The sequence below is a fragment of the Sorangium sp. So ce295 genome (assembly GCF_051527405.1).
GTDB classification, from domain to species: Bacteria; Myxococcota_A; Polyangia; order Polyangiales; family Polyangiaceae; genus Sorangium; species Sorangium cellulosum_B.
The window spans coordinates 13,244,650-13,645,640 of record NZ_CP150324.1 but is presented as its reverse complement, the minus strand read 5'-3'; the positions used below and the strand labels follow the sequence as shown (position 1 = coordinate 13,645,640).

The 400,991-nt window shown below is 71.4% G+C and carries 301 protein-coding genes and 4 pseudogenes (1 of these 305 running past the window's edge); 152 read left to right on the top strand and 153 right to left on the bottom strand.

The window, feature by feature from the left end:
- Positions 1-801: 801 nt before the first annotated feature.
- From WMF11_RS51600 to WMF11_RS51560, 9 genes are all read left to right on the top strand, one after another.
- Positions 802-1,881: a hypothetical protein gene (locus WMF11_RS51600; RefSeq protein WP_437976003.1), complete on the top strand. Its 1,080-nt coding sequence runs from the start codon at positions 802-804 to the stop codon at positions 1,879-1,881.
- Between the two features lie 218 nt (positions 1,882-2,099).
- Complete coding sequence (miaE, locus tag WMF11_RS51595) at positions 2,100-2,696, top strand: tRNA isopentenyl-2-thiomethyl-A-37 hydroxylase MiaE (protein WP_437906370.1); 597 nt, start codon at positions 2,100-2,102, stop codon at positions 2,694-2,696.
- A 5-nt stretch (positions 2,697-2,701) separates the two neighbouring features.
- Positions 2,702-4,156 carry a hypothetical protein gene (locus tag WMF11_RS51590; RefSeq protein WP_437976002.1) on the top strand — a complete coding sequence of 485 codons (1,455 nt, stop codon included), beginning with the start codon at positions 2,702-2,704 and terminating at the stop codon, positions 4,154-4,156.
- A 171-nt stretch (positions 4,157-4,327) separates the two neighbouring features.
- Complete coding sequence (locus tag WMF11_RS51585) at positions 4,328-4,810, top strand: ATP synthase F0 subunit B (RefSeq protein ID WP_231864629.1); 483 nt, start codon at positions 4,328-4,330, stop codon at positions 4,808-4,810.
- On the top strand, positions 4,807-5,799 hold the full coding sequence (locus WMF11_RS51580; protein ID WP_437976001.1) for a F0F1 ATP synthase subunit B family protein: 993 nt from the start codon (positions 4,807-4,809) through the stop codon (positions 5,797-5,799). Before WMF11_RS51585 ends, WMF11_RS51580 begins: the two co-directional genes overlap by 4 nt.
- Positions 5,796-6,338 (top strand): ATP synthase F1 subunit delta, encoded by a 543-nt coding sequence (atpH, locus tag WMF11_RS51575; RefSeq protein ID WP_437548385.1) that lies wholly within the window; start codon positions 5,796-5,798, stop codon positions 6,336-6,338. Before WMF11_RS51580 ends, atpH begins: the two co-directional genes overlap by 4 nt.
- A 116-nt stretch (positions 6,339-6,454) precedes the next feature.
- On the top strand, positions 6,455-8,347 hold the full coding sequence (gene atpA, locus WMF11_RS51570) for a F0F1 ATP synthase subunit alpha (RefSeq protein WP_437976000.1): 1,893 nt from the start codon (positions 6,455-6,457) through the stop codon (positions 8,345-8,347).
- A gap of 6 nt (positions 8,348-8,353) precedes the next feature.
- Positions 8,354-9,325, top strand: coding sequence for an ATP synthase F1 subunit gamma (gene atpG / locus WMF11_RS51565; protein ID WP_437548381.1), 972 nt, complete (start codon positions 8,354-8,356; stop codon positions 9,323-9,325).
- 191 nt (positions 9,326-9,516) lie between these two features.
- Positions 9,517-10,122, top strand: coding sequence for an L-threonylcarbamoyladenylate synthase (locus WMF11_RS51560; RefSeq protein WP_437548379.1), 606 nt, complete (start codon positions 9,517-9,519; stop codon positions 10,120-10,122).
- A gap of 69 nt (positions 10,123-10,191) precedes the next feature.
- On the opposite strand, the gene WMF11_RS51555 is transcribed toward WMF11_RS51560, so the two are convergent.
- Together WMF11_RS51555 and WMF11_RS51550 are read right to left on the bottom strand one after the other, a co-directional pair.
- Entirely contained in the window at positions 10,192-11,130 is a 939-nt protein-coding gene (locus tag WMF11_RS51555) for a DNA-methyltransferase (protein WP_437548378.1), read from the bottom strand.
- Complete coding sequence (locus WMF11_RS51550; RefSeq protein ID WP_437975999.1) at positions 11,127-12,059, bottom strand: penicillin-insensitive murein endopeptidase; 933 nt, start codon at positions 12,057-12,059, stop codon at positions 11,127-11,129. Before WMF11_RS51550 ends, WMF11_RS51555 begins: the two co-directional genes overlap by 4 nt.
- Before the next feature lie 494 nt (positions 12,060-12,553).
- On the opposite strand from WMF11_RS51550, the gene WMF11_RS51545 reads away from it, so the two are divergent.
- Complete coding sequence (locus WMF11_RS51545) at positions 12,554-14,113, top strand: hypothetical protein (RefSeq protein ID WP_437975998.1); 1,560 nt, start codon at positions 12,554-12,556, stop codon at positions 14,111-14,113.
- Between the two features lie 223 nt (positions 14,114-14,336).
- Here WMF11_RS51545 and WMF11_RS51540 read toward each other — a convergent pair whose 3' ends face one another.
- Positions 14,337-15,386 (bottom strand): hypothetical protein, encoded by a 1,050-nt coding sequence (locus WMF11_RS51540; protein ID WP_437975997.1) that lies wholly within the window; start codon positions 15,384-15,386, stop codon positions 14,337-14,339.
- 31 nt (positions 15,387-15,417) lie between these two features.
- On the opposite strand from WMF11_RS51540, the gene WMF11_RS51535 reads away from it, so the two are divergent.
- The 3 genes from WMF11_RS51535 to WMF11_RS51525 all read left to right on the top strand — a co-directional run bounded on the left by WMF11_RS51535 (position 15,418) and on the right by WMF11_RS51525 (position 25,424).
- Entirely contained in the window at positions 15,418-20,763 is a 5,346-nt protein-coding gene (locus tag WMF11_RS51535) for a cellulose synthase (protein ID WP_437975996.1), read from the top strand.
- 580 nt (positions 20,764-21,343) lie between these two features.
- Complete coding sequence (locus tag WMF11_RS51530) at positions 21,344-22,843, top strand: protein kinase domain-containing protein (RefSeq protein WP_437906361.1); 1,500 nt, start codon at positions 21,344-21,346, stop codon at positions 22,841-22,843.
- 172 nt (positions 22,844-23,015) lie between these two features.
- Positions 23,016-25,424: a hypothetical protein gene (locus tag WMF11_RS51525; RefSeq protein ID WP_437975995.1), complete on the top strand. Its 2,409-nt coding sequence runs from the start codon at positions 23,016-23,018 to the stop codon at positions 25,422-25,424.
- Positions 25,425-25,520: 96 nt separating this feature from the next.
- Here the strand turns inward: WMF11_RS51525 and WMF11_RS51520 are convergent, their stop codons facing one another.
- The 3 genes from WMF11_RS51520 to WMF11_RS51510 form a co-directional block, all read right to left on the bottom strand.
- The gene (locus WMF11_RS51520) at positions 25,521-26,357 is read right to left on the bottom strand and encodes a Uma2 family endonuclease (RefSeq protein WP_437975994.1); all 837 of its coding nucleotides are present in this window, start codon (positions 26,355-26,357) and stop codon (positions 25,521-25,523) included.
- A 377-nt stretch (positions 26,358-26,734) separates the two neighbouring features.
- Positions 26,735-31,657: a MopE-related protein gene (locus WMF11_RS51515; protein ID WP_437979417.1), complete on the bottom strand. Its 4,923-nt coding sequence runs from the start codon at positions 31,655-31,657 to the stop codon at positions 26,735-26,737.
- Positions 31,651-32,592, bottom strand: coding sequence for a hypothetical protein (locus WMF11_RS51510; protein WP_437975993.1), 942 nt, complete (start codon positions 32,590-32,592; stop codon positions 31,651-31,653). The genes WMF11_RS51515 and WMF11_RS51510 overlap by 7 nt, the downstream gene beginning before the upstream one ends.
- 656 nt (positions 32,593-33,248) lie before the next feature.
- Between WMF11_RS51510 and WMF11_RS51505 the strand changes: the two genes are divergently transcribed.
- The 18 genes from WMF11_RS51505 (at position 33,249) to WMF11_RS51420 (ending at position 52,811) form a co-directional block, all read left to right on the top strand.
- Positions 33,249-33,746, top strand: a complete 498-nt coding sequence (locus WMF11_RS51505) for a type VI secretion protein (protein ID WP_437714904.1) — start codon at positions 33,249-33,251, stop codon at positions 33,744-33,746.
- Positions 33,747-33,825: 79 nt separating this feature from the next.
- Positions 33,826-35,169, top strand: coding sequence for a type VI secretion system baseplate subunit TssK (gene tssK, locus WMF11_RS51500; RefSeq protein ID WP_437714903.1), 1,344 nt, complete (start codon positions 33,826-33,828; stop codon positions 35,167-35,169).
- Between the two features lie 20 nt (positions 35,170-35,189).
- A complete protein-coding gene (locus tag WMF11_RS51495; protein ID WP_012241953.1) occupies positions 35,190-35,966 on the top strand; it encodes a DotU family type IV/VI secretion system protein in 777 nt (258 codons plus the stop codon).
- Complete coding sequence (locus WMF11_RS51490) at positions 35,963-39,970, top strand: type VI secretion system protein (RefSeq protein ID WP_437975992.1); 4,008 nt, start codon at positions 35,963-35,965, stop codon at positions 39,968-39,970. Before WMF11_RS51495 ends, WMF11_RS51490 begins: the two co-directional genes overlap by 4 nt.
- A 28-nt stretch (positions 39,971-39,998) precedes the next feature.
- Positions 39,999-41,051, top strand: coding sequence for a type VI secretion system protein TssA (gene tssA / locus WMF11_RS51485; RefSeq protein ID WP_437975991.1), 1,053 nt, complete (start codon positions 39,999-40,001; stop codon positions 41,049-41,051).
- Positions 41,052-41,185: 134 nt separating this feature from the next.
- On the top strand, positions 41,186-41,692 hold the full coding sequence (gene tssB, locus WMF11_RS51480; protein WP_437906354.1) for a type VI secretion system contractile sheath small subunit: 507 nt from the start codon (positions 41,186-41,188) through the stop codon (positions 41,690-41,692).
- A gap of 32 nt (positions 41,693-41,724) precedes the next feature.
- Entirely contained in the window at positions 41,725-43,212 is a 1,488-nt protein-coding gene (gene tssC / locus WMF11_RS51475) for a type VI secretion system contractile sheath large subunit (protein ID WP_437975990.1), read from the top strand.
- A 115-nt stretch (positions 43,213-43,327) separates the two neighbouring features.
- The gene (locus WMF11_RS51470; protein ID WP_437906352.1) at positions 43,328-43,816 is read left to right on the top strand and encodes an Hcp family type VI secretion system effector; all 489 of its coding nucleotides are present in this window, start codon (positions 43,328-43,330) and stop codon (positions 43,814-43,816) included.
- A gap of 54 nt (positions 43,817-43,870) precedes the next feature.
- Complete coding sequence (gene tssE / locus WMF11_RS51465) at positions 43,871-44,332, top strand: type VI secretion system baseplate subunit TssE (protein ID WP_437906351.1); 462 nt, start codon at positions 43,871-43,873, stop codon at positions 44,330-44,332.
- Entirely contained in the window at positions 44,329-46,137 is a 1,809-nt protein-coding gene (tssF, locus tag WMF11_RS51460) for a type VI secretion system baseplate subunit TssF (RefSeq protein ID WP_437975989.1), read from the top strand. Before tssE ends, tssF begins: the two co-directional genes overlap by 4 nt.
- The gene (gene tssG, locus WMF11_RS51455; RefSeq protein WP_437975988.1) at positions 46,101-47,201 is read left to right on the top strand and encodes a type VI secretion system baseplate subunit TssG; all 1,101 of its coding nucleotides are present in this window, start codon (positions 46,101-46,103) and stop codon (positions 47,199-47,201) included. Before tssF ends, tssG begins: the two co-directional genes overlap by 37 nt.
- Positions 47,191-47,949 (top strand): hypothetical protein, encoded by a 759-nt coding sequence (locus tag WMF11_RS51450; RefSeq protein ID WP_437975987.1) that lies wholly within the window; start codon positions 47,191-47,193, stop codon positions 47,947-47,949. The genes tssG and WMF11_RS51450 overlap by 11 nt, the downstream gene beginning before the upstream one ends.
- Before the next feature lie 30 nt (positions 47,950-47,979).
- Entirely contained in the window at positions 47,980-49,011 is a 1,032-nt protein-coding gene (locus tag WMF11_RS51445) for a DUF2169 family type VI secretion system accessory protein (protein ID WP_437975986.1), read from the top strand.
- Positions 49,011-50,087: a beta-ketoacyl synthase N-terminal-like domain-containing protein gene (locus WMF11_RS51440; protein ID WP_437906346.1), complete on the top strand. Its 1,077-nt coding sequence runs from the start codon at positions 49,011-49,013 to the stop codon at positions 50,085-50,087. The genes WMF11_RS51445 and WMF11_RS51440 overlap by 1 nt, the downstream gene beginning before the upstream one ends.
- Before the next feature lie 40 nt (positions 50,088-50,127).
- Positions 50,128-50,511 (top strand): DUF4150 domain-containing protein, encoded by a 384-nt coding sequence (locus tag WMF11_RS51435; RefSeq protein ID WP_437530553.1) that lies wholly within the window; start codon positions 50,128-50,130, stop codon positions 50,509-50,511.
- Positions 50,512-50,549: 38 nt separating this feature from the next.
- Positions 50,550-51,272, top strand: a complete 723-nt coding sequence (locus WMF11_RS51430; RefSeq protein WP_437975985.1) for an AHH domain-containing protein — start codon at positions 50,550-50,552, stop codon at positions 51,270-51,272.
- 6 nt (positions 51,273-51,278) lie between these two features.
- On the top strand, positions 51,279-51,848 hold the full coding sequence (locus WMF11_RS51425) for an imm11 family protein (RefSeq protein ID WP_437975984.1): 570 nt from the start codon (positions 51,279-51,281) through the stop codon (positions 51,846-51,848).
- Between the two features lie 156 nt (positions 51,849-52,004).
- Positions 52,005-52,811, top strand: a complete 807-nt coding sequence (locus tag WMF11_RS51420) for a hypothetical protein (RefSeq protein WP_437975983.1) — start codon at positions 52,005-52,007, stop codon at positions 52,809-52,811.
- Between the two features lie 75 nt (positions 52,812-52,886).
- Here WMF11_RS51420 and WMF11_RS51415 read toward each other — a convergent pair whose 3' ends face one another.
- Both WMF11_RS51415 and WMF11_RS51410 read right to left on the bottom strand, forming a co-directional pair.
- Complete coding sequence (locus WMF11_RS51415) at positions 52,887-54,128, bottom strand: TIGR02270 family protein (RefSeq protein WP_437975982.1); 1,242 nt, start codon at positions 54,126-54,128, stop codon at positions 52,887-52,889.
- 43 nt (positions 54,129-54,171) lie between these two features.
- A complete protein-coding gene (locus WMF11_RS51410; protein ID WP_437975981.1) occupies positions 54,172-56,130 on the bottom strand; it encodes a type VI secretion system Vgr family protein in 1,959 nt (652 codons plus the stop codon).
- A 275-nt stretch (positions 56,131-56,405) separates the two neighbouring features.
- Here WMF11_RS51410 and WMF11_RS51405 point away from each other — a divergent pair, with 275 nt between their 5' ends.
- From WMF11_RS51405 to WMF11_RS51385, 5 genes are all read left to right on the top strand, one after another.
- Positions 56,406-57,245, top strand: coding sequence for a hypothetical protein (locus WMF11_RS51405; protein WP_437975980.1), 840 nt, complete (start codon positions 56,406-56,408; stop codon positions 57,243-57,245).
- Between the two features lie 70 nt (positions 57,246-57,315).
- Positions 57,316-59,400 (top strand): serine/threonine-protein kinase, encoded by a 2,085-nt coding sequence (locus tag WMF11_RS51400; RefSeq protein WP_437975979.1) that lies wholly within the window; start codon positions 57,316-57,318, stop codon positions 59,398-59,400.
- Between the two features lie 103 nt (positions 59,401-59,503).
- Entirely contained in the window at positions 59,504-60,607 is a 1,104-nt protein-coding gene (locus WMF11_RS51395) for a serine/threonine-protein kinase (RefSeq protein ID WP_437975978.1), read from the top strand.
- Positions 60,608-60,614: 7 nt separating this feature from the next.
- A complete protein-coding gene (locus WMF11_RS51390; protein WP_437975977.1) occupies positions 60,615-61,229 on the top strand; it encodes a hypothetical protein in 615 nt (204 codons plus the stop codon).
- An 8-nt stretch (positions 61,230-61,237) separates the two neighbouring features.
- Entirely contained in the window at positions 61,238-62,239 is a 1,002-nt protein-coding gene (locus WMF11_RS51385; protein WP_437975976.1) for an MBL fold metallo-hydrolase, read from the top strand.
- Here WMF11_RS51385 and mobA read toward each other — a convergent pair.
- From mobA to WMF11_RS51370, 3 genes are all read right to left on the bottom strand, one after another.
- Complete coding sequence (gene mobA / locus WMF11_RS51380) at positions 62,236-62,904, bottom strand: molybdenum cofactor guanylyltransferase (RefSeq protein ID WP_437979416.1); 669 nt, start codon at positions 62,902-62,904, stop codon at positions 62,236-62,238. The genes WMF11_RS51385 and mobA overlap by 4 nt on opposite strands.
- A 92-nt stretch (positions 62,905-62,996) precedes the next feature.
- On the bottom strand, positions 62,997-63,716 hold the full coding sequence (locus WMF11_RS51375) for an acetolactate decarboxylase (RefSeq protein ID WP_437548359.1): 720 nt from the start codon (positions 63,714-63,716) through the stop codon (positions 62,997-62,999).
- Positions 63,717-63,747: 31 nt separating this feature from the next.
- Positions 63,748-64,236 (bottom strand): MarR family winged helix-turn-helix transcriptional regulator, encoded by a 489-nt coding sequence (locus WMF11_RS51370; protein ID WP_437906333.1) that lies wholly within the window; start codon positions 64,234-64,236, stop codon positions 63,748-63,750.
- Positions 64,237-64,263: 27 nt separating this feature from the next.
- On the opposite strand from WMF11_RS51370, the gene WMF11_RS51365 reads away from it, so the two are divergent.
- Positions 64,264-64,395, top strand: a complete 132-nt coding sequence (locus WMF11_RS51365) for a hypothetical protein (RefSeq protein ID WP_437975975.1) — start codon at positions 64,264-64,266, stop codon at positions 64,393-64,395.
- Between the two features lie 63 nt (positions 64,396-64,458).
- On the opposite strand, the gene WMF11_RS51360 is transcribed toward WMF11_RS51365, so the two are convergent.
- A complete protein-coding gene (locus WMF11_RS51360; RefSeq protein ID WP_437975974.1) occupies positions 64,459-66,345 on the bottom strand; it encodes an FAD-binding oxidoreductase in 1,887 nt (628 codons plus the stop codon).
- 232 nt (positions 66,346-66,577) lie between these two features.
- On the opposite strand from WMF11_RS51360, the gene WMF11_RS51355 reads away from it, so the two are divergent.
- The gene (locus tag WMF11_RS51355) at positions 66,578-67,846 is read left to right on the top strand and encodes a CapA family protein (RefSeq protein ID WP_437975973.1); all 1,269 of its coding nucleotides are present in this window, start codon (positions 66,578-66,580) and stop codon (positions 67,844-67,846) included.
- Positions 67,847-68,054: 208 nt separating this feature from the next.
- On the opposite strand, the gene WMF11_RS51350 is transcribed toward WMF11_RS51355, so the two are convergent.
- A complete protein-coding gene (locus WMF11_RS51350; protein ID WP_437906330.1) occupies positions 68,055-69,182 on the bottom strand; it encodes a glycoside hydrolase family 11 protein in 1,128 nt (375 codons plus the stop codon).
- Positions 69,183-69,207: 25 nt separating this feature from the next.
- Between WMF11_RS51350 and WMF11_RS51345 the strand changes: the two genes are divergently transcribed.
- Entirely contained in the window at positions 69,208-69,468 is a 261-nt protein-coding gene (locus WMF11_RS51345; protein ID WP_437975972.1) for a hypothetical protein, read from the top strand.
- A gap of 287 nt (positions 69,469-69,755) precedes the next feature.
- Here the strand turns inward: WMF11_RS51345 and WMF11_RS51340 are convergent, their stop codons facing one another.
- The 5 genes from WMF11_RS51340 to WMF11_RS51320 form a co-directional block, all read right to left on the bottom strand.
- Positions 69,756-69,923 (bottom strand): hypothetical protein, encoded by a 168-nt coding sequence (locus WMF11_RS51340; protein ID WP_437975971.1) that lies wholly within the window; start codon positions 69,921-69,923, stop codon positions 69,756-69,758.
- A gap of 147 nt (positions 69,924-70,070) precedes the next feature.
- Positions 70,071-70,913: a hypothetical protein gene (locus WMF11_RS51335; RefSeq protein ID WP_437975970.1), complete on the bottom strand. Its 843-nt coding sequence runs from the start codon at positions 70,911-70,913 to the stop codon at positions 70,071-70,073.
- Positions 70,914-70,973: 60 nt separating this feature from the next.
- Positions 70,974-72,824, bottom strand: coding sequence for a vWA domain-containing protein (locus WMF11_RS51330; protein ID WP_437975969.1), 1,851 nt, complete (start codon positions 72,822-72,824; stop codon positions 70,974-70,976).
- Positions 72,825-72,988: 164 nt separating this feature from the next.
- Positions 72,989-73,957, bottom strand: coding sequence for a type II secretion system protein GspC (gene gspC / locus WMF11_RS51325; RefSeq protein WP_437975968.1), 969 nt, complete (start codon positions 73,955-73,957; stop codon positions 72,989-72,991).
- 404 nt (positions 73,958-74,361) lie between these two features.
- Positions 74,362-75,921: a BNR repeat-containing protein gene (locus WMF11_RS51320; RefSeq protein WP_437975967.1), complete on the bottom strand. Its 1,560-nt coding sequence runs from the start codon at positions 75,919-75,921 to the stop codon at positions 74,362-74,364.
- Positions 75,922-76,259: 338 nt separating this feature from the next.
- Between WMF11_RS51320 and WMF11_RS51315 the strand changes: the two genes are divergently transcribed.
- Complete coding sequence (locus WMF11_RS51315; protein ID WP_437975966.1) at positions 76,260-78,734, top strand: TonB-dependent receptor plug domain-containing protein; 2,475 nt, start codon at positions 76,260-76,262, stop codon at positions 78,732-78,734.
- A gap of 144 nt (positions 78,735-78,878) precedes the next feature.
- Here WMF11_RS51315 and WMF11_RS51310 read toward each other — a convergent pair whose 3' ends face one another.
- From WMF11_RS51310 to WMF11_RS51270, 9 genes are all read right to left on the bottom strand, one after another.
- The gene (locus WMF11_RS51310) at positions 78,879-79,901 is read right to left on the bottom strand and encodes a sialate O-acetylesterase (RefSeq protein ID WP_437906323.1); all 1,023 of its coding nucleotides are present in this window, start codon (positions 79,899-79,901) and stop codon (positions 78,879-78,881) included.
- 385 nt (positions 79,902-80,286) lie between these two features.
- Positions 80,287-80,664, bottom strand: a complete 378-nt coding sequence (locus tag WMF11_RS51305; RefSeq protein WP_437975965.1) for a DUF1304 domain-containing protein — start codon at positions 80,662-80,664, stop codon at positions 80,287-80,289.
- A gap of 80 nt (positions 80,665-80,744) precedes the next feature.
- A complete protein-coding gene (locus WMF11_RS51300) occupies positions 80,745-81,989 on the bottom strand; it encodes a molybdopterin molybdotransferase MoeA (protein WP_437906321.1) in 1,245 nt (414 codons plus the stop codon).
- 25 nt (positions 81,990-82,014) lie between these two features.
- Positions 82,015-82,599: a Uma2 family endonuclease gene (locus WMF11_RS51295; protein WP_437975964.1), complete on the bottom strand. Its 585-nt coding sequence runs from the start codon at positions 82,597-82,599 to the stop codon at positions 82,015-82,017.
- A gap of 77 nt (positions 82,600-82,676) precedes the next feature.
- Positions 82,677-84,539 (bottom strand): DUF2330 domain-containing protein, encoded by a 1,863-nt coding sequence (locus WMF11_RS51290; protein ID WP_437975963.1) that lies wholly within the window; start codon positions 84,537-84,539, stop codon positions 82,677-82,679.
- Between the two features lie 137 nt (positions 84,540-84,676).
- Positions 84,677-85,762 carry an ABC transporter ATP-binding protein gene (locus tag WMF11_RS51285; RefSeq protein WP_437548329.1) on the bottom strand — a complete coding sequence of 362 codons (1,086 nt, stop codon included), beginning with the start codon at positions 85,760-85,762 and terminating at the stop codon, positions 84,677-84,679.
- A gap of 100 nt (positions 85,763-85,862) precedes the next feature.
- Positions 85,863-86,741, bottom strand: a complete 879-nt coding sequence (locus WMF11_RS51280) for an ABC transporter permease (protein ID WP_437548327.1) — start codon at positions 86,739-86,741, stop codon at positions 85,863-85,865.
- Between the two features lie 13 nt (positions 86,742-86,754).
- On the bottom strand, positions 86,755-87,849 hold the full coding sequence (locus tag WMF11_RS51275; protein ID WP_437975962.1) for a polyamine ABC transporter substrate-binding protein: 1,095 nt from the start codon (positions 87,847-87,849) through the stop codon (positions 86,755-86,757).
- Positions 87,850-87,915: 66 nt separating this feature from the next.
- Positions 87,916-88,761: an ABC transporter permease gene (locus tag WMF11_RS51270; RefSeq protein ID WP_437548323.1), complete on the bottom strand. Its 846-nt coding sequence runs from the start codon at positions 88,759-88,761 to the stop codon at positions 87,916-87,918.
- 345 nt (positions 88,762-89,106) lie between these two features.
- Here WMF11_RS51270 and WMF11_RS51265 point away from each other — a divergent pair, with 345 nt between their 5' ends.
- The 7 genes from WMF11_RS51265 (at position 89,107) to xylB (ending at position 95,551) form a co-directional block, all read left to right on the top strand.
- Complete coding sequence (locus WMF11_RS51265) at positions 89,107-89,556, top strand: DUF2203 domain-containing protein (protein ID WP_437906317.1); 450 nt, start codon at positions 89,107-89,109, stop codon at positions 89,554-89,556.
- Positions 89,557-89,566: 10 nt separating this feature from the next.
- Positions 89,567-90,142, top strand: coding sequence for a GTP cyclohydrolase I (gene folE / locus WMF11_RS51260; protein ID WP_437714828.1), 576 nt, complete (start codon positions 89,567-89,569; stop codon positions 90,140-90,142).
- Entirely contained in the window at positions 90,139-90,825 is a 687-nt protein-coding gene (locus tag WMF11_RS51255) for an SDR family NAD(P)-dependent oxidoreductase (RefSeq protein ID WP_437548318.1), read from the top strand. Before folE ends, WMF11_RS51255 begins: the two co-directional genes overlap by 4 nt.
- Positions 90,826-90,952: 127 nt before the next feature.
- Positions 90,953-91,618, top strand: coding sequence for an LON peptidase substrate-binding domain-containing protein (locus WMF11_RS51250; protein ID WP_437548317.1), 666 nt, complete (start codon positions 90,953-90,955; stop codon positions 91,616-91,618).
- A 113-nt stretch (positions 91,619-91,731) separates the two neighbouring features.
- The gene (locus WMF11_RS51245) at positions 91,732-92,730 is read left to right on the top strand and encodes a hypothetical protein (protein ID WP_437906316.1); all 999 of its coding nucleotides are present in this window, start codon (positions 91,732-91,734) and stop codon (positions 92,728-92,730) included.
- 151 nt (positions 92,731-92,881) lie between these two features.
- Positions 92,882-93,892 carry a zinc-dependent alcohol dehydrogenase family protein gene (locus tag WMF11_RS51240; RefSeq protein ID WP_437975961.1) on the top strand — a complete coding sequence of 337 codons (1,011 nt, stop codon included), beginning with the start codon at positions 92,882-92,884 and terminating at the stop codon, positions 93,890-93,892.
- 102 nt (positions 93,893-93,994) lie between these two features.
- The gene (xylB, locus tag WMF11_RS51235; protein ID WP_437975960.1) at positions 93,995-95,551 is read left to right on the top strand and encodes a xylulokinase; all 1,557 of its coding nucleotides are present in this window, start codon (positions 93,995-93,997) and stop codon (positions 95,549-95,551) included.
- 329 nt (positions 95,552-95,880) lie between these two features.
- Here the strand turns inward: xylB and WMF11_RS51230 are convergent, their stop codons facing one another.
- From WMF11_RS51230 to WMF11_RS51205, 6 genes are all read right to left on the bottom strand, one after another.
- A complete protein-coding gene (locus tag WMF11_RS51230; RefSeq protein ID WP_437975959.1) occupies positions 95,881-97,200 on the bottom strand; it encodes a DNRLRE domain-containing protein in 1,320 nt (439 codons plus the stop codon).
- Between the two features lie 376 nt (positions 97,201-97,576).
- Complete coding sequence (locus WMF11_RS51225) at positions 97,577-98,836, bottom strand: alpha/beta hydrolase (protein WP_437975958.1); 1,260 nt, start codon at positions 98,834-98,836, stop codon at positions 97,577-97,579.
- A 150-nt stretch (positions 98,837-98,986) separates the two neighbouring features.
- Positions 98,987-99,796 (bottom strand): metallophosphoesterase family protein, encoded by an 810-nt coding sequence (locus WMF11_RS51220; protein ID WP_437975957.1) that lies wholly within the window; start codon positions 99,794-99,796, stop codon positions 98,987-98,989.
- A gap of 6 nt (positions 99,797-99,802) precedes the next feature.
- A complete protein-coding gene (locus tag WMF11_RS51215) occupies positions 99,803-100,768 on the bottom strand; it encodes a diacylglycerol/lipid kinase family protein (protein WP_437975956.1) in 966 nt (321 codons plus the stop codon).
- Between the two features lie 175 nt (positions 100,769-100,943).
- The gene (locus WMF11_RS51210; protein ID WP_437975955.1) at positions 100,944-102,701 is read right to left on the bottom strand and encodes a sensor histidine kinase; all 1,758 of its coding nucleotides are present in this window, start codon (positions 102,699-102,701) and stop codon (positions 100,944-100,946) included.
- A 203-nt stretch (positions 102,702-102,904) separates the two neighbouring features.
- The gene (locus WMF11_RS51205) at positions 102,905-105,574 is read right to left on the bottom strand and encodes a protein kinase domain-containing protein (RefSeq protein WP_437975954.1); all 2,670 of its coding nucleotides are present in this window, start codon (positions 105,572-105,574) and stop codon (positions 102,905-102,907) included.
- Positions 105,575-105,632: 58 nt separating this feature from the next.
- Between WMF11_RS51205 and WMF11_RS51200 the strand changes: the two genes are divergently transcribed.
- A complete protein-coding gene (locus WMF11_RS51200; protein WP_437975953.1) occupies positions 105,633-106,562 on the top strand; it encodes an FHA domain-containing protein in 930 nt (309 codons plus the stop codon).
- Between the two features lie 229 nt (positions 106,563-106,791).
- Positions 106,792-107,448 carry a hypothetical protein gene (locus WMF11_RS51195; protein WP_437975952.1) on the top strand — a complete coding sequence of 219 codons (657 nt, stop codon included), beginning with the start codon at positions 106,792-106,794 and terminating at the stop codon, positions 107,446-107,448.
- A 67-nt stretch (positions 107,449-107,515) separates the two neighbouring features.
- Here WMF11_RS51195 and WMF11_RS51190 read toward each other — a convergent pair whose 3' ends face one another.
- From WMF11_RS51190 to WMF11_RS51135, 12 genes and pseudogenes are all read right to left on the bottom strand, one after another.
- The gene (locus WMF11_RS51190; protein WP_437548297.1) at positions 107,516-108,364 is read right to left on the bottom strand and encodes a mechanosensitive ion channel family protein; all 849 of its coding nucleotides are present in this window, start codon (positions 108,362-108,364) and stop codon (positions 107,516-107,518) included.
- A gap of 75 nt (positions 108,365-108,439) precedes the next feature.
- Positions 108,440-109,096 (bottom strand): hypothetical protein, encoded by a 657-nt coding sequence (locus tag WMF11_RS51185; RefSeq protein WP_437906307.1) that lies wholly within the window; start codon positions 109,094-109,096, stop codon positions 108,440-108,442.
- Positions 109,097-109,397: 301 nt separating this feature from the next.
- Positions 109,398-109,700, bottom strand: a pseudogene (locus WMF11_RS51180) (hypothetical protein); the annotation flags it as partial.
- Between the two features lie 430 nt (positions 109,701-110,130).
- The gene (locus WMF11_RS51175; RefSeq protein WP_437906306.1) at positions 110,131-111,840 is read right to left on the bottom strand and encodes a cytochrome-c peroxidase; all 1,710 of its coding nucleotides are present in this window, start codon (positions 111,838-111,840) and stop codon (positions 110,131-110,133) included.
- Positions 111,841-112,212: 372 nt separating this feature from the next.
- Positions 112,213-112,488: a hypothetical protein gene (locus WMF11_RS51170; RefSeq protein ID WP_437548289.1), complete on the bottom strand. Its 276-nt coding sequence runs from the start codon at positions 112,486-112,488 to the stop codon at positions 112,213-112,215.
- A 323-nt stretch (positions 112,489-112,811) separates the two neighbouring features.
- Positions 112,812-113,666 carry a carbohydrate ABC transporter permease gene (locus WMF11_RS51165; protein ID WP_437975951.1) on the bottom strand — a complete coding sequence of 285 codons (855 nt, stop codon included), beginning with the start codon at positions 113,664-113,666 and terminating at the stop codon, positions 112,812-112,814.
- Complete coding sequence (locus WMF11_RS51160) at positions 113,663-114,544, bottom strand: carbohydrate ABC transporter permease (RefSeq protein WP_437975950.1); 882 nt, start codon at positions 114,542-114,544, stop codon at positions 113,663-113,665. Before WMF11_RS51160 ends, WMF11_RS51165 begins: the two co-directional genes overlap by 4 nt.
- Positions 114,541-115,869 carry an ABC transporter substrate-binding protein gene (locus WMF11_RS51155; protein WP_437975949.1) on the bottom strand — a complete coding sequence of 443 codons (1,329 nt, stop codon included), beginning with the start codon at positions 115,867-115,869 and terminating at the stop codon, positions 114,541-114,543. The genes WMF11_RS51160 and WMF11_RS51155 overlap by 4 nt, the downstream gene beginning before the upstream one ends.
- Entirely contained in the window at positions 115,866-116,975 is a 1,110-nt protein-coding gene (locus tag WMF11_RS51150; protein WP_437975948.1) for an ABC transporter ATP-binding protein, read from the bottom strand. Before WMF11_RS51150 ends, WMF11_RS51155 begins: the two co-directional genes overlap by 4 nt.
- 9 nt (positions 116,976-116,984) lie before the next feature.
- Positions 116,985-117,788 carry an HAD family hydrolase gene (locus WMF11_RS51145; protein WP_437975947.1) on the bottom strand — a complete coding sequence of 268 codons (804 nt, stop codon included), beginning with the start codon at positions 117,786-117,788 and terminating at the stop codon, positions 116,985-116,987.
- 251 nt (positions 117,789-118,039) lie between these two features.
- Positions 118,040-119,371 (bottom strand): aspartate kinase, encoded by a 1,332-nt coding sequence (locus tag WMF11_RS51140; protein WP_437975946.1) that lies wholly within the window; start codon positions 119,369-119,371, stop codon positions 118,040-118,042.
- A 138-nt stretch (positions 119,372-119,509) separates the two neighbouring features.
- The gene (locus WMF11_RS51135) at positions 119,510-120,775 is read right to left on the bottom strand and encodes a YkgJ family cysteine cluster protein (RefSeq protein ID WP_437975945.1); all 1,266 of its coding nucleotides are present in this window, start codon (positions 120,773-120,775) and stop codon (positions 119,510-119,512) included.
- Between the two features lie 457 nt (positions 120,776-121,232).
- Here WMF11_RS51135 and WMF11_RS51130 point away from each other — a divergent pair, with 457 nt between their 5' ends.
- Positions 121,233-122,675 carry a hypothetical protein gene (locus WMF11_RS51130; protein WP_437975944.1) on the top strand — a complete coding sequence of 481 codons (1,443 nt, stop codon included), beginning with the start codon at positions 121,233-121,235 and terminating at the stop codon, positions 122,673-122,675.
- A gap of 74 nt (positions 122,676-122,749) precedes the next feature.
- Here WMF11_RS51130 and WMF11_RS51125 read toward each other — a convergent pair whose 3' ends face one another.
- The 9 genes from WMF11_RS51125 to WMF11_RS51085 form a co-directional block, all read right to left on the bottom strand.
- Complete coding sequence (locus tag WMF11_RS51125) at positions 122,750-124,339, bottom strand: MSCRAMM family protein (protein ID WP_437975943.1); 1,590 nt, start codon at positions 124,337-124,339, stop codon at positions 122,750-122,752.
- A gap of 247 nt (positions 124,340-124,586) precedes the next feature.
- Positions 124,587-125,090: a hypothetical protein gene (locus tag WMF11_RS51120; RefSeq protein WP_437906295.1), complete on the bottom strand. Its 504-nt coding sequence runs from the start codon at positions 125,088-125,090 to the stop codon at positions 124,587-124,589.
- A 794-nt stretch (positions 125,091-125,884) separates the two neighbouring features.
- On the bottom strand, positions 125,885-129,358 hold the full coding sequence (locus WMF11_RS51115; RefSeq protein WP_437975942.1) for a DVUA0089 family protein: 3,474 nt from the start codon (positions 129,356-129,358) through the stop codon (positions 125,885-125,887).
- Between the two features lie 201 nt (positions 129,359-129,559).
- A complete protein-coding gene (locus WMF11_RS51110; RefSeq protein ID WP_437975941.1) occupies positions 129,560-130,201 on the bottom strand; it encodes an NAD(P)-dependent oxidoreductase in 642 nt (213 codons plus the stop codon).
- Between the two features lie 103 nt (positions 130,202-130,304).
- On the bottom strand, positions 130,305-131,078 hold the full coding sequence (locus WMF11_RS51105) for an endonuclease/exonuclease/phosphatase family protein (protein ID WP_437548265.1): 774 nt from the start codon (positions 131,076-131,078) through the stop codon (positions 130,305-130,307).
- Positions 131,079-131,096: 18 nt separating this feature from the next.
- Positions 131,097-132,329: a phospholipase D-like domain-containing protein gene (locus WMF11_RS51100; protein WP_437975940.1), complete on the bottom strand. Its 1,233-nt coding sequence runs from the start codon at positions 132,327-132,329 to the stop codon at positions 131,097-131,099.
- An 84-nt stretch (positions 132,330-132,413) separates the two neighbouring features.
- Positions 132,414-132,980 (bottom strand): cytochrome c maturation protein CcmE, encoded by a 567-nt coding sequence (locus WMF11_RS51095; protein ID WP_437906291.1) that lies wholly within the window; start codon positions 132,978-132,980, stop codon positions 132,414-132,416.
- A 226-nt stretch (positions 132,981-133,206) separates the two neighbouring features.
- Entirely contained in the window at positions 133,207-134,580 is a 1,374-nt protein-coding gene (locus tag WMF11_RS51090) for an RNA polymerase sigma factor (protein WP_437975939.1), read from the bottom strand.
- A gap of 163 nt (positions 134,581-134,743) precedes the next feature.
- Positions 134,744-135,331, bottom strand: a complete 588-nt coding sequence (locus tag WMF11_RS51085; RefSeq protein WP_437975938.1) for a sigma-70 family RNA polymerase sigma factor — start codon at positions 135,329-135,331, stop codon at positions 134,744-134,746.
- 544 nt (positions 135,332-135,875) lie between these two features.
- Here WMF11_RS51085 and WMF11_RS51080 point away from each other — a divergent pair.
- Positions 135,876-136,964, top strand: coding sequence for a hypothetical protein (locus WMF11_RS51080; protein WP_437975937.1), 1,089 nt, complete (start codon positions 135,876-135,878; stop codon positions 136,962-136,964).
- 163 nt (positions 136,965-137,127) lie between these two features.
- Here WMF11_RS51080 and WMF11_RS51075 read toward each other — a convergent pair whose 3' ends face one another.
- From WMF11_RS51075 to WMF11_RS51050, 6 genes are all read right to left on the bottom strand, one after another.
- Positions 137,128-138,180, bottom strand: a complete 1,053-nt coding sequence (locus tag WMF11_RS51075; RefSeq protein WP_437975936.1) for a hypothetical protein — start codon at positions 138,178-138,180, stop codon at positions 137,128-137,130.
- Positions 138,181-138,446: 266 nt separating this feature from the next.
- Positions 138,447-139,220: a phosphoenolpyruvate--protein phosphotransferase gene (locus WMF11_RS51070; RefSeq protein WP_437975935.1), complete on the bottom strand. Its 774-nt coding sequence runs from the start codon at positions 139,218-139,220 to the stop codon at positions 138,447-138,449.
- A 309-nt stretch (positions 139,221-139,529) separates the two neighbouring features.
- Positions 139,530-139,823: a hypothetical protein gene (locus WMF11_RS51065; protein ID WP_437975934.1), complete on the bottom strand. Its 294-nt coding sequence runs from the start codon at positions 139,821-139,823 to the stop codon at positions 139,530-139,532.
- A 131-nt stretch (positions 139,824-139,954) separates the two neighbouring features.
- Positions 139,955-140,356, bottom strand: a complete 402-nt coding sequence (locus WMF11_RS51060) for a hypothetical protein (RefSeq protein WP_437975933.1) — start codon at positions 140,354-140,356, stop codon at positions 139,955-139,957.
- A 39-nt stretch (positions 140,357-140,395) separates the two neighbouring features.
- Positions 140,396-140,773, bottom strand: a complete 378-nt coding sequence (locus WMF11_RS51055) for a hypothetical protein (protein ID WP_437975932.1) — start codon at positions 140,771-140,773, stop codon at positions 140,396-140,398.
- Positions 140,774-141,103: 330 nt separating this feature from the next.
- Positions 141,104-141,706, bottom strand: a complete 603-nt coding sequence (locus WMF11_RS51050; protein ID WP_437975931.1) for an alanyl-tRNA editing protein — start codon at positions 141,704-141,706, stop codon at positions 141,104-141,106.
- A gap of 231 nt (positions 141,707-141,937) precedes the next feature.
- On the opposite strand from WMF11_RS51050, the gene WMF11_RS51045 reads away from it, so the two are divergent.
- Positions 141,938-145,354, top strand: coding sequence for a hypothetical protein (locus WMF11_RS51045; RefSeq protein ID WP_437975930.1), 3,417 nt, complete (start codon positions 141,938-141,940; stop codon positions 145,352-145,354).
- Here WMF11_RS51045 and WMF11_RS51040 read toward each other — a convergent pair.
- Complete coding sequence (locus WMF11_RS51040; RefSeq protein WP_437906282.1) at positions 145,322-145,501, bottom strand: hypothetical protein; 180 nt, start codon at positions 145,499-145,501, stop codon at positions 145,322-145,324. The genes WMF11_RS51045 and WMF11_RS51040 overlap by 33 nt on opposite strands.
- A 116-nt stretch (positions 145,502-145,617) precedes the next feature.
- Between WMF11_RS51040 and WMF11_RS51035 the strand changes: the two genes are divergently transcribed.
- Positions 145,618-146,760, top strand: coding sequence for an acyl-CoA dehydrogenase family protein (locus tag WMF11_RS51035; RefSeq protein ID WP_437548239.1), 1,143 nt, complete (start codon positions 145,618-145,620; stop codon positions 146,758-146,760).
- 204 nt (positions 146,761-146,964) lie between these two features.
- The gene (locus WMF11_RS51030; RefSeq protein ID WP_437975929.1) at positions 146,965-148,155 is read left to right on the top strand and encodes a glycosyltransferase; all 1,191 of its coding nucleotides are present in this window, start codon (positions 146,965-146,967) and stop codon (positions 148,153-148,155) included.
- 76 nt (positions 148,156-148,231) lie between these two features.
- Here the strand turns inward: WMF11_RS51030 and chrA are convergent, their stop codons facing one another.
- The 3 genes from chrA to WMF11_RS51015 all read right to left on the bottom strand — a co-directional run bounded on the left by chrA (position 148,232) and on the right by WMF11_RS51015 (position 152,109).
- Complete coding sequence (gene chrA, locus WMF11_RS51025; protein WP_437906280.1) at positions 148,232-149,434, bottom strand: chromate efflux transporter; 1,203 nt, start codon at positions 149,432-149,434, stop codon at positions 148,232-148,234.
- A 66-nt stretch (positions 149,435-149,500) separates the two neighbouring features.
- Positions 149,501-151,663: a VWA domain-containing protein gene (locus WMF11_RS51020; protein ID WP_437975928.1), complete on the bottom strand. Its 2,163-nt coding sequence runs from the start codon at positions 151,661-151,663 to the stop codon at positions 149,501-149,503.
- A gap of 251 nt (positions 151,664-151,914) precedes the next feature.
- A complete protein-coding gene (locus tag WMF11_RS51015; protein WP_437548232.1) occupies positions 151,915-152,109 on the bottom strand; it encodes a DUF5522 domain-containing protein in 195 nt (64 codons plus the stop codon).
- Positions 152,110-152,260: 151 nt separating this feature from the next.
- On the opposite strand from WMF11_RS51015, the gene WMF11_RS51010 reads away from it, so the two are divergent.
- A complete protein-coding gene (locus WMF11_RS51010) occupies positions 152,261-154,225 on the top strand; it encodes a hypothetical protein (RefSeq protein WP_437975927.1) in 1,965 nt (654 codons plus the stop codon).
- Between the two features lie 38 nt (positions 154,226-154,263).
- Here WMF11_RS51010 and efp read toward each other — a convergent pair whose 3' ends face one another.
- Complete coding sequence (gene efp / locus WMF11_RS51005) at positions 154,264-154,824, bottom strand: elongation factor P (protein WP_437975926.1); 561 nt, start codon at positions 154,822-154,824, stop codon at positions 154,264-154,266.
- A gap of 184 nt (positions 154,825-155,008) precedes the next feature.
- Here efp and WMF11_RS51000 point away from each other — a divergent pair, with 184 nt between their 5' ends.
- Positions 155,009-155,869 carry a tetratricopeptide repeat protein gene (locus WMF11_RS51000; RefSeq protein ID WP_012241841.1) on the top strand — a complete coding sequence of 287 codons (861 nt, stop codon included), beginning with the start codon at positions 155,009-155,011 and terminating at the stop codon, positions 155,867-155,869.
- Positions 155,870-155,935: 66 nt separating this feature from the next.
- On the opposite strand, the gene WMF11_RS50995 is transcribed toward WMF11_RS51000, so the two are convergent.
- Both WMF11_RS50995 and htpG read right to left on the bottom strand, forming a co-directional pair.
- Entirely contained in the window at positions 155,936-156,958 is a 1,023-nt protein-coding gene (locus WMF11_RS50995) for a hypothetical protein (RefSeq protein ID WP_437975925.1), read from the bottom strand.
- Positions 156,959-157,020: 62 nt separating this feature from the next.
- A complete protein-coding gene (gene htpG / locus WMF11_RS50990; RefSeq protein ID WP_437975924.1) occupies positions 157,021-159,027 on the bottom strand; it encodes a molecular chaperone HtpG in 2,007 nt (668 codons plus the stop codon).
- A gap of 379 nt (positions 159,028-159,406) precedes the next feature.
- On the opposite strand from htpG, the gene WMF11_RS50985 reads away from it, so the two are divergent.
- The 3 genes from WMF11_RS50985 to hisN all read left to right on the top strand — a co-directional run bounded on the left by WMF11_RS50985 (position 159,407) and on the right by hisN (position 162,531).
- The gene (locus WMF11_RS50985) at positions 159,407-160,492 is read left to right on the top strand and encodes a hypothetical protein (RefSeq protein WP_437975923.1); all 1,086 of its coding nucleotides are present in this window, start codon (positions 159,407-159,409) and stop codon (positions 160,490-160,492) included.
- 124 nt (positions 160,493-160,616) lie between these two features.
- Complete coding sequence (locus WMF11_RS50980; protein WP_437975922.1) at positions 160,617-161,615, top strand: alpha/beta hydrolase; 999 nt, start codon at positions 160,617-160,619, stop codon at positions 161,613-161,615.
- Between the two features lie 118 nt (positions 161,616-161,733).
- Positions 161,734-162,531, top strand: a complete 798-nt coding sequence (gene hisN, locus WMF11_RS50975) for a histidinol-phosphatase (protein ID WP_437975921.1) — start codon at positions 161,734-161,736, stop codon at positions 162,529-162,531.
- Positions 162,532-162,559: 28 nt separating this feature from the next.
- Here hisN and WMF11_RS50970 read toward each other — a convergent pair whose 3' ends face one another.
- Positions 162,560-163,270 carry a TetR/AcrR family transcriptional regulator gene (locus WMF11_RS50970; protein ID WP_437975920.1) on the bottom strand — a complete coding sequence of 237 codons (711 nt, stop codon included), beginning with the start codon at positions 163,268-163,270 and terminating at the stop codon, positions 162,560-162,562.
- 116 nt (positions 163,271-163,386) lie between these two features.
- On the opposite strand from WMF11_RS50970, the gene WMF11_RS50965 reads away from it, so the two are divergent.
- Positions 163,387-164,019 carry a hypothetical protein gene (locus tag WMF11_RS50965; RefSeq protein WP_437975919.1) on the top strand — a complete coding sequence of 211 codons (633 nt, stop codon included), beginning with the start codon at positions 163,387-163,389 and terminating at the stop codon, positions 164,017-164,019.
- A 39-nt stretch (positions 164,020-164,058) separates the two neighbouring features.
- Here WMF11_RS50965 and WMF11_RS50960 read toward each other — a convergent pair whose 3' ends face one another.
- Entirely contained in the window at positions 164,059-164,661 is a 603-nt protein-coding gene (locus WMF11_RS50960) for a hypothetical protein (protein ID WP_437975918.1), read from the bottom strand.
- Positions 164,662-164,711: 50 nt separating this feature from the next.
- A complete protein-coding gene (locus WMF11_RS50955) occupies positions 164,712-166,127 on the bottom strand; it encodes an AAA family ATPase (RefSeq protein WP_437975917.1) in 1,416 nt (471 codons plus the stop codon).
- Between the two features lie 143 nt (positions 166,128-166,270).
- Between WMF11_RS50955 and WMF11_RS50950 the strand changes: the two genes are divergently transcribed.
- The 19 genes from WMF11_RS50950 to WMF11_RS50860 all read left to right on the top strand — a co-directional run bounded on the left by WMF11_RS50950 (position 166,271) and on the right by WMF11_RS50860 (position 186,194).
- Entirely contained in the window at positions 166,271-166,654 is a 384-nt protein-coding gene (locus WMF11_RS50950; RefSeq protein ID WP_437548215.1) for a (2Fe-2S) ferredoxin domain-containing protein, read from the top strand.
- 14 nt (positions 166,655-166,668) lie between these two features.
- Positions 166,669-167,112 carry a hypothetical protein gene (locus WMF11_RS50945; RefSeq protein WP_012241832.1) on the top strand — a complete coding sequence of 148 codons (444 nt, stop codon included), beginning with the start codon at positions 166,669-166,671 and terminating at the stop codon, positions 167,110-167,112.
- 5 nt (positions 167,113-167,117) lie between these two features.
- A complete protein-coding gene (locus WMF11_RS50940; RefSeq protein ID WP_437975916.1) occupies positions 167,118-167,684 on the top strand; it encodes an isochorismatase family protein in 567 nt (188 codons plus the stop codon).
- 130 nt (positions 167,685-167,814) lie between these two features.
- Positions 167,815-169,221, top strand: a complete 1,407-nt coding sequence (locus WMF11_RS50935; protein WP_437548210.1) for a sigma-54-dependent transcriptional regulator — start codon at positions 167,815-167,817, stop codon at positions 169,219-169,221.
- Between the two features lie 205 nt (positions 169,222-169,426).
- Positions 169,427-170,410, top strand: a complete 984-nt coding sequence (gspC, locus tag WMF11_RS50930; RefSeq protein ID WP_437975915.1) for a type II secretion system protein GspC — start codon at positions 169,427-169,429, stop codon at positions 170,408-170,410.
- Between the two features lie 41 nt (positions 170,411-170,451).
- A complete protein-coding gene (locus tag WMF11_RS50925) occupies positions 170,452-170,760 on the top strand; it encodes a hypothetical protein (protein WP_437906268.1) in 309 nt (102 codons plus the stop codon).
- Positions 170,761-170,810: 50 nt separating this feature from the next.
- Entirely contained in the window at positions 170,811-173,405 is a 2,595-nt protein-coding gene (gspD, locus tag WMF11_RS50920; protein WP_437906267.1) for a type II secretion system secretin GspD, read from the top strand.
- A complete protein-coding gene (gene gspE / locus WMF11_RS50915; protein WP_437975914.1) occupies positions 173,402-175,180 on the top strand; it encodes a type II secretion system ATPase GspE in 1,779 nt (592 codons plus the stop codon). Before gspD ends, gspE begins: the two co-directional genes overlap by 4 nt.
- Positions 175,181-175,188: 8 nt before the next feature.
- The gene (gene gspF / locus WMF11_RS50910) at positions 175,189-176,415 is read left to right on the top strand and encodes a type II secretion system inner membrane protein GspF (protein WP_437906265.1); all 1,227 of its coding nucleotides are present in this window, start codon (positions 175,189-175,191) and stop codon (positions 176,413-176,415) included.
- Positions 176,416-176,421: 6 nt separating this feature from the next.
- Positions 176,422-176,835, top strand: a complete 414-nt coding sequence (locus WMF11_RS50905; RefSeq protein ID WP_437548200.1) for a type II secretion system protein GspG — start codon at positions 176,422-176,424, stop codon at positions 176,833-176,835.
- Positions 176,836-176,838: 3 nt separating this feature from the next.
- The gene (locus tag WMF11_RS50900; RefSeq protein WP_437530284.1) at positions 176,839-177,288 is read left to right on the top strand and encodes a type II secretion system protein; all 450 of its coding nucleotides are present in this window, start codon (positions 176,839-176,841) and stop codon (positions 177,286-177,288) included.
- Positions 177,289-177,312: 24 nt separating this feature from the next.
- Positions 177,313-178,011 (top strand): pilus assembly FimT family protein, encoded by a 699-nt coding sequence (locus WMF11_RS50895; RefSeq protein WP_437296927.1) that lies wholly within the window; start codon positions 177,313-177,315, stop codon positions 178,009-178,011.
- On the top strand, positions 178,011-178,670 hold the full coding sequence (locus WMF11_RS50890; RefSeq protein WP_437906264.1) for a type IV pilus modification PilV family protein: 660 nt from the start codon (positions 178,011-178,013) through the stop codon (positions 178,668-178,670). Before WMF11_RS50895 ends, WMF11_RS50890 begins: the two co-directional genes overlap by 1 nt.
- A gap of 2 nt (positions 178,671-178,672) precedes the next feature.
- Positions 178,673-179,386: a type II secretion system protein GspJ gene (locus tag WMF11_RS50885; protein WP_437975913.1), complete on the top strand. Its 714-nt coding sequence runs from the start codon at positions 178,673-178,675 to the stop codon at positions 179,384-179,386.
- Between the two features lie 3 nt (positions 179,387-179,389).
- On the top strand, positions 179,390-180,868 hold the full coding sequence (locus tag WMF11_RS50880) for a general secretion pathway protein GspK (protein ID WP_437975912.1): 1,479 nt from the start codon (positions 179,390-179,392) through the stop codon (positions 180,866-180,868).
- 26 nt (positions 180,869-180,894) lie between these two features.
- Entirely contained in the window at positions 180,895-182,409 is a 1,515-nt protein-coding gene (gene pilM / locus WMF11_RS50875; RefSeq protein ID WP_437975911.1) for a type IV pilus biogenesis protein PilM, read from the top strand.
- The gene (locus tag WMF11_RS50870; RefSeq protein WP_437975910.1) at positions 182,406-183,005 is read left to right on the top strand and encodes a hypothetical protein; all 600 of its coding nucleotides are present in this window, start codon (positions 182,406-182,408) and stop codon (positions 183,003-183,005) included. Before pilM ends, WMF11_RS50870 begins: the two co-directional genes overlap by 4 nt.
- Positions 183,002-184,279, top strand: a complete 1,278-nt coding sequence (gspN, locus tag WMF11_RS50865) for a type II secretion system protein GspN (RefSeq protein WP_437906259.1) — start codon at positions 183,002-183,004, stop codon at positions 184,277-184,279. Before WMF11_RS50870 ends, gspN begins: the two co-directional genes overlap by 4 nt.
- A 73-nt stretch (positions 184,280-184,352) precedes the next feature.
- Positions 184,353-186,194 (top strand): STAS domain-containing protein, encoded by a 1,842-nt coding sequence (locus WMF11_RS50860; RefSeq protein ID WP_437975909.1) that lies wholly within the window; start codon positions 184,353-184,355, stop codon positions 186,192-186,194.
- Positions 186,195-186,224: 30 nt separating this feature from the next.
- On the opposite strand, the gene thrC is transcribed toward WMF11_RS50860, so the two are convergent.
- The 3 genes from thrC to WMF11_RS50845 form a co-directional block, all read right to left on the bottom strand.
- On the bottom strand, positions 186,225-187,565 hold the full coding sequence (gene thrC / locus WMF11_RS50855) for a threonine synthase (protein WP_437548186.1): 1,341 nt from the start codon (positions 187,563-187,565) through the stop codon (positions 186,225-186,227).
- A 53-nt stretch (positions 187,566-187,618) separates the two neighbouring features.
- Positions 187,619-188,704, bottom strand: coding sequence for a serine/threonine-protein kinase (locus tag WMF11_RS50850; RefSeq protein WP_437975908.1), 1,086 nt, complete (start codon positions 188,702-188,704; stop codon positions 187,619-187,621).
- Between the two features lie 73 nt (positions 188,705-188,777).
- Positions 188,778-190,142, bottom strand: coding sequence for an NAD(P)/FAD-dependent oxidoreductase (locus tag WMF11_RS50845; RefSeq protein ID WP_437975907.1), 1,365 nt, complete (start codon positions 190,140-190,142; stop codon positions 188,778-188,780).
- 56 nt (positions 190,143-190,198) lie between these two features.
- Between WMF11_RS50845 and WMF11_RS50840 the strand changes: the two genes are divergently transcribed.
- A complete protein-coding gene (locus tag WMF11_RS50840) occupies positions 190,199-191,434 on the top strand; it encodes a hypothetical protein (protein ID WP_437975906.1) in 1,236 nt (411 codons plus the stop codon).
- Between the two features lie 18 nt (positions 191,435-191,452).
- On the opposite strand, the gene WMF11_RS50835 is transcribed toward WMF11_RS50840, so the two are convergent.
- The 5 genes from WMF11_RS50835 to WMF11_RS50815 are packed head-to-tail and all read right to left on the bottom strand — an operon-like array spanning position 191,453 to position 198,170.
- Entirely contained in the window at positions 191,453-192,523 is a 1,071-nt protein-coding gene (locus WMF11_RS50835; protein WP_437975905.1) for a GAF domain-containing protein, read from the bottom strand.
- Between the two features lie 50 nt (positions 192,524-192,573).
- A complete protein-coding gene (locus WMF11_RS50830; protein ID WP_437975904.1) occupies positions 192,574-193,542 on the bottom strand; it encodes a histone deacetylase family protein in 969 nt (322 codons plus the stop codon).
- A complete protein-coding gene (locus tag WMF11_RS50825; RefSeq protein ID WP_437906254.1) occupies positions 193,539-194,945 on the bottom strand; it encodes an aminotransferase class III-fold pyridoxal phosphate-dependent enzyme in 1,407 nt (468 codons plus the stop codon). Before WMF11_RS50825 ends, WMF11_RS50830 begins: the two co-directional genes overlap by 4 nt.
- A 34-nt stretch (positions 194,946-194,979) precedes the next feature.
- Positions 194,980-197,304, bottom strand: coding sequence for an FdhF/YdeP family oxidoreductase (locus WMF11_RS50820; RefSeq protein WP_437975903.1), 2,325 nt, complete (start codon positions 197,302-197,304; stop codon positions 194,980-194,982).
- Complete coding sequence (locus WMF11_RS50815; protein ID WP_437975902.1) at positions 197,301-198,170, bottom strand: formate dehydrogenase accessory sulfurtransferase FdhD; 870 nt, start codon at positions 198,168-198,170, stop codon at positions 197,301-197,303. The genes WMF11_RS50820 and WMF11_RS50815 overlap by 4 nt, the downstream gene beginning before the upstream one ends.
- Positions 198,171-198,338: 168 nt before the next feature.
- Between WMF11_RS50815 and WMF11_RS50810 the strand changes: the two genes are divergently transcribed.
- Both WMF11_RS50810 and WMF11_RS50805 read left to right on the top strand, forming a co-directional pair.
- Positions 198,339-198,569: a DUF433 domain-containing protein gene (locus tag WMF11_RS50810; protein ID WP_437906251.1), complete on the top strand. Its 231-nt coding sequence runs from the start codon at positions 198,339-198,341 to the stop codon at positions 198,567-198,569.
- Positions 198,566-198,958, top strand: coding sequence for a DUF5615 family PIN-like protein (locus WMF11_RS50805; protein WP_437906250.1), 393 nt, complete (start codon positions 198,566-198,568; stop codon positions 198,956-198,958). The genes WMF11_RS50810 and WMF11_RS50805 overlap by 4 nt, the downstream gene beginning before the upstream one ends.
- 79 nt (positions 198,959-199,037) lie before the next feature.
- Here WMF11_RS50805 and WMF11_RS50800 read toward each other — a convergent pair whose 3' ends face one another.
- Positions 199,038-200,024, bottom strand: a complete 987-nt coding sequence (locus WMF11_RS50800) for a hypothetical protein (protein ID WP_437975901.1) — start codon at positions 200,022-200,024, stop codon at positions 199,038-199,040.
- Complete coding sequence (locus WMF11_RS50795; RefSeq protein WP_437975900.1) at positions 200,021-201,442, bottom strand: aminotransferase class III-fold pyridoxal phosphate-dependent enzyme; 1,422 nt, start codon at positions 201,440-201,442, stop codon at positions 200,021-200,023. The genes WMF11_RS50800 and WMF11_RS50795 overlap by 4 nt, the downstream gene beginning before the upstream one ends.
- A gap of 81 nt (positions 201,443-201,523) precedes the next feature.
- Between WMF11_RS50795 and WMF11_RS50790 the strand changes: the two genes are divergently transcribed.
- Complete coding sequence (locus WMF11_RS50790; RefSeq protein ID WP_437906247.1) at positions 201,524-202,966, top strand: aldehyde dehydrogenase family protein; 1,443 nt, start codon at positions 201,524-201,526, stop codon at positions 202,964-202,966.
- Positions 202,967-203,034: 68 nt separating this feature from the next.
- On the opposite strand, the gene WMF11_RS50785 is transcribed toward WMF11_RS50790, so the two are convergent.
- Entirely contained in the window at positions 203,035-203,814 is a 780-nt protein-coding gene (locus tag WMF11_RS50785; protein WP_437975899.1) for a DUF4142 domain-containing protein, read from the bottom strand.
- 157 nt (positions 203,815-203,971) lie between these two features.
- A complete protein-coding gene (locus WMF11_RS50780; RefSeq protein WP_437975898.1) occupies positions 203,972-205,465 on the bottom strand; it encodes a ferritin-like domain-containing protein in 1,494 nt (497 codons plus the stop codon).
- Positions 205,466-205,780: 315 nt separating this feature from the next.
- Between WMF11_RS50780 and WMF11_RS50775 the strand changes: the two genes are divergently transcribed.
- Together WMF11_RS50775 and WMF11_RS50770 are read left to right on the top strand one after the other, a co-directional pair.
- Positions 205,781-206,995: an IS701 family transposase gene (locus tag WMF11_RS50775; protein WP_437975897.1), complete on the top strand. Its 1,215-nt coding sequence runs from the start codon at positions 205,781-205,783 to the stop codon at positions 206,993-206,995.
- Between the two features lie 306 nt (positions 206,996-207,301).
- Positions 207,302-207,766, top strand: a complete 465-nt coding sequence (locus WMF11_RS50770; RefSeq protein ID WP_437975896.1) for a hypothetical protein — start codon at positions 207,302-207,304, stop codon at positions 207,764-207,766.
- A gap of 251 nt (positions 207,767-208,017) precedes the next feature.
- Here the strand turns inward: WMF11_RS50770 and WMF11_RS50765 are convergent, their stop codons facing one another.
- The gene (locus WMF11_RS50765) at positions 208,018-208,530 is read right to left on the bottom strand and encodes a hypothetical protein (protein WP_437975895.1); all 513 of its coding nucleotides are present in this window, start codon (positions 208,528-208,530) and stop codon (positions 208,018-208,020) included.
- Between the two features lie 245 nt (positions 208,531-208,775).
- On the opposite strand from WMF11_RS50765, the gene WMF11_RS50760 reads away from it, so the two are divergent.
- Complete coding sequence (locus WMF11_RS50760; protein WP_437906241.1) at positions 208,776-209,339, top strand: GNAT family N-acetyltransferase; 564 nt, start codon at positions 208,776-208,778, stop codon at positions 209,337-209,339.
- 41 nt (positions 209,340-209,380) lie between these two features.
- On the opposite strand, the gene WMF11_RS50755 is transcribed toward WMF11_RS50760, so the two are convergent.
- Positions 209,381-210,865 (bottom strand): serine/threonine-protein kinase, encoded by a 1,485-nt coding sequence (locus WMF11_RS50755; RefSeq protein ID WP_437906240.1) that lies wholly within the window; start codon positions 210,863-210,865, stop codon positions 209,381-209,383.
- A 279-nt stretch (positions 210,866-211,144) separates the two neighbouring features.
- On the opposite strand from WMF11_RS50755, the gene hemL reads away from it, so the two are divergent.
- Complete coding sequence (gene hemL, locus WMF11_RS50750) at positions 211,145-212,458, top strand: glutamate-1-semialdehyde 2,1-aminomutase (protein ID WP_437975894.1); 1,314 nt, start codon at positions 211,145-211,147, stop codon at positions 212,456-212,458.
- 139 nt (positions 212,459-212,597) lie between these two features.
- Here hemL and WMF11_RS50745 read toward each other — a convergent pair whose 3' ends face one another.
- On the bottom strand, positions 212,598-214,349 hold the full coding sequence (locus tag WMF11_RS50745) for an FG-GAP repeat domain-containing protein (RefSeq protein ID WP_437975893.1): 1,752 nt from the start codon (positions 214,347-214,349) through the stop codon (positions 212,598-212,600).
- Between the two features lie 276 nt (positions 214,350-214,625).
- Here WMF11_RS50745 and WMF11_RS50740 point away from each other — a divergent pair, with 276 nt between their 5' ends.
- The 3 genes from WMF11_RS50740 (at position 214,626) to WMF11_RS50730 (ending at position 217,192) form a co-directional block, all read left to right on the top strand.
- On the top strand, positions 214,626-215,228 hold the full coding sequence (locus WMF11_RS50740; RefSeq protein ID WP_437548155.1) for a hypothetical protein: 603 nt from the start codon (positions 214,626-214,628) through the stop codon (positions 215,226-215,228).
- A gap of 14 nt (positions 215,229-215,242) precedes the next feature.
- Positions 215,243-216,736, top strand: coding sequence for an aminomethyl-transferring glycine dehydrogenase subunit GcvPB (gene gcvPB, locus WMF11_RS50735; protein ID WP_437548153.1), 1,494 nt, complete (start codon positions 215,243-215,245; stop codon positions 216,734-216,736).
- Between the two features lie 147 nt (positions 216,737-216,883).
- Positions 216,884-217,192 carry a hypothetical protein gene (locus WMF11_RS50730; protein ID WP_437548151.1) on the top strand — a complete coding sequence of 103 codons (309 nt, stop codon included), beginning with the start codon at positions 216,884-216,886 and terminating at the stop codon, positions 217,190-217,192.
- A 51-nt stretch (positions 217,193-217,243) separates the two neighbouring features.
- Here WMF11_RS50730 and WMF11_RS50725 read toward each other — a convergent pair whose 3' ends face one another.
- A complete protein-coding gene (locus WMF11_RS50725) occupies positions 217,244-221,080 on the bottom strand; it encodes a serine/threonine-protein kinase (protein WP_437975892.1) in 3,837 nt (1,278 codons plus the stop codon).
- A 475-nt stretch (positions 221,081-221,555) separates the two neighbouring features.
- On the opposite strand from WMF11_RS50725, the gene WMF11_RS50720 reads away from it, so the two are divergent.
- From WMF11_RS50720 to WMF11_RS50695, 6 genes are all read left to right on the top strand, one after another.
- Positions 221,556-222,671: an ABC transporter ATP-binding protein gene (locus WMF11_RS50720; protein WP_437548147.1), complete on the top strand. Its 1,116-nt coding sequence runs from the start codon at positions 221,556-221,558 to the stop codon at positions 222,669-222,671.
- Positions 222,664-223,557: an ABC transporter permease gene (locus tag WMF11_RS50715; RefSeq protein WP_437714594.1), complete on the top strand. Its 894-nt coding sequence runs from the start codon at positions 222,664-222,666 to the stop codon at positions 223,555-223,557. The genes WMF11_RS50720 and WMF11_RS50715 overlap by 8 nt, the downstream gene beginning before the upstream one ends.
- Positions 223,554-224,384 carry an ABC transporter permease gene (locus tag WMF11_RS50710; RefSeq protein ID WP_437548144.1) on the top strand — a complete coding sequence of 277 codons (831 nt, stop codon included), beginning with the start codon at positions 223,554-223,556 and terminating at the stop codon, positions 224,382-224,384. Before WMF11_RS50715 ends, WMF11_RS50710 begins: the two co-directional genes overlap by 4 nt.
- 668 nt (positions 224,385-225,052) lie before the next feature.
- Positions 225,053-227,941 (top strand): TonB-dependent receptor domain-containing protein, encoded by a 2,889-nt coding sequence (locus tag WMF11_RS50705; protein WP_437975891.1) that lies wholly within the window; start codon positions 225,053-225,055, stop codon positions 227,939-227,941.
- 823 nt (positions 227,942-228,764) lie between these two features.
- Complete coding sequence (locus tag WMF11_RS50700; RefSeq protein WP_437975890.1) at positions 228,765-230,276, top strand: flavin monoamine oxidase family protein; 1,512 nt, start codon at positions 228,765-228,767, stop codon at positions 230,274-230,276.
- An 84-nt stretch (positions 230,277-230,360) separates the two neighbouring features.
- Positions 230,361-231,221, top strand: coding sequence for a carbon-nitrogen hydrolase family protein (locus tag WMF11_RS50695; RefSeq protein ID WP_437975889.1), 861 nt, complete (start codon positions 230,361-230,363; stop codon positions 231,219-231,221).
- A gap of 134 nt (positions 231,222-231,355) precedes the next feature.
- Here the strand turns inward: WMF11_RS50695 and speB are convergent, their stop codons facing one another.
- The 6 genes from speB to WMF11_RS50665 form a co-directional block, all read right to left on the bottom strand.
- A complete protein-coding gene (gene speB / locus WMF11_RS50690; RefSeq protein ID WP_437975888.1) occupies positions 231,356-232,363 on the bottom strand; it encodes an agmatinase in 1,008 nt (335 codons plus the stop codon).
- Between the two features lie 139 nt (positions 232,364-232,502).
- On the bottom strand, positions 232,503-233,576 hold the full coding sequence (locus WMF11_RS50685) for a polyamine ABC transporter substrate-binding protein (protein WP_437975887.1): 1,074 nt from the start codon (positions 233,574-233,576) through the stop codon (positions 232,503-232,505).
- A 766-nt stretch (positions 233,577-234,342) separates the two neighbouring features.
- Entirely contained in the window at positions 234,343-236,559 is a 2,217-nt protein-coding gene (locus WMF11_RS50680) for a SulP family inorganic anion transporter (RefSeq protein WP_437906230.1), read from the bottom strand.
- 216 nt (positions 236,560-236,775) lie between these two features.
- The gene (locus tag WMF11_RS50675; protein WP_437975886.1) at positions 236,776-239,862 is read right to left on the bottom strand and encodes an AAA family ATPase; all 3,087 of its coding nucleotides are present in this window, start codon (positions 239,860-239,862) and stop codon (positions 236,776-236,778) included.
- 130 nt (positions 239,863-239,992) lie between these two features.
- Positions 239,993-240,145 (bottom strand): hypothetical protein, encoded by a 153-nt coding sequence (locus WMF11_RS50670; protein ID WP_437975885.1) that lies wholly within the window; start codon positions 240,143-240,145, stop codon positions 239,993-239,995.
- 141 nt (positions 240,146-240,286) lie between these two features.
- On the bottom strand, positions 240,287-241,960 hold the full coding sequence (locus tag WMF11_RS50665) for a protein kinase domain-containing protein (RefSeq protein ID WP_437548134.1): 1,674 nt from the start codon (positions 241,958-241,960) through the stop codon (positions 240,287-240,289).
- A gap of 557 nt (positions 241,961-242,517) precedes the next feature.
- Here WMF11_RS50665 and WMF11_RS50660 point away from each other — a divergent pair.
- Together WMF11_RS50660 and WMF11_RS50655 are read left to right on the top strand one after the other, a co-directional pair.
- Positions 242,518-243,645 carry a serine/threonine-protein kinase gene (locus WMF11_RS50660; RefSeq protein ID WP_437975884.1) on the top strand — a complete coding sequence of 376 codons (1,128 nt, stop codon included), beginning with the start codon at positions 242,518-242,520 and terminating at the stop codon, positions 243,643-243,645.
- A gap of 23 nt (positions 243,646-243,668) precedes the next feature.
- Complete coding sequence (locus WMF11_RS50655) at positions 243,669-244,655, top strand: NAD(P)H-quinone oxidoreductase (RefSeq protein WP_437979415.1); 987 nt, start codon at positions 243,669-243,671, stop codon at positions 244,653-244,655.
- 15 nt (positions 244,656-244,670) lie between these two features.
- Here the strand turns inward: WMF11_RS50655 and WMF11_RS50650 are convergent, their stop codons facing one another.
- The gene (locus WMF11_RS50650; RefSeq protein ID WP_437548131.1) at positions 244,671-245,222 is read right to left on the bottom strand and encodes a DUF2452 domain-containing protein; all 552 of its coding nucleotides are present in this window, start codon (positions 245,220-245,222) and stop codon (positions 244,671-244,673) included.
- Positions 245,197-246,381 (bottom strand): hypothetical protein, encoded by a 1,185-nt coding sequence (locus WMF11_RS50645; RefSeq protein ID WP_437975883.1) that lies wholly within the window; start codon positions 246,379-246,381, stop codon positions 245,197-245,199. The genes WMF11_RS50650 and WMF11_RS50645 overlap by 26 nt, the downstream gene beginning before the upstream one ends.
- A gap of 198 nt (positions 246,382-246,579) precedes the next feature.
- Here WMF11_RS50645 and murA point away from each other — a divergent pair, with 198 nt between their 5' ends.
- From murA to sucD, 5 genes are all read left to right on the top strand, one after another.
- Positions 246,580-247,848: a UDP-N-acetylglucosamine 1-carboxyvinyltransferase gene (gene murA / locus WMF11_RS50640; protein WP_012241754.1), complete on the top strand. Its 1,269-nt coding sequence runs from the start codon at positions 246,580-246,582 to the stop codon at positions 247,846-247,848.
- Positions 247,845-248,480 carry an ATP phosphoribosyltransferase gene (gene hisG / locus WMF11_RS50635; protein ID WP_437548128.1) on the top strand — a complete coding sequence of 212 codons (636 nt, stop codon included), beginning with the start codon at positions 247,845-247,847 and terminating at the stop codon, positions 248,478-248,480. Before murA ends, hisG begins: the two co-directional genes overlap by 4 nt.
- 121 nt (positions 248,481-248,601) lie before the next feature.
- The gene (locus tag WMF11_RS50630; RefSeq protein WP_437975882.1) at positions 248,602-249,552 is read left to right on the top strand and encodes a hypothetical protein; all 951 of its coding nucleotides are present in this window, start codon (positions 248,602-248,604) and stop codon (positions 249,550-249,552) included.
- A gap of 205 nt (positions 249,553-249,757) precedes the next feature.
- Positions 249,758-250,954, top strand: a complete 1,197-nt coding sequence (gene sucC / locus WMF11_RS50625; RefSeq protein WP_437975881.1) for an ADP-forming succinate--CoA ligase subunit beta — start codon at positions 249,758-249,760, stop codon at positions 250,952-250,954.
- A gap of 95 nt (positions 250,955-251,049) precedes the next feature.
- Positions 251,050-251,931: a succinate--CoA ligase subunit alpha gene (gene sucD, locus WMF11_RS50620; protein ID WP_437548122.1), complete on the top strand. Its 882-nt coding sequence runs from the start codon at positions 251,050-251,052 to the stop codon at positions 251,929-251,931.
- Positions 251,932-252,297: 366 nt separating this feature from the next.
- Here sucD and WMF11_RS50615 read toward each other — a convergent pair whose 3' ends face one another.
- A complete protein-coding gene (locus tag WMF11_RS50615) occupies positions 252,298-253,338 on the bottom strand; it encodes an oxidoreductase (protein WP_437975880.1) in 1,041 nt (346 codons plus the stop codon).
- A 518-nt stretch (positions 253,339-253,856) separates the two neighbouring features.
- On the opposite strand from WMF11_RS50615, the gene WMF11_RS50610 reads away from it, so the two are divergent.
- From WMF11_RS50610 to WMF11_RS50600, 3 genes are all read left to right on the top strand, one after another.
- The gene (locus WMF11_RS50610) at positions 253,857-254,864 is read left to right on the top strand and encodes a hypothetical protein (RefSeq protein WP_437975879.1); all 1,008 of its coding nucleotides are present in this window, start codon (positions 253,857-253,859) and stop codon (positions 254,862-254,864) included.
- Entirely contained in the window at positions 254,767-256,227 is a 1,461-nt protein-coding gene (locus WMF11_RS50605; RefSeq protein WP_437975878.1) for an HTTM domain-containing protein, read from the top strand. The genes WMF11_RS50610 and WMF11_RS50605 overlap by 98 nt, the downstream gene beginning before the upstream one ends.
- A 427-nt stretch (positions 256,228-256,654) precedes the next feature.
- Positions 256,655-261,781 carry an AAA family ATPase gene (locus tag WMF11_RS50600; RefSeq protein WP_437975877.1) on the top strand — a complete coding sequence of 1,709 codons (5,127 nt, stop codon included), beginning with the start codon at positions 256,655-256,657 and terminating at the stop codon, positions 261,779-261,781.
- A gap of 74 nt (positions 261,782-261,855) precedes the next feature.
- Here the strand turns inward: WMF11_RS50600 and WMF11_RS50595 are convergent, their stop codons facing one another.
- The gene (locus tag WMF11_RS50595) at positions 261,856-265,428 is read right to left on the bottom strand and encodes a PHP domain-containing protein (protein ID WP_437975876.1); all 3,573 of its coding nucleotides are present in this window, start codon (positions 265,426-265,428) and stop codon (positions 261,856-261,858) included.
- Between the two features lie 9 nt (positions 265,429-265,437).
- Complete coding sequence (locus tag WMF11_RS50590; protein WP_437975875.1) at positions 265,438-266,454, bottom strand: porin; 1,017 nt, start codon at positions 266,452-266,454, stop codon at positions 265,438-265,440.
- Positions 266,455-267,369: 915 nt separating this feature from the next.
- Here WMF11_RS50590 and WMF11_RS50585 point away from each other — a divergent pair.
- Complete coding sequence (locus tag WMF11_RS50585; protein WP_437975874.1) at positions 267,370-267,825, top strand: hypothetical protein; 456 nt, start codon at positions 267,370-267,372, stop codon at positions 267,823-267,825.
- 265 nt (positions 267,826-268,090) lie between these two features.
- Here the strand turns inward: WMF11_RS50585 and fumC are convergent, their stop codons facing one another.
- A complete protein-coding gene (gene fumC, locus WMF11_RS50580; protein WP_437975873.1) occupies positions 268,091-269,488 on the bottom strand; it encodes a class II fumarate hydratase in 1,398 nt (465 codons plus the stop codon).
- A gap of 189 nt (positions 269,489-269,677) precedes the next feature.
- On the opposite strand from fumC, the gene WMF11_RS50575 reads away from it, so the two are divergent.
- On the top strand, positions 269,678-270,670 hold the full coding sequence (locus WMF11_RS50575; protein ID WP_437906216.1) for a fatty acid desaturase family protein: 993 nt from the start codon (positions 269,678-269,680) through the stop codon (positions 270,668-270,670).
- Between the two features lie 13 nt (positions 270,671-270,683).
- On the opposite strand, the gene WMF11_RS50570 is transcribed toward WMF11_RS50575, so the two are convergent.
- Entirely contained in the window at positions 270,684-271,544 is an 861-nt protein-coding gene (locus WMF11_RS50570; RefSeq protein WP_437975872.1) for a hypothetical protein, read from the bottom strand.
- A 250-nt stretch (positions 271,545-271,794) separates the two neighbouring features.
- Between WMF11_RS50570 and WMF11_RS50565 the strand changes: the two genes are divergently transcribed.
- The 3 genes from WMF11_RS50565 to WMF11_RS50555 are packed head-to-tail and all read left to right on the top strand — an operon-like array spanning position 271,795 to position 277,684.
- Positions 271,795-271,974, top strand: coding sequence for a hypothetical protein (locus tag WMF11_RS50565; protein ID WP_437975871.1), 180 nt, complete (start codon positions 271,795-271,797; stop codon positions 271,972-271,974).
- Positions 271,971-275,240, top strand: a complete 3,270-nt coding sequence (locus tag WMF11_RS50560; protein ID WP_437975870.1) for an RHS repeat-associated core domain-containing protein — start codon at positions 271,971-271,973, stop codon at positions 275,238-275,240. The genes WMF11_RS50565 and WMF11_RS50560 overlap by 4 nt, the downstream gene beginning before the upstream one ends.
- Positions 275,241-275,248: 8 nt before the next feature.
- On the top strand, positions 275,249-277,684 hold the full coding sequence (locus WMF11_RS50555; RefSeq protein WP_437975869.1) for a hypothetical protein: 2,436 nt from the start codon (positions 275,249-275,251) through the stop codon (positions 277,682-277,684).
- A gap of 108 nt (positions 277,685-277,792) precedes the next feature.
- On the opposite strand, the gene WMF11_RS50550 is transcribed toward WMF11_RS50555, so the two are convergent.
- Positions 277,793-278,368, bottom strand: coding sequence for a TetR/AcrR family transcriptional regulator (locus tag WMF11_RS50550; protein ID WP_437975868.1), 576 nt, complete (start codon positions 278,366-278,368; stop codon positions 277,793-277,795).
- Between the two features lie 333 nt (positions 278,369-278,701).
- Here WMF11_RS50550 and WMF11_RS50545 point away from each other — a divergent pair, with 333 nt between their 5' ends.
- Positions 278,702-279,796 carry an NADH:flavin oxidoreductase gene (locus tag WMF11_RS50545; protein WP_437975867.1) on the top strand — a complete coding sequence of 365 codons (1,095 nt, stop codon included), beginning with the start codon at positions 278,702-278,704 and terminating at the stop codon, positions 279,794-279,796.
- A 48-nt stretch (positions 279,797-279,844) separates the two neighbouring features.
- Positions 279,845-280,696, top strand: coding sequence for a ketopantoate reductase family protein (locus tag WMF11_RS50540; protein WP_437906209.1), 852 nt, complete (start codon positions 279,845-279,847; stop codon positions 280,694-280,696).
- Positions 280,697-280,791: 95 nt separating this feature from the next.
- Here WMF11_RS50540 and WMF11_RS50535 read toward each other — a convergent pair whose 3' ends face one another.
- Complete coding sequence (locus tag WMF11_RS50535; RefSeq protein WP_437975866.1) at positions 280,792-282,231, bottom strand: sigma 54-interacting transcriptional regulator; 1,440 nt, start codon at positions 282,229-282,231, stop codon at positions 280,792-280,794.
- A gap of 374 nt (positions 282,232-282,605) precedes the next feature.
- On the opposite strand from WMF11_RS50535, the gene WMF11_RS50530 reads away from it, so the two are divergent.
- Together WMF11_RS50530 and WMF11_RS50525 are read left to right on the top strand one after the other, a co-directional pair.
- Positions 282,606-284,969, top strand: a complete 2,364-nt coding sequence (locus tag WMF11_RS50530; protein WP_437975865.1) for a hypothetical protein — start codon at positions 282,606-282,608, stop codon at positions 284,967-284,969.
- Positions 284,970-285,124: 155 nt separating this feature from the next.
- A complete protein-coding gene (locus tag WMF11_RS50525) occupies positions 285,125-286,480 on the top strand; it encodes an ADYC domain-containing protein (protein ID WP_437975864.1) in 1,356 nt (451 codons plus the stop codon).
- Positions 286,481-286,668: 188 nt separating this feature from the next.
- Here WMF11_RS50525 and WMF11_RS50520 read toward each other — a convergent pair whose 3' ends face one another.
- Both WMF11_RS50520 and WMF11_RS50515 read right to left on the bottom strand, forming a co-directional pair.
- Positions 286,669-287,970 (bottom strand): trypsin-like serine protease, encoded by a 1,302-nt coding sequence (locus WMF11_RS50520; RefSeq protein WP_437975863.1) that lies wholly within the window; start codon positions 287,968-287,970, stop codon positions 286,669-286,671.
- 406 nt (positions 287,971-288,376) lie between these two features.
- Positions 288,377-288,859, bottom strand: coding sequence for a hypothetical protein (locus WMF11_RS50515; RefSeq protein ID WP_437975862.1), 483 nt, complete (start codon positions 288,857-288,859; stop codon positions 288,377-288,379).
- A 228-nt stretch (positions 288,860-289,087) separates the two neighbouring features.
- Here WMF11_RS50515 and WMF11_RS50510 point away from each other — a divergent pair, with 228 nt between their 5' ends.
- From WMF11_RS50510 to WMF11_RS50500, 3 genes are all read left to right on the top strand, one after another.
- Positions 289,088-289,585 carry a hypothetical protein gene (locus tag WMF11_RS50510; RefSeq protein ID WP_437975861.1) on the top strand — a complete coding sequence of 166 codons (498 nt, stop codon included), beginning with the start codon at positions 289,088-289,090 and terminating at the stop codon, positions 289,583-289,585.
- Between the two features lie 61 nt (positions 289,586-289,646).
- The gene (locus tag WMF11_RS50505) at positions 289,647-290,219 is read left to right on the top strand and encodes a hypothetical protein (RefSeq protein ID WP_437906203.1); all 573 of its coding nucleotides are present in this window, start codon (positions 289,647-289,649) and stop codon (positions 290,217-290,219) included.
- Between the two features lie 100 nt (positions 290,220-290,319).
- Positions 290,320-292,287 (top strand): RecQ family ATP-dependent DNA helicase, encoded by a 1,968-nt coding sequence (locus tag WMF11_RS50500; RefSeq protein WP_437975860.1) that lies wholly within the window; start codon positions 290,320-290,322, stop codon positions 292,285-292,287.
- Between the two features lie 222 nt (positions 292,288-292,509).
- On the opposite strand, the gene WMF11_RS50495 is transcribed toward WMF11_RS50500, so the two are convergent.
- The 3 genes from WMF11_RS50495 to WMF11_RS50485 all read right to left on the bottom strand — a co-directional run bounded on the left by WMF11_RS50495 (position 292,510) and on the right by WMF11_RS50485 (position 296,528).
- A complete protein-coding gene (locus tag WMF11_RS50495) occupies positions 292,510-294,156 on the bottom strand; it encodes a DUF3556 domain-containing protein (protein WP_437975859.1) in 1,647 nt (548 codons plus the stop codon).
- Positions 294,157-294,304: 148 nt separating this feature from the next.
- Positions 294,305-295,288, bottom strand: a complete 984-nt coding sequence (locus WMF11_RS50490; RefSeq protein ID WP_437975858.1) for a hypothetical protein — start codon at positions 295,286-295,288, stop codon at positions 294,305-294,307.
- Positions 295,289-295,655: 367 nt separating this feature from the next.
- Positions 295,656-296,528, bottom strand: coding sequence for a fibro-slime domain-containing protein (locus WMF11_RS50485; protein WP_437975857.1), 873 nt, complete (start codon positions 296,526-296,528; stop codon positions 295,656-295,658).
- Between the two features lie 597 nt (positions 296,529-297,125).
- Between WMF11_RS50485 and WMF11_RS50480 the strand changes: the two genes are divergently transcribed.
- Entirely contained in the window at positions 297,126-297,875 is a 750-nt protein-coding gene (locus WMF11_RS50480) for a glutathione S-transferase (RefSeq protein WP_437906198.1), read from the top strand.
- A 132-nt stretch (positions 297,876-298,007) separates the two neighbouring features.
- A complete protein-coding gene (locus tag WMF11_RS50475; RefSeq protein WP_437975856.1) occupies positions 298,008-298,565 on the top strand; it encodes a dihydrofolate reductase family protein in 558 nt (185 codons plus the stop codon).
- A gap of 1 nt (position 298,566) precedes the next feature.
- Here the strand turns inward: WMF11_RS50475 and WMF11_RS50470 are convergent, their stop codons facing one another.
- Entirely contained in the window at positions 298,567-298,692 is a 126-nt protein-coding gene (locus WMF11_RS50470) for a hypothetical protein (protein ID WP_437906196.1), read from the bottom strand.
- Between the two features lie 620 nt (positions 298,693-299,312).
- On the opposite strand from WMF11_RS50470, the gene WMF11_RS50465 reads away from it, so the two are divergent.
- The 4 genes and pseudogenes from WMF11_RS50465 to WMF11_RS50450 form a co-directional block, all read left to right on the top strand.
- Positions 299,313-300,842, top strand: a complete 1,530-nt coding sequence (locus tag WMF11_RS50465) for a hypothetical protein (RefSeq protein ID WP_437975855.1) — start codon at positions 299,313-299,315, stop codon at positions 300,840-300,842.
- Between the two features lie 584 nt (positions 300,843-301,426).
- The gene (locus WMF11_RS50460) at positions 301,427-301,873 is read left to right on the top strand and encodes a YciI family protein (RefSeq protein WP_437975854.1); all 447 of its coding nucleotides are present in this window, start codon (positions 301,427-301,429) and stop codon (positions 301,871-301,873) included.
- Between the two features lie 89 nt (positions 301,874-301,962).
- Positions 301,963-302,406: a hypothetical protein gene (locus WMF11_RS50455; protein WP_437975853.1), complete on the top strand. Its 444-nt coding sequence runs from the start codon at positions 301,963-301,965 to the stop codon at positions 302,404-302,406.
- A gap of 18 nt (positions 302,407-302,424) precedes the next feature.
- Positions 302,425-302,592: pseudogene (locus tag WMF11_RS50450) on the top strand (dihydrofolate reductase family protein); the annotation flags it as partial.
- A gap of 251 nt (positions 302,593-302,843) precedes the next feature.
- Here the strand turns inward: WMF11_RS50450 and WMF11_RS50445 are convergent.
- The 6 genes from WMF11_RS50445 to WMF11_RS50420 form a co-directional block, all read right to left on the bottom strand.
- Positions 302,844-303,368, bottom strand: coding sequence for an SRPBCC family protein (locus tag WMF11_RS50445; protein WP_437975852.1), 525 nt, complete (start codon positions 303,366-303,368; stop codon positions 302,844-302,846).
- Entirely contained in the window at positions 303,355-303,711 is a 357-nt protein-coding gene (locus tag WMF11_RS50440; protein ID WP_437906186.1) for an ArsR/SmtB family transcription factor, read from the bottom strand. The genes WMF11_RS50445 and WMF11_RS50440 overlap by 14 nt, the downstream gene beginning before the upstream one ends.
- Before the next feature lie 141 nt (positions 303,712-303,852).
- Positions 303,853-305,529 (bottom strand): tannase/feruloyl esterase family alpha/beta hydrolase, encoded by a 1,677-nt coding sequence (locus WMF11_RS50435; protein WP_437975851.1) that lies wholly within the window; start codon positions 305,527-305,529, stop codon positions 303,853-303,855.
- A gap of 183 nt (positions 305,530-305,712) precedes the next feature.
- Positions 305,713-307,875 (bottom strand): FAD-dependent oxidoreductase, encoded by a 2,163-nt coding sequence (locus tag WMF11_RS50430; protein ID WP_437975850.1) that lies wholly within the window; start codon positions 307,873-307,875, stop codon positions 305,713-305,715.
- A gap of 24 nt (positions 307,876-307,899) precedes the next feature.
- On the bottom strand, positions 307,900-308,886 hold the full coding sequence (locus tag WMF11_RS50425; protein WP_437975849.1) for a UbiA family prenyltransferase: 987 nt from the start codon (positions 308,884-308,886) through the stop codon (positions 307,900-307,902).
- Between the two features lie 187 nt (positions 308,887-309,073).
- Positions 309,074-309,778 (bottom strand): iron-containing redox enzyme family protein, encoded by a 705-nt coding sequence (locus tag WMF11_RS50420; RefSeq protein ID WP_437975848.1) that lies wholly within the window; start codon positions 309,776-309,778, stop codon positions 309,074-309,076.
- Positions 309,779-310,942: 1,164 nt separating this feature from the next.
- On the opposite strand from WMF11_RS50420, the gene WMF11_RS50415 reads away from it, so the two are divergent.
- Positions 310,943-313,369 (top strand): aldo/keto reductase, encoded by a 2,427-nt coding sequence (locus WMF11_RS50415; protein WP_437975847.1) that lies wholly within the window; start codon positions 310,943-310,945, stop codon positions 313,367-313,369.
- A 102-nt stretch (positions 313,370-313,471) separates the two neighbouring features.
- Here the strand turns inward: WMF11_RS50415 and WMF11_RS50410 are convergent, their stop codons facing one another.
- A complete protein-coding gene (locus WMF11_RS50410) occupies positions 313,472-314,515 on the bottom strand; it encodes a formylglycine-generating enzyme family protein (RefSeq protein ID WP_437975846.1) in 1,044 nt (347 codons plus the stop codon).
- Positions 314,516-314,772: 257 nt separating this feature from the next.
- On the opposite strand from WMF11_RS50410, the pseudogene WMF11_RS50405 reads away from it, so the two are divergent.
- Positions 314,773-315,686 (top strand): annotated as a pseudogene (locus WMF11_RS50405) (pyridoxal-phosphate dependent enzyme).
- Between the two features lie 759 nt (positions 315,687-316,445).
- Here WMF11_RS50405 and WMF11_RS50400 read toward each other — a convergent pair.
- Complete coding sequence (locus WMF11_RS50400; protein WP_437548022.1) at positions 316,446-316,901, bottom strand: GNAT family N-acetyltransferase; 456 nt, start codon at positions 316,899-316,901, stop codon at positions 316,446-316,448.
- Positions 316,902-317,482: 581 nt separating this feature from the next.
- Here WMF11_RS50400 and WMF11_RS50395 point away from each other — a divergent pair.
- Together WMF11_RS50395 and WMF11_RS50390 are read left to right on the top strand one after the other, a co-directional pair.
- A complete protein-coding gene (locus tag WMF11_RS50395) occupies positions 317,483-318,370 on the top strand; it encodes a Kazal-type serine protease inhibitor family protein (protein ID WP_437975845.1) in 888 nt (295 codons plus the stop codon).
- A gap of 178 nt (positions 318,371-318,548) precedes the next feature.
- Positions 318,549-318,890, top strand: a complete 342-nt coding sequence (locus WMF11_RS50390; protein ID WP_437906166.1) for a hypothetical protein — start codon at positions 318,549-318,551, stop codon at positions 318,888-318,890.
- A 1,225-nt stretch (positions 318,891-320,115) separates the two neighbouring features.
- Here the strand turns inward: WMF11_RS50390 and WMF11_RS50385 are convergent.
- Both WMF11_RS50385 and WMF11_RS50380 read right to left on the bottom strand, forming a co-directional pair.
- Entirely contained in the window at positions 320,116-321,390 is a 1,275-nt protein-coding gene (locus WMF11_RS50385; protein ID WP_437979414.1) for an MFS transporter, read from the bottom strand.
- Between the two features lie 713 nt (positions 321,391-322,103).
- Entirely contained in the window at positions 322,104-323,828 is a 1,725-nt protein-coding gene (locus tag WMF11_RS50380; RefSeq protein ID WP_437975844.1) for a hypothetical protein, read from the bottom strand.
- Between the two features lie 989 nt (positions 323,829-324,817).
- On the opposite strand from WMF11_RS50380, the gene istA reads away from it, so the two are divergent.
- Entirely contained in the window at positions 324,818-326,404 is a 1,587-nt protein-coding gene (gene istA, locus WMF11_RS50375; RefSeq protein ID WP_437975132.1) for an IS21 family transposase, read from the top strand.
- Complete coding sequence (locus tag WMF11_RS50370; RefSeq protein ID WP_437975131.1) at positions 326,404-327,225, top strand: ATP-binding protein; 822 nt, start codon at positions 326,404-326,406, stop codon at positions 327,223-327,225. The genes istA and WMF11_RS50370 overlap by 1 nt, the downstream gene beginning before the upstream one ends.
- Positions 327,226-327,615: 390 nt before the next feature.
- Here WMF11_RS50370 and WMF11_RS50365 read toward each other — a convergent pair.
- The 10 genes and pseudogenes from WMF11_RS50365 to WMF11_RS50320 all read right to left on the bottom strand — a co-directional run.
- Positions 327,616-327,744: pseudogene (locus WMF11_RS50365) on the bottom strand (transposase); the annotation flags it as partial.
- A 24-nt stretch (positions 327,745-327,768) separates the two neighbouring features.
- Positions 327,769-328,182, bottom strand: a complete 414-nt coding sequence (locus tag WMF11_RS50360) for a VOC family protein (protein WP_437975843.1) — start codon at positions 328,180-328,182, stop codon at positions 327,769-327,771.
- Between the two features lie 408 nt (positions 328,183-328,590).
- A complete protein-coding gene (locus WMF11_RS50355; protein ID WP_437975842.1) occupies positions 328,591-331,944 on the bottom strand; it encodes a protein kinase domain-containing protein in 3,354 nt (1,117 codons plus the stop codon).
- Positions 331,945-332,110: 166 nt separating this feature from the next.
- A complete protein-coding gene (locus tag WMF11_RS50350; RefSeq protein ID WP_437975841.1) occupies positions 332,111-332,770 on the bottom strand; it encodes a hypothetical protein in 660 nt (219 codons plus the stop codon).
- A 173-nt stretch (positions 332,771-332,943) separates the two neighbouring features.
- Positions 332,944-333,252, bottom strand: a complete 309-nt coding sequence (locus tag WMF11_RS50345) for a hypothetical protein (protein ID WP_437975840.1) — start codon at positions 333,250-333,252, stop codon at positions 332,944-332,946.
- Positions 333,253-333,718: 466 nt separating this feature from the next.
- On the bottom strand, positions 333,719-334,213 hold the full coding sequence (locus tag WMF11_RS50340; protein ID WP_437296842.1) for a hypothetical protein: 495 nt from the start codon (positions 334,211-334,213) through the stop codon (positions 333,719-333,721).
- Positions 334,214-334,413: 200 nt separating this feature from the next.
- The gene (locus WMF11_RS50335) at positions 334,414-335,658 is read right to left on the bottom strand and encodes a formylglycine-generating enzyme family protein (RefSeq protein ID WP_437975839.1); all 1,245 of its coding nucleotides are present in this window, start codon (positions 335,656-335,658) and stop codon (positions 334,414-334,416) included.
- Positions 335,655-337,787 carry a M20/M25/M40 family metallo-hydrolase gene (locus WMF11_RS50330; RefSeq protein WP_437975838.1) on the bottom strand — a complete coding sequence of 711 codons (2,133 nt, stop codon included), beginning with the start codon at positions 337,785-337,787 and terminating at the stop codon, positions 335,655-335,657. The genes WMF11_RS50335 and WMF11_RS50330 overlap by 4 nt, the downstream gene beginning before the upstream one ends.
- A complete protein-coding gene (locus tag WMF11_RS50325; protein WP_437548004.1) occupies positions 337,784-338,164 on the bottom strand; it encodes a hypothetical protein in 381 nt (126 codons plus the stop codon). The genes WMF11_RS50330 and WMF11_RS50325 overlap by 4 nt, the downstream gene beginning before the upstream one ends.
- Before the next feature lie 288 nt (positions 338,165-338,452).
- Complete coding sequence (locus WMF11_RS50320; RefSeq protein ID WP_437975837.1) at positions 338,453-341,146, bottom strand: HEAT repeat domain-containing protein; 2,694 nt, start codon at positions 341,144-341,146, stop codon at positions 338,453-338,455.
- Between the two features lie 279 nt (positions 341,147-341,425).
- On the opposite strand from WMF11_RS50320, the gene WMF11_RS50315 reads away from it, so the two are divergent.
- The 11 genes from WMF11_RS50315 to WMF11_RS50265 all read left to right on the top strand — a co-directional run bounded on the left by WMF11_RS50315 (position 341,426) and on the right by WMF11_RS50265 (position 350,599).
- The gene (locus WMF11_RS50315) at positions 341,426-341,920 is read left to right on the top strand and encodes a TlpA family protein disulfide reductase (protein WP_437548000.1); all 495 of its coding nucleotides are present in this window, start codon (positions 341,426-341,428) and stop codon (positions 341,918-341,920) included.
- 83 nt (positions 341,921-342,003) lie between these two features.
- Entirely contained in the window at positions 342,004-343,158 is a 1,155-nt protein-coding gene (locus WMF11_RS50310) for an SUMF1/EgtB/PvdO family nonheme iron enzyme (RefSeq protein WP_437975836.1), read from the top strand.
- Positions 343,159-343,220: 62 nt separating this feature from the next.
- Positions 343,221-344,087: a helix-turn-helix domain-containing protein gene (locus tag WMF11_RS50305; protein ID WP_437975835.1), complete on the top strand. Its 867-nt coding sequence runs from the start codon at positions 343,221-343,223 to the stop codon at positions 344,085-344,087.
- Between the two features lie 269 nt (positions 344,088-344,356).
- A complete protein-coding gene (locus tag WMF11_RS50300; protein WP_437975834.1) occupies positions 344,357-344,881 on the top strand; it encodes a hypothetical protein in 525 nt (174 codons plus the stop codon).
- Positions 344,882-345,010: 129 nt separating this feature from the next.
- Positions 345,011-345,577, top strand: a complete 567-nt coding sequence (locus WMF11_RS50295; RefSeq protein WP_437975833.1) for an MmcQ/YjbR family DNA-binding protein — start codon at positions 345,011-345,013, stop codon at positions 345,575-345,577.
- Positions 345,578-345,695: 118 nt separating this feature from the next.
- Positions 345,696-346,211, top strand: coding sequence for a hypothetical protein (locus WMF11_RS50290; protein WP_437975832.1), 516 nt, complete (start codon positions 345,696-345,698; stop codon positions 346,209-346,211).
- Between the two features lie 416 nt (positions 346,212-346,627).
- A complete protein-coding gene (locus tag WMF11_RS50285; protein ID WP_437975831.1) occupies positions 346,628-347,104 on the top strand; it encodes a hypothetical protein in 477 nt (158 codons plus the stop codon).
- 366 nt (positions 347,105-347,470) lie between these two features.
- Positions 347,471-348,259 carry a hypothetical protein gene (locus WMF11_RS50280; protein WP_437975830.1) on the top strand — a complete coding sequence of 263 codons (789 nt, stop codon included), beginning with the start codon at positions 347,471-347,473 and terminating at the stop codon, positions 348,257-348,259.
- Positions 348,260-349,109: 850 nt separating this feature from the next.
- The gene (locus tag WMF11_RS50275) at positions 349,110-349,577 is read left to right on the top strand and encodes a hypothetical protein (protein ID WP_437975829.1); all 468 of its coding nucleotides are present in this window, start codon (positions 349,110-349,112) and stop codon (positions 349,575-349,577) included.
- Between the two features lie 211 nt (positions 349,578-349,788).
- Positions 349,789-350,121, top strand: coding sequence for an ArsR/SmtB family transcription factor (locus WMF11_RS50270; protein ID WP_437296829.1), 333 nt, complete (start codon positions 349,789-349,791; stop codon positions 350,119-350,121).
- Positions 350,105-350,599 carry an SRPBCC family protein gene (locus WMF11_RS50265; RefSeq protein WP_437975828.1) on the top strand — a complete coding sequence of 165 codons (495 nt, stop codon included), beginning with the start codon at positions 350,105-350,107 and terminating at the stop codon, positions 350,597-350,599. The genes WMF11_RS50270 and WMF11_RS50265 overlap by 17 nt, the downstream gene beginning before the upstream one ends.
- A 48-nt stretch (positions 350,600-350,647) precedes the next feature.
- Here the strand turns inward: WMF11_RS50265 and WMF11_RS50260 are convergent, their stop codons facing one another.
- From WMF11_RS50260 to WMF11_RS50210, 11 genes are all read right to left on the bottom strand, one after another.
- Positions 350,648-351,997, bottom strand: coding sequence for an ABC transporter permease (locus WMF11_RS50260; RefSeq protein WP_437975827.1), 1,350 nt, complete (start codon positions 351,995-351,997; stop codon positions 350,648-350,650).
- Positions 351,994-352,956, bottom strand: a complete 963-nt coding sequence (locus tag WMF11_RS50255) for an ABC transporter ATP-binding protein (RefSeq protein ID WP_437547984.1) — start codon at positions 352,954-352,956, stop codon at positions 351,994-351,996. Before WMF11_RS50255 ends, WMF11_RS50260 begins: the two co-directional genes overlap by 4 nt.
- Positions 352,953-354,341 carry a TfuA-like protein gene (locus WMF11_RS50250; protein ID WP_437975826.1) on the bottom strand — a complete coding sequence of 463 codons (1,389 nt, stop codon included), beginning with the start codon at positions 354,339-354,341 and terminating at the stop codon, positions 352,953-352,955. The genes WMF11_RS50255 and WMF11_RS50250 overlap by 4 nt, the downstream gene beginning before the upstream one ends.
- Positions 354,338-355,627, bottom strand: coding sequence for a YcaO-like family protein (locus tag WMF11_RS50245; protein WP_437906134.1), 1,290 nt, complete (start codon positions 355,625-355,627; stop codon positions 354,338-354,340). The genes WMF11_RS50250 and WMF11_RS50245 overlap by 4 nt, the downstream gene beginning before the upstream one ends.
- Before the next feature lie 55 nt (positions 355,628-355,682).
- Positions 355,683-358,292 (bottom strand): thiopeptide-type bacteriocin biosynthesis protein, encoded by a 2,610-nt coding sequence (locus WMF11_RS50240; protein WP_437975825.1) that lies wholly within the window; start codon positions 358,290-358,292, stop codon positions 355,683-355,685.
- Complete coding sequence (locus WMF11_RS50235; protein ID WP_437975824.1) at positions 358,289-360,820, bottom strand: lantibiotic dehydratase; 2,532 nt, start codon at positions 360,818-360,820, stop codon at positions 358,289-358,291. Before WMF11_RS50235 ends, WMF11_RS50240 begins: the two co-directional genes overlap by 4 nt.
- On the bottom strand, positions 360,817-361,596 hold the full coding sequence (locus tag WMF11_RS50230) for a hypothetical protein (RefSeq protein WP_437975823.1): 780 nt from the start codon (positions 361,594-361,596) through the stop codon (positions 360,817-360,819). Before WMF11_RS50230 ends, WMF11_RS50235 begins: the two co-directional genes overlap by 4 nt.
- Complete coding sequence (locus tag WMF11_RS50225) at positions 361,583-363,388, bottom strand: SagB family peptide dehydrogenase (RefSeq protein WP_437975822.1); 1,806 nt, start codon at positions 363,386-363,388, stop codon at positions 361,583-361,585. Before WMF11_RS50225 ends, WMF11_RS50230 begins: the two co-directional genes overlap by 14 nt.
- Complete coding sequence (locus WMF11_RS50220; protein ID WP_437975821.1) at positions 363,385-364,125, bottom strand: hypothetical protein; 741 nt, start codon at positions 364,123-364,125, stop codon at positions 363,385-363,387. The genes WMF11_RS50225 and WMF11_RS50220 overlap by 4 nt, the downstream gene beginning before the upstream one ends.
- Positions 364,103-365,419, bottom strand: a complete 1,317-nt coding sequence (locus WMF11_RS50215; protein ID WP_437975820.1) for a YcaO-like family protein — start codon at positions 365,417-365,419, stop codon at positions 364,103-364,105. Before WMF11_RS50215 ends, WMF11_RS50220 begins: the two co-directional genes overlap by 23 nt.
- Before the next feature lie 88 nt (positions 365,420-365,507).
- Positions 365,508-365,864 carry a hypothetical protein gene (locus WMF11_RS50210; RefSeq protein WP_437906127.1) on the bottom strand — a complete coding sequence of 119 codons (357 nt, stop codon included), beginning with the start codon at positions 365,862-365,864 and terminating at the stop codon, positions 365,508-365,510.
- Positions 365,865-366,299: 435 nt separating this feature from the next.
- Between WMF11_RS50210 and WMF11_RS50205 the strand changes: the two genes are divergently transcribed.
- Positions 366,300-368,360, top strand: coding sequence for a hypothetical protein (locus tag WMF11_RS50205; protein ID WP_437975819.1), 2,061 nt, complete (start codon positions 366,300-366,302; stop codon positions 368,358-368,360).
- Positions 368,361-368,402: 42 nt separating this feature from the next.
- Here the strand turns inward: WMF11_RS50205 and WMF11_RS50200 are convergent, their stop codons facing one another.
- From WMF11_RS50200 to WMF11_RS50185, 4 genes are read right to left on the bottom strand one after another with little or no spacing between them, the layout of a single operon-like run.
- Entirely contained in the window at positions 368,403-369,569 is a 1,167-nt protein-coding gene (locus WMF11_RS50200; protein WP_437906125.1) for an NADH-quinone oxidoreductase subunit D, read from the bottom strand.
- Positions 369,566-370,114, bottom strand: coding sequence for an NADH-quinone oxidoreductase subunit C (locus WMF11_RS50195; RefSeq protein ID WP_437975818.1), 549 nt, complete (start codon positions 370,112-370,114; stop codon positions 369,566-369,568). The genes WMF11_RS50200 and WMF11_RS50195 overlap by 4 nt, the downstream gene beginning before the upstream one ends.
- A gap of 36 nt (positions 370,115-370,150) precedes the next feature.
- Positions 370,151-370,699 (bottom strand): NADH-quinone oxidoreductase subunit NuoB, encoded by a 549-nt coding sequence (gene nuoB / locus WMF11_RS50190; RefSeq protein WP_012241670.1) that lies wholly within the window; start codon positions 370,697-370,699, stop codon positions 370,151-370,153.
- Positions 370,696-371,208 carry an NADH-quinone oxidoreductase subunit A gene (locus tag WMF11_RS50185; RefSeq protein WP_437547962.1) on the bottom strand — a complete coding sequence of 171 codons (513 nt, stop codon included), beginning with the start codon at positions 371,206-371,208 and terminating at the stop codon, positions 370,696-370,698. Before WMF11_RS50185 ends, nuoB begins: the two co-directional genes overlap by 4 nt.
- 169 nt (positions 371,209-371,377) lie before the next feature.
- Between WMF11_RS50185 and WMF11_RS50180 the strand changes: the two genes are divergently transcribed.
- On the top strand, positions 371,378-372,202 hold the full coding sequence (locus tag WMF11_RS50180; protein ID WP_437975817.1) for an undecaprenyl-diphosphate phosphatase: 825 nt from the start codon (positions 371,378-371,380) through the stop codon (positions 372,200-372,202).
- A gap of 80 nt (positions 372,203-372,282) precedes the next feature.
- Positions 372,283-373,416, top strand: a complete 1,134-nt coding sequence (locus WMF11_RS50175) for a mannose-1-phosphate guanylyltransferase (RefSeq protein WP_437975816.1) — start codon at positions 372,283-372,285, stop codon at positions 373,414-373,416.
- A gap of 10 nt (positions 373,417-373,426) precedes the next feature.
- Here WMF11_RS50175 and rsmI read toward each other — a convergent pair whose 3' ends face one another.
- Complete coding sequence (gene rsmI, locus WMF11_RS50170; protein ID WP_437906119.1) at positions 373,427-374,305, bottom strand: 16S rRNA (cytidine(1402)-2'-O)-methyltransferase; 879 nt, start codon at positions 374,303-374,305, stop codon at positions 373,427-373,429.
- Between the two features lie 3 nt (positions 374,306-374,308).
- Positions 374,309-375,598: an RNA polymerase factor sigma-32 gene (locus WMF11_RS50165; RefSeq protein WP_437975815.1), complete on the bottom strand. Its 1,290-nt coding sequence runs from the start codon at positions 375,596-375,598 to the stop codon at positions 374,309-374,311.
- 145 nt (positions 375,599-375,743) lie between these two features.
- Here WMF11_RS50165 and WMF11_RS50160 point away from each other — a divergent pair, with 145 nt between their 5' ends.
- The 3 genes from WMF11_RS50160 to miaA are packed head-to-tail and all read left to right on the top strand — an operon-like array spanning position 375,744 to position 379,398.
- A complete protein-coding gene (locus WMF11_RS50160; protein WP_437906117.1) occupies positions 375,744-376,415 on the top strand; it encodes a hypothetical protein in 672 nt (223 codons plus the stop codon).
- Complete coding sequence (mutL, locus tag WMF11_RS50155) at positions 376,412-378,457, top strand: DNA mismatch repair endonuclease MutL (protein ID WP_437975814.1); 2,046 nt, start codon at positions 376,412-376,414, stop codon at positions 378,455-378,457. Before WMF11_RS50160 ends, mutL begins: the two co-directional genes overlap by 4 nt.
- On the top strand, positions 378,454-379,398 hold the full coding sequence (gene miaA, locus WMF11_RS50150) for a tRNA (adenosine(37)-N6)-dimethylallyltransferase MiaA (RefSeq protein ID WP_437975813.1): 945 nt from the start codon (positions 378,454-378,456) through the stop codon (positions 379,396-379,398). The genes mutL and miaA overlap by 4 nt, the downstream gene beginning before the upstream one ends.
- A gap of 69 nt (positions 379,399-379,467) precedes the next feature.
- Here the strand turns inward: miaA and WMF11_RS50145 are convergent, their stop codons facing one another.
- On the bottom strand, positions 379,468-380,199 hold the full coding sequence (locus WMF11_RS50145; protein WP_437975812.1) for a hypothetical protein: 732 nt from the start codon (positions 380,197-380,199) through the stop codon (positions 379,468-379,470).
- A gap of 495 nt (positions 380,200-380,694) precedes the next feature.
- Here WMF11_RS50145 and WMF11_RS50140 point away from each other — a divergent pair, with 495 nt between their 5' ends.
- Positions 380,695-381,147 (top strand): nuclear transport factor 2 family protein, encoded by a 453-nt coding sequence (locus WMF11_RS50140; protein ID WP_437547947.1) that lies wholly within the window; start codon positions 380,695-380,697, stop codon positions 381,145-381,147.
- 12 nt (positions 381,148-381,159) lie between these two features.
- On the opposite strand, the gene WMF11_RS50135 is transcribed toward WMF11_RS50140, so the two are convergent.
- The 5 genes from WMF11_RS50135 to WMF11_RS50115 all read right to left on the bottom strand — a co-directional run bounded on the left by WMF11_RS50135 (position 381,160) and on the right by WMF11_RS50115 (position 389,374).
- Entirely contained in the window at positions 381,160-383,520 is a 2,361-nt protein-coding gene (locus WMF11_RS50135) for a methyltransferase domain-containing protein (protein ID WP_437975811.1), read from the bottom strand.
- A 141-nt stretch (positions 383,521-383,661) separates the two neighbouring features.
- Complete coding sequence (locus WMF11_RS50130; protein WP_437975810.1) at positions 383,662-384,951, bottom strand: DUF1552 domain-containing protein; 1,290 nt, start codon at positions 384,949-384,951, stop codon at positions 383,662-383,664.
- A 100-nt stretch (positions 384,952-385,051) separates the two neighbouring features.
- Positions 385,052-386,374: a DUF1552 domain-containing protein gene (locus tag WMF11_RS50125; RefSeq protein ID WP_437975809.1), complete on the bottom strand. Its 1,323-nt coding sequence runs from the start codon at positions 386,372-386,374 to the stop codon at positions 385,052-385,054.
- Positions 386,375-386,425: 51 nt separating this feature from the next.
- Positions 386,426-388,159, bottom strand: coding sequence for a DUF1592 domain-containing protein (locus WMF11_RS50120; RefSeq protein ID WP_437975808.1), 1,734 nt, complete (start codon positions 388,157-388,159; stop codon positions 386,426-386,428).
- A gap of 672 nt (positions 388,160-388,831) precedes the next feature.
- Complete coding sequence (locus WMF11_RS50115) at positions 388,832-389,374, bottom strand: inorganic diphosphatase (protein ID WP_272096779.1); 543 nt, start codon at positions 389,372-389,374, stop codon at positions 388,832-388,834.
- Between the two features lie 270 nt (positions 389,375-389,644).
- Between WMF11_RS50115 and WMF11_RS50110 the strand changes: the two genes are divergently transcribed.
- On the top strand, positions 389,645-391,153 hold the full coding sequence (locus WMF11_RS50110; RefSeq protein WP_437975807.1) for a hypothetical protein: 1,509 nt from the start codon (positions 389,645-389,647) through the stop codon (positions 391,151-391,153).
- A 57-nt stretch (positions 391,154-391,210) separates the two neighbouring features.
- Here WMF11_RS50110 and WMF11_RS50105 read toward each other — a convergent pair whose 3' ends face one another.
- The 3 genes from WMF11_RS50105 to WMF11_RS50095 all read right to left on the bottom strand — a co-directional run bounded on the left by WMF11_RS50105 (position 391,211) and on the right by WMF11_RS50095 (position 396,025).
- Positions 391,211-392,542, bottom strand: coding sequence for a phosphoribosyltransferase family protein (locus tag WMF11_RS50105; RefSeq protein ID WP_437975806.1), 1,332 nt, complete (start codon positions 392,540-392,542; stop codon positions 391,211-391,213).
- Positions 392,543-392,686: 144 nt separating this feature from the next.
- Positions 392,687-393,880 carry a hypothetical protein gene (locus WMF11_RS50100; protein WP_437906108.1) on the bottom strand — a complete coding sequence of 398 codons (1,194 nt, stop codon included), beginning with the start codon at positions 393,878-393,880 and terminating at the stop codon, positions 392,687-392,689.
- A gap of 150 nt (positions 393,881-394,030) precedes the next feature.
- On the bottom strand, positions 394,031-396,025 hold the full coding sequence (locus tag WMF11_RS50095) for a DsbA family protein (protein ID WP_437975805.1): 1,995 nt from the start codon (positions 396,023-396,025) through the stop codon (positions 394,031-394,033).
- Between the two features lie 170 nt (positions 396,026-396,195).
- On the opposite strand from WMF11_RS50095, the gene WMF11_RS50090 reads away from it, so the two are divergent.
- The 3 genes from WMF11_RS50090 to WMF11_RS50080 form a co-directional block, all read left to right on the top strand.
- The gene (locus WMF11_RS50090; RefSeq protein ID WP_437975804.1) at positions 396,196-397,482 is read left to right on the top strand and encodes a GNAT family N-acetyltransferase; all 1,287 of its coding nucleotides are present in this window, start codon (positions 396,196-396,198) and stop codon (positions 397,480-397,482) included.
- 78 nt (positions 397,483-397,560) lie between these two features.
- Positions 397,561-400,416, top strand: a complete 2,856-nt coding sequence (locus tag WMF11_RS50085) for a DUF4175 family protein (protein ID WP_437975803.1) — start codon at positions 397,561-397,563, stop codon at positions 400,414-400,416.
- Positions 400,413-400,991: the beginning of a hypothetical protein gene (locus WMF11_RS50080; RefSeq protein ID WP_437906104.1), read on the top strand. Its footprint extends 987 nt past the window's final position; only the first 579 of its 1,566 coding nucleotides appear in the window; the start codon lies at positions 400,413-400,415; its stop codon lies beyond the right edge, outside the window. Before WMF11_RS50085 ends, WMF11_RS50080 begins: the two co-directional genes overlap by 4 nt.

Genomic DNA, 400,991 nt, shown 5'->3' with positions numbered 1-400,991 from the left:
CGCTGCTCTGAAGTCCGCTCCACGAAAATAGGTTTCGGGGGCGACCGAAAGAACCGTCGCCCCCAACTTATCCACAGGTCTCACAGCGAGGACTCGCCTCTAACTCCTGGAGATCTCTATGTTATTCTGAATGTAATCGAAGGGCGTGTCGACTTTTCAACAGTCCGCCCACGGCCGCTTCGTCCTCGGGGAATCGTCCGCATGCTCCCGCCAACTGCGGGTGAACAGTACAGCCCTCCTGTACCTGGGCCCGGCCCGGCTGCAGCCGAGCACGCCGATTGAGGTGGGGGTACAGCCGTCGCGTCGAGGTCCATCGCATTGAAAGACAGATCGGCACAGCCGTCCCCCATACCGCCTCACAGAGCTCGGTAACCCGCAGCGCCCCTTTCGAGGCCACCCTTTGGAGGACCCGGTGCGGCACGGAACCGCCCCGAGGACGAATCGGAGGTAGCACCGGGTGAGTCCGGGCGTCTATCCCCAACTGCGAAACTTGGCTCAAGTATCCGATAGTATTGTTATAAATTCAGTCCCTGACACACTGCGAAGCCGACTTCGCGTCGACCGAGCTCTGGCTGCCGGACACGAGGCGCCAAAACTCCCGACGCGGGGCGGTGATTTTTACAACGCGCTCACGATTGCAGAGCAAAACCCGCTCATCTCGTCGTCAAGAGGCTCGACGTGGCGGGTTTTCCAGCTTTTTGAGGAAGACGGAGTTCGTCCAGCACAGAGCGACCGGGGCTCGCCGGTTTTCAGGAGTCGAGAATTTGCCCCCGGGGTCCAGGTGTGCGGTATGGCGAGGCGATGTCGTCAGGGATCCGGTTGACAAGGGGGGCACTCCTGGCGCAGCGGCCGGAGGGGGCGTCGCGCCGGGCGGCGGCCGCCTGGCGGGCCGGGGTCCTCTCGGCGGCAGGCGCGCTCCTGATGGCGTCGGCCGCGGGGCCGGCGGCGGCCGACGAGCTGCCGCCCCAGCTCGCGTACGCCTACGGCGAGAATGAGACGCCCCGCGCCGCGGCCTTCGGGGGCGCGCTGCGCGCCCTCGGGAACGGGACGTCGGCCGTCTTCCTCAATCCGTCCGCCATGGTGGAGACCCGCGTCTACCACCTCCAGGCGCTCTTCCAGGGGAGCCCCGAGGCCGGCCGGCACGCGTACGGCGGCGTCGTCGTCGACTCGGTCACCGGCAAGCTCGCCGGGGCGCTCTCCTTCGTGGGCGGCTTCGTCGACATGGACGACGGCGGCATCAAGCGCTCCTACCTCGACGCGCGGGCAGGCCTCGCCTACCCCCTCACCGAGCGCGTCTTCGTCGGGCTCACCGGCCGCTACGCCAAGATCACGCAGGACGGGACCCTGATCGAGGGCGGCCTCGGCGACAGCTCCGTATCGGGCGGGCTGCGCGAGTGGGAGAACGGGAAGCTCGTCGGCCGGCACTCCTTCGTCGACACGTTCACGTTCGACGCCGCGCTCACCGTCAAGGCGACCGACAGCCTGTACATCGCGGCCGTCGGACAGAACCTCACCTACCCGGACCACGGGCTGCTCCCCACCACGGTCGGCGGCGGCGTCGGGCTCGGCACCGCCGACTTCTCGATCGAGGTCGACGGGCTCGCCGACCTCAACTCTTACCGCGACACCACCTTCCGCTTGATGGCCGGCGGCGAGTACCTCGTCGCCGATCACTTCCCGCTCCGCGCCGGCTACCGCTTCGACCAGGGCGCCGACCAGCACGCGCTGTCGCTCGGCCTCGCCTATGTGGGGACCCAGTTCGCGGTCGAGGGCACCGTGCGGCGAGCCCTCGCCGGCGGAGGACCCACCACGTTCGTGGTCGGGCTCGCGTACCACCTCGAGTCGAGCGGGCTGACCCGCGGCTCGTCCGACACCTTCTAGAGCGGCGGCCACCCGCTTCGGATACGGGCCCACCTCGACGTTTTCGGTGCTCAGCGCACCGGAGTGCGCTTGCGCGCCGAAAACGCCGATCTGGGCCCGTCTCCTGTGCGGGTGACCGTCGCTCTGCGACGCGTCCAGAGCGATCGTCGCGGCCGCGCCGGCCTCGAAGCCCGGCTCCCCCTTCTCGCCGCGGCGCGCCTGCTCTAGGTCGGCCCTGCGTGCTGTGCCTGACCCTACCGACCGACCCGCGCTGGGCTGACGTGGCGCTCGCCGATCTGCCGGCGCTCCTGACCGATCACGCGCACTGCGAGATGAAGGCGGCGTCGAACGCCCTGTCCCTCGCCGCGCGCTGGCCGTCGCTCCCGCGCCTCGCGCGGGCGCTCGTCGACCTCGCCGAGGAGGAGCTCCGGCACTTCCGCGCGCTGCTCGACGTGATCGAGCAGCGCGGCCTCGCGCTCGGCAAGCCGGAGACCGACGTCTACGCGAGCGAGCTGCGCAAGGCGGCCTCGAGCAGCTGCGCGCGCAACGCGAAGGCCGCGCTCATCGATCGGCTGCTCGTCGGCGCGATCATCGAGGCCCGCTCCTGCGAGCGCTTCAGGCTGCTCGCCGACGGGCTCGCGGCGCGCGAGCACGAGCTCGCGCCGCTCTATGAGGAGCTCTTCGCGTCAGAGGCCCGGCACTACCGGACCCTCGTCGACCTCGCCGTCGAGGTCGCCGGCGACGAGAGCGCCACCCGAGGCCGGCTGGCCGAGCTCGCGCGCGCCGAGGGCGAGATCGCCGGGCGGCTCGGGACGGCACCCGCGGTGCACGGATAGGTGGCATGGAAATCGATCTGATCCGCCTCGATCGGGACGTCGCCCGCGCGGAGCGCGCGTGGCGCGCGGCGCACGGCGACCTCGCCCGGCGCGGTCCGGCCCCTCCCGCCGCAGACGAGGACGGCCCGAGCGCCGCCGAGGCGAGGGCAAGGCTCGAGAACCCGCTCGATCCCTTCCGGCGCGTCAGCTCGCGGTCGACCTACCTCGAGCTCACCGGCAAGACCCCGGGCCTCGGCGCGGAGCTCGGGCTCGCGAGCCCGACGTCGCCCGCCGCGCCGGACCCGACCGGCCTCGCGGCCCCCCTCGCCGACTGGGTCTACGTGCTCACGCTGGAGCGCGTCGTCTGGGCCGACCGCGTCCGGCTCGCCGCGGCCTGGCACGCGCCGCTGCTCACGATCGATCTGCCCGAGCCGGCGCGGATGTCGCCCCACGAGGCGCGGCTCAGGCTCCTCGCCGACCCGACGAGCGCCGGACGGCAGCTCTTCGCCGAGGCCCTGGCCCGAGGCTCCGGCGCGGTCGCCGACGCCGCCCGCGTCCTCGTCGAGCGGAGGCACGAGGCGGCGCGGCGGCTCACCGAGGAGGGCCTCCGCGCGATCGAGATCCCCTGCGACCCTCCCGGCGCGGCGATCGGCGCCGCGGAGGCGCTGCTGCGCCGGACCGAGTCGGTGATCGAGCTCGAGCCGACCTGGCACGCCGCGCTCGGGCGCGCCGTCGGCCGCGACGCGGCGTCGGGGTGGCCAGCGCGGCTCGGCCCGCGGTGGATCGAGGAGCTGTTCCGCGCGACGAAGCTGACCGAGGGCGTCGCGATCGATCTCGGACCGCTGCCGCGTCCGCTCGGCGCGTCGTCGTTCGCGCGCGCGCTCGCCCGCTTCGGCGCGGCGCTCGCGCGTGGTGGTGGAGCCCGCGGGCCGTTCGCGCTCTCCCGCGCGCCGTTCGATCTCCGGCAGGCGCGCCGCGCCGCGCTGTTCGGCGGCCTCGTCGCCGATCCCGTCTTCTGCGCCCGCGCGCTCGGGCTCGGCCGGGGCCGGGCGCTCGATCAGGCGCGCGCCACCGCGCGCAGCCTCCTCCTCTCGCTGCGCCTCGACGCCGCGACCGTGGCGCTCGTGTTCGGCGCAGGAAAGGACGGAGGCGGGCACGTGCTGCTCCGGGCCTCGCGCGATCGGGGCGACCGCTTCGAGGAGACCACCGCGCGCGCGCTCGGCGCGCCGATCCCAGGAGCGCTCGCCGGGGTCGTCCCGGCGCTCGATCCCGGCGCGGCGGTCCGGCTCGCCGGGGCGCTCCTGGCCGCGCGCGATCGGCGCGGCCTGATCGAGCGCTTCGACGAGGACTGGTTCCGCAATCCGCGCGCCGCCGAGGCCATCCGCGACGAGGACGGCGCGCGCGCGCCGGCGCCGCGCGCCAGCGAGGGCGATCTCGAGGCGGGCCTCGGCGAAATGACGCGCTCGCTCGCGAGCCTGTAGCGCGGGCGCGTCGTCAGGAGACGTGATGTAACGAGGGGCTCGTCCGCTCTGCGAGAACCCTTCCAGCTTTGACTGACACGTGCTAGTGCCGGCTCGCGAAATCGCCCCCCCGGGGGGCGTGGGGCAGCGAGCGGCTCGCGCTGCGCCGCCCTCGTCGCCGAACAAGCACCCGTGAACCCGAACGCAATGCACCCTCTCCTCGCGTCCGGCGCCAGCGCCATCGCCGTCGACTTCGATCTGACGTTCCTGGCGCAGGTCGTCCTGTTCTCGACGTTCGTCGTCGTGCTCAAGCCGCTCTTGTTCGATCCGCTGCTCCGCGTCTTCGAAGAGCGCGAGCGCCGCACCGACGGCGCCAAGCGGGAAGCGCGCGAGATGGACGAGCGCGCCGGCGAGCTGCTCACCCGCTACGAGGCCGAGATCGAGAAGGTCCGGCGCGAGGCGGGGATCGAGCGAGAGCGGCTCCGCGCCGAGACGGCGAAGATCGAGGCGCAGATCATGGCCGAGGCCCGGGCCGAGACGGCGCGCATCCTCGAGGACAGCAAGGCGAAGATCGCGGCCGAGGTCGCCCGCATGCGCGGCGAGCTCTCCGCCGCCCAGCCCGCGCTCGCCGCGGAGATCGCCGCCAGCATGCTCGGCCGCGAGGTGCGCCAGTGAAGAAGCCGCTCCGCCGCTCCTCGCTCGCGCTCGGCCTGGCCGCGGCGCTCGCCGCCGGCACGGCGCTGGCTCAGACGCAGCCGCCGGGCTCCGACCCGGCGCTGCCCCCCGGGCACCCGCCCATCCCGTCGCCCGCCGAAGCGCAGCCGGGCTCGCCGCAGATGCCGCAGCGCCCGCGCGACGCGCAGCCCGGCCGTCCGCTCGGGCCGGGCGGCCGCCAGCTCCCGCCGGGGCACGGGCTCCGGCCGCCGGGCATGCAGCGCGCGCGCCCCACGCCGCCGCCGGCGCCCGAGCCCGCGTCCCACGGCGAGGGGCACTGCCCCGGGCACGGCCCGACGGATCCGCCGCCGCACGTCAACTGGTGGCACGGCCTCATCGGCGTGAACAACGAGGCGGCCGCGAAGGGCGGGATCAACGCCCTGCTCTGGCGCTACCACAACGAGCAGAACCCCTGCGATCCGAAGAACGAGTCGCCGCCGTTCCTCGCGTCGGTCCTGAACTTCGGGCTGCTCGCGCTCATCGTCGTCCGCTTCGGGAGGAAGCCCATCGCGGAGGCGCTCAAGAAGCGCAAGCAGACGATCACGCAGGAGCTCGACAACGCGTCGCGCCTCAAGCAGGAGGCCGAGCAGCGGCTCGAGGAGTACGAGGACAAGCTCACGCGGCTCGAGGAGACGCTCGCCGAGCTCAAGGCCGAGCACGCGGCGCAGGCGGAGGTCGAGAAGGCCCACGTGCTCGCCGAGGCGGAGCAGCGGCGCGTCCGGATGCGGCGCGACGCCGAGTTCCGCGCCGAGCAGGAGCTCAAGGCGGCGCGCGCCATGCTCCTCCAGGAGGCGGTGCAGAACGCCGTCGGCGCGGCCGAGGAGCTGCTCCGGCAGCGCATCGGCCAGCAGGACCTCGACCGGGTCAACGAAGAGTACCTGAAGGCCATCCCCGCGGCCGTCTCCGCCGGCGCGCGCCGCGGAGCCCAGACCACCGGAGCAGCGACATGAGCTACGAGTCCGTCGCCCGACGCTACGGGCGCGCGATCTTCGAGATCGGCAAGGAGACCGGGACCCTCGCGGCCCTCGCCAGGGAGATCGGGGACGCCAGCGCGATGTACTCGGCGAGCGAGGAGCTCCGCCTCGTCCTCGACAACCCGCTCATCCCGGAGGCCTCGCGCGAGGAGCTGCTCCGCGAGATCGGCGGCCGCGCCGCCTTCTCGGACGTGACGAAGAACACCCTCCTCCTGCTGGCGCGGCGCCGGCGCCTCGTGGCGCTGCCCGAGATCGCGCGGCAGCTCGCGCTCCTCGTCGATCAGGACCAGAACGTCGCCCGGGCCGTGGTGACGAGCGCGGGCCCGCTGAGCGACGGCTACCTCGACCGGCTCCGGGCCGAGCTCGAGAAGGCGACCGGCAGGAAGATCTCGGTCACCCACAGGCAGGATCCCTCGCTCATCGCGGGCGTGGTGACCCAGATCGACGATCAGGTGATCGACGGCAGCCTCCGGACCCGGCTGTCGAGCTTCCGTGACAACCTGCTCAGGACCTGAGGGGACGCGAGCAAGCCCCCCTGTTTCATGATGGGTCGTGGCCCGGCGCTCAGCGCCCCCTCGACCTTGACGACGTTGACTCCGCAGCCCAAGCGTCTCCCGACAGAGGACTCCGCATGCAGCTCCGCGCCGAAGAGATCTCCCAGATCATCAAGAAGCAAATCCAGAATATCGACAAGGCCGCTCAGGTCACCGAGACGGGCACCGTGCTCACGGTGGGCGACGGCATCGCCCGCGTGCACGGCCTGAGCCGCGCGATGGCCGGCGAGCTCGTCGAGTTCAGCGGCTCGGAGGGCGGCAGCCTGATGGGGCTCGTGCTGAACCTCGAGCAGGACAACGTGGGCGCCGCCATCTTCGGCGACACGAGCTCCATCAAGGAGGGCGACGCCGTCAAGCGGACCGGGCGCATCATGGAGGTGCCCGTCGGCGAGGCGACCCTCGGGCGCGTCGTGAACGCGCTCGGCATGCCGATCGACGGCAAGGGGCCGCTCGAGACGAAGGAGCGCCGCCGCGTCGAGGTGAAGGCGCCCGGCATCATCCAGCGCCAGCCGGTCACCGAGCCGATGCAGACCGGCATCAAGGCGATCGACGCGATGATCCCGGTCGGCCGCGGCCAGCGCGAGCTCATCATCGGCGACCGGCAGACGGGAAAGACCGCCGTCGCCGTCGACGCGATCATCAACCAGAAGGGCAAGGGCGTCATCTGCGTCTACGTCGCGATCGGCCAGAAGCTGTCGACGGTGCGCCAGGTCGTGGACAAGCTCGATGCGCACGGCGCGCTGGAGTACACGATCATCGTCGCCGCGACGGCGAGCGAGACCGCGCCGCTCCAGTTCATCGCGCCGTACACCGGCGTGACGATCGGCGAGTACTTCCGTGACAGCGGGCGCCACGCGCTGTGCATCTACGACGATCTGTCGAAGCAGGCTGTCGCGTACCGCCAGCTCTCGCTCCTGCTCCGCCGCCCGCCGGGCCGCGAGGCGTACCCGGGCGACGTCTTCTACCTCCACTCCCGGCTCCTCGAGCGCGCCGCGAAGATGGCCGACATCTTCTACGTCGTGTCGAAGGGGACGAAGATCGAGGGCGGCGACGCATCGTACCGCGGCGTCGACGGCAAGGCGCACGTCGGGGCGCACGGGATGCACTCGGCGAAGGACTCGCTCTGGAAGACGATCGACGGGGCCCTCTTCGAGAAGCTCGAGCAGGCGCGCAAGGACGAGAAGAAGGACGAGATCAAGAAGCTCGAGCAGCAGCTCTCGGACAAGGCGAAGGCGAGCGACTACGAGATCGTCCGCGATCCGAAGTCGGGCGGCTCGCTCACGGCGCTGCCGGTCATCGAGACGCAGGCGGGTGACGTGTCGGCGTACATCCCGACGAACGTCATCAGCATCACGGACGGGCAGATCTTCCTCGAGGCCGACCTCTTCTACTCCGGCGTCCGCCCGGCCATCAACGTCGGCATCTCGGTCAGCCGGGTCGGCGGCAACGCGCAGATCAAGGCGATGAAATCGATCGCCGGCACGCTCCGCCTCGATCTCGCGCAGTACCGCGCCATGGCGGCGTTCTCCCAGTTCGCCTCGGACCTGGACGCGAAGACCCGCGCGCAGCTCGAGCGCGGCGCGCGCCTCACCGAGATCCTGAAGCAGGGGCAGTACGTGCCGCTGGCGGTCGAGAAGCAGATCCTCATCATCTACGCCGGCACGCAGGGCCTGCTCGACAGCCTGCCGGTGAGCTCGCTCTCGCGCTTCGAGGAAGAGCTGTACAAGTTCATCGAGGCGAAGCACCCGCAGATCTTCACGGACATCCGCGAGAAGAAGGTCCTCGACGACGACCTCAAGTCCCGGATGACCAAGGCGATCGACACCTTCAAGAAGCGGTTCGCGGTGGAAGCGGGCGGCGCCTCGACCGCGGCCGACGAGGACGGCGCGGGCGACGACGAGGAGGAGGCGCCGGCGCCGAAGGCCAAGTCGAAGAGCGGGAAGAGCGCCTCGAAGGCAAAGGAAAAGTAGGCAGCCGTGCCCAGCCTCAAGTCCATTCGCAAGCGGATCTCCAGCGTCAAGTCGACGCAGAAGATCACCCGCGCCATGAAGATGGTCGCGGGCGCCAAGCTCAACAAGGCGCAGCTGCGCATCACCGAGCTGCGGCCCTACGCCGTGAAGGTGCAGGAGGTCCTCTCGGCGATCACGCGCGACGCGGCTCCCGCGGCCGAGGCGCTCGCGGCGGAGGGGATCGGGGCGGAGGGCGAGGCGGGCGCGCTCGCCGGTGGCGAGAAGGCGCTGCACCCGCTGCTCGTGACCCGCCCGGAGCGGCGCGTGCTGCTCGTGGTGCTCACGAGCGACCGCGGGCTCTGTGGCGCCTTCAACACCAACATCAACAAGCGCGCCGAGCGCGAGTGGAAGAGCCGGACGGAGGCGGGCCAGGAGGTCCAGCTCGCGATCATCGGCCGCAAGGGTCGGGACTACTTCAACCGCCGCGGCGCGCCGATCCTCGAGTACCTGGCCGGGGTCTGGGACAAGCTCAACCTCGAGACGGCCCAGGCCGTCGGCGCGAAGCTCCTCGCCCCGTTCAACAAGGGCGAGATCGACGCGATCTACCTCGTCTACAACGAGTTCAAGAGCGCCATCACGCAGACGGTCGTCGTCGAGCGGCTCCTGCCGCCCGCCGGCGGTCCGGCGAAGGAGCAGGAGCAGGGGGACGAGGCCGGCCACGGCGCGCCCTCCGCGGCGTCGGAGTTCCTCTACGAGCCGGACAAGGGCGCGCTCCTGGAGCGGCTCGTGCCGATGTACGTGGACATCTCGATCCTGCGCGCGCTCTACGAGTCGATGGCGAGCGAGCTCGGCGCGAAGCTCACGGCGATGGACGCCGCGAACAAGAACGCCAAGGAAGTGATCGACAACCTGACGCTCGAGTACAACAAGGCGCGTCAGGCCGCGATCACCAAGGAGCTCATGGAGATCATCGGCGGCAGCGAGGCGCTCAAGGAGTAGCGAGCCGCGCTGCGCGCCAGGATCTTCGATCTCCGCCTCGAGCCGGTCGCGCGTGCGACCGGCTCGCGTCTCTGGGCTTCGCCCCGCCTCTCTTCACCCGTAGCGCCCGCACCCGGCTGCCCGGCGCTGGTCGCACATCCAGGCAGCCAGCACTGGCGGAGCCGACCGGGCGGCCCCATGGTTGCGTTCCCGTGCTCCAGCCCATCAACCCCGATCACCCGGAACCCCGCAAGATCGCGCGAGCGATCGATCTCATTCAGAAAGGGGAGGTCATCGGCTACCCGACCGATACCGTCTACGGGTTCGGGTGCGACCTGATGAACAAGGCGGCTATCGAGCGGGTGTATCAGATCAAGGGGATGCGCCAGAACAAGAACCTGGCGTTCATCTGCCCGGATCTGAGCGACATCGCGCGCTATGCGATCGTCGAGAACCAGGCGTACCGCATCCTGAAGCGCTACCTGCCCGGGCCGTACACCTTCATCCTCCCCGCGACGCGCGAGGTGCCGAAGTACGTGCACCTCAAGCAGAAGACGGTCGGCATCCGCGTGCCGAACCACCCGGTCGCGCTCGCGCTGGTCCGCGCGCTCGGGCGGCCGCTCATCAGCACGACCGCGGCGCCTCCCGGGGAGGATCCGATCATCGATCCGGGGGAGATCGACGACCGGTTTCCGGGGCTCGCGCTCGTCCTCGACGCCGGGACCGGCGGGTCGGTGCCGACGACCGTGATCGACCTGAGCCAGGGCGAGGTGCAGATCGTCCGCGAGGGCGCGGGGCCGATCGACGAGCTCGTCTGAGCCGGGGTGAGAGGAGGAGACGGGCGTCCGAGCTGCCCAGCCCGAGGAGAGGGAGCTCGCCAGAGCCAGTCAGGGACGCTCCGGCTCGCTCTCCGCGGCTGGAACGGACTCGTACGCCGTGTACACGATCCCCTCGCGGTCGAGCCGCTCCCGCGCCGTCGCGAAGGCGAGCGGGCTCCGGTCGCCGCCGACGAAGCGGCGGCCGAGGCGCGCGGCCGCGACGAGCGTGGTGCCGCTGCCGCACATGAGGTCGGCGACGGTCGCGCCGGGCGCGGAGGACGCGCGGACGATGCGCTCCAGCAGCCGCTCCGGCTTCTGCGTGGGGTAGCCCGTGGCCTCGCGGCGCAGCGGGGTGTTGGCGACCATCCCGGGAATGTCGCTCCACACGCTCCCGAGCCGGCGGCCCTCGTCGGCGTAGTACCGGTACGCCTTGCCGCCGAGGATCCGCTCGCGGTACAGGCGGCCGTCCTCGTCGCGGTGCTTGAAATGCATCGCGAGGCTGGTCTCGGCGTACGGCTCGCGGAGCGTCGGATCCGCGGCGTTGTAGACGACCTGGCCGCGCTCGCTCGCGGCGCGCGCGTAAAGGAGGATCGTCTGGTGCGTGACGGAGAAGCCGCGCGCGCCCCGGCCGCCGTTGCCGGGCGCCCAGATGATCTCGCCGAGGAAGGCGCCGCGGCCGAACAGGCGATCACACGCGACCTTCGCGTCGTGGACCGCGCGGTGGTCGAGGTGCAGGTACAGCGTCGCGCCCTCGGTCATGCGATCGCGGATGGCCTCGAGGCGCGGCGCGAGCGTCGCGACGAGCGCGTCGGCGCTCGCGCGATCGTCGTACGCGTCGGGCCCGCTCTCCGGCCTGCGCCGCCCGCGCGCCTGGCCGCGCGCCGCCCGCGCGGTCATCGTCGTCCCGACGCCGAAGGGAGGATCGAGGTAGACGAGATCGAACCGCACGTCCGCGGGGAGCGCCGCGCAGACGTCGGCCGCGTCGCCGTGCGCCAGGAGGTGGCTCACAGCGCGCTGTCGGGAGCCGCCACGCGAGAGCCCGCGGCGGCGCTTCCAGGCAGGAGGTCGTCGAGCAACGCAGCGGCGAGGTCGCCGTCCGACGGCGCGATGAGCTGCGGAACGGCCGGCAGCCACGGCCACTGCGGGCCGCCGCCGAGGCAGCCGGAGAGGGTTTCGTCCGGCGTACAAGCGACGCGGAGGTGGATGTGATCGGCGTGCGCCGTGCTGTCGCCCGGCTGGAGCAGCATGCTCTCGGCATACCAGATGAGCTCCGGGTCCTCGCCGAGCGCGCGCGCGTACTCGATGAGCAGCGCCTCGAGCCAGCGGGCCAGGAAGAGCCACTGGACGTGCGCCTCGGGCGAGCGGATGAGGGACTTCACCAGCAGCCACTGCCGCTCGACGTCGAAGCGGACGTACTGAGGCGCGCCCGCGCGCGGCGACGCGGGCTCCTCGGCGCCGTCGCTGATCCGCCCGAGCCCGTCCGGCCCGAACGCGACGAAGCCCGGCGAGCGCACAGGGCGGCCGTCCGGGGTCAGCGCGTAGAGCAAGAGGTCGGCGTCACGCCCGGTGCGGTGGGACCGGTGGCCCCGCGTCGCGCCGCCGTAGCGCGCGGAGAGGTCGCCGACGACGAGCGGCTCGCCGCCCGGCCGCGCCAGCGCCACCTCCGCCGCGGCGCGCTGGACCGCGGCGACCAGCCTCGCCGTCCCCCACCGGATGCCGTTGCTGCGGAGCAGCCGGTAGCCCGGGCCCTGCCTCGGGAGCTCGACGGCGTCGGTGATGACGCCGTGGTGCGGGACGCCGATCGAGCCGCGGAGCGCAGGGGCGAGCGGCGTGGGCGAGGAGCCGACGCAGGCCGCGCAGCAGAGCGCGACGAGCCCGAGGAGGAAGGTGGCGAAGAGAGGACGGCTGGGCATCACGACGACAGAGAGCAGGGCCACGGCGCCAGGCACCGGACGGACGAAGCTGACAGCCGCTCGTTAGCCTCGCCGGCGGCGGAGGGGAAGTTCTCGGCTCACCCGGATGCCCGGAGCGCGGCGCGCGCCGCGATCGTGGGCCCAGCGGGCGATGAAGATGAGCTCGCCTGCGCGTGTGTGCTCCCCAGGGTTGTTCACGTCGTTGACTATCCATGGAGGGGCCGTGTCGAAAGGCCCGTCGTGGACAGGATCGACCTGGTTCAAACGCACGCCGTGATCGGGGGCAAGATGGCTATTTCGGTGATCGCTCGTCCTCCTGGCGGAGGTGATATCGCAGGGTCCTGCGTGCCGAAATGGTCCCTCGATGGTTGATATCGAGCATCGATGGAACTCCGCACGACTCGGCGCGTGCGAACCGGCGTCGCGCCACCGAGAGGCGGCAAACTGCGACACGGATCTGGCGCCGCAATACGCTCCCCCTGCCCTCGCGGAGCGATCAGCGCTAACACCCACGCCCCATGGATCCCGACCAGCGCGCCACCCAGCGGAACACCACCCAGGGGAGCACGGGCGCAGATCGACAGCCGCCGCCAGCGGACGAGCCCGAGGGCGTCGCCTGGAAGGGCGCGCTGGCCGTCGCCCTCGTCGTGGGTGGCCTCGTGGTGTGGCGCGCCTGCTCCACGCCGGGAAGCGGCGCGAGCGACGCGCCCGCGCCGCCCAGCGCGAACCCCGCGGCGTCCGCGCCGAGCGACGCCGCCGACGCCGCGGCGGCGCCGCAGCCGCCGCGCTGCACGCCCGCGAGCGCGCCGCCGTTCGTGATCGGCGACGCGCCGCCCGCGCGCGGGGCCGAGCAAGGCGCGGGGGGCGGCGACGCGGACAGCGTTGAAGACATCGCGCCGTTCGCCGTCGAGGTCGGCCGCGGGACGACGTTCTCCGGCGGGTTCGCCGTGGGCGCCCAGCGAGAAGCCGAGGGCGGGACCGTCGCGATGGTGGCCACGCTCTCGGCCGACGGCGCCCAGGGGAAGCTCGTCCGCCTCGCGCGATCGCGCGGGGACATGGATCCTCCGGTCGTCACAGGCGCGGGGGGCGCGATCCTCGCCGCGATGCTCGAGCCAAACGCGGGCGGGCGCGCGATCAAGGTCGCCAGGGTCGAAGGGGACCACGTGACGTGGGGGGCCGAGCTCGCCGAGGGGCGGGACGAGTCGCTCGCGCTCGACATCGCCGCGTCCGGCGAGCGCGCGGTCATCGTCTGGGACGACGTGACCCGCGACGGCAAGCGCTCGCGGATCATGCTCGCCTCCGCCGACGTGGGCACGCTGCGCTCCGTGACGTCGGCCCGCCCGGTCTCCCAGCCGAACACCGACGCCGAGATGCCGCGCGTGCTCGGCCGGCCGGGCGGCTACTGGCTCGCGTACATCGCGCGCGCCGAGGAGCCGGCGCGAAAGGCCGCGGCGAAGAAGGACGACGGCGACGAGGACACCGCCGCGGCAGGCGAGACGATCACCCACCAGTGGATCGAGGTGGTCCCCCTCGACGAGGCGGGCGCGCTCACCGCGACGCCCCGCGCGGTCACCCCCAAGAACGGACACGTGCTCGCGTACGACCTGACGCTCGGCGACGACGACGGGCTCATCCTCGCCTTGCGGGACGACGACACCCCGAGCGGCTCGATCGGAGGGCGCATCAGCGCCGTGCTGGTACGGCTCGGCGGCGCCAGCGAGCCGCGCGTGCTCGTCGGCGGCGATCGCGAGCAGGACGCCCCGCCCGAGGCCGCGCTGGGCCTGGGCGCCGGGGTGCCGGCGCTCCTCCCCGGCGCGCGAGGCCCGGGCGGGCAGGACCCGGCGAAGCCCGCGGGCGCAGCGGCATGGCTCGCGATCGCGAACGCGTCCGGCCCGACGCAGCTGGCGGCGCTCACCGCGAGAGGCGAGCTCGAAGGCGGGCTGCAAGCCGAGCCGGCCCTCGGGCGCGGCGAGCCGATCGCCGCCTCCGCAGAGGCGCTGCTCGTGGCGCACCCGGCCGGAAAAGCGATGAAGCTCGCCTTGCTGCGCTGCGCATCGACAGCACCGTTCAACAAGTAGGTCGCCCCTGTATCAGTAAGCGCGCAACGCCAGCGAGCAGGCGCATCGACTGTAGATTGAAGGCGCGTGGATGTGTAGCATCCGCGGCGGTGGCCCACGGGGACGATCCGCAACACGAAGCGTCGCGCCGGCCTGGTTTGCCGAGCCTGTCCGGATCGCCGGACGAAGGTGGCTGGGAAGCCAAGGTCGACAACGCTCAAATGACGCGCGCGAGCGCGCAACCTCAGCCCGGCGCGAAGACGCTGCTCGTCGGCACGAGCACGTCGAGCGCGAGCGCGCCGACAGGCGGCGAACCGCTGCCGGCGACCGCGAGCGCGCCGACAGGCGACGAGCCGCTGCCGGCAGCCGCGAGCGCACCGACGGACGGCGAACCGCTGCCGGCGACCGCGAGCCCGCTGCCGCCGCCGAACCCGCCGCCGCTGCCGAGCCCGCCGCTGACCTCGATCCCCCCGCCGCTGCCGAGCCCGCCGCTGGCCTCGAGCCCGCCGCTGCCGCCGAGCGCGCCGCCGCCAGGGCCGAACAAGACGCCGGCCCCGAGCGTACCGCCGCCGGTACCGAGCAGGCCACCTCCGCTGATCCGCCGCAAAGACGGCAGCGTCGCGAGCGGGCCGCCGCCGGCGCCGCCGTCGCTCGCGCCGCCGTCGAGGCCACCGCCGCCGATGCCTCCGGGAGGCGCGTCCAAGACGACGGCAGCGCCCCCTGGCCCCGGACCGGCCCGCCCTCCGGCGCGCGGCCCAGGCCAGCGCCCGCCGAGCCCGAACCGCGCCGCAACGCAGCCCGCTCCAGGCTCCGCCGCGAGCGCGGGCAAGCCGGCGACTGGCTCCCAGCCGGGCGGCGCGGCCCAGGCGATCGCCGCCTTCGACGCAAGCACGACGCCGATGCCCATCTCGGTCGAGCCGACCGCGACGCCGCTGCCCATTTCGGTCGAGCCGACCGCGACGCCGCTGCCCATCTCGGTCGAGCCGAGCTCGTCGCCGGCGCCCATCTCGGTCGAGTCGATCGAGCCGGCGCTCGCACAGAGCGCCGCGCCCGTACAGAGCGCCGCGCCGGCGCCCGTACAGAGCGCCGCGCCGGCGCCCACGCCAAGCGCGACGCGCACGCCGTTGCCAGGCGGCGCGCACGCGCCGAGCGCCACGCGCACGCCGCTGCCGGGCGGCGCGCCGACGCCGGGCGCCCCACGCGCGCCGCTGACGGGCGGCGCGCCCACGCCGAGCGCCACGCGCACGCCGCTGCCGGGCGTCACGCCGAACGCCGCGCATGCGCCGGGCGCCACGCCCGCGCAGAGCGCCGCGCATGCGGCGACCGTGCTGCACGCGCCGAACGCCGCGCATGCGGCGACCGTCCTGCACGCGCCGAACGCCGCGCATGCGCCCGCGCCGAGCGCCGCGCACGCGCCCGCCCAGCCACCTCCGGCGCCCCGCTCCCAGCCGAACGCGCCCGAAGCGCCCGCGCAGAGCCCGCAGCTCGCCGCGCCGGACCTCGCCACCGAGCTCCAGCAGCGCGCCGAGCGGCTCAAGGGCAGCGATCCGGTCGGCGCGGCGCGCGCCCTCGTCGAGCTCGGCATCCACGAAGAGCGGGTGCTCAAGAACCCCGCCGCCGCGCGCCGCTCGTACGAGCGCGCTCGACAGCTGTCCCGCACGCTCGAGCCGGCGCTCTCGCGGGTCCACCGCGTGCTCGACGCGCGCACCGAGCTCGCCCTCGCGCTCGAGGTCGTGGAGGACAAGCTCCGCGTCGCCGAGACCGACGCGCTCCGGGCCGACCTCCTCGCCGAGCGGGCGCGCCTGCTCCAGGCGCTCGGGCGGACGCCCGAGAGCTGCGAGGCCTTCACCGAGGCGCTGCGGCTCGTCCCGCTCCACGCCGCGTCGCTGCGCGGGCTCGAGATCGCCCTCCGGCGCGAGAGCGCCCGCGGCGCCGAGCAGGCGGCCAAGGACCTCGCCGCGCACCTCGACCGGCTCTCCGCCGCCTACGCCCCAGGGCGCGGGCAGCAGGACGGCGATGGCCAGCTCACCGCCTGGGTCCACGTCGAGCGCGCCGCCGTGCTCGATCGAAAGCTCTACAAGCCGGAGCTCGCCCTCGCGTCCCTCGAGGGCGCGATCGCGTTCGATCCAGGGCCTGGGCCCGTGCGGGAGGCGCTCCGCCGCCACCTCGTGCACCACGACGGCATCGTCGGCCTCGTCAGCGCGCTCTCCCTGGAGGCCGATCACGAGAGCGACGACGACCGCGCGGCGCGGCTGCTCTACACGGCGGCGCGGCTGCTCATCGACAAGATCCGCTCCCCGGCGGACGCGGTGCCCCTCCTCCGGCGCGCGTCGACGCGGGCCCCGGCCGGCTCGCCGACCGCGCGGCGCGTGGTCGGCGAGCTGATCCGCCTGCTCGAGGCGAACGGCATGCTCGAGGTCGCCGCCAACGTGCGCCAGAAGGAGCTCGCGCTCCTCACCGACAAAGAGGCGATCATCCACGAGCACGTCCGCCTCGCGGAGATCTACGACACCCTCGGGGACGCAGAGCAGGCCGCGCTCCACGCGACGCGCGCGCTCGAGCTCGATCCCGAGGACAGCTCGACGCGGGAGCGGCTCGACCGCGCCCTCCAGCGCCTCGGCCACCACGCCGAGCGCGTGGAGGTGTGGACCGCCGTCGCCAACGCCGACCGGCCCGCGCCCGTCCGGGTCGCGGCGCTCCTCCGCGCCGCGGACATCTCCGAGCGCCACCTGAAGCGGCGCGACGAGGCGCTCGCCATCCTGCGCGCCGCGTGGGCGATCGAGCCGGGCAACAGCTCGGTCTTCGACGCGCTCTCCGCCCTGCTCACGCCGGACGCCTTGGCCGTCGAGGAAGATCCGCGCGGCGTGCAGGCGCGGCTCGATCTGTACACGCAGGCCGCGAGCGCGACGGAGGACCCGACGCGCAAGATCGGGCTCCTCGAGAAGCTCGTCTCCATCTGGGAGGACGAGCTCGCCCAGCCCGCCCGCGCCGTGGAGGAGATCGAGAAGATCCTCGCGATCGACCCGGAGCGGCGCGCCGCGATCCTCGCGCTCCAGCGCAACGCCGCGCGCGCGGGCGACGCGCAGCGGCTCGCGCGCGCGCTCTGCGCCGAGGCCGAGCTCACGAGCAGCCCGCGCGAGCAGCGCAGGCTCCTCCTGCGGGCCGCCGAGGTCACCGAGCTCCGGCTCGGCGATCGCGACCGGGCCTCGTCGCTGGTCGATCGCGCGCTCGCGATCGATCCGGCCGACCCGGACGCGCTGCGCGCGCGCATCCGCCTCGACGAGCGCGCCGGCCGGTACGAGGAGGCGCGGCGCGCGCTGCTCAAGCTCATCCAGCGCGACCCCGCGGGAGACGCGGCGTTCAGCCTCTGGCTCGAGGTCGCGGGGCTCGACGAGCGGCGCCTCAAGCGGCCGCACAGCGCCGTGGAGTCGTACCGCGAGGCGGCGCGGAAGCGGCCCGCTCACCCGCTGCCCCGGATCGAGATCGCGCGGCTCCTCCGCGAGACCGGCAACTACGAGAAGCTCGTCGAGGTCCTCAGCTCGCTCGCCGACGAGGCGCAGCGGCCCGACGACCACGCGCGGCTGCTCTTCCAGGCGGCCGAGGTGCAGGAGCTCGCCCTGGGGCGCGATCAGGACGCCCTCCGCCTCCTCGCCCGCGCCGACGCGGCGCTCGCCTCGGGCCAGCACGATCCGGCGATCCTCGACGCGATGGAGCGCATCTACGTCCGCGCCGGCGGCGCAGGCGTCGGCGTCGGCCTCGGCGCGCCCGTCGCGCAGCGGCCCGCGACCGGCGCCCGCGCGTCCAGCCTGCCGGGGATGTCCGCCTCCATGATCGCGAGCGAGCTCGCGGGGCTGTACGCGCGCTGGCTCGAGCGCAAGCCGCCGGCGCTCGTCGATCACGCGCTCCGGATCTCCCTTGCGCTGGTCCTCGCGGACAGCAGCCCGCGCCAGGCCGTCGAGATCCTGGAGGGGCTCGTCGGGGTGGTGCCGAACCACGTCCCGGCGCTCCGCATGCTGGAGCAGCTCTACCGGCACCTCGAGGCGCCGACGTCGCTCGCGACCGTCCTGCGCGCGGAGGCCGACGTGTTCACGTCCGCCACCGCGCGCGGCGGCGCCCTCTGGGAGATCGTGTCGCTCGAGGAGCAGCTCGGGCCGAACGCCGCGCTCGAGGCGCTCGCGCGCATCGTGAAGGAGGCGCCCGACGACGCGGCCGCCCACATGGCGATCCTCCGCATCGCCGCCAAGGCGAGCCCCGCGGATCCGATCGCGCCGCGGGCGCAGGCCCTCTTCGCCAGCGCCATCCGCGACAGCCGGGAGCTGACGCCCGATCCCATCGCGCGCGCCCTCTACAGCGTCGAGGAGGCGCTCCTCGCGGAGGCGCAGGCCGACGCGGACCCCGCCGCCGCCCGCGCGGCGCTCGCCGGCTTCCGCAACGCCCTCGGGCTGTGGCCGGAGAGCGTCATCGCGGCGCGCGGGCTCGATCGGCTCGCGCAGCGCCTCGGCGACCGCGCGAGCGTCATCGCGGCCCAGCTGGCGCTCGCCGACCTCGTCCTCGGAGCGCCCGCGCGCGCGATGCACCTCGTGCGCGCGGCGGAGCTCACCGCCGAGGACGCGTCCCCCGAGGGCCGCGCGCGCGCGCTCGATCTGTACGAGAGCGCGCTCCGCGCGGATCCGAGCTGCGTGGCCGCGGCGCGCGCGCTCGCCAAGGAGCTCGCGGGCGATCCCCAGCGGCTCACCGACCGGCTCGGCGAGGCGCTCGGCAAGGCCGCGAGCCGCGAGGCGATCTCGCTGCTCGGCACGGAGATCGCCCGGTCGGTGCTGCAGCACCACGGGCGCCCGGGCGCGATCGACGCCGGCGTGGGCATCTCGGCCGTCCGGCGGGTCATCGAGACGCTCCCGAACGACGCGGCCGCGCTGCTCCTGCTCGCGCGGCTGCTCACCGCGCAGCGCGTCTGGCTCGAGGCCCGCGACGCCCTGAAGCGCGCCGTGGCCGCGGCGACGGACGCCGAGACGAAGATCGCGGCGCAGTTCCTGATCGCCGACCTGTACGAGGGGGCGCTCGCGAACCCGGCGCTCGCCCAGGACGCGCTCCAGGCGGTCCTGTCGCTCGACGCGCAGAACCGTCCCGCGCTCGAGCGGCTGCACAAGCTCGGCGTCACGCGCGGCGACCACGCGCTCGCGCTGCGCGCGCTGGGGCGCCTGGTCGAGCTGTCGCCCGACCCGGGCTCCCGCGTCGAGGCCGCCCTGCGCCTCGCGGACGCCTACCGCGACGCCGGCGACACGGCCGGCATGGTCCGCACGCTGTGCGACGCGATCGTGAGCGCGCCCGGCGGCGACACGCGCGGTTGGGTGGCGCTCGCCCGCCTGTACCGCGTCGACACGAGCGAGGGCGCCGCGGCCTACGCCAAGGCGCTCGCGCAGCTGCTCGAGGTCGCCGAGTCCCGCCGCATCCCGGCCGATCCGCGCTGGCTGACCACGCTCGGCCTGCTCGAGTCGACCCTGCTCGTGCGGCCTCGCGACGGGCTCGCGCGCCTCCAGCAGGCCGTCGCGCTCCCGGGCGCGCCGCCCGAGTCGCGCACCGCGCTCGGCCGCGGGCTCGAGGCGGCGGGGCGCAACGCGGAGGCGGTCCAGGTGCTGCGGGACGTCCTGACGCCCGATCCGGAGGTCTTCACGCGGCTCCCGGATCTCGGCCCGGCGCTCGCCGCGCTCGAGGCCGCGCTCGCCAAGGACGGGCGCGCGGAGGAGCGGATCACCGTGGAGGAGGTCCGCGCCTGCCTCGGCGAGGTGTCGCTGGACCGCATGTCCCGGCTCAGGGGCCGGCGCGTCCCGTCGGAGGCGCCGTACGCCGGGGCCTTCGCGGGCCCCGAGATGGGCCGGCTGCTCCTCCCGGAGGCCCGGAGCCCCTGGATCGACGTGGCGCTCGCGATCGCGCCGATCGCCGCGAAGGCAATCCGCTTCGAGCTGAGCAACTTCGGCATCAGCTCGCGCGAGCGGATCGGCCCGCGCGACAACCACCCGACGCGGCAGCTCGCCGAGCGGGTGGGCCGCGCGCTCGGCATCGAGGCGTTCGAGCTCTACCTCGTCCCCTCATGGCAAGGAGCCGCCCGCGTCTTCCCGGGTGATCCCCCTGCCCTCGTCGCGCCGACGTCGTTCATGGAGCTCCCGGAGCTCGAGCAGACGTTCGCGCTCGCCCGCCTCTTCGCGCGCATCGCGGTCGGCTTCACGTTCCTCGACGAGATCCCGGCCGAGGCGACCGACGGCCTGCTGCTGGCGTCGATCCGCACGATCGATCCCGGCTTCGGGTCGGGCGCCATCTCGCCCCCGCGCGAGCACGCCACGCAGCAGATGCTCCCCGGGGTGCAGCGGGCGATCGGGCGCCGCCAGCGCAAGATGCTCGAGGAGCTCGCGTCGACCGTCGCCGTGTCGTACGACGCGCGCGCCTTCGTCCTCGGCCTGCGCCGGAGCGAGCACCGCATCGGCTACCTGCTCTGCGGCGACGCGCTCGCCGCGATCGACTACCTCCGCCGGTACGATCGCGACATGGCCCGCTCGACCGAGGAGCCCCGCCTGCTCCTTCAGCACCCGGTGTCGAACGAGCTTCTGCGCTACGCGCTCTCGGCCGAGGCCTACGCCGAGCGCCGCCGCGCCGGATCCATCTGGCCCGCCGTCTGAGCTGAGCGGCACGCGCCCGCTGCGGATACGGGCCCATCTCGACGTTTTCGGTGCTCGGCGTACGGGAGTACGCCTGTGCGCCGAAAACGCCGATCTGGGCCCGTCTCCTGTGCGGGCGCGCGCCGCTCGGCGGGGCGCGATCCGGGGCGGATGAGCTCGGCGGGGCGCGGTCCGGGGCGGATGGGCTCGGTGGCGAGGGGGCTTCACCGGGGATGAGCTCGGTGGGGGGCGCGCCACGATGATGAACGAGCTGTGGTGACGCGGCTTGGCATGGTGTGTTTCATGACCGGTGAAGTTCGATGTCGAGAAGATATCGGTGCTTCTGCGGTAACAGGGACGTACAGGGGGCCGGTGATGTTATGTGGCTCCCGGGGTCGCGGTGGGAAGCCGAACATCCGTGTTGAAAAGATCACTGCGCTTCTGCGGCTACAGGGACGTACACACGAGCACCTATGTCGTATGGCGCGCCGGGGTGCGCGGTGCTGCGTCGAACACGTAATTGTCCGACCGGAGCGGTGTTTGGGTATCTGAGGCGCGCGGAGAAGGTCGGGAGGACGGCGCGTGGTATCCTGATCTCCGCGTGAGCAATCCGCTGATGCCGGGCGCCCTGGTGGCAAGTCGCTATCGGGTCGATCGCCAGCTGGCCGAGGGAGGCATGGGGGTCATCTGGGCCGCCACCCACCTCGCGGACGGCGAACGTGTGGCGCTGAAGCTGCTGCGCCCCGGCACGGCGGAGGACGCGTCGACTCGGCGGCGCCTCGTCCGGGAAGCGCGCGCGGCGGCGGCGGTCGATCACCCGAACGTGCCATCCATCCACGACGTGCTCGAGCTCGACAACGGGACGCCGTTCCTCGTCATGGATCTGCTCGAGGGCGAGTCGCTCCGCGACAAGCTGCTGCGCGAGGCGCAGATCCCGCTCCCCGAGCTGTCGCGCATCCTGCTGCCGGTCATCTCGGCCGTCGGCACCGCGCACGCGCTCGGCATCGTCCACCGCGACCTCAAGCCCGACAACATCTTCCTGCTCACGCCCGACGCGGCCGCGCCACGAGCCTCGCCCGGCGCAGCCGCGGAGCACCCGAGCGGCGCGCCGGCGCGCGGCTCCATGGATTCCGCGGACGCGCGGGAGGCCGCGCAGCACGACGCCCGCGTCAGGGTGCTCGACTTCGGCATCGCCAAGGTCACCGCGGCGCCCGGCGAGACCAGCTGGTCCTGGGGACGCACCGGGAGCGGCGAGATGCTCGGGACCCCGTACTACATGTCGCCCGAGCAGATCCTCGGCGAGCACGACGTGGATCACCGCGCCGACATCTGGTCGCTCGGCGTCATCCTCTACGAGTGCCTCACCTCGGTGCGGCCCACCGAGGCCGAGAACATGGGCAAGGTGATGAAGCGCATCCTGACCGGCTCCATCCAGCCGATCGGGGAGAGCGCGCCGACGCTGCCCGCCGACGTCGCGGCCATGATCGATCGCATGCTCAGCCCGGACCGCGCGCAGCGCCCGGCCGATCTCCGCGAGGTCGGCGCGCTCCTCGAGCGCTACGCGGCCGTCGCCCTCCGCCCCTTCGGCCCCCCGGCGGCGCCCAGGGTCCCGGAGAGCGACTCGCTCGTGCCCAGCGCCCGCGCCAGCGACCCGCTCGTGCCCAGCGCCCGCGTCAGCGGCTCGCTCGCGCCCGACGGCCGCATCAGCGACGCGTTCCCGGCCAGCGCCGCCGATCTGGACGGGGAAGCGTCGACCGCGACGCTGCGCGCAGGCAGCCTCCTGCCAGCGCCGCCCTCGAGCAACCGGCCGCGCGCGCGCGGCGCCGGAGCGGCCTCCCTGGAGGCGCCGCCCGACGCCGCGGCGCTCTCCTCGCCGGAGACGGCCGGCGCCACCGCCGCGCTCGCCGAAGAGGGAGCGGTCGCCTCGTCGGCAGGAGCGCGCCGCGCGCAGCGCGCAGGGATCAAGCTCGTCGCCGCCGGCGTGCTCATCGCCGCCGGAGCAGGCTTCTCCCTGCTTCGCTGCTCCGCCTCGTCAGCGCAAGAGTCGCTACGCCACCCCGTCATCGCGCCAGCGACGCCCGCTCCATCGAACAAGGAGTGATCCGGTCAACTCCGGATCTGCCGGAGAGCCATTGAGGGAGCTGCCTGAACGAGCCAGCGTCGAGCTCGCCTTGATCCGGTTGTGACGCGATACGCCAGCGCTCTGCCGGCGCGGATTCCTGTTGCGCCGGGATCTTGAACGCGGCGACGCTCCCGCACCTCAGGAGAGCGTCATGCCCAGCGATGTCATCGTCCGGATCCGTTCGCCCCGAGGGTTCGTCGACCTGCCTGGCACCGTGGATGCCGTCGGGCCAGCCGCGTCCTCCGCCTTCGAGGAGCGAAAGTCCGCGCCAGGCATTCACCTGCTCGCGGTCGCGATGAGCGACAGCGATTATGCCATCTCGCTCTCGGCGCCGGTCCCCGGGGACAGCCTTACGGCGCTCCGGGAGGGCGAAGGCAGGGCGGTGCTCATCGTGTTTCCCGGCCACTCGCCCGTGCGCCGGCGGCTGCGCGCCGTCGCCGTCTCCAACGTCGAGGTCGTGCCGGATCCGGGCGTGGCGTCGCAGGCGGCGCCGATCGACCTGAACGCGGGGCGCGAGGGCGCCGCGCCGCTCTGGCTCCTGCCCGCCGGCGTGTTCAGCGCGAGCCCGACCCTCGGCCCCGACGGGCCCGCCGCCCGCGATGCCCTCGTCACCGCGGCCCGGTGGATCTCGTCGCGCCGGACGAGCACCCTCACGCAGCTCTTCCCGCCGAGCGCGTTCCACCCGGAGGAGCCGGTGCGCAAGGAGCGGCTCTCGGCGCGCCGGGGCGCGGCGCTGCTGGATCAGGCGCGCGCGGCGCTCGAGATCGCGGCCGTGGGCGGCGAGGAGGCGAGGCGCGATCCGACCGCCGCGGCGACCCTGCGCTCGGCGGCGACGACCGTCCTCTCGCACCTCATCGCGACGTCGCTGGACGACCGCGGCTTCGCGCCGGTCGCGGAGCGCGCCGCCGAGGAGATCCTCGCGCTCATCGAGAGGGAGGCGGGCGACGAGACGGCCCGGCCGGCGCTGCGCGCGCACGCGATCCACCTGCTCCAGCTGCGCGCCCCGGGGCTCACGGCGGCCCAGCAGGACCGAGCCCGAGGGCTCGTCCGCGGGCTGCTCCGCGAGGCGCCGCCGTACGACGAGCTCACGGGACCGTGGAACCTCGCGATGTGCGGCGCCTCGGAGTTCCACGAGGGCGAGTGCAACATCCTCGTGTCGACCCACGGCTTCAAGGAGATCGCCCTCCCGCCCGAGGCGCCCCCGTCGCCGAACGGCTGGAGCCCTTACCGCGCCTTCGAGGCCCCCTTCAAGACGCCCGCCGGCGAGCCCATCCGCGTCTTCGCCCGCGCCGCGACCCCGCGCGACGAGAACCTCGAGATGGGGATGGCGTTCTTCATCGGGGTGCTCATCAACCGGCACGCCCAGCTCGGCGCCTTCGACCTCCGCGCGGCCGCGGTGCAGGTGAAGCAGGAAGGGTACAAGCTGATGATGAACTCGCAGTGCGCGGGGCTCACCACGCGCTTTGCCGTCTCCCAGATGTTCCCGGACGCGGACATCTACTCTTCGTGGGACTCGACGTATTTCAGGGCCGGATCGGACGGGGTGGTCACCTCGTCCGAGGGGGTCGACTGCTTCGTCGCCGCGCTGCGCGGGATGAGCAAGCGCGCGTCGCACGCCGAGCTCGACGCGCGCCTCCGGAAGGCGCAGTGGCCCCACCCGCAGGCGCAGATCGCCGGGTTCTCGCAGTTCGTCGGGCCCTCGCACCCGCTCGTCGTCGCCCGCTACTCCGACGTGAACCGGGACGGGCGCGCGGACTACTACGACGGCTTCCTCGACTTCCAGCTCGCGGACATCGCCGAGGACATCGAGGCCTCGATGACGCCGCGCGACCCGGGGGTGAGCGCGTCTCAGATCGGCGGCGACGGCGCGGCGGGCCTCAACTGGGCGGCGGGCAGCCTCAATCGCGTCGCGCAGTACTCGGACATCTGGGCGGGGCTCGCGGGCCAGAGCGAGCTCTATTATGCCTTCCAGTCGGGGGGCTTCTTCAGCCACCGCGAGCCGCCCCACGACGTGCCCACGGGCGGCGCCGTGCAGCAGGATCTCGGTCGGCTCCCGGCCGTCACCCGCTTTCAGCAGAGCAACGAGGCGCTCGGCGGCCTCTCGGTCGAGGTCATGTTCCACAGCCACCTGAGCCACGCGGCCAAGGAGCTGAAGCGCCTGCTCTGCGCGGCCGACGCCATGCGCCGCGCCTTCGATCTCGGCCACCTCTCCGGCGGAGGGGCCCTGTCCACGCCGAGGGGACAGCGCTGCGCGATGCTGCTCACGATGGCTGGCCTTCTGGAGTTCCCCGCGGACCAGAACCGCATCGACGGCCTGTGGTCGATGGCGCTCAAGGCGCTGCGGCTCCCGCAGATCTCCCGCAGCGCGGTGCGCGCCTGCATCACCGAGGAGGACCACGAGCTGTCGAACTACTACGGATCGCAGCGCGGGCTGGCGCAGCTCCTCTCGGCGCTCGAAAAGAGCGATCCGGGCGCGTTTCAGCAGATCGGGAGCGAGGATCCGCTCGTGGGGAGGCTTTCGGAGATCGACCTCTCGGCCGAGGGGAAGCCGGAGGGCTGAGCTTGAGAGCGCAGGTCGGGGGCTGAGGCGGTCGTCGCACGCGTCGTGCTGGCGCAGCTCGTGACGGCCGGACGGAGACAGGGCGAGGGCGCAGCGCTACCGAGCGCGGGCGAGCAGCGCCTCGAGCTCCCGGATGCGCCGCTCGGCGGCCTCGCGGGCCGCGCGCTCGGCCTCGGCGTCCCGCTGCGCGGCCTCGGCGTCCCGCTGCGCGGCTTCGGCCTTGCGCTGCGCGGCTTCGGCCTTGCGCTGGGCGCGCGCCGCCTCCCGGCGGGCAGCTTCCTTGGCGGAGCGCTCTGCCTCTTCCGGGGTCAACCAGCGCTCCGCGCCGGCCTCGTCGGTGCTGAGGTCGAACGACGCGCCGGCCGGCGTCCGCGCGGCGTGAAGCCACCCCCGGAGGAGCTCCGACCATGCGGGCCCCTCGCCGGCATGCACCTGCACGAACATGGCGTCGTCCACGCGGCGCCAGATCTGGATGCGGAACGGGCCGCCGTGGGCGCGCGGGCCCTCGTGGAACGGGTCGAGGATCCACAGCTCCTCGACCCCGCAAGCCGCATACTTCTGCGGCGCGATGACGTAGTCCTTCGTCGGGTGCTGCGCGCTGACGATCTCCACGGAGAGCCGCGGCGCGACATGGCCCGTCTTCCAGAGCCTCAGGCTGCGCACCGCGTCCCCCTCCGGGGGCGGCGGCTCGACGACGTAGACGTCCGGGTCGACCCCGAGCTGCGGGTGCTTGCGGTCCCAGCGGACGGCGAGGTTGCGGCCTATCTTCACGGTGCGCTCGGCACGGGCTGCCCAGCCGAGCAACAAGCCGCGGATGCGCTCGCTCAACAGATCGTGGGGGCTGGACTCGGGCACCGTCTCCTCCGTCAGCACCCAGCGCTCGAGGTCCGGGACGACCTCGGAGCGGCGGATCACGCGGAGAGACGGCGGCATCGGCCCAGAAGGTAGCACGGGGCTGGGGGCGCGCGGCGCGGCGGGCGAGGTCGGCGGAATCCTGGGTGCGGTCATGGGAACACCTCCCCCCGGCGCGGAAGGGGCCGCGCTGCGGGGTGTCTCTGTTAAGGAGTTCCGGGCGGGCGGGGCGGGTGATTTCGGAAAATGCGTCGTCGCGTCGTGAGCCACCGACCGACGCCATCGGGAGCGTCGGCGCGGGGCCGGCGACGGTTCCCGTCGCGAAGGACGAAGCGATGGCGACGAGGGCGGAGTGAGCCGAGCGGGGCGGGTCTCGCGCCAGCTCGATCTGCTCGATTGAGCCGCAGGAGCAGCTCGCAGCCGCCCACGTGGGTACCACTGCCGGACACCGCTTGAGCTCAAGGCATGCTGGCGATCGCGACGGAGGTGAACCCACTGCGGCTGGTGTCGACTCGAACGGGAATCGTCCAGTCCGTGCAACCGGTGTTGCCCACCCCCAGCGCTGTACAGCGCGTATGCTCGATGCGTGCGGAATTCTGGCTCACATAGGCGAGCTCGACAACGGCTTCGAAGCCGGGCCCCCTACCGGTGCCTCGGGCGATCGCCGGTGAGCCCACGATGCGAAACGGGTTGCCACCGGAGTCGACGAACGGCAGTGGCGCGGACGGAGACCAGGTGTTTGCATTCCGGCGGTAGAAGCTCGTACGCAAGTGCCCAGCCGGCTCGCCCTCGCCGGCTCGGTAGGCGAGCGCGGCGTCGCCTCCAGGCAACGCTGCGAGCGCGACCGGGGCCGCCGTCGTCGCGGAGCCAAGTCGGACTGGTGTCCCCCAGTTCGTCGCCCCGTTGCGCGTTGTCCAGAATATCTGATTCCCGACGACGACGACCATGAGCAGGTCTTCGCTGCTCGTGGCGATCATCGCGACCGACGAGGGCGGCGTCCCGCCCATGCCACTGAGGTCCGGCGTTCCTCTATCAACCCACGAGTTCATCCCGGTCCGCTCAAATGCCCGTCCGGCGCTCGGCGCATTGACGGGGAAGGCCATCCATGGACGCTCTGTCTGAGGCAGCACCGCGAGACCGAACCCGATCTCGTTCACCCCCGGGGACTCGACGGAAGCCGCCGTCTCGGGTGCTGCCGACCAGCTACCTCCCGCGAACTGGAGATAGAAGTAGTTGTCCAGCGGATCGGGCATCCCCGTCACGTCCTCGAAGTATGCCGCACTTGTCCGTGTCCCGAGCGAGCTGAGCACCGGCGCGCCTGTCGTCATTAGCTCGGTGCCCAGCGGAGCCGCGAAGGGCGACCACGTCTCGGTCTCGTATGACCACCGCGTGTAGCGCAACGGGGCCGCCCCCTCAAGCTGGGAGTCTCGCACCAGCCCGATCCCTTCCGCGACGTTCAGCGTCAACGCCGGCGGCGACCCGGTCGATGCACCGCTCAGCGCCGCCGCGGTCCAACTTCCTCCGGGATGGAAGTGAGCGCCGACGAGCGAGACGGTGTCCCCCTGGTTCGTGCTGCGCCTACCCAGGATGAGCACCGTGTGCCGCGAGCAGATGCGCCGCGTTCCGTCGTTGGACAGCGTGCAGAGCGCCCCCGGCGCGCACTCGGAATCGCTCGTGCAGCTCGTCGCGCAATTGCCGGCCATGCACACATAGTTCCCGCATGGCGTCATGTCGGACATGTGAGCGTCATCAGGACACACGCCGCTCACTCCATTGCAGCTCTCCGCGACGTCGCACCCCCCCGCCCTTGCCTCCCTGCACTCCGCTCCCGCCGCACTCACTACGTCTCGCGGGCAGGCCGTGTTCGTGCCATCGCACGTCTCCACCACGTCGCACGTCCCCGCCAACGCTCGACACACTGTATCGCGCGGGACGGTGGAGCACGTCCCCAAGCTCCCACTCAGGTCACATACCTGGCAATCGCCGTCGTCGCCGCCACCGCATGCCGTATTGCAGCAGACCCCATCGACGCAGTGCCCGCTCGCGCACTCGACCCCGTCGGCGCACGGACCACCGTTGGCCATGAGCGTCGTCGAGCACGTCGCGCCGACGCAGGCCATCGGCCCGCAGCTCGCCGAGGGCGCATCGACGCACCGCCCCTGGCCATCGCAGGTATCCGCCTGATTCAAGGTGACGCCGTCCGCCGCGCAGCTCGCGCCGCGGCACACCGTACCCGTCGGATGCAGCTGACACGAGTCCTCCCCGCTGCACACGCCGGTCATCCCACAGGTGGACTCGGACTGCGCCGCGCATTCGTTGTCAGGATCTTCGCCCATGAGAACGCTCGCGCACTGGCCGTTTCGGCCGTAGCGCTTCTTGTCGGCAGAGCAGGCCTGACAGGTTCCCGTGCAAGCGGTATCGCAGCAGACGCCGTCGACGCAGTGCCCGCTCGCGCAGTCGCTCGCGCGCGAGCACTGCTGCCCCTCGTCCTCCTTCGTCACGCAGCGCTCGCCGTCGCAGTACGCGGTCGGCGCACAGTCCTCGATACGCCCGCACCGCTCCAGGCAGGCGCCGGCTGAGCAGCGGTAGTTTCCGCAGCTCGCACCGGCGCCGTCCACGCACGCGCCGTCGCCGTCGCAGAGGCCAGGGCTGAACGCCGTCAGCCCGTCTGCGCTGCATCTCGCCGATGCGCACGTCGTTCCACCGGCATGGAATTCACATCGACCGAAGCCGCTGCAGAAGCCGGTCGTGCCGCAGGTCGTCGGCGCCTGGTAAGCACACTCGTTGTCCGGGTCACGCCCAGCCCCGATGAGCCCGCAGGCGCCGTCAGGACCACCACCCGGCCCCTTCCTCGCCGCGGTACAGGCCTCGCACGCCCCGTTGCACGGAAGATCGCAGCACACGCCGTCCACGCAGATCCCACTCAGGCACTCCCTCGCTGCGCCGCACGTCGTGCCGTTGACCTTCTTCGCGACGCAGGTCAGCCCGTTGCAATAGGCCGTCGTGGAGCAGCCCGCATCGCCCACCCGCGAGCAATCGTGCTGACAGGCCCCCGCAAAGCAGACGGCGTTCCCGCAGTCCGTGGTGCCCGCCTCAGCACAGTCGCCCGCGCCGTTGCAGAGCGGTGCGCGGGAGGCGCCCGACAGGTCCGCCGTGCATGCGGGCTCGCCGCACGTCGTGCCCACCGGATAGAGCTGGCACCGCCCTCCGCCGTCGCAGAACCCGTTCGTGCCGCAGGAGTTGCGCCCTGCGTCGGAGCACTCGTTGTCCGGGTCCGCCATGGGCGTGATGGGCTCGCAGCGGCCGTTCTCTCCCCGACCTTTCTTCGCGTTGCTGCATGCCATGCACAGGCCGGCACAGTCCGAATCGCAGCAGAACCCGTCGACGCAGTTCCCCGAAGCACACTCGCCAGCGTTCTCGCACCGAACACCGGGCCCCTTCTGCGCGCAGAAGCCGTCCGTGCAGACATTGCTCGCGCAGTCACCGTTCCCGACGCAGCGCTGACCGACGGCGCACTTCACCGAGCACGGGCCGCCACAGTCGATGTCCGCCTCAGTGCCATTGCGGACGAGGTCGGCGCAGGTCGGCTCTGCGCAGGTCTGCTCGACGCACACGCTGCTCAGGCAGTCCCTCCCCGAGAGGCACCGTGCGCCGCTGGTGCATCGTGGACATGAGCTCTCTCCCCCGCAGTCGGTGTCGGTCTCGCTCCCGTTCCGCACCCTGTCCGTACAGCTCGATACCTGGCAGATGGAGTTACTGCATCGAGAGCTCCTGCAATCCCGGTCAAGGACGCAAGCCCTGCCGTCATCGCAGCTCGCGCAGCCTGCCCCGCCGCAGTCGGTGTCGGTCTCGCCGCCGTTCCGCACGTCGTCGTCGCAGCCAGGCGAGATGCACACGTGGCTCGCGCAGACGAGGCTCCCGCAGTCGCGCGGAATGTCGCACGACTGACCGATGGCGCAGGCGATCGGGCAGCTGCCACCACAGTCGATGTCCGCCTCGCTGCCGTTCCTCCGCCTGTCGTTGCACGTCGCCGCGCGGCACGTGCCGCTCTCGCAGACGAGGCTCTCGCAGTCGGAGTCCTGGTTGCACCTCTTCCCCGGCGCGCACGTCGCCCCGCACACCCCTCCGCAGTCAGCGTCCGACTCGGCGCCGTTGAGCACGGTGTCGAGACAGCAGAGATTGCCGTTGTCGATGATGCCGTTGCAGTCGTTATCGACGCGATCGCACCCCTCGAGCACGGGGAGGTTCACCTGGCGGCACTTGAGCTCACCGCCCTCGCAGGTCTTGACCCCGACCGCGCAGGCGCCCCTGAGCTCCGGGTTCTCGGTGATCAAGCACTGCTCTCCGCCGCCGGGGTTGCCATCGTCGGGGAGGCCGTTGCAGTCGTCGTCCACCCCGTTGCATTGCTCCGCCGCCGCGAAGATGGTCTGCTGGCAGTCGAGGCCCTTTGGACCGCACACCGTGATACCGTTGCGGCAGGGACCGAGCACGCCGGACACCGAGCAGGGCAGCCCCTCGCCCAGATCGCCTTCGTCGATCTCCTCGTTGCAGTTGTCGTCCCCCAGGTTGCATATCTCGGGCCTGGGCAGGGCATATCCCTTGCACGGCCCCCACGTCCCAGCGTCGCACACCTGCGTGCCCGTCGCGCACTCGCCAACACCTGCCACCGCCGGGTCTGGATGACAGCTCTGGGTGTTTCCGTCGACGCAATCGCACGAGTCGTCCGGCACCCCATCGCAGTCCTCGTCAAACCCGTTGCACTCATCGATCCCAGGGAGCGCGTCGCCCTTGCAGTCGCCCCAGGCGCCGCCGTCGCACGTCTGCTTGCCCTGCTTGCAGCTCCCCACCCCGAGCGTCGATTCCCTGCCGCCGTAGCAGAATTGCTCCTGTCCGGGCGCGCACTCGCACCCTTCATCCACGGCGCCGTCACAGTCGTTGTCGCGCTCGTCGCAGATCTCCTCGGAGGGCAGGAGATCGCCAACGCAGTCCCCCCAGACGTTGTTCGCGCACTCCTGGATGCCTGTGTGGCAGAGCCCTACGCCGCGCGTGAGCGGCGATCCGCCATAGCACTCCTGCCTTTGGCCCGCCTCGCAGGCCGACCCCTCATCGACGACGCCGTCGCAGTTGTCGTCGATGCCGTTCGGGGTCTCGTCATTCATCCCCGCCTGGGGGCCACAGGCGTCCGGCAGGCCCTTCTCGTCGCAGGCGGGCACGAGGAGGTGGCAGGCGCCGACCCCGCACTGGAGCGGGGGAAGCGGCGCTCCGCCGTTGCACGGGTTGTCACCGTAGTCGGTGTCGATGCCGAGCACCGCCGTGCAGCTCAGCACACCGAAGACGAGCACCAGGCCCGCAGCGAATCGCCAGTACGCGCGAATCACCATGTCCACGTCGCCCCCACGTAGCCTTCGGACCGTCCTGACGCGCCCACGAGGATCACGGGCGTAGAACGCCTCACGATCGTAGGGCCGTTCGCTCTGCCGAGCCGCACACGTTCAGGCTCCGTCACGAGGAGCAACACCACCCCCGCAACGCCGACGAGACCGATAGGTAGCGCCATCGTGCTCACCACGCCCATCGTGGCGGCACGATCCGCGGCGCCCTCGCCCTTCTCATTGCAGAAGCCGCCCGCGCAGTTCGTCGTGATCGTATCCTTCTGCCCCGCCGCCACCACGCCCGTCGCCACGCTGGTTGCTATCCCGCCGAGCCCCAGCACCCCCGCCGCGATGTACCCGCCGAGCCTCCACCCCGACATGCCGTCGTCGACGGCGGGCGGCAGCAACACCGGCACAGGCTCGAGCGGCCGGCTATATCGCACCGTCTTCGCCTCATCGCCGGGCTGCGCCACCGTCAGATCGATCGTCAGGCGCTCTTTCCGGTTCACGAAGAACCGCCTGTCCCGCGGCGGCCCCCCGGGCGGCTCGGTCCTCACCCACTGCTCTCCCGGATCGACCGGCATCGGCACCCCGAGCACCACCGGCACCGCGTCCGGGCTCGCCTTCGACGACCGCGTCACCTTCGTCCCCTTCGGCGCCGCCTCCGGCAGCCGGAACGTCACCCGGGGGATATCGGCGTCGAGCCGCTCCCGCCTCTCCAGCGCGAGCTTCTGCCGCGCCGCCTCGTCCTGCTGCTCCGGAGGGGACAGGCGCTCGAGCGCGTCGAGGTATTCATCGTAGTGCAGCGCCGCCGTGGCGATGCGCCCCGCCCGCTCCTCGCACTCGGCAAGATGAAACAGCGTCCGGGGCCGCTTCTCCAGCCGATAGCTCTTGCGAAGCAGAGGACACGCCGCGTCGTGACGACCGGCCTGAAGGTCTGCCATCCCTTTCTCGAAGAGCTGCTCTGGATCGCTCGCGCTGGCCGGCGCCGTCGACCCCAGCAGCGCGCACCCCAGCAGGACCGCCGCCGCCCAGCTGCCAGACCGACAGCCGAGTGAACGACGCGGCGAAGAGGAGAGTTGGTCGGACCCCGCGCAGGTCGAAGCGGACATCTCAGGTGCTCCATCGAGGTGGCATGAAGGTCATGGCGCCTCCGCGCCCGTCGTGCGCAGCCGGCATCTCCTCCACAACCAAGTCCCCGCTGCATCTTACGTGGGTGCCTAGCGCGGGCCAACGGAATAGTGCGCGGTCACGAGCCCCATAGCCGCCGGCTCGCGCGGCGCGAGACCGAGCCCGTCTCCTCTCCTGCGAGCCCCTCCGAGGTCGTTCCTTCCTCAGATTCCTCAGACCCCGGCACACCGCGCCGGCCCTGCACACATGAACATCTCGACAAGAAGAGGTAATTCGTGTGTCGGACTCGTTGCCAGTGCGCCTGAAGCATTCCGCGCGCGCAGCACCGAACCAGCCGGCGCCGTGTCGTTCGACGCGGCGCTCATGGCTCGTTGCAGCAATCGGGCGAGCGCCTCGCCCGCATCGGCCGCTTCACCGGCCTCTGCAGTTTATTTCCATGCGCCGCGCGCCCCCAGTTACCATCGCTTCCATGCCGTACCCGACCGGCGTCCGGGGGCGCCGGAGTTCGCTCCGCCGCATCCTCGGGGCCCTGCTGGCGGCCTGCGCGCTTATGGGTTGCGGGGGCGGGGTGGTCGCTACTCGCCTTCTTCTCGAGATCCGCATCGCCGCGCTGGCGAACCAGAACTCCCCGATCCCTGTCACGCTCCTCGCCGTCTATGACACGAAACTGTTCGAGCGCCTCGCCGAGATGTCGGCGAAGCAGTGGTACGAGCAAAGGGATCAGCTCCGGCGTGATTTCCCTGGCGGAGACGCGTTCACGGAGTGGGAATGGGAGTTCGTGCCCGGGTACACGCCGCCTCCCGTCGTGGTGGAGATCCCCCGAAACGCGAAGCCGCTCGTGTTCGCCAATTACCGCGCGCCCGGATCCCACCGCATCCGCCTCGGCTCCCAGCAGCGGATCCGGATCGAGCTGCAGGACGGCGACTTCGCCGTGACCACCCTCGAAGCCCTGGAGCAGAACCGATGACCGCGGGCAAGCTCCCGACGCGCCGCGCCACGGACAGCCACGCTGCCAGGCAGCCACGCCTCGCCAGGAGAGCTCACGCATGAGACGCCCCGCGGAAGTCCCCGCCGCCGTCCAGTGGCACGACGGCATGCTGCTCTCGCCGCAGCACTTCCAGGAGGCCGCGCGGCGCTCCGAGCGCCTCCTCGATTACCACCTCGGGCAGCTCCACCCGTTCCATTACGGGGTCCACCACCTCGAGATCGACGCCGGGCTGCTCGCGAGCGGCACGCTGCGCGTCCTCGAGGTCGAGGCCGTGCTCCCCGATCACCTCGTCGTCCATCACACCGCGCGCGATCCCGAGCTCCAGGTCGACCTCAAGCCCCACGCCGCCGAGCTCGCGGCAGGCCCCCTCACCGCGTACCTCGCCGTTCCCAAGGAGCACCTCGGCGGCGCCGCGACCGGCGGCGATCTCGCCCGCTATCGCTCGATCGAAGGAGCGCCGGTCCCGGACGACAACACGGGAGAAGAGCCGCTCCCGATTCCGCGCCTCGTCCCGGTGGCGCGCCTGCTCGTCGCGGCCGCGCCGCCGGCCCGCTTCGTGTGCCTGCCCGTCGCGGAGCTGCGGCGCGAAGGGGAGGCGTTCGTGCGCACCGAGTACCTGCCGCCAAGCATGACCGTCCCCCTCACCTCGCCGCTCGGCGCGATGTGCGGCCAGATCACCGCGCGGCTGCGTGAAAAGGCGCTGCGGCTCGCCGACAGGCTCAGCGCGCATTCTCGCAGCAAGGAGCGAGACGTGCTCGAGGAGCTGCGCCGGCAAATCCACGCCCTCGTCACCGCCTTGCCCCCCTTCGAGGTCGTGCTCGGCACGGGCAGATCTCACCCCTACGCCCTCTACCTCGCGCTCTCCTCCCTCGTCGGCCACCTCGCTGCCCTCGCCCGCATGCCGGTCCCGCCCGTCCTGCCCGCTTACCAGCACGACGATCTGCGGGTCACCTTCAGCACCGCGCGCGACCACGTCTTCCGCCTCGTCGACGAGGGCATCCTGGAGTCGTTCACGGCTCACCCCTTCGACTTCGGCGATGGGCGCTACCAGGTGGAGTTCCAGCGGCGCTTCGCCGGGCGGCCCGTGCTCGTCGCCGTGCGCGGCCGCCGCGGGGCGCAGGAAAAGGACGTCGTGAGCTGGGTCGAGGGCGCGCTCATCGGCTCGGCGCGCCGCGCGCGCGAGATGCAGCAGAGCCGCGTGCTCGGCGCCGGACGGCGGCGCGTCGATCGCCACGGGGATCTGATCGCGCCCGCAGGGACCGTGCTCTTCGAGCTCGAGCCGTCGAGCCCATACCTCGATCTCGGCGAGCCGCTCCTCATCTTCAACACGGGAGATCCCTCCGCGGCCGCCGGGCCTGCAGAGCTCGTCCTGTACGTGAAAGCGACCGACGAGCGAGCATGACGGCAGGAGCCACAGCCACCGTGGAGACGCCACGACGGGAGGCCCCGGCCCCTCTCCAGGGGAGCCCCGTGCAGGCGCTCGCGGGGAGCACGCTCCTGCTCGACGCCTTCCATGCGTTCTACGCCGAGGTCGTGCGGCAGCGACAGCTCGTCACCCTCGCGCACGGAGGGCTCGCGCCAGGCATCGAGACGGTGCGGCAGCGCCTCGTCGACTTCCTGGAGACCCAGGCCGTCTCGCTCGGCCGCAAGCTCACCAAACACGAGCTCCGGGCCTACGACGACGCCCAGTACGTGATGGCCGCCATGGCCGATGAGCTCCTCCTCCAGGCCGAATGGGACGGGCGGTACGCATGGGCGGAGCGCCCGCTGGAGGCGCACATCTTCCACACCTACGTCTCCGGCGAGCGCATCTTCCGCAAGCTCGACGACGTGCTCTCCGGACACGACGCGGCCCCCTCCGCGCTGCTGCTCGTCTACCTCGCCGCCCTCGCGCTCGGCTTCCAGGGCAAATACCGCGCGCTCGGCCTGCGCGACAAGCCCGAGCGGTACCGGCAGGACCTGGCGCTCCACCTCCAGCGCGTCGATCCCACCCTGGCCACCGGGCTCACCGAGCTCTGCCCCCAGGCCCACGCGCACACCCTCGGCGGCTCGTCGCGGAGCCGGCTGCCGTCGCTGCGCGCCGGCGTCGTTCCGCTCGCCGTCGTCGCGGGCTTGCTGGCGCTCGCCGCGCAGGGGGTCTGGCTGTACCGCGTCGATCGCGTGGTCGAGGAGCTCGACCGGATCGAGGGCGCGCCGTGAGCTGGCCCCTCGCGATCGCCCTCGCGCTGCTCGTCGCCGCGCTCGTCGGGCTGGCGCTGTTCCTCCGCGCGCGCCGCCGGCGCCCCGCGGCAGGCGCCGCGCCGATCGGCGATCTCGAGCGCGAGATGGCGCGGCTCTTCACCGCGGCGCGCGCGGCGCTCAGGGCGTCGCCCGACGAGATCCCGTGCTTCCTCGTGCTCGGCGCCGCCGGCGCCGGCAAATCCACGCTGCTCGCCGGCGCCGGGCTCACGCCGCGCTCCGGGACGACCGCGCGCTCGCTGGGCGATCCGTCGATATGCCAGGTGTGGCTCTTCGAGCGGGCGATCTTCGTCGAGCCGGCGGGGCGGCTGCTCGCGAACGAGCCGCAGGGCGGCGGGGCGCCGCACGCGTCCGGCTTCCGCGCCGTCCTCGAGGCGATGCGGCGCGCGCGCTCCGATCGGCCCGTCGACGGGATCCTCGTCGCGCTCTCCGCCCGCGACCTGCTCGACAGCGACGGCGCGGCGCCGGCCCAGCAACGGGAGATCGCCCACCTGCGCCAGCGGCTCGACGAGGCGCAGCAGCACCTCGGGATGCAGGTCCCCGTCCACCTCGCGATCACGCAGAGCGACCGGCTCGACGGGTTCGACCGCTTCGCGCACGAGCTCGACCTCGATCTCCGCCAGGCGACGCTCGGCTGGGCGCAGCCGGGCGCCGCCTGGGTCGCAAGCACCGCGGGCCTCGTCGACGAGGCGCTCGGCAGCGTCGGCGCAGCGCTCTCCGCGATGCAAGCGCGCCGCCTCGCGGCGGACCGGCCGTTCGTGACGGGCGTCGAGGCGTACTTCCTCTTTCCGGACGCGCTCCTCGCGCTGCGCGAGCCCCTGAGGCGGTCGCTGGAGGACCTCCTCCGCCCGGACGATGGCGGCGAGCCCGTCGCGGTCCGGAGCCTGTCCTGGGTCGGCCTGGAGCCGCTGGCGCAGGCCGAGCCCGCGCAGCCCGCGACGCCATCGGAGCGGCCGGCCGGGCGACGGGCGCTCTTCGCGCGGGATCTCCTCGAGAGGAAGGTGATCGCCGAGGCCTGCCTGGCGCGCCCGACCCGCCTCACGCTGCAGCGGCGGCAGCGCGTCGTGCGGGCGCTGAGGATCGCCACCGTCGCGCTCGCGCTCCTCTACAGCGTCTTCCTCGGCCTCGAGAGCAACCGCCTGGAGCGCCACGCCGCGTCGCTGCTCCCCTTCCTGAGCGACCTGGCGGCGAGCCTGCGCCACATGAAGCTCGAGGACCCCAGCGCCGACCCCTCGGGCGCGGTGCGCGCGGAGCGATCCGTCCGCCTGCTCCAGGGGCTGAGCGCGATCGAGGGCACGCGGCTCCGCTCCGCGCTCGTGCCCGGATCGTGGCTGAGCGGCATCGACGCGCGGATCGAGCAGGCGATCGCGAGCGCCTACGAGCGGGTGATCCTCGACGCCTTCCGCGTCGGCCTCCACGCGAGGACGGGCCCGCTGTTCGGCGAGCCCCCCGCGCTGCCCCCCGCGGGCGCGGAGATCGCCGCGGCCACGTTGGAGCGCACGCCGGAGTACGTCGCGCTCGAGGCCTGGCTGCGCGAGGCGGCCGCGTTCGAGGGGCAGGTGGCGCGCTTCGAGACGCTCGTGGCCGGACCGCCGAAGGATCCCACGGCCGAGGCCGGCGACGCGCGCGTCCAGAGCGTGGCCGATCTGACCGAATCCGTCCTCCAGCACAGGCTCCCGCCCGCGCGCACGACGGCCTACCAGCGGCGCGCGCTCCTCGCCATCCCGCCCCTCGCGCCCTTCGGCCTCGACGCGTACCGCGATCCGGCGCGCGCCCGGTCCGATCGCCTCTTCAGCCAGCTCTACCAGCGCATCTCGCGGACGCTCGACGAGGCCGCGCTGCGCGCGGACGTCGACGCGCTCGTCCGGGGGCTGAAGGAGCTCGAGCGCGGCGGCCCCGAGTACCGGTCCGCGAGCCTCGCCGCGCTGCACGACGCGATCGCGCGCACCGAGGCGCGGCTCGCCGCGCCCACCCTCTCCTGGGTCGCGGCCGACAAGCTCCCGCCGAACGCCGCGCTCGATCGCCTGCTCGCGGCGGTCCGCACCTTGAAGCTGCTCGGCGATCCGGCCTACGGCCTGGTGAAAGACGACGGCGAGGGGCGGCTCCTGCTCCTGAAGAGCTACCTCGGGGGCGCAGAGACAGCGCTCTCGGGGCCGCTGCTCGTGCGCAAGGAGGGCGAGGTGCAGCTCCAGCTCTCGCCCTTCGTCGCCGCCCTGAAGGAGCCCTCGACCGCGCTCCTGCGCCAGCGCTTCATGGAGCCCGTCGACAACGTGGATCCGCTGCCGGCGACCCTCGACGACGCGCGCCTGAGCTGGAACGTCGAGGAGCTCAAGGAGGGCGCGAAGCGCCTCAAGGAGTACGAGGCGTTCGCGCAGGAGGAGGGGCTCAAGAGGTTCCCGGAGAAGGTGCGGGGCACGCTCGGGGAGCTCGCCCTGCGCAACCTGCGGGACAACGTCCTCGCCGCGGTGGGCAAGGCCGCGCGCCGGGAGATGGCCCCGCCTCCGAGCGAGTCGCGCCGCGTCGAGACGGTGCGCGCCGACGTCGGCACCCTCGCGCTCGCGAGCGAGCCGCTGCGGGAGATCCTGGCGGCCGCGGGGCGCCTCGGGCTGGAGGAGGTGCGCGATCGCGTCCGCGCGCTCGTGCGCGGCCAGGGCGCGTACCTGCTCACCCTCGCCAGCCGGACGCTCGAGGCCGACGGGCTCTACGAGGTCAAGAACGGGACGTTCCTCTGGTGGAACGGCGAGCGCAGCCCGGCGTTCGAGGCGTTCGGCCTCGCCGACGGCGACGGGGCGCAGCTCGCGGAGTACGCGGTGGCGCAGCGGGGCCGGGCCGACGCCCTGACCCGCGCGCTCGCCGAGCCCGTCCTCGGCTTGCTGGAGAGCGCCGAGGTCGCGGCCGATGCCCGGTCCGTCAACGGCATGGCGCCGTGGCAACACATCGTCGGGGCGCTCCGCGATTACGAGGGGAAGAAGGCCGGCAACAGCGTCGCCGCCCTGGAGCGCTTCCTCCTCAACGACCTGCCCACGGTCACGTTCGAGAACTGCATCGCGCAGATCGAGCGCGTGCCGGTCGACGTGCGCTCGGACGACTACTTCGCCAGGCGGCGCCGGCGCATCCTCGTCCTGCTCCGCGATCGGTGCGCCACGCTCGCCACGGAGGAGATCCGCACGAAATACCCGAGCCTCCGCCGCTCGTTCCACCGCTCGCTCGCGGACCGCTTCCCCTTCGCGCGGCTCGAGCCGGGCGTCGAACGGGAGGACGCGAACCCCGATGACGTCCGGCTCTTCCTTCAGAGCGCGAGCGACTTCCGCAAGCGCTTCCGGCCCGTGCTGTCGCTGCGCGGCGGCGCCGCCGCCCGCGACGTCGTGCGCTTCCTCGACCGCATGGAGAAGGTGCGCGAGTTCCTCGCGCCGATGTGGGCGCAGGGGGACGCGACGATGGATGGCTCCTTCGACGTCACGACCACCTTCCGCGTCAACCAGGCGCGCGAGGTGGCGGGCAACCAGATCGCCGAGTGGAGCCTGCGGATCGCCGAGGAGCGGCTGTTCCTGGGCGGGCCGAAGCCGACCGCCACCTGGCGGCTCGGCGACCCGGTCCAGCTCACGCTCCGGTGGGCGAAGAACAGCCCCGACGTCCCGTCGGTCGAGCAGAACGCCGGCGCGGTCGCGAAGGAGCGGACGGCGACCTTCGAGGCGAGCGGCCCCTGGGCGCTCCTCCGGCTCATCGCGACGCACACGCACGCCGCGGAGGAGGCGGAGCTGAAGAAGGAGGACGCCGTCGCCAACATCCTCCAGCTCGTCGTGTTCACGATCCCCGATCCCGCCGGCGGCTGGCTGGAGCGGGCCGGCACGACCGGCGGCTCGGCCCGGGTGTTCGTGCGGCTCGGCCTCGTCGGCAAGGAGAAGGACAAGCAGCTCAAGTACCCCGATTTCCCGACGACCGCTCCGGTGCTCGACAGCGAGTAGCGCGGCAGCAGCGACGAACGAGGCACGCATGGCAGAACGCACCATCGCAATCGACATCGAGCGCCTCCTCGCGCCCATCTCGCAGGCAGCGCCCGCCGGGGCGCCGCTGCGCTACGAGGGCACCTACGATCGCGTCCGCGAGGCCCGGCGCGAGGACGATCCGACGCTGCCGCAGGGCGTGTGGGCGACGCGCCTCAAGACGGCGGACTGGAGGCTCGTGGCCGAGCTCTGCGCCGAGGCGCTCGCGCGGCGCTCCAAGGACCTGCAGATCGCCGCCTGGCTCACGGACGCGTGGGCGCAGATCGGCGGGATCGGCGCGGCGGCGCCGGGGCTCCGGCTGATCGCGGGGCTCTGCGATCGCTACTGGGACGCGATGTTCCCGGCGCTCGACGACGACGGCCTCGAGGCGCGCGGCGACCTCGTCGGCTGGCTCGACGAGGCGCTCGCGCGGCGGCTCCGGATGGTCCCGCTCCTCGAAGGCAGCGACGACCGCCCCCCCTGCACGCTCGCCGACTGGGAGAGCGGCCGGATGGACGGCGGCAGCCCGGCCGAGGGCGCGCGTTCGGCCGAGCCCCTCGCGGCGCGGCTCTCCCTCGTCGATCGCTCGCGATGGACAGCGCTCCAGCGCGACGCGCGCGCCGCCCTGTCCGCGGCCGAGGCGCTGGAGCGGAGCCTCGCGGCGAGGATGGACCGCCCCCCGGTCCTCCACCGGACCCGCGGCGCGCTGCGCCTGCTCGGCGCCGCGACGGCGTCCGCCCTCGGCGAGCCCGCTGACGACGCGCCGGCGCCCGCCGCGGGAGAGCCCCCGGCGCAGAGCGCGGAGGACCCGGCGCCCGCGCGGGGTCCGGGCCTGGCGATCCAGAGCCGGGTGGAGGCGTATCGCCGGCTCAACGAGGCGGCCGACTACCTCCTTCGCACGGAGCCGCACAGCCCCGTCCCGTACCTCGTGAAGCGCGCGATCTCCTGGGGGAACATGTCGCTCGCGGAGCTGCTCGGCGAGTTCGTGTCGAGCGCCGACGACCTCGTCGCGATCTACCGGCTGCTCGGCATGCGCGGCCGGGAGGAGGGCGACGCCGGATGATCTCATGAGACCACCGGCGCCGGCCCGATCCGCCGATCGGTCCCCGGCCCGGCCGCGCGAGGGTGGATTGGCCCCGGGGAGAGCGTCCGCGCGAGATGCACGCTCGACCGAGGCCGCGGGAGAAAGGAACGACCATGGCAGAGAGCAAGCAACAATGGCTGAGCAGGAACCGCCCGCCTCGGGTGCAGATCACCTACGACGTCGAGACCGGCGGCGCGATCGAGAAGAAGGAGATCCCGTTCGTCGTCGGGATCATGAGCGACCTGTCCGGCACCTCCGAGGCGCCGCGGCCGAAGCTCAAGGACCGCAAGTTCGTGGAGATCGATCGCGACAACTTCAATGAGGTCCTCGCCGCGGTGGCGCCCGAGGCCACGTGCCTCGTCGACAACAAGCTCACGGACGAGGGCGGCAAGCTGAAGGTCAGCCTCTCCTTCAAGAGCATGGATGACTTCCGGCCCGAGCAGCTCGTCGAGCAGGTAGAGCCGCTGCGCGCGCTGCTCCGCGCGCGGGAGCGGCTGAACGATCTGCTCGCGAAGCTCGAGGGCAACGACGATCTGAGCGGGATGCTCAAGCAGGTCGTCGAGGACACGAAGAAGCTCGAGACGCTCAAGCAGGAGCTCGAGAAGGGCCGGGGCGGCTGAGCCGCGATCTTAGGACGGGAAGGGAGAGAGCCATGGCGGAAGAGAGCACCCAAGCGGTCGGCTCGGCGGCGGCAGCGCCGGCCGAGGAGATGAGCCTCATCGACCAGATCCTCGCGCAGGGGATGGTCCGCGGCGCCGCGGAGCCGCAACGAAAGCACGCGCGCGATCTCATCGATGAGTTCGTGAACCAGGTCCTCGACGAGAAGGTGAAGGTCGGGAGCGACACGGTGGCGGCCATCGAGGCGCGCATCGCCGAGATCGACGCGCGCATCAGCGCGCAGCTCGACGCCATCCTGCACCACAAGGAGTTCCAGCGGGTGGAGGCGCGCTGGCGCGGGCTGAACTACCTCGTCATGAACACCGAGACCTCGACGCGGCTGAAGCTGCGCGTGCTCAACGTGAAGAAGGACGAGCTGCGCAAGGACTTCGAGGCCGCGGCGGACTTCGACCGGAGCGCGGTCTTCAAGAAGGTCTACGAGGAGGAGTACGGCACCTTCGGGGGCGCGCCGTATGGCATGCTCGTCGGCGACTACGAGTTCGATGGCACGAACCCCGACGTCTCCCTCCTCACGGAGCTCTCCAAGGTGGCGGCCGCGGCGCACGCGCCGTTCATCGCGGCGGCGTCGCCCGAGCTCTTCGACATGCCGAGCTTCACCCAGATCGGCGTGCCCGGCGACCTCGCGAAGGTCTTCGAGAGCACGCAGCTCATCAAGTGGCGCGAGTTCCGCGAGACGGAGGACTCGCGCTATGTCGGGCTGGTCCTTCCGCACGTGCTCATGCGCCTGCCGTACGGGCCGAAGGGCGTCCCGGTCGAGGGGTTCAATTACGAGGAGCAGGTCGGCGAGGGCGACGGGAACTTCCTCTGGGGGAACGCGGCGTACGCGCTCGCGCAGCGGATCACGAACGCCTTCGCGCTCTATGGCTGGTGCGCCGCGATCCGCGGCGTCGAGGGCGGCGGTCTCGTCGAGAACCTCCCGCTGCACACCTTCAAGACGAGCGAGGGGGATATCGTCGCCAAGATCCCGACCGAGGTCGCCATCACCGACCGGCGCGAGAACGAGCTGTCGGAGCTCGGCTTCATCGGGCTCTGCTACAAGAAGGGGAGCGCGCAGGCGGCCTTCTTCGGCGGCAGCACCGCGAACAAGCCGAAGGCGTACAACCTGCCGCAGGCGAACGCGAACGCCCGGCTGAGCGCGCAGCTCCCTTACATCCTCGCTGCGTCCCGGTTCGCGCACTACGTCAAGGTGCTCATGCGCGACAAGATCGGGAGCTTCAGCTCGCAGGAAGGCGTCTCCAACTACCTCAACAACTGGATCGCCGACTACGTGCTCCTCAACGACAGCGCCGGCCAGGAGACCAAGGCCCGGCTGCCGCTGCGCGAGGCGCGGGTCGACGTCTCCGAGGTCCCCGGCAAGCCGGGCGCGTACCGCGCGGTGGTGTTCCTGAAGCCGCACTTCCAGCTGAACGAGCTCACGGTCTCGATGCGGCTCGTCGCGGAGCTGCCGCCGCCTGCGGCGTGACGAGGAGCGGCGCGCGCCGCGTACGTAGCAGATCGCCGCGCTCGCGGCGGCGCCACGCGGTGGGGTGCCGCCGCGCGCAGGCTGCACGATGGTGGATTTAGAGGAGGGATGAACCATGCAGAACGTTTTCTGGGAAATCGATGGCATCAAGGGAGAGAGCACGTCGGATCAAGGCAAGGACATGATCGAGCTCCTGTCCTTCAGTCACGGCGTGTCCATGCCGCTTACGGCCGGGCCCTCGAACACGAGCCGCGCGAGCGGCCGCTGCGTTCATAACGACTTCACGGTCACCAAGTACCTCGATCTCGCCACACCGACGCTCAACCTCAAGTGCTGCGGCGGCGAGGACATCAAATCGATGAAGGTGCACATCTGGAAGGCCGACGCGGCCGGCAAGCCGCACAAGTACATGATGTATACCCTCGAGAGCTGCATCCTCACCTCCGTCTCGGTGACGGGCGGCGGGGATCAGCCGATCGAGACCATCACCTTCAGCTACAAGAAGATCACCTGGGACTACGCGCAGCAGAAGCAGGAGTCGCCGGGCGGGGCCAAGGGGAAGAGCTCGGCGTCGTTCAGCCTCGACGAGAACAAGGGCAAGTGATCGCGCGGGGCCGGCCGCGCGCCGCCGCGCCGGCCTCGCGGACAGGAGCGCGGGATGGAAGAGAGCTGGGGAGCAGCGGACGCGGGGCGCGTGCCCCTCTTCGATCGGCTGGTCGACGACACCCCGTCGCAGCGCAGCGAGGCGCGGCCGAAGCGCAGCCATGACCTCGACGCGCTGCGCGCCTCGGTGCACCGCGAGCTCGAGCGCCTGCTCGGCACGCGGTGCCCCGTCCCCGGGGACGTGGCCCTCTCGCGCCAGCGCACCGTGATTGACTACGGCCTGCCGGACCTGGAGCTCGGCGGCCGCGACGTCGTCAAGGAAGACCGGTTCCGCGTCGCGCGGCTCGTCCAGCAGACGATCGAGGCGTACGAGCCCCGCCTCGCGCGGGTCGAGGTCGAGTTGCTCCCTCCCGCGGACGGCGACGCGCGGTACCGCGTCGCCGTCCGCGCGCTGCTCGTCACCGAGCGGGTGCGCGAGCCGCTCAGCTTCACCCTGCCGCTGCCGGAGGTCGGGTGACGACGACCGACCACGACGCGGAGCTGCTCGATCTCTACGCCCGCGAGCTCGCCTACCTGCGGGAGCGCGGCGCCGAGTTCGCCGCGGCGTACCCCAAGATCGCCGCGCGCCTCGGCCTGGAGGGGCGCCACTCCGCGGATCCGCACGTCGAGCGCCTGATCGAGTCGTTCGCGTTCCTGACGGCGCGCCTCCAGCGCCGCCTCGACAGCGATCTCCCCGAGCTCACCACGTCGCTGCTCGGCGTCCTCTATCCGCCGCTGCTCTCGCCCATCCCGTCGATGGCGATCGCGGCCTTCGAGGTGAGCCCCAGGGACAGCAAGCTCACCTCGGGCCACGTGATCGAGCGGGGCACGCCGCTCTTCGCCGAGGCGCACGGGGGCCCGACCTGCCGTTTCCGGACGTGCGCTCCGGTCACGCTCTGGCCGATCGAGATCGAATCCGCCGGCTTCGGCGCGCCCGAGGCGCTGGATTTGCCGCCGGGCTCCGGCGGGGTGATGGCGGCGCTCCGCATCCGCCTGCGGAGCGGCGGCCCTCCGCTGCGCGCGCTCGGGGTGCGGCGGCTGCGCTTCTTCCTGAGCGGCGGCGGCCTGAGCGGCTATCGCCTGTACGAGCTGCTCTTCGGCCACACGCTGCGCGTCCTCTGCGCCGGCGAGGGCGGCGGCCGGGATCTCGCGGAGGCGCGGCTCCACCCGGTCGGCTTCGGGCCCGACGAGGAGGCGCTCCCCTACCCCGTGCACGCGTCTCCCGGTCACCGGCTGGTCCAGGAGTACTTCGCCTTTCCCGAGAAGTTTCTCTTCTTCGACGTCGAGCTCACGCACCTCCCCGAGGGCACTGCGTGCAGCCTGCTGTTCCTGCTCGATCAGCGCCCGCCCGCGAGCCTCGTGGTGCGGGCCGACACCTTCCGGCTCGGCTGCGCGCCGATCATCAACCTGTTCTCCCGCACGACAGAGCCGATCCGGGTCGATCACCGCTTTCCGGAGTACCGCCTGGTCGCGGACGCGCGCCGCGAGCGCACGACCGAGATCCACTCGATCCACAAGGTCACGGCGACGGCGCCGGGCGAGACGGAGCAGGTGGAATACGCGCCGTTCTTCTCCTTCACGCACCACGCCGAGGGCGCGGGCGCGGGCCCACGCGCGTTCTGGCAGGCCCGCCGCGTCGCGACGTCGCGTGAGGACGTGCCCGGCACGGACGTGACCCTGTCGTTCGTCGATCTCGACCTCTCGCCTCGGAGGCCCCCGTCCCGGGTGGTGTACGCCTCGGTGCTGTGCACCAACCGCGACCTCCCCGAGGAGCTGTCCGCCGGCGTGGCGCTGTCCCTCGAGCGTGGGGCCGCCATGGGCCGGATCACCTGCCTCACCAAGCCGACCCCGCAGCGCGATCCTCCGCTCGGCGGACAGGCGCTCTGGCGGCTCGTATCGAACCTGTCGCAGAATCACCTCGCGATCTCGGGGCCGGGCGGCGTGGACGCGCTGAAGGAGATCCTGCGCGTGTATCTCTTCGCGTCGATCCCCGAAGCGGAGCGCCAGATCCAGGGCATCGCGGGCGTGTCGGCGCGCACCGTGACGCGGCGGATCGGCGCGGACGCGTGGCGCGGGTTCTGCCGCGGGACCGAGGTGACGCTGACGCTCGACGAGGAGCAGTTCGTCGGATCGAGCCCGCTGCTCTTCGCGGAGGTGCTGAGCCGGTATCTCTCGCTGCACGCGCACATCAATTCATTCACGGAGCTCGTGCTGAAGAGCACGGGGCGCGCGGAGGTATGGAAGCGATGGCAACCGATGGCAGGCGCGAAGGCGCTCCTCTAGACGAGGCGGGCGTGCTCTTCGCCGAGGGCCGCCGCTTCGACTTCTTCCAGGCCGTGGCGCTGCTCGAGGCGCGGGCGGAGGGCTGCCGGAGCGTGGGCGAGAGCTCCGAGCCCGCGGCCGAGGCGGTGCGGCTGCGCGGCGCGATCGACCTCGCGTTCCCCGAGACGGACGTGGCCGGGATCGAGCGCCCCGCGCGCGCGGGGGAGCCGGCGGTGTTGACCGCGAGCTTCATGAGCCTCGCGGGCGCGCTCGGGCCGCTGCCGCCGCCGTTCGCGGAGCTCGTGTACCAGCGCGCGGCGCGGCGCGACTTCGCGCTGCGCGATTTCCTGGACATCTTCAATCATCGCCTGCTCTCGCTGGTCTACCGCATCCGCAAGCGGCACCGGATCGGGCTCGGCGTGGCGTCTCCGGAGCAGGACGACGCCGCGCGGTACCTCTATGCGTTGATCGGCCTCGGGTTGCCGTCGCTTCGCGGGAGGTTACCGGTGAGCGACCGCGCGCTGCTGGAGCCGGCGGCGCTGGTGGCGCGGGAGGTGCGCCCGATGGCGGGCCTCACGGCGCTGCTGCGGCATCACCTGCGGGTGCCGATCGAGGCGGCGCCGCTGACGGGGGCGTACCACCCGATCGAGGAGAGCGATTGGACGGCGATCGGCCCCTCGGGGCGCAACCGGGGGCTCGGGCAGGGGGCGATCCTGGGGCGGCGAGCGTGGGACCAGGAGGCGGGGTTCGAGCTCGTCGTGGGGCCGCTGTCGCTCCGGGATTACGTGCGCTGCTTGCCTGGGGGAGACCTGCTCGAGCCGCTGTGCGCGCTGACGCGGTTCTATGCGGGCGAGGTGCTGAGCTTCACGGTGCTCCTGCGGCTGCGCGCCGAGGAGGCGCCGGCGGCGCGGCTCGGGAGGCGGCACGGGGCGCGCCTCGGGACGACGGCGTGCCTCGGCGGGGGCGCGCGGAGGCGGGAGCCGATCGAGAAGAGGCTGCGGGGGGCGGCGCTCTCCGCGGCCACGATGTCTCGCTCACCAACCGACGACGGCGGCGCGGCACGGGAAAAGAACCATGGCAAGTAAAGCGGAGCTCATCCTCGACCTGGTGCAGTTCGCCCTCGACCTCGTCGGCCTGGTGGATCCGACGTTCATCTCGGATGGGGCCAGCGGGCTCATCTCCCTGGCGCGCGGGCAATGGCTGGACGCCGTTATCAGCGGCGCCAGCATGATCCCGTATGTCGGCGACATGATGAAGCTCGGCAAGCTCCCACGGTACGCTCGCTCGATCGCGGAGGCGATCGCGCTCGCGCGCGAGGATGCGAAGCTCGCCGATCAGCTCCGCCCAGCGCTCGCGAAGCTGCTCGAGGCGCTGAACAGACTTCCTGCTGACAAGCTGCCTCGTGAGGCCATGGCTCCGATCCTGCAGATGAAGCGAGAGATCGAGGCGTTCCTTTCGGCGACCAACGTCCTCTGGAAGCAGCAGCTCACAAGCCCGGCGTTGCGGAAATATGCCCCCACACCGAAGCACGCAGGGAGAGGCGGTCCTGGGGTAAAGGGCACGATCATGGATCTGGACGACGCACAGGCGAGGCAGTTGCTCCAGAGCGCCCTCCATGATGCCGCCGCGCCGCTCCGCGACAAGGCGCCGCGGCTGTGGGGCTACCGCAACGGAAAGGTTTATCAGTTTCACTACGACAATGCGGGCGGCTGGCACGGGTTTTCTGATGACGTGAAGCCTCCCGACTACGTGATACAGCAATGGCGGGCGACGAAGGCGATCAGCGAGGCGGAGTTCAACCGGGTGCGCAAGCTCCCGAACCGTGGGTTCTGAGCGCCTGCGTCCGTTCTCGCCGGCCATCCCATGCTCCAGCTCCGAAATAGCACCTCGTTCAAGGCGAACATCGCGCTCTTCCCGGACGCTCGCGGGGTGGACACGCTCTACGTCGCGGTCCGCGCGACCTTCGCTCTCCGCGGCGGGGCGCTGCGCATCGCCGAGGCGCAGGAGCCGCTGAAGCTCGCGGACGAGTACTGGGGCGAGCCCGGACAGACCAGCCTGAAGCACGCCGCGGATCTCCACCTCGGCAAGCCGGCGACCGACGTGGTGCTGCTCGGCGAGGCGTGGGCGCCGCGCGGGCGCCCGGCGCCTTCGGTCGATGTGTCGCTCGCGGTCGGCCCGGTCGCCAGGGTGGTCCGCGTCTTCGGCGATCGGGAATGGCGCGGCCCGCTGGATCTTCGCATCTCTCCGCCGGTCCCGTTCGAGCGGTTACCGCTCGTCTACGAGCGCGCCTTCGGCGGCGTGCTGAAGTACGATCCCGAGAAGGGTCCCCTGGAGATCGATCAGCGCAACCCGGTGGGCATCGGCTTCGGCCTGCGGAGCGCGCCGCCCGAAAAGGCGGTGCGGCGGCTGCCCAACCTGGAGGACCCGGCGCACCTCCTCTCGGGCACGCGCGACCGCCCGCCGCCCGCGGGTTTCGGCTTCATCGCGCCCTCGTGGGAGCCGCGCAAGCGGTATGCGGGGACCTACGACGAGGCCTGGCAGGAGACGCGGGCGCCGTACCTGCCGAAGGACTTCGACGCGCGCTTCTTCAACGCGGCCTCGCCGGGCCTCGTCTGTCCGGGCCACCTGCGCGGGGGCGAGCCGGTCAAGGTGCAGAACGCCGCGCCCGAGCCCTGGGATGTGCGGCTGCCGCTGTGCGATCTCGACGTGAAGGTCACGATCGATACCGACGTGGAGCGGCCGCCCATGCGGCTTCAGACCGTGATGCTCGAGCCTGGCGAGGGGCGGCTCGGGATCGTGTGGCTGGGCGAGGTGGGTTGCGACAAGCGAGCGCTCAAGGTGAAGCTGGTGGAGATCGACGCGAAGCGGATCGAGCTGAGCGGACGGAGGTCGTGATGGCGGCGCCGGGCGCGGACATCCTGCGGGTCGGCATGGTGAGCTCTGTCGGGCTGAGCGCCGAGGTGACGAGCGCGGCGGTCCGGGCGGGGATCGATCGGTTCCAGCAGAGCTCGGTCCTGGATCGCCGGCGTACCCCGCTTGTGATGGCCCTCGTGGCAACGCCCGATCTGCCGCCCCTCGCGCCAGTGCTCGCCGAGACCGTCGCCACGATGACGGCACGGCAGCGACGGATGCTGCGGCTCGCCGGCCTCGCGCTACATGGCTGCCTCGGCGAGGCGGGCGGACCCAGGGCCGGCATGCCACTCCTCCTGGGAGTGCCCGAGGGCATCCCGAGCGGGATCCCGGCGCTCGCCGGCCCGCGCTTTCTCAAGCATCTCTCCCAGCAGACCGGGTACCCCCTGGATATTGAGCAGAGCCGCGTCTTCGCGGCTGGCCGCGCGGCCGCGCTTGCGGCGCTGGAGGAGGCGCTCGCCGGACTGGCGTCGCGGCGTTACGATGAGGTGCTCGTCGGCGGTGTGGACAGCTGCCTGGACCTGCGGTGGCTCGGCGCCCTCGATCGAGAGGACCGGCTGCGAGCCTACGGCGTGCACGACGGATTCACCCCGGGCGAGGGTGCGGCGTTCCTCTGGCTCGCGCGGGCTGGAGCCGGGGCGCAGCGCGGGGCGCCGGCCCTCGCCCGCATCGATGCGGTGGCTACGGCCGAGGAGCCGGGGCACCGCTATGCAAAGGACACTGCGTACCTGGGCGATGGCCTGGACGCAGCGTTCAAGCGCCTCTTCGCCCGGTCGGCTCCCGCCGCGCTCATCCCCACGATCTATGCGGGTCTGAACGGCGAGAGCTTCCCGGCCAAAGAGTGGGGCGTCGCCTACACGCGACAGAAGAAGCGGATCCTGGCGGATTTCACCATCGAGCACCCGGCGGACTGCCTCGGCGACACCGGGGCGGCGCTCGGGGCGATGCTGGTCGCCCTCGCAGGAATGGCGATCCACGACGGGTACAGGAAGGGCCCGTGTCTGGTATGGTGCTCTTCGGACCTGGCGACGCGTGGCGCGGCGCTCGTGAGCGGCGCGTAGAGACGTATCGGACAAGAAATCGTGGCGAGGAGGTAGAGGGATGTCGTCGAGCGTGTTCGCGAACATGCGGGGCGTCGTGCACAAGGGCAGCGGCGGGATGAACATCGTTTTCCCTGACGTCTGCAAGACGCCAGTGCCGCCCGCGGGGCCCGTGCCGATCCCCTACCCGAACATCGGCCAAGCGTCGGATACCTCGGACGGGCCTCAGAAGGTGAAGTGTGACGGCAAGATGCCGATGGTCAAGGGGGCGAAGTACACGAAATCGAGCGGAGACGAGCCCGGCAGCGCCGGCGGCGTCGCGAGCGGCGTCAACCGGAGCGAGTGCGAGTTCATGATGTACTCCTTTGACGTCAAATTTGAGGGCAAAAACGTCTGCCGCATGGGTGACCCGCTGTTTCACAACAAGAAGAACATGATGGGCTAAGCTCGGAGCAATGCCAAATGCCGCATCTACTCGATGGCATGACCACACCGGACGTCAGCGCCCCGAACAACGCCGAGACCCAGCGTTGTGAATGGTCGAAGTGCGCGGGGCTGCACACGTCGAAGATCACCTACCCGAAGGATGGCAACGTCGAGCGGAGCGGGAACGCCCTCCGCACGGCGCTGCTCGACGCGAAGTTGCATCCCTGGCACGACGGCGGCTATGGCGTCCCGAGCAAGCCGATCTACCTCGACAATGGCGGCAAGATCACGGTCCGCGCCGAGTACCGCAGCGACGGCCTCATGTACTCGCTCGACGCGCATCACCTGATCCCGATCGATCAGATGAACGGCACTTCCACGCTCAAGGACAACGCAGTTCTCGCCGGCTGGGACATCAACGACACTTCGAACGGAATGTGCCTGCCGTCGTACGACACAGACGTGGCCATCCATGAGCTCCAGCTCCATAGCGGCAGTCATGCACCGGATTACACAACGTTGATCGAGGAGCGGCTCGCACACATCGAAGAGCTGTATGAGACGGCTTGCGGCGGCAAGGAGTCGGCGGAGTTCAGCGAGAATCTGACGCGTTCCCTCATGGCGCTGTCGGCCCACGCCCGGCGGAAGCTCCTGGCAATCAGGAAGTACGCGCGAGGAGCAGACTTCCTGCCTCTCCACAACAACTCGCTCGAGGTCTTCATACGCTCCGTCCAGCAGTACAACGACCGGCGCACACGCTACCTCGAACAGGACAGGTGAGAGCCGATGCACTACGTACTCTCGTTCCGCTCGCACGACAGGTCGTGCATCCCCATGCTGCCTCGACCCGAGATCCACGGTCACCCGGCGCTCCGATTCAACTCTGGCGCCCGCATCGACGAGCGGCTCCCGGTCGTCGAGTTCCGGCAAGGCGCCGATCACCAGGGTTCGATCCCTGACTACGTGCCCACGGCGCTCGCCGGCATGGTCGTTTCGTCCCGCTTCCGGCACACTCTCGAGGCGGCGGGCGTGGACAACATCGACTATCACGACGCGCGGATCCTTAACACGGTGACCGGCGCCGCCCTCGACAGCTACTACGTCGCCAACATCGTCGGGCGGGTCGCCTGTCTGGATCGAGAGAACTCCGTCGTCGAGCCAGCTCCCGGAATCCCCGATGCGATCCTGGAGATTTACGAGATGGTCCTGGACTATAACCGCATTGGCGATCTGCGCATGTTCCGGCTCCACGAACTCCCGTTCATAGTCATCGTCGACCAGGGTGTGAAAGAGGCGATAGAGCGCGCCCAGATCACCGGCGTGCGCCTCTCGCCAGCCGACGGCTACAGCACGTGAATCATATCCCCGTCTTCGCCGGACAACGTAGAGACCGGCGCCGACGCAGCGCGGGATCTCTGGGCCACTGTTCTGCGGCACCCGAGTCACCACCATTGATAAACTCATCGCTGGAGCAACACCATGAGGCGTTCGGCGCATCTAGGAGGCAGGATCTTGGATCCGGACCTCTATATCTCTCTGAGCAACGCGTCTTTCGAGCTCGCCCGGCAAGGCGCGCTGCCTCTCCAGCCTATTCTTGCCGGGACACGCTACGAGCGCGCCGTGACTCCGGGACCTTGGTACCGGGGACCGCATAGCGTCCTGACGCTCCCGGCCAATGCCAAGACCACGGACGAAAACCGCTGGAGCGGGCGGAGCTACGACGGACGGCCAGGAAACGCCGGCTTTTATATGGGCCCGTGGAACGCAGTGCGCGCCGAGGTCTGGCACCACGGGGCTCGAAAGGACGACCCATCGATCAGCGATGCGCCGAGCCTCGATCAAAAGGCTTTCAAAGACAAATTGATATTCGAACTCAACCTCTTGCAGAGGATAGACCTGGTCGACATCAGAGCGCTTTCGTCCCGGATCGCTCAAAATCAGGACGTGCGACGCTTCTTGCAACATCATCCTCGAAACGGCACGCTTTGGGACTGGGCGCTGGATCCCCACGACTACACGGCCTCTCGCGCTATCGTGGACGGCATCTTCCGCGCCGACGTGGGATACCGGGGTCTCCAGGTGCCCACGGCCAGGAGCTACCTCGGCGTGAGCGGCGAAAATACCGTACTCATCGACAGCCCATCACGACCGATGACGACGGTCCCCTTGGAGGTGATTAAGGTCTCTCGTCTGTCGCACCCACCGATCCGTGGCGATAACTTCGTGGGGACCTTCACGGGGGAATATCTCGGGCTTTCGCGCGAGGAGCGGCTCGCGGAGTTCAAGGCGAAGCTGTCGAGGGGGGGCGGACATGTCTAGCATGCGCAGCCCCACGGCGGCTGCAAAGCCCGGCGGCACGCGCTGCGCGCAAGCGACCGGCCCACAGCGCATTCGCTACCCCCGAAGCTCCGCCCGCTGCGCCTCCCCCCGCGCACGCACCTCGAACACCCCCAGCCGCGGCCTCAGGAAGCACCGCTCGATCGCCGCCGCCGCCCTCGCCGGCTGGCTCCCGCGCCGCAGCACCTCGTTCAGCCCCTCCAGATCGACCCCCCTCCCCCAGAGATGCCTCTTGCCCGCCGCGAAGTCCCCTTGCCGCCGCGCCCACCACCGCCCCACGGCCGCCGCGTCGGGCCACGGCAGCCCGTCGTCCGGATCGGGCCCCACGTCCTCGTCCTCCGGGTCGTCGCTCGGGCCAGCCTCGTCCAGCGCGGGCCCCTCGAGCTCCTCTCTCACCAGCTCCACGCCCGTGATCAGCGACAGCGCCCCGCCCGCCAGGCGAGCCAGCCTGGGCACGCTCATCCGTTCGACGAGCCACGGCACGTGCGCCGGATCCCCGAGCGCCCCCACCCCCGCGATCGCCGCCCGCGCCGCCCCCGGCGATTCCCCGAGCCCCCTCAGCCACCGCGCCCCCGCGTGCGGACCGAGCCGCCGCAACGCCACGCCCGCAGCCCGCTGCGCGAGCGCTCCCCCGCTGGCCGCGATCTCCAGCAGCACATCCATGCCGCGCTCGTCCCCGAGAAGCGCCGCCGACCACGCCGCCCAGAACCGCACCGCCTCGACCTCGGAAGAGAGCGCCCGCCGCGCGTCGTCGATCCCCTCCACGTACCCGAGCTCCCCGAGCGCCTTGAGCGCTCGCGCCCGCAGCCGCGCGTCCTCGGCGGAGAGCGCCTCCTTGAGCGCCGGCCCCGGATCCCGCCGCCGCACCGCGCTCGCGGCGATGCCGATGGTCCGGAGCGCCGGCCCTGCCTTCGCGCCGAGCAGCGCTGGCAGCACGTCCTTCACGAGCTCCGGCGCCGCCCACCCGAGCGCCGACACCACCCCGCGCGCCACATCCGGCGCATCGATCCCCCGCGCGACAAGCGCCGCGATCGCCCCCTGATCCCGCCGCGTGAGCGCGAGCGAGAGCGCCGCGAACACCTCGCCCGCCCCCCCTTCCTCGGCCGCGGCCGCGCAGCCGTCCCACGCCGCGCGCCCGCCTCGCTCGAGCAGATCGAGCTGCGCCGCGAGCCGCCCGTCGACCTCCGCCAGGGCCTTCAGGTCGTACCGCGGATCGCGCGCCGCCCCGTCGCGCTGGCTCCACAGGAACCCTGCGTTGTCCACCGCCTGAGCGAAGACCTCCTCCTCGGTGATCGACAAGAACGCTCCTTTCGCGACGCGCTCGCCCACGCCCGGGCGGACGTCAGTTGTTCTTCACCTCGCTGCCCTTGATCGCGACCTTCCCCTCGCCCTTCAACGTGAGATCCGCGCCGGCCTCGCCCTTCAGCGCCTTCCCAGCCTTGAGGGTCATCGCCTGCTCGCTCTTGATGGTCACCGTCTTGGCCTCGATGACCAGGTTCCCCTTCACCTTGAGGACGTGATTGCCCTTCACCTCCTGGGTGAAGTTGGCCTTGTTGGTGTGGGTCTCGTGCCCCTCGACCGTCACATCCCGTGTCCCCTTGACCGCGTGCGACTCGTTGCCCTTCGACACGTCGATCGTGCGGTTGCCCTTCCCCACCGTCAGCAGGTCGTCCCCCTTGTCGATCGTCACCGTGCGGCTCTTCTCCACGCTGATGGTCTGGTCTCCACCCACCGCCAGCGTCTGATCGTGGTCGATGGTGATCGCCTGGTCGTGCTTGACGCCGATCGTCCAGTCGTTCTCCACGTCGACGACCATGTCCTTCTGGGCGTGCATGAAGAGCTCCTCGCTGTCCTTCTTGTCCTCGAAGCGGAGCTCGTTGCCCGCGCTGCCCCCCTTCGACGAGCGGGACAGGAGGGTGCTCTTCGTCTGCTCGCCGGGAAGCGCGTAGGGGACCGTCTGGTCCGCGTTGTACACCGCCCCGGTGCAGAGCGGCCTGTCGGGATCGCCGCCGAGGAAGCTGACCACGACCTCCTGGCCGACGCGCGGCAAGAACCAGTTGCCCCACCCCTTGCCGGCCCAGGACTGGGCGACGCGGATCCAGCAGGAGCTGTTCTCGTCGCGCTTGCCGTACCGGTCCCAGTGAAACTGCACCTTGATGCGGCCGAACTCGTCGGTCCATATCTCCTCGCCGCTCTTGCCGACGACGACGGCCGTCTGAGCCCCCGCGATGATGGGCCTCGGCGTCACGCGCGCGGGGCGAAAGGGGCTCTGCATGGGCATCGCCTCGAAGGAGTTCTGGTACTCGTCGTTGTCGGCCGAGTGCGTGACGGCGAGGAGCAGGTACTCGCCGTTCACGTCGGAGCGCTCGTGCTGGACGAGCTGGAAGGCATGGCCGGCCGTGAACGCGCGGCAGAACGAGCTGCCGACGAGGCGCCGGGCCACGCCCTCCTCCGCCTCGATGCGACGCGTGGCGATCGCGTCGCCGGCGCCCTTGTCGGCGTAGCCGCCGGGATACTCGAAGAGCGCGAGCTTCGCCCCGCCGCCGCTCGCCTGGCTGAGCAGCGAGGTGCTGGGCGCCTTGAAGTTGTAGTCGGTCGCCGCATACGACCCCGCGACGACCTCTCCGATGAGCTCGCAGACGGTCATCGCGTCCTCATCGCGCGTCGAGGTCTCGGCGGCGCCCACGTAACGCACGTCGCCGAGATCGGGGCAGCGCGGGTTGCCCGCGCTGTCGTCGCCGAGGACGAGGGTGTGCTTTCCGTCCTCGTGCTGGAAATAGTAATAGATGCCCTCCTCCTCCAGCAGCCGCGAGATGAACTGAAACGCAGTCTCCTGGTATTGGACACACACCTCGCGAGGAGCGTACGAGCCGGTCAGCTCGTCCTTGTGATCGGAGAAGCCGAGGTCATCGAAGATCTGCTTCACGATGTCGGGCACCGATCTGTCCTGGAAGATGCGGGAGTCGGTGGTCCTCGTCAGAAACCAGAGCCAGGGGTGGATCTCGGCGCGATAGGCGGTCCTCGGCTGGCCGCCGTCGACATAGACACGCCCGGCCTGACGGAAGCGCGTGACGACACCGTGGATCATGCGCTCGGCACCGCTGGAGAGGCGGATGACCGCGGTGATGCCCTGGCCGACGATGGCAGAAAAATCGATGGCCCGCTCCTCGGACAGGAGGTCGAGCTCGAACCGGAACAGGCCAGACAGCCGCTCCTCGCCATGGATCCTGACGAGGGCGAGGGCGTCGGGGCCGAGGGGGCTACGGAGGGCGAGGATCGTCTTCGCCTGGGAGTAGGGCATCGCGCATCCTCTTGGTTCAGGGCCGGCGGCCGCGCCGAGACTACCACAGGGGGCCCGCGGAGCCGCAGCGCGGCGACAGGCCCAGAGGCCATTGGCGTCCAGCGAGCGGCGTGCGACAAGGACATCGCTGCCCTCGCAAGGCGGCGCTGATCTCTTCGCTGGCGCGGGTGCGTTGTGACCCCTTACGACGAGCTCCCCTCCCCGTTCCGTGGGCACCAGACCTCGGAGAATCGCGCGTTTTTGCTCGCGAAGCGCGGACGCTCGCAGGCGGACGGATGACGACGGGGCTGACACTCCTGGCGCTGGTGGCGCTGCTCGTGACGGCGCTCGTCGCCGAGCGGGGGCGACGGCAGCTACGGAGGGCTCTCGAGGACACGCGGCGCGCGCTCGCGGCAGGGGAAGCCGCTCATGCCGAGTCGGCGCGGGAGCGCGAGGCCGTGCGCCGCGGCGCGGAGGCCGCTCGCCATGCGCAGGACACGACGCAGCGCGAGACCGAAGCGGCTCGGCTGGCCCAAAGCGCGGCCCAGCGCGACGCCGAAGCCGCCCAGCACGAGGCCGAAGCGGCGCGGCTGGCCCAAAGCGCGGCCCAGCGCGACGCCGAAGCCGCCCAGCACGAGGCCGAAGCGGCGCGGCTGGCCCAAGGCGCGGCCCAGCGCGACGCCAAGGCCGCGCTGCGCGAAGTCGAAGCGGCACGGCAGGCGCAACGCGCGGCCCAGCGCGACGCCGAAGCGGCACGGCAGGCGCAACACGCGGCCCAGCGCGACGCCGAAGCAGCTCAGCGTGACGCCGAAGCGACCCTGCAGGCGCAGCACGCGGCGCAGGCCGCCCTGGAGTGCGCGAAGGCCATCGCAGAAACGGAGCGCCAGGCAGCGCTGGAGGAGGCCCGGCAGGCGCGCGCCGAGCGGGACTCGTTCGCGCTGGAGGTGCGGGTGCTGCGCGCGGAGCTCTCGACGGCGCGCAAGCCTGTCGAGAAGGCGCCGCAAGCGGCGGAAAGGCTCGCGGGAATCTCCGTGAAGCCGAGGACGCCGAAGACATCCGAGCAGCCGGGCAAAACGAGTTGGTGGTGTCAGCAATGCGGGCGAGGAGGAACGCGGCCCGAGCGGTGCTGCAAATAACTACATCGCGCCCCCGAATGCTTGACCGCGGCTTGAGGCCGCCCTGCTCAACGTCGTACAATCGACCAGAATGAAGTTTTTCCAGGCCATCGCTCGGATGGGGCTGAAGTCGGGCGACGATCCGAAGGTGCGCCAGCACAAGAAGATCCTCACGCTCACCGCGGCGCTCAAGGCGTGCGCGTGCCCCGTCTGGGTGATCGCCTATGGGGCAGCCGGGGACCACCGCTCGGCGGCGATCCCGCTCGGCTACATGGTGTGTACCGGCCTGAGCCTGGCCCACTTCGCCAGGACGAAGGAGTTTGCCGGGTTCCGCTTCCGTCAGGCGCTGCTCATCTTCGCCCTGCCGTTTCTCATGCACGCGAGCCGGGGAGGGTTCGTCGGGTCGAGCGGCGTCGTCCTGTGGGCGCTCCTCGCGCCGCTGACGTTGCTGCTGTTCCACGGATCGCGGGCGTCCGTCCCCTGGTTCATCGCGTACACGCTGCTCGTGATGGCCGCCGGCGTTGCCGACCCGCTCCTCTCCGGCGTCGCGCCGGAGGCGCCTCCGCGCCTCCTCGCCGGCTTCTTCGCGATGAACCTCCTCACGGTGTCGGCCATCGCGTACGCAGCGGTGCAGTATTTCGCGCGCCAGCTCGCGGAGGAGCAGGAGAAGCTCGCGGAGCTCGTCGTCTCCTCGGCGCAGGCGCTCGACGACATCGCGAGGTGGTCGTCCGCCGCGGCGGCGCAGATCGCGGAGGCGATCGGCGCCCGAGAGGTCGCGGTGTGGAAGGCCGAGGAGCAGGCGATGGTCAGCCTCACCGCCACCGCCACCGAGGCGCCGCACGTCGACGCTCTGCGCCACGCTGCGCTCACCCAACACTCCTTTCCTAGATCCGCGGATGTCGTCGTCCCCGTCCTCGGCATGTCGGGCGACGTCCACGGCGCGCTGGTCATCGTCGGCAGCGGCGTCGTATGGAACGATACGGCCAGACGGCTCGTCCGCACGTTCGCGCACCACCTCGGCAGCGCGCTCGAGCTCTCACGGCTGCGCAAGGATCTCGCGAGCGCGGCGGAGCGGCGGGAAGCGACGCTCGAAGACATGGTGCGCCGCGGTATCGATATCCTGCAGATATGCCCCAGCTGCCAGCGCTGTTACGACCAGCACGCGGAGCGATGCCTCGATGACGGCGCCGCGCTGAAGAGGCCGCGGCCGTCCCCCTATCGCGTGGCGGGGCGGTATCGCCTGACCCGGGCTGTCGCGGAGGGCGGCATGGGCAGGGTGTTCAAGGCCCACGACGAGCGGCTCGGGCGCGAGGTCGCGATCAAGACCATCAGGGCAGAGCACTTCAACAACGAGGATGTGCGCGCGCGGTTCGCGAGAGAGGCGCGCCTCGTCGCGCGAATCCATCATGCGTCGGTCGTCGAGGTGTACGACTCGGGCGAGCTCGAGGACGGAACGCTCTTCATCGTGATGGAATGGCTGGACGGCTTCACCCTCGCTCACGCCATGAAGTCGCACGGGCCCGGGACGCCAGCCCAGGTGGCGGTGCTGCTGCGCGAGGGCGCCTCGGCGCTCGGCGCTGCGCACGCGGCGGGGCTCGTGCACCGCGACGTCAAGCCGGAGAACATCTTCCTGATCCCGTCGACGGGGCCGGGCGACTTTCACGTCAAGATCCTCGACTTCGGTATCGCCAAGGAGCTCTCCGCCGACGTGAGCGCGACCTCGACGGGCATCTTCCTGGGGACTCCGCTCTACATGGCCCCGGAACAGGCGCGCGGCAGGTCGGTGGACGCGCGCAGCGATCTCTACTCCTTCGCGGCCGTCGCTTACCAGGCGCTCACCGGACGGCGCATCGCCGCCGGAGAGGACCTCGCCACCATCCTGTCGAGCCTCTCGCGCGCCCCTCCGCCGCCCGTCTCGTCGCTGCTCCCGGGAACGCCGCCGGACGTCGACCGCGCCTTCGCGCGGGCGCTCGCGCTGTCGCCCGACGAGCGGCCTCAGGACGTCGAGGAGTGGGTGAGCTCGTTCGTCGGCCTGCTCGACAGCCTGCCCAAGCGGAGCCCGGGCTGGCGCATGTCAGGCGACGCGCCCGACATGGAGGAGCTCTCCAGCGCCGAGACGGTCCTGATCCACGAGCCCAGGGCGCGGATGCCGTCGGACATGTCCCGCGCGTCGTGATCGCGCCGCGCGCGCGCCTCCGCGAGGCGAGGCGCGATCACGACGCGCACGTCGGGTCTTGCAAAAAGGGCGGCGGAAGGGCTATCCCCGAGGACGGGACCTCATGCTGTGCCCTCGTTGCCACCGGCGGTACGCGGATGACCACCGCTTCTGCCCGCACGACGGAGAGAAGCTGGTCGCGAGCCACGACATCCGGCGGATACGGTCCCAGCCCACCGAGCACGTGGGTGCGATCGTCGCCGAGCGGTACCGGGTGCGGGGCCTGATCGGCAGCGGCGCCATGGCGCAGGTGTTCCTGGCGGAGGACACGAAGAGCGGCGCGCCCGTCGCGCTGAAGCTCCTGGAGGCGAGGTTCCGCCGCGAGCCCAAGGTGAAGGCGCGGTTCCTCCTGGAGGCCAAGGCCGCGGCCACGGTCGTTCACCCGAACATCGTCGAGGTCCTCGACATCGGCCTCCACGATGGGTCGCCCTACCTCGTGCTGGAGTTCCTCTTCGGCGAGTCGCTGAGCTCGCTGCTCCTGCGCGAGAAGCGGCTGTCCCCGGAGGCCGGCGTGCCCTTCCTCCTGCAGGCCGCGGCCGGGCTCGGCGCGGCCCACCGCGCGGGGATCGTCCACCGCGACGTGAAGCCCGCCAACGTGTTCCTCGTCGGGGAGAAGGGCGACGCCTGGGCGGCCAAGGTCGTCGATTTCGGGTTCGCGAAGCTGTACGAGCACTCGGGGCTCACGCAGGCCGGGGTGACCGTCGGCACCCTGGAGTACATGGCGCCGGAGCAGACCGTCAGCGACCCTCCCGACGGGCGCACGGACGTCTACGGCTTCGGCATGCTCATGTACCGGATGTTCACCGGCCGGCTCCCGTTCAGCGTCACGCGGGCTTCCTCCCCTGCCCTGGCGCCCGCCATGGATGAGGCCGTGGTGCTGGCCAACCAGCTCGTCACGCCGCCCCCGCCGCCCAACCTGGGTGAGAGCCCGGCGTCGCGCGCGCTCGAGGCGGTGATCGCGAAGTGCCTGCGCAAGCGGCCGGAGAACCGGTATGCCTCGATGGAGGCGCTCAGCGAGGATCTCGCCCGGCTCGGGCGGCCAGGCGCGCTGGCGGCGCACGCGCCGATCGCCTCGCCCGACGTGTACGCGGCGCAGACGCCCTATGGAGAGCACGCGGCGCGGTTCCTCTACAAGCAGCTCGGCAGGGTGTACGGCGACGCGCCGTAGCCGCGGCATGCCCGGAGCGCGCTCCCTCGCGCGACGCCGCGCTCGTGCGCTGGCCGCTTGCGCCGCCGCGCTCGGCTGGCCGCTCGCCGCGGGCGCGTCGCCCGAGGCGCCGCGGCAGGCGGCGCCGGCGGCCGCCGCCACGGAGCCCGACATCCGCCCCACGCTGGCGTGGCTCTTCGTCCAGCTCGTGCCGAGCCCCGAGCTGTGGCTCGAACCGGGCGAGGCGCGCTTCGGGTTCCGCTGGCAGGTGACGCCGCTGCTCTACTCGTTCGGGATCAACCGCAAGCTCTCGCCGTGGCGCGCCTTCATCGCGGAGCCGCTCACGCGCCACGCCGGCTCGATCGAGCTCTTCGGCTCGCCCGGGTACGTCGCCCGTCCGGGCGCGTTCGCCGATGGCTGGGTGATCCGGGGCGGCGTCCGCGCTTATTTCCCGCTCCTCGACGGCGGCGACTACCTGTCCTGCTCGCTTGGCGGGTCCGCGCTCTTTGCTCGAGGGCACGTGGCGGCCTCGTACGAGGCGGGGGTCTATACCCTGTTCGGCGCCCTGGGCGCGCAGGTGGCGACCACGCCGGCGGCCGCCTTGCGATCGACCACGATCACGCTCAGCATCCGCTACTTCTGACGCCGCGCATGGCCACGCGCCCCTCCTCGTCGCCAGCTCGCCTGTCCGCCGCGGCGCTCCTCGCGCTCGCGGGCCTGTCGTGCGGCGTGCCCGCGCGCATCCTGGAGAGCAACGTGGCGAGGCTGTTCGCGAGCCCGCTGCCCGTGCCGGACAAGGTGCGCGCGCCGTACCGCCCCGAGGCGCGGCTCGCCGCGCTCTGGGTCGGGCACGCGACCGTGCTCGTGCAGATCGACGACCGATGGATCCTGACCGACCCCGTCTTCACGTCGACGGTGGGCCTCATGGTGAAGCGGCTCGTCGAGCCGGGGCTCGCCCCGGAGGACCTGCCGCCCATCGACGCCGTGCTGATCTCGCACATGCACTTCGACCACCTCTCGCTCGGCTCGCTGTCCCTGATCGAGCCGAAGGTCCGCGCGCTGCTCGTGCCTCGGGGCGGGCTCGTCTACGTGCCCAACCATCGCTTCGCGTCGTTCGAGGTCCCGACCTGGACGACATGGCGGCAGGGCGATCTGAAAATCACGGCCGTCCCGGTGCGGCACTCCGGCTATCGCTACGGGCTGGACCGGGACTGGATGTCGGAGAGCTTCACGGGTTATGTCGTCGAGTACCATGGAATCACGGTCTACTTCGGCGGCGATACCGCCTACGACCGCGACGATTTCGTGAAGACGCGCGCGCGATTCCCCTCGATCGATCTGGCCCTCTTGCCGATCGCGCCGGTGGGGCCGCGCGAGTTCATGGAGAGCAAGCACGTCGATCCGGCGGAGGCGGTGCAGGCCTTCCTCGACCTCGGGGCGCGGCGGATGATGGCTATCCATTTCGACACCTTCATCAACAGCACCGATACGTTCGGAGAGGCGCCCCGCGAGCTCCGGCGCGTCATGGCCGCGCGCGGGCTGGGGCCGGATCGGGTGGTCTTGCCCAGGCACGGAGAGCAGCGGATCCTCATCACGAGGGGCGAGCCCGGGGGCGCGGCGGCAGCGAGCGCGCCGGCGCCGCGCGGCGACTAGCCGGATCGGTCGAGCTCGCGGAGCGCCGCCGCGTAGTCCTCGGGCGTGTTCAGGTTGCGCAGCGATCGCAGCGCCGGATCCACAGCGCGGAGCCGCGGATCCGCGAGCAGGAGTTCCGGCTCCGCGACCAGGGTGCGCGCCCGCTCGAACAGGGTGGAGAGCCGCAGCCTGCCCTCGGCGAGCAAGGCAGCCACCTCGCCGCGCACCGAGCACGCGTACACCGCGGCGAGCGGGTGATGGTGCCCCTCCGCCCGCGGCACCGCGATGGCGTGGCCGCCCGCCTGGAGATCCGCGACGCGCCGCACGAAGGCAGGGTGCAGGAAGGGCGCGTCGGTCGAGGTGACGTAGGCCCGCTCGGCCAGCGGCGCGATCGCGTCGAGCCCGGCCGCGATGCCCTGCAGCGGCCCGCGGCCCTCCACCGGATCGCGCACGAGCAGCACCCCCTCCGGCAGCGGCGGCAGCTCCTGCCCCGGCGCCGCGACCACCACGATCGGCCACGCCGCCTCGCCGAGGCGCCGCACCACCCGCTGGAGCAGCGGCTCGCCCCCGAACGGCAGCCACGCCTTGGGGCGCCCCATCCGGCGGCTCTGCCCGCCGCACAGCACGACGCCCGCGAGGCCGGCCGCGCGGCCCGCCCCGTCGCCGTCCTCCGAGGTCGCCGTCATGAGCTGCACCGCTGTCCTGCATACCACCGCCGCCCGGAACATGCGCCCGCGGCGCGCGCCGAGCGCCGCCGCCGGTGCGATCGTGCCAAGCCTCAAGGCGCCGGCAAGAGGACCCGCGCGCCGCGGGCGAGCGTCACGCCGTCCACGTGGCCCATCAGCGGTCGCTCCGGCAGGACGACGTGAAAGTGCGTGTTCGACCCCATGTGCGTGAAGACGCCGTGGTGGCGCTTCGAGAAGAAGCCCACCAGCACCCCCTCCGCGGCGGGGAGCGCTCCGTTCACCGACGCCCGGACATGGTCCGCGTGACCGGCGCCGGGGGCGAGCTTTCTCCCGTCGACGACGTGCCAGCGGAGATCGCGGAAGCCGCCGCGCACCTGGACCGGGACGGCGCCCTCCGTGTCGAGCCCGCGCTCCCGCAGCAAGGCCTCGATGCGCGCGTCGATCTGCCCGTCGGGCACGTCGGCGTCGAGCGTCGCCTCCTGCCAGCGCGCGACGTTCGCCACCACGAAGAGCGTCGCCTCCTCCTCCGCCCCGGCGGGGCGCACGTCGAGGGTCCCGTCGTCGCGCGCATAGGAGGTCCAGATCGCGTCGTCGACGACCGTCACCTCCCCGCGCAGCGCGCTGAGCGCCCCGATCCCGAACGCGCGCGGGCCCGGCACCACATCGCCGATACGCACGGCGGGCCCCGTCTGCCCCTCGTGCATGATCGCGCGCAGCGCGCCGAACGAGCGGACCTGCACCGCCGCCGGCGCGCCCGGCGCGGGTCCCGCAGCGGCCTCGCTGGAAGGCGTGCAGGAGGCGATCGGGGACATCAGGAGAGCTCCGAGGAGCCCGGGAAGAACGCTAGGGAGAGTCGCTCGCATCGCTCGCATGGGGTTGCTCCTCTGTCGCGCGGGTCACGCGCGAGAGCGCGCCATTCAGGACGTGCAGCGCGCGCACGACGGCGGCGCGCTCCTCGCAAGGGATGGCGTCCACGATCGATTGAAACCGCACCAGGCTTTGCCCCTCGAGTCGCCCCGCCATGCGGCGCCCCGCCGAGGTGAGCCGCAGGCGGCGGACCCGCCCGTCTTCCTCGCTGACGTCCTGCTCCACCCGGCCCTCCTCCCGAAGGCGCTGTATCAGCCGGGTGACATTGCTCTTGTCGATGCCGAGCGCCCGCCGCAGGTCGCTCTGGGAGAGCTGCTCGCCCGCCCGCTCGGCGTCCGCCAGGACTGTCAGGGCGTGGGCCTCGCGCGGCGCCACCTGGACGCCGCACGGCGTGCGCTCCTCGTCCAGGAGACCGAAGCCGCGCACGAACGCGCGGACCTCCGAGCGGAGCTCTCTCGTGGTCACCCTTCGAGGAGAACACAGATGGTTGCGATGCGCAACCAATTTGGGATGGGCGTTCCGCGCCGCGGCTACCTCCGGCACACGGCCGGCGACCGCCCCGTGAGCCGTGGGGCCGGCTGGGTCCGCGCGAGCTCGTCCGTGCGGCGCCGCCCCGATCTCTGAGCTAGCCGCTGGCGCGGCGCTTCCAGCAGCGCCGCGCCCCGCCGGCGGCCGCGCCGCCCAGGGTCAAGGCGAGGGCGCTCGCCCCTGCTCCTCCGCGCTCGAGAGCGCGACCTCGCCGAGCACGCCGTGGTTCGCCGCGCCGAACAGGTTGTCCGGATCGACCGCCTGCTTCACCTGCTGCATGAAGGCGCGCGCGCCATCCGAGTAGATGTCCTTCACGAAATCCTGCCGGATCTTGCCGATCCCGTGGTGGTGAGACAGCGACCCTCCGGCGGCGAGGATCTCCTCTCGCGCGGCGTGCTCCATCTCGGCGTAATGGCGCACGGGGTCGTCGACGCCCTTCGCGTAGAAGCCGAGATAGAAATAGATGCAGACGCCCGTGGGGTAGACCTGGGTGATGCGGCCGGTGAAGAACGGCTTGCCAGGCAGGCGCCGCTGCTCGTGCTCGCGCAGGATGCGCTGGCGCACCCGGTCGTAGAGCTCGAGCGCCCGGCTCCACGGGACGCTCGTCTCGAAGCTCTCCGCGATCGCCCAGTGCTCGAACGTGAGATCGCGGATGTACGCGATGCCGAAGGTGAGCTGATAGCCGCGCTCGCCGTTCGCCGCGCCCGCCTTCATCCCGCCGTGCTGCGCCGCGATGCGGTAGAGCGTCTTCTCCTGGAAGTCGACCTCCTCCTTCGTCCCCTCGAACACGAGGGTGGCGACGGCGAGCTGGTACGGATCGAAGCCCTTGATCCGGGTCACCACGAGCTTCTCCGCCTGGCTCTTCACCCGGGCGAGCAGCCCGGACTTCTTCGGCTTGAGCGCCTGACCGAAATGGAACTGCGTGTTGTCCATGACGCGCACGCTCGCGGGCAGCGCGCCGGCGACCTGCAGGTCGTAGAGGAACGCGAGCCCGCGCGCGAGGTCGGGGAAGATGACGCTGCCGTAGCGCTGGAGCTCGGGCAGGGGGAACAGCTTGACGACAGCGCTGGTGACGATTCCATAGTTGCCCTCGCTGCCGAACATGCAGTTCTTCGGGTTGGCGCCGACGCTCTCGCGCGGGGCCACCTGCGGCCGCTCGACCACGCCGCGCGCGGTCACGACCTGCATGTCGAGGACGAGATCCTCGATGTTGCCATAACGGTTCTTCTTCATCCCGCTCGCGTTCGTCGCGATCCACCCCCCGAGGGTCGAGAACTCGAGGCTGTCGGGCTCGTGCCCCATGGTGAGGCCGTGCTTCTCGAGCTCCGCGACGATGTGCCGCCCGGTCGCGCCCGCCTCGATGCAGGCCATGCGGTTCACGGGATCGAGCCAGAGGATCCTGTTCATGCGCCGCATGTCGACAGCGATCACGGTCCGCTCCTCGTGGATCGACAGGCGCAGGGCGTCCGTGACGTTGGTGCCGCCGCCGAACGGGACGAGGCAGGCGCCGTGTTGCTTGGCGACCTCGGTGAGGCGCACGACGTCGTCGTGCGACGCGGGGAACACGACGAGATCCGGGACGCGCTCGAGGCGCTCGTAGCGGATCGCCCAGATCTCGGCGCCGGTGTGGCCGTGGCCGCGCCGGAGGCGCACGAGCGGGTCCTGCGAGATCTGATCGTCCGAAAGGAAGCCGCGGAGCGCGGCGACGAGCTCGCTCGCGACCTTGGCGTCGGGGATCTTGGGCGGGTAGTGCGGCTCGTTGCGGTTCTCGTAGGAGAGCGGCGCGGCGAGCGTGGCCGACATCCACGGGAGCAGCGACGGCAGCTCGACGTTGCTGATGCTGTACCGCGTGCCGGTCAGCACGACGCTGCCGCTCGGCTTGACGACGAACCGGGTGTCGGCGAAGCCCCAGCCGTCCTTGCGCTCCTCGTCGCGCGCCTCGTCGCGCGCCGCGGGGCCCGGCACGATGCGCGTGCTCGACGGCGTCGCGCCGCGCGAAGAGAGCAGCGTCGAGCCCGAGGGAGTCTCACGTCTTCGATTCGCCATGGAGATAAGGCCTTCCAAGCAACCCGCGCACGAGCGCGCGTCCAATCCGCAGTAGATCGCGCTGGAGCGGGCCGGAAGTCCATCGAGAGCGCGCGGCCGCCGATCGACGCCGCGGCTCCTCTGGGCCCGCTCAACGCGCGGCGATGGTGGCACGGACGTCGGCGGGCGTACCACCGGATACTTGGGCGCGGCCGCGGGCCCGTGGATAATGCGCGCCGAGACGCCGCTCGCGATGCGCCCTGCCCCTTTCTTCCTCGCGATGTGCGCAGCGACCGCGCAGATCGGCTGCGAGCGGCCCGCCAACGTGGGCGCCGGGCTCGCGCCTCCGCCCGTCGTCGCGCCGGCCGCGCCCCGCGACGTCGCGGAAGCGACCCGGGAGGCCCGCGCCGCGCCGGCTGCCGCCACCGCCGCGCCGGCCGCCACCGCCGCGCCGGCAGACGCCACCGCCACGCCGGCCGACGCGATCACGCTCCTCGCCGGCGGCGATGTCTGCCTCGGCAAGGCGCTCGGCCAGGAGCTGCTCCGCGATCCGGCGTACGATCCGTTCGCCTCCGTCGCGGCGCTGTTCGCGTCCGCCGACGTGCGCTTCGTCAACCTCGAGAACCAGCTCAGCGACCAGGGCGGAGAGACCCAGCACGCGCGCCAGCCGCTCGTGTTCACGGGCCCTCCGGCCGGCGCGGACGCGCTCGCGCGCGCCGGCATCGGCGTGGTGTCGCTCGCGAACAACCACATGTGGGACTACGGCAAGGGCGCGTTCCTCGAGACGCTCGGCCACCTGGAGCGCGCGGGCGTCGCCTACGTGGGCGCCGGCCGGACGCGGCTCGAAGCGTACGCGCCGGCCGTCATCGAGCACCGCGGCTTCCGCGTGGCGCTGCTGGCCGTGACCGGCATCTGGAACCAGGGCTCGCTCTGGCAGCACCCGGCGAGGGAGTTCGTCGCGGGCGCGGAGCGGGACGGGCTCGCCGCCGCGGTGCGCGCCGCGCGCAAGCAGCCCGGCGTCGACGCGGTCATCGTGAGCTACCACGGCGGCACCGAGTACCTGGACACCCCGCTCCCCCAGGCGCGCGCGCTCGCCGGCGCCGCGATCGACGCGGGCGCCGACGCCTTCCTCGGCCACCACCCGCACGTGCTCCAGGGCATCGAGCTCCGCCGCGGCCGGCCCATCTTCTACAGCCTGGGCAACTTCCTCATGAAGGTGAAGAGGACCGGCCCCGCGGTCGAGCTCGCGATGCTCGCGCGCCTGCGCCTGCGGCGGGGCGCGCCGCCCCTCGCCGAGATCTGCCCGGTGCGCAGCGAGGGCCTCGGGACCGTCCCGCTCGCGGCCGACCCGCGGCGGGCCGCGACCGAGGCGGCGTTCGCCGAGCGGATGCGCCGCGTCTCGGTGTTCGTCAAGGGCGAGCCGGCGATCGGCCCCTTCGCCGCCGACGGCTGCGCGCCGCTCGAGCCCGCCGCGCAGGCGGCCCCCGCCTCGCCGCCGAAGGTCGCCGGGCCGATCCGCTGAGCGACGCTTCGCGGCCTCGCGGCGGGCACGCGCGCGGATCGCTCGGCACCGTCGATCGGCGTTGGCTGTTGGGCGGAGGCCACCCGCGAAGCGGGTCGGAGCGAAGCGGAGAGCCTCGATGGCGTCGAGCACGGCGCCATCGAGGCATTCGACGGGCGTTCGCGCCGAAAACCCACGAAACGTTCAGGCGCGCCCCATTTTCTTGGGATCAGGGCGTCGCGTTCCAGACGCGACCAGCTGCAGTTCCATTGCTACCGGGGTTGAACACCTCGACGGCCAGGACCTGATAGGTGGGATCGTCGCTCGCATCCAGGTTGTTCATGTTCGGGACAATCCAGCCATTGTCGGCCCATGCCTTCACGTGATCGGCGAAGATGATCTTGTTATCCTGTCCGAGGGCCCGCGGCTGAGCAGGCTTGCTCCAGTATTGGTAGAAGGTGGAGCGACCATTGATAGAGGGCTGCTGGTTCCGCGTCGAGCGGTACGTGGAATACTGAACCCCATCGCTCGTGAAGGTCTTGCCAGCGGTGGCACCCTGGCTGGGGTCATAACTCCATCGCTGCAGGATGTAATACTCCACCAGGTGTGCCGCGTTCGACGTGGGCATGCTCTTGTCGTACCCCCAGCCGTACAAAGCGATATAGCTCGCGCCGCTGTCGCTATTGAGGCGGTAGCCGATCACCCGTTTCTCATCTCCGTAATGCCACCCTGGACCACCGACATAGTTATAGCCGCCGCCCTGCCAGGTCACGCTGAACTCGCCGTTCGGGTCCACAGTCAACGATGTCGAGCCGCCATCTTTCCAGTGGGTGAAGAAGAAATCACCGACGTGGCCCGTCGCGTGATTCGAATTGATCACAGTCTTCTCAGTGTATTGCTGAGTGTAGGCTGAGTACTTGGAGAAATCGGGGAGGGGCGTGACCGGTGTTGTATCCAACTCTCCATCGTTGGAGAAAATAGCGAACCCCGCGATGGTGGGGTTATCTACACCCTTCATCAGCTCGATCGTGACGCTGCCGTCATTTACCGCAATATCCGCGAAGGTCTCCGTGTGGCCCACGTCAGCGCCGACTTCGGCATAAATATCCAGATCACTGACAACCGTGTTGCCTTCGATCGCAACGTCAAAGCTGCGTGAACCAGCGCTGGTCTTATCAATTTCCGCAAAATGCAACTTCACGGTGTAGTTGCCATTGGCGGTAACCGGGATTTCATACTTGAATGAGCCATACCGCTCTGTTTGATAGAGCTGCCCACCAACGACAGCGTCTTGCGTGCTGTTGGCCGTACCACCGCTAGCGTATTTGTCCGCCTGGTACTCCACGCCGTCAACCATTGAGCTCGAGTTGCTACCGGAGTCGATGGCGACCACCAACGCGAGATCGCCACCAGACGAGCTGGAGCTGCTCGAAGACGAGCTGGAGCTGCTCGAAGACGAGCTGGCGCTGCTCGAAGACGAGCTGGAGCTGCTCGAAGATGAGCTGGAGCTGGAGCTGGAGCTGGAGGACGAAGAGCTGCTGGAAGACGATGAGCTGCTCGAGGGCCCTGTGGTATCGTCATCACCACCACAGGCTGCCAGCGCGACTGACGCGAACGCCAGTATGAACCAACGAGAGGACTGATTCTGCTTTGAATTTTTCATAGATGTTTCCAATGTTTCCCGAAGATGCACACGAAGCGACTCGCCTGTCAGGGACTCTCTGTCGCGCATTCGCAGAGCCCGAAACCTGATCCGGACACCCATGCTCTCTCTGGAAGATCATGTGGTCCTTCGACTGGATTTATACGCCATGGAGCGACCGCGACACAACGCCATTTTGCGCGGTTTCATTGCTCGTGTTTCTCACCTAACGTTGGCACAGAGGGGGCGGAAAATGCCAACAGGACTGAGACAGGCCGGACGAGAATCCTATGCGTGGATCGCGCAGAGAGGCGCGTTCCGGCTCCAGCCGACGGTCATGCGACTCAACAGGTCGAGGACGACGTACAGGCAGTAGAAGACCCCAGGCAGCGGCCCGCGCGGCCTGGTGATGTCCCACGTCCAGATCGGGTTGGGGGCCGTGGCGGTGAGCGGCACGCCCAGCGTGCTTCATCGGCGCACGCTGGGCGTGCCGCTCGCCGCGCTCGCCGGAGGCGGCGAGCAGCCGGACCATCGCGCGGATGGAGGCGAGATGGACGCCGCCCGACAGCGGCGTCGCGCAGACCTCCGGCGGGCTGGCCGACCTCAGGCCCGCCCGCGCCGCGCGCCGTCCACCTCGTCGACCGCCTCGAGCGCGCTCTCGATCTCACGGACGAGCTCGTCCGCCGCCTGCTGCTCCCTGTCGGCGCGCGCCTCCACGGCCGACGCGTCGAGGCGCAGCTCCACCCGCCGCAGCACCTCCGCGACCCGCTTGCCCTCCGTCGAGGTGGCGTCCACACGCCGCCGCTTCAGCGCGCCCAGCGCGGCCTCCACGGCCGGCACGAGCGGCGCGGCCACGACCGGGTCGGCGGCCCTCAGCTTGGCCCGGGTGCGCTTCGCGAGATCGAGCAGGCGGCCGAACGGCGATCGGGCGCGCCGGCGCTGCACGACCCACCCGATCGCCACGAGCACGGAGGCGCCGAGCAGCACGGCCGCGCCCTGCACATAAGGAACGGCCGCGGGCGCGACGGGCGGGAGCACGGCGTCCGGCACCTCGACCGTGATGCCCCCGTGAAGGCAGCTGCCCAGCTCCTGCGCCGTCTGGAGCCGCGAGCGCGCGAGCGGCAGGAGCCGGAGCGGGAGGCACGGGGCTTCCACGCCCGCGAGCGCGCACGCGGGGGCCGGATCCCCGGTCGCGATGGCGTGGACCTCGTGGGTCGCGGGGTCGCGGCTCGTCATGTGAAAGCCGCCCTGCTCGAGGTCGACGAGCCCGCCGCTGTCGACCGACGCGCCGCCCGGCGCGCCCGCGGGCCAGGTCGTCGTCGCCGCGTCGATGACCGAGGCGTCGGTCGAGCAGACCAGCTTGCCGCGGAGGACGATCTCGCCGCCCGGCGCGACGTCGACGTGCTGCGCCGCCACATCGCGCCGGAGTGTGAATGTCTGGGTCATGTCCGCCCCTCGGCTCCGCCGGTGCATCGCCCCTGCGTCATCGTGCCCCGAGCCCCGCCCTCAGTGAAGGTGCGTCCGCGAGGCCGTCTCGAGGAGCATCGCCAGGACGAGCGGATCCCCCAGGCCGCCCGCGGCCCCGGCGTGGCCGCGGAGGCGCGCGAGGCGGGCCGCGTCCTTCAGGAAGAGCGGCTCCCCGAGCGCCTCGGCCGCGGCATGCAGGATCCCCTCCCGCTCGGAGAGCAGCGCGGCGGCGCGGGCGCGATCGCCGAGCGCGATCTGGCGGGCGGCCTCGGCCAGCGTCTCGCCGGCGGCGAAGCCCTGGATCGTGCGGGCGACCGACGGGTCGGCGCTCGCCGCGCTGTCCGCGTCGCCGGTCGCGTACGCGACCCGGAGCGGCGCCTCGTCCACGACGTTCTTCTTGGCGACGCGGTCCTTGTACTTGAGCTCGATCGCCGCGATGGCCCGCGCGTCCGCGCCCGCCGGCAGGCCCAGCTTGAAGAGCATCGCGTGGCTGTCGTCGCGCGAGAACGCCGGGATGAAGAACCGCATCCCGCCCTCGGCGTCGTCCTGCCGGTCCCGCTCGATGCCGTCGCGCCGCGCGGACTGCGCGTCCGCCGCGACCTCGATCGTCCGCACGCGCGCCGCCTCCACGTCGTTCAGCCGGCGCGACCCGTAGACCTGGAGCAGCTTCACGTCCGGCTTCAGCCGCACCCGCAGCTCGACCGCGGTCGCGACCGGATCGAGCCGCCTGTCGAGCTCCGTCGCGAGGGCCGGGGCGATCTGATCCGGATCGCGCAGGTAGTAGTACCCGCCCGCGCCGTCGCTCGCGATGGAGCTCATCAGCGCGCCGTCGTAGTCGGCGCCGAGCCCGAACGTGCTCGTCTGGACGCCGCCCTGGAAGGCGTCGAGCGCGAGCCGCGAGAGCCGCTCCGAGCTCGTGATCCCGGAGTTCGCGCGGCCGTCGGAGAGCAGCAGCACGACCTTCACCGCGCCCTCCGGGATGCCCGGCCGGGCGGCCTGCGCGTAGCCGAGCGCCAGGCCCTGGCCGATGTTGGTGCCGCCGCCCTCGCGGATGCCGTCGATCGTCGCCTTGATCGCCGCCCGCCGCGGCCCGACGGGCCCATCGTCGATCCTGACGTCGGCGCCGCTCGAGAAGGTGACGAGGGAGAAGTCGTCGTTCGCGTCGAGCTTGTCGACGAGCGCCCGGGCCGCGTCGCGCGCCCTCGCCATGGGCTCGCCCTGCATGGAGCCGCTCACGTCGAGCACGAGGTGCACCGACAGGTGCGGCCGCGCCGCGGGCGCCTGCGCCGTCGAGCGGAGCGCGACGCGCACGTGCACCGGGCCGCCGCCGGGCGGGACCCGCGTGCGCTCGAGGTCCGTGCGCAGGGCGAGCGCCGAGCCCTTCGGGACGTCGATCGACGGGGCGTAGCGGGCGCCGACGTCGCTGACGAGCTCGCGCCCGTCGGGCGGGACGATGCCGCGCGCGACCGCGGACTCGAACGCGGCGAGGTGGCCGCCGCCGGGGCGGTACGTGGTGGCGAAGCGGCCGTTCGGGTCGAGGCCCGCGGCCTCGGGCGCCGCGGCGCGGGCCGCGCCCTCGCCCGGCGCCGCGGTGGCCGCCGGGGCGGGGGCCACCAGGCCGCCGGCGCCTGCGCGCCCCTTCCCGCCTGCCATGTCGAGCGTGGGGGCGGCGAGCTCACGCGCCCTCAGGGGCTCGGCGGCCGACGCCACGGCCTCGCGCTTCGCCTCGGCGGCGTTCCCCAGCGGCATCGACGCCGGGGACGCCTCCGGAGGCGCCGACGCTTCGGAGGCTCTCTGGGCATTGCACGCGACCCCCGCCCCCGAGAGCCCCAGCGCGAGCGCGCCGCCGAGGAGCGCTCGCTTCACCCACACGATTCCGAGTTCGTTCATGGTCTTCCCCTCCCGCGGACAGAGCGGGTGCTCGGTCTGACGGGTGAGCGCCGCATCTGTTCTGTCGCTCCGCGCCGGAGCGCCCGCGGGTGCGACAAGGCCAGGGGGCGCCCGGCCCCGCTCCTGCGCGGGGCCCGGCGACCGGCCGGGCCTGCCTCCTCGCCTCAGCGGATGTTGACCCTGAGCCGCGTCGGGCGGCCGTCGCGCTCGACGACGACGGAAAGGCTCTTGTCGGAGCGCATGCGCGAGTAGGCCAGCATGGCCTTCTGTGGGTCGGTCAGGTCGATGCCGTTGATCGACTTCACGATATCGCCGCTCTGCACCCCGAACGACTCGAGCACCGAGCCGGGCTTGACCATCATCTTCAGCCCGACCACCTTGTTGTCCCGCATCTCCGGTATCGCCGCCGAGGTCTGCGTCACGAGCTCGGGCTGCGCGAAGATCTTCTCGGCCGCCGAGCGGTCGATGTCGATCTCCGTGTCGCTCACCCGCTGCATCCGCGAGGCGATCTCGGGCGGGACATCGCTCCTGCTGCTCGGGCGGTACGTCGCGCGGGACGGAGCCGGCGCTGCCGCCTGCGGCTCGGGCTCCTTCTTGCCGCCCTCTCCGCCCTTCTTGCCGAGCTGCATCTGGCACCGCGCGCCCCCCGAGGTCGAGGTCATCCACACCCGATCCCAGGCGATGTCCTCGACCTTGCGGCCGGCGATCTCTCCGCCTCGCCGCCCGAGCGCCGTGTGTCCGCCGTCGCTCTCGACGGCGGCGAACGACCATTCGGGGTCCTCGGACATGGCGATCAGCACGACGCGGCCCGTATCGCAGGGTGGAGCGAGGTAGGGGTCGAGCTGCGAGAGGTCCGCCGGGCCGGCGGGCGCGGCGCTCGGCGGGGGTACGAGCGGCCCTGTCGTCGAGTCGAACGGATTGCGCTCCAGGATCGGCGCCGCGCTCGGCGGGGGATCGTCGGAGGGCGGCGCGTCGACCGGATCCATGACGAGGGGGGCGGAGGCCTCGCCGTCCCGCGTGATCTGGTGAGCGACGAGCTGAGATACCCCGGAGGCCTGAAAATACGCGGAGACCGCGACCATTCCTCCCAGGATGAATGCGAATCGGCGCTTGACGAACGCGTCCGGGTTCATGAGTAACGCTCCTCCTGGCCGGAGCGCGCCGGGGCTCGCTGCGCGAGTGTCCCTTGCCGCCGCGGCGTTCGCGGCAGTGCACGCCCTCGCCACCGGCAAGACCGCGCCTCAGGGCGAGCACCGAGCGTGCCTGCGCGAGAGCGAGCGCGACGCGCGTCCCCATGGAGCAGGGACTGCCGCTCTGACTGGACCGCTCAGCGCCGGTCGCGGCTCGTCCGATACGGACGCGGAGCGCGCCCCGCGCGCATCACGCGCGTCGCCCGGTGGAACAACCGGAAGATCCGTCGATCAGAGGAGAGCTGCCGGGCAACGGGGACGGCGCGACGAGCGAGCCCGCGCGCTCGCCCTGGGGAACGGGGCCGTGAAGCGCGCGCTCGGGGCCCGAGGAGCGCCCTTCGCGCGGCTCAGCGGAGCGTGTACTCCAGACCCCAGATGTCCACGGAGCTCCGCGCTGGGTAGTACACGGTGAGCTCGTCCGAGGTCTCGAGCCGGGCGGCGTCGATCAGAGGATCGGAGAAGAACCGGCCCGAGTCGGCGGCGTCGAGGAGCGTCCAGGTCGCGTAACCGTCGCTCGGGGAGGCGCCGGCGATGCGGAGATCGGGGAGGATCGCATAGACGTTCTCGGTGGAGGAGATCGCGAGCTTGCCCCGGAAGTTCTGGACCACCCTCAGGCCGATGCCGTGGCGCGCCCAGGCCCCGTCGGTGTCGCGGAGATAATGGAAGAACTCGCTGCGTGTCCGGGCGCTTGTGAAGTTCGAATTGTCGGCCTCGGCGTCGGGGAGGTGCGAGAGCAGCACATGGACGCGGCCGCTCGCGTCGACCGTCATGTGTTCCTGGTTGATGAGCCCTCGGTTCTGGCCGATGGGCCACACGGACAGGCCCTCGGTGCGCAGCGAGACGAAGGAGGCGCCGGTCGTCGCGACCGTGGCGCCAGCGTTGTTCTTCCAGGTGCGACCGTGATCGTCGCTGTAGACGTACAGGAGATCGTGGTTGGTCGTCGCGTCGGGCGTGTCCCGCCAGCACCACGCCGCGTGCAGGCGCGCGCCGCCGCGCGCGTACGACAGGCCGTGCAGGTAGGCGTTCATGCTGGCGTCGGTGCCCTCGATGTACTCGCCGAGCGCTGTCCAGGCGTGCGTCGTGGCGTCGTACTCCCACAGGTGCTCGTCGCCGCTGCCGCTCTCGCCGATCCGGGCGCTCAGGAGCATCCTGTCCCCGCCGGGCTCGGTGACGAACCGCGGGTACGTCACGAGGGACACGCGGGTCGATCCGACGAGCGCGCTCGAGACGGCGCCGAAGCTCGAGGCGGCCCAGGCCGCGCCTTCCGGGTCCGTCAGGAGACCCGTGACCGAGCGGCGGTAGTGCAGGTTGCTGCCGTGGTGATCGAACGCGAGGTGCAGCGTGCCGTCGCCTGGCGCGATCCCGAGAGAGATCGTGTTGTGGGCGTCGTCGGCGCTCAGCCGATAATCCTTGAAGTCGAACTTCTCCCAGGCGCCTGCCGCTCCGCCGGCGCTCGCCGGCAGCCGGCGTCGCGCGAGGACGACGTTGCGATTGGTGTTCCAGAAGGCGGTGTACTGGAAGCCGCCGAACGACACGATCGCGTCCTGCTGGAACGACTCGCCGTTCAGGTAGCCGCCGTAGGACACCACGGTGAGCCCCGACTCCGCGAGCTTTCCCTCGCCCAGCTTGACGATCCCGGGCGCGACGGGCTCCGCCCCGCCGCCGCCGGTGGTCGTGCTGCTGACGGTCGTGCTGCCGATCGTCGCGCCGCCGGTCGTCGCGCCGCCCCCCGCGCCGGTGGCCTCGGAGGTCGTCGCCACCGCGCCGCCGCCGCCCGGGTTCGCGCCGCCTGAGCCTGAGGACGTCGACGATTCGGGCGTCGAGGGGCGCTCGCCGTCGCTGCAGCCCGCCAGCCAGGCGACCGGCGCAAGGACGGGCAGGAGGGAGAAGATAAGTCGGAGGGTCATGCGTTTGCCCGAGGATACTGCCGTACGACGGCGGTACCAAGCGAGGCAAGCGGTGGTCGTTGAAGGATTCGCGGCAAACAGGGCTCCAGCAATCGCATTGCGCTGTCATCGCCCACCGACCAGAGCGGTCCGAAGTGGACGCTCCACAGGAAGACCTGGTAGCGCAACGTGCTGTTCGAGCCGGTGAGGGGGAAGTGAGCGGTCGTTCGGCGTAGATCATGGCAGAAGCTGGCGGTCGTCCTCCGGAACACCCCGATCCGACGAGAGCGATCCGATCGACCGGTTCCCCGGGAAGCCCATCAGGACGTCGGCGCGAGCGCCGTTTACATAAAAATCACATGATTTCGATTACTTGGCCGCAACGCTCTGCGGCGCATCGCCCCGCGCTGGTCCTCGCTGAGCGGCCCCTCCGCGGCGCGGCGATGCGCTTCCTCCGGCGATCCACGGCAGCCGCAGCGCTGCTCGCGAGCGCGCTCGCGCCGTGCGTCGCCGCCGCCGCGCCCGACACGCCGCGGCCCCATGCAAAGCCGCCCGAGCCGTCCGGCGATGCGCCGCCGGCAGCGCCGCCCCCCGATGCGCCGCCGGCAGCGCTCGTCCCGCCCACGCCGCTCACGCCGCTCGGCGCCGACTACCCTGCTGGGGCGCATGGTGACGCGACGGTCCGCCTCGTCCTCACGGTCAACGCGGACGGGACCGTCCGCTCCGCGGTCGCCGAGGATGGCGTGGAGCCGTTCGCATCGGCCGCCGTGGCCGCCGCAACGGCGTTCCGCTTCGCGCCGGCCACCAGGAGCGGCGCGCCGGTCGCCGCCAGGATCCGCGTCGAGGTCCGCTTCACCGAAGCCGCATCACCCGCGCCGCCCGGCGCCTCCGCAGCCGCGCCGCCCGGCGCCTCCGCGCCCGCGCCGGAGCGCCCGGCCACGGCAGCCGGGCCGGCGCCGAGCGCGCCGCGCGCGATCGAGGTCACCGTGCGCGGCGAGCAACCGGCGCCCGGCGTCTCCAGCCTGAGCCGCGGCGAGGTCAGGATCGTCCCTGGCGCGTTCGGCGACCCCTTCCGCGCCCTCGAGGTGCTCCCCGGAGTGACCCCCATCGTCTCGGGGCTGCCGTTCTTCTACGTTCGCGGCTCACCGCCGGGCAACGTCGGCTATTTCCTCGATGGAATCCGCGTCCCCTACCTCTATCACCTCGGGCTCGGGCCCTCCGTGGTCCATCCCGGCATCGTCGATCGCGTCGACCTCTACCCTGGCGGCTACCCCGCGCGTCACGGTCGGTACGCCGGCGGCATCGTCGCGGGCGAGACGACGCCGCCGCTCCCGTACTGGCACGGTGAGGGCATGCTGCGGCTCGTCGACGTGGGCGGGCTCGTCGAGGGCCCCTTCGCCGGAAACCGAGGGGTCGCGCTCGTGGGCGGCCGCTACTCGTACACGGCGTTGCTCCTCTCGCTCGCCGCCCCCGAGGTCGCGCTCGATTACTGGGATTACCAGGCCCGGCTGTCCTACGAGGTCGTCCCGGAAGGCCGGGTGAGCCTCTTCGCGTTCGGCGCCCACGACTTCCTCGCGAACGACGAAGACGGCGAGGAGACGACCCTCTTCGACACGACATTTCACCGGCTCGATCTCCGGTACGACCATGCCTATGGCCAGGGCAGCGCGCTGCGCGGCGCGCTGACGCTCGGCCACGACGAGACGGGGATCGGGGACGGCCAGAAAGCGCTGACGCGGAGCCTCGGCGCGCGCCTCTCGCTCGCTCACCGGCTGCGCGACGAGACCACGATCCGCGCCGGCATCGACGCCGTGCTCGACGACAACGAGCTCGATCTCGGGACCGGCACCGGCGGCCCTCCGGGCGATGAGGACGACGTCCCCGTCGACGATCTCCTCTTGAGCCGCGTCGACGTCACGGTGGGCGGCTATATCGAGTCCGACATCGCGATCACCCCGCGCCTGCGCATCACCCCCGGGCTCCGGCTCGATCTCTACCACTCGGACGACACGGTCGCGCTCGCCGTCGATCCGCGGCTCTCGGCGCGGCTCTCGCTCGGGCGCGGGGTGACGTTCGTGCAGGCGCACGGCATCGCCTCCCAGCTGCCGAGCTTCGTCGTCCCGATCCCCGGCTTCCGCCCGGCCCTCAAGGACGGCCTCCAGCGGAGCTTCCAGTCGAGCGCCGGCGTCGAGCTCGCGCTGCCGGAGGACATCACGGCCACGGTCTCGGTGTTCCACAACGCGTTCTTCAACATGACCGACGCGCTCGGCTCGCTGGGCCTCGAGTCGGTCGAGGACGCCTTCACGCTCCGCGCGCTCGGCGCCGCGACCGGCGTGGAGCTGTCGGCCCACCGGCGGCTCACGCGGCGCGTCGGCGGGTTCGCGTCGTACACGCTGTCGCGCTCCACGCGGAGCATCGGGCGAAGCCGGCAAGTGAGCTCGTTCGACCGGACCCACGTGGCGAACGTCGCGCTGACCTACGACCTCGGTCGCGGGTACAGGGCTGGCGGGCGCTTCGTGTTCTACTCCGGGCTCCCGCAGAGGGTCGGCGGCGCGACGCTCCCGCCGATCGACGGCGTCCCCGGAGGCTCCGGATCCCTCGCCGGCGGAGCGCCGCGGTGGGAGCGGCTGCCGCCGTTCTTCCGCCTCGATGTCCGCCTGGAGAAGCGCTGGTCGATCGGGAAGTCGGGCTGGCTGGCGGTCGTCCTCGACGTGCTCAACACGACGTTATCGAAGGAGACCCTGCCGGGGATGTGCGATGCGTTCTCGCCGTGCGAGCCGACGACGTTCGGGCCTGTCACCGTCCCGAACTTCGGCCTGGAGGGCGGGTTCTGACGCCCCGGAGGCGCGGCGCCCCAGGCTGGCGGCGGCCCGCGCCCGCTCCGGGGTGAGAAGAGGATGTTTCAGGGTCGACCGACCACGGCAGGCGCAGTCACCGCAGCTCTCCTCGGCGAGGTCAACATGCGGGGATGCCTCAGGTCACCACTTCAGGGCTTCGATCATCTTCTCGCCATAACGCGTGCCCATGAGGACGACGGACGCATGATCGAAGTGGTACTGATCCATGACCTTGGTCCCCTGCTGACTGACCCAGTGTCCATCAGGCAGCATGTCGGCCGCCTGGTGCACGAGGTTGTTGTGCCCGCTGCAGCACCCGCCCGCGGGGAGCTCCCCGAGGATGAAGGGAACGTCGTAGTCGACACCCCAGGCCTCTTTCACCTCGTTATAGAGCTGAACGACCTTGCCGGGCCATGAGGCCTGGCCGTTGTCGGACTCACCCTGGTGGAAGATGATGCCCGCGAAGCGCGCATTCGGGGCCGTCTTCGCCTTGGCGATCTTGTTCAAGATCATCTGGTGATGCGTGCCACCAGAGATGAACGTGTTGATCGACTCACCGCTCTCAGCGGTACCGACCAGCCCGATCGTATCCCCCTCGGGCAGCTTTCCGAGCAGGGTCTTGCCGAACCAGATGCCGGGGTCGACCGACGTCGACAGGTTCCACCCCTTCTCACCAGGGCAATCGCTGAGCGGCGGATTCGCCACGTTCCACTGTCCGGCCGGCTGGTTGCATCCGCCGAGGACCTTGAGCCGCTGGTCGGAGTTCTGGTCGCTGGCCTGCTTGTCCGCGACGCCAGCCATGTTCGACTGACCCATGAGCATGAAGACGTGGAACGTCGGGCTCGAGCTCGGCGCGCCGCCGGCGCCTTCCCCGCCGCTGCCCGATCCGGTCGCGCCCGCCCCGGCGCCTCCGGTCCCCGCGCTCGAGCTGCTCGTCGCGGCGCCTCCGGTCCCCGCGCTCGAGCTGCTCGTCGCGGCGCCTCCTCCGGTTCCCGCGCTCGTGCTGCCCGCCGCGGCGCCTCCGGTTCCCGGATCGGCCCCCCCGGTGTTGTCGACATCACCGGTCCCGCCGGGCGAAGAGGACTCGCCACATCCGGACGCGGCGAGGATGGCGAGGAATGGGAGGAGTAGGAATCTGGCAGTGCCTCGGAGTGTGCGGTTCATCTGGGTCATGGTCGTTACCTCGTCGCGCCGAGGCGCGATCAGAACGGAAGGGCGGAATCGGTGGGCCGCCGGTGCGATGTCGGCAGGACGAACCTCGCCCGCGAAGAGCTCAGCGCCGAGGCCCAACCTATCGCGCCCAATCTATCGCAACTCGGGAGCCTGGCATCCAGGATTCGGCTTGGAACGACGCGAGGAGAAGGCCATCATCGATGGATTCTTCCATCATCGGCGGAGTTCGTCTTTACGTGCGCCTCGAGCGCCGACCGGTCCTCTCGAAGCAAAGCGGCTTCACGGTCCGGGACCGCGGAAATTTGAAACGGGCGCGCCGCGTCCCGGGTTGGGTGCCGCGGCGCGCCGCCGCGCGGACACCGCCGGCCGAGCCGCTTCAGCCACCCGCCTGATTGGCGAGCAGGACCAAGGCGAGGCCGATGGCCGACGGGACGGTCTGCACGAACAGGATGGATCGCTTTGCCGTCGCGGCGCCGTAGACACCGGCGACGGCCACGCAGAGGAGGAAGAAGGCCTGGATTTGCCATGCAAAGGCCCTGTTCGGATGGATGACGCCCCAGAGCAGGCCCGCGGCGAGGAATCCGTTGTAGAGCCCCTGGTTGGCCGCCAGCGGCGCGGTGATCGCGGCGACCTCGGGGGTCGTACCGAACGCTTTGTACGCTCGTTCCGAGCGCCACAAGAACATCTCCAGGATGAGGATGTAGATGTGAAGGACTCCGATCAACGTGACGACGATCCGAGAAGCGAGCAGCATACGGCGCACCTTAACACGCGTGCCGCGGCGCCACCGGAGGTCCCCGAAGCGCGCTCCGAGCGCGGCGCCCCTCCCCCGCCTCACGCGTCGTAGAGCAGCACCTCGACCTCGGCGCCCTCGCCGATCACCGCCTCCTCGGCCTGCACGATGACCACGCCGTCCGCGCGCGTCGTCGACGACAGGATGGACGCGCCGCTCGTCGCGATCGGAAACACCCGATCTCCCTCGACACGCACCCTCACGTAATCGACCCGCCCCGGCTGGGAGACGATCTCGCTCGCCACCACGCACCGCCGCCGCCGGTGGGGCCACGCGCGCGGCAGGCCGCCGAGGGCGCGGATCGACGGGCCGGCGAAGAACTCGTAGGCGCAGAGGCACGACACCGGGTTGCCCGGCAGCAGGAACACCGCCCGCCCCCCGGGCAAGAAGCCGAACCCGGCGGGCTTCGCGGGGCGCATCGCGACGCCGTGGACCACCACCTCACCCAGCTCCGCGAGCACGAGCGGCGCATGGTCCTCCGAGCCGACCGACGACCCGCCGGAGACCAGCACCACGTCCCCGCCCGCCGCCTCGAGGGCGCCCCGCACCGCCTCGCGCCGGTCGGGGACGTACGCGACGGCGATGTCCTCCGCGCCGTCACGACGCGCGAGCGCCGAGAGCACCAGGCTGTTCGTGTCGACGATGCACGCCCCGCTCGGCGCGCTCCCCGGCGGCAGGAGCTCGTCGCCCGTGATCAGGATCCGCACCGACGGCCTGCGCGCCACGCGCACCTCGGCGACCCCGGTCGAGGCGAGCACGCCGACGTCCTGCGGGCGCAGCCGGCGCCCCGCCGGCACGACCTCCGCGCCCTCCAGCACGTCCTCGCCGATCGCCGCGACGTGCTTGCCGGACGGCACCGGCTCGCGCGCCCGCACGACCGCCGCCCCGTCGCGGCCCGCGCCCTCCTCGGCGCGCTCCGCCACCAGCACCGCGTCCGCGCCCTCCGGCACCGGCGCGCCGGTCGTGATCCGCACCGCCTCGCCCCGGCGGATCGCGCCCGCGTGCGGGCGCCCGGGGAACGACGCGCCCACGAGCGCGAGCTCCACCGGCGCGGACGCAGCCGCGCCGGCGGTCGCCTCGCCGAGCAGCGCATACCCGTCCATGGCCGCGCGGACGAAGTGGGGGACGCTGATCCGCGCGCGCACGGGCTCCGCCGCCACCCGCCCGACCGCCTCGGCGATCGGGACCAGCTCGTCGCCGAGCCGCTGGATCCGCCGCTCCAGGACCTCGAGCGCGCGCTCGACCGCCGTGTGCTCGCGAAAACCCCGCATCCGGACGTCGCGCATCGGCTCTCCGTGGAACGACGGCCGCTCAGACCGCCGCGGAGGCCTCGAGCGCGCCCCGGTACACCTCGTCCACATCGAGCAGGGCGTCGATCGACGCGAGCCGCGCGCGCTCGCCGGGCACGGCCTCGTAGAGCGTCCACGTGCCGTCCTCGTTGCGCCGGAAGACCTCGATCCTCCGGTGCGCCTGGGAGACCAGGACGTACTCCCGCAGCGAGGGGATCCGGCGGTAATGCGCGAACTTCTCTCCCCGATCGTACGCCTCCGAGGAGTCCGACAGCACCTCGACAAGCACCAGCGGGTTGACCACCGCGTCCTTGTCCTCGGGATCGCGCGCGATCGGGCCGCAGACGACGCTCACGTCCGGGTAGGTGGCGAGGCCCGTGGCGCGCACGCGCACGCGGAGGTCGGACGAGAACACCTCGCAGGGGCGCCGGCCGAGCTGCGCGCCGAGCGCCACGGTCACCCGCGCCGCGAGCCGCGCGTGCTCCGGCGTGCCGCCGGCCATGTCGAAGACCTCGCCGCCGAGGAACTCGTGCTTCGTCGGGCTCGCCCGCTCCTGCTCGAGGTACTCGGCGTAGGTGAAGGAGAGCCGGCGGGCGGGCGCGTTCACGTCATGACCTCGCCAGGGAGTATGCCACGGGAACCGCCCCTCCGGTGCGCCCCCCTCCCGGAGCGCCGCCGCGCGGCCTACCGCCCGCCGCGCGAGCCGCTCCTCCGGGGCCGGCTCGCGCGCCGGAGGGGCGCGATCAGCGCAAACATCCCGAGCGCCATCACCGACAGCTTCGGCCCCCGCTTCTTCCGGGCGCTCGACTGCCGCTCGCCCGCGATCGAGCAGTCCTCCGACTCGGCGGAGTCGTCGGTGTCCCCGCTGCAGCCGTCGTCCTCCGCATAGTACTCGTCCTCGGACTCGCTCGTGTCCCCGCTGCAGCCGTCGTCCTCCGCATAGTACTCGTCCTCGGACTCGCTCGTGTCCCCGCTGCAGCCGTCGTCCTCCGCGTAGTACTCGTCCTCGGGCGCCGGCTCGCTCGTGTCCCCGCTGCAGCCGTCGTCCTCCGCGTAGTACTCGTCGTCGTCGACGTCCTGCGTGTCGAGGTCGTCCACGACCACCGTATCGGCGGTGCCGGAGCAGCCGCAGCCCACGTCGGGGGCCGGCTCGTCGTAGTAGTCGTCATCGTCCGGCGGCGGTTTCCCGGCGCCGGACGAGCCGCTGGCCGGGCCAAATCCGCCGCTGCCCGGCCCGCCGCCCAGGCCGTCGGGCCCGCCCACGCCCGACGAGCCGCCCGCGCCGCCCTCGCCGGAGCACTCGTCCACGAGGACGCGCCCGGCCCTCACGACCGGCGAGATCGCGGAGCCCTCCCCGAAGGTCAGCGGCCAGTCCGCGCCGGGCTGCCCGGCCGCGAGCCGGAGCGAGACGCGGGTCAGCCACACGGACGACGGCGCGAGCCCGGAGAGCCCCACCGCGAGATCGTCGGCGGCCGGACCGCAGCGCAGGAGGTCGGGATCGACCTCGTCCCTCCGGGGCGACTCCGCGCAGTCCAGCGCGCCGTCGACCACGCCGTGCGCGGCGCGCGGGCAGCTCGCGGCGACCTTGAGGCTCGACTCCAGCGCGGCCGCGGCGACCGCGGCGCACGTGCCCGGCGCATCGCCGATGTCGCCGTACGCGCTCGCGCGCGCGAAATAGGCCTCGATCACGCTGTCCACGCTGTCGCTGCCGAGGGAGATGCGGCGGCTCAGCGCCTCGTGGCCCGCGCCCTCGACGAGCGCCCCGTGGAGCCCCGCCTGGCCGAGGGCCCCGGCGCGGAGCTCCGTGTAATCGCTGCGCTGCGCGCTCGCGTCCCAGCTCAGCGAGGCCGGCGGGAGCGTCACCGGCGCCGCGCCCGAGAGCGCGCCCCGGCCGTCGCCGAGCAGCCACGCCGTCACCTGCACGTCGCCTGCGCCCGCCGCGGCCAGCGACAGCGGCAGGATCGGCTCGCCGCCGCCCATGGCGATGCGCAGCGTCCTCGTGACCGCCGCGCCACCGGGAGCGTCGAAGCGGGCCGCCGCGAACCGCATCCCTTGCAGACCCCCGAGCTGCGCGGCCGTCTCGGAGGACAGCGCGAGCCCGGCCGACGCCGCCCAGCGCGCGACCGCGTCGGCGTCCTCGAGCACCGTCACCTCGACCGGCTCGAGCGTGGCCTCGTGGGCGAGCCGCCCGATCGTCTCGAAGGGGTTCGGCGCGCCCGCCTCCCCCGGGCAGTACGGGTCGACGCCCTGGGGCGGGAGCACCCGGGGCGCCGTCGCCGCCTCGAGCGCCTCGAACCACGCGTCCGAGCTCGTGTCGAGCGCGGCGAGCGGCGGCACCGGAACGACGAGGGCCACGGGCCCGCTCGCGCCCTGGAACCGCAGGCTCGTCCAGAGCGTCGTGCGCTCCGGCCCAGCCGCGACGGCGACGCGCTGCTCGACCGACGCCTGTCCGGCGCCGGGCAGCCAGGCCCCCGTGGCGAGGGCGTCGCCGGAGAGCGAGAGAAGGACCGAGGAAGAAAGAGCGACCGCAAGCGACCGTCGGGGCATGCGAGGCCGATTGGCAAGCAGCATGCCCTGCAGAGTACGCCTTGTTCGAGCCCAACTTCCACGCGGCCGCGTCCGGCTGAGAACGGCGGTTCACGACGCCCCGGCGCCACACGGGCGCGACGGCCGACCGGCGAGGATCACCCCTCGTGGACGATCACGATGTCGTCGGGGTGGAGGTGGCAGAACACCCGGTCTCCGACGTGAAGCGCCGCCTGGCCGGAGCTCTCGTTGGCGACAACCGCCGTGAGCGCGAGGCCGGCGTCGGTCCGGAGGCGCAGCTGGTCGGTGGCGCCCTTGAACAGCTCGTCCTCGACGCGCGCCTCGAAGCGGTTCTCCGGCGCGCCCTGCGGCTCCCTGCGGAGCGCGATCTTCTCCGGCCGGATGGAGACAAGGGTGCTCCCGGCCCCGCCCGCCAGGTGCTCGGCGTTGACGAGGAGCTCGAGCCCCCCGTCGAGCTGGACCCGCGCCCGCTCGCCGCTCCGCGAGAGGACGGTCGCGCGGAGGATGTTGGCCTGGCCGATGAAGCTCGCGACGAACGTCGTCTTGGGGCGGTGGTAGATCTGCGACGCGTCGCCGAGCTGCTCGATCCGGCCCTTGTTGATCACGGCGATGCGGTCGCTCATGGTGAGCGCCTCTTCCTGGTCGTGGGTCACGAACACGAAGGTGATCCCGAGCTTCTTTTGAAGCGCCTTGAGCTCCACCTGCATGGCGTGCCGGAGCTTCGCGTCCAGCGCCGAGAGGGGCTCGTCGAGCAGCAGGACCTTCGGGCGGCACACGATGGCCCGCGCGAGCGCGACCCGCTGCCGCTGCCCGCCGGACAGCTGCGACGGCTTGCGCTCCTCCATGCCCCCGAGCGACACCATCGCGACCGCGGCCCGGACCCGCTCGTCGATCTCCGCCCGGGGCACCTTCTTCATCCGCAGCCCGAAGCCGATGTTCTCCTGCACGGTCATGTGAGGGAACAGCGCGTAGCTCTGGAACACCTGGTTCACGTCCCGGCGGTACGGCGGCTCGTGCGTGACGTCCTTCCCCTCCAGCAAGACGGCGCCGCTCGACGGCGTCTCGAAGCCCGAGATCATCCGGAGCAGCGTCGTCTTGCCGCACCCCGAGGGGCCGAGGAGGGTGATGAACTCGCCCGCCCTGATCTGGAGGTCGACCTCGCTCACGGCGTGGAAGGCGCCGAATCGCTTGGTGACCGCGCGGAGCTCGACCATCACATCCATCGATTCACCTCGGAGGGCCGGCAAAGCGCGCGGGGGTGGCGGGAGAGGCGGAAGAGGCGAAGACGAGCGGCGCTGGGCCACCCCGCGCGACGGCGCCGCATCAGGCCTCCGGCTCCTTGCGCAGGCCGAGCAGGAAGAAGAGCGAGAACAGGAGCAGGAGCGCCATGCCGAGCGCGGCGCCGAAGGGCCAGTCGCGCGCCTGACCGAACTGGTTCTGGATGACGTTGCCGATCATCGGCACGCGCGATCCCCCCATGAGATCCGTGATCGCGAACATCCCGAGCGCCGGGATGAACACGAGCAGGACGCCCGCGAGGATGCCCGGGCGGGTGAGCGGGACGATGACGTGCGAGAACGCGGACACGGGCCCCGCGCCGAGATCGAACGCCGCCTCGATCAGGGCGTTGTCGAGCTTCTCGACGCTCCCGTAGATGGGCAGGATCATGAACGGCAAATACGAGTAGACGAGGCCGATGACCACCGCCGTCGGCGTGTACATGATGTCGAGGGGGGTCGAGATGATCCGCAGGTAGAGGAGGAGCCCGTTGAGGAGCCCCTCCGATTTGAGGATCGACATCCACGCATAGGTCCGGATGAGGAAGCTCGTCCAGAAGGGCACCATCACCAGCATGAGCAGCCGGTTCCGGACGCCCTCCCTCGCCCGCCCGATGAAGTACGCCACCGGATAGCCCGCGACGAGGCAGATCGCCGTGGTGATGGCGGCGTACTTGATCGAGCTCAGCAGGATCTTGAGGTAGGTCGGGTCGAAGACCCGGGCGTAGCTCGACAGCGAGAGCTCGAAGACCACCTGCCCGAGCTCGTCCCGCTCGCAGAAGCTGTAGACGAACATGATCGCGGTGGGCGCCACGACGAAGGCGAAGAGCCAGAGCAGGAGCGGGGCGAGCAGCAGCCACCCGCGGACGCCCGGCCTCCGCCGGGCGCCCTGGAGCTCGACGACCTGCCCGGTGGCCGTGTTCATGACGCCCCGCCGCTCACTGCGACGCCTTGAGGTCGGTCACCAGCTTGTCCACGTCCGCGGCCACCTTGCCGATGTCGTGGAACGTCTCCATCCCCGCGAGCGGCGGGTAGCTCGCCGGGTTCGCGAGCTGCTCCGGCGTGAGCAGCTTGCGCGCCTCCGCGTTGGGGTTCGTGTAAGGGAACTTGTCCGAGATGAGCTTGCTGACCTCGGGGCGGAGGATGTAGTTCATGAACATCTCCGCGCCGATCTTGTTCTGGGCGCTGTCGGGGATCACCAGGCTGTCGATCGCCTTGTGTGTCCCCTCCTGCGGCAGGACGAACTGGAACTTGTCCTTGTCCTCCTGGTAGAGCAGGGCCGCCTCCCCGCTCCAGACGACGCCGATGTCGACGTCGCCGTTGAGCAGCGCCGTCTTCGGGCTGTCGGAGTCGAACACCTTCACGAGCTTGATCCACTCCGCCAGGGTCGGCTTGATCTTCGCGAGGTTCTCCGGCGTCACGTCGTTGGCGTTCATCCCCATCGTCACCATGACCCAGGAGACCATCTCCCGGTTGTCGTTCAGGGCCACGATGCGCCCCTTGTACTTCGGCTGGAACACGTCCTTGAAGCCCTTCACGGGCTCCTTCACCTTCTGGGTGTTGACGACGATGCCCACGACCGTGGCCATCCACGGGACCGAGTACTTGAGCTCCGGATCGTGCGGCTGGTTCCTGAACGCGGGCGCGATGTTCTTCAGGTTCGGGATGCGCGATGGATCGAGCAGCTGCAGCTTCTTCTGCCGGATGAGCGCCTCGACCGCGTACTCCGACGGCTGGATGAGGTCGTACCGGGTGCCCCCCGCGAGGAGCTTCGACAGCATCTCCTCGTTCGAGGCGAAGGTCTCGTAGTTGACCTTGATCCCCGTCTCCTTCGTGAAGCCGTCCAGGACCTCCTGCGGGACGTACTCGGACCACCCGAAGAGGTTGAGCTCGTTACCCGGCTTCGGCTCGGGCGCCGGGGCGCTCCCCGAGGCGGCCGCCTGCTGCGGCGCCGGGCTCTCCTTCTTCCCGCAGCCGAGGAGGCAGAGGAGCGGGACGTACATCAGTATCAAGAGCGCTGAGATGCGTTTCATTGGCCTTTTCCTTGTCTCGCCTGCGCCGTCGCAGGCCCCCGCGTTCGCGCCGCGCGCCGCTCCCCTTCAGCCCTCGTCGGGGAGCCGCCTCGCGGTGCCCTTCAGCGACTCGGCGATCACGACGAGCATCGCAGTCGCCACGATGAACACCGTCGAGATCGTGTTCAGCATCGGGTTCAGACCGACCTTCGCCATGCCGAACACCTTGATCGGCAAGGTCTCGGACTTGGGCCCGCGGGTGAAGTAGGTGACGATGAGCTCGTCCATCGACAGCGTGAACGACATCAGCGCACCGGAGATGATCGCGGGCAGAAGGTAAGGCACCAGGATCAGGAAGAACGCCTTGAGCGGCGTCGCCCCGAGGTCCAGGGCGGCCTCCTCGAGCGACGGATCGAGCCCCGCGAGCCGCGCCTGGACGGCGATCAGCACGAACGGGAAACAGAAGGTGACGTGCGAGATGATGACCGTCGTGAAGCCGAGATCGAGCTGCACCGTCTTGAAGAAGATGAGCAGGCTGATCCCCATGATGATCTCCGGGATGATCATGGGAATGAAGATCAGCGTCGTGATCGACCGGAGCGCGGGGAACCTGTAGCGGTAGAGCAGGAAGGCGCCCGCCGTGCCGAGGGCGACCGAGAACGCCGTCGTGATCGCGGCGATGATCACGCTGTTGCTCAGCGACTCGATGAGCGGCGACCGCCGCTCGTCGCCCAGGTGGGCGACGAGCTCATCGAAGAGCTGCCGATACCATTTGAAGGTGAACCCCTCCCACACCACGCTCATCCGCGAGTCGTTGAACGAGTAGGCGACGAGGAGCAGGATCGGCAGATACAGGTAGAGGAGGACGAGCCCGCTCCAGCCGCCAAGGAGCCAATTCGACAGCTTGATGCCCGACATCGTCCGGAGTCGCATGCGGCGGCCTCGCGATCCGACAGGATCGCCGCGCGAGCTTATCGCTTGCAGAACGCCGCGCGCAACACATTGCCGAGTGGAGAGGAAGGGCGCGACGCGGGTGATCGCGGCCACGCTGGCTGTCGTTCGCGAGGGCGCGCCTGCACCGGCCGCACGCCCGCACGCCCGACCGAGCGCGCCCTCGCCGCGCGCGCTGCTCGCGCGCAGCATGCGGCGGGCGCGCGCTGCTCGCGGCATGCAAGCGCGCGCGGCGGCTCCTTCCGTAGAAGCCCTTGACACCGCACTCTCCTCCGCTTACCGGCCCTGCATGACCGGGTCGTCGCGCCGCCCTTCAGGTGAGGTCCCGTGAGCACCTCCCGCATCTGGACGATCGAAGAAGCGAACGCGCTCGTCCCGCGGCTCTCGGAGAGGATCGGCCGGCAGCTCGCCCTGGCGAGCGATATCGAGCGCTGCTGGCAGGAGCTCGTGCAGGCCGTGCAGAGCCCGGCCGCGACGCCCGATCAGCTCATCGAGATGGCGCGCAACGGCAGCGAGCAGGCGCGGGCCCGCGAGCGCGAGCTCTCGGAGAAGATCGCCGCGTACGAGTCCGGGTGGCAGGAGATCGAGGAGCTCGGGGTCGTCGTGAAGGACCAGCGGATCGGCCTCTGCGACTTCTACGGGCGCCTCGACGGCGCCCTCGTCTGGCTCTGCTGGCGCTACGGCGAGCCGGCCGTAGAGCACTTCCACGGGCTCGAGGCCGGCTACGCCGGGCGCAAGCCGATCACCGCCGAGAGGCGCCGGCAGCTGCTTAACTGACGAGGTCCCAGTGATCGATCGGAAGAGAGCGGCGTGGGCGATCGAGGAGTTCCTCCGCGCCCTCGGGCGCGACGTCGAGGGGGACCTCGCGGGCACGGGCGAGCGGGTCGCCGACGCGTGGGCCGACGACCTGATCGAAGGCGAGGCCATCGACGCGGCCGCGGTGCTCCGCGAGGGCGCCATGGAGACAGGCCCCTTCGAGCGCGGCCTCGTCATCGCCCGCGACCTCGCCGTGACCACGATGTGCCCGCACCACCTGCTGCCGGGGCACGGCACCGGCATCATCGTCTACCTGCCGGGCGCGCGGGTCGCCGGCATCGGGACGCTCGCGCACGTCCTCGACGCGCTCGCGCGGCGGCTGACCTTGCAGGAGCGCATCGGCGGGCAGCTCGTCGAGCTCCTGGTCCGCGAGCTCGGCGCGCGCGGCGCGCTGTGCAAGCTCACGCTGACGCACACGTGCCTCATCGCCCGCGGCGAGCGCAAGGCGGGCGCCCTCATCGAGACCGTCGCCGCCGCCGGCGAGCTCGCCGAGCCAGGCCCCGAGCGCGATCTCGCCCTCGCCGCGCTCTCCGGGGGGAGGGCGTGACCGACGTCGCGGTCGTCACCGGGCCGAGCCGCGGGATCGGCCGGGCGACGGCGCTCGCGCTCGCGCGGCGCGGCCTCTCCATCGCGCTGCTCGGCCCGCCGAGCCCGCGCCTCGACGAGGTCACCGACGAGGTCCGCCGCCTCGACGTCGCCGCGCTCCCGGTCCCCTGCGACGTCGCCTCCGAGGAGCAGGTGGCGCGCGCCTCCGCCGAGGTGGTGGCGTGGCTCGGCGCGCCCCGCGTCGTCGTGAACAACGCCGGCATCGTGAGCCGCGGCGCGAAGGTCCACGAGACCGCGCCCGCCGCCTGGGACGAGGTGATCGCGGTCAACCTCCGCGGCCCCTTCCTCATCTCGCGCGCGTTCCTCCCGGCCATGCTGAAGCAGGGGCGCGGCCGCCTCGTCCACGTCGGCAGCATCTCCTCGACCCTCGCGTGCCCCGGCAACGCCTCGTACGCCGCGTCCAAGTGGGGCCTCATCGGCCTCTCGAAGAGCCTGGCCGAGGAGCTGCGCGGGACGGGGCTCCAGTCCATCGCCGTGCTCCCCGGCTCGGTCGACACCGACATGCTCGTCGGGAGCGGGTTTCCCCCGCAGATGAGCGCCGACGAGGTGGCGCGGCTCCTCGTGTACGCCGCGCTCGACGCCCCCGACGCCGTCACCGGCTCGGCCATCGAGATGTTCGGCTGACGGCGCGCCGCGCTCGCCTCCGCGGAACGCGCGCCAGAACGCGGGCCGGCGACGGCGGACCGCCGAGCCCGGTGTGCATGTACGTGGCGCCGCCACACCCGACCCCCCGCGTGCTACCCTGCGGCCCGTGGACACGACGCCTCCGCGCCCGGGCGACCTCAGTGGGGCATTGCCCGAGCTGCCGCTGTTCCCGCTGCCGCAGACGGTGCTCTTCCCCGGCGCCCTGCTGCCGCTCCACATCTTCGAGCCGCGCTACCGGGCGCTCGTGCGCGACGCCCTCGGGACGCACCGCATCCTCTCCGTCGTCCTCATCACGGACCCCCGCGCGGTCGACGCGCACGGCCACCCGGCCATCGCGCAGGTGGCCGGCGCCGGCGAGATCATCGATCACGCCGAGCTGCCCGGGGGCCGCTACAACATCATGCTGCGGGGCCGCGCCCGGGTCCGCCTGGCGGAGCGCCCGTTCGTGCCGCCGTACCGCACGGCCGCGGCGACGGTCCTCGAGGACGAGCCCGGGGAGGTCTCGGCCCAGGATCACGCCGCGCTCATCTCCACCGCGGCCTCGTTCGCGGCGCTCGTCCGGGATCGGGACAGCAATTTCGAGTTCCGGCTGCCGCGCGACGCGGCCACGTCGCTCGTCGCGGATCTCTGCGCCCACCACCTCATCCTCGACGCGCGGGAGCGGCAGGCGGTGCTGGAGACCCTCGACGTCGTCGCGCGGGTGCGCCGCGTGACCGAGGCGCTCGCGCTCCAGCAGCTCGCGCTCGCCTCGGCGGCGCGCGACGTCAACTGAGACCCGAAGCGCCGGCCTGCCCGCATGGGCCGGCGCGGCGCACCTGAACACGGGTCCAGAAGGGGCTCCGGGGCGGATGCGGTCGTCCCAAGATCGAGTAGGCTGCGCCGCCTATGGCGACCTCTCGTTCAACGGAACCCTCGGCCCCGATCATCGTCAAGCACCCGGGGTGTCCCCAATGGGGACTCGGATACCTCGTCGAGGAGCGCGACGAAAAGCGCTTCTACGATTTCGAGGATGGCCTCAATCACTCCATCGCCAAGGCTTTCTGGTCGAAGCTGGAGCCGGTGCAGCTCGGCGACGACGAGGCGAGCGCGCTCGAGGCCAGGATCCGCGGTCTCCGTGACCGGCCGTCGGCCGCCGCCAAGAAGCAGCGCGCCCGCGTCGTCGCGCCGCCGGTCACGAGCTTCGACGAGCAGGTCGCGAGCTTCGAGTCGCAGTTCGAGGGTGGGTTCGGGGGTCCGCAGTTCATCGCCGAGGAACGAGGCGCCGCCGGGGGCGAGGGGGCCGAGGGTCCGGCGAGCGTGGGGAAGAAGAAGAGCAAGGCCTTCAAGCAAGGCGCCATCGAGACCGCGCGCGCGCTCCTCGCCAAGGGCGAGCTCGAGGCGCTGCTCGCGGCGGGCAACCTGAACGATTTCATGGAGCGCATCACCAAGGTCCACAAGGCCGCGACCGGCCTCCTGCACCCCCTCGGCGATCTCATCCCCTTCAACAAGATGCCGGCCGAGCACCACCGCGCCTACGCCGAGGCGGTCGTGGATCTCCTCTATGGCGCGGGCGATTACGCCGCGCGCTTCGACCGGCTGGCCGGCGTGCTCGCCGCGGCCAAGGTCGTCACGTGGCCGCTCGTCACGATCCTCGGCGCGCTCGTCTACCCGGGCGAGCACGTCTTCGTGAAGCCCTCCTTCTACGAGAAGCAGGCCGCCGTGCTCGGCTTCAATCTCGCCTACGATCGCGCGCCGAGCGCCGAGGGGTATGCCCGGATGCAATCGCTGGCGCGCGAGCTCGAGCGGCGCCTGCGCGAGCGCGGCCTCGCCCCGCGCGATCTGATGGACGTCTACGCGTTCCTCTGGCGCACGATCTCCCCGTCCAAGCCGGCCACGAAGTCCTGACATCCCGCGTCAGGCCGCCCTGCGCGACGTCGTGCGACGCCGCGTTGGGCGGTCCCCGACGCCGCGAGGCGGCGCGGGCGCAGCCGGCGGCCCTCGACCCTCGACGCGCGGCGCTGGCCCGCCTATGCGACCTTCCCAAGGAGGGTCTCGCATGAAGGCTGCCGTGCTCGAAGCCGTGAAGAAGATCGCCGTTCGCCATGACGTCGCCCCGCCGCAGATCGGCCCGCGCGACGTCCTCGTCCGCGCGAAGGCGTGCGGCATCTGCGGCACCGACGTGCACATCTGGGAGGGCGATTTCTTCCCGACCTTCCCGCTGATCCCCGGGCACGAGCTCGCCGGCGAGGTGGCGGCGGTGGGCGACGAGGTCGAGGGCCTCCGGCCCGGCGATCGGGTGATGGTCGACCCGACGGTGACCTGCGAAGAGTGCCACTTCTGCATGATCAACCGGCAGAACCACTGCCTGAAGTGGAACGCGGTCGGCGTGACGCGCGACGGCGGCTTCGCCGAGCTCGTCCGGGTCCCCGCGAAGAACTGTTATCGCTTCGAGCGCGTCTCGTTCAGCGAGGCCGCCTTCTGCGAGCCGCTCGCGTGCGTCGTCTTCGGGCAGGATCGCGCGCGCATCGAGATCGGCTCGGAGGTCCTCGTCCTCGGCGCCGGCCCGATCGGCCAGCTCCACCTCCAGGCGAGCCTCGCGAACGGCGCCGCCGCGGTCACCGTCATCGACGTCGTCGAGTCGAAGCTCGACCTCGCCCGCCAGCACGGCGCCACCGAGGTGGTGCTCGCCGACAACGCGCTCCAGGCGAAGCTCAAGAAGATCGCGCCCTACGGCTTCGACGTCGTGATCGACGCGACGGGCATCGCCCGGGTGCTCGGCGACTCGGTCCAGTACGTCAAGAACGGCGGCCGGTACCTCGTGTTCGGCGTGTGTGGACCGCAGGACAAGGTGGAGATCTCGCCGTTCGAGATCTACCGGCGCGATCTCGAGATCATCGGCAGCTTCGCGATCCGGCGGACGTACGACCGGGCATTCAAGCTGATGGAGCGCGGCGCGGTCGACGTAAGGAAGCTCCTCTCCGAGGCGATGCCGGTCGAGGAGCTCCCGCGCGGCCTCGAGATGATGAAGAAGGGCACCGCGCCCATGAAGCTCCAGGTCGTGTTCTAGCCGCGCGGCCTTCGCGCTCACAAAGCTTACGATTTTCTCGATTAGTTAAGAGTCGTTACGAAGATCACCGAAGTAGACGAAACTGCAAAAAGGACGCTTTCCATGGCCATCGTGATCGGAATCGACGTCGGGACCAGCGGCCTCAAGGCCATCGCAGTCGAAACGGAGCGCGGCGCGGCGGTCGCGTCGGCGCACCGCGAATACCCGCTCTCCACGCCGCACGCCGGGTGGGCCGAGCAGGATCCCGAGGACTTCGCCGCGGCGGCGCTGAGCGCCCTCGGCGAGCTCGCCCGCGCCCTCGGCCCGCGCCGCGACGACGTGCGCGCGATCGGGCTGACGGGGCAGATGCACTCGGCGGTCTTGCTGGACGAGGCGCAGGCGGTCATCCGGCCTGCGATCCTGTGGTGCGACACGCGCACCACGGCCGAGTGTGAGGCCATCCGCGCGAACCCGAAGGTCGGCGACGCGGGGCTCGCGCGCCTCGTCGGCAACCGCGCGCTCGAGGGGTTCACGCTGCCGAAGCTGCTCTGGCTGCGGGCGAACGAGCCCGAGGCGTTCGCCCGCGTCCGCGCGGTGCTCATGCCGAAGGATTTCGTAGGCTTGCGGCTGACGGGCGAGCTCGGGACGGACGACAGCGACGCGAGCGGCACGCTGGCGTTCTCGCCCGGGGATCGCTCGTTCAGCGCCGAGCTCCTCTCGGCGGTCGGCGTCCCGCGCGCGGTGTTCCCGCGGTCGGCGCCCTCGAACGCGCCGCTCGGCCAGCTGAAGGCCGAGGTCGCGGCCGCGACGGGGCTGCCGGCGGGCATCCCCGTCGTGCGGGGCGCCGCGGACAACGCGGCGGGCGCTGTGGGGCTCGGCATCGTGCGCCCCGGCCGGGCGATGGCGTCGGTCGGCACGAGCGGCGTGATCCTGGCGCACACCGACTCGTGGATCGTGGAGCCCGAGATGCGGCTCCACAGCTTCTGCCACGCGGTCCCGGGCCGCTTCTACCTGATGGGGGTGATGCTCGCCGCCGGCGGCGCGCTCCGCTGGTACCGCGACGTCCTCGGCGACGGGGAGCGCATGGCGGCCGAGCTCCGCAAGGTCGATCCGTACGAGATCATCTCGGACACGGCGTCGACGGCGCGCCCGGGCGCGGGCGGCGTCGTCTTCCTGCCGTACCTGATGGGCGAGCGCACGCCGCACAACGACGCGGCGGCGCGCGGCGCGTTCGTGGGGCTGAGCGCCCGCACGACGAAGGCCGACCTCTCGCGCGCGGTGCTGGAAGGCATCACGTTCGGGCTCGCGGACTCGCTGGATCTGATGCGCGGCGTGGGCCAGACGAACGGCGCGGCGGCGGTCTCGATCGACGAGATCCGCCTGACGGGCGGCGGGGCGCGCAGCCCGTTCTGGCGCCAGCTGATGGCCGACGTCTTCGAGGCGCCGGTGGCGATCACGACGTCGACCGAGGGTCCGGCCTACGGCGCGGCGCTGCTCGGCGCGGCGGGCGCGGGGCTGTTCCCGTCGGTCGAGGAGGCGGCGGACGCGTTCGTCCATGTCGTGTCCCGGGTCGCGCCGGACGCGGCGCGCTCGGCGCGGTACCGGGAGATCCACGCGGTGTACCGGGGGCTCTACAACGACCTGCGCGGGCGGTTCCGGGAGCTTGGCAGGCTGGCGTGATGGGGTGATGGGATCCGGGCGGCTATTGTCCCGGCGGACGTGAGGTCTTGCCGGGTCGCCCGGCGCCCGGAGAGGGGGTTCTCCGCGCGGGGTGGGGGCCCCGCCGAACTCGCCTGGGTCATCCCTCCTCCGGCTCCGCCGGAGGAGGGATGACCCAGGCTCAAACATCGGCCCATCCCCCACCCCGCGCGGAGAACCCCCTCTCCGGGCGCCTACCGCTCACTCGACTGATCCAACAGACATTGGCCAATCCCCCCCCGCGCGGAGACCCCCCTCTCTGGGTGCCTACCGCGGGCGCGGAGCCTGGGACGAGCTCAGACGACGCGGGTTCAAGGCGCCTTCGGCAGATAGCAGAGGCGCATCCACGGTCGCAGACTCGAGGGGAGATCGCTGGCGAAGAGCTGAATCTGCTCGCGGTCGTCCGAGCGGAGCAGGATGCCGTAATTCTCCGTCTTGCCGCGACGCCAATCCAGGACGAGCCTGGTCACGTCGAACGAGACGAGGCCACCCTCCTTTACAATGGCCTTCACGTTGCCGGTGACCGCGACCGGAATGGGATCAAACGAATCCTTTGCGAAGGAAGCCCAGGATTCGCTCTCGTCCCAGTCCCTCACCACGCGGTGCACGGAGATCGCTCCCGGCCCGCTCGTGCTCGCCACCCCCAGCCCGACGCGAGCCGTGAGGAGCGTCGCCCGCCGGGGGACCGAGGAGAGATCGAAGCGGAGCAGGGCGCGGCGGACCGCATCGGTGCCAGGCGGCGTCCCCACGAGGAGATCGACGCGCTCGCCGAAGCTCTGATCGGGCTGGTCGCTCGCGATGTACGTGTCGCGGACCTGGCCGGGAGTAACGCCGTCGCGCATGATCAGGCGGTGCTCGAGCGTGGATTCCTCGCCCGCGAGCACCTTCTCCAGGAACTCGTTGCGGACGCCAGCAAAGGCCACGCGCGCGAGCGCACCCGAGGCGTCGCAAAAATTGGATCTGGCGACGAATGAGCTCACGCCCGCGACGACCTCGACGCCATTCTGCAGGATCAGCGCTGGACCGCCGCTGTCGCCGTAGCACACGCCGCCTTGTGCGTTCGTCTGATCGACCACGATCGTGAGCGGCTCGACCTCGCTGACGCGCGCTTCGACCCTCCGGCGAATGGAGTTCTGCGCCGGGGTGCCGCCGTACCCCACGACGGTCAATGCGCTTCCGACCGTCACATCGTCCGGCGCCGACGCAAGCGGGATCGGCGTGACATCGAGATCGTCCGCGCCTCTGGCGGTCACGACACAGACATCATAGTCGTGGTTGAACAGGTTGTGACAGGGGTGAAGCCTGACCGAATCATCATCGACATCAAGCGTCATCGACGGCTCCAAGAAGTCGGGGCCGATCAGGACCTTCTTGGGAGGGGGAAAGCAGCAGTGCGCGGCGGTGAGCACGTAGACCTTGTCGCCATCGGCGCTCCGGCGAACGATGGTGCCGCTGCAGCCTCCGTCGAGGGACACCACCGCCGTGTGCGTGTTGTCCGCCCGGGCGTCGGCGCCGACGATCGCTGACCGCTCCTCCCCGCTCTCCTCGCGCGAGCCGCTCTCGGTCGGTTGCGCGCAGGCCGCCGGCAAGAGCGCGGAGATGACCAGCCGGGTCACCGTGAGCGTTCTCATGATTTGACCTCCCCCCAGACCACCAAACACTTGGCCGGCGCGCGCGACGCCATCACGCGTTCTCGACCGTTCCCGATGTTCATCCGTCCGAGAGGAATCTTGCTGGCGGTCTGGGCGCTGTCAATCGATCGTGCAGCGCTCCCGCGCTCACGCTGCAACCCGCGCCCAGCACGAACGGCGGCCCCGATCAGCTTGGAAAGCTCATTTCCACCCATCTCGCGAAGAACGAGACGGCGCGCATTCTCCAGAGATCGCCCATTTCGCATCGCGAGCGCACGGATCGACTCGGCACCACGCATAACGTGCCGTCGTCGTATCGCAGCGCGCGTCGTTCTCGTGCGCGACCGCGAGCGGGACGCGCCTTCCGGGTCGCTGGCTACCGGGGCCTCGGGCCCGTGCCGAGGATGTAGCGAATCCAGATCGGGAGCGCGGTGTCAAAGTCCGGCGGGAAGGAGTGTTGTTGCTGCTCCGCGTAGGGCTTGTGGAAGACCTCGGCGCCGAGCGCGCGCAGCCGCGCGGCGTCGCGCTCGGCGCGCCGGACGTTGCCCGGCGACTCGCCGGCGCCGACCACCACGACACAGCGGCGCTGGGCGAGCTCGGGCGAGCGCGGCACGCCGTCGAGCGAGAGCTCGGTGACGGACCCGGGAGACATGACGACGGCACCGGCGTAGTGGCGCGGATCCCGGGCCGCGATCTCGGCGGCCATCTGGCCGCCCTGCGAGAAGCCGATCAGGATCACCTGGCCGGGGGCAACGGTCACCCGGTCGCGCACCTCGGCGAGCGCCTCGTCCAGCCGCGCGCGGTCGCGCGCGGGCGACTCGGACCATACGAACTTGCGTGGTCCGCGCGGCAGGGTGCCGCTCACGGAGACGAAAGCGACCGAGAGCGCGTCGGCGGCGCGCTGGACGCTCTCGTCCACAAAATCCTCCGGCTGCGACCCCAGGCCGTGCATGCCCATCACGACCGGGATCGGCTTGCCAGTGCGATAGCCCTTCGGGAGCACCAGGAGCGTCTTCTTGATCCCGGACTGTCCCCAGTAGCGCCCGGCCCGCGCCAGGTAGGGATAGACCATCGCCCATCGCGCATCGCTGCGCAGCACCTCCAGATCGGAGTCCCGGGCTGCCCAGTCCGGGTCGACGCCCTCCTCGACCGCAGCGCGCTCCAGCCAGTGGAAGGAGGCGTCGAGCTGCCCGGCGCGGGCGTAATAACACGCCAGGTCGTATTTCCCGTCCACCCCGCCAGCCACGGCCCAGTGCTGGATCTGCGCCGCTGCCTGGTAATCGCCGTGCGCGGCAGCCCTCCGCGCTTCCATGAAGAGCCGCACGGGCTCGATCTTGCGGAGATCGTGGCCATCGCGCTGCGCGGGCGGCTCGGGCGGAGCCGGGAGCGCGAGGGGGCGCTCGGGGAGCGCGCGCTGGGGAGGCTCGGGCGGCGGCGGCTCGAAGGAGCGAAGCATGGCCTCGATGTCCGGACGCACCTTGGCCATCGCCTCCGCGGTCGGGCCGGGCCGCGAGCCCTCGGGGCCGCCCGCAGGCCGCGCGATCCACCAGGACGTCAGGCCGACTGCTCCCGCGACGACGAGGGCGATCAGCGCGATCCTGGCATTCCCTGGGCGCGGCAGCGCTCCGGACGGCATGCCAGAGCGTTCACGGGGCGAGCTCTTCATGCGGGGCGGGGCCAACGTGACCCCATGCTACACCGCGGCGCGCAGTGCGCGAGATTCAAGCGAGCGGCGTGGCCGCCGCGCGCAAAGGCGCAAAGGCGCAAGGAGAAGACTCTCTTTTGCCTACGCCGCCCGCACCCAGCCGCGCGACGTCTCCTCGAAATGCTCGGTGCTCGCGATCCCGAAGAGGCCGCCTTCCGGCTGCCAGAAATACCGATCGATATGGATCTTCCTCCCATCGACGCGGATCACATTGAAGGCGTTCCGCTCCCCGCGCCCGCGCGTGGAGGTCGCGGTCCCGGCCTGGACGATCAGCGAGGAGTGGCCGCCGACCTCGAAGCGCTCCGCGGAGTGCCCCGTGTGGCTGAGGTGCAGGTGCCCCGACAAGATGACGTCGACACCGCAGCCCGCGACCGCCGCCATCGCCTGCCGCGCGCGCCCGACGATCGCATGCGGCGAGTTCTCCGGCAGATCGAACGGGTGGTGCGTCACCACGATCTTCGTGATCCCGGGCCCTAGATCGCACATCCTCGCCTTGATCTCCCGAATCTGCCGCGCGTTGATGCGCCCATCCTTGATGGTCAGCGAGCGCGCGGTGTTGATGCCCAGGACGGCGATCTCCGCGTCGAGGTGGAACGGCGAGAGGTCGTCCGTGATGTGGCTCCGGTACCTGTCGAGCGGGCGAAAGAACCGGTCGAACAGGTTGTAGAGCGGGACATCGTGGTTGCCAGGCACGACGATCTGCGGCGAGGGCAGCGCGTCGAGGAAGGCGCGCGCCTCGGCGAACTCGGCGTCGCGCGCCCGCTGGGTCAGATCGCCGGAGATCACGACCACGTGCGGTTCGAGCTCCCCTATCCTGTCGATCAGCGGGCGGAGGATGGCCTTGTCGACGCGGCCGAAGTGCAGATCCGACAGGTGCACGAGCGTGCGCACGGCGCCTCATCCCCCCAGCGCGGCGATACGGCCCGATCGATCCTCCTGCCGCCGCGAGCCCGCGCGGAGCTCGGACGACAGCGGCACGATGACCCGCAGCGCTGCAGGCCGCACGCGATAGCAGAGCGGCGGCGTCATCCTGAGGACCTCGCCGTCCGCGGCCACGTGGAGGCTGCGATGGGGCGCCTCCACCCGGAGCTCCGTCGTTCGTAGGATGCTGAAATCGCTCGATTGATGGATGCGCCCGACGGCCGCGCTGGCGATGAGCTTGAGCGTGGAGAGGCGGCTCTCCGCGTGCGCCACGCAGACGCCGAGCTCACCCGAACACGGCGGGCGCTGGCGGCCGATGTCCACGTCGCCAAGCTTGAAGTCGTTGTTCGCGACGAACACGAACGGCGTCTCCAGCTCGACCTCCTGCCCATCCAGGACGAGCCGGAGACGGACACGCTCGTGCCGCCGGATCCCCGAGACGGTCGACAGCGCCAGGGCTATCCACTTGTTGAGCCCACGCCGCTTCCGGAGCGCCTCGCGGGCGCGCACGATGCCCGGGTAAATGCCCAGCGTCGAGTTGTTCACGAAGACCCGGCCGTTGACCTCGCCGACATCGACCCGGACGCGCCGCCCCGCGACGAGCGTGCGCACGGCGCCCTCGAGGGTGAGCGGAACGCCGAGGTGCTTGGCAAAATGGTTCACCGTGCCGAGCGGAAGGACACCCATCGTCTTGTCCGTGCCGGCGAGCGCGGCAGCGACGGTGTTCACCGTCCCGTCGCCGCCGCCGGCCACGACGAGCTCGCAAGGCCCCCGCGCCACACGGCGGGCGAGCTCCCCGAGCTGCTGCCCCTTCTCGGCGCACAGCACCTCCGCGGCGAGGCCGCTCTCTTTCAGGAGCTCCCCGAGCCGCGCGCGCTGCGCCGCCGCGCGGTTCGACCGGGAAGAGCAGTTCAGGAGGACCGCCATGGATCGATGCTTCACCGTCTCGCTCCCGGCATGGGGCAAGGGCCCATGCCCACCCGACAGCGAGAAAGCAGATCGCGCGCCACCGCCCCACGACGAGCGGCCGCGACGCTCCGGCTCCGTCACCCGGCGCGGGGCGTGGCGGATTGCCACGCTCGCCTCGCGCCGCGCGCCATGCCAGAGCCGCCGCGCCTCAGCGCATGCCGAGCCCGCCGTCCGTCTCCATCCGAGGCCAGGTGAAGAAGAACGTGGCGCCGGCGCCCTGCTCGGACTCGACCCACACACGCCCCCCCTTGCTGAGCACGATCTTCTGGACGATCGCGAGCCCGATGCCCGTCCCCTCGATGTTGTCGCGCGCGTTCAGGGTCTGGAAGATCTCCCATACCTTCCCGTGGTATCGCGGGTCGATCCCGGGTCCGTTGTCCTTCACCGAGAACTCCCAGAGATCGCCCAGCGCCCGCCCCCGCACATCGACGCGCGCGTCGGGGCGTTCGGCATACTTCAACGCATTGCCGATCAGGTTCAGGAACACCTGCTCCAGCGGGATCCGCTCGGCGAGCAGCGTCGGCATGCCCATCGCGACCTCGATCGACGCGCCCGCAGGGACCGTGAGCAGGGCGACGACGTCCTCGAGGAGCTTCTGGACATCCACGATCTCGGGCTTGTCGCGGAGGCGTCCAGCGCGCGAGTAGCGCAAGATCCCGTCGATGAGCGCCTCCAGCCGGACCACGCGCGAGCGGAGGAGCTCCATGTACTGGCGCGTCTCCGGCGTCGCCTTGTCGACGAGATCGTCCTCGATCCACTGCGAGAGGTTCGCGATGGCGCGGAGCGGCGCCTTCAGGTCGTGGCTCGCCACGTAGGCGAAGCGGTCGAGCTCGTTGTTGCTCCGCTCGAGCGCCTGGATGAGCTGCTGCGCCTTCCGGAACAGGTGCGCGTTATCCATCGCGATGGCGGCCTGAGCCGCGAGGCCGACCACCAGCTTCTCCGCCCGCTCGGTGAAGACACCCCGCTCGGAGTGCCCGAAGAACAGCCCGCCGATGACATGCCCCGAACGGGAGACCACCGGCACGGCAAGGTAGCTGACGACAGGCAAGTGGCCCTTCGGCATCCCATGGTAAGGGGGGTTGTTCCCATAGCGCGGGTCCTTCGTGACATCGTCGAGCCGCACCACGCCCTCGCCGTTGAAGGTCGGCGCGAACACGGCCGTGTTGCGCGGCATCGGGAACCCGGAGAAGTGCTCTCGGGGCACGCCGGAGATGGTGTAGAGCATGTAGCTCTTCCCCTCGGCGTTCGTGACATTGTAGAAGAACGCGCCGAACTGGGCGCCGCTCAGGCGGGTGGCAGCGTCGGTCACCGCCTGCACGAGCTTCTCCAGATCCAGCTCGGCGGCGAGCTGCTTGCCGGCGCGATTGAGCAGCTCGAGCGTCTCCCCTTCTTCCTGGAGCCTGTCCTCCGTCTGCTTGCGCTCGGTGATGTCGAGGACGATCGTCCCCACACCCATGACGGGCCCGTCCTTCGCCCGCACAGGCGCGTAATTGACCAGCCAGGAGCGCGGTCGCTCCGACGCCCGCGTCGTCCCCGTCACCTCGGCGGTGAACGCCTCGCCCGTCTCCAGGACGCGCCGGAGATTGGCGACGATCACGTCGCTCATCTCCGGGAGCAGCTCGGGGATCGTCCTGCCGAGGTGCGCCTCGAGGGGGATCCCGTTGATGTCCGCCAGCGCCTGGTTGAGCCGCACCACGCGGAGATCGCGGTCGATCACCGCCAGCCCCGCGGTCGTGGCCTGGAAGAAGGCGTCGACCAGCGCGCGGTCCGCGGGGGACTCGTCCAGCGCAGGGCGCTCCTGATCGAGCCGCGCAGCCCCCGCCTCGCCGCACTGCAGGGGCGCCGCCGCGGGCGAGGCCGCTTCGGAGAGCTCCGCCGTTTCTTGACGCGAATCCGTGTTCTCCATGGACCTCGTGGACACAGGCTGTCCCCACGACCTTAGCGCTCGAGTGCAAACGCGACATCCGCCGTCTGTCGCCGTCTGTCGCCGTTTTTCGCCGTCTGATACCAGGCCGTTCCCCGGCGCCAGCGCTGCGATGCGGGCTCAGCAGCCAAACACGGCCGGTCGCCGGGTCCGATCGCGTCCCCCTGCGCGCCGGCGACCGCCGGCTACCTGCCGGCGACGGCTTGCCGGGCGAGACGGAAGCCCACGGCGCTGAAGCGATCCTCCGGGCGCGCAGCGAAGCGACCTGCCGCGCGGCACACCGCGGGGGGCCCGGAGCTCCACGCGCCCCCGCGGATCGAGCGGAGCCCCGGAGCCGCCGCGTCCGCTGGCTGGAGGCGCGCGATGCGGTCGACCACCGTGGGGCCGTCGGGCATCCACAGCTCGGCGCACCAGTCGCGGACGTTGCCCGCGAGGCCCCGGGCGCCGTGGGGGCCCTCGTCCGTCGGATGGTCGTCCACCGGCGCCGGGCTCGCGGGGCCGGGGCGGCCCCCCACCATGCAGGCCCACGTCGGCTCGGGCTCGTCTCCCCACGGGAAGAAGCGCCCGTCGACGCCGCGCGCGGCCTTCTCGCGCTCGAGCTCGCCGACGAGGCGCCACGGGGCGCCGGTGCGCGCCTCCAGCCAGGACGCGTAGGCGACGGCGCTGCGCCAGTCCACCGAGGCGACCGGGTGCCGCGCCTGCTCCGCGCGCGCCTCTGGGCCGAGCACGAACCGCCCGTCCCCGTCGCGCGCGAACAGCGGGATGTCCACGTTGCCGGCGATCGCGCGGGCCGCGCGCGGGCACGCCGCCGCGGCCTCCGCCTCGCGCCCGCGCGCGAGCAGATCGTTCAGGAAGGCGAGGTACTCGGCCTGCGTCACCGGATGCCGCCGCACCACGAAGCCGTCGACCCAGATCCGGCACGCCGGCAGGCCGTCGCCGGCCTGCGGGTCTCCGCCGGCCGAGAAGAAGCCCGCCGGCACGTAGACGTCCTCTTCGCCGAGCGTCTCCGAGGGCAGGAGGGGCACGACGAACGGCTCCGCGCCGCCCGGACGCACGCCGTCCCAGTGCTCGCCGCGGCCGATCTTCACGGGGTACGACGCCTCGCGGTACCCGGGCGCGCGGATCGAGAGCAGGTAGCTGCCGCGCGCCAGCGGGACCTCGCAGAGCGGCGTGTGACCGAGGAAGCCCTGGGGCTCGGCGCGAAGCCGGCGCCCCTGCTCGACATAGCGGAGCAGCCAGACCTGCGCCCCCTCGGGGTCGGTCCGCAGCGAGAGGGCCCCGGTGCCGCGGAGCAAGACGGCGTGCCGCTCGCGCGCGTGCGCCCTGAGGAACGCCTCGGCGCGCGCCGCGGCCTCGGCGTCGCGGGCCTCCTCGGCAGCCCGCAGATCGGCCAGGTGGGCGTCGGCGAGCGCCGCGTGCGCTTCGTCGAAGTCCGGGGCCTCGTTGAGCGCGGCGCGGAGCTTCTGGTGCCAGGTCGCCTCGTCCAGGGCGGCGGCGCGGTCGAGCGCGCGCGCCTCGTCCTGGAGCGCCCATCCCTGCGCCTTCTCGGCGGCGGGCGCGAACGAGTCGAGGCGCCCGAGCACCGCCTTCGCCTCGGCCCGGAGGGCCCGGGCGCGCGCGCGCAGGCCCTCGATCTGCGGCGCCAGCGCGCGCGACTCCTCGACCAGGGCGCGCGCCCGCTCGCGACGGCGGGCGCCGTCGAGGAAGCCGCGGATCTCCGCGGCGAGCACCTCGGCGCTCGCGTAACGCGAAGGCGGGTCGCGCGCCATCGCCCGCTCGCAGATCGCGATGAGATCCCGAGGGATCTGGTCAGGGCACCGGACGGCGAGCCGCTCGGGCGGCCGCTGGGCCACCTGCGCAAGGACGGCCAGCGCCGGCCCCCGGAACGGCGGCTCGCCGCAGAGGAGCTCGTACAGGACGGCCCCGAGGGCGTACACGTCGCTGGGGGGCCCGAGCTGCTCGGCCTCGCCGCGCGCCTGCTCCGGGGGCATGTAGACCGGCGTCCCCAGGACCAGGCCCACGTGCGTGTGGTGGCCGCTGTCCGGGAGCGCGTTCGCCAGCGCCCCGCGCGCGGTCGCGCGGGCGATGCCCCAGTCCATCACGAGGACCTCGCCGAACTCGCCGATCATGACGTTGTCCGGCTTGAGATCGCGGTGGAGGACGCCCTGGCCGTGCGCGTACGCGACCGCCTCGCAGACGCGGACGAAGACGTCGAGCCCGCGGCGCAGCGCCTCGGGCGAGGGGCCCGCCTCGCCCGAGGCGTGGAGCGCGCGGATCAGCGCGCTCAGCGTGCGGCCGCGGACCTCCTTCATCGTGAACCAGAGCTGGCCGGTCGGGAGCATCCCGCAGTCGTGGACGGGGACGATCCCTGGGTGCTGAAGGCACGCCGTGAGGCGCGCCTCGTCGAGGAAGCGCGCCCGGCCGTCCGCGTCGTCTTGCCCCTCGACGCGCAGCAGCTTCATGGCGAGCACGCGGCCCATCACGCGATCGCGCACGCGCCGCACCTCGCCCATGCCCCCGCGGCCGATGAGCCCGAGATCGTCGTAACGGTCCCAGGGCCACGCCGCGACCGGCGCGTGGACCGCCGGAGGCGCGGCGCTCGGGCGGCGCTCGGCCGCCGCCGACGCGTCCCCGGTCAGCCCGGGCGCGTCCCCGGCCGCCGCAGGCGCCTCCCCGCTCGGCCCCGGCGCGCCTCTCGGCGCCGCCGGCGCGTCCCGGACCACGGTCGCCGGCAGCTCTTCCGTGAGGCTGCGCGCGGCGTGCTCGGCGAGCGCCCGCTGGATCTCCGCGCATGCCGAGGGAGACAGGTGAAGCTCACCCGCCAGCTTCCTGAGGAGTGCCGCGGGATCGCTCATGGGGGCCTCGCCTTCGACGCCGTTGATGTGGTCGGCGGCAGCATCTTACGCTGCATCCATGGCGGTCTTGAAGCATGAAGCCCACGGCGTTCGCGTGACGCTCCCGGCGCGCGCGCGGGTCGGCCGGGCGCGCGACTGCGCCGTGCGCCTCCGGGACCGCTGCGCCTCCGGCGAGCACGCCGTCCTGTTCTGGGACGGGGCCCGCTGGTGGATCCGCGACCTCGGCAGCACGAACGGCACGCACGTCAGCGGCCGGCGGCTCACGTCCGCCGAGCGGGTCGCGCTCGACGCGGGGACCGAGCTCGTGTTCGGCGGCGACGCCGAGCGCTGGACCGTGGAGGAGGCCGGCGCGCCCGTCACGAGCGCGCGGGCCGAGCTCACCGGCGAGGTGCGCGCGGCGGAGGAGGGCCTGCTCGCGCTGCCGGACGCCGCCGACCCCCGGGTGACGCTCTTCGAGGATCAACACGGCGTCTGGCAGATCGAGATCGACGGGAGCACGCGCCCGGCCGTGGATCAGGAGCGCATCGAGGCCGGCGGCGCCTGGGTCCTGCGCGTCCCGCCGCAGGCGCTCGACGCCGTCGTGCCGACGACCGCGTCGAGCGCGGCGAGCCCCAAGCTGCTCGGCCTCACCGTCCTGCGCTTCGAGGTGAGCCACGACGAGGAGCACATCGCCGTCGCCCTGGTGCAAGGGGAAAAGGTCATCCAGCTCGCCGCGCGCGCCCACCACGAGCTGCTCCTCATGCTGGCGCGCTCCCGGCTGCGCGACCGGGAGGCGGGGCTGCCCCCGGCCGAGCGCGGGTGGCGCTACGTCGATGACCTGCTCGGCAAGCTGCGGCTCGACCTCCATCACCTCAACGTCAACGTCTTCCGCGCCCGCCAGCAGCTCGCGCGCGCGGGCGTGCTCGACGCCGGCTCGCTCGTCGAGCGCCGGACGACGTCGCGGCAGATCCGGCTCGGCACCGAGGCGGTCGAGGTGGTCCGGTACTGAACATCGGGCCGCGGCCGGAGCGCGCCGGCCCTCGCGCGTGACCGCCTGTCATCGACGCCGCGGCCGGGAGGATCCAGGTTTCCTCTCGTCGACGCCGGGTGAGGCCGCGCGGGTCGCGCGTCGTGAACACGCACGCGCGCGCTGCGCCGCCGCCGGAGCGCGGGCTGGGCAGGGCCTGCGCGCTGCGATCGACGCTGTCGTGATCGTCATCCCAGGAGAGAGCGCAACCATGAGCAACGATGCAGACTCAACGTTCGGTGCGCCCGCCGCCGGCGCTTCCATCTCGACGCGCAGCCCTGCGAAGGCCAAACCGGGCTCCGGCGTGCTCGACCAGATCCCGCCGGACGTGAGGCTCAGGATCTTCTCGAACGCGGATCTCGTCCGGATCGTGGCCCTCGGGAGCAACGGTGTTTCCAATGGCCAGCTCACCTTCCAGGCGCAGACGGAGTACTGGCGGTGGGCGAGCACGCTCACCTTCTCGAACACATTGACCTTCACGTCCGAGGTGATCCCGAGCTTCACGGCGCCGGCGCTCGACGCGTTCCTGGACGTCGTGAGCCCGAGCAACCAGTTCACGGCCCCCCGGAACCCGACCCAGGGCGACTGGACGCAGGGGACGCGCTCCGTCCCGGGGACCCGCACCGGGTACCTTTACCGGTTGCCGAGCCCCGACGACAGCCAGGTGAAGATGGGAGTCCTGTTCGAGAAGGACAACCAGACATCGGCCCTGATGGCGGCCGCCTGGTATGTGAAGACGCAGGCGCCGAGCAACGGCCTTGCGTTCAACAAGAAGATCTTCACGCGCACGCTGACCCGGGTGAGCGGGACGCACCCGAACGCCATCGAGGTGGGCACCTGGTATTATCTCCTGATGGGCACGCCCTGACCTAGCCCAGGGGCGAGAGGCGGCGCGGCGGGGTCGCCCCCGGGCCCTCTCGAACGCGCGCGCCGCCTCAGAGGAGCGGGGTAGAGCGCCGCTCCGGCTCGCGAAGGGGGATATGGAGCTCGCGCTGGGGAAGCGGGACGACGATCCCCTCCGCGTCGAGCCGCTCCTTGAAGTGGCGCGTGAGCTCGAGCCGCGCCGGGAAGAAGTCGGCGGGGAGGGTCCAGGCGCGGACGAGCAGGTTGACCTTCTCGTCCGCGAGCTCGACAACGTCGACCGACGGCGCCGGCTCCGGCAGCACGCGCGGCTCGTTCGAGAGGACGTCCCGCAGCGTGGCGATGGCGTGAGCGATGTCGGCGGTGGCGTTGACGCCGATCGTGAGGTCCATGCGCCGGCGCTGCGCCCGGGTGAAGTTCTGGATCTTGGCGGACCGGACCTTGGAGTTCGGCAGCGTGATCGGGACGCCATCGAAGCTCGTCAGCTTGGTCTGGAACACGTCGATGGCGTCGACGACGCCGGAGGTCCCGTCGACCTCGATCGCGTCGCCGACATCGAACGGACGGAGCACGAGCAAGACCAGCCCGGCGGCCACGTCGGACAGCGTGTCCTTGAGGGCGAGGCCGATGGTCAGACCCGCGGCGCCGAGCACGGCGAACAGGCTCTTCGTGTCCACGCCGAAGCGCTCGAGCACGGCCATGGCGGTGACCGTCAAGATGGTGAGTCGACTCACGCTGGCCAGCAGGGGGATGAGGGTCGCGTCGACCTGAGCCCATTTCTTGCCAAACGACCGCACGCTCCGCGCGGCCCAGGCCGCGGCCATCCACCCCACGATCGCGATGAACAGCGCGCTCGAGACGCCGGGCCCGTGGCTCTTCAGGAGCTCGATCGGCGTGCCCCACGTCGGAATCCCCTGCTCCACTGCGCATCCTCCTCGGCGTCGCGCGCCGCGCGCGGCGTTCGACGCCGGGGTGTCTCCGCGCGCGGCCGGCGGGAGTCAACCCGCGAACGTGACGAGGCGGCGGAGCCGCTGCGCCGCGAGCTCCACGCCGTTCACGAGCCCCCGGAGGAGGTGGGCGACGACGTCGTCCTTCGCCGCCCGCGTGGCGCGCATCGGGCGCGCCGCGAACCACGCGAGCTCGTCGGCGACCGCCTCGACAAGAGGCCTGCGCATCGAGAGCCAGCGCGCGCACCACGCGGCGAGGGGCGTGTCGCCCTCGACGGTCGCGACGTACTGGAGCAGCTCGACGAGGTCGACGCCGTGCCTCATCCCGAGGAGCGTGCCCCGGTAGGACCTCTCGGTGCTGAGCAGGTGATCGGCGAGGTGATCGCGCAAGGCCGAGAAGGCCTCGCCCACCATGCGGCCGCCCGCGCTGATGGGCAGCCCGCGCTCGCGGAGGAGCGGGCGGATCTCCGACAGCGCGGCCTCCGCGTGTGTCGAGACCGCCCGCATGGCGTGCGCCGGCGGCACATCGCCGAGGCGCTCCGCCTCGATCCGCGGATGGATCATCGCCGAGCGCTCCGTCTGAAACAGCTCCCGGACAAGGGTCGTGAGGAACTCGCGCCCTCTCCGGCTCTCTACCTGCGGCCCGGACTCGTCGCCCAGCAGGCCGCCTTCCCCATTCGTCGCTCCGTTGCTCTGAAGTTCCTGCATGGTCGCCCCCTCTCCTCTTCTCGCCGGGGCGTCAGGACCCGCTCGCGGCGCGCCGCGCTCCGGTCTTTGCCCCCGAGGTCGTCTTGCGTGAGGCCCCGCTCGCGGCGCGCCGCGCTCCGGTCTTCGCCCCCGAGGTCGTCTTGCGTGGGGCCCCCGCACCGCCGCGGCGGGCCGTGCCCTGCGCGGCGCGGGAGCGGCCGCTCGTCGACGTGGCCGAGGAGCTGCGCGAGCGAGCGCTGGACGCGGCGCTCTTCTTCGCCCTCGCCGGCGCCTTCTTCGCGGCCGTGGTCCGTCCGGCGCTCGCCGCCGCGTTCCGCTTGCGGGTCGCCGCCGCCTTCTTCGCCGCCGCGCTCCTCGCGGCGGCCGGCCGCGCCTTGGACGCGGCGCCTCCCTTGCGGCCCCCCTTTTTCGCCGGCTCCTTGTTCACTGGCTTGCCCACCCCCGATCCCGACTTCTTCCCCCCGCCGGTCATCTTGTTGACCGTCGCCCAGGCCCGCCGCTCGGCCTCTTCCTCGGAGACCCCGCGCTTCTCGTACCCCTCCTCGATGTGCTCGGCCTGCCGCTTCTGCTTGGTCGTGTAGCTCGATTTGTCGCCTCTAGGCATGGTGCCCTCCTTGCGCCTGCTCCACCTCGCGGGTCGGCAGCTTCGTCGGAAACGCCGGCTCGCCCCGTCGTGAGAGCGTGAGAATCGCGAGATCGTGCGAACGTACGAACGTGCGGGAACGTGCGAAAACATGCGGGAAGACAGACCGTGCGTGTGGCCCGGGTCCATCGAGCCGCGATGTCCGTTGCGTCGGTTGCATCGGTTGCATCGGTTGCGTCGGTTGCGCCTGTCTCGATGGACGAGCAACGGCTGTGCCGCCGGAGAGCGCGGCGCCGGCCGCTGGCGGCGCGTCCGGGCCGGGCGCCCCGTCACACGCGGTTTCCCCGCTCCGCTGGTTGCCGGGTGATGGGGGCTCGCAGCGTGGCAATCGGCCCCGGATGTCGAGGAACGCCTCGGTCGTACCGCGCGAGGAGCGCGGCGCGCCGAAGGCTCAGAGGGACTCGAGGTAGGCGACCAGATCGTCCAGCTGCGCGGAGCTCAGGCCGGAGATGTCGCCGTGATCGTCGCCTCCGCACAGCGGATCGAAGCGATCGTGGAGCGTCGCCGCGCAGCCGTCGTGCATGAACGGGGCGCGCCCGGAGATGCCGAGGAGCGAGGGCACCTGCAACCACTCGCCCTTGCCCACGTCCTCGTTCCGGTTGTTGGTGAGCATCGGGCCACCGTGGCACTCCGCGCAGCCCACCTGCTTGTCATGGAAGAGCACCTCGCCCCGCGCCACGGCGGCGTCGTCCTCGGGCGGCGACGCCGGGAAGGCCGGCAGGCTGTCGATGTAACGGGCCATCAGGTCGAGCCGCCTGGCGCCGGGCTGCTGGCCGCCCATGCGGGAGACGAACACCTCCCCCATCAGGCCCGCGAGATCCTCCAGATCACCGCTCCAGTGGAGGGGCGCTGTCTTCAGGATGCCGCCGCCCAGCGCCTGCGTCCGCCGCAGGCCCACGGGATCGAAATCCCACGTCCGCCCGTCCTCGTGCCCTTCGGGGTGGCACGACGCGCACGCCACGGCGCTCACGCCGTTCGGCGGGCGGTGGAACATCTCGTGGCCGGTGTCTCTCACGCTCTCGCCCGGAAGCGCGATGATGCGCCCGCCGAGCACCTCCAGGGCCGCCGGCTCCCGCAGCTGCACGACGATCTTGTCCTGGCCGTCGAAGGCCACGGCGACCGGCTGCCCGCTCAGCGCGTTCGCGGTGACCTCCGGGCTGCAGCCGTTCATCTCGGCGTCGCGCTCCAGATTGTCGACGGTCGCGCTCACGACGCTGCGTCTGCCGGCCGCCACGATGGCCATCCGCGCGCCGTCGGGCGTGACCGCGATGTCGACAGGCAGCGAGACATTCGGGATCGCGGCCGCGGGCAGCGAGGGGATCGATGTGTCAGGAACGTCCGCCGGGTCGATCCTGCTGACCGCGGCGTGCACGATGTTCCCGTCGCAGTCGGCAGACTGGTAATAGCCACCCGGGCTGAGGGTGACCTTCGACGACATCGCGCGCTGGTGCACCATCAGCGCACCTCCGCCGGCGAGCGGCGCCATGCGCCAGGCCACGGACGGCGCATACTCCGAGTTGGCGAACCCGTTCGAGTAGAAGACGGGGAGCGTGCGGCGCGAGAGCACCGCGCCGTCGGGGCCCACGACCAGCGTCTCCGCGGACCTGAAGCGGCTGACCAGGAGCCGGTCGCCCTCGACCACGACGTCGCGCAGGTCGGGGGCGAGGCGGAGCTTCCGGACGGCGGGGCCGCCGGAGGCCGGGAGCGTCACGAGCTCGCCGCCGGCGCAGGCGACGTGGATCGCGTCGCTCGAGGCGTCGTAGGCGACCCCGCGCGGCGCGCGGCAGACGTCTCTGCGCGCGATGACCGACCGCGCCTCGACATCGAGGGTCACCACCGCGCCGGCGCGCCGGAGCGCCACGTGGACCCGGCCGCTCGCGTCCTCGACGAGGCGCCCGGGCTCGTCGCCCGGCTCCAGCAGGACCGCCGCCGGCTCGCCGCCCTCGAGATCGACGATCCAGACGCGATCGCGGTCGGCGTCCGCCGCCACCGCCGTGCGACCGTCGCCGGCGACGATCAGCGTTCCGCCGCTGATGGCCGGCGGTGGCACCTCCGTCACCGTGATCTCCTGATCAGGGTCCTCGATATGGGCCCCGGGCACCGGGGATGGATCCCCCGGGCCGCACGCCGTGAGAGCGGACGTGAAAACGCCCGTGGACAAGAGCACTGCCACGACAAGAGAACGAGAAAGGCGCAGACGCATGGGTTCCTCCGTTCGCCGCGCGCGCGAGCTCAGCAAGAAGGATTCCAGCCAGATGTCGAGATTTGGACGGCGGCGATCCCCGCGGGCGGCGCGCCGTCCGGAGGTGGGAGCGGGAACGCGTGTTCTCGTGCGAGGCGCGAAGGGCGTCACGCGCCGCGCACGCCGGGGCGGGCGCTCGACCCTGGGGTCGCGACGGCGCCACGGAGGGCGCCGAGCAGCCGGCTGGATGGAGGCCCGAGCTCGGGAGGCCCGAGCTCGGGAGGAAGGCAGTCAGCGGTAATTGCCGTATCCCAGCTCGTGCTCGATCTTGACCAGCTTGTTGTACAGGCCAATCACGAGCAGAGATGGCGCCCACTGGCCGATGAAGTTCGCAATCTGCTTCTTGCCGGCCAGCATGCAGCCGGCCGAGACAACCATCGAGCCGATCGCCAGCCCGAGATAAGTGCCGGACGGAATCCTGCCGGTCCTCTCCTCGATCTTCGTCGTGATCTTGCCCTCTTCCTTCTGGACCATCTGCTTCTGCATCATTGGCTCGGTGGTGGTCATCGTGGCTCTCCTTCCGCAGCGCCTGGCCGGCGCTGCCGTGGCCGGCGCTGCCGTGGCCGGCGCGAGCCAGTGCGATGACCGGGCCAGAAAAGAGGGCGTCCGGACGAGAACAAACCGCGCAGCGCTCTCTTCTGCCGAAGGCGCTGCGGCGCGCTGTGCCCTCCAGTCGACCGCCGCCGGAGCGAAGCGCAGGGGGCGGCGACAGCGACGATGGCAGGGCTCGATCGCGCCCGACGCTCACTGCCACGTCGATGCACACGCCGGCTGGTCGGCCGCTCGATCGCCGGCCTCCGGCGCCGGGCCTGCCCGGGCGCCCGCGCCGCTCAGATCCGCGCCGTCACCGCGCGCAGGATCTGCCGCTGCGCCGCCGCGAACACGAGGAGCACAGGCAGGCTCAGGATCACGTTGCCGGCCATCACGAGGTGCCAGCGGACCCCTGTCCCCTGCTCCCGGAGGAGGGCGATGGCGAGCGGCAGCGTGCGTACCTCGTCGTCGGTCGTCATGACGAGCGGCCAGAAGTAATCGTTGTAGTGAAAGACGAAGCTGAACAGGAACAGCGCCGAGAGCGTCGGCCGCAGCATCGGGCCGAGGATCAGGTAGACGATCCTGAGCTCGCCGGCCCCATCCATCCTCGCCGCCTCGATGATCTCGTCAGGGACCGAGAGCAGCGCCTGGCGCACGAGGAACGTGCCGAGCGCGCTCACCCCGAAGGGCAGGATCAGCGCCCCGAACGTGTTCACGAGGCCGACCGAGCCGAGCATCGTGAAGACCGGCACGAAGGTCACCTGCGCCGGGATCAGAAGGCACGAGAGCACGATGACGAACGCGGCGCTCCGCCCCACGAACCTGAGCTTCGCGAGCGCATAACCGGCCGGGAGCGCGAGGGCGATCTGCAACAGCGCGATGGCCGTCGCCATGAACACGGTGTTGACGAAATACCGCATCACCGGCACCGCCTGGAGCACCTCGCGGTACGCGCCGAGCTGGAAGGCCTGCGGCAAGGGGTAAGCCGGAGCGCGGGTGATCTCGGGCAGCGTCTTCAGCGAGGTGATCGTCATCCACGCATACGGCCCGAGCCACACGATGGCCACCACGACGAGCACGGCGTCCGAGACGAGGCGGCGCGAGCGCGAGCTGAAGAGCCCAGCACCGGCGCCGCCGCTCTGCCCCGCCGTCATGACGGCCGCCTCCCCTGGCGAGGCGCGCCCGCGCGGAGCGCCCCGAGCTGCAGCACCGTCAACAGGAGCAAAAAGACGAAGAAGATCACGATCATAGCGCTGGCCCGACCGACCCGCAGGTTCACGAAGACGTGCTCGTAGATCGCGTAGACGAAGAGGGTCGTCGCCTTGACCGGCCCTCCCTGCGTCATCACGCGGATCACGTCGAACGCCTGAAAGGAGAGGATGAGGCTCGTCGTCGCCACGAAGGCGGCGCTCGGGCGGAGCAGCGGCCATGTCACGTGGCGGAACCGCCGCCACGGGCCGGCGCCGTCGAGCGCGGCCGCCTCGTGGAGCGCGCGGGGGATGTCCTGGAGGCCTGCCAGGAAGATGACCATGGCATAACCGGTGATCTTCCAGACGCTCACCGCGGCCAGCGCGAGCAGCGCCGAGCGGGGATCACCGAGCCAGCTCATCGTCGGCAGGCCGAGCCAGCGGAGCGCGACGGTGAAGAGCCCCTCGGCGTCGAGGATCCACATCCAGAGGAGCGCCACCGCGACCCACGACACGACATAGGCGCTGAACACCGCGCCCCGCACGAAAGCATAGACCGGCCCAGGGCGATCGAGCGCCACCGCCAGCGCGAGCCCCAGGGCGCCGGAGAGCGCCACCACGACGGCGCTGTAGCCGAGCGTGCGGAGCAGCGTGCCGGCCAGCTCGCCGCTCTCGACGAGGACCTCGTAGTTCCGGAGCCCGACGTACCGCGGGGGCGTGAGCAGGTCCCACGCGAAGAAGCTGTTCTTGGCCGCGAGCAGCAGCGGGATCAGGAAGAACACCGCCAGGAAGGCCGCGGTGGGCAGGAGGAGCAGGTAGGGCGAGAGGGGGTGTTTGGGCTTCATCGCTCGCGCGCCGCGCGGACGGCCTCGGAGAGGGTCTCGGCGGCGTCGCGCGGGGCGAGCACCGCCTCTTCGAGCCGGGGCTGCACCGCCTCGCGCTGGACGCGGAACAGGTCCGGAGACCAGGGCCAGGGCGCGGCGTGCGCGAGCTGGTCCACCGCGACGCGGTCGTTCGGGTGCGCGGCGTAGTAGCCGCCCTGCCGGAGCACCTCGAGGCCGCGGCGCGAGACGGGGATGTAGCCCGTCCGCGTCGCGAACGAGTTCGCCTGCTCCGGCTGCATCATCCAGCGCAGGAACGCGAACGCCGCCTCCTGCGCCGCCGGCGCGGCGCCCCGCGGCATCACGAACATCGTCCCGCCCGTGGGCACCGAGGCGCGCACGTCGCGCGGCAGCGGGGCGGCGCCGACCTCGAACTTCCCCGCGCCCGCCTGGCTCGCGTTGTCCTCCAGGTACCGGAGGAACGCTGTCGAGGTCCAGATCATCGCGACCCGGCCCGCCAGGAAGTCGGTGTTCGTCACCTGCCACGCGTTGTAATCGCGCCCAGGCGGCGGCTTCATCGTGCGGTCCTCGTGCACGAGGGTCTGCCAGAACCTGAGGGCGCGCACGCCCGCCTCCCCGCCGAGCGTGGGCGTGCCGTCCGGGGCCACGACGTCGCCGCCCGCTTGCCCGACGAGCGCCGCCCAGAACCACCAGTCGACAGGGCACTCGAAGCCCCACCGCCGCGTGCTCTCGCCGTCGCGCACGACGAGCCGCGCGGCCGTCGCGCGGAGCTCGTCCCAGGTCGTCGGCGGCGACAGCCCGAGCTCGCGAAACAGATTCCGGTTGTAGTAGGCGATCGGCGTCGATCGGTTGAACGGCAGGCACACGAGCGGGCGCTCGCCGCCGCCCACGAACGTCCCCGACTGGCCGAGCGCCTCGACCACGTCGAGGTCGCCGCCCGGGGCGTCGGCGAGGAAGCGATCGAGCGGCTCGAGCACGCCCGCCTCGGCCAGGTAGGGCACCACCTCGCCGACCACGTGCGTCAGGGCGGGCGCCGCGCCCGCCGCGAGCGCGGTCCGCAGCTTGGCGAGCGCCTCGAAGTAGTCGCCCTGGTACACGGCGTCGATGCGGTAGCGGTCCTGCTCGCGGTGGAACTGGTCGACGAGCGACAGGAGCACCTCGCGGTTCTTGCCGCCGTAGGCGAACCACAGCGAGCCCTCGATTCGCGCGCCGTCGACGCGCGCGCGCCGCGCGCAGCCGATCGATCCCGTCGCGGCCGCGGCGAGCGACGCGGCGAGCGCCCGGAGCGCGTCGCGCCGCGAGCGCACGGCGCGGCCGTCCCCGCTCATGACGCGGCCCGCGGCGGGGCGATCCGCGCGCCGGAGCCCGCGTCGAACCAGAGCACGTCGCGAGGATCGAGCCGCGCGCGCACCGCCTCGCCCGGCGCGGGCGTCGCGAAGCCGTGCGCCCGCGCCCGCAGCCGCGTCCCGCCCGCGTCGAGGTACAGGAACGTCTCGGCGCCGAGCGGCTCGGCCACGACGACGCGCGCCTCGACCTCCACCTCGCCCTGCGCCCCGGCGTCGCCGTGTGATCCGCGCCCCGGCGCGACGCGCAGGTGCTCGGGCCGCACGCCGGCAATGGCCCGGTCGGGGAGCGCCACCCCCGGCGGGGCGGGCAGCGAGAGCGCCGGGCCCTCGTACCGCTCGCCGGAGCGCTCGAGCGGGAGGAGGTTGATCGCCGGCGTGCCCAGGAACCCGGCCACGAAGGTGTTCGCCGGCGCCTCGTAGATGGCGCGCGGCGGGCCGACCTGCTGGAGCTCGCCGGCGCGGAGCACGGCGATGCGGTCGCCCATGGTCATGGCCTCGACCTGATCGTGGGTCACGTAGACCGACGTCGTGCCGAGGCGGCGCACGAGCGCCGCGAGCTCGACACGGAGCTCGGCGCGCAGCGCGGCGTCGAGGTTCGAGAGCGGCTCGTCGAAAAGGAACGCCGCGGGGGCACGCACGATCGCGCGCCCCATGGCGACGCGCTGGCGCTCGCCTCCCGAGAGCTCGCCGGGGCGCCGGTCGAGCAGGTGACCGATGGCGAGAAGCGCCGCCGCCTCCTCGACGCGGCGCGCCCGCTCCTCCCGCGCGACCCCGCGCATCCTGAGCGGGAAGCCCATGATGTCGCGCGCGGTCATGTGCGGGTAGAGCGCGTAGCCCTGGAAGACCATGGCCACGTCGCGGTCCTCTGGCGCGACGCGGCTCACGTCGCGCCCGCCGATCGACACCGTGCCGCCGTCGGGGCTGTCGAGGCCCGCGATCAGCCGGAGCGCCGTCGATTTGCCGCAGCCCGAGGGGCCGACGAGGACGAGCAGCTCGCCGTCGTCGACGTCGAGATCCAGGCCGGCGAGCGCGGGGCGCTCGGCGCTCGGGAACCTTCGGGTCAGGCCTCGGAGCGAGAGGGTGGCCATGGCAAAAGCTCAGGTGGCGAGCAGGACGAGCCCGGGGATCGTCTCGGCGACCGCGAGCAGCTTGGGGCTCGGGGAGACCGCGACGGGCACCCGGGCCGTCCGGAGCAGGGCGGCGTCGTAGGCGCTGTCGCCGAAGGCCGCGAGCACCGCCGGCTCGGGGAAGATGCGCTCGAGGGCGCGGGTCTTCCCCTCGCCGTAGGTCGCGGGCGCGCCGAGCTCGGGGGCGAGCCGGCCCTCGCGGACGGCCGGGGTCATCGCGGCGATGCGCTCGGGCGCGACGCCGAGGCGCGCGACGGCGCGCACGATCACGGCGCGCGGCGACGCCGAGACGACGTACACCGGGACGCCGCGCGAGCGCGCCCAGTCCAGGATCGGCAGCAGCGCGGGCCGGATCCGCCCGGCGTGGCCCTTCTCCTCGAGCACGCGGTCGACGAGCGCCGCGAGCTCGTCCTCGCGCCACCCCGCGAAGGCCCAGGCCATCATCGCGAAGGCCCTGTCCTCCGGGTAGCGCTCGGCGTTGAACGCCGCGTAGAGCGCGCTCGCGATCTCGTGCGCGCCGCCCTCCGCGGCGACGCCGAACGCCTCGGCCTCGCGGCGCAGCGCCGCCTCCGCCTCGGGCCGCGCGAAGCGCCCCGCGAGGAACGCCTCGAAGAGGTCGACGCCCACGTCCCCTTCCCAGAGGGTGCCGTCCGCGTCGAACGCGAGCGCGGGGCGCGTGGCGTACGTGCCGTGCGCGGCCTCGATCCGCCGCAGGATGTCCGTCGTGCTCTCGCGCGGGATCGTCGCGCTGCCGTCGAGGTGTGCCGCCGTCATGGTCTCCCCGGGGCCGGACGCCTGGTCCGACCGAGGCCTACGCCTACTGCGGCGCCCGCGTCGCGTCACGCCTGTCCACGTCGCGTCACCCGGCAGGAACGCCGATCACACCGAGGATCCGGGAGAAAACAACAGGGAGACGGGGAGGCGAGGAGGAAGAGAAAGGAAAATAAAATCTCCCCGTCTCCTCGCCTCCCTGAGAAATCTCTCCTGTTTCTCGAGGTTCAGTCGGTCCGGCGCGCCACGAGGCGTCACCGCGCCTTCTCGAAGAGGGAGTGGTGCAGGACGCCGACCGCGGAGGCGACGTGCGCGTCCTCGATGACCATCGACAGGTTCACGCTGCCCGTGGCGTAGCTGAGCATCTCGACGTTGACGCCGGCCTGGGCCATCGCGTCGAGCACCTGCGCGCCGACGCCCTTCTGCCTGGGCATGCCCTGGCCGACGATCACGAGGGTCGTCCGGTTGGGCAGGACCTCGCAGGCGCCGAACTGCTCGAGCTCGGGGAGCGCGCGGCTGAGCTTCCCGAGGTCGTCGGTGGTCATCGAGACCGAGACCTCGGACGTGGTGATCACGTCGATCACGACCTCGTGCCGGGCCAGCACCGCGAGCACCTGCGCGAGGAAGCCGACCTCGCCGAACATCCGGGTCGAGCTGATCTTGAGCACGACCTGCCGCTCGCGGTAGGCGATGCTCGTCACGGGCGGGGACGCGGCGTCGGTGTCGAAGCCGATGACCGTGCCGGGGTGATCCGGCCGGTTGGTGTTGAGGACCCGCACCGGGATGCCCTTCTCCATGGCGGGCAGGAGCGTGGAGGGGTGCAGGACGCGGGAGCCGAAGAACGCGAGCTCCGCGGCCTCTTCGAAGCGCATCGTGGGGATGTTCCGGGCCGTCTTCACGACGCTCGGGTCGGCGGTCATCACGCCGTCGGTGTCGCTCCAGATCTGCGCCTCCTCGGCGCCGAGCCCCGCCGCGACCAGCGTGGCCGTGAGGTCGCTCCCGTTGCGGCCGACGGTCGTGATCTCGCCCGCCTCGTTGCGGCCGACGAAGCCGGTGACGATCGGCACGATCCCCTCGGGGACGCGCTCGGCGAACATGGCCTTGATCCGGGCGTCGAACCCGGGCAGCGGGCGCGCGCGGCCGAAGTTCGCGTCGGTGATGAAGCCGAGGTCCCAGACGTCGTAGGCGCGGGCCGGCACGCCGCTCCTCGCGAAGAAGTCCGCGATGCAGCGCACGGCCATGCGCTCCCCGAAGCTCGCGATGTAGTCGAGGCTCCTCGGGCTGAGCTCCTTGACGAGGCTGATGCCGCGCAGGAGATCGGCGATCTCCTCGTAGAAGGGCGCGAGGAGGTCGGGCGCGCAGCCGAGCGACTCGGCGACCGCGCGCTGCTTGTTCACCGGGACGGAGGGATCGAACCGCCCCGTGGCGGCGGCCTTGGCGGCGTTGATCAGCGCGTCGGTCATGCCCTTGTGCGCGGAGCTCACCACGACGGGGCGGCGGGCCAGGCGGGCTCTGACGATGTGAAGAACCTTCTCGATCTGCGCGCGGCTCTCGACCGAGCTGCCGCCGAACTTCATGACGATCATGCGCGTGCCTCCATGGGCCAGCTGGCCCGGTGGGCGCGAGAATAGTCGCGGTCGGCGGTTAGGCGAGCCCGGCCTGACGTTGACGCGAGGTGCTAAGAGCCTGTCGCGGTAGCCGACCCGACCAGGCGGGCGAGGGGCCTATGCCTCGGTCGCCAGGAGGGCCCGGAAGCTCTCGCGCTTCGTGAGCAGGAGCCAGCGCAGGTTCTTCATGAGCGTGCCTTGCTCCGAGAGGGCCGCGTGGCTCAGGAGGACGAGCTCGGCGACGCTGATCCCTTCCCGCACGTCCTCCGGGGAGACCTTGACCCTGCCATCCGCCGCGGCGCGGCAGCGGGCGAAGCGGGAGATCACGACGGTGGCCAGCGAGAGGTCGAGCACGGCCGCCAGGAGGTGCCTCGGCGCCGAGAAGATGTGCCGGCGCTGGAGCACGAGGCGCAGGTAGTCCTTCACGGCGGCCCCCTCGTCGCCGGCGAGGAAGCGATCGACCGTGCTCACCCGCTGGAGCTTGAACGGCCTGGGGACGAACATCATATCGACGGTGCCTCTCCCGAGCATCCAGGCGGCCTTGTTCCCGAAGCTGCGCAGCGCCTGGAGCTCCGTCCACGAGGCCTTCTCGACCCGGTGGGGCTCGCGGACCCGCGACGGATAGCAGAGGTTGCCGAGGAGATAGGCGAACAGCACCCGCGCATAGAAAGAGGGCTTCTTGCGGGGCGCGAGCGGCTCAAGCTCCTCCTTGCCGGCCTGCCCGAGGGCGGCGTCGACCGAGGCGTCCGTCGCGCGCCCCTGGCCCTGGGGGAGAGCGCGCTCGAAGGCCGCCGTCCAGTCGTAGAGCCGGGCCAGCGTCGACGCCGGCGACGCGCCGGTCGCGATCTGCTCTTCCCAGTGCCTCGCGGCGCGCAGATAAAGCGGCTGGGTGAGGATCACGCCGCTCAGCGTCGCCAGCGCCGTCGACATCCGCTCCGTGTCGCCTCGCTGCTGGAGCTTCGCCTTGAGCTGGCGGTCGACGGGCTTGCCGTAGTTGTCGCGGATGGACGGGCACAGCTGGGAGAGCTGCGCGACGACGGCATCCTTCTCGTCGCGGACGAACCCGAACGGGAACGCCTGGCACGACTTCGGGATGTACTCGTGGCCGAACCGCTTCTGCATGCTGCAGAGCATGTCGTCGTCGAGGAAGACGCACTGGAGCTGGCGATCCCGCTCCCGCACGGGCAGCACGCCGCGCCCGATGACGAGGGCCCCCTCTTCCCCGACGCGCTCCCGCACCCAGGGCTCGGCGAGGTACCGCCTGGCCTCGTCGCCGCTGAAGCGGATGTTCCACGGCATCCGGCAGCACCGAGCTGGGCAGTCGCGGCACTCGAACTTCTGATTCGGGGGGTGGCTCGAGGGAGCGATGAGCTTCGTCGCCATGGGGCGGCGGGACCATACAACGCCACGGAGATCGGCGCTCGATCCGGCGTCGATCCCCGCGTGCCCATCGCGCCCGGCGTGGGGCAGCGAGCCAGTGGGCTCAGGCGTGGCGACGGCGATCGGCGAGACGTCGACCGACAAAAAGACAGCGCCGCCGGGGCCTCAGGGGGGCGAAGGCCACGCCGGCGGCGCTGCCTCCCATGAAGCACTGACCGTGCCATCCGGACGACCCCTAGGAAGCACCCCGAATTGCGGCCATGCGTCAGGGACATCCCCTACACGTTTCGTTTTTGAAACGTCACGGTCGCAGCATTGAACGATTGTAAGGGTTCTTTTCTTACCACCGCATTTCGCCCCGGACGTAACAATTCCAGTCAGTCCAGGCTCTTTTCGCTGTTGTCGCAAGTTTTGCTGCGTTCCCTGGTCGAGCGCTGTACCTCTCTTTCAGGAGAACACCATGCGACTTGCTCTTCCCCTGTCGGCGGTCACAGCGATGTCTCTCGCGCTCGCCGCCTGCGGCGACGACGACCAGATCTCACCGCTGGGAGCGGCGTCCAGCACTGGCGGCCAGGGCGGTGACGACGGCGAGGGCATCGCGCCGGACGGGAAGGCGGACGGCGAGGCCTGCGCGGTCAACGAGGACTGCCTCGGCGGGCTCTGCTTGACCGAGGAGGAGTTCGGCTGGGCGGGCGGCTACTGCACGAGGCTCTGCGACACGGCGCTCTTGCCGTGCGGGGAGGGCTCCGAGTGCCTGCCGCAGGGCAGCTTCTCGCTCTGCCTCAAGTCCTGTGAAGAGACGTCCGACTGCGGGAGGGCGGAGAATACGTGCGTCGACGTGACCGACGACGGGTGGACGATGTGCTTTGGCGGCTGCGAAGACGACGCGCAGTGCAAGGGCGCCTGCGACGAGGACTCCGCGTTCTGCGTCTCGTCGGGTGAGATCTGCGACAGCGGCGAGGACGAGGACAAGGACGGCCTGCAGGACTGCGAGGAGCGCGACTGCTCGACGAAGGCAGCGTGCGTCGAGGGCGTCGCCGCGGCGTGCGCGGAGGCCACCGACGTCTCGGAGGGCGGGAGGTTCACCGGCACGACGGAGGCCGGCACCAACCTGTTCGCGGCGCTCTGCCCTGGACTCATCACGTCCGTCACGGGCACGGGCATGCGAGAGCGGGTGTTCCGGTTCGTCGCGCCGGCGAAGGGCGCGGTCCAGATCGCCGCGACGGCGACGGCGCCGGAGGCCGACTTCGACTGGTACATCCGGGAGAGCTGCGACGACGAGGCGACGCTGCTCGGCTGCGTCACCGCGTTCACACCCGAAGAGGCCCCGCTGGAGCTGCTCACCGAGCCCGGTCAGACCTATTTCATCTTCATCGAGGGCAAGAACGGGATGGACGCGTCGTATACGCTCGACGTGTCCTTCGCGGAGGAGATCTGCGGGGACGGAGCGCGCGTCGGCGCGGAGGAGTGCGACGACGGAGACGCCGTGGATGACAACGCGTGCAGCGACGAGTGCAAGGTGAACCTGGAGCCGCTGTGCGCGGCCACGGCGACGCTCACGGAGGCAACGACGGTGGGCGACACCTCCGAGGGCACGCAGGGCGTCACGGCGTCGTGCGGCGGCGAAGGCGGGGAGCTCGTGTACCGGTATACCCCGGCGGAGAGCGGCAACCTGACGATCACCGCGACGCCGGAGGGCCACGCCGATGTCGTCCTCTACGCGCGCAGCGACTGCGCAGACCAGGGCAGCGAGCTCGCCTGCGTGGATGATCCCGACGACTCCGGGTGGCCCGAGTCGATCACGGTGACGGCGACGGCGGGCCAGCCGATCGACATCTTCGTCGACAGCTACAACGCCGCCTCCTCGGGGCCGTTCACGCTGACCATCGCCCCGGCGGAGTGACCTGAAAACGCGGACCGGCCGTCCAGGAGGCTCCGCCTCCGGACAGCCGGGAGATCGCGCTGGCGCTGCGCTCGTTACCGGAGCGGGAGCGCGGCCTCCTGGCCCTTCATGCTGGGCAGGTCGATCACCTGGAGATCCGCCGTCACGACCTCGCCCGCCTTCACCTGCACGCCCGTCCCGATGCTCGTCGACTCGACGTTGACGATGTAGCCGCCGGTCGGGAGCCCGGACACGCGGAACGAGCCGTCCTCCACGGTGACGGGGTAGAACATGCCGATCGCGCCGTCCTCCCCGATCTGGGTGGCCATCATGAGGCGAGCCCCCGGGAGCGGCTTGCCGGCCACGGTGACGCGGCCGCGGATCTCCCCGGTGCCCCGGGGCGCAAAGGCGATGTCGTGCTGCGTGGTCTTCCCGTCCTCGATGCCGACCGCCGCGAGCATCACCTCCTCGCCTCGCCGCATCATGACGCGGAGCTCGCCGGGCGGGACCTGGTCGAAGTGGAAGGCGCCGTCCTCGTCGCTCACCGTGTTCACGAAGCCGATCGGGCGGTGCATGAGCGTGAGCCGGGCGCCGGCGATGGGCTTGCCCTCGGCGTCTCGCGCCACGCCGGAGAGGCTGCCGCCGGGCGACATCACGAGCTTCACCGGCTTCAGGCCGTCGCAGTTCGCGACCTCGATCTCGGTCGAGCTCACGGCGTTGCTGCCGTCATAGCCGCGGACGACGATCGTGCCCTTCGGCACGTGCGGCAGGCTGAAGGAGCCGTCGTCCTCGGTCTGCGCCTGCGCGGCGGCCTCCATGGACAGGCTGCTCAGCTCGCCGACGGCGAAGAGCGACTCGGCGTCCACGTACACCCCGGGCAGCGGAGCGCCGGACGAGTCCACCGCCTGCCCGCTCAAGGTACATCCCTTCGAGAGGGTCAGATCCATCTTCTCGACGTCTCCGACGCGCACGTTGACGTTCGTGGAGAACGCGGGCGCGAACTCCGCCGCCGTCGCCCTGACCACGACGTCCCACGAGGGCAGCTGATCGACGCGGAACGAGCCGTCCGGGCTCTCGAACGTGCGAGAGAACAGGGGCGGCGTCGCCGGCGTCTCCGCCGTCACGGCCGAGAGGATGTCGATCGAGAAGCGGCGCACGGGCTCGCCCCGCTCGTCCAGCACGCGCCCCTCGATGACGCCGCTCTTCGGCAGCACGAGGCTCACCGCCTCGCCGGGGCGCGCCGTGGTCGACGTGGTCCCGTATCCATCGACGCTCGCGCTCAGCTGGTAGGTGCCGTCCGGGAGCGTGAGCTCGAACCGCCCTGCGTCGTCGCTCTTCACGGAGCCCGCGGTCGAGAGCACGTTGCCGGCGACCTCGAAGGTCATGGCGACGACGGTCGCTCCGGCGAGGGTGTTCCCGTCCGTGCCATAGACGAGGCCGCTGATCGCGGGCCGCGCCTCCTCCTTCGCCGCCGCCGGCGCCGGGCCGCGCACGAGCGCCCTGTTGCGGTAGCGGACGTGCTTCTCGGCCCCGGCGGCCGGGGCACTCGCCCCGGCGGTCTGCTCGTCCCCGGAGCGGAAGGCGAGGAAGAGGGCGACGCCGGCGAGGGCGGCCAGGAGCAATCCGGCGGCGATCCACAGGGGCCGGCGCGAGGGGTTCCGTTGCGACGAACTCGGTTGCATCATTGTTCCTCCAGACAAGTTGACCTGGCTAGAGCCCTCGAGCCGGGAGCTCGGCAGAGGCGGAGAAGAGAGGGGGCCGCCGGCGTTCCGCCGGCGCCCCCTCCTCAATCCGCACGACGCGATCGACGAGCGCCTCCCCGACCTGCCCGGGGCCGTTACTATGGGCTTTCTGCAGGGAGGCTCTCGCCGATCGGTCGGACGCCGGGCGCCGTCTCAGAGCCCAGTGAAGACCGGTCTCAAAGGCACGCCGTCAGTAGCAGTGCGGGGCGAACATGACCGGCGTGGGCATCGACAGCGCGGAATAGAACTGAATCGTGGCATTGATGTAGCCGTTGAAGTCGTTCTCCATCCCCACGAAGTTGCAGATGGGCGCCTTCTGGAGCCGTGAGGTGATGCCGGTGCTGGGCGGGAACGCCACGGTGCTGGGCGGGATCGGCACGGAAGGCAGGAGCGAGATGCTCCCGTCCGTGAAGTAGAAGGAGTTCCAGTCGCAGTCGTTGTTCCCGATCGTCGTCGCCTGGCGAAGGAACATGTTGGAGGCAACGGCGGCGCCCGGGGCCGCCACGACGCCCCACTTGCACACGTAGCCGCACTCATCGTTGAACGGGGTGCCCGCCTGCTCGGCCAGCTGGCAGACGGTCGTACCGACGGGCACCTTCCTCAGCCCGGTCTTCATCGAGACGTTGTAGATACAGTCGTTCCGGATGGCCAAGGCGCTGCCCGAGATCGACGTGATGGTTGCGAAAGCGAGCACCCAACGAGCGAAATTCTTCATGAGAAATACCTCCGAGGAATCGAATCTGTGGTGAAGTTTGATGCAGATACCTATCCAGATCGTCACCCAAGGGATGCAATCCCCCGGGGCCTGCGCCAGGAGAGCGGTGCCCCGACGGGCGCGACGCACGTCGTCGTCGTCCCGTCACGGTCACGCTCCCGGAGGAACCCGCCCCGAGGTCATGACGCGAACAACAGGAGACTATTCTCCCCGCGGTCTCACGCAAGCACTTTTGACTGGCATCTTTCCGGTCAAAAACAGGACGGAGTTAGAACCATGGATAATACCGGCACTCCTCGATTATGAACTCGTGCCCTCTGCCGTGAACGCACCCCGCGGGCGCCTACATCCGGCCGAAGTATCACGCACCCGCGCCGAGAGGCGGTGTACGGCGGCGCCTCGAGGCGCCGCCGAGGGCGCGAATCGCCGGGGAACGCCGAGGCGGGCGCGCGGCCGAGGCACAAGGCAGCTCCGTCCCGCCCCCGGCGCTCGATCTACCTACCTACCTACCGAAGACGCCCCGCGAAGGCGCTTGTGGGTATGGCCCCCCCATGCGGCTCCGATGAGCACCGCGGAGCCACACCGCGCGGCGGCGCGACGGAGCGCGGGAGTCTCGCGATGATGGGATATCGAGACATCGAGTCGCCGCGCGGCGGCGGGTGCGTCCCGGCCTCCCGGCGACGCGCGCCACCGGACGCGCGGCGGCGGACGCGCGCCGTCCGGGCCGGACGGGGTCACCGGTAATCCCGGACGTCCGGCGGCGTCCGCGCTCGTCAGCGGAGCGTGACGGCCAGCCGGTACGCGAAGAGGGCCGCGGTGCCCGAGGCGCCAGACGCGGCGCGGACGCGGAGGAAGTACCGCCCCGCCGGTAGCGCGTGAGCCCCGGGGTGGCGCGGGGCGTCCCCGGTGCCGTCGAGGATCGAGCAGTTGCCCCGGCCGCCGTCGTCATCGTCCGCGATGAGCGAGCCCGCGGCGTCGAGCAGCGACAGCCGGCTGTCGATCTCGAGCGACTCGCACGCTTCCTCGCCGCCCTCGATGATCTCCGCGCGGATCGACCGGTTCTCCGGGACATCCACGGCGTAGAAGTCGAAATCGTCGGTCGCCCGCGCGCCGGCGATGAACCCGTCGGATCCGACGGATTTGCTCGCCGTGGCGATGCTGCCATTCGGCTCCTCCTCTGCGCCCGCGGGCGCGAGGATCTTGGCCTGGAGGAGGTAGAGCGGAAATTCCGCGCCGCCCTCGCGCGCCGCGACCTCGACGTCGTGGTCGCCGGAAGGCAACGCCACGACGAGCGCCGAGCATCCGCCGATGCCGCCCGCGTACGCGGTGTCGGAGAGCCCCTCGTCCGTCGCGACCGTCCCGCCCGCCGCCTCGAGCACGCGGAGCGTCGTGACGAGGCCTCCGTCGCAGCCCGCCGCGGTGCCGTCGAAGATCTCGAGGCGCACGACCGAGGCGACAGGCAAGCTCAGGCGGAACACGTCCCTGTCGCCGCCCGCCGCGAGGCTCGCCGCGAGGAGCGCGTCGCCCGAGATCACGAGATCGCTCGCCCCGGCCTGCGCGGGGGTGTCGTTCGGCTCGATCTCGGCGGTCACCGCCTCGAGCTGGCAGGCGGGGCTGCACCCGTCGCCGCCCGCGACATTGCCGTCGTCGCACCCCTCCGGCGCGTCGAGCAGGCCGTCGCCGCAGACCGGGAGCCTCTCGCAACGGGCGCTGCACCCCGCGCCTCCGTCGCACTCCTCCGCGCCCTGCCGCACGCCGTCGCCGCACGAGGCGTCGAGCGAGACCCGCAGCGTGTAGCGGGCCCCCGGCTGCTCCGGGAAGCCGCTGACCCGGACATGGTATGTCCCGGGATCCAGGCGGCGCGCCGCGGCCCCGGCCGGGCTCCTCGAGTCGATGAGCGAGCAGGCGCCGATCCCGCCGTCGTCGTCGGAGGCGAGCACGGTCGCCCCGTCCGGCGAGAGGAGGGAGAGGACCGTGTCGACGCCCTCGGCGCACCGCGCGGGGCCGCTCGAGTCGAAGGTCTCGAGCCGGAGATCGGAGACGGTCGTCACCTGCAGGGCGAAGAGGTCGACATCGCTGTCCGGCTCGATCGCGCCGGACACGAGCGCTCCCGGCGCGACAGGGCCGTTCGCCTCGGCCTCGGCAGGGGTCGAGTTGGGCTCGATCTCGGCGATCGCGCCCTCGATCCGACATGCGGCGTCGCAGCCATCCCCGCCTCCGGTGTTGCCGTCATCGCAGACCTCGGGCTCGTCGATGAAGCCGTCTCCGCACACCGGGATGCGCTGGCACGTCGCCCCGCACGCGGCGCCGCCGTCGCACTCCTCCAGGCCCTCGACCACGCCGTCGCCGCAGAGGGCCGTCGTCCGCGCGCGCACTGTATATCCAGCGATGGAGTCTCCTCCATCATAGCCCTGGACGCGCACGTAGTAGACGCCCGGCGCGGCGACGGCGGCGCGGAGTCGGGAGCACCTGGCTTCGCCGCCGTCGTTGTCCTCGGCGATCACGGCGCCGTCGGGCCCGAGGAGCCGCACAACGGTGTCGATGCCGCGGCACGAGGTCGGGCCGGTCGCGTCGAAGGTCTCCACCTCCAGCTCGGCCACGCCGGGGACGTCGACGGCGAAGAAGTCGAGCTCTCCCGGCGGAGAGATCGACGCGGTGAACAGCGCCCCCGCCGCGGTCGCCCGCCCCGCGGTCGCCTGGCCTCTCGCGTCGTTCGGCTCGATCTCCGGGAGGGTCCCCTCGAGCTGGCACGCGGCGCTGCAGCCATCTCCGCCCTCGGTCCCGCCGTCGTCGCACGCCTCGCCGCCGTCGATGGCTCCGTCGCCGCACACCGGGATCCGCGCGCACTCCGAGGAACACCGCTCCCCGCCGTCGCACGCCTCGCCTTCCTCGATCACCCCATTGCCGCAGAGCGCGGTGAAGGCGATGAGGAGGTCGTACCCGGGGATGGACGCGTCGTTGTTGAACTCCTCGACGGTCACATAATACGTGCCCGGCTGGAGCCGTGTCGCCCTGTCGTCGACGCTCGAGTCGATGAGAGAGCAAGCCTCGGGGCCGCTGTCGTCGTCGCTCGCCAGCGCCGTCGCGCCGTCCACGTCGAGCAGCTGGAGGAAGGTATCGACTCCCTCGGCGCACTCGTTCAGCCGCCCGGGGCTGAACGTCGCGAGCTGGACGTCCGCGAGGCCCGGCACCTCGAAGGCGAAGACGTCGATATCACCGAGGGGCTCGATCGCCGCCGAGACGAGCACGTTCGGCCGGAGCGCGGCGCGCCCCTCCGCCTCCGCCGCGGTGCCGTTCGGCTCGACCTCGGGAGAGCGGAGCTCCAGCTCGCACGCCGCGCTGCAGCCGTCACCGCCGGTCGTGTCGCCGTCGTCGCAGAGCTCCGGATCCTCCAGCACGCCGTCGCCGCACACCGACGTATCCAGCGTGAGGGAGAGCGTGTAGTCGAACGTCGCGGGCTCCGCTCCAGGGGAGATCTGCACGCGGACGAAATACTCGCCAGAGCTCAGCTTGCGCAGCGCCAGGTAAGAACAGGTATCGTCGTCGGCGACATCGTCGTTGTCCTCGATGCTCGCCAGGCTCGCGTCAAAGATCGTCACATGGGTATCGACGCCGAGCGAGCTGCAGGTCGTGCCCAGCGGGCCATCGAGCGTCTCTGCCTTGATGCGCCCGACCGACCCCTCGGGGACGGTCACCGAGAACACGTCCACGTCGGATTCGGGGTCGATGAACGCGCGGATCCGACCGCCGGGCGCGATGGCGAAGGCGTCGTTGGCCGACGCGAATCCGTCGTTCGGCTCGACCTCGCAGCCGGACTCGACCCGACACGCGCGCGAGCAGCAATCGCCGTCCTCGTCGCCGCCGTCATCGCAGGTCTCCGCGCCGCCCAGCGCGCCGTCGCCGCACCCGCTCGTACAAACGCTCGGCGCCCCGGCGCACGCGAACCCAGGCTCGATCGCGCAACCCGGATCGCACCCGTCGCCGGCCGTCCGATTCCCATCGTCGCACACCTCGGCAGGAGCGCTGATCGCCCCATCGCCGCACACCGCGCCGGGCGCGCCGCCCTGCCCACCGCTGCCACCTTCTCCGCCGCTACCGCTTTCTACATCGCTGCCGCCCTGTCCACCGCTGCCGCCCTGTCCACCGCTGCCGCCCTCTCCGCCGTTGCCCCCGACTGCGGACACCTCGATCTTGCTGCGGTCCGGTGAGACGAGCAGATCGCACCCGCTCAGGGCAATCAGCGCCATACCGAGGAACCATGGAAGAGCGGTCCTGGGGGAGAAAATCATGGGTTATGAGGCCTCTGCTCGGCAGCATCGCGAGGATCACGGCGATCGCGGCATTCACGGCGATCACCGCAGGCGCGCCGCAGGCTGGCCACGACGGCGGGGGCGGCAGCAGACCGATGCTCCGCGGCTGCGTCAAGAGAGGACGAGCGCGCCGCGCCCTCAGTACGTCACGACGATCGCCTTGCGGAGGTACTCTTCGCTCTCCAGCTGGGAGAGCATGAAATACGCCAGATCCTCGCGCGAGATCGTGGAACCGCCAAAGAGGTAGCCCTCCGGCGGCGAGGGGTCGACTTCGGCGCGGCACTCCTTGGTGAGCCGCCCGTCGGTGAGCTTGGGGACGCGCACGACGGTCCAGGCCACATCGCTCCGGCGGAGGGCCTCTTCCATGCGCAGCATGTCGGAATACCTGTTGCGGAGCATCGGCTTGACCAGGAGCCGGAACCAGAGCGCAGGCTGCTGCTCCTCGCCGATGCCCGCGGCGGTGACGGCGATCAGGCGGCGGACGCCATGCTCCTTCATCGCGCGCAGGACGTGGACGATGCCGTCCGAGTAGACGCGCGTCGGACCCAGGCCGCGCGACCCCAGGGCCGAGAGGACGGCGTCGTGGCCGGACACGGCGCGCGACACCTGCTCGGCATCCATGATGTCGCCGCGGAGCGCGCGCAGCCGCTCATGGTGCGGGACAGGGATGGTGGCGGGCGTGCGCGCGAATGCCGAGACCTCGTGTCCAGCCTCCAGCGCCTGACGGATCAACGCGGCGCCCGTGCCCCCGGTCGCCCCCAAGATCAGCAGCCTGCTCATGTGCCCGCCAGCCTACCCGGTCCGCCGCAGCGGGTACAGTTTGCGCCCGAATGCCTCATCCATCGAGATCTGCTGGAGATCCGGGCGAGCGGGGCCCCGCCCTTCAGGCCCCGAGCCGCAGCCAGGCGGCCACGCCGAGGTGATCCGAGCCGGAGAACGGCGCCCGCTCGCAGCGCGTGATCGCCCACCCCTCGCCCGGTTGAACGAAGACATAATCGATGCGACGCAGCGGCAGGCCCGCGGGCCAGGTGCCGCCCGCCTTGCCGGGGTGCGCCTGCGTCCAGGCGTCGAGCCAGGAGCCGTTTCCGGCGCTCGCCTGGAGATAACAGACCGCCTCTTCGCTGGGGAGCGCGTTGAAGTCGCCCATCAGCACGGCGCCGTGGCTCCCCGACTTCTGGCGCTCGCGCGCGGCGAAGCTCACGAGCTCGCGCACGGTGCGCGCCCGCGCGCGCTTCGACAGCGAGAGGTGCGTGACGAGCACGTCGACCACCGCGCCGGCGTGCCGGATCGCGGCGCGCAGGACGACGCGCTGGCTGTCGCGCTCGAACGGGTCGTCGCGATCGAGCGTGAGCGCCTCCACGGAGTGATCGAGCACCTCGATGTCCTCCCGGCAGAGCAGCGCGACCCCCTCGCACTCGCCGCTCGCGGCGACCCTGCCCGGCGCGAACCAGGCCCGGTATCCGCCGGCGAGCCGCGAGAGCTCCCCGGCCTGGCCGAGGTCGCCGCTCGCCGCCGGCGCGTGCACCTCCTGGAGCCCGAGGAGGCCAGGGCGCAGATCGCCGATGAGCCTGGCAAGCATCGTCCGGCGCCGCTCCCAGAGGGCGACTCCCCCCCAGATGTTCTGCGTCAGGACGACGAGATCGCGATCGTGGCTCAAATGCCTCCTCCTCGGGCGTCAGTCCGGGGATGTCTTAACCAGCTTGTCGAGGAGGCTCAAGGCCCCGTGAGCGAGCCAGTCCGCGGCCTTGCCCCGGAGCGACCGCGCCGCGAGCGTGCCCCGGGTCACCGGCCGCGAGTCCGCCCTGTCCCGCGAGAACAGATCCGCCACCTGCGCGACGAACGCCGGATCGAACACGAAGAGATTCACCTCGTTGACGGCGCTCAGGCTGCTCGGGTTCGCGTTGAACGTGCCTATCGTGCACCAGTCGCCGTCGACCAGCGCGAACTTCGCGTGCAGGACATCCCGCTGGTACTCGAAGATCGTGAAGCCGCGATCGAGCCACGCGGCGTGCTCGGCGCGCGCGGCGCGCTTGATGATCGGCAGATCGGTCTCGCCGGGGAGGATGATCTGGACGTCGACGCCGCGCGCGGCCGCGTCGACGAGATCCTTGAGCATCCCGGCGGGCGGGAAGAAATAGGCGTTCTCGATCCAGATGCGCTCCCGCGCTCGCCGGATCGCCTCGCGGTAGCGGGCATAGACGCGCGCGTTGTCGTCCGGCGTGTCCGCGACGAGCTCGAGATCCGGGTACCTGCGCCCCGTCGCGTAGTCGCGCACCCCTTCGGATCCGCCGTCGGCCTCGCGCCAGCGCTGCTCGAAGAGGAAGGCGAAATCTTCGACGCAGGGGCCCTCGAGGCGCATACAGACGTCGTGCCACCCCTTGCCCCCGCGCCGCTCCGGGAGCCACTCGTCTCCCCACGCGGCGCCGCCGGTGTAGGCCTGATCGTCGATCACGATGACGCGCGAGTGATCCCGCGGCAGGAGCCCGCCGCGGCCGAGCCCGGGCGCCATGGGACGGTAGGCGCGGACCTCGATGTCGCGGCGCCGGAGCTCGTCGAAGAACGGGGCGTCGGTCTCGTGCGACCCGAGCGGATCGTAGAGGAGCCGCGCGCGCACCCCGCGCGCCGCGGCCCGCCCCATGACGTCGGCGAACGCGCTCCCGAGCAGGTCGTCGCGGTAGATGTACGTCTCGATGTCGACGCGCCGCGCTGCGCGCTCGACGTCGCGGAAGATCGAGCCCAGCACCGCCTCCATGCCGGGCAGGAGGGTGAGCGCGTGCTGCGCCGTCAGGATGGGGCCGATCGGCTTCGACGCGCCGCCGCCGGAGCGGCCCGAGGGCGGATCGCCCGGCACGGGCGAGCTGCGTCCGTCGCCGACGGGGCTCAGCAACCGGCGGTCACGGGAGATCATCGCCGAAGTGTGGAGGATGCGCGGAGGAAGACGAGCGCTACCCGGCCCGCCGGCGCTGCGCCGCGCGCGAGCGGGCGCGTTCGCTCACTTGAGGGAGAGCGGGCCCTCGCCGGGCTGGGCGCCGCCCTTCATCTCGTGCGAGTTGGGATCGTACTTCGAGGTGCACTTGGCCATCACGAGGCTCGCCTCGAAGTCGCCGCCCTGCGAGAGCGTGCCCTCGACGGTCACCTGCACGCCGCCGCTCGGGACGTCGCGGAAGGTGTCGGGGATGACGCACTGGGCGTAGCGCACGGGCAGCGGCGCCTGCGTGCCGTGGATCTGGAAGCGGTACTCGCAGGGCGAATCGCGCTTGACCAGCGTGCCGGGCACGAGCTCGCCCTCGACCCGGACCTTGCGGCCGGCGAGCTTGTCCTTCGACGCGAGCAGCTGGTCGACCGGCGTCGCGTAGACGGCCGCTTCCTTGAAGCCCACGAGGAACAGGGCGACGAGCGCGCCCACCATGACGAGCAGCGTCGCCAGCAGGCCGAGGCTGCGCGACGGGCGCGCCTTGGGCGCCGGGCTCGCCGCGGCCGGCTTCACCACCGCCGGCGTATCCTGCTGCTCTGCGAGAGACAGCGCCTGGGCCAACTCGTCGTCCAGCTTCTTGCTCATCGTGGATAGGTACAGGCTAGCCCGCGCCCCGCGGACGGTCGAGCACCACCTGCACGGCCTCGGGTCCGGCCGGCGGCGCGCTCCCGTCTGGGCGCCGCGGCGGACAGCCCGACCGGAGATCTCCCTCGCGAGCGGACCCGACGAAGCCGTGCGCCCGCTCGCGGAGGGTCGAAGCGCGGGCAGTGTCGCCGGTCGGCGGCGAAACGCAGAAGACACGCGGAGGCCCTCATGGGCTGCTCACGGCCGCCTCGATGGCGGGGAGAAACACGGCGTGAGGGAACGCCACGCGGAACCGCTCGGCGCGCGCGCGGGCGTCGGCGCGCCGCCCGGCCTGGACGAGGGCCTGGATGACCAGCGCCTCGCGCAGCTGGACTCTCGGGCTGCGCGGGTAATTCCGCTCGTGCAAAGCCAGCACGTCGAGCGCCTCTGTCGCCTTCCCTTCGCTGAGCGCACGGCCGGCGCTGCTGAGCAACGCGCTCTCCTCGGTCGCGTCGTGCTCGCTGAGCGGAGCCGCCTTGCGGGAGGGGGCGCGTGACGGCCCCGCGGCCGCGATCTCGACAGCCGCCGGGGATCCAGCGCTCCCGACGGTCACGGCCACGGCGCGCCCGTCCGCGGCGCCCCCGCTGTGCCCGGCCTCGGCGCGCTCGGACGCGGCGCGCTCGGACGCGGCGCCGTCGGCCTCGGCGCGGACGGACGCCACCGACGCCGCAGCAAGCGGCGGAAGCATGGCATAGACGAGGCCGGCGCCGGCCCCGGCGCCCCAGAGGAACAGCGCCGCCCCCGCCTTGATGAGCCTGGATCGCGCGATCGTGACGACCGGCGGCGCTGTCGAAGCGAGCGACCGCTGGAGCCGCGCCCAGAGCGGCCCGGCGAGGTCCTGCGAGAGGCCGAGCCGGACCCCGCCTGCGTCGAGCCGCAGGGGCCTGTCGGCCAGGGCGAACGGCGTCAAAGCGAGGCGCAGGCGGCGAAGGCCGAGCGCGTCCGGGTCCCGCGCGGAGAGTCGTTTGACCGCGGCCGAGAACTCGCTGCGAGCGCGTCTCAGCCGATCCCATGCGGTGTTCACCGAGATCTGGAGGGCCTGCGCGATGTCGCGCATGTCGCTTCCCTCGAGGTCGTAGAGCACGAACACCGCTCGTCGTTCCCTCCCGATGCGCTGGATAAGCTCGCGGACGATACGCTGGGTCTCGGCCTGTGCGACCCGGCGCTCGGCGTCGAGCCCGGGGTCCATGAGCTCGATGGGCTCGCCATCGTCGAGCGCGAGCAGCTCCCGCTGGTTCCGGGCGAGCGCCCGGTGGCGAAGGGCGACATTGGCGCTGATCCCTGCGATCCATGGTTTGAGCGACAGGCGAGGATCATGGTCCTCGAGGCGCCGGTGGACGACGAGAAACACCTCATGAGCGACGTCGGGAAGATCTCGGGACGCAATGCCGAGCCGCCAGAGCACCACGAGGACGTACGGGAGCAAGGTCTGGTAGACCTCCTCGAACGAGGGCCGCGGGGGCGGGCCGATGGCGGGCGCAGGATCCCGATCGGGTGCCGCAGCGGGCTCCGGGTCGGGCGCGGGCGTCATCTCCGGGGCGGGCGCGGGCGCCGCCTCCATGGCGGGTACAGACGCAGGCGCCGGGTCGGGTGCTGGGCGTGCTTGGAGCTCTTTCATGGATAGGTCGTCCGGCGACGCCGCCCGGCTCGTTGCGAAATCGTACACGGGCTGGGCGCGACCGGCCGGGCGGGTGCGGAACGGAGGCATCACCCCGGGGCCGACGTCACCGAAGGGCGCCCTCACCGAACGGCAGCCTCGGTGAGCGCGAGCCGAGCCTCTCGGCCAGCGCTCGCCTGGCGCGACGCAGCCGGCTGGCGGCGGAATTGGGGTTCATGCGGCGCGCTCGAGCCCAGGCGACGAGGCTGCGGCGCCCGGCCGCCGCGAGGAGGACCTCGCGATGGCCCCTGGGCAGCGCGGCGACCTCGCGGAGCGCGGCGCGGGCGAGGAGCATTCCCTCGATCTCGACAGGCGCCTGGCCGGCGGGCACGAGGGGCGCGTCGAGCAGGATCTCGCAGCGGATGCAGGCGCTCTGCCGGTAATGCGACACCTGGCGCCAGACGACGCCGTGCAGCCACGCCCGCAGCGCCGCGCGCGGGTGCCGCCGTGGGTCCGGGCGGTACCTGCGCGCTAGGATGGCTTCCCAGGCGCCCAGGAGCACCGTCTGGACGAGATCCTCTCGATCGCGGACGGGAACGTGGAGGGCGCGGAGCAGGAGGGCGACGAACGGCCGCTCGGCCCAGAGGGCCTCGATCGAGGGCGAGACCGCCGGGTGGAGCGCCTCGTTCGGCGCGCTGTGCGCGCGGCGGCGCATCCGGGGTGCCGGCGCATCGGAGGACAGACGGCGGGCTTCCCGCCGGGGAGGGATCGGCGATGGGGTCTTCATCGGAGCGGTTTCCGGGACTGCCCCGCTTCTCGCTGCACAATCGACTGGCCCGCGTCACCGTGGGGCGCCAGAGAGCTCGTTCCGGCGACACGCGGGGGACGGGCGCACAACGACGGGGACAGCTCGGGCGCTCATGGAGGGCGACGCCGGCTGTCGCCTGGCGAAAAAATGAGAAGAATGCCTCGCTCTTCGTAATGCGATCGAACGGGGGTGGTCTGCCCGGGGTTGCTCTGGCGGCGCCCTTGGGTTCCCTGGTAACGTGGCGGCACTTACGGCGGCGCGCCGTCAGCGACGCCGCAGATCATGAGGAGCGGCGATGGCGGCGCGGGCGCGACGTTGGCAGCGTGAGATCGTGGCGGTTTGTTGTGCGAGCGCGCTCGGGCTCGGTATCGCGTCCGGCGGATGCGGGACGCCAACGTCGTACTTCTGCCCCTGGGATGAGGATGAAGGACCCAAGGGAACGCCTTGTGAGGTGAACGAGCCCCCCGACGCCGGCGGCGCTGGCGGATGCGGCGGCGGCGACGATGGCGGCGATGACTGCGCGGCCGAGGACGACATGGACGCCGCCATCGCGCCCGATTTCGGCGACCTGATCCCTCCGGCAGATGTCTGCGCAGGGCAGTGCGTGCCGAAGGAGCCGCTCGGGTGGTCCGAGCCCGCGCTGCTCTGGATCGGCTCCTCCGACGGCGTGCCGAGCTGCCCTGCGGCCGCGCCGATCGTCGGCTACGAGGGCTACGCGGATTTCGCGGCTCCGGCTCCGCACACGTGCCCCGCCTGCGCGTGCGACCCACCGGAGGCAACGTGCGAGGTGCCGACGGAATGGAGGGCCTACGCCAGCTTCCCGTGCGGCGGCCCCGAGGCTCCCGCGACCTCGTTCGCTGCCCCGGAGGGGTGGGATGGGACCTGCACCTCGGTGAATGCCGTCGACGCCGGACGGACCTGCGATGGCGCCCCATGCGTGCAGTCGCTCGCGATCCAGGCGCCTCGCGTCATTTCTGCTGGTTGCGCGCCGAGGATCGCGGAGGCGTCGGAGAGGCCCGACGAGCCCGCCACAGCTGGGAGCTTCGCGATCGTCGCCCGGGCGTGTACCGGAAACGCGTACCCCCCGTGCGCAGATCCGGGCATGACCTGCACGCCGGCGCCGCCGATCGGCGACGCCGCGCCGCCGGAGGGATTCCTCACGTGCATCCACCGCGAGGGCCAGCATGAGTGCCCCGCCACGTACCCGGACCGGCACGTCTTCTACGACGGCGCCGAGGACACCCGCGGGTGCGCGCCTTGCGGCTGCACCGAGCCAACCGGGGCGACGTGCAGCGTCCTGGCCTCCGCGTTCAGCGACGAAGGGTGCTCGCAGCTCGTCGTGGCGGGTGTGGTGGGCACTGGCGACGCACCGTTCTGCGGTACCATCACGCCAGGCACGGCGCTCGGAAGCAAGTTGGTGAGCGTCGTGAACCTTCATCCCGGACAATGCGAACCGTTCGGCGGCGAGCCGGTCGGCAACATCGCGCCAACCGCGGCGGCGACGTTCTGCTGTCAACGCACCAGCTCTGTACCGGCCTGAGTAGGCGCTTCGTCCCGCATCGGGCGCAACAGCGGCCTCTCCAGGAGGTGGCGGGCCCCAGGGGACGCCCCCGCGACCCCCCACGCGCTGCACGCGCTCGCAACCGCCTCATGGGAATAGCAACCTCGGGCGCGTCCGATGCTTCGCGAAACCGCACGCAGGTTCAGAAAAGAGCTATCAGGCGGAGCGCCACTGCCTGCGAGATAGGCGCCGTCTTCCACCCTGCTCCATGGGGCGATCGATGGACCGGTCGAACCGTGTTGATCAAGATGTCGCCGGTGAGCTGCGCGGCCAGCCGGGCCGAAAGCGGCACCTCCAGCCCCGCTCGAAGCCCAAGCGCTGCGTAGGGCAGCACGAGCTCCCTGCCGGTGCTCTCCCTGACCTGCCACACCCCGCCTGCCGTAGCGAGGGCACAGCCGAAGAACCAATCCATGTGGCCGCAGGGAACCAGCGAGCCGCTCAGCTCCGACACCTCAACGATCCGCCCGCGGTAGGGCTCGGCATCGATCGGAAGATCCCCGCGGGCCTCCAGCGAGAGCGAGAACCTCTCCCAGCGGGCGCCGGCGAACCCCGAGAACCCGACCGCCACCGACGGCGCCACGCCGGCGCCGAGCAGCACCCCGGCGCCCAGCTGGAGGCGCGGGCCATCCTGCGGCGGCCTCGGGCGCGGAACGGGTCGGGCTGGGTCGGGCGGCTTCGAGGCCGGCGCCTTGGACGGCGCGCCCGGCGAGGCGGGCGGAGCGGCGCCCCTCGGCACCGGCGGGGGCGGCGGCGACGCGGGAGGGCTCTCCGGTTCAGGCCTCGGTGGCAGCATCGGGCGCATGACGGCGCTGAGCGCGAGGCCGATGTCCTCCACGAGCACGCCGCAGATCGGGCTCGAGTGCTCCTGGCGGCCGAGATCCCGGCCATCGCGGTCACGGAGCGCGATCTCTCCCTGGAACGCCGTCCGCTTGCGCCGGATGACCACCTCGATGTGCCACGCGCCGTCGCTCACGAACGGGTCGACCCCGCCGACCTGGCTCGCGACGATCAGCCGGAGGGTCGGCTCCTCGGGGCACCCCTCCGTGCCAGGCCCCCGCGTGTAGGACAGCCGCGCGCCGCGCGGCGCGACCTGCGCGAACGCCGAGGGCGCCGCCAGGACGAGCGCCGCGGCGAGCGCCAGCGCGGCGCGTTTCATCCTCCGGATCCGGCCGCGGGCGAGGAGCGGGCTGGACATGAGCGGAGCTCCCTCGTTCGTCATCCGTCGTCGTCCGTCGTCATCCGTACGAGTTCCGGAAAGGTGTCCCGGCTCGTTGCGAAATCGTGCGCCGGCGCAGAAAAGGAATGCACGAGGTTTGCCGGCGACATTTCCCCCGAACCTGAGAGAAATGTCACCTGGAATTGGGAGTGAAGCGGCGTTGCGAGGTGACCGGCGAACGGCGCCGTCCTCGCGCGATGGGTGGGATGGCCGGTCGCGCACCGGCGGGCATACGAGGAGCAGCGCTATCCGATCGGCTCAGGCTCAGGCTCGGCCTTCTTCCTGGCGCTGGCGGCGCGGGCCCGCTGGTCGGCGCGCCGCTCTTCCTCTGCAGTGTCCTCGTACGGCGAGAGCAGCCGGTCGCGGAGGAGCGCGTGTGTCTCGTCCTTGTCGTCGTCGTACTCGGCATGGGCCTGGACCAGGAGCGTGCCATAGGCCTCGTGCCACGCCTCGACCGCCTTGACGGCCGGATCCGCGGCCTTCGCCTCGGTGACGCCGAGTTTCTTGCCGTACAGCTCCGTCCAGCGCTGGAGGCGGCCTACCTCGGCCGAGAGTCCGAGACGCTCGACCGCCGCCTTCACGTCCTTGCCCTCGATCGCCTTGATCATCGCGCTCATGCGCACCCACTGCTGGGAGTAGACGAGGCGGATGAAGTCGGTGCCCGACGACAGCACCTCCGAGCGCACCAGGAGCGCATCGCGACGGCGCGCCGCCTCGTCATCCGTCAGCGGCAGGATGTCGTCGTGATCGAACGCGCGCTCGATGCTGGCGAGCTGGCTGCTGAACGCTCCGATGCACCGGTCGGTGCCGCGATCGATCTCCACCATCGTGGCGTCGATGCTCCCGAGCGCCTCGAGGGCCTCGGTGGACGCGATGACCGACTGGACCGCTGCGTCGACCTTGGCAGCGAGCTTGATCTTCTTCGATTTCAGGGCCTCCCGGTGAGCGGCGAGCTTCGTACCTGCAACAATGCACCCGCTCGGCGTGAGCCGGCGGGCGAGAAATGCGGCTTTTCCCATCAGACCTGGCTATCGGGCTGGCGATGACCCGGCAATGCGGCAGCATGGTTTCGACGCACCGCAGCATACCGGCCGGCGTCCCCCCACGCGCCGCAGCATACCGGCCGGCGTCCCCCCACGCGCCGCAGCATACCGGCCGGCGTCCCTCCACGCCCCGCCGCACCACGGCGGGCGTCCCCCCACGCCCCGCGATCCGGTCGTCGCTCGAGGTCCGCCCCGCTGGCGTTACGGCCCCTCCTGCGCGACGTGAGCCAGCGTCCTGTGGACGCACGCGGCGCGCGCGACACGCGACGCGCGCTGAGATTCCCATCAAAAGCGATAGACGCCCTCGACGGCTATGCTGATGGAGATCCCGGACCAGGCGATGCCTGGGATATACGCCGTATGTACGGTGCCTCTGCCGCCAAGCCGGCTTTCCGGTGCCGGGAACAGCATCGCGCCCAGATGCACGGCCGGCGCCAGGCCGTGCTCACGCTGGCACCACGTGTCGGCGCAGAGCGGCACGGCGAACACGTCGAGGCTCGGACCGAGTTCCAGCGTGAGCTCGCGGTGGTGGATCCCGAGCACGGCGGCGTTCACGTCGATGACGCCGATCCAGCGCAAATCCTTGCATCACGCACCTCCGATGCCGCATACGCGTCTTGTCTGCGGATTCACCGCCAGACTGGATGGGATCACTTTACGTGGATGAGCCGGTCGAGGCCGAACGCTCGGGCACGTCCGCGGGGGCGGACTCATGAGCAGTCTTCGGGCGGTACGGGGGGCAGGCCGAGCTCTGCCCTGATCGCATCGCTAGCGTCACGGAGCTCGCGGGTGATCTCGTTCTCGGGCTCCGCATCCCTCAACCTGTCCAACGTCACCTCCAACTCGTCTGGAAATTTCTCGTCCTCGAACGTCTTTCCGCCTTCCGTCATCCGGAGAATCGTTTCCAACTTGGCCTGACGCCACCGCTTGTCGGCTATCTGCACATTGTAGATGGCCCTCGCGCGCTCATAACGCAGCACCACCTCTTCGCTCACGCCAAATTTCTCAGCCAGAGCGCGCCGCTCTTCGGCCGACAAGCCGCCAGACCGTATTCTGCGCACGATCTCCCAGATGAGAAGAATGTCTTTCGTCCATTCAACGCTCATACCCATCACCCAGCCAACGTCCCGCGAACAGCGAGAGAACGCCGGTCACCTCCGAGCAGCGTCGTCGCAGTCCTCAGCTCCGTCCAGGCAGCGGCCCGCCGGTGCCGGCGCCGGTGGCGGCGACATGAACCGTTTGTCGTCGCAGCGCACCCCCTCGATCCAGCCCCTCATCTTGAAGGCCAGGACCTTCACCCCTCTGATCTGCTCGCTGATGGCGCTGGACAGCCGTCCGGGGAGGTCGTTTCGGGCTGCTTCGCGGCGGGCGGCGCGGCGACGCGCCGCGATCTCCTCGTGGTCGATGACCTCGCCGTTGATGACGACCACCGATTCACGAGCGAACCATCGATCGAGTTGCTCGTCCTCCTCCCGTGTCGCGCTGTCGGGCCCCCCCTCGATCGCCCCTGCATACGGTGCCTCGATCACCCCGGCGCCAGGGGGCCGGGCGCAGAAGGGCTGCCCGCCTCCTTGGCCGCATCCAGAGCGCAAGACGCGAGGCCGAGCATCCGGCGCACCGATAACAGTCGCCCCCCCACCGCACGCGACGACGGTACCTGCAGCGATCGCTCGGCGTCAACCTACGCCGTGCACGGACCGGTGGCGTGGGGAACGGTTCAGACTGGGAGCCTGGGTTGCACCCGGAAGGAACGGGAGCTTAGGTTGCATCTGTCGTGGAGGACCAACGACGGAGGAGCGCTGCACACAATCTCATGAATCGTGCAAGCTTCGGTCCGTCGAGAGGCTCATGTTCAGGAATCAGGGAGGTAGCGCGTCATAGGCGACGCGAACGCGCTTCCCTTTCCTCTTGATGCTCAGGACTCGAATAACGGAAATCTCGGACAGAGCTCGCACGTGGGTTCCACCGCAAGGTATCGGAGGGAAGTCCCCGATCTGGATCGCTCGCGAGCTGTACGGATCACCCATCACCTTGACCTCGATGGGTTTCGAGAGGAGCTCTCCCAGGCGCCTCGAGAGCGCTGTGGCAAGCCCATCAAAGCTGCAAGCCTCCGCCGGCCCTTCGAACTCGACGCGCGCTTCTCCTGGCCACTGATGACCGGCCACAGCGGTCAATCCATGCTGAAGACTCTCCACCAACCCGGCGATCAGGTGCCCGGACGAATGGTAGACCGAATTCAGCCTTCGCCAGGCGGAGTCGACTGCAAAGCCGTAGGTTCCTCCGACGGACAGGCCCGCGAGCGAGTCCACGAAGTGGTCCACCATGCCGCCATTGTGAGCCACGTGCAGCACGCGCGCCGGACCCATGGTGCCTCGATCGGATTTCTGACCTCCTCCCTGCGGGTGGAACCAGGTCTCGGCCACTCGGACGACGGGGCTCTCACCTGCGATGAGCTCGGTCACGACAACGCTCCCTGTCGCATCGGCCCGCTCTAGATAGACCCTCTTTATACTACTCCATCTCCCCTGCACCTCGCCCCCCTTGGCGTCCTCTCTGCCATTTCCGAACCAACCGCGAGCGTGCGGACGGCGCCCGCGCTAGGCTCGGCCGCCGCCCGGGCAGCCACGCGGGCAAGGAGACCCGAGCGCGAGCGAAGGATGCGTCGTCCCCGATCCCCCCTCTCCCCTCGATCCGTGATCCCTGCCCTGCTCGTACCGCTCGCCTGCGGCGCGGGCGCGTGCTCCGGCGGCTCCCTGCGAGACGCGCCCGCACAGACCGGCACCGCGGCGCACGCGCCCGGCACCAGCCCGGCCCCGGCCCTCGCCCCGGAGAGCGCGCCCTCCATGGGCCCCGCCGCGACCGCCCTGGCGAGCGTGGCTTCCCCCGGCCGCACGCCGCTCGGCACCGCGACGGTGCAGCCGCTCCCGTTCACGATCGAGCCGTCGCTCGACCGCCGCTCGGTGCTGCTCCTCTCCAAGCTGTCGTCGGATCGCGCCGGCTGGGTCAGGCGGCTCGACGCTGCCACCGGAGAGCTCGGACCGCCGCACCTGCTCCTCGACGAGGACCTCGCCGGCGCCCACGCCTCCCCGGACGGGACCACCACCCTGCTCACCTCGCAGGGCGGCGAGCTCTGCGTGACGGCCATCCTCCCGGGCGAGGCCTCGGCCGCATCGCGGACGTGTGCCCCGATCCGCGCGCACGCCCTGGCCGCCGTGGGCGAGCGCGTCGCGCTGCTCGAGCTCGCCGAGACCGCGCCGCGCGGCAGCGCCACGGCGCCGGCCCAGCGCGCCGCGCGCGAGCGCTCCGCGGCCACGAAGCCCGCGCGCAAGGCCCCCGGCCGCAAGGCGACGGTGGCGAAGCCGAAGCAGCCGGCAAAGACCTCCGGCGCGAGCGGCAAGGCCACGCGGAAAAAGCGCGGCGAGCACCGCGGGCGCGACGGTCGGCCCACGAAGACCGCGCGCCCCGCGACCCGGCCGAAGCGGCCGGACCCGCTGCCCGAGGTCGAGGTGCGGCTCCGCTGGGTCTCGCCGTCCGAAGGGATCGCGGCCACGTCGTCCCCCACCGGGCTGCGCTTCCGGCCGCCGCTCGACGGCATGGGGCTGATCGACGCAGGCGGGCGACCAGGCGCGATCGATCTCTTATTTTACGCGGCGAGCTCGAAGAAGACGAGCACGTCGTGGCTCGGGAGCGCGCAGATCGCCTTCGCCTCGCTCGGCGAGGACGGCAAGCTCGATCCGGGCCGGCGCGCCGTCGTGGTCGAGGGCGACCTCGAGTACGGCGCGCTGCGTGGCCACCAGGATCCGCGCCTCGTGACGGCGAGCGCAGGCGCCGTGGTCGTCGACGTCACCGGCCGCAACGGGGCCTGCCAGGCGACGCGCGTCGCGCCCTCGCTCCAGCGGCTTGTTGCCGGCGCCGCGCCCAGGGCGGTCTGCTCCGTGGATCCGGCGCGCCTCGCGGACGCGACCCCGGTCACGCCGGCCGAGATCGGCGCCCTCGAGCGCATCGCCGCGAGCGGCGCCCGGCGCGCCCCGGGGCAGCCGGGGTACGATCCGGGGCTCGCCGCGTGGGCGGGAGATCGCGCGTACTTCCAGACGATCTCCGGCGGGCTCTTCTCGGCCTCGCGCGCCGACGGGCAGCCGCGCCGCGAGCCGGACCCGTTCCCGGCGCGGCGCGCGCGCATCGCGTGGGGCGCGCTCGCGACGGACGGCGAGGGGCTCGCCTTCGCCGCGGGGCAGCTCCACCGGCTCGACGCGCGCGCCCTGGTCACCGCGGCGGCGGCGCCGGAGAGCCTCGGCGCAGCGCCGGCAGGCGCCGTCGACGGCGCGCCGGCGACGCCGATCGGCGAGCCGGAGCGCCCCACCGACAGGCGGCGCGCCGCGCGCATCGGGTCGTCCTGGTGGCTCGCGAGGACGGACGTGGCGCGGCTCCTGCCCGGACCGCTCGTGGTGCCCGCGCTGCGGGGGCGCGCGCACGAGGACAGCACGGCGCTCGTCGGCGGGCACGAGCGCGGGCTCTTCCTCGAGGTGCGCGGCGACAGGCTCCAGATCACCGGGATCGACGCCTCGGGCGCGCTCACCGGGCTCGGCGCTCAGGGCGGGCTCGCGCCCGTCGCGCCCGTCGCGCCCGGCGCGCCCGATCCCGACGCCGGAGGCCGCGCGCCGCCCGCCCTCGCCATCGCGTCGCCGGTGCGCGCGGGGTTCGATGCATGCGAGCGCCGCGGCGGCGGAGCCATCGTCGCCGGCGTGAGCGCCGCGGATCCGCGCATGGTCGTGGCGCTCTCGATCGACGCGCTCGGCCGGCCCGGCGCGGCGCGCGCGACCTCGCTGCCGATCGCCGAGGGCGACCTCGCGGTGCGGCTCGTCGCCCTGCCCGAGGGCGGCGCGCTGCTCAGCGACGCGGCCCGGCGCCACGTGGTGTGGCTCGACGACGAAGGCGCCGAGCTCGCGTCGCAGCCCTGGCCGGCCGACGACACCGGCGCGCTCTGCGTCGACGGGCAGCCCGCGCGGCGCGCGGTCCCGGCCCCGTCGCCCGGCGCCTTCGTGACCGTCCCGGAGCTCGCGGCGCCCGGCGCCTGCGTGGTGGGTGATGCGGTCTGGGCCTCCGACGGCAGCCTGCGGTGGTTCGGGAGCGCCGTGAGCGGCCTCGACGCGCAGGCCGAAGCCGGCGTCGCGCGCGTCGCTCGCCCCGCGCCGCCCGCGAGCGCCGGCGCGGCGCGCTCGGCCGCACGAGAGCCCGCGGAGGCGCCCGCCGCCGCGCTGCCGGGCGCGCCCGCGTGTCCGGCGGACATGGTGGCCATCGACGGCGGCCGCTTCTGCGTCGATCGCTTCGAGGCGATGCTCGTCGACGGCGCCACCGGACAGGCGCTCTCGCCCGACTACCCGTCGACCCCGAACCTGCTCGAGCTCACCCTCGCCGACTGGTCGACCGGCCTGCGGCGGATCGGCGACGTCCACGCGCGCGCCTTCCCCCTGCCGCTGCTCGCCTCCTGGCAGCGCGGCCGCGCGATCGCCGCCCTTGCCCGCTCGCGGTCCGGCGTGCGGCCGAGCGGCTACGTGACCGGCCTCGTCGCCGAGAGCGCCTGCGCCGCGGCCGGCAAGCGGCTCTGCTCGGTCGAGGAGTTCGTCACGGCGTGCCGCGGCGAGGACGACACGCTGTACCCGTACGGCGACACGTTCGAGGAGGGCGCGTGCAATGTCTACCGGCCGGCGCACCCCGCCGCGCTGCTCCACGGCAATGCGTCGATTGGCCACCTGGATCCCCGGCTGAACCGCGTGCGCAGCGCCCGGGAGCCGCTGCTCCGGGAGACGGGCGGGAGCCCGCGGTGCAGGAGCCGCTGGGGCAGCGACGCGGTCTACGATCTCGTGGGCAACCTCGATGAGTGGGTGAACGAGCCGGGCGGAGCGTTCGCCGGCGGCTTCTACGCGCGCTCGACCCGCGCAGGCTGCGAGGCCCTCATCACGGCCCACCCGAGGAGCTACCTCGATTACTCGACCGGCGTCCGGTGCTGCCAGGACGGGCCCTCGCCCCCGGCGACCGCGACGGAGGCACCGCCGGGCGCCCCGGCCGCTCCCGCCGGCTCAGAGCCGCGGCCGCCCGGGCACCTGCCGTAGCATCCCGGTCAGGGCGAAGGCGGCGGAGATCACGAGGAGCGCGGGGGTCCACGGGTGCACGGTCAGCACACCGACCACGGCGAGCAGCCAGGTCAGCAGCGAGACCAGCACCACGCTCCAGAGCACCACATCGGTCCAGCTTCTCATTCGTGCCCCTTTCGATGAGGGTCCGTCCAGGGGCGAGGCGAACGGCGTGCCACTCCATCGCTGACGCGCGGCCCCGCGTGCTACGTTGGGCCGCGATGAGCGCGTCATCCCCCGCAATGGCAAGCGATCTGGAAAACCCGACGGAAGAGCACCGGATGCTGCGGCAGATGGTGCGGGATTTCGCCCGTGAGGTCGTCGAGCCGCAGGCCGACGAGCACGACCGGAGCGCCACCCTGAACGTTCCCCTGATGCGGCGGCTCGGCGAGCTCGGCTTGCTCGGCGTGACCGTGCCCTCGGAGTACGGGGGCGCGGGCATGGACGCGGTCGCCGCGGTGATCGTCCACCACGAGCTCGCGAAGAGCGACCCCGGGTTCACGCTCGCGTACCTCGCCCACGCGATGTTGTTCGTGAACAACCTCTTCCACGCCGGCAATGACGAGCAGCGCGCGCGGTACCTGCCGAAGGTGCTCTCCGGCGAGTGGATCGGCGCGATGGGCATGACCGAGCCGACGAGCGGGACTGACGTCCTCGGGATGAAGACGTTCGCCCGGCGCGACGGGGACCGGTACATCCTGAAAGGGCGCAAAGCGCTCATCACGAACGCCCCGGAGGCCCAGATTTTCCTGGTCTATGCGACCATCGAGGGCCGGGTCACGACCTTCGTCGTGGAGCGGGGGTTCCCCGGGTTCTCGACCGACGAGAAGACCCCGAAGATGGGAATGCGGGGGAGCACGATGAGCGAGCTCCTCTTCGACGACTGCGTCGTGCCCGCCTGGAACGTCCTGGGCCAGGAGGGGGGCGGCATCCGCAACATGATGAGGAACCTGGAGCTGGAGCGCCTCACGCTCGCGGCCATGAGCCTGGGAATCGCGGACCGCTGTCTGGAGATCATGATCCAGTACGCCGGAGAGCGGAAGAGCTTCGGCAAGCCCATCGCCGAGCACGGGCAGATCCAGCGCTACATCGCGGAGAGCTACGCCAAGACCGAGGCCGCCCGCGCCCTCATCTACGCGGTGGCGCGCAACGTCAGCCCCGAGCGGAGAAACCGGCTCGGGACCGACGCCGCGAAGCTCTTCGCCGCGCCGGTGGGCAAGGAGGTGGCCGACAACGCCATGCAGGTGCTCGGCGGCTGGGGCTACTGCACCGAGTACAAGGTGGAGCGGTTCTTCCGTGACGCCAAGCTGCTCGAGATCGGCGGCGGCACGCTCGAGTCGCACCAGAAGAACATCACGCGCGAGCTGATCGGCCGCATCAGCTGACGCTGCCCGGCCGCGCCGATAGGCTCGCGTGGCCTCGGCGCGCGTGTGCCGGCGACGGATCCTGCGCAACACCCCGAGTTCGTGCCGGCCATCACGGTGTGTCGCGGGCGATGAGGGGCTGTCACGCCTCGGTTGCGAAAAGTCAGCGCTGGGTTTGCGGTCCGGCCATCGAGACGCCACGCGATTCGATCAGCATGGCCATCCATGGATTGGGGAGATCTGGCGACGGTCGCGCCGACGGCGCTGTCATCCATCATCTACGCGACGATTCAAACCTCCTTCCTCTGGAGGATCGCGCGGCACCGGCTCGTGGCGCCGGTCCAAGCGTCGCGCCCCTGCGGGGCGACCCCGTTCGTCAGCATCCTCAAGCCCGTCGCGGGCGTCGACGACGGGCTCGCCGACAACCTCGAGTCCTTCGCCCGGCTCGATTACCCCTGTTACGAGATCGTCTTCGGCGTCGCCTCGCGAGAAGACCGGGCGGTGCCGGTGATCCAGGCCTTCATCGCGGCGCACCCCGAGGTGAAGGCGCGGCTCTGCCTGACGGATCCGAGCGAGGCGTTGAACCCGAAGGTGGCGCAGCTCCTCGAGCTCGAGCGCAGGGCCGAGGGCAGCGTCCTCGTCATCTCGGACGCGAACGTGTGTGTCCGCCCAGACTACCTCCGCTCGCTGCTGTCGATCCTGATGCGGCCTGGCGTGGGGCTCGTCTCGAGCGTCGTCGTGGGCACGGGGGAGCGGACGCTCGGCGCGGTGGTCGAGAACGCGCAGCTCGGGGCGTTCATCGCGCCCGGGGTCGTCGCCGCCGCCGAGCTCGCGGGGCGATCGATCAGCGTGGGCAAATCGATGGCGATGCGGCGGGTCGACCTCGCACGGGTGGGAGGGTTCGAGAGCGTGGCCCACGTGCTGGCGGAGGACGACATGCTCGGACAGCGCTTCAGCGCGTGCGGGTTCGTCGTCGATCTCTGCCTGGATCCGATCGAGAACCGCAACACGAGCTGCTCGCTCACGCGCATGCTGGATCGACACACCCGCTGGGCGAAGATGCGGCGCACGCTCGCCCCGCGCTGCTTCGCGGCGGAGCCGTTCAACTCGCCGCTGCTCATCGCGTGGCTCACGTTGCTGCTCAACCCGACGGGCCTCGTGCTGGAGATGTGGCTGTTCGCCTGGACGCTCCAGAGCCTTGGGACCTTTTTGGCCCTGAAGATGCTGCGCCCGGCGCGCTCCAACCTGGCGCTGGTGGCGGTCGAGCCGCTCCGGACGCTGTGCTGGTTCTTCTGCTGGCTGAACGCGTATTCGAGCCGCCGGGTCGCCTGGCGGGGCAACGCGTTCCACATCGGGCCCGGGACGGCGCTGGTGGCCGCGGACGAGCCGTCTTCCCTGCGATCGCCCGCCAGGTAGCGGGGGCGAGGGATCCCGGGCTGCTCCCCGGGCGCGGGCGCGGCGAGGAGGGGCCGGAACAGCGAGGAGCGCCGGCTCAGACGTGAACCGACGCGACGCCGATGACGGCGCCGGCCAGGATGAGCCAGAGCGAGCTCACGCGGTACCGGATGAGCAGGAGCGCTGCCGCGATGGCCAGAGCGCCCGTGAGCCAATCGACCACCGCCGCGCGGGCGAGGCGGAACGAGACGACCGCCATCAGGGCGAGCGACGCCGCGTTCACGCCGTCGAGGAAGGCCGAGGCCACGGGGGAACGGCGGACGCGGGGGATCAGCGGTCCGCTCAGCGCGACGAAGAAGAACGCAGGAAGGAAGATGCCCGCCGTGGCGACCAGCGCGCCCGGGACGCGGCCCAGGAGATAACCGATGAAGGTGGCCGCCGTGAAGACGGGGCCGGGCGTCACCTGGCCGACCGCCACCGCGTCGAGCAGCTGGGCCTCCGTCATCCACCGGTATCGCTCGACGAGATCCGCGCGGAGGAACGCGAGGAGCACATACCCGCTCCCGAAGAGGACCGAGCCCACCTTGGCGAAGAACAGGAACAGCGGCAGGAGCCCGAACGGCACGCTCACCGCCGCGGCCGTCGCGGCGGCGCCGCTGGCGAGCGGGACGGCGAGCGGGACGGCGACGGCCGCCGCGCCGGGAGGCGGACCCGCGGGGCGCCCTGCCGCGAGCCGGTGCGACACGGCGAGCGCGCCCGCGCCGGCCAGGACCGCGAGCTCGTGGATCCCGAAGAGGCTCGCGCCCGCGCAGAGCGCCGCGAGGCCGAGCGAGCGCCGCGAGCGCAGCCCGGCGCGGCCGAGACCCCAGAGCGCCTGGGCCACGACCGCGATGATCACCGGCTTCACCCCGTAGAGGAGCGCCGACATCTCCGGCACCGCGCCGAACCGGACATAGGCCCACGCGAACCCGAGCGTGATGAGCGCCGCCGGCACGATGAAGCACCCTCCGGCCACGAGCAGGCCCGCCCAGCCGGCCCGGCGATGCCCGATGTGGATGGCGAGCTCGGTCGAGCTGGGTCCCGGGATGAGGTTCGTGGCACCGTAGAGATCGAGGAAGTCCTCGCGCGTCATCCAGCCGCGCCGGCGGACCACCTCGTCCTCCATCATGGCGACGTGGGCCGCGGGGCCGCCGAAGGCCGTGGCGCCCAGCCGGAAGAAGAGCCGCGCGAGCTCCCAGAGCGCCGCGCCGCGGGCCTCCCCGGACGTCGGCGCGCCCTCGATGCCAGAGTCTTTGCTCATGATATGTGGTGCCGCGTGGAACAGGCCTTGCCGGGCCTCCAGGGAGCCGCGAGCGCCGGAGGCCCATCAGTCGATGGGGGGCTCCGGGATCTCCGGCGGGACGAGGAAGAAGACCTTGCGGGTGCTGAGCGTGGTCACGCTGTCGCCGGTGACGACGATGTTCGTCGTGAACACCTGCGGCTCCGTCGTCGGAGGCACCGAGACGTTGGTCTTCGGGATCACGTCGAAGCAGATCGTGGGCCCGGGGAACACGTTGGTATAGGTATCCGCGACGCCATCGACGTTCTTGTCGATGACCCTGAAGCCGGTGGCGCAGGGCTCAGGAGCGCTGTTGTTCGCGATGATCCTGTCGATGAACGCGCTCGCGGCGTCGACCGCGTCGGTCTCGTCCGCCACCGCCGCCGAGATGTCGAGCGTGACATAGGTCGTGAGCACCTTGATCGCCTGCACGACGGCCAGGTTCAGCCCGTCGCCGCTGCTGGCGACCCGGAACACGAGCGGGCATTTGCCGCTCTCGATCGTCACGCCGCTCCCGTTCTCGCCGACGCAGCACTGTCCCACCGCGCACCGCGGCGGGCGCATGCCCTCCGGTCCCCACGCCGCCGGCGGGACCACCGAGCCCGTCGCCACCGCGCCGGCCGTCAGGTCGGCTTGCGCCTCGACCGAGCTGGAGGCGACCATGCCGATGAGCCGGCCTCCCACGCCCGTCACCGCCTGCAGCGCCTCCGAAGAGGTCGGCGACTCCACCCTGGACGTGGCGTAGTTGTGCTGTGCGAACGTCCCGTTGTGGCTCGGCGTGTCGGTGATCATCACCACGATGGGCAGCGAGCCGAAGCGGAAGCCGACGCCACCGATGGTCCCGACCGTCTCGCCCGCCGGGGTCCTGCCCGGCGGAGCGCTCAGCGGATTGAACATGGGCACGTTGGCGCCGCCCTCGTTCGTGCCCGCCCCGGTGGCGATCTGATAAAGAGCCTCCCAGCCGCTCTCCGGGAGATCGCCGCCGGCCTCGGCCTTGAGGTAGTTCACCGCGTCCTGCACCGACTCGCGCCCTGCCGGCGTGAGGACGCTCATCACCCGGTGCTCCAGGTAGAACGGCTGGTCTTTGGGGCCCCCGTAGGCGTCGATCGGGAAGTCCTTGTACTGAGTCACCCCGATGCCGATGTTCGGGATCTCCTTGGCGAGCTGATCGATCATCTCCTGGAGCGCGCCCTTCAGATGATTGATCTGGCCGCCCATGGTCGCGGTGGTATCCATCGCGAACACCACGTCGGCCTGCGAGATGGTGGTCGAGAAATCCAGCGTGTCCTGCGCGGGATCCGGGCGGCCCTGATAGGGCATGATGAACACGAAATCCCCGCTGGCCCGCGGGTTGTCCAGGTCGTCGTTCGGGTCCGTGCCGGCGGCCTGCTCGATGAGATCGTTCACGCCGTCCTCGTCCGTGTCCTCGCTCGCGATGCTGGACTCGCCCGGGTCGAGCACGCCGTCGCAATTGAGGTCCTCGAGCTCGTCGAGCAGGCTGTCGTTGTCGCTGTCCAGGTCGAGGAAATCGCCCCCGCCGTCCCTGTCGCTGTCGATGGGCGGCTGCTCGGGGTCACCGTCGCCGCGCTCGATCGAATCGGGCCGGCAGTCACCATCCGAGTCGAGATCTCGAAACGCCGGGATCCCGTCGCCGTCGGCGTCGAACTCTCTCTCGTACCGATCCAGGAGTTCGTCGTCGTCGGAGTCCCTGTCACGGAAATCAGGCCACTTGTCGCCGTCGGTGTTCACCGGATCGAGCGGGTCCGACCCGAGCTCGACCACATCCAGGAGGCCGTCGCCGTCATCGTCGGGATCCACGTAATCGGCGGTTCCATCGCGGTCGCGGTCGCCGTCGCCGTCGTCCTCGTCGGGTAGCCCGTTGTCGTCGGAGTCCTCGTCGCGGTAATCCGGCACCCCGTCGCCGTCGCTGTCACGCGGCTTCGCTTCCCCTGGGAAGGGAGCGCCCTCGAGCTTGTCGGACAGCCCGTCGCCGTCGGAGTCGGTGTCCTCGAAATCCGGCTGACCGTCGCGATCCGTGTCGACCGCATCGCCGCGCCCCTCCTCCGCATCGCTGATCCCATCGCCATCCGCGTCCGCGCTCGGCACCTTCCCCGGCGTCTCGTCGGGCGGCCTGTTCGCGGACGTGGCGTCGCAGCCGATCGGCGCGGAGAGCAACAGGCAGCAGAGCAGAGGGTGAAGGCCGCGACGCATAGGAGCTCCCGCGCGAATGTGAGCGCGAAATCCTAGACGCTCCACGCAATCCGGATCAACCGACATTCCGTGGTGCGCCGGGGCTCTCCGCCCGTCATCAACCGCAGACGGATTGCCTCCCGCGGCCGCCGCGGAGCGCCGGCGCGCGCGTGCGCAGCGGCTCCTGCGAACCCGTCACGGCGGCTCGTTGCATGGCGCCGCTCGCCGCGATCCGCCGCGGAGGCTCGACCGCTGCACCGGCGTCACCGGCGTCAGGGGAGCTTCAGCCGAGGCAGCGCGACGGTCATCGACTCTGCCGGCGCCCTCTCCCGGTAAGGGCAGTGGCGGCACTTGGAGTTACAGCAGTATCCCCGTTTCAGGTGATACGCCTCTGTGAAAACCACCCGGCCTCCCTCGAGGTAATAGTCTTCGCCTTCGACGGCCCTGGGAGGCTTCGGCCCGCTCATCTACCCTCGATCAAGCTACTCCGAAAGGCGCACCGGCGCCATCCGGCGCGCGGGCGGCTGGACGGCGCGCCGGCTCCACGACGCCCGCCCGCCGCCCGTGCTACGCCTGCGCCGCCCGCCGCACACCGGTGCGCCGCCGGGTCCGCCCGCGATGCCCGATCGATCCTGCTCGAAGCTCCTCCGCGCCCTGCTCCCGCTCCTCGCCGCCGCCGGCTGCGATGGCTGCCCGAGCTCCAGGCCCTACACGCCTTACACGCTCGGCTCGGCGGCGCCCTCCGGCGCCCCGCCCCCGCTGAGCGGCGTCGTCCCTGGCGCGGCGACCGCCGGCCCCGAGGCCGACGCCGGCGCCCCGGACGCCGCCGCGCCTCGGTTCACGGTCGTGCCGAGCGTCCCGGCGCCGGAAGGCGGCAAGCAATGGCCCCTCGAGGGCGGCCCCGTGGCCGCGGCGCCGACCGGGCGCACGTTCGAGACCGGGCTCCTCCTCGACGTCGACGGGGACGGCGCGCGCGATCTCGTCGCGTGGGCGCGGTCGCCCGACGGCCTGCGCGGCGAGCTCCTGCTCGCGCCCGCCGCGCGGCCGCAGGCGCTGCGCACGCTCGCCGCGCTCCCCGGCGATCTCGACGCGCAGGGGTGCACCCCGCGCGTCGGCCTCAGCCAGATCGGCCCCTCCGCGCTCGCCTTCGATTTCGCCCCGCAGTGCGGCGGCGCTCACCGCGGCGCCGCGGGTACGGGCCCGACGCGCTGGATCGCCGTGATCCGCCTCCCCGGGCCCGCCGCGGGCGCGGGCGCGCCCCCGGAGCTCGCCCTGGAGCTCCGCCTCCGCGCGCCGCCCGCGGAGGAAGCGCTCTCCGCCTCCCTGGAGGTCGCCGATCGCGACGCGGACGGCCGCGACGACCTCATCGTCTCGGTCGGCCTCTCGGGCGCCCTGCGCCCGTTCCCTGCCCCGGCGGGCGCCGCGTCCGAGGTCCGCGCCCCGCTCGTCTTCCTGGATCGCCCCGCCGGCCTCTCGCGCGACGCGGCCCAGCCCGGCGAGGCGCTGCGCGCCCTGGCCGCCTCCCTGCTCCGGGACGCGCGCGGCAAGTCGACGGCGCCGGCCGTGGCCGCCTCCGCCCAGCGGCTGCGCCGGTTCCACGCCGCCCTCTGCGCCGACGCCGAACGCGGCGCCGGAGCGACCGCCGGCCGCGACGCCGCGCGCGCCGGCGAGGCCCTCGTCTGGACGGGCCCTGGTCCGGTGCGCTGCGGCGAGCCGGGGCTCGCGGCCGCCATCGACCACGCGGAGGCGGTCGCGGCGTCCACGCGGGGCGCGCCGCTCGCGGCCATCGCGGCGCTCGACCGCGGCGGCGCCGAGGCGCGCACCAAGGAGGACGGCAAGCTCCTCGCGAAGCTCGCGCCGCCGGCGACCGCCGCCGCCGTGTACCGCACCGCCGCGGCCCCGCAGCCGACCAGGACCGGCGCCTTCGGCCCGCTCGCGTTCGAGGCGAGCGGGGCCCTGCTCGTCAGGACCGCGCAGGGCGTCGTCCGCGTCGACCCGGCCACGTCGCCAGCCACGTCGACCGAGTCCGCGACGGACATCCCTCCCTGGCCCGCCGCCGTCCACGCCGGGCCCGCGGAGCTCGTCGCCGTCGAGCGCCGCTGCGACGCGCCCACCTTGCTCGCGCTCTTCCGCAGCTCGCCCGATGCCGTCGGCGAGATGGAGGTCCCGCTCCCGCTGCTCCGCGGCCAGGGGCCTCGCGCCCGGCCCGGCGCGGCCGCGCCCGAGCGCTGCGCCGGGACGGAGCGCCTGCCCTTCGTCCCGCTCGCCGCGTCCGAGCGCGGCTTCGACATCGCCCTCGGCGCCGCGCTGATCTCGATCGACCTGCGCGCGGCCGCGCCGGCCTCGTCCGCGCTGTCGTTCCCGCTCACCACGCCCGCGCCTCAGGGCGCGGCGCGGTCGCCGGACGGCGCCACGCTGGCGATCCCCGCCGCCGGCGGGCTCCTCGTCGCGACCGCGGGCGGCGCCGCGCGCCTCTGGACGGGCGGCGACCTCGCGCAGGCGACGGCGTGCGCGCCGGCCAACGGAGGCGCCCGCGTCGCGTGCGTCGCCGGCGCGGCCGCCGTGATCTTCGAGGCGAAGTGACCTCCGTCGGCCCTCGGACCCCGGAGGTCAGCCGGGGATCACTTGTTGACGCGCTCCAGGTACTTGCCGTCGGCCGTGTCGATCTTGATCCACTCGCCCTCCTTCACGAAGAGCGGGACGTTGACGGTCGCGCCGGTCGACACCGTGGCGGGCTTGGTGGCGCCGCTCGCCGTGTCGCCCTTGACGCCCGGCTCGCTGCTCACGATCTGGAGCACGACGTGCGGGGGCATGCTGACGCCGATCGGCAGCCCGTTGAACAGGGTCACGTCGATCGACATCCCGTCGCTCAGCCACTTGGCGTCATCGCCGATCTTGTCGCCGGGGACCGTGAGCTGCTCGCCGGTCGCCGCGTCCATGAACACGAAGTCGGTGCCCTCCGGATAGATGTACTGGAGGCTGCGCTCCTCCACGTCCGCCGGCTCCAGCTTCTCGCCCGATTTGTACGTGCGCTCGAGCACCGCGCCCGTCGCCATGTTCCGGATCTTGACGCGGGTGAACGCCTGCCCCTTTCCCGGCTTGACGAACTGGAAGTCGATGACCGAGTAGGGCTGGCCGTCGACCATAAACTTGAGGCCTTTTCGGATGTCGCTTGTGTCCATGGGGAGAGCTTCCTGGTAGCGTAAGGGCGGCCTGTCGGCGAGGCCGGGGATCCGCGTCCGCGGCACCCTGGCGCGGCTCGGGGGTCCGCGTTCGCGGCCCCTTCCACGGGTCGGGGGTCCGCGTTCGCGGCCCCCTTAGCACGAGCACGGCCTCCTGCACAGGCCACGGTTTCAGGACCTGAAAATGCACGACTTCGACGACGAGCTCAGGGAGATCAAGCGTGAGATCGTGGAATCCCGTGGGCTCATCATCAAGACGAACAACCTCACGAACGCCCTCGCCGCGGATCTGAAGAGCATCTCCAAGCGCCAGATGGCGTACGAGCGGCGCGCCTTCTGGAACAGCGCGAGCGCGAACCTGCTCTTCGTGATCGTGGTGATCGGCGTGGTCAAGCTCGCCTGGGACGCACGCGTGGACGCCGTCCAGGCCGAGACCAAGGGCGCGCGCGACCGCATCGCGAAGCACGAGGCCGATCTCAAGGAGATGCAGCAGCGGAGCGACGCGCGCGCCAAGGCCGAGAGCGACGCCGCGGCGTTCTACGAGCTCATCCGTGCCGAGCGGCGACAGGAGGTGATCGAGGGCTTCGAGGCGCTGCGCAAGGCGCCGCTCACCCGGGCCGAGCTCGCGTTCTTCTCGGACTCGGTCGACAAGTCGCGCTCGGAGCTCTCGATCAAATCGTACCAGACGGGCCTCGATCACATGCGGACGGGCCGCTGGCACGAGGCCGCTGTCGCCTTCGAGGACGCCATCCGGCAGAAGGAGACGGCGTCGCACACCCCGTCGGCCCGCCTCAACCTGGCGCGCGCCTACCGCAGGCTGAACCGGCAGCGCGACGCGATTCCGCTGCTCATGACGCTCTCCGAGGCGTCGCCCGATCGGGAGGTCATGGATGACGCGACCTTCCTCCTCGCCGAGTGCCTCCTCGACATCCAGGCCTGGAACGACGCGAAGACGACGCTGCGATCGTTCATCCGCCGCTTCCCGGACAGCGCGTACATCAACGACGCGCGCCTCGCGCTGGCCGACGTCTCGCTCCGGCACTGACGAGCGCCGCCGCGGCCGGCCGGCGCCCTCCCCCCACAGCGCCGGCGCCGCGGCGGCGGGACGACGTCAGGACCCGCGCCGCACGTCGATCCGGCGCGGCTCGTCCTTCTCCTTGAACCAGCTGGATCGGAGCTGCCGGCGAAGGCCCGACGCGAACAGGCAGTCGCGGAACGCGTTCTGCTCGAAGGTCACCGCGCTGTGCGCGAGCGGGACCTGGATGAAGATGGCGCGGCCGTCGAGGAGCTGCTTGCGCGTGAGCTCGCCCGGGCGGCGCTCGTGCAGGCAGGCGACGCCTTGCGCCTCGAGCGCGCGCGCGAGCTCGAGGTTGAGCCGCCGCACGTCGCCCGCGACGAAATGGCTGATGAGCTTGTGCCGTTCCCGCCCCGAGCGGCCCTTCCGCTCGAGCACCCAGTCGCGGAACGCGTCGACCTCGCCGTACAGCGCGTCGAACAGGTACACCTCGTTCACCTCGCAGCCGCCGTGGCGCAGGCACGCGGCCGCGACGCGGTATCCGCCCGAGTGCGCCGACAGGCAGAGCGTCCCGAGCTTCGCCTTCCGCGGGATGGCGCGATCGCCGAGCGCCCGCCGCGCCGAGGGGCTCGCGAGCACCGACGCGAGCTCGCCGCACAGCCGCCGGAGGCCGCCCTTCTGCCCCAGCTTGCCCGGGGGCGACTCCGCCGCGTTCACCGCGCACTGCGGCACCACGAGCACCGCGTTCTGCTTGCTCTCGTGGAGCTGCTCGCGGAGCTTGTGCGCCGCGATGGCCCGCTCCGCGGTCGTGACGTGGCCGTGGAAGTGGATCACGAGGTCGAGCTCATCGCTCTCCGGCGCGCGGTAATGGGCCGGCACGAAGACCATCGCCGTGGCGTCCTGGTAGGGAGCCCCGTCGCAGGGAAACGGCGCGTTCGACAGCTCGATCTTCAGCGTCACGCCGATGTCCGACGCCTCGACGGCCCTCACCCTGGAGGCCGCCCTGGCGAGCGCCGGCGCCGGCGCCCAGAGCCCCGGCGCGGCCAGGGCGCCGCCCGCCGCGCCGAGCGCACGAAGAAAGGCCCGGCGGCCGAGCGCCGGTGTTGCGATGCGGGACATCCTGGCGACCTCGTCCCGCGCCTATCACCGACGTTCGACCCCGGCCAAGAAACCGCGGCTCGTCAGGGCTGACTTACGGCGGCGGAGCTGACCTGCGCGAGCAGGTCCTGGATGCGCCGGACGAGCTTCGCCGGCTCCTGCACCACGCCCTCGACGAGGAGGGCCTGGTCGAGGAGGAGCTCGGACCACTGCTTCACCCGCTCCGAGCCGGGCTCGCGCCCCGCCAGGACGTTGAGGTTCTTCACCACCGGGTGGCCCGGGTTGAGCTCCAGGATCCGCTTGGATTCCCCGGTATTCTGGTCGATGAGCTTCATGATCCGCTCGAAGTTCGCCCCTGGGTCCCCCTCGGCGGCGACGAGGCAGCTCGCGCTGTCGGTCAGGCGCCGCGAGACGCGCACGTCCTTCACCCGCTCGCCCAGCGCCGCCTTGACCGCCGCCACGGCCGCGTCCACCGACGCCTCCGGCTCGTCCTTCTTCTCCGGCTCGGCGCCGAGGTCGACATCGCCGTGCATCACGCTCTTGAGGCGGCGCTTGTCGAACTCGTTCAGCGACTGCACGAACCACTCGTCGACCGGATCCACGAGGAACAGCACGTCGTAGCCGCGCTTCCGGAACGCCTCGAGGTGCGGGCTCTGCTCGACCGCGTGGCGGCCGAGCCCCGTCACGTAATAGATCTCCTTCTGCGCCTCCGGCATCTTCGCCACGTAGTCGCGGAGCGAGATGACCTTGCCGGCCTCCGTGTTCATCGACTCGAACCGGCAGAGCTCGGCGATCGCGTCCTTGTTCTTCCAGTCGTTGGTGACCCCCTCCTTGATGACCCGGCCGAACTCCTTCCAGAAGGCCGCGTAGCGCTCGGGCTCCGACTCGGAGAGGTCCTTGAGCGACTTGAGCACCTGCTTGACGATCTGCTGCTCGATCTGGGAGAGCGTGCGGTTCTCCTGGAGCATCTCGCGAGAGACGTTCAGCGAGAGGTCCTCGGAGTCGACGACGCCGCGCAGGAAGCGCAGGTACATCGGCGTCAGCTTGTCGCAGTCCTCGACGATGAGGACGCGCTTCGCGTAGAGGCGCACGCCCCTGCGGTCCTTGTGGAACATGTCCGCCGGCGCCTTCTCGGGCACGTAGAGCAGGGCGTGGAACTGCACGGGCGCGTCGATCGACAGGTGCACGGTGAGCAGCGGCTTCTCCCCCTCGTGGCCGCCGGTCACGTGCCGGAAGAACTCCGCGTGCTGCTCCTCGGTGATCTGCGACTTGGGCAGCGTCCAGAGCGCGGCCGAGCGGTTCGCGACCTCGTCGTTCACCTTGATGGGGAAATGAACGAAATCCGAGTACTTACGGATGATCTCCTTGATCCGCCACACCTTCGTGTACTCGCGCGCGTCGTCCTTGAGGTGGAGGACGATCTTCGTGCCCGGGTGCTCGCGATCGCCGGGGGCGACGGTGAAGGAGCCCGCGCCGGACGAGCGCCACAGGACGGGCTCCGCGCCCGGCAGCATCGAGCGGGTCTGCACGTCGACGCGCGAGGCGACCATGAACGCGGCGTAGAAGCCGACGCCGAACTGGCCGATGAGCTGGAGCTTGCCGCCCTCCTTCTTCTGCTTGGCGGCCTCGGCGTTGGCCTTCAGGAACTCCAGCGACCCCGAGCGGGCGATGGTGCCGAGGTTCTGCACCACCTCGTCCCGGGTCATCCCGATGCCGTTGTCCTCGATGGTGAGGGTCCGGGCCTCGTCGTCGAGCGTGATGAGGATCGCGGGCTCGCCGGATTGTTCAGCGACGCCCTCGCGCGTGAGGGCCAGGAAGCGGGCCTTGTCGAGCGCGTCCGACGCGTTCGAGATGAGCTCGCGGAGGAAGACCTCCTGGTTCGCGTAGAGCGAGTTGATGACCAGCGCGAGGACCTGCTGCACCTCGGCCTGGAAGGGGAGCTCGACCGCGCCGGCGGCCTTGGCCTCCTCGGACGGGGTCGACGCGGGCGTCTCCGGGCCCGGGGCCGCACCCGAAGGGTCGGCAGAGGGCGTGGAACCGCTGGTTTCGGGGTTCGGGCTTTCCGTGTTCATGTCGGCGACCAAATGCATCCGATTTTCGAAAGGGCAATCCCCCGGCGCGCGCGGAGCGCCACGGGGCGTCCCCGGAGCGCGCCGCGGTGTGTCGCCTCGCTCCGAGCGCGCTCCGCGGCCAGCTCGGGGCCCCGCCGCCGCGGCGCCCCCGGCCCAGGTGAGGGGCTCACCAGGCCGTGGGCCGGCGCCTGCGTCGAGGTCGGGATCTGCGCGCCGGGTCGTCACGTTCAGGTCGCTGTGCGCGATCCCCGCATGCTTGCCCGGCTTTTCCGGTGGGTAAGGGTTTCTTCATCAGGTCGCCGGAGCTAGATTCACCGGCGTTGCACCCTCGCCGTCGTGGAGATCTGTTGTGGTAGCACTTCTCCGTGCAGTACTCCGTGTTCTCCCGGCAACCGGCGTGCTGGCCGGGGTGCTGGCGCTCGCGGGGTGCGGCGATCGGGGCAAGGCGGCCGAGCAGGACGTGAAGCGTCCGCCCGCCGTGCTCCAGTTCGACGGCTATGTCTACGTCCCGACCGGGACGAGCGATTTCAAGATCCTCGAGCGCGTGCGGACGCAGACGCGATCGGTGTTCACGGGGCTGCGGAAGTCCCGGGTGATGGTGAGCCGGCGCGAGGTCCAGGGCGCGACCACGGACAGCTTCGCCAAGGAGGCCGTGACCGTCGTCGACGCCGCGGGGCACCGCACCCTCGCGCTCCGCGTGCGCTACCGCTTCGTGGCCCGGCCGGAGGTCGCGAACGGCATCGACGATCGCAAGGAGCTCCCGCTCGCGCTCCTGCACCGGGAGGACGACGAAGTCGCGGGGCGCATCCACGAGGAGTGCACGCCGCCCCAGGAGCGGAGGAAGGGGGGCGCCAGCGCCGTCGGCCTCGACTTCGATCCGTCCCTTCCGAGCTGCAAGGCCGCGATGGCCGCGGAGCAGGCGGCGATCGACGCGGCGCGCGCGAAGGTGCCCGAGCTCGCGGGCGGGCCGCCGGCCTCCGCCAAGGACACCGTGGTCCCGCTCGAGGAGGTGCAGCGCGTGTACGTCCCGACCCAGGTGACCGTCGAGCTCCGCGATCGCAGGCCGGGCGAGGTCGCGCCGCGCTACGTCCCGGTGGATCGACCGGAGAAAGAGGACGCGCAGATCGCGACCGCGGAGCCGTCCGGCGCCGAGCACCCCGAGGGGCTCGAGCCGGCGGTGGTGCTCATCGACCCGGATCTCAGGACGGGGCGGACGCCCGAGGAGAAGGCGATCGCCGAGGGGACCCTGCTGCCGAAGATGCCCGCGGCCGGCGGCACGGGCGCCGTCAGCGGCGGGAGGCGGATCGAGGTCGTGAGCCCCGCGGTGGCGCAGGCGCAGCAGCGCAAGGTGGAGGCCGCGACAGCGAACGAGCGCTTCGAGATCCCGTTCGAGACGCTGACCGACCCGAAGTTCCTGGTGGTCTGGCTGAGCCTGCTGATGGCGTATCCCATCCTCCGGGGTGATCCGCGGAAGAAGCGCTGACGCGCGCCGCGAGCGCTGGCGCGCGCCGCGGCGCACCTCGCCGAGAGGGGCGACGGCGCGGCGCTCGGACCGGCGCGGGCACAGGCCGCCGCGGTCGCGGGAGGCGTCCGCTACCATGTCCGCCATGATGCTTCGCCTGATGAAGAGGTTCGGCCTCGCGTTCGTGGAGACCACGACCGAACGCGCCCGCCGGGGGCCCGCGCGCCCGAGCTGGGGCTTCGGCTTCGAGTGCGTGGTCCGCTTTCTCCGCCGCGATTTCATCGAGCTGTTCGACCGGCCCTATTCAGAGGTCAGGGCCGAGCTCGACGCGCGCCCGTACTCCCAGAAGGCCGTCCGGCGCGTGAAGCGCACGGGCGACACGTTGAAGGGCGTCCCCGCGGTCTGGTTCGAGCCTCCGGGCGCGGCGTCGCGGGGCGTCGTCCTCTACCTCCACGGCGGCTCGTACCTGTTCGGCTCCACGAGGACGCACGCGGACCTCATGGCGCGGCTCGCGCTGGCGAGCGGCGCCCGCGTCGTGGGCATCGACTACCGGCTCGCGCCGGAGCACCGCTACCCCGCGCAGCTCGAGGACGCGCTCGCGGCCGTGGATGCGCTGGTCGAGCGCGGCCATGCGCCGGGGGAGATCGCGCTCGCCGGCGACTCCGCGGGCGGCAACCTCGCGCTCGTCACGCAGCTGGCGCTCCGCGACCGCGGCGCGCAGGCGCGCTGCGCCGCGCTCATCTCCCCCTGGCTCGACCTCACCTCGAGCAGCGCCTCGGCGCGCGCGAACGACGCGACCGATTACGGTACCCGGGAGGGTCTCCTGCGCCAGGCGCGCGATTTCGCGGGCGCGACCCCGCTGGACGATCCCCGGCTGTCGCCGCTCCACGCGCGTCTGGAGGGGCTGGCCTCGCTGTTCATCCAGGTCGGCGACGCCGAGCGCCTCCACGACGAGGGCCAGGAGCTCGCGCGGCGCGCCCGCGAGGCGGGCGTCGACGTCACGCTCGACGTGCTGCGGGACATGCCCCACAACGGGCCGGTGCTGGCCGACTTCCACCCGGAGGGCGCGCGGGGCACGGACACGCTGGGCTCGTATCTCCGAGCGAGCCTGTCATCGGGCGCCCCCGCGGGCGACGCGGCCTGATGCGGCAGAATGCGGAGCTCGCTCCGGGGCGCCGCGAGGCGAGGTGGTTGCCGTGAGCGGGCGGCGCGCGTAGGGGATCGCGCGGTGAGGCTCGCCTCGAGGGCCCACGGAGGAGACGATGACCCCTTCCCAGGACCTGGTCGAGCTGGCAGAGCGGCTCGCGGACGCCAGCGGCGCCGTGATCCGGCGCTATTTTCGCAAGGGCATCGAGGCCGACGACAAGGCGGACGCGAGCCCTGTCACGGTCGCCGACCGCGAGGCCGAGGCGGCGATACGCGAGCTCCTTGCCGCGCGCGCGCCGGGCCACGGGATCGTGGGAGAGGAGTTTGGCCGCCAGAACGAGGGGGCGGAGCTCGTGTGGGTGCTCGATCCCATCGACGGGACGAAGGCGTTCATCACGGGCAAGCCGCTCTTCGGCACGCTCATCGCGCTGCTGCACCGGGGCCGACCGGTGCTCGGCGTCATCGATCAGCCCGTCCTCGGCGATCGCTGGCTCGGCGTCCTGGGCCGCCCGACGCTCTGGAACGGCGCGCCGGCGCGCGTCCGCGCGTGCGCGGGGCTGCCGCTCGCGCGCCTCTCCACCACGGGCCCGCAGTACTTCCCCCCGGCGAAGGCCAGCGCCTTCGGGGAGGTCGCGTCCCGGGCCAAGCTCGTGAGCTACGGCGGCGATTGTTACCAGTATGGCCTCGTGGCGAGCGGCAGCATCGACGTGGTCGTCGAGTACGGCCTCAAGCTCCACGATTTCGCGGCGCTCGTCCCGGTGATCACCGGCGCCGGAGGGGTCATGACGGACTGGGAAGGGCGCCCGCTCGACGCCGCGAGCGCCGGTGACGTGGTGGCCGCCGGCGACCCGCGCACCCACGCCGAGGTGCTCGCCGCGCTCCGCGCCGGCGATCCCCGGCACGGCGCGCGCTGACGCGCGCCGACGTTGGAGCGGCGGCGCCTCACGCCCGGAGCCCTCGGAACTGGAGGGTGAGGGAGCTCCTTAGCACGGGATCGAGCGCCGCGGTGAGCGTCACGAAGCCGCTGAGCCAGGACAGGAGCGCCGCGAAGTAGAGGGCGAAGATGTTGTGCGCCGCGGCGAGCGGGTCGATGTCGCCCGCGACCTCGCCGCGCGCCTGCGCGTCGCGCACGAGGCCCGCGACGCGGTGCAGGAACGCGAACGTGAGCGCGTTCAGCCGCTCTCCGTTCGGACCCGACGCGCCGGGGAAGGCCTTCACGAACGCCTGCGACACGAGCGGCTGCTCGCCGTACATCGCGAACAGCCGCTGGAAGACGTGGAGCAGCTGGGCGAGCAGGGGCTCTTTGCGCGGCAGCGCCTCGAACGCCGCGTCGACAGCGGCCGCGAGCCGGTCGTGCATCACCATCATGAGCAGGTCGGGCTTGTCGCGCGCGTGCACGAACACCGTCCCCGTCGCGACCTCCGCGCGCTCCGCCACCGCCTTGGTCGTCGTGTCGTCGTACCCGAGCTCGGTGAAGAGCGCCCACGCAGCGTCCCGGATCCGCCGCCGGGTGTCGAGCTTCTGCTGGGCGCGCCCGCCGCGCTCGGGCGCCGGCGCGCTCGGCGCCGGCGCGCTCGGCGCCGGCGTGACCGGAGCTCGCGGCGCCGCGGCTCGCTTCCGGCGTTTCGTCGCGCCTGGAATGACCTTGCTCATCGACCGAGAACTCTGTTGCCGCGGACGCCTCCCCGTCAAGCGGCGATCTCCTTGACAGAACGAGCACGAAGAATGACCATGGTCAGTGACTGAAGTCATCGAACGAGGGTGGTGCCATGGCTCTGGTGCATTACGACGAAGGCCTCACGATGCGGGAGGCGCGGGCGCTCTACTTCGAGGTGAACCGCTTCGGCGCGGACGGCGGCTACGGCGACGCGTGGGTCGACTTCAAGCTCGGTCCGCTCCCCGTCCCGTTCCCGAACACGCGGGCGCGCGTGCGCGCCGTGCGTTACCACGACCTGCACCACGTGCTGACGGGCTACGACACGAACGCGATCGGCGAGTTCGAGATCGCGGCCTGGGAGCTCGGCGCCGGCTGCAAGGGCTTCGTGGCGGCCTGGCAGCTCAACCTGGGCGGCCTCTTCGCGGGGCTGCTCTCGGCCCCGCGCCGGACGGTCCGCGCGTTCTTCCGCGGCCGGCGCAGCGAGAGCCTGTATAGCCGTCCGTTCGAGGAGCTGCTCGATCGAGAGGTCGGCGAGCTGCGCAGGGAGATGCGCGTCGATGAACCTTCTTCGTCCGGTTCCAGCCCGGCGGCGCTCGACGTGCTCTGGCTCGCGCTCGCGAGCCTCGCGGGGCTCGTGGTGGGCGTCCTCGGATTCGCGACCGTGCTCGTCGTGGCGCCGATCGGGATCGTGAACCTCGCGCTGCGCCGGCACCGCGCGCGCAGCGCCGCGGAAGCGGGGGCCTAAGCGCAAGCTGCACGATAGCGCAGCCCTCCCAGCGCCTCGTCAAGGTCGTGGCGGCACCGTTCCAGCGGCGGCGTGCTGTGCTTCCTGTTTCCGGATGGCGCGCGCGATCAGCGGAGCCCACTGGTCGAGCAGCTCCAGTGTCCGCGGGTCTCCAGGACGGTATTGCTGGTAGAACTGCCGTCGGTAGCGGATGACCTGCGGTCCTTTGCGGAGATGGAGGCGATCGAGCATGAACTCCGCGCGCTCGCGCAAGGGCTCCGGACAGCGATCGGTCACCCCCAGCTCCAGGCTGGGAAGGCTGATCTCGAACCAGTCGTCCTCGATCTCGAGCGGATCAAGGATCCGGGACGAACGGATCCCTTGCTTGCTGCTGTTGAACCAACCGGCACAATAACGGAAGTTGTCCCACTCATAGGCCCTCGCGCGATCCTCATCGATTGACACGAAGTGATCGACCTGCCCGGGATAGGACAGCCACATCGCGGTGTACGCGCAGCGCTCGTGAAACGCGGCCGCCAGCTCTTCACGGATCTCGCGCCAGTGATCGGGCGGCCGCTCTTGCTTCCGCGGAGCTTCTGGGGTGCTCGCCCGAGGCGGCGGATGTGCATCCAGCCACGCCAGGCCAGGTCCGAGCACCTTCACCTCGTACCTGTGCCGCGCCTCAGGAGAGAGCGGTTTACGGTCTACGCGGATCACTGCTTCAGCCCCTGGCGCGCAAACAACCACTGCGGCCAGAAGGGATCCTGATCGGCCAGCACGCGCTGGAGCTCGGCATGGATGGCAGCGCCCGTGTTCAGGTGCTCCGGCAGGCGTTCATGACGGCCGGCCATGAAGTCGTAGGCTGCGGCGATGGCTCGCTCTGCCTCGGGTGAACGGGCTTCAGGGAGATCGAACACCTCCGAGGTCAACCACCCGACCGCGTCGCCGTACTTGGTCCACGGTCGCTCCTCGAGCTCGACGTTGCGGCCTTCCTTCAGCTCGAAGGTGAACAGCTTGTCCCATGTGCCATCGAAGTGCGGCTCCAGCGAGGCGAGCACGAGGGGTGCGTGGGTCGTGAGCAGCACCTGGGGCCGCATCGCCGGCGTCTGATCCAGCGGGCCGGCTTGTGTCTGCTCGGCGACGGGCTTTAGCCCGGACAACACCTGCAGGAGCGCGGGGACGATGTGCCGCTGCCACTTCGGATGCAGGTGCACTTCCGGTTCCTCGACCAGGAGCACCATGCGGTCTGCCGGTGGCCAGCCAATGATCCGCGAGGCTCGAACGTGCTCGGTCCAGGCCCACACGATCAGATACGACAGGCTAAGGATCTGCCGCATCCCAGCGGAGGCGTGGACGACGGGCACACCGGCCGCGTAAGGCAGGTCGATGGTAGGAATCCGGCGGACGTCGTCGAGGTAGAGCCGCACGGGCTTGCCGGGAATCATCGGCTCGTCAGGGTGCGAGAGGAGCTGCAGCACGAGGCGGAGCAGGTCGAAAGGCTGCTCCGCCCCGTGGCCAGCCTCCGCCTCGAGCTGCCAGGTCACCCAGTCGTGGATGAGCCCGTTGCAAAGCGTCTTCCCCTCGCGTTCCAGGCCATTCCAGAGTTCCTGCTGGCTGAAGTGATAGGCCTGCGCCGAAGCGATGCGCCGACCGTGAGCCTCTTCGCGCGGCTGAACGCGTGCGGGATCCCAGAGCGAGAGCGCTCCGTTGACGCCTACGTAGAGGACCGGGCGGGCCAGCTCCAGCTTGACTGCCACGTCGAGGCCCCGGTGCGAAGAGACCCAGCCGTCCTCCGGGAGACTCCGCCTCGAAGGCACGAAATCCCACCCCTGCGCGATCCGGTTGAACTTCGCCTCGAAGGTGTAGTCGTCCTCGCGCGGAGCGTGCTCTCCACGATTCCGCTTGAGTTTGTAGCAGAGCTCGCCGGTGATGGCCGCACTCTCCTCTCGTCCATACTGCGGCAGCACCGGCCGGTCGAGCCAGGTCCCGGTAAGCGCCCACCAGGCCACCTCCAACACGAAGCTCTTCCCAAGCCCGTTGTCGCCGGTGAGCACATTGAGGCGCTCGCCCAGCTCCAGGTCGAAGCGGGCCGCCGGCCCCACGTCCTTGATGTGCAGCGCTCGCAGCATCGTCTCTTCCCTTACCCTATCCACCTGGCGTCCACGCCTGTCCAGCGCCCGCCGTCGTTGAGCGCGCAGTTCACGCACCGGCGGCGTCCACCGCCCCCGCCCCCACCTTGACCTGGCCCCCGCGACGCACGAGGATCCGCCTCGTGCCCCAGCGAAAGCGCTACCTCTTCGTCTGCGTCAACCGTCGCCCGGACGGCGTTCCCAAGGGCTCCTGCGCTCAGCGCGGCGCCGAGGGCATCCACGTGCAGCTCAAGGCCGCGCTCGCCGAGCGGGGCCTCGCGAAGGTCGAGGCGCGCGCCTGCTCCGCGAGCTGCCTCGACGTCTGCTGGGCGGGCCCCGTCATCGCCGTGGAGCCGGACGGCTACTTCTACGGCCGCGTGACCCCCGCCGACGTCCCGGAGATCGTCGACGCCCTCGCCTCGGGCCGCCGGGTCGAGCGGCTCGTGCTCCCGCCCGAGGACTTCACGGAGGCGACGGCCGCCCCGCCGCTGCCGTCGCCACCCCGGGGCGCGCCCCCGCAGGCGTGATGGGCGGAGGCGTGATGCGCGGCTTCGAGTTCTGCGAGACCATGGCCGGGAGCTTCCACCTGGTCGACTCGCCGTCCGACGAGCGGCCCATGTCGTTCACGATCCGCGCGCGCTCGCGCGGCCTCCTCGACTTCCTGCGCAAGCCCGAGGTCGAGATCGAGGGCGAGATCGACGCCGAGGGCTTCGCCGACCACCGCTACCTCTCCGGGCGGCTCGGCCTCGACGTCGTGCGCACCGGCACCCTGCCCTACTCCTTCGAGTTCACCGCCAACGACGGCCGCCGCTGCGCGTTCGCCGGCCGGAAGACCGTGCGCCCCGGCGACCTCATGACGTCGATGACCGTCCTGCCCGGCGTCCTCGTCGGTGACGGCGGCGCCCTGATCGGCGAGGCGCTCCTCCGCTTCGACCTGCGGAGCGACCTGCTCCGGTTCCTGCGGAGCTTCCGGGCCACGAGGTAGCCACCATGCAAAGGATCGAGCCCGCAGACAGCGCGGTCATCGTCATCGACGTCCAGGAGAAGCTCGCCGCCGCGATGCCGGCGCCCCAGCTGGACGCGCTCACCCGCGCGGCCACGGTGCTGATCGAGGCGGCGCGGCGCCTCGGCGCGGCGGTCATCGCGACCGAGCAGTACCCCGCGGGCCTCGGCCGGACCGTCGCGCCCATCGCCGAGCGGCTCGCCCAGGCGGGCGCGCCCGTCCTCCCCAAGATGGAGTTCTCCGCCTGCGGCTCGGCCGAGTTCGAGCGCGCCTTGCGCACGACGACCGGGCGCGCGCCCCGCGCCGCCATCGTCGTCGGCGTGGAGGCGCACGTCTGCGTCTTCCAGACCGTGCGCGACCTGGCCGCGCGCGGCGTCCTCGTCCAGGTGCCGCTCGACGGCGTCGCCTCCCGCCGCGACGACCACCGGCTCGCCGGCCTCGATCTCTGCCGCGCCGCAGGAGCCACCATCACCACCGCGGAGACCGTCGTCTTCGACTGGCTCAAGATCGCCGGGACGGACGACTTCAAGCAGCTGTCGAAGCTCATCCGCTGACCGATCCCGCGATCTTCGCGGGCGGCGCGCGGGGACCAGGTCGGCATGTCAGTTTGTCAGGCGCCGGCTCGGACTTTGTCAGACCCGTGCTCTCCTGGACATGCCGCTGACGTCTGTGACACAGTGGCGCATGGCTGACGATCTGGCACAAGTCCCCTCGAGCGCGCCGCCTGCTGGCCCCGCTGCGCCGCCGCCCGGCGCGCCGACGGTCCTCGTGGTCGACGACGAGCCGTCGAACGTCGCCTCCATCGAGAAGATCTTCCAGCGCGACGGCATGCGCGTCATCACGGCGGACAGCGCGAAGGCGGCGCTGGAGATCGTGCGCAGCCGCCGCGTCGAGGTCGTCCTGACCGACCTGATGATGCCGGGGGTCAGCGGCCTCGAGCTGCTCCGCGCGCTGAAGCAGCTCGCGCCCGACACCGAGGTCGTGATGATGACCGCCTACGGGACCGTGGAGACCGCGGTCCAGGCCATGCGCGAGGGCGCCTACGACTTCGTGGAGAAGCCGCTCAAGCGGATGACGATCATCAAGAGCGTGCGCAAGGCGGCCGAGCGCCAGTCGCTCGTCGCCGAGAACCGCTCGCTCCGGCAGGAGATCAAGCTGCTCACGAAGCGCGAGATCGTCGGATCGAGCCCGACGCTCCGCCGCGTGCTCGACATCGCGACCCAGGCGGCGCCCTCGAGCGCCACGGTGCTCGTGCTCGGCGAGAGCGGCACCGGCAAGGAGCTGCTCGCGCGCTTCATCCACGAGCGCAGCGCGCGATCGCGGGGGCCGTTCGTCGCGGTCAACTGCGCGGCCATCCCGGAGACCATCCTCGAGGCCGAGCTCTTCGGCCACGAGCGCGGCGCGTTCACCGGCGCCCTCGCGAAGCGCGACGGCCGCTTCGCCAAGGCGGCCGGGGGCACGCTGTTCCTCGACGAGATCGGCGAGCTCTCGCCCGCCGTGCAGGTGAAGCTCCTCCGCGTGCTGCAGGAGGGCGAGTACGAGCCCGTCGGCGGAGACACGGTGCGCGCCGACGTGCGCCTGGTCGCGGCCACCAACAAGGACCTCCGCGCCGAGGTCGCCGCGGGCCGCTTCCGCGAGGACCTGTTCTACCGGCTCAACGTGATCGCGATCACGGCGCCCCCGCTCCGGACCCGCCGCGAGGACATCCCGCTCCTCGTCGACCACTTCCTCGGCGTCTACTGCACGAAGAACAACCGCCCCCGCCTGGAGGCGCCGCGCGACGTGCTCGCGCGCCTGACCGACTACACGTGGCCGGGCAACGTCCGCGAGCTCGAGAACGTGATCGAGCGCGCCGTGGTCCTCTGCCGCGGCGACCAGCTCTCCGTCGACGACCTGCCCGACTTCATCCGCGAGGCCGCCCCCGCCGAGCCGAGCTCGCTCACCTTCTCGGTCGGAACGCCCCTCGACGAGGTCGAGCGCAGGCTCATCCGCGAGACGCTCCGCCACGCCCGCGGGGACAAATCCGTGGCCGCGCAGTTGCTCGGCATCTCCACGCGCACCATCTACCGAAAGCTCGGCGAGCTGGAGTGACGCCGCGCGCGCCGTCCCGCGGACACGGCGCGCTCCCGTGCGCCGGCGCCCCGCGAAGATCCATTTGTCACTTTGGCAACGAAGGCCGTCCGACGCGGCTGGGGTGCGTCACCTTGGCGGGACAGCTTCCGAAATTTCGTGAAGACGCGGGAAACCACCGGCGATTGACCGCTGGCATGAAACTCGCCTAGAGGAGGATGGGCGCATGGGCATCGACGCGATCCTGAAGCGGTATTTTCCCTGGGTGCTGGGCGCGCTGATCGCGCTCGCCGCCTACTTCCAGGCGTCGGGCATGGGCCAGCTGGTGGTCTCCAGCGTCGCCATCGACGCCCCGCCGGCGCCGCCGAGCCCTCCGACGCGCCCGGCGTCGTTCGGGTCGGCCGCGAGCAACACGGACCACGCGACGAGCGCCGCGGCGATCCTCTCGCGCAACCCGTTCGACTCGGTGACGGGGCCGCTCGACGGCAAGCCGGTCGAGATCCCGAGCGTCCCGCACGAGCTGCCCAACAAGGACCCGTACGCGGACCCCTCCTGCGACGGCGCCCGCGTCCTGCTCATCACCCAGGCCGAGGATCCCGCGTGGTCGTTCGCGGCCATGGCCGGCTCGGACGGCAAGGCGATCTTGCGCCGGCAAGGGGATGAGATCAGCGGGCAGACCGTTTACTACGTGGGGTGGGATCGGGTTTGGCTGACGTCCGGCAGCTCGCGTTGCCAGGCCGTCGTGGGCAGCAACCACGCCGTCGCCCGCGCCAGCGCCACGCCGGCGCCGGCGCCCCCGACGACGTCGACGGCCGCGGCGGGGAAGGCCCCACCCCGCGGCGGCAAGAAGATCCCGCCGGAGATCGCCTCGAAGATCCAGCGCGTGAGCGAGAACGAGTTCAACGTGGAGCGCAGCGCCGTCGACCACATCCTGGAGAACCAGGGCGAGCTGATGCGCTCCGCGCGTATCGTCCCCGAGAAGGAGGGAGACAAGGTGGTGGGCATCCGTCTCTTCGGGATTCGCCCTGACTCTCTGCTGGGGACGCTCGGGCTGGAGAACGGAGATCGGCTGTCCAGCATCAACGGGTTTGAGATGAGCGATCCGCAGAAGGCCCTCGAGGCCTACGCGCGGCTCCGGACGGCGGACCGGCTCACGGTGAGCATCAACCGCAAGGGCAAGCCGATGAACATCGACTTCAACATCAAGTGAGCGCTCCGGACTGAATCCAGGGACGAAAGCAGGGTAGCGGCATGGCGCGATGGATAGGGACGCTGAACGAGGGGAGCCTCCTCCGGCGGACGCTGATGGTGATCGGCACGTTCGTCCTCGGCTCGCTCACGTTCGTCGGGGTCATGAGCCTCATCCTCGTGTCGGTCGCCAAGGCCGTCCTGCCGCCCCACGACAAAGAGTCCGCGACGGACGCGACCGAGGAGGCCGACAGCGAGGCCTCCGCCGGCGCGAGCAAGACCGCCCTGGGCAAGACCTCTCGCTCGAAGCGGCCGCGGCCCCCCTCGCCGGCCGCGCGCGAAAGCGCGCAGAACGCGCCGAACGCCGACTGAGCGGCGCCGCCTCCCCCCACCAACCAACGCAGAGAATATCGAGTCGACTGATGGTGATGACGACCCTCGAGCGATCCTGCTGCCTCCGGAGGAGGCTCCTCGCCGCGCCGGTGGCGGCGCTCGTGCTCGCCGCCGCGGCGCCGCCCGCCGCAGCGCAGCCCGCGAACCGCGGCGCCCCCGTGCTGCGGACCCCCGGCCAGGTCCAGCCGCCGCCCGCCCGCCCCGCGCCGGCCGCCCCGGCCGCGGGCGCTCCGCCAGCAGCTGGCGCGCCGGGCGCAGCCGCGCCAGGCGCCCCGGGCGACGCCGGGGACGACCCGCTCGCCGCGGTCAAGCAAGGGGTCCAGGAGATCGAGTTCAAGCCGAAGCCCGGCGGCTACAAGGTCAGCTTCAACCTCGACGAGGCCGACCTCCCCGAGCTCGTGAAGGCAATCAGCAACATCACCGGGCGCCGCTTCATCTACGGCGGCAAGCTCCGGCAGATCAAGGCCACGGTGTACGCGCCGGAGAAGGTGACCGTCGCCGAGGCGTACAGCGCGTTCCTGTCGATCCTCGCCTCGAACGATCTCACCGTCATCCCCCACGGCCGCTTCCTCAAGATCGTGGAGACGCCGGGCGCGGTGTCCGAGACGACCCCCGTGTTCGGCGCCGCCGCGCCCGTGCCCGCGGAGGACCGGTTCGTCACCCGCATGTACCGGCTGTCCCATATCGACGCCAACGACGCGGGCGGCGTCCTGAGCAAGTTCAAATCGAAGGACGGCGACGTCACCGTCTACCCGCCCGGCAACCTGCTCATCATCACGGACACCGGGTCGAACATCCAGCGCATGCTCCGGATCGTCGAGGAGATCGACGTCGGCGGCGCCGGCGATCAGCTCTGGGTGCAGCCCGTTCATTACGGCTCCGCGGCGGAGGTCGCGACCAAGCTGAACGAGATCGTCGACCCGAGCAGGGGCGCGGCGGGCGGCGGCAGGCCCGGCAGGGGCGGCGCCGGCGGCACCGGCGCCCGCATCATCGCGGACGACAGGACCAACTCCCTCATCATCACCGCCACCGAGCCGGACTACCTGCGCGTCCTCGGCATCCTGAAGCGCCTCGACGTGGCGCAGACGGGCGAGGGGCAGGTCCACGTGCTCTCGCTGCAGCACGCCGGATGCAAGGAGCTGTCGGCGACGCTGAACCAGGTCCTCGGCGGCGGGAGCGGCGGCGGCGCGCCCGTGGGCGGCAGGCCGGGCGCGCGCGCCGCCCAGGCGGTGCCGGGCTCGACGGACGACATCTTCGAGGGGCAGGTCAAGGTCACCTGCGACGAGGCGAGCAACAAGCTCCTCATCACGTCGTCGCCCCACGACTACGCCCAGCTGCGCGCCGTGATCGACCAGCTCGACGAGCCCCGGCGGCAGGTGTTCATCGAGGCGGTGATCATGGACGTGAACGTCAGCCGCTCGCTCGATTTCGGCATCGGCTACCACGCCGGCGCGCCGTTCGACGGCCTCAACGCGGACGACAGCGTCGTCTACGGCGGCAACAACATCCGCCAGTCCGTCATCGGCCTGCCGGCGCAGCTCGGCGCGCTCGCGCTGGGCATCAAGGGCCCCGCGATCACGGGCTCGAACAACATCCTCGGGACGGGCATCTCGATCCCCGCGTTCGGCGTCGTCCTGCACGCGCTGGCCCAGGACGGCGACTCCAACGTCCTCGCGACGCCGCACATCCTCGCGACCGACAACGTGGCGGCCGAGATCTCGATCGGCCAGAACATCCCGCTCCAGACCAACGTGGGCGGCGGCGGGCTCAACCAGCTCGCGAGCCTGGCCGGCGGCGCGGGCGCCGCGGCGGGCGGGCTCGCCGGCCTCGGCGGCCTGCTCGGCGGCCTCGGCGGCCTCGGCGGCGGCACCGCCGCGCGCCAGGACGTCGGCACGAAGATCAAGGTCGTCCCCCACGTCAACGACTCGGACCAGGTGCGGCTGGAGCTCTCCGAGGAGATCTCCGACGCCGGCGCCCCCCTCGAGGGCGCGCTCGGCGCGATCCCCATCAACAAGCGCACCGCGAGCACCACGCTCGTCGTCCGGGACCAGCAGACGGTCGTGATCGGCGGCCTCATGCGCGACGGCATGACCACCTCGGAGACGAAGATCCCCGTGCTGGGCGACATCCCGGTGCTCGGGTTCCTCTTCCGGCAGCGGGTCAAGACCAAGACGAAGACGAACCTCCTCCTCGTGCTGACGCCCTACGTGATCCGCGACCAGGACGACCTGCGGACCATCTTCGAGCGCAAGATGCAGGAGCGGCAGGAGTTCATCGACCGTTACTTCGTCTTCAGCGAGAGCGCCGCGTGGGAGCCGCCGCGCGACTTCGGCCGCGCGAACGGGCTCCTCGAGGACATCCGCCAGTCGATGCTGGCCGAGGAGGAGCGGGCGCGCCTCGAGGAGGAGGCGCGCCCGAAGGGGCCGCGCGAGCACGTGCCGGTGGACCCGGTCGGCCTGCCGACGTTCGGCGGCAAGGCCACCGGCGCCGTGCACATGCAGCCCGGCATGGCCGACATGGAGGGCGAGCCGGCCCAGCTGCCGCCGCCGCCGAACGGCGCCCCGCCGCCGCGGCCCACGCGGCGGCCGCCGGGCGGCGGACGGCAGATGGAGCGCGTGGAATGAGCCTGCAGCAGCAGCAGTACCTCGGCGAGATCCTGATCCGGCGGGGCGTCGTCCCCGCGGAGCGGCTCGCGCCGCTCTACGACACCGTCCGCGAGCGCGGTCAGCCGCTCGTGGACCTCATCGTCTCGTCCAACATCGCCGACGAGGCGAGCATCGCCAAGGCGCTCGCCGAGGAGTGCGAGGTCGGCCTCCTCCCGCGCATCGACATCGACGCGGTGCCGCTCGAGCTCGCGAGCCGCGTGCCGATCACCTACGCCAAGCAGCACAAGATCCTGCCGCTCGCCGAGCACGACGGGGTCGTCTACTGCGCCGTCGCCGACCCGCTCGACACGACGGCGATCGACGACGTGCGGGCGCTGTTCGGCAAGCCCGTCGAGATCGCGGTCGCCACGAGCGACGCGGTGCTGAACGCGATCAACCGCATCTGGGAGCGCAAGGAGGACGGCGGCGCGAAGCTCGAGGGCGACACGGCGCTCGAGGAGGACAACCTCGTCGACATCATCGACTCGGACGACGACGCCCCGATCATCGCCTGGGTCAACGGCCTCTTCGCGCAGGCGGTCCGCGAGCGGGCGAGCGACATCCACATCGAGCCCGAGGAGCGCGACGTCGTCGTCCGCTACCGGATCGACGGCGAGCTCTACGTCGCGAAGCGCGCCTCGAAGCAGTTCATGGCGCCGATCATCGCCCGCGTGAAGATCATGGCGGCGCTCAACATCGCCGAGAAGCGGCTCCCGCAGGACGGCCGCATCACGCTGAAGATCGCGGGCAAGAGCGTCGACATCCGCGTCTCGACCGTGCCGACGAGCCGCGGCTTCGAGCGGATCGTGATGCGCATCCTGCACAAGGCGTCGGTCCTGCTCGGGCTCGACGACCTCGGCTTCGCGCCGCGCGAGTACGCCATCATGGACGCGCTCATCCAGCGGCCAGACGGCATCATCCTCGTCACCGGCCCGACCGGCAGCGGCAAGACGACGACGCTCTACGCCTGCCTCAACCGGATCAACGAGCCCAGCCGGAACATCCTCACGGCCGAGGACCCGGTCGAGTACGAGATCGGCGGCATCCACCAGATCCACGTCCACCCCGGGATCGGGCTCACCTTCGCCTCGGCGCTCCGCGCGTTCCTCCGCCAGGATCCGGACGTGATCATGGTCGGCGAGATCCGCGACAAGGAGACCGCCGAGATCGCCATCCACGCGTCGCTGACCGGCCACCTGGTGCTCTCGACCCTCCACACGAACGACGCGGCCGCCGCCGTGACCCGCCTCGTCGAGATGGAGATCGAGCCGTTCCTCGTGCGGAGCAGCGTGATCGGCATCCTCGCCCAGCGCCTCGTGCGCCTGCTGTGCCCGGCGTGCAAGGTCCCCTACCGGCCCTCCGATTACGAGCTGCAGCAGCTCGGCCTCGACGAGGACCGGCTCGCCTGGAAGGCGCGGCGAAAGCTCTCGAACCGCTACAGCGTGCACGGACAGAAATACGACTACATCGGTCAGGACCTCGACCGGGCCGTGTTCTACAAGCCCGGGGGCTGCGATGCCTGCAACCAGAAGGGCTTCGTCGGCCGGCGGGGCATCTATGAGCTGATGGTCGTCGACGACGCCGTGGGTCCGCACATCCTGAAGAGCGCGGACGCGCAGACCATCAAGCGGGTCGCCATCTCCCAGGGGATGGATACGCTCCGGGATGACGGGGCGCGCAAGGTGCTCAAGGGCATCACCACCGTCGAGGAGGTCCTCGCGGCGACGCAGGAAGACGTCATCGTCGACGAGTAGGGAAGGCCGTGGCGGTATTCGAATACAAAGGCATCCTCGTCGGCACCGGCAAGCCGGTCAAAGGGGTCCGCGACGCGGAGAACGCGAAGGCCCTCCGTGCCGCCCTGCGCAAGGACGGCATCATGCTCACCGGCGCGACCGAGGAGCAGGCCGCGAAGGCGAAGGCGAAGCGCGATCTCAAGATCTTCGCCTTCGCGGGCCGCCCCTCGACGTCGGACGTCGCCGTGATGACCCGCCAGCTCGCGACGCTCATCGGCGCTGGCATCCCGCTCTTCGAGTCGCTCAACGCGCTCATCGAGCAGGTCGAGAAGGAGTCGCTGAAGAAGGTGCTCACGCAGGTGCGCGAGCAGGTGCGCGAGGGCACGAGCTTCGCCAAGGCCCTCGAGGCGCACCCCTCGGTCTTCCCGCCGCTCTACGTGAGCATGGTGCGCGCCGGCGAGGCGTCCGGCACGCTCGAGGGCGTGCTGACCCGCCTGACCGTCTTCATGGAGAACCAGGCGAAGCTCGTGGGCAAGGTGACCGCCGCCCTCGCCTACCCCGCGCTGATGGCGCTCATCGGCATCGGGCTCATCTCGGTCCTCATGATCGCGGTCGTGCCGAACGTGACCGGCATCTTCGCGTCCATGGACCAGGCGCTGCCCTGGTACACGGCGGCGCTCATCGGCACGTCGGCGTTCGCCTCGAGCTACTGGTGGCTCGTCCTCCTCGCGCTCGTGGGCGCGGTGTACGGGTTCCGCCGCTGGGTGCGGACGCCGAAGGGCCGCCTCTCGTGGGATACGTTCGTGCTGCGGGCGCCCATCTTCGGCAAGCTCATCCAGATGCTGTCCATCGCGCGCTTCTCGCGGACCCTCGCGACCCTGCTGTCGTCGGGCGTCGCGCTCCTCAGCGCGATGGATATCGTGCGGAGCGTGCTCGGCAACGCGGCCCTGGAGAAGGTCATCGTCGACGCCATCGCGTCGATCCGCGAGGGCCAGAGCATCGCCGAGCCGCTGAAGCGGAGCGGCCGGTTCCCGCCGATCGTCACCCACATGATCGCCATCGGCGAGAAGAGCGGGCAGCTGGAGGCGATGCTGGAGAACGTCGCCAATGCCTACGACTCCGCCGTGGAGACCCGCGTCCAGGTGCTCACGAGCCTGCTCGAGCCGCTGATGATCGTCATCATGGGCGGCGCGGTCGCGTTCATCGCGATATCCATCCTCATGCCGCTCATCCAGATGTCGAGCTTCGTCGGGTAGGTGGCTATGGGGCGGCGCAGGCAGCGAGAGAGCACGATCTTCTTCCCCTGGGAGCGCGGCGGCGGGCTCTTCCGGCGGACCGGCATGGCGCGGGCGAGGCCCTTCGCCGCGGGCCTCGCGATGGCGGTCCTCCTGCTGCTCCTCGGCGCGCGCGAGCGCCGGCTCGTGGGAATTCGATCGACCCGCGCCACGTTGTCCGTCGTCCACGGGGCGATCACCCTGTACCGCGCCGATCACGAGCGGCGGTGCCCGGGTTCCCTGGAAGAGCTGAAGCGCGAGGGATACCTCGCGATCGACCCGGTCGACGCGTGGGGCAGGCCGCTCCGGCTCACCTGTCCCGGAAGGAAGGATCCGGACGGATACGATCTCCTGAGCGACGGACCGGACGGCGAAATAGGCGGCCTTGACAGGGTGGAGTGAGAGATGGAGACGAACAGAGCAAGCAGCGCAAGAAGGATTCGACGGCTGAGCCGGAAGCTCTCGCGGGGCGTGACCCTGGTCGAGGTGCTCATCGTCGTGACGATCATGGCGATCATCGCCGGCGGCGCCACGCTCGTGGTGTGGCCGAAGCTCAAGCAGTCGCGCGTCAAGAGCGCCTATACCGGGGCGACGATCATCAAGAGCGCCGCCGAGCAGTACCAGCAGCTCGGGGCGGGCAGCGAAGGGTGCCCGACGATCCAGGCGCTGGTCAGCGCGAAGCAGATCGACGGCAACAAGACGGACGATCCCTGGGGCCAGCCCTACAAGATCAAGTGTGACGAGAACAACGACGTCCATGTCGTCTCGTCCGGCGACGACAAGAAAGAGAACACCCCGGACGACATCCGGGATGACATGAAGCAGTCGGATCTCAACAAGATCGCGGAGATGTAGCGCCGCGCGGGAGCAGGAGCGCCCATGGCACGCCGTCGCACGAGGGGACTCACGCTGGTCGAGGTGCTGATCACCGTCACGGTGATCGCGCTCATCAGCGGCTCGGTCATGCTCGGCATGGGCGCTGTCACGAGCGCGCGGCTGAAGCGGAGCGCGGCGCTGCTCGCGGGCGCCGTCCGGGTCGCGTACGCCCACGCGAACGCGAAGTCGAAGCCGGTGCGGCTCGTCTTCGATTTCGAGGAGCGGATGATCGTGCTCGAGGAATCCGCGGGTGAGCTGCTCGTCGAGCGGAACGACCGGGCCGGCGGCGCCGCCGCGGCGACGGAGGCCGAGAAGGCGGCCACGGCGGAGGCCGAGGCGATCCTGAAGGGGCCGCGCGCGCCGCGGCCCTCGTTCGAGCCGGCGAAGGCGTACGGCTTCAACCCCGAGAAGGACAGGCCGGGCAAGGAGCTGTCGAGCGGCGTGCGCTTCCTCCAGGTGGAGACCGGACACCAGGACGAGCCCGTGACCGAGGGGCGGGCCTATCTCTACTTCTGGCCCGGAGGCCAGACCGAGCACGCCGCGATCCAGCTCAGCCTGGGCGGCGGGGAGACCGACGACGCGGTGATGACGGTGCTCGTCTCGCCGCTGACCGGCAAGACGGAGCTCAGGAAGGGCAAGGCGAGCATGCCCAGGCCGCGCGACGACGCCGAGGCGTCGGAGCGCGAGGACACGGGGCTCTGATGCGCGCCCGCGGCTTCACCCTGCTCGAGGTGATGGTGGCGGTCGCCATCCTCGGCCTCGGGCTGACGGCGATCCTCTCCGCGCAGGCGGGCGCCTTCTCGGCCGCGGCGCACGCGCGGAACCTCAGCCTCGCGAACGGGCTCGCGCGCTGCAAGATGACCGAGCTCGAGGAGCGGCTCGCCAAGGACGGTCTGCCGGCGCTCGACGAGGCCGACAGCGGGCCGTGCTGCGAGGGCGACGAGTCGCCGAACATCAAGTGCAGCTGGCGCATCGAGAAGCCCGAGATGCCCGAGCCCAAGTACGGCGATCTGGACCTCGACACCAACCTCGAGGGGCTCGGGGCGCTCGGCAAGCCGGGCGAGTCGAGCGGCACCGCGGCCCCGAGCGGCGACATCAACGATCTCGCGCAATCGTTGGTCGGCGGCGGCGCGGGGGGCGGCGAGTCGGGCGGCGGGATCTCGGGGCTCCTGCAGCCGTTCGTCGACATGCTCGCGCCGACGCTCCAGCCCATCTTCGAGGCGAGCGCGCGGCGGGTGACGGTCAAGCTGACCTGGCAGCAAGGGTCTCGGGAGCACGCGTTCGAGCTCGTGCAGTGGGTGACGATCCCCCAGATGGGCCAGCCCGAAGAGGGTGCGGGCGGCCAGGGAGGAGGGAGTTGACCGTGGCGACGCGAAGGCCAAGCTCTCCCCGCAGGCGCCGCGGCCGCTCGCGCGCGGTGACCCTCCTCGAGGTCCTCGTCTCGGTCGGCATCCTGGCGCTCATCGGGACGCTCATCTACGGCGCGTTCGACGGCATGAGCCGCGCGCGCTCGGGCCTCTCCCGGATGGGCGACCGCTACCACCAGGGCCGCGCGGCGATCGCCCGCATCTCGCGCGAGCTCCAGACGGCCTTCCTGTCCAGGCACCAGCCGGCCGACAAGAACATCGTCGTGCGGCTCACCGCCTTCGCGGGGGACGACTCGTCCCCTGCGGACCGCGTCGATTTCACCGCGTTCGCGCACCGGAGGCTCCTCCGGAACGCGCACGAGTCCGATCAGTGCGAGATCGGCTTTTTCGGCGCGCGCGACCCGGAGCGCGACAGGCTCGATCTCGTGCGGCGAGAGGCGAGGACCATCGATACCGAGCCGACGAGGGGCGGAGTCGTCAACGTGCTCGCCGAGGACATCGAGAGCTTCAATCTCCAGTACCTCGACCCGATCACCGGGGAGTGGGTCGACTCGTGGGACTCGACGCAGCCGGCGGCGCAGCTCGACCGGCTCCCCTCGCAGGTGTGGGTGACGCTGGTCCTGAACGGCGGGCCCGGCGGGGAGCCGATCAAGTTCGAGTCGAAGGTGCCGCTCCCGATGCAGGTCCCCATCGCCTTCGGGGCCAACTGAGCCATGAGCCGCCCCAGGAGCCCCCTCGCCGAGGATCGCGCCGCAGAGAGGCCGCGCTCCAGGCGCGCACGCGCGCGCCGCCGCCTCCGGAGCCGGCGCGACCGGCGCGGCGTGGCGCTGGTCATGGTGCTCGGCGCGATCACGGTGCTCACCGTGTTCCTGACCGAGCTCCAGGAGGAGACCTCGACCGAGCTCTCCGCGGCGCTCGCCGATCGCGACGCGCTCCGGGCCGAGTACTACGCGAAGAGCGCCGTGAACCTGTCGCGGATGCTCATCGCCTCCGAGCCGAGCGTCAGCACGACGATCGGGCCGATGCTCGCGATCGTCGGGATCAGGGGGAAGTTCCAGGTGCCGGTCTGGAAGTTCACCGACATGTTCCTCGGCCCCTTCAACGCGCAGCTCGCCGCGAGCGAGGGCAGCGCGGCGCCGCCCCCCGAGGCCGCGGGCGAGGGCAGCGCGACGGGAAAGAACCTGGGGCTCACCGGCGGCGGCCGCTTCGAGCTCAAGATCGTCGACGAGGACTCGAAGATCAACGTCAACCGCGCCGCCGACGACGTGGGGGGTATCTCGGATCAGATCGCGGTAGGGAACCAGCTGCTCAGCCTGATGAGCGACGCGCAGTACAACACGCTCTTCGAGGAGCGCGACGGCGACGGCCAGTTCTCGGACCGCGCGACCATCTGCAGCGCGCTCATCGACTGGGCCGACCCCGGCGACCAGACGTTCGCCTGCGACGCGACGTCGAACGCCCCGAGCTCCACCGGCGCAGAGGACAGCTTCTACCAGACGGTCGGCCTCCCCTATCAGCGCAAGAACGCACCGTTCGACTCGGTCGACGAGCTGCGGCTGATCCGGGGCATGAACGACGACTTCTGGGCGACGTTCGTCGACCCGGATCCGAGCAACCCGGACAAGAGGGTCCTGACCGTCTGGGGCAGCCGGAAGCAGAAGGTGAACGTCTCGTCTGCGAACGCGCTGACGCTGCTCAGGCTCACGTGCACCGCCGATTTCGTGGATATCGCGACGACGACGCTCTGCAGCGACGTGAACCAGCAGTCGGCGTTCCTCACCGTGGCGTCGCTCGTGCAGAGCATGACCGGGGGGCTGCTCTTCCCCACCCCGAAAGATTATGTCGATGCGATGACCCAGAAGGCGGGCAGCTCGCTCGGGGGGATGCTCGGGCAGCAGTTCAAGGCGATGGGCGTGGAAGCGGTGAAGTTCAAGCCGAACGTCACGAAGTCCCTCGGCAACAGGACCAACTTCCTGAGCATCTACGCCGATGGCATCGTCCCGGGGAACAAGCGTGAGACGCGCGTGCGCGTCCATGCGGTGGTCGATCTCACGGGGGCGACGAAGCTCGACGATCCGGCCAAGGATCTTAAGGACCCCGCTCAGCCCAGCACCCCTCCGACGCCGGAAACGTACGAACAACAGGTGCGATCGAACCCTGCCGGGACGATCATCTACTATCGCATCGAATAGGACACCCCTCCGGGAAGAAGCGCGCAATGCACAGGCTGCTCGGGATAGATGCTGGAAAATCCGTGGTGCGGGCGGCGCTCATCCGCACCACGTACAGGAGGGTCTTCGTCGAGGCCCTCGGCGAAGCGGCCGTCACGGACGGCGTCTCCGAGGCCGAGGCCATCCGCGCCGCCGTGGGGCTCCACCGCCCCGACGCCGCGGCGATCGCGCTCTCCGGGGAGAAATCGTTCTACCGTCGCCTCGACCTGCCGGCGGCCGCGCAGAAGGAGGTCGAGAACGTCCTCGGCTTCGAGCTCGAGGCCACGGTGCCGTTCGAGATGGAAGACGCGGTCTTCGACCATCGCCTGCTGAAGCGGCCGCCCGGCGTGGAGACGCTGCCGGTCTTCGCCGCCGTCGCGCGCGCGGACGACGTGCGCGAGCGCATCGCCGTCGTGAAGGAGGCGCTCGGCTTCGAGCCGGAGCGGGTCGCGCTGGGCGCGGTGGCGCTCGCCAACCTCGAGGCGGTGATGCCGGAGCTCGCCGCGCCGTCGCCCGCCAGCGCGCCGGTCGCCCTGCTCGACCTCGACTACCTCACGTCCGAGATCGTGATCGTGTCCGGCGGCGAGCCGGTCTTCGCCCGGACGCTGTCGCGCGGGACGGCGGGCCTCCCCGGCACCGCGCCGGCGCTCGCGCGCGAGCTCCGCCAGACGCTCGCGGCGTGGCGCAACCTCGGCGGCGAGCCGCTCGCGGGGCTCTACCTGGTCGGCGGCGGCGCCACCGCGCAGGGCGCGGAGATGTTCCTGTCGACGCAGCTCGGCCTCACGATCCTGCCGCTGCCGACCCCTCGCATCGAGGGGCTCACGCCCGAGCAGGCCGCGGCGCTGCCCCGCTTCGCCAAGGCGCTCGGGCTCGCGCTCGGGCTGACGCCGAAGACCAAGGGGTTCAACCTCCGGAAGGGCGCGCTCGAGGCCGAGCGCAGCTACCCGTTCCTGCGCGAGAAGATCCCGATCCTCGCCGGCCTCGGCACCGTCATCGCGCTGAGCTTCGGGTTCTCCATCGTCGCGGAGCTGCGCACCCTCGACGCGGAGCGGGAGCTGCTCGCCGCCTCGCTCGCGACCGCCTCCCACGACGTGCTCGGCGAGGAGACGAGCGACCCGCAGAAGGCCCGCGAGCTGCTCGAGCAGGGCCCCGGCGCGGCCGACGAGGACCCGATGCCCCGCGTCGACGCCTTCGACGTCATGGTGCAGCTCTCGAAGGCCGTGCCGAAGGAGATCACGCACGACGTGCTCGAGCTCGACGTGAACCGCGGCCACGTGACCCTCCAGGGCGTCGTCCCGTCGGTGTCGGACGCGCAGATCATCGCGGATCACATGAAGGAGCACCGCTGCTTCCGCGACGTGAAGGTCGGCCGCACGAGCCAGTTCACGGAGGGCAAGCACAAGTACGTCCTCGAGCTGGATCTCAGGTGCGAGGACAAGACGAAGAAGAAGAAGACCGGCGCCGCCGACGCGGCCGAGAGCGCCTCGGCCGGCGCGCCGGAGAAGCCGGAGGGATCGCGATGACGCTCCGCGAGCGACTCGACAAGCTGGAGCCGCGCGAGCGCAGGCTCCTCACCATCCTCCTCGGATTCCTGGCGGTGCTCGTCCTCTTGCTCGTGCCGATCGGGCTCGCGAGCGTCGCGTCCAGCAAGCGCGCCGAGAACCAGGAGATCCGCGACCTGCTCCAGTCGATCTACGAGGCCTCGGGGAAGGTCAGCGAGCGCAAGGCGCTGAAGGACGCGCTGCTCGCGCGCTACGCGCGGCCGGCGCCCGCGCTCGCCGGCTTCATCGAGGACGCGGCGAAGCAGCAGCAGCTCACCGCCGCCGAGTCGCAGGATCGCCCCGACGTCCCGCACGGCAAGAAGTACACCGAGCGGATCACGGTGGTGAAGATGCACAGGATCGGGATGCTCGGGCTCGCCAAGATGCTCGAGCACATCGAAAGCTCGGGCCACCCGGTCGCGGTGACGAAGCTGAACCTCAAGCCGCGCGCCGGGGAGCCGGACTCCTACGAGGTCGAGCTCGGCATCTCCGCGTTCGACCGGAAGGGCGAGCCCCAGCCGGCGGCGACGCCCGCGCCGTCCGCGCCCCCCGCCGCCGAAGAGGAGCAGGAGCCATGAAGGCGCGGCTCATCAAGATCGCGAGATGGGCGGTCTACCCGCTCTTTTACCTCTTCTGTCTGGGGCTCTTCGGCTACCTGACGTTCCCCTACGAGCGGCTCAAGGACCGGCTGATCGCCGAGTTCGACCGCACGCAGCAGAAGAAGGGCCCGAGCCAGGCGCAGCGGCTCGAGATCGACGAGCTCGACTCGTACTGGTTCACGGGGGTCGAGATGAAGGGCGTGCGCCTCATCCTGCCGCCGGGCGAGCTCGGCACGAGCAGCAGGCCGAGCGGCGCCGCGGCCTTCGCCTCGGGCGACGCCGCCAAGGACAGCGCGCCGAAGCCGAGCGTCATCGAGATCGACGAGGCGCACGCGCGGGTGAAGATCCTGCCCCTCCTGATCGGGCGGATGCGGGTCTCGTTCTGGGCCAGCGTGTTCGGCGGCGAGATCGAGGGCGTCGTCCCGATGGGCCGATCGGGCGGCGACGTCCACGTCGAGGTCTCGGACGTGGAGCTCGCCAAGGTGGGTCCGCTCGGGGACATCCTTGGCCTGCCGATCGCCGGCACGCTGAGCGCGAACCTCGATCTCAGCGCGCCCGACGGCAAGTTCAACAAAGCGAACGGCGCGCTCGAGGTCTCGGCCAAGGAGGTCTCGGTCGGCGACGGCAAGACGAAGATCCAGGGGCTCATCGCGCTCCCGGAGGCGAAGCTGGGGGAGCTGCTCCTGTCGGCGGAGGCGAAGGACGGGGTCCTCAAGGTCACGAAGATGAGCGCGAACGGCCAGGATCTCGAGCTCGACGGCGACGGCAAGGTCACCATGCGCGAGCCGTGGAACAACTCGACGGCGGATCTCTACGTGCGCTTCAAGTTCACCGACGCGTACCGATCGAAGAGCGATCTCACGAAATCGCTGCTCGGCGCGCCGGGGTCGAGCGTGCCCGGGCTGATCGAGATGCAGCAGCCCAAGATGAAGCGGTCGAAGCGGGCGGACGGCTTCTACGGCTGGCACGTCCACGGCCCGCTGAAGCGGCCCCGGTTCGACCCGCACGCGGCCGAGTCGCCCGCCGCGCGGGGCCGCGGCACGCCGGGCGCGAGCCCGGCCACGACCACGAGGAAGCCCGGCGGCGTGAACATGCCCCTCGGCGCCTCCGAGGCCGCCCCGAGGGACGGCGAGGAGCACGAGCCCCCTGGGATGCCCCCGCCTCCGCCCCCGCCCTCCACCGAGGACGAGTCCCCCACACGCCCGCCGTCGCCTCCGCCCGTAGACGGCGAGGGCACGCCTCCCGTTGAATAGAGCGGGGCGCAGCTTCGTGCGACGAAGACGCGCCTCGCTCTAGGACCCGGACCCACGCTCCAAGGACTCGTTGATGGGGGATCCCAGCTGGCAGCAGAACCGGCGCGTTTTACTGATCGACGACGATCAGGCCATCCACGAGGATTTCCGCAGGATCCTCCGATCCGAGGCGGAGGGCTCGACCATCGCGGGCCTCCAGCCGACGCTGTTCCGCGAGCCGCCGGCCCGGCGACCGGTGAGGTTCGAGCTCACGTCCGCGACCCGCGGGGAGGAGGGGCTGGCGAAGGTCCGCGAGGCGCTGCAGAGCGGCGCGCCGTACGCGCTCGTGTTCGTGGACGCGCGCATGCCGGGGTGGGACGGCGTCGAGACGCTCTCGCGCATCTGGAAGGAGGACGGCGCCATCCAGGCGGTCCTCTGCGCGGCGGACGCGGATGACTCGTGGGAGGAGATCGCCGCCCGGTTCGGGCAGACCGACAACCTCCTCATCCTCGCCAAGCCGTTCGACCCGAGCGAGGTCCGCCAGATGGCCTTCGCGCTCACCGAGAAGTGGAACCAGCGCCGCGCCCTCGCCGAGGCGAACTACAAGGTGTCGACGCAGTACACCGTGACCAGGATCCTCGTCGAGTCGACGACGCTCTCCGAGGGCGTCCCGGCGCTGCTCGGCGCGCTCGGGGAGACGCTCGGCTTCCGGTTCGCCGCCCTGTGGCTCGGCGACGACGAGAGCGACGGGCTGCGCTGCGAGCACACCTGGAGCGCCGCGCCCGACGACGCGATCGCGCTCGAGGCGGCGACCCGGGGCGCGCGGTTCGCCCGCTACGCCGGGCTGCCCGGCCGCGCGCTCGCCCAGGGGGAGCCGACCTGGTTCAGCGACCTCGACGCCGAGGCGGACGACCCGCGCGCGCAGGCGGCGCGCGGCGCCGGCCTCCGCTTCGCGGTCGAGCTCCCCATCGCGGTCCGCGCCGACGCGCAGGTCGCGGCCGTGCTGGAGCTCATGGACGCCGAGCCGCGCGCGCCCGATCCGGGGCTGCTCGACGTCCTGCTCGCCGTCGCCGCCAAGGCCGGCCACTTCATCGGCAGCAAGCGCGTGGAGGCGGCCCTGCGCCGGAGCGAGGCGAACAACCGCGCGCTCCTCTACGCCATCCCCGACACGATCCTCCGGATCAGCAGCGACGGCATCTGCCTGGACTTCAAGGCCTCCCGGGACCCGAGGCCGTCGCTCCGCGCCGAGGATCTCCTGCACAGGCACGTCGCCAACGTGTTCCCCGCCCACGTCGCCGAGCAGATCACCGGCCTCGTGGCGCGAGCGCTCGCCGACGAGGCGACGCACGTCTTCGAGTACCAGGAGCAGCAGGCGGGCAGCGCGCGCGACTACGAGGTCCGGATCGCCGGCAGCGATCGGGCGGAGGCGGTCGTCATCGTGCGGGACATCACGGAGCGAAAGCGCGCCGAGGCGGAGACCGAGGCGCGGCGCGCCCGGGAGGAGGCCCTCCGGGCGCAGAACGAGATCCTCGCGGCGCTGTCGACCCCGCTCATCCCGATCAGCGACGACATCGTCGTGATGCCGCTCGTCGGCGCCCTCGACAGCCAGCGGACGCGCCGCGTGCAGGAGACGCTGGTCCGCGGCGTCGCCTCCCGCCGCGCGCACGTCGCGATCCTCGACATCACCGGGGTGCCGCGGATCGACGGCCCGTGCGCCGACGCGCTCCTCGGCGCCGCGACGGCGGTGCGCCTGCTCGGCTCGGAGGTGATCATCACGGGCCTGAGCCCCGACGTGGCCAGGACGCTCGTCGAGATCGGCGTCGACATGAGCGGCATCGCCACGCACAACACCCTGCAGAACGGCATCGCCTCCGCGATGACCTCCGCGAACGCGCGCGGACGGCGCCGGCGGCGCCGCGCGAGGTCGCGCGGGTAGCGGCCGGCGGGCCGATCTTGCCGGAGCGTCTCAGCGCTTGCTGGTCTGCGCGGCGTGCTTGTCGAGGGCGGCGAGGACGCGGTCGTAGTCGGGCGGCAGCGCGACCGGCGGGTTGGCGAGCCGGCTCGTGACGTCCGCGAGCGCGCGCTCGTGGTATTTCACCTTGAACTCCGTGAACTTGAGGCCGTTCGCTGTCGAGACCACGACGACCCGCTGGCGCTTCTCGACGAGGCCTTTCTTCACGAGCTTCTCCAGCGCGGCGAGGGCGACCGCCGTGTGCGGGCAGGTGTACATGCCGGTGCGATCGGCGCGGGCCGCCGCGTCGCAGAGCTCGTCCTCGGTGACCTCCTCCGCGACGCCGTCCATCGCCTTGAGGGCCAGCATCGCCCTCGGCGCGCTCACCGGGTTGCCGATCTGGATCGCGCTCGCCAGGGTCTCCCCCGCCTTCATCGGCACGACCTCGCTCCGCCCCTCGGACCACGCCTTGAAGAGCGGGTTGGCCCGCGCCGCCTGCGCCACGCAGAGGCGCGGGAACCGCGTCGTCAGGCCGAGGTCCTTCAGCATCTTGAAGCCCGCGTAGAGGGCGTAGGCGTTGCCGAGGTTGCCGCTCGGGAGGATGACCCAGTCGGGCAGCGTCCAGTCGAACTGCTGCACGATCTCGATGGCCACGGTCTTCTGGCCCTCGAGCCGCAGGGCGTTCATCGAGTTCGCCAGGTAGACGACGCCCTCGGCCGAGAGGCGCTGCACGATGGCCATGCAGCCGTCGAAGTCGGTGTCCAGCGAGAGGACCAGCGCCCCCGACGCGATCGGCTGGACGAGCTGCGCCGTCGACACCTTGCCCCGCGGCAGCAGCACGACCACGGGCAAGCCGGCCGCCGCCCCGTACGCCGCGAGCGACGCCGAGGTGTCCCCCGTCGACGCGCACGCGATCGCGCGCACCTCGAGGCCCTCGCGGATCGCCTTGTTCACCACCGAGACGAGCACCGTCATGCCGAGGTCCTTGAACGACCCCGTGTGGCTGTTGCCGCAGAGCTTCACCCAGACGTCATCGAGCCCGAGCGTCTTGCCGTAGCGGTCTGCCCAGAACAGGTTCGAGCCGCCCTCGTCCATCGACACGATGGCCTCGTCCGGGACCTCGGGCGCGACCCACTCCCGCTTGCCCCAGACCCCGGAGCCGTAGGGCCACACCGTGCGCTTGTAGCGCTCGTCGAAGAGCTTCATCCACGTCGCGGGGCTCCGGTCACGGAGCGCGTCGATGTTGTGGGCGACGTCGAGCAGGCCGCCGCAGGTGGGGCAACGGTAGAGGGGCTGCGTCAGCGGGTAGCTGCCGGGGCAACCGGCGAGGCATCGGAATGCAGCAGAGTAGGCCATGGCAATACGGATCTCCTGGGTGGCGGGAAGCGCCCGCGGGAGGTGGTGTCGGTTCAGTCGAAGCGTGGGGCTTCCATGCCGAGCCGCCTATAGAAGTAGATCGCCGCGTTCCTGGCAAACGATCCCTGCGGGAGATAGACGTCGCCGGGCTCCCGCAGCGGCTCGTCGGCCGAGAGCGGCCCGTCCCGGTCGCCGGCCAGCCGCTCGAGATCCTCGAGGAACGCTTCCATCGAGGGATAGCGGTTGTTCGGGCTCTTCCGGATCGCCTTCAGGATCACGGACTCGAGCAGCGGATCGAGGCTCCGGCGCTTCTCCGAGGGGCGGGGCGGCGGGGTCACGAGCTGCCGGGCGAGGAGCTCCGACTGCTCCGAGCGCGGGAACGGGAGCTCCCCGGTGAAGGCCCGGAACATGACGACGCCGAGCCCGTAGACGTCGGTGCGGGCGTCGGGCAGGTCGCTCACGACCTGCTCGGGCGCCATGTACTCGAGGGTGCCCACGGCCGTGCCGGTCGCCGTGATGAGATCGGCGGCCTGGATCTTCGCCAGGCCGAAATCGAGCACCTTGACCGCGTACGGGTCGCCCTGCGGGCCCACGAGGTAGATGTTGTCCGGCTTCACGTCGCGGTGGATGATCCCGGCCCGGTGCGCGGCGGCGAGCCCGGACGCGGCCTGGGAGAGCACCGGGATGGCGAGGTCCGCGTCCATGCGGCGCTCGCGCCGGAGCCAGTCGCCGAGCGACTCGCCGAAGAGGTACTCCATCACGAGGTAGGGCGCGCCGTCTTCCGAGCGCGTGCCGGCGTCGAGCACCCGGACGATGTTCGGGTGCCCGATCGTCGCAGCGCTCTGCGCCTCGCGCACGAACCGCTCGCGCGTCCGCTCCGCCCGGGCGGCGAACTCCTCGAGGACCTTGATCGCGACCGGCTGGCCCGTCTCGATCTCGACCGCGAGGTAGACGCGCGCCATCGCCCCTTTGCCGAGGTAGCCGCGCACCTCGTAGCGCTCGCCAAGGAGGGTCCCGCGCAGCCGGGTCGGCTTGTACCGGAACAGGTCGACGCGCCGGCCCTCGGTGAGCTCCGCGCCGTCGTAGGGGCAGAACCGATGGCCCGCGTCGTACTCCCGGTGGCAGCGCGCGCAGAACATGGCCCCGCATCGAATAGCGCCCCGCGCTCCGGCCACGCAAGCCCGCTCGGCGGGCCCCACCGCGCTAGCCGCTCTAGCCCGCCTTGCGCGGCGAGCGCCCCGTCAGCTTGGTGTACGCGTGATAGCCGAGCCAGCGGAGCGGCTCGGGCGGGACGCCCCGGAGGGGGGCCATGTAGAACGGCAGATCCCGCCACCGCGCGTCGTCGCCCGCGTAGATGTCGCAGAGCACGCGGCCCGCGAGGTTGGCGAGCGTCACGCCGTGGCCGCTGTAACCGAGGGCGTAGTACACGTTCCGGTGCTCGCCGCGCACCCCCATGCTGCAGAGCCGGCTCATCGTGATGCCGAGGGTGCCCGTCCAGCGGTGCGCGATCCGCAGCCGCTCGGCCGCAGGGAAATAGCCTGTGAGCCGGCGCCGGATGGCCTCGAACGCCGGCCCTGCCGACTCGGGTGTGCCCGGGTAGGAGGTCTTGTTCCCATAGAGGTAGGCATACGCCGCGTTGCTGCCCCCGCCGAACACGAGCTCACCGGCGGGCGTCATGCTGGCGTACGCGATCCGGTCGCGGTCGTCGCTGAAGCCGGCGACCTGCCCCCAGCCGAGCGCGGCGCGCGCCTCGGCGTCGAGCGGCTCGGTCGCGATGACGTGCGAGTGCAGCGGGAAGATGCCGGTCTTGAAGTAGCCGAGGCGCGGCGTGTAGCCGTTGGTGGCGAGCACGATGGCCGCGGCCCGGACGACGCCGCCCGGCGTTGTCAGCTCGATCGTGCGCCCCTCCCGGATCCCGAGCACCGGCGTGTCCTCGTGGACGGCGACCCCCCACGCGGGCAGCAACGGGCGCAGGCAGCGCAGCAGATCGACCCCGTTCAGCTGCCCCTCGGTCGCGTCCAGCACGGCCCCGGCCCCGCCCTGGATCCCGAGCCGCCTCGAGAGCGCCGCGCTGTCCAGGTACTGTAGCGAAATGCCCCAGCTGGCCAGCTGCTCCACCCGCGCGTGCGCCGCCTCGGCCCGGCGCGCGTCGGTGAGCACCTCCATGCATCCGTCGCGGCGGTGGCGCACAGGGAGGTCGTGCTCCTGGATCATCCCGACGATGCCGTCGATCCCCGCGCGTGTCGTCTCGTACACGCGGCGCGTGAGCTCCGGATCGCGAGAGCCCACCCCGTTGATCCAGTTCAGCATCATCCCCCCGTTGCGCCCGCTCGCGCCGTTCGCGAGGTGGCGCGCCTCGAGGATCATGACGCGGAGGCTCGGAAACCGGCGGATTAGATGGTATGCGGTGGAGATCCCGGTGAAACCTCCCCCGATGATGGCCACGTCGGCCGTCGCGTCCGCGCGCAGCGGAGGGACGGGCTCATAGACGGGGCCCGCCTCGTTCCACACGGAGCGCGCGGAATCGATGTGTGTGTGCGTGTGCGTGTACGTGTCAACGAGCGCTGCACGAGCCACGATGATCACCTATCAGAGGGATGCGCCTCTGGCACCATGAACCCCGGGAGCCCTGCTTGAAGCGACGTGTCCGGCTCTGCATGAAGGATCTCTTCCACCAGGACGTGGTGGAGATGATCGAGCGCGAAACCCGCAAATACCAGATCTGGTCCATCGAGGATCCTTCCGACCCGGACTTCGACGCGGCGTATCAGATCCTCTGGGACTGCTTCGGTCCTCATGGAGAGATGGAGCGCAAGGAGGCGATCGAGGCGTTCCTCCGCGACGACCCGTTCACGCCCGAGCCGTCGGGCACGTACATGCGCTACTTCCTGCTCGTGGCGCGAGACGCGGACGGAAAGGTGCGCGGCGTCCGCGACGGCACCGTGCTCATCAATCCGGCGTACGCCCCGGACCTCTGCGTCATCTACCTCGCTCATATCTTCATGATCCCCGAGGCGCGCGGGACGGTGCTGTCGTACTGGCTGCGCATCTCGCCGGTCGAGCTCGCCATGCAGTACCTCACCGACCTGCACGCGATGGGGAAGATCACGCTCCCCGCGCCGTCGGCCCCGGGCAAGTACTTCGGGATGAACGTCGATCTCGCGGCCGAGGTCGAGTACTTCACGCCGGAAGAGCGCCTGTCGTGGCAGCGCATCCTGTTCTACGGCCGAGGCGGGTTCGACGCGATCAACCCGCGCCACTTCCCCTACCGCCAGCCCGACTTCCGCGATCCCGAGGTGATCCGCGCGACCGGCAACCAGCCGTCTCCCTTCATGGTCCTCGTGCGGCGCATGGGCCGCGAGCGGCAGGCGCAGCTGCCGATCGACGAGGCGAGGGCGCTCATGCGGCTCCTGTACGACGACTTCGCGGATCACTGCGCGCCGCACCTGCTCGAGAACAGCCTCCAGCTCGTCCTCGACCGGCTGGAGGAGCGGGCGAAGCGGAAGAGCTTCGTCGAGCTCTTGCCGCTCCCGACCGGGCCCAGGGATCTGCACCGGCTGAAGCCGCTCTTCCGGTACAACGTGTTCACGAAGTACTATCCGGACAGCCCCGACATCCGCGGTTACCTGAAGAACAGCGGCATCCGCGAGAGGCTGCTCGCGAACCCGCGCCACCTCGACGAGGAGCTCGCCCGCATCGCCCGGGAGCTGGAGACCCGTCCGCCCTTCGTCTACGGGAGCCGGGACAAGACCGCGACCTGGGAGGGCAACCCGCTCTCGCCGGGCTCGGAGCCGATCCCGGACGGGGCCGACGCGGGCGAGATCACCCGCGATGTGCCGGCGCCGGCGTCGACCCTGCCGCCGCGGTGATCCCCCGCGGCGCCGGGATCACCGCGCCTCAGGCGGGCGGGCGGTGTCGCCGCTGCCGGGGCCGGCCGTCGCGGCCCGCGCGCGCAGGGCGCCCGCGCGGAGCCTTTGCACGGCGGCGGAGGCGGCCTCGTGGGCGTCGAGCGCGCCGCGCAGCACGAGCGCCCGCCCCTTGGCCGCGGCGGCCTCTCCCAGCGTCCCGTCGAGCACGCCCTCGGCGAGCCGGACGAGCGGGCCGATCTCGGCGAGGTTCCGCGCGAGCGCCCGGGCGTCCGTGGCGAGCCCGGACGCCGCCTCGCAGGGCGAGGCGCTCGCGATGGCCGCGGCCTCCTCGCAGAGCTCCTCCGCGACGGGGCCCATGTCGCGCCAGCACGACACGGCCGCGCGCAGGCTGGCCGGCGTGACGTGCGTCGCGCGCGACGCGTGCGGTGCGTGCGACGCGTGCGACGCGTCGATCCCGCGCGCCGCGTCGACCCGCGGCCCCGCCGTCGCCGCCTGCGCCGCGGCGATGACGGGCGAGAGGGCGAGGAGCGCGCGCTCCAGGGCGCGGGTGGCCTGCTCGACGCGGACGAGGCGCTCCTGCACGTCGGCGCTGGCCAGCGGGGCGTCGCTCAGCGTGAGCGCCGAGAGCCGGCCGGAGACGTCGATGGCGAGCTGCTCGAGGGCGCCGACGATGCGCTGGTCGAAGCGGCGCGGGACGACGTCGAGCACGCAGAGCGCCCCGAGCACGTGCCCGTGCGCGCGCACCGGCACGCCCGCGTAGGCGCGGATGCCGTAGCTCTCGACGAGCTCCTTCGGGACGCGCTCGTCGCGCAGCGCGTCGTCGACGATGAGCGGCACCTCGTCGAGCACGACGAGCTGGCAGAAGGAGTTGCTCCTCGACGTCGCGCAGCTCACGGCGAGCTCGAGGGGGAGCCCGTGCTGCGCGCGCAGGAGCTGGACATGGCGCACGAGCAGGCTGACCACGGCGATGGGCGACCGGGCCAGCTTGGCGGCCCGCACCACGCAGGCGTCGAGGATGGCGTCCGCCTCGGCGCGCAGCACGGCGCCGCGCAGCTCGGCCAGGCGGACAGGGTCGTTCAGGTCGGCCATCGCGCGATGCTACCTTGCCTGGCGGGGCGCGGGTCGGCCGAGGTCACCGGTCACCCCGCGCGCGCCGCCGCTTCCCTCGCCCGCACCGCCGCGATGAAGGTGCGGAGGTGCACCTCGACCACCCGGCTCACGTCGGGCGTGTACCCACCCGCGAGCACCCACGCGATCGGGACGCCCCGCTCGAGCGCGGCCCGGAACACGATCTGGTCGCGCGCGTGGAGATCGTCGTGCGTCAGGTCGAGCGGCGAGTACGGGTCCTCGCGGTACGGGTCCGCGCCGGCCTGGTACAGGATCAGGTCGGGCGCGGCGCGGTCGATCGCCGGGCCGAGGTGCCGCTCCAGGATCTCGAGGTAGGCGGCGCCGCCGCTCCCGTTCGGGACCGGGACGGACCAGCAGTTCTCGGTGTCCGGGGCGCGCTCGCCCTCGACGTCCCGGTGCGCCTTGTTCTGCTTGTACCAGCTGCCGTAGATGGAGAGCTGGGACGCCCAGGGGCGCGACGCGAGCAGCGAGGCGGTGCCGTTGCCGTAGTGGAGGTCCATGTCGACCACGAGGCCGCGGCGGATGCGCCCCTCGGCGCGCGCGCGCTCCAGCGCGACGACGAGGCCGTTGAAGGTGCAGAAGCCCTCGCCGTGGCCCTCGTGCGCGTGGTGGAAGCCGCTCGCGAGGTTGCCCGCGACGCCGTCCTCGAGGGCCGCAGCGGCGGCGGCGACGCAGCCGCCGTTCGTGAAGCGCACCGCCCCGGCGAGCGCCGGCGACCACGGGAGCTTCTGCGACTCGGCCAGCGCCCGGGGCTCGCCGGTCGCGATCGCCTGGACGTACCCGGGCGCGTGGACGCGCAGGAGGTCCTCGTCACAGGCCGCCTCGGGCTCCTCGATGCGCACGGGCAGGCCGCTCCGCTCGATCGCCTCGCGCACGAGGGCGAACTTGCGCATCGGCATGACGTGCTCGCCGATGTCCGCGAAATAGCGCGGCGTGTGGAACACCCGGATCGGCGGCGAGGCGGCGGCGTCCGAGGTCACTTGCAGACCGACTCGAGGTGATCGAGCGCCTCGCCGACGTGGCGCGGGGCGAAGATCAGCGCCGGCCGGAAGCGGAGCGTGCGGTCGCCCGAGCCGCCCACCTCGAGGCCCCGGTTGCGTAGCGCGGTGAGCGCCGCGTCGCGCCGGGCGGCGTGGGGGAAGTCGACAGCGGCGAAGGTGCCGCTGCCCCGGGCGCCCGAGAGCACCGCGGGGTAGCGCCGGCAGAGGTCCTCGAGGCCGGCGACCAGGCGCTCGCCGGTCGACCGCGTGTTCTCGAGGAGCCGGTCGCGCTCGATGACCTCGAGGATCACCTCGAGCTGCGCGCCGCGGAGCGGGTCGCCGAGCCAGGTGTTGAAGACGCGCAGCGGCTCGATCGGCGCGAGCTCCTCGCGGCAATAGAAGCCGCCGAGCTGCATCTTCTTGGAGAACGTGACCATGTCCGGCGGCTCGGGCAGGTCCCACGCCTCGTGCGCCCAGAGCGCGCCGGTCCCGCCGCCGCAGGTCTGCACCTCGTCGATGATGAGCGCGACGCCGCGCTCCGCGGTGAGGCGGCGGAGCGCCTGGAAGAAGGTCGGGCTCGCGTGGCGGTCGCCGCCCTCGCCCTGGATCGGCTCGACGATGACCGCGGCGACCTCGTCCGGGTGGGCGTCGAGCGCCGCCTCGACCGCCTCGAGCGAGCGCGCCTCGGCGGCGCGGTTCTGCTCGGCGTGCGCCGCGAGAGGGAAATGGCTCGCGGGGAACGGCGCGACGGGCCAGTCGAACGCGGGGATGTCGAGCTTGTGGATCGGCTTGCTCCGCGTCGCCGAGAGGGCGCCCATGCTGCGGCCGTGGAAGCCGCCATCGAAGGAGAGCACCTTGAAGGCGTTCACGCCGGGCTGCCGGTTGAGCATGCAGGCGGCGAGGTCGCCGTCGCTCGGCTGCGCGCCGCCGCGCCGGCGCCGGGCGAGCCGGATGAACGCGGCCTTGAGCGCGTTCTCGACCGCCTCCGCGCCGGTCGTGAACGTGAAGACGCGCGTGTGCCCCTTCGGCGCGACGCGCATCAGCGTCTTCTCGACGAGGTCGACCCACTCGGGCGCGGGCGCGACGCCGAGCGCGGAGCGGTAGCCGGCGCACCAGTCGAAGCGGCCGCTGCGCCACGCGGCGAGCAGGTCCGGGTGGTTGTAGCCGATGGGCACGGCGGCGATGTGCCCGTACACGTCGAGCAGCACGTTGCCGTCCACGTCGACCATGTAGTTGCCCAGGCTCTTGCGCGCGTCCTGATAGAAGTGGATCGGTCGCGCGTCCTGGTAGCGATGGTGGCGGGCGCGGAGCGCCTCGGACGCAGGCCCCGGGATGGCGGTGCGCATCGAGGCGCGCTCGGGCTCGCCGGGGATGGGCGGAGAGATGTGGGTCGGGGCGTTCATGGTCGGACTCCAATGCAACGGGGGCGGCGGAGCGTCACGCGGATCCGTCGGTCGCGACGGCCGCCTGGACGCGCACAACGATCGATTTCGACGCGGGCGTGTGGCTCTTCTCGGCGATGCTGCCGAGCGGCACGAGCACGTTCGCCTCGGGGAAGTAGGCCGCGACGTTGCCGCGGGGGATCGTGTACAGCACGACGCGGAACGCGCGCGCGACGCGCTGCCCGTCGGAGAAGCGGCTCGTGACGTCGACGAGGTCCCCCTGGGCGAGGCCGCGCTCGGCCGCGTCCTCGGCGTTCATGAACACGACGCGGCGCCCGCCCCGGACGCCGCGGTAGCGGTCGTCGAGCCCGTAGATGGTCGTGTTGTACTGGTCGTGGCTGCGGATCGTCATCATCAGGAGCTCGCCCGGCTCGAGATCGTGCCGCGGGAGCGGGTGGATCACGAAGTTCGCCTTGCCGGTCTCCGTGCGGAACTCGCGCCGCGCCGCCGCGTTCGGCAGGGCGAAGCCGCGCGGGTCTCGGATGCGCGCGTTGAAGCCGTCGAACCCGTCGATCGTGCGCTCGATGAGATCGCGGATCCTGTCGTAATCGGCCGTGAGCTCCTCCCACGGCACGCGCGAGCGCGCGCCCAGCGCCGCGCGGGCGAGGCCCGCGACGATGGCCACCTCGCTGCGCAGCAGCTCCGAGGCCGGCGGGAGGCTGCCCCGCGAGCTCGAGACGACGCCCATCGAGTTCTCGACGGTCACGAACTGCGGCCCGCCCGCCTGCGCGTCGCGCTCGGTGCGGCCGAGGCAAGGCAGGATGAGCGCGCGCCTTCCCGTCACGAGGTGCGCCCGGTTCAGCTTGGTCGAGACGTGCGCTGTGAGGTCGCACCGGGCGAGGGCGCGGGCGGTCAGCGCCGTGTCCGGCGTGGCCGAGAGGAAGTTGCCGCCCAGCGCGAAGAAGACGCGGGCGCGCCCCTCGGCCATCGCTGCGATCGCGGCGACGGTGTCGAGCCCGTGGCGGCGCGGCGGGGAGAAGCCGAAGTTCTGCTCGATCCGATCGAGGAGCTCCGCGGGCGGGCGCTCCCAGATGCCCATCGTCCGGTCGCCCTGCACGTTGCTGTGCCCGCGCACCGGGCACGCGCCCGCGCCGGGCCGCCCGATGTTTCCGCGAAGGAGCAGGAAGCTCATCACCTGCTGGACGTTGGCCACGCCGTTCTGGTGCTGCGTGAGGCCCATGGCCCAGCACGCGATCGTGCGCTCGGAGCGCATCGCGATCTCGGCCGCCGCCCGGATCCGGTCGCGCGGCACCCCGCTCTGCGCGACGATGTCGTCCCAGGGCGCGCCGCGCACGGCCTCCGCGAACGCCTCGAAGCCGTGGGTGTGGCCCGCGATGAACGCGCGATCGAGCACGGCGCCCGGCCTCCGCGCCTCCTCCTCGAGCATCTCCTTGATGATCCCGGTGAAGAGCGCGACGTCGCCGTTGATGCGCACCTGGAGGAAGAGCGTCGAGAGCGGCACGCCCGAGCCGACGAGATCGAGCGGGTGCTGCGGGTGCTGGAAGCGCTCGTTGCCGGCCTCGGGGAGCGGGTTCACCGTCACGATCTCGCACCCGCGCAGCCGCGCCTCGCGCAGCGCCGAGAGCATGCGCGGGTGGTTCGTCCCCGGGTTCTGCCCGACGACGAAGATCGCGTCGGCCAGCTCGAAATCGTGGAGGGATACGGTCCCTTTGCCCACGCCGATGGCCTCGCGCAGGCCGACGCCGCTCGACTCGTGGCACATGTTCGAGCAGTCGGGCAGGTTGTTCGTCCCGAGCTCGCGCACGAAGAGCTGGTAGAGGAACGCCGCCTCGTTGCTCGTGCGGCCCGACGTGTAGAAGACGGCCTCGTCCGGCGAGCCGAGCGCGCGCAGCGACGAGGCGACGACGTCGAGCGCCTCGTCCCACGACACCGGGCGGTAGTGCGACGCGCCCTCGTCGAGCAGCATCGGGTGGGTGAGCCGCCCCTGCTTGCCGAGCCAGTGGTCGGACTGCCGCGAGAGCGCCTCGACGCTGTGCTCCCGGAAGAACTCGGGCGTGACGCGGCGGAGCGTCGCCTCCTCGGCGACCGCCTTGGCGCCGTTCTCGCAAAACTCCGCGACCGAGCGATTCTCCTCGGGCTCGGGCCACGCGCAGCCGGGGCAGTCGAAGCCCTCGCCCTGGTTCACGCGGAGGAGCGTGCGCACGGCGCGCGCGACCCCCATCTCGCCGACCGCGTGCCGGAGCGTCGCGCCGACCGCCGGGAGCCCGCCGGCCGCCGCGCTGCGCTCGCCGATCCTGGGCGCCTCGGGCTCGAGCGGCGGCTCCGCCTGCACGTCGCGCGGCGCGTCGCGGGCCGTCACGACGCGGCCTCCGCCGGGACCGCGACGGGGACCTCGACGCGCTCCCGGCCCGCGTACACGTTGAACCGCCCTTCGCGCGCGAAGCCGACGAGCGTCATCCCGTGCGCCGCCGCGAGCTCGGCGGCCAGGCTCGAGGGCGCGCCCACCGCGACCATCACGGGGATCGAGGCCCGGAGCGCCTTCTGCACGAGCTCGAACCCGGCGCGCCCGCTGACCATGAGCACCGCGCCCGGGTCCGGCAGCCGCCCGGCGAGCAGCGCGGCGCCGATCAGCTTGTCGACGGCGTTGTGGCGCCCGACGTCCTCGCGGAGGTCGGCGAGCGCGCCGCTCGCGTCGAAGAGGGCCGCCGCGTGCAGCCCCCCGGTCCGCCCGAACACCGCCTGCGCGCCGCGGAGCCGCGCGGCGAGCCCGTGCACGACGCCCGGCGCGAGCCGGGGAACGCCCCGCGCGAGCGGCGAGGGCGGCGCGAGCGCCGCGACGTCGATCGACGCCTTGCCGCAGACGCCGCAGCTCGCGCTCGCGACCGCGAGAGCCCGCTCGGTCCGGCCGAGATCGACGATCACGTCCTCGCCGAGCGTGACGCGCACGAGATCGCCCGAGGGGCCGAGGGCCTCCTCGACGGCGACAACGTCGGCCGCGCGGGAAATGACGCCCTCGGCGAACAGGAGGCCGACCGCGAGCTCGCGGTCGTTGCCGGGCGTGCGCATCGTGATGCCGAGGCGGCGCCCCTCGCGCCCCGCCGCACCGCTGGCGCGCGCGACGACGACGATCTCGAGCGGCTCCTCGACGGCGAGCAGATCTTCGGCGTCCGAGGCGATCTCGCCCGTGATCGTGCGTATCGAGACGTTGGCTGTGCTGGACGGCATGGCGGGGTGGTTCCGGGCTCCGTCATCCTAGCCTGCTGCGCCCAGGAGAGCAGGCCGCTCCAGAGGATGTGTTCGATGGTCTGCCGGCGCGGGCCGATGAGGCGGCGTCGAGACGGCGATGGTGCTGCTATCCTCCAACCGACGGGACGATGACAGGAGGAGAGCCGGATGGAAGATTGGATCGTCGCGCGCCCGGGCCTGCTCGGGGGCAAGCCCTGCATCAAGGGCACCCGCATCAGCGTCGAACTCGTTCTGGATCTGCTGGCGAGCGGCGCGACACGTGAGCAAATCCTGGAAGCCTACCCGCAGCTCCCGGCTGAAGGGCTCTCGGCGGCGCTGCGGTACGCGGCGCGCTCCCTGAAAAACGAGGTGGTCTGGGAGGTGAAGATCCCTGCATGAAGCCGCTCGCGTTCCCGCTACTCGCGGACGAGAACATCCATCGTGAGGTGGTGCGTGCGCTCGTCCTTCGGGGCAAAGACGTCCGTGCGGTGCTCGAAGAGGGAATGGGCGGCAGAGATGACATCGACGTCCTGCGCCATGCACACGGCCAAGGTCGTGTCGTTCTGACACACGATGGTGATTTCGGAACGCTCGCTTACCAGTCCGGCGAACCGCTCGTGGGCATCATCTATTTGAGACCTGGGCACATCTCACCGACGTTCGTGATCGAGATGCTCGAAGCGATCGAGGCCAGCGCAGCGGACGTGGAACCGCCGTTCGTGCTCGTTGCAGAGCGGAAGGACGCGCTGGTGCGTGTTCGGGTCCGGTGTCTTCGACCGGAGCGATGACGAGGGCAGCTTTCAGATGCCTTGAGGCGGCCAGAGATTCCTGGCGTCGAGCGCCGTCGCTGCCCGAGCGCCCGAGCCCTCAACCCCCCCACGCCGCGCGGAGCCTCTCGAGCTCCCGCTCCGGCACGTCGAGCGGCGCCTTGCCGCGCCACGCCGGCGGGAACAGCGGCATCACCGCGCTCCGGAGCACCGGCGCGAACCCCGCGACCTCCGCCGGCCCCCGCGGGATCCGGATCAGGGGCACGCGCTCGCCCGGGAACGCCGCGAGGCGCGCGAGCGCGTTCTCGCGGATCGGCGCGAGCTCGCTCGGGCTCACCTCGCGCGCGTGGACGGCCTGGTAATGGCGCAGAAACGACTCGGCCCGGGCGCGGGGGATGTCGTCGCGCTCCTCCTCGCCGACCTGGCGCACCACCGCGAGCAGCGGCAGCGGCACGGGCGTGACGCCGAGCGCCGCGGTGTCGCGAAAGTCCGGCTGCGCGTACGGGAGCACGTCCGGCGGGACGATCGCGAACCCCGCGCGCCCGTACGCGATGAGCCGCACCACCGTGTCGCGGTCGTCCGTGTCGACGGCCTCCATCTCCGCGGCGAGCATCACCTCCGCGCCGTCGCCGCCGGCCCCCTGGCCCCCTGTGAGCCCCGCGCCCTCGATCGCCCGGCGCGCGAGCGCGACCGGCGCCGCGCGCAGCAGGGCGGCGAGCCCGGTGCGGCGGAAGGCCGGCAGGACGAGCGCGTGCGACAGGAGCGCCACGCAGCGCCGCGCCGCGCGGTCCAGCGTGACGTAGCAATCGCGCACGCCGGCGAGGTGCCCCTCCGCGTCGCGCGCGAGCAGCAGGTGGTACGTCGCCGTGATGGGCGCCCCCGCGTCCGTGTGCGCCCCGGTGAGCCACGCCCAGAGCACCTCGCGGCGCTCGAGCTCGCCCTTCGGCCCGAAGACCGCGTCGAGCGCCCGGTAGCCCTCGTCGAACGCCGCGCCGTCCTGCGCCTCGTCCACGGAGAACTGCGCGAGCGCCCGCGCGACCTTCTCCGGCCCCTCCCCCGGGCAGACGTCGCGCGGATCGACGATCATCCGGCCATCTCGCGCAGCACCGCGTCGAAGACGCCGATCGCCTCGTCGACCTCCGAGACCGTCGTGATGAGGTGCGGCCGCAGCCGGACCGAGCGCGTCCCCGTGTAGCTCGCGAACACCCCGCGGCGGAGCGCGCGCGAGAGGAAATCGTCGCGCGCCGCGGTCGTCGGCAGATCGAACGCGAGCAGGAAGCCGCGGCCGCGCGGCTCGCTCGCGAGCGCGGGGTAGCGCTCGCAGAGCTCCTCGATCCGCGAGAGGAAGTGGCGGCCCGTCGCGCGCACGTTGCCGAGCAGGTCCTCGGACTCGATCGCGCGGAGCGTCGCCAGCGCGATCGCGGACCGCGCGCGGTCGCCGTTGCGCGTCTGGTACATGCGCCCGAACTGCGCGACGTCGTACGCGCTCGTCGCGAAGAACCCGCCCATCTGCATCTTCTTCCCGAAGCACATGAGATCGGGCGGGCGCGGCAGCTCGAGCTGCTCGTGCGCCCAGAGCGTGCCGCTGATCCCCATGCCGGTCTGCACCTCGTCCAGGATGAACGCCGCGCCCGCCTTCCCGGCGAGCTCCTGCGCGCGGCGGAAGAAGGCCGCGCTCGCGTGCCGATCGCCCCCCTCGGACTGCACGGGCTCGACGATCAGGGCGGCCACCCGGCCGCCGTGCGCGTCGAGGATCCGCTCGAGCGCGGCGAGGGCCTCCGCCTCGGCGCGGTCGTTCTCGTCGGCGAAGCGCGCCAGCGGGAAGCGGCTCGCGGGGAAGGGCGCCGTCGGCCAGGGGAACGCGGGCAGGTCGGCCTTGTGGATCACCTTCGAGTGCGTGGCGGACATCGGCCCGAGGCCCCGGCCGTGGAACGCGCCGGCGAACGACACGACCACCGCGTCGGTGCCCGCGTTGTCGAGGATGCTCTTCTGCAGCTCCTCCGGCAGCTCGAGCGGGTTCCTCGGCAGCCCGGCGGCCTCCCGCCGGCGCTCGCCGTGCCGGATGAACGCCGCCTTGATCGCGGACTCGACGCCCTCGCCCCCCGCGTCCACGCAGAAGACGCGCGCCATGCCGCGCGGCGCGAACCGCTGCTCGAGCGCCTCGACGAACTCGAACCAGGCCGGCGTCGTCACGAACGGCGTCGACGTCGGGTTCGCGACGGCGCGGATGAAGGCCTCGCGGTGCGCCACCTCGACCAGGGCGGGGTGGTTGTAGCCGAGCGCCCCGAGCGCGAAGTTCGCGAACAGGTCCAGGAACACGTTGCCGTCCACGTCGACGAGCGAGCACCCGCGGCTCGCGATGTCGTCCATCACGACCGCGCGATACCTCGACTGCATGTCGAAGCCGCCGCGCGCCATCCAGGCGCGCGCCTTCGGCCCGGGCAGCTCGGTGACGACTCTTCGCGGAGGGACGGACGGGAGCGTGGGGCGATCGGAGAAATCCATAGGCAGCGCGAGTATCCCGCACGCCGGGGCGCGTGTCATCGCCGCTTGCCGCGCCCGGGTGCGCGGGTTTACGACGGGGGCATGGGTGACACGCGCGAGACGGTGAAGAGCCTTTGGATCGACAACGCCGAGAGGGAGGCGCTCTCGGGCGAGACGTTCGAGACCGCGAACCCCGCGACGGGCGGGGCGCTCGCGCGGCTCGCCCGCGGCCGCCGCGAGGACGTCGACGCCGCCGTGGCGTCCGCGCGCGCGGCGTTTCCGCGCTGGGCGGCGATGGATCCGAACGAGCGCGCGCGCATCCTGTGGAAGGCGGGGGAGCTGATCCTCGCGCGGTGCGAGGAGCTTTCGCGGCTCGAGGCGCTCGACACGGGCAAGCCGATCACGGCCGCGCGGACGATCGACGTGCCGCGCACGGCGGACACGTTCTTCTACTTCTCCGGGTGGGCGACGAAGCTCGGCGGCGAGACGATCCCGGTGCGGGGTCCGTTCCTCAACTACACCGTGCGCGAGCCGCTCGGCGTCATCGGCGCGATCATCCCCTGGAACTTCCCGCTCTTGCTCGCGGCGCGGAAGGTGGCGCCCGCGCTCGCGGTGGGCAACGTGGTGGTCGTCAAGCCGCCGGAGGAGGCGAGCCTCACGACGCTGGAGCTGGCGCGCATCCTCGCGGAGGCGGGGGTGCCGCCGGGCGTCGTCAACGTCGTCACGGGGCACGGCGAGGAGGCGGGGGCTGCGCTCGTCGAGCACCCGGGCGTCGCGAAGATCTCGTTCACGGGCGGCACGGAGACGGGCAGGACGATCATGCGCGCGGCGGCGGGCACGCTGAAGAAGGTGTCGCTGGAGCTGGGCGGCAAGAGCCCCAACATCGTCTTCGCGGACGCGGACGTGGAGAGCGCCGCGAAGGCGGCGGTGACGGCCATCTTCTACAACCAGGGCGAGCTCTGCACGGCGGGGAGCCGGCTCCTCGTGGAGCGGTCGGTGCACGACCGCGTGCTGGAGGTGGTCACGAGCGGCGCGCGCCGGCTGGTCCCTGGTGATCCGCTCGATCCGTCGACGCAGATGGGCCCCCTCGTCTCGGAGGCGCACTTCACGAAGGTGCTCGGCTACATCGACCGTGGCGCGGCCGAGGGGGCGCGCCGCGAGACCGGCGGGCGCCGCGAGGGCCCGGGGTTCTTCGTCGAGCCGACGGTATTCTCGTCGGTCTCCCCGTCGATGGCCCTCGCCCGCGAGGAGATCTTCGGCCCCGTGCTGGCGGTCCTGCCCTTCGACGACGTGGAGGAGGCCGCGCGCGTCGCGAACGCGACCGAGTTCGGCCTCGCGGCGGGCATCTGGACGCGCGACGTCGGCAAGGCGCACGCGCTGGCCGCGCGCCTCTCGGCGGGCACCGTCTGGATCAACACGTACAACCGCTTCGACGCGGCGAGCCCGTATGGCGGAACCAAGCAGTCCGGCTTCGGGCGGGAGAACGGCCGCGCGGTGCTGGACGAGCTGACGCAGCTCAAGTCCGTCTGGGTCTCTCTCAGCTGAGCGGGACGCATCGGCGCTGACGACGCGCCCCGCTCTCGTCTCCTTCTCCCGTCCTCGCCTGCAGCCGACTACTTCGGCGGGGGCGCGGCCTCCTTCGTGCCAGGGGCCGGGGGCTGCGCGCCGCCCTGGGTCCCTGTCGCTCCCGCGCCCGCCGGGCCGAGCTTCTGCGAGAGTGCCTCCGCGTCCTTCAGGTGCTTCTCGATCGTCGGCCGGAGGTCCTTCTCGACCATCGCCTTCAGATCGGCGTTCTTCGCGTTCGGCAGCGCCTTCCTGTCGAGGAAGTCGAGCGTGTTCTGGTGATCCTTGATCATCGTGGCCACGAACTGCTGATCGAAATCGGCCCCTTGCAGCGCCTTCAGCTGCTCGAGCGCGCTTTGCGTCTCCTCGGTGAGCTGCTTGCTCTTGTCCGAGTCCGCCGCCGTGATGCCGAGCTTCTTGACCAGCTTGGCCTGCTTCGCCTTCGCCTCGGTGTGGTGCTGGGCGATGACCTTGGCATAGGCCTTCACGTCCTTGCTCTTGGCCTTCGTCTGCGCGAGCTGGGCCTCGTCGATCTCCTTCTTGTTCGAGGCGTCGAGCACGGCGAGGATCTGCTCGTCGGTCAGCGGCGCCTCGGCCGGAGCGCTGGGCGTCGTCCCCGGCTGCGTCGTCCCCGCCTGCGGCTCGGTGCCGGGCGGCGGAGCCGGCGGCGTCGCGGGAGGGGTCGCCTCCGGCAGCGGCGGGGCGGCGGTCGGGGCCGGCTGCGGTGGTGCTTCGTTCGTGCTCGGGCTGCTCGCCGGGGGCGTGTTGGAGCAGCCGACGCCGACAGCGAGACCGATCGTCAGGACGAGAGCGTTGCGCGATGCAACCATGGGTAAAGACCTCCTCACGTGGATTCGAGTGCCGGCCCCCGTGCAAGATCCGGTGCACGGCACGGGCGCCCCCTTTTCTCCCGGATCCACGCGACTGCTCCCCTCCCCGCTGTGGCAAGTTGCCACGGGAGTGAGCGAATCTGCCTCATCAGTCCGCTCAGGAGGATGCCTGTGCCGGACTCGACGGTTGCGCGGCGGTGCTGTCGCACGACAGCCCCGGTAAGGCCGCGCGGCACGGCGCGATGACCTCGGCGAGCACCTCGCGGCGCAGCGCCCCGAGCGCGCGCGCCGGGAGCAGGCCGAGCGCCTCGTGCACGCCTGGCCCGGGGGCCGGGTCGGCGGCGTAGCGGGCGGCGGCGCGGGAGAACGCGCGGTCCGCCGCGGAGCGCGCCGGCTCGCCGAACGTCGCGAGCATCCACGAGAGCGCCTTCCACGAGAGCGCCGCGTGCCGCTCCTCGTCGGCGGCGATGCGCGCGAGCGTGGCCGCGAGCGCCGGATCTGCCGCGCGCTGCGCGATCTCACGGCCCTCCGCCGCGCCCAGCGCCTCGCCAACGCAGCCCTCCTCGACGAGCGCCTCCACCACCTCGGCGACGCCGGCGCCGAGCGGCGCCGTGGCCGCCTCGAGCAGCGGCCCGGGGCCGATGGCCCGGCCGGCGAGGCGGGAGGCGACGCCGTAGGCGAGGCGCGCGTGCTCCACCTCGTCGAGCGCGGCGCGGTGCGCCTCGCCGACGAGGGCGGCCGGCGCGCCGAGCGCGAGGAGCTGGAGGGAGAAGCGGGCGAAGCTCGCGATGGACGCGTGCTCGAGCGCGGCGACAGCGGCGTAGTGCGCCGCGGCGAGCTCGCGCACCTCGGGCGAGAGGGACGCGACATCGAGCTCGGCGGGAGCGCGCCAGTCGTCGCGCGCGGCGCCCTGCGCGGCGCGCGGCCGGCCGTCGACGACGAACGGGCGGCCGATGGCGCAGGAGATCCCGGCGCACTCCCAGCCCACGCGCTCTGCCTCCGGGTCGGTGACGACGCAGGCGGCGCCGCGGTTCTCGTCAGAAGATCGGCAGTCCGCGTCGCTCAGGCAGGTATCTTCCTTGGTGCGGCAGGCGAGCGTGACCTGCTCCCAGCAGCCGTTGAAGTACGCCGACAGGCCGCAGGTGCTGCCGGGGCAATCGGCGTCGACCGAGCAGAGGGCCTTTGCGCAGACGGAGTGTTGCTCTCGGAGGGCGCCTGTCCCCTTGCACACGCAGGCCTCGGACGCGCCGCACTCCGCGTCGCTCTGGCAGGCGTACTCGCAGCCGCAATACGCGCCTATCTGCCCGACCGAGCTCACGCACTTTCCGCGGGGTCCCTCCTTGCAATCGGCGTCCGTCCTGCACTGGAACGTCCGCTCCGTGCCGCTGCACGCGCTCTGGTCGATGGTCGCGTCGCACCGGACCCGCGTGGCGCGGTGCACGGTGCCGTCCCGCTCCGTCACCCAGCCCACGCCGCGCGGCGGCGGCCGGGGCGCGGACTGGCCCGGCTCTTCCGGGACGCCGGCGTCGCGGGGCGTGGCCTGCGGCTCGCCGAGCGTGACGACCGCGACGTCGGGGCTCTTCGCGTTGGAGCAGCCGGCGGCGCCGGCGGCGAGGAGGAGGGTCATGCGGAGCGAGCGGTGGCGTTCCATTCGCGGAAGGGTAGCAGAGGGACGCGCGAGGCCGGATCGATGGGCTCGGGGACGCTGCGCGCCGGCGCCGGCGCAGGGCGGGCGGAGCGCGCGGCGCAGGAGCTCGCGGTCGATCCGGGACAGGGCGGAGCGCGTGGAGAAGGAGCTCGCGGAGGTGGTAACACCACTGCGTCGCAGCCCGTCGAGCCCGGCAACGACCGACCGGCGGGAGCTGCACGCTCGGGCGGATATCCCTGTAGATCGAGGAGTCTTTTCGTCGCGCCGGGGTCGACGCGGCGCCCGCGCGACACAGCCTTCGGGGCCATGGAGTACATCATGGACCCCGCCGCGGAGCAGCGGTTGCAGGCCTACTTGTCTGAGATTGGCGACGTGCTCGGCCATCCGCTGCGGCGCGAGTCCTTCGCGACGTATGCGTTGGGGCTGCTCGGCGAGGCGGAGCGCAAGAGCGTCGAGCCGATCGCGGCGCGCGCCTGCCCCGATCCCGAACGCGTCGAGGTGGCGCACCAACGCCTGCTGCACTTCGTCTCGAACTCGCATTGGGACGACGAGGCCGTGCGCCTTCACGCTGCGCGCTATGCGATCGGAGCGATGACCCAGCAGGCCCCCGTGACCTCGTGGATCGTCGACGACACGGGCTTCTTGAAGAAGGGGACCCACTCCGTCGGCGTTCAGCGGCAATACACCGGCTCCGCCGGTAAGACCACCAATTGCCAGATCGGGGTCAGCCTCAGTGTGGCGACCCGCTATCACCATGTCCCCATTGACTTCGAGCTGTACCTGCCGCAAAGCTGGGCGGACGATCCAGCACGACGACGAGAGGCGCGCATCCCCGACCAAGTCGTCTACAAGACCAAGATCGACTTGGCGCTCGAGATGATCGAGCGCGCCGTCCATCACGGCATTCCCGGGGATATCGTGCTGGCCGACGCCGCCTACGGCAATTCTAATGCGTTCCGGGAGACGGTGCGGTTGCTGGGCTTCGACTACGCCGTCGGCATCGAATCGCCCACAAAGGTCCTCCCGCTGCGACGTCGTGGCGCTGTCGACCCAAGCCCGACCGTCAGCGCCGCCGACTTCGCGCAACGCCTCGGACGCGGGGCGTTTCGTCGCCTGTGCTGGCGGGAAGGCACGTGTCGAACGTTGTCCTCGCGCTTCGCACTTCGGCGCGTCCAGGTGGCACACGAGGACGGGATCCCGATCGAGCAGCACCCGCCCGTTTGGCTCCTGATGGAGTGGCCAGACGACGAGCCGAAGCCGACCAAGTTCGCGCTCACGACGCTTCCGGCGCGGATGACGAACAAAGAGATCGTTCGGAGGTTCAAGGAACGCTACCGCACCGAAAAGGTCTACGAAGAGTTGAAGGGGGAGCTGGGCCTGGACCACTTCGAGGGCCGTCGGTTTCGCGGCTGGCATCATCACGTCACGGTCGCGCTGAGCTGCTATGCCTTCGTGGTCGCGGAACGCACGCGGCCTTTTCCCCCCTCGGCCGCCCGGCCGCGTCGCCCCCGTGCGCTCGCGCTCGCGGCCTGAGCGCCACTTCCCGGACTCCTTCCCCACGGTTCGTCTCGCCATCGCTCGCGTGCTGACCCGCTGGTTGCCCCGATGCCCAAGCTGCCACGCGTCGCAGTCCAGGGGCGATCCGTTTCAGCTCGCTGGCCGTGACGCAGTGGTGCTAGAGGTGCCGCGGCTCGATCTCCAGGCGGCCGCCGTGCAGGCCATCGGCGTGGCCGAGGCGCTCGCCGCGCCGAAGCTGCGCCAGCGCATCGCGGCCATCGCCGCCACAGGCGCGCTCGATGCCACGCTGATCGACGGGCTCGAGGGCGTCGCCTGGGCGACATGGTTCGCCCGGTACAAGTTCCTCCTGACCTCGGCCACCCACTCCGGGGCAGCGCTCCCGGCCACCTCGACCTCGCCAACGATCTGTCCGGCGCCGCCGAGATGTACCGGAAGCACCGCGAGGCCATCCAGGACGACAAGCGGAACTTCCGCAGCGAGGACGAGCAGGACGCGGCCGCGCTCGCGGCGCAGATCCTCCGCCTGCTCGGCGCCACGGCGACGCCCGAGCAGACGCTCTGGAAGGGCTACCAGGCGCGCACCGCCAAGCTGCTCTTCCGCCATTACGACGAGGCCGTCCGCGTCGGCCGCTTCCTCTTCTACTACGACGATCCCGAGGGCCGATTCCCCAACCTGTACACGGCGACGCGCGCCACGCCGACGCCCTCTCGGACCGAGAAGAAGCTGGACGCCAGCCCCGTGAAGCCAGAAGCCGTCACCGTCGATCCGCCGGTCGGCATCGCCTGATCCGGACGCTCCCGACAGCCGCGTTGACCAACGTCGTTCGGTCGCGCTCAGGGCCCGAAGCCCCCACCATCACTCACGAACGTGAACGTGGTCGAGATCGTCAGTGGTCGTCAACGGTAGGCCGTGAACGACCACGACCACGTTCACGACCACGACCACGTTCACGACCACGACCACGTTCGGAGCTAGGAGAACGCGGCGCGAAGACTGTTCGCAGCGCTGCTGCGCCGGCATCGCGCAGGACGCGGCGGCTACCTCCTCACCCTGCGCCCGATCCCGCGCGCGTCGCGCCCGATCGGCTCGCCCAGCTCGAACGTCGGCTCGCCTGTCCTCGCCGGCGGCGCTTGCGGCTCGCCCGCCTCGAGCGGGCCGTGCGCGTGCTCGGCGTCCGCGATGGATGGATAGCGCTCCACGTCGCCGTCGACCCGGAAGCCCCCCTCGCGCGCCGGGCGCACGACGCGGCCGAGGACAAGCCCCTCATCCCAGATGCCGCCGTGTTCGACCGCGATCGCGGCGCCTACGGCCACCTCGGAGAGCCGCGAGAGCGCGCCGTCCGGCCGCTTCGGCGTGGGCCGCCAGCGCAGGATCGTGTCCTCGTGAAGCACGACCACCGCGCGCTCGCCGGGCAGCTCGGAGATCCCGAGGGCAAAGCGCACGCGGTGCCCCGGTACCCCGGAGCCCGCGCCGCGCCCGCCGCGGGCATCGCTCTCCGCCTCGTCGATCGCGGCGAGCTGCTCCGGTTGCTGATCCTCGAGCGGAGCCATACGCCGTGTCCTCCCCCGCAGATCTCGGACGAGGTCGCCGTGTCGTCAAGCCCGACGCCCACGACGCACAGCGAGGGACGCACGGCGAGGATCGGGCTCGAACGCCGCTCCAGGTGAGCACCGCTCCAGCGTCGAGCGCCGCACGAGGCGAGCACCGCTCCAGTCGAACGCCGCCCCGGACGGCGGTGGCCAGCGCCGTGTCCGACGCTTGACGTCCGCCGGACCTCCGCCCATCCCCTCGCCCGATGGTGTCGTTCGATCCGTTCCCCGTCCTGATGACGCCGCGCCTCCGCCTCCGCGCGATCGAGCCCGCCGACGCCGCGACCCTCCTCCGCATCCACTCCGACCCGGAGGTGACGCACTACTTCGGCCGCGCGCCCGACAGCTCGCTGGCCGACGCGGAGCAGCGCATCGATTCCATCCTCGCCGGGATCCGCGACGCCACATCCATCCGCTGGGGCATCACCCTCCACGAGAGCGGAGAGCTCATCGGGACCACGGGCTTCTGGCGCTGGCACAAACCCCATCGCTGGGCGGAGATCGGCTATGAGCTGCTGCCCGCGTTCTGGAACCGGGGCATCATGACCGAGGCGCTGCGCGCCGTGCTCCCCTTCGGATTCGACGTGATGGACCTCCACCGCATCGAAGCGCACATCGATCCCGAGAACCGCGCCAGCATGCGCGTCCTGGAGCGGCTCGGCTTCGTGCGGGACGGGCTGCTCCGCGAGAACTGGTATTACAACGGGCGGTACACCGACACCGCGATCTACGGGCTCCTGCGCCGCGACGCCGGCGGCGCCGCGAGGTGACCCGAGATCGCCCGAGCGGCCTGCGCGCGCCCCCTCCCGCGCTACCTCGGCGCCGGCGCGCCCTTGCTGCCCGGCGGCGCCGCGGTCCCGGCCTCGCCCTTGCGCGCCAGGTTCAGCTGGATCCGCGCGGGGGACTCCGACGTGATCTCCACCGTCTGCGAGACGCCGTCGCTCGATCGCACGTCGACCGAGAGCGACACCCCCGGCATCGGCCGCGCGATGACCTGGCTGCCCACGCCGAGCACCACGCCGTTCAGCCGCACGACCGCGGCGCTCGGCTCGATCTGCACCGCGATCGGATCCACGAGCGACCGCTGATCCCTCGGCCGGCTCAGCGCGACGAACATGAGCGACGCCACCGCGACGCCCGTGGACACCGAGGCCACGAGCCACGGCAGCGCCACCGGGCGCAGCGCGTCGCCGCCGGCGCGCATCAGCCCGCCGAGCCCCCGCCGCGGCTCTGACCGCACGCTCCGCCGCCCCTCGGAGGGCGGCCCCGCCGACAGCGTCGCGCCCGGCTTCGGCCGCCACCCCGCGCGCTGCTGCGGGGCGACGGCGGCCGCGATGCGCTGCCGCTCCTCCTCCATGCTCTCCCCGCAGCGCTCAAGGAGGAGCTCCGCCACGTGCGCGGGCGTCACCACGCCCGACCTGCGCATGAGGAAATCTTCCAGCACGCTCGCCATCTCGCCCGCCGTCTGGAAGCGCTTCCGCGGATCGCGCGCGAGCGCCTTCACGATGATCTCCTCGAGATCACGCGGGCAATGCGGCGCGATCAGCGTGGGCCGCGGCGGCTCCGGCACCCCGGTCTGCGGCAGCACGAGGTCGTGCAGCACCTGGAACGGGAGCGCGCCCGTCACCGCCTCGAAGAGCACCACGCCGAGCGAGAAGATGTCCGAGCGGCGATCGACCGGCTGGCCCTGCGCCTGCTCCGGCGACATGTACTCGCCCTTGCCCTTGATCTCGCCCGTCTGCGTCGTGTCGCCCAGGCGCTCGAACGCCTTCACGATCCCGAAATCGGCCACCTTCACCGTGCCGTCGCGATCGATGAGGATGTTCTGCGGGCAGACGTCGCGGTGCACGATGCCGAGCGGCTCCCCGCGATCGTCGTGGAGGTCGTGCGCCGCGTGCAGCCCGTGCGCCGCGTCGGCCACGATGCGCGAGGCGATCGCCGGGGAGAGCGGCATCGGACGGAGGCCCGGCCGGAGCAGCTGCTGCATCGTCTGCCCGTCGATCCACTCCATCACGAGGAAGAGCACGCCGTCCGTGTCGCCGAGGTCCAGGATCTCGACCACGTTGCGGTGGTGGATCTTCGAGGCGAGGTTCGCCTCGTCGAGGAACATGCGCTGGAACTGCGGATCACGCGCGAGCGCCGGGATGAGCGTCTTCAGCGCGACGACCTTGTGAAAGCCGCGGGAGCCCTCCATGCGCGCGGCCCAGACCTGCGCCATCCCGCCCTCGCCGATGAGGCGCAGGAGCTCATATCGCCCGAGACGCTGCCCCGGAGCGGGGTCCTCGGAGATCCGCATGGCTCACCAGATGCTGGTGCTCGGGGAGCCGCGCCTGCGGTCCCCAGGAGCAGCCCGGCCGCGGGTCGCGGCCCCTCTCTCCAGACGATCACCATAGCCAAGCGCGACCGCGCCGGAAAGGCTCGTGTGGCGCACCCGCGCCCGCGACGCCTCGATCCCGGCGTCGGCGATGCCCGCGGCGCCCCGCGCGACCTTCTCCACCTCCACTTCCACCTCCACTTCCCCTCGCCCGCGATCCGCGTCGCTCCCACGCCTCGCCCCTGCTATGGCCGGAGCACGATGACGAACGCGACAAGCGCTCCGCCCGCCCGCGCGGACCGGGCCCCCGCCTCCAAAGCCCTGTTCGACCGCGCCGCCGCCGTCCTGCCGGGCGGCGTGAACAGCCCCGTGCGCGCCTTCCGCGCCGTCGGCGGCGACCCCCTGTTCATCGCGCGCGCCCAGGGCGCGCGGCTGTTCGACGCCGACGGGGCCGAGTACATCGACTACGTCGGCTCCTGGGGGCCGGCCATCCTCGGCCACGCGGACCCCGCCGTCATCGAGGCTGTCCGCGAGGCCGCCCTCGGCGGACTCTCGTTCGGCGCGCCGACCGAGCTCGAGGTCCGCTTCGCCGAGAAGATCCGCGAGCTCTACCCGAGCATCGACATGCTGCGCTGCGTCTCGAGCGGCACCGAGGCCACGATGAGCGCCATCCGCGTCGCGCGCGGCTTCACGCGCCGCGACGCCATCATCAAGTTCGAGGGCTGCTACCACGGCCACGCCGATCACCTGCTCGTCAAGGCGGGCAGCGGGCTCGCCACCTTCGGCGCCCCCGACTCCGCCGGCGTCCCCGAGAGCATCGCCCGCACCACGCTCTCCTTGCCCTACAACGACCCGGCCGCCCTCGAGGCCGCCTTCGCCGCGCGCGGCGGCGACATCGCCGCGGTCATCCTCGAGCCCGTGGTCGGCAACATGGGCTGCGTCCCGCCGGAGCCCGGGTTCCTCGCCCTCGTCATCGACCTCTGCCGCAAGCACGGCGCGCTCTCGATCTTCGACGAGGTGATGACGGGCTGCCGCCTCGCCCGCGGCGGCGCGCAGGAGCGCTTCGGCCTCCGGCCGGATCTGACGACGCTCGGCAAGATCGTCGGCGGCGGCATGCCCCTCGCGGCCTACGGCGGCCGCGCCGACGTGATGCGCGTCGTCTCGCCGCTCGGCCCCGTGTACCAGGCGGGCACGCTCAGCGGCAACCCGCTCGCGGTCACGGCGGGGCTCACGACGCTCGATCGCCTCACGCCCGCGCTCTACGAGCGGCTCGAGAAGCTCGGCGCTTCCCTCGAGGAGGGCCTCCGGGCCGCCGCCGAGGGCGCCGGCGCGGCCGCGTGCGTCCAGCGGGTCGGCTCGATGATCACGCTGTTCTTCACGAAGGGCCCGGTCCGCTCCTGGGCCGACGCCGCCACGTCCGACACGAAGCGCTTCAGCGCCTTCCACGCGGCGATGCTCGCGCGAGGCGTCTACTGGCCTCCGTCGCAGTACGAGGCGGCGTTCCTGAGCGGCGCGCACTCGGAAGAGGACATCGAGCGGACGATCGCCGCCTGCCGCGAGGCGCTCGCGGCCTGAGGGCCGCGCCGGCCCCTCCCGGAGGACCCCCGCGAGGGCGAGGCCAGGACGGCGAAGGGCCGACCGCCGCGGCGATCGGCCCTTCCGCGCCGGCGCTCCTTCTTCAGCGCCGGCGCGCTCGAACGGTCCTCGGAGCGTGTCAGTCGGCCGCGCGGACCCAGCCGTTTCTGTAGTAGTTGCCGCGGGCGGTCGGCCAGAGCAGGCAGTTCGTCGCCGATCCCGGCACCGTGTACACGTACGTGTTCGGCTCCGGGTCCGCCCCGTCCCACCCGATCTCGCGGAGCGACACGACGATCTCGATCGTCCCGTCGCCGTTCACGTCGGCGAGCGTCGGCACCGGCATCGCGCCGAGCCGCGGCAGCGGGATCCGGTGGAGGATCGTGCCGCCGGCGTCGAGCACGAAGAGGTGGCTCCTGTCCTCCTCGGTCGAGTAGGTGTTGAACACGACCTCGGGGATGCCGTCGCCCGACAGATCCCCGACCACGACGCCGCCCGTGAGCACCTGCGTGTCGTCCGTGTAGGTGACGTCCCAGAACTCGGTCTTGTCGGCGTAGACCGCGTGGATCCGCCCGTCCAGGCCCGCGAAGATCATCTCAGGGCCGGCGTGCGTCGCGTCGAGATCGGCCACGGTCACCTGCTGCGTCATGGCCACGATGTTGCCGTCGAAATCCTCGCCGCCGGACAGGTAGTCCGAGGCGTAGAACGGGCTCTCCCACCCCTCGATGCGGCTCGCGTCGTTGCGGACCGCCCAGAGCCCGACGCCCTGGGACTGGTCATTCATGGCGACGTCCTCGGCCGCCGCGAGCATGATGATCTCCGGCGTGCCGTCGCCGTCGAGGTCCGCGATCGCAGGGGCCGAGTTCTTGAAATAGGCCTGCAGGTCGCTGCTGTCGCCGAAGCCCTGCTTCGCGAGCTCGAGATCGTGCATGTACCGCACGCCCGGCGTCTTCGGGCGGCCCTCGAACATGGGATTCGCGTCGAAGGCCTCTCCCGTGCCGTGATAGAACCCGGCATAGGAGTTATCCATCGGCGAGACGATGTCCTGCGATCCATCGCCGTCGAGATCACCGATGGCCAGGTTCTGGTCGTAGGCGCCCACGATCCAGCACTCGGCGTCGTCGCTGCGGCGCGCGTCGCAGCCGATCGTCTCGCTCTCGATCGGCGGGAAGCCAGCGACCGCCGACCCGCTCGCGTGGAAGGCCATCAGGATGTCGGAGTAGTCGGGGGACCTGTCGGTGCTCGCGGCGACGACGTCGAGCTGACCGTCGCCGTCGATGTCGCCCGCGGCGAGGGAGCGGATCTCGTCGTTCCAGGTGACGGGCCAGCCGCTCACCAGCCGGCCGCTCGCGTCGAGCATGTAGATCGTGGTGCGCGCCGCGAAGACCACCTCGAGCTGCCCGTCGCCGCGGAAGTCCGCGACGATCGGGCTCGCCCAGATGCGGCCGTTCTGGCGCGACTCGTCGTACCTCCACTTCTGCTCGCCGTCGGGGCCCCAGACGACGACGTTGCCGTTGTGCGTCACCAGGATCTCCTGCTCGCCGTCGCCGTCGAGATCGGCGACCACCGGCGACCCGAGCCACGCGCTCTCGTCGTCGTCGGACAGCTGGAGGAGGAGCTGGGGCTCCGCGACGTCGGAGGAGCCGCTCGACGCCGGAGCGCACGACGCGGCGGCCGGCAGCGGCTTGGACCCCCCACCGACGGGGGGGCGGTAGCCACCGGAGCCAGAGGAGCCGCTGCCGCTCCCGCTGCCGCTGCCGCTGCCGGTGGTGGGAGAGGAGCCGTCGAGGTTGCCGAGCTGCCCTTCGCAGGCCGCGAGGGCGAGGACACTGGTGAAGAGAGCGATTCTACCGGGAATTACAAAACCTCGGTTGGAGACAAGGGAGTTCATCATGCCAGGGAGCTTACCAGCGCTCCGGGCCCTACAAGGAGGTGGAAGCGGAAAATTGACGCAGTCGCGCACGCGCCGAACGGTACGTTACGCTCCTCCTTCTGGCGCGCAGGTGGCACACCTCATTGCAGGAGGGAGGCAAGTACACGTTCGTGACGTAGCGCGCACGCGCCCCCCGTTCCGTTCCCGTTCCCCACCTCCGCTCGCGCCCCCGCGCGACGTCGGAGGCGCATGGCGGGGGTATGGGTGCGGGTAGGTGCTGTGCTAGGCTCCGCCGCCATGAACGTATCGCGACGGCTTTGGATTGCTGGCGCCGCATGTGCCCTCCTGATGGGGACGACGGCGCTTGGCTGCAGCTCGAATCCCGCGCCCAAGACGGCCAAGGTGCAAGCCGGTGACATGCCCGAAGGCGGCGACTGGACGGGGGTCTATTACAGCGAGCTCTACGGCTACCTGCACCTCGTGCAGGACAACGACGCCATCGAGGGGCGCTGGATCCGTCCCGTCAAGGATCGCTGGGGCGTGCTGCACGGGACGGTGACAGGCGACCTCATCAAGTTCACGTGGACCGAGCACACCATCGGCGCGATCGGGCAGAGCGCGACCAAGGAAGGCCGGGGGTACTTCAAGTACACGCGGCCGGATGGCGAGAACGTCGACGACCGGCTGGCGGGCGAGATCGGCCGCAACAAGGACGAGGTCGGCGAGCCCTGGGAAGCGGTCAAGCAGCGCAACATGCTCCCGGATCTGAAGTCGATCGGGGGCTCCGGCGCCTCCGACATGGGCGGCGGCGACTGGGACAGCGCGAACCAGGAGGAAGGCGCGCCCGAGCCGCCCGCCGCTCCCTCCGACGAAGCACCTGCCGAGCCCCCCGGCCTCTGACATAACAGCCCCCGATGACCCAACCGCAGCCTCGAGGCATTCAGTTCCGCGAACCCCCCATCTTCGAGCGTGGCACGCCGGGAAGGACCGGCGCGTCGCTCCCCCCGCTCGACGTGCCCGAGGTCGAGCCCGCCGCCCACTACGGCGCGCTCGCCCGCAAGGAGCCAGCCGGCCTGCCGGAGGTGAGCGAGCCGGAGGCCTTCCGGCACTTCATCCGGCTCTCGCAGTGGAACTTCTGCATCGACGGGCAGATGTACCCGCTCGGGTCGTGCACGATGAAGTACAACCCGAAGATCAACGAGTGGGCCGCGCGCATCCCCGGCTTCGCGAAGCTGCACCCGATGACGCCGGACGAGCTCAGCCAGGGCTCGCTCGAGGTGATGTGGCGCCTGCAGGAGGCGCTCTGCGAGGTCAGCGGGATGGACGGCTGCTCGCTGCAGCCCTCCGCGGGCGCGCAGGGCGAGCTCGCCGGGCTGATGATGATGCGGGCGTTCCACGAGTCGAAGGGGCGCTCGCCGAGGAAGGTGTTCATCCCGGAGAGCGCCCACGGCACGAACCCGGCGAGCTGCGCGCTCAACGGGCTCGTGGCCGTCCGGATCGAGAAGACCGCCGACGGCATCACCCACCCCGAGCAGGTCCTCGCCGCGATCGAGCGCGAGGGGTCGGACGGCGACGTCTGCGGGCTGATGATCACGAACCCGAACACCCTCGGGGCCTACGAGACGCACCTGCCGGCGATCATCAAGCTCATCCACGACAAGGGCGGGCTCGTGTACGGGGACGGCGCGAACACGAACGCGATCATGGGGCACGCGCGCCCGGGCGACGTCGGCATGGACGTCATCCACATCAACCTGCACAAGACGTTCACGACCCCGCACGGCGGCGGCGGCCCCGGCTCCGGGCCGGTCTGCTTCAAGAAGCACCTGGAGCCGTTCCAGCCCTCGCCCGTCCTCGTGCGGCGCGGCGACGCCTTCGCGTGGGACCGCGACCGGCCCCAGAGCGTCGGGCGGCTCCGGGCCTTCACGGGCAACTTCGGGATGTTCATCCGGGCGTACACGTACATCCGCGAGATGGGCGGCGACGGCCTGACGGCGGCGAGCAGCCTCGCCGTGCTCAACGCGCGCTACCTGTGGGCCAAGCTGAAGGACCACTACCTCGCGCCGGTGCCGCAGCCGTGCATGCACGAGGTGGTGCTCTCCGACAGCCAGCTGGAGAAGGAGACCGGGGTCAAGACGCTCGACGTCGCCAAGCGGCTGCTCGACTACGGCTTTCACGCGCCCACCGTCTACTTCCCGCTGGTCGTGCCCGGCGCCCTGATGATCGAGCCGACGGAGACGGAGACCCGCGAGACCCTCGACGAGTTCGTGGCCGCGATGCTCAGCATCCTCAAGGAGGCGCAGGAGACGCCGGAGGTCGTGAAGCAGGCGCCCCACGGCACGGTGGTCGGCCGCCTCGACGAGGCCCGCGCCGCGCGCCAGCCGCGCCTGCGATGGACGAAGGCCTGAGCTCCCCGGAGGAGGCGGCCCGCGGTCGGCCTCCTCCGGCGGGCGGCGCCGGCCGGCCGCACGCGCCAAATTCGCGAATCTCCGCCAGACGCGACTACAATGAGCGCCGAGGGACCGCAGTGAGGCACCTCACGGGACGAGCGACGCGTGGCCGATACCGTTGAGAACGAAGGCGACATCGAGACGATCAGCCAGACCACCCCGGTCTCGGTCGGAGACGCCGTGCGCCTCGTGTTCCGCGCCTACGACGAGGCGACCCCGCCGTTCAACATCAAGATCCGCTCCCCCTCCGGGAAGATCATCATCGAGCGCGTGCTGCGCGATCTGCCCACCGGCAAGCCGCAGAGCGCCTCGCCCGTCGAGTTCAGCGCGTCGTCCCCCGGCGAGTACAAGATCGAGATCAAGCAGCTCTACGGCAAGGCGAAGGGCACGGCCGTCCTGCGCGTGAAGCCCTGAGGCGCGGGGCCCGCCTCTCTCCCGACCCGGCGCCTCCGTGCCTCGGAGGTGCTAGCTCGCAAAACCAGGGAGCAGCATGGCTGTCATGCGATCCGGGCTCACGATGCCCTGGTCGTGCATCCAGCCGTTCGCTGCCTCGACGGCGGCGCGGCCCTCGTCGCCCTTCAGCAGCTCGCCGTGGCGGCGCCGCGCCGCCGCGGCGTAGAGGGCCATGCCGGCGGCCTCGAAGCCGCGCACCGCGTCGGCGAGCTGCTGGACGGCCGCCTCCCCCTCGCCGCGTGCCGCGGCGATCGCGGCGCGCACCGCGGCCGCGAGCGGGTCGGCCCAGGGCATGTGCTCCGCGTCGATCTTGCGGGCGGCGCGCGTCGCCTCCTCGTACAGCGGCTCCGCGTCGGCCGGCGTGGACGCGGCGGCGGCGGCCAGCGCGGCGCAGGCCCGGAGGTGGGTGATGATGATGCGCACGGCCTGGATGCGCAGGACGAGCGAGCTCTCGAGGCCCGCCCGCTGCTCCGCGAAGAGGCGGTACGTCGCCTCGCCCTCGCCCCGGTACAGGCCGATGTGCGCGCGGGCGACGAGATCGAAGTAGCTCTGCAGCTGGAAGCCCGCCTTGGACCAGCTCCGGATGGCGTCCTGCGCCTGGCGCAGCGCGGAGTCGGGGTCGTCGCCGACGAGCCAGTAGGCGTTGCTCTGCGAGGAGCGGAGGCTCGTGGCGAGGTAGCGGTCGCCGCGCTCGTCGGCCGCCTGCAGGTACATCGGGACCCGGCGCATGAACTCGCGCGTCTCGCCGCCGTACCAGAGCGCCCAGACCGAGAAGGTGTGCGCCCAGCTCCGCTCCCACGTGACGCCGGTGCAGCGCTCGCGAAAGATGGTGTCCGCCCGGTCGAGATCGGCCACGCCCTGCTGCCAGCGGCCGAACAGCGTCGCGGTGACGCCGCCGACGAAGCCGACGAGGCCGAGCGCGTGAGGCCTGCCGATGCGCGCCGCGATCGCGCTCGCCGTCGAGAGCAGGTCGGCGACGCGGGACGCGGACGGGCCGCCGTCGATCGCGAGGTAGGTCGCCTCGAAGGCGAGCGCGCGCGTCACGCGGTACGGCTCGCCCGCCTTGAGCGACAGGAGGAGGTTGCGCGCCTGGAAGTCGGCGCCGCGCGTGGGGTCGACGATGGCGAGCCCCATCGCCGCCGACCAGCAGACGTCGATGCGCATGAGGTCCTCGGGCGAGACCTCGTCGGCGGGGCGCTCGACGAAGTTGAGCCCACGCAGGCGCACCTGCGCGCGCCGCAGCATCAGCGACGCGACCGCGAGCTCCGGCGTCTTCGGCACCTGCATGCCGACCGCGCCGAGCACCGAGCGCAGGCCCGCCATCCCGGCGTCGACGTAGCCGGCGCGGAGCAGGTTCTCCGCGGCCCGGCGGCCGAGATCGATCGCCTCGGACTCCGGGGCGCCGTCGCTCGCCGCCATGTAGGCCTCCGCGGCCTTGGCGCCGCGGCCCGCGCTGCTCAGGGCGTCGCCGAGCTTGGCGAGCACGACCCGCCGCTCCGCCGCGCCAGGCAGGTGGAGGTCGATCGCCATGCGGTAGAGGCGCGCCGCGTGGTCGAACGCGAACGCGGCCTCGGCGTGCTCGCCGGCGCGCACGGCGTAGCCGGCGGCGCGCTCGGGGTCCCCGGCGGCGCGCCAGTGCTCGGCCAGCGCCTCGAGCTCTGCGCGCCCCGAGGCCTCCAGCGCCAGCGCGAGCCGGCCGTGCCAGCTGCGCGCCGCCTGCTCGTCGAGCCGGCTCGCGACCGTCTCCCGGATGCGGTTGTGGAACGGCTCGAGGAACTCGTCCTGACCCGAGCCGCCGGTCCGCACGAGGTTCGCCGCGCGCAGGGCCGAGAGCACCCGCGTGAGCTCCCCGAAATCCGCGGCCATGGCGTGCGCGGCCACCGACGTCAGCACCGGCGCGCCCGCGCACACGACGAGCTCGAGCAGCTGGCGCGCCCGCGGGTCGAGCCGGCTGATCCGCGCCCAGAGGACGTCGTCGAGGCGCACCGGGCCGCCGTCGGCGTCCGGGGACATCATCCGGTGGCGCAGGAGCGCGTCGATGAAGAGCGGGTGGCCGCCGGCCTCCTGCGCGATCGCCTCGATGCTGAGCGGGTGACCGACGTGGGCGCCCCGGAGGAGGAGCGCGCAGAGCTCCTGCGCCTCCGCGAGCGACAGGCGGTGGAGGATGATGTGCCCGAGCGAGTCGGTCGGCACCCCGAGCTGCCGCGAGACGGGCGGCGCGGTCTCCGAGGCGGTCCGCACCGTCGCCACGAGCATCATCGCGCGCGGGCGCGAGGGGTCGACCAGCGCGCCCGCGGACACGGGCCCATCGAGGCCGACGAACGAGCCGGGCCGGGTCGCGGCGTGGAGATCGGCCTCGGTCCACGGGCGCATCACCTCCGAGAGCAGCGCGACGCTGTCGGCGTCCGCCCACTGGAGATCGTCGATCGCGAGCACGAGCGGCCGCTCGGCCGCGAGCCGGCCCAGCAGCTCCCGGAGCGCGGCGAAGACGAGGGCGCGGATCTCGGGCGGGTCGATCGCCTTGCGCCGAGCGCGCGCCTCCGTGATCGCCGGGACCGTCCGGAGCACCGGGAACACCGTGCCGAGCAGGCCCGCGTTGGGCGGCAGCAGCGCCTTGACCTGCTCGGGGGGGCGGCGCACGAGGTGCCGGCTCAGCCCGTCGATGAGCTCGTCCACCGCTTTGTAGGGGACCGCCTCGCGCTCGTAGCAGCGCCCCGCGAGGACGAGCGCCTCCTTGTCGATGCGCTCGAGGAACCGGCGCAGGAGCGCGCTCTTGCCGACGCCCGACTCGCCCTCGATGAACCGCGTGACCGCGCGCCCGAGCTTCGCCTCCGCGAACGCGCCCTCGAGCGCGGCGAGCTCGCTGCGCCTGCCGACGAAGCCGATGCGCTGCGAGAGGACGGGCGGCTCCTCGATGAGCTCCTGCACCTGCAGCCGGCGCAGCACGTCGCGCGCCGTCGGCCGGGCGGCCGGGTCGATGCGGAGCATGTCCACGCAGAGCTCGTCGATGTCGGCGGGCATGTCCTCGACGAGCCGGCTCGGCGGCGGAGGCTCCGCTCGCCGCATCATGTCGAGCGCCGCCTTGGGCGCCGTCTGGAACGGGTAGACGCCGGTCAGCGCGAGGTAAAGCATGACCCCGACACTGTAGATGTCCGCCTCGGGCCCGGCGGCCTTGGCCTCGGCCTGCTCGGGCGCCATGTAATGGAGCGTTCCGACGACGGCCTGCTCGCGCCCTGCGCCGCTCGCGTCGGCGACGAAGCCGAAGTCGAGGAGGACCACCCGCTCTTCCGCGGTCACGAGGACGTTGGAAGGCTTGATATCGCGGTGAACCTTGTAAGCCGCATGCACCGCCGCGAGCCCCTGGGCGAGCTGCGCCAGGGCCGAGCGGAGGCGGGCCTCGTGGAAGGGGCGCTTGATCCGGGGCTGTGGCTCCGAGGCAGGGCCCTGCACAGCAGGCCACATGGGGCTCGACGGCAGGGTGGAGCGGCGCCCGACGCCCGCGGGCTCGCCCCTCGGCCCGGCGTCGCCCTCCTCGTGGAGCCGCACGTGGACCACGAAGTCGACGCCGCGGATGAGCTCCATCGTGAAGAAGAGCTGCCCTTCTTCCTCGTGAAGCTCGCCGAGGCTGACCAGGTTCGGGTGCTGGATGTCCTGGAGCGCACGGAACTCGTTCTTGAACCGGAGGCGCGCGTCGGCGCTCAGATTCCGGAGGATCTTGAGCGCGACCCGCCCCTTCCGCTCGCGATCGAAGGCCTCGTAGACAACCCCCATCCCGCCGCGGCCCACGACGCGAACGACCTGGAAGCGACGCGTGCCTCCAAACTCGGGTCTCGCGTTCCTCAGGCCCATGCGTGGGACCAAGAAATCACCGGCGCCGGGCGGTGGCAAGCAGTGCGTGGGGACCGCGTGGGGAACGCACGGGCAGCGCGCCGCGAACGCGCGGGCAGCGCGCCGCGAACGCGTGGGCAGCGCGCCGCGAACGCGTGGGCAGCGCGCCGCGAACGCGTGGGCAGCGCGTGGGCAGCGCGCCCGAACGCGCAGGGGGAGCGCGCTCCGAACGCATTGGGCGCGCTCCAGCGACGCGCGGCCCCTGCGCGGCGCTGGAGCGCGCCTCGAGCAGGATCGGCAGAAAGGTGGCACGCCCAGGGGAAGGGCGGTAGCGTACGCCGCCTGCGAGCGAAAAGAGCCCGGCCGGGCGCGCGCCGCTCAGCCGGTCAGCCCGGCGCGCACCCAGTTGACAACGGGAGGGCATCATGGTCTGCGTAGTACGCTCCGAGGCTTCGGATGCGGTTCGGAAAGCGCCACGCGCAAAGGGTTTGCTGGGGTGATCCAGAGGTTGAGAGACTTCTTCTCGTCGCCGGGGCAGCGCAGCATGACGCCCCAGACCGAGAGCGCGGCCGAGCGCAACCCGGGATGCAGCCTCGTTGTAGAGAACGTCAGCAAGAGCTTCGGTAAGACACAGATACTGAACGACGTGTCGTTCACGGCGGAGGCCGGCGAGTTCGTCACGCTCCTCGGGCCTTCCGGCTGCGGCAAGACGACGCTGCTCCGCATCATCGCGGGGCTCGATCGCGCCGATCGGGGGCAGATCCTGCTCGCGGGCAGGGCGGTTGACCACCTGCCGGCGAACCGCAGGCCGGTGAACACCGTGTTCCAGAACTATGCGCTGTTCCCGCATCTGACCGTGTTCGAGAACGTGGCCTTCGGCCTGAGGTCGCGCAGCTTCCCTGATCCCGAGGTGCGCGAGCGCGTGCGTTCGAGCCTCTCGATGCTGAAGCTCGATGACCTCGCGGAGCGGTATCCGCACCAGATCTCGGGCGGTCAGAAGCAGCGAGTCGCGCTCGCGCGCGCGGTCGTCAACGAGCCTGAGGTGCTGCTGCTCGACGAGCCGATGTCGGCGCTCGACGCGAAGCTGCGCGCCGAGGTCCAGCTCGACCTGCGCCGGCTCCAGCGCGCGCTCGGGAAGACGTTCGTGCTCGTCACGCACGATCAGGACGAGGCGATGACCGTCTCGGACCGCATCGTGCTGATGAACAAGGGCCGCATCGAGCAGCAGGGGGTGACGGCCGAGGTCTACGAGCGGCCGCAGAGCCGCTTCGCCGCCGAGTTCTTCGGCGCGGCCAACCTCATCTCCGCGCAGCGCGTCGGCGCCACGCTCGTCTTCACGACGGTGGGCGCGCTGAGGGTGCAGACCAAGCCGCAGTGGGAGTACGGCACGCTCGCGATCCACCCCGAGTGGATCGAGCTCTGCGAGAACGAGCCGGCGGAGAACGGCGTGCGCGGCGTGGTGAAGGAGAGCTTCTACCGCGGCGATCACGTGGAGCTCATCATCGAGCCCGGGCCGCTGCGCGTGCAGCTCAGCCCCCGCTCGCGGCTCAAGCCCGGCTCCTCGGTCTGGCTCGCCCTGCCCGCCGAGCGGCTCGAGGTGCTCAGTGACTGAGCCCACGGTCTGGTACGGACAGCTCACGACGCGGCGCAGGCTCCTCGCGCGGGGGTCCCTGTTCATCGCGGGCGGCGTCTCCTGGCTGTCCGTGTTCCTCCTCTTGCCGAGCCTGGCGCTCCTCGTCGTGTCGTTCCTCAAGCGCGACGCGGACGGCGCCCTGCTCTGGGAGCTGTCGTTCGAGTCGTTCGAGCGCATCTTCGGCTCCGCGTCCGGCGAGAACGCGCGCATCCTCATCAGGAGCATCGTCCTCGCGCTGGTCGTGACGACCGCCTCCGTGATGCTCGCCTATCCGATGGCCTTCTTCATCGCGCGCGGCTCGCGGCGCCGGCGGTTCTTCTGGCTCGCGCTCATCATCGTCCCGCTCTGCACGAACCTCGTGATCCGCACGTTCAGCTGGAAGCTCCTCCTGTCGGCGCAGCTCCTGCCTGCCAAGCTCGCCGCCTGGCTCGGGTGGATCGACCCGGGCCGCGACGTCTATCCCAGCTGGACGGCGGTCACGATCGGCCTCGTCGCGGCCTCCCTCCCCTTCGCGGTGGTCCCCCTCTACACGAGCATCGATCGTCTCGACTGGTCGCTCGTCGAGGCCGCGCAGGACCTCTATGCGTCGCGGCTGCGCATCTTCCTCGCGGCGATCCTGCCGCAGACCCTCCCGGGCCTCAGCGTCGCAGTCCTCCTCACGTACGTCCCTGCGATGAGCGTCTTCGTCGTGAGCGACATGCTCGGCGGCGCGAAGCACTGGCTGATAGGGAACCTCATCCAGCACCAGTTCGGCCCGGGGAGGAACATCCCTTACGGCGCGGCGCTCAGCCTGGTGCTCATCGTCCTGACGCTGGGCGGCGTGTCCCTCTACCGCCGGAATGGGCGCTCCGTGGAGATCCTGTGAAGCTCGGCCGGGGCCTCTGGCGCGCGCTGACGACGATCGCCGCCTTCTTCGGCTTCGCGCTCCTCTACCTGCCGCTCTTCGCGGTCGCCGTCTACTCGTTCAACGCCGCGGAGCGGGGCCTGCTCTGGACGGGCTTCTCGGTCCGCTGGTACCTCGATCTCTTCGCCGATCCCGAGACCAACCGGCGTGCCATGGAGATCCGCGAGGTCGCCGTGAACACCCTGATGCTCGGCGGCGCCTCCACGCTCATCGCGACGGTCCTCGGGACGCTGCTCGCCCTGGGGATGCACTTTCCATGGCCGAGCTCCGTGAGTCGCGTGCTCGAGTCGATCGTGGACATCCCGGCGGTCGCCCCCGACATCACGTTCGCGGCGGTGCTGGTCATGGCGTTCAACGTGCTCCGCCGCGTGGTGGACCATTGGTTCGAGCCCAGCATGACGACGATGATCATCGGTCATGTGACGTTCGAGATCGCCTTCGTGACGCTCATCGTCCGCAGTCGGCTCGTCGCCATCGGGCCGACGCTGAGCGAGGCCGCGATGGACCTCTATGCGTCGCCCTGGCTCCACTTCCGGAGGGTCACGCTCCCCCTCCTGTGGCCGGCGATCGTGGGGGGCGCCATGCTGGCGTTCACGCTGTCGCTCAACGACTTCGTGATCAGCTTCTTCACGTCCGGCCCACGCTCGGTCACGCTGCCGCTCTACGTCTACCAATCTCAGATGCGAGGCGTGCGGACCGACCTGTTCGCGATTTCAACGCTCCTCCTGATCGGCGTGGCGGTGTCCATCATGATCCTGGAGCGGCTCACCCGCTGGAGGCACAATTGAGCCGCCGGGCCGGGCTCGCGGCGGACGCGGCGGAGCTCGGCGCGCCGGGCGCCCGGCGGCCAAGGGGCTCGCGCGCGCCGCGCGGCGCCGGGAGGACTCCTGCGCGTCAGCGCAGCGATGCACCGCCCTTGTTCACCTTCTCGCTGGGCCTGACCAGCGCTCCACCTCGCTCTGGCTCGCGCGGCCCAGCCTAGGGGCGCCGAGCTCGAGCGCTTGCCTGACGGGGCCTCCTGCGGGGCACCGGGCCCGGACCGCGCGCCGCCCCGGGTTCCGCTCACTCTGTCATGCGCTCCGCGCACGGCGCCTACACAGCGGCGTCCACGCCGGCGTGAGGTCCACGGCCGCCTGTGCGAACAGGTTGGATCAGCTGACGGCTTACGGTAAGCTGACCCGGCAATGCGGCTGTTTCGTCCCAAGCTCGCCGGGTTTTTGCGTGACGGCTGGACCCGGCGGACGGCGCTTTGCGCTCCACTTCGACCGTTGGGAATCGAGATCGAAAGATGAGCTTTCGTCGCTCCGCACTCCTACTCATACTCGTAGCACTCCTCACATTCTCCGGTCGGCCTGCCTGGGCGGATGATCTGGCCGATGAGGCCGATCTGCACTTCAGGATCGCCACGGAGCGCTATTCGGCGCGTGACTACCGGGGCGCCCTGGAGCACTTCCTGGTGTCGAACCGGCTTGTCCCGAACCGAAACGTCATCTTCAACATCGCCCGAACTTACGAGGCTCTCCAGGAGTATCCAGACGCATTTCGCTACTACGTTCAGGCGCTCGATCTCGAGCCCAACGCCGCGCGCAGGCCGGCCATCGAGGAGGCGCTCGCGCGCATCCGGCCCAACGTCGCCGTCATCAACGTGACGACGGACCCGCCCGGAGCGACGGTGTACATCAACCGCCGCGATCTCGGCGGCCGCGGCAGCACGCCCCGCCTCCTCGGCTTCCAGCCCGGCAAGCACAAGATCATCGTCGATCTCGAGGGGTATGAGCCGGCGGAGGTCGAGAACGTCGAGGCGAAGATCGGCGAGCAAACGAACGTCGCGGTCAAGCTGAAGCGCATCGTCGGGACGGTGCGCGTGGTCGGTGAGATGGCGGGCACGACGGTGCGGGTCAACGACGCGAGCGGCCCCCCGGCGTGCACCGCGCCGTGCGATCTCACGCTGCCTCCTGGCCGGCACCGCCTCTACCTCTCGCAGGAGGGGTACCAGCCGTCGGAGCAGGACGTGAACGTGGCGGCCGCGAGCACGGTGACCGCGCGTTACCGGCTCAACCCGCTCACCGGCAGCCTCGTCGTCAACGCGGATGAGCGCGACGCGCTCGTCGAGGTCGACGGAAAGCCGATGGGCTTCACGCCCGCGGTCCTCAACGTGCAGAGCGGCCAGCGCCGCGTGCGCGTCTCGCTGCGCGGCTTCCGCCCGGTCGAGCAGTCGGCCAACGTGATGGCCGGACAGCAGACCCGAATCGACATCTCCCTCCGGCAGCTCGAGGAGGTCGAGGCCGCGTCGCGTACGGCGGAGGCCGTCGAGGACGCGCCCGGCTCGGTCACGATCATCTCGGGCCAGGAGCTCCGCGCGATGGGGTATCCGACCGTCGCCGAGGCCTTGAGGGGCATGCGCGGCGTCTACACGACGTACGACGGCAGCTACTCCTGGGTCGGCATCCGCGGGATCAGCATCCCTGGCGACTACAGCAACCGCGTGCTCGTGCTCCTCAACGGGCACTCGATCAACGACACGTGGGACGGCCTCGCCTTCGCCGATCAATCGGCGCGCACCGACCTGGAGGACGTCGAGCGGATCGAGGTCGTCCGTGGCCCGGGCTCGCTGCTCTACGGTACGGGCGCGTTCGTCGGCGTCATCAACATCGTGACCAAGGGCCGCCCGACGTCGTTCGGCGCGGGTGTCGGCGTGGGCGCGGCGCAGCACGGCTTCATCCGGGGCCGCGGCCAGGTGCAGGTGCCCTTCGGGCGCGACTCCGGCATGTGGCTGTCGGTCGCCGGAGGCCACGGTCAAGGGCGAGACTACTTCCTGCCGATCCCGCCCGACCCCGATGGCCCTGCTCCCGCGGACCCGGACCCGAACGATCCTCCCAACGTCCCTGATCCTGCGGACAAATGGAAGAACAAGGATCCTAACTCCCGCGGCGCGGACCACTTCAACGTGGGGACGATCCAGGGGCGGCTCTGGTACAAGTCGCTCTCGGCGCAGGTGTTCTACAACGAGCGCAGGAAGTCGATCCCGACCGGCGCCAACCTGACCATCGTCGGCGACGACAGGACGTTTTACCGCGACAGGCGCGGGTTCGCCGAGCTCACGTTCTCGCCGCGGTTCTCCGATAAATTCTCGATGACGACCCGCGTGGGCGTCGACATGCAGCTCTACGATGACACGCTTTGGCTGTCCGACATCGGGACCGAAACGATCCATGACGTCGAGAAGTACCAGGACACGTGGCTGCTCGCGGATCAGCGCTTCGAGATCAGCCCGCTCCGCGAGCTGAAGGTCACCGTCGGCGCCGAGGGCCAGGTACACCTGCTCGGCAGGATGCGCATCGAGGAGCACGAGTGCGGTGTTCTTCCATGCCGCGACACGCTCGTGCTGCCCGTGTCCGAGGTCGAGGGCGAGCTCCTCGACCCCAACAATGAGGATCTGTTCGACTCGCACCCTTACCAGATCCTCGCCGGCTACGGCGTTGTCGACTTCGTCCCGTCCGACCGCGTCCGCGTCTCCGCGGGTGCTCGTATCGATTACTACAACTATGGAGAGGACGGTCTCAGCTTCAACTCCGGGATCAGCCCGCGTATCGCGCTCGTCGTCAAGCCCTACGAAGGGGGCAACCTGAAGGTCACCGGCGGCCGCGCATTCCGCGCTCCGCCCATCTACGAGCTCTTCCTGCAGGTGCCCTCGAGCAACTTCAAGCCGGGGTACGAGCCAGCGGCGGGCGCGTCGGTCGATCCCGAGAGCGTGCTCTCGGGAGAGGTCGAGTTCACGCACCGGCTCTCGTCCACGCTCTCCTTGCTCGGCGCGGGATACGTGAACTACATGACGGACATGATCGCGCAGACCGGCGATTTCACCGAGGCTGTGCCGGGGAGGTACGACAACACCAAGGAGCCGATCCTCGTGCTGGGCGCGGAGGCCGAGCTGCGCCGCGAGTGGCGCCAGGGCTGGATGGCCTCTCTCTCCTACTCCTATTCACGGGCGCGGTACCTCGATAAAGGAGACGTCAAAGAGGTGCTCAAGAAGGTGCCCAACTCGCCGGAGCACATGGCCGCCGTCAAGGGGACCGTGCCGCTGTTCGGAAAGGCGCTGATGCTGTCGACGCGCCTCACCGTCGAGTCGCCGCGCATCGACAAGACGCTGAAGGAGACCGACCCCTCGGTGATCTGGGACGTCGTCCTCTCCGGTCAGACGGACGTGGCCGGCCTCCGCTACAACATGGGCGTCTACAACGTCGCCGACTGGGAGTACGAGGCCCCCATCTCGCCCCAGTTCACGGCGACCAGGATGCCGCAGGCAGGCCGCACCTTCCTCCTCTCTGCCAACCTGAACTTCTGATCATCGCGCGGCCGTCCTGGCCGCGCGCTCTCCACCTCACGCCCATCACCCCTCGGCGCTCCGCCCCCGCGCCGCCCTGCTCGACCGCGGCGCAGGGCGGCCAGCGCAGCGCGTGGCCTCGCGCCCCGCGGGCCATCGAGCGGCGTCGCCCTGGCAGCCTCATCCTTTCCAGGCGTGGCGCAAGCCACAGCTGCGCCACCGTTCCACGCTGACAGGAGCTCCGCCGCTGCACGCGATTCGCGCCACGCTCGAATTCAGCGTCTCGCGTGAACTCAGCGCCTGGACCGGCCTCGCGTGGTATGCAGCGCTCTCGTGTGTTTCCTTGCCCGACGCAAATCGTGCGCCGGGGCGCAAATCACGCACGATCCTCCGCAATCCCCGATCGAGGCGCGATGGTGTGGAGCGGTGCGCTCGCCTCATGACCGTCGTCGACAAAGCGGCGATCTGGCGATGCGCAGCCACGTGAGACCGAGTGACCACATCATCGGACGCCCGCACACTCTCGTGGCAATCCGCGCGGTCATGATTTTGCTTGAAAGCAAAACATCGCTTGTCCATCATGGTCACTCGTGAATATCCGCTCCTCGACCTCGGGTCACGCGACACACGGCGCGCGCGGTCCGGAGCGACGGCGGACCCATGGGCGCGCCGTTCGGCGGATCGCGCCGTGACCAGGAGCGACCAGGAGAGCGATGGGCGCCGATCTTCGCGCCGAATCCTAGGTCACGAGAGGAGCGCGCGTCGGGTATGCCGCCCGCGGCGCGCCATCTTGAAGGCGTTTTTGCCAACCTGACGATCGTCAGCCAGCCCGAGCAAGAGGTCCATGTTGCCCGACCGCCCGATCGATGTCCCCGAGCAGTCGTTCGCTTCCGTCTACGACCGGCGTCGCCTCGCGGCCGCAGGGGAGATGTTGCCACAGATGTGGGACACCCTACCTGACTGGCCGAGCGTCGGCGGCGGGCGCCGTGTCATCGTGCTCGGCGGCGGGATTTCAGGGCTGTGCACCGCATGGTCGCTGCGGAAGGCCGGGTTCGACCCGATCATCCTCGAGCGGAATGACCGTGTCGGCGGCCGCTTCTACACGCTCCGGAACCACTTCGGCGACCAGTACGCGGAGCTCGGCGTCACCCGGATCGCCGACACCCACGTCCTCACGCTCGCCTATGCGCGCCACTTCGGGCTGGAGATCCTCGAGTATCCGCTCGACGCGACGCAGCTGTACTACGTCATGGGCCATCGCTTCCTGAGCACGTCGCGGGGCAAAGCGCACTATCCTGCCGACTTTCCGCTCTCCCCGGAAGAGCGGGACATCGACGCGGAGTCCCTCAACCTGCAGCTCGCGGCGAAGGCGTTCTCGGTGATCGGCGACCCGCGGGACACGCAGTGGCCACCGGCCACCGTCCGCAAGGACTTCTCGGGCGAGACGTTCTACCGCAGCCTGGATCGGACCGGGGCCTCGCACGCCGCGAGGGAGATCTGCCGCGCGTACGAGGGGACGGAGATCGAGATGTTCAGCGGCCTCGCCTGGTCGGCGAACCAGCGGCTCGACGCCAAGTGGTTCCACACCTACGCGATCGCCGGCGGGAACGACCGGCTGACCACCGCGTTCGCCGACGATCTCGGCGATCGCATCCTCAGGGGGGCCCATGTGCAGCGGGTGATCTCCCGCGAGGACGGCGTGACCGTCGAGTTCCTGAGGAACGGGGACCCCGAGACGATCGAGGGCGACTTCGTGGTGTGCGCGCTCCCCCACCGCATCCTGCTCGAGGTCGCGTTCGACCCGCCGCTCTCCGGCCCCAAGCACCGCGCCGCGTCGGAGATCCCGATGTTCACCGTCACCCGTCTCAACTTCCAGTTCTCGCACCGGTTCTGGGCGGATGAGGGCATCATCGGGCTGCTCGCGGCCTGCACGACCACGCCCATCGAGCGTCTGTGGGACCTGACCTCGCTCCAGTCGGGCACCCCGGGCATCCTCACGGCCTACGTGCAGGACCGCAACGCCGCGGCGCTCGACGAGCTGCCCACCGCGGCCGATCGCATCGAGTTCGGGCTCAAGACGATGGAGTCGTTCTTCCCGAACGCTCGGCAGTACTTCCAGAAGGGGCTGTCGTTCTCGTGGCACCACCAGCCGTACACGCGAGGCGGCTGGCCCGCCTACCGGCCCGATCAGACCGACCTGATCGCGGATCTCCAGCGCGGCGAGGGGCGCGTCGTCTTCGCCGGCGATCACACGTGCCTCTACACGGGCTGGGCGCAGGGTGCCCTCGAGTCGGCGCACTTCGCCACGGCCGAGGTGATCGCGGCGGCTCGCGGGTCGATCGAGCCGACCATCTGAGCGAGCTCGAACGGCGCCCCCCGGCGCGACGTTCACGACGCCCCTCGAACGCGCGCCGCGGAGGGGGTGTATAACGTCGCTCGTATGGCTCGCCTCCTCCACGTCATCGGAGTCCAGTCCCGGCCCGTGCCCGGCGACCCTGCTGCGACGCTCGAGAAGCTCGAGCGCGAGGTGCAGACGCTCGGGGTCTCGTTCCCCGAGGCGCAGCTCTACCTGTTTCCCGAGCTGTGGCTCACGGGGGATCACCCCTTCCGCCACACTTCCCCATCGCACGAGCTCGCCCAGCCGATCCCGGGGCCGCTCACGAAGCGGCTCGGCGCCATCGCGCGCAGGGCCGGGAGGTGGATCTGCGCCGGGTCGATCTACGAGCGCGCGGGCGACAAGCTGCACAATACCGCGCTCGTCTTCTCGCCGAGCGGCAAGCTCGTCGCGCGGTACCGCAAGCTCTATCCCTGGATGCCCTTCGAGACCTGTGCGCCGGGCGATGAGCCCGCGCCCGTGTTCGACATCCCGCGCGTCGGCCGGCTGGGGCTCATGATCTGTTACGACGGCTGGTATCCCGAGGTCGCGCGCGGCCTTGCGCTGCGCGGCGCCGAGGTGATCCTGCACCCGACGCTGACCACGACGCCGGATCGCGAGGAGGAGCTCGTGCTCGCCCGCGCCCGCGCGATCGAGAACCAGTGTTATGTGGTGAACGTCAACGCCGCGGTGGAGATCGGCGGCGGCCGCTCCATCGCGGTCGATCCCGAGGGCCGCGTCCTCTTCCTGGGCGGCTCCGGCGAGGAGTACCTCGGAGAGGTGCTCGATCTCGACCGCGTGCAGACGGTCCGCGCCCACGGCACGCGCGGCCTGAACCGGGTGCTCCGCCAGTTCACCGAAGACTCCCCAGAAGCGGTCTTCGCGCCCTACCGACAGCCGTCTCCGCGCCGCCGAAAACGCTCGTAGAGCCGACGCAGAGCGGCGGTCTCCCGCACAGGAGACGGGCCCAGATCGTCGTTTTCGGCGCGGAAGCGCACTCAGGTGCGCTGAGCACCGAAAACGGCGAGATGGGCCCGTATCCGAAGCGGGTGACCGCCGCTCTAGGCTGGCTCCCTTGCTTTGGGCGCGCCAGGCCGGCACGCGATGAGCCCGAGCCCCTCGTGCGCGATCGTCGCGCCAGCCAGCGCCGTGATTTCCCCCACGTCGTACGCGGGCGCGACCTCCACGACGTCCATGCCGACGAGCGCGATGCCCTGGAGCCCCCGCAGGATCTCCAGCGCGACCGCGGTCGACAGCCCCCCGCAGACCGGCGTGCCGGTGCCGGGCGCGAAGCTCGGGTCGAGGAAATCGATGTCGAACGTCAGGTAAACCTCGTGGTCCCCGACGATATTACGAACGTGCTCGATCACCGCCCTCGCGCCATGGCGATGAACCCAGGGCGCGTCGAGCACCTGGAAGCCGAGCGTATCGGCGTTGTAGGTGCGGAGCCCGATCTGCGCCGAGCGGCTGGGCTCCACGAGGCCCTCCCGCGCCGCGTGGAAGAACATGGTGCCGTGATCGACCCGACCCGATCCGACCTCGTCGCTCCACGTGTCGGAGTGAGCGTCGAAATGGATCAGCGAGAGCTTCCCGCGGCGCTTGGACACGGCGCGCAGGATCGGGTAGCTCACGAAGTGATCCCCCCCGATCGAGAGGGGCGTCACCCCGGCGTCGAGGATCCGGCCGATGTGCTCCTCGATGGCGACAGGGCTCTCCTCCGGACGCCCGTAATCCCAGACGCAGTCGCCATAGTCCACCACGGCGAGCCGGTCGAGCGGATCGAACTCGTAGCCGTAAGGGCGGTTCCACGCGAGGTGCGCCGAGGCCTCCCGCACCGCGCGCGGGCCGAAGCGCGTCCCTGGGCGGTTGCTGGTCGCCGTGTCGAGCGGGATGCCGGTGACCGCCACATCGACGCCGGTGAGGTCGCGCGTGTACTTGCGGCGCAGGAAGGAGAGCGCGCCGCTGTAGGTCGGCTCGCGCCGGACGCCATAGAGGCCATCGGCCGTGAACGCGTTGTCTACGACCATGCCTCTCGCGCGAGGCGTGGCCTTGGAGCGATGATCTTCCATAGAGGTCCTAGTAGTGCCAGGGGCTCCACGCAGCGGCCCTGATTCCAGCTCGGGCGCGCGCTCGACACCGGCGCGTCGCGCAGGATGGGCATCGGCGTGATCGGAGGCCGAGCACCTCGCTGGCGCCATCGCCTCAAGGTCAGTTCGATTTCACGGCCGCCCAGACCTCGTCATAGAGCTTGGCCGACTCGCCGAGATCACGATGGGCCTCCAGGCGGGTCGCCATATCGCCCGTCGGGTAGATGAGCTGGTTCGTGCGGTCTTCCTCCGGCAGCTTGGCCTGCGCGGCGCTGTTCGGGGTCGCGTACTTCGTCATCATCGAGAGCTGCGCGCCGCCGTCGGGGGTCAGCATGTAATTGATGAACTTGTGAGCCAGCTCGGGGTGCGGCGACTTCGCGGGCACGGTCATCACGTCGACCCAGATCACGGAGCCTTCCTTCGGAATGACGAGGGCGAGGCGATCCTTGTCCTCCCAGACGACCTTCTGCGCGTCCCCGTTCCAGACGACCGCCATGTCGACGGAGCCGCCCTTCACGTCCTGCGTCGCGCCGATGCCGCCCTTGAAGCCGAGGCACTTCGGGTTGCTCTTGGCCTCCTTGAGGATGCGCCCGGCCTCCCGGATCTCTTCAGGCTTCGACGTGTTGCTGGAAAATCCCTTGTACTTCAGCGCCGCGCCGACCATGTCCCGCATCTCGTCGATCAGCACGAACGTGCCCGGCGTCTTCTGGGCGTCGAAGAGCACGCCCCACGTCGGATCCATGTTGGGGATCTTCTTCTTGTTGTAGATGATCGCAACAGTGCCCCACTGGTAAGGGATAGAGTACTTGTTGCCCTCGTCGAAGTTCGGGCCCGAGAACCGCGACTCGAGGTTCTTCAGGTTGGGGAGCTGGGCGTGATCCAGGGGGCGGATGAGCCCGCGCCGCGCGAGCCGCCCGCTGGCGTGCGCCGCCATCACGACGACATCGTACTGCGCGTCGGCGCCCGCATAAGCGAGCTTGCTCTCCATCTCCTCGGTGGAGTCGTAGATCGTGAGCCGCAGACGGGCGTTGTTCTGCGTCTCGAAGTCCTTGATGCTTTTGTCGTCCAGGTAGTTCGGGAAGATGAGGACGCTGAGCTCGGAGGGCTGAGCCGGAGCTTCCTTGGTGCCCGACTCTGCACGTGCTTCAGAAGGAGCCTTATCTTTGCCGCAGGCGGCGATCGATAGGACACCCAACAGAATGGCTAGTACCATCAGGGGTCGACGTTGAGTTTTCATAAGTTGTCCTTTCTCCAGCTGCTCAAGGCGGACAGGCCTGCGGGTGTTCGCTGGCGCGATGCTGGCCTCTGGGATCTCGGGAAGCGAAAGCCAGCAGAGCGCGTCTGCGGGCCGAGGCCCCCATCGGCCGGTAGGACGCGCGCGGGATGCCGGGCAGCCCCGGCAGCAACCCTATGGACCGTGGATTGCAAGCGCGCGTCCCCTTGTCAAGGAAAATGTGTTGCGCGGTAAGCAACACGACTGGCCTTCTCATTCGGAGCGAAACCACGACTGTTCGCAAGCTTAGGCGAATCGTACATTCCGTGGCTCTGAATCCGAAAGAGATCGTCGAAATTGCATTCAAATGTGTGTTCACCGCGCATCCACGCACCTCCGGGATAGCGTCTACACGAGATTGTTCTCCCCCGGGTGAAACGGCCCGCGGCACGGCAATGCGTGTTTCGACGCTACCGGAACACCGGACGGCAATGCTCGCGGGCTGCGCTCGGTGGTCGTGCGCGTCGTGCGCGTCGTGCGCGTCGTGCGCGTCGTGCGCGTCGTGCGCGTCGTGCGCGTCGTGCGCGATCGGATCTGCGGGAGCCAGGTGCTCACGCGTGCAGCATTGAAGAACGGACACGCCGGCTCCCCGGCGCGCGGCGCGCGCCGGCGGGAGGCGTACTGCCGTCGCACCATGCTGCAAGCGAGTCTCCACGGAACGCAACGCTCCAGGCCGGACCGATCGAGTCTAGTTGAACAGCGCTTTCACGGGCGACGTCGCGTGCACGATCCTCTTGGCCAGCAGCGTGACCACGAAGTGGTGGAAGGCTGCAGCCAGCTCGGGCGCCTCCGCCGTCATTCGCTGCAGCGCCTCCTCCGAGAGCCGGTAGAGCGTGGACTTCTCGCTGGCGGTGACCGTCGCCGACCGCTTCTCTCCCATGTAGAGCCCGGACTCGCCCACGACCGACCCCGGCCCCATCGTGCGGAGCCGCTTCTCCTTCTTTCCGTCGATCTCGGCCCAGGCCGTGAGCTCCCCGTTCTCGATGAGGTAGAGGTCCTTCGAGATATCTCCGGCCCGGAACAGATCGAACCCAGCCGGAAGCTCGACGCGCTCGAGGTAGTCCTTGAAACGTAGCATTTCCGGGCGACCGCCGAACACATCCTGGAGATCGTAGAACAGCATCGGAGGCGGCAGCATGCTGGGCGGCGCGTCTGCGATGATCTCCTTCTCACACGCCTCGAGACCTCGATCGATATCCGGGTAGAGCAGGGAGACCTCGTCGCCTTCGGCCAGGAAGACCTCACCCCGCTCGAGGTGATTGCGGATGTCGTCACGCACCGCCGTGAAGATGAGCTTGACGCCGTTCGACTTGGCGAGCCTGCGGAGCCGGAGGAAGCTCGCGATGGCGGACGAGTCGATGCCGTTGACGTGGAGGAAGTCGAGCAGCAGGTAACGCGGCCTCTCGTCGTCGTCGCTCTGGATGCGCTGCTGGGCGGTCGAGAGCAGGTTGTACGCCGTCCCGAAGAAGATATACCCCTGGAGCTGGAGCACGTAGAGCTGCTTGCCGCGCGCCGTCAGGGTCTCCAGCTCGCCCTCGCTGCGAGCGACGTTGCTGCGCAGGTGGACCCCGGTGATGGCGTTGCGCACCACCTCGATGCGGCTGTAGCTGAGCGCGAAGAGGATGAACGAGACGCCGAGCCCCACGCCGATGCCGACGAGGAAGCCCCGGACGGCGACGACAAGGAGGATCACCACGATGACGAAGTACTCGATGCGCCGCAGCCGGAACCAGCCCTCGTAGAGCGTGTTGATGAGGAAGTGGAACCCGAGATACGCGATCAGGCCCCCGAGGACGGGGCGCGGGAAGTACAGGATGGCTTCGGCGCCGACGAAGAGCACGATGCAGCTGATGGCCGCCGCGACCAGCCCTGAGATGCGGCTGTTCGAGCCGGCCTTGTAGCTCATCGACGACTCGGCCAGCGACAGGTAGCCGACCATGCCGCCAAAGAGGCCCGTGACGATGTTCGCGACGCCCGTGGCCCGAAGCTCGCGGTCGAGATCGATCTCCTGCTCCGTCGCGAGCTCGACGCCTGACGCGCTGAGCAGCACGGTGATGGCCGCCATGATCATCACGGCGGCGACGTTGCCCGCGCTGCTGAACAGGACCGACCAGTCCACCTTCGCGAGGTCCGAGACCCCGATCGGCGGCCAGAGCGACGCGGTCGGGAACGGACCAAGGAGCCAGCCACCCTCGAGCACCTGCTGCACGCTCACGCCGGCGAGCCCCAAAGAGACGTAGAACACCACGATCGAGCCCCCGAGCAGCACGGGGAGGAGCAGGAGCGACGAGAACCGCCGCAGCACCACGAGGAGCAGGACGCCGAACACGAGGCCCGGCAGGACCCGCTTCAAGAGCTCCGGATCCATCACCACGGTCGGAAAAATGTCGAGCGTCGATGGCTGCCCGGACATGACCGAGATCGAGCCCTGGAGGAGGAGCCAACCGGCGCCAGCGATGAAGCCGCCGGCGACGGGGTACGGGATGAAGCGGACCAGGATGCCGAGCCGTAGGAGCCCGAGCAGCAGGAAGAAGCCGCCTGCGACCACGGAGGTGATCGCGATGGCGGCCACGACCGTCGGGAACGGGCTCGCCGCCGGGTCCTTCTGCGCGATGGCCGTCGTGATCGCCGCCGCCATCGAGGCGAGAATGACGGCGGCGTCCTCCTGCGGCGCGGCGATCACCGGCTTGTAGGAGCTGAGGAGAGACACGATCACGCCGACGATGACGGAGCTGATCAGGATGATGCCGATCCCTCTCGAGAGGTAATCGGCGAGCCCGTGGTTGAAGATCAGCGCGCCGAGGGAGATATCGAACGAGACGACCAGCGTCCCCGAGACCATTCCGGCGATCACGGCGGGCATGAGCTTGGAAGGCTTCGCCTTCTCAAGGAGCTCCTCGTTCAACAGCGCAGGTGACTCCTTTGTTGCCTGTCGTGTCATGCTCTTGGGAGACCTCGTGATCGATTGTCAGCGGAATTCGCAGGGCGGCGAGGGCCGGGGCGCGCCGGCGCCGCGCGGGCCGGCGGGGCCTCTGCGCCGCGATCTAGGGAACGCGCGACGACGTCGGACGACGGGGTCGCCTTGGCGTGGGCGGAGGGCACGGCAGCGTCCCCCACCGGCTCAAGAAGCCCCCAGCTCACGCTCGATGGCAGCGGCCTGCTCCTGCAGGGCCTCCGCCTCGCCGAGGTGGCCGCTCAGCCGGTGCAGCTTCGCGAACTCCCCGAGGAGCCTCGCCTCCTCGCGCCGGTTCCCGATCTGCCGCTCGACCGTGATCGCGCGCGAGTAGAGCGTCCGGGCGGCGTCGTACCGGCCCTGGACGGCGTAGGCCATCCCGAGGCTCGCGAGCGTGAGCCCCTCGGTCGGCAGGTTGCCCGCCTCGCGCGCGGCGCGCAGCCCCTCCTCCCAGTAGGTGCGCGCGTCGTCCGGCTGCTGCATCGCCCAGTGCGTGCGGCCGAGGCCGAGGAAGCCGAGCGACTCGGACCCGCGATCGCCGAGCTTCTGGGCGTCGGTGAGCACGCGGATGTGCTCCTGCCGCGCCTCCTGGTACCGCCCCCTCGCCTCGAGGACGTCGCGGGCGAACTCGTAGCGCACGACGACGCTCTCGGGCGTCGGCTCCGGCGAGAGCTTGAAGTAGACGCGGTAGAGGCGGGTCGCCTCCTCGTGGGCGTAGCGCGCCGCCGCCTTGCGGGCGCCCGCGAGGAAGTAGCGGCGCGCGTGGTCCACCTTGCCCGCGCGGCGCCAGTGGCGGCCGAGCGCGACGAGCTGGTCCTCGAGGTCATCGCCGTAGAGGCTCTCGATCGCCTCGGCCGCGAGCCGGTGGAGCTCCTGGAGCCGCGCGCGGGACTGCATCTCGTAGGCCGCGTTGCGGAGGAGCGCGTTGCTGAACTGGAAGCGCCGCTCCGTCATCTGCGACCAGATGCACTGCGCCTCGCCGATGCGCACGTGCTCCTCGAGCACGGAGGCGTCGGGGAGCATCAGCGCGAGCACGCGCAGGTCGAACTCGCGCCCGAGGACGGCCGCGGCGACGATCGTCTGCTTCACCTTCGCGTCGAGCCGGTCGAGGCGCGAGATGAGCAGGCTGTTCACGTTCTTCGGCGGCATGAACGTGTTCGAGATCGAGATGGAGCTCGAGCTCGAGCCGTAGCGCCCGTCCTCGAGCCAGTAGGCGAGGATCTCCTGCGCGAAGAACGGGTTGCCGCCGGCCGTCTCGCAGAGGAGCGTCGCGAGCATGTCCGGCATCGGACCGCCGAAGAACGGGACCGCGAGCGCGAGGAGCTGCTCGCGCGGCAGCGGCTTCAGCTCGATCACGTTCTCGGAGATGCCCGGGTCGAGCGGGATGCGGACGGGGGTGCCGTCGTCCTTGCGCCGCGTCGTACAGATGATCGCGATGGGCAGCCCCCGGCACGCGCGCGCGATCACGCGCACCGCCTCGAGCGAGTCCTCGTCGGCCCAGTGCGCATCCTCGAGGTGCAGGATCACCGGCTGGAGCGACGCCTCGGCGAGGAAGACGAAGCTCAGCGCCGAGAGCGTGCTCGTGTACCGGAGCTTCGGGTGCAGGCGCTCGTACGGCGAGTCCTCCCAGCGAATGCCGATGAGCGCGGCGAACACCGAGCGCGCGCGATCGAGCTCGCGCTTCAGCGCGGCCTGGCTCTCGGGCAGGCGCTCGAGGAGGTACTCGAACGCGTCGTCGAAGTTCGTGAGCTTCTCTTCCTTGCCGAGCGCGGAGGACTCCCAGAAGTACTCCTTCAGCGCGAACTCGAACGCGTTCAGCGAGCTCTGGAGCGTCTGGTCGCAGCGCGCGTCGATCCACAGGAAGGGCCGGTCGCTCTGGTGCTCCTCGCACCGGTGGCGGAAGCGCTGCACGAGGTAGCTCTTCCCGAGCCCCGGCTCGCCGTCGATGTACGTGATCCCGGCCGGCTTGCCCTCGAAGATCGGCCCGACGTAGCGAACGAGCTGCTCGATCTCCGCCTCGCGGCCGATGAGGCCGAGGTCGTAGAACTCTTTCTGGACCGAGATGCGGCGGCGCTCCAGCGAGTAGACGAGGATGGGCAGATCGAAGCCCTTGAACCGGAAGATGTTCTCCGTCGTCCACTGGTAGCTCGTCTCACCGGCGCGGAAGACCTGCTCGTCGGCCCAGATCGCCGACCAGGGGGCCTTCGCGACGAGGCGCGCGGCGAGGTTCGTCGCGCGGCCGATGCAGGCGAACTCGTGGCGCTCGGTGCCGCCGTTGAAGCCGGCGTACCGGACGTCGCGCGTGATCCCGGCGCGGAGGCGCATCTGCCGGAGGCCGCGCTTCTTCAGCTCCAGCGCGAAGTCGAGCGCGCGATCGTTGTCGTTCTCGTGGGTGATCGGGGCGCCGAAGTGGATCAGCGCGGCGATGCCGAGATCGCCCGCGTCGATGCCCGTGAAGGTGCCGCCGTAGAGCTCGGAGAGCTCGTGCGGGAGGCGCGTGAGCTCCGCGAAGCTCGGGATCTGCTCGAACGAGAGGAAGACGCTCGTGACGTTGCGGAACTCGCCCTCCGGCGGCATGTCCGCGACGCCCCTCGCCACGAACGCGGTGCCCTCGCCGCGCGGCGGGTTCCTCGGGACCTGCGGCATCCTGGGCGCCGGCACGTCGCCGAGCTTGTAGACGCCCTCGCCGTGGTACTTCGCGCTCGCGGGCGGGATGCGATCGCAGAGCGCGCGGTCGAGGAGGATGTCGCCCTTCAGCGCTTGCCGCTCGATCGCGACGCACGCGGCGAGCGCCTGCCCGTGGAAGTGGTAGTACGCGCGCTCCGGGGAGATGCGGACGATGCCCCACTCGACCGAGCCCCACGCGAGCCCCATCCGGAACGAGAACGGGAAGCTGCCGAAGGGCGTGTCGCGCTCGGGGTGCTCCGCGAACAGGTCGCGCATCGCGAGCGCCGCGCCGAGCACGTACTCCGCGACCTTGCGGTCCGGCGTGTCCTGGAACAGCGCCGTGAACGCGTCGCCCGCGAAGTTCGTGATGAAGCCCCCGGCGTGGTGGACCGCGGCGATGAGCGGGTCGAAGTAGTACCGGAGCGTGCCGGCGAGCGTCTCCGCGCCCGCGCGGCCGTGCTGCATCAGCTTCTCCGTGAGCTCGGTGAAGCCGGGGATGTCGATCATCAGCACCGCCCCCGTGAAGCTGCCCTCGGTGTTGCCGAGAGCGTCTTGCTGGATGATGAAGTCGGGGACGAGCGGGTTCATTTCCTTGCTCCTCAGCAACGGATCCCGCTTGGAATCGGCCTGGGAAGCGCGTCTGCGGGACGCAGAGCCTGGAGTCTACTGCCGGCGGGAACGGATGAATACGGCGATCTTCGATCGATCGTTCGGTCGGTCAGCGCAGCCTGGGTTCGCCGCTGGATTTGACGTTCGCCGCGCTGCGCGGGCCGAGCGTGCGCGTGTCCCTGCGCATGTTCACGCGCACGTTCGTGCGCGTACATTTGCGCATGTTCCGAAGAATGCGGCACATCGTCTCCTTCACCGTCACCGTGCGCACCGCGCGGGGGGTGCCCGCCGACGGAAAGCCTGGAACAAGGTGCCTCCACATCGGCGAAGACATCCGCCCAGAGCGGCCGCGCGGTGAAGACAGACGGGGAGACGACGATGTGGTGTGTGGGGCGCTGGAGGGTCATCGTTCGATCTGGATATCCAGCGGCCGAGGAGAAGGAGGCGGGGGCGGGGGCGGCGCGTCGGGGGCGGGCGCGGGCCTGACGGCCGGCCGGCCGGAGTACGGGCGAGGCGCCGGGGCGGCCGGGGGCGGCGTGGGCGCGGCAGGCGTGCTCGTCGGCGCCGCGGCCTGCTTCGTGAGCGTGGCGACCAGGCGCACGGACTGATCGGAGGGGCCCTGGACGATCGAGTACGGCTCGTACCCCTCGTGGCGCACGGTCAACCGGCGCGGGTTGGCGCGCACGGAGCTGTTCGACAGCGACAGCTGGAGCGGCGTGTTCCCGAGCGGCTTGCCGTCTTCCAGCACCTCGGCCCCGGACGGCATGGACTCGACCATCAGCACGAACGACCCGACGTCGGCGGGCGGCGGCGCGGCCTGCGGCCTCTCCGGTTGCGCGGCGGCCGGCGCCGGCGGCGGCTCGCTGGAGCGCATCTGCGACATCGCGATCCCGATGCCCGCGACGGCGAGGACGCCCACCGCGACGAGCACGATGCCCTTCCGGCCCTGCGGCGCGGCGTCGGCGGGGCGCGAGGCGGCGCCGAGCGAGGCGTCGTCCACCTGCGAGGTCGTGGCGCCGGACGTCGACGTGGGCGACGACGAGCTGGCGGGGATCGCCGTCATCACGCGCACGGGCGGCATCGGCGTCGGCATCCTGCCGGTGCCGGTGGAGTCCATGGTCACGAGGCCCGTCGAGCCGAACGCCGGGGACAGGCCCATCGCCTGCGCGCACTCGCCGAGCCCGCGGATCAGGGCCTCCATGTTGGCCGGTCGGCCGTCCGGATCCTTCGACAGGCAGCGCAGCACGAACGCCTCGAGCGGCTCGGGCACGTCGGCCTCGGGGTTGCGCTCCTTCATCCGCGGGACGGGCTGCTGGAGGTGAGCGATCAGGATCTGGACCGAGTTCTGCGCCTCGAACGGGACCTTCCCGCAGAGCATCTGATAGAGGATCACGCCCAGCGAGTACACGTCCGTCCGCAGATCGACCTTGCCGTGCGAGATCTGCTCCGGCGACATGAAGCGCGGGGAGCCGAGGAACGAGCCCTGCTGCGTGAGCTCCTCCGAGTCGTCCGCGAGCACCTTCACGAGGCCGAAATCGAGGATCTTGACGAGCTCTCCGGTGTCCTCGCCGGGGACGAGCATGACGTTCGACGGCTTCAGATCGCGGTGCACCACGCCGTGCTTGTGCGCCTCGCGCAGCCCGCGGGCGATCTGCCGGGCGATGCCCATCGAGTCGGGCGCCGTGAGGCGGCCGGCCTTGCGCAGCCGCCGGAAGAGCGTCTCGCCCTCGAGGAACTCCATGGCCATGAAGTACCGCTCGGGCTCCATGTTCTCGACTCGGCCGTAGTCGAAGACCGTGACGATGTTCGGGTGCTGGAGCCTGGCGAGGATGCTCGCCTCGAGGAAGAAGCGCTTATGAAAGTTGGGGTCGATCTGATTCGATGAGTTCGTGGGCGTCAGGACCTTGATCGCGACCTGCCGCTCGAGGGCGATCTGCTCGCCGCGATAGATGACGCCCATGCCGCCCGTCGCGAGGAGGGAGTGGATCTTGAACTTCTGATTCAAGACCTTTCCCAGCAGCGGATCGGACTCACCGCTGGCCGAGGCACCGTCCGAAAGCTTCTCCGCCGTGCTCATGGCCTCTGTCTCTTTCCCCTTCCCATCCCGCTGGCCCCCACTGCTGGCAGTCGGGGAAAGCGTACCCCGAGCCCGTCACGCGCTGCCCAACGCTCGACTTACGTTCGAATTACGTACTGGTTTACGTACTGGCTTACGTGCTGGTCAACGTTCAGGTCGACGTGCCGCCTCACGTTCCGGCTTACGTTTCGTCTCACGTTCCGGCTTACGTTTCGTCTCACGTTTCGTCTTACGTTCGGATGCAAATTCTGGTACCCGCCTCGCTGCGACACCTCTCGCGCTCGTCGGGTTGGCTTTCGGACCGGCTGCGGCACGCTTGAGCTCAGCCTACCGTAAGCCGCGAGCCGATCCAACCCAGCTGCTGAAGATGACATGGGTTGGCTACCCAACCACACGCTGTGGGCGTGCCCCCCCAGCCGGGACGCTCGCTCCCTGAACGAGCTTGCTGCATGGGCGGATGTACCCGTACTCTGACCGGGTCCCCGATGCCGCCGCAGCACTTCATCCGATGCCAGGCGTGCGGGTTGCCGCACCCGTCGGACACCGAGAGGTGCCCGGTGCACGGCACGGCGCTCACGCCGAGCGTCGCCCCGCCCTCCTCGACGCGGGTACCGCCGACGAGCAGGGGCGAGTCGGGGTGGCCGGTGGACGGGCCGCTGCCGCCCGATATCGATCCCGATCAGCCGCGGCCGACGAAGGAAGCGCCGCTCGTCGGCCGCCTGCTGCACGACCGCTACCGCATCCTCGGCGTCATCGCCAAGGGCGGGATGGGGATGGTCTACGACGCGATCCACATCGGCCTGCGGCGCCGGGTCGCGATCAAGACGCTCCGCGGCCAGTACGCTCAGAGCAAGACGGCCATCGCGCGCTTCCACAACGAGGCCGCCGTCGCCGGCCGCTTCGGCCACCCGAACATCGTCGAGGTCTACGATCTGGGCGTGCTCGACGACGGCACGCCCTACCTCGTGATGGAGCGCCTCGAGGGCGAGACCATCACCGAGCGGCTCGCGCGCGAGCGCCCCATGCCCATTCCCGTCGTGCTGGACGTGGCCGTCCAGGTGCTCAGCGCGCTCGTCGTCACGCACACCGAGGGCATCCTCCACCGCGATCTCAAGCCGGACAACATCTGTCTCGTCGGCGGCGACCGCGGCCCGCTCACGGTGAAGGTGCTCGATTTCGGCGTCGCCGAGGCGTTCAACACGGGGGCGGCGCCGTCGATCCTCGTCTCGATGGCCGCCGCGGGGAGCCACGCGATCGCCGGCACGCCCGCGTTCATGGCCCCGGAGCAGGCGCAGGGCGTCCGCGATCTCGACGCGCGCGCGGACCTCTACTCGGTGGGCATGCTGCTCTACGTGATGCTCACCGGGCAGCTGCCGTTCAAGGCGCCGACGGCCGCCGCCCTGCTCGCGGAGATCCAGCGCGTGAAGCCGATCCGCCCGCGCATGCTGCGGCCCGAGGTGCCCCACTCGCTCGACGTCGCGACGATGCGCGCGCTCGCGCTCGACCGCGAGGAGCGCTTCCCGAGCGCGGCCTCGATGATGGACGCCCTCGAGCAGGTGCAGATCGAGGCGGCGATCGGCGGCAACGCGCCGGCCGAGCCGGAGAAGGAGCCGGCCGATCCGGACTCCGAGAAGGTGGAATACTTCTACCGGAAGAGCGTGCTCCCGCCGCCGATGGAAGAATGAACGGCGTGAGCGGCACATTGAAGATGCGCGCCGTCGTCATCCGCGAGCCGGGCGGGCCGGAGGTCCTCGAGGTGCGCGAGGTCGACGCGCCCGAGGTGCCCGACGGGCACGTGCGCGTCGCCGTCCGCTACGCCGGGGTGAACCGCGCCGATCTGCTCCAGCGGCTGGGCTTTTACCCCGCGCCGCCCGGCGCCCCGCAGGACGTGCCGGGGCTCGAGTACTCCGGCGTGATCGAGGCCACGGGGAAGGGCGCGCGCCGCTTCGCGCCGGGGGATCGCGTCTTCGGCCTCCTCGCGGGCGGCGCCTACGCCGAGCGGGTCGTCGCGCACGAGCGCGAGGTCGCCCCGGTGCCGGACGGGCTCACGGACGAGGAGGCGGCGGCCGTCCCCGAGGCGTTCGTCACCGCCTACGACGCGCTCGTGACGCGCGCCCGGCTCGCGCCCGGCGAGCGCGCGCTGGTGCACGCGGTCGGCAGCGGCGTGGGCACGGCCGGCCTCCAGATCGCCCGCGCGCTCGGGTGCTTCGTCGTCGGGACGTCGCGCACGCAGGACAAGCTGGATCGCTGCCGCGAGCTCGGGCTGCACGCCGGGATCGCGGCGTCGGGCGCGACGTTCGCGGGCGAGGTGCTGAAGGCGACCGGAGGCGCGGGGGTCGACGTGGTCCTCGAGCTCGTCGGAGGCGCGTACGTCGGCGAGGACATCAAGGCGTGCGCGCCGAGGGCCCGGATCGCGCTCGTCGGGCTGACGGCCGGCGCGTCCACGGAGCTCGACCTGCGCGAGCTCCTGCGGAAGCGCATCGAGCTCTTCGGCACCGTGCTCCGCTCGCGTCCGCTCGAGGAGAAGATCGCGGCGGCGCAGGTGCTCGAGCGGAACATCTCCCCCTGGCTCGCGAGCCGCGCGGTGCGGCCGGTCGTCGACCGGGTCTTCCCGATCGGCGATGCCGCCGCGGCGCATATTTACGTCGCCAGCAACGCGTCGTTCGGGAAGGTGCTGCTCCAGCTCGGCGGGTGAGAGCGAGCGCGGCTGTCAGCTGCCGCGGCCGGTGAGCCGCGCGAGCGCGCCGGCCTCCGCGTCGTGCGCCTCGGCCTCGTCAGCCGGCGTCCACGACATGTCGACCTCGAGGCGGTACGAGCCCTCGAACGCGTGCGGCGGCGAGCCGCCCCACTCCTCCGGCGAGAGCATCGAGAGGTAAGGGACGCCGTCGCCGCGCCGGTACAGGTGGTAGACGTGGCCGGGCCGCTTCTTGAAGCTGCACGCCGCCCGGTGGAGCTCGCCGTCGCGCTGCGCCGCCTCGAGGACCCGCCGCGCCTCCTCCTGGAGCGACCGGATCTGCCGCGCGATCTGCGCGAGCTTGCCGCCGGTGACCGCGCCGAGCAGCGCGTCCGCCTGCTGGATCTCCCGCGCCACGTCGACGAGCTCGTGCGGCGCGGAGAGCCGGCTCAGGGGATAGGGCGAGGTGCGGGAGGGCCCCTCGTGGCGGCCGCCGCCGTGCTTCGTGTAGCCGTCGTCGCTCATGCGGTCCACGTCGTCATGGATCGTCCACGGCCCGGCGTCACGGGTCAGGGCACCCGTCTTCATCCGCGACGCCGTCCTCGTCTTCCTTCTGCGTGGGGCAGCGGTCCTCGTCGTCGAAGACGCCGTCTTCGTCGTTGTCCCCTTCGGGGCACCCGTCGTCGTCCTGGAAGCCGTCGCGGTCCTCCGCGAGCTCGCCGCACTGATCGACGTCGTCGGGAACGCCGTCCTCGTCGGCGTCGTGGACGCGCGGGGTCCAGGCCACCGAGAGGACGGCGCGCAGCGGCGTGGTGCCGACGCCGCCGGCCAGCGCCGTCTCGACGCCGGCCAGGAACGAGACGTCGCCCAGCGCGTAGCGCGCGGCGAGGCCGAGCTCGAGCGCGGCCGCCTCCTGGCCCGCGAACGGCGCGATCGGCGAGAGCGGGAGGTGCCCGTGCGCCTCCAGGAAGAACGTCGTGCGCCCTTCCGGGTCGATGCCCAGGATCTGCGGCCGGAACGAGAGGCCGAGGCCGAAGGGGAGCTCGTGGCCGAACACCGTGGGGCACGGATCGTCGCCCGCGGCGGAGACCGGGGTCGCCTGGCACCCGAAGCGGGCCTCGTCGGCGCGGAGCTTGACCCCCGCCGCGAGGTGCGCGCCGAAGGCGATCAGACGGTACTCGGCGAGGAGCCTGAGCTCGTTCGTGACGCCCCCCTCGCCCACGAACGACGCCTCGTCCCCCGTCGGCAGCGTGAAGCGCTCGTGCAGCGCGAGCGCGAGCCCGCCGAGATCGCCGCCGGTGGGCTGCACGAGCGTGAGCTTGCCGACGAGGCCGAGATCGCCGAGCGCCTGCGCCGGGAGCCACGTGTCGCCGAGCACCCGCGTGGCGTCGGACATGGGCGCGTCGCCGGTCTGGTGGAGGACCACGGGCAGCGTGAGCCCCACGAGCAAGCGCCGCGCGATGCCCACGCCGGCCGCGAAATCCGCGCTGACCTGGTGGCGGATGACGTCGAAGCGGACCTCGCCCGAGGCGGGATCGCGGAGCACGATGGGGCGGTAGGCGTACGACGCCCAGAGGCTCGCGCTCCACTCGCCCGTGTCCGGGGTCGCGGCGGGCTCGAGGTAGACGCCCGCCCCTGGGTCGATCGAGGCGCGGAACCCGCGGAGATCGGCCGACGGCTGCGCGGCCGCGAGCGGGGCCACAGACGCGGCGAGCAGCGAGGACAGGGCGATGGCGCTCGGTCGCATGGCCGGTGGAGACTAGACGAGCGCACGGGAAGCGCACGGGAAAGTGGGCCCCGTCGCGCTCGCGGCCGGCGCGCCGCGCGCGGTGCGCCGGCCGCGAGCGCGACGGCCGGCGCCGGGCGCGGGGCGAACCACGGCGCGCGGCGCGCGGCCGGCCCCCGAAACATCGCGTTCCGCCGCGGGTTGTGCGATAGCGGGGGCATGGACTCCATCCGGATCCGGGGCGGGAAGCCGCTCTCCGGCAAGATCCGCATCAGCGGCGCGAAGAACGCCGCGCTGCCGATCCTCTGCGCGACGCTGCTCTCCGACGGGGAGAGCTTGCTCCGCAACGTGCCCGCGCTGCGCGACATCGAGACGACCTCGGCGCTGCTCCGGTTCCTCGGGCGCAACGTCGAGACCGCGCCGCCGCTCGTGAAGGTCGGCGCCGGCGACAACGTGCGGCCCGAGGCGCCTTACGAGCTCGTCAAGCAGATGCGCGCGAGCGTCATGGTCCTCGGCCCGCTGCTCGCGCGCTTCGGCCGCGCCAAGGTGTCGCTCCCCGGCGGCTGCCAGATCGGGACGCGCCCGGTGGATCAGCACCTCAAGGGCCTCGAGGCGCTCGGCGCGACGATCCGGCTGTCGCGCGGCTACATCGTCGCGGAGTGCAAGCGGCTGCGCGGCGCGGAGGTCGTGTTCGATCTGCCGACGGTGACCGGCACCGAGAACCTGATGATGGCCGCGGCGCTCGCGAAGGGGCGGACCACGCTGGTCAACTGCGCGCGCGAGCCCGAGGTCGAGGAGCTCGGCCGGGTGCTCAACAAGATGGGCGCGCGCGTGAGCGGCGCCGGCACGGACGTCATCCACATCGAGGGCGCGGACGAGCTGGAGCCGTTCGACCACGCGATCATCTCCGATCGGATCGAGGCCGGCACGTACATGGTCGCGGCGGCCGCGGCCGGCGGCGACGTGCTGATCGAGAACGCGCCGCTCGAGGACCTCGAGGCGGTCGCGGCCAAGCTCCGCCAGGCGGGCGTCGAGGTGGGCCGCGAGGGCGACTGCGTGCGCGTCCGCCGCGAGGGGCGGCCGCTGCGCGCCGTCGACGTCACGACGGCGCCGCACCCGGGCTTCCCGACCGACATGCAGGCGCAGTTCATGGTCCTGATGTGCCTCGCGCAGGGCACGTCGCGCATCGTCGAGACCATCTTCGAGAACCGCTTCATGCACGTCCCCGAGCTCGCGCGGATGGGGGCGCACATCGACGTGGACGGCCACACGGCGCACGTGCACGGCGGCGCGCCGCTGTCGGGCGCGACCGTGATGGCCACCGATCTGCGCGCGAGCGCGTCGCTCGTCATCGCCGGGCTCGTGGCGACCGAGGGCGAGACCGAGGTGCTGCGCGTCTACCACCTGGATCGCGGCTACGAGTTCATGGAGCGCAAGCTCGCGCAGCTCGGCGCCGACACGGCGCGCGTCGAGGGGCGGGACGGATGACGAAGCCCCTCACCATCGCCGTCCCCAAGGGGCGGATCCTGAAGGACCTCATCCCGCTCGTGCGGCGCGCCGGCCTCGACAGCACGCCCCTCGAGGAGAACGATCGCCGCCTGGTCCGGCCGACGGCGGACGGCGCGTTCCGGTACGTGTTCCTGAAGCCGGACGACGTCCCGACCTACGTCGAGTACGGCGCCGCCGATCTCGGGGTCTCCGGCCGTGACACGCTCCTCGAGCGCCGCCACGATCTCTACACGCCGCTCGATCTCGGCATCGGCCGCTGCCGCCTCGTCGTGGCCGGGCCGGAGGACACGCCGGTGCCCGATCTGCCGCGCGTCGCCACGAAGTACCCGCGGATCGCCGGGGATCACTTCGCGAGCAAGGGCGTGGTGGCCGAGATCATCCCCGTCCACGGCTCGGTGGAGCTCGCGCCGCTCGTCGGGCTCTCCCACCTGATCGTCGATATCGTCGAGACGGGCTCGACGCTGCGCGAGAACCGCCTCGAGGTGCTCGAGACGGTCACCGAGGTGAGCACCCAGCTCATCGCGAACCGCGCGTCCTACAAGCTGCGGAGCGACGTCATCCGCCCGCTGGTCGAGCGCCTGCGGGCCGCGACGGCCGGCGCGGGGCGGTGATCGCCGTGGGGGCGCTCATCGCCGCTCGCTGATCGAGGACAGCCGCCGTCCGGAGACCCAGAGAGAGGAGGCCCAGCTGCTATCGCATCTCGCCGCGCTCCCGGCCGACATCGACACCTGGGTGGGAGGGGGGACCAGCGTCGTCGCGGGCGTGCACCGCGAGCAGCCCGCGGCCCTTCGCTTCGACGCGCTCGCGCAGGCCGAGGTCGGGCTCCGGCTCGCGAGCGGCTCGCTGTACTTCCGGCTCGATCTCGACGTGCAGGCCACCACGGCGCCGCTCGGGCTGCCGGCGTTCGGGCTGCCGGCGTTCGTCTACCCCACGTGGTCCTTGCTGACGCCGGGGATCAAGATCGGCCCGCCCGAGTGGGCGATGCTCCAGATTGGCCGCGAGGATCACCACCTCCGGCTGGGCATCATCACGCACCCGATTGGCATCGAGGACTGGGACGGCTGGATCAACTATTTCCCGACGACCTCGACCATGATCAGCACCGTCCCGGGCCGGATGCTCGGCGTGGAGCCCGGGCTCGTCCTCGGCGAGGGATACGAGATCAACCTCTTCGGCGGCTTCGATCTCGACGTCGACGCGCCGACGTTCGGCGCCGGTCTCACCACGATGCAGCCGCTCTGGTCGACCTGGTCGGGCGTCGCGCTGTATCCGTCGATCGATTTCTACTCGGCGGTCGTCGCCCTGGAGCTCTACCCGGCCGAGGCGCTGTCCGTGTCGATCGACGGCAGCGTCGGGCTGGTCGGCGCGGCGGACGAGGCGGGAACGATCGCGCTGAATCCATGGGTGGGAGGCGAGATCATCGCCAATGTCCTCCCGAAGGTGGCAATCCATCCGGTCTTTCGAGTCCAGGCTCTCCACGAATCGGAAGGCGCCCTCTCTGCCTATCTGTTCGCGCCTCAGCCGAGCCTCTCCGCGAGCGCCGGGCTCACCTACTCGCCGTTCGATGAGCTCAAGCTCAGCCTCGAGGGCAAGGTCTCCAGGGTCGAGGACGACATCCTGCCCGGCGTGTTCGCCCTCGTGGCGCTCCGCCGGCCTGAGCCGCCGCCCTACGCCGCCAAGTGAGGCGACGGAAGCGGCGCCGCGCTGCCGCACTTTTCCATGGAGGGGTGAGCCGGCGCGAAACACTCGAAACGTAACGTGCCGGAGCGTAACAAAACGTAACACGTAACTCACACGCGCCCGCGCGGGCGCGTACACGGACGTCCGTCGACCCTGTTTTTCGAGTCTCGCGCGGGCGCGGCCTTGTGATAGGGTGGCGGCCCCTCTCATGAAAATCCACGAGTATCAAGGCAAGCAGCTCTTCGCTCGCTACGGAGTGCCGGTACCGAAAGGGGAGCCCGCTTTCCAGGCGAGTGAGGTGGCGCCGATCGCCGATCGGCTGATCGCCCAGACAGGCAACCCGGTCGTCGTCGTGAAGGCGCAGATCCACGCGGGCGGCCGCGGCAAGGGCGGCGGCGTCAAGGTCGCGAAGGGTGGCAGCGCGGAGGCGACCGCGCTCGCCGAGAAGATCCTCGGCATGCAGCTCGTCACCAATCAGACGGGCCCCGAGGGGCAGAAGGTCCGGCGGCTCTACATCGAGCAGGGCCTCGACATCGCGCGCGAGCTCTACTTCGCGATGCTCGTCGATCGCGAGCGCCGCCGCGTCGCGGTGATCGCCTCGACCGAGGGCGGCATGGACATCGAGGAGGTGGCCCACAGCACGCCGGAGAAGATCTACAAGCTCTTCATCGATCCGGTGCTCGGCCTCGCTCCGTACCAGGGGCGGCAGCTCGCGATCGCGCTCGGGCTCACCGCGAAGGAGACGCAGCGCCAGTTCCTGAAGCTCGTGGCCTCGCTCTATGCGTGCTTCACCGCGGAGGACTGCTCGCTGCTCGAGATCAACCCGCTCGTCGTGACCGGCGCCGGCGACGTCTTCGCGCTCGACGCGAAGGTGAGCTTCGACGACAACGCCGAGTTCCGGCACGCCGACTGGAACGGGATGCGCGACGTCGACGAGGAGGATCCGGTCGAGCTGCAGGCGAAGCGGGCCGGGCTGTCCTACGTGTCGCTCGACGGCGACATCGGCTGCCTCGTGAACGGCGCCGGGCTCGCGATGGCGACGATGGATATCATCCTCCATTACGGCGGAAAGCCGGCGAACTTCCTGGACGTCGGCGGCGGCGCCTCGCAGGAGCAGGTGAAGACCGCGTTCCAGATCATCCTCCGGAGCGAGCGGGTCCGCGGCATCTTCGTGAACATCTTCGGCGGCATCATGCGCTGCGACGTCGTCGCGGCCGGGGTCATCGCCGCGGCGAAGGAGCTCGGGCTCAAGGTGCCTCTCGTGGTGCGCCTCGAGGGGACGAACGTCGAGGCCGGCCGCAAGCTGCTCGACGAGAGCGGCCTGACCATCCAGTCGGCGAGCTCCATGGCCGACGGCGCGCAGAAGATCGTGGCCGCCACGCGCGGCGGCAAGGCCGGCGCCTAGGGCGCCCGCGTGCACCGAGCCTCGAACCCAGTTGAGCAGCGAGCCAGCGGCGGTGGCCGAGCTCCTGTCCACGTTGAAGGTAGAGTAATCAAGCGATGAGCATCCTCGTCAACAAGGACACGCGGGTCGTCTTCCAGGGCATCACGGGCGCCTACGGGTCGCAGCACGCCCGCGCCTGCATCGAGTACGGGACGAAGGTCGTCGCCGGCGTGACGCCGGGCCGCGGCGGCCAGCGATTCGAAGACAAGGTGCCGATCTTCGACACGGTCGAGCAGGCCGTGCGCAACGAGGGCGCCGATGTCTCGTGCATCTTCGTGCCGCCCGTCGGCGCGGCGGACGCGATCACCGAGGCCATCGATGCGGGCTGCAAGCTCGTCATCTGCATCACCGACGGCGTGCCGGTGCTCGACATGATCCGCGTCCGTCGCTTCCTCGAGGGGAAGCCGGCGCGGCTCATCGGGCCGAACTGTCCCGGCGTGATCACCCCGGGAGAGTGCAAGATCGGGATCATGCCGGGCCACATCCACAAGAAGGGCCACATCGGCGTCCTCTCCCGCTCGGGCACGCTGACCTACGAGGCGGTCGGCCAGCTGAGCGCCCTCGGCATCGGGCAGTCGAGCTGCGTGGGCATCGGCGGCGATCCGGTCGGCGGCATGGACTTCATCGACGTGCTCGAGCTCTTCAACCAGGATCCCGACACCCACGGCGTGGTGCTGATCGGCGAGATCGGTGGGACGGCCGAGCAGCGCGCGGCGGCGTGGATCAAGAAGAACATGAAGAAGCCGGTGGCAGCGTTCATCGCCGGCCGCGCGGCGCCTCCGGGCAAGCGCATGGGCCACGCTGGCGCGATCATCGCGGGCGGCGAGGGCACGGCGGCCGAGAAGATCGCGGCGCTCGAGGCGGCGGGGGCCAAGGTGGCCGCCACGCCGGCCGAGATGGGCATCGCGATGCAGGCCGCGATGGCGGCGGCGCGCTGATCTGATTGCCCGGCCCTGCCCGGCCCGTGGCGAGGGTGCTCGTCGGGCGGGGTGGGGGCCCCGCCGAACTCGCCCGAGACATCTCTCCTCCAGCTTCGCCGGAGGAGAGATGCCTCGGGCTCAGACATCGGCCCATCCCCCACCCCGCCCAACGAGCACCCTCGCCACGGGCCTACCGCTGTCCCTTTTTAATCCATCTCGGACAGCGGCCCATCCCCCGGGACTACTGCTGTCGTTGTTGACGCATGTCGGGTATCGGCTCATCCGCCCGACAAGCATCCTCGCTACCGGACGCCGGAGTTCGCGTGAAGATGCGCTCTTCAACCGCTTCTCAATACAAGCGGCGGTTTTCCTGCGCAGCGTCGATCACGCCCCCAGCGATATCGTCCGCCGCTCTGCGGCGCTCTTCATCGCGGCCTCGATGACGCGGATCACGTCGCGCGCCTCCTCGGCGCGCACCGGCGGCGGGGCGCCGTCGAGGATCGCCGCCGCGATGCCCTCGTAATAGGCCTCGTAGGCGCCGGGCAGGCTCTCGATGACGCGGCGCTCGCCGCTCGCCGTGACGAGCGTGCCGAACCAGCGCGGGTCCTCCCGCCCCCACTCCGGCACGCCCGGGCGCGCGCCCGCCTTGAGGGCGTCCTCCTGGCCGTCGATCCCGTACTTGAGGAAGCTCCCGCCGTCGCCATGGACCGCGAAGCGCGGCCCCGGCTCGGGCACCAGCGTCGAGGAGCGGACGATCACCCGGCGCTTGCCGTAGTCGAGCGTCAGGTGGAAATAGTCCACCGTTCGCGCCCCGGATCGCTGCGCGAGGACGTCGGCGGTCACCGCGCGCGGCAGGCCGAAGAGCACGAGCGCCTGGTCGATCAGGTGCGCGCCCAGGTCGTACAGGATCCCCGATCCCGGCGCCTCCTGCTCTCGCCAACCCTGCTTGATGGCGGGGCGGAAGCGATCGAAGTGCGCCTCGTACGAGGCCACCTCGCCGAGCAGACCCTGCTCGATGCAGCTGCGCACGGTGCGGAAGTCCGCGTCCCAGCGGCGGTTCTGGAAGACCGAGAGGAGCCGGCCCCGGCGCTCGGCCAGCGCGATGAGCTCGTCCGCCTCGGCGCTCGTGATCGTGAACGGCTTGTCGACGACGACGTGCTTGCCCGCCTCGAGCGCGGCGCGCGCGAGCGGGAAGTGGGTCTCGTTGGGCGAGGCGATGACCACGAGGTCGATCCCCGGCTCGGCGATCAACACCTCGGGCGTCGGATGCACGGCGACGCCCGAGTGGTCGGCCATGACCTGGCCCTCCCGGCGGGTCGCAATGGCGGCGAGGCGCAGGCGTGGGACGGACCGGATCAGCGGGGCGTGGAAAACGGCACCGGCAAGGCCGTAGCCGACGAGGCCGACATAGACGCGCTGGGACATGGCAGAACAGGCTCGTCCGGGACGCTAGCCCGAAGAGGCGCTGGGGGGAAGCCCAGGCGCGAAGACGCCGAGGAGCCTCCAGAAGCGCGTGACGGCGGCTGGCGAACCGCCACAGGCATCCGCAACACCACGCACGCTCGCGCCTGGCGTGACGGCGGCTGGCGAACCGCCACAGGCATCCGCAACACCACGCACGCTCGCGCCTTGTGAGCCGCCACAGGCATCCGGCACGCCGCGATTGCGCCTGGCGAGCTGCCACAGGCACCCGCCGCGTTCTCCATCGCGCTCGGCGATATGCCCAGAGCATCCACATCGCTCGTCATCCCACGAGGCACTCCGCACAGGGCTTCTTCGAAGCCTACGAGCTCACGCCGGAGGCACGCGCGAGCGACGATCACGGGCAAAGTGGTCACCGCTGATCCAATGTCGTCGCCCATGACCCCCTTCGCCGCAACGCGAGGCGGTTCGTGCAGACGCGGCGGGGCGGTTGCGATACCCTCCTGCGCTTGGAGGCTTTGATGCAAGCCAAGAGCATCCTTTCCGTGGTGGCCCTGACCACCTTGATCGCCGGCAGCCCCCTCGCGGCAGGGTGCAAGACCACCGCCGAGGCCAGCGTGACCGAGGAGTCGGTCCAGGCGGTCCCCGTGGCCATCGAAGATCCGTTGACCGAGGAGCACGACGGCGGCTCGGTCGGGTGGGATTTCGCGCCCGATGGCGCCGTGAAGGCGATCGTGAAGGCGCCTGACGGCAAGCCCATCGACAAGGACGTGAGCGGCACGCTCAGCTGGAAAGGGCCGAACGGCGACGCGCAGGCCCCGCTCGCGCTCGACGCGAAGACAGGGCTCCTCGTCGCGACCGGGCCCAAGCTCGAGGCCGATCTCACCGAGGTGAAGTACAACATCAACGTCTCCGGGAAGCCGTGGAATGGCACGCTCCACGTGCCCTCAGGGGGCACGAAGGTCATCGTCGAGGGCGCGAGAAAGGCCGAGAAGAGGCCCATCCCCCCCGGCAAGACGGGCCCGAACGGCGGGGTGATCCAGGTGGTCGGCGACGACACGATCGAGGTCGTCGCGGACAAGGCCTCCGGCCAGGTCAGGGTCTACGTCCTCGACGCGGACCTGAAGCCGGTCCCCGTCGGCGACCGCAAGATCAAGCTCGGCTTCGTGGGACAGGGCTCCGAGCTCGTCGTGCTCACCCCCGGCCCGGGCGGCCTCTACTGCGTCGGCAAGGTCGCGGCGAAGGTCAACCCGGTGAAGCTCACCGTCGTCGTGGCGCATCCGACGCACGCCGACGTGGTGCTCGTCGGCTATCGCCCCGGCGTGCACGTCATCGTCGGCCCGAGCGCGCCGGCCGTGAACGTCGTGGTGGCGACGGCGTGGAACGTGGATGTGAGGGTCAAGACGGCTCCAGGCGTGGTGGTGGTCCACGATGACGACGACGACGATGACGACGGCCGACCGGTCCACATCCACGTTCACGGCAAGCACAAGCACAAGCACAAGCACCACCCCCACCACCGCCACTAGGAGCCCCCTCGCGCGGCGCTGGGCGGCCTACCTCACCGCCGAGGTCGACGCCGCCTCGCTCGCCGTCTTCCGCGCGGGCTATGGCGCCCTGATCGCATGGGAGGTCGTCCGGTACGCCCTCCACGATCGGATCTACCGCTATTACATCGAGCCCGACTTCTTCTTCAGCTTCGTCCCCTTCGTCCGCCCGTGGGGCGGGACGGGGATGTACTGGCACTTCGGCGCCCTCTTCGTCCTCGCGCTGCTCTGCGCCGTCGGGCTCTTCTACCGGGTGAGCGCCGCGCTCCTCTGCGCCGCGCTCACCTATGTCTTCCTCCTCGACAAGGCACAATACCTCAACCACCTCTATCTCCTCTGCCTCCTCGGGCTGCTGCTCGCCGCCGCCCCGGCGCACCGCGCGCTCTCGCTGGATCGCCTCCGCGCGCGGCGCGCCTCGCCCGCAGGGGCGGCGCCCGACGCGCCGGCGGAGACCGTGCCGCGCTTCTATCTCTTCGCCCTGAAGGCCCAGATCGCCATCGTCTACTTCTACGGCGGCGTCGCGAAGCTGAACGGCGACTGGCTCCGGGGGCAGCCGCTCACCATGTGGCTCGCCGCGCACGGCGACGCGCCCGTCGTCGGGCCGCTCCTTGCCTCGCCGACAGCGGGGCTCGCGCTCTCGTATGCGGGGCTCTTCATCGACCTCTCGATGGGCTTCCTGCTCTTCTCCCGGCGCACCTTCCCCTTCGGCGCGGCGCTCGCCGTGGCGTTCAACCTCTCCAACGCCCTCCTGTTCAAGATTGGTATCTTCCCCTACGCGATGATCGCGTCGCTCGCGCTGTTCGGCGATCCCTCGTGGCCGAGGCGGCGGCTGCCCTTCCTGTTCAAGGGCGCGGACGCCCCCGGCGACGTCGCCCGCGCCCCCTCGCCCGCCGCGTCGCGCCGGAGCGCGCTGCCGCTCGCGCTGCTCCACGGATATCTCCTGTTCCACCTCGTGGTGCCGCTCCGCCACTGGGTCTACCCGGGCGACGTCGCCTGGAACGAGGCCGGACACCGCTTCTCGTGGCGCATGAAGCTGCGCGACAAGAACGTGAGCGAGCTCGGGATTCACGTGCTGGATCCGAGGACCGGCGTGCGCGAGCCGCTCGACGTCGAGGCGTGGCTCACGGACCGCCAGCTCGGGGAGATGTGCGCGCGGCCCGACATGCTCGTCGATTTCGCGCACCACGTGGCCGATCGCTTGCAAAAGGACTCCGGGGTGCGGCCTATCGTCACGGCCAAGGTCGTCGCGTCGCTGAACGGAGGTCCCCTCCGCGACCTCGTCGATCCGACGCTCGATCTCGCGTCGCAGCCGCGCGGCCTCCTCGCGGTCGTGCAACCCCCCTAGAACATCGATCAGGTTGAAAGCCCGAGAGAATCCACATGAAGGCGGGAAGGCAGGAAGACAAATCCACGAAACCTTCCTAGCTTCCCGCCTTCATGTTAAAATTTCTGGCTATGTCGCGGGCATTCAACCCGTTTGTCGCTCTAGCTCCGCGTCGCCAGACGGGTCCTGGCTTGCGCGCACACCGTAGGCCCGAAAATGCCTCACCCGCGCCCAGGAACGAACCTGGGCGCTTCGCGTCGAGTACTCCGCATCACACACAACGACAAGCAACGCGACGTTGCAGCGTGACACAGCACACGTCGAGCCCCCTTCTTTGCACTCCCTGGGTGAATCTGCAGAAGACCGCCCTATACTGGTCCTCCCCGGACGTAATCGTCCGCGCGGTACGTGTGGACGAGGCGATCACGAGGCGGAGCGCAAGCACGTCATGACCACCACAACACCGTTCGATCTGCCAGGACACGTCGTCGAGCAGCTGATCCATGAGGGCGGCAAGACCCACGTTTACCGCGGCCGCCGCGCCGCGGATCAGCGGCCGGTCGTCATCAAGACGCTGAAGGGGGAGCACCCGAGCGTCCGCGATCTCGCCCTGTTGCGGCACGAGTTCAGCCTCCTGCGCGATCTGGATCACGATTCCGTGGTGAGGGTGTGCTCGCTCGAGAGGACGCGCGGCGGCCTCGCCCTCGTCACGGAGGCGGTCGAGGGCACGACCCTGAGGGCGATCCTCGACGATCGCCGGCTGGATCTCCGCGCGGCGCTGGCGCTCTCGGCGGCCATCGCCGACGCCATCGGCGCGGTGCACCGCTGTCACGTCACGCACAAGGACATCAATCCCAGCAACATCATCGTCAGCTCGGACCTGCGCCGCGCCACGCTCATCGACTTCGGCGCCTCGTCGCGGCTCAAGCAGGAGTTTCAACAGTCGACCTCGGCGTCCACCCTGCAAGGCACGCTCGCGTACATGTCGCCCGAGCAGACCGGGCGCATGAACAGGGGCATCGATTACCGCGCCGACCTCTACTCGTTCGGTGTCACGCTGTATGAAATGCTGACCGGAGCCCTGCCGTTCCCGGACGGCGATCCGCTGGACGTCCTCTACAGCCACATCGCGCGGCAGCCCGCCCCGCCGCACGAGCTCCGCGGAGATGTCCCCCGGCCGGTCTCCGAGATCGTCATGAAGCTCCTCGCCAAGGCGCCCGAGGACCGCTACCAGAGCGCGTACGGCGTCAGGGCAGACCTCGCGGAGTGCCTGCGCTCCCTCGAGCAGACAGGCCGGGTCCACCCCTTCCCCGTCGGTCAGCGCGATCGCAGCCACGAGCTGCGCGTCCCGCAGAAGATCTACGGCCGGGACGCGGAGCGGGACCGGCTCCTGGCCGCCTTCGAGCGGGCCCGCGCGGGCGCCGCGGAGCTCGTGCTCGTCTCCGGCTACTCCGGCGTCGGCAAGAGCGCGCTGGTCCACGAGACCTACAAGGCCATCGCCAGGGTCGGCGGCCACTTCGCGCACGGCAAGTTCGATCAGCTGAACCGCGGCGTGCCCTGCGCCTCGGTCGTCCAGGCGTTCAAAGGGCTCGTGCAGCAGCTCCTCTCCGAGCGGACAGACGCGCTGGCCCACTGGAGAGCGGAGCTCGGCGCGGCGCTCGGCCCGAACGCCGGGCTCCTCGTCGACCTCATCCCCGAGCTCGCGCTCATCGTCGGCGAGGCGCCCGCGGTCGCGGCGCTCGGCCCCTCCGAGTCGCAGAACCGCTTCGACATGGTGTTCCGGAGCTTCCTTGGCGTGTTCGCCGCTCCGTCGCACCCGCTCGTCCTGTTCCTCGACGACCTCCAGTGGGCGGACCCGGCGTCGCTCAGGCTGCTGCGGCTCCTGCTCACCGACGCCGACACACGCCATCTCCTGGTCGTCGGGGCCTACCGCGACAACGAGGTGAGCCCGGCGCACCCGCTCGTCATCACCCTCGACGCGGTCCGCGCCGCGAGCGCGGCGGTGACCGACATCCCCCTCGCCCCGCTCTCGCAGGAGGACGTGACGGCGCTCGCCTCGGACGCCCTCGGCCGCGCGGCGCAGGACGTCGCCCAGCTCTCCGAGCTCATCCACGACAAGACGCTGGGCAACCCGTTCTTCATCGGGCAGTTCCTGCGCATGCTGGGCGACGACGGGCTCCTCCTTTGCGACCCGGAGACCGGCAGATGGACATGGGATCTCGCAGCCATCGAGTCGCGGGCCGTGACGGACAACGTCGTCGACTTCATGATCGCCAAGCTGCAGAGGCTCGCGCCGCCCACCCAGCGCGCCCTGACGCTCGCCGCGTGCATCGGGCACCGGTTCGATCTGCGCACGCTCGCGATGATCTCCGAGCTGCCGGCCGCGCAGGCGGCGCAGGATTTATGGGCGGCCATGCAGGAAGGGGTCTTGCTCCCCATCGACGCCGACTACCGGCTCGTGCACCCGGAAGACCCCTCCCACGGCGAGCCGGCGACCGACGCGTCGCTCGCCGTCTCCTACCAGTTCTTGCACGATCGCGTCCAGCAGGCGGCCTATGCCCTCATCGCGGACGAGCACCGATGCGCCGCCCACCTGCGCGTCGGCCGCCTGATGCTGGCCAGCCAGCGCGGCGAGCCGCAGGAAGAGCAGCTGTTCGACACGGTAAACCATCTTAACTATGGTGCCGTCCTGATCGCCGATCCCGGCGAGCGCGATCTGCTGGCGCGCCTGAACCTGCGCGCCGGGAGGAAGGCCAAGGGCTCGACCGCGTACGGGGCCGCGGCGGAGTACTTCAGCGCCGGGCGGAGCGCGCTCGGAGACGACGGCGCCTCGGGGGATCACGCGCTGCGCTGGGCGCTCACGCTGGAGGCGGCCGAGTGCGAGTACCTGTGCGGCCGCTTCGCCGAGGCAGAGGCGCTGTTCCAGCGGCTCCTCGAGGTGGCGGCGTCGAACCTCGATCGGGCGCGGGTCCAGAGCCTGCGGATGAAGCTCTATCAGGTCGCCGGCCGCTACGACGAGGGCGTCACCGTCGGACAGGAGGCGCTGCGCCTGTTCGGCGTCGAGATCCCGGGGGCGAGCGAGGAGATCGGCGCCGCCGTCTCCGCCGAGGTCGCGCAGATCCCGGAGAGCATGGCGGGCAGGAGCATCGAGGACATCCTGCACGCGCCGCTGCTCGCCGACGAGCAGATCCGCGCGGTCATCAACCTGCTCGCCGACTGCGCTCCCTGCGCGTACATCGGGCGGCCGGGCGTGTTCCCGCTCATCGCGCTGAAGATGCTGAACCTGTCGCTGCGGCACGGCAACACCGAGGCGTCGTGCTTCGCCTACAGCGTTTACGGGCTCATGCTGGTCGCGGCGTTCGGCGATATCCCGTCGGGGTTCCGCTTCTCGGAGATGTCGATCCGGCTGAACGAGAAGCTCGGGGACGTCTCGCTGCGGGGGACGCTGCTGCACCTCCACGGCGATCACATCAACTTCTGGGTCCAGCACATCCGGAACGATCTCCCCATCCTGGAGCGGGCGTTCCTCGCGTGCATCGAGGCCGGCGACCTGGTGTACGCGAGCTACCTGGCCTTCGAGACCGTCTGGCAGGTCTACGAGAAGGGCGATCCGCTGGCGGAGGTCGACCGCGTCGCCGAGCGCTTCGCGTCGTTCGCGCGCAAGACAGGCAATCACGCCGTCCTCGAGACGATCCGGCTGGAGCAGCAGTTCCTGCGCAGCCTGAAGGGGCTCACGGCGGCCGACGCCTCGCCGAGCGAGGAGGGCTCTGCCGAATTCTCGGAAGAAGCGTGCCTGGCCGCGCTCACCCGGGCGAGCTTCGGGTGCGGTATCGCCTTTTACCACATCATCCGGCTCATCCTCCTCTATTCCCATGGTCGCCCCGAGGAGGCGCTCGCCGCGGCGGAGGCGGCGCGCCCGGTGCTCGGGGCCGTCATGGCGATGCCGATCGAGGCGACCTACCACTTCTATCTCGCGCTCACGCTGGTCGCGCTCGGCGAGCGCGACGCGCGCGAGCGCGAGCGGCACGCCGGGGCGCTCTCCGCGTCGCTCGAGAAGCTCGAGCTCTGGGCCCGCCATTGCCCCGACAACTTCCGCGTGAAGCACGTCCTGGTCCTGGCCGAGGCGGCGCGCGCCGCCGGCCGCGACGTCGAGGCGATGGGGCTCTACGACGACGCCATCGACGCCGCCCGTCAGAGCGAGTTCGTGCAGTACGAGGCGCTCGCGTCGGAGCTGGCCGGCCTGTACTACGCTCGCAAGGGCCGGCGGCGCATCGCCACTCTCTATCTGGACGCGGCGATGCACGCCTACCGGCAGTGGGGGGCAGAGCGAAAGGCCACGGAGCTCGTCCGGCAGCACGGGCTCGACCCGCTCCCCATCGCTCGAGGGCCCGCGGCGGAGCACGAGAAGGCCGCGGCGAGATCGAGCTCCATGTCGGTGAGCCACCCGCTCCTCCACAAGCTCGCCGACGTCGCGGCGGTGCTGCAGACGACGCACGCGATCTCCAGCGAGCTCGTGCTCGGGAAGGCGCTCGACCGCGTGATGCGCGCCGTCCTCGCGAGCGCCGGCGGACAGCGCGGCTTCCTGGTGCTCGCGCGCGAAGAGCGGTTGTTCATCGAGGCATCCGTCACCATCGATCCTGCGTCGATCGAGGTGGAGCTCCGGCGTCCGCTGGAGGAGTCCTCGGCCCTGCCGGTCAGCGTGGTCCACTACGTGGCGCGGACGCGAGAGCTGCTCATCCTGGACGACGCCGCGGCGAGCCCTCGCTTTGCCGCGGATCCCTACCTCGCCGCGCACCGGCCAAAGTCGGTGATGGGCCTCCCGCTCGTCCACCAGAACCGGCTCACGGGCGTGCTGTACGTGGAGAACACGCTCGCGAGCGGCGCCTTCACCCCGGAGCAGACCGAGCTGCTCCGCCTCCTGGGCGCGCAGGTCGCGGCGGCGCTCGAGAACGCGCTGCTCTACGGGCGGCTGCAGGAGGTGTCCGACAGGCACCGCGCCATGAACGATCGGCTCGAGAGCGAGGTGCAGCGGCGCACCGAGGAGCTGTTCTCGGTCAACGAGCGCCTTTCACAGAAGGCAGAGGAGCTGAACCGGGCCAACGAGCTGCTGCTCGAGGAGCTCCGCGAGCGCGAGCGCGCCGAGCAGGCCCGGGCAGCGCTCCAGGAGGAGATCATCGGGGTGCAGCGGCTGCGCCTCTCGGAGATGGCGACGCCCATCATCCCGATCACCGATCGCGTCCTGGTCATGCCGCTCATCGGGACGATGGACGCAGCGCGCGCCGCGCAGGTGCTGGAGGCGACCCTCGCCGGGGTGGAGCGCCACAACCCGTCCATCGTGATCATCGACATCACCGGCCTGAAGCACGTCGACGCCGGGGTCGCCGACTCGCTGATCCGCACCGCCTCGGCGCTGCGGCTGCTCGGCGCGCAGGCGATCTTGACCGGGATGCAGCCGGAGGTCGCCCGTGCGCTCACGCAGGGCGGGATCGACCTCCGAGGCCTCATCACGCGCTCGACGCTCCAGAGCGCTATCACCCACGCGATCACGCCCTCCCCTGCCGCGCGGCCCCGCTGAGCGCGCGGCGCGCTCCGCGTCGCCCCCGGCCGTCGGTGAGGTCTGCGCGGGCCGCGCGCGCCACCTTTCGGGCGCTACGGCGACGCCTGCTTGTCCTCGCAGCGGCTCAGCACGAAGATCCCGCAGACGTGGTCGTTCACCAGGCACTGCTGCCCTTCCGGGCACTGCGACGGATCGAGCACCGCCGGGTCGCACGGCCTCGCGCAGAACGGGGGCGGGCCGCGCGGGGCGTCGTAGACGCCGTTGCCGTCGCGATCGAGGAAGATGGGGTTCGTGACCGCGTAGGGCGCCACCGGGTACCAGTCGGGGACCGGGGGCGACGCCGTGAAGAACCGGGAGAGCGCCTCGACCTGCGTGAACGCGAGGCTCGCGACCCGCGGCAGCTGGAGCTCGCCGAACGACACCGGCAGCGCGACCGGCGTGAGGAGGTTCTCGTCGCGCAGGCCCATCGCCACGACCACGACCCAGCCGTCCGACGGCGGCGCCGGCAACACGAGCCGCTCGTCGACGTCCACGATCGCCGACGGCCCCGAAGGCGGCTCGAGCACCCGGACCAGGCGGCCGCTCACGTAGACCTCGACGCGATCCACGCCGAACCAGCTCGCCGTCTCGATCCGCAGGTCGAGCGGCACCGTGTCGCCCTCGACCCGCGCCACGCCGCCGAACGTCGCGCCACCGACGCTCGCGCGGACGAACGGCCCGTAGGTCGCGAACGCGCTTCCCGCGCGGAGCGCCCCGGTCGCCTCCTCGAGATCGAGCGCCGCCGGCTGGTCGGTCCGCGAGCGGAAATAGGTGCGCGGGAAGCCCGGCTCCAGCGTGGCGCCGTGGCTGTCGCTGCTCCCCACCTGCGTCGGCGAGAAGCCGTGGTCGAGGTAGCGGAACAGGTCGTCGACCTGGCCCGCGTGGAAGGTGCACGGCCGATCCGCGTCCTCCGGCGGGACCACGCCGCCCTCGCCTCCCAGGCACAGCGCTTCCCCGTCGGCCGCGGTCCTGTCGAAGTCCCAGACGGCGTCCTGCTCCTCGGGCGTCCTCGTCAGGATCCGCTTGGTCACGCTCCAGGCGAGCGCCGAGCGGGCGCGCTGCTGGCAGGCCGCGTACCGCTCGCCAGGCTTGCACGCCGGGAGGCCGCCCGGGAGCTCGGCGCACGCCGCGCGGAGCGACGCCTCGTCCGTCGCGGCGTCGATCCGGGAAAGGCACCGGTTGAAATCGACGACCTCCTGCACGGTGGGGGTCCGGAGCAGATCGAGCCGCTTTCCGTTGAAGACCTCCATCGCGTCGAAATCGCAGCTGCCCGCCTGGAACAGCGGGTTGCTCGCCTCGAGCGTCGGGATCGACCGGCGCAGCGTGAAGGGGTCGACGCCGAGCTGGTCGATGTACCCGATGAACCCGTCGCGCGGGTGAGCGACGATCACGAGCGCGTCCTCGCCCTCCGCCGCCGTGCCGCGCACCCCGTCGATGACGTCCCCGCCCGCGCGGCAGACCCAGTCGAAGACGCCGTGATCCGGCACGTCGAGCTCGTCGTAGCGGAGCGGGAAGCCGATGAAATGCCCGAGCTCGAGCGTCGAGACCTCGGCGCCCACCGCCGTCTTCAGGTGCGGCTCGAGCCCCAGCTGCCTCACCGCGGGCTCGAGATCCGTGTGCACGTCGTGGTCGGTGGCCACCGCGACGTCGAGCCCCTCGACGACCGCCGAGGTCACCCGCTCCTCGAGCGGCAGGCCGCTGTCGAAGCTCGGGCGCTGGTGCAGGTGCATGTCGATCGACATCCAGCCCGTCGAGTCGACCTCGCGCGGCACGACCGCCTCGATCCGCCGGACCTCCCCGGCGCGCACCTCGAGGTCGGGGACCTCGAACCGGCCGAACTCGGGCCCGCGCGTGGCGAGGACGCGGTAGCGCCCGGGCTCGATCTCGACAGCGCCCTCGCCCGTCGCCGATCGCTCGATCTGCCGGACGCCGCTGCCGAGGCGGCCGTGGCCGAGGTAGACCCGCCTCGTGCCGTCGCCCTCGAGCGGCCGCCCCGCGGCGTCGAGCGCGACGAACGTCAGCTTGGCGGGCGCGAGCCGGCCCCCCTCGTCGACCACCCGGTACGCGAGCCGCGCGGGGCTCGGCAGCTCCGCCGCCACGGAGACCGTGGCCCCGGCGCCGAGCGCCACGCGGATCGGCGCCGACACGGCGGTGCCCTCGGGGTTCTCGGCGACGAGCAGGTAGCCGCCGGGCGCGAGCCGCGCGTGGAAGTCGCCGTCCTCCACCGGATCGAGCCCGAGGTCGGCGTCGATGGAGCTGAGCAGCCCCACGTCCCCCGAGCGCGCGAGGTTCGCCTCGACGAGATCGTCGACGCTCGCGAAGGCGGCGCCCGGGTCGGGGTCCCGGAAGACGTGGACGCGCGCGTTCGGCACGGGCGCGCCCGTCGACCGCCACCGCACGGCGCCCTCGAGCGCGCCGGTCGGCGTGCCTCGGGCGCCGTACACCACCTCGGCGACGCTCGCGATGTCGCCCTCGCCCACGGCGAAGTAGCGCTCGTAGGTGAACGACCGCTTCCTGTCGCACGCCTCGTCGTCGGAGTCCGCGGCGAGGCAGCTCCGGCCGGCGCTCAGGAAGGCCGTCGCCGCGCTCGTGAAGACGGGGACGTTGACCGTGGAGGGCGGGCCGCCCTCCGGCGCCTTCGTGAAATAGCCGTAGCTGACGTCGCCGCCCGCCGCGGCGACGAAGTCGAAGCTGAGCGGCTGCTGGAACGTGTCCCGGCCGGAGAAGAGGGCGTCGAACACCGCCTTCTCCTCGTCGAAGCCCATGCCGGGGCCGAAGATGTCGTTCTGGTTGCCGAAGAAGACGAAATCGCCGGCGACGATCCCGCCCTTGCGCTCGGGATCTCCGTTCCGCTCGTCGCCAAGGATGCCCCTGAAGATGTCCGAGGGGCCCGCGTAGTTGTCGAGCGAGAGCGGCTCCCCGCAGGCGCACGCAGGGCAGCCGTCGTCGCCCGCGGCGAGGCCGTCCTCGCACTCGAGCGCGCACGAGGCGACGCTCGGGCACCCGAGCACCTCGTCCGGCAGGAGGAGCGTCGTGCGGATCGTGACGAACCGCTCGCCCGGGCGCAGGACGTAGTCGGTGCGGAAGCGCATCGCCGGCTTGAGGCCGTCGAACAGGAGACCGAGCAAGTCCTCCTGGGTCTTCAGCACGCCGAGCGCGTGGAAGAGGAAGCCGCCGTCGCCCTCGACCCGGACGATCGCCTCCTGCCCGTCGGAGCCGTCGTTGACGACGAAGACCTCGGTGGCGCCCGGATCGGGCACGAGCAGGTTGGCGACCGGGAACGACTCGGCGAAGCGGTCGCGGCCCGACGCGCTCGCGAAGCGCGGGTCGGGGCGGCGCAGGTCCGCGTCGACCAGCGAGCCGCCGTAGACGCCCGGCCCCGGCGAGTGGCGGGGGCCGAGGATCGCGACCCGGATCTCGTCGTTTTCCAGCAGGAAATCGCCGACATCGGCCATCGCCACCGGGCCGCCGACCAGCTCGAACCGGTTCTCGATCGGCTTGGCGCGCAGGAGGTTCGGCTCGTCGCAACCGACCAGGCCAGCCAGGCCGACGAGACCGAGGAGACCCAGGAGGCCGAGGGCGCCGCGCGGCGCGGGCAGGGCGAGGGCGGAGCGGCGTCTTCGCATGGCGGGCCGCTAGAGGTTGAGCTGCAGCTGCAGCGCCACGGCGTCGTTGTCGAGCGCGACGCCGTGGCGCTCCTGCCGGTGGGTGAAGTCGGCCTGCGCCTTGAGCGTGTTGTCGATGAAGTGGTAACTCGCGCCGGCGGTGAGGGCCCAGCTGTCCGTCTCGTCCGAGAGGTCGAGGTTGGGATCGAGCCACTCGAACCGCGCGCTCACCCCGAGCTTGATGCGCCTCACGAAATACCCCACCTCGCCGACGAGCCCTACCGACGTGACCGGGGCGAGCTGGCCGAGCGGCTGCGTGGGGGTGCTCTCGGGGTCGCTCTGGTTCCAGAGGAGCTCGGCGAGCGCGTGCGCGCCCGCGGCCTGGACCAGGACGTCGGCGCCGATGCCGTGGATGTCGCGCGTCCCGCCGTCGCTGAAGAAGTAGCTCGCGCCTGCGCCGACGCGGAGGCGCGAGACGGCGAGGTCCTGCACCGAGCGAGGGAGGGGGCCGAGCGGCTCGGTGGCGAGCCGCGCGACGTAGGCGATGTGGTCGAAGCGGTTGCCGAAGCTCGCGGCGTTCTCGACATAGCCGGCGAAGAACTGATCCGAGCGCTGGAAGCCGTTGAACATGCCGGCGAAGTAGCTGAACGCCCGGCCCCGGAAATGCCCCTCGACGTGGAGGCCGACCTGGCGTGAGGGCGCCATGGCGCGCACGGCGAGGGGCCGCTCGATGAGCGCGCCCTCGCCGGCGCCGGCCATCGCGGAGCGGCTGAACGGCACGTCGTGCGCGCCGAAGTAGAGGTTCGCGAACGGGAAGTGGGCGTAGCCGATCCACGCCTCGGAGAGCCGCGCCGAGCCGTCCGCGCCCCCGGCGAGCTCGCCCGAGACCGCGAACGGCACGTACCCGGCGAGCCTCCCCGCGAAGCCGACGCGGGCGCGCCGCAGGCGGAACCCCTGCCCCTCGGCGACGTCGCCCGCCTGCAGGAAGGCGTCCTCGCCCACGTAGGGGACGGCCTGCGCCTGCACGAGCACGAGGGGAGAGAGCACGAGGCGGCCGATCGCGAGCTGGAACGGCGGTCCACCCGGGGAGGGCGCAGCGGCCGCCCCGGCAGGTGACGGTGCGGCCGCGGCGGGCGGCGCAGCGCTGGACGGCGCGGCGCCTGCCGGCGACGTGCTGGCGGCGGCGGCTCCGGGTGCGGCGACAGCGGACGGCGCAACGGTGGCAGGCGGTGCGTCCGGTGTGGCCGCGGGGGTGCCGGGTGTGGCCCCGGCAGGGGGCGTGGCCGGCTCGCCGCTGGGCGGCGCAGCTCCGGAGGGCGGCGTGGCCGGCGCGCCGCCGGGGGGAACCGCGCCGGGCGGCGGCGCGACCGGAATGGCCGGCGCCGCGGGCGGGGGAACCGGGAGCGCGTCGGCGGCCGGAGGCTGGGTTGGCAGCCGCTGGGCGGGTTGCGCGCTGGCCTGCGGACACCAGAGCGCCGCCGCTGCCAGGAGGATAAGGGCGAGCGCAGCGCCGTCCGGCGCCGTGCTGCCCCCGCGGCGCCGCGGCCGGGCACATCGAGGATCCGCACCGCGACGAGTCCATGCGCAAGGTGTCATTGGCGTCCGTGCTGGCCGGCGGGCGAGAGGAATCGCAACGAACTCGGCAACATCGCCGCTGGCAGGCGCCTTCGTCTATCCCACGTGTCGACAGGGTGTCAACGCGCCGCCTCGCCCCCGCGCGCACCAGGCGAGTTGCCCTTTCCGGGCACCTGCGATGGGCGTACACTGAGTGCTCCCGAACCCCGCGGCGCTCGACGTCGATCGCCGCCCGTTCCCGGAGGCGGGCTCGCCCCGCCGCCGCGCGGAAGGCCGGAATGACCGGCGCTCCGCGCGGTCGACCTCTCGCTGGATGTCCGTCAGCCGCGCGAAGGCGCGCAAAGGAGGTGGTGAATGAGGGTGTGCAGGAGAGCGCACGGAGCTGCCGTGGCGCTGCTCGCGACGCTGGTTGCGCCTGGCCTGGCGCAGGCGCAGGAGGTCGGGCCGCCGCCCCGGTCGCCCGCAGAGCGGACTGCGACGGTGCTGTCCGACGCACAGTTCAAGGCGCGGTTGGAGGCGCTCGCAGCGGAGCTTCCGTCCGCGCAGATGGGACGTAACTGGAAGCGTGTGGTCGACGAGGCGCTACAGCGGGTGACCGACCTGCCGCAGGCGAGCGCGCCGGCGCTTCCGTCCTCGGACATTCTTGCGGATCCGGAGGCGCTGGTGGGGCTCGACGGCCCGACTCAGGAGCTTCCGGAGGCGGGCGTGGCATTCGAGCTGGGGCGCTATGAGGTCACGCTTGCGCCGGTGGTGCTGCCCGTGTCGCCGGTGGTCTGGAACCTGCCTGGCGATCAGGGGATCGTTCCCGGAGCACGGGTGCGGCTGCCGTGGGCCGTTCCTTAGTCCAGCCTCCGGATTGAAAGAGAACTCGCGATGGAGGCTCTCGAGAGCTGGTCGAGTACTCTGGCCGAAGGTGGCTCTTTTGAACCAGGACGCCAGAAGACGCCAATTTTTTGTATTTCTCTTGGCGTCTTCTGGCGCCTCTTGGCGTCTTTTGGCGTCCTGGCGGCTCCATCATTCCGGCAGGGTGGGGTAAGTACCCCACCACCCTCTCCGAGCGCCCGGCAACTCGGCACGACCTCCTCTCCTTCGCGTCCCCACCGCAGCCTCACGCGTCCCCGGAAGGCCCGATCATCCTCTCCGGTCGAACGATCTCGTCGAACTTCCCCCCATCGAGGATCCCGAGCGCGAGCGCCGCCTCGCGGAGGGTCGTCCCTTCCGCGTGCGCCTTCTTGGCGATCTTCGCTGCGTTGTCGTAGCCCACGTGCGGGTTCAGCGCGGTCACCAGCATCAGGCTGTCGCGCAGGTTCCGCTCGATGCGCTCGCGGTTCGGCTCGATGCCCCGCGCGCAGTGCTCCTCGAACGACGCGCAGCCGTCGGCCAGCAGCCGGATCGACTGCAGCACGTTGTGCACGATGAGCGGCTTGTACACGTTGAGCTCGAAGTTGCCGCTCGCCCCGCCGATGCCGACCGCGACGTCGTTGCCGAGCACCTGCGCGCACAGCATCGTCATCGCCTCGGCCTGGGTGGGGTTCACCTTCCCCGGCATGATCGAGCTGCCCGGCTCGTTCTCCGGGATCGTGATCTCGCCTATCCCGCAGCGCGGCCCGCTCGCGAGCCAGCGGACGTCGTTCGCTATCTTGGTCAGGCTGCAGGCGAGCACCTTCAGCGCGCCGTGCGCCGCGACGAGGGCGTCGTGCGACGCGAGCGCCTGGAACTTGTTCGGCGCGGTGACGAAGGGCGCCCCCGTGAGCTCGGCGATCCTGGCGGCGACCTTCACCGGAAACTCCGGGTGCGCGTTGAGCCCCGTCCCGACGGCCGTGCCCCCGAGCGCCAGCTCGTGGAGCGGGGGGAGCGCGCGCTCCACCGCGGCGATGCCGGCGTCGAGCTGCGCCACGTAGCCGGAGAACTCCTGCCCGAGCGTGAGCGGCGTCGCGTCCTGCAGGTGCGTGCGGCCGATCTTGACGATGTCCGCGAACGCCGCGCTCTTCTGCGCCAGGGTCTCGCGCAGCCGGCGGACCTCCGGGAGCAGGCGGCGCTCGATCTGGAGCGCGGCGACGACGTGCATGGCCGTCGGGAACACGTCGTTCGAGCTCTGCGACCTGTTCACGTCGTCGTTCGGGTGGACCGGCGATTTCGAGCCCATCACGCCGCCGCTCATCTCGATCGCGCGGTTCCCGATGACCTCGTTCACGTTCATGTTGGTCTGGGTGCCGCTGCCCGTCTGCCAGACGACGAGCGGAAAGTGGTCGTCGAGCTTGCCGTCGATGACCTCGTCGGCCGCCGCGACGATGAGCGCGCACCTGTCCGCCGGCAGGAGCCCCAGATCGCGGTTCACGAGCGCCGCCGCCTTCTTCACGGTGGCGAGCGCGGCGATCATCTCCCGCGGGAAGCGCTCGCCCCCGATCCGGAAGTTCTCGAGGGAACGCTGCGTCTGCGCCCCCCAGTAGCGGTCGTCCTGCACCGCGATCGGCCCGAAGCTGTCCTTCTCGATGCGCGTCCCCATGGCCGCGTCTTAGCGGCGGCGAACGCGCCCCTCAAGCGGCGCGAAGCCCTGTCGCCAGCCCCTGCGCAGGCGCGTAGGCGCATTCGCGCCGCGGGGGCAAAAAGCGGGCGTGCTCTTGTTTTCCCGCCTGTTTTTTGCGAAGTTCCGGGCCGCGCACGCGCGAGAAACACGGAGATCAGCATGGCCGGCATGGACACAGTACCGCGGGAGCTGCTGCAGGCTGCCTACAGGCGCAACCCGATTCACCTGCTCAAGATCCCGCTTCATTTCGGCATCTGGGCCGCGGTCACGTGGGTGCTGTACGCGACGCAGCACCACCCGCTCGCCATCCCGATCGGGGTCGCCTGCTCGTGGTTGATCGCCAACCTCGTCCGCGGCCTCGGGGCCGTGGCGCACGACGCCGTCCACGGCAGCTGCTCGCGCTCGAAGCTCACCTCGTACGTCATCGCCCTGCTCTGCTGGGCGCCGACCGGCATGAGCGTGACGCTGTACACGAACTACCACCTTCATCATCACAAGATCGCGAACACGTACCCTGACGTCGACAACTTCGTCGTCACGGATTACACGCGGAACCCCGTCCTGGCGAGGCTCCTGCTCCTCGCCGTCTACACGTTCGCCTATCCGCTCTACTTCCTGGGCTGCATGTCGCGGTACGTGAAGCGGCTCTCACCGATCCAGCACGTCAGGATGCTCCTGGAGCTCGTCGCCTTCTATGGCCTCATGGCCTTCTTCTTCTGGGTCATGCCGCTCCAGGTGTTCTTCTTCTTCTACATCCTGCCGTTCGTCTTCGGCGCCATCCTCGCCAGCGTGACCTCGATGATCGAGCACTACGAGATGCTCCCGGGGGAGGACGCCTACAGCTCTCGCACCTACGGGACGAGCGCGCACGTCACGAACTTCCTCTGGAACAACGTCACGTACCACAACGAGCACCACAAGTTCCCGGGCATCCCGTTCTACAACCTGCGCAGCTTCCACGAGGCGGCGTATCCCTACTACGATGACCGGGTGAAGTCCGCCTGCCACCCGTCGATCGTCGGCCTCGCCTTCTCGCTGTACGGCCGCATCCTGAAGCTCGATATCGCGAAGCTTGACGAGCGGTACCGCGGACTCAACAAGGACGACGAGCGGCGGAAGATGATGGCGCTGAACGGCATCCAGCCCGGCGCGACCGCCTGAGCCGGACGAAGGCTCAATTCGCGGCGAAGCAGTAGATACGGCCCGCGCCGCCCACGGCCATGAGCTGCTGCTGGCTGCAACCCGCGGGGGCGTGCACGGAGTTCCACGAGTTGTAGGGGGCCTGGCCGTTCATGTTCGGACCGAGGCCGTCGGAGTGCCCAACCTGCGGCCCGGGCGTGGCGGTGGACGACGTCCAATCATTGCACGTGGCGGCCAGGGCCGTGCCGTCCGCCGCCGAGCCCGTGAGGATGTCGTGCTCGTTCGGCGTGGGAGAGCCCTGCCACTGGCCGTTGATGCGGTTGCCCTTGTGATCGACGAAGAGCTCCGGGTTGCCCCCGGGCAGCGCGTGCAGCGCCTCGACAGTCGCGGCCACCGTGACGCCCTTGGCGTTGACCCAGGGCCCCTTGCCGATGCGATCGCGGGCATCCTCCGTGCTCGTGCTCAGGTACGCGCGCCACGTGCGGCCGCCGGCGCCCACCTCGGCCGCCAGCGCCTGGCAGGTCGCGTCCGCGCCGGCGATCCCCCCGAGATCGCCGCCGCTGTCGCTCGGGGTGGACACGAAGAAGCCCAGCGATGAGGTGCCCGGGTCCCCGCCGGCCCCGGTAGCGGGCCCGCCTGCTGTCCCCGCGCCGCCCTCGCCCGCGCCGCCCTCGCCTGCGCCGCCCGATCCGCCCGTCCCAGCAGCGCCGCCCCCTCCGACGCCCGTGCTCCCTGACCCGCCGTTGCCCCCGGTACCGCTGCCCGAGGCGCTGCTGGTCGAAGCGCTGCTGCTGCTGGCCTGGTCATTACTCGTACCGCTAGAATCGGATTCATCCGAGCAGGCCGTAGAGGTGACGAGGAATGCTGCGGAAAGGACGAAGTAGATCTTGTGCACGGCAGAGCTCCTGAGTGGGCGAATGGCGCGCACGATACCGACAGCTCACCCCTTGCCGCAACCTCGAGCGCGAAAATGCGCGAGACGCGCAGGAATGCGCGAACATGCCAGCGGGATTGAGATAGGCCGAACGAGGAGGCAGCGCGATGGGCCTCGCGGCTGACCGGTCGGGTCAACGTGCTCTCCTGCGCTTCCGTGGAGGGGACGTTGCGCATTTCCGGTGCTGTTGCCCCCTGTTACGCTCGCTCCCATGGCGCGCACAGCCCCCGTCCCGAATATCCCCGCGATCCCCGGTATGAACCCCGGCGTCTTCATCATGGGCGGCGGCGGCGGCAGCGGCGGCAGCGGCGGCAAGGGCGGCAAGGGGAGCGGCAAGGACCAGGGCGCCGACGGCTCCAACGGGGGCAACGGCGCCAACGGAGATGGGTGACCCTCCGGAGCTATACCTACGACGAGCGCGGCGACCTCGTCGCCGATACGGACGCTGAGGGCTGCGTCAGCCGCTACACCTACGACGATCACCGGCTGACGTCGCGCACGGATCCCGAGGACCTCACCTTCCATTTCCGGTACGACGAGCGTGGTCGCTGCGTCGAGACCTGGGGCGATCACCCCGATCCGGGGCGCCTCGGCCTCGCGGAGGGCGTCCCAGATACGCTCGCCGATGGCACGAAGGCCCGGGGGATCTACCACTGCAAGCTCGTCTATGGCGACGACGGATACTCGGAGGTGGCGGACTCGATCACCGTGCACCGCTACTTCGCCAACGAGTTCGGCAAGCTCGACAAGGCCGTATCCGGCGGGGCCGTCTACTGCCGCACCTACGATGAGAACGGCAATCTCCGCTCGTTCACCGACCCGCTCGGAGCCACCACGACCTGGGTCCGCGACGCCCGCGGCCGCACGCTCCGCGTGAGCGATCCGCTGGGCCGCACCACCGTCATCGAGCGCGAGCCGGACGGGCACATCCGTCGCGTCACCGACCCGGCTGGCGGCGTCACGGAGGTGACGCGCACCGCGGGCGCCCTGTACTGGACCGATCCGATCGGCGCGACCTTCGAGGTCCGCATCGAGGCGCGGGGGCTCATCACGGAGACGGTCGCACCGAACGGCGCGCGCACGCGCTTCGCCCACGACGCGCAGGGCAACGTGATCCAGAAGATCGACGGGACAGGCGCCGTCACCGAGCACGTCTACGATTACTGGGGACGTTGCCTCTCGGTGCGCGACGCGCTCGGGAACATTACGTCGTACGCCTACAACGACCGGGGCGATCGCATCGCCGTGCGCCACCCGGATGGGGGCGTGACCCGCTATGCCCACGATCGCAACGGAGACGTCGTGCGCATCGATCACCCGGACGGCGCCTCGACGCGCTTCGATCGCGGAGGTCTCCACAAGGTCTGCGCGATCCGGCGCCCGAACGGCGAGGTGAACCGGCTCGGCTACGATCGCGAGGGTCGCCTCGTGCGGGCCGAGAATGCGCGGGGGGACGTGTACCTCATGCGCTACGACACAGCGGGCCGCATGGTGTACGAGCGGACGTTCGCCGGGCTGGAGAAGCACTATCGGCACGACATGGCCGGGCAGCTCCTCCACGAGAAGACCGGCGCGGGCGAGATGACCGAGTTCGCCTACGACGCGGCCGGACAGCTCGTCCAGCGCACCCTGCCGGACGGCGCCACGGAGTCGTTCGAATACGACCATTGCGGGCAGCTGATCGCCGCCGTCACGCCTGCCGGGGAGCTCACGTTCACGCGCAACGCCGTGGGCTGGGTCGTGGAGGAGCGGCAGATCGCGTCGGGGGACGCGTTCTTCGTGCGGCGGACGTACGATCTCATGGGCAACGTCGTGCAGCGGACGACGTCGCTGGGCCACTCGGCCGCCTTCGCGCGGGACGCCTGCGGCCGGGCCACGCAGGTGGTGCTGGACGGGCGCACCGCGGTCGGGGTCGCGCACGACGCGCTCGGGCGCGAGATCGCCCGCGCGCTGCCGGACGGAGGGCGCATCCAGGTCGTCTACGACGCGCTCGGCCGCATGGCTCAGCGCTGTGTAGGCCACCCCGGGCAAGCCAGCGCGGGCGCCGGCCGGCCCGAGTGGGTCGGCCCTCGCCCGCCGGGGACGACGGTGTACCAGGCGTTCCGCTATGGGCCGTGCTCGGAGCTCGTCGAGTCGTGGGACGACACGCTCGGCCGGAGGCTGTTCGAGCACGACCCCGCGGGACAGCTCCTGGGGATCCGCGACGAGCGGGGCCGGGGGCAACGCTTCGCGTACGACGCCGCGGGCAACCTCCACGAGCCGGACGGCGAGCAGCGCGCTTACGGCGCCGGGAACCGCCTGGTGCAGAAGGGCGGCACCACGTATGCGTGGGACGAGTCGGGCAGGCTCACGAGCGCGCGCGACGCGGAGGGGCGGCTGACGCGGTACAGGTGGAACGCCCTCGGGCTGCTCGCAGCGGTCGAGAGGCCCGACGGAAAGGTGATCGAGCTCAGCTACGATCCGTTCGCGCGGCGCATCGGGAAGCGCACGTTCGAGCGAGCGCCCGACGGGAAGCGGCGCGAGCTGTCGAGCGCGCGCTTCGTGTGGGACGGCGGCGTGCTGGTCCACGAGATCAAGCGCGTGGCGCAGGCGGCGGGGGATCCCGTGGTGGAGGAGCGCACGTACTGCTTCGAGGAGGCCCGGTACGCCCCCTGGGCCCACCGCGACACGCGCATGGCGGGCGGCCGCCGCGAGGAGAGCCCGTGGTTCCATTACCTCAACGACGACGTGGGCGCGCCCGAGCGCCTGGTCGGCCCGGCGGGCGAGGTGGTGTGCGAGCTCGACCGATCCGCGTTCGGCGCGAAGGTGAAAGAGGGCGGACGGACCACCACGCCGCTCCGCTTCCCGGGCCAGTACGAGGACGAGGAGACGGGGCTCGTCTACAACCGCTACCGCTACTTCGATCCGGCGATGGGGCGGTACCTGAGCGCGGACCCGGCGGGGCTCGACGGCGGCTTCAACGGCTTCGACTACGCAGGCAACGCGCCGACGCGGTTCGTCGATCCGAGCGGGCTGATGCCGTTCTCGACCGTACGGAACGCGGCCGGGAAGAACCCGGAGGGCAAGGATTTTACCGATCCGAAGAACCGCCGCGGGGTGCCGGGCGATATCGAGGGCAAGAGCCAGCGAGAGCGCGGCGGGCCGAACGCAGAGGCTCAGCGCAACAGGTACAAGGACCCGGCGATCACCGAGGCCGTCAAGAACGCGCAGAGGGCGCGCGACTCGAAGACGACCCCGACGGGAGACACAACGTGTGCAGAGGTGGACGCGCTGCACAAGATGGCGAGCCAGATCCGCGCCGAAGGAAACGCCCAGCGAACCGCGAAGGGGAAACCTGAGATGACGAATGAGGAGGTGCGCGCCGAGCTTCAGAAGCGCTTCAGGAACGGCGCGACGATCGAGACCACGAACGAGGATGGCGAGGGCATGGCGCCTTGCCCCATGTGCGCGCAGATCTTCCGAGAGCTCGGCCTCCATCCGGCCAACATCGGAGAGGACGCGAAGGGCGGCGTGATCGGCCCGAATCAAAAGAAAGAGACCAAGGTGAACAAGATGGGTCGGTGGGACGGTACTTTCACGCAGAGCAGCCAGGATACAAACTCTCGACGAGAGAACATCCGGACGGTGCGCTCCACGACCCCCCCGTTCACCACCTAACGCGTGCGATGACGACACCCCCGCCCCGGATCCCCGCCCCCGCGCCCGTCGAGCGCGCCTTCCGCTGCGCCTGGCGCGAAGCGTCGCGCACCAAGCTCGACACCGAGGAGCACACCGCGCTAGCCGCGCTCGGCCGGTGGCTCGACGAGCCGGACCTGCCCTATGCGATCTTGCACGGCCCGCGCCCGAGCCGACGCGCGGTCGTGGCCGCCCACCTCGTCCGTGCGCAGCAGCAAGGCACCGCCTACGCTGCGCAGCTCGTGCCGATCGGGCCTGATCTCAGGCTCGAGCGCGACCTGGTCGCGCTGCTCACCTCGCGGCTGCGCGCCGATTATGTGGGCGGCCCACCTCGGCTATTGCGCACGCGGATCGCGGAAGAGCATCTGCGCGTGGGGCCGACAGAGGGCGAGCCGTCGCTGCTGCTCGCGATCACCGACGTCGAGGAGGCGGAACCGCTCGTCTCCTGGCCAGCGCTGTTCTCCGCCGTGGGTCCCCGCGTCAAGGTGCTCGCCACCGTCGAGGGCGACGACGCCACAGCCCGCGCGTGGATCTCGCGCCTCGGCTTCGATCCGGCGCGCACGCGGATCCATCCGCTGCCGGTGCGGCCCTGGCCTGTGCCGGGCAATCCCGCGGAGTTCCTCGAGACCGCAGGCGCCGCATCGGCCAAGCTCCTCGGCCTGCTCTCGGTCGCCTACGGGCGACTTCGCGACGACGAGATCACGACCGCCCTCGGGGCCCACATCGAGGGTGCCCTCGCCGGCATCGAGCCGCTTGTCACGGTCATCAAGGGCACGTACGCGTTCCGCTCCAACGCGGCCCGCCGCGACGTAGAGGCGCACCTCGACCACGACACGCGGGACGCGTCACGCCGCCGTCTACTATCGCTCCCACCGGCCGGCTATCCGTGCGCCTACGCGCGCGCCCACCTGGAACAGGCCGCCGCGCCGCTCCAGGCATTCGCCGCGCTGGTCACCGAAGAGCACCTCGCCCGCTGGATGGCCCGGCCCGAGGCCTACCTCGGCTTCGTCGCCGACCTCGAGCGCGTGCGCCGCCACGCCATCGAGCCGCTTCCAATGAGTCACGAGGCACCGGCCCTCGCGGTGCGCGCGGCCCTTGTCGAGGCGAGCGTGAACCAGTGCGCCCGCCGCAAAGACCACGGTGCCCCGGTGGGCGTCGAGCCGTTCGCTCGGAAGGCGCCGATCGCGGACGAGCGAGATCAGGCCAGGGCGCTCACCGCGCTCGGCGCGGCGATGACGGCCGGCCCGGCGCGCGCCGAGGTACTCGCGTGGGCCACGGACGCCGCACGGCGCACCCCGGCGGCCGAGTTCCGCGGGGATGGCCTCCTGAGCCTCGCCGACGTCGTCGGGGGCGAGGCGGGATACGCGCTCGCGCGGGAAGCGCTCGCCGCGTATCGGACCACCGAGAACGCGGAGGAGCGAGCGCACCAGATGCTCTTCGTGGCGAAGGGGTTGCCTCCGGAGGAAGGGATCGCCGTCGTGCGCGAGGCGCTCGCCGTCCTCCGTGACAGCGGCGGAGATCCTGGCGATCTCGACCTGTTCGCCGACCGCTACCCGCGTGCGGTCGCCGAGGCGCTCTGGCCCGACGCGGATGTGCTGCCTGGGCCCGCGCGGGCGCGAGCGCTCGCCGCGCTCGCGCGGGGCCTCGGCGATCCCGAGCGCCTACGCGCCGCCTTCGCCGCGGTGGAGCAGCACGTCAGCCCGTACGACCTGCTGATGCAACGGACTCTCGCGGAGCTCGTGCCGTTCCTCGACGCCCCGGAGGCCCGCCGCGCCGCAGCGCTCGCACCCCAATTCGGCGAGCGCGCCGCCGAGCTCCTCGAGAGCCTGATCCCGCGCCTCAGGGCGCTGGGCGATCCCGCCGAGGACCTGCTCGAGACGCTGCCGGAAGCGGCGCGCGTGCGGGCGCTGGCCCGGAGCCTCCCCTTCGCCGCAGAGCCGGCGCGGCTACGGGCGCGGATCGACGAGGCCATCCGGAAGGCCGAGCCGCGCGAGCGCGGCTGGATGCTCTTCGACGTCTGCCCCTGGTTCGCGGCGACGGGCCACAGCGACGCGGTGCTCGCCGCGGTCGCGCCGCTCAGCGAGGGTGCCCGCCTGACCGCCCTTGGCATCCTGGCGCGCCACGATCCCGCGCGCGCGCCCGAGCTCACGCGTCAGGCCCTTCCCCTGGCTCTGCACTTCGGCGCCGACGAGCCGAGCCGCCTTCTCGACCTGGTCCCGCTGGCCCGCCATTTCCCGCCCGAGGGCGCCGCCGCGGCGCTCGGCATCCTGCTCGACGCGGTAGCCGGCGAGTACCGCGGAGCCGCGCTCGCAGGCGACGGCGTGACCCTCGTGAAGCTCGCGCCGCTCATCGCCGCGCTCGCGGGCGACGAGGGCCTGGCCGGCGCGGCGCGCGAGGTGGTGCAGGTCGCAGCGTGGTTCCCCTGAGCGCCGCGGTGCTCGCGGCCTGCCGTCATGGACTGTCGCCCGCCTGCCCTGGCAGCGCGCCGGCGGCATCCTCGGCGGCCAATGGCGCCCAGGCCCGGCACGGACCAGCTATCGATTCTTCGTCGTCATCGCCTTCACGACCGCATCGGTCGCCGTGACCAGGGACCTCCTGAAGGCGTGCAGCCGCAGCTCCGCCGCCGATCCCTTCTCGACCGGCTGGTTTGGCGCGAAGCCGAACCAGGACATCGACAGCCCGAGGAGGATGACGAACAGGTCCTCGGCGCACCGCCTCGGCGTCGCCCCGAGGTCGTAGGCCCCGGCGAGCTCCTCCACCTTGGCGGTCGCGACGTCGTGCTGCGCCTCGTCGGGGAGCTCGAGCTGCCTCCACATCATCATCCGCACGCTCTTCGGATTCTCGACCAGGTGATCGAAGACGCCTGCGACGAAGGCCGGCAGGTCCGACGGGTCGAAGGGCACGGCGTCGAACGCGATCTGGCACCGCTCCTCGAGCACGCTGCGGAACAGACCCTCCTTGGAGCCGAAATAGGCGTAGATGGCCTGCTTGTTCGCCGAGGCCCGCTCGGCGATGCGGTCCACGCGCGCGCCAGCCAGCCCTCGCTCGGCGAACTCGTCGAGCGCAGCGTCAAGGAGCCTCTTCTTGGTCGCCGCCGAATCGTAGCGCATGGGTGGCTCCTTCATGGAGCATACGCCGTGGCGCGCGGCAAGAAGAGCGCACCGCCCACGTTCGAGCCGCAACCTCCGGGCCTCCCTCGCGCGGCTCGCCCGCGGCCGTTCGCCCCGCGCTGCGGCATCGCCGCTCCGCCCAGTTGACACGGCCCAGACCGCTCCCTAGATTTAAACCATCCAGTTGGTTTAACACCGAGGAGGGCGTCGTCGATGACGATGGCGCCGCGGTGTCGAGATTGCAGGCGCGGGCGTTCCCGGTGCGCCAGGGCGCTGCCGGCCGCGGCGCCGCGACGAGGACGACGCCCGGAGAACCGGAGAAGGGACGGAGCGATGGCGGATCCGCAACCGAACAAGAACGACGACGTGAGCGCGCTCTTCAAGCCATTCGAGCTGAAGGGGCTGAAGCTCGAGAATCGGTTCGTCATGGCGCCCATGACGCGCCAGCGATCGCCGGGCAACGCGCCGGGCGAGCCGAACGTCGATTATTACACCCGGCGCGCTGCCGCAGACGTCGGGCTGATCCTGTCGGAAGGAACGGTCGTGGAGCGGCCGGGCAAGCTTCACCTCCGCGACGTCCCGCACTTCTATGGCGAGCGGGCGCTGGACGGCTGGCGAAAGGTCATCGACAGCGTGCACAGGGCGGGAGGGAAGATGGCGCCCCAGCTATGGCACGTCGGGCTCGCCAAGCAGGATCCGAACGGCCACGAGGAGCCCGCGGCCCTGGAAGGCCCGGCGAACATGTCCCGCGACGACGTGCACGCCACCGTGCGGGCCTTCGGCAAGGCGGCGGCCGACGCGAAGCGCCTCGGCTTCGACGCCATCGAGATCCATGGCGCCCACGGGTACCTCATCGATCAGTTCTTCTACGAGGTGACGAACCAGCGCACCGACGAGTATGGAGGAAAGACGATCGGCGAGAGGAATCGCTTCGCCGTGGAGGTCCTCGAGGCCGTTCGAGAGGCCGTCGGGCCGGAGATGGTCGTGATCCTCCGCCTCTCGCAGTGGAAGATGGGCGCGTACGATCACAAGATCGCGAAGACGCCGAAGGAAATGGATCAGTGGTTATTGCCGCTGGCAGAGGCGGGCGCCGATGTGCTCCACCTCTCCCAGCGACGCTACTGGGAGCCCGAGTTCGCCGGCTCCGATCTGAACGCCGCGGGATGGGCGAAGAAGATCACCGGCAAACCCACGATCACCGTGGGGTCGGTCGGCCTGTCCGGCGATCTCTTCGGGAACTTCGCGGGCGAGGCCTCGGCGCCGCAGGGGCTCGGCGAGCTCGTGCGCCGCTTCGAGCGCGGCGATTTCGATCTCGTCGCCGTCGGGCGTCCCTTGCTCAGCGACCCGGCATGGGTGCAGAAGATCAAGACCGGCCGGACCTCGGAGCTGACGGAGTTCACCAGGGAGAGCCTTGGTCGGTACTTCTGACTCGGGCGGTCCTTCATGGGCATTTTTACAGGAGCTACGGTGTAACACATGAAGATTGCCATTGTCGGCGCCGGTAGGATTGGAAGCGCCTTTGCCTTTCAGCTCGCGCGAGCGGGGCACGAGGTGACGGTGGTCGCCCGTGGAGAGCGGCTGGAGCAGCTGCGGCGGGACGAGGCGATCGTGAGCGCCTCGGGGGAGCGCGCGGCGGTGCGCGTGAGCGCCGCGCTGGACGCGACGACGCCGTGGGATCTCGTGCTCGTGACGGTGCTCGCGCACCAGGTGGACGCGGTGCTCCCTGCGCTGGCCGAGAGCGCGGCGAGGTCCGTGATGTTCATGTTCAACACCTTCGAGCCGCTGGGCCGCCTCCGAGAGGCGGTGGGCCCGGCGCGCTTCGCCTTCGGCTTCCCTGCGATCCTGGCGACCCTCGAGGACGGCAAGCTGACGTCGAAGATCGTCACCCGAGGCATGGTCACCACGGTGACGGACGCGGCGTGGGCGAAGGTCTTCACGGACGCCGGCATTCCCGCCGTGGTGCACGCCGACATGGAGAGCTGGCTGCGCACGCACGCGGCGCTCGTCGCGCCGGCGATGGTGGCTATCGTCACGGCGCACGCGCGGAACGCAGGCGTGTCGTGGGCAGAGGCGATGCGCCTCGCGCGCGCCCTGGAGGAAGGGCTCCGCGTGGTGCGCCGCCTCGGAAACACCATCACGCCGGAGCCGATTGGGACGCTGAGCCGCCTGCCCACGCCAGCGGCGGCCGCGCTCCTGTGGGGGCTCAGCAGGGTCGACGCCGTCCGCAAGACGGGCGCCGTCGGGCCTGGCGAGCCGCGCGCGCTGATCGACGCGATAGCCGCCGCGGCGCCGGGTCAAACGCCGACGCTGCTCGCCATCCGCCCCTGAACCCCTGAGAAGAAGGCAGCGAGCCCCTCCACGAGGGCACGAGGCGCCCCGCCCTCGTGAAGACGCCCGGGATGTCGTCTGTCGTCTGGCCGGCGCTAGGACGGGCTCTCGTCGACAGAGCCCAGCGCGTCGTCGGGCTCGCCGGCGCCCGTCGATGCCCCGAGGCCGTGCCGCTCGATGAGCCGGCGAAGCTGCGTCCGGTGCATGCCGAGCGCCCGCGCCGCGGCCCGCACGTTGCCGCCTTGTTCGCGCAGCGCCGCCTCGATGCGGGCGCGCTCGCCGGCGTCGAGCGGGGGGGCGCGCGAGGGCAGCGCGCGGCGCGCCCGGGGCGCGGCAGGCGCGCTGTCTCGGCCTCCGGCGGGCGGGGCGCCGGAGGGCGGGTCGGGCTCGAAGAGGGCGCCGGCGCTCGGGCTGAGGTGCGCGGCCTCGACGCGCGAGGCCCCCTGCATGAGCGCGCTCTGGGCGGCCGCGCGCGCCTCGACAAGGAGCTCGCGCACGTTGCCCGGCCAGGGCCGCAGCAGGCACGCCTCGACCAGCGAGACGTGGAGCCCCAGCTCGGGCGCGAGCTGCCGCACTTGCTGCTCGATCAAGAGGGCCATCTCTTCGAGGCGCCGCCGCAGGGGCGGCAGCTCCACAGCGGGGCGCCCCAGGCGAAAGTAGAGGTCTTCGCGCAGCCGCCCGCCCGCGACCTGCGCGCGCAGGTCGCGGTGGCTGGCCGAGCAGAAGGCAAAGTCGACCTTCTTCGGCCTGGACGCGCCGAGCGCGAGCACCTCACGCGTCTCGAGCGCGCGCAGGAGCTTGGCCTGCACCTCGAGGTCGAGCTCGCCGATCTCGTCGAGAAAGAGGGTGCCCCCCTCGGCCGCCTGGAGATACCCCTGCGCGTCGGCGTTGGCGCTCGAGTAGGTGCCGCGCTGCACGCCGAAGAGCAGGCGCTCGGCGATGCCCTGCGGGATGGAGGCGCAGTTGACAGGCACGAAAGGCCCGGCGGCGCGCGGGCCTTCCTCGTGAAAGGCACGGGCGACCCCCTCCTTGCCGGTGCCGCTCTCGCCGCGGATGTGCAGCGAGAGCCCGAGCTCGGCGGCGCGCGCCGCCTCGGCGATCCGCCGCTGCATCGCCGGGCCCCGCACGAACCCCTGGCGCGCCACGACGCCCTGGCGCGCCAGGGGGCCGACGTCGATCGAGGGCACGAAGAGCGAGTCGCCGAGGCGCACGACGCACGTCGCCTCGCGCGGCGCCCCCGCCGGCAGCGGCTCCCCGTCGACGAAGGTGCCGTTCTGGCTGCCGAGGTCTTCGACCCAGAAGCGCCGCCCATCGAAGCGGAAGCGGGCATGGCGCCGCGACATGCGAGGGTCCTTCGCCTCGCCGAGCGCCGCCGAGCCGCGACCGAGCTCGAGCGCCTCGCCCTCGAAGGGCAGCGCGCTGGCCAGGGTCACCCCGGCGCCGAAGACGCGGACGAGGCCCGGCGCGGCGGCGGGCCCACCGCTGCTCGAGGCGCGATGCCCGCTCGGCTGCAGGGTCGACCCGTCGTCCGTCATCTCACGGTCAGTATAGGTGCCTGGCGCCGACGGGTGTGCCCATAGCGGTGTCCACAGCGGTGCCCGAGCCGGTGCCCGGGGCGGGGGCTCCAAGGGGGGACACGAGGCGCAGCGTCCCGCGGCGGCGCCCGCGGGCCTGCGCTGGATCCGGGCCGGTGGCGGAGCGGCTGGCACGCGCCTCGCTAACCCCCTTCACGAAAGGCCGTCGCGAAAGGCCGTCGCGTCCGCGGAGCATGCCGCGCGCGGCGGCACCGACGTCCGCGGTGGCCGGGTCGACGCCACCACGCCGCGCCCCCCGAGCCGGGGGGCGCGAGGCCATCCATCGACGACGCCGCGCCGCGCGCAGGCGTCGCGAGCCAGCTCAGGAGGAAATCATGTCGAATCATGTCCACACGCGCGCCCGCCGCAGCTCGGTCCTGTCTCCTGTCGTCCTGGGTGCGCTCGGCGCGCTCGCGGCCGGGTGCCTCGCCGATGCGGAGCCCGCGCCGGAAGCGCCGGACGACACCGGCGTCGGCGAGCAGCCGCTCGTCAGCGTGGGTTCGCCGGTCGCCGGCCCCGCCACCGCGAGCGCGACCTTGCCCGCGGCCGGCATGAGCGCGGTGCCGGCGAGCACGCCGATCAGCGACACGACGACGAGCGCCATCCGCCTGGCGAGCTTCTCGAACGGGGCGAACCTCGCGGCCGGGCCGACGAGCGACCGCGCAAGCTGGCGCAACGCGGCCACGACCGACCCCTTCTCGGCGCCTCCGGCGCTCAGGACGCACCTCGACGAGGCGCTCGCGAGCGCGGACGCGAAGGTCGCCGCCGCGCTCGACGAGGGGGACGCCACGGCGACGCTGGCCGCTTTCAGGGCGATGTTCCCCGGGGCACTCTCGGCCAGCGTGACGCAGGACTTCGACGGCTTCGGCGCCGCGCGCGCCCGCTGGCTGAAGCGCTCGATCGAGAAGACAGGCACGTTCAATTACCCGGACCCGCGCCTGTTCGGCGAGGCGCGCCAGCGAGGCGCGCGCCTGTACTGCGCGGCCCGCGAGGTGCAACGCCAGCAGAGCGTGCGCGGCAAGCGGTCGATGGGCCGGAGGGCGCTCGCCGAGCTCAAGCTCTTCGGCCACACGGTGGACCTGCTCGTCATGGAGCCGACGGTGGTGCTCGACGGGCCCGAGCGCTTCACCGGCTCGGGCGCCAACGACGGCGCGCAGGCGTTCGTCGTGCCCATCCTCGCGGGGGGCAAGCTGACGCCGATCGGCAACATGGGACTGCCGGGCTTCGGCGAGATGCGCGCGCCGCTCGCCTTCGTCAGCGCGGACGGCGAGGTGGTGAACGACGCGTCCCTCGATCCGACGACGGGCGCCTTCCGACGGCGCTTTCAGACCGTGACGCACGCCGACGCGGTGGTCTCGCGCCGGGCGGTCGTGCGGCCCGATCCCGTCAGGTTCCCGCTGTTCGATATCGGCGTCGTGCACGTGTACCTCGATCTCGACGCGCGCGCCGACATCGGCACGCTGAGCACGCCGAACGAACGGCTGCTCGGCCACACCTCGGGCACGCTGCCCTTCGGCCTGACGCCGCGGCCGATGGCCCCCATCGGCTCGATCGTCGCGCCCTTCCCTGTATCGTGGGGCGACATGCCGATGATGCTCGGCTCGGGCACGGCCGCCACGCCGACGCCGGTCGCGCCGGCGTCGGGCCTGCGCTGGTTCTTGCTGTCACCCTCGGGAGCGGGCGACATGGGCCTGATGCCGGTGACGAACCCGATGCTCGCGCGCATGATCCAGGACGATGATCACACCTTCACGGTGCGGCACAGCGCCGGCATGGAGTCGGTATTGACGGCGGGCGCCGGGTTCGACATCGGCGTCTTCGCCATGTGGCTCGACGTCTCCGGCGGGCTCGGGGTCAACGGCGGCCAGGAGCAGGTGCTGCGCGATGCGGTCGCGCTCGAGAACCAGCAGCCCGTCACGGCGCTCTCGGTGACCCCCCGCGGCTTCGTGAACGCGACGTACTCGGCGGCCATCAAGCTGCACCTGCGCTTCGGGCCCTTCGGCTTCGACGTGCCCATCGTCAACACCCGCGGGACGCTGGCCGAGACGACGACGGGCGACTGGCCCGAGGCGAACCGCTTCCGCATGGGCACCGGCTCCGGCACGGGCGCGCCCCTGACGCAGCCGAACGTCCAGTCGCACCTGCCGCTCGACGGCGCCTTCTCGAGCTTCCCCGTCGACGTCGACACCTGCCTCGCCGACACGGCGCCGAACCCGCCGACGCCGCCGCCTTGCGCGGCCGATGGGCCGAGCGGCGCGCGCCCGGCCGTGAACATCTGCCTGACGGGCCGGGCGGTCTCCGGCTTCCCCTACCCGTCGAACGTCTGCGCCGACCCCGCTTCGTACTCGAGCACCCTGCGCGCCAGCGGGTTCAGCGCGGCGCAGGCGAAGTGCGTCGAGGCCCAGCTCAGCCTCGTGTGCGCCCCTGTCTCGACGCAGACCAGCTCGACGACCGTGAACCACGTGACCGACATTCGCTTCAACCCCGACGGCAGCATCGACACGAGCGCCATCGGCGCCGAGGCCAAGGCGGTGAGCGAGGCGATGCAGCAGTGCGAAGACGCCTTCGGCGCAGGCGCGGCGCGCGCGCTCTTCGGCGTCGAGGCCTGCGACGACCACGCGAAGCCCTTCAGCCCGAATCGACCGCCCTTCAGCGTCACCGCCGGCGGCACGACCATCCGCCCGCCGAGCTGCGAGTGAAGGCGGCGCCCGGGGCCGGAGGGCCGCATCCTGCCTCCCGCCCCGGGGCGTCCCTGCGGGGCTGTCGGAGCACGGGGGCCTGCGTCCAGCAGGGGCCGCGGTCCCCGGCGTGGTGAGAGCGGCGAGCACGACGAGCGCGACGAGGAGAATGACCGATGAGGAACGGAACCTGGCGAGACGAGCGACGTGGGCGCGGCGTGCGGGCCGCCGGAGGCGTCTCGGGGGCGTGGCGCGCGCGAGCGATGCTTGCGCTCCTGGCAGCGGGCGCGTGCGGCTGCGCGCTGCCCGAGCCCGGGGATCCCGAAGACGCAGCGCAGGGGGCGCCGGACGCGCCCCCGACCGGGATCGAGGCCGGCGGCGCCGGCGAGCCCGCCGACGCGCTGCCGCCCGGCGCGGCGACGGGAGGCGCCGAGGGGGACACGACCTTCGAGATCCCCGATCTCAGGGCGCTGCTGCCTTATGACCCCACGAAGCGCCCTGGCAGCAACGGTCCGGGGATCTACGTGGTGGCGGCCAGCGACAGCACCTACTGCTTTCTCAACGATCAAGGCGTCCCGTCCTTTTGCCCCGAGCGGTTCGTCAACGCCGGGGGGAGCGTCAAGCTCGAGCTCCGCAGCGCGACGAACCCCACCGCGGTGTACTCGTCCGCCGTGAGCGCGTCGCGCAGGCTGCCCGGCGAGACGGCCTTTCGGCCCGTCGTGCTGCGAAGCGTGCGCGCCGTCGGGATGGAGCTCGAGATCGAGGTTGCGCTCGACGGCGTCGTGCTCCCGCCCGTCCGGGGAGCGGCGCTCTCCTCGTTCAAGCTCGAGGTGGCCGGCCCCGGGGGCCTGTTCTTCCACTACGAGCTGATGGTAGAGCCGCCGGGCCCGGCGCCGCTGGCGCCTCCGCCGCCGGATCCGGAGCCGCGCTCCTGGTTCCGACGGTACAACGTCAAATACCGGGTGGTCCCCGCCGGGGCCGATCCGGGCGCCTCCAGGTGGCGCCGCCACTGCAGCGTGGCCGGCGTCGATCTCCGGGCGTCGTTCGTGGGGGAGAGCAGGGTCGACGGGCTCTTCGCCACCGTCACGCGCGACGCCAGCGCGACCACGATGAGCTGTGAGACGGGGGCCATCGACACGTGCCTCTCGTGGGGATATGCCCCCTGGCGGACCGAAACGGCGAGCACCGACGAGGGCCGCTTCCTGTTCGGCGCCTGCCTGCACGCGAAGCGCGCGGCCTACTTCGCGGGCCCCGCGGGCGGCGCGGAGCGCACGACCAGCTTCACGCGCCCGGGCACCCCGATCGTCGTGCGCGACAAGCTGGGCATCCTTCCGGGCGCCGACCCGACGCACCTCGAAGCGATCTGGAGCCCCGAGGGCGCGAAGTGCCTGAACGTGGAGAACCTGCGCATCTCCGAGTTCCACGACCATGTGGCCTCGCTGTCCTCCCTGCCCCCGTGCACGGCCCACTGGTCCACCCTCGGCGCGTTCGCCACGGGGCGCGTCGGGCCGCCCGGCCCTTCGACGTGGTGAGCGGGCCGCCTCGCGGGCGGGTCAGGGCCGGCCAGCACATCTTGGGGCTCGATCCGCACGGGGCCTACCGAGCGAGGCTCGCGCGAGCGCGCCGTCCTGGCCTCGCGCGGCCGGCGTGGGGGTGATTCGGCGCTCGCCTCGCGACGCGACGCGACGCGAGGAGGGCTGACCGCTCCGCGCGCTCGCTCCTACAAGCGCTCGATGAGGAAGCTCCGGGTCTGGTTGTCGAAGCTCTGGGGGGCGAGGTTCGCGTCTGTCGTGAGGACGCGCGACCCGGTCGAGTATTGGAAGAACCAGTCGTAGAGCGTCACCTGGAAGCCGGGGGGGACGCGGACGGAGCTGACCCTCTGGTCCCAGGGGGCCCAGGGGCCGCCGAAAAAGACGGCGGAGCCGACGCCGTACAGGAACGATTCGCCCGAGAAGTTGGCGTGCTCGTAGAAGGTGACGACGTCCAGCTGCGGGTCCGAGGCGTTCGAGACGACGATGCCCGAGAGCACGTCGTTGAAGCCCGCGGCCACGAGATCCGTGTCCGAGGTGAAGATGCGCACCTCGCCCCCGAAGTTGTGGTGGATGAAGGCCGTGACCCGGAGCCCGGCGGGGACCTCGATGGCGCTCGCGCGGTTGTCGCCGATGATCGTCGTGTTCAGGAGGTTGTGGTGGCCGATGCCGAAGCCCTGCGAGATGCCGGAGAAGTTCGAGAGATCGTGGAGCACGACCTGGTTGCTGGGGTGGACGGTGGGGCCGCCGGCGATCGTGGCGTCGATCCACGCCCGGTGGCGCGCCACGTCGACGCCGGTGACCGTCGCGTGCAGGTTCGTGCCGTTCTGTCCGTTCGTGGCCGAGAACACGGCGACCTGGCGCCCGTCGACGAACCACGGGCCGCCGGAGTCGCCGCTCCAGCCCGCGCCCGTCACGCCGGTCGCCTTGAGCTCCTCGGCGGAGTGCCAGCCATTGATGTGGATGGTCGCCTTCTTGAGCGACGGCGCCATCACCAGCGGCGTGCCCTCGCTCCCCCAGCCGTAGGCCGTCGCGTCCCTGTCGATCCAGGTCGACGTCGCCTCGGCGAGCTGGACGAACGGGCCATCGGCGTCCTCGGTCAGGTGGAGCAGCGCGATGTCGGCCACGGCCGAGGGCACCTCGACGGCGTCGACCGCGATGCGCTGGCCCGCGAGGTACGTGTTGCTGCCGACGCGCACGGCCGACGTCTCGCCCTCGTCCGCGATGCAGTGCTGCGCGGTGAGCACCCAGCGCGCCGCGACGAGGGTGCCTGTGCACTGGTAGAAGTCGCCCGTGCTCCGCACGTCGAAGACCTGCACGGCCCAGGGGCTCGCCTCGGCGAGCTCGCCGCCGATGATCGCGGACGAATGCGACCCCAATGCATCGAGCGTCTCGTCGGACGCGCCTTCAATCGAGCAGCCCGTGGAGAGGCCGAGCGCGGCGCCCGCGCACACCGCGAGACCAAGCTGATGACCAAGTTGTCTCTTCTTCATTCTGCCTCCACATCATGATTCTGTTCAGACGATCGTTCGCGCCCACGGAGTCCGCCTCCGCCAGGAGCCAGTGCTCGTCAGCAAGCCGAGTGACGGGGCCTGTGATTGCGTCGTGCCGGGCTCCGCGACGGCATCTCCAAGCAGACCCATGGGGGCACCAGGCTGAAACCGGTGAAGGGACAGCCGGAGCGGCAGGCCCGGAGGCGGGCGCACAAAATCCGCCCGCGACGGCTCAAGAATCGCGCCCAGAGTATGCTGCGCTACCCGGAGCGGCGCCAGACGGCGATCTGGAACGGCCGCGTTCGAGGCGTGGAACGAGGCGGCATCCCGCCGCACCTCGTCCGCGCCGGCAGCCTCCAGCGACACCTTGACCCCCTCGGACGTCACCTGCGGCGGACGCGCTCGATCAACGATACGGTCCCTGCCGCGGCGCCTCACCATCGAGCGCCGACACGTCCACGTGCTCGTCGAGCCCCTCGAGGTCCTTCACGTGCCACTCGACCAGCATGCAGCCCGCGCAGATGTACGCCTCGAGCTTGCCGACCCTCCGGCTGCGCCAGACGCTCGGCTGCGCGATGGCGAGCTCGTTCCGCCCGTCGGCGTCCGCGTCGAGGACCTTGGGCGCGTGGAGGATCTTCCTCGCGCCGCAGGCGGGGCAGCGGAGCTCGTCGCGCATCGACGCGGATCGCCGCTCGAGCAGCGCCTGGACCTCGCGCTCGAGCCGCCCCACCCGCTCCTCGAGGGAGCGCTCCGCCGGCGCGCTCGCGGCGTGGGGCTCGGTGACGGGATCCGCGACGGGCGCGCTCGCGGCGCGGGAAGGCCGGACGCCGCAGCCCGGGCAGAAGACATGGGCCTCCGCGTTCGAGCGGCCGCACGTGGGGCAGTGCATGCCGACAGGATACGGGCGATTTCCCGCGGAGCGAACAGCAGGAAGGCCCGATCTCACGCCACCAGGATCTCCACGGCCACGACGCGGTCCTCGCGTGTCCCGTCACCGGCCCGCTCGTGCGGGTTCCAGCCCCAGAACCACGCCGTCAGTCGCGGCTGGCTGAGAGCGGGAGATCCAGCGCTCTACACGACCAGCCTGACCCGAGCCTAGGACAGACAACGAGAAAACATGTCTTGGTTCAAGAGAGAGAGGCGTTCGAAAGGCGACCCGCAGGCGAAGGGGAGCGGCGCGGAGGCGTTCCGAGAATACCTCGATGAATACAAGCGCGAGCTTCTAACGCTCATTGCTGAACGAGAGTTCTCCAAGCGTGCGACCGAGCCACTCGCGCCGTGGCTCTGCTACCATTTCCCTCTCCAGTTCGATCGGCGGGAGCTCGACGCGCGGGGCGTCGACTTCCTCGTCTACGCCGAGAAGGACAGCTTCTTCTGGCATACGCTGGACGGGGCTGCGTGCATGAAAGCGTTCCTCGCGCATTTCAGGGCGCTTCCTCTCGATGGTCGAATCGCGTACTTCAAACGCTTTGATCTGGGGCCAAGGTGGGTAGACCGAGAGGCTTGGTTCGATCTGGCCTTCGATGACGAGCGGGTCGGCGATCCGGACTACGACCTGGCGCATGCCGAAATCTTTGGACCGCGCTCGATACGCGTTGAAGCGCCCCGCAGCTAGTGCGACCAACCAAGGTCGTAGGTTGTCTTCGGACGCGAATGTGCTATCCTGATGTCTCATCATGGACGTTATCTTTCGACGCACCGGCGAGCGGCGGTACGCCGTCGTCGTGGAGGTCGCCGGCAAACAGCCCCAGGCGATGGATCCGGCGCCTGGGTTCGACGACCACATTCCGCACGACCTCGTCCACTACGTCGTGGAGGCCGAGCTCGGCTTGACGTCGGGCGTCTTCGGTCGTGCCGCGAGCGGCGGCGGTACCTTTATCTCGGCCGCGCCCGGCGACCGGAGCCCGCGCGAACGGGCGCGCGAGCGGCGGAAGCAGCTGCGCCGGGAGACGTCGCTTCGCAACGCGGACGAGGGCAGGCAGCACGACATGGTCACGTCGGAGCGCCTCGCCGCCGTCTGCGACCTGATCTGGAGGCGCCGCCAGGGGCAGCGCCCGGATGCCTCGCGGCCCGCGCCGCGCGAGTCGCTCTCGGGCGAAGATGCCCGGCGAGTCGATCGCATCGTCGTCCGGCTCGAAGAGCTGGCGCCCTTGTGGAACCAGCTGCCGGTGGGCGGTGAGCTCGCCTTCACATGGCCGAGCGTCGTGCCGAAGGCTCCAGGCCAGCGAGACGAGCGCCGCGTCGTGTGATGTCGGCTCCGCGGGAGAGCCGCTGACCGACCCGGGCTTGTCGCTCTACGCCCGCGACGGCGGCGTGTTCCTCGGCGCGAGCGAGGTGTAGGATGCCCCCTTGAACCAGCCCACGCCATCCGGCCCCGATCTGCTCGACGTCCTCGATGCGCGGTTCGGCTTCCGCGAGCTCCGCCCAGGCCAGCGCGCGGTCATGGATGCCTTGCTCTCGGGCCACAGCGCGCTCGCGGTCTTCCCGACGGGCGGCGGCAAATCGCTCTGCTACCAGCTCCCCGCGCTCCTGCTCGACGGGGTCACGATCGTCATCTCTCCGCTGATCGCGCTGATGAAGGATCAGATCGATTTCCTCAGCGCGCGCGGCATCGCCGCGGTCCGGCTCGACTCGTCGCTGTCAGCCGACGACGCGGCGGAGGCGCACAGGGATCTGCGCTCGGGCAAGACGAAGCTGCTCTATGTCGCCCCCGAGCGGTTCGTGAGCGAGCGGTTCATGGCGCTGCTGAAAGAGCTCAAGATCGCCCTCTTCGCGGTGGACGAGGCCCACTGCATCTCCGAGTGGGGACACAACTTCCGCCCCGACTACCTGAGGCTCGCGGACACCGCCCGGGCGCTCGGCGTGCCGCGCGTGCTCGCGTTGACGGCCACCGCGACGCCCGGGGTCGTGCGCGACGTCTGCGCCACCTTCGGCATCCGCGAGGAGCACACGGTCATCACCGGCTTCTACCGACCGAACCTCGAGCTCCGCGCGACGGCGGTGAGCGCGAGCGCGCGCGACCGTGTCCTGATCGAGCGCCTGCGATCCCGGCCGCCCGGCTCCACCATCGTCTATGTCACGCTCCAGAAGACCGCCGAGCACGTGGCCGAGAAGCTCGCTTCTGCGGGGCTGCCGGCGCGCGCGTACCACGCCGGGATGGAGGCGGCGGAGCGCGCGCGTGTGCAGGACGACTGGATGCAGAGCGACCGCGGCATCGTGGTCGCCACCATCGCGTTCGGGATGGGGATCGACAAGCCCGATGTGCGTTATGTCGACCATTACAATCTCCCGAAGAGCCTCGAGAGTTACAGTCAGGAGATCGGCCGAGCCGGCAGGGATCAGGCGCACTCGGTGGTCGAGATCTTCGTGTGCGGCGACGATCTGCCGGTCCTCGAGAACTTCGCGTACGGCGACACGCCGACCGAGGACGCGCTCCACGGGGTGGTCGGCGCCGTGCTCGCCGCGCCCCAGGTGGAGCTCGGCCTGCACGCGCTGGGGACGCGCCACGACGTCCGGCCGCTCGTGCTCCGCACCGCGCTGACCTACCTCGAGCTGATGGGCGCGGTCCGGCAGCTCACGCCGCACTACGCCGGCTACGAGGTGCGGCTCCACCGCACGCTCGAGGAGGTCATCGCGTCGGTGAAGGGCGAGCCGGCGCGGTTCCTCGAGGCGCTCTTCGGCCATGCGAAGAAGGGGCGAGTCCTGTACGCGATCGACCCGGCCGCCGCCGCCGCCGCGCTGGAGCAGCCGCGCGAGCGGGTGGTGCGCGCGCTCGAGTACCTCGAGCGGCAGGGGCTCGCGGAGCTCAAGGCGTCGGACATCCGGCACCGCTTCGTGCGCGTGGCCTCGATGGACGACGCGGGCGCCCTCGTCGGCGAGCTCCTCGCGCGCTTCGCGAGGCGCGAGGACGCCGAGATCGGGCGCGTGCGGCAGGTGATCGAGCTGCTCACCTCGGCGCGCTGTCACGCCGCCGCGCTCGCCGCGTACTTCGGCGAACGCCTCGACGCCGCGTGCGGGCGCTGCACCTTCTGCCGCGCCGGCGTCGCCGTGACGCTGCCGGAGCCGGCGCACGCGCCGCCGATGCCGGTGGGGCTCGACGTCGACGCGTTCACGGCGCTGCGCGCGGCGCACGCGGGCGCCCTGGGCCATCCTCGCCAGGCGGCGCGGTTCCTCTGCGGCCTCTCGAGCCCGGCGACCACCCAGGCCAAGCTCGCGCGCGATCCGCTCTTCGGCGTCCTCATCACGCGCCGGTTCGCCGAGGTGCTCGACTGGTGCGCCGGGCTCCCCCGCCTCGTCGGCGCCGCAGCGGCGACCTGACCCTGAGCGAGCATCTCCATGACGAGGAGCGACGCAACAGCTCGCCGCTCGCGACATGCGGCTCCGCCAGCGATCCGAACAACCAGCATCTCCGCGGCGCGCTCCAATCCCAGCTTCGCGATCTTCCGGTCGCAGCCTCTTGGCTAGATAGGGGTGAAAGCCAGTCGAGCCCATGGGGTCGCGATCAGCTGCGCGGACCGACGCCGACGGCGTCCACGTCGGTCACGGGCCCGCCCACGGCTGGCGCCCGCGCAGCTCGCGCACGTCGAGCTCGCCGGCGTCGAGCAGGCCGGAGGCAGCGTCGTGGATCTGATAGGCCATCTTCGCGCCGCCGAGCGGCTGGCTCTCGACGAAGATGCAGCGCAGCTCGCCTGGGGCGAAGCCGCACTGGTCCTGGATCGCGCGCAGCAAGCCATCGCCGTGCAGGTGGCCGTCGCCGAAGTTCCAGCCGAGCGCGAGGCCGCCGACGAGCTCGCCGTCGAGGTACTCGTACTCGTGGAGCGGGCCCTCGATCGCCTTCGGCAGCAGGACCGGCAGCGCGCGGCCCTGGAGGTGCATGAGGCGGAACGCGAGCACCTTGCCGACGAGGCCGACCGACGTGGCGTGGTCGTAGAGCCGGCCGAGCTGGTCGTAGATCCACGGCGCGGCCTTCACGAGCCGGTCGAGCTTTCGATAGCTGTCGCCGCGGAACAGCCACACGCTATAGGGCCAGTTTCCGGCGTAGTACCGCATCGCGAGCAGGAACGAGATCCGCCCTGGCGCGATGTTGCCGAGGAGCGGAACAGCGACGAGCATGATCGCGAGGAGCGCGCCGAGCTGAGGCGGGCCGACGTCGAACGGGTACGCGCCGGGGTGGGCCCAGAACAGCGCGAACACGCCGTAGACCACCATCAGGTTCCACTCGATCGGCGCGCCCATCGGCACATTGCTCGTGATGAAGGCGTGGAGCGCGAGCGCCATCGCGATGCCGACGGCGATCGCCGTCTCGCCGGTCGAGCACGCGAGCACGATGGGCACGCCGAGCTCGAGCGCGGTGCCGGCGTGGCTCATCGCGATCGCGAGTCGCGACGGGCGCAGGTCGTCCGGATAGCGGACGTACATGCGCCGCCGCAGCCATGCGAAGCGGGCGAACGGGCTATTGCTCGTCATCACGCACACGACGGTCGGGAAGTGGTGATTGAGCTTCGAGACGCCGGCCCAGAGCCAGAGCGCGAGCTGGACCGCCTTTGCGCCGCCGATCCAGTCGGCGGTGGCCGCGAACACGACGACGGTGGTCCAGTAGTGTTCGGCGCGCAGCGCGAGGAAGATGGTGCGATCGGCGACGGCGAGGACGGGCACGAGCGCGGCGATCGGCACGAGGTGCGAGGCGCCGAGCGCGGGGGCGAGCAGCGCGCGCACGAGCAGGGCGAGCAGCGCGAAGTAGAGCGCGACGTCGAGCGGGGTGCGCCGCGTGCCGCCGAGGAGCGGCGCGCGCGGGAACAGCGCGAGCTTCGTGGTGCCGGGGCGCAGGAAGTAGAGGGCGCCGCCGACGGGCGGGGCGTAGCGTCCGCTGAGCGGACCGAACCCGCAGCCGAAGCCCAGGCCCTCGAACAGCATGCTCCACAGGATCGCCTTCTGGAACGCGAGCGGGCGCAGCCACCAGTCGCCGATCGTCGAGAGGCCGCCGAGGCTCGGCGAGGTGCTGCAGAACAGGACCCAGGCGCCGGCATAGAGGGCGAGCTTGACCGCGTGGAGCACGTAGACGGCGAGCGGCGCGCCGGAGCCCTGCAGCGCCCACGCCTCGCAGACCATGCGTGCGCGCTCGGGGAACGGCCGCTTCACCCAGTCGAGCGGATCGTACGGCGGGGCGATCGGACGCAGCAGGGCCACGGCCGCGATGCTACCCGAACGCGTCCCCCGGCTCACGCAATCGACGCGCGGCGGGCCTGCCATTCGCCGCGGGAGAGCTCGCGTTCCGGCGAGCCCCTTTTGAGGCTCGCCTGCGCTCCTTCCGGCGAGCCCCAAACTGTCATGCCGCTCAGAGGGAGATAGAGCATCCGGACGCCGCCGAAGCGCACGTGAACACGCCCGAACCTTGATGGTCCACGCACGCGCCACTCGCGCATTCGTCGCCCGTGGTGCATGTCGCGCCGTCCGGCCTCTTCGGCGCACAGACGGGTGGGTCGCTCGAGGTGTCGCAGTTGCCCTCTTTGCACTGACTGTCATTGGCGCACGGCTGCCCGTTGGCCTCGGGGTCGCTGCAGAGGGTCTCACCACCTGAGTCGTTGCAGTAGCCGCTCAGGCACGCGCGGTCGCTCTCACATGCCTGGCCGTTGGGCTTCGCCGCGACGCAAAAAGAGCCACCTTTGCTCGGGCACACAAGGCCATCGGCACATTCGCGCGTGCATGGATCGCCGGACCCCGGCTTCACCACGCACGTACCGAGGTGCGCAAAGTCCGCGACCTCGCAGTAGGTGTCCGCGTCCGCGCATTCCGCGGACATCGCGCAATCGCCCCCCGTCGCGACCTTCGCGACGAACGCGCCGTCGCATGCGGACCACGCCCCGGAGGCTCCCATTGCCTCGAAGTCGGGGCACGACAGCGCTTGCATATGATCGATGCAAGCGCGCGCCAGCCCCTCGCGGAACTCGAGCCGCCCTGCCGCGACAGCTTCCGCCTGGAGCACGGGGTGCGCGCCCATCGAGGATCGGAGCCGGTCCACGCACGCGTCTGCAGGAGCCGTCACGCCGCAGCATGAGGTGAGGTCCGCACAGAGCGCGCCAAGGATGGCCTCATGGAAGTCGTTGACGGAGAAGTCGTGGACGGGTGAATCGGTGCAGCCGATCACTGTCACGAGCGGGAGGAGCATGATGCCTGCGATCCCATGGCGGACGCGCCTGGTCGGGTCGCCATCGCGGATCTGCCGTCGAAACTCCTTGGCGTTGCGAGTGAGCTCGGCGAGGTTGCTGCAGGGGTCGTCACGTCGGGCGTTACAGGCGTCGTCGTCATAGGGGTAGAGCACAGTCCACCTCGACGCGTTGCGGGGCAAAAAGTTTTATTTCAGAGAGCAACGCGAAAATCGCGTGTGGACGCGTGCTCGCGACGCGGCGGCCACCGTACTGGAAGAGCACCGTTCTGCGCCGCAAGGCACCCGGTGACGCCGCATCGCGTCGCGCGTCCCGGGCCAGACCAGCGCCCGGACGGACAGGTGTGCCCACGGCACGCCGATGCGCCCCGCAGCGCGCTCGGCGCCGCCCGGACCACGCTCTTTCGACCCAGGACCGAGCCATCACGACGCTCGCCGTCCCACCCTTCAGGTTTGCTGCGCTACACTTCCTCGCGAAGGGCGCTGTGGGCTCAGGTCGCGCCGGGTCAGCGGGCGACCGAGCTCAGTTGACGACCGGGGTGAAGCAACCGATCGACGTGTCGATGCGGAAGTTCGACTCGGTCGTGTGGCGCTCGGCGAAGAAGAAGTCGAGCGTGTAGCTGTTGCCCGGCGTGATGCCGAACTCCTCAGCGCGCGCGTCGAGGTCGATGGTCGCGCTCTCCGGCCTGTGAACACCGCCCAGATCGATCGCGAGGTGGCCGTTGATGAAGGTGAAGAGGTCGTCGTCGCCCGAGAAGGTGAACACCTCGCCGCCCTCGTATTCAAACTTGGTGCGGAGCTCGAGCGTGAAGTGGTAGTTGTGGCTCCGGTCCTCGTTGCCAAACCCCATGTCGTCGATCGGGAAGAAGTCGGTGCTGTCGTACGTGGACGTGCCATTCCCGCTGTCGGCGAGCGGGATCGATATCTGGACGGCGGTGTTCACGTCGGGCACGTCGCGGAACCACTGATCGAAGGCCTCTTTGCCGGTCGTGGTCCGCGTGCCCTCGCTGTCGCCCGCATACACCGGCTTGCCGTCCGCGCCGAGCTGAGCCTCCACGAGGCCCGGGTCGCTCCCGAACCGGCCCGCCTCGAAATCAGGGTGCGTGTCCTTGAAGTCGCGGGCGATTGCGATGAGATCGCTGCCGCACGCGTCGTCGCCCGAGCTCGGGTTACCGCCCGAGCCACCCCCGATCTCGCCGAAAGGAGGATCTTGCCCGAAGTCGCCGCCGCTCGCCGTCCCGGTGCCGCCGCTCGCCGTCCCGGTGCCGCCGCTCGCCGTCCCGGCGCCGTAGGAGGCAGCGTCACCAGCGTCGCTGGCCCCTCCTGCACACGCGGTCGCCGCCACGAGGGTCACGCACGCCGACACCGCCACCACCATCCGCCGATAAGCCATCATGTCTCGCCCCTTTTCCCGATCGCCAGAAGCCATCGAACCCGCACGGGACGACGTCGGAGGCCCCACGTCGCCAGCGTCCTTCCCGGTGGGCAGCGGTGGGTCGAACGGGTCAAAAATTCTTCGACAAAAAAGCTCGGCGTCCCCGGCCGCAACCCCGGAGACCTTCTGCATCAGGAGCAGAAAATTCAAACGTATCCGAAGCTCGTCATGGCGCTCTTCGCTCAGGCGTCCCCATGCGGAGCGTGACCTCGCGCGCCGTGCCGAGCAGCCGGCAGCGGAGGGCGTCTCCGTCGTAGAAGAAGCGTGCTCGACCGCACAAGGCTGGGCCTTGAAGGATCTCCTCTGTGATCGCGCCGTCGCCCTCGCCAGAGGCGACGCCCCCCCACGCCTGCAACGACTCACGCCTATCTGACGTCGAAGGTGTTCGTGGAGCGCCAACGCCAGTCGAGCAAGCACGTGAGGCCGAAGTCGAAGCCGCGCCAGTTGTTTCCGCCCCCGCAGCCGGCAGGGTGCGAGCTGTTGCGAATCGTGCGGTCCGAGGCGCTCCAGGACCAGCCGAGGGTTGACCGCGGCCCGTGCCGGGGCGAGTTATCCATCATGAACGCGCCAACGTACGAGCTGTACTACTGGCCTGGCATTCAGGGCCGCGGCGAATTCGTGCGCCTCGCGCTCGAGGACGCCGGCGCTCCTTATGTCGATGTCGCCCGGCTGCCCGCGGCGAAGCACGGCGGCGTCGCCGTCATGCAGAAGCTCATGAAGAGCCACGCGCTCGCGCTCGAGCCCTTCGCGCCGCCGTTCCTTCGCTCCGGCGATCTCGTGATCGCCCAGGTGGCCAACATCCTCTTCTACCTCGGCCCGCGCCTCGGCCTCGCGCCGGACGACGAGGCGAGCAGGCTCGGCGCCCATCAGCTCCAGCTCACCATCACCGATCTGGTCGCCGAGGTGCACGACACGCACCACCCCCTCTCTGTCGAGCTCTATTACGAGGACCAGAAGCCCGAGGCCCTCCGCCGCAGCCAGGCCTTCCTCGCCGAACGCATGCCCAAGTTCCTCGGCTATTTCGAGCGCGTCCTCGAGCGCCACGGCGGCCGTCACGTCCTGGGAGGCGCGATATCCTACGTGGATCTCTCGTTGTTCCAGGTAATCGCGGGCCTCCGCTACGCGTTCCCGCACGCCATGGCCGCCTTCGCGCCCAGGATCCCCGGGCTCGTCGCCCTGCACGACCGCGTGGCCGAGCGCCCGCGGATCGCGGCCTACCTGGCCTCGGATCGGCGGATACCCTTCAACGAAGACGGCATCTTCCGGCACTATCCGGAGCTCGATCCGGCGCCGTCGAAGAGGCGGTGAATCCGATTGGGCCTGTGCTTAGCGACACCACGGACTCGAGCGTCTTGCGAGATGACAAAGCCGAGAGCGTCGCGGTGCGCATTGCAATACCGGAACATTGACCGAGGCCTCGTTCCGAAGGAGACTCGCCGCATGGGACTGCTGACCTTCGCCATCAACGTCACCCTGGACGGCTGCGTCGACCACCAGGAGGGGATCGCCGACGACGAGACGCGCGCCTTCTTCACCCGCCTCATGGACGAGAGCGGCGCGATGCTGTGGGGCCGCGTCACCTACGAGATGATGGAGAGCTACTGGCCGGCGGTCGCCCGCGGCGACGAGGAGGCGCCTCCGGCGGTGCGCGAGTGGGCGGTCAAGCTGGAGACCAAGCCGAAGTATGTGGTGTCGTCCACGCGCAAGGACTTCCCGTGGACCAGCAGCCACCACATCGCCGGCGATCTGCGCATGGGCGTGCAGAAGCTCAAGGACGCGACCCCGGCCGGCGTGCTCCTCGGCAGCGGCAAGCTCGCGACCGAGCTGGATCGGCTGGATCTCATCGACGAGTACAAGTTCCTCGTCCACGCCAGGATCGCCGGCCACGGCCCGACCCTGTACCAGAGCGGGCTGCCCGCCACGCGGCGGCTCGATCTGGTCTCGGCCAAGCCGCTCCGCTGCGGCGCGGTGGCGATGCACTACCGGCGCGCGCGCTGACTCAGAGGAGCCCCATCGCGCCCAGCGAACCAGCCGCGCGGCGCACCTCGGCGGGCACCACGAAGGCCGGCTCGGGACAGAGCGCGAGGGCGCGCAGCTGGGCGGTGAGCCACTCGTCCTGCCGCACCGGCTCGAACCGCGCGTCCGCTGGCGGAGAGCGTGACGACGGATCGCACCCCCTGAAAGCATGGACCCAACCCGGGCCCAAGGGTCAAGCCCCGGGCCTGGGGAGCTCGCCGTGACCGACCCGTCGCCTCGGGCGGCCGTGGTCGCCTCGCTCGCCAGCCCCCTGAGCCGCGCCGTCGCCCTCGAGGATGAGGTGGCGGCCCGGGTCGTTCACGAGGCGCTCGGCCGGCTGCTCGGGCTGCCGGTGGCACGGAGGGGTGAGCAAGCTTGGGCCGAACGTCGAGCCCGCCGCTCGCGTCGGCTCACGATTCCGTGATCCCGGCGCCCGGCTCCGAACATAGCTGCAGCAGACCATGATCAGCGCGACCTTGGCCGCCCCCCCTGCGCGCGCGGAGGCGGCACGCGACGCGCGCCATGACAGCTCACGCCCACTCCTCTACCCCTCCCGCCGAGCGTGGCACACGGCTGCACAATCTGTCAGTCGTGAAAGTCGTTGCCATGGCGCGTGGGGGCACGAGCATCAAGTTTGACCGTGGATATTGCGCAACAAAATCGAATGGAATGTTTGTTGCGAAGTGGCACGCATTTGAGTGACCACGCATTTCAAGGAGGCGATCGATCATGGGCAGACAATTGAATTCGCGTGACCAATGGATCTTGAGCGCCGGCATCCTTGCCGGCCTGTGGCTGACGGCTGGGTGCCAGATCGATATCAAGGGGTCGCCAGGCGCAGAAGCGGCAGGCGGCGCGGGCGGTCAGGGCGGTGCGGGCGGTCAGGGCGGTGCGGGCGGCGCGGGCGGTCAGGGCGGCGCGGCGGTGACGTGCGATTCGGGGCCGGGCAACCACGACGACGCCTGTCCTGCGGACGCGCCTTGCGCGATCACGCTCGACGTGGAGGTGACCTGCACCGAGTACAACTTTGCGTTCGGCGGAGTGATGGCCGCGCCGGCGGCGGGCGCGACGTACCTCGTGGCGCTCGGCAACGACCCGACGCGGCTGTTCGAGCTCGACCAGGAGGGGGCGACGCAACGCGATCTCGACATGGAGGCCGGTTCCATGCACGTGGCGCTCTCGCCGGATGGAGAGGCGTACGCCGCGGCGGATGAGACGCAGGCCAGCCCAGGCGCCTTTCCCGGCGGTCTCGTATTCCTGCCGCTCGCCGGCGGCGCGACCGAGAAGCAGCCGGTGTTCGACCACGAGGACAAGGCCGTGCCAGTTTACGGCTTCGCGATGGACTCCCGGGGCGAGCCGCACATCTGGTTCGATGGGGACGGGCCCGATCGCTTCGTCCACGCGACGCGCGCGCCGAGCGGCACCTGGGACCTCGCGCCGGCGAGCCGGCCGAGCCGCAGCGACTGGACCCGTTTCGGCCTCGCGCCAGACGGCGCGCCGCTGGCCTTTGGGTTCGCCGAGGCGGATTCGTTGAGCTGGCAGCTCAAGGTGCTCGATGGCACCACGGAGCGGAGCCTCGGCGCTCCGGTCGCCGGATATTGGCCGCTCGAATACGGCGTCATCGCGCCGCCGCAGCCCGCCGGGGAAGCGATGGTTCCGCGCGTCGCCGCGGTCGTGCAGCACCCCGACGGGCTGCGGCTGGCGAGCGCCGCCGAGGGCGCCGGCTTCGACGAGATCGCGATCCCCGGAACCGCGACACCGACGCTCGAATGTTCGCGCGGCTGGGAGGCCGCGGACTTCAGCGAACCCACCGGCGGCTGCCCGGCCGAATGCCACGACGTGACCTCGGGGCTCGGGTGGTCGGCCTTCTCGGCCGCGCGCACGAGCGATGGCGACGTGTGGATCGCGGCCGTGATCAGCCATATCGACTGGACGATCGACTACGAGGTGCAGAACATCAACGGATCGCTCATGTGCGCCGGCAACGTCGCGGTGGACGAAAGCCGGGGCGAGCTGCGCCTCGTGCGCGTACCGTCGGCCGGCGGCGCCCCGGAGGTCACGCTGGTGCTGCCGCTCCCCGCGCTCGGGAACAGCGGCATCATCGAGTCGAGCCGGGAGCAACCGCTCGTCCACGCTTCCGCGTTCGGCGCGGAGCTCACCGTCGCGGTGCGCACGCAGGCGTCTCCTATGGGGCCCTACACGGCGCGCGCCCTACGCATCGACACCTCGCTCCTTGCCCCTGTCGCGCCAGGCGACTGAGAGGCGCGACGCACCCTCTGCCATCCTCGCCCGCAGGCTGCTTCGTTCAGGCGGCCCCTTCGATGCATGGATACGTTGTTGATTTGGTGTCGTTTTTCTTAGGCGGTCCGGATCGTGTAGAAGAATCTTCTGTCAACCCGGAGCAGGTCCCGCACTTCGGGCTCGCCGAAAGCAGCGCGCGCACCCGGCGGTCGCGCAGCCCGAGCCCTCCCCAGAGGAACGCGGCGACGTAGATCGGGAAGAGCGTGCGGCTGAACATAGACCCCCCGCGGGCGTCAAGAATCATCGGTCGCCTCCAGAAAAAATCGCGCGCCTGGCCGGCTCCGCTCCCGGCCCGTGGCGACCCCGGAGAGCAGCCGGGGCCGCCCTGCCGGCCCCGGGACGACGAGCTCCCCGTCCGGGTCCACCGTCCAGCTCCGCCCGCCAGAAGAAAACCTCGTGACTACGAAGCCTCAGGTGTAATTCAAAGAAAGATCGCCCCGCGTGTCGATCGCGTGGTCGCCCGTTCGTCGTGACAGTGGAGGCGGGGCCGGGCGGTCGACGCCGCCGGGGCGCTCCTCTTCGAACCGGAAGGAAACTCGACGATGCGATTCATGATCACCGCGACACGGGCGACCGACGACGCGAAGCACGACGCACAGGCAGCGGCGGATGCGCCCCCGGACGAGGCGCTGTTCGCCGCGTACATGAAATACAACGAAGACATGCAGAAGGCCGGCGTGCTGATCGCGTCCGAGGGCCTCAATCCCGCCGGGGCGCGCGCGCGCGTCGGGATTTCGGGGGGGAAGCGCGTCCTGCTCGACGGGCCCTTCGCCGAGTCGAAGGAGCTCGTCGGCGGCTTCTACCTGATCGAGGTGGGCTCGAAGGAAGAGGCGATCGCCTGGGCGCTGCGCTGCCCCGTCGGGCTCGGGGGCGCCGAGGTGCTCACGATCCACCAGATGACGGAGCTCTCGGACATCCCGCCGCGGTTCAGGGAGATCATCGCCGAGGTGGCGCCGACGTGGAGCGTGTCCTTCTCGAGGGCGCAGTAGGCCGGGCGACGAAGCGCCGGCGGAAGAGCGGTTCGAGCCGCCGGATGAGACGCCGCACGAGCTGTCGCGAAGGGAGAAGGAATATGGTCATGCAGCGCGTCTTGATCGCGATGTGCCTGATCGTCGCTGCATGTGGGGGTGAGGAGGACGACGCGCCCGTCGCGTGGGAGGACATGAGCTTCGATCAGCGCTTCGCGTTCATGGAGGATGTCGTCCTGCCGGAGATGAAGGAGACCTTCGTCGCGTTCGACGCGAAGCTCGAGGGAATGACGTGCGTGACCTGTCACGGCAGCGGCGCGGCCGACGGGACCTTCGCGATGCCGAGCCCCGACCTCCCCCCGCTCCCCGCCACCGAGGAGGCGTTCGCCGAGTACGTGAAGGATCCGGAGATCGAGCGGTGGGGTACATGGATGTTCGAGACGGTCATGCCTCGGATGGCCGATGTGCTGCAGATCGCCGCGTACGACCCGATGACCAACACCGGCGACTTCTCGTGCAATGGCTGCCACACGCTTGAGGGCGTCGAGCAGTGAAACCGCCGGGCACGCCGCCGGCTGGATCTCATCGACGAGTACAAGTTCCTCGTCCACGCCAGGATCGCCGGCCACGGCCCGACCCTGTACCAGAGCGGGCTGCCCGCCACGCGGCGGCTCGAGCTGGTCTCGGCCAAGCCGCTCCGCTGCGGCGCGGTGGCGATGCACTACCGGCGCGCGCGCTGACTCAGAGGAGCCCCATCGCGCCCAGCTCGCGGGCCAGCGCGTCGTCGGGAGCCTTCTCGCCGCGCAGCACCGCGGCGATGTTCGGGGTAAGAGCTTGATTTGCAGAGAATCCCGCCCGAGCTCCGCGCCCTCTTCGCGCGCGTGCCGAGGCGGCGGCCCTCGTGCGCCTCGCGCCGCCCGCGTGAATGCGCAGCGCCGAGAACGAGGACCGCGCTCGTCGCGCTCCCCGGCGCCCCTCCCGCGCGATGGCTTCAGGACGATCGCGCCGTCGTGCCAAGCGTGGCGAGGAGCTCGTCGAGCTGCTCGAACGTCTCGCCCATCCCGCTGTACGCGCCCGAGGCCAGGGCGGCGTCGCGCGCCTGCTTCGATCGATAGAGCTCGTGCAGCACCTGCAGCGTCTTGCCGCCTTTTTCCTCGAGGGTCACGGTCGTGACGGCGCCATCGTCGCCCGCTTCGTCGTTCGTCCACACGATGCGCGAATGCGGTGTCACTTCGAGGTACGTGCCGAAGAACGCCATCGGCTGCGCGGCATCGTGACCAAAGACCAGGCGGTAGCTGCCGCCGGCGCGAATATCCGCTTCGTAGGAAAGTAGAGGCACGGGCATCGACTTCGGTATCCACCACCGCCTGAACAGCTCCGGCGTGGTCCACGCCTGGAACACGATGCGCGCCGGGGCATCGAAGGTCCGTGTGACGACGATCTCGCGATCGGACTTGGGTTCCACCGTCGTGCGATTACTCGTCAATTTGGGCTCACTCTCTTCACTTGCGTCCATCGACGTTCTCCTTTCGTTTCAGCTCCTCGATGACCTTGTCCAGCTCGTCGAAGCGTGCGGCCCAGAGCTGGCGGTACCTCTCGATCCACGCCGTCTCTTCGTCGAGCCGGCGCGGGCCGAGCTTGCAGGTACGCACGCGGCCGACCTTCTCGGTGGTGACGAGCCCGGCCCGCTCGAGGACGCCGACGTGCTTCTTCATGCCCGTGAGGGTCATGTGAAACGCCTCGGCGAGGTCCGTGATCGAAGCGTCGGCTCGTCCGAGCTGCTCCAGAACGCCGCGCCGGGTCGCGTCGGAGAGCGCGGCGAAGGATGCATCGAGGCGGGCACTCGAATACTGAACCATGTGGTTCAGTATTTAACGCGCGCGTCGGCGTCGTGCAAGAGGAGATCGAGCGCGTGCTCCGTCGCGAGCCGACTCACCCCAAGGCGGTGGGGCGGGGCGGAGTGGGCCGCCGTGGTCACGCTGGCGACGCCCGCGGCCGCGTCAGGGCGCCGCGCACTCGAACGACGCGGCGTCGTCCGGATCTCCCGCCCCGCGATACCTCGCGAAGGTTGGATACCTGCAGAGCGGTCGCGTGCGCCCCGGCACGCCCGCCAGGTCCGTGACGACCTCGGCGTCACCAGGGTCCTCGCCGGCCTCGACCCACCTCTCGAGCGCGCTGAGGCCATCCCAGGACACCTGGAAGACGGTGCTCACGGAGTGCTGGAACCCAGGGACCTCGTAGTAGCGCAGCATCGCGCCGGCGGCCGTCGCGCCGAGCGACGCCTGCAACCCGTCCACGTAGCGCTCCGTCGTCCGCGGGCTCGTCAGCATGTCGCCCGTGCCATGGAGCAACAGGAGCTTTCCGCCCCGCGCGGCGAAGCCGCCCATGTCGGCGTCGCCCACGTCGAGCGCAGACAGCTCCTGTACGCGCGTAGCGTGGGGGCCGAACGTCCGCACGTCGAAGGTCCGATAGTCGAATGACGGATCCCTGACGACGACGTGGCGCATGAAGCCGTCGACGAGGGCCGCCGCGAACGAGCTGGTGAGCGGGTCGACAGGAAAGGTCGGCGCGCGCGAGCCAAGGTCGACGGACTGCACGTGAGGCTCCAGCGGCGAATCGGTCCCGACGCCCTGTGCAGCCGAGTACACGTTGAAGCCAGCAAACTCGGTGTCACCGTTGGCGAGCGGCGACGCCAGCCGTACGGGCGCGTCGATGGCCTCCAAGGCGTGGATCTGCGGATCAGACAGGCACGCGTCGCCGGTGTCCTCACCACCCATACAACGCAGCGCCGTCACGTCGAATCGCCCGTTGCAGCTCGCCACGTCGCCGACCACGCCGTCGGCCAGACCGTCGAGAGCATCGCATTCAGCCAGCACCGCGTCCCATACGAGGCTGCGCTTCGCCGCGCTCGGGAACGCCCCTGGAGCCGACAGCGCCTGCAGCGTCGCGACGAGGCCGAGCGTCAAGCTCACCACGTCGCGCGCCGGGTACAACACGAGCGCGCCATCCCAGTCGGCCGGGGAGCGCGCCGTCGCGAACAGCGCTTCGCGCCCGCCCGTCGAGCTCCCCACCGCGTAGAAGCGCGCCGCGTCGCCCCCGTAATACGCCCGGATGATCTGGCCCGCCACGTCGCGCGCCTTCTTGGGGGCGTCGGAGAGCCAGTTGCGGTAGGCCTCCTCGTTCGCGAGCGCAGAGGCGTCCGCGCCGGGCGAGGCGGCCGTCGATTGGTGTCCACCATCGCTCGCGAACACGGCGTACCCGCGCGCGAGCGGCGTCGGCGCGAGCGTGTTGAGCGAGTTGCCCGTCACGTCGGGGATGACGCCGTCGAAGCCGCCGCCGCCGAGCCACACCGCCTTCTCGTTCCACCGGGTCGGCAGGGCTACCGCCAGGAGGATCGACGGCGCCTTCGGATCGACGGGGAGCACCTCCGCCGAGACCAGGCAATGCTCCGGCTTCGTGACCTGCCCGTCGGTGCGCGCCGGGACCTCCACCGCGGATACGATCTTTGCACCGCCCGTGGGCAAGCCGATCTGAGCCGCCGTGAACCGCGTCTCCGCGAGCCCGGCGCAGCTCCCAGCCTGGTCGTCCTCGCCAGGCTGGTCGCCCACGCATCCGAAGAGCGTGCCTGTCGTTATCGATGCGGCGCACAGCGCATTCATCCCGCGTCTGAACCTCATGTCGCCACTATCGTGCTGGCGCCAGCGATCGTCAATGCGCGCTCCTGATAAGCTGGTTTCCAGCCATGAAAAACGAGCAGGCCGAGCCGCGGCCCGCGTTTATCGTTTTTGCAAACCGAATTGGCGCCGGTGCGCGTTGCGCGGCAGCTCGCCCAGCCTCAGTGCCGGCGCATGCGTGCGGCGTTACGCCGGGTTCGCCAGCGCGAGAGTGGCCCAGGCGGAGGTGACGGCCCCCCTGTCTCGGCAGTGAAAGAACATCTTCTCGGCGGGCCCCGTCTCGAACCAGTAATAGAGCATGGGCTCGCCCTCCCAGCCGTCGGGCTTTTTGCGCGCGCGAAGCCACGATTTTGCCTTCCGGAGGGCGGCCGTGCCCGCTTCGCCCAGGGCTTCGAGCGCGAGCACCGCCGCCGAGGTCTCGAGCACCGTCTCGCCCCAGCTGCCGTCGTGGCCCTGGGTCGCGAGAATGAAGGCGGTCGCCCGCCATAGCTGGGGGCGGTACCTCTCGCCGTGAATGCCCAAGAGCTTGGCGGCGTGCAGCGTCGTCACGAACTTCGAAGAGAACCAGATGCTGCTCCAGTAGCCTTCCGGCTCTTGCAGCCCCGCGACGTACTGCGTGCAGGCGCCGACTTCTTGCGGGTAGCGCTCTGGCGCGACGCGGTGCAAGAGGTGGCCGGCGTGGGCCGACACGTACACGGAGGGCCCGAGCCAGTAGTCGGCGAGCCCCTGCGCGCACCCTTTGATCTCGGCCCGGCGCTCCGACAGGCTGTGAAACGCGCCTTGCGGCCGAGAGTAAAAGAGCTCGACCAGGCGGTCTAGCTTCGGCTGAAGTACGTCGCGGCCCACGCCCGCCGCGAGCAGGCCCTCCAAGACGAGCAGGCTGTCGTCGGCCGTCACGCCGAAGCCAACCTGATACTCCCACAGCGATTCGCGCGCGCTTTGCAGCAGATATTCGGTGAGCGGCCGGCTCGGGTTCGCCTGCAGCAGTAGCCCGTAGTAAGAAATGTTGCACTCGCTCTTGGTCTGAACGAACGCGGGCCGCTCGCCCGCCAGTCGGTAGATGGTCGTCTCGATCAACGTCTGCGAGCGAAACGCCTCGACCTCGGCCGGCACGTCGAGGTACGCCCGCACGCTCTCGGCCGCCCTCTTGCCAGACTGCAAGGCCTGGGTCGTGCCAAAGGGCAGAACGTTGTCTGGCTCGACGAAGACGTAGTCGCCGGCCAAGAAGATGCGTTCGCAGGCGCGGGCCTCCCAGTCGGTCCAATCGGCGTAACTCGCGGGCGAGATGCGAGGGCCTACCGTGGCCCAGCGGTGCACGTCCGCGAAGCGGAGCGTCTTCTCGGAGAGCGCGCCGACCTTCAGCGCGCGGGCGTGCTCGAGCGTCCGGCGGACGATCTCTTCGTGCGGCAGGCCGCTCAGCGCCTCGGACGCTTCGCCCACGTAGTACACGAAGAGGGTGTCGGGCTTGCCGTCTCGCCCCCGGTGCTTGATGACGGTGTTGAACGGCAGGTCGGGGGTGACGATGTAGCTGAAGTCGGCGAGGTCGGCGCCCTCGAGGCCGAGCACCACCACGGTGCCTTCGCCGTACCGGAGCGAATCGAGGAAGACCCGGCACCGATCGTTGGTGAGGGTGGTGACGAGCCGCCTCGCCACCGGCGCCGGCGCCGTGCACACCACGGCGCGGGCGGCGAGGGTGTGGGTCTCTTCGCCGCGCCGGAAGATCACCTCGACCGAGCCGCCCTTCTCGGTCAGCGAGAGCACCTCGACGCCGGTCTCGAGCCGGCCCTCGAGCGGCCGCGCCAGCCCCTCGACGAGCGAGCCGTTCGCCGTCTCGTAGTGCCGCGTGGGAAACTTGATGAAGGCGTCGTGCTGCCGCTGCGGCAGGTACTCTCTCATGTCGCCCGGGTGAATGAGGCGAAAGAAGCTGTTGAGGTGCCGGTATGCGCCCGGCAAGAGGGTGCTCGCGTCCTTCTCGGGGTCGCTTTCGAACGCGTCGAGCGTGTCGAGCTCGTGCGGCGCCAGGTCGAGCTGGCGCAGGCACTCTCTCACCGAGGTGCCGTAGTGAACGTTGCCCTGGGCGAAGAGCCCGATGCGCTCGCTCTCGTGGTGCAGCGCGGGCGTCCGCAGGGCGATCGGCGCCGCCGCGGGGTCGTAGGCGAACACCGCGCCGAGGTCGTAGAAGCTCTCGCCCGCCGACTTCGTGTAGACGCGGCCCCCCGGGCGCGGCTCTTTCTCGAGGACGATGATGTTCCGGTCGCGCAGCGCGTGCGCGGCCGCCAGGCCCGCCAGGCCGGCCCCGATGATGGCCACGTCATAGGGGCCCGTGTTCTCGTGTTCGAAGAGTGTCACGTCATCCTCCCGCAAGGTTGGCGCCTACGAGGCGGCGTCGAGCACCACGAGGCTGACGACGGTCAGCAGCCGGCTCCCGAAGAAGGTCACGTCGGGTACCGCCAAGCGCAGCACGCGGTCTCGGTGTTGATCGAGCGGCGCCGCGAGCAGCGCGACGACGCTACCCCGCCAGAGAACGGCGGGCGCGAAGCAGACGAGCAAGAGCCTGCGCTGCTCGGGGCCGGCGAGGGCGCCGGTGAGCGAGAGCCCCGCCGCGGCGGCGAGCCAGAGCAAGGCCGCGGCGAGGCTGCTGCCCCTGCGCCCGAGCAGCGCGGCGAGCGTCTTGAGGCCCGCCCTCCGCTCTTCGGCGGCGTCGACGGCGCTCTCGGAGAGGAACACCGCGTACTCGGACAGCGAGACGAAGAAGAAGGCCGGGCCCCACGCGGCCAGCGCGCGCGCGCCGCCCGAGGTGTGCAGGCCAAGGCCCGCGCCCCAGAGGGCGAAGTAGCTGACCAGGCAGGTCAGAAGGTGCCCCCACCAGTACGCCTTCAAGCGCCTGGCGGCCGCGGTGCCGGGTGACAGGTAATTGTAGGAGTAAAGCACCGTAAGCGCGAGAAACGCGCCGAGCCCGAGGCCGGCCAAGGCGCGCCCCCGGGCCAGCAGCCAGCCGATACCGGCCGCGCTCGCCAAGAGCTCGGCCGCCAGGGCGCGGACGGTGAAGGTGCGGCTCACCGACAGCCAGCGGTAGAGCTCGGGCTTGGCGCTCGCGTCGAGCTCGGCGTCGGTGAGGACGTTGACGTGGGTCATGAACGCGGAGCTCGCGAGCAACGTGAGCAGCGCGACGGCGGCGGCGCCGGCGTCGACGGGCGCGGGCGAGACCAGCATGCCGCCGAAGAGGAGAAGGGTGAGCGGCAGGTTTTTCTTCCAACGCGCCGCGCGCCACAGCCCGAGAAAGGCAGGGGGCGGGCGCGCGGCGCTCGTGGGGCGCGAAACGGTAATGGAAGGCGGCGAATGGAGCGAGGATGTCGGCATGGTGGTCCTGCCAGGCGCGCGGCGGCGGGCTGGGCTTTGCGCAATGGCCGTTCGGAACGCCGACGAAGTCGGGGTCGTCGCGCCCGAACGGTCGAAGCCGGTTTTGCTCGTAAGGTCGTTAGGATCCGGTCCAAAATAACTTTTGTGCGCGGCCCATCGCACTTCGCCGGCCCCGCCGGCCGAGGCCTCAGGCGAACGAGAGGCGGTTCAGCGCGTCGAAGTACCGCCACATGGCGCGCATCATCTCTTCGGCCGCGCCCCAGAATTGGCGCAGCCGCTCGGGGTCTTGGGGCAGGTGGCGGGGCACCTCGTAGATGCCCTGGACGTGCTCGAGCTCGACGACGTCGTGGCACTGCGACCAGCGCATGGCCCCCTCCGACAGCCCGAGCCGCCCCATCACCTGGCTGATATGAACGGTGATGTCCGAAGCGATGATCTCGGTGCCGACGTAGGCGCCGAGGCTCTGGTCGACGTCGTCCGAGCCGAGGCACTGCTTCAGCTCTTGAATCAGCCGCTTCTGCGGCTCGCGCATGAACTCCATCGCCGCGCCGTCGGCCCAAGCCTCGAGCCCCTTGACCATGTCGCGGTACAGGTTGGGGTGGCCGTCGTCGGTGAACTTGCCCCGGCCGAGCTCGTCGTGCACCTGGCTCACGAGAATGCTGACCACGGGCTTGTTGGTGTCCCACAGCCGGTGCGCCAGCAGAGTGAGGTAGCGGCCCAGCACCTCGCTGAACTCGAAGCCGAGCTGCAACATCGTGCGCAAGAACCGAGGGTCTTTGGCGTCGGCGCGCTGAAAGAACGGGTGGTGGCGCATCATCAGATGCCCGAGCCGCTGCTCAACCTCACTGACCACGGCGCCCGGCCGCGGCTCGATGTTCGTCGCAAGTTCCATGGTTCACTCCGTGACGTTCGAAGCGCGTCGCCGAGGCCGCCCGGCCGGCGCGCGGTGCCCCCGCGCGCCGGGGCGCCCTCGCGCGGGCCGAGCCCACGACGGCGCACCACGGCCGCCGAGCGCGACGGCCTTGTCCCCCCACGAGGCGCTCTCGGCGACCTCGTGCGACGAGCTTGCCTGCCGCGGCCCCGGCGGTCGATTGGTTATTTTCGCCAGACCCTGTGCGCCGGTGCACGGGGGGTCACGAGCGCCTCTCGCTTTCGATGGAGGCTTATGCGCGGCGCCTGCCGCGGCTGACATCGCATGCCGCCTTCTTCATCGCTCGCTCCCCGAGGACGCCGCCTTTACGTGCAGCAGGACGCGAGCCGAACCCGCGCTCGACCCGGCGCCGCCCCGATCGAGGTGGTCGGCGGATGCCGCACCTGCAGGACCGCGGGCGCACCGTCGACCTGCGCGTGACATCAGGGCCCAGGTGAGCAGCTTCGCGCGCCGCGCGGGAGCTCTGGCCTCGCGCCGCACGGCCTCGCGCCGCAACCTGGGTCGGTTCAAGGATGTCGGGGGCGAATCGCCACGCTACTGTTTCCGGCGACCGTTCGCCCTCGAACGGTTGTTCTGGCGGATCCCCTGGGATCTCGGAGGGGCATGACGGCGGATCGTCCCCCCTCGGGAGGCGTGGGCCCACCCCGGGCCCTGGGGAGCTCGCCGTGACCGAGCCGTCGCAATCGACGACGGAGATGACGCCGCGCCCGCGACCGCGGAGCTCACGAAGGGACCCGCCGGCCGGCGCGGGTGATCATCCGATCAAGCCGATCGATCCGTTCGATCCATCCCTCCGCGCGCTCCAGCCACCACGTCCAGGCCTCGGAGGGTAGCCGCGGGGGGCGGAGCGTGCGTGGTGTGGCGCGCGGCGCCCCGGCCGCGGCTGCTTGACTGCGCGACCGAGGTTCGAGAGAATCTCAACAGGTATGTATTCAGCCCTCTTTCGGAACGTGCTCGTCGAACCGCTCGGGCCGGACCCGCACGCCGGGTGGTGTGGCAGGGGACGCGAGGGATCGCCTCGGGCCCCTGTGCCGATTCTGGGGTCCCTTCGATCGGCGGGTTTGGAGGATCAAGATGGCTGACGATCGAGCTCTCGCGTCCTTCTTAGACACTTCTCCTGCGCCCGTGGCCGAGCCAGAGCCGAGCGAGGCCCTGCGCGGCGCGCTCACGTTCGGCACCTACCGAGTCAGTGGCGAGACGGCCGCGCGCTTGGTGACGAGCGCGCTCGAAGCGGGGGTGCGCAGCGTCGACACGGCCCACCTGTACAAGAACGAGCCGGCCGTATTCGCTGCGGTGCGCGCCTTCGAAGCCGCGCATCCCGAGCTGCCGCAGATTCGTGTTTGTACGAAGATCTTCAAGCATCTGCTGTTCGATCAAACGTTGCGGGCGGTCGAAGGCTCTGTCGTGCGGCTCGGTCGCGCGCTCGATTTGGTGCTGCTGCATCGCCCGCTGCCCGCCGCGATGTGGCGCGCGCTCGATGCCGCGGTCGCACGCGGATTGGTGAATGAAATCGGGATTTCGAACTATTCCGCTGCGCGTTTGAAGGAGCTGCTGATGCTCTGCGACGGCGTGACAGGCGAGCCTTGCCGTCGCCCCGCGGTGAATCAAGTGGAGCTCCACCCCTTTGTCGGACCCGTGCAGCCACTCTTGGCGCTGTGCCGCGCGGAGGGGATCCGCGTGCAAGGACACACGGTGCTTGCGCGCGGGCAATTCCTCGAGTTTCCGCCGCTCGTGCGCCTCGCGCGGTCGCTCGGGGTTTCGACCGCGGTGGTCATGCTGCGTTGGGCACAACAGCTCGGTGCCGAAGTCGTGTTTCACACGACCCAGGCGCAACATCTGCGTGAGGTGATCGACGCGACGCGCGCCGCCGAGCCGGTGCTCAGCGCGCTTCAGCTGGCCGAGATCAGCGGCTACTATGGTTTCGAAACGCGTCGCTTCTTTCCGGAGGCGGCCACACCCTCGCTCGACGCCGAGCTCGGCGAGGTGACCGACACCGGGACCTACGTCGAACGGGTGGCGACGCGCTTGGCCGAAGATCGCCGTGCCCTCGAAGCCGGGCTGCCCGTGTCCGACCTGGCGCTGAACCTGCCCGCGAACTCCAATCGCCAGCTCTCGACGGACCCCGTGGCCAACCAGCTCGCGCTGCGTCTCTTCCCAGTCGAGGGCGACAAGACCGCGGTATCCAGCTATGGGCGTTTTCGCGATCTCGTGCGCAAGCTGCGTTCGCGCGCGCAAGCACAAAGAGAAGCACAACTCAAAAGCAGGACACCGATCTGCTCGCTCAAGCCGGGTCACCCGGCACTTCGTCCGCTGCGTTTCGTCGACGGCGAGCCGGTGTCCATGGCCGTGGCCTATCCCGAAGCCATGCCGGTAGAGGTCGCGCCCGCGCACGAGCTCGCCCCCTTCTTCGACTTTCTGCGGGATCCGGAGCGCCTCGGCTCCTCGCCGCCGGATCTCGGCGAGGCACCGCTCATCTTCCAGCGCGGCGCTTACTACGCGGACGAACGCATGGACCTGTGCAAGCAGGTCGTGGGGCCCGCTCACATCGCCGCGCTGTGCGAAGCCGTGGAGCGACCGTTCAGCGCGGCGCACGCGCCGCGCTGGGGCCGGGTGCGGCACTTCCTGCTCGGAAATAACATCGCGTGCCAGGGCGCGGGCGATGAAGGGGCGCGTGCGTTCGCGCGTCTGATGTCCAATCCCGAGGTGACGATCGAGACCTGGTACCTCGCAGGCAATTGCATCGACGCGGAGGACATGGGCATCATTGCCCAAGCGCTCGAAGACAACCGCCATGCGCGCGCGTTGTGGTTGAAGCGCAATCCGCTCGGCGCGGGAGGCGCAGCGCATCTCGGCCGTTTGTTGGCCAAGAACAGCACCCTGTCGCTCCTCGACGTGCACAACACGGGTCTATTCGACGAGGGCATCGAAGCCTTGGCGGACGCCTTCGAAGCCGCAGGTGGCGTTCTGCATCTCCGCCACCTGTACGCTGCTGCCAATGCGTTCTCACCGCGCAGCATCGCCGCGCTGCGCCGTCTGTTCAGCAGACAGCTGCCAGAACCGAGCTCGCTCGTGTCGCTGTCATTGTCGCTCAATCGCTTGGGCAACCCGGGCTGCGATGCGTTCGTCGACCTGCTCGAGACCGGTGCGCTCGCCCGCCTCGAACGCCTGGATCTCGGCTCGATCGGCCTCGATCGACCGGATTTGACGCGGCTCGTGGACGGACTCATCGCCCACTGTCCGAAGCTTCGCAGCCTGAACCTGGGCACGTACCTGAGCACGCGCGACCTGGGCGAAAAGACCAATCTGCTTCGGCCGGAGGTCAGCGCGCTCGTTCGCTTGCTTCGCGAGCACCCGGCGCTCGAGCTGCTCGACGTTTCGATCTGCGGCTTACCCCAGGCCTCCATCGACGAGCTCGTCGCTGCCTGCGGCGCCCACCAATCGCTCCACGGCGTTGGCGGCCATGCGCTTCATCATACGGAGCGCGAACGGCGCTTCTTGAAGCACCCCGAGCGCGTGCTGCACATCGACTCGATCTATCGGGGACGGGCGTAAACCTGGCGGCCGCGGCGGTGCGCGTCGCGGGATCCACGAGCCACGGGCCCGGGCGGTGCCAGGGCGCGGTGGTGTCGTACCCGTGACGGTAGAAGACGTCGCTCACGGATCCCGCGCGCACCGGACCCCGATGCCGGCTGCGCGGTTCGTCGGAACCCGATGGTCGCGGGTGGAGAGGAGCAGCGCCTCCGGGACGCTGCGCCAGCCGCCGCCGCGCATCACCCGCTCCGTCCCGCCCGTCGTTACGGAGCAGTCCACGCAGTCGGGCGTATAATCCGCGTGCCAGTCCAGCGCCCACTCCCACACGCCCCCCGCCAGATCCGCTTGCTTGAACAGCCCGTCTCCCTGCGGTGACCTCGATCCGACCGGAAGGACGTCCTCGATCACGCACCCCGCCACATCGCTACCATTGCAGGCATAGATGGCGTGGTCCGGATCGATGGCCACATCGTCCGGCGAGGCGGACCACGGATATGGACGCTGCTCGGCGCCGCCGGCCGCCGCGTAGCCCAGCTCCGCGTCTGTCGGCAGCCGGCCGCCGTCCCACGCGCAGAACGCAAACGCCAGGTGCCAGCTCACGCAGTTCATCGCCAGGCGCTCGTTCGCGCCGGGCTCGTCCGTCCACACCCACGCCGTGCCCTCCGAATCGCAGAGCAGCCCTTCCAGGAGCTTCGCTCTGTCCGCCGGCAGATGTTCGTCCCACGTCGCGTACCACCCGCTGCCCGCGATCCTCGGGTGAGCGCCCGCGTCCACAGCTGGCCGGCTCCCGGGATACGCGTCCACGAACGCGCGGAACCGCCCCAGCGTGACCTCGAACCGATCCAGCAGGAAGTCGCTCACGGTGGCCGGGAAAGCCGGGTCGTTGCTCCGGTTGAACGTGCCGCCGGTCACCAGCTCGCTCGCGCAGCAGCTCTCGTCTTCCGCCGGCCCGCACGTCGCAGGCAGCCCGACGCAGCGACTGCCGGTTTCCACGCTGCCGCCACCACCACCACGGCCGCCGCCGCCGTCGGCGCCGCCGCCACCGCCACCGCTGCCGCCGTGCTCCTCTACTGGATGGTAGGGCTTGTCCAGCCCGACGATCGTCGTGCACCCGACGCCCGGCAGGCACAGCGCCACCCAGGACCACCGCGCAGATCGCTTTCTCATGCTCGTATCTCTGTTATCGAGGCGAGAGCCAGGAATCAATAGAGCGCTGCTGGATGGTCGGACGGGCATCCTCGTGTGACGCGCGCGGGCGCGGCTCGGCCGCAGGACGCGCGAGGTGGATCAAGGGCCGACATCCACGGCCTCGAGGCCGTAGCGCCCGAATGAGCAGAGCGCGCGGTCGCCGGAGAGATGCCCTGAGGGGTGTTCCACGAACGAGTTGACGATGCGCGCCGAGGACCGTAGCTTTCGCCGCCCAAATGGCACCAAGCGGTTATCTCGAGCGAATCCTGCGCGCCCGCGTCTACGACGTGGCCCAGGAGAGCCCCCTGGAGGATGCGCCGCGGCTCTCCGCGCGCCTGGGCAACCGCGTGCTGATCAAGCGCGAGGACCTGCAGCCCGTCTTCTCCTTCAAGCTGCGCGGCGCTTACAACAAGATCTCCTCGCTGAGCGCGGCCGAGAAGGGGCGCGGCGTGATCGCCGCCTCGGCGGGCAACCACGCGCAGGGGTGGCCCTCGCCGCCCAGCGGCTCGGCATCCGCGCCTGCATTGTGATGCCGACCACGACTCCCCGGATCAAGGTCGACGCCGTGCGCGCGCTCGGCGCGGAGATCGAGCTGATCGGGGATTCTTACGATGAAGCCTACGCCCATGCCAAGACGCTCGAAGCGAGCGAGGGGCTGACCTTCGTGCACCCGTACGACGACCCGGACGTGATCGCGGGTCAGGGCACCATTGCCCTGGAGATCATGCGCCAGCATCGCGGGTCGCTGGACGCCATCTTCGTGCCCGTGGGCGGCGGCGGGCTGATCGCCGGTATCGGCGCGTATATCAAGCATCTGTACCCCGAGATCGACCTCAGCATGGACGAGATGGCCAAGTTGCACGTGCGCTACATGGTCGGCGGGCGCGCCCCGACAGCGAACGAGCGGCTCCTACGTTTCGAGTTCCCGGAGCGCCCCGGGGCGCTGATGCAGTTCCTCACGCACATCGGCGGGCGCTGGAACATCAGCCTGTTCCACTACCGCAACCACGGGGCCGCGTTCGGGCGAGTCCTCGCCGCCTTGCAGGTCCCGGAGCCGGAATACGACGAGTTCGACCGTTTTCTCACCGACCTCGGTTATCCATTCATCGAAGAGACGAAGAATGCGGCCTATCATCTCTTCTTGAGATGATGAAACACCAGCACTCGCCGGTGGGGATGTACGTCACGTCCGTCACCCAGACTTGGTTGGGCGCTTGGTGGGCGTGCTCAGGTGAGCGTCGACTCTTGCCCGCGCGGACTCCGAGCGCTTGACCCAGGCGTGCGCGTGTCGGAGATCCTGTCGGACGCTCCGAGGGCATGTCGGACGATCCGGACAGCCACGTAGGTCTCGAGCGGCACCCACCGCCCGCCGTCGGGTCGGACCACCTCGATCGCCCGTAGCAGGTGGCTGAGCAGCGACACGTCGCCGTGGCATCGCGTCGGTCGACCCGCATCTTCTTCCCCGGTCGACGCGCTCCGTGCACCAGCGCTCTTCCGGCCTCGTCTTCGATGCCCTGCACCTTGTGGCTTCCGAGCATGCCGGCACGAAGGCGCTCGTGACGTTCAACGGCTCAGACTTCCTCCGGTTGGCCGCTCCGACCTCGCCGCGCGTGGTGATCCCTCCGCCAGAGGCCCGCCCATCCCTGCCTCGATGACCCGCAGGTTCGCGCGCTGGTCCTTCGCCCACTTTTCGGCGCTGCCACCGAACGGCCCCGCCTCGCGGTGCCCCAGGTCGAGTAGCCCGCCCGGAGGTCGCCGCGTCTCCGACGCCTGCTCTCCGTGTTCACGGAGACCAAGCCCCGGGCCGACCGAACATCCAGTACGACACGCCATCGAGGACGAACAGGATCCGGAGATCGATTCACGTTGCCGATATCGTGGAGGCTCGGCCAGCGCGAGCGGCGGCGCGTCAGCGCGACAGGTCGAGCTCGAAGAGCGGGAGCAGCCGGCCAGGGATGCTGGCAGAGCCCTTCTCGCCCACGCGCCGCGCGCCGCAGGCCTCGTAGAACCGCCCGGCGTTCGGATCGCCCTGGATCACGAGGACGCGGTACCCGCGTCGCCGCGCTTCGTCGCGCGCGTGCGCCAGGAGCGCGCGGCCATGACCGCGCCCGATCTCCTCCGGCTCGACGAAGAGGTGGCCGAGCTCCACCCGGGTCGAGCTCAGGGCCTCGAGCGTGTAAAACCCGAGCGCCTCGTCTCCGCGCACCAGGACGAAGGTCGGATGCCGCGCCACGTACGCCGGCGAGATCGAGAGCTCCGCGCGGCACGCCTCCATGAACTCGCGCGTGTAGCCCCAGTGCGCCTTGGAACGGAGGGCGAGCGCGCCGAGGAGCTCAGCCTCCTCGGGGCGAGCGGCCCGGATCACGGGGACCTCAGGCAGGCGAGCCGACCGGGCGCGCCGGGGACGGCGGCGCGCCGGTCTCCGCCGGGCGGTGTCTGCTGGCGCAAGGGCATGGCTTCGGCATTCTAGCGACAGGCTCCTGACCTCGCGATGTGCTGCGAGCGGACGTCAGGCGTGGCGCTGCAACTGCTGAGGAGCGCGGTGAGGGCGGCGCAGGAGGCGGCGGGGCGAAGGCGGCGGTGCATCCGCGCTCCCTACCAAGAACCGCGGGCCGGAGTCCCCTGCGGGGCGCTGTCGCGCAAGTTGCGCAAGCTCGCGCCCATTTGAGCAAGCCCCTGCCCGATCCGGACCGCCCGGGGACCGCGGAGAGGCGTGAACCCCGCAAGAGCCGCGTGGCCCGACTCCTGCCAAGGGAACCACGCCTCCGCAACACGGCGACGGACCCCCGATGGCGCGTCGCCGAGGCCTCCTCGACACGGCGATCGCCGCGTCGAGCAACGCGTCGATCGTTCGCTTCGACGCTGCGGATGTCGCCGCCGCGGAGGGAAGTGCTCGTGCATTGCAACCGCCTCGCCGGGAACGGCGCGGCCCCATGGAGAGACATCATGAACGTTCAGCGTCGTATCAACAATCATCGATTCGCCTCCGCGCTCTGGCTCGCGCTCTCGATGGCCCCGTTCGCCGCGGGCTGTCAGGTGGAGGTGGCCGACGAGGCCGTCGAGCCGATCGCCTCCGAGGCGCAGGAGGCGAGGGCAGGCGGCACCATCTCGGTGGCCCTCTGCGGCGGCCTGCTCGGCCTCACCTGCAAGCCCGGCTTCTTCTGTGATTACGAGATCGATTCCATGTGTGGCGCGGGCGATCAGTGGGGCGCCTGCACGCCCATCCCGAAGATGTGCACGAAGGAGTACGACCCTGTCTGCGGCTGCGACGGCAAGACGTACGGCAACGAGTGCGCGGCGAACGCGGCGGGCGTGTCGGTGGCGTCGCTCGGCGCGTGCGGGGCTCCCGAGGAGCAGGCGTGCGGCGGCATCGCCGGCCTCGCGTGCGAGCGCGGGTTCTTCTGCGACTACGGCCCGGAGACCCAGTGCGGCGCGGGCGATCAGACGGGCACCTGCGAGCGCATCCCGGAGGCGTGCCTGGACGTGTACGACCCGGTCTGCGGCTGCGACGGGAAGACGTATGGCAACGCCTGTTACGCGAACGCGGCGGACGTGTCGGTTGCGTCGTCCGGCGAGTGCGGGGATGTCGGGGAGCAGGCGTGCGGCGGCATCGCCGGCCTCGCGTGCGAGCGCGGGTTCTTCTGCGACTACAGCCCGGAGGCCCAGTGCGGCGCGGGCGATCAGATGGGCACGTGCGAGCCCACCCCGCAGGCCTGCCTCCATGTGTACGCCCCGGTCTGCGGCTGCGACGGGCGGACGTACAGCAACGCCTGCACCGCGAACGCGGCGGGGGTGTCGGTGGCGTCGCGCGGCGCCTGCGACGCGCGCCTGTGAAGCGCGGCGCCTGCGACGCGCGCCTGTGAGAGGGCGCTTTGGACACCCTCTGCCATACCGGCGGTGGAGCGGATGATCCGATCGACGCACAGCAGGGCGTCGGCCCCTCGATGCCCCTGAATCGAGGGGCCGACTGCGCCTCGCACCGCGCTGAAGGAGGCGCGAAACCGCCTCCCGCGTGCGCACTCTTCAGCAAGTACGCTATACGCCCATCGGGCAGGAGCTCGATTCGATCGAGTGCGAAGGCCGGGCGGGAGCAGTACCGCACGAGCCTCTCGCGCGCGGGTCGTCGACCGCCGTCATCCGCTGCGATGCGCACCGCGCAATGCACGTCGAACTCCAGAATCAGGCGAACCAGGGCGCACCGCCGAACGAGCTCGTGGATCTGGTGGGCCGCACCACGCCGGGCATCGACAATCCGAGCCCCGAATTGTTGATACAGCGTCGCTTTTTCTCGAGGGATGCGGATCGCGTGAGGTTCTCTATGTCAACCAGCGCGTGCATCGTGGCCGTACGGTGATGCCGCGGGCCCTTCACCGCGGGCGACGCGGCGGTGCAGGGCGCTCCGTTGGGCCACACCGAAGCCACCCGCGGCGGCGTAAAAGGCGGAAACTATTAAAATCGCTGCTGTTTTCGGCGACCGCTCGCCATCGAGCGGCTTTCTGGCGGGATGATTTCGCGGGGGCGAACCGGTGCGATCCGTCGCTTCCCTGGGGATATGGGGGGAGCGTGACGACGGATCGCACCCCCTCGGCAGGCATGGGCTCAACCCGGGCCCAAGCGTCAAGCCTCGGGCCTGGGGAGCTCGCGTCGGCCGACGCGTCGCCTCGGGCCCTCGTGGTTGCCTCGCTCGCCGGCCCCCTGAACCGCGCCGTCGCCCTTGGGGATGAGGAGGCGGCGCGGATCGTTCACGAGGCGAAAGGGAGGCTGCTCGGCCTGGTGCCAGCACCGGAGGGGAGAGAAAGGTCGCGCCGACGGTAGCACGCCGCATTGACGAGGCGCCCGGATAGGACAGGTGCGGAGATCCGCGGAAACCGAACTGTCTTGGCCTTGGCCGGCACTGTCGGAGATGGCGGCCGATGTGGCACAGGACAGCTATCCAGCGAGCTCCGACGCCACGAGCACGGGGACGTCCGGCGGGGGCGGCGGCTTGCCCGCTTGCGATGATGGGCAGACCTTCTGCTCCGGATCCTGCGCGGACACGAGCTCCGGCATCGCCCACGCATCGTGAGCGAGCTGATCGAGTCGGCACCACTCATGGCGTGTCTGTCGGATCGCGAGCGGCTTCTCCGCTCGATGCTGCGCCGCGCGACCGGGCAATGTGCTCTTGTCTTTGTTGAGCTCCTCGTGACGGTGAGCGACTGGTCCACGAGGACGTCGTCGCCGAGCTCGACCCAGTTCGGGTGTGCGTAGAAGTCCTGCACCGCGTGAAGCGAACGGGAAAGGGCCAGGCGACACCTCGCCACGCGCGTCCGCGCAGGGCGCGTGCTGGTCGAGGCTCCTTCCGGGCGAGTTTGCGGTGCAGGACCGTGGTTATCGGCTTGGCCTGCCCAGGCCGCACGGCACCACCATCACTGCGTCATGAACCGTCCGCGCGACGCGGGCGAGGTCAGCGCTCTCTCCGCCACGCGGACGGAGCCCACTGCACTGCCACGCGACATTCGCTCGCTGGCCTTGCGGACGCTGGGTAGAAGTTGCGGATGCTGGCGGCGGCCTGCGGCCGCCAGGCCTGATCCGCCGGCGCCCTACCAGCCTGCCAGCCGGGGGACGAGCACCCGGATGCTGACGCCGGCGATGAGCAGGCAGCCGGCCAGAAACAGCATGGGGGCGAGCTGGCTGCCGGTCGCGTCGTAGATGCGCGGCACCACGTTCTGGGCCACGAAGCCGCCGAGGTTGCCCACCGAGTTGATGGCGGCGATGCCAGCGGCGGCGTGCGGGCCCGCGAGGAGCTTCTGGGGCACGCTCCAGAACACCGGCTGGCCGGCGAAGATGGCGGCGGCGGCGACGCACAGCAGGGCGAACTTGGGCGCTGCGCCCGGCACGACCACGCTCAGCACCAGGGTGACGGCGCCCAGCAGCATGGGGCCGGAGATGTGCCAGGCGCTGACGCCGTTGCGGGCGGCATGGCGCGGCACCCACCAGAGCGCCAAGGCGACGAAGACCCAGGGGATGACGTTGATGAAGCCGTTCTGGATGTTCGAGGCGCCGAAGCCCTTCACGAGGGTGGGCAGCCAGTAGCTGAGGCCGTAAGCGCCGAGCGGCAAGCCGACATACAGGCCGGCGAGCGCGATCACTCGTATGTCCAGCAAGGCCCGCCAGGGGGAGCCTTCCGCCTGTTGGCGGGGCTCCGCGGCGAGGGTCCTGGCGAGCCAGGCCTTCTGGTCGGGGGTGAGGAAGCGGGCCTGCTCGGGGTGGCTCGGCAGGCGCCAGAGGACGTAGGGCGCGAGCAGGACGGCGGGAGCGCCGGTGGCCACGAACACCCACTGCCAGCCAGCCAGTCCCAGGAGGCCGTCGAGATCGAGCAGCGCGCCGCCGACGACCGAGCCCACCGCGTTGGCCACGGCGCTGGCCATCATGAAGGCGCCGATCATGCGGGCGCGGTGCGCATGCGGGTACCAGAGGGTCAGGACGTAGAGCACGCCCGGGAAGAAGCCGGCCTCCGCCACGCCCAGCAGGAAGCGCAGGACGAAGAACATGGCCGGGCTCTGGGTGAACCCCAGCGCGATGGTGACGAGGCCCCAGGTGCCCATGATCCGGCTGAACCAGACCCCGGCGCCGACGCGGACGAGGATCAGGTTGGCCGGCGCCTCGAACAGGAAGTAGCCGAGGAAGAACAGCGAGGCGCCGAGGCCGTATGCGGCTTCGCTGAGGCCCAGGGCGCCCACCATCTCCAGCTTGGCATAGGAGACGTTCTGCCGGTCGATGTACGCGATCAGGTACATCAGGCAGAAGAGCGGCATCAGGCCACGGGTGATCCGCTTCAGGGTCGCGGCGCCGATGTCCGGGGTCGCGACGCCCATGTCCGGGGCCGCGGGGCCCATGTCCGGGGCCGCGCCCCCTGCGTGCTGCATGCCATCCTCCAATCCTCTCGATAGGCTAAGAAATCCAAACTCGATCCGAAAGTCAAGCTCCTCTCGTAGCGGCCGTCCAATCGTACAGCCACGCTGCATGCGATGGTTGACATGCGCTTGGCTGTGGGTTGCCGTGTCGCCGCTCCGCGGAGCGGCTACTCCTGCGGAACAGCCATCTAAGCGGATAGGCAACCATAGAGCTCTCGCGCGTCTCAAGCGCCGCGGGAACGACGCCTGGCGAGCCGTCGTTGCGAACAACTCCCCTTCGAGCAGCCGCCCCCAGTGCAAGACCGAGATCAGGGTCGGCTCGACTCGCACCGTGGGCTCGGCATGCGCGAGCGACCTCGCTGAGAGCGCCGGCGGAGCGCACGGCGACGCGGGCGCGGGCGATGCGGGCGCGGGCGCGGCGGGCAGAGGCGCGTGCCCCGCGCACGGCTCAGACTTCGCGGCGCGGGCCGGAGGTTTGGGTGTCACGCGAGAGCGCCACGACGAGCGAGGCGCGAACACGCCATGGTATCTCACAAGCGGGATCTTCGGCTGCAAATCAGCTTCACCGCTGATCATCCAGACCTGGCGGGATTGGGCTGGCGTGCGCGTCGGCTCAAAGGTCAGGCCGCCGGGAAATATCGACTTGAAGACCTCGCGGAGATCGACCGCTCCGGCTACTCCTTCAGGCGGAACCCTAGCTTGTCCAGTACCTGCTGGCCGAGTTGCGCGTTTTGTGGGGATTGCGCGAGGTGAGCCGCTAGTCCGGCGATTGTCAGCCGGCCGCGTCGGATGGAGTCGAGAATTCTCTCGTATTGCTCGACGGCGGCTCTCATGAGTCTTCTCGCCGAGCCCTCGGCGATCAGCTGGCTCAACGCTTGGCGCGCCGATCCGTCGTGTTCGATCTCGATCGCACACAGCGTAACTTCGTCCGTTCCATCAAAGACGATCAGTCGCTTGTCGAAGTTGCCGCCGTTCTCTCGGTCGCGCGTGAGGTAGTCGACGTCCTCTCCGGGGATCCAGCGAACCGAGGCCAGTCGTATGTGGAACTGGTTGTATACTTTGGGATCTAGCTTGCCTTTCGGCGAAAACTGAGAGTAGTTGATCTGCTCACTGTCGCTGGCGATCGTGATCGCCTTGTTTTCGACGATCTCTCTGCGCCTGTTGAGCGTCTGGCGGACCAACAGGACTTCGAATTGCACATTTGAAAATTCCACCGCCACGGGCGAGAGCATCTCCAGTACGCGATTTGCGGAATCGCCGGAGACCATGGTCTCGCAAAAGCCAATTTTAACCGATTTACCATTGTACAAGCCTATGTAGCGGCGCAGCTCGGCTCGTACGTTCTCCGCGATCGTTCCTCGATCTAATTCGTGTTGCCTGGTGGCCCACTCTCGCCACTTCGATATCTTGAAGAACTGCGGGGGATGCGCGACATCGAAAAGCATGCGATTCTCGATGTGGTCGGACAGCAGGGCGCCGCCGCGTTCGATGCTGAACACGGCGACGCACGATCTGGCGTACGGGATCAAGGATCGAACCGCGGTCGTCATCTCGTCGAGGAACGGGAGATATAGGTATCCCTTGTTGCGGTTGAAGCCTTGGTCCTTGCCCCGCATCTCTTCGATCGCCTTGGCGCGTTGTCTATCGTCTTGCGTGTTCAGGACCTTGTTGATGACCAGATAGTTGGCCAGACAGCTCTCGTAGTTCCCAGCGTGTGTCACCGGCAGGAACCTGGCGGTGAGCCTCACGCGCACGAGCCTGTGTATTTGCCTTTGCCTCGGCTTGGGCAGCCTCAACCCGAGGCTGCTGGATTCGCTGTATACGAGGCCGATCATGGACTCGCTCAGCGAGCCTGCGCCGGCCTGGCGATACATACCGCGCAAGAATGCGATAGCTCGACTGGCGTCCTGATTGAACATCCGGAGCGCCTCTCTGGCGATGATCAGGTTGTCACGGAATCCGCCCCGGTTCCGGATCAGCCCCAGTATGAGAGAGAGCTGGCGGTCCCGGGGGTTTCCCGAGGGGGGAGCGACGAGCGCTCTCGCCAGCTGGATCGCACCCGAGGATTTCGATCCCTCCGCCGCCCATCGCCCCATCAGCTCCGCCTCCGCTTCCAGCGCTGGATCCGTGGCCGGATGCGGAGCGGGCTTCATCTGGGCTGCCGCCGGGTGCGGCGGCCTGGCGTCAACGTTCCCGAACGTCGGCTTCGCCTGCGCCACGGTCGCCGGGTGCGGCGGCCTGACGGCCGCGTTCCCGAACGTCGGCTTCGCCTGCGCCACGGTCGCCGGGTGCGGCGGCCTGACGGCCGCGTTCCCGAACGTCGGCTTCGCCTGCGCCACGGTCGCCGGGTGCGGCGGCTTCGGAGCCACCAGCTCCAACGCCTGCGTCGGCTGCGCCACCGTCGCTGGATGGGGAGGCTTCACCACGGTCGCCGGGTTGGGCTCGTCTGGCCTCTTCGGGGGAGTCGGCGGCATGGTCCTCCTGTGCCCCCCATGCTGCTGCACGCGCGCCAGACGGGCCAAGTTCGCCTGCCGTGCTGGCGAAATAGCCGTTTGCCTGTGCTCGGGCTGGGCGGCGGCGAAGTACCTGGTCGCGCCGGGGCCTACCGGCCTCTCCGGCGCGCCATCGGGCCCCGCTCCCAATCTGGACGCGTGTGTAGTATGGCGGTAGCCGCGGGGCCTGATGGGACACGCTTACTTGCTAAAGTTGCTCGGCATTTCTGGATGGCACGACCACGTCGTGGTTGTGGCATTAGGTTAACTGGAGGGCGAGGCAATGTGGTCGTGGACCAGCCGAACCCGTTTGCGAAGCGGATAGGAAACCATAGAGCTCTCGCCCGTGTCAGGCCCCGCGGGAACGGCGCCGGGCGACCCGTCTATCGCGCATCAAACACCCGCTCGCCCCGTCGCAGGGAGCGCGCGCCGTGCATTGGGTGCAGCTCTGGCTCGACGACCGCGACGTGCGTTCGCCATGACGGGCTCGGGCCGGGTGCCCACCTACGCCGCGTCGAACCCGAACGCCATCGGTTCCCACGTTGGATCGCGCGCGGGTGCTGCCGTTCGGGGCTGCGAGGTCAAGTTCAGATGATCGAGGATGCGGCGCACCACCCGTGCCCCGCGCACGGCTCAGACTTCGCGGCGCGGGCCGGAGGTGCCAGTTCGCAGGCTCATGGGGCCACCTGACGGCGTTTTTCGCAGGGTCATGGGGCCACCCCAATCGCAGGAGGATGGGGCCACCCGCGCGGGGGCGTGACCCAGTTTTTCGCAGGGTCATGGGGCCAGCTTCCGAGGTTTTTCGCAGGGTCATGGGGCCAGCTCGGGACGCCGCGGTCGGGATCTGAGACGGGCTCCTTCCGACGACGGCGCGGGTCGCCGTCGGAAGGAGCCCGATGCCCTACCGAGAGCTGATCATGGTTGACATCAAGGAAATGCTCCGCCGTCGTGCGGCGGGGCAAAGCGCGCGTCAGGTGGCGCGCGAGACGGGGTTCGATCGCAAGACGGTCGGCAGGTACTTCGAGGCCGCAGCGACGCTGCCACTGCCGCGCGACCGCGAGCCGACGGACGAGGAGATTCACGCGATCGCCCAGCGCGTGCAGGCGCGCCCGGTGCCCGACGCGAGCGACGAGAGGAAGCAGGTCGACGCGCATCGCATGCGTATCGAGGCCTGGCTCGCCCAATCTCGCCCGCTGAAGCTGCGGAAAATCCACACGCTGCTTCAGCGCGACCACGGCGTCACCGCGAGCTACGACACCCTCTGGCGCTTCGCCAAGGAGGAGCTCGCGTGGCGCAAGAAGACGCCGACGGTTCGTGTCGCTGATACCGAGCCCGGGGAGGTCGCGCAGGTCGACTTCGGCCTCATGGGCAAGCTGTTCGATCCGGCGACGCAGCGAGCTCGCAACCTGTGGGTGCTCGTGGTGACGCTCGTGTACAGCCGCTACCAGTTCGTGTGGCCGTCGTTCGAGCAGACCACCGAGGCGGTGTGCGCGGGCCTGGATGCGGCGTGGCGGTTCTTCGACGCGATGGCGCGCGTGATCATCCCGGACAACATGAAGGCCATCGTGCTGCGCGCTGACGAGCTCGCCCCCGTGCTCGTGCCGGCCTTCCTCGACTACGCTCAGACGCGCGGGCTGTTCGTGGATGCCGCGCGTGTCAGGTCGCCGAGAGACAAGGCACGTGTCGAGAATCAGGTCGCCTACGTGCGGGAGAGCTGGTTCGACGGCGAGTCGTTCACGAGCCTCGACGACGCGCGCGTGTCGGCTGAGCGGTGGTGCCGCGACGTCGCCGGCGCGCGCGTCCACGGCACGACGCGCGAGGTGCCGCGTGAGGTGTTCGAGGCGCGCGAGAGGAGCGCCATGAAGCCGGCGCCGGCAGCACCGTTCGACGTGCCGTACTGGACCGACGCGAAGGTGCACCCCGATCATCACGTGCAGGTGCTCCGGTCGCTCTACAGCGTGCCCACCCGCTACGTCGGCAGCACGGTGCGCGTCCGCGCCGACCGCGCCTCGGTGAGGCTCTACGCCGGTACGGAGCTCGTGAAGGTGCACGCGCGCGTCGCGCCGGGGAAGCGCTCCACCGATCCGAGCGACTACCCCATGGGCAAGGACGTCGCGGCGGTGCGCGACGTCGCCTCCCTCATCGCGAGTGCGAAGACGTGCGGAGTGCATGTCGGGGTCTACGCCGAGCGGCTGCTCGCGGTGCCCTTGCCCTGGACGCGCATGCGGCTGGTCTATGCGCTGCTGCGTCTGTGCAAGAAGTTCGGTAACGGGCGCGTCGAGGCGATCTGCCAGAGCGCGCTCGCGTTCGATGTCGTCGACGTGCAGCGCGTGGCCCGCATGCTCGAGACGGCGAAGACGCCGGCGTCACCGTCCACGGGCCAGCGCACCGTCGTTGCGCTGCCCGCGCCGCGGTTCGCGCGTAGCACGGAGCACTTCGCGACGCGCACGCCGGCGGCTGCCGCGACCAAGGAGGACTCGTGATGAGCGCGAGCGAAGTCGACCCTGCGCTCATCACGGCGCTCAAGCGCCTTCGCCTCGGCCGCATCGCGGCGACGCTGCGCGAGCGTCTCCTGGTCGCCGAAAAGCAGTCGATGGGACACGAGGAGCTGTTGCTCATGCTGCTCACCGACGAGATCGCGCGTCGCGAGGCCAGCGCGACGGAGAGCCGCGTACGCGACGCCGGGCTCGATCCGGCCATGCGCCTGGAGCTCTGGGACAAGACGGCGAAGGTCAGCTTCGACAAGCGTCTGCTCGGCGGGTTCACGAGCCTACGCTTCCTCGAAGAGCACAAGCACATCGTCATCCTCGGCTCTGTCGGCGTGGGCAAGACCTACCTCGCGAACGCGCTCGGACACCTCGCGTGCCAGCACGGCTACAGCGTGCGCTTCTTGCGCGCGGACGCGATGCTGCGCAGGCTGCGCCAGAGCAGACTCGACAACTCACGCGACGCCGAGATGGTCGCGCTCACGACCGTCGACCTGCTCATCCTCGACGACTTCGCGCTCGAGGCGATGAACAAAGAAGAGAGCCGCGACGTGTACCAGCTCTTTCTCGAACGCACAGGCAACGCTTCGATGATCGTCACGAGCAATCGCGACACGGCCGAGTGGCTCGCGATGTTCGACGACGTGCTGCTCGCGCAGAGCGCCGTCGATCGGTTCAAGAACGCGGCGTTCGACTTCATCATCGACGGGGAGTCGTACAGACCGCGGCTCAAGCCGAAGCTCGACGAGAGCACCACGGCCGCGCCGGTGCCCGCGCGCAGCAAGCCGCCCACCCACCCACGCAGCAGGCGGCGATGACCGCTGCGGCCCCGGCGAGGACGTCGAGCCCGGGGCCGCGCCTCTGACCCCTCGCTCCGATCGGTGTGCCTCGCCCACCCTCGTCGATAGGACCGCTGGTGCTGCCGGGGGCGGGGTGAACCTGCCTGGTCCTGAGCGTCGCGGACCCTGCCGGGTTCTACACGGGGGCCTGGGTGGCCCCATGACCCTGCGAAAAGAGAGACGTCGCCGGTCGCTGCGCGCCCGGCTCCGGGGACCTCGACACGCTTCGCGGTCTCGGGCATGGTCGAGACCGATCACGGCGTCTCCCCCTGGCCCCATGACCCTGCGACGGGGTGGCCCCATGACCCTGCGACGTGGCACCGGAGGTTTGGGTGTCACGAGAGAGCGCCACGACGAGCGAGGCGCGAACACGCCATGGTATCTCACAAGCGGGATCTTCGGCGGAGGAATCAAAGCCGCGAGCCGGGCCATGAACTCCATTGGACTGATGACGCGGTGAGTGCGTCCCCGCCGAGGTGTCTTCAGCAAGTACGCTATACGCCCATCGGGCAGGGGCTCGATTCAGATCCCGGCCGTCTGGCAGAGGACCACCCGCCACCCGTCGGGGTCCTCGAAGGGGAACCCTTTGTCGCGCCAGTAGGGGTTCTCGGGCTCAACCAGGTGGTGCCCCAGCGCCTCCAGCCTGCCGCGCACCTGCTCGAGTTCGACAGGATCGGGGACGTAGAGCACGAGGAGATTGTCGCGCGAAGGCGCCGGGCACGCGCTGCCTGCCTCGTGCTGGGTGAACTCGAGGTGGTACTCGCAGCCCGACAGGCCCAGCACGACCCCGTCGTAGCCGGCGTGTCCCTCGAACGCGCAGAGGCGCGGCAAGCCGAGGCCCTGCTCGTAAAACGCGACGACCTCCTTGAGACGCCGGCCGACACGCGCAGGTCTTTTCCCACGAGCCGTGATGCGCGACCAGGCGCCGCCCAACACAGAATTGGACCTGACGGCGCTTCGCGCCGCAGGTCAATTCAACGTTGGGCTGGCAGAGTGCGGGCACGCAGGCACGATCCCGAAACAGGCGGCAGCGCATCGAGGGGCCCGACAACAGGGCGGCGAGCGAAGGAGAATCCCGCGGCGCTGCGCCGCCAGGCCAGGCGCCGACCCCGATCGGTGATGCCGCGGGCCCTTCACCGCGGGCGACGCGACGGCGGAGGGCGCCCCGTTGGGCCACACCAGAGCCGCCCTCGGCGGCGAAACAGGCGGAAGCCATGAGAATCGCTGCTGTTTCCAGCGACCGCTCGTCATCGACCGGTTTCTCTGGCGGGATTTCTGAGCCGCGGTACCCGTCTCGAGGTGGGCATAGCTGCCTGACAGCGGGCAGCTGTGCCCGAGTCGAGACTAGGGCCGAGCGGCGCCCGGCGCGGCGCCCTCGGCTCCTCGCTCCGCTTCACGCGCCGCCTCGGCGTACTCGCGCCGGAGCAGCGGGTCGAGCTCGAAGGCGCGCCCCAGCGAGGCCTGGGCCTCTCGCGCTTCCTCGCGGCGCGCCCTCGCGTCGGCCGCCCCGCGCGCCCGCGAGAGCAAGAGCCCGCCGCGCACGGCGTGGGCGTGCGCAAGGAGCGGATCGCGGCGCAGCGCCTGCTCGACGTGCTTCAGCCCCTCGTCGGCGGCGCCGCGGGCCTCGGCCGGCGACGACGCCCGCGCGAGGTGCCAGCAGGCGCGCGCGAGCTCGACGTGGCCCTCGGCGTGGGGGTAGATCTCGATGGCCCGCCGCGCGTCGTCGCGCGCCCGCCGCAGCGCCGGCAGGGGTGAACGCCCTCGCTGCCGCGCCCATTGCGCCTCGACCGCGCCGAGCTGCGCGCCCGCGAGCAGGCAACCGAGGCAGCTCGGCTCCGCCCGGTAGGCCTCGGCCAGCGCGGCCCGGCCGGCCCCGAGATCGTCGCTCGGGTCTCCGCCCGAGCGCAGCGCGTGGAGCGCGGCCAGGCGGTGGCCCTCGGCGCGGTAGGACGAGGTCCGCCCCGCGGCGGGGTTGATGGCGCGCGATCGGTCGAGGTGGACGAATGCGCGCTCGATCGGCGGGCGCGGGTCGGCGCCGCGCCCGGCGAGGTGCTGCGCCAGGGTCAGCTCGGCCACCGCGGCCTGGTTGAGCGCCTGGTAGAACTGGGCGTCGAGCGCGAGGGCCCGGCGCCCGATCTCGAGCGCCCTCTGCACCGTGTCCTGCGGGTCGAACCCGTGCGCGAGGTCGTACGAGGCCCAGTCGTTGTAGAGGTCGCCGAGGTTCCAGTAGGGAAAGAGGTATTTCGGATCGCTCTCGATCGCCTGGCGATAGGAGCGCGCGGCCTCGGCGTACTCGGGGCGCGGGTCCTGGCCCTTGTCGCGCCGGTGGTTGCCCTTCCAGCGGTGGACGTTCGCGAGATCGTTGAGCGCCCAGGGGTAGTTGGGCTCCAGCTCGAGGGCCCGTGTCAGCTGGGCGCGGGCCTCGTCCCAGGCAGGGCCCGGGTCGAGGCCGGCGCGCGCCTGCTCGAACCCCCGCGTGAAGTGGGCCAGCCCCGCGGCGTCGTGCGCGTACACGTCGCTCGGGTCGAGCTCGATGGCGCGCGCGGCGGTGGCGAGCCACTCCTCGAGGATGGGCTCGGGCTCGAGGCCGCCGCCTTCGTCCTTCATGAGCTGATACCAGCTCATCAGGACCTGGGCCCTCCGGGTGTGGCCCGAAGCGCGCCCCGGCGCCGCCCGCACCGCCTTGACCGAGGCATCGAGGGCGCGCTCGAGCGCCTCTTTGCGGGGCCTGCCCTGTCGCTCGTCGACCTCGGCCCGCTTCAGCCAGGCCACGGCGAGCGCCTCGTACGCCAGCGCGTCGCTGCGCCCCACCTCGAGCGCCTCGTCATACCGCGCGACCGCCCGCTCGAGATCGGCGCGCGCGCCGTCGTAATCCCCTCGATCGAAGCGATCGACCGCCTGCGCGTGGGCGATGTCGCCGGCGAGGCGGAAGGCCTCGTACGACCAGGGCGCCTCGTGGCCTGCGAGCTCGGCGGCGCGCGCGGCGGCGGCGTGGTCGCGGCGATAGAGGGCGATGAGCCCCTCGAGGTGGTGGGGCGACTCGAGCCCGAGCCCGCGGCTCTTCTCGAGCGCGGCGAGCGCGGGCAGGAGGTACTGCTCCTCGAGCGCGCGCCGCCGCCCGGCCACCCACGCGACGCCGCCGCTGCGCCGGGCGTCCTCGAGGGCGCGGCGGTACAGCTCGCCGAGCGCGCGCCCGAGCGCGTGGTGGAGCTCGGGCGAGTCGACCCCGAGCGCACGGGCGCGCTCGAGCTGCTCGCGCGCCTCGTCGAACTCGAGCAGGGCCAGGTGCCCGCGCCCGAGCGCGTAGCGCGCGAGCCCCGCGCCGGCGCCGCCGGTCTCGACGTGGCGGGCCGCGATGCGCGCCATGCGCTCGCGGACGCGGGCCTGCTCGCGGCCGGTGTCGTGCAGCGGCAGGCCGTAGGCGACGCGCAAGAACCACTCGATCTCCTTGACCTCCTGTCCGATCTCCTCGCCGAGCCTCGCCCGCTCGGCCGCCTCGGCCCGGGCGCGCCGCGCCTCGAGCTGCGAGCGCAGGCCGAGGGCGCCGAGCGCCGCGATGAGCGCGAGCGAGAGGGCCGAGACGGCCACGAGCGCGCGGTGCTTGCGCGCGAGCCGCTTCAGCCGGAAGGACAGGCGGGGGCGCCGGCCGAGGATCGGCTCGCCGTCGAGGAAGCGCCCCAGGTCCTCGCCGAGGGCCCTCGCCGTGGGGTAGCGCTGCTCGGGCTCCTTGTGGAGGCACTTGAGGGTGATGGTCTCGAGGTCGGCGGGCAGCTCGGGCGCGAGCGCGCGCGGGGGTCGGGGCTCTTCGTGCAGCACCTTGAGGAGCGTTGCGGCCGGGGTGGCGCCCTCGAACGGCGCCGCGCCGCAGAGGAGCTGGTAGAGCGTGGCGCCGAGGCCATAGACGTCCGAGCGCTGGTCGGCGCCGTGCACCTGGCCGCGCGCCTGCTCGGGCGCCATGTACGCGGGCGTGCCCAGAAGCGCCCCGGTCTCGGTGAGGCTCTGCTCGCCGCCGGCCTCGTAGGCGAGGCCGAAATCGACGACCACCGGGTGGAAGCTCCCGTCCTCGACCCGCTCGATCAGGATGTTCGAGGGCTTCAGATCGCGGTGCACGATGCCGAGCCTGTGCGCCTCGTGCACCGCCTCGGCCACCGCGCGCATCGCCCGCACCTTCGCGGGCAGCGACATCTCGCTCGCCGCCTCGTCGAACCTCCGGCCGCGCACGAGCTGCATCGCGATGTACGCTTTGCCCGCGACCTCGCCGACCTCGTAGACCTTGCAGACGTTCGGGTGGTCGATGCGCGCCTGGGCGCGGGCCTCCTGCAAGAGGCGCAGGGCGCGGTCGGGGTCGGCCCCGCGAATGAACTTGAGCGCGACCGCTCGGCCCAGGCGCTTGTCGCGCGCCTCGACCACCTCCCCCATGCCGCCCCGCCCGAGCGGCCGGACGAGCTCGTAACGGCTCCACGCAGCGACGGGAACCCCGGCCGCTTCGACCGCGGCGCCGCGCGTGGGCGCGCCCCCTTCCGTTTCGGTGTCAGACGCGTGCGCCTCCCCTTCGGCCGGAGGGAGGGGCCGAGTCGGCGCCGAGGCGTCTGCCGGCGGCATCGTCATCGACGCCGGGGCGCTCGGCTGCGTCGGGCCCGCGGCAAGCGGGCCGGGGCGCTCCGGCGGGAGCGTGGGGTCTTCTTCCGGCGCCGGCATGGTTGAAGCGCTGACAGGGTGGCACAGCCAGGCGGGCGGCGAAACGTGTCCATGGGGGGCCAGGCCGATGGCGCTCTGCGGGAGGCTCCTCCGCTCGCGTGTTCGGCGCGGCCCAACTCATCACGTCGCCCTGGGGGGTGGACACCACACCAAGGGACGCTCGGATCTAGTCAAGTGGATCTACCCGTGGTGCTGGACGGCGCGATGATGGCGAGGAGGATGATAGGCGCGAGTCGCCGACGCGGGTTTCCGGCACATCGTGGACAAAGTAACCGAACGGCTCAAAATTCCCCTCCAGAAGCACCGCACCGACCTCGTCCAGACTACCGGAGATGATCTCATTATGGTTGGCATCCCATGCGGCGAAACGACCGTCCGGCCCCTCCCTCAGGAACGCGACTCCACCGGCAAAAGGCGATGCTTTCCGCAGCCAGAGCTGGTACCACCTTCGTTCGCGAAGGACACTATCGACACAATCAATAAACTCCGAAACCTTCGCATCGTCGTTACGATAGGGCGCAAGGAGAAGACGGACATATTCTCGTTTTTCGGGAAGCGCAGCCGTTCGGAGATAATCTTGATCCGACAACGCTCGGTTGACCGCGAGTTCCCACGCTGGGTGCCGCGGCGACAACGATCGCCAGGAGTCGTCGTCCCACTGCGGAATATCCCTGAGGGCTGCCGTTAGACGCTCCGCGATTGTCGCCAGAATCGCGCTAGCAGAGAGATCTTGATCGTAGGAGAGCAATGGAAGCTTGGCTTCATTCACTGCCCTGTGAAGAACGATGACCTCGGTGGGGTCGGACACAGCAAACAGATCTTTCATAATCCTCAACACGGATCGGAGCCAGCGAACGTAATGTCGACATGCCGCCCGAAGCGGAGGGTGCCTCGATGGATCAGTTCGTCGACATTCTTTCCTACCTCGAAGGACACGCCAGGTTTTGGCTGAAATTCGATCACATACGCACCTCGTCCAGCATGGGCTGGGACTCGCCGTCACCAGAGCTTCACATCGTGATTTGCCGAAAAGCCCTTTGCCGTCAGCTCAAACAACAATCCTCTGAGCGCCAGTGCCATGGCATCTGCCTCCGTGTCCGCGTACGAGCGGCCGCTGATCACCCGCATGGTCTCCCCTGCCAGCACCGTCTGCGCGGGCGTCAGCGGCGGCACAACGGCATCTGGATCGTAGACGTGAGCAGTGGCTACTGCCATCCATTTCCGGGCCGGCACGTTCGGGTCCGAGGGAGCATCGATGACCTCGAAAGCTGTAATCTGGCACGTGATCCCACGCCGACAGCTCATCACACTATCTCCCTTCGTCGAATGACTCATCTACACGCTCCCCACACGCATACGCCCATGTTGGGCTGGAGGATGTCCTGCAACAGAGTTGGCCGCGTCACGATCGTGGAGGAGAGCCTCACGAACATGTCGGACGTGGGCGGATGCAGAACCAGGTTCGGCGCCGTGCCTCCGGCGGAGCTCCTCGCCGCTCACCCGGCGCTCGTTCTTGTTCGATCGATCGCTCCAGACGAAGTCGATCTCGCGACGCCCGGTCGTCCCATCGCTGTGGGACGTGTACTCGCTCTTGTCGATCAGCCGCGGCGTCGTGTGGTACGAGCCGTCGGGACCAACCTCCCCGGCGCCCGGCAGACGGGGAGGCTGCCAGCTGCCCCGAAGAGACCCCGATCCCTGGGATGGCGCGCGAGGTGGCGCTCCTGGGGTGTCCGACGGCCGCCGCGCACGTCGCGCGGCCGGACCCCGGCGCTCTCTACTGCCCGCCGGGCACGCAGATCGCCGTGGCCGAGCCCGCGCCCATGCACGAGAAGCCCGCCGCGCAGTCGGTGTTCGCCGCGCAGGGGAAGGCGCACTTGCCCACGGCCGTGTTGCACTTGTGCGTGCCGCAGACCATGTCGTTCGAACACGGGAGCGCGAGCGGGCCCGGCTGCCCCGTCGTCGCCGGAGCGGTCGTGCCCGGCTGCTGGTACTGGCCGGGCTGCTGATACCCCGGCTGCTGGTACTGCCCAGGCTGCTGATACTGCCCAGGTTGCTGGTACTGCCCAGGTTGCTGGTACCCCGGCTGCTGGTACTGCCCAGGCTGCTGGTACCCCTGCTGCTGCTGGTTGTACGCGTTGTACTGCGGATCCGACGGATCCTCGGCGTCTCGGCCCCGGCTGCACGCGGAGGTCAGGAGCCCGAGGCCTCCGAGGGCAAGGACGACCGAGGCGGCCGAGCGCGCGCTGGTGAACCACATGGATCGCTTCATCAAGGTCTCCTCGAGGTGCGGGGCTCTCCCCGCGTGAGCGACGGGCCGGTGACGGCCCGCCGCTGAGATCTGAGCCCCGGCCCCCGGAGGAGGAACCGCAGGCCCTTCGCCGGCGAGCGCCGCGCCGCGGGCCCGCTGGACAGGAGCGTACCCCCGGTCGGCGGCCGCGCGCCCCTCAAAAAGGACGCGCCACCGCGCGCTCACCGCGCCGCAGCATCCTTGCAGCAACGAAACCCTTGCTCGTAGCCGTAGTCCTCTTCCTTGTGGAACCCCACCGTGGGGCGGCAGCGGCCGCGCATGGGGCCCCACCAGCCGCCCTTCAGCCCGCTCCGCTCCGGCGACTTGCGGCCCGGCCGCACGACCCACTCGTTGATGTTGCCGTTGAGATCGTAGGCGCCGAACGGCGACACACACGCCGGCATCGAGCCCGCAGGCACGCGCTGATCGAGCCGCTCGAGCTCCGCCTTGCACTTGGGGTGCCGCATGCACCGCTCGTAGTGGTAGAGCGTCACCTCGCGCTGGCGAAAGGGCCGGTCGATGTTGCACTTCGTCGCGTCGCGGGCGAAGCCGTACGTGTACGGGAGCATCTCCTCGCCCTCGCAGGCGAAGTTGAACTCGTCCTCCGTGCAGAGGCGCTTGCCGACGCCCTCGCATGCCTTGACGGCCTGGCGCCACGAGACGAGCAGCGCCGGGAGCTCGCCCTTCCTGTTGGGCCACTCGTACCGGTCGACGCAGAACCGCATCGGCGCGCGCTTCTTCGAGAGGCACTCGCTCGGGCGCCTGTATTCGAGGCACCGCTCGCTGACGGTGGTCGGGCCCTCGGCCTCGTTGGAGGGCGTCGCCCGTCGCTCCTGGTCCTTCTCGTACTCCTTGTGGTGCTTCAGGCAGATCTGATCGACCACGGGGCAGTAGTCGCCCTCGACGAGGACCATGTCGTCCGGGCACCCCTCGGAGCTGCCGGGCAGCCCCGCGTCCGGAGCGCCGCCGTCGAGGGCTGCCGCCGCGGCGTCCGGCGAGCCGCCGTCGAGGGCTGCCGCCGCGGCGTCCGGCGCGCCGCCGTCGAGGGCTGCCGCCGCGGCGTCCGGCGCCGCTGCCACGTACGACATTGCTGCCCCTGCGTCCGGCGGCGCCGCCGGGGTGTAGGCAAGCTCCACCGCGGAATCCGGCGGCTCCGCCGGGGTGTAGGCAAGCTCCGCCGCGGCGTCCGACAGCTGTGCCGCAGCGGCGTCGGGCGGCGCCGGCTCGGCATCCGCAGCTGCGCCGGCGCGCTCGGGCCCTCCGGAGGCCACGGCGCCGGTCGCCGCGGGCGGCGGGCTGTCGCAGGCGAGCATCGCGGCCGCGAGGCCGCAGAGGAAGGCGAGGCTGACCGCGCAGGGCCCTCGTGGAGCCCTGCGCCGTCGAGGTGGCGCGACCGGCGGCGCGGCGCGGCGATGGCGCCGGCTCATCGGCCGGGGGCGGGGATGACCTTGAGCGGCACCCGGGTCCCGCCGCGATCCACCTCGATCTCGATCTCGCGGCCCGGCTCGAGATCGCCGAGCGCGAACATGAAATCGTGGATGTTGGTGACGGCGTGGGCGCCGATGCGCACGATCACGTCCCCCGCCTGCATGCCGGCGCGCGACGCCGGCGCGTCGGGCCGCACGCCCGTGAGCTTCACGCCGGGCCCCTGGTACGCGTAGTCCGGCATCGTGCCGAGCGACGCGCGGAAGCCGCCGCGCATGCTGCGGTGCGGGTCGGCGGGCGCGTCGGTGAAGGCGAGGCGCGCGTCGCGCCGCGACAGGGCGAGCGCCATCCGCGCCGCGAGCACCGAGCACCGCGAGACGCCCGCGGCGTTGATCTTGTCCGCCGTGTCGCTCGGCCGGTGGTAGTCCTCGTGGACGCCCGTGAACAGGAAGGCGATCGGGACGCGCGACGCCGTGAACGACGCGTGATCGCTCGCGCCGAAGCCCTCGACGCCGAACTGGAGCGTGAGGCCGAGCCCGCGGGCGGCGTCGTCCACGATCGACTTCCAGTCGGGCGAGGTCCCCAGGCCGTCGACCAGGAGCTTGTCGTCCCGCATCCGGCCGACCATGTCGGCGTTGATCATGGCCACGATCGGCTTCATCCCCGCGAGCGGCGCCGGCGGGTGATCGACGAAGTGGCGCGAGCCGATGGTGCCGAGCTCCTCGGCGCCGAACGCGATGAACAGGAGGTTCCGGGCCGGCCGCTCGGGGAGCGAGGCGAACCGCCGCGCCACCTCGAGGAGCATCGCGGTCCCCGAGGCGTTGTCGTCGGCGCCCGGGTGGACCGCATGCACGCCGGGCGCGCGCGAGAACGACGTGCCCCCGTAACCGAGATGATCGTAGTGCGCGCCGACGACGACGTACTCACCGGCATGCGGCGAGCCGTCCCGCGCCGGGAGCAGGCCGATCACGTTCGACGCCGGCGCCATCCGCGCGGTGACCTTGGTCGTGATCTCGACGGTGGCGCCGCCGAGCGGCTTCGGCGCGGCGGCCTTGGTCGCGGCCGGGGGCTTCGCCGGGGCCGGCTTCGCGTCGGCCGGCTTCACCGCGGCCGGCTTCGCGGGCGGCGCGAGCCCGGCCGCGGGGAAGAGCGCGCGGGCCGCGGAGCGCGTGATCACCACGGCCGGGATGCCCATGCTCGCCGCGTCGTCCGACACCCGCGGGAGCTCGTCGCCCGCCGCGACCAGGATCACCCCGGCGGCCTTGTGCTCGCGGGCGGTGCGGAGCTTGTAGCGGACGCTGCCGAAGTCGCGGAGCGCGTCCGCCGGCCGCTGAGGCGGCGCATGATGATGAGGATCGGCGGGCGCTGCGCCGCCGTGCGCGCTGGCGGGAGCTGCACCGGCATGCGCTCCGCCGCCGTGCGCTGCGCCGGCATGCGCAGCGCCGCCGTGCGGCCCCCCGGGCGCTGCGCCGCCATGCGCGCCGGCCTGCGCCGCTCCACCCGGACCGCCGTCCAGCGTGGGCACGCCGTCGAGCACGATCGCGATCTTCCCCTCGATATCGCGGCCGGCGTAGTCGTCCCAGGAGAGCGCCGGCGCGGTCACTCCATGGCCGACGAGCACCGCGGCCCCCGACACCGTGCCGCTCGCGCTCCCGTCGGCCGTGACCAGCTTGCCGGCCTCGACGCTCTGCTTCCGGCCCGCGCGCTGCACCGCGAGCGCCGCGGGCGCCACGTCGGCGCCGACCCGCGCGTCGAACACCTGCCGGTACGCCTTCGCGTCGCTCCCCGGCCCGCCCAGCGGCGAGAGCTTGAGCTCCGCGAACCGGCGCGCGATGAACTCGGCCGCGCGATCGGCGCCGGGCTCGCCCGTCCCGCGCCCCGCGAGCTCGGGCGACGCGAGGTACGCGACGTCCGCCGCGATCCGCGCCTCCGCGGCGGGATCGACCTCCACCGAGGCCGGCGCGGCGGGCGCCGGCGCGGCGGGCTTCGAGGCCGGCGGCGCGTCAGGCTGGCGGGGCGGCGCGGCCGGCGGAGCGCACGCCGCGACCGCGGCGAGCAGGCCGGCGGCGAAGGCGCGGCGAAGACCCCATGCGCGGGGCGACAGCGGGGCCGCGGCGCGCCCGGCGCTCACCACGGCGACGCCTTCTGCGCCGCGCGGACCAGCTCGAGCGCGCGACGGCCGATGTACTCCTCCACGTCGGCGGGCGCGATGTGGCGGTCCTTCGCGAAGTCGAACTCGCGCGGCTTGCCGTCGCCGAACGTCACCCGGACGATCGCGGACTCCCGCAGGAGCTCCAGGGAGAGGCTGAAATCGCCGAGCGCGAGCCGGTGCTTGTCCTGCTCCTGGGCGAACGCGATGGGCTGCCCCTTCTCCTGCAGCCTCTCGTGCGCGAACTTCAGCGACTCGGCCCCCAGCGACACGGCCGACTCCGCGGCCGCGAGCGCCTCGGCGACCCGCTTCTTGTGCCGCGCGAGCTCTTCAGCCTCGCGCTCCGCCTTCGATTTCACGGCTTCGATGAGCTCATCACGCCAGGTAGCCACAGTGCACCTCGGCGCGAACACTCTTCCGAAACGTGCGTTTTGTCCAGCCCGAGACGCGCCGGTCACCCGACCACCCCGGCCAGCCCGACGCGCGCCGGAGACGGAAATGGCCGCGCTGCCAGCACAAAAACAGGAAGCCCGGAAGCTCCGGAGAGGACGACCTCCTCCTCGAGCGCTCCCGGGCTCCCTGCCCCTGGATCGTGCGCCGCGGCTTCGCGCGCCGGCCGGACGCCGGCCGCGCCGGACCGCGCGCCGCTACTGCGTGTCGGCGCCCCCGGCCTTCGCCGGGGCGAACTTGCTCAGGTCCTCGGCCACGGTGGCCTTCGGGTTCATGAGCTCGTGGAACGCGCGCTTCGCGAGCGCGCCCGTCTCCCCCTGCTCGTGCCGCAGGGCCATGAGCACGCCCTTCTCCTTCATGAACTTGAGCGTCTCGATCGCGCCCTTCTTCTTCGCGCCGTCGCCGCTCTTGGCCTCCTGGAAGAGCCGGTAGCGCAGCACCACGCGGGTCTCCGAGTGCGGGCCGTTGTCGTACTTCAGGTTGTCGAACTGGGCCTGGAGCCGCTGCCGCGCCCACTCCTGCGGCGCGTCGGCGACCTTCACCCGCGTGATCGCCTCGGCGTTCGCGACGTACCGGTAGAGGTTGCCGCGCTTGAAGTCCTCGTCGGACCAGTAGCCGAAGGCGCGGTAGTAGTGGTCCTTCAGGTCGTCCAGCGCGGACTTGTCGAAGTCGGCGTACATCGCGACCGTCCGCGCCGCGGTGTCGCTCGTGCCGCCGAGGATGAGCGCGAGCGCCGCCGCGTTCCGGACCTCGACGTCCTTGAGCTTCTCGAACAGCTGCCCCTGCACCGCCTCGTCGAAGCCGCCGACGCCGATGGCGCGCGCGATGGCCATGCGCACCCCGGGCTCGACGTCGGCCGCGAGGAGCGGCACGAGCTCGGCGGCCGCGCCGGGCACCGGCCGGAGCGCGAGCGACGACGCGTAGCAGGCGCCGATGAGCTGCTTGCGCGGCTCCTTCTTGCTCGCGAACTCCTTCGCCTTCTTCGCCACCTCGATCATCGTCTTGTCGTCGGCGCACCAGGCGATCGCCTCGCAGGCGGCCTGGCGGGCCTCCTCGTGCCACATCTCGTCCTCGATGAGCTTCGTCAGCCTCTCCACCGCGCGCGGGTCGCCCCACTCGGCGAGCCCCTGCGACGCGCCGTAGGCGACCGCGCGGAGCGCCATCCCGAGCATCGCGAGCCCGGCGCCCTGGAGCGCGTCCTGGGTGATGTCCAGCTTCGGGTCCTTCTTCCGGTTGAACTGATCGAGGAGCTTCGGGTACGAGGGCTCGTCCTTCATGCGCCCGATGTACCGGAGCGCGCTCTGCGCGGTCTCGAAGGCCGCGGGGAACGGCGGCTGCTGCCCCTCCTTGGGGAGCGGGTCCGTCGGGAAGGCCCAGTCGCGCATGTCCTTCAGGATCTTCTCGGAGCGGACCGTGGCGAGGAAGCGCAGGCCGTTCGCGTGCGGCTGCGGGCGATCCTTGAGCCACAGGATGACCGGGGCCTCGGCCGCGGCCTTGAGCTCGGCGGCCTTGTCCGCGTGGATCGCGGCGAGATCGGCGAGCATGCGGGCGCCGACGACGCGCGGCAGATCGGTGCGCGACAGGTGCCCGCCCTCGTCCGCCTCCCAGAACTTCTCGAGCTTGTAGAGCTTGAGCGGGTCGGCCAGCAGCCGCTCGCCGAGGAACTTGGCGGCGCGGATGTCGCCGACCTCGGCGAGCCGCGTCCCCGCCTCGCCCTGCCAGTGCAGCGGCGGCTTCCTGGCCTCGATCCACTTCACGAGCGGGTCGGCCGACCGCGGGTCGGCGAGCTCGCGCAGCATCTCCATGATCTGCTTCGTCTGGAACCAGGTCGTCTCCTCGGGGTCCTGCTTCACGCTGTCGAGGGCGAGGACGAGCCCCTCGCCGCCGATGCCGTCGCGCAGCGCCTCGAGGAAGCGCTGGCGGCTGGCCTTGTCGGCGTTCGCGAGGGCCTCGAGGAGCGGGGCGCGCGCCGTCTCGTCGCCGATCCTCCCGAGGCCGTTCGCGGCCTCGCGCGCGACCTCGACGTCCTTGTCCTTCACGAGCGTGATGAGCGCGCTCGTCCACTTGGGCTCGGCGTTGCGCGACAGGACCGTCGCGACCAGCTGCCGCACCGACGAGCTCTCGTCGGTCGCGAGCTTCGAGAGCTCCTCGAGCGACACGAGGCCGGCGAGCTTCTCGGGGTCGAAGGCGATGCCGCCGCCGAGCCGCTCGACCTTCGAGAGGAACCCCTTCCTGTACTGGTCCATCGCGTCCTTGAACGCGGCCGGCTCCTTGAGCTCGACGAGGGCCCAGACGATCTGGGGCCTGTCGCTCTCGTCCGCGACCTTGAGCGCCTCGAGCAGCGCGGGCTTGGCGCTGTCGGCCTTGGGCGAGCCGTAGTACGCGAGCACCTGCGCGGCGACGCCCTTCACGCGGTGGTCGGGCAGCGCGAGCGCGTTCTGCGCGTGGGTGACGCCCTCGGGGTCGTCGGCCCACGCGAGCTGCATGAGCGCCTCCTGCTGGAGCGACAGCTCGGCGCTCGCGGCGGCCCACTTGCGCCACAGGGGCAGCTGGTCCTTCTTGGGCAGGACGAAGATGTTCTTCTTCTCCTTGGAGACGGCGTCGACCGTCATCTTCTGGCTGTCCTGCTTGACGCCGAGCCAGATGGCGCCCGCGGCGCCGAGCGCGACGACGAGGCCGACCACGATCGACACGGGGCTGAAGCGCCCGCGCTTGAAGTTGCCGTCGTCCGCGAAGCCGCCGCCGCCTGCGGGCGCCGGCGGTGCGCCGGGCAGATCGTTGTCATCGGGGGGCCACTTGGCCGCGTGCTTGGCCGGAAGGGGCCCCGGCGGCGGGCGCCGTCCGCGCGGCCCCGCGGGATTCTCTCGTGAAAGATTCGGACGATCGAGCATGGTTCCTCCAGCGCGCGGGCGACGACGTGACCCGAACGGCGGTGGCATCGCGCGGCGTGCCGCGCTGCGCCCCCGACCCCTCCCGGCGGCGGCGGCGTCGCACGGCGAGCCGCGCTGCGCCCCCGCCCCCGGGCCAGGCGGCAAAGCGCCCGGCCGGTCGAGGCGCCGGACCGTACCAGAGCCGCTCGGACGTAGGCCCAAAGATTTGCTATGAAGCCCAGGGCCCGTATGGCCGAACCCCAGCCCAATTCCGGCAAGATTCTCTATCCTGCAGTCGCGTTGCTCATCGCCCTGAGCGCGCTGATTGGTCTTGTGATCCTGCCGCGCCTTGCGCCGGGGGCCTCGGGCATGGTCGGCGCGGAGGCCCCCGACGTGACGCTGCCGGTCGCCGCCAACGGCGAGCCCGGCGCGCGCATGCAGATCGCCGAGCTGAGGGGCCAGCCGGTGATCCTGGATTTCTGGGCGACGTGGTGCGGGCCCTGCGCGGTCCAGGCGCCGATCCTCGACCGGATCGCGCGCCGCTACGAGAAGAAGGGGCTCGTGGTGCTCGGCGTCAACGTGGACGACCCGCCCCAGGTGGCCAGCCAGTACGCGCTCAAGAAGGGCCTCTCGTATCCCATCCTGATCGACGACGCGAAGGAGGCCTCGGCCCACTACGGGGTCGACAAGCTGCCGAGCCTCGTGGTGATCGACCGGCAGGGGAAGGTCGCGGCCTACCTGACCGGCGTCGTCGACGAGGCGAGCCTCTCCGAGATCATCGAGGCGGCCCTCTGATCTCGCTCGACGCGCCCCGCTCGCTCCACGTGCCTCTCTAGCTCGACGTGCCCCGCTCGCTCCACGTGCCTCTCTAGCTCGACGTGCCCCGCTCGCTCCACGTGCCTCCTCCCTCCCGTCCCTTGCACCTCGTGCTGGCGGCGCTCGCCGCCGCCGCGCCGGCCTGCTCCCGCGGCGACGCCGATCGCGGCCGCGACGCGGGCGCGCCGCCTCCGGCCAGCGCCTCCGCGCCGCCTCCGGGCCCGGCGGCCTCCGCCCCGGAGGCGCCGGCCCCTCGGGCCTCCGGCGAGCCCGGCGCGGTCAGCGGCGACGCCGGCGCGCCCGGGGCGGTCGGGGATCCGATGGCGACCCACTACGAGGCGCGCGAGGATCTGGTGCGGCTCTTCTCGCTGAAGGAGTTCTCGGAGCGAGAGCGGAAGCTCAAGAACCCCGAGCTCTTCCTGGAGAAGAACTTCGGCGGCGGCTCCCCTGCCCGGCTCAACCAGGGCAACAAGGAGCTCGCGCGGCACACGCGCTCGAAGGAGCAGTGCCTGGAGGGCCTCCGGGGCGTCGTCCTCCAGACGGAGGAGCAGCGCGCCCGCTGCGGCGGCCACGAGAACATGGTGCCCGTGTTCAAGCGCGGGAAGCCGGCGTCGGCCGATGTCTGCATCGACATCTTCGAGTTCCCCAACAAGCCGTGCGAGCTGCCGATGGTCTGGGCGAGCCCGACGCAGGCGGCGGCCGTGTGCAGCCTGCAGGGCAAGCGCCTCTGCACCGAGGACGAGTGGAGCCTCGCGTGCCGCGGCGATCCCGAGGGCGGCAAGCCGAGGACGTACGCCTACGGCGACGAGCTCGATCTCGCCGTCTGCCACACGCAGACGCCGCACCGCGACATCGACGGCAAGCCGTGCGACGGCGACACCGCGCGCTCTGCCTACAAGACCTGCGCGACCGACACCGAGCCTGCCGGGTCCTTCCCCGCGTGCCGCTCGCGGTTCGGGGTGTTCGATCAGCACGGCAACGTGGCCGAGATCATGACCCGCCGCGACCGCGACGACGGCAAGCTGTACAGCCAGCTCAAGGGGAGCGCCTGGTTCTACGTCGAGGTAGCCCGCGAGCACGACGCCCCGAGGCCGAAGGGCCGCGAGACCTACCCCGATCACTGCGCCTACAGCCCGCGCTGGCACGTCGAGCCGATGGAGGACGCGTGGCACGCGAACTACCACCTCGGGCTGAGGTGCTGTAAGACGATCCGCTGAGTTGACACCCCCTGCGCGCGCGGCTGGCTCGCGCACGTATCGACGGGTACCCTTCCCCTGCGATGCAAGCGCTGGCGCCTCGCGCTCGGATCACCCGCGGCAACTCCGCTGAGGGCCGCTGGGAGATCGCGACGCGGCCCCCGGCGCCGCACCTCCGCCCTTACATCCGCGACTACAGCGGCTACACGGAGGAGACGCCCGGGCCGCTGCGGCGGCGCGAGCTCCCGGCGCCGCAGATCGTCGTGATCATCGAGTTCGGACCGCCGCTGCGCGTGTTCGACGCGGGGAGCGATCGCCGTCATTCCTCGCACCCCGGCGGCTTCGTCGCGGGCCTCGACGCCACCTTCACGATCACCGAGCACGACGGGTTCCAGCGCGGGCTCCAGGTGAACCTCACCCCCATCGGGGCGCGGCTCTTCTTCGGCGTGCCCATGGAGGAGCTGACCGGGCGCGTGATCCCGGCGCGCGATCTGCTGCCCAGGAAGCACGCCCGGCTGGCGGAGCGCCTCGAGGAGCTCCCGACGTGGGACGCGCGCTTCGACCTGATCGAGCGGGCGCTCGGCGAGCGCGTGGACGAGGCGCGGCTCGAGGTCGGCGTGGTCTCGTGGGCGTTCCGCCGCATCGAGGAGCGCGGAGGCGCTGTCGACATGCGCGCGCTCGCGCGCGAGCTCGGCTACAGCCAGAAGCACGTGATCGGCCTGTTCCGCGAGCACATCGGCGTCCCGCCCAAGCTCCTCGCGCGCCTCGTGCGCTTCAACCGGCTGGTGCGGCACCTCAAGACGGGCGCCACGGGGACCTGGGCGGAGCTCGCCCAGCGGTTCGGCTACTACGACCAAGCGCACCTCGCGCGGGACGTGAAGCAGTTCAGCGGGACGACCCCGACCCGGACGCGCGCGGCGCTGATCGACGTCGCCGGCATGAGCCCGTAGCGGGCGAGCGCTCTTCGGGGCGTCGGGCGTCGGGCGCGCCGGGTCGAACGTGGGACTCCCTGTACGCGGCGAGGGCGGCGCTCGCGTGGAAAAGCTGCGCTCGCCGTTCGCGGAGGAAAGGAATCTTCTCATCGAACGTAGACCTGTCTGAGCAGCGCAGTCGCCCGGAAGGCGCCGCGCCCAGCGCTTCCAGGCGCTGTGGCGTCGCCTGGAGGGCCACGCGGGCCTGCTCAAGGTGAACGTCCTCGTTCTTTCAAGGAGATCTCGACATGACACGGATGAAGCTTCTCGGGTTTCTGATGGCTGGTCTCGCGCTCGTGGCTTGCGGCGATGATGAGGGGAATGGCGATGGCGGTAGCGGGAGCGACATCGAAGGCAAAGAGCTCGGCGCGCTGACGGCCGACGAGGCCGACGGCCTGTGCGACGACCTCCGCGGGCAGGCCAAGACGATCTCGAAGGAGGACTCGTGCGAGGCCGCGGGGGTGCTTGCCTCTCTGTTCGGAACGGAGTGTGAGACCACCAGGCAGGAATGCATGAGCGCTCCGGAGGAGCCCGAGGAGACGGACGACCTCGACGAGTGCGGAGCGTCCCAGTTCACCGGCTGCACCGCAACGGTCGCGGAGGTCAGGGCCTGCGTGGACGCCATGGTGGGCACCATCAAGGCGCTCACGTGCGAATCGACGCTCACTGACCTCGCGGAGAAGCCCGCTGCGTGCGCCGCGATCGAGGAGAAGTGCCCGGGGGCCTTGGGCGGAGGGGAAGGGGAAGAAGAGGAAGACGAGAGCGAGGGCTAACACTCCTGAGCGCAGCGCCCGCCCCGCCGCGCGGCTCGGTCTCGGTGGCACGAGCCCGCGGCGGGGTAAAATCTTTACAAGACCGCCGGCGTCGCCTTCTCCAGGATAGGCTTCGAAGGGACGAACACCATGTCGAGCCTGTCTCCCACGCCTCCCACGCCCCCCACGCATGTTCCTCCTGGTCTCCGTTCCGAAGAGTTCCAGAGGCTCGCGCTGTCGCTTCCCGAGGCCGAGGAGCAGGACCACTTCGGCAAACCATCGTTCCGCGTGCGAGGGAAGATCTTCGCGACCCACTGGGTGGCGGAGGAGCGCGCCGTCCTCAAGCTGTCCCTCGAGGAGCAAGACAGCCTGGTGCAGGCGCAGCCCGACGTCTTCTCCGTGACGCCGTGGGGACACCAGGGCTGGACCCGGGTGGAGCTCCGCCGCGTCGATCGGACGCTCCTGGAAGAGCTGCTCGTGGGCGCCTGGCGTCGCGTGGCGCCGAAGCGCGTGGTCGCGCAGTGGGACGCCGGCCGCAGCGGGGAAGCCGGCGGCGCCTCCGGGCGCACCCTCACGCCCGCGGGGACGCCGGCGCGCCCCCTGACGGGCGCCGAGACACCCGGCCGGAGAGCGCCTCGAGCGCGCGCGGCAAGGCCCGCGCCGAGACCGCTTTCTATTTTCTCCCCAGCAGGAAGAAAGACTGAACCGTGGTCGTAGTAGGCTCGGCCCGCTCGCCTGCCCGGTCGACGATGCAGCCCGCTCGCTTCCTTCGGCGGAGCCGTCCTCGAGCGCCGCGCGGACACGCTGGTGAACATTCTCGATAAGGGAGCGCTCGATGACACGAATGAAGCTTCTTGGATTGCTGATGGCTGGCCTCGCGCTCGCGGCATGCGGCGGCGACGACGACGGGGGCAACGGGGACACCGGGGGCCAGAGCGGAGGTGACCTCGACGGCAAGCAGCTGGGCCAGCTGACGGCCGCGGACGCCCAGGCGCTGTGCCAGGATCTCGCCGCGTCGGTCACCATCACGAAGGCAGACCTGTGCGAGGTCGCCGGCGCGTTCGCCGGCGCGTTCGGCGGTGACTGCGAGACCACCAAGGCCGAGTGCATGAGCCAACCGGAGCAGCCCTCGCAGGGCGGCGGCGAGTGCTCCACCGATGGCTTCACGGGCTGTACCGCGACGGTGGCGGAGTACAAGGCCTGCGTGAAGGCCCAGGCCGACGCCGTCAAGGCGATCACGTGTGCAACGCCGCCCGACACCTCCGGAGAGCCCCCGGCAGGTTGCGCCGCCCTCAGCGAGAAGTGCCCGGAGGTCCTCAGCACCGGGGAGACCGACGGCGCGGGCTCCTGAGGTCGCCCAGCGCCCCGCTTCCCGATCGTCCCCGGGCGTCACGACCTCGAAGCGCGCGATGAGCGCCACGAGGTCGGCCAGGAACCGCCCGGGGCTCTTGGCCTCATCGTCCTAGCTAGCGGCGAAGCTCCCTGTCCGGAGCCGCGCCCGTTACGCCCCTCCGCGCCCAGGCCATGACGTGCGGTGGGCCGAGCACCTCCACAAGCTGCACGCGACCGGCATGCCTCGAGCGCCATCCCGCGCTGTCCTCCGCTCGGAGCTTCACCGGCGAGATGGTCGACCGCGTCGCACGCAAGGCTGACGTGGCGATCCGGCTGGAGACGCTGCCCGGGAGCGCGAAGCGTGGGTATCGTCGGGGCCAACGGGGTGCCTGCGGGTCCTGAACGGCCACGAACGCACCTTCTAGGAGAGCTCGAATGAAACGGATGGCGCTTCTCGGGGTCCTGGCGGCTGGGCTCGCGCTCGTGGCGTGCGGTGACGATGGGGGCGAGACCGCAATCGCCCTCGACGAGAACCAGCAGATCGGGGACCTGACGAGCCAAGAGGCCAGCCAGGTGTGCGACGATCTCGAACAGCCGATGAAGCTCTCGAAAGTGGACCAGTGCGATCTCGTCGGACTGCTCATCTCCTCTGAGAAAGGGGACTGCGTGGTCACCTGGCGGAAGTGCCTCACCACTCCAGGTGAGCCGCTGACGTCGAGCAGGTGCAACACGTCCGAGTTCAAGTGGTGCACCGCCACGGTCGCGGAGGTCAAGGCCTGCATGATCGCCGTAACCGAAGCCATGAAGGCGCTCTCGTGCGGGTCCGACCTCGACCTCTTGCAGTCTCCTGAGGAGTGCGCGGCCGTCAGCGAGACGTGCCCGTGGCTCCTCCAGGATGCCGTGGGCTTCTGAGGTCGCCGCTCGCCACGCTCACCGGTCGATCTCGGGCGCCACGACGTCGAAGCTCGCGCTCGGCGCGACAAGGTCGGCCGGGGACAGCCCCGCGCCGCCGATGAAGCCATTGCGTGCCCGCGTGTCCCGGTCAATGCAGGCTCCTATCCGAATGCTTGACAAGCATGAATAAAGGGCTATCTCACAAAGCTCAGGCACAAGGGGGGGGGGGGTATCATGGAAATCAAAAGCGGGACGGCGCCGAGAGACACGGCGTCTCCAACATATTTCATTGTCACCTGTCTGGCTGGCGTCTCAGCGCAGCGGCGCCGGAGCCGACGCGCAGGAAGCGGGGCATGCGCGGCTGGCCGGCCCTGGCTCGGCGTCGTGTATGCGGCGCTGGCGTTCGCGACACTCCTGCTCTTTCCGACCCGAGCAGCCCACGCGCAGCCCGCGAACGATGCCATCACATCTGCCACCGTGGTTCCACAGCTCCCTTTCACCGACACCATCAGCACCGTCGATGCGACCACGGCGCTCGACGACCCCAACTGCGCCGGAAACGGGCCGACGGTATGGTACTCCTTCACGCCGAGTACGGACGTCGATGTCTTCGTAGAAGCCAATACGTTCGGGAGTGAATACGACACGACTGTCTCGGTGTACACAGGCAGCCCGGGGAACCTGACCCAGCTCGCGTGCAATGACGATGCGGTTGGCTTGCTGTCACGCGTGGTCTTCAACGCCACCGCCGGCACCACCTACTACGTCATGGTGGGGGCGTACGGGAGCGGTCCGGGCGGCAATCTCGTCTTCACGATGGATCTCACCACACCTCTCGACGTCTCGGTCACGATCGACCGGAAGGCCAGCTTCGATCCGGCTGCGGGGACGGCGGTCGTGTCGGGGACGGTGACGTGCTCGCGCCCCGTCTTGGTGAACGTCTTCGGGGAGCTCCGGCAGCGTGTGGCCAGGCACTTCGAGATAGTGGGCTTCTTCGGGACAGATGTCTTCTGCGAGAGCGAGATCCCGTGGAGCGCCACCATCGACCCCGACACCGGGTTCTTCAAAGGAGGTCAGGCGGTCGTCACTGCCACGGCGTACGCCTTCGATCCAAATTTAGGGGAGTTCGACCAAAACACGCAGCAGAGGGACGTCTCTCTGACCGGCAAGTAGTCACAGCGCCGCGTTGCTCGCCGTGGGGAAACATCCTCGGAGCGCGCGGCTGCACCCCCGCGACCGACAGCCGCGTTCGGTCCTCGTCGCCAGGCGGCGTCTCTGGGCGCCCGCGCAAATCCATGTGGGCGAGCGGGTTGTTCAGCACGTAGCTGCACGCGTCTCAGCTCTGGCCGAAAAGCGGCTTTGAGACGAGCGGATCGGCGTCGCGAAGCGGCCAATCTCCGGTTCAACCATCCACCGCTTCCTGCGGACGAGCACGCTCCAAGTATCCTATCCTCCAGCGCGCGGTCCGCGCGGGTCGGCAACACGCCGCGGCGCGCAGGGGCATGCGCGACAGCGCGCCGCGCTCGCCGGTCGATCGGGAGCGCGCTGATCCACCGGGAACTCAACCTGGTGGAGAACCTCGATATCGCTGCCGACCTCTCCCCCGGCCTGGAGCCGCGAGCGCGACGGGCGCGCGCGCAGCGGGAGGCGCCGTGCCTGAGCCACGAAGCGACCCGAGAAGCCCGGCCTGTTTTACGTCGCGGCGGACATCGAGGTCGGCGCGCTTGTTCTGCTGCTCGAGCGGTATAACCCCGGAGACCTGGAGCTGATCCACACCGTCTACGTCGGCGGTAGGCAGATCCCCCGCCGCGTGCGCGCGTTCGTCGATCCTCTGGTGGACGGCCTCGCCGGCGCGCCGCTCCTCTGCGCTGCCCAGGCGCCCTCGACCTAAGGCGCGGGCTCGTGGGCGCTCCGGCGCATCGACGAGCGCGGGGCGCGTGTATCGTCGAGGCGACGGGGTGCCTGCGGGTCCTGAACGGCCAGGAACGCACCTTCCTTGTCAAGGAGAGCTCGAATGAGACGGATGACGCTTCTCGAGGTCCTGGCGGCTAAGCTCGCGCTCGTGGCGTGCGGTGACGATGGGGGCGAGACCGCGATCGCCCTCGATGAGAACCGGCAGCTCGGCGAGCTGACGGCCGAAGAGGCCAGTCAGGTGTGCGACGATCTCGAACAGCCGATGAAGCTCGCGAAAGCAGACCAGTGCGATCTCGTCGGACTGCTCAACTCCTCTGAGATAGAGGACTGCGTGGCCATCTGGCGGGCGTGCCTCATCTCTGCAAATGAACCTCTGACGTCGACCAGGTGCTTCACGTACGACTTCGAGGGGTGCGCCGTCACGGTCAAGGAGGCCAAGACCTGCCTGATCGCCATGGCTGGCACCCTCAAGGCGCTCTCGTGCGGGTCCAGCCTCGACCTCTTGCGGCCTCCTGAGGAGTGCGCGGGCGTCCGCGAGAAGTGCCCGTCGCTCCTCGAGAACGGCGAAGGCTTCTGAGGTCGCCCCTCGCCTCGCTCACCGGCCGCTCTCGATCCAACCGCGTCGCCGCATCGCCTCGCGCCAATGCCCTCGGTCGTCGAGCGCGATCGTCAAGCTGTCGCGGCTCCTCGCATCCTACATCCGAGCACCTGCAGCGGTCCGCCCCGGATCCGCGCCGTCCCTGCATTCCGCACCTTGACAGGTGACCATTTTGTAACATATCAAGGGGGTGACGGACGACGATCGCGTCTTCAAGGCGCTGGCCGATCCCACCCGGCGCTCCCTCCTCGACCGGCTCTTCGCGCGTGACGGCCTCACGCTCACGGAGCTCGAGTCCGAGCTCGAGATGTCGCGGTTCGGCGTGATGAAGCACCTTCGGGTGCTCGAAGCAGCGGGGCTCGTCGTCACGGTTCGATCGGGCCGGAAGAAGCTTCACTACCTGAACCCGGTCCCCATTCGCCAGATCCACGATCGTTGGATCGACAAGTACACCGAGGGGCGCATTTCGGCGCTCGTTGATCTGAAGAAACACCTGGAGAAGAACAATGACGACGAAGAGTGAGAAGCCGGTCCACATCTACCGAGTCCACATCAAGGCGACGCCCGAGGCCGTCTGGGAGGCGATCACGAAGCCCGAGTGGATCGAGAAATACGGTTACTGCGCCCGCGCGGAGTACGATCTGCGCCCCGGCGGCAAATACCAGGCGTTCGCGAACACGGAGATGGCCCAGCACGGCGGCCCCAGCGTGATCATCGATGGAGAGGTCATCGAGGCCGATCCCCCGCGAAAGCTCGTTCAGACGTGGCGCATCCTCTGGGATCCCGAGATGAAGGAGGAAGGCTTCAGGCGACTTACCTGGGAGATCGAGGTGAGCCCGTACGGCATCACGTCGCTGACCGTGACCCACGAGGTCGGCGACGCGCCCAAGACGGCGGCCATCACCTCGGGCGCGATCAAGGAAGCCGGCGGAGGCTGGAGCTATATCCTGAGCGATCTGAAGACGCTGCTCGAGACAGGCAAGACGCTGTCGGCGGCTTGAAAGCGCTGCGCCGCGCTTCCGGACAGCCGATCGCGCCGTCGGCCCGCGTCACCCGGCGCGGGCCCAGCGCCAGAGCTCGCGGAGGGTCGGCGTCGATCCATGGGAGAGGACGCCTATCCGGAAGATCCTTGCAGCCACCCAGATGAAGAGCAGCACGGTCGCGCCGGTGCCGCCGATGGCGACGAGGATCTGCCAGAGCGGCGGCTCGGAGACGAGGACCCGGACGAACATCACCATCGGGGCGTAGATCGGGATCATCGAGAGCACGACGGCGAGCGTCGAGCCGGGGTGACCGGCGATGACCACGAGGAAGAACGGCGGCGCGGAGAGCGCCATCGAGATCGGGCTCATCAGCTGCTGCGCGGCCTTCTCGGAGCTCGCGGCCGCGCCCCCGACGGCATAGACAGCCACGTTCACGAGGTATCCAAGGACGAAGAACACGACGAAGTAGACGGCGACCATGGGGCGAAGCAGGGTCTCGGCGTCGATGAGGCGCGGCCCTCCCAGCGCGCCTATCGCGACGCCCGCGACAGCCGCCATCCCGAGCCACACGACGATCTGCGTGAGGCCGGCGGCGGCGAGGCCGAGGATCCTCCCGGACAGGAGCTCGAACGGGGTCACCGACGAGAGGAGGATCTCCATGATCCGGTCCGACTTCTCCTGCACGATGCGGCGCAAGATCTCGCGACCATTCAAGAGGATCGCGACGAAGAGCAGGCCGCCGAAGCCGAAGGCGACGAGCAGGTCGAGGTCGCCGCCGGGGCCCCCGGGGCCGCTCGAGGAGAGAGGCGCCGAGTCGAACGCAGGGGGCGACAGGAGGCCCTCGATCTCGGCGGCGTCGCGGCCGCGCGCCGTCCACCGCGCCACGGCGACGCCGCGCGCCACCACCGCCGCGGCGTGCTCGACGGCATCGAGGTCAGCCCCCTTCGCGTACAGCGCGCCCCGCGCGCCGGGGTCCTCGAGCATCGCGGGCGGGAGCACCACCACGCCGTCCACGCCGTGCCCTCCCGTCTCGACGCCCGCCCTCGCGTCGTCGAGCAGCGCCGCGACGGTCGCGCTCGTGGCGGCGGCGTCCCCGGGGGCCACGTAGGTGAGCCGCAGCCGGGCGGCCCTCGGGAGCACAGCGCTGCCCATCGCGGCGCCGAGCGACCTCGCGCTGGACCGCGCCGACGCCTCCTCGGCCAGGCTCGCGGAGGCGGCCTCCACGACACCGCGGAGGCGGCCTGTCCCGTCGACCACGACGACCGAGCGATCTCCGTCGCCGACGGCGACGAGGAGCGCAGGGAGCAGGCCCACCGCCGCGAAGAGGACCGGCAGGAGGAGCGTCGTGAGGGCGAAGGACGCGGTCTTCACCGAGGCGACGTACTCACGCTTCAGCACGACGAGGACGCGGCTCATGACGCCTCCAGCGCCGCTTCGCGACCCGCGCGCGCCCTGTGGGCGAGCGGCGGCGGGGCGCCCTCGCCGACGACGCGAGAGAAGATCTCGCCGAGCGACGGCGACGAGACCTCGAACCGCCGCACCTGGAGGCGCGAGAGCGCGGCCGAGAGCGCCCGCTGCGCGTCGCCGGCGTCGCGCAGCACGAGCTCCGCCGCGCCGGGCTCGATCCGCGCGCTCACCACGCCGTCGACGCCGAGCAGGAAGGTCCCGTCGCCGTCGAACTCGATCCGCGCTGTGTTGCCGGCGAAGGACGCCTTCACCTCGCCGACGGGCCCCGAAAGGACGACGCGCCCCCGATCGACGACGACCACGTGGTCGGCCAGGCTCTCGGCGAGCGGCATGACGTGGGTCGAGAGCAACAGGGTCTTTCCGGCGGCGCGGAGCTCCCCGAAGAGCCGCTTCACGAGCACGGCGTTGACGGGATCGAGGCCCGACATCGGCTCGTCGAGGACGAGGATCTCCGGGTCGTGGACGAGCGCGCCGCAGAGCTGCACCTTCTGCTGGTTGCCCTTCGACAGCGTCTCGATCCTCGCGCGCGCGACGTGCTCGAGCTCGAGCGACCGGAGGAGCCGCGCGGCGCTCTCGCGCGCGCGGCGCGGGCGGACGCCCTTGAGCTCGCCGAGGAAGGCCAGGTGCTCGGCGACCGGCATCTGCTTGTACAGGCCTCGCTCCTCCGGGAGGTAGCCGACGCGATCGCGGATCGCGACGCTGTCGCTCCTGCCCCCGAGCACCTCGACCGCGCCCTCGTCGGGGAGGAGGATGCCTGTCACGAGGCGCATCGTCGTCGTCTTCCCGGCGCCGTTCCGGCCGAGGAGGGCGGTGGCGCCGCCGCGCCGCACCTCGAACGACACGGCGTCGACGGCCCGGCGCGACGCGAAGACCTTCGTCGCCCCGCGGAGCGAGATCGCGGGCGTCATCGGCGCTCCGGCGCCGAGGCGCTCGCGGCGCGGCGATAACACACCTCGCGCAGCGCCACGCGCTTGAACTCGTCCGCGTCGGCGAAGCCGGCGGAGCGCAGCGCGCCCGCCGGATCGGGCGGCACGGGCGTGCCAAGGCATCGCTCGAAATACCACCGGATCAGGTCGCCTTCGACCATCCCGGCGTCGGAGAAGGCGGGGTTCGACAGGCCGAGCTCGGCGAGGCGCTGCTGCTTGTCGCGGGCCCGGGAGAGCAGCTCCGCGTACTCGCCGGAGACCGAGAGGTGGTCGCGGACGTGGCCTTGCGCGACCTCGTCGACCGCCTTCTCGACCCAGCCGATGAGCGCCTCGGCGCGGAGCAGCCGCGTCAGCTCGCCCCAGCCGACGCTGAACCGACCCATCCACGCCTTCACGTCGTCCGGCTCATAGAGCCGCCGCTCGCGGCGGAAGGCGTCGGACGCCCGCTCCAGCGCGGCGTTGTCCACGGTGAGCCCGCGCCGCTCGGCCTCCTGCAGCGCGAGGTACCGGAGCATGGCGCCGCGCTTCGCCCGGCCGTAAGCCGCCGCGTCGAGGCGGAGCTCGTCCAGGATGCTGTCGAGGGCGACTGTCTCATACGGCGACGGGTCGCCGGCGCTCGGGCGCTCCGCGGCGACCATCTCGCCGGCCGCCTGCTCGGCGCGGCACCAGAACTCGGTGACCTCGAACCTGTACGTGACGGTCTTCAGCGAGAAGCCCGCCTCGGCGCGCGCGCGGAGGTGCCGGAGCAGCGCGATCGCGTCGTCGCGCTTCTGGTTGACGCGCCCCTTCGGCAGGAAGTCGCGCAGCGACGTGAGCTCGCTTTGCGGGACGCCGTGGCGGGACGCGGCCTCGAGGATCACGGGATAGACGCGGTCGGGATAGTAAAGAGACTTTGCGACCGCCGTGAGCGCGTCGCGCGTGGCGGCGGTGACCACGCCCGCGGCCGCCGCGGCGTCGAACGTCCTGCGGATATTGACCATCGCCTCGGATCCGGCGCGAAAGCCGCTGTCCGCGGGGCCGTGGACGACGGCCACCTCGTCGTCGTCCTCGAGGAGGCCGTCGCGGTACGCCTCGAAGATGGCGCCCACGCCTTCCATGCCGAAGGCCGAGAGCTCGGCGGCGCGCAGCGCCCCCATGCTGGAGCTCCCGAAGACGTGGATGCCCTGCGCCATCGCGAAGAGGATCTCCTTGTGCCAGACCGCCGGGACCCGCTCGAAGTAGCCGTCGATGATCGCGATGGCGCTCGGGCGCTTCGCGCATGCCCGGTAGACGTCGCCCTGCGAGACCGGCGGCAGATAGGTGGCGTCGAGCTCCGCCCGCGCGGCCTCGAGCGAGAGGGTCGGACCGACAAAGACGATGATGCTCATACGATCTCCTTCAGGCTCGCCGCGCTCCCGCTCCGGCGCTCGAGCGCGCGGCGGAACCGGCGGCCAGGGATGTAGTTGGGGAACGAGTGGATCCCCTCGAGCCCGGGAATCACGATCTTGACGACGGGGATGCCGAACTCCGGCTTCGTGAGATCGAAGGCGACGACGCTGTCGATCCCCACCGCGCGCAGCCGCTCGAGCTGCCAGGCGACGTCGTCCTCGAACGTCTCGCCCGCGAACGTCGGGCCCGCGGAGAACGGGCGCTCTCCGCGCGCCGTCAGCAGCCGGCGGAGGTGCCGGACCTGATCGGGGCTCCGGTGGCGGTCGTACTCGGTCCGGAGGAGATCGTCGCGCGCGCCCGAGATGACCGTGAGCCGGGTCTGCGCGGCCTCGGTGAGGGCGCGCAGCAGCGCGACGGCGCGCGACGGGTGGCAGCCTTGCCCGCCGGAGCCGTGGAGCGCCCGGACGGCGTCCTCCGTCCGCTCGGCGATCAGACACTCGTACGAGGGGATACCGACGTCGGAGGTGGTCTCCCACGCGCCGACGGCGATCCCGGCGGCAGAGAATCGCGCGAGCACCTCGCGGCAGCCGGGATCATCGATGCTGTCGAGATCGAGCCGCCTCGCGTCCCGCTCCTCGTCGGTGAGCGCCCCCCACACGGCCGTGGCGTCGCGCTCGACCACCTCGCAGATACCGTAGCTCACCGCCTCGAGGATCCCGTTCCCCGACGAGAGCCCGTTGGTCGAGCAGCAGAAGATACCCGGGTTGACGCGGCCCGTGGCGGTGGCGTTGACGTGCACGAGCTCGTAGGGGACCCACACCGGGGCGCCGCGCATGAGGTCGTAGCCCTCGGCCCACAGGAGCGGGGTGTCCTCGTCGAGCGGCACGCTCGATGTCCGCGGCAGCGCGGAGACGTCGGCTATCGCGTGGGAGCGCCGGAGCTCGCGCGAGGAGCCGAGGAGCAGCGGCCGGACGATGTTCTCGCCGTGATAGGCCTCGATCGACTCCATCAGCCCCGAGACCTTCGCCGCCGCGAGCGTCAGCCCCTTTCCCTGGCTGACCGAGAGAGAGCGCGAGTTCGGGCGGCAGACGACGACGACCGGTATCCCGATCGCGTCGAGCCCCGTGACGTTGGCGATCCGCGTGATCCCCATCGCCGGCATGAAGCCCTTGATCCGATCCAGGGTCTCCTCGGGCGAGGCCGCGCGGTGGGTGCCGTTCATGAAGCGCTTCTTCTCGGGGCCCGAGAGCCCCGGCATGGGCGGAAGCTTGGTCTGAGTCTCCACGATGCTTCTCCTTCGCTCTGCGCCGATGGCGGGCGCGGCTCGAGTTCGTTCTCGTTCAGGTGCTTTGCAAACCGAGGACCACCGGCCTGTCGCGGCGGCCGTCGCCGCGGCAGGCGTCGCGCCGCGCCCGGGCGATGGCCGTGACGAGCCGCCGCTCCTCCGGCGGGACGCCCGCGGTGAGCTCCGCGGCGCGCGCGAGCGCGGCCGCCCTGCCGGCGTCGTCCCCCGCGGAGGCGGCGACGTCGGCCTCGAGGTGCGCCGCGGCGAGCGCGAGCAGGGGCGCGCTCCGCGGGGCGGCCCCCCCGAGCGCGGCGAGGCGCGCGCGCAGGCGATCGAGGTGCGCCCCCGCCGCCCCGGCCTCCCCCCGCGCGAGGGCCGACTCGGCGCGCGCGTAGAGCACGGCGAGCTCGCCGTAGGGCGAGCGCCACACGCGGGCGCGCGCCGGCCGCGCGCCGTCGAGCCACGCGCGGACCGGGGCCGCGTCGCGGCGCGCGAGGCCGAGCGAGATCGCGTTCTGCGCGGCGAGCGACGCGAGGTCGAAGAGGCCGATCCACGCCGCGTGACAGGCCGCGATCTCGAAGAGCGCCGCCGCCTCGGCGAGCTCGCCCGCGGCCGCGACGCTGCTCGCGAGGCGCACGCGCACCATGAGGGCGCGGCGGAAATCGGCGAGCTGCTCGGCGAAGGCGAGCGCCCGGCGCTGGTGCGCGAGGCCGCGCTCGTGCTCGCCGCTGGCCGCGTGCGCGGCGCCGCGCCACGCGTGCGCGGCGGCGAGGCACTGCGGCGGCGCGTCGCCGCGCGGCGCGGCGAGCAGGGCGTCGAGCCGCGCCTCGTGCTCGGCGCGGCGCTCGTCGGTCGCGCACGCGAGCGCGGCGTCGAGCTCCGCCCAGCAGCGCTCCGCGGCGGACGCGCCGGGCGCGAAGCGCTGCGGGGCGACCTCGTCCCGGAGCGCGTCGAGCGCGGCGGTCTCACCCAGGTTGTGGAGCGCGGCGAGGAGGACGCGCCGCGCGAGCGCGCGGCGGCGCTCCGGGAGGCCGAGGCGGAGCGCCGCCTCCGCCGCCTGCCGCGCGAGGGCGGGGCGCGACATGCGGAGCATCGTCCTCGCGAGCGCCACGAGCGCGTCGGCCCGCGCCTCGGGCGAGAGGCCGGGCGACGCCAGGGCGTCGCCGAGGATCGCGGCGGCCTCGTGCAGCGCGCCGGCGCGGCAGAACGCTTCGCCCCGCGCGACCATCGCGGGCCCCGGCGTCACGGCGGGGGCGGCCGCTTCGCCTTCGGGCGCGGGCGCGGCCGCGACGCGGAGGAGCCCCGGCCCCTCCTCGATCTCGGCCACGATCGCGGCCCACCCGGGGCTCGGGCGCCCGCTCGCGGTGATGACGAGGGCGAGCGGCTCCGTCTCCAGGGCGCGCGCGAGGAACGCGACGGCGTGCTGCGTGTCGGCGTCGGCGCCGTCGACGTCGCGGAGGACGAGCACCGTGGGCTCGAGCGTGTGCTCCGCGAGGAAGGCGCGGAGCGCCTCGGCCACGGAAGCCGGGTCGGGCGGCAGCGGACACTCCGGCGCGTCGTGCGCGGCCTCGATGCGGCCGAGGGCAGCGAGGAGCGCGCCGCCCGCCGGGTGGGCGTCCGCGAGGGCGCGCAGCAGCGCGAAGGGCGCGGACATCCCGCCGGCGGGCGCGGCGGGCGCGATGAACCGGAGGCCGTCGCGACGGGCTGCGTCGCGGAGCGCGTCGAGCGCGGCGTTTTCGCCAGGGTCGAGGAGCGCGGTGACGGGCCGGCGCTGCTCGGCCGCGCGGGCGAGGCGCTGCCACGCCTCGCCCGGCGAGGCGCCCGGCGGGCGAGCCCGCGGCGGCTCGCGCGGGGCGCCTGCCTCGGCGAGCGCGTCGGCCACCCACACCTCGAAGGCGAGCGTGAGCCCGAGGCGGTTGTGGAACGTGTGGGCGAGGTTGGTCACGACGGTCGCCAGCGGCACGCCGAGCGCTCCACGCCGCGACGCCTCGGCGAGCTCGGGCAGGTCTGCGTCGAACGCGGTGAGGAGCGCGCGCTCGCCGTCGACGAGCTCGCCGAGCGCGGCGAGCCCCTCTCCCCGCACGAGCGCGCGCACCAGCGCGATCGACTCGGCGTCCGGCGCTGCGCCGATGAGCTCCATGCCCGAGATCGCGCGGGCGAACGTGCGCCAGTGCCGCGCGTACCCCGCGAGGAACGACCGCCGCGCGTCGCCCGCGATGCCCGCGCGCGCGAGCAGCGCGTCGAGCGCGCAGGCCGCGACGAGGGCGCGCGCCCGCGGTCGCCCCGCCGTCTTCCGGATGCAGCCAAGCGCGAACCTGCTCGACGCGAAGAACTGCCGCTCCGCGATCTCCATCCCCGCGGGCCCTCCGTGCTTCTCGAGCTCCGGCTCGTACGCGGCGGCCTCCGCGCGCGACACGGCGGCGCAGCACGCCGCCGCGGCGTCCACGCGCGCCGCCACGTCGACGGGGTCGTGCCCGGGCGCCACGCGCACGCGCAGCCGCAGGTGGTCGCCTCCCTCGGCGTACCGGAGGAAGAAGAAGCGATCGATCGCGCCGCGCTGCTCGAGCTCGGACACGAGCGGATCGATGAGCCCGAGGAGGAGCGCGTCGGTCCCCTCGCCCTCGAGGCCCCGATCGTGGAACAGCTTCCGGTAGATCCAGCTCATCGCGCGCTCCTCTCGCCGTCGATCTCGACAAGCAGCTCCGCCGCGTGCGGCCTCCCGTCGAGGCGCAGCCACGACGCCTCGGGCTCGGGCAGGAGCTCGGTGAAGACGAGGTACCCGTCGCCGGGACCGCCGAGCAGGCGAGCCAGCCCGATCAGCGTGAACGGGCTCTCCCAGTCGACGTACATGTTCGTCTCGGTGAAGCCGTAGCCGGCCACCTCCCGCCCGACGTACCGGGCGAACCCCCGGCTCGGGAGATCGAGCTCGCGCCGCAGGCGCGCGATCGCGCGGAAGTACGACGCATACGGCTGCTTCGGCTCCTTGCGCGGGATCGCGCTCACCGGGATCGCCCACCGCGCGCGCTCCACCACGACGCGACCGACCGTGAGGCGCGGGCGCCGCGGGGCCAGCGCGACGCCCCGGGCCAGATCGAGGCGATCGAGCACGTTGTAGAGGTCCGCGCGCTCCGCCACCGTGTCGTCGCGGAGCCGCGGCGAGAGCGCGCGGAGCAGGAAGTGCGGATCGGGCAGCGCGGCGTCCCGCAGGAAGCCGAGGTGGATCGGCTCGATCTCGCGGCCGAGGCGCCGCGATCGCAGCCGGAGCTCGACCGCCGCCGCGTCGAAGCGGAGGGAGAGATCGCGGAGCGGCAGGACCTTGTCGCCGGGCGCGCTCGGCTCCCACGGGAGCTCGAGCGCCCACGCCGTGAGGCGCGGGTGCACCTGGAAGTTGAGGCCGAGCGTGGGCGAGAGCTCGACGGGCAGCGGACCGTCCTGCTGCGCCAGGCGGCGGCGGATCGCCTCGAGGGCCTCGGGGGCGCGCCCCTCGGCGTCCGCGAGGTAGCGCGACAGGTACTTCGCGCGCCCTGCCTGCGCGCCGTTGAGCACGACGCGCGGCGCTCCGCCGTCGCGCGGGCAGGGAGGCGCGATCTGGAGGAAGAGCGCCATCGACGACGGCGCGTCCGGGGCGGCGAGCCCCTCGAAGAGGCCTGGATCGAGGCGCACGACGTCGCCCGTCGCCGCGGCGACGACGCGGCCGAGCTCCGCGTCGATCCAGCGGATCGGCTCGGACGCGCCGCGGATGACCGCGACGCGCCGCGGGTCCTCGAGGATCTCGGTCACGAAGCCGCCGACGTCGTCGCACACGCCGTCACGACCGAACCGCTCGATGAACGCCGCGCAGAGCCGGCGGTGCGCGGCCCCGCAGGCGCTCGCGCGCACGAAGCGCACGACCGGCTCGAGCGCCTCGGCGAGGGCCCCGCGTGGGACAGGGAGCTCCGCGCCGGAGGCGCCGTCCACCATGACATCCTCGAGCAAGGCCGAGCGCCCAGGGCCGCGGCCGAGCTCGACGGCGAGGCGCGCGCGGGTCTCGACGCCGGCGGTCGCGTAGTCCTCGAGGCGCCGCGCGACCGAGCGGAGCTCATCCGGCGCGCCCGCGCACCCCATCTCACCCAGGGCGTCTGCCGCGGCGCGCAGCCCCGCAGGGGTCGGCCCCATCGGGACGCTCGCCGGCTCGAGCATGCCCGCCTCGACGAGCTGCTCGAGCACGTCGCGGCACGCTCGCTCGTCGGCGTCGTCCGACGCGAGCGCCCGGGCGGCGTCCTCGATCGTGCGCCCCTCGGCGCCCTCGACGAGACGGGCGACGGCGGGCGTCCACCCGAGCGACATCAGCTCGCCCGACCCGGCGCGCGAGAACACGACCGACGGCGCGGCGCCCGCCACGAAGCGCCGGAGCGGGTTCATCCGGAGCGGCAGGCGCGCGCGCGCGTGGGCGTGAGCCGCCGGCTGAGAGGACATCGCGCGCGCGACGAGCTCCCCGGCGTGCGCGAGCGCGAGCTGCGGGAGGCTGCGCCACCGCGCTTCCTCGGCCGTGGGAGGCGCGCTGCAGACGCCTTCGGGCGACGCGGAGAGGTCGAGCAGCGCGACGCCCGCGAACCCCGCGAACGGCGTCGTGCGCGCCGTGGCGCGGAAGACGTAACGCGCGATCGTGGCCTCGCGGATCTGCTGCGCCGAGGTGAGCGGCGCGCCGCCCGGGATCTCCGCGAGCTTCTGCGCCGTAGTGTAATGGTCGGCGCTCGAGAGCAGGATCCCGCCAAGCAGGCGCGAGCTCCCGAGCGTCTTCCGGAAGCGCTCCGACGCGGCGATCCACTCCGCGGCGAACGTCGCCTCGTAGCGCTCCTCCAGCGCGGCGCACCGGGCCGCGCGCGCGTCGACGAGCGCGAGCGCGGCGCGCGCCCCTTCCGGCGGCGCGGTCCTCGCGCCCTCGAGCGCGCCGGCCGCCACGGCCTTTCCGTTGAACAGCCGCCGCTTCACCTCGAGCGCCGCGCGGCGCAGCGCCTCGTCCTCGCACCCGCGCACGACGTCGAACATGCGCGCCGCCGCGTGCGCCCGCGCGGCCGCGAGCTCGAGCTCCGCCACGGCGAGCTCGCGTTCGATCGCGGGGCTCTCGCGAAGGCGGAGCCCGGCGAGCGCGTCGGCCGGCATCCCGGCGACGCGCAGCGCGCCCCACGGCGCGATCTGGAGCCCGCGGCTCATCGCGGCTGCCCTGCGCGAGGCGCCTCTCGGGGCGTCGGCTGGCGGGGCCCTCCGACGGCGAACGCGAAGAACGCCGTATGATCGCGGCCGTCGAGCCCGAGGACCTCGTCGACGACCGCGGGGGCGAAGCCGCCGGTCGCCGTGTAGGTGAGCGCGAGCGTCTCCGCGACGAGGTACAGGCGGTCGGTGAGCCACCCCGCCGCGAACGCCGCGCCCCGGTAGCCGCGATCGCCGAACGCCACGAGCCACCGCCCGATCGGGACCACCAGGAAGAGCACCGCCGCGCCCATGGCGTGCTCGCGCTGCAGGATCGCGGTCTCGGCCATCCACGCGCGCGGCGCCGGGCCGATCGGCGCGAGGCGGTGCTCGCCGCGGTCGTACCGGTGCGCGCCGGGCGGGACACCGTCGACGTCGAAGACCACCGGAAACAGCAGCGGATCGAGCGTCGCGTCCGCGAGCCCCGCCGGCCGCGCCGCGGCGACCGCGAGCAGCGTCCCGAGCGTCGCCGCGTCGATCGCCCCCGCCGAGAGCCTCCCGCTCCGCCGCGCGGCGATGACCGACGCGAGCGAGCGCTGGACCGGCTCGAGCGCGCGCGGCGCGGGCAGCGAGAGGGCGCCCTCCGCGTCCCCGGGCAGCGGCGACGGCGCGGGGAGCGCCGGCTCCGGCGACGGCCGCGTCTCGGGGTAGCGGCTCGCGACGACGAGCTCGGCGACCCCCCGCAGGGGCTGGGTCGCCGCGGCGAGCGTGGACGAGATCCTGTGATCAGCGAGAGACATCGCGGGCCTCCGTGGCTGCGCCCCTGAGCGCGATGAGGAGATGCGGTGCGAGATCGATGCCATCGACGCCGACAACGCGCGCGACGACCTCGTCGTCGAACGTCCAGACCGCCGTCGCCGCGAGGCCGAGCTCCTGGGCGAGGAGCTCCACGCGGTGGGCCATCAACCCGGCGTCGAGCAGCGCGTAGGTGTACCCGCGCGCGTAGTACTTGGAGCACGCCCGCGCGACCGAGCCGACGACGACGATCACGGCGCCCGCGGACTCCACGGCCGCGGCGTGCTCGGCGCTCCCGCCCGCCAGCGCGGCGCGCGCGAGGGCGCCCGAGGCCACGCCGGCGCGGAGCGGCGTGAGCGCGCGCGCGGCGAGCTCGAACCGGTGGACGCCCGCCGCGATCCCGGGGACCCGGGCCACGGCGACGTACGCCTCCGCCGAGCCGAGGTTCCCGGCCGACGCGGTGGTGCGACGCACGTGGGCCTCGCCCTCGGCGCGGCGCTCGACGCGCCCGCCGAAGCTCAGCTCGAGCAGCGCGCCGAGCGCGCCCGCGTCGAGCGTGCCCGTCGCGTCGCGCCGTCGCGACAGCGCGGCCCCCACCGGCGCGCCGAACGCCGCGCCGAGCGGCGTGGCGTTCGTCGCACCGGCGCCCTCCGGAGACCGCCGCGGCGACGGCGCGGCCGGCGTGCTCTGCAGCTTCCGCACCTCCGGGCTGATGTGCGCCTGCATCCCCGCGTGCTGGCCGATGTGCCACGGCTGGACGACCGTCGTGTTGTGGAACATCCGCGCCAGGCTCTCCGCGTGGCCGGACGGGAGCGTCGCCGTCCGCGGCGGCGCGTCGCCGCCGCAGAGCGGACAGCTGGGCAGCCTGGTCATGAAGGGGTGGAGCGCCGTCTCGCCGGCGCCGGGCCGCCACACCTCGACGTGCTCCAGCGGGGCCACCGCGAGCAGCCCGCTCGCGTGGAAGATCACGTGCTGCGCGACCCGGCTCACGAGCGCGCGCCCCCAGAGCGCGCGAAGAGCGCCGTCGTCGAGCGCCGGATCCGCCGCGGCAGCGCCGATCTGGAGCCGGACGCACGCCGGGCACGCGGACGCCCCGGGCATCGTGAGCGGCCCGATCGTCCACGTGCCGGGGTTCGCCGCGAGCATCGGGACGCGCGCCGCGATGCACGCGCGCGCCGCCGCCTCGAGCGCCTCCTGGTCGCCGATCACCACGGCCAGATCGACCTCGCCCTGCGCGAGCTCCCCGGCGCTCGCGGCGAGGCGGACGTCGGCGACGCCCGCCTCGCGGAGCATCGTCACGAGCATCCCCGCGAGCTTCGCGTCGCCGTCCCCCAGGGCGCGCACGCGCGCGCCTTCGAGCGCCCGCTGCGCTTCCCCCCGGCTGCGGTTGCGCCCCGTCCGGCGGAGGTACCTGCTGAAGAACGCGCGCTGCGCCCGGCGCGGCTCCTCGGCCTCGTCGGCCGCGGCGCCCTCGCCCTCCTCGAGCATGCCGTGCATGTGCATCAGGTGGATCGCGTCCCGCAGGTCGGAGGCGACCACGCCCGGAAACGCGGCCTCGACGTCGCCGACGGTGCGCGTCCCGTCGAGCAGCGGCACGAGGTTCTCCATCACCCACGGGAGCGACGCCCCCTGGATGATCTGCGCCTCGCCGCCGAGGACGTGGAGCTCTCCGCCCGGGAGCGTCACGCGGAGGAGATCCTCGACGAAGCGCGGGCGCTCCGGGCAGCGGAGCTCCCAGTAAAGCTCGGCGAAGCGGCTGAGATCGCGGGCCTCGTAGGCATCATCGGACGGGCTCATCGGTCACCTCCCACGCCGGACGATCCGGCGATCGCGAGCGGGTGCTCGGCGAAGTACCCCGCGAGCGACGCCCCGCGCCCCGCCGCGTGCTCGCCGGCGGCGCACCGCCCGCAAAGCCCGACCCGGGCGAAGCGCCGCGCGCGGAGCGCGCCCGACGTGACGTCGCACTCCCAGAAGCGCCCCATGCGCGCGGCTCCGGCGCGGGGCGGCTCCGGCGCGCCGCGCTCCCTGGAGAGCGCGAGCGCCTCCGCGGCGAGCAGCGCCGCGGCCTGCTCGGTGACGGCCGCGAGCTCGCCCTGGAACCAGGGGCCAGGGTCGCCCGAGGCCCCGAGCGCCTCGAGGGCGTCGTGCGCCTCGAGGTCCAGCGCGACCGAGCGCACGCGCCGCGAGAAGCAGGCGAAGCACGGCGTGCGGCCGGGGATGATCGACGGCCCGATCCGGAGCTCGTGCGCGAGCAGCGTGCCCGACGTCCAGGCGACGCGCGCCGCGAACGCCGCCGCGTCGAGCGCGAGCGCCGCCGCGGGCCGGGGGCGATCGGTCGCGAGGACGATCACCGCGTCGGGCAGCGCCTCCGGCGCGCCCGTGCCCAGCGACGACGTCGTGACCCGCGCCCCCGCGCCGGTCAGGAGCTCCGCGCAGCGGGCGCCGAGCTCTCCGTCACGGAGGACGTGCACCGCGGGCGCGCCGGCGGCGCGCTCCGAGGCCGGGCTCTCCTCAGGCGAACGGGATCGGATCATCGGTGATCGACTCCTCTGTGCGAGCGCCGTACCCGAGCCTCTCCGGCGCGTCGTACAGGCGGGGGTGCGCGAGGTACCGCGCGTGGTGGGTGAAGCTGATGGGCAGGAGCTCGGGCACGATCACCTTCACGACGACGATCCCGAAGTCGCGGACCTCGGGCATCGTCACGTCGACGGCGACCACCTCCATGCCGAGCGCCGCGAGCCGCGCGACGATCGCCGCGAGCGGGTCGTCGCCCTCGATCGGGCGGGGGAAGGCGGTCGCGACCGGCGCCTCGCGCGTGGCGAACGCGAACCGCGCGGGGCCGTCCGGTCCCGCGTAGAGGCGCCCGAACGACTCGGGTGTCTGATCGGCGTCGGTGAAGAACGACGCCCGGGTGACCGGCGGCGCGGGCTCGCTCAGCGCCACCCGCAGGCTCCCCACCTCCTCGAGGACGCGCGCCGCCGCGGCCTCGCCGTCGGGGCGGCAGGCCGCCATCGCGATCGCGTGCGGCGCGCCGTGCGCGCACGTCTGCACGGCGCCGATCACGGGGACGCCGACGTCGGTCGTGAGATCGAGCAGCGCCGTCTCCGTGCCCGCGGCCTCGGCGCTGCGGAGGAGCGCCGCGACGAGCGGGCTCCGCGCGCTCCCGGGCGCGATGCGCGGCATCCGGAGCTGGTGCAGCCAGAACAGCGCGAGACTGTCGCGCTCGATCACCTCGCACAGGCCGGAGAGGATCGCCTGCCGGAAGCTCGCGCCCGCCGCGAACCCCGTCGAGAGCGGGAAGAGCGCGTGCTCGCGGATCGGCAGCGGCAACCCCATGTACGTCGCCGTGAGCGGCACCCAGATCGGGCGCTCGTGGGTGAGCGAGAAGCCGCGCACCCAGAGCTCGTCGCGATCCGGATCGGGCTCGCGCAGGCGGAAGGCCGAGGGCGCGCGGGCCCGCTCGCGCGCAGAGCAGCGCGGCAGCCGCGCGGGGTCGAGCGCGCGATCGCCGAGCGAGCGCGGCGTCGCGCGCAGCACCCCCTCGGTCGGGTACATGACGCCGCAGTAGCGCTCCAGGGCCTCGCAGACGGCCCGGATCTGGGCGGTGGTCTCGTCGACGGCCGTGCCGGAGCCCGTGAGCGACCCGAGCTTCGAGCCCGTGCGGGACGGGCCCGGGTGGAGCGCCGCGGGCCTGCCGAGGAACGCGGTGAAGCCGTGCATCTGCCCCTCGAAGCCGGGGGGAAAAATGAAGCGCCGAACACGGCGGATGATCCCGCAGCGCTCGTCGATGAGCGGCGCGAGGCGATCGATGAGCGAGATCTCCGACATGACGGCGGCTCCTTGAACGGGGCAGGCGGCGCCCCGGGAGCCCGGACGCGCGACGCGCGTCCGGGCCGCCCGGGGTGCGCCTACGGGTTCACTTCTTGTCGGCGCCGAGCTCGACGCCCTTGGCGATCGCGGCCGAGACGAGGGCGTCCTGGCCCATGACGTCGAGCGCCTTGTCGTGCATGCGGATGACGCTCTCGAGCTGCCCCTCGTCGAGGCTGTCGAAGGACGAGTTCGACGCGACCTCGATCGAGCTGATCGAGGAGAAGCACCCGCTCGTACAGGCGGAGCTCAGCGGGGCGGCCTGGAGCGTCTCGTTGCTCTTCTCGCTGATCTTCTTGAGGGTGAGCTCGAGACGCTGCACGCCGGCCTTCGTGTCGACGACGTCGGTCGCGCCGGCGGTCGTCTGCGTCTCGAACATCGACTCGGTATTCTGGATGGTGAGCATGGCAATCTCCTTACAGACGTTGACTACGTATCGACGCGCGCGGTCGCTCGCGAGGATTCGCGAACGACCGCGCGCGCCCTCTCGGATGCGCTCCGAAGAGTCCTTGAGGTCCAAGGCGGCATGTCGCCTGTGACACCCCGTGTTCGTCGAGCCGGACAGCGAGCGTGCCTCCCGGCGCCGCTCCAGCCCCGAAGCTCGCGTTCCTTCGTTCCTTCACGTCAAAGCAACGCGCATGCCGCGGGGCCCGAGCTCACGACCGCAGCCCGGGACCGGCGGAGCGCCGGCCAGGGCGCGGGCGGCATCCCCACGATGCGGCCCTCGATGCGCAACTACGCGCCCAAGTGAGCAAGGTTTCGCTCAACATGCGCAGGCGGGTCTCCGAGGGCGCCTCGGGGACGAGGAGCGCGTATCGTTCCCGCGAGGCACCGAAGCACCATGCGTCTAGACCGGCTCGCCCTCTCTCTCCTGCAGATCGCGCTGCTCGCGGCGTGCGTGCAGCGCCTCGACCCGGTCGGCGGCCCGGGGACGGACGCCGGGCCCACGTTCCCGTGCCCACCGGGCGCGGTGGAGACCGGCGCGGGCTGCGAGCCGGCGGGGGTCCCGCCCGGGCGGTGCGGGAGCGGCTTCACGCCCGACGGAGCGCAGGGCTGCGTGCCCGTGCTGCCGGCGGAGGCGGGCCCGCCAGGGCAGATGGCCGTCCCCGGCGAGGCGGCGTGGCGCGAGGTCGCTCCGTGCGGGGCGGGCCCGTGGGGCGGCGCGCCGATCGACGAGACGACCGAGTTCGTCGACGCGGCCTACGCCGGGGCGGACAGCGACGGCACGGAGGCCAGACCGTGGACGACGATCCAGGACGCGATCGACCGCGCGGCCGAGGGCGCCCTGATCGCGATCGCGGAGGGCAGCTACGTCGAAGAGCTGCTGATCTCAGGGCAGCCCGTGCGGCTCTGGGGCCGGTGCCCCGCGCGCGTCGAGATCGTCGGGCCGCCCTCGGCGATCGCCGTCCAGATCGAGAGGGGCGCGAGCGCCACGGAGATCCACGATCTCGCGATCCGCGGGCAGGGCATGGGTCTCGGCGTGGCGAACGCGCGCGATGTCCTTGTCGAGCGGGTCTGGATCCACGACACCAGCGATGTCGGCGTCCTCGCCGCAAGCCTGGGCTCCGAAACGAGCCTGACCGTGCGCGGGGCGCTCGTGGAGCACACAACGGGCGCGGGCATGGTCGTGGCGGACGCCGCCGTGACGCTGGAGGGCACGGTCCTGCGCGATATCGATCTCGCCACCGGGGACCGGGGGCACCCGTTCTACGGCCATGCGATAGCGATGCAGGTCGAGTCGTTCGAGCGCCGCGCGAGCGTGACGGCGCGATCCGTCGTTATCGAGCGCGTCGGGGGGCTCGGGTTCAGGTTCTCCGGGGCGGACGGCGTCGTCGAGGACAGCGTCGTCCGCGACGTCGCCTGGCTCGCGGCGGAGCTGCCGGGCACAGGGCTCACGGCGACCCATATCCCGGACTTCGATCCGGGGACCCTCACGGTCCGGGGCAGCGTCCTGGAGCGGAATCACACCGCCGCCATCGCGATGATCGGCGCCGAGGCGACCATCGAGGCGACGGTCGTGCGCGACACGGGTCTGGTGCTGACGGAGGGTGATCCGGGCCACGGCATGGGCCTCTACACCGAGCCGAGCCGCGTCGACGGCCGCCCCGCCCTCGTGGCGCTGCGGCACGTCCTTGTCGAGCGGAGCCGCGAGAGGGGGGTCGTCATCAACGGCTCCGACGTCGAGATCGATGGCCTCCTCGTGCGGGAGATCCTCCCCGGCGCGCCCGACTACGGCGCGGGGATCGAGATCGCGCACGATCAACGGCGCTCGAGCGCCCAGGTGCGCGGCAGCGCGGTGGAAGGCAGTTACGGGATGGGGATCGCCGTCTTCGGGGCCGACGCGACCCTGGACTCGACCGTGGTGCGCGACACGAGGCCGCTGCCGTCGAACGAGGAAGTCGGCCGGGGCGTCAATGTCCAGTCGCTGCCCGATCTCGGCGAGCGCGCGAGCGCTCACCTGCGCAATGTCCTTATCGAGTCGAGCAGGGACGGCGGCCTCTTCCTCAGCGACTCGGACGCGACAGTCGACGCGACGACGATCACGGACACCCTGGGGCGCACGCTCGACGGCGGGGACGGCTACGGCTACGGCATCATCGCCTACAACAACGAGACGGGTCAGGCGGAGGCCCTCGTCCGGGACAGCGTGATCGAGCGGAGCACCGCGGCCGGCATCTACAACGTCGGCGCGACGGTGCGGCTCGCGTCGACGACCTTCACGTGCGAGCCGCTCGACCTCGTGAGGTACGTCGATGAGCGCTCCCCGGCGGTCTACGAGGATCTGGGCGGGAACGTCTGTGGCTGCGATGGCCGCACCGTCGCCTGCAAGGCGGAGCCGACGCGCCTCGAGCCCCCCCGCGCGCTGCCGCCGCCTCCGCCGCTGCCCGCAAGCGAGGACTGAGACAGCCATTCGCCGGCTACCACCTCGAGCCCCTCGCCCCGCTCACCGGTCGATCTCGGGCGCCACGACGTCGAAGCTCGCGATGAGCGCCACGAGGTCGGCCAGGAACAGCCCGGGGCTCTTGGCCTCGATCATCGCCATCGCGGTGAAGCTCCCTGTCCGGAAGCGCGCCCGGTACGCCTCCTCCGCGCCACGCCCGATGACGTAACAGCCCATGTCGCCGCGGGCGCTCTCGATGCGAGCGTACGCCTCCCCGTCGGGCCGCATCTTCTTCGGCAGCTTGCCCAGGATGTCGTCCTCGGGGTGCTCGTCGATCTTGTCGAGCGCCTGGCGGAGGATCTTCGCCGACTCGCGGCACTCCTCGACACGGACGTAGAACCGGTCCCAGCAGTCTCCCACGGTCCCGTAGCGCCCGCGGCCCACGGGGACGTCGAACTCGAGCTCGGGGTAGACCGAATACGCGTCCTCCTTGCGGAGATCCCATTTCACGCCGGACCCGCGCAGGTTGGGGCCGACGAGCCCCCAGTCCTTCGCCTCCTCGGCCGTGACCACGGCGACGTTGGCGAGGCGCTTGATGAAGATGTCGTTCAGGCTGATGAGCCGGTCGAACTCGACCATGATCGGCTCGAAGCGGTCGAGCCAGTGCCTCACCTTGTCGGCCCACCCCTTCGGCATGTCGAACGACACGCCGCCGATGCGGTGGTAATTGAAGGTGAGCCGCGCGCCGCACAGCTCCTCGATGAAGTCGTTGATGTACTCCCGCTCTCGCAGCGCCCACGGGAACGGCGTGACCGCGCCGACGTCCATCGCCATCGCGCCGAGCGCGATCATGTGGCTCCCGATCCGGTTGAGCTCACAGGAGATGACGCGGAGGTACTGCGCCCGCTTCGGCACCTCGATGCCCATCAGCTTCTCGCAGGCGCTCGCCCAGGCCTCGTTGGCGAACATCGCGGCGATGTAGTCGACGCGATCCGTGTACGGCATGAAGCCGCTGTACGTGCAGCGCTCGCCGATCTTCTCGATGCTCCGGTGCAGGTAGCCGACGTCCGGCACCGCCTTCCGGATGATCTCGCCGTCCGTCGAGATGATGAAGCGGAGCACGCCGTGGGTCGACGGGTGATGAGGCCCCATGTTGAGGGTCATCTCGTCTTCCATCTCGGCGCCCGGCGCCGCGCCCCCGCGATCGACGCTGAAGATGACCTGGCTCATGACGCCTCCGCGTCCTTCTTCGGGAGCTTGATCTTGAAGAGCTCGACGGGGTTCGGCCGCTGCGTCGGGATGCCGCGGTACTCGGCCTTCTCCTGCCAGTCCTTGCGCAGCGGGTGCCCCTCCCAGTCGTCGGGCAGGAGCAGGCGGCGGAGATCCGGGTGCCCCTCGAAGCGCACGCCGAACAGGTCGAAGCACTCCCGCTCCTGCCAGTTGGCCGCCGACCACACGTCGACGAGCGTCGACACGGCGGGGCTCTCCCGGTCGAGGAACACCTTCAGGACGACCCGGTGCTTCTTCGCGTACGAGTAGATGTGATAGACGACGACGATCTTCTTGAGATCGGGATAGTCGACCCCGGTGATGCACTCCAGGTAATCGAAATCGAGCTCCGGCGCCTCGCGCAGGAACCGGCACACGGCCTCGAGCTTCGCGGGCGCGACCTGGAGCCAGGCGTCGCGATCCTTCGGAGACACGGGGTGGAAGTCGAAGACCGCGTCTTCGCCGAGCTTCGCCTGGAGCGCCTGGAAGATCTCTTCGGGTGACATGGGGGTACGGGAGGTGTCGAGTCGAGAGGAGGGGGCTCAGCCGCCCGTCGCGCCGCGGCGGCCGAGGGCCCGCTCGCTCTTGATCTTCTCCTGGATCTTGAGGAGCCCTTCGAGCAGCGCCTCGGGGCGCGGGGGGCAGCCGGGCACGTAGACGTCGACCGGGATGATCTGATCCACGCCCTTGCAGACCGAGTAGGCGTACTGGAAGAGGCCCCCGCAGTTCGAGCAGCTGCCCATCGAGATGACGAAGCGCGGCTCCGACATCTGGTCATAGAGGCGCTTCACGCGGGTCGCCATCTTGTAGGTCAGCGTCCCCGCGATGATGAACAGGTCGCTCGACCGGGGGCTCGGCCGCGGCGCGGCCCCGAAGCGCTCGAGATCGCCGCGGGGGCCGCCGGTCTGCATGAGCTCGATGGCGCAGCAGGCCAGGCCGAAGAGCATGTACCAGACGCTGTTCGACCGGCCCCAGTTGAGCAGCCAGTTGACGGTCTGATCGACGCTCGTCGTGATGACGCCGCCGCCGTCGCTCTCGTACTTCGCTTCCCACCCGCGGGGCGGGGCCATCAGGTTCAGGTTCGATGTCATGACTCCGCACCTCCCTCGGCGGCCGCCGCCTGACCCGGGAGGCCCGCCGGCGCGCCTTCGCCCGCGCCCGCGAGCGGCGCGCGCGGTCGAGCCCGGCTGCTCACGTTCTGAGCCCCGCGCGGATCCCCCTTGATGGAGCGGATCCAGTTGAAATCGCCCTTCACCCAGACATAGGCGAAGCCGAGCATCAGGATGGCCACGAAGAGGAAGATCTCGATCAGCGCGAAGAGCCCGTTGCCCTGGTCCACCCAGCGCTTGAACACGGCCGCGACCGGGTAGATGAACGCTATCTCGACGTCGAAGATGATGTAGACGAGCGCGATGATGTAAAACCGCGGGTTGAAGTTGAACCACGCGGGCCCGACAGGCGCTTCGCCGCACTCGTACGTCTCGACCTTCTCGGCGTACATGTTGTTGGGGCGCAGCAGCCTCCCGAACAGCAGAGAGCCGAGCATGAAGCCGATCGCCACCAGAAAGAACGCGGCAACGCTGGCGTAGGCCATCAACATCGGGCGGAACCTCGCTCGGCTCGCCCCCCTCGTTTCAGGCGAGAGGGGTCGGATCCAGGGGTGGTTATGTAGGTGAAAAGCTGAACCGCGGCAAGCCAGCAGACCCGGGCCTCGCCGGCGCTGCTGCTCGGGATCGACAGGACGCGCCGAGCTGGGATATCGCTCGGATGTGGGTCTCGTTGACGTGACGGTGCTCGCGGCCGTGCAGGGGGCGGCGCAGGCGCTGCCCATCTCGGCGACCGGGCATGGCGCGGCGGCCCGGCTCTGGCTCCGCGCGGCCGACGGCGACGCCTGGATCGCCGCCGCGCAGGCGCTCGCGACGGCGGCGGCGCTCGCGCTCGCCGTGCGGCAGCGGCTCCTCCGCGCGCTCGGCGAGGGCGCCCGGGCGCTCGCGAGGCCGTCGCTCTTCAGCTCGTCGCCGCCGGCGCGCGACGCGGCGGGGCTCGCGCTGGGCGCCGCAGTGAGCCTGATCGTGGCGGCGGCGCTCCGTCCGTACGTAGCGCCGTGGCGGGACGCGCCGCTCGCGGTGGGGCTCGGCCTGCTCGCCACCGGCGCGGCGCTCGCGAGCACAGCGCTCGCGCCGCGGCGGGACGGCCGCGACGAGACCGACGCGCCGTCGATCGCCGGGGCCCTCGCGGCCGGCGCGGCGCACGGGGTCGCGGCGCTGCCCGGCGCGTCGCGGGTCGGGGCCGCGCTCGTCGTGCTGCTCTGGCTCGGCGTCCGGCCCGCGCGCGCCGTCGAGCTCGCGCTCGCGCTGAGCCTCCCCGCGCTGCTCGTCTCGGCGCTCGCCGAGGCGCGCGCTTTCCACGGCCCGGCGCCAGGGGCGGGCGCCGTGGCGCTCGGCCTCCTCGCCGCCTTCGTGAGCGCCGCCGCGGCGGCCTCCGCGCTCCGCGCCCTCGCCGAGCGGCGGCGCGTCGGCGCGCTCTCGCTGTGGGTGGTCCCCCTCGGCCTCGCGATGGTGGCCTACGCGCGCGCGCTGCCCGGCCTCGCCTGAGCGCCCCTCGGCGGCCGCACCGCAACCGTGCGACCCTCTTCGCCGTCCAGACCGCACGTCCACACCGAGGAGAAGCGCCGATGACCCCGACCGACCCCTCGATCCATGTCCTGATCCTCGCCGGCGGCGCGGGCACCCGCTTCTGGCCGGCGTCGCGCGCCGCGCGCCCGAAGCAGCTCTTGCCGCTGCTCGGCGGCGAGCCGCTCCTCGCCGCGACGGCGCGCCGCGTGCTCCCGCTGTGCGCCCGCGGCGGGCGCGCGGGCTGGGAGCGCGTCTGGATCGCGACAGGCCAGCACCTGGTCGCGCCCACCCGCGCGGCGCTGCCCGAGGTGCCCGAGCGGCGCCTGCTGGTCGAGCCGGCGCCGCGCAACACGGCCCCGTGCATCGGCTGGGCGGCCGCCACCATCGCGCGCGACGACCCCGAGGCGGTCGTGGTCGTGCTCCCGAGCGATCACCACATCGCCGACGTGCCGCGGTTCCTCGAGGCGCTGGGGGCCGCCGTCGCCTCGGCCCAGGGCGGCGCGATCACGACGATCGGCGTCCGCCCGACGCACCCGGAGACGGGCTTCGGTTACATCGAGGTGGAGGAGGCCGCCGGGGCGGAGGGCGCGGAGCCCCGCCGCGTGCGGCGCTTCGTCGAGAAGCCGAGCCGCGAGCGCGCCGCGGAGTTCGTGGCGAGCGGCCGCTTCCTCTGGAACGCGGGGATGTTCATCTTCCGCGCGGGCGACATGCTGGCCGCGATCCGCGCCCACCTGCCGGCGCTCGCCGCGGGGCTCGACGAGATCGACCGCGCCGCCGCGCTGGGCCCTGGCGCCGAGGCGGAGGCCGTCCTGCGGGTGTTCCCGGGCCTCCCGGCCGTCAGCGTCGATCACGGCGTGATGGAGCACGTCGCCGGGCTCGCCGTGGTGCCCGGCGACTTCGGCTGGAGCGACGTGGGCAGCTGGCAGAGCGCCTGGGAGCTCGCCGACAAGGACGAGCGAGGCAACAGCGCGCCCGCGGGATCGGTGCTGATCGACGCGCACGGCAACCACGTGGTCGATCTGCGCGCGCGCGCCGCGCCCGACGATCGCCGGGTCATCGCGCTCGTCGGCGTGGAGGGCCTCGTGGTGGTCGAGACCGATGACGCGCTGCTCATCGTGCCGCGCGATCGGGCCCAGGAGGTGAAGCACGCCGTCGACGAGCTGAAGGCGCGAGGGCAGGGCCGGCACACGTGAGCGCTCTACCCTACCCGCGCGGCTCCCCCCGCCGCGCCACCGCCCGCGTGTAGATCTCGCGCCGCGGTAGCCCGAGCTCCACCGACAGCTCCTCGGCGATGTGCTTGGCCCGCCTCCCCTGGGCGAGCTCCCGATCGATGCGCGCGTCGAGCTCCTCGTCGCTCGGGCGCGCGCCTTCCGCGGCCGGCTCCGCAGGCGCGAGCACGAGCGTGATCTCCCCGAGCCACTCCCGCTCGATCGCCGCGAGCTCCTCCACGCTGCCGCTCAGGATCTCCTCGTGCACCTTCGTCAGCTCGCGCGCGACGACGGCGCGCCGCCCGGGCATCCGCTCGGCGAGCTCGGCCAGCGTCTCGCTGAAGCGCCGCGGCGACTCGAACAGCACAACCGCCTCCGGCGTCGACGTGACAAGGGCCAGCGCCTCGCGCCGCTCGCGCCCGCCGCGGGGCAGGAACCCGACGAAGCGGAAGCCCCCCGTCACCAGCCCCGACGCGCTCACCGCCACCATCACCGCGCTCGGCCCGGGGATCGCCACGACGCGCGCCCCCGCCTCCGTGGCCGCGCGCACGAGCGCCGTCCCCGGATCGCTCACGACCGGCGTGCCGGCGTCGGTCATGAAGGCGATCGACTCGCCCGCCGCGAGCCGCGCGGCCGCGCGCGCCGCGTCCGCCTCCGAGGCGTGCGCGTCGAACCGGTCGACCGGCTTGCCCGAGACGCCGAGGTGGCCGAGGAGCGCCCGGGCCCGCCGCGTGTCCTCCGCGAGGATCCGGTCCGCCCCGCGCAGCGTCTCGACCGCGCGCAGCGTGATGTCGCCGAGGTTGCCGATCGGCGTCGCCACCACGTAGAGGCAACCGCGGTCGCTCGACCCGCCCTGCTCGCCGCCGCTCGACACGGCCTAGTCCATCTCGACGGCGTCGCCGAGCTCCTCCTGGAGGTACGTCCGCAGCTTGGACTGGAGCCGCGCCTCGAGCTGGCGCACGCGCTCGCGCGAGATGCCGAACTCGTTGCCGAGCTCCTGGAGCGTGAGCGGATCCTCGGCGGCCATGCGCTTGTCGAAGATGATCACGTCCTTGCCCTTCAGCGTCTCGCGGAACTTCGAGAGCCGATCGTGGACGAGCCTGCCCATCTCGCTCGCCTCGTACGCGGTGTCCGGGCTCGCCCCCGACGACACGAGCAGCTCGACGCGCGGGATCGTCCGGCCCTCGAGGTCGCCGACCGGGGCGTCGAGCGAGGCCTCGCCGCTCGCGAGGCGGCGGTCCATGTCGACGACCTCCTTCTCCTCGACCGACAGGCGCTTCGCGATCTCCGCCGCCGTGGGCTCGATGCCCATCGCCGAGAGCTTCGCCTTCTCCTTGTTGAGGTTGAAGAAGAGCTTCCGCTGCGCCTGCGTCGTGCCGAGCTTCACGAGGCGCCAGTTGTTGAGGATGAAGCGGAGGATGTACGCGCGGATCCACCAGGCCGCGTACGAGGAGAGCTTCACGCCGCGGTACGGGTCGTAGCGCTTCACGGCCTGCATCAGGCCGATGTTCCCCTCCTGGATGAGGTCCATGATGTTCTTGTAGGCGCGCCGGTACTCGTACGCGAGCTTGACCACGAGCCGCAGGTTCGCCGTCACGAGCCGCGCGGCGGTCGCGACGTCCTGCGTCTTCGTGTACTTGATCGTCAGCTCCTTCTCCTCGTCCGGCGTGAGCAGCGCGTGGCGCTGCACCTCGCGCAGGTAAGCCTGCAGCGGGTCCGTGCGCGACAGCGCGGCGTCGCTGCCGCCGCCGCCGCGGCCCTCGCCGCCGCTGGCCCGCGCGGAGCGCGGCAGCTCGATGTCGTTCAGATCGACGCCCGCGTCGTCGATCACCTCGCCGACGACCTCCACGACATCGCCCTCGTCGACGTCGCCCGCCCTCGCGGCGCCGCTCTCGGGCGCGCCGTCCGCCTCGTCGTCCTCCTCGCGCGGGCCCTCGTCGTCGCTCTCCGCGGGCTGCGCCTCGCCGCCCGCGCGCCCGCCGTCCTTCGCGGTGGAGCGCGCGCGGCGCTTCGCGGCAGGCCGGGGGGCCGCGTCCGAGTCGGGCCGGAGGTCCGCGCCTTCACCCTCCGCTCCGGCCTCGGGCCCCGCCTTCGCCACCCCGTCGGGCTGGGGCGCTCCGGTCCCCTTCGTTCGCTTCGTTCGCGGCTCGCTCTTGCTCTTCGCCACCCGGACCTCGTCCTCGAAGTTCTAGTACAGCCCCGCCGCACCGCGCCACCTGTGCCGGCGCGCAGGCGCGCGGGCGCTTCGCGATCCGGAGGCTACCCGCTCCGCGATCCGCAGGTAAGGAAGAGAGCGCGCGAGATCGGAGAACGTGCTACACGCCAGCCTCCTCCACGTGGACTCGCACCGCCCTCCGCGCCCGCGCTCGCTGCGCCCCTGGTACCTGGTGGCCACCATGCTGCTCACCTGGCTCATCGGCGTGCGCGGCTTCATGGCCGGGTGCGGGACGGCCATGTACCTGCGCGCCGGCATGGCCCCTGACGTCATGGCCGTGGCCGAGCAAGCGCGCGACCAGGGGGATCCGTTCCAGTTCACGTTCCTCGTGCTCGAGGCCGCGCAGGCGCGCGCGCTGAGCCTGTACCAGGACGTCTCCTTCCCCCTCAGCATCGGGAAGCTGCTCCTCGGCGGGTTGCTCGTCGTCGCGAGCGGGCTGGCGCTCGGCGGGCGGCCCGGCACGCGCGGCTTCGTCCTCCAGGTCCTCATCGCCAACCTGGCCTTCGCCGCGGTCGAGTACGCGCTCACGCGGGGCGTCCGCGGCGCCTGGATCGACATGGTGGCGCAGGCGGGGGCGCTCCTCCCGCCGGACATCCCCGAGCGCGCGGGCCTCACGAACACCGGACTCTGGTGGACCGCCGAGCGGGTGCGCTTCGCGATCTTCGAGCTGGCCGTCCTCGGCTCCGCCGCGGTGGCGCTGACGCGGGAGCGCACCAAGACGTACTTCCAGGCGGTCGCCCGGGCGGTCGACCCCGGCGACGAGCCATGAGCACCGCGGAGAGGATCGCCGGCGCGGATCCTCGATCGACGCTCACGCAGGCGCAGGTCGAAGAGCGGAGGGTCGCCATCCTCCCGGACGACCTCGCCAACCAGATCGCGGCGGGCGAGGTGGTCGAGCGGCCGGCGAGCGTCGTGAAGGAGCTCGTCGAGAACGCGCTCGACGCGGGCGCGCGCCGCATCCGCGTCGACATCGAGGGGGGCGGCGTCGGCCTGGTGCGCGTCGCGGACGACGGGCGCGGGATGAGCCGCGAGGACGCCTCCCTCGCGGTGCTCCGCCACGCCACGAGCAAGATCGCCCGGATCGACGACCTCCGCAGCATCCAGAGCTTCGGCTTCCGCGGCGAGGCGCTCCCGAGCATCGCCTCGGTGAGCCGCTTCTCGCTGCGGACGCGGCGCGACGGCGAGGCCGAGGGGACGGAGATCCGGATCGAGGGCGGCGGCGCGGCGCAGGCCATCCCCTGCGGGTGCGCCGCCGGCACCGTGGTCGAGGTGCGCGATCTCTTCTTCAACGTCCCCGCGCGGCGCAAGTTCCTGCGCGCCGTCGGCACCGAGTCGGCGCACGTGTCCGAGATCGCGCAGGCGGTCGCGCTCGGCGAGCCGGGCGTGACGCTGGTCCTCTCGCGCGACGGGCGCGTCGCCCGGGAGTGGCTGCGCACCTCGAGCCGCGCGGAGCGGGCGCGCGCGATGCTCGCGGGCGAGGAGCTCGCGACGTGCGCGGGCCAGCGCGGGCCGCTCACGGTCGAGGCGTTCGTGTCGCGGCCGGAGCGCGCCCGCTCGGGCGCCAGCTGGCTGTGGATGTTCGTGAACGGCCGGCACGTGCGCGACCGCTCGCTGGCGCGCTCGATCGCGCTCGCCTACGGCAGCGTCCTCGAGCCGGGCCGGTACCCCATCGGCGCGGTGTTCATCGATCTGCCCGCCGAGCTCGTGGACGTGAACGTCCACCCCCAGAAGGCCGAGGTCCGCTTCGCCGACGGCCGCGCCGTCGCCGACGCGCTCTACAAGATCGTCGCCGCGCAGGTGGCCGCGGCGTTCGGCCTGCCCGCGCCGGCCCCCGGCGGCTTCCAGGGCCGCAAGGGCAAGCTCTTCGAGGACGCGGCGTCCCCGCCCGGAGACGCCTGGGTCTGGTCGAGCGGCCCCGCGGCGGAGGCGCCGGCGGCAGGTCCATCGGCGCCCGCCGCGGGCGCATCGGGCGAGCGGCAGGGGCCGCCGGCCGATCCATGGGGCCTCGGCGGCGACCTCGGCGGGGTCCCGCCGGCGCGTCCTCACGCTGCGCCGGCCGGGCCGGCAGCGCCGGCGCAGCTCGGGGCGTGGGCCGACGTCGCGGCGCTCGATCTGCTGGCGCGCGGCGGGCCAGGCGAGCCGCCGGCGCCCGCGCCGGGGTCGCCGCCCGTCCCCTACCCGGATCTACCGGCGCGCAACGGGCCGGTGCTCGCCGCGGCCGAGCGCGTGGTCTCCTGGGGGTCGCTGCGCTTCCTCGCCCAGGTGCGCAACACCTTCTTCGTGTGCGAGGGGCCGGACGGCATCTACTTCCTCGATCAGCACGCGGCGGCGGAGCGCGTGACGTTCCACCGCCTGCGCGCGTCGTTCGACGGGCGCGACGTCGCCACGCAGAAGCTGCTCTTCCCCGTGATCGTCCAGGCGGCCCCGGCGGAGGTGGCGCTCGTCGAGGAGGCGCAGGAGGCGATCGCGCGGCTCGGGCTCGATGTGCGCCCGGCGGGCGCGGCGCAGCTCGCGGTGCACGCGGTGCCGACGCTGCTCCGCCGCGCGGCGCCCGAGCGCCTCGTGCGCGACCTCGTGGACGAGCTCAGCCACTCGGGCGAGCGCGCCTTCTCGGGCGCGGTGGACCTCGCGCTGGCGACGATGGCCTGCCACGGCTCGCTGCGCGCGGGCGACCCGGTGGCGCCGGAGGAGGCGCGGGCGCTGCTCACGGCGCTCGACGAGGTCGACTTCGCCGGCCACTGCCCGCACGGTCGGCCCATCGTGATGCGCGTCGGCTGGCCCGAGCTGGAGCACCGCGTGGGGAGGCGGTGAGCGAGGCGGCGCTCGAGCTCGCCCCCGACGCCGGCGCGGCCGCGCCGTCGTCGTGGGAGACGATCGCGCCGCCGGCGCCGGGTGAGCTGCTCGTCGTGGTCGGCCCGACGGCGAGCGGCAAGACCGAGCTCGCCATCCGGCTCGCGGAGCGGTTCGGCGGCGAGGTGGTGAGCGCCGACAGCGTGCAGATCTACCGGGAGTTCGACCTCGGCTCCGGGAAGCCGACGCCCGCCGAGCGGGCGCGCGCGGCGCACCACCTTGTCGACGCGGTCGATCCGCTCCAGGCGATCGACGCTCAGCGCTTCGCGGAGCTCGCGGAGGCGGCGATCGACGACATCCGCGGCCGCGGCCGGGTCCCCGTCGTCTGCGGCGGCACGTTCCTCTGGGTGAAGGCGCTCGTGCTCGGCCTGTCGCCCGCGCCGCCCGCCGATCCCGAGGCGCGCGCGCGCCACCGTGCGATCGCCGACGCCGAGGGGCGCGCCGCGCTCCACGCGCGCCTCGCCGCCGTGGATCCGGAGAGCGCGGCCCGCCTCGCGCCCAACGACCTCGTGCGGGTCAGCCGGGCGCTGGAGATCTACGAGCGCTCGGGCCGGACGCAGAGCGCGTGGCACGCGGAGCACGGCTTCCGGGAGCGCCGGCACGCCGCGCGCCTGCTCGCGGTGCACCGGGACCGCGCCGAGCTCGACCGCCGCATCGAGGCCCGCGTCGCCGGGTGGCTGGAGCAGGGCTGGGTGGAGGAGGTCCGCTCGCTCCTCTCCCGCGGCCACGGCGACGCGCGGGCGATGGGCTCCGTCGGCTACCGGCAGGTGCGGGAGCACCTGGAAGGGCGCCTGCCGGCCGACGAGCTCGCGCCGGCCATCGTGCGCGCCACACGCACCTTCGTGCGCAGGCAGCGCACGTGGTTGAGGGACCAGGCGGTCGCGTACGTCGCGCTGTCATGAGTCCTAAACCATAATAGTTACAACAACTTATACCTGGGCCGCCCGCCGGCGAGGCGCCGCGGGCGACGCTCATCTGCGCTCCTCGCCGGTCCCGCCGCCGCCGCGGCGCCTGCCCGCTCCAGCCGGGGGCATGCGCCACCGCACCTCTCCGTCGCAGCGCGGGCAGGCCGCGGTGGACGGCCGCGCCTCCTGGGCGAACGCGACGCGCCCGCAGTGCGAGCAGACGGTCATGTGGCGCTGATAGATGTCCGGGCTCGAGAGGATCGCCGCGGCGAAGAGGCTGAGCACGACGTCGCTCAAAAAGTCGCTCTCGCGCGGCGCCGGCAGCCAGCCGGATCGGTCGCCCACCACGGCCCAGCGGACGCGCGCGCTGTACAGCGCTGCACGGAGAAAGTTGCCCTCGGGGTCCGGCGCCACGAAGTCGAGCAGCGCGCTCCCCACGCGCCGGCGCGCGCGCCCGGTGAGCGCCGCGACCGCCTCGGGCCGCTCGTCCAGCTCGCGGAGCGCCACGGTCTCCGCGCCCGGCTCGCGCACCGCGCGCGGGGCCGTCATCCACCCCGGAGCGATCACGTGATCATCGAGCCACGCCCTGAGCTCATGGGGCTCCCAGGGGCGGTTCGCCACCTGCATGAAATGGAGCGCCCCGGCCAGGCTCGGGCTCGCGAGCATGCGCCCGCGCAGGGCGACGAACGATCGGGCCCTCCCGGCATCGGCGCGCGCGCGCCACCCGAGCCTCCTGCTCCGGCTCGCGAGGTCCGTCGGCGCGGCGCCGGGCATCGGGATCTTCAGGGAATTGCTCATGAGTTCCATGGGGTCTTCCGCCCCGCTGTGCGCCGCGGGGAGCGGCCGGCGGATCGGCGATGTGCGACGCGGTAAGCGCCCGGCGTGCCAGCCGCCGCGGAGGCCCGGAGCTCCTCGCGCGCGCGGGCGGCGCGCGCAGATACGGCATGTTCGCGCGCGCCGGCGGCGCCGCTGAGGCCTCGAAACCGCCGTCCGCCGAGCGCGGTTGCGGGGTCCAAGCCTCAGGGGGCCACCAGCGCGTCATCGACACCGCAGCTCGCGACGCTTCATGGGCTCACCCCGGCGGCGCGGGCGCGCGCGCGTCCGATGCCGCGCCGCGCCGCTCCGCTCCGACAGCCTCCCTCGGACGATGTCGAACCCCAGAGGGCGGGGGGGCGGGGCCCTTCTCGCCTTTTTACGTCCATGCTAACCGCATGTCTCCTCCGGCCAGGAACGGCTCGAGAGAGCTCACCACGGAGCACGACGCCTCCTGCTCCACGCGACGAAAGGACGACCATGACGCGAGAGTTGAGTGACGTGCAGGCGATCCAGAATGTCGTTGTCCGGATCGCTCACCACATCGATAAGCGGCGCTGGACCGAGCTCCGCGGCCTCTATGCCGACGTCGTGGTGGCCGATTTCACGTCGGTCTTCGGGGGCGAGCCGCAGGAGCAGAAGACGGACGATCTGCTCGCGGGCTGGAGCAAGTTTCACGACGCGATCGACGCATCACAACATTTCCTCGGCCCCCTCGACATCGAGGTGAAAGGAGAGCACGCCTCCGTGGAGTGCCATGTCCGCGCCCACCATCGGTTCGCGCGCGCGCCGGGCGGCGAGGACTGGCTGGTCGCGGGCCACTACCGCTATGAGCTCGCCAGGCACGCCGGCGGCTGGAAGATCTCCAAGGTCAGGTTCGAGGTGTCGTACCAGACCGGTAACACGAACATGTTCGAGGAAGCGCTCAGGTAAGGCCGCCGCGGGTCATTGCGGGTGTGGCGGCGCGATCGCCAGGCCGAGCGCGTGCGCCGCGCGCAGGGCCGCGACGCGGAGGTGGCCGTCTGGCAGGCGCTCTCGCTCCGCGACGAGCTCGATCAGCGGCACCCACGAGAGCCGCCGAGCGGCATCGGACCCCGGCGCGAGGTCGGGCACGGCGGCAGCCGAGGCGGGCGCGCTGGCCGAGGCAGGCGCCGCGGTGACCACGAAGGCGAGCGGCTGGACCAGCTCCGGGGTCAGCCCAGCCGAAGGGCGGTAGGCCCCTCCGAGCTCGACGGCCGCCCCCACCCGAACGCCGTACTCGGCCTGCAGCCGCTCGCGCACGAACGCCTCGGCGGCCGAAAGCGCGCTCACGCTCCGCGGCAGCCGCCACGCCGGCGCGACAAGGATGCCGCTGTTGCCCGAGAAGCTCTGGGCGGCCGGCAGATCGTCGTCGTCCACGCCGAGCACCACCTCCCCCGACGGCGCCCGCGCGAGCAGCGCCGTCGAGACCGTGAGCACCCCGAGCGGCCGAGGCACCACGTACTCCAGCTCCCGCGCGGCCACCACGCCACCGTCTGCTGTGAGCTCCTCGAAGCGCGCCCGCCGCACCTCGAGGAACCCCGCGCTGGCGCTCGGGTCCACCCGCGAGAACCTCCGGCGGCTCGGGCGCCCGAGCAGCGCGGCGAGCGGTGTCGGCTGCAGGGCGGCCCCCCCGGCGTCTTCGTCGCCGGCGCCGGCACCGCCAGCGACGCCCGCGCCGGCCGCCGCGAGCGGGATCTCGTCGCCGATCCACGGCCCGAACGGCAGGCCGAAGCGCGCCAGCAGATCGTAGACGTTCAGCTCGAGCCGCGCGTCGGGCAGGCCGCCGACCTGCGCGGCGCGGAGGAGCTGGCGCGCCTCGATGGCGCGGATGCGCCCCGAGGTGCCGAACCCCGACACGTTCTCCGAGGGCGCGTTCACGAACGTGGGCTCGACCTCCACCAGCATCGAGCGCACCTCTTCGAGGATGCCGCCCGGCGACGGGTAGTACGTCGTGCCCGGGATCATGCGCTGGATCGCCGCCGCCCGCACCCCGGCCGCCCGCTCCAGCGCATGCTCGACCGTGTGCCCGACCGGGAACTCGGTCTGCACGACAGCGATCGGCTCGGCCAGATAGTCCGCCGGCCCGCTGCCGTCGAGCGGAGGCGTCTCCTCGCGGCAGGCGCGCGCGATCGGCCGCGGATAGCTGGTCCGCGCCAGCACATACGCCGTCTCACCCGCGAAGAAGAACGGCACGATGTCCAGCGTGGGGTGCGGCCGCGCGGCCAGGTCGAACACCTGCCCTGTCGCCCGATCCTTGTGGTGCTCGATCCGCAAGAACTGCCGGGCGCCCTCCGCGGGCGCGAGCCGGAACGAGACCCCTTGACCGGCCTTCACCTTCTCTCCGACGATCAGGTAGTTCGTGGGCGGATAAGGCAGGCGCGCGCCCGTGGCGTCCCGGAGCTCGAAGCGACCGACGAACCTGTTCCGCACGATCCAGGGGTTGCGCAGCGGCGTCGACGACAGCACGCGCAGGCCGAGCCGCGCGAAGAGCGCCTCGAACTGCGCTTGAGAAAAATAGGTGTACTCCTCCTTGACCTCGGCCTCCCAGTCAGCGCGGTAATCCTTCCTCAACACGAACTCGACAGCATGCTTGTGGGCGAGGCGATACCGGCGCCACCCCGGGCGCGGCGCGGGGAGCGCGCCGGAGGGCTCGCTCGCGGCGCGCGCCAGCGGGAACCCCGGCTCCGGCGAGAGCGAGCGAAACTCGCCCGCGAACCGCTCGAGCAGCGCCGCCGTCGAGGCGCTGCGGGGATCGCGGCCGTCGTCGCCGTCCTCGGCGGGCACGTCAAGAAACACCGTCTCCGGCCCGGGATCGACGAAGTCCCTCACCACGAGCACCCCGCCCGGCGAGAGCTGCTCCACCTGCGCCGCCAGCGCATCGGCGGCGTTCGCGTGGCGGTAGCCCCCGTACGAGGTGACGTGGTGGAGCACCGACGAATCGAAGATCCCGTCGAGGCTCTCGGGCGGGAATACCGTCCTTGCGATGTCGCCAAGCTGAAAGCCCAGGTTCGGGTGCTGATGAGCGCGGCGCGCGAGCTCGACGACCGTCGGATCGATGTCGACGCCGATGACCTCGAGGCGCGGGTAGAGCTGGGCCAGCGCGGCGCTGCCCTGCCCCGAGCCCATGCCCATGTCGGCGACGCGGCCCTCGCACAGGAGGTGCGCTGCCGTGAGCGCGACCTTCTGGCGCATCGACGCGTCCATCGCCGACAGGTACCGCGCGTACGCGGACAGGTCGTCTCGCCGTTGATCTGCCTCGTATCCCGCCGGCGCGCGCGTCGTCATGGTGACGAGTGTACGCCGGGCGCGGGACGGGGGTCGACGGCGGCGTGCGCCCGGGAGAGCGCAGGCGCCCGGGCGCGACGCGGCGGTCGCGGGGAACCGGAGAGAGAGAGCGCGCGCGCCGGGAAGCGGCGCGCAGCCGCCTCAGGTGGCCGAGAGGCCCGGGAGCGGCGACTTGGACCGGAGGTTCGGATCGCCGAAGCCGGAGAAGTCCGTGACGCCCATCGCGTCGCACAGGCTGAGCAGCACGCGCTCGTGCCGCTCGCCGCTCTTGATGTACCGGCCGCCAGGGGCCGTCTTCAGATAGCCGCCTTCACCGCTCGCCAGGACGAACTTCATCTCGTTCTGGTTGTGGTTCGGCGAGTCGCCCATGTCGCGGCACCAGGCGATCAGCGTGTTGTCGAAGAGCGTCCCGGAGCCGTCGGCCTCCGGGATCGCCTTCAGCTTGTTGATGAGGTCGACGAACCGCTGCGACAGCCACTTCTCCAGCTTGATCAGGTCGAGGTGCGCCGGTGCGCCGGTGTGGATCATGGCGCCGTGCTCGTCGCCCTTCAGCCCGATGTCCGGGAGATCGACGTTCATGGCCTGATCCGAGCCCCACTGGATCGCGCCGACGCGGGTGATGTCGCACGCGAACGCGCCGACGAGGAGATCCATGTGGACCAGGTTGGCCTGGAGCGGGTTCGCCGGATCGGTGGCGGGCTTCGTCGGCACGCTGCAGCCGCCGGTCTGGCCGGACGACGCGTTGGACAGCCGCTCCTCGACCTGCCGGATCGAGTCGATGTGCAGCTCCAGCTTGTACTTCTGCTCGGAGCCGAGGTTCCCCTCGAGCGCCTTGATCTCGTTCTTGAGGTGATCGAGGACGCTCTTGCGGCGGCGCAAGAGATCGTCTGACGACGTGTTCGACGGGATCGCCGAGCCGAACAGGGTGGAGTAGGCGGACGTCGGAGAGGCGATGCCCGGCAGGTTGTCCTTTCGATAGTACGGCGATCTCCCGCCGCTCACCGTGCTCTCGGCCCCGAGCAAGAGCGAGGGGATCTGCGTCTTCGTGCCGGCGGCGATCAGCTTGTCCGCGATGAACTGGTCGACGGAGATCAGCTTGGCGGGGTCGCTGAAGCCGAGCCCCGTCAGGGCGTCGGGCGCGCCGTGGTTGTTCCCCGGATTCCCGCTGGGGAGGCCGTCCACGAGCACGACGTGCTGCTTCACGTCCGCGAGCGGCGACGTCGACTCGCTGAACGTGGGGGTCTCGCCCGAGACGCTCGTGGGCTTCCAGATCGATGGCGCGGTCCCCATCGTGCAGAACAAAAGGAGCCGCTTGGGCTTCCGGCCGGGCGCCGCCTCGGCGATGGAGTCCAGGAATGGGTTGAACAGGAAGCCGGCCCCGACGCTGGCCCCCAGCCCCTTGAGGAAATCTCTACGACGATGGCTGCGCATGAACGACCCTCTCACGCTACCGATCTCGCGCCAGTGGAGCTCGCCGCGACAGGCGCGTGGGGGCGCACCTGTCGCGGCGAGCGGCCTCGCGCCCTCGGTGTCAGGTCGCGGCGATGCCGGGGAGCGGCGACTTGCTGCCCAGAGCCGGATCCCCGAAGCCGGAGAAGTCCGTGACGCCCATCGCGTCGCACAGGCTGAGCAGCACGCGCTCGTGCCGCTCGCCGCTCTTGATGAACCGGCCGCCAGGGGCCGTCTTCAGATAGCCGCCGTTGCCGCTCGCCAGGACGAACTTCATCTCGTTCTGGGTGTGGTTCGGCGCGTCGCCCATGTCACGGCACCAGGCGACGAGCGTGTTGTCGAGGAGCGTCCCGGAGCCGTCGGCCTCGGGCGTCGCCTTCAGCTTCTTGATGACGCCGACGAACTGCTGGTGCAGCCACTTCTCGAGCTTGATCAGGTCGAGGTGCGCAGGGGCGCCGGTGTGGATCATGCCGTTATGCTCCTCACCGCTGAGCCCGATCTCGCTCAGGTTCGCGTTCATCATCTGATCCGAGCCCCACTGGATCGCCGCGATGCGGGTGATATCGCACGCGAACGCGCCGACGATGATGTCCAGATGAAGCTGGTTGGCCTTCAAGCCATTGGTCATGTCGCCGGCGGGCGTTCCCGGGACAGAGCAGGAGCCTGTCCCTCCTCCTCCTCCCGGGGTCATCGTGTTCGAGAGCCGCTGCTCGAGCTGGCGGATCGACTCGAGGTGCAGATCCAGCTTGTACTGCTGCTCCTTCCCCAGGTTCCCCTTGAGCGACGAGAGCTCTTTCGTGAGGTTGTCGAGGACGCTCTTGCGCCGCTTCAGCAGGGCCTCGGCGGCGCTGTTGTCGGTGCTGCCTTGGTTGTTGGACGGCGTGAAGCCCGTGAACACGGTCGAGTAGGCGGACGTGGGGGAGCCGATGGGCGACAGGTTGGTCCCCTTGTAGAACCCCGTCTTGCCGCCCTCGACGGCGGCGCCGAGCAGGAGCGAGGGGATGGGCGTTGACAGCCCGCTGCCCTTCAGCTTCTCGACGATGTACTGGTCGACCGAGATCAGCCCGTAGGGGCCGTTGCTGTAATAGCCCATCCCGGTGAGGCCGTCGGCGGAGCCGTGGTTGTTGCTGGGGCTCCCGCTGGGGAGGCCGTCCAGCATCACGATGTGCTCCTTCACCTCCTCGAGCGGCGAGGTGGACTCGCTGAACGTGGGGGTCTCGCCGGAGACGCTCTTGGGCTTCCAGATCGAGGGGGCCGTCCCCATGGTGAAGAAGATCAGGAGCCGCTTCGGCTTCTTCCCGGGAGCCGCGTTGGCGATGGAATCATAGAAGGGAGAGAACAGAAGGCTGGCGCCCAGGCTGGCCCCGACACCCTTGAGAAACTTCCTACGACTGTGGCTGCGCATGACCGATCCTTTCACTCGCTACCGATCTGTTCTTGGGTTGCAGCCGTGGGGTCACGGACCTTGGACTCTGCGGGTGAAGTGCGGCGCGCGCGTCAGCGCGAGCCACACGCTCTTGAGGCGGAACTCGTCCGCCGCGGCGACCTGCTGGACCGTCTCGTACGTGCAGCCGTCCTGCTCCCAGGTGCCGCCGAACGCGTAGTACGACCAGTAACGGACCATGCACGCCTTGACGTCCTCGCTCGCCGCGAGGTAGTCGGCCAGCTCGGTGACGCCGCTGAAATTGACGTCTCCACCGGTGGGCGGCGCGACGACCGTGCCGGTCACGTCGACGGGGATCCCGTTCTCATCGTTCCGCCACCGGCCGAACGTGTCGTAGTGCTCGAAGCCGACGCCGATCTTGTCGGTCAACTTGTGGCAGCCCGCGCAGTATTCGGCCTTCGTGTGCTGCTCGACCATCTCGCGCGTGGTGGCCGGGGTCTCCAGGGGCTTGACGTTCGGATCCACGCCGGGCGGCGGGGGCTCGAGCGGCTGGCAGAGGAGCCGCGTGCGGACCATCTTGCCGCGCTGGGTCGGCGAGGACAGCTTCGCGCTGCCATGCCCCGTCAGGAAGCTGCCGTGGGCCAGGATGCCCCCGTCGCGCTGCCCCGGGGGGAGCGTCACCTTCGTCAGCTCGGTGCCCCCGGCGCCGTTGATGCCGTAGTGCGAACCGAGGCTGGCGTTGATGAACGTGTAGTCCGCCTGCAGGAGGTTGGCGAACGTGCCGTTCTGGTTGAACGCGGTGTCCACGACGAGCGCCTGCGTCTCGGCCATCATGTCCTTGCGCATGGCGTCCGTGAGATCGAAGACCGTGTTGTCCTTCACCGCGGTGACGAGGCGGTTCAGCTGGAGCCAGCCGCGCATGAACCGCATCATCTCCTTCTCGGCGAGCGGCCTTGTCGCCGAGTCCTCCAGCAGGCGCAGCGCGTGCTGGGCGATCTGCTCGCTGGTCAGGTTGGCGCCCTGGGCGGCGGCCGCGTCGGCGGCCTGCAGCAGCGCCTCGTCCGGCATGGTCCCGGTCAGCAAGTACGAGAGGTTGCTCGCGATCTCGTGCGGGGTGAGCTCATAGACGCCCGAGCCGCTCGCCTCGGTCCCGATCTCGTGGCGATAGAGGAAGTACGGCGACTGCAGCATGGCGCCCACGACCACCTTGGCGCCGTCCTCGAACGACTTCTCCGCCCCGAACAGCGCGTCGTAGGACAAGACGCGCTCGTCCGTGAGCTTGTCGCGGAACGCGCGGCGGCCGAAGTCGCGGATGAACTCGGTCCGGCAGCTCGCGTCCAGGGTCCTGCACGTCGTCGTGGTGATGCTGGCGAGCTTGTTCGTCACCGCCCAGTCGGCGGTCGTCTCGGCCCAATCCATGATCTGCTGGGCCGTCAGGTCGCGAATCACCAGCGCGTTCGCGTCGGCCGAGAACCCGAGCACCTGCGGATCGTTGAAGATGCTCGGAAGGGCGACGGACTGGTCCTTGAACAGATCGCGGACAGTGGACTCGAATTGATCCACCGTCAGGCGACGCACCACGCGCGGGCCCGGGGTGCTCTTGTCCGCGACCTCGCATTCCGACACCTCCGGGATCTCCGTGTGCATCTCCGGCGGGTCGCCGGGGCCCCCGCCGTCGCCGCCGCTGCTGCTGCTGCCGTTGCCGCTGCCCTCGCTGCTGCCGCCGCTACTGGTCTCGGAGGGCGTCCCGTCGGGATTGCCGAGGTTGCCCAGGCAACCGAGCGGGCCGGCGAGGAGAAGCGCCACTGCGGAGTAGCGGCGACACGCTTTCGCCGAAACTAAGCTATTAAGCGTGCTCATCATTGCTTGAGAAAAGCTGATGTCTCTCATGTTGTCAAGCCCCGATCAAGCGGTGTCGCCTCGATAATCCATGCGCATACCCGCGCGCTTCAATGGCCTGTCACCGAATCGTCCGCGTAATTTATGTCGTTTACGTTGATTGCGTTGGCCGCGTTCGAATCGTTTTCAGCGTCGTTTTCAGCGTCTTTGCCCTGTCTGCTCGCCTGTATGCGTCATGGTGGGCCCTTGGTGGCTCTCCCCGGAGCGACGTCGAGTTCGACGCTCCGCGTTGAGCCGACTCACGGTGTCACCCGCCACGCCAGAGAGCTCGACCTCCCACCGGATCCGAGGTCGAACCGGAGCCGCTGGATCGCCGGGCGCGTTTCGACCTCAGGGCTCTGGGCGAGCCGCTGGGCAAGGCCTTCGTCGTCCATGAGCGTCGAGAAGCGATCCACAGCCGGCGGTAAAGCAACGCGCGTGCCGAGTGTTCTCGCGGGGTTACCTGGCGCCGCTGTGCCCGGTTTCTGGATTTTTTCGAAGGTTGCGAGGGGTGGACGCCGAGGGGTCCAGGAAGGGCGATCCACCGCTTCCGCGATCCATCCATGCGCCGCTGCAACCCGACCCCCAGGGCCAGCCGAGTCAGCCCTTGGACCAGGCGCTGATCGAGCGATAGCTCGCGACGGACTCCTCGATGACCTCCAGGGCGCGGTTCCTGTCGTACATCGTATCTACCTCTGCGAGCTTGTTCTCGAGCGTCTTGTAGTCGATGAAGAACCGCATGAGCTCCTTGGTCACGTGCGGCGGCAGCTCCTCGTGGGTCAGGTAATGGGCCACGGAGGGGTCGTCGACGGCGACCGCGATGATCTTGTCGTCGACGCCCTTGTCGTCGCGCATGAAGAAGCCGCCGATGGCGCGCGCCCTCACGATCGTGAGCGGCACGACCGGCTCCTGCATGATGACGAGGACGTCGAGAGGGTCGCCGTCGCCCGCGTGCGTCTGAGGGATGAAGCCGTAATTGGCCGGGTAGTGCACTGACGAGTAGAGCACGCGGTCGAGCATCAAGAGCCCGGTCTTCTTGTCGAGCTCATACTTGCACTTCGATCCTTTCGGGATCTCGATCACCACCGGGAAGAAGTCGTGTCGGCTGTCGGGGAGCAAGATGTCGTGGAGCGGATGGGTCATTGAATCGTCCTGGGCTTTCGCCCCCGCCCGGGAGGCGGGCGAGGGGCGCACAGGATACCAGGAGTTCGATTCGGTGAGATCGGCGTCCAGACACCCCCGCATTCCCGCTCTGGAACGAGATGAGCCACGCCGCCGCCGGGGCCCTCCAGGCGCGGGGCGCAGGACCGACGTTGGCGAGCATGGGCAAGGGCGGTCGCTCGTGCGATGAGCTAGCGCGAAGCCGCCGGGGCAGACTCGCCGGCGGATCTCCGGATACCAGGTGCGCTTCCCATGAGACCGTTCCCCACACGCGCCCCAGCGGCGCGACCAGAGCGAGCGCCCGCGCTGCGACGCAAGGCGCCCTGGGCGCTGGTGGTCCTCGCCCTGGGCGCGGCCCTCGGCGGCCCCCCTGCGGCAGCGGCGCGCGCGGCGGACGCGCCGTCGGCCAGGCCGCCCTCGCCCGTCGCGAGCGCGCAGGCCGGGGCGCCTCCCGACGACAGCGCCTCGGAGGCCGCCGCCCCGCCGGCCGAGGGCCGACCCGTGGTCTCGCCGGTGCAGCGCCCGGGCGAGCGCGACGTCCGCGATGTCCAACAACGCGCTTGCTCCTTCACGCTGCCCGTCTGCGTGCACGCGCCCGCGGACGTCCCCGGCGCCGCCCTCCTCGAGAGCCTCACCCACCTCGAGACCGCGATGCGGACCTACGACGCGCTCGGTTTGCCGCGCCCGCTCCCCGATGGCGCGCGGGGCGGCGGCCCATCGTACGATCTCTACCTGGAGCGCGGCCCGCGCCGCGGCCCGATGCGCGTGGGGCACGATATGCGGGCGCTCGGGGAGCGGTTCGACGCCGCGAGCGCGTTCGCCATCATCGCAGCGCCGGCGCGCGGCGGCGGGTGCGCGAGCGCGTCCGACGCGGCCTACGCGCTCGGAGCCGCCGTCGCCATGCGCCTCGACGCCGGGGCGGAGGAGGGCGCGATCGCCATGACGGCGAGCTACCTCGCCGCGATCGCGGCGCCCTGCGCGGCCGAGGAGCTCGCCGCGGTCGACGCCTTCCAGCGGGCGCCCGAGCGGGCGCTCACCGGCGCGGCGCTCGGCGCGCTCGACGGCGGCCTGCTCTTTCCGTGGTTCCTCGACGACGCGTACGGCACCGGGACGCCGGCGCAGGTCGCGACGTCGCTGCTCGCCATCGCGGCGCAGTCCACGCCCGCGGGCGCGGCGCGCTTCCACGCCGAGCCCGACACCTTCGATGCGCTCCGGGCGTCCCTGCGATCCCGCGGCGAGGACCTCGACGACCTGCTCCTCGAGTTCGCCATCGCGCGAGCGTTCCTGGGCAGCCGCAGCGACGGCGCGCACCTCTCCGACGCCGAGCGCTTCGGCGATTTCGGCCGGGTTCGCTTCGAGTGGTCGCTGCCCTACGCCACGCTCCCGCGGCGGGTCGCGCCCCTGCGCCCGATCGAGCCGACCGGCGCGACGTACCTCTGGCTCGATCTCTCGGCGGAGAACGCGGCCGCTAGGCCGGATCTCGAGACGGCCGAGATCACCTTCGTGGCCGACTGGGAGCTGCCCGCGCTGTTCCGCTGGGCGATCGTGAAGGTCGACGCGCACGGCGCCGAGGCCGGCCGCGTCGACGTGGCCGGCGTCTTCGGCAGCAGCCGCGCGCAGCGCACGGTGGTGGGGCTCGACGGGCTCTCGGGGCTGCTCGTCGTGGGCGTCAACGCGGGGAGCATGATCCGGAGCCTCCCGTTCGATCCCGACGACGCGCCGTTCATGCCGCACGCGTACACGGTCTGGCTCTCCAGGTAGGCGCCGCGCCGGCCGGCGCTCCCGCCGGGCGCCCTGCGCAGGCCGCCGGCAGGCGCGTCACGCCCTCGCCTCGGCTCCTCGCGCGATCAGGTGCTGCGCGAACCACTCGCCGGCGAGCCGGGCGACCGCCGCGAGCGCGCCCGGCTCCTCGAACAGGTGCGTCGCGGAAGGCACGACGGCGAGGCGGCGCGGGCCCGCGAGGTCGTCGAGGGCAGCCTGGTTCAACGCCAGCACCTCGGTGTCCGCGCTGCCCACGATGAGCAGCGTCGGCGCGCGGACCATCGCCAGGGCCGCGCCCGCGAGGTCGGGCCTGCCGCCGCGCGACACGACGGCGCCCACGGCGCGCGGCCGCGACGCCGCGGCGATGAGCGCGGCCGCCGCGCCGGTGCTCGCGCCGAAGTAGCCGACCGCGAGGTGACGGAGCTCGGGTCGCGCGAGCGCCCAGTCCGTCGCCCCGATCAGCCGCCGCGCGAGCAGATCGACGTCGAAGCGGAGGTGGGCGCTCCGGCGATCTTCCGCCTCTTCCTCGTCGGTGAGCAGGTCGAAGAGCAGCGTGGCCAGCCCCCACCGCCAGAGCGCCTCCGCGACCGAGCGGTTGCGAGGGCTCCTGCGGCTGCTGCCGCTGCCGTGCGCGAAGATCACGAGGCCGCCCGCCCTCTCCGGGATCGCCAGGTCCCCGGGGAGCGCCGCCGTCCCTGCCTCGACGAAGAGGGGCCGCTCCGCCCCTTCCGGCCTCGGGACCTCGCGCCGCGCCTCGGCGAGCAGCGTGGCGACGACGTCGTCGGACGTCTGCGAGAAATCCTCGTAGTAGGCGCCGATCGCCTGGAGGCCCGGGTCCTCCTCGATGCAAGCGATGCCGTCGACCTCGCGGCTGAGCGACGACAGGCTCGACGGCGCGGCGACCGGCGCGGCGAGCACGAGCCGCCTCGGCGAGCGCTTGCGCAGGTCGCGCAGCGCGGCCCGCACGGTCCCGCCGGTCGCGATGCCGTCGTCCACGACGATCACCGTCCGCCCCTCGACGCGGGGCATCGGCCTGTCGCCCCGGAACCGGCGCACCCCGCGCTCCACCTCGGCGGCCTGCCGCTCCGTAATCTCGGCGAGCTCCGCCTCGGAGATCCCCAGCAGGGCGACGAGGCCCCGATCGATGTACACCTCGCCCCCCTCGGCGATCGCGCCCACGCCGAGCTCCGGCTGCCCGGGTGCGCCGAGCTTGCGCACGATCCACACATCGAGCGGCGCGCCCAGGGCGCGCGCCACCTCGTAGCCCACCTCGACGCCGCCGCGCGGCAGGGCGAGCACGAGCGGCGCCTCGCTCCTGTACCCCGAGAGCAGCTGCGCGAGCCTGCGCCCGGCGTCCCTGCGATCCTCGAACAGCTTCGCTCGCCCCATCGCCCCCTCCCCTCACGTCCCCTCCCGCGACCCCTTCAAGAGCGGTGCCGCGGGGCGCGCGCGGCGCGGGCTCGGCCGCGCGCGACGCGACGAGAGGCGGGGGTTGACCGCGAACCGGGCAAGGCCGCGCCCGTCACCGCCCCATCAACCGAACAGACTCCACTCGTCCTCGATGAGCGAGAGCGCGTTGATCAGCTCGACCGCGAGCTCGCGCTCGAGCCACTCGTCGATGCGCTGGCCCGCGGCGATCGCGCTGAAGCCCGCGCGTGGGATGCGCTTCGCGAGGTGCGAGAGGCACGAGCCGGTCCGATCGAGGCGCGCGACCCAATCGGTGTCGCGATAGGCATATCTGGCCTGGTGGAACAGCGAGTCGCTGAGCGCCGAGATCCTGTCGCGCACGACGTCGGCGGGCTCGGCGCGGGACGCGATCGCCTCGCGCACCTCGCCGATGGCGCGCAGCACGAGGCAGACCGGCGCGCCCGGATGGAACGAGGTGCGCTTCGGTGTGAACGTCAGCCCGTCGAGCGCAAGGAAGTACCAGGCCTGCGGCGAGGACACGCGATAGAGGAATGCGGCGTTGCAGGCGTCGGCCGCCCTCATCGCGATCTGCCATGCGCCTTGCTCGTCGATACCGTCCTGCTCCGCGGGCATCCCGTCGATGCGCTCGATCCCGGCGCCGCTGGCGAGCGGGTCGGCCCACGCCATGACAAGGACCGAGGTCGCGCACGACCAGCTGCACAGGAGGCGCGCGCTCGCCTCCGCGGACACGCGCCCGCTCGGCGCGATCCAGACGAAGCGCCCCTCCTTGAGATCGGCGCGGTACTCGTGGAGCGCGGCGCCGTGGCCTTCGAGCTGCTGGAAGAGCTCCTCCCCCCGCGCCGCCCAGCGCTGGGCGAGGGCCTCCTCGGCGCTCTCGGACGGCGTGTCGTCCCAGTCGAGCTCAGGCGGCCGGGGCGGCGAGAACTCCGCGTCGTCCGCTCCGCTCTTCGCCTTCGCGTCCCGGGGTCGGCGCTTCGGCGGCGCGGCGCTGGCCTGCTCGCCGGCGCGCGCTCTCGGGGGACGCATCCTCGGCGCCGCCGGTGGCTCGGCCGCCGCGCGCTTCCCCGGCGCTGCCGGTCGCTTCGCGACGGCGGCCTCCACGAGCGAGGTCGCGCCCTTCGCCTTCCTGGGCCTGGCGCGCGAGCTTGCGGGCGCCCGCTCCTGCCCGTCGCGCAGCGCGGCCGGCGGGCCCGCCTTCGCGCCCGCCTTGCCATGACGCCGCGCGCGCGCGGATCCGCTCGATGCCTTGACGGTGCGCCTGGGTTCGGCCGATGTCCCTCGACCGCGCGGTTTGGGCATTGCGACAGGCTATCACGAGCTCGAAGCGCGATATCGATGGAGGCGCCCCGGGAAACGCACATGGTGAGCCGAGCGCCACATCGCTCGGAGCGCAGGTCCTGGGGCCCGGAGCCGGAGCGCGCGCCGCCGAAACGCGCGTGTCGTGCGTGTTCAGTTCGCTTCGCTGAGGGCGCGCCGAACTACCTTCTTGAATTTCGCGAGCGGCTGGGCTCCGCTGACCAGGTAACCGTTGATCACGAACCCGGGAGTCCCGGTGATGCCGGCGCTCCGCGCGGCCTGCGCGTCGGCCTCGACGGCGGCGCGATGGGTGTGCTCGTCGAGCGCCTTTGCGAAGCGCGCCGCGTCGAGCCCGAGGCTCTTGGCGTGCTGCTCCAGGGCCGCGCGGTCGAGGTTCGAGGCGTCGCTCACCTTGAAGAGCAGGTCGTGCATCTTCCAGAAGCCGGCCGGCCCTTTCTGCGCGAGCGCTTCCATGGCCGCTTCGGCGGCCAGCTGCGCCTCCGGGTGGAAGGGGAGCGGCAGGTGGCGGTAGACGACACGGACCTTGCCCGGGAACGCCTTGATGAGCTCGTCCATCGTGGCGGCGGCGCGCCCGCAGAAAGGGCACTGGAAGTCGGAGAACGCCTGGATGACCACCTTGCCCGCGGCCGCGCCCTTGCTGGGGTGGCCCTTGGGCGCCGGCGGCACGGACACCTTCGGCGGCGGCGCCGGCGGGACCGCCTGCTTCTGGATGGCCTCGTACACCTTGGCGCGCGGCGTCCCGGCCACGACCATCGCCTCCGCCTTGGCGATCTCCTCGTCGATGATCGCCTGGAACTTCTCGATCGGCTGCGCGCCGACGAGGCTGCGGCCATTGATGAAGAAGTGCGGGGTCCCCTGGGCGCCGAGATCGTCGGCGAGATCCACGTCGGCCTCGATCTTGGCGGCGTGCTTGTGCGAGGCGACGGCGCGCTTCACCGCGTCGACGTTCAGCCGGAGGTCCGCGGCGACGGCCTCGAGGGCGGCGTCGTCGAGGGCGGCCTCGCCGGCGAGGAGGCGATCGTTGGCCTGCCAGAAGGCGTCGTTTCCCTTCTGGGCGCGGGCCTCGCGCGCCAGCTCTGCAGCGGGCTCGGCCCGGGGATGGAACGGGAGCGGGTTGTCCTTCCAGACGACGCGCAGCTTGTCGCCGTACTGCGCCCTGAGCTTCTCGACCGTCGGCGTGACCCGCCTGCAGAACGGACACTGATAGTCGCTGAACAGCACCATCGTCACGAGCGCCGTGTCCACGCCGCGCACGGGCGAGTCCCCGACGGGCACGAGGTGCACCACGCCGCCGTCGCCTTCCTCTTCGGCGTCGTCGGGCTCCTCGGCGGGAGGAGCGAAGTTCTTCTTCGCGAGCGCCGCGTAGATCTTCTCCGGCGGCGTCCCCTCGGCGCGGAGCGCCTGCGCCGCGGCGAGCTGCGCGTCGATGATCTCGGCGAACCGCTCCGCCGGCTGCGCGCCGACGAGGAGGACGCCGTTGATGAACGACGCCGGCGTGCCGTTCACGCCGAGCCGCCCGGCGAGCGCCATGTCCGCGTCGACCTTCTGCGCCGCCCTGCTCTGCTGGACGAGCTGCTGGATCTGGCCGGGGGTCACGCCGGCCCGCCGGAGCGCGGTGGCCTGGACCTCCGGCGAGAGCCGCTCGTCGGCCGTGAAGATGGCGTCGTGAAACGCCCAGAAGGCCTTGGGACCCGCGTGCGCGAACACCGCCATCGCGGCCTCGGCCGTCGGCCGCGCCTGCTTGTGGAAGGCGAGCGGGAAGTTCTTCCACACGACCCGCAGCCGCTCCGCGCCGTACCGCTGCTCCAGCTGCCTCAGCGTGCCGCCCAGGTGCTTGCAGAAGGGACACTCGAAGTCGGAGAACACGACGATCGTCACGGGCGCGAGCCGGCCGCCGCGCGCCGGATCCGCGCGGGTCACCGGCACAGGACCGGGGTCGCCGTCCGCGACCATCACCTCGTCATCGAACGTCGCTCCCGGATCCGCGGCTGGGCCCGGCTGCCGCGCAGGGGCGCCGCTGCTCTTCGCCTGCGAAGCGTCTGGAGGGGGCGGCGGCAGCGCGGAGCTGCAAGCCAGGGCGAACAGCAACGAGAGCCAGGCGACGGCGGCGATGGCGCGGCGAGACATCGCGCGAGTGTACTCCGGTTCCGCGATGACGCCTTCGCCGCGCGGGCGTCGCTGTGCCCAGCGCGGAACGCCTCGCCGCGCCGCCAGGCGCGATTGACGCCCTCGCCGCCTTCGGCCATGACGGGCGCGGCGCGCCGCTCTGCCGCGCCAGGAGAGCGCACCGGAAAGCCATGGAGAAGGTCTACAGCGCCGCCCGCGTCCAGCCGGAAGAGCACAGGGACGTCCTCGCGCAGCTCTGGAAAGAGAACCTCGCCCACGGCGAGGTGTCGCAGGAGCTCGTGGAGCGGCGGATGCGCTGGTTCCAGGAGCAGAACCCGGCTGGCCCCCCGCGGACCTGGATGGGCTTTCACGGACCGGAGCGGGAGATCATCGGGAGCGGCTCGTTCTACCCGCGCGACCTGGTTGTCGACGGGCGCAAGCTCAAGGCCGGCGTCCTCGGCGACTTCGGCGTCACCAAGGCGCACCGCATCGCGGGGGCCGCCATGAGCATCCAGCGAGAGCTCGCGAGGGGCTGCCGCGACGCCGGGGTCGATTTCGTGTTCGGCTTCCCCAACAAGGCCTCTTTCCCGATCTTCCAGCGCGCCGGCTACAAGAAGATCGCCGATTCCATCATCTGGGTCCGGCCCCTCATGGCCGCGTACAAGCTGAACGAGCTCGCGGCCTCGTCGGCCGGTGAGCAGCGGAGCACCGTGAGCGCGGTGGTGCAGCGGGTCGCCGAGCGGGCCGCGTCGGCGGTCCCCCACCCTCGCTGGCGCGCGCTCTGGGAGGCGGCGGAGCCGGGCGCCCCGCCCGCCCCGCTCGCGCAGGCGCTGTCGACCGCGGCGGAGCGCGCCGTCCAGCGGGCGACGGTGAAGCCGGACAACCTCCTGGTCCGCGCCGCGGGCAGCGCCCTCGACGCCTCGATGGCGCTCCGGGACACCGCCGCGCTGCTCGCGAAGGGGAGCCGCGTGCGCACCGAGCTCGTGGACACCGCCGATCACCGCTTCGACGGGCTGTGGTCGCGGGCGAAGCCCTGGCCGGTCGTCGGCGAGCGGAGCGCCCAGTTCCTGAACTGGCGCTATGCGCAGCTCGGCAACGTCCGATACCGCTTCTTCTGCATGCTCGACCGGCACGACGGGCGGCTGCTCGGCTACGCCGTCTACTCGGTGCGGAACAACAAGGTCGAGATCAGCGACCTGTTCAGCGAGGACAACGGCCCCACGTTCGACGCCCTGCTGCTCGAGTTCTGCCGGGCGATGCGGCGAGAGGGGCACGTCTCCGTGGGCATGCTCCTCGTGACGCCCCCTTCGTTCAGCGCCCGCCTGCGGGCGCTCGGGTTCTTCTCCCGCCCCCACCCGCCGAACGTCGGCTCGCGGTGGCTCATCGTCCACCTCGATCCCGCCTTCCCCGACGAGCTGCGGCGCGTGCTGCTCGACGCCGAGAGCTGGTTCATGACCGACGGCGAGCTCGACGTCTGAGCGCCCGGGCTCCCGCCTTTCGGGGGATCCCACCGATCCGCTGGACCACCTCCGCCCGCCGGTTACCCTTGCCTCTCCATGGATAACGAGGCGCCGGCCCTGTCCATCGCGCGGCTGCGCTCCGTCTGGGATGCGGAGGTGGGCCCCTCCGCGCGCCGCGCGCTCACCGCGGCCGCTTGCGCAGGGCTGTTCGGCGCGGCGCACGTGGCGCGCGTGGGGTCTCCGCTCGCCCGCGGGCTCGCCGGCGCCGGGCTCACGCTGCTGCTCGCGGCGATCGCCGCGCGGGCCATCCTCGTGCGCCGCCGGCGCGGCGACGCCCGGCGCACGGTGCGCGAGATCATCGGCCGCACGGACGAGGCGCTCGGCGCCGCCACCCTGCGGGCGCTCACGCTCGCGGATCGCGCCGCGGCCGACGATCGCGTCGGCTCGCCGGAGCTCGCCGGCCTTCACCTCCGGCGGCTGCTCGGCCGGGCCTCGCAGGCGCGCGTCGTCGAGCGCGCGCGCCAGGCGGCGACGCGGTGGGCGAGCGCGGGCCTCGCCCTCGGCGCGGCGGCGCTCGCGGCGGCGGCGATCGAGCCGTCGCGCGTCGTCGAGGGGCTCGATGTCCTCGCCGCCCGCCGCGGCGAGGCTCCCCTCGATCTGCCGTGGATCGAGGAGGTCGAGATGACGGCCGCGCCGCCCGATTACCTGCACCAGGGCGCGGAGGAGCTCCTGCCGTTCGCCCCGACGATGCAGCCCCGAGGGACCGTGATCACGGTGCGCGGCCGCCCCGTCCGCGCGGGGCGCGCGCTCGTGCTGACGGACGGCGGCGCCGAGGTGCCGTTCGTCGACGACGGCAAGGGCAGCGTGGTCGCCCGCTGGACGCTCGGCGAGTCGACGACCCTCCAGGCGGCCGCGCGCTTCGGGCAGGTGCGCGTCCGGCAGGCCGACGCGCAGCGCGTCGTGTCGATCCCGGACGACGCGCCGCGCGTCACGCTCGAGGGCGCGCCCCGCACGGTGAAGCTCCTCGACGAGCCCAGCATCCCGCTCCGCTACGAGATCACCGACGATCACGGCCTGCGCGAGGTCGATCTCGTCCTGCGCGCCGGAGCGAAGGAGGAGCGGCGGGTGCTCTCGAGGCCGGCGGCGGACGCGAAGGTCGATCGCGGAGGCTACGAGCTCCGGGCGCGCGATCCCTTCTTCCGCAGGACGTACGTGCCCGTCGAGGTGCGGATCGAGGCGCGGGACAACGATCCGATCGAGGGCCCGAAGTGGGGCAGGAGCGAGGCCATCCTGGTCGTCCCGCCGCAGGTGGGCGAGCCCGAGGCGCGGCGCTACGCCGCGCTCGTGAAGGCGCGCGACGCCCTCACCGATCTGCTGGCCGACCGCATCGGCCAGAGCACGCCGGAGGCGGGCGGCGCCGCGGCACACGCGGCGCACGAGGCCGAGGTGCAGGCGACGGCCAAGGCGGCGGTCGAGGCGGCGCTCGCCGCGGATCACGGCGGGCTGCGGGTGCGGGGGCGCGTCGCGTCGCTCGCCCGTGGTCAGCTGGCCCGGCTCGACGCGGCGCTCGCCGCCGAGCGGAAGTCGACGACCCGTGCGGCGCACCAGGAGCTGCTCGACGAGACCGAGGGCGCGCTACTCGCGTTCGACGCCGGCCTGCGCGGCCTGGGCCACCGCGACGCCCGGGCCGTCGCGCAGCGGCTCGCCGACGTCGCGGACGAGGCGGCGGCGGCGGCCGAGCTCCTGGGCAACGGCGACCGCGAGGGCGGCGAGGTCCGCCTGGAGGCGGCCGTCACGGTGCTGGGCGGCGGGGGGGTCGAGCTCGGCAAGCTCGGCGAGCTCGGCCTCGACCTCGGCGAGATCGTCGCGAACGACCTGCGCCGGATCGCGCGCGCCCGAGGCGCCGGCGACTGGCTGCACGCCGAGCTTTCGGCGCGCGACCTCGCGGCGCGGCTCAGGCGGCCGGAGCCTTCGTTCGGCGGCGGCGGCCGCGGCGGGGTGGAGTCGGGCGCGCCGCGCGGGCCTGACCCCGGCGACGCGTCGAACGCCGACGAGAGCGTCGCCCAGAGCGAGCGGGATCTCGAGGAGCTCGCGCGCGATCACGCCGCCGAGACGAACGCGGTCGCCGAGGAGCTCTCGCGCGCGTCGCGGCCCGAGGACATCGCGGCGCTCCGGGAGGAGGCGAAGAAGCACGCGGAGGCGATCCGCGAGGCCGTGCGGGACCTGCCGCAGCCGGGCGCGGCGCCGGGCTCGGCCGAGTCCGCCGCGGCGGCTGGCAGGGAGCAGGCCGAGGCGATGGCCGGCGCGCTGGAGCAGGGCCGCCCCGAGGAAGCGGTGACGAGCGGCCGGGGCGCGATGCGCTCGCTGGGCGACGCGAAGCGGCTCGGCGCGCAGGCCGGCGGCTTCTTCCCCGAGGAGCGCGCCGCTCGCGAGGCCGGCGAGGCGCAGCAGGCGCTCGCCGAGGAGCTGGCCTGGGCCGAGGAGGCGCTGCGCAAGCTGCGGCAGGCGGCGGCAGAGCGAGCGCGGGACGGCCTCGGAAAGTCGAGCCAGCGCGAGGGGTCGCTCGCCGACCGCGCGCGCGATCTCCGCAAGCGGGGCGAGCGCGGCGACGGCCGCATGCCCGAGGAGATGCTCGATCGCCTCGACGAGGCCGAGCAGGCGATGCGCGACGCCCAGCGCGCCCTCGCCGAGGGGGACGGCGAGGGCGGCAACGAGCGCCAGCGCGACGCGCAGCGGCTGCTCGAGATGTCGCGCAGCGAGGACCAGGGTCAGGACAGCGACGCCGAGTCGGAAGGGGATCGGAACATGGCGAGGAAGGCCGACATCCCGGACAAGGACAAGCACAAGGGCCCCGAGGAGTTCCGCCGTCGCGTGCTCGAGGGGCTCGGGGGGACCTCGGAGCCGCGGCTGCGAGAGGCGGTCAAGCGTTACGCGGAGGGGCTCCTGAAATGACGCGCACAGGCGGTGGGGCAGCCACGGCCCGGCGCGGGGCGACGGCGATCGCGAGGCGCGGCCTCCGGGCGGCGATCCTCGCCGGGCTCGCGACGGCGTCGGCGACCGCGTCCGGACGCCTCACGGTCGGCGATCTCGACCGCGCGGCGCGGGCGCGGGCCGCGATCCTGGAGATCGACGTCCCCGCGGCGCGGGACGCCCTGAAGGACGCGGATCCGGCCGACCTCGCGCTCGCGCTCGAGCGCGGCCGCCTCGCCATCTACGAGGGCGACTGCGACGCCGCCTCGGCGATCCTCGCGCGCCCCGATCTCGCGGCGACGGCCGAGGGCGCGGCGCTCGGGGACATCGCGCGCGGCTGCGCCCGGGCCACCGCGGCGACGGTCGTCGTGAACGACGAGGAGCGCGGCGTCTGGGTGCGGCTCCAGGACGACGACGATCGCGCGCTCGTGCCGCTGCTCGTCGACGTCGCGGCGAGGACGCGCGACGTGCTCGCGAGGGACCTCGGCGTCGAGCTCCTCCGGCCGCTGCGGATCGATCTCGTCCGCGATCAGTTCACGCTCTCCGCGATGACGGGG

Excerpts from the sequence above, each read along its gene's own strand:
- WMF11_RS51210 (WP_437975955.1), bottom strand. The coding sequence starts at position 102,701 with ATGGAGAACACGGATTCGCGTCAAGAAACGGCGGAGCTCTCCGAAGCG.
- WMF11_RS50775 (WP_437975897.1), top strand. The coding sequence starts at position 205,781 with ATGGACCCCGCCGCGGAGCAGCGGTTGCAGGCCTACTTGTCTGAGATT.
- WMF11_RS50675 (WP_437975886.1), bottom strand. The coding sequence starts at position 239,862 with ATGAACCCGCTCGTCCCCGACTTCATCATCCAGCAAGACGCTCTCGGC.
- WMF11_RS51385 (WP_437975976.1), top strand. The coding sequence starts at position 61,238 with ATGGCCACGCGCCCCTCCTCGTCGCCAGCTCGCCTGTCCGCCGCGGCG.
- tssB (WP_437906354.1), top strand. The coding sequence starts at position 41,186 with ATGGCAGAGAGCAAGCAACAATGGCTGAGCAGGAACCGCCCGCCTCGG.
- WMF11_RS51035 (WP_437548239.1), top strand. The coding sequence starts at position 145,618 with ATGGCAAGCGATCTGGAAAACCCGACGGAAGAGCACCGGATGCTGCGG.
- WMF11_RS50505 (WP_437906203.1), top strand. The coding sequence starts at position 289,647 with ATGGACGTTATCTTTCGACGCACCGGCGAGCGGCGGTACGCCGTCGTC.
- WMF11_RS51270 (WP_437548323.1), bottom strand. The coding sequence starts at position 88,761 with ATGCGACTCCGGACGATGTCGGGCATCAAGCTGTCGAATTGGCTCCTT.
- WMF11_RS50520 (WP_437975863.1), bottom strand. The coding sequence starts at position 287,970 with ATGAAGAAGAGACAACTTGGTCATCAGCTTGGTCTCGCGGTGTGCGCG.
- WMF11_RS50665 (WP_437548134.1), bottom strand. The coding sequence starts at position 241,960 with ATGAGCACGGCGGAGAAGCTTTCGGACGGTGCCTCGGCCAGCGGTGAG.
- WMF11_RS50935 (WP_437548210.1), top strand. The coding sequence starts at position 167,815 with ATGGCTGACGATCTGGCACAAGTCCCCTCGAGCGCGCCGCCTGCTGGC.
- sucC (WP_437975881.1), top strand. The coding sequence starts at position 249,758 with ATGAAAATCCACGAGTATCAAGGCAAGCAGCTCTTCGCTCGCTACGGA.
- WMF11_RS50320 (WP_437975837.1), bottom strand. The coding sequence starts at position 341,146 with ATGCTCGATCGTCCGAATCTTTCACGAGAGAATCCCGCGGGGCCGCGC.
- WMF11_RS51150 (WP_437975948.1), bottom strand. The coding sequence starts at position 116,975 with ATGGCCACCCTCTCGCTCCGAGGCCTGACCCGAAGGTTCCCGAGCGCC.
- WMF11_RS51350 (WP_437906330.1), bottom strand. The coding sequence starts at position 69,182 with ATGGTTGACGGCGTGGAGTACCAGGCGGACAAATACGCTAGCGGTGGT.
- WMF11_RS50700 (WP_437975890.1), top strand. The coding sequence starts at position 228,765 with ATGTTGCCCGACCGCCCGATCGATGTCCCCGAGCAGTCGTTCGCTTCC.
- WMF11_RS50755 (WP_437906240.1), bottom strand. The coding sequence starts at position 210,865 with ATGCGGATCTCCGAGGACCCCGCTCCGGGGCAGCGTCTCGGGCGATAT.
- pilM (WP_437975911.1), top strand. The coding sequence starts at position 180,895 with ATGCACAGGCTGCTCGGGATAGATGCTGGAAAATCCGTGGTGCGGGCG.
- WMF11_RS51185 (WP_437906307.1), bottom strand. The coding sequence starts at position 109,096 with ATGCAGGAACTTCAGAGCAACGGAGCGACGAATGGGGAAGGCGGCCTG.
- WMF11_RS51060 (WP_437975933.1), bottom strand. The coding sequence starts at position 140,356 with ATGGGTATGAGCGTTGAATGGACGAAAGACATTCTTCTCATCTGGGAG.
- WMF11_RS51360 (WP_437975974.1), bottom strand. The coding sequence starts at position 66,345 with ATGGCGAATCGAAGACGTGAGACTCCCTCGGGCTCGACGCTGCTCTCT.
- mobA (WP_437979416.1), bottom strand. The coding sequence starts at position 62,904 with ATGACGGCGACCTCGGAGGACGGCGACGGGGCGGGCCGCGCGGCCGGC.
- tssA (WP_437975991.1), top strand. The coding sequence starts at position 39,999 with ATGGCAGAACGCACCATCGCAATCGACATCGAGCGCCTCCTCGCGCCC.
- WMF11_RS50970 (WP_437975920.1), bottom strand. The coding sequence starts at position 163,270 with ATGAGCAAGGTCATTCCAGGCGCGACGAAACGCCGGAAGCGAGCCGCG.
- WMF11_RS50765 (WP_437975895.1), bottom strand. The coding sequence starts at position 208,530 with ATGGCTCCGCTCGAGGATCAGCAACCGGAGCAGCTCGCCGCGATCGAC.
- WMF11_RS50265 (WP_437975828.1), top strand. The coding sequence starts at position 350,105 with ATGACGACGAAGAGTGAGAAGCCGGTCCACATCTACCGAGTCCACATC.
- WMF11_RS50965 (WP_437975919.1), top strand. The coding sequence starts at position 163,387 with ATGGCTCTGGTGCATTACGACGAAGGCCTCACGATGCGGGAGGCGCGG.
- WMF11_RS50510 (WP_437975861.1), top strand. The coding sequence starts at position 289,088 with ATGTCTTGGTTCAAGAGAGAGAGGCGTTCGAAAGGCGACCCGCAGGCG.
- gspC (WP_437975968.1), bottom strand. The coding sequence starts at position 73,957 with ATGAACCCGGACGCGTTCGTCAAGCGCCGATTCGCATTCATCCTGGGA.
- WMF11_RS50140 (WP_437547947.1), top strand. The coding sequence starts at position 380,695 with ATGACGCGAGAGTTGAGTGACGTGCAGGCGATCCAGAATGTCGTTGTC.
- WMF11_RS50435 (WP_437975851.1), bottom strand. The coding sequence starts at position 305,529 with ATGAGGTTCAGACGCGGGATGAATGCGCTGTGCGCCGCATCGATAACG.
- WMF11_RS51115 (WP_437975942.1), bottom strand. The coding sequence starts at position 129,358 with ATGGCGCTGATTGCCCTGAGCGGGTGCGATCTGCTCGTCTCACCGGAC.
- WMF11_RS51070 (WP_437975935.1), bottom strand. The coding sequence starts at position 139,220 with ATGGGAAAAGCCGCATTTCTCGCCCGCCGGCTCACGCCGAGCGGGTGC.
- WMF11_RS51245 (WP_437906316.1), top strand. The coding sequence starts at position 91,732 with ATGGCGACCTCTCGTTCAACGGAACCCTCGGCCCCGATCATCGTCAAG.
- WMF11_RS50740 (WP_437548155.1), top strand. The coding sequence starts at position 214,626 with ATGAACGTATCGCGACGGCTTTGGATTGCTGGCGCCGCATGTGCCCTC.
- WMF11_RS50945 (WP_012241832.1), top strand. The coding sequence starts at position 166,669 with ATGCGCGGCTTCGAGTTCTGCGAGACCATGGCCGGGAGCTTCCACCTG.
- fumC (WP_437975873.1), bottom strand. The coding sequence starts at position 269,488 with ATGGGGACGCGCATCGAGAAGGACAGCTTCGGGCCGATCGCGGTGCAG.
- WMF11_RS50940 (WP_437975916.1), top strand. The coding sequence starts at position 167,118 with ATGCAAAGGATCGAGCCCGCAGACAGCGCGGTCATCGTCATCGACGTC.
- WMF11_RS50215 (WP_437975820.1), bottom strand. The coding sequence starts at position 365,419 with ATGTCGGAGATCTCGCTCATCGATCGCCTCGCGCCGCTCATCGACGAG.
- WMF11_RS50295 (WP_437975833.1), top strand. The coding sequence starts at position 345,011 with ATGTCGAGCCTGTCTCCCACGCCTCCCACGCCCCCCACGCATGTTCCT.
- WMF11_RS50565 (WP_437975871.1), top strand. The coding sequence starts at position 271,795 with ATGGCGCGCACAGCCCCCGTCCCGAATATCCCCGCGATCCCCGGTATG.
- WMF11_RS51085 (WP_437975938.1), bottom strand. The coding sequence starts at position 135,331 with ATGCGCCGCCGCGCGCACAGCGCGCCGAACGAGGCGCTCCACCCGGCG.
- WMF11_RS50100 (WP_437906108.1), bottom strand. The coding sequence starts at position 393,880 with ATGCCCAAACCGCGCGGTCGAGGGACATCGGCCGAACCCAGGCGCACC.
- WMF11_RS50260 (WP_437975827.1), bottom strand. The coding sequence starts at position 351,997 with ATGAGCCGCGTCCTCGTCGTGCTGAAGCGTGAGTACGTCGCCTCGGTG.
- WMF11_RS51515 (WP_437979417.1), bottom strand. The coding sequence starts at position 31,657 with ATGGTGATTCGCGCGTACTGGCGATTCGCTGCGGGCCTGGTGCTCGTC.
- WMF11_RS50370 (WP_437975131.1), top strand. The coding sequence starts at position 326,404 with ATGAGCGCGAGCGAAGTCGACCCTGCGCTCATCACGGCGCTCAAGCGC.
- WMF11_RS51125 (WP_437975943.1), bottom strand. The coding sequence starts at position 124,339 with ATGATGCAACCGAGTTCGTCGCAACGGAACCCCTCGCGCCGGCCCCTG.
- WMF11_RS51520 (WP_437975994.1), bottom strand. The coding sequence starts at position 26,357 with ATGCCGCCGTCTCTCCGCGTGATCCGCCGCTCCGAGGTCGTCCCGGAC.
- WMF11_RS50525 (WP_437975864.1), top strand. The coding sequence starts at position 285,125 with ATGAGGAACGGAACCTGGCGAGACGAGCGACGTGGGCGCGGCGTGCGG.
- WMF11_RS51200 (WP_437975953.1), top strand. The coding sequence starts at position 105,633 with ATGGCGGTCTTGAAGCATGAAGCCCACGGCGTTCGCGTGACGCTCCCG.
- WMF11_RS51400 (WP_437975979.1), top strand. The coding sequence starts at position 57,316 with ATGAAGTTTTTCCAGGCCATCGCTCGGATGGGGCTGAAGTCGGGCGAC.
- WMF11_RS50835 (WP_437975905.1), bottom strand. The coding sequence starts at position 192,523 with ATGGCCGACCTGAACGACCCTGTCCGCCTGGCCGAGCTGCGCGGCGCC.
- WMF11_RS51090 (WP_437975939.1), bottom strand. The coding sequence starts at position 134,580 with ATGGAGGCGGCGCCCGCGCCCGCCCCGGAGATGACGCCCGCGCCCGAC.
- WMF11_RS50540 (WP_437906209.1), top strand. The coding sequence starts at position 279,845 with ATGAAGATTGCCATTGTCGGCGCCGGTAGGATTGGAAGCGCCTTTGCC.
- WMF11_RS50900 (WP_437530284.1), top strand. The coding sequence starts at position 176,839 with ATGGAGACGAACAGAGCAAGCAGCGCAAGAAGGATTCGACGGCTGAGC.
- WMF11_RS51510 (WP_437975993.1), bottom strand. The coding sequence starts at position 32,592 with ATGGCAGACCTTCAGGCCGGTCGTCACGACGCGGCGTGTCCTCTGCTT.
- WMF11_RS50480 (WP_437906198.1), top strand. The coding sequence starts at position 297,126 with ATGAACGCGCCAACGTACGAGCTGTACTACTGGCCTGGCATTCAGGGC.
- speB (WP_437975888.1), bottom strand. The coding sequence starts at position 232,363 with ATGGAAGATCATCGCTCCAAGGCCACGCCTCGCGCGAGAGGCATGGTC.
- htpG (WP_437975924.1), bottom strand. The coding sequence starts at position 159,027 with ATGCATTTGGTCGCCGACATGAACACGGAAAGCCCGAACCCCGAAACC.
- WMF11_RS51330 (WP_437975969.1), bottom strand. The coding sequence starts at position 72,824 with ATGAACGAACTCGGAATCGTGTGGGTGAAGCGAGCGCTCCTCGGCGGC.
- WMF11_RS50440 (WP_437906186.1), bottom strand. The coding sequence starts at position 303,711 with ATGGTTCAGTATTCGAGTGCCCGCCTCGATGCATCCTTCGCCGCGCTC.
- WMF11_RS50110 (WP_437975807.1), top strand. The coding sequence starts at position 389,645 with ATGAGACCGTTCCCCACACGCGCCCCAGCGGCGCGACCAGAGCGAGCG.
- WMF11_RS50615 (WP_437975880.1), bottom strand. The coding sequence starts at position 253,338 with ATGTCCCAGCGCGTCTATGTCGGCCTCGTCGGCTACGGCCTTGCCGGT.
- WMF11_RS50555 (WP_437975869.1), top strand. The coding sequence starts at position 275,249 with ATGACGACACCCCCGCCCCGGATCCCCGCCCCCGCGCCCGTCGAGCGC.
- WMF11_RS51310 (WP_437906323.1), bottom strand. The coding sequence starts at position 79,901 with ATGAACCGCACACTCCGAGGCACTGCCAGATTCCTACTCCTCCCATTC.
- WMF11_RS50300 (WP_437975834.1), top strand. The coding sequence starts at position 344,357 with ATGACACGGATGAAGCTTCTCGGGTTTCTGATGGCTGGTCTCGCGCTC.
- WMF11_RS50550 (WP_437975868.1), bottom strand. The coding sequence starts at position 278,368 with ATGCGCTACGATTCGGCGGCGACCAAGAAGAGGCTCCTTGACGCTGCG.
- WMF11_RS51205 (WP_437975954.1), bottom strand. The coding sequence starts at position 105,574 with ATGAGCGATCCCGCGGCACTCCTCAGGAAGCTGGCGGGTGAGCTTCAC.
- WMF11_RS50890 (WP_437906264.1), top strand. The coding sequence starts at position 178,011 with ATGCGCGCCCGCGGCTTCACCCTGCTCGAGGTGATGGTGGCGGTCGCC.
- tssE (WP_437906351.1), top strand. The coding sequence starts at position 43,871 with ATGGAAGAGAGCTGGGGAGCAGCGGACGCGGGGCGCGTGCCCCTCTTC.
- WMF11_RS51355 (WP_437975973.1), top strand. The coding sequence starts at position 66,578 with ATGCGCCCTGCCCCTTTCTTCCTCGCGATGTGCGCAGCGACCGCGCAG.
- WMF11_RS51505 (WP_437714904.1), top strand. The coding sequence starts at position 33,249 with ATGCCGTACCCGACCGGCGTCCGGGGGCGCCGGAGTTCGCTCCGCCGC.
- WMF11_RS50770 (WP_437975896.1), top strand. The coding sequence starts at position 207,302 with ATGGTTCGCCCGGTACAAGTTCCTCCTGACCTCGGCCACCCACTCCGG.
- WMF11_RS50790 (WP_437906247.1), top strand. The coding sequence starts at position 201,524 with ATGGGTGACACGCGCGAGACGGTGAAGAGCCTTTGGATCGACAACGCC.
- WMF11_RS51285 (WP_437548329.1), bottom strand. The coding sequence starts at position 85,762 with ATGGATGTGATGGTCGAGCTCCGCGCGGTCACCAAGCGATTCGGCGCC.
- WMF11_RS50955 (WP_437975917.1), bottom strand. The coding sequence starts at position 166,127 with ATGCTGCGAGCGCTGCACATCAAGGACGTGGGGCCGGCGGCCCGCTTC.
- WMF11_RS50530 (WP_437975865.1), top strand. The coding sequence starts at position 282,606 with ATGTCGAATCATGTCCACACGCGCGCCCGCCGCAGCTCGGTCCTGTCT.
- WMF11_RS51135 (WP_437975945.1), bottom strand. The coding sequence starts at position 120,775 with ATGGCGACGAAGCTCATCGCTCCCTCGAGCCACCCCCCGAATCAGAAG.
- WMF11_RS50255 (WP_437547984.1), bottom strand. The coding sequence starts at position 352,956 with ATGACGCCCGCGATCTCGCTCCGCGGGGCGACGAAGGTCTTCGCGTCG.
- WMF11_RS50880 (WP_437975912.1), top strand. The coding sequence starts at position 179,390 with ATGAGCCGCCCCAGGAGCCCCCTCGCCGAGGATCGCGCCGCAGAGAGG.
- tssK (WP_437714903.1), top strand. The coding sequence starts at position 33,826 with ATGAGACGCCCCGCGGAAGTCCCCGCCGCCGTCCAGTGGCACGACGGC.
- WMF11_RS50350 (WP_437975841.1), bottom strand. The coding sequence starts at position 332,770 with ATGAAAGATCTGTTTGCTGTGTCCGACCCCACCGAGGTCATCGTTCTT.
- istA (WP_437975132.1), top strand. The coding sequence starts at position 324,818 with ATGCCCTACCGAGAGCTGATCATGGTTGACATCAAGGAAATGCTCCGC.
- WMF11_RS51010 (WP_437975927.1), top strand. The coding sequence starts at position 152,261 with ATGCCCGATCGATCCTGCTCGAAGCTCCTCCGCGCCCTGCTCCCGCTC.
- WMF11_RS50800 (WP_437975901.1), bottom strand. The coding sequence starts at position 200,024 with ATGATCGTCGATCCGCGCGACGTCTGCCCGGGGGAGGGGCCGGAGAAG.
- WMF11_RS50340 (WP_437296842.1), bottom strand. The coding sequence starts at position 334,213 with ATGAAGCGATCCATGTGGTTCACCAGCGCGCGCTCGGCCGCCTCGGTC.
- WMF11_RS50895 (WP_437296927.1), top strand. The coding sequence starts at position 177,313 with ATGGCACGCCGTCGCACGAGGGGACTCACGCTGGTCGAGGTGCTGATC.
- WMF11_RS51225 (WP_437975958.1), bottom strand. The coding sequence starts at position 98,836 with ATGCCGTCCGGAGCGCTGCCGCGCCCAGGGAATGCCAGGATCGCGCTG.
- WMF11_RS50575 (WP_437906216.1), top strand. The coding sequence starts at position 269,678 with ATGGACACAGTACCGCGGGAGCTGCTGCAGGCTGCCTACAGGCGCAAC.
- WMF11_RS50090 (WP_437975804.1), top strand. The coding sequence starts at position 396,196 with ATGGAGAAGGTCTACAGCGCCGCCCGCGTCCAGCCGGAAGAGCACAGG.
- WMF11_RS51170 (WP_437548289.1), bottom strand. The coding sequence starts at position 112,488 with ATGACCACCACCGAGCCAATGATGCAGAAGCAGATGGTCCAGAAGGAA.
- WMF11_RS50795 (WP_437975900.1), bottom strand. The coding sequence starts at position 201,442 with ATGGATTTCTCCGATCGCCCCACGCTCCCGTCCGTCCCTCCGCGAAGA.
- WMF11_RS50465 (WP_437975855.1), top strand. The coding sequence starts at position 299,313 with ATGGGCAGACAATTGAATTCGCGTGACCAATGGATCTTGAGCGCCGGC.
- WMF11_RS50605 (WP_437975878.1), top strand. The coding sequence starts at position 254,767 with ATGACGACGACGACGATGACGACGGCCGACCGGTCCACATCCACGTTC.
- WMF11_RS50905 (WP_437548200.1), top strand. The coding sequence starts at position 176,422 with ATGGGGCGGCGCAGGCAGCGAGAGAGCACGATCTTCTTCCCCTGGGAG.
- WMF11_RS50200 (WP_437906125.1), bottom strand. The coding sequence starts at position 369,569 with ATGAGCCAGGTCATCTTCAGCGTCGATCGCGGGGGCGCGGCGCCGGGC.
- WMF11_RS51390 (WP_437975977.1), top strand. The coding sequence starts at position 60,615 with ATGCCCGGAGCGCGCTCCCTCGCGCGACGCCGCGCTCGTGCGCTGGCC.
- WMF11_RS51030 (WP_437975929.1), top strand. The coding sequence starts at position 146,965 with ATGGATTGGGGAGATCTGGCGACGGTCGCGCCGACGGCGCTGTCATCC.
- hemL (WP_437975894.1), top strand. The coding sequence starts at position 211,145 with ATGACGAACGCGACAAGCGCTCCGCCCGCCCGCGCGGACCGGGCCCCC.
- mutL (WP_437975814.1), top strand. The coding sequence starts at position 376,412 with ATGAGCACCGCGGAGAGGATCGCCGGCGCGGATCCTCGATCGACGCTC.
- WMF11_RS51095 (WP_437906291.1), bottom strand. The coding sequence starts at position 132,980 with ATGAGCAAGAAGCTGGACGACGAGTTGGCCCAGGCGCTGTCTCTCGCA.
- WMF11_RS51525 (WP_437975995.1), top strand. The coding sequence starts at position 23,016 with ATGCCCAGCGATGTCATCGTCCGGATCCGTTCGCCCCGAGGGTTCGTC.
- WMF11_RS50870 (WP_437975910.1), top strand. The coding sequence starts at position 182,406 with ATGACGCTCCGCGAGCGACTCGACAAGCTGGAGCCGCGCGAGCGCAGG.
- WMF11_RS50455 (WP_437975853.1), top strand. The coding sequence starts at position 301,963 with ATGCAGCGCGTCTTGATCGCGATGTGCCTGATCGTCGCTGCATGTGGG.
- murA (WP_012241754.1), top strand. The coding sequence starts at position 246,580 with ATGGACTCCATCCGGATCCGGGGCGGGAAGCCGCTCTCCGGCAAGATC.
- WMF11_RS51275 (WP_437975962.1), bottom strand. The coding sequence starts at position 87,849 with ATGAAACGCATCTCAGCGCTCTTGATACTGATGTACGTCCCGCTCCTC.
- WMF11_RS50760 (WP_437906241.1), top strand. The coding sequence starts at position 208,776 with ATGGTGTCGTTCGATCCGTTCCCCGTCCTGATGACGCCGCGCCTCCGC.
- WMF11_RS50785 (WP_437975899.1), bottom strand. The coding sequence starts at position 203,814 with ATGGTTGCATCGCGCAACGCTCTCGTCCTGACGATCGGTCTCGCTGTC.
- WMF11_RS50595 (WP_437975876.1), bottom strand. The coding sequence starts at position 265,428 with ATGCGAAGACGCCGCTCCGCCCTCGCCCTGCCCGCGCCGCGCGGCGCC.
- WMF11_RS51445 (WP_437975986.1), top strand. The coding sequence starts at position 47,980 with ATGCTCCAGCTCCGAAATAGCACCTCGTTCAAGGCGAACATCGCGCTC.
- WMF11_RS50475 (WP_437975856.1), top strand. The coding sequence starts at position 298,008 with ATGGGACTGCTGACCTTCGCCATCAACGTCACCCTGGACGGCTGCGTC.
- WMF11_RS50250 (WP_437975826.1), bottom strand. The coding sequence starts at position 354,341 with ATGAGCATCATCGTCTTTGTCGGTCCGACCCTCTCGCTCGAGGCCGCG.
- WMF11_RS50535 (WP_437975866.1), bottom strand. The coding sequence starts at position 282,231 with ATGACGGACGACGGGTCGACCCTGCAGCCGAGCGGGCATCGCGCCTCG.
- WMF11_RS51165 (WP_437975951.1), bottom strand. The coding sequence starts at position 113,666 with ATGACGGCGGGGCAGAGCGGCGGCGCCGGTGCTGGGCTCTTCAGCTCG.
- WMF11_RS50105 (WP_437975806.1), bottom strand. The coding sequence starts at position 392,542 with ATGGGGCGAGCGAAGCTGTTCGAGGATCGCAGGGACGCCGGGCGCAGG.
- WMF11_RS51195 (WP_437975952.1), top strand. The coding sequence starts at position 106,792 with ATGAGCAACGATGCAGACTCAACGTTCGGTGCGCCCGCCGCCGGCGCT.
- WMF11_RS51410 (WP_437975981.1), bottom strand. The coding sequence starts at position 56,130 with ATGCCCTACTCCCAGGCGAAGACGATCCTCGCCCTCCGTAGCCCCCTC.
- WMF11_RS51375 (WP_437548359.1), bottom strand. The coding sequence starts at position 63,716 with ATGTCCCCGATCGCCTCCTGCACGCCTTCCAGCGAGGCCGCTGCGGGA.
- WMF11_RS51440 (WP_437906346.1), top strand. The coding sequence starts at position 49,011 with ATGGCGGCGCCGGGCGCGGACATCCTGCGGGTCGGCATGGTGAGCTCT.
- WMF11_RS50420 (WP_437975848.1), bottom strand. The coding sequence starts at position 309,778 with ATGGAACTTGCGACGAACATCGAGCCGCGGCCGGGCGCCGTGGTCAGT.
- WMF11_RS50195 (WP_437975818.1), bottom strand. The coding sequence starts at position 370,114 with ATGTCACCCGAAGAGATCTTCCAGGCGCTCCAGGCGAAGCTCGGCGAA.
- WMF11_RS51300 (WP_437906321.1), bottom strand. The coding sequence starts at position 81,989 with ATGCGCGACGTCCGGATGCGGGGTTTTCGCGAGCACACGGCGGTCGAG.
- WMF11_RS51425 (WP_437975984.1), top strand. The coding sequence starts at position 51,279 with ATGCACTACGTACTCTCGTTCCGCTCGCACGACAGGTCGTGCATCCCC.
- WMF11_RS50095 (WP_437975805.1), bottom strand. The coding sequence starts at position 396,025 with ATGTCTCGCCGCGCCATCGCCGCCGTCGCCTGGCTCTCGTTGCTGTTC.
- WMF11_RS50650 (WP_437548131.1), bottom strand. The coding sequence starts at position 245,222 with ATGAAGACGGGTGCCCTGACCCGTGACGCCGGGCCGTGGACGATCCAT.
- WMF11_RS50355 (WP_437975842.1), bottom strand. The coding sequence starts at position 331,944 with ATGCCGGCGCCGGAAGAAGACCCCACGCTCCCGCCGGAGCGCCCCGGC.
- WMF11_RS51130 (WP_437975944.1), top strand. The coding sequence starts at position 121,233 with ATGCGACTTGCTCTTCCCCTGTCGGCGGTCACAGCGATGTCTCTCGCG.
- WMF11_RS50220 (WP_437975821.1), bottom strand. The coding sequence starts at position 364,125 with ATGATCCGATCCCGTTCGCCTGAGGAGAGCCCGGCCTCGGAGCGCGCC.
- WMF11_RS50285 (WP_437975831.1), top strand. The coding sequence starts at position 346,628 with ATGAAACGGATGGCGCTTCTCGGGGTCCTGGCGGCTGGGCTCGCGCTC.
- WMF11_RS50305 (WP_437975835.1), top strand. The coding sequence starts at position 343,221 with ATGCAAGCGCTGGCGCCTCGCGCTCGGATCACCCGCGGCAACTCCGCT.
- WMF11_RS50205 (WP_437975819.1), top strand. The coding sequence starts at position 366,300 with ATGCGTCTAGACCGGCTCGCCCTCTCTCTCCTGCAGATCGCGCTGCTC.
- WMF11_RS50925 (WP_437906268.1), top strand. The coding sequence starts at position 170,452 with ATGGCGCGATGGATAGGGACGCTGAACGAGGGGAGCCTCCTCCGGCGG.
- gspC (WP_437975915.1), top strand. The coding sequence starts at position 169,427 with ATGGGCATCGACGCGATCCTGAAGCGGTATTTTCCCTGGGTGCTGGGC.
- tssC (WP_437975990.1), top strand. The coding sequence starts at position 41,725 with ATGGCGGAAGAGAGCACCCAAGCGGTCGGCTCGGCGGCGGCAGCGCCG.
- WMF11_RS50645 (WP_437975883.1), bottom strand. The coding sequence starts at position 246,381 with ATGCGACCGAGCGCCATCGCCCTGTCCTCGCTGCTCGCCGCGTCTGTG.
- hisN (WP_437975921.1), top strand. The coding sequence starts at position 161,734 with ATGACCCCTTCCCAGGACCTGGTCGAGCTGGCAGAGCGGCTCGCGGAC.
- WMF11_RS50130 (WP_437975810.1), bottom strand. The coding sequence starts at position 384,951 with ATGCGCAGCCATCGTCGTAGAGATTTCCTCAAGGGGCTGGGGGCCAGC.
- tssG (WP_437975988.1), top strand. The coding sequence starts at position 46,101 with ATGGCAACCGATGGCAGGCGCGAAGGCGCTCCTCTAGACGAGGCGGGC.
- WMF11_RS50225 (WP_437975822.1), bottom strand. The coding sequence starts at position 363,388 with ATGAGCCCGTCCGATGATGCCTACGAGGCCCGCGATCTCAGCCGCTTC.
- WMF11_RS51305 (WP_437975965.1), bottom strand. The coding sequence starts at position 80,664 with ATGCTGCTCGCTTCTCGGATCGTCGTCACGTTGATCGGAGTCCTTCAC.
- WMF11_RS51590 (WP_437976002.1), top strand. The coding sequence starts at position 2,702 with ATGGAAATCGATCTGATCCGCCTCGATCGGGACGTCGCCCGCGCGGAG.
- WMF11_RS50290 (WP_437975832.1), top strand. The coding sequence starts at position 345,696 with ATGACACGAATGAAGCTTCTTGGATTGCTGATGGCTGGCCTCGCGCTC.
- WMF11_RS51100 (WP_437975940.1), bottom strand. The coding sequence starts at position 132,329 with ATGATCTCCCGTGACCGCCGGTTGCTGAGCCCCGTCGGCGACGGACGC.
- nuoB (WP_012241670.1), bottom strand. The coding sequence starts at position 370,699 with ATGACATCGAACCTGAACCTGATGGCCCCGCCCCGCGGGTGGGAAGCG.
- WMF11_RS51345 (WP_437975972.1), top strand. The coding sequence starts at position 69,208 with ATGGCGACCACCAACGCGAGATCGCCACCAGACGAGCTGGAGCTGCTC.
- gspD (WP_437906267.1), top strand. The coding sequence starts at position 170,811 with ATGGTGATGACGACCCTCGAGCGATCCTGCTGCCTCCGGAGGAGGCTC.
- sucD (WP_437548122.1), top strand. The coding sequence starts at position 251,050 with ATGAGCATCCTCGTCAACAAGGACACGCGGGTCGTCTTCCAGGGCATC.
- atpH (WP_437548385.1), top strand. The coding sequence starts at position 5,796 with ATGAGCTACGAGTCCGTCGCCCGACGCTACGGGCGCGCGATCTTCGAG.
- WMF11_RS50995 (WP_437975925.1), bottom strand. The coding sequence starts at position 156,958 with ATGTCCCGCATCGCAACACCGGCGCTCGGCCGCCGGGCCTTTCTTCGT.
- WMF11_RS50600 (WP_437975877.1), top strand. The coding sequence starts at position 256,655 with ATGACCACCACAACACCGTTCGATCTGCCAGGACACGTCGTCGAGCAG.
- WMF11_RS51600 (WP_437976003.1), top strand. The coding sequence starts at position 802 with ATGTCGTCAGGGATCCGGTTGACAAGGGGGGCACTCCTGGCGCAGCGG.
- WMF11_RS51280 (WP_437548327.1), bottom strand. The coding sequence starts at position 86,741 with ATGAACACGGCCACCGGGCAGGTCGTCGAGCTCCAGGGCGCCCGGCGG.
- WMF11_RS50335 (WP_437975839.1), bottom strand. The coding sequence starts at position 335,658 with ATGAGCCGGCGCCATCGCCGCGCCGCGCCGCCGGTCGCGCCACCTCGA.
- WMF11_RS51435 (WP_437530553.1), top strand. The coding sequence starts at position 50,128 with ATGTCGTCGAGCGTGTTCGCGAACATGCGGGGCGTCGTGCACAAGGGC.
- WMF11_RS50725 (WP_437975892.1), bottom strand. The coding sequence starts at position 221,080 with ATGGGCCTGAGGAACGCGAGACCCGAGTTTGGAGGCACGCGTCGCTTC.
- WMF11_RS51140 (WP_437975946.1), bottom strand. The coding sequence starts at position 119,371 with ATGATCGTCATGAAGTTCGGCGGCAGCTCGGTCGAGAGCCGCGCGCAG.
- WMF11_RS51110 (WP_437975941.1), bottom strand. The coding sequence starts at position 130,201 with ATGAGCAGGCTGCTGATCTTGGGGGCGACCGGGGGCACGGGCGCCGCG.
- WMF11_RS51450 (WP_437975987.1), top strand. The coding sequence starts at position 47,191 with ATGGCAAGTAAAGCGGAGCTCATCCTCGACCTGGTGCAGTTCGCCCTC.
- WMF11_RS50780 (WP_437975898.1), bottom strand. The coding sequence starts at position 205,465 with ATGGAACGCCACCGCTCGCTCCGCATGACCCTCCTCCTCGCCGCCGGC.
- WMF11_RS50275 (WP_437975829.1), top strand. The coding sequence starts at position 349,110 with ATGACGCTTCTCGAGGTCCTGGCGGCTAAGCTCGCGCTCGTGGCGTGC.
- WMF11_RS50385 (WP_437979414.1), bottom strand. The coding sequence starts at position 321,390 with ATGGGCGTCGCGACCCCGGACATCGGCGCCGCGACCCTGAAGCGGATC.
- WMF11_RS50135 (WP_437975811.1), bottom strand. The coding sequence starts at position 383,520 with ATGACGACGCGCGCGCCGGCGGGATACGAGGCAGATCAACGGCGAGAC.
- WMF11_RS51335 (WP_437975970.1), bottom strand. The coding sequence starts at position 70,913 with ATGACCCAGACATTCACACTCCGGCGCGATGTGGCGGCGCAGCACGTC.
- WMF11_RS51365 (WP_437975975.1), top strand. The coding sequence starts at position 64,264 with ATGCGCAACCAATTTGGGATGGGCGTTCCGCGCCGCGGCTACCTCCGG.
- WMF11_RS50175 (WP_437975816.1), top strand. The coding sequence starts at position 372,283 with ATGACCCCGACCGACCCCTCGATCCATGTCCTGATCCTCGCCGGCGGC.
- WMF11_RS51315 (WP_437975966.1), top strand. The coding sequence starts at position 76,260 with ATGATTTCGATTACTTGGCCGCAACGCTCTGCGGCGCATCGCCCCGCG.
- WMF11_RS50745 (WP_437975893.1), bottom strand. The coding sequence starts at position 214,349 with ATGATGAACTCCCTTGTCTCCAACCGAGGTTTTGTAATTCCCGGTAGA.
- WMF11_RS50460 (WP_437975854.1), top strand. The coding sequence starts at position 301,427 with ATGCGATTCATGATCACCGCGACACGGGCGACCGACGACGCGAAGCAC.
- WMF11_RS51405 (WP_437975980.1), top strand. The coding sequence starts at position 56,406 with ATGACGACGGGGCTGACACTCCTGGCGCTGGTGGCGCTGCTCGTGACG.
- WMF11_RS51240 (WP_437975961.1), top strand. The coding sequence starts at position 92,882 with ATGAAGGCTGCCGTGCTCGAAGCCGTGAAGAAGATCGCCGTTCGCCAT.
- WMF11_RS51000 (WP_012241841.1), top strand. The coding sequence starts at position 155,009 with ATGCACGACTTCGACGACGAGCTCAGGGAGATCAAGCGTGAGATCGTG.
- WMF11_RS51545 (WP_437975998.1), top strand. The coding sequence starts at position 12,554 with ATGGATCCCGACCAGCGCGCCACCCAGCGGAACACCACCCAGGGGAGC.
- WMF11_RS51230 (WP_437975959.1), bottom strand. The coding sequence starts at position 97,200 with ATGAGAACGCTCACGGTGACCCGGCTGGTCATCTCCGCGCTCTTGCCG.
- WMF11_RS51395 (WP_437975978.1), top strand. The coding sequence starts at position 59,504 with ATGCTGTGCCCTCGTTGCCACCGGCGGTACGCGGATGACCACCGCTTC.
- WMF11_RS50210 (WP_437906127.1), bottom strand. The coding sequence starts at position 365,864 with ATGCTCACCATCCAGAATACCGAGTCGATGTTCGAGACGCAGACGACC.
- WMF11_RS51155 (WP_437975949.1), bottom strand. The coding sequence starts at position 115,869 with ATGAGCGGGGACGGCCGCGCCGTGCGCTCGCGGCGCGACGCGCTCCGG.
- WMF11_RS50815 (WP_437975902.1), bottom strand. The coding sequence starts at position 198,170 with ATGCCGTCCAGCACAGCCAACGTCTCGATACGCACGATCACGGGCGAG.
- WMF11_RS51320 (WP_437975967.1), bottom strand. The coding sequence starts at position 75,921 with ATGACCCTCCGACTTATCTTCTCCCTCCTGCCCGTCCTTGCGCCGGTC.
- WMF11_RS50850 (WP_437975908.1), bottom strand. The coding sequence starts at position 188,704 with ATGTTCTGCGCGCGCTGCCACCGGGAGTACGACGCGGGCCATCGGTTC.
- WMF11_RS51290 (WP_437975963.1), bottom strand. The coding sequence starts at position 84,539 with ATGCCCCGACGGTCGCTTGCGGTCGCTCTTTCTTCCTCGGTCCTTCTC.
- WMF11_RS50240 (WP_437975825.1), bottom strand. The coding sequence starts at position 358,292 with ATGAGCTGGATCTACCGGAAGCTGTTCCACGATCGGGGCCTCGAGGGC.
- WMF11_RS50395 (WP_437975845.1), top strand. The coding sequence starts at position 317,483 with ATGAACGTTCAGCGTCGTATCAACAATCATCGATTCGCCTCCGCGCTC.
- WMF11_RS51075 (WP_437975936.1), bottom strand. The coding sequence starts at position 138,180 with ATGTCCAGCCCGCTCCTCGCCCGCGGCCGGATCCGGAGGATGAAACGC.
- WMF11_RS51430 (WP_437975985.1), top strand. The coding sequence starts at position 50,550 with ATGACCACACCGGACGTCAGCGCCCCGAACAACGCCGAGACCCAGCGT.
- WMF11_RS50485 (WP_437975857.1), bottom strand. The coding sequence starts at position 296,528 with ATGATGGCTTATCGGCGGATGGTGGTGGCGGTGTCGGCGTGCGTGACC.
- WMF11_RS50610 (WP_437975879.1), top strand. The coding sequence starts at position 253,857 with ATGCAAGCCAAGAGCATCCTTTCCGTGGTGGCCCTGACCACCTTGATC.
- WMF11_RS50980 (WP_437975922.1), top strand. The coding sequence starts at position 160,617 with ATGATGCTTCGCCTGATGAAGAGGTTCGGCCTCGCGTTCGTGGAGACC.
- WMF11_RS50810 (WP_437906251.1), top strand. The coding sequence starts at position 198,339 with ATGGAAGATTGGATCGTCGCGCGCCCGGGCCTGCTCGGGGGCAAGCCC.
- WMF11_RS50425 (WP_437975849.1), bottom strand. The coding sequence starts at position 308,886 with ATGCCGACATCCTCGCTCCATTCGCCGCCTTCCATTACCGTTTCGCGC.
- xylB (WP_437975960.1), top strand. The coding sequence starts at position 93,995 with ATGGCCATCGTGATCGGAATCGACGTCGGGACCAGCGGCCTCAAGGCC.
- thrC (WP_437548186.1), bottom strand. The coding sequence starts at position 187,565 with ATGGCCTACTCTGCTGCATTCCGATGCCTCGCCGGTTGCCCCGGCAGC.
- WMF11_RS51020 (WP_437975928.1), bottom strand. The coding sequence starts at position 151,663 with ATGCGTCGCGGCCTTCACCCTCTGCTCTGCTGCCTGTTGCTCTCCGCG.
- WMF11_RS50410 (WP_437975846.1), bottom strand. The coding sequence starts at position 314,515 with ATGAGAAAGCGATCTGCGCGGTGGTCCTGGGTGGCGCTGTGCCTGCCG.
- WMF11_RS51015 (WP_437548232.1), bottom strand. The coding sequence starts at position 152,109 with ATGAGCGGGCCGAAGCCTCCCAGGGCCGTCGAAGGCGAAGACTATTAC.
- hisG (WP_437548128.1), top strand. The coding sequence starts at position 247,845 with ATGACGAAGCCCCTCACCATCGCCGTCCCCAAGGGGCGGATCCTGAAG.
- WMF11_RS51160 (WP_437975950.1), bottom strand. The coding sequence starts at position 114,544 with ATGAAGCCCAAACACCCCCTCTCGCCCTACCTGCTCCTCCTGCCCACC.
- WMF11_RS50230 (WP_437975823.1), bottom strand. The coding sequence starts at position 361,596 with ATGTCTCTCGCTGATCACAGGATCTCGTCCACGCTCGCCGCGGCGACC.
- atpA (WP_437976000.1), top strand. The coding sequence starts at position 6,455 with ATGCAGCTCCGCGCCGAAGAGATCTCCCAGATCATCAAGAAGCAAATC.
- WMF11_RS50545 (WP_437975867.1), top strand. The coding sequence starts at position 278,702 with ATGGCGGATCCGCAACCGAACAAGAACGACGACGTGAGCGCGCTCTTC.
- WMF11_RS50235 (WP_437975824.1), bottom strand. The coding sequence starts at position 360,820 with ATGAGCCGCGGGCTCCAGATCGCGCCGTGGGGCGCGCTGCGCGTCGCC.
- WMF11_RS51145 (WP_437975947.1), bottom strand. The coding sequence starts at position 117,788 with ATGACGGCGGCACACCTCGACGGCAGCGCGACGATCCCGCGCGAGAGC.
- WMF11_RS50515 (WP_437975862.1), bottom strand. The coding sequence starts at position 288,859 with ATGCACTGCCCCACGTGCGGCCGCTCGAACGCGGAGGCCCATGTCTTC.
- WMF11_RS50445 (WP_437975852.1), bottom strand. The coding sequence starts at position 303,368 with ATGGACGCAAGTGAAGAGAGTGAGCCCAAATTGACGAGTAATCGCACG.
- WMF11_RS50860 (WP_437975909.1), top strand. The coding sequence starts at position 184,353 with ATGGGGGATCCCAGCTGGCAGCAGAACCGGCGCGTTTTACTGATCGAC.
- WMF11_RS50115 (WP_272096779.1), bottom strand. The coding sequence starts at position 389,374 with ATGACCCATCCGCTCCACGACATCTTGCTCCCCGACAGCCGACACGAC.
- WMF11_RS50825 (WP_437906254.1), bottom strand. The coding sequence starts at position 194,945 with ATGAACGCCCCGACCCACATCTCTCCGCCCATCCCCGGCGAGCCCGAG.
- WMF11_RS50695 (WP_437975889.1), top strand. The coding sequence starts at position 230,361 with ATGGCTCGCCTCCTCCACGTCATCGGAGTCCAGTCCCGGCCCGTGCCC.
- gspE (WP_437975914.1), top strand. The coding sequence starts at position 173,402 with ATGAGCCTGCAGCAGCAGCAGTACCTCGGCGAGATCCTGATCCGGCGG.
- WMF11_RS51040 (WP_437906282.1), bottom strand. The coding sequence starts at position 145,501 with ATGAGAAGCTGGACCGATGTGGTGCTCTGGAGCGTGGTGCTGGTCTCG.
- WMF11_RS50185 (WP_437547962.1), bottom strand. The coding sequence starts at position 371,208 with ATGTTGATGGCCTACGCCAGCGTTGCCGCGTTCTTTCTGGTGGCGATC.
- WMF11_RS50145 (WP_437975812.1), bottom strand. The coding sequence starts at position 380,199 with ATGAGCAATTCCCTGAAGATCCCGATGCCCGGCGCCGCGCCGACGGAC.
- gcvPB (WP_437548153.1), top strand. The coding sequence starts at position 215,243 with ATGACCCAACCGCAGCCTCGAGGCATTCAGTTCCGCGAACCCCCCATC.
- efp (WP_437975926.1), bottom strand. The coding sequence starts at position 154,824 with ATGGACACAAGCGACATCCGAAAAGGCCTCAAGTTTATGGTCGACGGC.
- WMF11_RS50125 (WP_437975809.1), bottom strand. The coding sequence starts at position 386,374 with ATGCGCAGCCACAGTCGTAGGAAGTTTCTCAAGGGTGTCGGGGCCAGC.
- WMF11_RS50655 (WP_437979415.1), top strand. The coding sequence starts at position 243,669 with ATGCGCGCCGTCGTCATCCGCGAGCCGGGCGGGCCGGAGGTCCTCGAG.
- gspN (WP_437906259.1), top strand. The coding sequence starts at position 183,002 with ATGAAGGCGCGGCTCATCAAGATCGCGAGATGGGCGGTCTACCCGCTC.
- WMF11_RS50085 (WP_437975803.1), top strand. The coding sequence starts at position 397,561 with ATGGATAACGAGGCGCCGGCCCTGTCCATCGCGCGGCTGCGCTCCGTC.
- WMF11_RS50805 (WP_437906250.1), top strand. The coding sequence starts at position 198,566 with ATGAAGCCGCTCGCGTTCCCGCTACTCGCGGACGAGAACATCCATCGT.
- chrA (WP_437906280.1), bottom strand. The coding sequence starts at position 149,434 with ATGAGCAAAGACTCTGGCATCGAGGGCGCGCCGACGTCCGGGGAGGCC.
- WMF11_RS51470 (WP_437906352.1), top strand. The coding sequence starts at position 43,328 with ATGCAGAACGTTTTCTGGGAAATCGATGGCATCAAGGGAGAGAGCACG.